At 64.0% G+C, this 445,487-nt stretch carries 448 protein-coding genes, 13 tRNA genes, 4 pseudogenes and 1 other annotated feature (1 of these 466 running past the window's edge); of the genes and pseudogenes, 274 read left to right on the top strand and 191 right to left on the bottom strand.

All coding sequences use genetic code 11. The features are described from left to right. Positions 1-192: the 5' portion of a hypothetical protein gene (locus V8U06_RS06105; protein WP_427139906.1), read on the bottom strand. The gene continues 30 nt to the left of window position 1, outside the view; the window shows 192 of its 222 coding nt (coding positions 1-192); it begins with the start codon at positions 190-192; the stop codon falls past the left edge of the window. A gap of 130 nt (positions 193-322) precedes the next feature. Between V8U06_RS06105 and cysS the strand changes: the two genes are divergently transcribed. The 9 genes from cysS to rarD all read left to right on the top strand — a co-directional run bounded on the left by cysS (position 323) and on the right by rarD (position 7,839). Further along, positions 323-1,756: a cysteine--tRNA ligase gene (gene cysS, locus V8U06_RS06100; protein ID WP_427139905.1), complete on the top strand. Its 1,434-nt coding sequence runs from the start codon at positions 323-325 to the stop codon at positions 1,754-1,756. 63 nt (positions 1,757-1,819) lie between these two features. Beyond that, positions 1,820-2,092, top strand: coding sequence for an antitoxin (locus V8U06_RS06095; protein WP_427139904.1), 273 nt, complete (start codon positions 1,820-1,822; stop codon positions 2,090-2,092). Between the two features lie 14 nt (positions 2,093-2,106). After that, positions 2,107-2,505, top strand: coding sequence for a type II toxin-antitoxin system VapC family toxin (locus V8U06_RS06090; protein ID WP_427139983.1), 399 nt, complete (start codon positions 2,107-2,109; stop codon positions 2,503-2,505). Continuing rightward, positions 2,502-2,984, top strand: coding sequence for a GFA family protein (locus tag V8U06_RS06085; protein WP_427139903.1), 483 nt, complete (start codon positions 2,502-2,504; stop codon positions 2,982-2,984). The genes V8U06_RS06090 and V8U06_RS06085 overlap by 4 nt, the downstream gene beginning before the upstream one ends. Beyond that, positions 2,981-3,478, top strand: coding sequence for a GFA family protein (locus V8U06_RS06080; RefSeq protein ID WP_226919781.1), 498 nt, complete (start codon positions 2,981-2,983; stop codon positions 3,476-3,478). The genes V8U06_RS06085 and V8U06_RS06080 overlap by 4 nt, the downstream gene beginning before the upstream one ends. 127 nt (positions 3,479-3,605) lie before the next feature. Next, positions 3,606-4,085, top strand: a complete 480-nt coding sequence (locus V8U06_RS06075) for a GFA family protein (protein WP_427139902.1) — start codon at positions 3,606-3,608, stop codon at positions 4,083-4,085. Further along, positions 4,082-5,041, top strand: coding sequence for a prolyl aminopeptidase (gene pip, locus V8U06_RS06070; protein WP_427139901.1), 960 nt, complete (start codon positions 4,082-4,084; stop codon positions 5,039-5,041). Before V8U06_RS06075 ends, pip begins: the two co-directional genes overlap by 4 nt. Before the next feature lie 99 nt (positions 5,042-5,140). Continuing rightward, a complete protein-coding gene (gene cimA / locus V8U06_RS06065) occupies positions 5,141-6,757 on the top strand; it encodes a citramalate synthase (RefSeq protein WP_427139900.1) in 1,617 nt (538 codons plus the stop codon). A 137-nt stretch (positions 6,758-6,894) separates the two neighbouring features. Beyond that, positions 6,895-7,839, top strand: coding sequence for an EamA family transporter RarD (gene rarD / locus V8U06_RS06060; protein ID WP_427139899.1), 945 nt, complete (start codon positions 6,895-6,897; stop codon positions 7,837-7,839). 76 nt (positions 7,840-7,915) lie between these two features. Here the strand turns inward: rarD and V8U06_RS06055 are convergent, their stop codons facing one another. Next, a complete protein-coding gene (locus V8U06_RS06055) occupies positions 7,916-8,536 on the bottom strand; it encodes a TIGR00730 family Rossman fold protein (RefSeq protein WP_226919776.1) in 621 nt (206 codons plus the stop codon). A 158-nt stretch (positions 8,537-8,694) separates the two neighbouring features. Here V8U06_RS06055 and V8U06_RS06050 point away from each other — a divergent pair, with 158 nt between their 5' ends. Both V8U06_RS06050 and V8U06_RS06045 read left to right on the top strand, forming a co-directional pair. After that, complete coding sequence (locus tag V8U06_RS06050) at positions 8,695-11,001, top strand: LysM peptidoglycan-binding domain-containing protein (protein WP_427139898.1); 2,307 nt, start codon at positions 8,695-8,697, stop codon at positions 10,999-11,001. Between the two features lie 161 nt (positions 11,002-11,162). Next, positions 11,163-13,058: an ABCB family ABC transporter ATP-binding protein/permease gene (locus tag V8U06_RS06045; protein WP_427139897.1), complete on the top strand. Its 1,896-nt coding sequence runs from the start codon at positions 11,163-11,165 to the stop codon at positions 13,056-13,058. On the opposite strand, the gene V8U06_RS06040 is transcribed toward V8U06_RS06045, so the two are convergent. Beyond that, positions 13,059-13,706: a VOC family protein gene (locus tag V8U06_RS06040; protein WP_427139896.1), complete on the bottom strand. Its 648-nt coding sequence runs from the start codon at positions 13,704-13,706 to the stop codon at positions 13,059-13,061. Positions 13,707-13,993: 287 nt separating this feature from the next. Between V8U06_RS06040 and V8U06_RS06035 the strand changes: the two genes are divergently transcribed. The 5 genes from V8U06_RS06035 (at position 13,994) to V8U06_RS06015 (ending at position 19,039) form a co-directional block, all read left to right on the top strand. After that, on the top strand, positions 13,994-14,692 hold the full coding sequence (locus V8U06_RS06035) for a phosphatidylserine decarboxylase (RefSeq protein ID WP_226919773.1): 699 nt from the start codon (positions 13,994-13,996) through the stop codon (positions 14,690-14,692). A gap of 85 nt (positions 14,693-14,777) precedes the next feature. Continuing rightward, positions 14,778-15,632 carry a CDP-diacylglycerol--serine O-phosphatidyltransferase gene (gene pssA / locus V8U06_RS06030; RefSeq protein WP_226919772.1) on the top strand — a complete coding sequence of 285 codons (855 nt, stop codon included), beginning with the start codon at positions 14,778-14,780 and terminating at the stop codon, positions 15,630-15,632. A 235-nt stretch (positions 15,633-15,867) separates the two neighbouring features. Further along, positions 15,868-16,323, top strand: a complete 456-nt coding sequence (locus tag V8U06_RS06025; protein WP_427139895.1) for a MarR family winged helix-turn-helix transcriptional regulator — start codon at positions 15,868-15,870, stop codon at positions 16,321-16,323. After that, positions 16,320-17,999, top strand: a complete 1,680-nt coding sequence (locus tag V8U06_RS06020) for an MFS transporter (protein ID WP_427139894.1) — start codon at positions 16,320-16,322, stop codon at positions 17,997-17,999. The genes V8U06_RS06025 and V8U06_RS06020 overlap by 4 nt, the downstream gene beginning before the upstream one ends. 5 nt (positions 18,000-18,004) lie before the next feature. After that, positions 18,005-19,039, top strand: a complete 1,035-nt coding sequence (locus V8U06_RS06015; RefSeq protein WP_427139893.1) for an HlyD family secretion protein — start codon at positions 18,005-18,007, stop codon at positions 19,037-19,039. A gap of 445 nt (positions 19,040-19,484) precedes the next feature. Here the strand turns inward: V8U06_RS06015 and V8U06_RS06010 are convergent, their stop codons facing one another. The 5 genes from V8U06_RS06010 to alr all read right to left on the bottom strand — a co-directional run bounded on the left by V8U06_RS06010 (position 19,485) and on the right by alr (position 25,288). Beyond that, on the bottom strand, positions 19,485-20,225 hold the full coding sequence (locus tag V8U06_RS06010; protein ID WP_427139892.1) for an SDR family NAD(P)-dependent oxidoreductase: 741 nt from the start codon (positions 20,223-20,225) through the stop codon (positions 19,485-19,487). Between the two features lie 11 nt (positions 20,226-20,236). Continuing rightward, positions 20,237-21,730, bottom strand: a complete 1,494-nt coding sequence (gene purF, locus V8U06_RS06005) for an amidophosphoribosyltransferase (RefSeq protein WP_427139891.1) — start codon at positions 21,728-21,730, stop codon at positions 20,237-20,239. 185 nt (positions 21,731-21,915) lie between these two features. Next, complete coding sequence (locus tag V8U06_RS06000; protein ID WP_427139890.1) at positions 21,916-22,527, bottom strand: CvpA family protein; 612 nt, start codon at positions 22,525-22,527, stop codon at positions 21,916-21,918. 133 nt (positions 22,528-22,660) lie between these two features. Further along, positions 22,661-24,064, bottom strand: a complete 1,404-nt coding sequence (gene radA, locus V8U06_RS05995) for a DNA repair protein RadA (protein ID WP_427139889.1) — start codon at positions 24,062-24,064, stop codon at positions 22,661-22,663. Positions 24,065-24,121: 57 nt separating this feature from the next. Beyond that, on the bottom strand, positions 24,122-25,288 hold the full coding sequence (alr, locus tag V8U06_RS05990) for an alanine racemase (RefSeq protein WP_427139888.1): 1,167 nt from the start codon (positions 25,286-25,288) through the stop codon (positions 24,122-24,124). A 103-nt stretch (positions 25,289-25,391) separates the two neighbouring features. Here alr and V8U06_RS05985 point away from each other — a divergent pair, with 103 nt between their 5' ends. Then, on the top strand, positions 25,392-25,994 hold the full coding sequence (locus V8U06_RS05985) for a hypothetical protein (RefSeq protein ID WP_427139887.1): 603 nt from the start codon (positions 25,392-25,394) through the stop codon (positions 25,992-25,994). A gap of 364 nt (positions 25,995-26,358) precedes the next feature. Continuing rightward, complete coding sequence (locus tag V8U06_RS05980) at positions 26,359-30,153, top strand: hypothetical protein (RefSeq protein WP_427139886.1); 3,795 nt, start codon at positions 26,359-26,361, stop codon at positions 30,151-30,153. A 175-nt stretch (positions 30,154-30,328) separates the two neighbouring features. Here V8U06_RS05980 and V8U06_RS05975 read toward each other — a convergent pair whose 3' ends face one another. From V8U06_RS05975 to rpsF, 6 genes are all read right to left on the bottom strand, one after another. After that, a complete protein-coding gene (locus tag V8U06_RS05975; protein ID WP_226919758.1) occupies positions 30,329-31,828 on the bottom strand; it encodes a replicative DNA helicase in 1,500 nt (499 codons plus the stop codon). Positions 31,829-32,015: 187 nt separating this feature from the next. Then, positions 32,016-33,302, bottom strand: coding sequence for a class I SAM-dependent methyltransferase (locus V8U06_RS05970; RefSeq protein WP_427139885.1), 1,287 nt, complete (start codon positions 33,300-33,302; stop codon positions 32,016-32,018). Positions 33,303-33,524: 222 nt separating this feature from the next. Continuing rightward, a complete protein-coding gene (rplI, locus tag V8U06_RS05965; RefSeq protein ID WP_427139884.1) occupies positions 33,525-34,103 on the bottom strand; it encodes a 50S ribosomal protein L9 in 579 nt (192 codons plus the stop codon). A gap of 21 nt (positions 34,104-34,124) precedes the next feature. Beyond that, positions 34,125-35,099, bottom strand: coding sequence for a DUF2232 domain-containing protein (locus tag V8U06_RS05960; RefSeq protein ID WP_226919755.1), 975 nt, complete (start codon positions 35,097-35,099; stop codon positions 34,125-34,127). Between the two features lie 231 nt (positions 35,100-35,330). Further along, on the bottom strand, positions 35,331-35,579 hold the full coding sequence (rpsR, locus tag V8U06_RS05955) for a 30S ribosomal protein S18 (protein ID WP_069059269.1): 249 nt from the start codon (positions 35,577-35,579) through the stop codon (positions 35,331-35,333). Positions 35,580-35,603: 24 nt separating this feature from the next. Further along, positions 35,604-36,056 (bottom strand): 30S ribosomal protein S6, encoded by a 453-nt coding sequence (gene rpsF, locus V8U06_RS05950; RefSeq protein ID WP_203318510.1) that lies wholly within the window; start codon positions 36,054-36,056, stop codon positions 35,604-35,606. 392 nt (positions 36,057-36,448) lie between these two features. Here rpsF and V8U06_RS05945 point away from each other — a divergent pair, with 392 nt between their 5' ends. Together V8U06_RS05945 and V8U06_RS05940 are read left to right on the top strand one after the other, a co-directional pair. Then, positions 36,449-36,784, top strand: coding sequence for a hypothetical protein (locus V8U06_RS05945; RefSeq protein WP_427139883.1), 336 nt, complete (start codon positions 36,449-36,451; stop codon positions 36,782-36,784). Between the two features lie 314 nt (positions 36,785-37,098). Beyond that, positions 37,099-38,493, top strand: coding sequence for a nucleobase:cation symporter-2 family protein (locus tag V8U06_RS05940; RefSeq protein ID WP_427139882.1), 1,395 nt, complete (start codon positions 37,099-37,101; stop codon positions 38,491-38,493). A gap of 39 nt (positions 38,494-38,532) precedes the next feature. Here the strand turns inward: V8U06_RS05940 and V8U06_RS05935 are convergent, their stop codons facing one another. After that, entirely contained in the window at positions 38,533-39,576 is a 1,044-nt protein-coding gene (locus V8U06_RS05935; RefSeq protein WP_427139881.1) for an aldo/keto reductase, read from the bottom strand. Between the two features lie 191 nt (positions 39,577-39,767). Here V8U06_RS05935 and fabD point away from each other — a divergent pair, with 191 nt between their 5' ends. The 7 genes from fabD (at position 39,768) to gmk (ending at position 46,414) form a co-directional block, all read left to right on the top strand. Further along, positions 39,768-40,712, top strand: coding sequence for an ACP S-malonyltransferase (gene fabD / locus V8U06_RS05930; protein WP_427139880.1), 945 nt, complete (start codon positions 39,768-39,770; stop codon positions 40,710-40,712). A gap of 23 nt (positions 40,713-40,735) precedes the next feature. After that, positions 40,736-41,473: a 3-oxoacyl-[acyl-carrier-protein] reductase gene (gene fabG, locus V8U06_RS05925; protein WP_427139879.1), complete on the top strand. Its 738-nt coding sequence runs from the start codon at positions 40,736-40,738 to the stop codon at positions 41,471-41,473. Between the two features lie 283 nt (positions 41,474-41,756). After that, on the top strand, positions 41,757-41,993 hold the full coding sequence (locus V8U06_RS05920) for an acyl carrier protein (protein WP_003531676.1): 237 nt from the start codon (positions 41,757-41,759) through the stop codon (positions 41,991-41,993). Between the two features lie 107 nt (positions 41,994-42,100). Then, on the top strand, positions 42,101-43,363 hold the full coding sequence (fabF, locus tag V8U06_RS05915) for a beta-ketoacyl-ACP synthase II (RefSeq protein ID WP_427139878.1): 1,263 nt from the start codon (positions 42,101-42,103) through the stop codon (positions 43,361-43,363). A gap of 98 nt (positions 43,364-43,461) precedes the next feature. After that, positions 43,462-44,643 carry an endolytic transglycosylase MltG gene (gene mltG / locus V8U06_RS05910; protein ID WP_226919748.1) on the top strand — a complete coding sequence of 394 codons (1,182 nt, stop codon included), beginning with the start codon at positions 43,462-43,464 and terminating at the stop codon, positions 44,641-44,643. A 220-nt stretch (positions 44,644-44,863) separates the two neighbouring features. Continuing rightward, the gene (locus V8U06_RS05905) at positions 44,864-45,751 is read left to right on the top strand and encodes a YicC/YloC family endoribonuclease (protein WP_427139877.1); all 888 of its coding nucleotides are present in this window, start codon (positions 44,864-44,866) and stop codon (positions 45,749-45,751) included. A 3-nt stretch (positions 45,752-45,754) separates the two neighbouring features. Beyond that, positions 45,755-46,414 carry a guanylate kinase gene (gene gmk / locus V8U06_RS05900; protein WP_226919746.1) on the top strand — a complete coding sequence of 220 codons (660 nt, stop codon included), beginning with the start codon at positions 45,755-45,757 and terminating at the stop codon, positions 46,412-46,414. Between the two features lie 665 nt (positions 46,415-47,079). Here the strand turns inward: gmk and rsmA are convergent. The 6 genes from rsmA to lptF form a co-directional block, all read right to left on the bottom strand. Further along, positions 47,080-47,907: a 16S rRNA (adenine(1518)-N(6)/adenine(1519)-N(6))-dimethyltransferase RsmA gene (rsmA, locus tag V8U06_RS05895; protein ID WP_427139876.1), complete on the bottom strand. Its 828-nt coding sequence runs from the start codon at positions 47,905-47,907 to the stop codon at positions 47,080-47,082. Then, positions 47,907-48,944 carry a 4-hydroxythreonine-4-phosphate dehydrogenase PdxA gene (gene pdxA, locus V8U06_RS05890; protein WP_427139875.1) on the bottom strand — a complete coding sequence of 346 codons (1,038 nt, stop codon included), beginning with the start codon at positions 48,942-48,944 and terminating at the stop codon, positions 47,907-47,909. The genes rsmA and pdxA overlap by 1 nt, the downstream gene beginning before the upstream one ends. A 129-nt stretch (positions 48,945-49,073) precedes the next feature. Next, positions 49,074-50,012, bottom strand: coding sequence for a peptidylprolyl isomerase (locus tag V8U06_RS05885; RefSeq protein WP_226919743.1), 939 nt, complete (start codon positions 50,010-50,012; stop codon positions 49,074-49,076). Between the two features lie 130 nt (positions 50,013-50,142). Further along, the gene (locus V8U06_RS05880; protein ID WP_427139874.1) at positions 50,143-52,479 is read right to left on the bottom strand and encodes an LPS-assembly protein LptD; all 2,337 of its coding nucleotides are present in this window, start codon (positions 52,477-52,479) and stop codon (positions 50,143-50,145) included. Then, a complete protein-coding gene (gene lptG, locus V8U06_RS05875; protein ID WP_427139873.1) occupies positions 52,479-53,561 on the bottom strand; it encodes an LPS export ABC transporter permease LptG in 1,083 nt (360 codons plus the stop codon). The genes V8U06_RS05880 and lptG overlap by 1 nt, the downstream gene beginning before the upstream one ends. Continuing rightward, the gene (gene lptF / locus V8U06_RS05870) at positions 53,558-54,739 is read right to left on the bottom strand and encodes an LPS export ABC transporter permease LptF (protein ID WP_226919740.1); all 1,182 of its coding nucleotides are present in this window, start codon (positions 54,737-54,739) and stop codon (positions 53,558-53,560) included. The genes lptG and lptF overlap by 4 nt, the downstream gene beginning before the upstream one ends. 270 nt (positions 54,740-55,009) lie before the next feature. Between lptF and V8U06_RS05865 the strand changes: the two genes are divergently transcribed. The 4 genes from V8U06_RS05865 (at position 55,010) to V8U06_RS05850 (ending at position 58,880) form a co-directional block, all read left to right on the top strand. Further along, complete coding sequence (locus tag V8U06_RS05865; protein WP_427139872.1) at positions 55,010-56,500, top strand: leucyl aminopeptidase; 1,491 nt, start codon at positions 55,010-55,012, stop codon at positions 56,498-56,500. Between the two features lie 7 nt (positions 56,501-56,507). Next, positions 56,508-56,957: a DNA polymerase III subunit chi gene (locus V8U06_RS05860; RefSeq protein WP_226919738.1), complete on the top strand. Its 450-nt coding sequence runs from the start codon at positions 56,508-56,510 to the stop codon at positions 56,955-56,957. Between the two features lie 106 nt (positions 56,958-57,063). After that, on the top strand, positions 57,064-57,465 hold the full coding sequence (locus V8U06_RS05855; RefSeq protein WP_427139871.1) for a MarR family winged helix-turn-helix transcriptional regulator: 402 nt from the start codon (positions 57,064-57,066) through the stop codon (positions 57,463-57,465). A gap of 122 nt (positions 57,466-57,587) precedes the next feature. Continuing rightward, complete coding sequence (locus V8U06_RS05850; RefSeq protein ID WP_427139870.1) at positions 57,588-58,880, top strand: MFS transporter; 1,293 nt, start codon at positions 57,588-57,590, stop codon at positions 58,878-58,880. A gap of 56 nt (positions 58,881-58,936) precedes the next feature. Here V8U06_RS05850 and V8U06_RS05845 read toward each other — a convergent pair whose 3' ends face one another. Beyond that, a complete protein-coding gene (locus V8U06_RS05845; RefSeq protein ID WP_427139869.1) occupies positions 58,937-59,863 on the bottom strand; it encodes a Gfo/Idh/MocA family protein in 927 nt (308 codons plus the stop codon). A 248-nt stretch (positions 59,864-60,111) separates the two neighbouring features. Between V8U06_RS05845 and V8U06_RS05840 the strand changes: the two genes are divergently transcribed. The 4 genes from V8U06_RS05840 (at position 60,112) to V8U06_RS05825 (ending at position 63,723) form a co-directional block, all read left to right on the top strand. Further along, positions 60,112-60,684, top strand: coding sequence for a TRAP transporter small permease subunit (locus tag V8U06_RS05840; RefSeq protein ID WP_427139868.1), 573 nt, complete (start codon positions 60,112-60,114; stop codon positions 60,682-60,684). Further along, positions 60,681-62,465 carry a TRAP transporter large permease gene (locus tag V8U06_RS05835; RefSeq protein WP_427139867.1) on the top strand — a complete coding sequence of 595 codons (1,785 nt, stop codon included), beginning with the start codon at positions 60,681-60,683 and terminating at the stop codon, positions 62,463-62,465. The genes V8U06_RS05840 and V8U06_RS05835 overlap by 4 nt, the downstream gene beginning before the upstream one ends. A 195-nt stretch (positions 62,466-62,660) precedes the next feature. Continuing rightward, positions 62,661-63,086 carry a copper resistance protein gene (locus tag V8U06_RS05830; protein WP_427139866.1) on the top strand — a complete coding sequence of 142 codons (426 nt, stop codon included), beginning with the start codon at positions 62,661-62,663 and terminating at the stop codon, positions 63,084-63,086. Positions 63,087-63,267: 181 nt separating this feature from the next. After that, a complete protein-coding gene (locus tag V8U06_RS05825) occupies positions 63,268-63,723 on the top strand; it encodes a GNAT family N-acetyltransferase (protein WP_427139865.1) in 456 nt (151 codons plus the stop codon). Between the two features lie 68 nt (positions 63,724-63,791). On the opposite strand, the gene V8U06_RS05820 is transcribed toward V8U06_RS05825, so the two are convergent. From V8U06_RS05820 to V8U06_RS05800, 5 genes and pseudogenes are all read right to left on the bottom strand, one after another. Then, positions 63,792-64,898 (bottom strand): TRAP transporter substrate-binding protein, encoded by a 1,107-nt coding sequence (locus V8U06_RS05820; RefSeq protein WP_427139864.1) that lies wholly within the window; start codon positions 64,896-64,898, stop codon positions 63,792-63,794. Between the two features lie 192 nt (positions 64,899-65,090). After that, positions 65,091-66,977, bottom strand: a complete 1,887-nt coding sequence (locus V8U06_RS05815; protein ID WP_427139863.1) for an ABC-F family ATP-binding cassette domain-containing protein — start codon at positions 66,975-66,977, stop codon at positions 65,091-65,093. A gap of 84 nt (positions 66,978-67,061) precedes the next feature. After that, positions 67,062-68,135: a GGDEF domain-containing protein gene (locus V8U06_RS05810; RefSeq protein ID WP_427139862.1), complete on the bottom strand. Its 1,074-nt coding sequence runs from the start codon at positions 68,133-68,135 to the stop codon at positions 67,062-67,064. 182 nt (positions 68,136-68,317) lie between these two features. Next, positions 68,318-68,602: a hypothetical protein gene (locus tag V8U06_RS05805; protein WP_226919729.1), complete on the bottom strand. Its 285-nt coding sequence runs from the start codon at positions 68,600-68,602 to the stop codon at positions 68,318-68,320. Positions 68,603-68,870: 268 nt separating this feature from the next. Then, positions 68,871-68,990: pseudogene (locus tag V8U06_RS05800) on the bottom strand (DinB family protein); the annotation flags it as partial. 230 nt (positions 68,991-69,220) lie between these two features. Here V8U06_RS05800 and V8U06_RS05795 point away from each other — a divergent pair. Next, entirely contained in the window at positions 69,221-69,424 is a 204-nt protein-coding gene (locus V8U06_RS05795) for a hypothetical protein (protein ID WP_427139861.1), read from the top strand. Here V8U06_RS05795 and V8U06_RS05790 read toward each other — a convergent pair. Both V8U06_RS05790 and V8U06_RS05785 read right to left on the bottom strand, forming a co-directional pair. Beyond that, positions 69,417-69,701 carry a hypothetical protein gene (locus tag V8U06_RS05790; RefSeq protein WP_427139860.1) on the bottom strand — a complete coding sequence of 95 codons (285 nt, stop codon included), beginning with the start codon at positions 69,699-69,701 and terminating at the stop codon, positions 69,417-69,419. The genes V8U06_RS05795 and V8U06_RS05790 overlap by 8 nt on opposite strands. 199 nt (positions 69,702-69,900) lie before the next feature. Beyond that, the gene (locus V8U06_RS05785; protein WP_427139859.1) at positions 69,901-70,107 is read right to left on the bottom strand and encodes a hypothetical protein; all 207 of its coding nucleotides are present in this window, start codon (positions 70,105-70,107) and stop codon (positions 69,901-69,903) included. Positions 70,108-70,562: 455 nt separating this feature from the next. Between V8U06_RS05785 and V8U06_RS05780 the strand changes: the two genes are divergently transcribed. Continuing rightward, positions 70,563-71,444: a hypothetical protein gene (locus tag V8U06_RS05780; RefSeq protein ID WP_427139858.1), complete on the top strand. Its 882-nt coding sequence runs from the start codon at positions 70,563-70,565 to the stop codon at positions 71,442-71,444. 24 nt (positions 71,445-71,468) lie between these two features. Here V8U06_RS05780 and V8U06_RS05775 read toward each other — a convergent pair whose 3' ends face one another. Then, the gene (locus V8U06_RS05775) at positions 71,469-72,476 is read right to left on the bottom strand and encodes a hypothetical protein (RefSeq protein WP_427139857.1); all 1,008 of its coding nucleotides are present in this window, start codon (positions 72,474-72,476) and stop codon (positions 71,469-71,471) included. A 178-nt stretch (positions 72,477-72,654) separates the two neighbouring features. Between V8U06_RS05775 and V8U06_RS05770 the strand changes: the two genes are divergently transcribed. Next, the gene (locus V8U06_RS05770; RefSeq protein WP_427139856.1) at positions 72,655-73,002 is read left to right on the top strand and encodes a hypothetical protein; all 348 of its coding nucleotides are present in this window, start codon (positions 72,655-72,657) and stop codon (positions 73,000-73,002) included. A 194-nt stretch (positions 73,003-73,196) separates the two neighbouring features. On the opposite strand, the gene V8U06_RS05765 is transcribed toward V8U06_RS05770, so the two are convergent. Next, positions 73,197-73,709 (bottom strand): DinB family protein, encoded by a 513-nt coding sequence (locus V8U06_RS05765; protein WP_427139855.1) that lies wholly within the window; start codon positions 73,707-73,709, stop codon positions 73,197-73,199. A gap of 223 nt (positions 73,710-73,932) precedes the next feature. On the opposite strand from V8U06_RS05765, the gene V8U06_RS05760 reads away from it, so the two are divergent. Together V8U06_RS05760 and ndk are read left to right on the top strand one after the other, a co-directional pair. Continuing rightward, positions 73,933-74,622 carry a glutathione S-transferase family protein gene (locus V8U06_RS05760; protein WP_427139854.1) on the top strand — a complete coding sequence of 230 codons (690 nt, stop codon included), beginning with the start codon at positions 73,933-73,935 and terminating at the stop codon, positions 74,620-74,622. Positions 74,623-74,726: 104 nt separating this feature from the next. Continuing rightward, positions 74,727-75,149, top strand: coding sequence for a nucleoside-diphosphate kinase (gene ndk, locus V8U06_RS05755; protein ID WP_427139853.1), 423 nt, complete (start codon positions 74,727-74,729; stop codon positions 75,147-75,149). A gap of 86 nt (positions 75,150-75,235) precedes the next feature. On the opposite strand, the gene V8U06_RS05750 is transcribed toward ndk, so the two are convergent. Genes V8U06_RS05750 through V8U06_RS05740 form a run of 3 tightly spaced genes read right to left on the bottom strand, consistent with a single transcriptional unit; the run spans position 75,236 to position 77,750 of the window. Further along, positions 75,236-76,636, bottom strand: coding sequence for a hypothetical protein (locus V8U06_RS05750; RefSeq protein ID WP_427139852.1), 1,401 nt, complete (start codon positions 76,634-76,636; stop codon positions 75,236-75,238). Positions 76,637-76,692: 56 nt separating this feature from the next. Beyond that, positions 76,693-77,199, bottom strand: coding sequence for a hypothetical protein (locus V8U06_RS05745; protein ID WP_427139851.1), 507 nt, complete (start codon positions 77,197-77,199; stop codon positions 76,693-76,695). Beyond that, positions 77,196-77,750, bottom strand: a complete 555-nt coding sequence (locus V8U06_RS05740; RefSeq protein WP_427139850.1) for a CGNR zinc finger domain-containing protein — start codon at positions 77,748-77,750, stop codon at positions 77,196-77,198. The genes V8U06_RS05745 and V8U06_RS05740 overlap by 4 nt, the downstream gene beginning before the upstream one ends. Positions 77,751-77,833: 83 nt before the next feature. Here V8U06_RS05740 and V8U06_RS05735 point away from each other — a divergent pair, with 83 nt between their 5' ends. Further along, a complete protein-coding gene (locus V8U06_RS05735; RefSeq protein ID WP_427139849.1) occupies positions 77,834-78,730 on the top strand; it encodes a branched-chain amino acid ABC transporter permease in 897 nt (298 codons plus the stop codon). An 8-nt stretch (positions 78,731-78,738) separates the two neighbouring features. Here the strand turns inward: V8U06_RS05735 and V8U06_RS05730 are convergent, their stop codons facing one another. The 5 genes from V8U06_RS05730 to V8U06_RS05710 all read right to left on the bottom strand — a co-directional run bounded on the left by V8U06_RS05730 (position 78,739) and on the right by V8U06_RS05710 (position 83,067). Continuing rightward, on the bottom strand, positions 78,739-79,212 hold the full coding sequence (locus tag V8U06_RS05730; protein ID WP_427139848.1) for a molybdenum cofactor biosynthesis protein MoaE: 474 nt from the start codon (positions 79,210-79,212) through the stop codon (positions 78,739-78,741). A 4-nt stretch (positions 79,213-79,216) separates the two neighbouring features. Next, positions 79,217-79,471, bottom strand: coding sequence for a molybdopterin converting factor subunit 1 (gene moaD / locus V8U06_RS05725; RefSeq protein WP_226919711.1), 255 nt, complete (start codon positions 79,469-79,471; stop codon positions 79,217-79,219). A gap of 1 nt (position 79,472) precedes the next feature. Next, positions 79,473-80,057, bottom strand: a complete 585-nt coding sequence (gene pgsA, locus V8U06_RS05720; protein ID WP_427139847.1) for a CDP-diacylglycerol--glycerol-3-phosphate 3-phosphatidyltransferase — start codon at positions 80,055-80,057, stop codon at positions 79,473-79,475. Between the two features lie 215 nt (positions 80,058-80,272). Then, positions 80,273-82,306, bottom strand: a complete 2,034-nt coding sequence (gene uvrC / locus V8U06_RS05715) for an excinuclease ABC subunit UvrC (RefSeq protein ID WP_427139846.1) — start codon at positions 82,304-82,306, stop codon at positions 80,273-80,275. Continuing rightward, positions 82,303-83,067, bottom strand: a complete 765-nt coding sequence (locus tag V8U06_RS05710) for an SDR family oxidoreductase (RefSeq protein ID WP_427139845.1) — start codon at positions 83,065-83,067, stop codon at positions 82,303-82,305. Before V8U06_RS05710 ends, uvrC begins: the two co-directional genes overlap by 4 nt. Before the next feature lie 357 nt (positions 83,068-83,424). Here V8U06_RS05710 and V8U06_RS05705 point away from each other — a divergent pair, with 357 nt between their 5' ends. Beyond that, on the top strand, positions 83,425-84,066 hold the full coding sequence (locus V8U06_RS05705) for an outer membrane protein (protein ID WP_226919707.1): 642 nt from the start codon (positions 83,425-83,427) through the stop codon (positions 84,064-84,066). A gap of 58 nt (positions 84,067-84,124) precedes the next feature. Here V8U06_RS05705 and V8U06_RS05700 read toward each other — a convergent pair whose 3' ends face one another. From V8U06_RS05700 to V8U06_RS05690, 3 genes are all read right to left on the bottom strand, one after another. Further along, a complete protein-coding gene (locus V8U06_RS05700) occupies positions 84,125-84,715 on the bottom strand; it encodes a glutathione S-transferase family protein (protein WP_226919706.1) in 591 nt (196 codons plus the stop codon). Between the two features lie 14 nt (positions 84,716-84,729). Then, the gene (locus tag V8U06_RS05695; protein ID WP_427139982.1) at positions 84,730-85,503 is read right to left on the bottom strand and encodes a ribonuclease T2 family protein; all 774 of its coding nucleotides are present in this window, start codon (positions 85,501-85,503) and stop codon (positions 84,730-84,732) included. Positions 85,504-85,577: 74 nt separating this feature from the next. Beyond that, a complete protein-coding gene (locus V8U06_RS05690; RefSeq protein ID WP_226919704.1) occupies positions 85,578-86,438 on the bottom strand; it encodes a 23S rRNA (adenine(2030)-N(6))-methyltransferase RlmJ in 861 nt (286 codons plus the stop codon). 111 nt (positions 86,439-86,549) lie between these two features. Between V8U06_RS05690 and V8U06_RS05685 the strand changes: the two genes are divergently transcribed. From V8U06_RS05685 to creD, 5 genes are all read left to right on the top strand, one after another. Beyond that, positions 86,550-88,664, top strand: a complete 2,115-nt coding sequence (locus tag V8U06_RS05685) for a molybdopterin-containing oxidoreductase family protein (RefSeq protein ID WP_427139844.1) — start codon at positions 86,550-86,552, stop codon at positions 88,662-88,664. Between the two features lie 15 nt (positions 88,665-88,679). Then, on the top strand, positions 88,680-89,276 hold the full coding sequence (locus V8U06_RS05680; protein ID WP_427139843.1) for an NUDIX domain-containing protein: 597 nt from the start codon (positions 88,680-88,682) through the stop codon (positions 89,274-89,276). A gap of 243 nt (positions 89,277-89,519) precedes the next feature. Further along, positions 89,520-91,307 carry an aspartate--tRNA ligase gene (aspS, locus tag V8U06_RS05675; protein ID WP_226919701.1) on the top strand — a complete coding sequence of 596 codons (1,788 nt, stop codon included), beginning with the start codon at positions 89,520-89,522 and terminating at the stop codon, positions 91,305-91,307. 95 nt (positions 91,308-91,402) lie between these two features. Further along, complete coding sequence (locus V8U06_RS05670; protein ID WP_427139842.1) at positions 91,403-91,726, top strand: DUF1236 domain-containing protein; 324 nt, start codon at positions 91,403-91,405, stop codon at positions 91,724-91,726. A gap of 183 nt (positions 91,727-91,909) precedes the next feature. Next, positions 91,910-93,364, top strand: a complete 1,455-nt coding sequence (creD, locus tag V8U06_RS05665) for a cell envelope integrity protein CreD (RefSeq protein ID WP_427139841.1) — start codon at positions 91,910-91,912, stop codon at positions 93,362-93,364. 90 nt (positions 93,365-93,454) lie between these two features. Here the strand turns inward: creD and V8U06_RS05660 are convergent, their stop codons facing one another. Beyond that, positions 93,455-94,645, bottom strand: a complete 1,191-nt coding sequence (locus V8U06_RS05660; RefSeq protein WP_427139840.1) for a hypothetical protein — start codon at positions 94,643-94,645, stop codon at positions 93,455-93,457. Positions 94,646-94,855: 210 nt separating this feature from the next. Between V8U06_RS05660 and parC the strand changes: the two genes are divergently transcribed. Next, positions 94,856-97,108, top strand: a complete 2,253-nt coding sequence (gene parC, locus V8U06_RS05655) for a DNA topoisomerase IV subunit A (RefSeq protein ID WP_427139839.1) — start codon at positions 94,856-94,858, stop codon at positions 97,106-97,108. Here parC and V8U06_RS05650 read toward each other — a convergent pair whose 3' ends face one another. From V8U06_RS05650 to hemB, 6 genes are all read right to left on the bottom strand, one after another. Beyond that, positions 97,109-97,498, bottom strand: coding sequence for a type II toxin-antitoxin system death-on-curing family toxin (locus V8U06_RS05650; RefSeq protein ID WP_427139838.1), 390 nt, complete (start codon positions 97,496-97,498; stop codon positions 97,109-97,111). After that, entirely contained in the window at positions 97,495-97,716 is a 222-nt protein-coding gene (locus V8U06_RS05645; protein WP_226919695.1) for an AbrB/MazE/SpoVT family DNA-binding domain-containing protein, read from the bottom strand. The genes V8U06_RS05650 and V8U06_RS05645 overlap by 4 nt, the downstream gene beginning before the upstream one ends. A gap of 62 nt (positions 97,717-97,778) precedes the next feature. Continuing rightward, on the bottom strand, positions 97,779-98,696 hold the full coding sequence (locus V8U06_RS05640) for a DMT family transporter (protein WP_427139837.1): 918 nt from the start codon (positions 98,694-98,696) through the stop codon (positions 97,779-97,781). A gap of 115 nt (positions 98,697-98,811) precedes the next feature. After that, on the bottom strand, positions 98,812-99,582 hold the full coding sequence (locus tag V8U06_RS05635) for an arginyltransferase (protein WP_427139836.1): 771 nt from the start codon (positions 99,580-99,582) through the stop codon (positions 98,812-98,814). Between the two features lie 139 nt (positions 99,583-99,721). Further along, entirely contained in the window at positions 99,722-100,186 is a 465-nt protein-coding gene (locus V8U06_RS05630) for an RDD family protein (RefSeq protein WP_226919692.1), read from the bottom strand. A gap of 482 nt (positions 100,187-100,668) precedes the next feature. Further along, positions 100,669-101,673 carry a porphobilinogen synthase gene (hemB, locus tag V8U06_RS05625; protein ID WP_427139835.1) on the bottom strand — a complete coding sequence of 335 codons (1,005 nt, stop codon included), beginning with the start codon at positions 101,671-101,673 and terminating at the stop codon, positions 100,669-100,671. A 98-nt stretch (positions 101,674-101,771) separates the two neighbouring features. On the opposite strand from hemB, the gene V8U06_RS05620 reads away from it, so the two are divergent. From V8U06_RS05620 to V8U06_RS05575, 10 genes are all read left to right on the top strand, one after another. Further along, the gene (locus tag V8U06_RS05620; RefSeq protein WP_427139834.1) at positions 101,772-102,263 is read left to right on the top strand and encodes a DUF6163 family protein; all 492 of its coding nucleotides are present in this window, start codon (positions 101,772-101,774) and stop codon (positions 102,261-102,263) included. Positions 102,264-102,393: 130 nt separating this feature from the next. After that, positions 102,394-102,906, top strand: a complete 513-nt coding sequence (ldtR, locus tag V8U06_RS05615) for a transcriptional regulator LdtR (protein WP_226919689.1) — start codon at positions 102,394-102,396, stop codon at positions 102,904-102,906. 932 nt (positions 102,907-103,838) lie between these two features. Then, a complete protein-coding gene (locus tag V8U06_RS05610; RefSeq protein WP_427139833.1) occupies positions 103,839-105,161 on the top strand; it encodes a L,D-transpeptidase family protein in 1,323 nt (440 codons plus the stop codon). A 105-nt stretch (positions 105,162-105,266) separates the two neighbouring features. Next, on the top strand, positions 105,267-105,563 hold the full coding sequence (locus V8U06_RS05605) for a type II toxin-antitoxin system RelE/ParE family toxin (RefSeq protein WP_427139832.1): 297 nt from the start codon (positions 105,267-105,269) through the stop codon (positions 105,561-105,563). 2 nt (positions 105,564-105,565) lie between these two features. After that, a complete protein-coding gene (locus tag V8U06_RS05600) occupies positions 105,566-105,874 on the top strand; it encodes an addiction module antidote protein (RefSeq protein WP_427139831.1) in 309 nt (102 codons plus the stop codon). Positions 105,875-106,013: 139 nt separating this feature from the next. Next, complete coding sequence (gene glyA / locus V8U06_RS05595) at positions 106,014-107,312, top strand: serine hydroxymethyltransferase (RefSeq protein ID WP_427139830.1); 1,299 nt, start codon at positions 106,014-106,016, stop codon at positions 107,310-107,312. A gap of 66 nt (positions 107,313-107,378) precedes the next feature. Next, positions 107,379-107,858, top strand: a complete 480-nt coding sequence (nrdR, locus tag V8U06_RS05590) for a transcriptional regulator NrdR (protein WP_226919685.1) — start codon at positions 107,379-107,381, stop codon at positions 107,856-107,858. Further along, positions 107,859-109,139 carry a bifunctional diaminohydroxyphosphoribosylaminopyrimidine deaminase/5-amino-6-(5-phosphoribosylamino)uracil reductase RibD gene (gene ribD / locus V8U06_RS05585; protein ID WP_427139829.1) on the top strand — a complete coding sequence of 427 codons (1,281 nt, stop codon included), beginning with the start codon at positions 107,859-107,861 and terminating at the stop codon, positions 109,137-109,139. Next, positions 109,139-109,756 (top strand): riboflavin synthase, encoded by a 618-nt coding sequence (locus tag V8U06_RS05580; RefSeq protein ID WP_427139828.1) that lies wholly within the window; start codon positions 109,139-109,141, stop codon positions 109,754-109,756. Before ribD ends, V8U06_RS05580 begins: the two co-directional genes overlap by 1 nt. A gap of 319 nt (positions 109,757-110,075) precedes the next feature. Continuing rightward, positions 110,076-111,212 carry a diguanylate cyclase domain-containing protein gene (locus tag V8U06_RS05575; RefSeq protein WP_427139827.1) on the top strand — a complete coding sequence of 379 codons (1,137 nt, stop codon included), beginning with the start codon at positions 110,076-110,078 and terminating at the stop codon, positions 111,210-111,212. Positions 111,213-111,230: 18 nt separating this feature from the next. Here the strand turns inward: V8U06_RS05575 and V8U06_RS05570 are convergent, their stop codons facing one another. Then, positions 111,231-111,734, bottom strand: coding sequence for a cupin domain-containing protein (locus V8U06_RS05570; protein ID WP_427139826.1), 504 nt, complete (start codon positions 111,732-111,734; stop codon positions 111,231-111,233). Positions 111,735-111,929: 195 nt separating this feature from the next. On the opposite strand from V8U06_RS05570, the gene ribH reads away from it, so the two are divergent. From ribH to V8U06_RS05550, 4 genes are all read left to right on the top strand, one after another. Next, positions 111,930-112,391 carry a 6,7-dimethyl-8-ribityllumazine synthase gene (gene ribH, locus V8U06_RS05565; protein WP_427139825.1) on the top strand — a complete coding sequence of 154 codons (462 nt, stop codon included), beginning with the start codon at positions 111,930-111,932 and terminating at the stop codon, positions 112,389-112,391. Continuing rightward, positions 112,388-112,870 carry a transcription antitermination factor NusB gene (gene nusB, locus V8U06_RS05560; protein ID WP_226919678.1) on the top strand — a complete coding sequence of 161 codons (483 nt, stop codon included), beginning with the start codon at positions 112,388-112,390 and terminating at the stop codon, positions 112,868-112,870. The genes ribH and nusB overlap by 4 nt, the downstream gene beginning before the upstream one ends. A gap of 12 nt (positions 112,871-112,882) precedes the next feature. Then, positions 112,883-114,109 carry an MFS transporter gene (locus tag V8U06_RS05555; RefSeq protein WP_427139824.1) on the top strand — a complete coding sequence of 409 codons (1,227 nt, stop codon included), beginning with the start codon at positions 112,883-112,885 and terminating at the stop codon, positions 114,107-114,109. 192 nt (positions 114,110-114,301) lie between these two features. Beyond that, on the top strand, positions 114,302-116,440 hold the full coding sequence (locus V8U06_RS05550; protein WP_427139823.1) for a sodium-translocating pyrophosphatase: 2,139 nt from the start codon (positions 114,302-114,304) through the stop codon (positions 116,438-116,440). Between the two features lie 162 nt (positions 116,441-116,602). Here the strand turns inward: V8U06_RS05550 and V8U06_RS05545 are convergent, their stop codons facing one another. Further along, positions 116,603-117,070: an outer membrane protein assembly factor BamE gene (locus V8U06_RS05545; protein WP_427139822.1), complete on the bottom strand. Its 468-nt coding sequence runs from the start codon at positions 117,068-117,070 to the stop codon at positions 116,603-116,605. Between the two features lie 152 nt (positions 117,071-117,222). Between V8U06_RS05545 and V8U06_RS05540 the strand changes: the two genes are divergently transcribed. The 6 genes from V8U06_RS05540 (at position 117,223) to V8U06_RS05515 (ending at position 121,879) form a co-directional block, all read left to right on the top strand. Then, positions 117,223-117,777 (top strand): ubiquinol-cytochrome C chaperone family protein, encoded by a 555-nt coding sequence (locus tag V8U06_RS05540; RefSeq protein WP_427139981.1) that lies wholly within the window; start codon positions 117,223-117,225, stop codon positions 117,775-117,777. 107 nt (positions 117,778-117,884) lie between these two features. Then, positions 117,885-118,439 carry a YceD family protein gene (locus V8U06_RS05535; RefSeq protein WP_427139821.1) on the top strand — a complete coding sequence of 185 codons (555 nt, stop codon included), beginning with the start codon at positions 117,885-117,887 and terminating at the stop codon, positions 118,437-118,439. A gap of 118 nt (positions 118,440-118,557) precedes the next feature. After that, positions 118,558-119,613: a phosphate acyltransferase PlsX gene (gene plsX / locus V8U06_RS05530; protein ID WP_427139820.1), complete on the top strand. Its 1,056-nt coding sequence runs from the start codon at positions 118,558-118,560 to the stop codon at positions 119,611-119,613. A 1-nt stretch (position 119,614) separates the two neighbouring features. Further along, positions 119,615-120,586, top strand: coding sequence for a beta-ketoacyl-ACP synthase III (locus V8U06_RS05525; RefSeq protein ID WP_427139819.1), 972 nt, complete (start codon positions 119,615-119,617; stop codon positions 120,584-120,586). Between the two features lie 146 nt (positions 120,587-120,732). After that, the gene (locus V8U06_RS05520) at positions 120,733-121,071 is read left to right on the top strand and encodes an integration host factor subunit alpha (protein ID WP_023513396.1); all 339 of its coding nucleotides are present in this window, start codon (positions 120,733-120,735) and stop codon (positions 121,069-121,071) included. A gap of 277 nt (positions 121,072-121,348) precedes the next feature. Next, positions 121,349-121,879: a MerR family transcriptional regulator gene (locus tag V8U06_RS05515; protein ID WP_226919670.1), complete on the top strand. Its 531-nt coding sequence runs from the start codon at positions 121,349-121,351 to the stop codon at positions 121,877-121,879. A 94-nt stretch (positions 121,880-121,973) separates the two neighbouring features. On the opposite strand, the gene V8U06_RS05510 is transcribed toward V8U06_RS05515, so the two are convergent. Continuing rightward, a complete protein-coding gene (locus tag V8U06_RS05510; RefSeq protein WP_427139818.1) occupies positions 121,974-122,183 on the bottom strand; it encodes a hypothetical protein in 210 nt (69 codons plus the stop codon). Positions 122,184-122,541: 358 nt separating this feature from the next. Then, positions 122,542-123,291 (bottom strand): sulfite exporter TauE/SafE family protein, encoded by a 750-nt coding sequence (locus tag V8U06_RS05505; RefSeq protein ID WP_427139817.1) that lies wholly within the window; start codon positions 123,289-123,291, stop codon positions 122,542-122,544. A gap of 97 nt (positions 123,292-123,388) precedes the next feature. Here V8U06_RS05505 and V8U06_RS05500 point away from each other — a divergent pair, with 97 nt between their 5' ends. The 3 genes from V8U06_RS05500 (at position 123,389) to V8U06_RS05490 (ending at position 125,957) form a co-directional block, all read left to right on the top strand. Continuing rightward, positions 123,389-124,279 carry a LysR family transcriptional regulator gene (locus V8U06_RS05500; RefSeq protein ID WP_427139816.1) on the top strand — a complete coding sequence of 297 codons (891 nt, stop codon included), beginning with the start codon at positions 123,389-123,391 and terminating at the stop codon, positions 124,277-124,279. A gap of 108 nt (positions 124,280-124,387) precedes the next feature. Further along, positions 124,388-124,966 carry a TetR/AcrR family transcriptional regulator gene (locus tag V8U06_RS05495; protein ID WP_427139815.1) on the top strand — a complete coding sequence of 193 codons (579 nt, stop codon included), beginning with the start codon at positions 124,388-124,390 and terminating at the stop codon, positions 124,964-124,966. A 193-nt stretch (positions 124,967-125,159) separates the two neighbouring features. After that, positions 125,160-125,957: a crotonase/enoyl-CoA hydratase family protein gene (locus V8U06_RS05490; RefSeq protein WP_427139814.1), complete on the top strand. Its 798-nt coding sequence runs from the start codon at positions 125,160-125,162 to the stop codon at positions 125,955-125,957. An 18-nt stretch (positions 125,958-125,975) separates the two neighbouring features. On the opposite strand, the gene V8U06_RS05485 is transcribed toward V8U06_RS05490, so the two are convergent. Further along, entirely contained in the window at positions 125,976-127,133 is a 1,158-nt protein-coding gene (locus tag V8U06_RS05485) for an NADP-dependent oxidoreductase (RefSeq protein ID WP_427139813.1), read from the bottom strand. Between V8U06_RS05485 and V8U06_RS05480 the strand changes: the two genes are divergently transcribed. Next, positions 127,084-127,989, top strand: coding sequence for a LysR family transcriptional regulator (locus V8U06_RS05480; RefSeq protein ID WP_427139812.1), 906 nt, complete (start codon positions 127,084-127,086; stop codon positions 127,987-127,989). The genes V8U06_RS05485 and V8U06_RS05480 overlap by 50 nt on opposite strands. Before the next feature lie 163 nt (positions 127,990-128,152). Continuing rightward, the gene (locus tag V8U06_RS05475) at positions 128,153-128,953 is read left to right on the top strand and encodes an FkbM family methyltransferase (protein WP_427139811.1); all 801 of its coding nucleotides are present in this window, start codon (positions 128,153-128,155) and stop codon (positions 128,951-128,953) included. A 158-nt stretch (positions 128,954-129,111) separates the two neighbouring features. Here the strand turns inward: V8U06_RS05475 and V8U06_RS05470 are convergent, their stop codons facing one another. The 4 genes from V8U06_RS05470 to V8U06_RS05455 all read right to left on the bottom strand — a co-directional run bounded on the left by V8U06_RS05470 (position 129,112) and on the right by V8U06_RS05455 (position 131,623). Continuing rightward, positions 129,112-130,164, bottom strand: a complete 1,053-nt coding sequence (locus V8U06_RS05470) for a hypothetical protein (protein WP_427139810.1) — start codon at positions 130,162-130,164, stop codon at positions 129,112-129,114. Beyond that, complete coding sequence (locus V8U06_RS05465; protein WP_427139809.1) at positions 130,161-130,370, bottom strand: hypothetical protein; 210 nt, start codon at positions 130,368-130,370, stop codon at positions 130,161-130,163. The genes V8U06_RS05470 and V8U06_RS05465 overlap by 4 nt, the downstream gene beginning before the upstream one ends. Before the next feature lie 31 nt (positions 130,371-130,401). Further along, positions 130,402-130,710 carry a hypothetical protein gene (locus V8U06_RS05460; RefSeq protein WP_427139808.1) on the bottom strand — a complete coding sequence of 103 codons (309 nt, stop codon included), beginning with the start codon at positions 130,708-130,710 and terminating at the stop codon, positions 130,402-130,404. 472 nt (positions 130,711-131,182) lie between these two features. Further along, complete coding sequence (locus tag V8U06_RS05455; RefSeq protein ID WP_427139807.1) at positions 131,183-131,623, bottom strand: helix-turn-helix domain-containing protein; 441 nt, start codon at positions 131,621-131,623, stop codon at positions 131,183-131,185. 93 nt (positions 131,624-131,716) lie between these two features. Here V8U06_RS05455 and V8U06_RS05450 point away from each other — a divergent pair, with 93 nt between their 5' ends. From V8U06_RS05450 to V8U06_RS05430, 5 genes are all read left to right on the top strand, one after another. Then, positions 131,717-131,938 carry a helix-turn-helix domain-containing protein gene (locus tag V8U06_RS05450; protein WP_226919659.1) on the top strand — a complete coding sequence of 74 codons (222 nt, stop codon included), beginning with the start codon at positions 131,717-131,719 and terminating at the stop codon, positions 131,936-131,938. Positions 131,939-132,647: 709 nt separating this feature from the next. Then, positions 132,648-132,971 carry a hypothetical protein gene (locus tag V8U06_RS05445; protein WP_427139806.1) on the top strand — a complete coding sequence of 108 codons (324 nt, stop codon included), beginning with the start codon at positions 132,648-132,650 and terminating at the stop codon, positions 132,969-132,971. Beyond that, positions 132,968-133,114, top strand: a complete 147-nt coding sequence (locus V8U06_RS05440) for a hypothetical protein (RefSeq protein WP_427139805.1) — start codon at positions 132,968-132,970, stop codon at positions 133,112-133,114. Before V8U06_RS05445 ends, V8U06_RS05440 begins: the two co-directional genes overlap by 4 nt. Beyond that, positions 133,111-133,299 (top strand): hypothetical protein, encoded by a 189-nt coding sequence (locus tag V8U06_RS05435; RefSeq protein ID WP_427139804.1) that lies wholly within the window; start codon positions 133,111-133,113, stop codon positions 133,297-133,299. The genes V8U06_RS05440 and V8U06_RS05435 overlap by 4 nt, the downstream gene beginning before the upstream one ends. A 437-nt stretch (positions 133,300-133,736) precedes the next feature. Then, entirely contained in the window at positions 133,737-133,913 is a 177-nt protein-coding gene (locus V8U06_RS05430; RefSeq protein WP_427139803.1) for a hypothetical protein, read from the top strand. Between the two features lie 5 nt (positions 133,914-133,918). Here V8U06_RS05430 and V8U06_RS05425 read toward each other — a convergent pair whose 3' ends face one another. Beyond that, positions 133,919-134,908 carry a hypothetical protein gene (locus V8U06_RS05425; protein WP_427139802.1) on the bottom strand — a complete coding sequence of 330 codons (990 nt, stop codon included), beginning with the start codon at positions 134,906-134,908 and terminating at the stop codon, positions 133,919-133,921. A gap of 104 nt (positions 134,909-135,012) precedes the next feature. On the opposite strand from V8U06_RS05425, the gene V8U06_RS05420 reads away from it, so the two are divergent. The 29 genes from V8U06_RS05420 to V8U06_RS05280 all read left to right on the top strand — a co-directional run bounded on the left by V8U06_RS05420 (position 135,013) and on the right by V8U06_RS05280 (position 159,277). Then, positions 135,013-135,360, top strand: coding sequence for a RusA family crossover junction endodeoxyribonuclease (locus V8U06_RS05420; protein ID WP_427139801.1), 348 nt, complete (start codon positions 135,013-135,015; stop codon positions 135,358-135,360). Further along, positions 135,357-136,157: a hypothetical protein gene (locus tag V8U06_RS05415; RefSeq protein WP_427139800.1), complete on the top strand. Its 801-nt coding sequence runs from the start codon at positions 135,357-135,359 to the stop codon at positions 136,155-136,157. Before V8U06_RS05420 ends, V8U06_RS05415 begins: the two co-directional genes overlap by 4 nt. Continuing rightward, the gene (locus tag V8U06_RS05410) at positions 136,096-136,542 is read left to right on the top strand and encodes a hypothetical protein (RefSeq protein WP_226919650.1); all 447 of its coding nucleotides are present in this window, start codon (positions 136,096-136,098) and stop codon (positions 136,540-136,542) included. Before V8U06_RS05415 ends, V8U06_RS05410 begins: the two co-directional genes overlap by 62 nt. Further along, the gene (locus V8U06_RS05405; RefSeq protein WP_427139799.1) at positions 136,539-137,102 is read left to right on the top strand and encodes a hypothetical protein; all 564 of its coding nucleotides are present in this window, start codon (positions 136,539-136,541) and stop codon (positions 137,100-137,102) included. The genes V8U06_RS05410 and V8U06_RS05405 overlap by 4 nt, the downstream gene beginning before the upstream one ends. Before the next feature lie 2 nt (positions 137,103-137,104). Next, positions 137,105-137,686 (top strand): hypothetical protein, encoded by a 582-nt coding sequence (locus V8U06_RS05400; RefSeq protein WP_427139798.1) that lies wholly within the window; start codon positions 137,105-137,107, stop codon positions 137,684-137,686. A gap of 497 nt (positions 137,687-138,183) precedes the next feature. Beyond that, positions 138,184-138,486: a hypothetical protein gene (locus tag V8U06_RS05395; protein WP_427139797.1), complete on the top strand. Its 303-nt coding sequence runs from the start codon at positions 138,184-138,186 to the stop codon at positions 138,484-138,486. Further along, positions 138,467-139,771: a PBSX family phage terminase large subunit gene (locus V8U06_RS05390; protein WP_427139796.1), complete on the top strand. Its 1,305-nt coding sequence runs from the start codon at positions 138,467-138,469 to the stop codon at positions 139,769-139,771. Before V8U06_RS05395 ends, V8U06_RS05390 begins: the two co-directional genes overlap by 20 nt. After that, the gene (locus V8U06_RS05385) at positions 139,768-141,990 is read left to right on the top strand and encodes a portal protein (protein ID WP_427139795.1); all 2,223 of its coding nucleotides are present in this window, start codon (positions 139,768-139,770) and stop codon (positions 141,988-141,990) included. Before V8U06_RS05390 ends, V8U06_RS05385 begins: the two co-directional genes overlap by 4 nt. Then, the gene (locus V8U06_RS05380) at positions 141,983-143,497 is read left to right on the top strand and encodes a hypothetical protein (protein ID WP_427139794.1); all 1,515 of its coding nucleotides are present in this window, start codon (positions 141,983-141,985) and stop codon (positions 143,495-143,497) included. Before V8U06_RS05385 ends, V8U06_RS05380 begins: the two co-directional genes overlap by 8 nt. Further along, a complete protein-coding gene (locus tag V8U06_RS05375; RefSeq protein WP_226919643.1) occupies positions 143,494-143,733 on the top strand; it encodes a hypothetical protein in 240 nt (79 codons plus the stop codon). Before V8U06_RS05380 ends, V8U06_RS05375 begins: the two co-directional genes overlap by 4 nt. 30 nt (positions 143,734-143,763) lie before the next feature. Continuing rightward, on the top strand, positions 143,764-144,750 hold the full coding sequence (locus tag V8U06_RS05370; protein ID WP_427139793.1) for a hypothetical protein: 987 nt from the start codon (positions 143,764-143,766) through the stop codon (positions 144,748-144,750). A 128-nt stretch (positions 144,751-144,878) separates the two neighbouring features. After that, complete coding sequence (locus V8U06_RS05365) at positions 144,879-145,871, top strand: DUF5309 domain-containing protein (protein ID WP_427139792.1); 993 nt, start codon at positions 144,879-144,881, stop codon at positions 145,869-145,871. Between the two features lie 67 nt (positions 145,872-145,938). Continuing rightward, a complete protein-coding gene (locus tag V8U06_RS05360) occupies positions 145,939-146,259 on the top strand; it encodes a hypothetical protein (protein ID WP_427139791.1) in 321 nt (106 codons plus the stop codon). Between the two features lie 2 nt (positions 146,260-146,261). Further along, positions 146,262-146,591 (top strand): hypothetical protein, encoded by a 330-nt coding sequence (locus V8U06_RS05355; protein WP_226919639.1) that lies wholly within the window; start codon positions 146,262-146,264, stop codon positions 146,589-146,591. Next, complete coding sequence (locus V8U06_RS05350) at positions 146,591-147,190, top strand: phage adaptor protein (RefSeq protein WP_427139790.1); 600 nt, start codon at positions 146,591-146,593, stop codon at positions 147,188-147,190. The genes V8U06_RS05355 and V8U06_RS05350 overlap by 1 nt, the downstream gene beginning before the upstream one ends. Further along, positions 147,187-147,789, top strand: coding sequence for a hypothetical protein (locus V8U06_RS05345; protein WP_427139789.1), 603 nt, complete (start codon positions 147,187-147,189; stop codon positions 147,787-147,789). The genes V8U06_RS05350 and V8U06_RS05345 overlap by 4 nt, the downstream gene beginning before the upstream one ends. After that, positions 147,786-149,399, top strand: a complete 1,614-nt coding sequence (locus V8U06_RS05340) for a hypothetical protein (RefSeq protein ID WP_427139788.1) — start codon at positions 147,786-147,788, stop codon at positions 149,397-149,399. The genes V8U06_RS05345 and V8U06_RS05340 overlap by 4 nt, the downstream gene beginning before the upstream one ends. Next, positions 149,396-149,851 (top strand): GNAT family N-acetyltransferase, encoded by a 456-nt coding sequence (locus V8U06_RS05335; RefSeq protein ID WP_427139787.1) that lies wholly within the window; start codon positions 149,396-149,398, stop codon positions 149,849-149,851. Before V8U06_RS05340 ends, V8U06_RS05335 begins: the two co-directional genes overlap by 4 nt. After that, entirely contained in the window at positions 149,851-151,530 is a 1,680-nt protein-coding gene (locus V8U06_RS05330; protein ID WP_427139786.1) for a tail fiber domain-containing protein, read from the top strand. Before V8U06_RS05335 ends, V8U06_RS05330 begins: the two co-directional genes overlap by 1 nt. After that, entirely contained in the window at positions 151,527-151,796 is a 270-nt protein-coding gene (locus tag V8U06_RS05325) for a hypothetical protein (protein WP_427139785.1), read from the top strand. The genes V8U06_RS05330 and V8U06_RS05325 overlap by 4 nt, the downstream gene beginning before the upstream one ends. After that, positions 151,796-152,143, top strand: coding sequence for a hypothetical protein (locus V8U06_RS05320; RefSeq protein WP_427139784.1), 348 nt, complete (start codon positions 151,796-151,798; stop codon positions 152,141-152,143). The genes V8U06_RS05325 and V8U06_RS05320 overlap by 1 nt, the downstream gene beginning before the upstream one ends. A gap of 2 nt (positions 152,144-152,145) precedes the next feature. Then, complete coding sequence (locus V8U06_RS05315) at positions 152,146-153,699, top strand: hypothetical protein (RefSeq protein ID WP_427139783.1); 1,554 nt, start codon at positions 152,146-152,148, stop codon at positions 153,697-153,699. Between the two features lie 261 nt (positions 153,700-153,960). Beyond that, positions 153,961-154,593: a hypothetical protein gene (locus tag V8U06_RS05310; protein ID WP_427139782.1), complete on the top strand. Its 633-nt coding sequence runs from the start codon at positions 153,961-153,963 to the stop codon at positions 154,591-154,593. A 607-nt stretch (positions 154,594-155,200) separates the two neighbouring features. Next, a complete protein-coding gene (locus tag V8U06_RS05305) occupies positions 155,201-156,844 on the top strand; it encodes a hypothetical protein (protein ID WP_427139781.1) in 1,644 nt (547 codons plus the stop codon). Between the two features lie 11 nt (positions 156,845-156,855). Beyond that, positions 156,856-157,308 carry a hypothetical protein gene (locus tag V8U06_RS05300; RefSeq protein ID WP_427139780.1) on the top strand — a complete coding sequence of 151 codons (453 nt, stop codon included), beginning with the start codon at positions 156,856-156,858 and terminating at the stop codon, positions 157,306-157,308. Positions 157,309-157,325: 17 nt separating this feature from the next. Further along, on the top strand, positions 157,326-158,084 hold the full coding sequence (locus tag V8U06_RS05295) for an N-acetylmuramidase family protein (protein ID WP_427139779.1): 759 nt from the start codon (positions 157,326-157,328) through the stop codon (positions 158,082-158,084). Beyond that, a complete protein-coding gene (locus V8U06_RS05290) occupies positions 158,081-158,281 on the top strand; it encodes a hypothetical protein (protein ID WP_427139778.1) in 201 nt (66 codons plus the stop codon). The genes V8U06_RS05295 and V8U06_RS05290 overlap by 4 nt, the downstream gene beginning before the upstream one ends. After that, positions 158,278-158,523 (top strand): hypothetical protein, encoded by a 246-nt coding sequence (locus V8U06_RS05285; protein ID WP_427139777.1) that lies wholly within the window; start codon positions 158,278-158,280, stop codon positions 158,521-158,523. The genes V8U06_RS05290 and V8U06_RS05285 overlap by 4 nt, the downstream gene beginning before the upstream one ends. A gap of 106 nt (positions 158,524-158,629) precedes the next feature. Next, positions 158,630-159,277, top strand: a complete 648-nt coding sequence (locus tag V8U06_RS05280; protein ID WP_427139776.1) for a methyltransferase domain-containing protein — start codon at positions 158,630-158,632, stop codon at positions 159,275-159,277. A gap of 373 nt (positions 159,278-159,650) precedes the next feature. On the opposite strand, the gene V8U06_RS05275 is transcribed toward V8U06_RS05280, so the two are convergent. The 6 genes from V8U06_RS05275 to V8U06_RS05250 form a co-directional block, all read right to left on the bottom strand. Then, positions 159,651-159,727: transfer RNA gene (locus tag V8U06_RS05275), tRNA-Pro, on the bottom strand. A 74-nt stretch (positions 159,728-159,801) separates the two neighbouring features. Beyond that, complete coding sequence (locus V8U06_RS05270; RefSeq protein WP_427139775.1) at positions 159,802-160,962, bottom strand: glycosyltransferase; 1,161 nt, start codon at positions 160,960-160,962, stop codon at positions 159,802-159,804. Next, complete coding sequence (locus V8U06_RS05265) at positions 160,959-162,206, bottom strand: O-antigen ligase family protein (RefSeq protein ID WP_427139774.1); 1,248 nt, start codon at positions 162,204-162,206, stop codon at positions 160,959-160,961. The genes V8U06_RS05270 and V8U06_RS05265 overlap by 4 nt, the downstream gene beginning before the upstream one ends. Next, entirely contained in the window at positions 162,203-163,756 is a 1,554-nt protein-coding gene (locus V8U06_RS05260) for an undecaprenyl-phosphate glucose phosphotransferase (protein WP_427139773.1), read from the bottom strand. The genes V8U06_RS05265 and V8U06_RS05260 overlap by 4 nt, the downstream gene beginning before the upstream one ends. A 92-nt stretch (positions 163,757-163,848) precedes the next feature. After that, complete coding sequence (locus tag V8U06_RS05255; protein ID WP_226919622.1) at positions 163,849-165,006, bottom strand: glycosyltransferase family 4 protein; 1,158 nt, start codon at positions 165,004-165,006, stop codon at positions 163,849-163,851. Between the two features lie 3 nt (positions 165,007-165,009). Continuing rightward, complete coding sequence (locus V8U06_RS05250) at positions 165,010-165,585, bottom strand: polysaccharide biosynthesis/export family protein (RefSeq protein WP_427139772.1); 576 nt, start codon at positions 165,583-165,585, stop codon at positions 165,010-165,012. A gap of 200 nt (positions 165,586-165,785) precedes the next feature. Between V8U06_RS05250 and V8U06_RS05245 the strand changes: the two genes are divergently transcribed. Continuing rightward, the gene (locus V8U06_RS05245) at positions 165,786-168,050 is read left to right on the top strand and encodes an exopolysaccharide transport family protein (RefSeq protein WP_427139771.1); all 2,265 of its coding nucleotides are present in this window, start codon (positions 165,786-165,788) and stop codon (positions 168,048-168,050) included. 45 nt (positions 168,051-168,095) lie between these two features. Here V8U06_RS05245 and V8U06_RS05240 read toward each other — a convergent pair whose 3' ends face one another. Both V8U06_RS05240 and V8U06_RS05235 read right to left on the bottom strand, forming a co-directional pair. Next, positions 168,096-169,340 carry a GNAT family N-acetyltransferase gene (locus tag V8U06_RS05240; RefSeq protein WP_427139770.1) on the bottom strand — a complete coding sequence of 415 codons (1,245 nt, stop codon included), beginning with the start codon at positions 169,338-169,340 and terminating at the stop codon, positions 168,096-168,098. A gap of 152 nt (positions 169,341-169,492) precedes the next feature. Beyond that, positions 169,493-169,711, bottom strand: coding sequence for a DUF2842 domain-containing protein (locus V8U06_RS05235; protein ID WP_226919618.1), 219 nt, complete (start codon positions 169,709-169,711; stop codon positions 169,493-169,495). A 187-nt stretch (positions 169,712-169,898) separates the two neighbouring features. Here V8U06_RS05235 and V8U06_RS05230 point away from each other — a divergent pair, with 187 nt between their 5' ends. Then, on the top strand, positions 169,899-170,969 hold the full coding sequence (locus V8U06_RS05230) for a COX15/CtaA family protein (protein WP_427139769.1): 1,071 nt from the start codon (positions 169,899-169,901) through the stop codon (positions 170,967-170,969). A 149-nt stretch (positions 170,970-171,118) separates the two neighbouring features. Here the strand turns inward: V8U06_RS05230 and argC are convergent, their stop codons facing one another. The 5 genes from argC to V8U06_RS05205 form a co-directional block, all read right to left on the bottom strand. Next, the gene (argC, locus tag V8U06_RS05225; protein ID WP_427139768.1) at positions 171,119-172,051 is read right to left on the bottom strand and encodes an N-acetyl-gamma-glutamyl-phosphate reductase; all 933 of its coding nucleotides are present in this window, start codon (positions 172,049-172,051) and stop codon (positions 171,119-171,121) included. 106 nt (positions 172,052-172,157) lie between these two features. Continuing rightward, positions 172,158-173,111, bottom strand: coding sequence for an agmatinase (gene speB, locus V8U06_RS05220; protein ID WP_427139767.1), 954 nt, complete (start codon positions 173,109-173,111; stop codon positions 172,158-172,160). Between the two features lie 130 nt (positions 173,112-173,241). Next, positions 173,242-173,718 (bottom strand): 30S ribosomal protein S9, encoded by a 477-nt coding sequence (rpsI, locus tag V8U06_RS05215; protein ID WP_203318588.1) that lies wholly within the window; start codon positions 173,716-173,718, stop codon positions 173,242-173,244. A 2-nt stretch (positions 173,719-173,720) separates the two neighbouring features. After that, positions 173,721-174,185: a 50S ribosomal protein L13 gene (rplM, locus tag V8U06_RS05210; protein WP_427139766.1), complete on the bottom strand. Its 465-nt coding sequence runs from the start codon at positions 174,183-174,185 to the stop codon at positions 173,721-173,723. A gap of 229 nt (positions 174,186-174,414) precedes the next feature. Beyond that, positions 174,415-174,846: a PaaI family thioesterase gene (locus V8U06_RS05205; protein ID WP_226919612.1), complete on the bottom strand. Its 432-nt coding sequence runs from the start codon at positions 174,844-174,846 to the stop codon at positions 174,415-174,417. A 136-nt stretch (positions 174,847-174,982) separates the two neighbouring features. Between V8U06_RS05205 and V8U06_RS05200 the strand changes: the two genes are divergently transcribed. Then, a complete protein-coding gene (locus V8U06_RS05200; protein WP_427139765.1) occupies positions 174,983-175,798 on the top strand; it encodes an enoyl-CoA hydratase in 816 nt (271 codons plus the stop codon). 4 nt (positions 175,799-175,802) lie between these two features. On the opposite strand, the gene V8U06_RS05195 is transcribed toward V8U06_RS05200, so the two are convergent. The 3 genes from V8U06_RS05195 to V8U06_RS05185 are packed head-to-tail and all read right to left on the bottom strand — an operon-like array spanning position 175,803 to position 177,229. Further along, entirely contained in the window at positions 175,803-176,072 is a 270-nt protein-coding gene (locus V8U06_RS05195) for a Txe/YoeB family addiction module toxin (protein WP_427139764.1), read from the bottom strand. After that, the gene (locus V8U06_RS05190) at positions 176,069-176,335 is read right to left on the bottom strand and encodes a type II toxin-antitoxin system Phd/YefM family antitoxin (RefSeq protein WP_226919609.1); all 267 of its coding nucleotides are present in this window, start codon (positions 176,333-176,335) and stop codon (positions 176,069-176,071) included. Before V8U06_RS05190 ends, V8U06_RS05195 begins: the two co-directional genes overlap by 4 nt. A 57-nt stretch (positions 176,336-176,392) precedes the next feature. Next, complete coding sequence (locus V8U06_RS05185; protein ID WP_427139763.1) at positions 176,393-177,229, bottom strand: EamA family transporter; 837 nt, start codon at positions 177,227-177,229, stop codon at positions 176,393-176,395. Positions 177,230-177,479: 250 nt separating this feature from the next. Here V8U06_RS05185 and V8U06_RS05180 point away from each other — a divergent pair, with 250 nt between their 5' ends. The 9 genes and pseudogenes from V8U06_RS05180 (at position 177,480) to arsH (ending at position 183,178) form a co-directional block, all read left to right on the top strand. Next, positions 177,480-177,917, top strand: coding sequence for a CoA-binding protein (locus tag V8U06_RS05180; protein ID WP_226919607.1), 438 nt, complete (start codon positions 177,480-177,482; stop codon positions 177,915-177,917). 63 nt (positions 177,918-177,980) lie between these two features. Further along, positions 177,981-178,409, top strand: a complete 429-nt coding sequence (locus V8U06_RS05175; RefSeq protein WP_427139762.1) for a CoA-binding protein — start codon at positions 177,981-177,983, stop codon at positions 178,407-178,409. 114 nt (positions 178,410-178,523) lie between these two features. Continuing rightward, positions 178,524-179,807: an O-acetylhomoserine aminocarboxypropyltransferase gene (locus V8U06_RS05170; RefSeq protein WP_427139761.1), complete on the top strand. Its 1,284-nt coding sequence runs from the start codon at positions 178,524-178,526 to the stop codon at positions 179,805-179,807. Between the two features lie 250 nt (positions 179,808-180,057). Continuing rightward, on the top strand, positions 180,058-180,411 hold the full coding sequence (locus V8U06_RS05165; RefSeq protein ID WP_427139760.1) for an ArsR/SmtB family transcription factor: 354 nt from the start codon (positions 180,058-180,060) through the stop codon (positions 180,409-180,411). After that, positions 180,408-180,848, top strand: coding sequence for an arsenic resistance N-acetyltransferase ArsN2 (gene arsN2, locus V8U06_RS05160; protein ID WP_427139759.1), 441 nt, complete (start codon positions 180,408-180,410; stop codon positions 180,846-180,848). The genes V8U06_RS05165 and arsN2 overlap by 4 nt, the downstream gene beginning before the upstream one ends. A 15-nt stretch (positions 180,849-180,863) precedes the next feature. Next, positions 180,864-180,962 (top strand): annotated as a pseudogene (locus V8U06_RS05155) (arsenate reductase ArsC); the annotation flags it as partial. Positions 180,963-180,991: 29 nt separating this feature from the next. After that, positions 180,992-182,050, top strand: coding sequence for an ACR3 family arsenite efflux transporter (gene arsB, locus V8U06_RS05150; protein WP_427139758.1), 1,059 nt, complete (start codon positions 180,992-180,994; stop codon positions 182,048-182,050). Between the two features lie 2 nt (positions 182,051-182,052). Beyond that, entirely contained in the window at positions 182,053-182,475 is a 423-nt protein-coding gene (gene arsC / locus V8U06_RS05145) for an arsenate reductase (glutaredoxin) (protein WP_427139757.1), read from the top strand. Beyond that, entirely contained in the window at positions 182,468-183,178 is a 711-nt protein-coding gene (gene arsH / locus V8U06_RS05140) for an arsenical resistance protein ArsH (RefSeq protein WP_427139756.1), read from the top strand. The genes arsC and arsH overlap by 8 nt, the downstream gene beginning before the upstream one ends. 42 nt (positions 183,179-183,220) lie before the next feature. On the opposite strand, the gene arsK is transcribed toward arsH, so the two are convergent. Together arsK and V8U06_RS05130 are read right to left on the bottom strand one after the other, a co-directional pair. Continuing rightward, the gene (gene arsK / locus V8U06_RS05135; protein WP_427139755.1) at positions 183,221-184,426 is read right to left on the bottom strand and encodes an arsenite efflux MFS transporter ArsK; all 1,206 of its coding nucleotides are present in this window, start codon (positions 184,424-184,426) and stop codon (positions 183,221-183,223) included. Between the two features lie 18 nt (positions 184,427-184,444). Continuing rightward, positions 184,445-184,786 carry an ArsR/SmtB family transcription factor gene (locus V8U06_RS05130; protein ID WP_427139754.1) on the bottom strand — a complete coding sequence of 114 codons (342 nt, stop codon included), beginning with the start codon at positions 184,784-184,786 and terminating at the stop codon, positions 184,445-184,447. Positions 184,787-184,828: 42 nt separating this feature from the next. On the opposite strand from V8U06_RS05130, the gene V8U06_RS05125 reads away from it, so the two are divergent. Together V8U06_RS05125 and V8U06_RS05120 are read left to right on the top strand one after the other, a co-directional pair. Next, positions 184,829-185,350 (top strand): DUF6428 family protein, encoded by a 522-nt coding sequence (locus V8U06_RS05125; RefSeq protein ID WP_427139753.1) that lies wholly within the window; start codon positions 184,829-184,831, stop codon positions 185,348-185,350. A 118-nt stretch (positions 185,351-185,468) separates the two neighbouring features. Beyond that, positions 185,469-185,813, top strand: coding sequence for a cupin domain-containing protein (locus V8U06_RS05120; RefSeq protein WP_427139752.1), 345 nt, complete (start codon positions 185,469-185,471; stop codon positions 185,811-185,813). Positions 185,814-185,967: 154 nt separating this feature from the next. On the opposite strand, the gene V8U06_RS05115 is transcribed toward V8U06_RS05120, so the two are convergent. Both V8U06_RS05115 and ggt read right to left on the bottom strand, forming a co-directional pair. After that, entirely contained in the window at positions 185,968-187,218 is a 1,251-nt protein-coding gene (locus tag V8U06_RS05115) for a cytochrome P450 (RefSeq protein ID WP_427139751.1), read from the bottom strand. 65 nt (positions 187,219-187,283) lie between these two features. Continuing rightward, entirely contained in the window at positions 187,284-189,035 is a 1,752-nt protein-coding gene (gene ggt / locus V8U06_RS05110; protein WP_427139980.1) for a gamma-glutamyltransferase, read from the bottom strand. Positions 189,036-189,355: 320 nt separating this feature from the next. Here ggt and clpP point away from each other — a divergent pair, with 320 nt between their 5' ends. From clpP to V8U06_RS05085, 5 genes are all read left to right on the top strand, one after another. Then, the gene (clpP, locus tag V8U06_RS05105; protein WP_427139750.1) at positions 189,356-189,988 is read left to right on the top strand and encodes an ATP-dependent Clp endopeptidase proteolytic subunit ClpP; all 633 of its coding nucleotides are present in this window, start codon (positions 189,356-189,358) and stop codon (positions 189,986-189,988) included. Positions 189,989-190,271: 283 nt separating this feature from the next. After that, positions 190,272-191,549: an ATP-dependent Clp protease ATP-binding subunit ClpX gene (gene clpX, locus V8U06_RS05100; protein ID WP_427139749.1), complete on the top strand. Its 1,278-nt coding sequence runs from the start codon at positions 190,272-190,274 to the stop codon at positions 191,547-191,549. Positions 191,550-191,998: 449 nt separating this feature from the next. Further along, positions 191,999-194,422, top strand: coding sequence for an endopeptidase La (lon, locus tag V8U06_RS05095; protein WP_427139748.1), 2,424 nt, complete (start codon positions 191,999-192,001; stop codon positions 194,420-194,422). 205 nt (positions 194,423-194,627) lie between these two features. Beyond that, the gene (gene hupB, locus V8U06_RS05090; RefSeq protein WP_023516583.1) at positions 194,628-194,903 is read left to right on the top strand and encodes a DNA-binding protein HupB; all 276 of its coding nucleotides are present in this window, start codon (positions 194,628-194,630) and stop codon (positions 194,901-194,903) included. 277 nt (positions 194,904-195,180) lie between these two features. Beyond that, complete coding sequence (locus V8U06_RS05085; protein ID WP_427139747.1) at positions 195,181-197,373, top strand: esterase-like activity of phytase family protein; 2,193 nt, start codon at positions 195,181-195,183, stop codon at positions 197,371-197,373. A 108-nt stretch (positions 197,374-197,481) separates the two neighbouring features. Here V8U06_RS05085 and V8U06_RS05080 read toward each other — a convergent pair whose 3' ends face one another. After that, complete coding sequence (locus V8U06_RS05080; protein ID WP_226919587.1) at positions 197,482-197,946, bottom strand: MarR family winged helix-turn-helix transcriptional regulator; 465 nt, start codon at positions 197,944-197,946, stop codon at positions 197,482-197,484. A gap of 548 nt (positions 197,947-198,494) precedes the next feature. Between V8U06_RS05080 and V8U06_RS05075 the strand changes: the two genes are divergently transcribed. After that, positions 198,495-199,559: a caspase family protein gene (locus V8U06_RS05075; protein WP_427139746.1), complete on the top strand. Its 1,065-nt coding sequence runs from the start codon at positions 198,495-198,497 to the stop codon at positions 199,557-199,559. Positions 199,560-199,612: 53 nt separating this feature from the next. Here the strand turns inward: V8U06_RS05075 and V8U06_RS05070 are convergent, their stop codons facing one another. Next, positions 199,613-199,870, bottom strand: a complete 258-nt coding sequence (locus V8U06_RS05070) for a hypothetical protein (RefSeq protein ID WP_427139745.1) — start codon at positions 199,868-199,870, stop codon at positions 199,613-199,615. A 34-nt stretch (positions 199,871-199,904) separates the two neighbouring features. Next, on the bottom strand, positions 199,905-200,054 hold the full coding sequence (locus V8U06_RS05065; RefSeq protein ID WP_427139744.1) for a hypothetical protein: 150 nt from the start codon (positions 200,052-200,054) through the stop codon (positions 199,905-199,907). Between the two features lie 430 nt (positions 200,055-200,484). Between V8U06_RS05065 and V8U06_RS05060 the strand changes: the two genes are divergently transcribed. The 5 genes from V8U06_RS05060 (at position 200,485) to V8U06_RS05040 (ending at position 208,906) form a co-directional block, all read left to right on the top strand. Next, positions 200,485-201,744 carry a metallophosphoesterase family protein gene (locus V8U06_RS05060; protein ID WP_427139743.1) on the top strand — a complete coding sequence of 420 codons (1,260 nt, stop codon included), beginning with the start codon at positions 200,485-200,487 and terminating at the stop codon, positions 201,742-201,744. A 4-nt stretch (positions 201,745-201,748) separates the two neighbouring features. After that, positions 201,749-205,213, top strand: a complete 3,465-nt coding sequence (locus V8U06_RS05055; protein ID WP_427139742.1) for an AAA family ATPase — start codon at positions 201,749-201,751, stop codon at positions 205,211-205,213. A gap of 150 nt (positions 205,214-205,363) precedes the next feature. Beyond that, positions 205,364-205,783 carry a hypothetical protein gene (locus tag V8U06_RS05050; RefSeq protein WP_427139741.1) on the top strand — a complete coding sequence of 140 codons (420 nt, stop codon included), beginning with the start codon at positions 205,364-205,366 and terminating at the stop codon, positions 205,781-205,783. Between the two features lie 103 nt (positions 205,784-205,886). Next, on the top strand, positions 205,887-208,415 hold the full coding sequence (gene secD, locus V8U06_RS05045; protein WP_427139740.1) for a protein translocase subunit SecD: 2,529 nt from the start codon (positions 205,887-205,889) through the stop codon (positions 208,413-208,415). A gap of 224 nt (positions 208,416-208,639) precedes the next feature. Continuing rightward, on the top strand, positions 208,640-208,906 hold the full coding sequence (locus V8U06_RS05040; RefSeq protein ID WP_226919577.1) for a hypothetical protein: 267 nt from the start codon (positions 208,640-208,642) through the stop codon (positions 208,904-208,906). Positions 208,907-209,056: 150 nt separating this feature from the next. Here V8U06_RS05040 and V8U06_RS05035 read toward each other — a convergent pair whose 3' ends face one another. Continuing rightward, complete coding sequence (locus tag V8U06_RS05035) at positions 209,057-210,181, bottom strand: NAD(P)/FAD-dependent oxidoreductase (protein ID WP_427139739.1); 1,125 nt, start codon at positions 210,179-210,181, stop codon at positions 209,057-209,059. 131 nt (positions 210,182-210,312) lie between these two features. After that, positions 210,313-211,266 carry a LysR family transcriptional regulator gene (locus V8U06_RS05030; RefSeq protein ID WP_427139738.1) on the bottom strand — a complete coding sequence of 318 codons (954 nt, stop codon included), beginning with the start codon at positions 211,264-211,266 and terminating at the stop codon, positions 210,313-210,315. Between the two features lie 144 nt (positions 211,267-211,410). Between V8U06_RS05030 and V8U06_RS05025 the strand changes: the two genes are divergently transcribed. Further along, positions 211,411-211,629, top strand: coding sequence for a hypothetical protein (locus V8U06_RS05025; protein ID WP_427139737.1), 219 nt, complete (start codon positions 211,411-211,413; stop codon positions 211,627-211,629). Between the two features lie 58 nt (positions 211,630-211,687). Here V8U06_RS05025 and V8U06_RS05020 read toward each other — a convergent pair whose 3' ends face one another. From V8U06_RS05020 to hutI, 7 genes are all read right to left on the bottom strand, one after another. Next, on the bottom strand, positions 211,688-212,464 hold the full coding sequence (locus V8U06_RS05020) for an ABC transporter substrate-binding protein (protein WP_226919573.1): 777 nt from the start codon (positions 212,462-212,464) through the stop codon (positions 211,688-211,690). A gap of 112 nt (positions 212,465-212,576) precedes the next feature. Next, entirely contained in the window at positions 212,577-213,563 is a 987-nt protein-coding gene (locus V8U06_RS05015; protein WP_427139736.1) for an aldo/keto reductase, read from the bottom strand. Positions 213,564-213,636: 73 nt separating this feature from the next. Then, complete coding sequence (locus V8U06_RS05010) at positions 213,637-214,236, bottom strand: HutD/Ves family protein (RefSeq protein ID WP_427139735.1); 600 nt, start codon at positions 214,234-214,236, stop codon at positions 213,637-213,639. Positions 214,237-214,277: 41 nt separating this feature from the next. Further along, positions 214,278-215,954: a urocanate hydratase gene (gene hutU / locus V8U06_RS05005; RefSeq protein WP_427139734.1), complete on the bottom strand. Its 1,677-nt coding sequence runs from the start codon at positions 215,952-215,954 to the stop codon at positions 214,278-214,280. Between the two features lie 16 nt (positions 215,955-215,970). Then, positions 215,971-216,774, bottom strand: coding sequence for an N-formylglutamate deformylase (hutG, locus tag V8U06_RS05000; protein ID WP_226919569.1), 804 nt, complete (start codon positions 216,772-216,774; stop codon positions 215,971-215,973). Position 216,775: 1 nt separating this feature from the next. Beyond that, positions 216,776-218,311 (bottom strand): histidine ammonia-lyase, encoded by a 1,536-nt coding sequence (hutH, locus tag V8U06_RS04995; RefSeq protein ID WP_427139733.1) that lies wholly within the window; start codon positions 218,309-218,311, stop codon positions 216,776-216,778. Positions 218,312-218,352: 41 nt separating this feature from the next. Further along, complete coding sequence (gene hutI, locus V8U06_RS04990; protein ID WP_427139732.1) at positions 218,353-219,576, bottom strand: imidazolonepropionase; 1,224 nt, start codon at positions 219,574-219,576, stop codon at positions 218,353-218,355. Between the two features lie 123 nt (positions 219,577-219,699). On the opposite strand from hutI, the gene V8U06_RS04985 reads away from it, so the two are divergent. The 3 genes from V8U06_RS04985 (at position 219,700) to V8U06_RS04975 (ending at position 222,375) form a co-directional block, all read left to right on the top strand. Next, positions 219,700-221,046, top strand: a complete 1,347-nt coding sequence (locus V8U06_RS04985) for a formimidoylglutamate deiminase (protein ID WP_427139731.1) — start codon at positions 219,700-219,702, stop codon at positions 221,044-221,046. A 97-nt stretch (positions 221,047-221,143) separates the two neighbouring features. Then, a complete protein-coding gene (hutC, locus tag V8U06_RS04980; protein WP_427139979.1) occupies positions 221,144-221,887 on the top strand; it encodes a histidine utilization repressor in 744 nt (247 codons plus the stop codon). A 224-nt stretch (positions 221,888-222,111) separates the two neighbouring features. Then, positions 222,112-222,375 (top strand): hypothetical protein, encoded by a 264-nt coding sequence (locus V8U06_RS04975; protein ID WP_226919564.1) that lies wholly within the window; start codon positions 222,112-222,114, stop codon positions 222,373-222,375. Positions 222,376-222,549: 174 nt separating this feature from the next. Here the strand turns inward: V8U06_RS04975 and V8U06_RS04970 are convergent. Continuing rightward, positions 222,550-222,624, bottom strand: a tRNA-Gly gene (locus V8U06_RS04970). Positions 222,625-222,946: 322 nt separating this feature from the next. Here V8U06_RS04970 and V8U06_RS04965 point away from each other — a divergent pair. Continuing rightward, complete coding sequence (locus V8U06_RS04965; RefSeq protein ID WP_427139730.1) at positions 222,947-223,189, top strand: hypothetical protein; 243 nt, start codon at positions 222,947-222,949, stop codon at positions 223,187-223,189. A gap of 909 nt (positions 223,190-224,098) precedes the next feature. On the opposite strand, the gene V8U06_RS04960 is transcribed toward V8U06_RS04965, so the two are convergent. From V8U06_RS04960 to V8U06_RS04950, 3 genes are all read right to left on the bottom strand, one after another. Next, positions 224,099-224,299 carry a hypothetical protein gene (locus V8U06_RS04960; protein ID WP_226919557.1) on the bottom strand — a complete coding sequence of 67 codons (201 nt, stop codon included), beginning with the start codon at positions 224,297-224,299 and terminating at the stop codon, positions 224,099-224,101. A gap of 513 nt (positions 224,300-224,812) precedes the next feature. Next, positions 224,813-225,181 (bottom strand): hypothetical protein, encoded by a 369-nt coding sequence (locus tag V8U06_RS04955; protein ID WP_427139729.1) that lies wholly within the window; start codon positions 225,179-225,181, stop codon positions 224,813-224,815. A gap of 472 nt (positions 225,182-225,653) precedes the next feature. After that, positions 225,654-225,729: transfer RNA gene (locus V8U06_RS04950), tRNA-Val, on the bottom strand. 245 nt (positions 225,730-225,974) lie between these two features. On the opposite strand from V8U06_RS04950, the gene V8U06_RS04945 reads away from it, so the two are divergent. The 27 genes from V8U06_RS04945 to V8U06_RS04815 all read left to right on the top strand — a co-directional run bounded on the left by V8U06_RS04945 (position 225,975) and on the right by V8U06_RS04815 (position 250,987). Continuing rightward, positions 225,975-226,051, top strand: a tRNA-Asp gene (locus V8U06_RS04945). Between the two features lie 48 nt (positions 226,052-226,099). Further along, positions 226,100-226,176: transfer RNA gene (locus V8U06_RS04940), tRNA-Asp, on the top strand. A 48-nt stretch (positions 226,177-226,224) separates the two neighbouring features. Then, positions 226,225-226,301: transfer RNA gene (locus tag V8U06_RS04935), tRNA-Asp, on the top strand. Between the two features lie 144 nt (positions 226,302-226,445). Next, positions 226,446-227,333 (top strand): prohibitin family protein, encoded by an 888-nt coding sequence (locus V8U06_RS04930; protein WP_427139728.1) that lies wholly within the window; start codon positions 226,446-226,448, stop codon positions 227,331-227,333. Positions 227,334-227,610: 277 nt separating this feature from the next. Continuing rightward, the gene (locus V8U06_RS04925; RefSeq protein WP_427139727.1) at positions 227,611-227,976 is read left to right on the top strand and encodes an NADH-quinone oxidoreductase subunit A; all 366 of its coding nucleotides are present in this window, start codon (positions 227,611-227,613) and stop codon (positions 227,974-227,976) included. Beyond that, positions 227,967-228,548 (top strand): NuoB/complex I 20 kDa subunit family protein, encoded by a 582-nt coding sequence (locus tag V8U06_RS04920; protein WP_133033330.1) that lies wholly within the window; start codon positions 227,967-227,969, stop codon positions 228,546-228,548. The genes V8U06_RS04925 and V8U06_RS04920 overlap by 10 nt, the downstream gene beginning before the upstream one ends. Before the next feature lie 18 nt (positions 228,549-228,566). Further along, positions 228,567-229,172 carry an NADH-quinone oxidoreductase subunit C gene (locus tag V8U06_RS04915; protein WP_427139726.1) on the top strand — a complete coding sequence of 202 codons (606 nt, stop codon included), beginning with the start codon at positions 228,567-228,569 and terminating at the stop codon, positions 229,170-229,172. A gap of 73 nt (positions 229,173-229,245) precedes the next feature. After that, a complete protein-coding gene (locus V8U06_RS04910; RefSeq protein ID WP_427139725.1) occupies positions 229,246-230,436 on the top strand; it encodes an NADH-quinone oxidoreductase subunit D in 1,191 nt (396 codons plus the stop codon). Continuing rightward, positions 230,436-230,606, top strand: a complete 171-nt coding sequence (locus V8U06_RS04905; protein ID WP_427139724.1) for a hypothetical protein — start codon at positions 230,436-230,438, stop codon at positions 230,604-230,606. Before V8U06_RS04910 ends, V8U06_RS04905 begins: the two co-directional genes overlap by 1 nt. Positions 230,607-230,622: 16 nt before the next feature. After that, positions 230,623-231,756, top strand: a complete 1,134-nt coding sequence (locus V8U06_RS04900) for an NADH-quinone oxidoreductase subunit E (RefSeq protein WP_427139723.1) — start codon at positions 230,623-230,625, stop codon at positions 231,754-231,756. Positions 231,757-231,767: 11 nt separating this feature from the next. Further along, the gene (nuoF, locus tag V8U06_RS04895; RefSeq protein WP_427139722.1) at positions 231,768-233,072 is read left to right on the top strand and encodes an NADH-quinone oxidoreductase subunit NuoF; all 1,305 of its coding nucleotides are present in this window, start codon (positions 231,768-231,770) and stop codon (positions 233,070-233,072) included. A 4-nt stretch (positions 233,073-233,076) separates the two neighbouring features. Then, the gene (locus tag V8U06_RS04890; RefSeq protein ID WP_427139721.1) at positions 233,077-233,805 is read left to right on the top strand and encodes a hypothetical protein; all 729 of its coding nucleotides are present in this window, start codon (positions 233,077-233,079) and stop codon (positions 233,803-233,805) included. A 120-nt stretch (positions 233,806-233,925) separates the two neighbouring features. Continuing rightward, entirely contained in the window at positions 233,926-236,004 is a 2,079-nt protein-coding gene (gene nuoG, locus V8U06_RS04885; protein ID WP_427139720.1) for an NADH-quinone oxidoreductase subunit NuoG, read from the top strand. A gap of 20 nt (positions 236,005-236,024) precedes the next feature. Continuing rightward, positions 236,025-237,071, top strand: coding sequence for an NADH-quinone oxidoreductase subunit NuoH (gene nuoH / locus V8U06_RS04880; protein WP_226919527.1), 1,047 nt, complete (start codon positions 236,025-236,027; stop codon positions 237,069-237,071). 34 nt (positions 237,072-237,105) lie between these two features. Continuing rightward, positions 237,106-237,597 (top strand): NADH-quinone oxidoreductase subunit NuoI, encoded by a 492-nt coding sequence (nuoI, locus tag V8U06_RS04875; protein WP_023513863.1) that lies wholly within the window; start codon positions 237,106-237,108, stop codon positions 237,595-237,597. A 101-nt stretch (positions 237,598-237,698) separates the two neighbouring features. Beyond that, entirely contained in the window at positions 237,699-238,313 is a 615-nt protein-coding gene (locus V8U06_RS04870; RefSeq protein ID WP_226919525.1) for an NADH-quinone oxidoreductase subunit J, read from the top strand. Positions 238,314-238,338: 25 nt separating this feature from the next. Next, positions 238,339-238,647, top strand: coding sequence for an NADH-quinone oxidoreductase subunit NuoK (gene nuoK, locus V8U06_RS04865; RefSeq protein WP_226919524.1), 309 nt, complete (start codon positions 238,339-238,341; stop codon positions 238,645-238,647). A gap of 7 nt (positions 238,648-238,654) precedes the next feature. Continuing rightward, positions 238,655-240,652, top strand: a complete 1,998-nt coding sequence (gene nuoL / locus V8U06_RS04860) for an NADH-quinone oxidoreductase subunit L (protein WP_427139719.1) — start codon at positions 238,655-238,657, stop codon at positions 240,650-240,652. Then, a complete protein-coding gene (locus tag V8U06_RS04855) occupies positions 240,652-242,163 on the top strand; it encodes an NADH-quinone oxidoreductase subunit M (RefSeq protein ID WP_427139718.1) in 1,512 nt (503 codons plus the stop codon). Before nuoL ends, V8U06_RS04855 begins: the two co-directional genes overlap by 1 nt. Before the next feature lie 14 nt (positions 242,164-242,177). After that, positions 242,178-243,620 (top strand): NADH-quinone oxidoreductase subunit NuoN, encoded by a 1,443-nt coding sequence (gene nuoN / locus V8U06_RS04850; protein ID WP_427139717.1) that lies wholly within the window; start codon positions 242,178-242,180, stop codon positions 243,618-243,620. Further along, the gene (locus V8U06_RS04845) at positions 243,617-244,384 is read left to right on the top strand and encodes a biotin--[acetyl-CoA-carboxylase] ligase (protein WP_427139716.1); all 768 of its coding nucleotides are present in this window, start codon (positions 243,617-243,619) and stop codon (positions 244,382-244,384) included. The genes nuoN and V8U06_RS04845 overlap by 4 nt, the downstream gene beginning before the upstream one ends. Positions 244,385-244,399: 15 nt before the next feature. After that, positions 244,400-246,067 carry a ribonuclease J gene (locus V8U06_RS04840; protein WP_226919519.1) on the top strand — a complete coding sequence of 556 codons (1,668 nt, stop codon included), beginning with the start codon at positions 244,400-244,402 and terminating at the stop codon, positions 246,065-246,067. Between the two features lie 104 nt (positions 246,068-246,171). Beyond that, positions 246,172-246,576 (top strand): methylmalonyl-CoA epimerase, encoded by a 405-nt coding sequence (mce, locus tag V8U06_RS04835; RefSeq protein WP_427139715.1) that lies wholly within the window; start codon positions 246,172-246,174, stop codon positions 246,574-246,576. Positions 246,577-246,651: 75 nt separating this feature from the next. Further along, the gene (locus V8U06_RS04830; RefSeq protein WP_427139714.1) at positions 246,652-246,921 is read left to right on the top strand and encodes a DUF1467 family protein; all 270 of its coding nucleotides are present in this window, start codon (positions 246,652-246,654) and stop codon (positions 246,919-246,921) included. 706 nt (positions 246,922-247,627) lie between these two features. Next, positions 247,628-248,956, top strand: coding sequence for a proline--tRNA ligase (proS, locus tag V8U06_RS04825; protein ID WP_226919516.1), 1,329 nt, complete (start codon positions 247,628-247,630; stop codon positions 248,954-248,956). A 28-nt stretch (positions 248,957-248,984) separates the two neighbouring features. Next, the gene (locus V8U06_RS04820) at positions 248,985-250,289 is read left to right on the top strand and encodes a lipoprotein-releasing ABC transporter permease subunit (RefSeq protein WP_427139713.1); all 1,305 of its coding nucleotides are present in this window, start codon (positions 248,985-248,987) and stop codon (positions 250,287-250,289) included. An 11-nt stretch (positions 250,290-250,300) separates the two neighbouring features. After that, positions 250,301-250,987 carry an ABC transporter ATP-binding protein gene (locus V8U06_RS04815; protein WP_226919514.1) on the top strand — a complete coding sequence of 229 codons (687 nt, stop codon included), beginning with the start codon at positions 250,301-250,303 and terminating at the stop codon, positions 250,985-250,987. A gap of 124 nt (positions 250,988-251,111) precedes the next feature. Here V8U06_RS04815 and V8U06_RS04810 read toward each other — a convergent pair whose 3' ends face one another. From V8U06_RS04810 to V8U06_RS04800, 3 genes are all read right to left on the bottom strand, one after another. Beyond that, positions 251,112-251,675, bottom strand: coding sequence for a hypothetical protein (locus V8U06_RS04810; RefSeq protein ID WP_427139712.1), 564 nt, complete (start codon positions 251,673-251,675; stop codon positions 251,112-251,114). 309 nt (positions 251,676-251,984) lie between these two features. Next, positions 251,985-252,422 (bottom strand): VOC family protein, encoded by a 438-nt coding sequence (locus V8U06_RS04805; RefSeq protein WP_427139711.1) that lies wholly within the window; start codon positions 252,420-252,422, stop codon positions 251,985-251,987. 47 nt (positions 252,423-252,469) lie between these two features. Then, positions 252,470-253,048, bottom strand: coding sequence for an FG-GAP repeat protein (locus tag V8U06_RS04800; protein WP_427139710.1), 579 nt, complete (start codon positions 253,046-253,048; stop codon positions 252,470-252,472). 91 nt (positions 253,049-253,139) lie between these two features. On the opposite strand from V8U06_RS04800, the gene V8U06_RS04795 reads away from it, so the two are divergent. From V8U06_RS04795 to V8U06_RS04785, 3 genes are all read left to right on the top strand, one after another. Further along, positions 253,140-253,265 (top strand): hypothetical protein, encoded by a 126-nt coding sequence (locus V8U06_RS04795; RefSeq protein ID WP_427139709.1) that lies wholly within the window; start codon positions 253,140-253,142, stop codon positions 253,263-253,265. 142 nt (positions 253,266-253,407) lie between these two features. Further along, positions 253,408-256,905 carry a DNA polymerase III subunit alpha gene (dnaE, locus tag V8U06_RS04790; protein ID WP_427139708.1) on the top strand — a complete coding sequence of 1,166 codons (3,498 nt, stop codon included), beginning with the start codon at positions 253,408-253,410 and terminating at the stop codon, positions 256,903-256,905. Positions 256,906-256,972: 67 nt separating this feature from the next. Beyond that, the gene (locus tag V8U06_RS04785; RefSeq protein ID WP_427139707.1) at positions 256,973-257,731 is read left to right on the top strand and encodes a Type 1 glutamine amidotransferase-like domain-containing protein; all 759 of its coding nucleotides are present in this window, start codon (positions 256,973-256,975) and stop codon (positions 257,729-257,731) included. A 36-nt stretch (positions 257,732-257,767) separates the two neighbouring features. On the opposite strand, the gene V8U06_RS04780 is transcribed toward V8U06_RS04785, so the two are convergent. Then, positions 257,768-258,268 (bottom strand): DinB family protein, encoded by a 501-nt coding sequence (locus tag V8U06_RS04780; RefSeq protein WP_427139706.1) that lies wholly within the window; start codon positions 258,266-258,268, stop codon positions 257,768-257,770. Positions 258,269-258,334: 66 nt separating this feature from the next. Between V8U06_RS04780 and V8U06_RS04775 the strand changes: the two genes are divergently transcribed. Next, positions 258,335-258,976 carry a TetR/AcrR family transcriptional regulator gene (locus V8U06_RS04775; RefSeq protein ID WP_427139705.1) on the top strand — a complete coding sequence of 214 codons (642 nt, stop codon included), beginning with the start codon at positions 258,335-258,337 and terminating at the stop codon, positions 258,974-258,976. Here V8U06_RS04775 and V8U06_RS04770 read toward each other — a convergent pair. The 4 genes from V8U06_RS04770 to V8U06_RS04755 all read right to left on the bottom strand — a co-directional run bounded on the left by V8U06_RS04770 (position 258,937) and on the right by V8U06_RS04755 (position 262,560). Next, complete coding sequence (locus tag V8U06_RS04770) at positions 258,937-259,362, bottom strand: hypothetical protein (RefSeq protein ID WP_427139704.1); 426 nt, start codon at positions 259,360-259,362, stop codon at positions 258,937-258,939. The two genes, V8U06_RS04775 and V8U06_RS04770, sit on opposite strands and share 40 nt — an antisense overlap. Then, positions 259,359-260,666, bottom strand: coding sequence for a L,D-transpeptidase family protein (locus V8U06_RS04765; RefSeq protein ID WP_427139703.1), 1,308 nt, complete (start codon positions 260,664-260,666; stop codon positions 259,359-259,361). Before V8U06_RS04765 ends, V8U06_RS04770 begins: the two co-directional genes overlap by 4 nt. A 131-nt stretch (positions 260,667-260,797) precedes the next feature. Beyond that, positions 260,798-262,144 (bottom strand): DNA polymerase IV, encoded by a 1,347-nt coding sequence (locus tag V8U06_RS04760; RefSeq protein ID WP_427139702.1) that lies wholly within the window; start codon positions 262,142-262,144, stop codon positions 260,798-260,800. A gap of 116 nt (positions 262,145-262,260) precedes the next feature. Beyond that, entirely contained in the window at positions 262,261-262,560 is a 300-nt protein-coding gene (locus tag V8U06_RS04755) for a DUF3572 domain-containing protein (RefSeq protein ID WP_427139701.1), read from the bottom strand. A gap of 141 nt (positions 262,561-262,701) precedes the next feature. Between V8U06_RS04755 and V8U06_RS04750 the strand changes: the two genes are divergently transcribed. Together V8U06_RS04750 and V8U06_RS04745 are read left to right on the top strand one after the other, a co-directional pair. Then, entirely contained in the window at positions 262,702-263,073 is a 372-nt protein-coding gene (locus V8U06_RS04750; protein WP_003547430.1) for a response regulator, read from the top strand. A 16-nt stretch (positions 263,074-263,089) separates the two neighbouring features. After that, positions 263,090-264,457 (top strand): PleD family two-component system response regulator, encoded by a 1,368-nt coding sequence (locus V8U06_RS04745; RefSeq protein WP_427139700.1) that lies wholly within the window; start codon positions 263,090-263,092, stop codon positions 264,455-264,457. 693 nt (positions 264,458-265,150) lie between these two features. Here the strand turns inward: V8U06_RS04745 and rpmG are convergent. The 6 genes from rpmG to topA form a co-directional block, all read right to left on the bottom strand. After that, positions 265,151-265,318 (bottom strand): 50S ribosomal protein L33, encoded by a 168-nt coding sequence (rpmG, locus tag V8U06_RS04740; RefSeq protein WP_034795357.1) that lies wholly within the window; start codon positions 265,316-265,318, stop codon positions 265,151-265,153. Between the two features lie 94 nt (positions 265,319-265,412). Next, complete coding sequence (locus V8U06_RS04735; protein WP_427139699.1) at positions 265,413-266,597, bottom strand: MFS transporter; 1,185 nt, start codon at positions 266,595-266,597, stop codon at positions 265,413-265,415. A 13-nt stretch (positions 266,598-266,610) separates the two neighbouring features. Further along, positions 266,611-267,273, bottom strand: coding sequence for an NUDIX hydrolase (locus V8U06_RS04730; RefSeq protein WP_427139698.1), 663 nt, complete (start codon positions 267,271-267,273; stop codon positions 266,611-266,613). Beyond that, positions 267,270-267,740 (bottom strand): DUF983 domain-containing protein, encoded by a 471-nt coding sequence (locus tag V8U06_RS04725; protein WP_427139697.1) that lies wholly within the window; start codon positions 267,738-267,740, stop codon positions 267,270-267,272. The genes V8U06_RS04730 and V8U06_RS04725 overlap by 4 nt, the downstream gene beginning before the upstream one ends. 62 nt (positions 267,741-267,802) lie before the next feature. Further along, a complete protein-coding gene (gene rnr / locus V8U06_RS04720) occupies positions 267,803-270,154 on the bottom strand; it encodes a ribonuclease R (RefSeq protein ID WP_427139696.1) in 2,352 nt (783 codons plus the stop codon). Positions 270,155-270,157: 3 nt separating this feature from the next. Beyond that, entirely contained in the window at positions 270,158-272,827 is a 2,670-nt protein-coding gene (gene topA, locus V8U06_RS04715) for a type I DNA topoisomerase (protein ID WP_427139695.1), read from the bottom strand. Between the two features lie 321 nt (positions 272,828-273,148). Here topA and V8U06_RS04710 point away from each other — a divergent pair, with 321 nt between their 5' ends. Further along, a complete protein-coding gene (locus V8U06_RS04710) occupies positions 273,149-273,403 on the top strand; it encodes a hypothetical protein (RefSeq protein ID WP_427139694.1) in 255 nt (84 codons plus the stop codon). Here the strand turns inward: V8U06_RS04710 and dprA are convergent. The 4 genes from dprA to V8U06_RS04690 form a co-directional block, all read right to left on the bottom strand. Then, positions 273,335-274,498, bottom strand: a complete 1,164-nt coding sequence (dprA, locus tag V8U06_RS04705; RefSeq protein WP_427139693.1) for a DNA-processing protein DprA — start codon at positions 274,496-274,498, stop codon at positions 273,335-273,337. The two genes, V8U06_RS04710 and dprA, sit on opposite strands and share 69 nt — an antisense overlap. Before the next feature lie 2 nt (positions 274,499-274,500). Then, on the bottom strand, positions 274,501-275,106 hold the full coding sequence (gene plsY / locus V8U06_RS04700) for a glycerol-3-phosphate 1-O-acyltransferase PlsY (RefSeq protein ID WP_427139978.1): 606 nt from the start codon (positions 275,104-275,106) through the stop codon (positions 274,501-274,503). 115 nt (positions 275,107-275,221) lie between these two features. Next, positions 275,222-276,514: a dihydroorotase gene (locus V8U06_RS04695; RefSeq protein ID WP_427139692.1), complete on the bottom strand. Its 1,293-nt coding sequence runs from the start codon at positions 276,512-276,514 to the stop codon at positions 275,222-275,224. Next, a complete protein-coding gene (locus tag V8U06_RS04690; RefSeq protein WP_226919490.1) occupies positions 276,511-277,452 on the bottom strand; it encodes an aspartate carbamoyltransferase catalytic subunit in 942 nt (313 codons plus the stop codon). Before V8U06_RS04690 ends, V8U06_RS04695 begins: the two co-directional genes overlap by 4 nt. A 172-nt stretch (positions 277,453-277,624) precedes the next feature. On the opposite strand from V8U06_RS04690, the gene V8U06_RS04685 reads away from it, so the two are divergent. Next, a complete protein-coding gene (locus V8U06_RS04685) occupies positions 277,625-279,271 on the top strand; it encodes an acyl-CoA dehydrogenase family protein (RefSeq protein ID WP_226919489.1) in 1,647 nt (548 codons plus the stop codon). Here V8U06_RS04685 and V8U06_RS04680 read toward each other — a convergent pair. Then, the gene (locus V8U06_RS04680; RefSeq protein WP_427139691.1) at positions 279,253-280,188 is read right to left on the bottom strand and encodes an AEC family transporter; all 936 of its coding nucleotides are present in this window, start codon (positions 280,186-280,188) and stop codon (positions 279,253-279,255) included. The two genes, V8U06_RS04685 and V8U06_RS04680, sit on opposite strands and share 19 nt — an antisense overlap. Before the next feature lie 206 nt (positions 280,189-280,394). On the opposite strand from V8U06_RS04680, the gene V8U06_RS04675 reads away from it, so the two are divergent. Continuing rightward, a complete protein-coding gene (locus tag V8U06_RS04675; protein WP_256463800.1) occupies positions 280,395-280,526 on the top strand; it encodes a hypothetical protein in 132 nt (43 codons plus the stop codon). After that, positions 280,523-280,849, top strand: coding sequence for a DUF6105 family protein (locus tag V8U06_RS04670; RefSeq protein ID WP_427139690.1), 327 nt, complete (start codon positions 280,523-280,525; stop codon positions 280,847-280,849). Before V8U06_RS04675 ends, V8U06_RS04670 begins: the two co-directional genes overlap by 4 nt. On the opposite strand, the gene ruvX is transcribed toward V8U06_RS04670, so the two are convergent. Both ruvX and V8U06_RS04660 read right to left on the bottom strand, forming a co-directional pair. After that, positions 280,795-281,280 (bottom strand): Holliday junction resolvase RuvX, encoded by a 486-nt coding sequence (gene ruvX, locus V8U06_RS04665; protein WP_427139689.1) that lies wholly within the window; start codon positions 281,278-281,280, stop codon positions 280,795-280,797. The genes V8U06_RS04670 and ruvX overlap by 55 nt on opposite strands. A gap of 12 nt (positions 281,281-281,292) precedes the next feature. Beyond that, on the bottom strand, positions 281,293-281,589 hold the full coding sequence (locus tag V8U06_RS04660) for an alkylphosphonate utilization protein (protein WP_226919485.1): 297 nt from the start codon (positions 281,587-281,589) through the stop codon (positions 281,293-281,295). 112 nt (positions 281,590-281,701) lie between these two features. Between V8U06_RS04660 and V8U06_RS04655 the strand changes: the two genes are divergently transcribed. The 8 genes and pseudogenes from V8U06_RS04655 to V8U06_RS04620 all read left to right on the top strand — a co-directional run bounded on the left by V8U06_RS04655 (position 281,702) and on the right by V8U06_RS04620 (position 289,434). Then, positions 281,702-282,406 carry a metal-dependent hydrolase gene (locus tag V8U06_RS04655; protein WP_427139688.1) on the top strand — a complete coding sequence of 235 codons (705 nt, stop codon included), beginning with the start codon at positions 281,702-281,704 and terminating at the stop codon, positions 282,404-282,406. 104 nt (positions 282,407-282,510) lie between these two features. Next, positions 282,511-282,798: an Asp-tRNA(Asn)/Glu-tRNA(Gln) amidotransferase subunit GatC gene (gatC, locus tag V8U06_RS04650; protein WP_226919483.1), complete on the top strand. Its 288-nt coding sequence runs from the start codon at positions 282,511-282,513 to the stop codon at positions 282,796-282,798. 3 nt (positions 282,799-282,801) lie between these two features. After that, positions 282,802-283,266, top strand: a complete 465-nt coding sequence (locus tag V8U06_RS04645) for a GNAT family N-acetyltransferase (RefSeq protein WP_427139687.1) — start codon at positions 282,802-282,804, stop codon at positions 283,264-283,266. A gap of 17 nt (positions 283,267-283,283) precedes the next feature. Then, positions 283,284-284,765: an Asp-tRNA(Asn)/Glu-tRNA(Gln) amidotransferase subunit GatA gene (gene gatA / locus V8U06_RS04640; protein ID WP_427139686.1), complete on the top strand. Its 1,482-nt coding sequence runs from the start codon at positions 283,284-283,286 to the stop codon at positions 284,763-284,765. A gap of 238 nt (positions 284,766-285,003) precedes the next feature. Further along, positions 285,004-285,077: transfer RNA gene (locus V8U06_RS04635), tRNA-OTHER, on the top strand. A 418-nt stretch (positions 285,078-285,495) separates the two neighbouring features. Beyond that, positions 285,496-286,641 (top strand): slipin family protein, encoded by a 1,146-nt coding sequence (locus V8U06_RS04630; RefSeq protein WP_427139685.1) that lies wholly within the window; start codon positions 285,496-285,498, stop codon positions 286,639-286,641. A 480-nt stretch (positions 286,642-287,121) separates the two neighbouring features. Continuing rightward, positions 287,122-287,177, top strand: a sequence feature (sul1 is cis-regulatory element that is thought to sense ions involved in sulfur or methionine metabolism; They are found in Alphaproteobacteria). Between the two features lie 74 nt (positions 287,178-287,251). Continuing rightward, positions 287,252-288,739: pseudogene (locus tag V8U06_RS04625) on the top strand (SulP family inorganic anion transporter). 182 nt (positions 288,740-288,921) lie between these two features. Further along, complete coding sequence (locus V8U06_RS04620) at positions 288,922-289,434, top strand: GNAT family N-acetyltransferase (protein ID WP_226919479.1); 513 nt, start codon at positions 288,922-288,924, stop codon at positions 289,432-289,434. Between the two features lie 62 nt (positions 289,435-289,496). On the opposite strand, the gene V8U06_RS04615 is transcribed toward V8U06_RS04620, so the two are convergent. From V8U06_RS04615 to V8U06_RS04600, 4 genes are all read right to left on the bottom strand, one after another. Next, positions 289,497-289,754, bottom strand: a complete 258-nt coding sequence (locus V8U06_RS04615) for a YjhX family toxin (protein ID WP_226919478.1) — start codon at positions 289,752-289,754, stop codon at positions 289,497-289,499. Positions 289,755-289,945: 191 nt separating this feature from the next. Next, complete coding sequence (locus V8U06_RS04610; RefSeq protein WP_427139684.1) at positions 289,946-290,848, bottom strand: NAD(P)/FAD-dependent oxidoreductase; 903 nt, start codon at positions 290,846-290,848, stop codon at positions 289,946-289,948. A 185-nt stretch (positions 290,849-291,033) separates the two neighbouring features. Continuing rightward, a complete protein-coding gene (locus V8U06_RS04605; RefSeq protein WP_427139683.1) occupies positions 291,034-291,489 on the bottom strand; it encodes an RrF2 family transcriptional regulator in 456 nt (151 codons plus the stop codon). A 72-nt stretch (positions 291,490-291,561) separates the two neighbouring features. Next, on the bottom strand, positions 291,562-291,867 hold the full coding sequence (locus V8U06_RS04600) for a DUF1294 domain-containing protein (RefSeq protein WP_427139682.1): 306 nt from the start codon (positions 291,865-291,867) through the stop codon (positions 291,562-291,564). 129 nt (positions 291,868-291,996) lie between these two features. Between V8U06_RS04600 and gatB the strand changes: the two genes are divergently transcribed. The 4 genes from gatB to V8U06_RS04580 all read left to right on the top strand — a co-directional run bounded on the left by gatB (position 291,997) and on the right by V8U06_RS04580 (position 295,082). After that, positions 291,997-293,499 (top strand): Asp-tRNA(Asn)/Glu-tRNA(Gln) amidotransferase subunit GatB, encoded by a 1,503-nt coding sequence (gene gatB / locus V8U06_RS04595; protein WP_427139681.1) that lies wholly within the window; start codon positions 291,997-291,999, stop codon positions 293,497-293,499. A 4-nt stretch (positions 293,500-293,503) separates the two neighbouring features. After that, positions 293,504-294,004: an N-acetyltransferase family protein gene (locus V8U06_RS04590; protein ID WP_427139680.1), complete on the top strand. Its 501-nt coding sequence runs from the start codon at positions 293,504-293,506 to the stop codon at positions 294,002-294,004. Positions 294,005-294,156: 152 nt separating this feature from the next. Next, positions 294,157-294,552 carry an NADH:ubiquinone oxidoreductase subunit NDUFA12 gene (locus V8U06_RS04585; RefSeq protein WP_226919472.1) on the top strand — a complete coding sequence of 132 codons (396 nt, stop codon included), beginning with the start codon at positions 294,157-294,159 and terminating at the stop codon, positions 294,550-294,552. A gap of 74 nt (positions 294,553-294,626) precedes the next feature. After that, entirely contained in the window at positions 294,627-295,082 is a 456-nt protein-coding gene (locus V8U06_RS04580; RefSeq protein ID WP_427139679.1) for a DUF2155 domain-containing protein, read from the top strand. Positions 295,083-295,128: 46 nt separating this feature from the next. Here the strand turns inward: V8U06_RS04580 and V8U06_RS04575 are convergent, their stop codons facing one another. The 6 genes from V8U06_RS04575 to V8U06_RS04550 all read right to left on the bottom strand — a co-directional run bounded on the left by V8U06_RS04575 (position 295,129) and on the right by V8U06_RS04550 (position 299,954). After that, complete coding sequence (locus V8U06_RS04575) at positions 295,129-296,052, bottom strand: DUF2167 domain-containing protein (RefSeq protein WP_427139678.1); 924 nt, start codon at positions 296,050-296,052, stop codon at positions 295,129-295,131. A 74-nt stretch (positions 296,053-296,126) separates the two neighbouring features. After that, positions 296,127-296,741 (bottom strand): leucyl/phenylalanyl-tRNA--protein transferase, encoded by a 615-nt coding sequence (gene aat, locus V8U06_RS04570; RefSeq protein WP_226919469.1) that lies wholly within the window; start codon positions 296,739-296,741, stop codon positions 296,127-296,129. A 15-nt stretch (positions 296,742-296,756) separates the two neighbouring features. After that, complete coding sequence (gene accC / locus V8U06_RS04565) at positions 296,757-298,103, bottom strand: acetyl-CoA carboxylase biotin carboxylase subunit (RefSeq protein ID WP_427139677.1); 1,347 nt, start codon at positions 298,101-298,103, stop codon at positions 296,757-296,759. A gap of 10 nt (positions 298,104-298,113) precedes the next feature. After that, the gene (accB, locus tag V8U06_RS04560) at positions 298,114-298,584 is read right to left on the bottom strand and encodes an acetyl-CoA carboxylase biotin carboxyl carrier protein (RefSeq protein ID WP_226919467.1); all 471 of its coding nucleotides are present in this window, start codon (positions 298,582-298,584) and stop codon (positions 298,114-298,116) included. 24 nt (positions 298,585-298,608) lie between these two features. Further along, positions 298,609-299,046: a type II 3-dehydroquinate dehydratase gene (gene aroQ / locus V8U06_RS04555; RefSeq protein WP_226919466.1), complete on the bottom strand. Its 438-nt coding sequence runs from the start codon at positions 299,044-299,046 to the stop codon at positions 298,609-298,611. Between the two features lie 146 nt (positions 299,047-299,192). After that, positions 299,193-299,954: a DsbA family protein gene (locus V8U06_RS04550; protein WP_226919465.1), complete on the bottom strand. Its 762-nt coding sequence runs from the start codon at positions 299,952-299,954 to the stop codon at positions 299,193-299,195. A 207-nt stretch (positions 299,955-300,161) separates the two neighbouring features. Between V8U06_RS04550 and V8U06_RS04545 the strand changes: the two genes are divergently transcribed. Continuing rightward, positions 300,162-301,313 carry a pyridoxal phosphate-dependent aminotransferase gene (locus V8U06_RS04545; protein ID WP_427139676.1) on the top strand — a complete coding sequence of 384 codons (1,152 nt, stop codon included), beginning with the start codon at positions 300,162-300,164 and terminating at the stop codon, positions 301,311-301,313. A gap of 83 nt (positions 301,314-301,396) precedes the next feature. Here the strand turns inward: V8U06_RS04545 and V8U06_RS04540 are convergent, their stop codons facing one another. Together V8U06_RS04540 and V8U06_RS04535 are read right to left on the bottom strand one after the other, a co-directional pair. Next, positions 301,397-302,161 (bottom strand): SDR family oxidoreductase, encoded by a 765-nt coding sequence (locus V8U06_RS04540; protein WP_427139675.1) that lies wholly within the window; start codon positions 302,159-302,161, stop codon positions 301,397-301,399. Between the two features lie 278 nt (positions 302,162-302,439). Next, positions 302,440-305,304: an Rne/Rng family ribonuclease gene (locus V8U06_RS04535; protein ID WP_427139674.1), complete on the bottom strand. Its 2,865-nt coding sequence runs from the start codon at positions 305,302-305,304 to the stop codon at positions 302,440-302,442. Positions 305,305-305,966: 662 nt separating this feature from the next. On the opposite strand from V8U06_RS04535, the gene V8U06_RS04530 reads away from it, so the two are divergent. The 3 genes from V8U06_RS04530 to prfB all read left to right on the top strand — a co-directional run bounded on the left by V8U06_RS04530 (position 305,967) and on the right by prfB (position 311,168). After that, on the top strand, positions 305,967-307,208 hold the full coding sequence (locus V8U06_RS04530; RefSeq protein WP_226921871.1) for an N-acetylmuramoyl-L-alanine amidase: 1,242 nt from the start codon (positions 305,967-305,969) through the stop codon (positions 307,206-307,208). Positions 307,209-307,487: 279 nt separating this feature from the next. After that, positions 307,488-309,935, top strand: coding sequence for a penicillin-binding protein 1A (locus V8U06_RS04525; protein WP_427139673.1), 2,448 nt, complete (start codon positions 307,488-307,490; stop codon positions 309,933-309,935). A 101-nt stretch (positions 309,936-310,036) separates the two neighbouring features. After that, positions 310,037-311,168 (top strand): peptide chain release factor 2 gene (gene prfB, locus V8U06_RS04520; RefSeq protein ID WP_427139672.1). Its coding sequence is split into 2 segments (ribosomal slippage): positions 310,037-310,105 and positions 310,107-311,168, totalling 1,131 coding nucleotides; the frame shifts between segments, so codons are not numbered across the junction. 146 nt (positions 311,169-311,314) lie between these two features. Here the strand turns inward: prfB and V8U06_RS04515 are convergent. The 3 genes from V8U06_RS04515 to V8U06_RS04505 form a co-directional block, all read right to left on the bottom strand. Further along, entirely contained in the window at positions 311,315-311,824 is a 510-nt protein-coding gene (locus V8U06_RS04515) for a hypothetical protein (protein ID WP_427139671.1), read from the bottom strand. 31 nt (positions 311,825-311,855) lie between these two features. Beyond that, positions 311,856-312,629 (bottom strand): NAD kinase, encoded by a 774-nt coding sequence (locus tag V8U06_RS04510; protein ID WP_427139670.1) that lies wholly within the window; start codon positions 312,627-312,629, stop codon positions 311,856-311,858. 163 nt (positions 312,630-312,792) lie between these two features. Further along, positions 312,793-312,999 (bottom strand): hypothetical protein, encoded by a 207-nt coding sequence (locus V8U06_RS04505; RefSeq protein ID WP_226919457.1) that lies wholly within the window; start codon positions 312,997-312,999, stop codon positions 312,793-312,795. 248 nt (positions 313,000-313,247) lie between these two features. On the opposite strand from V8U06_RS04505, the gene V8U06_RS04500 reads away from it, so the two are divergent. After that, complete coding sequence (locus V8U06_RS04500) at positions 313,248-313,637, top strand: DUF4440 domain-containing protein (protein WP_427139669.1); 390 nt, start codon at positions 313,248-313,250, stop codon at positions 313,635-313,637. Between the two features lie 16 nt (positions 313,638-313,653). Here the strand turns inward: V8U06_RS04500 and V8U06_RS04495 are convergent, their stop codons facing one another. Both V8U06_RS04495 and V8U06_RS04490 read right to left on the bottom strand, forming a co-directional pair. Further along, complete coding sequence (locus tag V8U06_RS04495; protein WP_427139668.1) at positions 313,654-313,848, bottom strand: hypothetical protein; 195 nt, start codon at positions 313,846-313,848, stop codon at positions 313,654-313,656. Beyond that, positions 313,845-314,012, bottom strand: coding sequence for a hypothetical protein (locus V8U06_RS04490; RefSeq protein ID WP_226919454.1), 168 nt, complete (start codon positions 314,010-314,012; stop codon positions 313,845-313,847). The genes V8U06_RS04495 and V8U06_RS04490 overlap by 4 nt, the downstream gene beginning before the upstream one ends. Before the next feature lie 179 nt (positions 314,013-314,191). Here V8U06_RS04490 and V8U06_RS04485 point away from each other — a divergent pair, with 179 nt between their 5' ends. Then, positions 314,192-314,476 carry a hypothetical protein gene (locus tag V8U06_RS04485; RefSeq protein ID WP_226919453.1) on the top strand — a complete coding sequence of 95 codons (285 nt, stop codon included), beginning with the start codon at positions 314,192-314,194 and terminating at the stop codon, positions 314,474-314,476. 150 nt (positions 314,477-314,626) lie between these two features. Here the strand turns inward: V8U06_RS04485 and V8U06_RS04480 are convergent, their stop codons facing one another. The 3 genes from V8U06_RS04480 to V8U06_RS04470 all read right to left on the bottom strand — a co-directional run bounded on the left by V8U06_RS04480 (position 314,627) and on the right by V8U06_RS04470 (position 316,090). Beyond that, complete coding sequence (locus V8U06_RS04480; protein WP_427139667.1) at positions 314,627-314,851, bottom strand: hypothetical protein; 225 nt, start codon at positions 314,849-314,851, stop codon at positions 314,627-314,629. Between the two features lie 160 nt (positions 314,852-315,011). Continuing rightward, positions 315,012-315,087 (bottom strand) — tRNA-Thr (locus V8U06_RS04475). 55 nt (positions 315,088-315,142) lie between these two features. After that, positions 315,143-316,090 carry a LysR family transcriptional regulator gene (locus V8U06_RS04470; RefSeq protein ID WP_226919450.1) on the bottom strand — a complete coding sequence of 316 codons (948 nt, stop codon included), beginning with the start codon at positions 316,088-316,090 and terminating at the stop codon, positions 315,143-315,145. 131 nt (positions 316,091-316,221) lie between these two features. Between V8U06_RS04470 and V8U06_RS04465 the strand changes: the two genes are divergently transcribed. Continuing rightward, a complete protein-coding gene (locus tag V8U06_RS04465; protein WP_226919449.1) occupies positions 316,222-316,833 on the top strand; it encodes an FMN-dependent NADH-azoreductase in 612 nt (203 codons plus the stop codon). 125 nt (positions 316,834-316,958) lie between these two features. Here the strand turns inward: V8U06_RS04465 and rlmB are convergent, their stop codons facing one another. Beyond that, a complete protein-coding gene (rlmB, locus tag V8U06_RS04460) occupies positions 316,959-317,834 on the bottom strand; it encodes a 23S rRNA (guanosine(2251)-2'-O)-methyltransferase RlmB (protein WP_226919448.1) in 876 nt (291 codons plus the stop codon). Between the two features lie 295 nt (positions 317,835-318,129). Between rlmB and V8U06_RS04455 the strand changes: the two genes are divergently transcribed. From V8U06_RS04455 to V8U06_RS04410, 10 genes are all read left to right on the top strand, one after another. After that, a tRNA-Tyr gene (locus V8U06_RS04455) sits at positions 318,130-318,214 on the top strand. Between the two features lie 24 nt (positions 318,215-318,238). Further along, positions 318,239-318,312 (top strand) — tRNA-Gly (locus tag V8U06_RS04450). Between the two features lie 133 nt (positions 318,313-318,445). Next, positions 318,446-319,840, top strand: a complete 1,395-nt coding sequence (locus V8U06_RS04445) for a DUF6538 domain-containing protein (protein ID WP_427139666.1) — start codon at positions 318,446-318,448, stop codon at positions 319,838-319,840. Between the two features lie 2,094 nt (positions 319,841-321,934). Next, the gene (locus tag V8U06_RS04440) at positions 321,935-323,914 is read left to right on the top strand and encodes an AAA family ATPase (RefSeq protein ID WP_427139665.1); all 1,980 of its coding nucleotides are present in this window, start codon (positions 321,935-321,937) and stop codon (positions 323,912-323,914) included. After that, positions 323,915-324,328, top strand: coding sequence for a DUF2442 domain-containing protein (locus tag V8U06_RS04435; protein ID WP_427139664.1), 414 nt, complete (start codon positions 323,915-323,917; stop codon positions 324,326-324,328). Continuing rightward, on the top strand, positions 324,325-325,188 hold the full coding sequence (locus tag V8U06_RS04430; RefSeq protein ID WP_427139663.1) for a metallophosphoesterase: 864 nt from the start codon (positions 324,325-324,327) through the stop codon (positions 325,186-325,188). The genes V8U06_RS04435 and V8U06_RS04430 overlap by 4 nt, the downstream gene beginning before the upstream one ends. Positions 325,189-325,223: 35 nt before the next feature. Further along, positions 325,224-326,384, top strand: coding sequence for a DUF2442 domain-containing protein (locus V8U06_RS04425; protein WP_427139662.1), 1,161 nt, complete (start codon positions 325,224-325,226; stop codon positions 326,382-326,384). Positions 326,385-327,124: 740 nt separating this feature from the next. Then, a complete protein-coding gene (locus tag V8U06_RS04420; RefSeq protein WP_427139661.1) occupies positions 327,125-328,036 on the top strand; it encodes a hypothetical protein in 912 nt (303 codons plus the stop codon). Beyond that, positions 328,033-328,500 (top strand): hypothetical protein, encoded by a 468-nt coding sequence (locus V8U06_RS04415; RefSeq protein ID WP_427139660.1) that lies wholly within the window; start codon positions 328,033-328,035, stop codon positions 328,498-328,500. The genes V8U06_RS04420 and V8U06_RS04415 overlap by 4 nt, the downstream gene beginning before the upstream one ends. Position 328,501: 1 nt before the next feature. Further along, positions 328,502-330,514, top strand: coding sequence for a hypothetical protein (locus V8U06_RS04410; protein WP_427139659.1), 2,013 nt, complete (start codon positions 328,502-328,504; stop codon positions 330,512-330,514). Positions 330,515-331,137: 623 nt separating this feature from the next. Here V8U06_RS04410 and V8U06_RS04405 read toward each other — a convergent pair. The 7 genes from V8U06_RS04405 to V8U06_RS04375 are packed head-to-tail and all read right to left on the bottom strand — an operon-like array spanning position 331,138 to position 345,070. After that, positions 331,138-333,234 carry a 3'-5' exonuclease gene (locus tag V8U06_RS04405; RefSeq protein WP_427139658.1) on the bottom strand — a complete coding sequence of 699 codons (2,097 nt, stop codon included), beginning with the start codon at positions 333,232-333,234 and terminating at the stop codon, positions 331,138-331,140. Between the two features lie 7 nt (positions 333,235-333,241). Beyond that, positions 333,242-335,770: an NACHT domain-containing protein gene (locus V8U06_RS04400; RefSeq protein ID WP_427139657.1), complete on the bottom strand. Its 2,529-nt coding sequence runs from the start codon at positions 335,768-335,770 to the stop codon at positions 333,242-333,244. Between the two features lie 9 nt (positions 335,771-335,779). Next, the gene (locus V8U06_RS04395; protein WP_427139656.1) at positions 335,780-338,758 is read right to left on the bottom strand and encodes a site-specific DNA-methyltransferase; all 2,979 of its coding nucleotides are present in this window, start codon (positions 338,756-338,758) and stop codon (positions 335,780-335,782) included. Positions 338,759-338,773: 15 nt separating this feature from the next. Next, on the bottom strand, positions 338,774-339,142 hold the full coding sequence (locus tag V8U06_RS04390; protein WP_427139655.1) for a hypothetical protein: 369 nt from the start codon (positions 339,140-339,142) through the stop codon (positions 338,774-338,776). Positions 339,143-339,158: 16 nt separating this feature from the next. Next, complete coding sequence (locus tag V8U06_RS04385) at positions 339,159-340,127, bottom strand: PGN_0703 family putative restriction endonuclease (protein WP_427139654.1); 969 nt, start codon at positions 340,125-340,127, stop codon at positions 339,159-339,161. 3 nt (positions 340,128-340,130) lie between these two features. After that, positions 340,131-342,038: a GmrSD restriction endonuclease domain-containing protein gene (locus V8U06_RS04380; RefSeq protein WP_427139653.1), complete on the bottom strand. Its 1,908-nt coding sequence runs from the start codon at positions 342,036-342,038 to the stop codon at positions 340,131-340,133. Further along, positions 342,038-345,070 carry a BPTD_3080 family restriction endonuclease gene (locus V8U06_RS04375; protein WP_427139652.1) on the bottom strand — a complete coding sequence of 1,011 codons (3,033 nt, stop codon included), beginning with the start codon at positions 345,068-345,070 and terminating at the stop codon, positions 342,038-342,040. The genes V8U06_RS04380 and V8U06_RS04375 overlap by 1 nt, the downstream gene beginning before the upstream one ends. 358 nt (positions 345,071-345,428) lie before the next feature. Between V8U06_RS04375 and V8U06_RS04370 the strand changes: the two genes are divergently transcribed. From V8U06_RS04370 to V8U06_RS04355, 4 genes are read left to right on the top strand one after another with little or no spacing between them, the layout of a single operon-like run. Beyond that, a complete protein-coding gene (locus V8U06_RS04370; RefSeq protein WP_427139651.1) occupies positions 345,429-347,459 on the top strand; it encodes a hypothetical protein in 2,031 nt (676 codons plus the stop codon). After that, positions 347,459-348,457 carry an OmpA family protein gene (locus tag V8U06_RS04365; protein ID WP_427139650.1) on the top strand — a complete coding sequence of 333 codons (999 nt, stop codon included), beginning with the start codon at positions 347,459-347,461 and terminating at the stop codon, positions 348,455-348,457. The genes V8U06_RS04370 and V8U06_RS04365 overlap by 1 nt, the downstream gene beginning before the upstream one ends. Further along, a complete protein-coding gene (locus V8U06_RS04360) occupies positions 348,454-349,761 on the top strand; it encodes an EH signature domain-containing protein (protein WP_427139649.1) in 1,308 nt (435 codons plus the stop codon). The genes V8U06_RS04365 and V8U06_RS04360 overlap by 4 nt, the downstream gene beginning before the upstream one ends. 8 nt (positions 349,762-349,769) lie before the next feature. Beyond that, positions 349,770-352,868: a DEAD/DEAH box helicase gene (locus tag V8U06_RS04355; RefSeq protein ID WP_427139648.1), complete on the top strand. Its 3,099-nt coding sequence runs from the start codon at positions 349,770-349,772 to the stop codon at positions 352,866-352,868. A 730-nt stretch (positions 352,869-353,598) separates the two neighbouring features. Here the strand turns inward: V8U06_RS04355 and V8U06_RS04350 are convergent. After that, entirely contained in the window at positions 353,599-354,006 is a 408-nt protein-coding gene (locus tag V8U06_RS04350) for a hypothetical protein (RefSeq protein WP_427139647.1), read from the bottom strand. Between the two features lie 48 nt (positions 354,007-354,054). Here V8U06_RS04350 and V8U06_RS04345 point away from each other — a divergent pair, with 48 nt between their 5' ends. Both V8U06_RS04345 and V8U06_RS04340 read left to right on the top strand, forming a co-directional pair. Next, the gene (locus V8U06_RS04345) at positions 354,055-354,228 is read left to right on the top strand and encodes a terminase small subunit (RefSeq protein ID WP_427139646.1); all 174 of its coding nucleotides are present in this window, start codon (positions 354,055-354,057) and stop codon (positions 354,226-354,228) included. Between the two features lie 33 nt (positions 354,229-354,261). Beyond that, positions 354,262-354,390: a hypothetical protein gene (locus tag V8U06_RS04340; RefSeq protein WP_427139645.1), complete on the top strand. Its 129-nt coding sequence runs from the start codon at positions 354,262-354,264 to the stop codon at positions 354,388-354,390. A 2-nt stretch (positions 354,391-354,392) separates the two neighbouring features. On the opposite strand, the gene V8U06_RS04335 is transcribed toward V8U06_RS04340, so the two are convergent. The 3 genes from V8U06_RS04335 to V8U06_RS04325 all read right to left on the bottom strand — a co-directional run bounded on the left by V8U06_RS04335 (position 354,393) and on the right by V8U06_RS04325 (position 355,339). Next, positions 354,393-354,635 (bottom strand): hypothetical protein, encoded by a 243-nt coding sequence (locus V8U06_RS04335; RefSeq protein ID WP_427139644.1) that lies wholly within the window; start codon positions 354,633-354,635, stop codon positions 354,393-354,395. Positions 354,636-354,677: 42 nt separating this feature from the next. Further along, entirely contained in the window at positions 354,678-354,908 is a 231-nt protein-coding gene (locus tag V8U06_RS04330; protein WP_427139643.1) for a hypothetical protein, read from the bottom strand. A gap of 185 nt (positions 354,909-355,093) precedes the next feature. Then, complete coding sequence (locus tag V8U06_RS04325; RefSeq protein WP_226919445.1) at positions 355,094-355,339, bottom strand: hypothetical protein; 246 nt, start codon at positions 355,337-355,339, stop codon at positions 355,094-355,096. A gap of 395 nt (positions 355,340-355,734) precedes the next feature. Between V8U06_RS04325 and tuf (V8U06_RS04320) the strand changes: the two genes are divergently transcribed. The 10 genes from tuf (V8U06_RS04320) to rpoC all read left to right on the top strand — a co-directional run bounded on the left by tuf (V8U06_RS04320) (position 355,735) and on the right by rpoC (position 369,741). Next, positions 355,735-356,910 (top strand): elongation factor Tu, encoded by a 1,176-nt coding sequence (gene tuf, locus V8U06_RS04320; protein WP_226881659.1) that lies wholly within the window; start codon positions 355,735-355,737, stop codon positions 356,908-356,910. Between the two features lie 431 nt (positions 356,911-357,341). Continuing rightward, positions 357,342-357,417, top strand: a tRNA-Trp gene (locus V8U06_RS04315). A gap of 191 nt (positions 357,418-357,608) precedes the next feature. Continuing rightward, positions 357,609-357,809: a preprotein translocase subunit SecE gene (secE, locus tag V8U06_RS04310; protein WP_226919390.1), complete on the top strand. Its 201-nt coding sequence runs from the start codon at positions 357,609-357,611 to the stop codon at positions 357,807-357,809. 16 nt (positions 357,810-357,825) lie between these two features. Continuing rightward, positions 357,826-358,356, top strand: a complete 531-nt coding sequence (gene nusG / locus V8U06_RS04305; RefSeq protein ID WP_119259257.1) for a transcription termination/antitermination protein NusG — start codon at positions 357,826-357,828, stop codon at positions 358,354-358,356. A 200-nt stretch (positions 358,357-358,556) separates the two neighbouring features. After that, positions 358,557-358,988 carry a 50S ribosomal protein L11 gene (gene rplK / locus V8U06_RS04300; protein ID WP_023517311.1) on the top strand — a complete coding sequence of 144 codons (432 nt, stop codon included), beginning with the start codon at positions 358,557-358,559 and terminating at the stop codon, positions 358,986-358,988. Between the two features lie 4 nt (positions 358,989-358,992). Continuing rightward, the gene (rplA, locus tag V8U06_RS04295) at positions 358,993-359,685 is read left to right on the top strand and encodes a 50S ribosomal protein L1 (RefSeq protein ID WP_427139642.1); all 693 of its coding nucleotides are present in this window, start codon (positions 358,993-358,995) and stop codon (positions 359,683-359,685) included. 338 nt (positions 359,686-360,023) lie between these two features. Further along, positions 360,024-360,542, top strand: a complete 519-nt coding sequence (rplJ, locus tag V8U06_RS04290; RefSeq protein WP_024270435.1) for a 50S ribosomal protein L10 — start codon at positions 360,024-360,026, stop codon at positions 360,540-360,542. Between the two features lie 60 nt (positions 360,543-360,602). Beyond that, on the top strand, positions 360,603-360,980 hold the full coding sequence (rplL, locus tag V8U06_RS04285) for a 50S ribosomal protein L7/L12 (RefSeq protein ID WP_226919387.1): 378 nt from the start codon (positions 360,603-360,605) through the stop codon (positions 360,978-360,980). A 252-nt stretch (positions 360,981-361,232) separates the two neighbouring features. Continuing rightward, positions 361,233-365,372, top strand: a complete 4,140-nt coding sequence (gene rpoB / locus V8U06_RS04280; RefSeq protein WP_427139641.1) for a DNA-directed RNA polymerase subunit beta — start codon at positions 361,233-361,235, stop codon at positions 365,370-365,372. Between the two features lie 157 nt (positions 365,373-365,529). Further along, positions 365,530-369,741: a DNA-directed RNA polymerase subunit beta' gene (gene rpoC / locus V8U06_RS04275; protein WP_427139640.1), complete on the top strand. Its 4,212-nt coding sequence runs from the start codon at positions 365,530-365,532 to the stop codon at positions 369,739-369,741. A 171-nt stretch (positions 369,742-369,912) separates the two neighbouring features. Here the strand turns inward: rpoC and V8U06_RS04270 are convergent, their stop codons facing one another. Further along, positions 369,913-370,209, bottom strand: a complete 297-nt coding sequence (locus V8U06_RS04270) for a hypothetical protein (RefSeq protein WP_226919384.1) — start codon at positions 370,207-370,209, stop codon at positions 369,913-369,915. Positions 370,210-370,843: 634 nt separating this feature from the next. Between V8U06_RS04270 and rpsL the strand changes: the two genes are divergently transcribed. The 33 genes from rpsL (at position 370,844) to V8U06_RS04105 (ending at position 392,190) form a co-directional block, all read left to right on the top strand. Next, entirely contained in the window at positions 370,844-371,215 is a 372-nt protein-coding gene (gene rpsL, locus V8U06_RS04265) for a 30S ribosomal protein S12 (RefSeq protein ID WP_003507760.1), read from the top strand. A 55-nt stretch (positions 371,216-371,270) separates the two neighbouring features. Next, the gene (rpsG, locus tag V8U06_RS04260) at positions 371,271-371,741 is read left to right on the top strand and encodes a 30S ribosomal protein S7 (protein ID WP_160784685.1); all 471 of its coding nucleotides are present in this window, start codon (positions 371,271-371,273) and stop codon (positions 371,739-371,741) included. A 30-nt stretch (positions 371,742-371,771) separates the two neighbouring features. Then, entirely contained in the window at positions 371,772-373,871 is a 2,100-nt protein-coding gene (fusA, locus tag V8U06_RS04255; protein ID WP_427139639.1) for an elongation factor G, read from the top strand. 66 nt (positions 373,872-373,937) lie between these two features. Next, on the top strand, positions 373,938-375,113 hold the full coding sequence (gene tuf / locus V8U06_RS04250) for an elongation factor Tu (RefSeq protein ID WP_226881659.1): 1,176 nt from the start codon (positions 373,938-373,940) through the stop codon (positions 375,111-375,113). 190 nt (positions 375,114-375,303) lie between these two features. Further along, positions 375,304-375,612 (top strand): 30S ribosomal protein S10, encoded by a 309-nt coding sequence (gene rpsJ / locus V8U06_RS04245; protein ID WP_003507767.1) that lies wholly within the window; start codon positions 375,304-375,306, stop codon positions 375,610-375,612. A gap of 159 nt (positions 375,613-375,771) precedes the next feature. Next, complete coding sequence (gene rplC, locus V8U06_RS04240; RefSeq protein ID WP_184142199.1) at positions 375,772-376,455, top strand: 50S ribosomal protein L3; 684 nt, start codon at positions 375,772-375,774, stop codon at positions 376,453-376,455. A 12-nt stretch (positions 376,456-376,467) separates the two neighbouring features. Further along, positions 376,468-377,088, top strand: coding sequence for a 50S ribosomal protein L4 (gene rplD / locus V8U06_RS04235; protein WP_226919380.1), 621 nt, complete (start codon positions 376,468-376,470; stop codon positions 377,086-377,088). Beyond that, positions 377,085-377,378, top strand: a complete 294-nt coding sequence (locus V8U06_RS04230) for a 50S ribosomal protein L23 (RefSeq protein ID WP_064329854.1) — start codon at positions 377,085-377,087, stop codon at positions 377,376-377,378. Before rplD ends, V8U06_RS04230 begins: the two co-directional genes overlap by 4 nt. A 30-nt stretch (positions 377,379-377,408) precedes the next feature. Then, on the top strand, positions 377,409-378,245 hold the full coding sequence (gene rplB, locus V8U06_RS04225; protein WP_226919379.1) for a 50S ribosomal protein L2: 837 nt from the start codon (positions 377,409-377,411) through the stop codon (positions 378,243-378,245). A 15-nt stretch (positions 378,246-378,260) separates the two neighbouring features. After that, on the top strand, positions 378,261-378,539 hold the full coding sequence (rpsS, locus tag V8U06_RS04220) for a 30S ribosomal protein S19 (RefSeq protein ID WP_023517272.1): 279 nt from the start codon (positions 378,261-378,263) through the stop codon (positions 378,537-378,539). A gap of 2 nt (positions 378,540-378,541) precedes the next feature. Continuing rightward, positions 378,542-378,931, top strand: coding sequence for a 50S ribosomal protein L22 (rplV, locus tag V8U06_RS04215; protein ID WP_117372288.1), 390 nt, complete (start codon positions 378,542-378,544; stop codon positions 378,929-378,931). After that, positions 378,931-379,662: a 30S ribosomal protein S3 gene (gene rpsC, locus V8U06_RS04210; protein ID WP_064329856.1), complete on the top strand. Its 732-nt coding sequence runs from the start codon at positions 378,931-378,933 to the stop codon at positions 379,660-379,662. Before rplV ends, rpsC begins: the two co-directional genes overlap by 1 nt. Positions 379,663-379,700: 38 nt before the next feature. Continuing rightward, entirely contained in the window at positions 379,701-380,114 is a 414-nt protein-coding gene (rplP, locus tag V8U06_RS04205; RefSeq protein ID WP_003573792.1) for a 50S ribosomal protein L16, read from the top strand. 12 nt (positions 380,115-380,126) lie between these two features. Continuing rightward, a complete protein-coding gene (gene rpmC, locus V8U06_RS04200) occupies positions 380,127-380,327 on the top strand; it encodes a 50S ribosomal protein L29 (RefSeq protein WP_119258427.1) in 201 nt (66 codons plus the stop codon). A 13-nt stretch (positions 380,328-380,340) separates the two neighbouring features. Further along, positions 380,341-380,577, top strand: a complete 237-nt coding sequence (gene rpsQ / locus V8U06_RS04195) for a 30S ribosomal protein S17 (protein WP_226919378.1) — start codon at positions 380,341-380,343, stop codon at positions 380,575-380,577. 234 nt (positions 380,578-380,811) lie between these two features. Then, a complete protein-coding gene (gene rplN, locus V8U06_RS04190; protein WP_018328276.1) occupies positions 380,812-381,180 on the top strand; it encodes a 50S ribosomal protein L14 in 369 nt (122 codons plus the stop codon). Between the two features lie 12 nt (positions 381,181-381,192). Continuing rightward, positions 381,193-381,504 (top strand): 50S ribosomal protein L24, encoded by a 312-nt coding sequence (gene rplX, locus V8U06_RS04185; RefSeq protein ID WP_117372294.1) that lies wholly within the window; start codon positions 381,193-381,195, stop codon positions 381,502-381,504. Continuing rightward, positions 381,497-382,054, top strand: a complete 558-nt coding sequence (gene rplE / locus V8U06_RS04180; protein ID WP_226919377.1) for a 50S ribosomal protein L5 — start codon at positions 381,497-381,499, stop codon at positions 382,052-382,054. Before rplX ends, rplE begins: the two co-directional genes overlap by 8 nt. Before the next feature lie 35 nt (positions 382,055-382,089). Continuing rightward, positions 382,090-382,395 (top strand): 30S ribosomal protein S14, encoded by a 306-nt coding sequence (gene rpsN, locus V8U06_RS04175; RefSeq protein WP_226919376.1) that lies wholly within the window; start codon positions 382,090-382,092, stop codon positions 382,393-382,395. A gap of 12 nt (positions 382,396-382,407) precedes the next feature. Continuing rightward, positions 382,408-382,806, top strand: coding sequence for a 30S ribosomal protein S8 (rpsH, locus tag V8U06_RS04170; protein WP_064329860.1), 399 nt, complete (start codon positions 382,408-382,410; stop codon positions 382,804-382,806). A gap of 42 nt (positions 382,807-382,848) precedes the next feature. After that, positions 382,849-383,382: a 50S ribosomal protein L6 gene (gene rplF, locus V8U06_RS04165; RefSeq protein ID WP_427139638.1), complete on the top strand. Its 534-nt coding sequence runs from the start codon at positions 382,849-382,851 to the stop codon at positions 383,380-383,382. Positions 383,383-383,394: 12 nt separating this feature from the next. Further along, positions 383,395-383,757 carry a 50S ribosomal protein L18 gene (rplR, locus tag V8U06_RS04160; RefSeq protein WP_226919374.1) on the top strand — a complete coding sequence of 121 codons (363 nt, stop codon included), beginning with the start codon at positions 383,395-383,397 and terminating at the stop codon, positions 383,755-383,757. Positions 383,758-383,884: 127 nt separating this feature from the next. Further along, positions 383,885-384,451, top strand: a complete 567-nt coding sequence (gene rpsE, locus V8U06_RS04155) for a 30S ribosomal protein S5 (protein ID WP_119258420.1) — start codon at positions 383,885-383,887, stop codon at positions 384,449-384,451. Between the two features lie 13 nt (positions 384,452-384,464). Next, positions 384,465-384,668, top strand: a complete 204-nt coding sequence (rpmD, locus tag V8U06_RS04150; RefSeq protein WP_226919373.1) for a 50S ribosomal protein L30 — start codon at positions 384,465-384,467, stop codon at positions 384,666-384,668. 11 nt (positions 384,669-384,679) lie between these two features. Further along, a complete protein-coding gene (gene rplO / locus V8U06_RS04145) occupies positions 384,680-385,159 on the top strand; it encodes a 50S ribosomal protein L15 (protein WP_226919372.1) in 480 nt (159 codons plus the stop codon). 318 nt (positions 385,160-385,477) lie between these two features. Then, complete coding sequence (gene secY / locus V8U06_RS04140) at positions 385,478-386,818, top strand: preprotein translocase subunit SecY (protein WP_427139637.1); 1,341 nt, start codon at positions 385,478-385,480, stop codon at positions 386,816-386,818. Beyond that, positions 386,815-387,399 carry an adenylate kinase gene (locus V8U06_RS04135; RefSeq protein ID WP_226919370.1) on the top strand — a complete coding sequence of 195 codons (585 nt, stop codon included), beginning with the start codon at positions 386,815-386,817 and terminating at the stop codon, positions 387,397-387,399. Before secY ends, V8U06_RS04135 begins: the two co-directional genes overlap by 4 nt. Before the next feature lie 228 nt (positions 387,400-387,627). Beyond that, a complete protein-coding gene (rpsM, locus tag V8U06_RS04130) occupies positions 387,628-387,996 on the top strand; it encodes a 30S ribosomal protein S13 (RefSeq protein WP_184142165.1) in 369 nt (122 codons plus the stop codon). Between the two features lie 241 nt (positions 387,997-388,237). Then, positions 388,238-388,627 (top strand): 30S ribosomal protein S11, encoded by a 390-nt coding sequence (rpsK, locus tag V8U06_RS04125; protein WP_023513823.1) that lies wholly within the window; start codon positions 388,238-388,240, stop codon positions 388,625-388,627. A gap of 100 nt (positions 388,628-388,727) precedes the next feature. Continuing rightward, the gene (locus tag V8U06_RS04120) at positions 388,728-389,738 is read left to right on the top strand and encodes a DNA-directed RNA polymerase subunit alpha (protein ID WP_119258414.1); all 1,011 of its coding nucleotides are present in this window, start codon (positions 388,728-388,730) and stop codon (positions 389,736-389,738) included. Positions 389,739-389,877: 139 nt separating this feature from the next. Then, positions 389,878-390,300, top strand: a complete 423-nt coding sequence (gene rplQ, locus V8U06_RS04115) for a 50S ribosomal protein L17 (RefSeq protein ID WP_226919368.1) — start codon at positions 389,878-389,880, stop codon at positions 390,298-390,300. 180 nt (positions 390,301-390,480) lie between these two features. After that, a complete protein-coding gene (locus V8U06_RS04110; protein ID WP_427139636.1) occupies positions 390,481-391,650 on the top strand; it encodes a GGDEF domain-containing protein in 1,170 nt (389 codons plus the stop codon). A 102-nt stretch (positions 391,651-391,752) separates the two neighbouring features. Next, positions 391,753-392,190, top strand: a complete 438-nt coding sequence (locus tag V8U06_RS04105; protein WP_427139635.1) for an acetyltransferase — start codon at positions 391,753-391,755, stop codon at positions 392,188-392,190. A gap of 46 nt (positions 392,191-392,236) precedes the next feature. Here V8U06_RS04105 and msrQ read toward each other — a convergent pair whose 3' ends face one another. Next, positions 392,237-392,911: a protein-methionine-sulfoxide reductase heme-binding subunit MsrQ gene (msrQ, locus tag V8U06_RS04100; RefSeq protein WP_427139634.1), complete on the bottom strand. Its 675-nt coding sequence runs from the start codon at positions 392,909-392,911 to the stop codon at positions 392,237-392,239. Continuing rightward, entirely contained in the window at positions 392,911-393,852 is a 942-nt protein-coding gene (msrP, locus tag V8U06_RS04095; protein ID WP_427139633.1) for a protein-methionine-sulfoxide reductase catalytic subunit MsrP, read from the bottom strand. The genes msrQ and msrP overlap by 1 nt, the downstream gene beginning before the upstream one ends. A gap of 201 nt (positions 393,853-394,053) precedes the next feature. Here msrP and V8U06_RS04090 point away from each other — a divergent pair, with 201 nt between their 5' ends. Together V8U06_RS04090 and V8U06_RS04085 are read left to right on the top strand one after the other, a co-directional pair. Beyond that, positions 394,054-395,454, top strand: coding sequence for a DegQ family serine endoprotease (locus V8U06_RS04090; RefSeq protein ID WP_427139632.1), 1,401 nt, complete (start codon positions 394,054-394,056; stop codon positions 395,452-395,454). After that, the gene (locus V8U06_RS04085) at positions 395,451-396,758 is read left to right on the top strand and encodes a replication-associated recombination protein A (RefSeq protein WP_226919362.1); all 1,308 of its coding nucleotides are present in this window, start codon (positions 395,451-395,453) and stop codon (positions 396,756-396,758) included. Before V8U06_RS04090 ends, V8U06_RS04085 begins: the two co-directional genes overlap by 4 nt. Before the next feature lie 109 nt (positions 396,759-396,867). On the opposite strand, the gene V8U06_RS04080 is transcribed toward V8U06_RS04085, so the two are convergent. The 4 genes from V8U06_RS04080 to V8U06_RS04065 form a co-directional block, all read right to left on the bottom strand. Further along, on the bottom strand, positions 396,868-397,182 hold the full coding sequence (locus tag V8U06_RS04080; RefSeq protein WP_226919361.1) for a DUF1883 domain-containing protein: 315 nt from the start codon (positions 397,180-397,182) through the stop codon (positions 396,868-396,870). A 385-nt stretch (positions 397,183-397,567) separates the two neighbouring features. After that, complete coding sequence (locus tag V8U06_RS04075; RefSeq protein WP_427139631.1) at positions 397,568-398,203, bottom strand: alpha/beta family hydrolase; 636 nt, start codon at positions 398,201-398,203, stop codon at positions 397,568-397,570. A gap of 43 nt (positions 398,204-398,246) precedes the next feature. Next, positions 398,247-398,420 (bottom strand): hypothetical protein, encoded by a 174-nt coding sequence (locus V8U06_RS04070; protein ID WP_427139630.1) that lies wholly within the window; start codon positions 398,418-398,420, stop codon positions 398,247-398,249. Between the two features lie 60 nt (positions 398,421-398,480). After that, the gene (locus V8U06_RS04065; protein ID WP_427139629.1) at positions 398,481-399,476 is read right to left on the bottom strand and encodes an endonuclease/exonuclease/phosphatase family protein; all 996 of its coding nucleotides are present in this window, start codon (positions 399,474-399,476) and stop codon (positions 398,481-398,483) included. Between the two features lie 268 nt (positions 399,477-399,744). On the opposite strand from V8U06_RS04065, the gene V8U06_RS04060 reads away from it, so the two are divergent. After that, entirely contained in the window at positions 399,745-401,229 is a 1,485-nt protein-coding gene (locus V8U06_RS04060; RefSeq protein WP_427139628.1) for a ComEC/Rec2 family competence protein, read from the top strand. A 334-nt stretch (positions 401,230-401,563) separates the two neighbouring features. Here V8U06_RS04060 and V8U06_RS04055 read toward each other — a convergent pair whose 3' ends face one another. The 3 genes from V8U06_RS04055 to gpt form a co-directional block, all read right to left on the bottom strand. Further along, positions 401,564-405,379, bottom strand: a complete 3,816-nt coding sequence (locus V8U06_RS04055; RefSeq protein ID WP_427139627.1) for a vitamin B12-dependent ribonucleotide reductase — start codon at positions 405,377-405,379, stop codon at positions 401,564-401,566. Between the two features lie 622 nt (positions 405,380-406,001). Next, positions 406,002-406,583, bottom strand: a complete 582-nt coding sequence (locus tag V8U06_RS04050) for a hypothetical protein (protein ID WP_427139626.1) — start codon at positions 406,581-406,583, stop codon at positions 406,002-406,004. A gap of 174 nt (positions 406,584-406,757) precedes the next feature. Then, on the bottom strand, positions 406,758-407,255 hold the full coding sequence (gene gpt, locus V8U06_RS04045) for a xanthine phosphoribosyltransferase (RefSeq protein ID WP_226919347.1): 498 nt from the start codon (positions 407,253-407,255) through the stop codon (positions 406,758-406,760). Positions 407,256-407,447: 192 nt separating this feature from the next. Here gpt and V8U06_RS04040 point away from each other — a divergent pair, with 192 nt between their 5' ends. Beyond that, positions 407,448-408,059, top strand: coding sequence for a GNAT family N-acetyltransferase (locus tag V8U06_RS04040; RefSeq protein WP_427139625.1), 612 nt, complete (start codon positions 407,448-407,450; stop codon positions 408,057-408,059). Between the two features lie 13 nt (positions 408,060-408,072). Here the strand turns inward: V8U06_RS04040 and V8U06_RS04035 are convergent, their stop codons facing one another. Both V8U06_RS04035 and V8U06_RS04030 read right to left on the bottom strand, forming a co-directional pair. Next, positions 408,073-408,915, bottom strand: a complete 843-nt coding sequence (locus tag V8U06_RS04035; RefSeq protein ID WP_427139624.1) for a universal stress protein — start codon at positions 408,913-408,915, stop codon at positions 408,073-408,075. A 66-nt stretch (positions 408,916-408,981) separates the two neighbouring features. Further along, complete coding sequence (locus V8U06_RS04030) at positions 408,982-409,737, bottom strand: competence/damage-inducible protein A (RefSeq protein WP_427139623.1); 756 nt, start codon at positions 409,735-409,737, stop codon at positions 408,982-408,984. A 168-nt stretch (positions 409,738-409,905) separates the two neighbouring features. Between V8U06_RS04030 and wrbA the strand changes: the two genes are divergently transcribed. Both wrbA and V8U06_RS04020 read left to right on the top strand, forming a co-directional pair. Further along, positions 409,906-410,505 carry an NAD(P)H:quinone oxidoreductase type IV gene (gene wrbA, locus V8U06_RS04025; protein WP_226919343.1) on the top strand — a complete coding sequence of 200 codons (600 nt, stop codon included), beginning with the start codon at positions 409,906-409,908 and terminating at the stop codon, positions 410,503-410,505. A 144-nt stretch (positions 410,506-410,649) separates the two neighbouring features. Further along, positions 410,650-411,069: an NUDIX domain-containing protein gene (locus V8U06_RS04020; protein WP_427139622.1), complete on the top strand. Its 420-nt coding sequence runs from the start codon at positions 410,650-410,652 to the stop codon at positions 411,067-411,069. 12 nt (positions 411,070-411,081) lie between these two features. Here V8U06_RS04020 and V8U06_RS04015 read toward each other — a convergent pair. Next, positions 411,082-411,166 (bottom strand) — tRNA-Leu (locus V8U06_RS04015). Positions 411,167-411,305: 139 nt separating this feature from the next. Between V8U06_RS04015 and V8U06_RS04010 the strand changes: the two genes are divergently transcribed. After that, on the top strand, positions 411,306-411,950 hold the full coding sequence (locus V8U06_RS04010; protein WP_427139621.1) for a hypothetical protein: 645 nt from the start codon (positions 411,306-411,308) through the stop codon (positions 411,948-411,950). Positions 411,951-411,996: 46 nt separating this feature from the next. Continuing rightward, on the top strand, positions 411,997-412,536 hold the full coding sequence (locus tag V8U06_RS04005) for a hypothetical protein (protein ID WP_427139620.1): 540 nt from the start codon (positions 411,997-411,999) through the stop codon (positions 412,534-412,536). Between the two features lie 41 nt (positions 412,537-412,577). Here V8U06_RS04005 and V8U06_RS04000 read toward each other — a convergent pair whose 3' ends face one another. From V8U06_RS04000 to V8U06_RS03975, 6 genes are all read right to left on the bottom strand, one after another. Continuing rightward, positions 412,578-412,838: a hypothetical protein gene (locus tag V8U06_RS04000; RefSeq protein ID WP_427139619.1), complete on the bottom strand. Its 261-nt coding sequence runs from the start codon at positions 412,836-412,838 to the stop codon at positions 412,578-412,580. A 156-nt stretch (positions 412,839-412,994) separates the two neighbouring features. Continuing rightward, on the bottom strand, positions 412,995-414,002 hold the full coding sequence (locus V8U06_RS03995) for an inorganic phosphate transporter (RefSeq protein WP_427139618.1): 1,008 nt from the start codon (positions 414,000-414,002) through the stop codon (positions 412,995-412,997). Continuing rightward, entirely contained in the window at positions 414,002-414,646 is a 645-nt protein-coding gene (locus V8U06_RS03990) for a DUF47 domain-containing protein (protein WP_427139617.1), read from the bottom strand. Before V8U06_RS03990 ends, V8U06_RS03995 begins: the two co-directional genes overlap by 1 nt. 125 nt (positions 414,647-414,771) lie before the next feature. Then, complete coding sequence (locus tag V8U06_RS03985; RefSeq protein ID WP_427139616.1) at positions 414,772-415,257, bottom strand: N-acetyltransferase family protein; 486 nt, start codon at positions 415,255-415,257, stop codon at positions 414,772-414,774. Beyond that, on the bottom strand, positions 415,254-415,817 hold the full coding sequence (locus tag V8U06_RS03980) for a hypothetical protein (RefSeq protein ID WP_427139977.1): 564 nt from the start codon (positions 415,815-415,817) through the stop codon (positions 415,254-415,256). Before V8U06_RS03980 ends, V8U06_RS03985 begins: the two co-directional genes overlap by 4 nt. A 92-nt stretch (positions 415,818-415,909) precedes the next feature. After that, entirely contained in the window at positions 415,910-417,364 is a 1,455-nt protein-coding gene (locus tag V8U06_RS03975; RefSeq protein WP_226919332.1) for a TrkH family potassium uptake protein, read from the bottom strand. A 192-nt stretch (positions 417,365-417,556) separates the two neighbouring features. Between V8U06_RS03975 and ilvA the strand changes: the two genes are divergently transcribed. From ilvA to V8U06_RS03950, 5 genes are all read left to right on the top strand, one after another. Then, positions 417,557-418,801: a threonine ammonia-lyase gene (ilvA, locus tag V8U06_RS03970; protein ID WP_427139615.1), complete on the top strand. Its 1,245-nt coding sequence runs from the start codon at positions 417,557-417,559 to the stop codon at positions 418,799-418,801. Positions 418,802-418,953: 152 nt separating this feature from the next. Beyond that, positions 418,954-419,268 carry an HlyU family transcriptional regulator gene (locus V8U06_RS03965; protein ID WP_226919330.1) on the top strand — a complete coding sequence of 105 codons (315 nt, stop codon included), beginning with the start codon at positions 418,954-418,956 and terminating at the stop codon, positions 419,266-419,268. A 139-nt stretch (positions 419,269-419,407) separates the two neighbouring features. Continuing rightward, positions 419,408-420,655 carry a diguanylate cyclase gene (locus tag V8U06_RS03960; RefSeq protein WP_427139614.1) on the top strand — a complete coding sequence of 416 codons (1,248 nt, stop codon included), beginning with the start codon at positions 419,408-419,410 and terminating at the stop codon, positions 420,653-420,655. A 140-nt stretch (positions 420,656-420,795) separates the two neighbouring features. After that, a complete protein-coding gene (ppk2, locus tag V8U06_RS03955; RefSeq protein WP_427139613.1) occupies positions 420,796-421,704 on the top strand; it encodes a polyphosphate kinase 2 in 909 nt (302 codons plus the stop codon). A 15-nt stretch (positions 421,705-421,719) separates the two neighbouring features. Then, positions 421,720-422,730: a CorA family divalent cation transporter gene (locus tag V8U06_RS03950; protein WP_427139612.1), complete on the top strand. Its 1,011-nt coding sequence runs from the start codon at positions 421,720-421,722 to the stop codon at positions 422,728-422,730. 94 nt (positions 422,731-422,824) lie between these two features. Here V8U06_RS03950 and V8U06_RS03945 read toward each other — a convergent pair whose 3' ends face one another. After that, positions 422,825-423,286, bottom strand: coding sequence for an Lrp/AsnC family transcriptional regulator (locus V8U06_RS03945; protein ID WP_226919326.1), 462 nt, complete (start codon positions 423,284-423,286; stop codon positions 422,825-422,827). Positions 423,287-423,449: 163 nt separating this feature from the next. On the opposite strand from V8U06_RS03945, the gene ald reads away from it, so the two are divergent. Beyond that, on the top strand, positions 423,450-424,568 hold the full coding sequence (gene ald, locus V8U06_RS03940; protein ID WP_226919325.1) for an alanine dehydrogenase: 1,119 nt from the start codon (positions 423,450-423,452) through the stop codon (positions 424,566-424,568). Between the two features lie 46 nt (positions 424,569-424,614). On the opposite strand, the gene V8U06_RS03935 is transcribed toward ald, so the two are convergent. The 7 genes from V8U06_RS03935 to V8U06_RS03905 all read right to left on the bottom strand — a co-directional run bounded on the left by V8U06_RS03935 (position 424,615) and on the right by V8U06_RS03905 (position 430,484). Next, positions 424,615-425,082 (bottom strand): DUF1203 domain-containing protein, encoded by a 468-nt coding sequence (locus V8U06_RS03935; RefSeq protein WP_427139611.1) that lies wholly within the window; start codon positions 425,080-425,082, stop codon positions 424,615-424,617. 118 nt (positions 425,083-425,200) lie between these two features. Further along, the gene (locus V8U06_RS03930; RefSeq protein WP_226919323.1) at positions 425,201-425,761 is read right to left on the bottom strand and encodes an OmpA family protein; all 561 of its coding nucleotides are present in this window, start codon (positions 425,759-425,761) and stop codon (positions 425,201-425,203) included. Positions 425,762-425,849: 88 nt separating this feature from the next. Next, entirely contained in the window at positions 425,850-426,446 is a 597-nt protein-coding gene (locus V8U06_RS03925) for a GNAT family N-acetyltransferase (RefSeq protein WP_427139610.1), read from the bottom strand. 2 nt (positions 426,447-426,448) lie between these two features. Continuing rightward, positions 426,449-427,309, bottom strand: a complete 861-nt coding sequence (gene sseA, locus V8U06_RS03920; RefSeq protein WP_427139609.1) for a 3-mercaptopyruvate sulfurtransferase — start codon at positions 427,307-427,309, stop codon at positions 426,449-426,451. A gap of 6 nt (positions 427,310-427,315) precedes the next feature. Next, complete coding sequence (locus V8U06_RS03915; protein WP_427139608.1) at positions 427,316-428,059, bottom strand: alanyl-tRNA editing protein; 744 nt, start codon at positions 428,057-428,059, stop codon at positions 427,316-427,318. Positions 428,060-428,064: 5 nt separating this feature from the next. Beyond that, the gene (locus tag V8U06_RS03910) at positions 428,065-429,105 is read right to left on the bottom strand and encodes a cysteine synthase A (protein ID WP_427139607.1); all 1,041 of its coding nucleotides are present in this window, start codon (positions 429,103-429,105) and stop codon (positions 428,065-428,067) included. Positions 429,106-429,218: 113 nt separating this feature from the next. Next, entirely contained in the window at positions 429,219-430,484 is a 1,266-nt protein-coding gene (locus V8U06_RS03905) for a class I SAM-dependent methyltransferase (RefSeq protein WP_427139606.1), read from the bottom strand. Between the two features lie 257 nt (positions 430,485-430,741). On the opposite strand from V8U06_RS03905, the gene V8U06_RS03900 reads away from it, so the two are divergent. Both V8U06_RS03900 and V8U06_RS03895 read left to right on the top strand, forming a co-directional pair. Continuing rightward, complete coding sequence (locus V8U06_RS03900; protein ID WP_427139605.1) at positions 430,742-430,951, top strand: hypothetical protein; 210 nt, start codon at positions 430,742-430,744, stop codon at positions 430,949-430,951. 69 nt (positions 430,952-431,020) lie between these two features. Then, positions 431,021-431,215 (top strand): hypothetical protein, encoded by a 195-nt coding sequence (locus V8U06_RS03895; protein WP_427139604.1) that lies wholly within the window; start codon positions 431,021-431,023, stop codon positions 431,213-431,215. A 209-nt stretch (positions 431,216-431,424) separates the two neighbouring features. On the opposite strand, the gene V8U06_RS03890 is transcribed toward V8U06_RS03895, so the two are convergent. Beyond that, a complete protein-coding gene (locus tag V8U06_RS03890; protein ID WP_427139603.1) occupies positions 431,425-431,874 on the bottom strand; it encodes a DUF3597 domain-containing protein in 450 nt (149 codons plus the stop codon). Between the two features lie 274 nt (positions 431,875-432,148). Between V8U06_RS03890 and V8U06_RS03885 the strand changes: the two genes are divergently transcribed. After that, a complete protein-coding gene (locus V8U06_RS03885) occupies positions 432,149-432,334 on the top strand; it encodes a DUF2934 domain-containing protein (protein ID WP_427139602.1) in 186 nt (61 codons plus the stop codon). Between the two features lie 132 nt (positions 432,335-432,466). Here the strand turns inward: V8U06_RS03885 and V8U06_RS03880 are convergent, their stop codons facing one another. Both V8U06_RS03880 and V8U06_RS03875 read right to left on the bottom strand, forming a co-directional pair. Then, positions 432,467-432,841 (bottom strand): hypothetical protein, encoded by a 375-nt coding sequence (locus V8U06_RS03880; RefSeq protein WP_226919312.1) that lies wholly within the window; start codon positions 432,839-432,841, stop codon positions 432,467-432,469. Between the two features lie 257 nt (positions 432,842-433,098). Continuing rightward, a tRNA-Asn gene (locus tag V8U06_RS03875) sits at positions 433,099-433,173 on the bottom strand. Positions 433,174-433,357: 184 nt separating this feature from the next. Here V8U06_RS03875 and V8U06_RS03870 point away from each other — a divergent pair. Together V8U06_RS03870 and V8U06_RS03865 are read left to right on the top strand one after the other, a co-directional pair. Beyond that, positions 433,358-433,621: a hypothetical protein gene (locus tag V8U06_RS03870; protein WP_226919311.1), complete on the top strand. Its 264-nt coding sequence runs from the start codon at positions 433,358-433,360 to the stop codon at positions 433,619-433,621. A 68-nt stretch (positions 433,622-433,689) separates the two neighbouring features. Next, positions 433,690-434,166, top strand: a complete 477-nt coding sequence (locus V8U06_RS03865; RefSeq protein ID WP_427139601.1) for a DUF2938 domain-containing protein — start codon at positions 433,690-433,692, stop codon at positions 434,164-434,166. A gap of 59 nt (positions 434,167-434,225) precedes the next feature. Here V8U06_RS03865 and V8U06_RS03860 read toward each other — a convergent pair whose 3' ends face one another. Together V8U06_RS03860 and V8U06_RS03855 are read right to left on the bottom strand one after the other, a co-directional pair. After that, positions 434,226-434,549: an RcnB family protein gene (locus tag V8U06_RS03860; RefSeq protein WP_427139600.1), complete on the bottom strand. Its 324-nt coding sequence runs from the start codon at positions 434,547-434,549 to the stop codon at positions 434,226-434,228. Positions 434,550-434,674: 125 nt separating this feature from the next. After that, the gene (locus tag V8U06_RS03855) at positions 434,675-435,109 is read right to left on the bottom strand and encodes a PACE efflux transporter (RefSeq protein WP_427139599.1); all 435 of its coding nucleotides are present in this window, start codon (positions 435,107-435,109) and stop codon (positions 434,675-434,677) included. Positions 435,110-435,208: 99 nt separating this feature from the next. On the opposite strand from V8U06_RS03855, the gene V8U06_RS03850 reads away from it, so the two are divergent. After that, positions 435,209-436,141, top strand: coding sequence for a LysR family transcriptional regulator (locus tag V8U06_RS03850; protein ID WP_427139598.1), 933 nt, complete (start codon positions 435,209-435,211; stop codon positions 436,139-436,141). A 71-nt stretch (positions 436,142-436,212) separates the two neighbouring features. Here the strand turns inward: V8U06_RS03850 and V8U06_RS03845 are convergent, their stop codons facing one another. The 9 genes from V8U06_RS03845 to V8U06_RS03805 all read right to left on the bottom strand — a co-directional run bounded on the left by V8U06_RS03845 (position 436,213) and on the right by V8U06_RS03805 (position 442,821). After that, a complete protein-coding gene (locus tag V8U06_RS03845; protein ID WP_427139597.1) occupies positions 436,213-436,383 on the bottom strand; it encodes a hypothetical protein in 171 nt (56 codons plus the stop codon). After that, positions 436,376-437,020 (bottom strand): acyl-homoserine-lactone synthase, encoded by a 645-nt coding sequence (locus tag V8U06_RS03840; protein ID WP_427139596.1) that lies wholly within the window; start codon positions 437,018-437,020, stop codon positions 436,376-436,378. The genes V8U06_RS03845 and V8U06_RS03840 overlap by 8 nt, the downstream gene beginning before the upstream one ends. A gap of 78 nt (positions 437,021-437,098) precedes the next feature. Beyond that, the gene (locus V8U06_RS03835) at positions 437,099-437,842 is read right to left on the bottom strand and encodes a helix-turn-helix transcriptional regulator (protein WP_427139595.1); all 744 of its coding nucleotides are present in this window, start codon (positions 437,840-437,842) and stop codon (positions 437,099-437,101) included. Between the two features lie 270 nt (positions 437,843-438,112). After that, complete coding sequence (locus V8U06_RS03830; protein WP_427139594.1) at positions 438,113-438,817, bottom strand: hypothetical protein; 705 nt, start codon at positions 438,815-438,817, stop codon at positions 438,113-438,115. A gap of 240 nt (positions 438,818-439,057) precedes the next feature. Beyond that, entirely contained in the window at positions 439,058-439,354 is a 297-nt protein-coding gene (locus tag V8U06_RS03825) for a hypothetical protein (protein WP_226919302.1), read from the bottom strand. 105 nt (positions 439,355-439,459) lie between these two features. Continuing rightward, positions 439,460-439,729 (bottom strand): hypothetical protein, encoded by a 270-nt coding sequence (locus tag V8U06_RS03820; protein ID WP_427139593.1) that lies wholly within the window; start codon positions 439,727-439,729, stop codon positions 439,460-439,462. Between the two features lie 38 nt (positions 439,730-439,767). Next, entirely contained in the window at positions 439,768-441,210 is a 1,443-nt protein-coding gene (locus V8U06_RS03815) for a TRAP transporter large permease (protein ID WP_427139592.1), read from the bottom strand. Further along, positions 441,207-441,701 carry a TRAP transporter small permease gene (locus V8U06_RS03810; RefSeq protein WP_427139591.1) on the bottom strand — a complete coding sequence of 165 codons (495 nt, stop codon included), beginning with the start codon at positions 441,699-441,701 and terminating at the stop codon, positions 441,207-441,209. Before V8U06_RS03810 ends, V8U06_RS03815 begins: the two co-directional genes overlap by 4 nt. A 64-nt stretch (positions 441,702-441,765) precedes the next feature. Beyond that, positions 441,766-442,821 carry a TRAP transporter substrate-binding protein gene (locus V8U06_RS03805; protein ID WP_427139590.1) on the bottom strand — a complete coding sequence of 352 codons (1,056 nt, stop codon included), beginning with the start codon at positions 442,819-442,821 and terminating at the stop codon, positions 441,766-441,768. Positions 442,822-443,585: 764 nt separating this feature from the next. On the opposite strand from V8U06_RS03805, the gene V8U06_RS03800 reads away from it, so the two are divergent. Beyond that, entirely contained in the window at positions 443,586-444,185 is a 600-nt protein-coding gene (locus V8U06_RS03800) for a hypothetical protein (protein ID WP_427139589.1), read from the top strand. Positions 444,186-444,203: 18 nt separating this feature from the next. Here the strand turns inward: V8U06_RS03800 and V8U06_RS03795 are convergent, their stop codons facing one another. Next, positions 444,204-444,971: a hypothetical protein gene (locus V8U06_RS03795; protein ID WP_427139588.1), complete on the bottom strand. Its 768-nt coding sequence runs from the start codon at positions 444,969-444,971 to the stop codon at positions 444,204-444,206. A gap of 120 nt (positions 444,972-445,091) precedes the next feature. Between V8U06_RS03795 and V8U06_RS03790 the strand changes: the two genes are divergently transcribed. Continuing rightward, complete coding sequence (locus V8U06_RS03790) at positions 445,092-445,397, top strand: hypothetical protein (protein ID WP_427139587.1); 306 nt, start codon at positions 445,092-445,094, stop codon at positions 445,395-445,397. On the opposite strand, the pseudogene V8U06_RS03785 reads toward V8U06_RS03790, so the two are convergent. Next, positions 445,394-445,487: pseudogene (locus V8U06_RS03785) on the bottom strand (IS5/IS1182 family transposase); the annotation flags it as partial. The gene V8U06_RS03790 and the pseudogene V8U06_RS03785 overlap by 4 nt on opposite strands.

Here is a 445,487-nt window from a genome sequence, read left to right as displayed (position 1 = left end):
CGAATTGCGGGATTTGACGATCACCAATTGTGACCGGTGCACATCTTGCTTGCCGTCATCCGCCGCTCCTTCTTGCACGGCGTGGATGCGGCGCCTGTTTCCGGGGTAACAGTTCACACCGTCACGATTTTCGCGCGCGCAGGCGCCCGCCCGCTTGACCACGGCCCCGCGCGGCGCGATAAAGCAGGCCATGAAAACGGTACTCTGCATTCGCCGGAGCATTATTCGCTAGCGCACGCGCTGGCCCGGCCGTTTTCGTCCCCCAAAATCCCCGGATGACAACGACCCGGCCAGCCGGGTGCACGCATTTTGGGAGATTCCTATGGCCGAAAAACCGGTCCTGACGCTGTACAACACGCTCACGCGCTCGAAGGAGGCCTTTGCCCCCATCGATCCCGACAATGTGCGCATGTATGTCTGCGGCCCGACGGTCTACGACTTCGCGCATATCGGCAATGCGCGGCCGGTCATCGTCTTCGACGTGCTGTTCCGCCTGCTGCGCGACCTCTACGGCGCGGGCCACGTCACCTATGCCCGCAACATCACCGACGTCGACGACAAGATCAACGCCCGGGCGCTGCGCGACTTCGGCGGCGAGATTGCGGACGGTTCCCTGTCGCTCAACGAGGCGATCCGCCGCGTGACGGAGAAGACGGCGAACCAGTTCCATGCCGACATCGTCGCGCTGGGCGCCATGCCGCCGACCTACGAGCCGCGCGCCACCGAATTCGTGCAGCCGCGCGGCGACGGCAAGGTCGACATGATCACGCTGATCCTGCGCCTCATCGAGCGCGGCCATGCCTATCAGGCCGGCGGCGAGGTGCTGTTCGACACCCAGTCGATGGCCGACTACGGCGATCTGTCCAAGCGCAACCTCGACGAACAGCAGGCCGGCGCCCGCGTCGCCGTCGACGTGCACAAGAAGAACCCCGGCGATTTCGTGCTGTGGAAGCTCTCCTCGCCGGAAGAGCCCGGCTGGGACAGCCCCTGGGGCCGTGGCCGTCCGGGCTGGCATATCGAGTGCTCGGCCATGTCGGCCGCCTATCTCGGCGAGGTCTTCGACATCCATGGCGGCGGGCTCGATCTCATCTTCCCGCATCATGAGAACGAGATCGCCCAGTCGCGGTGCGCCCATGGCACCAAGGTCATGGCGAATGTCTGGATGCACAACGGCTTCCTGCAGGTCGAGGGCCGCAAGATGTCGAAGTCGGAGGGCAACTTCTTCACCATCGCCGAGCTGCTGCACGAGGAAAAGTTCGGCGGCCGCAAATGGCCGGGCGAGGTGCTGCGTCTTGCCATGCTGATGACCCACTACCGCGAGCCGATCGACTTCTCCATCAAGCGGCTGGAGGAGGCCGAGCGCCTGCTCGCCAAGTGGCCGGCCGGCGGCAATCCGGCCGAGGGGCGGGTGGATGCCAGCGTCCTGACGCCGCTTCTCGACGACCTCAACACCGTGGGCGCGGTGCAGGCGCTGCATGCGCTCGCCCAATGCGCCAATGCCGACCCGCTGATGCTGCCGGTCTTTGCCGCCAGCGCCGAGCTTCTCGGCGTGCTGCCGAAGAAGGCCGAGGTGTCCAGGGCGCTGGAGGAGAGCATCGACGCGCTCATCCAGCTTCGTCTGGAAATGCTGAAGGCGAAGAACTTCGCCGAGGCCGACCGTCTGCGCGACGAACTGTCGGGCAAGGGCATCCAGCTCAAGGACGGCAAGGACCCCGCGACGGGCGAGCGCATCACGACCTGGGAGGTGAAGCGGTAACGTTGTCCCCGGTCAAGGGATGGCCTATGCTTCGGCATAGGCCATCGTGGATGGAGGTTTCCCATGAATGCGAGAGCGAAGGAAATGCCCGAGGCGGCGCAGGAGCGGGAGGTGAAACTCTTCCGCAACGGCCGCAACCAGGCCGTCCGCATTCCCGTGGAGTTCGAACTCCCGGGAAACGAAGCCGTCATGCGCAAGGAGGGCGACCGCCTCATCATCGAGCCGAAGCACCGGAAGATGGGGCTCGCCGCCCTGCTGGCGACGTTCGAGCCCTGGGAAGGTGACTTTCCGGATCTGGACGAGCGGCAGCCGCCGCCGGAGGATGTCGACCTGTGACCGCGTTCCGCTACATGCTCGATACCAATGTCATCTCGGACATGGTCCGTAATCCCGATGGTTTGGCCGCCCGCCGGGTCTCCTCGCTCGACGACGATGCGCTGTGCACCAGCGCCATCGTGGCGTCCGAGCTTCGTTATGGCTTGCGCAAGAGCGGAGCCGTCGCGCTCGCGCGCCGCGTGGAGGCGGTGCTGGGGGAGATGGAAATACTCTCCTACGATGCGCCCGTGTCCTTCGCCTATGCGCAGGCGCGCAGCACGCTGGAGAAGAAGGGGCAGCCGATCGGCGCCACCGATCTTTTCATCGCCGCCCATGCCCTTTCGCTCGACCTGACGCTCGTCACCGCCAATATGCGGGAATTCTCCCGTGTCGAGGGCCTGAAGGTCGAGAACTGGCTGGAGGATGCGCCATGACCACGCCCTTCTATACCGGTGGCTGCCAGTGCGGCGCTGTGCGCTTCCATGTCGAGGGCGCGCTCGGCGACGCCTCGGTCTGCCATTGCCGCATGTGCCAGAAGGCGAGCGGCAATTTCTACCTGCCGCTCGTCTCCGTCGGCGCGGCGAAGCTCACCTGGACGCGCGGCGCGCCGAAGCGCTTCCGCTCCTCGAACCACGGCTATCGCGGCTTCTGCGGCGATTGCGGCACGCCGCTGACCTATGAGGCGCCCGATGGCGTGGCGCTGACCATCGCCGCCTTCGACGACCCGGCCGAGATCGCGCCCCGCATCCAGTGGGGCATCGAGGCGAAGCTGCCCTATGTCGATGCGATCCCCGGCCTGCCGGGCGAGGATACCATGGCCGACCAGGAGGCCGCGTCCTTCCTCGCCGATCTCGTCTCCTACCAGCATCCCGACCACGACACGGACACATGGCCCCCGGAGCGCACGCCATGAGCATCTCGCGTATCTATACCGGCGGCTGCCAGTGCGGCGCGGTGCGCTACCGCGTGGAAGGCACGCTCAGCGATCCGCATCTGTGCCATTGCCGCATGTGCCAGAAGGCGGCCGGCAACTATTTCCTGCCGCTCGCCAATGCGCCGCGCGCCCGCTTTTCCATCACCCGCGGCACGCCGGGCTGGTTCCAGTCCTCCGAGATCGTGCGCCGCGGCTTCTGCGCCGCCTGCGGCACGCCGCTGTTCTACGATGCGCTTGCCGCCGACCATATCAATGTGACGCTCGGCTCGCTCGACGACCCCGACGATATCAGGCCCATCGCCCAGACGGGCGTGGAGGCGCGGGTCGTCTGGTTCCCGCAACTGCCGAAGCTGCCCGAGCACGAGAGCAACGAGGGCGAGGGCGGAGAAGCGCGTCATGTGACGATCCGCGACTCGAACCGCCAGCACCCCGATTACGACACCGACCACTGGCCACCGGAGGACGCGCCATGAGCGAACCCCGGCCGGACCTCGGCTTTCCCCGCAAGTGGCTCTATCTCATCGCCGGCAAGCTGGTCCTCATCACCGCCGTGGTGATCGCCGTCGTCGTCTATTCCTCGTATCGCTGAAGGAGCATGTCATGACAGAGCAGGATAAGGTCAGAACCGGCGGCTGCCAGTGCGGCGCCGTGCGTTTCCGCATCAAGGGCGGCCTCGGCCGTCCGTCGATCTGCCATTGCCGCATGTGCCAGAAGCAGTTCGGCGGCTTCTTCGGCCCGCTCGTCACCGCCAAGGGCGAGACGGAATGGACGCGCGACGAGCCGACCTATTTCCAGTCCTCGATCAACATCGCCCGCGGCTTCTGCAAGCAGTGCGGCACGCCGCTGACCTACAAGCATCCGGGCGGGCTGGAGATCGCCATCGGCGCCTTCGACGACCGCAGCGATCTCGCCCCGCAGATCCAGGTCAATTACGACGCGCGCCTGCCCTGGGTCGAGACGATCTTCGCCGCTCCCGTCCATGACGACCCGGACTATTACAGCCAGCAGGAAAAGATCATTTCCTTCCAGCATCCCGACCACGAAACCGAAAACTGGCCTGCCCACGGATTGAAATTATGAGTGAAGCCCTGCGCACCCTCTATCCCGAGATCGAACCCTATGCGTCCGGCCATCTCGATGTCGGCGACGGGCATTCCATCTATTGGGAGCGCGCCGGCACGCCGGACGCAAAGCCGGCGGTGTTCCTGCATGGCGGGCCGGGCGGCACGATTTCGCCGAGCCATCGCCGGTTGTTCGATCCGAAACTCTACGACGTGACGCTGTTCGACCAGCGCGGCTGCGGCAAGTCCACGCCGCATGCCGGGCTGGAGGCCAACACGACCTGGCACCTCGTCGCCGATATCGAGCGGCTGCGCGAGATGGCCGGCGCGGAAAAGTGGCTGGTCTTCGGCGGCTCCTGGGGCTCGACGCTGGCGCTCGCCTATGCGCAGAAACACCCCGAGCGCGTGTCCGAACTGGTGCTGCGCGGCATCTACATGCTCACCAAAGCCGAGCTCGACTGGTACTACCAGTTCGGCGTCTCGGAAATGTTCCCGGACAAGTGGGAGCGTTTCGTCGCGCCCATCCCGCCGGAGGAGCGCCATGAGATGATGCAGGCCTATTACCGGCGCCTGACGGGCGCCGACAAGGCGACGCGCATCGCCGCCGCCAAGGCCTGGAGCCTGTGGGAAGGCGAGACGATCACGCTGCTGCCGGAACCGGCAACGAGCGACCGCTTCGGCCAGGATGACTTCGCCGATGCCTTCGCGCGCCTGGAAACGCACTACTTCGTCAATGCCGGCTGGCTGGACGAAGGGCAGTTGCTGCGCGACGCCTATAAGCTGAAGGGCATACCCGGCGTCATCGCCCATGGCCGCTACGACATGCCATGCCCGGCGAAGAACGCTTGGGCCCTGCACAAGGCCTGGCCCGACGCGGAATTCTTCCTCGTCGAGGGCGCGGGGCATGCCTATTCCGAACCCGGCATTCTCGACCGGCTGATCTATGCGACGGACCGGTTCGCCGGGAAAGTCTGAAGGAGCGCCCCTCATCCTTTCCCCGCAGGCGGGGAGAGGCGGCGACAGCCGGACGAGGGGCGATTGGAAGCATCAGGACCGTTCCCAGGGAGGGAACAGATGACGAAAGACCGTATCTACCTTTTCGACACCACGCTGCGCGACGGCCAGCAGACCCCCGGCATCGACTTTTCCGTCGAGGACAAGATCGCCATTGCCGGCATGCTGGACGACTTCGGCATGGACTATGTCGAGGGCGGCTATCCCGGCGCCAATCCGACGGATACGGCCTTCTTCTCGAAGAAACGCACCGGCCGCGCCAGGTTCACCGCCTTCGGCATGACGAAGCGCGCCGGCGTTTCCGCCTCCAACGATCCCGGCCTTGCCGCGCTGCTCGATTCCAGGAGCGATGCGATCTGTCTCGTCGCCAAGAGCTGGGACTATCACGTACGCGTCGCGCTCGGCTGTTCCAACGAGGAGAACCTCGAAAGCATCGCCGAATCCGTCAAGGCGGTCGTCGCCTCCGGCCGCGAGGCGATGGTCGACTGCGAGCATTTCTTCGACGGCTACAAGGCCAATCCGGATTATGCGCTGGCCTGCGCCACCACGGCCCATGCCGCCGGCGCGCGCTGGGTGGTGCTATGCGACACCAATGGCGGCACGCAGCCCCTGGAAGTGCAGGCGATCGTGCGGGCGGTGATCGCGGCCGGCGTGCCGGGCGACCATCTCGGCATCCATGCCCATAACGACACCGGCCAGGCCGTCGCCAATTCGCTGGCCGCCGTCGAGGCGGGCGTGCGCCAGATCCAGGGCACGCTGAACGGCATCGGCGAACGCTGCGGCAACGCCAATCTCGTCACGCTCATCCCGACGCTGGCGCTGAAGGAAGCCTATAGTGCCCGCTTCGAGATCGGCATCGACGCCGACCGGCTGACCGGCCTCACCAAGCTCGCGCATACGTTCGACGAACTCCTGAACCGTTCGCCCGACCATCAGGCGCCCTATGTCGGCGCCTCCGCCTTCGCCACCAAGGCCGGCATCCACGCCTCGGCCCTCCTCAAGGACCCGCGCACCTACGAGCATGTCACGCCGGAAAGCGTCGGCAACCTGCGCAAGGTCATGGTGTCGGACCAGGGCGGCAAGGCGAATTTCATCAATGCGCTGAAGCTGCGCGGCATCACCGTCGCCAAGGACGATCCGAAGCTCGACCGGCTGATCCAGATCGTCAAGGAGCGCGAGGCGACGGGCTATGCCTATGAGGGCGCGGATGCGAGCTTCGCGCTGCTGGCCTACCGCACGCTCGGCACGGTGCCGGACTTCTTCCATGTCGACAGTTTCCGCGTGATGGTCGAGCGCCGCTACGACGTCAACGGCCAGCTCAAGACGGTGTCGGAAGCCGTGGTGAAGGTGGTGGTCGACGGCGAGACGATGATGTCGGTGGCCGAGGGCCACGGCCCGGTCAACGCGCTCGACCTTGCGCTGCGCAAGGACCTCGGCAAGTACCAGGCCGAGATCGCCGACCTGGAGCTGGCGGACTATAAGGTGCGTATCCTCAATGGCGGCACCGAGGCCATCACCCGCGTGCTCATCGAATCCACCGATGCCTCGGGCGCCCGCTGGTGGACGGTCGGCGTGTCCGACAACATCATCGACGCCTCCTTCCAGGCGCTGATGGATTCGATCGTCTACAAGCTCCTGAAGAACCGTGGCGAGGCCGGGCGGGTGGCGGCGGAATAGGGCGGCAAGGTGCAGGCCGCTATAAGGCGGCAAGGTTCAACCCCGCTCATTCATCCCTTCACCGGAATGAATTGGTGCATTCACGGCCGTTGGAGTATTTCGTCGGAAAATCCGAGACATCGACGGGAAATGACACCATGGCCGACGCAAATTCCTCCAGCGGCCCCCAGTCCGGCGATTCGCCGCGCGGTTTCGCCTTCGCCCTGACGGCCTATGTGCTGTGGGGCTTCCTGCCGTTCTTCATGAAGGCGGTGGCGCATATTCCCGCGCCCGAAGTGGTGGCGCACCGCATCGTCTGGTCGGTGCCGCTCGCCGGCCTCGTGCTGATCTGGCTCGGCCGCACCGCCGAGGTGAAGGTCGCGCTGCGCTCGCCGCGCATGATCGCCATGGCGATCCTGACGGCCACCCTGATCACCATCAACTGGGGCATCTATGTCTGGGCCATCGGCGCCGGCCGGGCCATCGAGACGGCGCTCGGCTACTACATCAACCCGCTCTTCTCGATCTTCCTCGGCGCCGTGCTGCTGAAGGAAAAGCTCGACCGCGCGCAGATGGTGGCGATCGGCCTTGCCGTCATCGCGGTCGGCATTCTCGCCTACGATGCCGGCGGCCTTCCCTGGGTTTCGCTGAGCCTGTGCATGTCCTGGGGCTTCTACGCCTTCTGCCGCAAGGCGCTGCCCATCGGGCCCAACCAGGGCTTCTTCCTGGAAGTGCTGCTGCTCAGCGTGCCGGCGCTCGGCTATATCGTCTGGCTGGAATCCTCGGGGCAGGGCCATTTCGGCGATACGGGCATGGCCGACGTCTTGTGGCTGCTCGCCTGCGGCGTCGTCACCGCCATTCCGCTGATGATCTATGCCAATGGCGCGAAACTCCTCAGGCTCTCCACCATCGGCATCATGCAATATATCGCGCCGACCATGATCTTCCTCATCGCCGTCTTCGCCTTCGGCGAACCCTTCGGCACGACGAAGCTCATCGCCTTCGCCTTCATCTGGGCGGCGCTGGTCATCTATTCCGGCGCGATGCTGCGCACGGCGCGCGCCCGGCGCGTCGCGGCGAGCGAGCTGAAGCCGGCCGAATGACGCGGAAAGCGGCAGCCCACTAACGAAAAAAGCCGGAGGCGGGCCTCCGGCTTTTCTTTTCCCGAACAGGTCCGGCTCACAGCCGGGCGATGATCTCGGCTTCGCCCTCGCGGTCGATCTGGCCGGCCCAGTGCTCCACCAGCGCGGCGACGATCTCCTCCGGATCGTCGATGACCAGCGGCTGGACGAGATGGGCGGTGTGGATGAAGCCCTCGTCGGCCATGTGGCGGATGAGCTTGAGCATCGGGTCCCAGAAGCCGCCGATATTGGCGAAGACCATCGGCTTGCGGTGGCGGCCGAGCTGCGCCCAGGTCATCACCTCGACGATTTCCTCCAGCGTGCCGATGCCGCCCGGCAGCGCCACGAAGGCGTCGGCGCGGTCGAACATCTTGTGTTTGCGCTCGTGCATGTCGGGCGTGATGATCAGCTCGCTGAGCTGGCCCAGCGAATGACGGGTGGCCTCCATATCCACGAGGAATTGCGGTATGATGCCGGTCACGCGGCCGCCATGCGAGAGCACGCCGCTGGCGACGGCGCCCATGATGCCCTTCGTGCCGCCGCCATAGACGAGGCGGAGGTGATTTTCCGCCATGGCCTTGCCGAGACGGCGACCGGCATTGATGTAGGCGGAATCGCGTCCGGGCTGGGAGCCGCAGTAGACGCAGACGGATCGAATCGGCAGGGTTTGTTCGCTCATGGCGGGATTCAGCCACCCGGCCGGGAGCCCGTCAAGGATGATGACGGAAAAAGGCGGGCGGCAGGGGCCTGAACGCCGCCGGATGCTTGTGCAAGGCACCGGGAAAAGATAGCAGTTTCCCAGGGATTTCCCGGGAAACCGGGGCAAAGAGAGATTCGATGATGAAGAACAAGACCGGCCTTGTGGCTCTGATCGTGCTGGCGGTGGCGACGCTGCTCATGGTTTTCTTCGTGTTGCCCGGCATGAACAAGGACAAGCCGGAGCAAACGCCGGCGACGGCGCTGCTCGACAAGCCGGCCGAAGGCGGTGGCGAGACCACGACGGCCGACGGCAAGCAGGCCCGCGCGACGCCCGGCGAAGCGACGCCCGGCGAGGCGACCGCTGAGGGCGAAAAGCCCGCCGCCGAAGGCGAGGCCGCCGCCACGCAGCAGGCGTCCGCCGATGCCGCGCAGCAGACCGCCGGGGAAACGGCGAAGGCCGCGACCGATCCGGCCGCCGGCTGGGTGACGCCCGCCTTCGATCTTCTCCGCGTCGAGCCGGACGGTTCCACGGTCATTGCCGGCCGCGGCCAGCCGAACACCAAGCTTGAGATCAAGAACGGCGAGACGGTCGTCGCGACCGCCGATATCGGCCCGGAAGGCGATTTCGCCGCCGTGTTCGACCAGCCGCTGGCGGCCGGCGACTATCAGCTGACGCTTGCGACGAGGGACGACAAGGGCGCCTCGAAGACCTCCGAAGAGGTCGCGACCGTCTCCGTGCCGAAGGATGGCACCGGCGAACTGCTCGCCATGGTGTCCAAGCCGGGCGAGGCGAGCCGCCTGATCACCGTTCCGGAAACGGCCGCGAAGGCGGCGGGCGCCGCGGTTGAAACCGCGCAGAAATCCGTCGACCAGCCGGCCGGCGAAACGGCCTCCGCGACCACCGAGACGGCCTCCGCCACGACCGAGACGAAGACTGCCGAAACGGCGGACGCCGCCGCCAGGACGACCACCGAGGCGGCTGCCGTTGCGGGCGACGCCGGCACGGCGCAGGTCCGCGTGTCCGCCGTCGAACTCGAAGGCAAGCGCATGTTCATCGCCGGCACGGCCAAGCCCGGCGCGCTGGTGCGCATCTATGCCGACGACACGCTGGTGGGCGAGGCGAAGGCGGACGACCAGGGCCGCTACGTCGCCGACGGCACCATCGACCTCTCCGTCGGCCGCCATACGGTGCGCGCCGACGTCATGAGCCCTGACGGCAGCAAGGTCGATCTGCGCGCTTCGGTGCCCTTCGACCGGCCGGAAGGCGAGCAGGTCGCCGTGGTGGCGCAGGACAATGCCACGGCCGATACCGGCCCGGCGCTCGGCCTCATCGGCGGCGGCACCTTCGACAAGCTGCGCGGCGAGGCCGACAAGGCGATCGCGCTGCTGAAGGGCCTCTATGCGAACGGCCGCCTGCCGAGCGTCGAGGAACTGGCCGCGGCCCGGTCCGCGACGGAAATCGCGCTGAAATCGCTGGCCGAGTTCAAGCCCGGCGAAGAAGAGGGCGAGGCGGCCCGCGCCATGGCGGCCAAGGCTTCGGCCGCTGCCGCCTCGGCGCTTGCCCGCCTGCACGCGCTGCCGGCCGATGCCGGCGCCGTGGGCGAAGCGCTCGGCTCCATCGAGACCGCCGTCGCCGACGCGCTCGCGCCGGCCATCGAGAAGGCGGAAGCCGTTGCCAGCAACGTCACCGCCGCCGCCGACACCTCCATCGAGGGGCTGGCCGCGCAGGCGACCGCGCTCCAGCAGCAGTTCGTCGGCCTGTTCTCCGACGGCCGCAACGCGACGACGGCGGAAATCCAGACCGCGCGCACCGCGCTCGAAGGCGTGCTGAAGGGCATTGCCGGCTTTGCCGCCCCGGCCGATACGGCCGCGGATGTCTCCGCCGCCATCGAGAAGCTGAAGGGCTGGGCGTCCACCGCGCTCGCGCGCCTTGCCGCCGTGCCCGCGGGCGCCGGCAAGGAAGCCTACCAGCAGGCGCTCGTCGCGCTCGAGGGCATGCCCTCGCTGAGCGCGGCGGCCAGTGCCGTGGCGACCGCCGGTTCGGCGACAAGCGAAAACACGGCAAACGAAGGCACGACGACGCAGAACGCCGCGAGCGAAGGCAACGGGCAGGCCGCGACGACGGGCGAGGGCGGCACCGCCGCTTCCGGTTCCGCCGCGACATCAGGCGAGGCCGTGGCCGAGGAGCCGGAAACGGTCGAGCAGGCGCCGCTCCAGGCGAGCAAGACCTCGGTCATCATCCGCCGCGGCGACACGCTGTGGCAGATCTCCCGCCGCATCTACGGCAAGGGCGTGCGCTACACGACGATCTACCTCGCCAACGAGGACCAGATCAACGATCCGGACCGCATCATTCCTGGCCAGGTCTTCGGCGTGCCGGACAAGACCTCGGAGAGCGATGCCGAGGCGGAACAGATGCACCGCAAGCATGTGCGTGGAAATTGACGGCTGTTATTTCCTGCCGGCCGTTGCGAAACGGCCGGCAAAATCCTATCTCCGCGAAGCGGCGCCCCACCGGGCGCCGTATTTTCATTCAGGCGATCCGGTGACGCGCGAGCGCGCATGAACCAGACATGAGGCCGGGCGCTCGCCCGGCGGAGACCATCGTGGCAACGACGACGAAGAAGACGGTTTCGGCCGACAGCGGCAAACTCCTCCATACGCTGGTCAATCTCTGGCCCTATATGTGGCCCTCCGACCGGCCGGACCTGAAGATGCGCGTCGTCTGGGCCTCGCTCTTCCTGCTGGCCTCGAAGATCGTGCTGCTGCTGGTGCCCTATTTCTTCAAATGGGCGACCGATGCGCTGAACGACAAGCCCGATGCCGTCGGCCTGCTGCCGACCTTCCTGCTCGGCGCCGTCATGCTGGTGCTGGCCTATAACGGCGCGCGCATCCTGCAGGCCGGCCTCAACCAGCTGCGCGACGCGCTCTTTGCCAGCGTCGGCCAATATGCCGTGCGCCAGCTCGCCTACCGCACCTTCGTGCACCTGCACCGCCTGTCGCTGCGCTTCCATCTGGAGCGGCGCACCGGCGGCCTGTCGCGCGTCATCGAGCGCGGCACCAAGGGCATCGAGACCATCGTGCGCTTCACGATCCTCAACTCCGTGCCGACCTTCATCGAATTCCTCTTGACCGCCGCCGTCTTCTGGCAGGGCTACGGGCTGCAATATCTGCTCGTCACCGCCGCCACCGTCTGGCTCTACATCTGGTTCACGGTCCGGGCGAGCGACTGGCGCATTTCCATCCGCCGCTCGATGAACGACAGCGACACGGAGGCCAACACCAAGGCCATCGACTCGCTGCTCAACTTCGAGACCGTCAAGTATTTCGGCAACGAGGAGATGGAGGCAAGGCGCTTCGACCAGTCCATGGAGCGTTACGAAAAGGCCGCCACCCAGGTCTGGACCTCGCTCGGCTGGCTGAACTTCGGCCAGGCGCTGATCTTCGGCGTCGGCATGGCGATCATGATGGCGATGTCGGCGCTGGCCGTGCAGCGCGGCGAGCAGACGGTCGGCGACTTCGTCTTCATCAATGCGATGCTGATCCAGCTCGCCATCCCGCTCAACTTCATCGGTTTCGTCTACCGCGAAATCCGCCAGGGCCTGACGGATATCGAGCAGATGTTCGACCTGCTCGAAGTGGAGCAGGAAGTGCAGGACAAGCCCGGCGCCAGGGACCTCGTGGTCGCCGACGGCGCGATCTCCTTCAAGGACGTGCATTTCGCCTATGACCCGGCGCGGCCGATCCTCAAGGGCATTTCCTTCGATGTGCCGGCCGGCAAGACCGTCGCCGTCGTCGGCCCCTCGGGGGCGGGCAAGTCGACGCTCTCGCGCCTGCTCTACCGGTTCTACGACGTGCAGGAGGGCGCGATCACCGTCGACGGGCAGGACGTGCGCGACGTCACGCAGAAGAGCCTGCGCCAGGTGATCGGCATGGTGCCGCAGGACACCGTGCTCTTCAACGACACCATCGCCTACAACATCCGCTACGGCCGGCCCGGCGCGAGCGACGCGGAGGTTTCCGCCGCCGCCGAGGCCGCGCAGATCGGCCCCTTCATCCACCAGTTGCCGGAAGGCTTCAAGGCGATGGTGGGCGAACGCGGCCTGAAGCTGTCGGGCGGCGAGAAGCAGCGCGTCGCCATCGCCCGCACCATCCTGAAGAGCCCGCCGATCCTCATCCTCGACGAGGCGACCTCGGCGCTCGACACCCGCACGGAGCAGGAAATCCAGGCCGCGCTCGACGTGGTCTCGAAGAACCGCACCACGCTCGTCATCGCCCATCGCCTCTCCACCGTCATTTCCGCCGACGAGATCATCGTGCTGAAGGACGGCGGGATCGCCGAACGCGGCACGCATGGCGAACTCATGCAGCGCGACGACGGTCTCTACGCCTCCATGTGGAACCGCCAGCGCGAGGCCGTGCAGGCCGAGGAACGGCTGAAGCAGGTGCGCGAGAGCGACGATCTCGGCATCGTCACGCGCGGCGCGCCGGCGGCGGAGTGATCATTCGGCCGGGGCGGCGAAGAGGATCAGGTTGCCGTCCGGGTCGCGGAGGATGAAGTTCCGCGCGCCCCAGGGCTGGGTCTTCAGCGGCAGGTGGAAGGAAACGCCGGCCGCCTGATAATCGAGGAAGAGCTGCTTGATGGCGGCCGCGCTCTCAAGGGGGATCGCGGCCGAAAGCAGTTCCGCGCGCGCCCTGACATCGCCGACGAAGACGGGCTCGTTCACCAGCCTGAGGCAGAGCCGGGCGCTGTCGCGTGCAACGACGCCATAGTAGGGCGGTTCGCCATAGGTGAAATCCACCGCAAAGCCGAGGCTTTGCGTGAAGAAGGCAAGGGACGCGGCAAAGTCGGTGACGTAGAGCACCGGCTCCGCGCCGCCGAGCACGGGGCCGGTCGTCGTTCTTTCGGGGGAAGGGGTCATGCCTGCTGCTCCTGAGACGAGCGCCTGCCAATCGGAAAAGCCGTTCTGCCGGGCGACGAGCGTCTGCGCATCGCCGAGCGTGAACGGGGCATCGAGGATCGCGCGGTCCGTCTGATCCTTGAAACGGGGCAGGGCCGCGCGCAGGACCGCCGCCACCGGATGGTGCCGTTCGCGGTGCCAGCGCAGATATTGCTTGGCCTGCTTCCTGAGGTTTTCGAGATTCGGCATGGGCGCTATGAGGGTTTCGGTCGTAGGTGGGCATTGCCCCTTCGGCCCGTGCCGATGCGCCCTACAGCAACGGTGAAAGTCTGCGCGCGGCGGTGGGCGGTGTCAAGACGATGCCCTGCCGGCACCCAGCGGCGGAACCCCGCGGAGCCCTGCCTCATTGCTATCCACGACGCCGCCGCCACGATACCGCCCCTCTGCGGTCCTGGGGGCTAATCGCCGCGCCGCATTGCCCCGGCGGGCATTTCACGCTAGGTCCATGGCGTGAAATCATCAGGAGATGTCGGAAGATGAGTTTGGTCGATACGGTACGCAGCACCCTGGTGCCGATCCATCGGGAAGGCTGGAAGTTCGTGGCGATCTTTTTCGTCGTCTCGCTGCTCCTCGGCCTCCTGTGGACGCCGCTGATGTGGATCGGCTTCGTGCTGACCGCCTGGTGCGCCTATTTCTTCCGCGATCCCGAGCGCCTGACGCCGCAGGACGACGATCTCGTCATCAGCCCGGCGGACGGCCGCGTTTCGGCCATCGCCCTGGTGACGCCGCCGGCCGAACTCGAGCTCGGCGACCAGCCGATGCTGCGCATCTCGGTCTTCATGAACGTCTTCAACTGCCATGTGAACCGCGCGCCGATGCGCGGCCGCGTCTCGCGCGTCGCCTATCGCGCCGGCAAGTTCCTCAATGCCGATCTCGACAAGGCGAGCCAGGAGAACGAGCGCAACGGCCTCGTCATCGACAGCGCCCATGGCCGGATCGGCGTCGTGCAGATCGCCGGCCTCGTCGCGCGCCGCATCCTGTGCTGGACCGCCCTGAACGACAGCCTGGAAGCCGGCGAGCGCTTCGGCCTCATCCGCTTCGGCTCGCGCCTCGACGTGTTCCTGCCGGAAGGCGCCCAGCCGCGCGTCAGCCTCGGCCAGACGGCCATTGCCGGCGAAACGGTGCTGGCGGAGTTCGGCTCGGCCAAGGGACCGGTCGTCAGCCGCCGCGGTTGATCGCCCCGGCGATTGACCATTCGCAGCGGCGGCATATCTAACATGGGACCGCCGCCGCAGACGAAAGAGAACGAAGCGAAAAGAGATGGACACGCCGTTTTCAAACGAAGAGCCGAATGGCTCGAACGACGACGAGGCTCGCGGCCCGCGCCTGCGCGAAATACCGCTGCGCATCATGATCCCGAATATCATCACGGTCCTCGCCATCTGCGCGGGCCTGACGGGCATCCGCCTTGCCTTCGAGAACCGCTATGAGCTGGCCGTCGGCATGGTGCTGCTCGCCGCCTTCCTCGACGGCATCGACGGGCGCATCGCCCGCCTGCTCAAGGCGACGTCGAAGTTCGGCGGCCAGATGGATTCCCTGGCCGACATCGTCAATTTCGGCGTCGCGCCGGCGCTTGTGCTCTATGTCTTCATCCTCGACCAGGCGCGCTCCTTCGGCTGGATCGCCGCGCTGATCTACGCCATCGCCGCGGGCCTGCGCCTTGCGCGCTTCAACGTCATGGCCGAGCGCGAGACCAAGGCAAAGTGGCAGTCGGAATATTTCGTCGGCGTGCCGGCGCCGGCCGGCGCCATGCTGGTGCTGCTGCCGGTCTATCTCGGCTTCCTCGGCATCGCGCCGAGCCCGCTCTTCGCGTATCTGGCCGCCGGCTATACGATGGTGATCGGCTTCCTGCTCGTCAGCCGCCTGCCGGTCTGGTCCGGCAAGTCGGAGGGCAGCCGCATCCGCCGCGACCTCGTGCTGCCGTTCATCCTGCTCGTCGTCATCTATGTCGCGACGCTGATGAGCTTCACCTGGGAAACCATGGTGGTGACGGTCGTTGCCTATCTCGCGACCCTGCCGTTCGGCGCGCGCTCCTGGCAGCGCAAATATGGCGGCTGGACCGCGCCGGCGACGCACGGCGCGAGCGAGTTTCCCGAGGAAACCGACGGTCACTAGAGTTTGTCAGGGAAAAGTGGGAACCGGTTTTCCCGAAAAGACAAACGAAAACAAAAGAATTTGGAGCATGTCTGGTTCGATCCGAACCTGACATGCTCCAGGTCGATCGCCATCACATCCGCGTGAGCTTTCCAAAAGCCCCGTTCACGACCGTGGACGGGGCTTGATTTTTTGTTGCAGGTCGACTAACTAGCGAGCAAATAGATAGTAAGCTAATTATACCCGGGCTAGCAACATGACCATGACCGATCCGCGCGAGCGTATTCTCGACGACCTCTCCCGTGTCCAGCGCAAGATGCGCGCCCTGTTCGATGCCCGCGTGAAGGAGAGGGGGCTGACGCTGCCGCGCGCCCGCGCCCTGCTGATCCTCGGCCGCGGGGCGCAGCTCAACCAGCGGGAACTCGCCGACGAACTCGACATCGAGACGCCGACGCTGGTGCGCCTGCTCGACGGCATGGAGAAGCAGGGCTTCATCGAGCGCCAGTCCGTGGAAGGCGACCGCCGCGCCAAGCAGATCGTCATGACCGCCTATGGCGCGAAGGTCGCCGAGGAAGTGCTGGATCTGGCCCGGTCGCTGCGCGCCGATGTGCTGAAGAGCATTTCCGCCGGCGACATGGCGACCACCGTCAAGGTCTTCGGCGCCATGGCCGACAATATCGCCCAGAGCTGTCGGGAAAGCGTCGACGCATGAGCACGGTCCCCGCCACCGGCTCCCGCGCGGCGGAGGACGAGCCGGCAGAGCTGCCGGCGGAACAGCCGGCCGCGCCATCGCCGGCCGCCCCGCCGCCTCCGCCGCCCGTCGCACCTTCCCGCGCCGCCGCCTGTATCGCCGCCTCCACTTTGCTCGCCCTGACGCAGGGCTTCGGCATGAACCTCGTCGCAGCCAATATTCCCCAGCTCCAGGGGCCGTTCGGCGCCACCAGCGCCGAAGCCGTCTGGCTGATGGCCGCCTATATGGCGCCCAATGCCTCGCTGTCGCTGGCGCTGATCAAGATCCGCAACCAGTATGGTCTGCGCCATTTCGCCGAGCTCGGCATCGCCGTCTTCCTCGTCGTCTCCGTGGCGCATATCTTCATCACCGACCTGCATTCGGCCATCGTGCTGCGCTTCTTCGCCGGCATCGCCGCCGCGCCGCTCTCCTCGCTCGGCTTCCTCTACATGCTGGAGGCCTTCTCGCCCGCCCGCAAGCTGACGGTCGGCATCTCGCTGGCGCTGACCAATATCGGCCTTGCCGCGCCGCTGACGCGGCTCATCTCGCCCGCCCTCATCAATCTCGGCGGCGTGCGCGCGCTGCTGCATCTGGAAGTCGCGCTCGCCATGCTGTCCTTCGCGGCGATCTATCTTCTGCCGCTGACGCCCATTCCGCGCGCCAAGGTCATCGAGAAGCTGGATATCGTCAGCTATCTCTTCATCGCCATCGGTTTCGGTTCGGGCGCGGTCATCCTCGTCACCGGGCGGACCTACTGGTGGATGGAGGCGCAGTGGATCGGCGAATTGCTGGTCGTGATGATCGGCGCGCTGACCGTTGCCGCCGTGCTGGAACTGAACCGCGAAAAGCCGCTGATCGACCTGCGCTGGCTCGTCAGCCGCGAGGTCCTGCATTTTGCCGCCGTGCTCGTGCTCTTCCGCCTGATGCTGGCCGAGCAGACCGCCGTCGCCGGCAATTTCTTCCAGGTGACGGGGCTGCAGAACGACCAGCTCACCGGCCTTTACGGCGTGGTGACGCTGGCGACCGCCGTGGGCGGCCTCTTCTGCGCCGCCATCATGAAGCCGGGCCGGGAGCCGGGCATCCACATGGTCGCGCTGATGCTGATCGCCGCCGGCGCCTTTCTCGACAGCCGGGCGACGAACCTCACGCGCCCGCACGACATGTATCTCAGCCAGGCGATGATCGCCGCCGGCGGCAGCCTGTTCATGCCGCCGGCCATCGCCTCGGGCTTCACCATGGCGCTGCGCAAGGGGCCGCAATATATCCTCAGCTTCATCGTCGTCTTCCTGGTGACGCAGAGCCTCGGGGGTCTTGCCGGCTCGGCGCTGTTCGGCTCGTTCATCACGCTGCGGGAAAAGTTCCATTCGAACATTCTCGCCGAGGCGATGACGCTGGCCGATCCGCTGGTTGCCACCCGCATCGCGCAACTGTCCGCCGCCTATGGCCGCACGATCACCGACCCCGCCGTGCTGAAGGCGGAGGGCGTCGCACTGCTCGGCCAGCAGGTGACACGCGAGGCCAATGTGCTCGCCCATAACGACGCGTTTCTCGTCATCGCGCTGCTGGCGGTGGCCGCCGCCGCGGCGCTCGCCATCCACCTGCTTTACGTTCGTATCAGAGAGGCCGGCGCCAAGGCGCAGCCGGCCGTTGAAGGTTGACCGACATGAAGAACTACATCCGCAACACCGCCACCGCGCTTGCCGTCGTGCTCGGCCTCGCCGGCATCGGCGTCGTCGCCTATGCCTGGCAGCTTCCGCCCTTCGCCAGCGACGTGCAGACGACCGACAATGCCTATGTGCGCGGCTACGTGACGCTGATCAGCCCGCAGCTCGCCGGTTATGTCACCGACGTCGCGGTGAAGGACTACGAGACCGTCAAGGCCGGCCAGGTGCTCGCCCGTCTCGACGACCGCATCTTCCGCCAGAAGGTCGAGCAGGCCAAGGCCACGCTCGCCAGCCAGACGGCGGCGCTCGCCAATTCCGAGCAGCAGGAAAACGCCGCCAAGGCGCGCATCGGCGCGAGCGACGCGGCGCTTGCCAGCGCGAAGGCCGCGCAGCGGCGGGCGCAGGAAAGCTGGAACCGCATCGAGGAACTCTCCGACAAGGGCATCGCGACCCAGAGCGACCGCGAGCAGAGCCGCACGACGCTCGACCAGGCCGAAGCCTCCGTCTCGCAGGCCGAAGCCAATCTCGAAGTTTCCCGCCAGGACCTCCAGACCATCATCGTCGGCCGCGATTCCCTGCGCGCCGCCGTCGCCGGGGCGGAGGCGTCGGTGGAGCTCGCCAAGATCGATCTTGCCAACACCGCCATCACGGCCCCGCGTGACGGCATCGTCGGCGAGGTCGGCGTCAAGCTCGGCCAGTATGTCGCAGCCGGCACGCAGCTCATGGCCGTCGTGCCGCACGACACCTGGGTCATCGCCAATTTCAAGGAAACGCAGCTTGCCTATATCAAGCCGGGCCAGCAGGTCGAGGTGACGGTCGACGCCTTCAAACACGCCACGCTGAAGGGCCATGTCGAGCGCTTCTCCCCCGCCGCCGGCTCCGAGTTCAGCGTCATCCGCCCCGACAACGCCACCGGCAACTTCACCAAGATCGCCCAACGCATTCCGGTGCGCATCGCCATCGACGAGGGACAGGACCTCGCCAAGTACCTGGCGCCGGGGCTTTCGGTGGTCGTGACGACGGTGGTGGAATAGGCGCACGCAAGCGGATGGGAGTCCTCTCGCCGCGCGGACGCGCGGTGGCTGGATGCCGGATCAAGTCCGGCATGACGGAGGAGAGGGAGCGGCGAGGGAGGTGTGGGCTGAACCTGCTGCAAGCCTTTCGAGAGCACAGCAGGACGTAGCAGACATCCATCTCTTCTAAGGGCTGAACGCGTCAGACATCCAGCAGCGCAGCCGGCACATCATCCGGCCCTCGCACAAACCTCTCCTCCGTCACCCCGGACTTGATCCGGGGTCCATCGCGCTCGCGTCTGCGAGCGCAGGAGACGCGTTTCAGCGGATGCGAGGCGTCCTCTCACCGCGCGGACGCGCGGTGGCTGGATGCCGGATCAGGTCCGGCATGACGGAGGAGAGGGCCGTGCCCAAAGAAAAAGGCGCGGTCGCCCGCGCCCTTTGAAGCTGGCAAAAGCCGTTGTGCTCACTCCGGCAGGCGGTAGTCCAGCAGGCGGCCCTGACGCATGTCGAAGAGCTTGCCGGTCTCGGCGAAATCGGGCGCCAGCAGCGGCAGGATGGCTTTCGCCACCTCCGAGGGGTGCTGCACGGTCGAGGGGTCTTCGCCGGGCACGGCCTGCGCGCGCATGGCGGTACGGGTGGCGCCGGGATCGAACGAGGTGATGCGCAGCGCCGTGCGCTGGGTCTCGCCCGCCCAGGTGCGGGCGAGCGCTTCCACGGCCGCCTTGGAGGCGGAGTAGGGGCCCCAGAAGGGCTTGCACTTGTGCGCGGCGCTGGACGACAGGATGACGGCGCGGCCGGCATCCGAGCGCAGCAGCAGCGGCTCGACCGAGCGGATGAGACGCCAGGTCGCCGTGACGTTGATGGTCATGACCTTTTCGAAGACCTTCGCCTCGACATGGCCGATCGGCGAGATCGTGCCGAGCACGCCGGCATTGGCGACGAGGATGTCGAGCTTGCCCCAGCGTTCGAAGATCGAGCCGCCGAGCTTGTCGATGGCCGCCATGTCGGTGAGGTCGAAGGGAACCAGCGTCGCGCTGCCGCCGAGGCCCTTGATGGCATCGTCCAGTTCCTCCAGACCCCCGACGGTGCGGGCGCAGGCGACGACATGCGCGCCGGCCTTCGCCAGTTCAAGGGCGGTGAAATAGCCGATACCGCGCGACGCGCCGGTGACCAGCGCGAGGCGGCCTTTCAGGTCGATGCTCATGGTGCCTTCAATTATCCGTTGCTTGCCATTACCGAAATCTTCCGTCCCATCGTCTCGCCTTCCTTGTCAAGGAGGCGCGTCGGATAGTCGCCGGTGAAGTAATGGTCGGTAAATTGCGGGCGGGCATTGTTGCGGTCCTCGCCGCCGACGGCGCGGTAGAGGCCGTCGATGGACAGGAACTCCAGCGAATCCGCGCCGATATATTTCGCCATCGCCTTGACGTCGTTGTACTGGTTGGCCAGCAGCTTGTCGCGGTCGGGCGTGTCGATGCCGTAGAAGTCCGGATAGAAGATCATCGGGCTTGCGACGCGGATATGCACTTCCTTGGCGCCGGCATCGCGGATCATCTGCACGATCTTCAGCGACGTCGTGCCGCGCACGATCGAATCGTCGACGAGGATGACGCGCTTGCCGTCGATCATCGCGCGGTTGGCCGAATGCTTCAGCTTGACGCCGAAGGCGCGGATCTGCTGCGTCGGCTCGATGAAGGTGCGGCCGACATAGTGGTTGCGGATGATGCCGTATTCGAACGGGATGCCGATCTCCTGGGCGTAGCCGAGCGCGGCCGGCGTGCCGCCGTCCGGCACCGGCACGACGACGTCGCCCTCGACCGGATGCTCCTTGGCAAGGTTCATGCCCATGTTCTTGCGCGCCACATAGACGCTGCGGCCGCCGACGACGGAATCGGGACGGGCGAAATAGACATATTCGAAGAGGCAGAGGCGTTCCGGCTGGGCATTGCCCGACTTCTTGGCCTCGATGCTGATCGAGCCGTCCGGCTGTATCTCGCAGACGATGATCTCGCCGTTCTCCACGTCGCGGATATATTTCGCGCCGATGATGTCGAGCGCGCAGGTTTCCGAGCAGAAGATCGGCTTGCCGTCGAGTTCGCCCATGACGAGCGGACGGATGCCGGTGGGATCGCGCGCGGCGATCAGCTTGGTGCGGGTGATGCCGAGCATCGAATAGCCGCCTTCCATCTGGCGGATGGCGTCGATGAAGCGGTCCGTCGTGGAGGTGTAGCGCGAGCGGGCGATGAGGTGCAGGACGACTTCCGTGTCGGAGGTCGACTGACAGATCGCCCCGCCGGCGATGAGCTGGCGGCGCAGCGTCAGGCCGTTGGTGAAGTTGCCGTTATGGGCGACGGCGATGCCGCCGACTTCCAGTTCGGCAAAGAGCGGCTGCACGTTGCGCAGCGCCACTTCCCCGGTCGTGGAATAGCGCGTGTGGCCGACCGCAATGTCGCCCGGCAGCTTGGCCAGCGTCACCGGGTTCGTATAGTGGTCGCCGACGAGGCCCATGTGCTTTTCCGTATGGAACTGCTTGCCGTCGAAGGAGACGATGCCGGCCGCTTCCTGGCCGCGATGCTGGAGCGCGTGCAGGCCCAGCGCCGTCAGCGTTGCGGCATCCGGATGGCCGAGAATGCCGAAGACGCCGCACTCTTCGTGAAGCGTATCGCCATCGAGATCGTCGTCGTGGCGGCCGGGAAACAGGAAATCGCTCATTGCTGCAGGCCTTTGCTCGGGCACGGGGTTCAGGGTCTTCGTCGCCTCCGGCCACGCCCATATGGGTATCGCCGAAAGCATTTGCCACCGAGGCCCGGAAGCGTCAGTGGCTGATATCGTATCCTACCAAAAAATCGGGGAGCCTGCCTTCGTCAATTCTCGCGAGCGGCGGCTCCCCTGATCACTTATCCGTTCGTGGCGGGCGTCTCTTCGGCGGGCGTCTGGTTGGTGCCGCCTGCCGTGCCGTCCGGGTCCTCCGCCGCGCCGCCTTCACCCTCGGTGGGCTTGCCGCGCAGGCGGTCGAGGATCGTCGCATCGGCGTCTTCCGGCAGCAGCGCCACGAGGCGCGAGCCGAGATTGTCGAGCAGCGGCTTGGACTTGGCGGTGGTCACCCAGGTCGGCTGCTGCTGCGGGGCGACGAGCCAGTTGAAGAACAGCATGGCGACGACGACGAGCAGGATGCCGCGGGCGGCGCCGAACAGGAAGCCGAGCGTGCGGTCAAGCGCGCCGATGCGGCTATCGATGATGAAGTCGGCGATGCGCATGGTGATGAAGGAGATCACGATGAGCGCGACGAGGAAGACGGCGCCGGCCGAGCCGACCATGGCGACCGTGTCGCTCGTCGTATAGTCCTTCGCATAGGGAAGGAGCACCGGATAGAGGAAATAGGCGGCTGCCGCGGCACCCACCCAGCTTGCGACGGACAGCACTTCGCGCGAGAAGCCGCGCACCATCGCCAGTACGGCGGAGAACAGTGCGACGCCGATGACGATACCGTCGAGAATTGTGATGGGCATGTTCGTTCTACTCCAAACCCGAAATGTCGCCGGGCCCCACATCCCCGTGCGGAGCGCACATTAGCGAAAGGTCTCTTCGCCGTCTCAATTCGGTACGGGTTTCCCACAGGGCATTACCGCGTGCCGGAGGGCGTCAGACGTCCTCGTCCTCCCGCTTCAGGGCGCGCTTCGATCCGGCAATGCGCGCCACCAGATCCGGCAGGCTGTCGATCTCGCTCCAGCGGCTGCCGGTGCCCTTGGGCAGGTCGGCGGAACCGGCGGGCAGCACGGCCTGCGAAAATCCCAGTTTTTCCGCCTCCTTGAGGCGCTGGGCGGTGTGCGCCACCGGGCGAATGGCGCCCGACAGGCTGACTTCGCCGAAATAGACGCAATCGGCCGGAAGGGCAAGACCGGCAAGCGAGGAAACGAGCGCGGAGGCGACGGCAAGGTCGGCGGCCGGTTCCGAGATACGATAGCCGCCCGCGACATTGAGATAGACGTCGTGCTGGCCGAGCCGGACGCCGCAATGGGCTTCCAGCACCGCCAGGATCATCGACAGGCGCGCCGAATCCCAGCCGATCACCGCCCGGCGCGGCGTGCCGAGCGAGGTGGGGGCGACGAGCGCCTGCACCTCGACCAGCACCGGCCGCGTGCCTTCCATGCCGGCGAAGACGGCGGCGCCCGGCGCCTTGGCATTGCGCTCGCCGAGGAAGAGTTCGGACGGGTTGGAGACTTCGCGCAGGCCCCGGTCGGACATTTCGAAGACGCCGATCTCGTCCGTCGGGCCGAAGCGGTTCTTGACGGTGCGCAGGATGCGGTAATGGTGGCCGCGGTCGCCCTCGAAATAGAGCACGGCGTCGACCATGTGCTCGACGACGCGCGGGCCGGCGATCTGGCCTTCCTTGGTGACGTGGCCGACGAGCACCATGGCCGCGCCGGTCTGCTTGGCGAAGCGGATCATCGCCTGGACGCCGGTGCGCACCTGCGTCACCGTGCCGGGCGCGGCGTCCGCCGTGTCGCTCCACAGCGTCTGGATCGAATCGATGATGACGAGGTCCGGCCGCCGGCCTTCGCCGATGGTGGCGAGAATGTCCTCGACATTGGTCTCGGCGGCCAGCAGCACGTCCGTCTCGTGCGCATGCAGGCGCTGGGCGCGCAGGCGCACCTGCGCCACCGCCTCTTCGCCCGAGACATAGATGATGCGGTGGCCCTGGCGGGCAAGGGCCGCGGCGGACTGCATCAGGAGCGTCGACTTGCCGATGCCGGGATCGCCGCCGATCAGCACCGCCGAACCGCGCACGAAGCCGCCGCCGGTGGCGCGGTCGAGTTCGGCAATGCCGGTGTGGATGCGCGGGGCTTCCTCCGTCTCGCCCGACAGCGTGGTGAGCGCGACGGGGCGGCCCTTCTTCGGCACCTTGCCGGGGCCGGCGCCGATGCCGCCCATCGGGTCTTCTTCCACGATGGTGTTCCACTCGCCGCAGCCGTCGCATTTTCCGACCCAGCGGGAATGCACGGTGCCGCAGTTCTGGCAGACGAATTGGGTGCGGGCTTTCGCCATGATGTCTCGCTTTCCGGAATCATTCGGAAAGCCATTAGCACAAAAGGAGAACGTGTCCTATTTTTTCACCAGCTCGTAGCGCCGTTCGTAGCGGCGGCCGAGACCGGTCAAAAGCTCGTAGTCGATGGTGCCGCCGGCGCGCGCGACATCCTCGATCGGCATGGTGCGGCCGAAGAGCTCGATGAAGTCGCCGGCCCTGACGCTGCCGGGCGAAAGGTCGGTGACATCGAAATGCGTGAGGTCCATGGTGACGCGGCCGACGAGCGGCACGGCGCGGCCGTGCAGCACGCCGCTCGCGCCTTCGATGCCCGCCTTGCGCAGCGGCACGCCGGCGCCCGACAGGCTGCGCATGTAGCCATCCGCATAGCCGATGGCGGCGACGGCGATGCGGCTGTCGCGGGCAAGGGGCGAGGCGCCGTAGCTGACGGTCTCGCCGGCCTTCGCCTCGCGCACCTGCAGGATGCGCGCTTCGGCGGTGACGACCGGCTTCATCGGGTTCGGCACGTCGTTGACCGCCGCCCCGCCATAGAGCGCGATGCCGGGGCGAGTGAGGGTGAAGTGATAGTCCTCGCCGAGGAAGATGCCGGCGGAATTGGCGAGCGTCGCGTCGATATCGTCGAAGGCGGCGACGACGCTGCGGAAACGCTGGAGCTGCTGGCGGTTGAGCGCATGGCCGGGATCGTCGGCGCAGGCGAGATGGCTCAGCAGCATGATCGGCGAAAAGCTCGCCGGGCGGGCGGCGTCGCTGGCGAGCGCCAGCGCATCCTCGACCCGAAGGCCGAGCCGGTTCATGCCGGTATCGACATGCAGCACGCAGGGCAGGTCGCCGCTCTCGGCGATGGCCGCCATGAAGACGACGAGCTGCTCTTCCGACACGATGACCGGCACGAGGTCGAATTCGAAGAACAGCCGTTCCGAGCCGGCCCACATGCCCGAGAGAACATAGATGCGCACGTCGGGCAGCGCGGCCCGGAGCGCCGCGCCTTCCGCCGGGGTGGCGACGAAGAAGTCGCGCGCGCCGGCGTGGTGGAAGGTGCGGGCGGCCGGTTCCAGCCCGATACCGTAGGCGTCGGCTTTCAGTACGGCGGCCGTGCGGGCGGCGCCCGAGCGGCGGGCCATGGCGCGCCAGTTGTCGGCCAGCGCCGACAGATCGATCGTCAGGCGGGCGTGATCCTCGCCGGCGACGGGCAGGGTGGGGCGGTTGTGCAGATGGTGCGGGCTCATGTCCCTGAATACAGCCTGTGGACCATGGCAGCAATATGCCGCCCCCGCGCATTGCCGCCGGCAGGGGCCGCCTCTATGGTGCGCCCCAAAAAAGGGAAGCAGAATGGCGCGCAGAATGGAAACGGCCCTCGGGGCGGTGGCGATAGCCCTTGCGTGTCTTGCGCCGGCGGCGGCCGAACATGCGCCGAGCGATGGCGAGATGCGCGAGGCCCATGCCGTGCTGCTGGGGCTTGCGCAGGACGGCGCGGAGCCGGAGCGCCAGGCCGGGGCCGATGTCTACTATTCCATCGTCGACAATCCCAATGCCCCGCGGCTCGTGACGCGGCTGGAGGTCTCCGGCGCGCCCTGCCGCGCCCGCACCATCTCCGCCCTGCAGTTTCCCGAAAAATGGGCGGTGCTGACGCTCGGCCTCGTCGATCTCAGCCGCATCACCACCGTCGCCGCCTATGCCTCCGTCGACGACATGATCGCCGAGATCAATCCCGTTCCGGTCGATGCGCCGTCGGCGCAGCAGGTCGTGATGACGGGCAAGGGCCTCTTCTGTTCCAGCCGCCTGTCGCTGTCGGGCGAAAGCGCCGCGTCCGACGAGATGTGCTCGGACCGGCTGGACCTGCCGATGATGGATGCCGAACAAAAGGCCCGCGGCCGCCACGCCCTCGCCATCGCCGCGCATTTCTGCAAGGCCCCCGCTTTCGACGGGAAGTGAGGGGCAGCGGGTTCGCTCGGTCGGACTGGCCGGCATTTAGCCTGCCGCTTCTCGCCTGTGGCACATCTTCGCGACCGCCATGCTCGGGATAAGCGTGACCATTCACCAAAACCGGCATTCTCGGTGATGCTGTGTCGGCCTTTGACTTGTCGTCTGGTTTCCACTGCGGTCGATGACTTCTCGGATCACGTCGGCAGCTTCGAGCGCGTCGTCGGGACGGGGCAGCGCCTCGCTTAGCCGCCACGCTATTACATACGATGCTTAGTCGATGTCAGATCTAAAGCAACGAAAGGGGGCGGCAGTTGTTCAGGGGGTGATAGAAACGCATATTTTGTTCCAGGGAAAGTTTGAATAGAGGATTCTCATGCCGGTCGATGAAACAGCCATTCGTCAATGGGCAGATCGTCACGAATGCAGAAGGAATTTGCCGCTCCTTATCCGTCGACTGATACGCGAGACCACCCCCTCTCTGTTGTCGCTGCGTTTCCCAGGCAACGAAGCCATCGATTTACCCGGTCTTGATGGTCAGTGCGAAGCTGGGCATGCGACAGCTTGGGTCCCGCAGGGACGAAGCGTTTGGGAGATGGGTTGCAACCAAGACCCGCGGAGTAAAGCAGATAGTGACTATGAGAAACGAGCTGCCGAAACACCTCTGGATGAGCGAGCGGATAGCAGCTTTGTTTTCGTTACCCCGAGACGCTGGAGCACGAAAGATGAATGGCTAGAGACGCGCCGTCGAGAAGGCTCGTGGTCGGCAGTGTATGCCTACGATGCTATCGATCTTGAAACTTGGCTTGAAGAAGCGCCTGTAGCATCTCGCTGGCTGGGCGAGCTTCTTGGGATAGCCAGCCCTGGTTTTTTAACGCCTCATGAGTGGTGGCGAAAGTGGTCAACGGCCTCCGTACCACCGATATCCGTGCGCCTAGTCGCCACCCGGAGACACAACGAAGTCAACACGCTCCTACAGAAACTCAGAGACGGCGACCATGTCGTACCAATACAAGCCGATGATCGAAGTGAAGCGGTCGCATTTGTTGTCGCAGCTCTAATCGAAGCGGATGCGCTTGATCTGCTCGACCGAACATTGGTCGTGACCTCCGGCGGAATAAAAGTCCCGACAGCCGGTGCTTCTCGTTTGATCGCAATAGCAGATCTACCGGATGGCCAGGAAACCGATTTCGGGGACCGACGCAATGTCACAATTGTTAGGGCATATTCTAGAGGTCGCGTGGACGTTCAGGACTCTGTGCAACTTTCTCATGTGCCATCACAAACCTTTTGCTCCGAGCTTGTGGCTATGGGGTTGGCCGAAGATGAGGCAGAGATTCTTGCCCGGAAGACAGGCCATTCCGTTCCTGTGCTGAGGCGCCAACTCTCGCCTGATCCTGAAGTGCGGCGCCCTGTGTGGGCCCGCGATAGGGTGTCAGCCAAACAGCTTCTCCCTTTCGCTCTGGCAGGTTCTTGGGTTGAACGGGAGCGCTTGCATGACGACACCGTCCTCCAGCTTTTCGGTGAGTTTGCCGATGGCGAAACAGAACATGTTCGAGATAACTTGCTAACGCTCGACGACGCGCCGATAGCGAAATATGGGAACGTCAATATTGTTGTTTCTCAGCTTGATGCACTCTTCGCGATAGGCCCTTATATCGAACGCTCCGATTTGGAGCGCTTCTTTCAGCTCGTGCCCGAATTGCTCGGCGAACGGGATCCAGCCTTGGATCTACCCCAAGACCAATGGTGGATGGCAAATGTTCTGGGTAAAGCAGGTAGCTATTCCGGGGCGCTTCTATCCGGGCTGGGCGACACTCTCTGTATTTTGGCGATTCATGGAGCGGAAATTTGCGGGGATAGGCTACAGATAGACCTAGCGTACCGCGCCAGTCAGGTCGTGCGTGTCCTTATGCAGAATGCCAGTGAGGAGCGCTGGCTTTCAATTCGTGGCCATTTGCGAGCGCTTGCGGAAGCTTCGCCAAATGCGTTTCTCGATTGCTTGGAAGAAGAACTTCGGCGACCTGAACCGGCTATCCACGCAATCATGGGGACGACGAGAGGACCGAGCAATGGGGAGTGCCTTCGCACTAATCTGCTTTGGGCTCTTGAACTGCTAGCTTGGCACCCAATGTATTTTTCGCGCGCTGCTGGAATTATATTTGATCTTCAGCGGTTTGAGATAAAGGATAATTGGTCGAATTCGCCTATATCCACTGCAAACTCACTGTTCCGCGTCTGGCTCCCTGCAACTTCACTAAGCGTTCCGGATCGAATGCGTGTATTGCGGAACTTAGCTAAGCAGTTTCGAAGCGCGACAATTAATGTGTGTATTTCGTTGCTTCCGGGTAGGGGGCAAGGCTTTGCAATAAAGCCCGCAAGACCACAGTGGCGCGCGTTGGAGCAGGAGGTGCCTGCCCCGACGAATATTGACGTACGGGATGCTGCAATTGAAGCCAGTCGTCTGTTGCTAGATTTGACTCCCTTCAACAAGGCCGAGTTGGAAAAACTGCTCAAAATCGCGCCACGCTTGCATTCGAACGACTTGAGTCGCTTAACTGGAGAGATTGAGCGGTGGGCAATAGATGCTGCGGAGGAAGAGAAGGCAGAACTTCGCGACGACCTTCGACGCTGTGAGACAGTGCATGCTTCCCACAAAGGCGAAGATGGAGACGACTTGGCCATTTCCCTTCGTCGGATAGAAACTGCACTGGAGCCGGTAACTGCGACTGCCCGCAATCGCTGGCTTTTCGAAAGCCAATACGTCGAATGGCAGTCCCTTGTCGAAGACGAGGGAGAAGGCCGTCTATCGTGGCAGGAGCGGGACGCTCTCGTGCGCCAGAAGCGCAAAAAGGCCATCACGGAAATTCGAGAGGAGTTGGGAGAGGATCAGGTCTTCGAATTTGGCCTTAGCGTTAAGCAACCCGATCTCGTCGCCCAAGTGTTGGTGCCTCCAGACGCTTCTCCTGAGATTGCAGCCAAATGGATTGCTCGTTCTCTTGAACATCAACCAAGCGAGGCGGCCAATACTTTTCTTCGACAGGTACTTTGGACCGTGGGATGGGAAGACCTCCGGGCCGTCCTTTCTATTCTTAACAAGAGCGGCACTTTGAAGAGTGCCGCCGTTCAGCATCGGCTCGCGAAGCACCTTCCTGGCCGCGCCCCAGGTTGGTTAGCTGCGGAAGAGCTCGGGAGCGATGTCGCTGCCACCTATTGGAGCACGGTGTCGATCAGAATATGGGACGACACGCCATCGGAAGAAATAGAATATGCTATTGGAAAGCTTCTTAGTGTGCGGCGCCCACGTTCAGCGTTTGCTGCCGCCGAGCTGTGGCCCGATAGGCTATCTCCGGAGCAATGGGAGCGGATTCTCCAAGCCATTTCATACGGGCAGGAGCCGGATGGGGTGTTGCCATCTGAGTATCATCTAGACGAAGTTTTTAAGCGTCTAGATGAAGCTGACAACATTTCCGATGAGCGAATTGCAACGCTAGAGCTTCCTTTTGTTCCGCTTCTTTGCCGCTATGGACACCGCCACCATGAAAGAACTCTCGCGGTGCATAGGGAACTGGCCCGGGACCCGTCTCTGTTTGTCCAAATGCTCTCTTGGCGCTACCGTCGTGGAGACGGAAGAGATGATCCCGGGCAGCAGGAGGTGACGCCAGAGCACCAGAAATTCCTAGCCGAACTCACATATCATGCGCTTGAAAGGTGGAATAAACTGCCTGGGTTGAACAAAGATGGAAACATTGTCGAGAAGGATTTCATCGCGTGGGCTGAGGAGTCCATGCGACGAGCAACTGAAATCGATCGCAAAGAAGTGGCCGAAACACATTTCGGCGCGCTGTTAGCGCGCTTTGCGCGTCATCGTCCTTGGGAGGATTGGCTGCCTGTGACGATACTGGATTTCTTGGATCGAGCTGAGAACGGCGGGCTTCGCGAGATGTTTGACTTAGGCGTCCAGAATGCGCGCGGCGCTACGACACGTGGGCCATATGATGGTGGTGAACAGGAGCGTAAATTAGCAGGGCGCTATCGCGAACTTGCTGCGCGATATGGAAACTCTCATCCGCGTGTTTCAGCACTGCTCGTCTCGATTGCCAACGGCTACGAGCGGGACGCTCGCCGCGAGGACGAGCAGGCAGCCGTGGGAGAGCGTTGGCATCCATGATAGGGCTTCAAACTTCCACCTCCATAAATGTCTATTCAGTCAAAACCTGCTTAAGAATGACGGAGAAGAGGGCAGAGGAAGACAGAGGAGGGGCGACTACGGCGGAGGAGAGGCCTGCGCATGCCGACCAGGAGGCAAGGGCGTCGGGCTCGAGGATCGAGCCCGAAGCGTGGCCTCAGTGTTCGTACTGGCTGAACGAGGGGTCGGCGAGGTCGGTGAAGCGGGTGTATTCCGACTGGAAGGCGAGCTTCACGGTGCCGGTGGGTCCGTGACGCTGCTTGGCGATGATGACGTCCGCCGTGCCCTTCACCTTTTCGAACTGCATCTTCCATTCTTCGTATTTCGGGTCGAACTCGTCGCGCGGCTCGAGGTTCTTCACGTAATATTCCTCGCGGAACACGAAGAGCACCACGTCGGCGTCCTGCTCGATGGAGCCCGATTCGCGAAGGTCGGAGAGCTGCGGGCGCTTGTCCTCGCGGCTTTCCACCTGACGGGAGAGCTGGGACAGCGCGATGATCGGCACGTTCAGTTCCTTGCCGAGCGCCTTGAGGCCGGTGGTGATCTGGGTGATTTCCTGCACGCGGTTGTCGCTCGACTTGCCCGAGCCGGTCATGAGCTGGATATAGTCCACCACCAGGCAATCGAGGCCGCGCTGGCGCTTGAGGCGGCGGGCGCGGGCGGAAAGCTGGGCGATGGAGATACCACCCGTCTGGTCGATATAGAGCGGCACCTTCTGCATCATCTGCGAGCAGGCGACGAGCTTTTCGAAGTCGGCCTCGGAAATGTCGCCGCGGCGGATCTTCGAGGAGGAGACTTCCGTCTGCTCGGAGATGATACGCGTTGCGAGCTGTTCGGAGGACATTTCGAGCGAGTAGAAGCCGACGACGCCGCCGTTCCTGGCCTTGAAGGACCCGTCCGCCTGCACTTCCGGCTCGTAGGCGGCGGCGATGTTGTAGGCGATGTTGGTGGCAAGCGAGGTCTTGCCCATGCCGGGGCGTCCGGCGAGCACGATCAAGTCCGAGCGCTGCAGGCCGCCCATGCGCCCGTCGAGCGAATGGATGCCGGTGGAAATGCCCGACAGCGAACCGTCGCGCTCGAAGGCCTGGCCCGCCATGTCGATGGCCTGGGCGACCGCGTCGTTGAACGACTGGAAGCCGCCGTCGTAGCGGCCGGTTTCGGCCAGTTCGAACAGCCGGCGCTCGGCATCCTCGATCTGGTTCTGCGGCGGCATGTCGAGCGGCGCGTCATAGGCGATGTTGACCATGTCCTCGCCGATGGTGATCAGCGAGCGGCGGAGCGCGAGGTCGTAGATGGCGCGGCCGTAGTCTTCCGCGTTGATGATGGTCACCGCGCCGGCGGCGAGCGTCGCCAGATACTGCGAGACCGTCTGCTCGCCGACCTTCACGTCGGTCGGCAGGTGCGTCTTCAGCGTGATCGTGGTGGCGATCTTGCCCATGCGGATCGTATCGCCGGCAAGCTCGTAGATCTTGCGGTGCAGCGGCTCGAAGAAATGGATCGGCTTGAGGAAGTCCGAGACCCGGTAATAGGCGTCGTTGTTGATCAGGATGGCACCCAGCAGCGCCTGCTCCGCCTCGACGTTGTTCGGCGCCTCGCGGTGATGCAGCTCGGTCGCGTCGCGGCCCGGCTGGTTCAGCTTGCGCACGGCATCGTTCATCGTCCCGAATCTCCCGTCCCTGTTTCTTGAAGCCCGGTGGTTTGGGTTCTTTGCGGCTGGGGGTCAAGCAGTTCCGACCCCATCCGACCTTTAGGCCCGATGTTAGACTTTTCCACAGGCGCGGCAAACACGGCAAGCCCGGATTTCGCCGGGCCTGCCGCCGCGCGATTGACTCGCGCCGCGAATCTCAGAGCGAGGCCTCCTTCGGATATTGCCGCGCGCCGCGCCGGTCGCCCTTCGCATCGCCCTCGTGCGCCCGCAGGCAATCCTCGCCGCGGCCGATATAGTCGCGGGTCAGCGGCGCGGCCGCCTGGTCGTGCGCCAGTTGCAGCTGGAAGACCACGAGGTTCTGCCAGCGGAAGGCGCTTTCGGACGCCGCCAGATAGAACTCCCAGATGCGGCAGAACTTCTCGTCATAGAGCGCCTTCGCCTCCGCGCGCCGCGCCATGAAGCGCTCGCGCCAGTGGCGCAGCGTCTCGGCATAGTGCAGGCGCAGGATCTCCACGTCCGTCACCGCCAGCCCGCTCTTTTCCACAGCCTGCATCACCTCCGACAGGGCCGGGATATAGCCACCGGGGAAGATGTATTTCTCGATGAACGGGTTGTTCGCCGAGGGGCGGTCGGTGCGGCCGATCGTGTGCAGCAGCATCACGCCGTCCCGCTTGAGGAGCGATGCGCTCTTCCTGAAGAAGGTGAGGTAGTTCGGCCGTCCCACATGCTCGAACATGCCGACGGAGACGATGCGGTCGAAAGGCCCGTCCGTGTTGCGGTAGTCCTGCAGGAGGAACTGCACCTCTCCCGAAAGCCCGGCATCGCTCGCCCGCTTCACGGCCAGCGCATGCTGCTCGTCGGAGAGCGTGACGCCCGTCACCTTCGCGCCGACCTGGCGGGCGAGGTAGAGCGCCATGCCGCCCCAGCCGCAGCCGATGTCGAGCACGCTCTGGCCCGGCCGGATGATGTTGAGCTTGGCGGCGATATGGCGCTTCTTGGAAAGCTGCGCCTCGTCCAGCGTCTGGTCCGGCCGCTCGAAATAGGCGCAGGAATATTGCCGGTCCTCGTCGAGGAACAGATCGTAGAGGTCGCCCGTCAGGTCGTAGTGATGCTGCACGTTGCGGCGTGCGCGCACCACGCTGTTCTTCTCGCGCACCCAGCGGAAGAGGTAGCGCACGCGGTCGAGCAGGCGGTTCCAGCCCGTGTCGTAATACTTGAAGTCGGGATTGCCGGTGAAGATGGTCTTGAGAAGGCCGTACATGTCGCCTTCGACGATATCGATATCCCCGGTGCCGTAATGGTGGCCGAGATAGTAGGCGGGGTCGATGGCGAGGCCAAAGAGGGCCTTGCGGCTGTTGATGCGCATGTGCACGGCATTGCCGGTGCCATCGCCGAAGGCCTGGCTAGTGCCGTCAGGATAGGCGATCGTCAGATTTCCGGTCTCGACGAGGCGGGAAACGAGAGCCTGTACAATGAATTTCATTCGCTAAACTCCGTCGCGCTTAAAAAATCTGGCGGAACGGGTCTGGGTCTGGTCGGAAACCGGCCTGGCAAGCGGCCCGACCGCCAATCCAGTCTAACGACATATAAATATTGATGCGAAAATCGGGATTTCAACCCGTGCTTTTTGGCCTCCCGTGAAGACGGACGAAAAGCGAACGGCCAAAAGCAAACGGGCCGGCAGAGCCGGCCCGTTCAAGAGGTCTTAGGCGTCTTCGCCGTCTTCGAGGTCGGCTTCCGGATCGAAGAAGTCGGCGGCCGTCAGCGCGTCTTCGTCAACGCCGTAGATGGCGTCGGCGGAGGTCAGGCTTTCGCCCTTGGACTGACGCTCGGCTTCGTCGGCGGAGCGGGCAACGTTGACTTCGATGGCGATCTCGACTTCGGCATGCAGGTGCAGCACGACCTTGTGCAGGCCGATGGCCTTGATCGGCGTGTTGAGTTCGACCTGGTTGCGGCCGACGTTGAAGCCTTCGGAAGCGAGGACTTCGATGATGTCGCGGGCGGCGACCGAACCGTAGAGCTGGCCGGTTTCGCCAGCCGAGCGGACGATGACGAAGGACTTGCCGTCGAGCTTTTCGGCAACCGTCTGGGCTTCCGACTTGCGCTCGAGGTTCCGGGCTTCGAGCGTCGCACGCTCGGATTCGAAGCGCTTCTTGTTGGCTTCGTTGGCGCGCAGCGCCTTGCCGAGCGGCAGCAGGTAGTTACGGGCGAAGCCGTCGCGAACCTTTACGGTTTCGCCCATCTGGCCGAGCTTGGCGATGCGTTCGAGAAGAATGACGTCCATTTTAGAGTTCCTTTCTAGAGTTCAGGTGTTCGGGTTTTTCTGCTCTGCCGGGCCGGAGGGCGTCAGCGCGATGGTGCGCCGCGTGTCCAGGAGACCCAGAATGAGGATGGCGAAGACCGGTATCGTGAAGAGCAATACCGAGAGATAGGCGAACCACAGGGCGAAGAGCCGCCACGGCTTGCCGCGCGTCCTGAAATGCAGGCTCGCGAAGCCGGCGAGCACGAAGCCGGCCCCGAAGGTGCCGCAGACGAGCGCGCCGATGATCGCCGGCACGCCGCCGAGGAAGGCGAGAACGAGACCGGCGAGGAAGAAGAAGATCGCATTGCGGTGCATGCGCAGCGTCGAGGGCATGTCCTCGCGCGGGCGCAGGCCCTTGCCCGAGACACGCACGACGAAGGTCGCGATGTAATAGGCCGTAAACAGCAGGAACACCCAGAGCGCGCCCTGCACCAGCGGCAGCGCCAGCGCGAAGATGGACTTGAGCTGCGCCACGGCATTGGCGTCGGGATTGTAGAGCGGTTCCTGCGCCTTCAGCGTCTCGAGCACGATGTCGACCAGACGGCCGGCCATGTCGCTGTTGTAGCCGACGATGGCGCCGACGGCGATCATGCCGAGCGTCACCATGACGGCGAGATGGGCGAGGATGTTGGACAGCGGATACCAGGCGAGCGCATTGTCCGGGCCGCCGAGTTCGGAGGCGGGGCGCGCGAGGTTGGCGAGATTGCTCAGCCAGCCGGCCGGGATCAGCGTGATGAGAACGATCAGCGCGGCGAAATGCGAGGAGACCAGCGCGGAAGCCGTGATGCCGCCGGCGACGACGGCGATGAAGGCGCTGGCATTGCCCCAGCCGAGGCCGGCGATCAGGATGGGAAGGGCGGACGCGGCGTAAAGCACGATCGCAAGCGACGACTGCGCATTCGCGCTCAGCGACAGCAGAGCGGCGGTCACACCGGCAACGAGGCCGGTCGCAATCGAGGTTGGCGTCAGGGTCTTCACGGGTTCGCTGTCCTGTCCGGTCAGACAGTTAGAGGAGGTTCCTGACAGATAGATTCAGGAGACATCCCCAACATGGGTTTTGGCTCCAAAGGAGCCGGTGGATTTGGCTCCGAAGAGCCATGGTTCCGATCCGCGCCCAACGCGGAAGGGAGAAGGGGAAGGCGGAAGACCGTCTTCCCCCGGAGTCATGTGCCTCGGCCCGACGTCGAGTCAGGCCGTAGAGTCACGTCCTTACGCTACGACGTAGGGCAGCAGGCCGAGGAAGCGGGCGCGCTTGATCGCCTTGGCGAGTTCGCGCTGCTTCTTCTGGGAAACGGCCGTGATGCGGGACGGAACGATCTTGCCGCGCTCGGAGATGTAACGCGACAGAAGACGGACGTCCTTGTAGTCGATCTTCGGAGCGTTTGCGCCCGAGAAGGGGCAGGTCTTGCGGCGGCGGTGGAACGGACGGCGTGCCGGAGCGGAGGAAGTATCAGCCATTGTCTTAGTCTCCTTCTGCTTCGATTACGCGCGGTCTTCGCGGGCCGGACGGTCGCCACGCGGCGGGCGGTCGCCGAAGTCGCGGCGCGGACGGTCGCCGAAGTCGCGGCGCGGGCCGCGGTCGTCGCCATCACGGCGCGGACGGTCGTCGCGGTCGCGCTTCTGCATCATGGCAGACGGGCCTTCTTCGTGGGCTTCGACGGCGATGGTCATGTAACGAAGAACGTCTTCGTTGATGCGCATCTGGCGTTCCATCTCGTGGATGGCGGCGGCCGGAGCGTCGATGTCCATCAGCGCGTAATGCGCCTTGCGGTTCTTCTTGATGCGGTAGGTCAGGGACTTGAGGCCCCAGTTTTCGACCCGGCCGACCTTGCCGCCGTGTGCTTCGATCACACCCTTGTACTGTTCGACGAGAGCGTCGACCTGCTGGGCGGACACGTCCTGGCGGGCCAGGAATACATGTTCGTAAAGAGCCATGTGGCTTTGCCTTTCTTGCGTTAAACTACACCCGAAACCGGCGCCAAGCCTCAACGACAGTTCTCAGGGGCAGATGCCCGAAGCAAGAAAAGCGTATCATCCAGACGGTCGAGAGCGGAGACACGGGAGGCCGGAGCCCTTGGCCCCAAACGGCAGATCTTGCGATATGCCGGCCCTCCGTTCAGCCACCAGCCGGTGACCCGGGTGTTTTGAACAGCGCGCTTATACGGATTTTTCGCGGGAAAGCAAGGCCCGTGCCGACAAACGAGGTGCCCCGTTTCGAAACGGGGCGGGAACCAAATCGCAGATGCCGCGTTTCCCCGTCGATCCAACCAGATGGAGTGACCGACATGCAAGACCCCAACCTTGTCAATCGTCCCCCGGAAGATCGCATGACGCGTCCGGTGGATGACCGTGGCCCGACCGTCGTCAACCAGAGCAGCGGCGGCAGCGGCACCGGCGGCTGGGCCGTGGCCGTGATTCTCGCCGTGCTGGTCGCGGTAGGCATCTTCTATTTCGTCGGCAGCGGAACGCCGGGTGATGGCGTCGACCCGAATGCCAACACGTCCGCCATCGGCACGCAGGACAGCGCGCCGGCAGGCGGCACGGCCACCGACGGCCAGTCGGGCGGCGCAACGGGCGGTGCGACCGGCGGCGCGACGGGCGGCACCCAGCCGCTCGAAAGCCAGCCGGCCGAAGGTGGCGGTGCGACCACCACCACGCCGTAACATCACCCGCATGGGGCATGAGGAAACCCGCCGGAAACGGCGGGTTTCTTTTTGTTCGCAGAGGTGGGCGGGCACGGGCGCGACCCTTTCGATGCGTGAAACTCTTTCACGATTTGGGGGGAATGTGTTGCCGGCAAACTCGGCTAGCTTCTCCTGCCCGAAGTGGAGGCTTCGGACCCCCTTGGGCAAAACCCCATCACGCCGGGAGGAGAAGCCATGGCGACCCACAACGAACGTGCCTCGGCACGGTGCGGCTCACACGCATGCAATTCAATCGAAAACCGAGCCATCATGTGCCGGATGGAGGGCCGCGCATGAACGCCCATACCCATCCGGAGGTGTCGCCGGGAGCGGCGGCCGCCGATGAACTGGTCTTCGCGCTCGAGGACCGGCCGAAGCCGCTGATCGCGCTGCTCGCCGCCATCCAGCATCTGCTCGCCATCATCGTGCCGATCGTCACGCCGGGCCTGCTGATCTGTCAGGCGCTCGGCGTTTCGGCCCGCGACACCAACATGATCGTCTCGATGTCGCTGGTCATTTCCGGCATCGCCACCTTCGTGCAGTGCCGCCGCTTCGGTCCGCTCGGGGCGGGCCTGCTCATCGTGCAGGGCACGAGCTTCAACTTCGTCGGCCCGCTGATCGCCGGCGGCGTGCTGATGGTCAAGCAGGGCACGCCCGTGGAGGCCGTCATGGCCTGCATCTTCGGCGTCGTCATCGCGGGGTCCTTCATCGAGATGGGGCTTTCCCGCATCCTGCCCTTCGTGAAGAAATTCATCACCCCGCTCGTCACCGGCATCGTCGTGCTGATGATCGGCCTCACGCTCATCAAGGTCGGCCTCATCAGCATGGGCGGCGGCTTCGGCGCCATGCAGTCGGGCACCTTCGCCAATGGCGAGAACCTGCTGCTCTCGGGCACGGTGCTGGGCCTCATCATCGTGCTCAACCGCATCCCGGTCGTCTGGGTGCGCAGCGCCGCCATCATCATCGCGCTCGGCGCCGGCTATGCGCTCGCCGCCTCGCTCGGCCGTCTCGATTTCACCGGCGTGCACCAGGCCGCCTGGTTCGAGGTGCCGATGCCGCTGCATTTCGGGCTGGATTTCTCCTGGACGCTGTTCGCGCCCATGGTCGTGATCTATCTGGTGACTTCGCTCGAAGCCATCGGCGACATCACCGCCACCAGCAAGATCTCCCGCGAGCCCGTCGAAGGCCCGGTCTGGATGGAGCGGGTCAAGGGCGGCGTGCTGGTCAACGGCGCGAATTCGCTGCTGGCAGGCCTCTTCAACACCTTCCCAAGCTCGGTCTTCGCGCAGAATAACGGCATCATCCAGCTCACCGGCGTCGCCAGCCGCCATGTCGGCGTCTATATCGCCGGCGTGCTCGTGCTGCTCGGCCTCTTCCCGACGATCGCCGGCATCATCCAGGCCGTGCCGGAGCCGGTGCTGGGCGGCGCCGTCATCGTCATGTTCGGCGCGGTCGCCGCCTCCGGCATCAACATCCTCGCCGGCCTCCAGCTCGACCGCCGCGCGCTGCTGATCATCGCGATCTCGCTGGCGCTCGGTCTCGGCGTCTCGCAGGTGCCGGAATTCGTCTCGCACATGCCGCGCTTCCTGAAGGACGTGCTGGAATCGGGCGTTGCGACCGGCGGCCTCTGCGCCGTGCTGCTCAACTGGCTGCTGCCGGAAACAAACGAACCCAAGCCTGTCCACTGACGGCGGACCGGGCGGCTCTACAGCCGCCCGGTTTTCTTTTTACATCGGCGCCGGATAGAGCCGGTGGATGCGGCGGATGCCGTTCACGACATCGGCCGAAAGCGTCAGGTCCTTGGCGGCGACATCCGTCTTCAACTGCTCCATCGAGGTCGCGCCGATGATGACCGAGGCCATGAAGGGCCGGGTCAGGCAGAAGGCGAGGGCCATCTGGGCCGGGTCGATGCCGTTTTCCCGCGCAAGCTCCACATAGGCCCGGACGGCCGGCTCCTGATGCGGCTGGTAGCGGCCGCCGAGATCGCCGTTCTTGGTGACGCGCGAGCCCTCGGGCCGGGCGCCGTCGAGATACTTGCCGGTGAGAAGGCCGGCGGCGAGCGGCGAATAGGCGAGCAGCCCCACTTCCTCGTGATGCGACAGTTCCGCAAGGTCGAGATCGTAGGCCCGGTAGAGCAGGTTATACTCGTTCTGGATCGAGGCGACGCGCGGCAGGCCCTTTTCTTCGGCATGGCGCAGCATCTGCATCGTGCCCCAGGCCGTCTCGTTGGAAAGACCGAGCGCGCGCACCTTCCCGGCCTTGACGAGGTCGCCGACGGTTTCGAGCGCTTCCAGGAGTTCGGCCGCCACCTTCTCGCGGTCCTGCTTCGACGGGTCGTAGCTCCAGGCATTGCGGAAGTGGTAGTGGCCGCGGTTCGGCCAGTGCAGCTGGTAAAGATCGACGTAATCGGTCTGAAGGCGCTGGAGGCTGGCGTCGATGGCTTCCAGGATGCTGGCGCGGCTGAGCGGCGCGCCGCCGCGGATATAGGGGCGGCCGGGACCGGCAACCTTGGTGGCAAGAACCACCTTGCCGCGGTTGCCGCGCGCCTTTATCCATGTGCCGATGAAGCGTTCGGTATCGCCATAGGTCTCGGGCGAGAGCGGCGTGGTGGGGTAGAGTTCGGCCGTGTCGACGAAGTTGACGCCCTGCGAAAAGGCGTAGTCGAGCTGGTCGTGCGCGTCCTGCTCGCTGTTCTGCGAACCCCAGGTCATCGTGCCGAGGCAGATTTCCGACACGCTGATGCCGGTCCTGCCGAGCGGATTGTATTTCATGGGAGGGAATATCCTGTTGTGGGAACGGCGCGAATGTAGGCGCGTCGCCGCGAAGTGCAAGCCGGCGGGGGCGATTCCCTGTGCAAGGCCTTGGAAAGCGCGGCCCTCAAAGGGGCGGGAAGGCCGCAATGCCTTGACTTGCGCGGCCGGAATGTGAATGGAAAGGAAAACAAGAGACGGGAGAAACCCCTATGAGCGTAGCATTCACCTTCCCCGGTCAGGGCAGCCAGGCCGTCGGCATGGGCAAGGAACTCGCAGACGCCTTCCCCGAAGCGCGCGCCGTTTTCGCGGAAGTCGACGACGCCCTCGGCCAGAAGCTTTCCGCCATCATGTTCGACGGTCCCGAAGAAACGCTGACGCTGACGGCCAATGCCCAGCCGGCGCTGATGGCCGTGTCCATCGCCGTCATGCGGGTGCTGGAAGCGCGCGGTCTGTCGCTGAAGGATCGGGTTTCCTACGTCGCCGGCCACTCGCTGGGCGAATATTCGGCGCTCTGCGCCGCCGGCACCTTCTCGCTGGCCGACACCGCGCGCCTGCTGCGCATCCGCGGCAACGCCATGCAGTCGGCCGTTCCGGTGGGCGAGGGCGCCATGGCCGCCATCATCGGCCTCGAACAGGCCGATGTCGAAGCCATCTGCGCGGAAGCGTCCGCCGGCGGCGCCTGCCAGATCGCCAACGACAATGGCGGCGGCCAGCTCGTCATCTCCGGCGCCAAGCCGGCCGTCGAGGTCGCCGCCCGGCTCGCGACCGACAAGGGCGCCAAGCGCGCGCTGATGCTGTCGGTCTCCGCCCCCTTCCATTCCGCCCTGATGGCGCCCGCCGCCGACGCGATGCGCGAAGCGCTTGCCGCCGTCGAGGCCAAGGCCCCCGTCGTGCCGGTCATCGCCAATGTGCGCGCCGCGCCGGTCAGCGACCCGCAGGAGATCGTGCGCCTGCTCGTCGAGCAGGTCACGGGCCAGGTCCGCTGGCGCGAGACGGTGGAATGGTTCGGCAAGAACGATGTCACGACGCTCTACGAGGTTGGCTCCGGCAAGGTCCTGACCGGCCTTGCGCGCCGCATCGACAAGTCCGTCACCGGCATCGCCGTCAACACGCCCGCCGACATCGACAGCGCGCTTGCAGCGCTCATCGGCTGATCCCTCTATAAAGGAACGGAACCATGTTTGATCTTTCCGGCCGCAAGGCTCTCGTTACCGGCGCATCCGGCGGCATCGGCGAAGAGATCGCCCGCATGCTTCACGCCCAGGGCGCCGTTGTCGGCCTGCACGGCACCCGCGTCGAAAAGCTGGAAACGCTTGCCGGCGAACTCGGCGAACGCGTGCACATCTTCCCGGCCAACCTTTCCGACCGCGCCGAAGTGAAGGCGCTGGGCGAAAAGGCCGAGGCCGAGCTTGGCGGCGTCGACATCCTCGTCAACAATGCCGGCATCACCAAGGACGGCCTCTTCGTGCGCATGAGCGACGAGGACTGGGACGCGGTTCTGGAAGTGAACCTGACGGCGGTCTTCCGCCTGACGCGCGAACTGACCCATCCGATGATGCGCCGCCGCTATGGCCGCATCATCAACATCACCTCCGTGGTCGGCGTCACCGGCAATCCGGGCCAGGCGAACTACTGCGCCTCCAAGGCCGGCATGATCGGCTTCACCAAGTCGCTGGCCCAGGAAATCGCGACCCGCAACGTCACGGTCAACTGCGTCGCCCCGGGCTTCATCGAAAGCGCGATGACCGGCAAGCTGAACGACAAGCAGAAGGAAGCGATCATGGGAGCGATCCCGATGAAGCGCATGGGCACCGGCGCGGAAGTCGCCTCGGCCGTCGCTTACCTCGCTTCCTCGGAAGCCGCCTACATGACGGGCCAGACGCTGCACGTCAACGGCGGCATGGCGATGATCTGAACCTGGCCCCAAGCGCCCGGCGAAGCAGCATAAATTGCATGTTGACCGCTGGCGCACCGGCCATTTTCAGGCTTTGCGGCAGGCATAAACCGTGTTAATCGGGCCATGACTGCCAGCAGTCGACCGGCAAAAGCCTGAGCGATCGGGCGATACGCAACAGGATCGTCGATCCCGCATTGCCGGTTGAAGGGATTGCCGGATGTGTTCTTGAGGCACATCGGGCGTGTTGAGTGTCCGGTGCCGTGACAGGCACCGATCAAAAACAAAGGTCGAGGAATCCGACATGAGCGATATCGCAGAACGCGTAAAGAAAATTGTCATTGATCATCTGGGCGTTGACGCCGAAAAGGTCAGCGAAGGCGCAAGCTTCATCGATGATCTTGGCGCGGACTCGCTCGACACCGTCGAACTGGTCATGGCGTTTGAAGAAGAGTTCGGCGTCGAGATCCCGGACGACGCTGCCGACTCGATCCTGACGGTCGGCGACGCCGTCAAGTTCATCGAGAAGGCCCAGGCCTGATTTGATTGCCGACGGGCCGCCTTCGGCGGCCCGTCCCGGTCTCCTGCGGGAGGCCCACCTCGTCACGAGGCAACGGATACGAGAATACAAAGGGTGGATCACGGACGATGAGGCGTGTCGTTATCACGGGTACCGGCATGGTATCACCGCTTGGCTGTGGCACCGAAGTGACCTGGAGCCGGCTTCTGGAAGGCCGCAGCGGCGCCGCCAAAGTCACGACCTTCGAGGTCGAGGATCTCCCCGCAAAGATCGCCTGCTCCATTCCGCTCGGCGACGGCACCGACGGCACCTACAATGCCGACCAGTGGATGGAGCCCAAGGAACAGCGTAAGGTCGACCCGTTCATCATCTATGCGGTGGCGGCGGCCGACATGGCGCTTGCCGATGCCGGCTGGCATCCCAAGACCAACGAGGACCAGATCGCGACCGGCGTGCTGATCGGCTCGGGCATCGGCGGCCTCGAAGGCATCGTCGAGGCCGGCTATACGCTGCGCGACAAGGGCCCCCGCCGCATCTCGCCCTTCTTCATTCCCGGCCGCCTGATCAACCTCGCCTCGGGCCAGGTGTCGATCAAGCACAAGCTGCGCGGCCCCAACCATTCCGTCGTCACGGCCTGCTCGACCGGCGCGCATGCGATCGGCGACGCGAGCCGCCTGATCGCGCTCGGCGACGCCGACGTCATGGTGGCGGGCGGCGCCGAATCGCCGATCTGCCGCATCTCGCTGGCCGGCTTTGCCGCCTGCAAGGCGCTGTCGACCGCCCGCAACGACGACCCGACCGCCGCATCCCGTCCCTATGACCGCGACCGCGACGGCTTCGTCATGGGCGAGGGCGCCGGCATCGTCGTTCTGGAAGAGCTGGAACACGCGAAAGCCCGCGGCGCCAAGATCTATGCCGAAGTGATCGGCTATGGCCTGTCCGGCGACGCCTTCCACATCACCGCGCCCTCCGAGGATGGCGACGGCGCGTTCCGCTGCATGACCATGGCGCTGAAGCGCGCCGGCATTCCGGCGAGCGAACTCGACTACATCAACGCGCATGGCACCTCCACCATGGCCGACACGATCGAGCTTGGCGCCGTCGAGCGCCTTGTCGGCGATGCGGCGTCCCGCATCTCCATGTCGTCCACCAAGTCGGCCATCGGCCATCTTCTGGGGGCGGCCGGTGCCGTCGAGGCAATCTTCACCGCGCTGGCGATCCGTGACAATATCGCCCCGCCGACGCTGAACCTCGACAATCCAGACGTCGAGACGGCGATCGACCTGGTGCCCCACAAGGCCCGCAAGCGCGAGATCAACGTGGCGCTGTCCAACTCGTTCGGCTTCGGCGGAACGAACGCATCGCTGGTTCTCAAGCGCTACGACGCCTGACCTGGACCGGGCCTTGCCCCGGCGCGCCGCACACCCTGCTTTTGCCGTATTGCTCTGTTGAACACAGCGGGCAATACCCGAACCCATGAGGACAGTCCGTGAGCGACACGAACGAATCCGGCGAGACGCAGTTTGGCCGTGGCGAGGCTTCCGGCCAGCCGCGCATCATCCCCAAATCCGCCAAAGAAGCCCTCAGGCCCGAACAGGTGCCGGAGCCGCCGAGCCGTCGCCGCTCGCGCAAGGCCCGCAGCCAGGTCGTCATCTTCCTGAATTTCGTCATGACCGTGGTCGTCTTCGCCACGATCATCGGCGTCGGCATCTTCTACTACGGCGTCAAGAGCTATGACGAGCAGGGGCCGCTGACGGCCAACACGAACTTCATCGTGCGCGGCGGGGCCGGCACGAACGAGATCGCCGCCAATCTCGAGCGCAACAACATCATCAGCGACAGCCGCGTCTTCCGCGTGCTCTCGCGCGTCTATCTCGACGGCGAGACGCTGAAGGCCGGCGAATACGAGATCAAGGCCGGCGCCTCGATGCGCGAGATCGTCGAATTGCTGAAGTCCGGCAAGTCGATCCTCTACAGCGTCTCCGTGCCGGAGGGCCTGACGGTCAAGCAGGTGTTCAAGCGCCTGACCGAGGACCCGGTGCTGGAAGGCGAACTGCCGCAGGACCTGCCGGTCGAGGGCTCGCTGATGCCCGACACCTACAAGTTCTCACGTGGCACCAAGCGCGCCGATATCCTGCACCAGATGCTCGACGCGCAGAAGGCGCTGATCGACCAGATCTGGGAGCGGCGCGACGACGACCTGCCGATCGCCACGCGCGAGGAATTCGTCACGCTCGCCTCCATCGTCGAGAAGGAAACGGGCCGCGCCGACGAGCGCTCGCGCGTCGCCTCGGTGTTCCTCAACCGTCTCGAAAAGGGCATGCGCCTGCAGTCCGACCCGACGATCATCTACGGCATCTTCGGCGGCGAGGGCAAACCGGCCGACCGGCCGATCTTCCAGTCGGACCTCGAAAAGCAGACGCCGTTCAACACCTATATCATCAAGGGTCTGCCGCCGACGCCGATCGCCAATCCGGGCCGCGCCGCGCTGGAGGCCGTCGCCAACCCGTCGCGCACCTCCGACCTCTACTTCGTCGCCGACGGCACGGGCGGCCACGTCTTCGCCGAGACGCTGGACGAGCACAACCAGAATGTCCGCCGCTGGCGCAAGCTGGAAGCGGAAAAGGCGGCGGAAGCCGCCAAGGAAACCGAGGCCACAACGTCCCAGTAAACGGGACGGACGGCACGAGACCATGGCCCCGGCGTCCGCGTCCGGGGCCGTTTTGTTTTCCGGCCTCACCTTTGATGTGGATCGCGGGCGGTTCGGCGGTCCCGCAGGTTTCCAACGCCGTGAAACTGCTTCACTTTGGCAGCCACGATGGCGCGCCTGCCGCGCGCATCCGGCTGCCCGTTCCCGGCCCCGCCGCGGCAAGGCGCCATTGGAGGCTGACATGACATTACAATCGATGACCGGCTTTGCGCGGGTCGAGGGAACCAGCGGACGCACGCGCTGGGCCTGGGAGCTGCGCTCGGTCAACGGCAAGGGCCTCGACCTGCGCCTGCGCCTGCCGCCCGGCTTCGAGGCGCTGGAGGCCGATGTGCGGCGGCTGGCGGGCGAGGCCTTCTCGCGCGGCAATATCCAGATCGGTCTTGCCGCGGGCGTCAGCGAGGCGCAGATCGAGGCTGTCGTCAACCAGCGGGCGCTCGCCGCCGTGCTGGCGCTGCGCGACCAGCTCGCCGGCATCGTCGATCCCGCCCCGGTCAAGCTCGACACGCTGCTGACCATGCGCGGCGTCGTGGATTTCCGCGAGGCGGAGGAGAGCGAGGCGGAGCGCACGGCGCGCGACGGCGACATCCGGGCGGGCTTTGCCGAGGCGGTTACCCGCCTTGCCGAGATGCGGCGCAAGGAAGGCGCGGCGCTTGCCGGCGTGCTGCTCGGCCAGGTCGCCCGCATCGAGGCACTGACGGCGACGGTGGAGGCCGATCCTTCGCGCGGCGTTGCGGCCATTGCCGAGCGGCTGGCCGGGCAGGTCGCGCTTTTGATGCAGGGGGCGAGCGCGCTCGACCGCGACCGGCTGCACCAGGAGGCGGCGCTGCTCGCCACCAAGGCGGACCTGCGCGAGGAGATCGACCGGCTGAAGGCGCATGTCGCGGCCGCGCGCGAACTCATCGCCGAGGGCGGGCCGATCGGCCGCAAGCTCGATTTTCTCGCACAGGAATTTAACCGGGAATCGAATACGATCTGTTCCAAGTCGAACGCCGCTGCTGTAACGGCTGCAGGCATCGAACTGAAGGTCGTCATCGACCAGTTCCGCGAACAGGTCCAGAATTTGGAGTAGGCCATGGCCGAACCGTCGAAGCAGATCCATATCGAGCGCCGCGGGCTGATGCTCGTCATCTCCTCGCCGTCGGGCGCCGGCAAGTCGACCATCGCCCGCAACCTGCTGGAGGCCGATCCGGGCCTCAGCCTGTCGGTGAGCGTGACGACGCGCCAGCGCCGGGCCAGCGAGATCGCCGGCCGGCACTACCACTTCATCAACCACAAGGAATTCGAGCGGCTGCGCGACAGCGACGCGCTGCTGGAATGGGCCGAGGTGCACGGCAATTTCTACGGCACGCCGCGCGAGCCGGTGGAAGAGGCGATGGGCAAGGGCCGCGACATGCTGTTCGACATCGACTGGCAGGGCGCCCAGCAGCTGCAGGAAAAGATGCCGGCCGACGTCGTCTCCATCTTCATCCTGCCGCCCTCGATGACCGAGCTGCAATCGCGCCTGCACCGCCGCGCCGAGGACACGGAAGAGGTCATCCAGACCCGTCTCGCCAATTCCCGCGCGGAAATCGAGCACTGGCGGGAATACGACTACGTCATCCTCAACGACGACCTGTCGGTCGCCTTCGACGCCGTGCAGAGCATCGTCAAGGCCGAACGCCTGCGCCGCGACCGCCGCCACGGCCTGTTCGACTTCGTGACCCAACTGGTGACGGAAAAGCCGGTGCTCTGAAGGGGGGGGCGGCCAAGCGGCCGCCGCCTGCGCCCGCCCACGCGGCCGCCTCTGCGCGGCCACGCCGCCGCCTTTGCCTTGCTCGCCGATGCGGCCGCTGCCTTTGCGTGCCATACCCGCACGGATGCGGCGAAACAGCCGCATCGTCATTCCCTGCGCATCAACCTTTCCTCCGTCATCCCGGCCTTGCACCGGGATCCAGCCGCCACGTGTCCGCGCGGCGAGAGGACGCCTCGCATCTGGTGACGGGAGTCTTTCGCGCTCGCAGACGCGAGCGCGCTGGACCCCGGATCAAGTCCGGGGTGACGGAGGAGAGGGAAGCGGATCGCTCCGGAGGCTTCGGGGCGGCGCGGCCCCTGGCGCGTTAGCCAGCCGTGCAGCGGGGCTGAGGCGAGTCGGTCGAGTAACCGCGGCCTTGGCCGCCGTGCTTCGCGCTTGCGGTTCATTCTCCGCACAGGGCTTCATACCCTGCGCACGAACCTCTCCTCCGTCATCCCGGCCTTGAGCCGGGATCCAGCCGCCGCGCGTCCGCGCGGCGAGAGGACGCCTCGCATCTGGTGACGGGAGTCTTTCGCGCTCGCGGACGCGAGCGTGCTGGACCCCGGCTCAAGGCCGGGGTGACGGAGGAGAGGGGTGAGGGAATTCAGGAAGGGAGGCGGCGCCTCTTAGAGCGCGTTGGCCAGCCGGACGAATTCTTCGACGCTCAGCGTCTCGGCGCGGCGCTGCGGGTCGATGTCGGCTTTGGCCAGCAGGGTCTCGCCACCGAGGGATTTGACGCTCTGGCGCAGCATCTTGCGGCGCTGGCCGAAGGCGGCGTGGGTGACGCGTTCGAGGGCGGAGACATCGCAGGCGAGCGGATTGGGCACAGGTTCCAGATGCACGACCGAGGACGTGACCTTCGGCGGCGGCGTGAAGGCCTGCGGCGGCACGTCGAAGGCCATGCGCGCATCCGTGCGCCAGCCGCAGAGCACGCCGAGGCGGCCATAGTGGTCGTCGTTCTCTTCGGCGACGATGCGCAGGCCCACCTCGCGCTGGAACATCAGCGTCAGCGAGTCCCAGAAGGGTGGCCAAGTCTTGGGCAGCAGCCAGTTGACGAGAAGCTGCGTGCCGACATTGTAGGGCAGGTTGGCGATGATGCGCACCGGCTCGCCGGGCGCCAGCGCCTCGAAATCGGTCTTCAGGGCATCGCCCTCGATGACCGTCAGGCGGCCCGGATAGTGGTCGGAAATCTCCGCCAGCGCCGGCAGGCAGCGGGCGTCCCGCTCGATGGCGATGACGCGCTTTGCGCCGAGCGCGAGGATGGCGCGCGTCAGGCCGCCCGGGCCGGGGCCGACCTCGATCACCGTATGGTTCTCTATGGGGCCGGCCGTGCGGGCGATCTTCTGCGTGAGGTTGAGATCGAGCAGGAAGTTCTGGCCGAGCGCCTTCTTGGCATCCAGCCCATGGCGCTGGATGACGTCGCGCAGCGGCGGAAGTCCGTCGAGGGCAGCCATTACGCCGTCTCCTTCGTGTTGCGTTCATGCGCGGCAAGCACGGCCGCAAGGCTGAGCGCCGCCAGCAGGCTGTCGGGCCTGGCGACGCCCTTGCCGGCGAGCGCGAAGGCCGTGCCGTGGTCCGGCGAGGTGCGGATGAAGGGCAGGCCGAGCGTCGCATTGACGGAATCGTCGAAGCCGAGCGCCTTGGCCGGGATCAGCGCCTGGTCGTGATACATGCAGAGCGCCACGTCATAGCTCGCGCGGGCGGCGTCGTGGAACATCGTGTCGGCCGGAAGCGGGCCGACGGCCGAAATGCCGGCGGCCTTCAGGCGTTCGACCGCCGGGCGCACGATAGCATCGTCCTCCAGCCCCAGCGCGCCGCCTTCGCCGGCATGCGGGTTGAGGCCGGCAATCGCAAGGCGCGGCCGGGTTATGCCGAAGCGCTGGCGAAGGTCCCGTTCGGTGATGACGGCGGTCTCGACGATGAGGTCTTCCGTCAGCGCCTCCGGCACGTCCTTCAGCGGGATGTGGATGGTGACGGGCACGGCGCGCAGCTTCGGTCCGGCCAGCAGCATGACGGGCAGGAGGGCTTCTTCGCCCGTCGCCTTTGCCGCGAGATCGGCGAGGAATTCCGTATGGCCGGGAAAGCCGAAGCCGGCGTCGTAGAGCACGGCCTTGGCGATGGGATTGGTGACGACCGCGGCCGTGCGGCCCGCCATGGTGAGGGCGACGGCCGTCTCGATGGCGCCGGTAATGGCGGCGGCATTGCGGGAATCGGGTTCGCCGGCGACGACGGGCGCGGCGCAATCGGCGGCGAGGACCGGAAGGGCATCGGAAAAGACGCTCGCCGCCGTCTCGGGCGTCGCCGCAGCGAGCGCGACGTCGAGGCCGAGCAGGGCGGCCCGTTCGGCAAGGGCCGCGGCGTCGCCGATGAAGAGGAAGGGGGGAAGCGAAAGCGTCTTGCGGTCCGACCAGAGGGCAAGGGTGATATCCAGCCCGATCCCCGCCGGGTCGCCCATGGTGAGCGCCAGCGGCGGTGTGTGCGTCGTCGTCATGAGGCCCTGCCGGAAGGGCAGTCCCGGGGGCGGCATGCGCCGCGATCCGGACCTGCTTGGAAACGGAAGCCGGGGCTTTCGAGACCGCCGGCGGGGTGGGTCAGCGCCCCGCGGCCGGGGCGCCTGTCGTCAGCGTTCGGTGATCGTCGCCTTCTTGCGCAGTTCGGCGAGGTACTTCTTGCTGTTCTCGTCGTTCTCGTTGCCCTTGCTGTTGGCAAGGTCCTCGGCGCGGAAGACCATTTCGGCGGCGACGTCGTCGTTCACTTCGCGCTGCTTGCAGATCGCGAGATATTCGACGCCGCGCTCGGTGACGCGCGTGCCGGTCGTCTGGCCCTTGGCCTTTTCGATCAGCGGCTTCCAGTCCGCCGGCATTTCGGGCGCGAGCACGCGGCCGAGGTCGCGGATCGACACGTCATGCATGGTCGCGGCAAAGGCCTTGGCGCCCTCGCAGCCCGGGAACTTCGAGCGGGAGGCTTCCGCCTCCGCCTTGCGCTTGCCGAGAATGGCGTTGCGGCGCTTTTCCGGCACGACGAAGATCACCTGCTTGAGGAAGTATTCCGTCGTCACCGGCTTCTTGCCGCCGTTTTCCTGCATGCGCTCGACGAGCGACTTGCCGTTGGTCGTCCGGCCGTATTTGGCATTGACGATGCGCGGCCAGCTCATCTGCAGGGCGATGAACTGCTTGAAGTGTTCGGCGCCGACGCCGGCCTGGCTGAGGATCTTGCCGAGCTGGTCGGGCGTCATCTTGTTGGAGGAGGCAAAGCGCGCGAAGGCCGCGTCGACCTCGGTCGTGGTGACGGAGGCGCGGGCACGGGTGATTTCCTCGCGCTTCAGCGCATCCTCGATCAGCTGTTCCCGGGCGAGGCTGCGCAGGTTCCCCTTGGCGCGCTGCAGCTTCAGGAAGTTGACGCGGCGTTCGACATCCCCGCTGGTGATCGCCGTGTTGTTGACGACCGCGACAACCGAGCTTGCAGCCTGAGCGGTGCCCACGGGGGCGGAGAACGTCACCGCTGCGGTGAGCGCGAGGCCCATCATCACGGAACGCACCAGAGATTGTCTGCCCATCATGCCAGTCCCTTTTTCAAACCCATTTCGCACGCTCCCGCCCGCTCAAGCGCGGGGACCGGGAGGAAAACTCTCCCGGATGTGCATAATACATGCGGCCAAACGATGACAAGAGCAGCCCGCGGCAGGCTCGTCAGAAGCCGGTGAGCGTCGTGTCGCCGACCTGGATGTCGCCGATGGTGCGGAACATCAGGCGGGCGCCGATCGACCAGTCGTTCGCCACGCTGCTCGATTTGTCGCGCGTCTGCTCGTAGACGATCGAGAAGACGGTGTCGCGGTCGTCATAGGACAGGCCGACGCCATTGCGCGAGACGACGTGGTTGCCGATGTCGTAGGTGATGGAACCGAAGACGGACCAGTAGTCGTGGAACTTGAACGCGGCCGCGCCCTGAACCTCGCTGGCGGAATCGATCAGGCCGTAGAGCGGCTGCGAGGCGATGCGCGTATAGGTCAGCTCCGTCTCGAAGCGCGCGCCGTCGAAGCGCAGCGACGTGTCGGAGCGGCGCAGCGACAGGTTGTCCTTGTCGAGGCGTGCGCGGGTGGAGAACGAAATGCCGTTCGGCAGGTCGACGCCCGCCATGCCGACATAGTCGGAAACGTCCGTCTCGAGGCCCGAATTGGCGCCGGCATTGACGAGATCGTCCGTCGCGAAGGAGTTCACGCCGCCCAGATGGAAGGACTGGCCGATGATGCTGCGCAGCTGCACGCCATTGTCGAAGGTGCCGGTATAGCGGATGCCGAGATTGGCGCGCGTGCCGCCCTCGATGCGGTCGAAGCCCGAGAACTTGTCGCGTTCGAAGAGGTTGGTGGCGTCGAAGACGAAGCTCTGCGCGTCCTCGTTCGGCAGGCCGCCGGCAAGGTCCTCGCTCGGACGCGCATAGATCTGCGCGATCGGCTCGAAGAGATGCGTGCTGGTGTCGGTGGTCGCCAGGATCGGGTAGCGCGCCTCGAGACCGGCCGTCAGCATGGCGCGGGTCGCCGAATCGTCCATCTCGTAGGTGCCGGCATAACCGGCGCCCGGCGGACGCATGTCGAGGCGGTGGATGTCGCCGCGGGCGGCGAGAAGGGGGGTGAGCACGAGGCCGCCCGGCACGACGAACTGGCGTTTCCATTCCAGTTCGCTGGTCAGGCGCGTGGTGCCGCCTTCAAGGCCGCGGAAGCGGTCCTTGCCGCCCACCGTGTAGGTGTCGGCGAGATCGCGCTCGATATTGGTCAGGTTCGTCGTGACGCTAAGCTCGCCGCCGAACACCGGCTGCGGCACGATATATTCGTGGTCGAGCGTCTGGACGATGGCCTGCTTGCTTTCGGCCTTGTCCAGCGGATCGGCGTCCTGCACGTCGAAATAGAAGGCGCGCAGGTCGAAGCTGTTGCGGCGGCCGAGGCCCGACAGATAGCCTTCGTTGACGAAGGTATCGTCCTTGAAGCCGTCGATATCGTAGGTGCGCGAGAAGTTGTTGTCGGTCTGCGTCATGACGTTCCAGCCGAACGTCCAGCGCGGATTGATCTGGAACTTGCCGGTCGAGCCGACCATGCCGCGGAAGCCGTCTTCTTCCCAGTCGCTGGTGTTCTTGGTGAACGAATCGGCGCTGAGCTGGCGGATGCCGGCGGCGTGCAGCGTGATCTGACCGTTATGGAAGCGCTTGCGGAATTCGGCTTCCATGAGGAAGCCCTGCTTGGTGAAGACCGTGGGCGACAGCGTCGCGTCCATGTCGGGCGCGATGGCGATGTAATAGGGCGCCGTTATGCCGAGGCCGAGCTTTTGCGCGTAGCGGAAACGCGGGAACAGGAAGCCGGTCTTGCGCTTGACGGTGTGGTCGGGCAGCTCAAGCACCGGAATATAGGCGATCGGCTTGCCGAACATCTCGAAGCGCGCGCGCTCGAGGCGGATGGTGCGGGTGCGGCCGTTCTGCACGACGCGCTCGGCCTTGACTTCCCACAGGCCGCGATGGGTCGGGTTGGTGGCGCAGGGCGTGCAGGCGGTATAGACGGCGTGGTTGAGGATCATCTCCTCGCCGTTGACGCGCTCGCCGCTGGTCGCCGCCAGCTTGGTGAGGTCGGTGGTCTCGATGCGCAGCGCGTTGACGAAGCCGTTGGCGAAATCGTCCGACAGGTCCATCTCTTCGCCGTAGACCCGGTTGCCGGTCGGTTCGACGAGTTCGATATTGCCGCGCGCCCTCAGCCGGCCCGTCTTCTGGTCGTATTCGACCTCGCGGGCGACGAGCTTGTAGCCGCCGTAATTGATCTGCACGGCGCCGCGCGCGACGACCGTCTGATTGTCATTGTTATAGACGAGCTCGTTGGATGCGAGCAGCAGCTTGCTACCTTCCGGGATGTTCGGTTCCATCGTGGAGATGTCCGTCATCTGCGCGGAAGCGGGCAGGGAGAATGCGGGCATGAGGGCGCACATGGCCGCACCTGCAAGCAGGGCGGCTTTCAACCACCGATTCGTTTTGCGGGCGCCTACCGCCACTAGCCGTCCTCCTGATGGAGAAGAATCGTCGCGCCCAAGGACATTGCGACGACCACTGGGAGCCAGGCCGCAACGAACGGAGGAACAACACCGCTGCTTCCGAATGCCTTCACAAGCACGGTGACGACATAAAGCATGAAGCCTGACAGGATTCCACCCAGAATCACCGCACGCGATTGATTAAACCGACTAAATTTTAACGATACACAGGCTGCGATCAGCGTCATCGCAACCAGGAGCAGCGGCAGCGAGAGCATGGAATGGAACTGCGTTTCCATCGCATTCGTCGGGAAGCCGAAGGACTTTGCCGCCGCGATCTTCCGGCCGAGTTCGAAAAAGGCAATGCTTTCAGGCTTTTCCAGACTCTCCTGAACGAACTCCCGTTTCAGGTTGGTACGAAGCTGTACCTCTGCGAGACGAACCGGCAGTTCACCGCTGCGCGTTTCGTTCACATTCTTAAGAAGCCAGTAACCATCTTCCAAAGTGGCCGAGTCGGCGTCCTGCCTGAGCACGATGCGGCTGTCGGAATCAAAGTGGATAACCGAGACGTTGAGAAGGCGCGTGCCGTTGTCGAGAACGGCCTTGGCGCCGATGATCGCCTCGTCCTTGTCATAGATCTGGCGCAGCCACGGAATGGAGGTTTCCGAGCGCGCCGCATTGGTCGCGCCCCAGGATGCTTCGAACTCCAGAGCCTTCCGGCTTCCCCAGGCGGCGAGCGGATTGAGCGTCAGGACCGCGAGCAGGCCGAAGAGGAAGGCGCCGACGACGAAGGGGCGCAGGAACTGCCAGACGGAAATGCCGGCCGCGCGCGTCACCACCAGTTCGTAGCGCCGGTTGAGCGAGATCAGCGCGGCCATGCCGGAAAAGAGCGCGACGAAGGGCACGGTCTGCATCAGGATCGTCGGGATGCGCAGCGCCGTGACGAGAAGGCCGGTGCTCAGCGTATAGCCCGGCAATGCGCCGACGCGGTTCGACATTTCGGAAAAGTCGATGATGAAGACCAGCGAGAAGATGCCGAGCAGGAACCAGAGCGTGGTGACGATGTAGCGGCGGAAGAAATAGAAGCCGAGCGTGCCGATCATGGCGTGCCGCTCCCGCCGGTGGGGGCGGCGCCCGGCCGCAGGCGCGCCAGAATCCGGTCGCGCAGTTCCGTGAGGCGCTCGCCGAGCGTGGCGGGGATTTCAAGGCTCTTGTTGCGCGCGAGATAGCGGATGGCAAGGCCGGCCGTGACGATCGGGATCAGATACATGACGGGGATGAAATAGACCGATTCTTCCGCATTGTTCGAGGCGTAGAAGCTGGCCCAGCGCACGAAGAGCGCGGTGAGCAGCGCCGTGATCATCGGATGCATGCGCGCCTCGCGGTGCGAGCGGGCGTCGGCGCTGACGACGAGGGCGATCAGGCCGAAGACCGCCGGGAACAGCCATTCGCTGAAGCGGCGGTGCAGCTCGGCGGTGAAGGCGCCCGGGTTTTTCTTGTATTGCGGATCTTCGGGGTCGGGATGGATGAGATAGGGCAGGTCCCGGTCCTTGGCGCGCACGTTCGAGGTGCCGGTGCTCTGCGTGAGGTCGGCCAGGTCGAAGGCGTAGGATTCGAACTTGATGATGGAGACGTTGCCGTCCGGCAGCTTGCGGTGCACCTCGCCGTCCTTCATCACGAGGGCGGAGGAGTTTTCGTCCACCGCGCCTTCGCGGGCATAATAGACCATCTCGAAGCGCGGATCGCGCGTGTCGGCGACGAAGAGCCCGTGCAGCACGCCGCCGTTGCGGCGCTCGGCCACCTGCACATAGAGCCCGTCGGTGACCTTGCGGAAGGTGTTTTCCTGCACGACGGAGGAGAGCATGTCGGCATGGGCGGTCGCGATCATCTTGCGCACGGCCATGCGGGAATAGGGCTCGACGAAATTGTCGACCGCGAAGGAGACGAGGCTCATCGCCACGGCGAGGATCATGATCGGCCGGATGATGGTGGTGCGCGAGCTGCCGGCCGAATTGAGGACGGTCAGCTCCGAATCGGCGTTCATGACGGTCAGCGTCTGCGACACGCCGATGACCAGCGCGAAGGGCAGGATGATCGGGATGACCGAGGGCAGGATGAGGGTGGCGAGCTTCACGAAGGCGAAGATCGACTGGCCGCTGTCGGTGACGAGGTTGATGCTGCTGAGGGCCTGCGTCACCCACACGATGCCGAGCAGGGGCAGGAGCGTGGCGACGAACATGAGCGACGCCCGCCGCAGGATATAGCGCTCGATCAGTTTCATCTTTCAGTCCGCACGTCCGACAAGCGGTTCTCGTCCCGCGTCCACGACGCCCATCAACGGAACTGCAATGGGCATATAAGCTTTCTTGAGGCTGACGCCATAGCGCAGAGTCTGCGCGCGGATGGAAAATTTATGGCGAACAAGCATGCCTAACGATCTCTAAACAAGCGGGCGCATCTTGCCAAGCGTCGCAAAAGCGACAAGGAATTGGTGGCAATAGCGGCCTTTGCGGCCGAACGAAAGGCCGTACGGCCCCCTGCGGAGTGAATCATGCCTTCCAAATTCGACATCGGTTTTGCCAAGAGCGCGCGCGCATCCGGCGGCCTCGCCGTCCTTCTCCAGATCTCCGGCGGGCAGGCGGCGGGCATCGGCGAGGTGGATCCGCAGGGCGTCGTCGCCCGCGCGGCCGATGTGGCGAAATTCACCGGCAAGGCCTTGAAGAGCCTCGATGTTCTCGCCCCGCACGGCGCATCCGCCGACCGCATTCTCGTGCTCGGCCTCGGCGAGGCGGACAAGCTGACGGCCCATGACTGGCTGAAGGCGGGCGGCGCTGCCGCGGCACGGATCGGCCGCGCCGAGAAGGCGACGGTCTATCTCGACGCGCCCGGCGTTTCCGTTACCGACAGGAACGCGGCGGACTTCGCGCTCGGCATGCAGCTCGGCGTCTACAGCTTCGATATCTACAAGACGAAAAAGGGCGAGGACGACGAGGCGAAGAACGCCAAGAGCGTCAAGGTGACGCTCGTCACCGCCGTCGCGAGCGCCGCCAAGAAGGCCAACGAGGTGTCCGACGCGGTGGCCGAGGGCGTGATTCTCGCGCGCAACCTCGTCAACGAGCCGGCCAACGTGCTCGGCCCGGTCGAGTTCGCCGACAAGGCCAAGGCGCTCGAAAAGCTCGGCGTCGAGGTGGATATCCTCACCGAGCGCGAGATGAAGAAGCTCGGCATGGCCGCGTTGCTCGGCGTCGCGCAGGGCTCCGTGCGTCCGCCGCGTCTTGCGATCATGCAGTGGAAGGGCGGCAAGGAGAAGGACCGTCCCATCGCCTTCATCGGCAAGGGCGTGGTCTTCGACACGGGCGGCATCTCGATCAAGCCGGCCGCCGGCATGGAAGACATGAAGGGCGACATGGGCGGCGCGGCCGCCGTCATCGGCCTCATGCACACGCTGGCCGCCCGCAAGGCGAAGGCCAATGTCGTCGGCATTCTCGGCCTTGTGGAAAACATGCCCGACGGCAATGCCCAGCGCCCCGGCGACATCGTCAAGTCGATGTCCGGCCAGACCATCGAGGTCATCAACACCGATGCGGAAGGCCGCCTCGTCCTGTGCGACGCGCTCTGGTACTGCAACGAGACCTTCAAGCCGCAGTTCATGATCAACCTCGCGACGCTGACCGGCGCGATCATGGTGGCGCTCGGCAGCCACCATGCGGGCCTGTTCTCCAACGACGACACGCTGTCCGCGCGCCTGACGGCCGCCGGCCTTGCCACCAACGAGCGCCTGTGGCGCATGCCGCTCGGCCGCGAATACGACCGGATGATCGACAGCAAGTTCGCCGACATGAAGAACACCGGCGGACGTTATGCCGGCTCGATCACCGCCGCGCAGTTCCTGCACCGCTTCGTCAAGGACACGCCCTGGGCGCATCTCGATATCGCCGGCACCGCCATGGGCTCGCCGACCGACGAGATCAACCAGTCCTGGGGCTCCGGCTTCGGCGTGCGCCTGCTCGACGAACTGGTGCGCGCGAATTACGAGGGGTGAGGGAGAGGTGAGCGAGGTCCTCTTCTATCACCTGACGGAATCCAAGCTCGAAGACGCGCTGCCGCCTCTGCTCGACAAGAGCCTGGAGCGCGGCTGGCGCGTCGTCGTGCAGGCGGGCGATGCCGAGCGCCGCGACGCGCTCGACACGCATCTGTGGACCTTCCGCGAGGACAGTTTCCTGCCGCACGGCACGGACGAGCAGGCCTTTCCGGCCGACCAGCCCGTGCTGCTGACGGCTTCGCCCGACAATCCGAACGCCGCCACCGTGCGCTTCCTCGTCGCCGGCGCCGAGCCGCCGCCGCTCGATGCCTATGAGCGCGTCATCTTCATGTTCGACGGCTACGACCAGGACGAGGTGGAGACGGCGCGCGCGCACTGGAAGCGCCTGAAGGGCGAGGGCCACACGCTCACCTACTGGCAGCAGAACAGCGACGGGCGCTGGGCGAAGAAGGCCTGATCCATCGCATTCTCCGACACGATCGGGCGTGGACCGCCGCCGGGAGAGGGCGGCGGTCGCGCGCACCCTCTTGCGCGCGGGGCATTCATGGGTATATACCCGCGACATGACCAAGGACCTCTGCCACTGCATCGTCTTGCGCAAGGCCTCGCGCCGCGTCTCGTCCTACTATGACGAGGCGCTGCAGCCGCTTGGCGTGAACATTGCGCAATTCAGCCTGCTGCGGAACATCAACCGCATGGCGCCGGTGTCGCTGACCGATCTTGGCCAGCGCGTCGAACTCGACCGCTCGACGGTGGGGCGCAATGCCAAGGTGCTGGAGCGCATGGGGCTGGTGGATATTCGCCCCGGCAAGGACCAGCGCGAGGCCACGCTGACGGTGAGCGAGGCGGGGCAGGCGGTGCTGACGGAAGGCGCACCGCTGTGGGATGGCGTCCAGGCGGGCATCGAATCGCGCCTCGGGCCCGACGGCGCCGAACAGTTGCGGCGGCTTCTCGCCGCGCTCTGAGTTTTTTTGACAGGAAAGGGGTATCTGCCCGTATCTGCGGGCAGATACCCGGAAAACCCGCCGAACCGGCGGCATCACGAAAAGCCAGCCGCATCGGCGGCACTATGAAAGGAACGTCGACCATGGTCTCCGCAAGCCTCGCCCGATGGATGGCGCGCCGAAATCTCCACTATGGCTGGGTGGTCGCCGCGACCACCTTCCTCACCATGCTGGCGACGGCCGGCGCCATGGGCTCGGCGGGCGTCATGATTCAGCCGCTGCACGAGGAATTCGGCTGGGACATCGCCGACATTTCCTCCGCCATGGCGGTGCGGCTGGTTTTGTTCGGCCTGCTCGGCCCCTTCGCCGCCGCCTTCATGAACCATTTCGGCATCCGCCAGGTGGTGGCCAGCGCGCTCGCCCTCATCATGGGCGGCATCGTCGCCTCCTTCTTCATGGCCGAGGTCTGGCAGCTCCTGCTGCTGTGGGGCGTGGTGATCGGCGTCGGCACCGGCATGACGGCGCTGGTGCTGGGCGCTACGGTCGCGACGCGCTGGTTTTCCAAGCGCCGCGGTCTCGTCGTCGGCCTGATGACGGCCAGCAACGCCACCGGCCAGCTCGTCTTCCTGCCGCTGCTCGCCGCGCTGACGGAGGCCTATGGCTGGCGCGCGGCGCTGACGCTCTCCGTCGCCGTCATCGCCGCCGCCATGCTGCTCGTGCTTCTCCTGATGCGCGATCACCCGGCCGATGTCGGCCTGCCGGCCTATGGCGAGACGGCCGTCGCCGTGCCGCCCCGGCAGGACCATTCCCTCGGCGCCACGCTGCTCGCCCCGCTCGTCACCCTGCGCAGCGTCTCCGGCAACCCGGTCTTCTGGGTGCTGTTCGGCACGTTCTTCGTCTGCGGCCTGTCGACCAACGGCCTCATCCAGACCCACTGGATCTCGATCTGCGGCGATTTCGGCATGGCGGCGGTCACGGCGGCGGGCACGCTCGCGGTCATCGGCATCTTCGATTTCATCGGCACCGTCTTCGCCGGCTGGCTGTCCGACCGCTACGACAACCGCTTCCTGCTCTTCTGGTTCTACGGTCTTCGGGGCCTGTCGCTGCTCTACCTGTCGGTCTCCGGTTTCAGCATGCTGGAACTCTCGGTCTTCGCCGTCTTCTACGGCCTCGACTGGGTCGCGACGGTGCCGCCGACCGTCAAGCTGGCGGCGGAGAATTTCGGCCGCGAGAAGGCCGGGCTGGTCTTCGGTTGGGTCTTCGCCGGCCACCAGCTGGGCGCCGCCACCGCCGCCTTCGGCGCCGGCACTCTCAAGAGCGACTACGACACCTATATGCCCGCCCTGCAGATCGCCGGCCTGATGTGCGTGCTGGCCGCGCTCTCGGTGCTGCTGCTCCGGCGGCCGGGGTCGCGCCCGGTCGCCGCCGCGGCCTGATCGATGCAAAGGGATCGGGACAAATGAAAAGGCCCTCCGTGCGGAGGGCCTTTTTCTTAATCGTGGAAGGCGTCGACGAACTTGCGCCGCCCGAGCATGAAGGCGTCGGCGACGTGGCGGAGGGGGGCGAGGTCGACATCCGACGTCCCGGCCTTCACGATCTCGGCAAAGCGCCTGTAGAGCATCGGATATTCCTGCTCCGGTTCGTCATGCACCAGCTTTCCGTCGACGGAGAGTTTCGCGCCGCCCTCGGAGAGCACCATGCGGCCGGCATCGGTTTCCGCCACGATGTCCCAGCTCTGCTTGCCCGTCTGGCGCCAGTCGAACTCGGCCGCAAGGTCGAGGCCTTTCGCGTCGGAGAAGGTCATGGACGCGGCGATGGGCGCGTCGCGGTTTTCCGGGAATTCCAGCGTCGCGGCGGTGATGAAGACCGGGCGCGGCAGGATATGGGTGACGATGGACAGCGCATTGATGCCGGGGTCGAACACGCCGAGACCGCCGGCCTGCCAGATCCAGTCCTGGTTGGGATGCCAGTGGCGCACGTCTTCCTTCCAGATTACCCGCATGGAGCGGATCGTCGTGCCGGCGAGGAGGGCCTTCGCCGCCTCGACGGCCGGCGCATAACGCGAATGCCAGCTTGCAAAGAGCGACACGCCCCTGGCGGCGGCAAGCGCCTCGAGGTCGGCGACCTCGGAGAGCGTCGCGCCCGGCGGCTTTTCCAGGAAGACATGTTTTCCCGCCGAAAGCGCCTTTTCGGCCGCCTCGTAGCGATATTGCGGCGGCATGCACAGTGAGACGGCGTCGATGGCAGGGACCGCCGCCAGCATGGCGTCGATCGACTTGAAATTGTCGATGCCGTCGACCGTGCCGTGCCGGCTCGCCGCGGCGATCAGCCGGTAGTCGCCATTGCCGGCAACGGCCGGAAGATGCTGGTCGCGCACGATCTTGCCGACGCCGACGATTGCGAGATTGATCGGTGACATGTCTCCGCCCTCATTTGTATGACAAATCGGCCGTTGTTTTAGCAGAACCTTCGGCGGGGGCAAGAGCGCCCTTGCGCCGTCTTCTGCCTACCGTTTGTGCATCTGCCCAAATGCCGTCTTCGCCTTTCGTCTAATGCCGCCGCTAAGACCGGGAAAACAGGGCCGTGGACTTGAAACGAGGCCTGAAATCGGCACTCTGACGGTGCCTGGCACCAAAGCAATAACACGCCGGGCGGGGAGGAGTTCTCATGAAAACGCTGCTGGTTTTCAGCCGGCTCATCGACGCTATCACGGAAAATATCGGAAAGGCCGTTGGCTGGCTGATCCTCGTCGCCGTGCTTGTCAGCGCCGGAAACGCCATCGTCCGAAAGGTTTTCAACATATCGTCCAATGCCTGGCTCGAGGCGCAATGGTACCTGTTCGGCGGGGCCTTCATGCTGGCCGCCGCCTATACGCTGGCGCAGAACGAGCATATCCGCATCGACGTCGTCTACGGCAAGTTTTCCCGCCGGGTGCAGCACTGGATCGACCTGCTCGGCCATCTCCTGTTCCTGATGCCCTTCGTGCTGCTGATGGTCTATTTCCTCGTGCCCTATGTGCTGATGTCCTATCGCTCGGGCGAGGGCTCCTCCAGCGCCGGCGGCCTCATCGTCTGGCCGGCCAAGGCCATCCTGCTCGCCGGCTTCGTGCTGCTCGCCTTCCAGGGCGTGTCGGAAATCATCAAGAAGCTCGCCATCATGCGCGGCGACCTGGAGGACCCGACCCCCTACGTGCCCACCCACGCACCGCTTGACGTTGCAGCCGAGGAGAAGGGCGCATGATCGAGTTCATTGCGGAAAATCTCGCGCCGATCATGTTCGTGTCGCTGATCGTGTTCCTGCTGCTGGGCTATCCGGTGGCGTTCTCGCTCGCGGCGAACGGTCTGCTCTTCTTCGTCATCGGCGTGGAACTCGCGCCGCTGTCCGATTCGATCAATCTCTCCTGGCCGCTGCTCAACGCGATGCCGGAACGGCTATGGGGGGTGATGTCGAACGACACGTTGCTGGCCATCCCCTTCTTCACCTTCATGGGCATCGTGCTCGAACGCTCCGGGATGGCCGAGGACCTGCTCGACACGATCGGCCAGCTCTTCGGCCCCATCCGCGGCGGTCTTGCCTATGCGGTCATCTTCGTCGGCGCGCTGCTGGCGGCCACCACCGGCGTCGTCGCCGCCTCGGTCATCGCCATGGGCCTGATCTCGCTGCCGATCATGCTGCGCTACGGTTATGACCGGTCGATCGCCTCGGGCGTCATCGCCGCTTCCGGCACGCTCGCCCAGATCATCCCGCCCTCGCTCGTGCTGATCGTGCTTGCCGACCAGCTTGGCCGCTCGGTCGGCGACATGTATGCCGGCGCGCTCATTCCGGGCCTCGTCCTGACCGGCCTCTACATGGGCTACGTGCTGATCATGTCGATCATCCGGCCGAACTCCATGCCGGCCTTGCCGCTGGAGGCGCGTTCGCTCGGCTCGGGCGTCACGTCGCTGTTCATCGCGCTCGCCGTCGCCGCCGGCATCGCCTATGCCGCCCATGTCTATCTCTCGCCGACCCATGGCGAGAATGCCGACATTCTCGGCGCGACCGTCGGCGTCATCTTCATCTATGTCGTGGCGCTGGCGGACAAGACGATGAACATCAACATGATGTCGCGGCTTGCCCAGCAGGTCATCATCGTGCTGATCCCGCCGCTGGCGCTGATTTTCCTCGTGCTCGGCACGATCTTCCTCGGCATCGCGACGCCGACGGAAGGCGGCGCCATGGGCGCGGTCGGCGCGCTGTTCATGGCCGCGGCCAAGGGCCGGCTCACCCTGGACGTGGTGCGCTCGGCACTGACGGCCACCACGCGCCTGTCGGCCTTCGTGCTCTTCATCCTCATCGGCGCCCGCGTCTTCTCGCTCACCTTCTACGGCGTGAACGGGCATCTGTGGGTCGAGCACCTGCTGGTCTCGCTGCCGGGCGGCGAGACGGGCTTCCTGATCGCGGTGAACCTGCTGGTCTTCTTCCTGGCGTTCTTCCTCGATTTCTTCGAACTCGCCTTCATCATCGTGCCGCTGCTCGCGCCGGCCGCCGACAAGCTCGGCATCGACCTTATCTGGTTCGGCGTGCTGCTCGGCATCAACATGCAGACGAGCTTCATGCATCCGCCCTTCGGTTTCGCGCTCTTCTACCTGCGCTCGGTCGCCGCCAAGGTGCCCTATCTCGACAAGGTGACGGGCAAGGTGACCCAGCCGGTGACGACCGGGCAGATCTACTGGGGGGCCGTGCCCTTCGTCTGCATCCAGATCGTCATGGTCGGCCTCACGATCCTCTTCCCGAGCATGGTCATGCACTACAAGGGCGAGGGCAGCGGCGTCGATCCGGCGACCATCAAGATCGAGGTTCCCGGCTTCGGCACCGGCATGACCCTGCCCGATGGCGGCGGCGGCCTCGGCCTGCCGGGCGGCCTGCAGCTTCCCGCCGGCAACCCGCTCGATAGCGGCGGCGAAAAGCCGGCCGAGGGCGGCCAGCAGGGCACGGAGCAGAAGCCCGCCACCGACCTTTCGAGCCCGCCGTCCTTCAACTGACGGCAGGCGCGACTGCCAGTCCCGACGAACCGCCCGCAACCCCGTTGCGGGCGGTTTTTTGCTGGGCCGATCATGGGGGGCGATCATGGGGGGGGCGACCATGGGAGACGGCACGGTCGGGGCGGCCCGCGCACTGTTCAGCACGCTGTCAGCTTGCCTTCGTAGGTCACGCCGGTGATCAACCGAGGAATCGAAATGACATTCATCCGCAGCATGCTTGCAGCCATGGTCGTGGTTACGGCGGCGACGCCCGTCTTTGCGGCAACCACGGTCAGCGTCATCGAGGGCGGCGAAGGCGGCGGGCCGATGACGCTGACGCTCAGCCAGTCGACGGTCAAGGCCGGTGAGACGATCTTCAAGGTGCACAACGATGCTATTTCGGAAGTGCATGAAATGGTGCTGGTCAGGCTGAAATCGCCGGTGCAGAAGGTCGATGTGCTCCCCGGAAAACACCGCGTCGACGAAAAGCAGTTGAAGTCCTTGGGCGAGGTCGCCGACCTCAAGCCCGGCGGGGATGGACAGCTCAAGGCGAAGCTTCAGCCCGGATCCTATCTTCTCCTGTGCAACATCAAGGGTCACTTCGAGGCCGGCATGCACGCGACGCTGACGGTCACCAAATAGGCGATCCCGCCCTGCGGCAGGGCCGGTGGAGCGCGGCGCACGGACGCGCTCCAGTAACGTTACCCTGTCTCGGCCATAACGGTGGCAATGCCGCCTGCACGGCCATCGCCGGCATGTCGGGCCTATGATACATCCCGTCTGACCGCAGGCATGACGGAGCGGGACGAGGGGAGAGACAGCAATGATCAGGCTTGCCCGGCCGGACGACGAGGCTGAAATCCGCGACTGCGCCGAAAAGGCCTATGCGCGCTACGTCGCCGCCATCGGCCGCAAGCCCGCGCCGATGCTTGCCGATTTCGCCGCGGAGATTGCGGCCGGCACGGTGCATGTCGCGGTGGAGGGCGGTACCTTCCTGGGCTTCATCATCTTCCTGCCCGACGGCGACCACATGCTGCTGGAAAGCGTCGCCGTGCTGCCGGAGGCGGCCGGGCGCGGCGTCGGCAAGGCGCTGATCGCCTTCTGCGAGGCGGAGACGCTGCGGCGCGGCCTTTCCGCCGTCCATCTCTACACGAACGAGAAGATGGCGGAAAATCTCGCGATCTATCCAAGGCTCGGCTATGTCGAGGTGGCGCGCCGCGCGGAGGACGGCTTCAAGCGCGTGTTCTTCGAGAAGAGGCTTTCCGGCCCTTCCGCCTGACCGCGACCGGCGCAAAGAAAAACCCCGGGGAAGCCCCGGGGTTCGTTTCCACTTCGATGCCGATCCGCTTACAGCTTGTTGCTGCGCTGCTGGATCATCATGAAGGTGTCGTAGTTGTATTCGGCGATCTGGGCATTGAGGTAGTACTCGCCGCGGAAGGCCTTGATCGAGTCCCAGATCTTCTTGAAGGTCGGGTTCGAGGCTTCCATCTCGGCATAGACCTCGTTGGACGCGTCGAAGCAGGCCGACAGGATTTCCTGGCTGAACGGGCTCAGCTTCGCGCCGGCGGCGACGAGGCGCTTGATGGCCGCGGGGTTCAGGTAGTCGTATTTCTGCAGCATGTTGGCGTCGGTCGCCTGGCACGCCGTGCGCAGCAGCGACTGATAGGCCTTCGGCAGGCCGTCGAAGGCCGCCTTGTTGAACATGGCATGCACCGTCGGGCCGCCTTCCCACCAGCCGGGATAGTAGTAGTAGGGCGCGACCTTGTAGAAGCCGAGCTTCTCGTCGTCATAGGGGCCGACCCATTCGGCGGCGTCGATGGTGCCTTTTTCGAGCGAGGGATAGATGTCGCCGCCGGCGATCTGCTGCGGCACGACGCCGAGCTTTTCGACGACCTTGCCGGCGAAGCCGCCGATGCGCATCTTCAGGCCCTGCATGTCGGCGACGGTCTTGATTTCCTTGCGGAACCAGCCGCCCATCTGCACGCCGGTATTGCCGCCGGGGAAGCCGACGAGGCCCTGCGTGGCGAGGAATTCGTTGAAGAGATCGATGCCGCCGCCATGGTACTGCCAGGCGTTCATGCCGCGCGCATTGAGCGCGAAGGGCACGGCCGCGCCGAGCGCCCAGACGGGGTCCTTGCCCCAGTAGTAGTAGGAAACGGTATGGGCCGCTTCCACGGTGCCGGCGGCGGCGGCGTCAGCGGCCTGCAGGCCGGGCACGATTTCGCCGGCGGCGAAAACCTGGATCTGGAAATTGCCGTCCGTCGCCTCGGACACGTATTTCGACAGCACTTCCGCGCCGCCATAGATCGTGTCGAGCGACTTGGGGAAGGACGAGGCGAGACGCCAGTTGATCTTCGGGTTGCTCTGCGCGAGCGCGGGGGCGGCAAGCACCGTGGCGGCCGCACCGCCGACGCCAGCCAAACCGGCTTTCTTGATGAATGAACGACGATCCATAGTTTCCTCCCAATGGCGAACGGGTGTTTTCACCCGCCCTCGTGTCATCACGCGGGAGCTAACCATGTCGGGAGGGGTGTTTCAAGCCGCGGAACGAAGAAGCCGGAAAGCCTCGTCTACGACTTTCGTCGTAGGGGTGTGCAGCCGGCTATCTGCCTGTTTTTCAGGCATTTCTTGTAGGCGAGGCCGGGATCAGCCGGCCATCGCCTCCTCGTATTCGGAGGAAAGCTCCAGCCATTGCTCCTCGGCGTCGTTGAGCTTGTCGACGGCCATGGAGCGGAGCTTGGCCTTCTCGGCGGCCTTGGCCGGATTTTTCTCGTAGAGCGCGGGGTCCGCAAGTTCCGCATCAAGAAGCTGAATCTGCTTCTGCAGTTTTCCCGTCAGGGATTCGATTTCGTTGATCTTTTTCTTCAGCGGGGCGAGCTGGGCGCGGCGGTCGGCATTGGCCTTGCGCAGCTCCGCCTTGTTGGCTTCGCCCCCGGCGGCGGCGGGCTTGTCCTTCTCGTCCCGCTTGCCGGACTGGACGATGAGGCCGCGATATTCCTCCATGTCGCCGTCGAAGGATTTGACGGTGCCGTTGTTGACCAGCCAGAGCCGGTCGACGGTCGCCTCGATCAGGTGCCGGTCGTGCGAGATGAGGATGACGGCGCCGTCATAGTCGTTCAGCGCCTCGATCAGCGCGCGGCGGCTGTCGATGTCGAGATGGTTGGTCGGCTCGTCGAGGATGAGAAGGTTCGGCGCATCGAAGGCGGCAAGGCCCATCAGCAGGCGGGCCTTCTCGCCGCCCGACAGATCCTTGGCGGCGGTCGACATCTTCTCGGTGGCAAGGCCCATCTGCGCGACGCGGGCGCGCACCTTGGCCTCGGGCGCCTCCGGCATCAGCCGGCGCACATGTTCCACCGGCGACTGTTCGGGCATGAGGTCGTCGAGCTGGTGCTGGGCGAAGAAGCCGATCTTGAGGCCCGGCGCGCGCTTGACCGCGCCCGATTCGGCTTCCAGCCGCCCGGAGATGAACTTGGCGAAGGTCGACTTGCCGTTGCCGTTCGAGCCGAGCAGGGCGATGCGGTCGTCATTGTCGATGCGAAGGTTGATCTGCTTGAGGATCGGCTTGCCCGGCACATAGCCGACCGCGCCGCCCTCGATGGCGACGATGGGCGAGGCGGGCTGCTTTTCCGGCTCGGGGAAGGTGATCGGCTGGACGTGGGTTTCCACGACCGCCGCGACCGTGCCCATGCGCTCCAGCGCCTTCACGCGGCTCTGCGCCTGCTTGGCCTTGGTGGCCTTGGCCTTGAAGCGGTCGATGAAGCTCTGCAGGTGCTTGCGCGCGGCCTCGTTCTTGGCCTTCGCCTTCATCTGCAATTCGTCGGCTTCCGCCTTCTGGCGCTCGAACTGGTCGTAGGAGCCGCGATAGAAGGTCAGCTTCTGCTGGTCGAGATGCACAATGGCGTTGACGGCGGTATTGAGGAGGTCCCGGTCGTGGCTGATGATGATGACGGTGTGCGGATAGCGCCGCACATAGTCTTCCAGCCAGAGCGTGCCTTCGAGGTCGAGATAGTTGGTCGGTTCGTCCAGCAGCAGGAGGTCGGGCTCGGAGAACAGCACCGAGGCGAGCGCGACGCGCATGCGCCAGCCGCCGGAAAAGCTCTTGGCCGGGCGCTGCTGCGCCTCATGGTCGAAGCCGAGGCCGGCAAGAATGCTCGCCGCGCGCGCTTCGGCCGAATGGGCGCCGATATCGGCAAGCCGCGTCTGGATCTCCGCGATGCGGTGCGGGTCGCTCGCCGTCTCGGCCTCCTTGAGAAGGCTGGCGCGCTCCGTATCGGCGGCCAGCACGATCTCGATGAGGGAGTCGTCCGTGCCCGGCGCTTCCTGCGCCACCTGGCCGATGCGCGCGTTCTTCGGCAGCGAAATGCTGCCGGCTTCGGCGGCAAGCTGGCCGGTGATGACGCGGAACAGCGTGGACTTGCCGGTGCCGTTGCGGCCGACGAGACCCACTTTCACGCCGCTCGGCAGCGAAAGGGTGGCGTTATCGATGAGGAGACGCCCGGCAACGCGGGCGGTGAGGCCGGAAATCGTGATCATGCCGGGTCTATAGAGCAATTTCCGCAAAAGTGCGAAGCGGTTTTGCGTTCACATTTCGCCGAAAGACGCGGCCATCGGGCCGCGCTATTGGCCCTTGTAGGTACGGCCCGTGCGTTCGGCGACTTCCGCCGAATAGATGCGCAGCGCGATGCCGATTTCGGCCGCATAGGCGAGCGCCTGGTCGGCCTGATCGTAGAAGGCGGCGGGGGTCTGCGCCGAATCGCTCATCGCCACGCCCGCCGTCAGCGTCAGGAAGCCGGCCGGCAGTTCGCGGTCCATGAAGGGGAAGGGCTTTTCCGCGACCCGCGCGGCGACGCGGCGCGCGATGGTGACGGCGATCTCCCGGTCGACATTGCGCAGCAGCAGGCAGAAGGCGTCGGGCGCGGTGCGGGCGACGAAGTCCTCCTTCTTCACCGAGCGGCGGAAGATAGCGGCGAGCCGCTTCAGCGTCTTTTCCGCCGCGCCCGCCGGATGGCTTTCGGCGAAGTCCTTGAGCTGTTCGACCCGGAAGAGCAGCAGCGCGGCCGTGCCTTCCGCCGCCTCGTCCTTGAAGAAGCCCCGGAGGCGGCCGAGCAGCGCGGCATGATTGGCAAGGCCGGTCACCGGATCATGCGTCAGCGCCTCGCGGCTGACGGCAAGGCCGGAGCGCAGGCCGTCGAGATGGGCCTGGAGGTCGCCCATGCGCAGGGCGGCGAGCCGGTCGGTGCCGAGAATGTCGCGCACCAGCGAGAGCAGGCGCACCGTGTCGCTGGCGAAATCGGAAATGCCGAGCACCGGGTCGCGGTTCATGCGCGCGGCGATCTCTTCCAGCTCCTGCACGGCGGCGGCGCGCTGGCGGTGGCTTTCGTCTGCGGTGCGGGCGATCTCCGACAGCAGTTGCACGGCTTCGCCGGCGGCCTGCCCGGCGGCAAGGACATTGTGGGTGGGCAGCGAATGGCGCAGCGCGACGGCATCGAGTGCGCCCTGTTCGGGCGCCTTGCCGAGCGCGGCGATCTCGCGCGCCACGCCGGCATTGCCGTTCAGCGCCTCGAACAGCAGTTCGTAATTGCGCGGCAGGGCGGCGATGCCGAGATTGGCCATGACATGGGCGATGCGCGCCATGATCGGCGGAACGGCCGGCTGGGTGTCCCTGGAGACTGGGGTGGCTTTGCTACTCATGAAACGCCGTCGGATGGGGCGCGGCAAAAGCCGGCGCCGGGGGAAAGTCAGTCGGCGTAACTATCGGATTGCGCGGTTAATTTTGCGTGTGCTGAACTAACAAAGCGACCGGACTTGACGATGCGCAACTTCGCGCAACCGGCAGCGCCGCAAAGACGCGGCGCCGCGGGAGAGGGGATCGCTCAGGCGAAGCGGCGGCCGAGCGGGAAGACCCGCATGACCTGGCCGATCACCGTCAGGCGCGGCGCGCCGGCGCTGCGGGCCGGGCGGTTCTGCTGCATGTCGCGCATGGCGGCGGCATAGCCCTCCGCGCGCGCTTCCTTCATCGCCACCTCGAAGGTCTTTTCGATGACGGGGTAGCAATCTTCGGGCAGGTAGGCGTCGGGGGCGTCCGTGCCATAGACGCGCGCCATCTTGCAAAGCGTACTGCCGAGCAGGCCGGCCCACTCTTCGGTCGTTCTTGCCATTGTTTTTCCTCTCTCCGGGCGAGGCGCGCGCCATTCGGCGTCGGCCCCAATGGCTGCGACTATTTCATCCCCGAACGCCCCTGCCTGTCACCTGGGTGACAGCGCGGAGCCGCCCCCGCAAATCGGGAATGAGCGCTTCCATACGCTGCTACTGTATCACTACTGTTGCAGGAACTGGAAGATGCCACTCGCCTTTAAATCCAGACCTGTTGACAAGGCGGGGCGGCCGAATCCCGTCCGTCTCGACACAAGGGGATGGCGATGGGGTCTAGAGGAATTCCACCCCCTCCGTCCGCGCGAAATAGATGAGGTCCAGCGAAAGGCTCGGGCCTTCGACCATGGTCAGCATGGCGTGGCACTGGCCGCGATGGTGGGCCTGGTGGTTGAGGTAACGCAAAATACCCAACTAGCGGCCGTTTTGTGTGTATTAGGATCGTGAAAAATACGTAAAGAGGCGGGAGAATGGGCAATGTGCCGCAGTTTGCGTGCTAGTTGCGTACGAGCTTTCCCTCCATTCCTCGGGGTTGAGGAATTGCCCCCTATTGATGTTTTGGGGGGCCTCATACTAGCTTTGTTGTGGCTCAATCGGGAACACTAAGCCATCAAATGGAGCGATAGATGTCCAAGTCACCCGTGAAGCGCGGCAAGTACCTCATTGACGTCGGTTTGGACGACCAAGCCACGGTAAGGTTCATTGAGGAGTTGGTCTCGCCCGTCGAAAAACGGTTGGTGTCTGGTGATGGTAAGATTCTACTAGAAGACAAAAACGCAGCCCTTCTGGCGGAGTTAGCGCGAGACCCTAAAAAAGTTTATCCTAATTAGAAAACATGCTGCATTCATATGCCATAATAGCGGTGCAGCGTAGGTCAGCATTCACGGCTGCCAAAGTTGCATTCATGCGTGCCAGTTCTCCCGCGCATCCGAGCACGGGGTCGGCCGCCCCATGCTCAACGGTGAAGAGGGCGAAGAAGTCGAGAGACTTGCCCAACTCGACGCGGAGGGCGGTGGCGCCAGAGACAGTACCGGAGTTGTCGAGCAGCTTCGTCCAACGCGCTTTGCCAGCGCGGACGGCATTAGTGGTGTCGTCGGTGTAATGCACGGCGCTCCCAGCAGGGGCGTTTTCGAGGGGGGTAGGCGACAGTGCCTTCAACGGCCACGTGGCGCTGGTATCCGGCGAAGGTGTAGTAGTGCAGGGTCTTCATGCGCCCGCTCAGGCGGATGGGGGGGCAAGGGCCACGGGCGCAAAATAACTCCCTTGCGGGGGCTAATCGTTTTCAGTGGTGGGAATACATAGACGGTCAAGTGGTAGCCGCTGACCATGTCCCTGATGGCCTCGCGCTGATTGGCGTTGGGTATTCCACATCCGGCTCCAAAACCATCTGGAGCAGGCTGGTGGGGTCGTTTGGCGGCGGCGGAAACATCGTGAAGATGGTGCCCTCAACGTCCGCATAGAAGTCATATAGCGCCGGAATCTCGGTGCCGTTCACGTAGATCTCCAAGTCCATGGGAAGCTCCATAAAAAAGCCTCCGGCACATTCGCGTGCCAGAGGCGGTAGGCCGTTCAAGGCGGGGAGGTGGGCGCCGAGCAGCCATCTAGTCGGCTACCTTTTATGAGCGGCCGGACTCTCGGCAGGTTTAGGCGCCTTTCCTGCTGCCTAGATCGGATCACCTCCTTTCGTCGAATGCTCGCCAGTTGATGCAGGGGCACGAGGCCATCTGACACTCCTCGCACGGGCGCCGGCGTCCTTGGCGCGATTGGCCGTCATGGGAGGGGCAGCTCGGGCTGCTCAAAGGTCAAAGGGTATCGCTGCGGGCGCGGACGCGCCCACGTTTCTGGGGAAAGTTTCATGGTGGATGTCTCCTGTGATGTTGCTCGCAGGACTGATGATGCGGCCTAGAATGGTATACCGCAGCGTGTATAACGTGGTGTTAGAGGCTTGCTTGAGCGCGGGAGGAAGATTTGGCTAAAGCTGGCAAGAAGACATGTTTCGTAGTGAGTCCAATCGGGGCTGATGACAGCGACGCTCGCGTCAACGCTGATTGGTTGCTCGACGGCATTATTAAGCCGGTTATGACTGAGCACTATGCCGATTTCGACGTGGTGCGGGCTGACACTATAGCTAGCCCCGGCTTGATCGACTCCCAGATTATCCGGCCTCTTTTGGAGGCCGAGCTGGTCATTGCGGACCTCACTGGCCTCAACCCGAACGTCTTCTACGAAATAGGTATTAGACACGTTGTGCGATTGCCAATCGTCCACATGCATCGGGAAGGCGAACCGATCCCTTTTGACATCACCACCTTCCGGTCCGTTCACTACGCCAGAAACACATTCCAGCAGGTCGAGCAGTCGAAAGTGAGGCTGAGGAAGACGCTGGAAGCGGTATTCGAGGGCAGTCACGAGGTGGAAAACCCCGTGACCCGTACACAGGACAAGATAGTGTTTCGTTTACATGCTAGCCCATCCGACAAGGTTATTCTCGATGAATTAGAGGAAATCCGCTCACGCCTTAGATTCTTGGAGAAGGAGAATTCCGATGCAGAGGTTATAAATTGGCTTAACAGCCGGAAAATGAGAAAATCATCCCTTATTGGCTCGGCACGTACACCTGAAATCAATTTAGAAATTGGGATATTTGATGACGAAGATATCGGAGTTCTCACGGAATTTCTTGAAAGATCTGGCGATTCCCTAGAAGATGCCAGATTAGTTGAATCCAATGGAAAAAACTTCGTTTATTCAATTCGAGATTCTGACAAAAACAGGAGAATTCTCGATATACTAACCAAATTGTCCAGAGATGAAGGTAGCCGCGTATATGTCAAGGCATGGATACAGTGACGCAATGTAGCTGAAGACTTCGACCTATTCGAAGAATGTGGAGTAGTCGTACAGGAGATCCAAAAAGCCCTTCTGGCAGGTATGAACGACCACTTCCGCGCCGGGATGCAACTCATTTCGCAGGCGGTTTGCAATGTTGGCTTGGTTGGGCTCACTGATGCCGTATACACCTGCGATGACGTTCTTTCTCGGACCAGGAGTGGCGTTCTGGAGAAATTCCCAGTTTGAGCTGCCATAGGAAAAACCGGAGAAAACAACCAGCTCGGCGTCTGCGAGCTCTGTCTCGATACGCTGCTGGGTGTCGTCTTGGTCGAGCCGTTCGGTAAAGGTCCTGATTTGTTGGCTCACCGTCAGGAGTTGTTCGTTCGCAAGGCGCATCCCGTATGCCACCTCCGGAGCTGGGCCTTTCTGCCAGGGAAGCTTCCCCACCTTGCCGTAGACATGGATGATATTGATGGCATCCACGATTTCGCGAGCTTCCTCTACGCGCATGCCGAGATAGTCCTTAATGTGGTCCACGAGGTACATTTCGATGCAGCGGTCGTAATTGAAGGTTACGATGGTGACGTTGTCGAACGCATGCCGCGCCTCGCTGCGCAAGATGCCAGTGAGGGCCATCGTACAAAACCGCGTGAGCCAGCTGTCGGAAACCGTACGGAGATAGCTGAAGGGGTCGTTGTTGCGTTTGTCGTACGGCATGAAAGAGCTGCCGCGCTCGGCCTCCAGAATGCACAACGCAATTGCCGTCTTGCCGATAGTGACGAGGTTATGGTTCTCCGAGTGCGTGTGTAGGAAGTTGTCGATGGATTCGGCGCGGCCCATGTTCGAAGCAATGAACTTTTTCAGCTCGTGATATTTCATCGCCTCGTTTTGATTGGCGAGGGCGAGCGGCGCGGCCAGTGAATGCCACAGAGGATCTTCATTTGCCGTAAGCTTACTCTCAATACTGGACTTGAGCTCCTTGCCCATCGGCATGTGATACTCGACACCCGCGCCTGCACCCACGACGAAAACGGTCTTCTTGCCGAACATGCTCGCTCCTTATGAAAGGTGACTTCCATTCTATCAGACCGCTACCTTGCGGGAATATCCGGGAGGGTTGGGAATAACTTTTAGTTGCGGCAATCCAGCCATATTTCGCTCGTCGAAGCGGGGTGTGATTTCCTCGGCGCCATTCATCCAGATGCTCCTCGCCATTGAAGCGCCTATCATGAGACGTCCTCTGAGCCGTGAAGAGGCGAGGGCGCTCTATCAGGGAGCGACGCAGGACCATGTGCGTGTGTTCATCCTCACTGGCCTCGCCACCGGAGCGCGGCCGGAAGCCATCACCGACCGGACGTGGGACCGAATCAGTTTCACCGGCGGCATCATCCGGCTTAACCCCGACGGGCGGGTGCAGACAAAAAAGTACCGGCCACAGGTGATTGCGGAATTGCAGAAGGCTTATGCGAAGCGTCAGGGCGAACACGTGATCATGTTTCGTGGCAAGCACGTCCACCGCCTCGACATGGGCCGGGAAAAGGCACGCAAGGGCCTGCCAGGCGCGTCACGGGGTTAATCTCTATACCTCCGGCCACTGTAGCCCGTTACCTGCGCCTACACGGGGTGTACACGTTGGAAACCGTCAACCTGCTCGGCCACCGCAAGCGCGGCTTCGATACGACCATGCGGTACGCCCCGCATGACCCGAACTACCTCAAGAAGCCGGTGGATGTACTGGACGAGTTGGTTTCTTTTTGTGCGTCCGTCTGGCTACTTGAGAAACTGCTGTCCCTCCGTCCGCGCGAAATAGATCAAGTCCAGCGAAAGGCTCGGCCCTCCGACCATGGTCAGCATGGCGTGGCACTGGCCGCGGTGGTGGGTCTGGTGGTTGAAGGCGTGGGTGAGGGCCGGGGCGAGCGGGTGGGTGATGATCGTGGGACTGGTGATGGGGCTGTAGGTGAAATCGGCGGCGATCTTCTCCTCGCTCAGCGAATCGACGAAGGCGATGAGGCGGGCGTCCTCGGCCTGCCGCGCGGCCCACAGACCCGCGAAATCCTCGAAGAGGATCGCATCGAGGCTTGTCGGGGCCTCGCCCGTGCCGGTGAAGCGCTTCAGCCAGATGCGGTCTGCGGTCAGGAGGTGGTTCAGCGTGCGGTGCAGGGAGCCGAAGAAGGCGCCGAGGTCGCGGCGGTAGGCTTCGTCGTCCAGCTTGCCGACGGCATCATAGAGCGTGCGGTTGGCCCAGGCATTGTAGGCGGCGAACAGGCGGTAGTGGTCGCGCATCGCGGTCTTTGTCTCCCTAGATCGTTTCCGGCCGAAGCGGCGCGGCTTCGGTCGTCGAGGCTGGAGCCGTTGCGGGGAATCGCATGTCACCGCCATGGCTCCGGTTTGCCGGACTATAGACGAGGCGCGGATCGCCGGCATGAATGGCACCCATGAAATTATCTGATTTGCGCTCGCTGCCGTCCTGCGCTCCTATGCGCGAAACCCTGATCACGAGGCTTTCATGACCCGACTGCTCTATGCGCTTGCCGGCGCCGACAAGGCCCGCCAGTTTTCGCCCCATGTCTGGAAGACGGTGATGTCGCTCGCCCACAAGGGCCTCGACTACGAGACGGTGCCGGTGGGCTTCACCGAGATCCGCGCCATCGAGGACGGCGCGACGGCGACGGTGCCGCTGCTGCGCGACGGCGACCGGCTGGTGCGCGACAGTTTCGAGATCGCGCTCTATCTCGACGAGGCCTATCCCGACCGCCCGTCGCTGTTCGGCGGGGAGGGCGGCAAGGCGATGGCCCGCTTCATCGAGAGCTGGTCGCAATCGATCCTGCACATGGCCATCACCCGCATCGCCGTTCTCGACATCCACAACCTCCTCGGCCCGGCCGACCGGGACTATTTCCGCCAGAGCCGCGAGCAGCGGCTGGGCGCCTCGCTGGAGGATGTCGCGGCGGCCGGCAAGGCGGAGATCGAGGCCTTCGCCGCGAAGCTCCAGCCGCTGCGGGCCATGCTGAAGGTGCAGCCCTTCATCGGCGGCGAGGGACCGCTCTTCCCTGACTATATCGTCTTCGGCGCGCTGCAATGGCTGCGCACGACGGCGGGCACCCAGGTGCTGGAGGCGGACGACCCGGTCGCGCTCTGGTTCGCCCGCTGCCTCGACCTGCACGGCGGCGCCGGCCATCGTGTGACGGCGGCATGAAACTTTGCCGCTGAGATCGCCAAACGCGGCGCCCCTCTTGTTTTGCCGGGCGTTGGCGGCTATGGAACCGCCACTTTCACCGGAAAACCAAGGGAAACGAGAAAATGGCGATTGAACGCACCTTTTCGATGATCAAGCCGGACGCGACGAAGCGCAACCTCACCGGCGCCATCACCAAGATGCTCGAAGACGCAGGCCTGCGCGTCGTTGCTTCCAAGCGCGTCTGGATGAGCCGCCGCGAAGCCGAAGGCTTCTACGCCGTTCACAAGGAACGCCCCTTCTTCGGCGAACTCGTTGACGGCATGACCTCCGGCCCGACGATCGTTCAGGTTCTGGAAGGCGAGAACGCCATCCTGAAAAACCGCGAAGTCATGGGCGCCACCAACCCGGCCAACGCCGACGAAGGCACGATCCGCAAGACCCACGCTCTCTCCATCGGCGAGAACTCGGTTCACGGTTCGGACGCTCCGGAAACCGCTGCCCAGGAAATCAAGTACTGGTTCTCCGACACCGAAATCGTCGGCTGAATCGGTTTGTCCGGCCAAGGCCGGAAGCCTTTGAAATGATAATTGAACCGGGGCCGAAAGGCCCCGGTTTTTTATTGCGGTCCAACTTATTGTACGGGGTCGAAGCGGTAGATCGGCTGGCCGGACAGCATCATCGCCTCGCCCGGGTGATACATCGCGCTGCCGCAGCCCCGGTCGAGCCGCATGGCGAAATCCGTCGCCATGGCGAGCTGCGCTTCCGGGGGCTCGACCGCCAGCACGAAATCGGCAAGCCGCGCCGTATCGCCGGCGGCAAACAGAAGCTCGGCGACGATGGACGCCTTCTCGCCGTCCTTGGCGAGCGGCGTCAGCGGCGCGGTTTTCAGCGCCCCCGCCATCTCGCTCCAGACGGGCCAGGCCGGCTGGAAGGCGGCGCTCAGGTCCGCCGGCATCGCCGGCAGGGCGGTTTGCTTTCCCGTGAGATAGGGCGTCAGCGCCTCGATGGCGACGAGGCGGTCGATGACGTCGCGCACCGTGCGCTCGCCGTTCGCCGTCAGGTAATGCCGGCCATAGAAGGGAATGGTGGCGAGCGTGCCGTCCATGGCGGCCGGGTCGGCCGAGGCCGCCCGCAGGGCGCGATAGGCCGTCAGCCAGGCCGGGTCGAGCAGGCCGTCCTGGCGAATCTCGCCGGTATCCACGGCCGCCAGCAGCACCTGGGCCGCCTTTTCCGTGGCCGGGATATCGCCCGTCTGGTTCAGGTAGGTCATCAGGAAATCCCGCTCGGGCTCGCGCGCGGCGGTGATCGTGATGGTATGGATGGCGCGGCGCGCGGCCTCCATGTCGGCCGCCTTCAGTGGATAACGCGGCAGAACGGGATGGCCGACGAGGGCCGGCGCCCAGCTCCAAGCCTGCACGAAATCCATGAGTTTCGTCGGGTCGCGGAAACTGGCGGCGAAATCGGCCCAGCCATCGGGGTCGCGCAGCGTGGCGGCAAGGCCGGCTTCCAGGTAGGCAAGGTCATGTTTGCGGGCGATGGCCGAAAGCGCGATCTTCTTCTCGTCCGGCCAGTCCACCACCGCCGGCACGATGCGCTGGAGCGTGGAGATGCGCTTTTCCGGCGGCAGCGCGGCGAGGGCGGCCAGCAGGGCTTCCGCATCGCCATGCTGGAGGATCGCCCGCAGGGTGGAGATCTGGCCGCCGAGTTCGGCAGGGGTCACGGTCACGGCGGCAAAGCCGCCGCGCCAGGCATCGACCGCGCCGGCAAGGTCGAGCGCCTCGCGCACGCCGGCATCGCGAAGGCCGTGGGCGAGCGTGGCGGCTTCGTCGGGCGAAAGCCCGCCATAGCGGATCTTGAGATAGCCGGCTTCGGCCCCGATGCCGCGCGCCTTCAGCTTCGGCAGCTTTTCCCGGCCGGCGAGCACCGCATCGGCAAGGGTGAGAATGGCGGTGGCGCAGGCCTTCGGCGTTTCGGCCCGGGCGGACGTGACCAGCAAGGCAAGGCTGGCGGCAAGAACTGGCAGGAACCTCATGCGTCTCCTCCCGCGGCGAACCGTTTCAGGCGGTACGGATCAGCGGTTCGGAATATTCACTCGGACGGGCACGTCGCCATTTCGAAATGCGCGGGCGCCTTGCCGTCCTTGAAGACCTCCGGGTTCGGGTCGTAGCCGGGGCCGACGACGAGCGCTTTCGCCGGCAGCACGCTCTGGTCGACATTCGACGTTACCTCGGTTTCCAGCGCCTGCAATTGCGCGCCGTCGGGACCGACGACCGAGACCGTGACCTTGTAGGGCTGGTTCTTCTTCACGCAGGTAATGTCCGGGCTTTCCAGCACCACGCGCGGCAGGTTGGGGAAGATCTTGCGCTCCAGCGTCAGCGGCGTGCCGCCGGCGGGGTTCTCGAACGCGGCCTTGACGACCGAGCCTTCCGGCAGCGGCTGGGTCTGTTCCAGCGTGACGATATAGGTGGCATAGGCGAGGCGGTAGTTGAAGACGAACATCTTGCCGGTCAGCTTCAGCGGATCGGGTCCCGTCTCGCGCTGGCAGGCGGCGAGCGGCAGGGTGAGCGCCAGCAGGATCGGCAGCAATCTCTTCATGGCCGGGGCTCCTCGCGGTTGCGGCGATAGTGGCGGCTGGCCTTCGCCCGGTTGCCGCAGACGGCCATGTCGCACCAGGCGCGCGAGCGGTTGCGGCTGCGGTCGAGAAAGAGCCAGTGGCAGTTGGGGCAGATCTTCAGCCGGTCCGGCTCCGGCCGGGTCAGCAGCAGCAGGGCGGAGCGGGCGGTGGCGGTGTCGAGCGCCTGCGGCCGGTCGCCGGAGCGGCGCAGCACCGTTGCTATGGCCTCCAGCAGATCGGCGAGCAGCGCCGGCGTTCCGGCTCCCTGCACCTCGGCGCGGAAATGCCGGTCGACGGCCTCGCGCAGCGCGACCAGCCCGGCGCGCGCCGATGCGTCCACCGGCTCGAGCGGCCCGAAAAGGGTACGTTCGGCGCCATGCCGGTTCGCGCCGGCGGGAAAGGCATCCATCGTCGCCGGCTCGGCGAACCGGTCGATGCGCCGCGCCGGATCGCTGCGCAGCACGACGGAGTTCGCGACGTCGAGCGCAAGCGCGCCACCGGAGAAACGATGCGGGGTCCAGGAAAAGGTCATGCGATATTCTAACTGGTAAAAGCAATTTTGCCAGTTATAATTTGCGGAGCAAACGCAAGCGTCCCCAACACCGAAACTGCCCCATGGCCTATTTCCTGCAGCAGATCGCCAATGCCGTGCCCGTGGCCGCGCTCTACGCCGCGCTCGCCTTCGGCTATTCCATCGCCTTCGCGGTGACGCGAAGGGCCGATATCGGCTATGGCGCGCTCTTCGCCTTCGCCGCGCAGATGTTCGTGCTGTTTGCCGGTTTCGGCTGGGGCCGGCTCTGGCTGGTGCTGCCGGCCGCGCTCGCCTTCGGCGCGGTGGCGGGGCTCCTCTATGGCGTCGGCGCGGGGCTCGTCATCGGGCGGCATGTCATGCGCCCGCTCGCCTTCTCCTCCGACAATACGGTGGTGGTCGCCGCGCTCGGCGTGGTGCTGGTGCTGATGGAGACGGCGCGGCTTGCCTCCGACACGCGCAGCCTCTGGCTGCCGCCGCTGCTCGGCACGCCGGTGGTCTTCTGGAACGATCCGGCCTTTCCGGTCGCACTGACGGTGCTGCAACTGATCAACACCGCCGCCATGGCGGCCATCGTCGCCTTCGGCTATCTCTTCCTCGCCCGTTCCGCCTGGGGCCGGCGCTGGCGCGCGGTGTCGGAGGACCGGCAGGCGGCGGAACTGTGCGGCGTCGATGCGGCGGGCGTCTATCTCTCCGCCTATGCCGGCGCAGCGCTGATCGCCAGCCTCACGGGCATCCTCGCCGTCTCCTACTATGGCAACATGGATTTCGGTTCAGGCCTCGTCTTCGGCGTGAAGGTGCTGTTCATCGCCGCCATCGGTGGGGCGGGGGCGCCGCTGCGCTCGGCGCTCGGCGGTGCGGCCATGGGGCTCGCCGAAACGCTGTGGAGCGCCTATGGCGATTTTCTCTGGCGGGATCTGGTGATCTTTTCCGCGCTGGTGCTGCTCCTCGTGATCTTTCGCCGCGAGCAGCCGGTTCCGTAAGACGCGCCCTAGGACCACTTGTCCCGCGCGCGGTCGTCGCTCTCCTTGGCATCCACCCAGCCGCCGGTGCGGCCATCAGCGAAGTGCTCCTTCTTCCAGAAGGGGGCGGAGGTCTTCAGGTAATCCATGACGAAGGACGCGCCGTCGAAGGCGGCGTGGCGATGGGGCGCGGCGGCGATGACCAGCACGATGTTTTCGCCCGGCGCGATCTTGCCGACGCGGTGGATGGCGGTGAGGCCGAGCAGGGAGAAGCGGTCCATCGCTTCCCGGCAGATGCGGGAGATCTCCGCTTCCGCCATGCCGGGATAGTGTTCCAGTTCCAGCGCGGAGAGCCTGCCGCCCTCGTCGCGGCAAAGGCCGGTGAAGGCGACGATGGCGCCGGCGGCGGCAGGGCCTGCCGTCAGGCGCGCGGTTTCGGCCGCGACGTCGAAATCCGCGTGCTGGACGCGGACGACGACCGGTGCCGCGGCGCCGCCGGCCATGGCCTCAGCCCCCCGTCATCGGCGGGAAGAGGGCGATCTCGCGGGCGCCGGCGATGGGCTCGTCATGCTCGACATGTTCCTGGTTGATCGCGATGCGGATGACCTTCTCGTGCTCCAGCGCATGGGCGTAGTCGTCGCCCAGCGTCTTGAGGTGGCGCAGAAGGTCGCCGCCGGTCTTGACGGAGGCGGGGAGGTCCAGGTCCTCCTCGCCCTTGCCGATCCGCTCGCGCACCCAGGCGAAGTAGACGAGCTTCGTCATGCTATTCGTCCACGATGTGCTTCAGGCCGGCGCGGAAATAGTCGTAGCCCGTATACATGGTGATGAGCGCGGCGGCCCAGAGCAGCGCGATGCCGATCTCGGTCGTGTAGGGCAGCACCGCCTCGCCGGCTGGGCCGGCCAGAAGGAAGCCGATGGCCAGCATCTGGATCGTCGTCTTCCACTTGGCGATGCGCGTCACCGGCACCGAGACCTTGAGGACGGCGAGATATTCGCGCAGGCCCGAGACGAGGATCTCGCGGCACAGGATGATGATGGCGGCCCAGATGGTCCAGCCGGCGATGGTGCCGTCGGCGGCGACCAGCAGCAGCACCGAGGCGACCAGCAGCTTGTCGGCGATCGGGTCCAGCATGCGGCCGATATTCGACGTCTGGTTCCAGATGCGCGCGAGATAGCCGTCGAGGTAATCGGTGATCGAGGCGGCGGCGAAGAGGCCGACGGCCGTCCAGCGCGCGAAGTCCGACGATTGCAGCCGCCCTTCGACGAAGAAGCAGAGCACGATCAGCGGAACGGCCACGATGCGGGCGTAGGTGAGGAGGTTCGGAATACTATATGCGCGGGAGGCCATGGAATCTTCAGTCTCGACTGTCTTGCGGCTAGATGAGGTGTTTGTGACTGTGCCGTCAACCTTTGTTTCCGGCAATTCTTGGCGAATTTACGGAGGGGCCGCACAATAAGTCTGCCGCGGGCTGTTTCCGGTCAAGAAAGCCGGTTTTGACAGGGACTTTCACAGGGAAAACACGCCCGCCGCGACGCCGTATCCGCCATCCCTATCCGCCATCGCTATCCGGCCGCGTCGTCGTGGAAATGATTGTAGACGAGGCGGGCGACGCTTTCGGAAATGCCGTCGGCGGCCATCAGGTCGGCAATGGCGGCGCGCGAGACGGCCTTCGCCGTGCCGAAGTGCTGCAGCAGCGCGCGCTTGCGCGTCGGTCCGATGCCGGCGATCTCGTCCAGCGGGTTCTTGACCAGCTCCTTCTTGCGCCGCGCCCGGTGCGAGCCGATGGCGAAGCGGTGCGCCTCGTCGCGCAGGCGCTGCACGAAATAGAGCACGGGATCGCGCGGCGGCAGCGAGAAGTCGGCGATGCCCTTCATGAAGAAGCGCTCGCGCCCGGCCTCGCGGTCCGCGCCCTTGGCGACGCCGATGGCGACGACCTGGTCGGTGATGCCGAGATCTTCCAGGATGGCGCGCACCGCCGTCATCTGGCCCTGGCCGCCGTCGATGAGGATGACGTCGGGCCAGGCGGGGAAGGGCAGGTCTGCCGCCTCGGCGCTCTGGTCGGCGCTGCGGTCCGGCAGGCCCTCTTCCTTGATGAGGCGGGAGAAGCGCCGGGTCATCACTTCCTTCATCATGCCGAAGTCGTCGCCGGGCGTGATGTCGGTCGATTTGATGTTGAACTTGCGGTACTGGCTCTTCACGAAGCCTTCCGGCCCCGCCACCACCATGCCGCCGACGGCATTGGTGCCCATGATGTGCGAGTTGTCGTAGATCTCGATGCGGCGCGGCGTGGCGGGCAGCTTGAAGGTCGCGGCGAAGCCCTCGAGCAGGCGCGACTGCGAGGCCGTCTCGGCCAGCTTGCGGCCATGCGCCTCGCGGGCATTGGCCACCACATGGTCGACGAGGTCCTTCTTCTCGCCGCGCTGCGGCACCGAGATCGTCACCTTGTAGTTGGACCGCTCGGAAAGCGCCTGCGACAGCAGGTCGATCTCCTCGACCGGCTCGGAAAGCAGGATCTGCCGCGGACAGGGCTTGTCGTCGTAGAACTGGGCGAGGAAGGCGTTGAGCACCTCCGCGCCGGTCAGCTGCGGGTCGGCCTTGGGGAAATAGGCGCGGTTGCCCCAGTTCTGCCCCGTACGGAAGAAGAAGACCTGGATGCAGGAGACGCCGCCCTCGTGGTGGATGGCGAAGACGTCGGCCTCTTCCACCCCGGCCGGGTTGATGCCCTGATGGCTCTGGACATGGGAGAGCGCGGCCAGCCGGTCGCGATAGACGGCGGCGCGCTCGAAATCGAGGTCCTCGGCGGCGGCGTTCATGGCCTCGGCCATATGCGCCTTCACCTTCTGGCTCTTGCCCGAAAGGAAGTCCTTCGCCTCCTGCACCAGCTCGGCATAATCCGCGTCGCGGATCTCGTGGGTGCAGGGACCGGAGCAGCGCTTGATCTGGTAGAGCAGGCACGGCCGGGTGCGCGTCTCGAAGACGCTGTCGGTGCAGGTGCGCAGCAGGAAGGCGCGCTGCAGCGAATTGATGGTGCGCCCGACCGCGCCGGCCGAGGCGAAGGGGCCGAAATAGTCGCCCTTGCGGCTGCGCGCGCCGCGATGCTTGAAGATCGCCGGGGCGCGGGTGTCGCCGGTGACGAGAATATAGGGAAAGGACTTGTCGTCGCGCAGCAGCACGTTGAAGCGCGGGCGCAGGCGCTTGATGAGGTTGGCTTCCAGCAGCAGCGCCTCGGTCTCCGTGCGCGTCGTCACGAATTCCATGTTCGCCGTCTGGCGAATCATCTGGGTGATGCGGTTGGAATGGCCGCGCCCCTGGGCATAGTTCGTCACGCGCTTCTTGAGGCTGCGCGCCTTGCCGACATAGAGCACGTCGCCGTCGGCGTTGAACATGCGGTAGACGCCGGGACTGTTGGGCAGGCGCTTGACGAAGACCTGGATCAGCTCCGCGCCGATCAGGCCCTCGGGAACGTCGCCGCCCTCGTTCCAGTCCATGTCGGCCGTAATGGGGCTTGCGGCCGGGCTTTCGACAAGCTCGTCCTCTTCGTCCGCCTCGTTCTCGTCATAGAGGATGCCGCCATCCTCCACCTTCCGGCCGTTCATTCCGCGATCTCCGCGACATCGGGGGTTTCCCAGGCGAGATGCTGCCCGCCGTCGAGCGCTATCATTTGCCCCGTTATGGACGGCGTGTCGAACAAAAAGCGAACTGTGCGGCCGAATTCGGCAAGATCGGGGCCACGGCGCAGGATCAGCCCCGCCACCTGCGCCGCGAAGGCGGCATCGTCCTGCCGCTCGTTGGGCAGGGACGGGCCGGGGCCGATGGCGTTGACGCGCACGCGCGGCGCAAAGCTCTGCGCCATGGTGCGCGTCGCCATCCACAGCGCCGATTTGGAGAGCGTGTAGGAATAGTAGCGCGGCGTCGGGTTCCAGACGCGCTGGTCGATGATGTTGACGATGGAGCCGGCGACGCCCTCCGGCAATTGCCGCACGAAATCGCGCGCGAGAATGGAGGGCGCCTTCACATGCACCGCGAAATGGCGGTCCCACAGGTCATCGTCGAAGGCCTCGACCGTATCGGGCTTGAAGAGCGAGGCATTGTTGACGAGCAGGTCGAGCGGGCCGATGGCGGCCGTGGCCCTGGCGATCAGCCGCCCCGTCGCCGCCCCGTCGGAGAGGTCGCAGGCGACGGCCGCCGCTTTCAGGCCCCGTTCGGCAAGGGCGCGGGCGAGGGCTTCAGCCTCCTCGAGGGACTCGTTCGCATGGATGGCGACGGCGAAACCGCCCGCCGCAAGGTCTTCCACGATGGCCCTGCCGATGCGCTTCGCGCCGCCCGTCACGAGGGCCGTTTTCAAAGGCTGCTTCAAGAAAGTCCGTCCTGCCGATTCTTTTGATTAACCGGCCAAAGATATAGACATCTCTGCGCAGGCTTAAACTCCCCCTGAAAATTGGTTGCGGAAAAATTAACCGCAGGAGCATCTTCAAAGTAATTTGAAGTATATTTTACCAGTTTTGATGGTTTCTAAAATCATGGTTAATGAAATGCCTGTTGTTCAAAAGTCACATCCCATTTGTGCCGCTGGTCTGCCGCAAAGATTTCACATTTTGGCTCTTTCAATTCCTCAATCTTTATTCAATTTCCGCTCAACCGGGCGGGACTGAATTGGAATGACGATGCCCGACAATCCTCCCAGAGAGGGCGTCGTTTAGTAAAGGAGAATATCATGCGTACACTCATCGCCACCCTCATCGCTTCGACCGTTTCCATGGTCGCCTTCCAGGCCGCTCACGCAGCCGATGCCATCGACGAAGTTCCGCAGGCTCCGGCCGCTGAATATTCCGAGCCGGTTGCCAGCGGCAACTGGGCCGGCGCTTATGTCGGCGGTACCGCCAGCTACCAGCGTTCCGACATGGGCGGCGCCAAGGGCAACGGCTTCGGCGGCGGCCTCTACGGCGGTTACAACATGCAGAACGGCCAGATGGTCTACGGTGCTGAAACCGACCTGAACTACTCGGGCGTCGACACGCACAACTCGGCAGCCGGCGTCAGCACCAAGCAGGGCGTCAACGGCTCCATCCGTGGCCGCGTCGGTATCGACCTGAACCCCGTTCTTCTCTACGGCACGGCCGGTCTTGCTGCCGCCAATGTCGAAATGAAGGACACGGCCGGCAACAAGGACGACAAGAACGCTCTCGGCTGGACCGCTGGCGTCGGTGCAGAAGCCTTCGTGACGAACAACATCACGGCGCGCGTCGAATACCGCTACAGCGACTACCAGAAGAAGAACTACGACCTCGGCGGCACCACGGTTCGTGGCGCTTCGGCAGACCACAGCGTCCGCGTCGGTATGGGCGTGAAGTTCTAAGCCTCACGGCTTCGGGAATGCGGAAAGGCCGGGCGAAAGCCCGGCCTTTTTCGTTTCTTCAGTTCTTGAACTGGGCGTAGTCGGGGAAGACGGCCTCGAAGCGGGCGAGGTAGCGCTTCAGCTTCGGCCGGCCGCGCTGCCACTTGCCGGCAAAACGCAGCTCGATGTAGCGCAGCATGGCGGCCAGCGCGAAGTGGCCGGCATTCGGCTTCTTGCCGAGGCGCGGCATGTTGGCTTCCAGATGATCGAGCGCCCGCTCCACCTTCTGCCACTGACGGTCGATCCAGGGCTGGTGGATCTTTTCCTCCGGCCGCAGGCGGCGCTCGTAGACGATGGCGAGCAGGCTGTCGCAGATGCCGTCGGCGGTGGCTTCGAGAATGTCCGTTTCCGTGCGCTTGGCGGCGTTGCGCGGATAGAGCGCGCCGCGCGTCTGGCGGTCGATATAGGTCATGATCGCGCGGCTGTCGAAGACGGCAAGGCCATCGTCCGTCACGAGCGTCGGGATCTTGCCGAGCGGGTTGGCGGCGAGGAGTTCCGCCGGATCGGCATTGGTGTCGACCGCGACCGCCTCGGCGGCAAGGCCGGCATAATGCGCGGCCATGCGCACCTTGGTGGAATAGGGCGAGGCGTCGGAATAGAAGATCTTCATGGCAATGGTCCTGTTCAGCGGATGGGCAATTGTTCGATGGACTTGATGCGGCAGGCGGCGCGGTCGACCGCCGGGCAGGCGCGGAAGCTGAGGTCGGCGGTCAGGCAGACGCGCACCTCCTCCAGCCGCCCGTCCTCGCAGGTGACGGCCATGCCGTCACGGCGAAGGCCGGGATTGGCGGCGATGAAGGCCTGTTCCACCGCATCGGGCGTGAGGCGCGCGGCGCCGCGCTGCGCCTCGAGCGCCGCGGGGATCGCGATGCGCTCGAAGGCGGCGCGCACCACGGTGAAATAGTCCTTCTGGCCAAGGCCCGAGCAACTGCCGTGTTTGCGCCACTGGTGGCCGATCAGGCCCATGGAGGGGATGATGTCGAGGATCGTGCGGCCGAGGCCGTCAGGCACGCGGTCCGGCTCGCGTGTCGCGCAATATTCCGGATAGCCGCGCTCGTTCTGCGGCCACAGGCCATGCACGATGAAGCCGTTGTTCTCGCCGCGCCGGCATTGCTGCGTCTTGCCGCCGGTATCGTTCGCGGCGCACCAGGTCGGCGACCAGGAGAGCGACAGAACATAGAAATCGAAGCCCTTGCCGCGTGGAACGGTGCCGCGCGGAACGGCGACGCGCGTTTCCGGCGCGGTTCGGCCCTTCTCGGTCTTCTGCCCGCTCTTCTGCTCGGTTTTCGTCTGCGGCTTTTCGGCGGGTTTGTCCTCGCCGCAGCCGGCAAGCGTCACGAGGCCTGCCAGAAGCAGCCAGCCGGCGCGGGCGAGGGGTGGGGCGGGCCGGCGGATCATCGTCCGGCCGCAGGAAAAGACGTCATGAAGGGCTCCCGGTTCGGCGCGCGATTGTTGCCGCCAAACCGCAAAGGTCAAGAGGTCTTCGTTTCTCCGGCAAGCCAGAAGGCGCGCGCCGAGGCGAAGCGGTCCTGCGCCAGCTTCGTCTTGAGGAAGGGCAGCAGCACGTCGAGCTCGCCCTTCAGCGTATAGGGCGGGTTGACGACGATGAGGCCGGTGCCGGTCAGTCCCGTCGTCTCGCGGTCGCTCTTCACCGTGAGTTCCGCGCAGAGCATCTTGGGAATGCCCGTCTCCTTCAGCGCCTTGTGGAAGGCGGGGATGGGGGCGTTCTTCTTCAGCGGATACCACAGGCAATAGACCCCGCCGGCAAAGCGGCGCACGGCCTTTTCCAGCCCGTCGACCAGCCGTTCGTATTCGCCCTCGATCTCGAAGGGCGGATCGACCAGCACGATGCCGCGCTTCTCCTTCGGCGGCAGATGCGCGCCGAGCGACAGCCAGCCGTCGAGCCTGGTGATGCGGCTCTGGAAGTCGCCGTCGAAGAGACGGTGCAGCGTCTCGTAGTCGTCCGGATGCAGCTCCATGGCCGAGAGCCGGTCCTGCGGGCGGAAGAGCATGCGGGCGAGTTTCGGCGAGCCGGGATAATGGGTTACGCCGCCTTGCGGATTCAATTCGCGAAGAACCGAAAGATAGGGCGCGAGGATCTCGGCGATGTCGGCCGGCAGGTCGCCGTCGAGCAGGCGGCCGATGCCGTCGCGCCATTCGCCGGTCTTCTGTGCCTCCTCGCTGGAGAGGTCGTAGAGGCCGATGCCGGCATGGGTGTCGAGCACGCGGAAGGCCTTGTCCTTGGCCTGCATGTAGAGCACGAGGCGCGCGAGCACGGCATGTTTCAGCACATCGGCGAAATTGCCGGCATGATAGATGTGGCGATAGTTCATGTGAGCCCCGCGGCGGCGTCTCAAATCATCCGCAATGATGCGACGATGAATTGTTGCAATGGTAGAATGATTTGCCTTTTGGCCGTTTCCGCTCTGTCCTATAGAAAAGCCATGAACGTTGCGACCCCCCATCTCGGAAAACCGCGGATCGGCCACTCGGCCTGCCCGCACGACTGTCCCTCCACCTGCGCGCTCGATGTCGAGATCAGCGTCGAGGGCCGCATCGGCCGCGTCAAGGGCAGCCCCGACAACAGCTATACGGCCGGCGTCATCTGCGCCAAGGTCGCGCGCTACGCCGAGCGGCTCTACCATCCCGGCCGGCTGATGAAGCCGATGGTGCGCAAAGGCGCCAAGGGGGACGGCGACTGGGGCGACATTTCCTGGGAGGCGGCGCTCGACGCCATCGCGGAGAACTTCGTCAAGGCCGAGCAGGCCCATGGCAGCGAGGCCGTCTGGCCCTATTACTACGCCGGCACGATGGGCCTCGTGCAGCGCGATTCCATCGATCGCCTGCGCCATGCCCGGCGCTATTCCGGCTTCTTCGGCTCGATCTGCACCAATCCGGCCTGGACCGGCTTCACCATGGGCGCCGGCACGCTGCGCGGCCCCGATCCGCGCGAGATGGCCAAATCCGATTGCGTGGTGATCTGGGGCACCAATGCCGTCTCCACGCAGGTCAACGTGATGACCCATGCCGTGAAGGCGCGCAAGGAACGGGGCGCGACGATCGTCGTCATCGACGTCTACGACAATCCGACGATGAAGCAGGCCGATATCGCGCTGAAGCTGCGGCCCGGCACCGACGCCGCGCTTGCCTGCGCCGTCATGCATGTCGCCTTCCGCGACGGCCATGCCGACCGCGCCTATATGGAAAAATATGCCGACGATCCGGCCGGGCTGGAGGCGCATCTTGCGACCCGCACGCCGCAATGGGCGGCCGACATCACCGGCCTGACGGTCGAGGAGATCGAGGCTTTCGCCGCGCTGGTCGGCCGCACGAAGAAGAGCTATTTCCGCCTCGGCTACGGTTTCACCCGCAGCCGCAACGGCGCGGTCTCGATGCATGCGGCGCTCTCCATCGCCACCGTGCTCGGCTCCTGGCAATATGAGGGCGGCGGGGCCTTCCACAGCAATTCCGACATCTTCCACCTGCGCAAGGCCGAGCTGACGCTCGCGAAGATGGTCGATCCCGATATCCGCATGCTCGACCAGTCGCAGATCGGCCGCGTGCTGACGGGCGACGCCGAGGCGCTGCGCGATCGCGGCCCCGTCACCGCCATGCTGATCCAGAACACCAATCCGGTGAATGTCGCGCCCGAGCAGCGCCTGGTGAAGGAGGGGTTCCTGCGCGACAATCTCTTCGTCGCGGTGCACGAGCATTTCATGACCGATACGGCGAAGCTTGCCGATATCGTGCTGCCCGCCACCATGTTCGTCGAGCATGACGACATCTATCGCGGCGGCGGCCACCAGCACATCCTGCTCGGCCCCAAGCTCGTCGAGCCGCCGGAAACCGTGCGCACCAATCTCTTCGTCATCGAGGAGCTGGCGAGGCGCCTCGGCGTTTCCCACCTGCCGGGCTTCGGCCTTTCCGAGCAGGAGCACATCACCCGTATGCTGCCCTATTACGAGATGGACTTCGACGGGCTGCGCGAGGAAAAGTGGATTGACTGCCAGCCGGATTTCGACGTCGCCCATTTCACCAAGGGTTTCAGCTTCCCGGACGGAAGGTTCCGCTTCCGCCCCAACTGGACGAACACGCCGGCCCCCAACAAGCCGCCGAAGTCGCTCGGCGCCTTCGGCCCGCACGAGGCGCTGCCGGTCTTCCCGGATTACCTCGCGGTCATTGAGACGGCGGATGCCGAGCATCCCTTCCGCCTTGCGACATCGCCGGCGCGCAGCTTCCTCAATTCCAGCTTCACCGAGACGAAGAGCTCGCATGAGCGCGAGGGGCGGCCGGAGGTGATGATCCATCCCGAGGATGCAGCAGCGAACGGCATTGCCGATGGCGAGATCGTGCGCCTCGGCAACGGGCGCGGCGACCTGCGCCTGCATGCCAGGGTGACGGACGGCGCCAAGCCCGGCGTGCTGATCGCCGAGGGCATCTGGCCGAACAGCGCCCATCTCGACGGCGAGGGTATCAATGTGTTGACGGGCGCCGATCCCGTCGCGCCCTATGGCGGCGCGGCCTTCCACGACAACCGCGTCTGGCTGCGCAAGGCCTGAGCCGAAGGGTTTTTCATGCAGGTAGACAAGACGTCGCCGATCCGCATCGTCGAGCAGACCACGGTCTGGAAGCGGTTCATCCATCTGCGCACCATCGTGCTGGAGCAGACCCGCTCCGACGGGCGGGTGGAATTCCTCAATCGCGAGGTGCACGACCATGGCGCGGCGGCGGCGATCCTGCTCGTCGATCCCGGCCGCCAGTCGGTGGTGCTCGTCCGGCAGTTCCGGCCGGGCGCCTTCTTCGGCGGCCATAGGGACGGTTTCCTGCTCGAGATCCCGGCCGGGCTTCTCGACGGCGACAGCCCGGAAGCGGCCGTCAGCCGCGAGGTGATGGAGGAGACGGGCTATGCGATCAGCGATGCGCGCTATCTCTTCGACAGCTATTCGAGCCCCGGCACGCTGACGGAGCGCGTTTCGTGTTTCGCCGCCCGCGTCGACACGGCCAAGCGGGTCGGCCGTGGCGGCGGCGTCGACGGCGAGGGCGAGGATATCGAGATCGTCGAAATGCCGATCGACGATGCCTATGGCCTGATCGCCACCGGCGGCATCGTCGACGCCAAGACGATCATGCTGCTGCTATGGCTGATGCTGAACCGCGCCGCCTTCGCCTGACGTGATTCTTTCGCCGGCCGGGCGCGGCGGGCCGGAAAAGCACGCGGCCCGTTCCCCCGCCCCGACGGGCGGGAAGACGGTGGCCGGCAGGCCGGGCGAGGGGCGCATTCGCCGCGTCCCGGCCGGGCAAAGACCCGCCAAGCCTTGACAAACGGGCGCGGCCATGCGCTTTTCCGCGCGATTTTCTTGGGTAGCTGCGCCGGGACCCTCCCGCGCGGCCCGTCAGCATTTCAGGATACCACGATGCACCGTTACCGCAGCCACACCTGCGCCGCTCTCCGCAAGTCCGATGTCGGCGGCACCGTCCGTCTTTCCGGCTGGGTCCACCGCGTCCGCGACCATGGCGGCGTGCTCTTCATCGACCTGCGCGACCATTACGGCATCACCCAGGTCGTCGCCGACCCCGACTCGCCGGCCTTCAAGACCGCCGAGACCGTGCGCGGCGAATGGGTCGTGCGCATCGACGGCCTCGTCAAGGCGCGCACCGACGACACCGTGAACAAGGGCATGCCGACCGGCGAGATCGAGCTTTACGCGCAGGAGATCGAAGTGCTCTCCGCCGCCCGCGAACTGCCGCTGCCGGTCTTCGGCGAGCCCGACTATCCGGAAGACGTGCGCCTCAAGTACCGCTTCCTCGACCTGCGCCGCGACACGCTGCACCGCAACATCGTCAAGCGCACGCAGATCATCTCCTCCATGCGCCGCGGCATGGGCGAGGCCGGCTTTGCCGAATACACGACGCCGATCCTGACCGCCTCCTCGCCGGAAGGCGCGCGCGACTTCCTCGTGCCGAGCCGCATCCATGAGGGCAAGTTCTTCGCCCTGCCGCAGGCCCCGCAGCAGTACAAGCAGCTGCTGATGGTCGCCGGCTTCGACCGCTATTTCCAGATCGCGCCGTGCTTCCGCGACGAAGACCCGCGCGCCGACCGCCTGCCGGGCGAGTTCTACCAGCTCGACGTCGAGATGAGCTTCGTCACCCAGGAAGACGTCTGGGAAACGATGGAGCCGATGATGACGGCCGTCTTCGAGGAATTCGCCGAAGGCAAGCCGGTCACCAAGGAGTGGCCGCGCATTCCCTATGACGAGGCGATCCGCAAATACGGCTCCGACAAGCCGGACCTGCGCAACCCCATCGTCATGCAGGCCGTGACCGAGCATTTCGCCGGCTCCGGCTTCAAGGTCTTCGCGAACATGATCGCGTCAAACCCGAAGGTCCAGGTCTGGGCGATCCCGGCCAAGACCGGCGGCAGCCGCGCCTTCTGCGACCGCATGAACGCGTGGGCGCAGTCGACCGGCCAGCCGGGCCTCGGCTACATCTTCTGGCGCAAGGAAGCCGACAAGCTGGAAGGCGCGGGCCCGCTCGCCAAGAACATCGGCGAGGAGCGCACGGAGGCCATCCGCACGCAGCTCGGCCTCGATGACGGCGACGCCTGCTTCTTCGTCGCCGGCGACCCGGCCAAGTTCTACAAGTTCGCCGGTGAAGCGCGCACCCGCGCGGGCGAGGAACTGAATCTCGTCGACCGCGACCGCTACGAAATGTGCTGGATCGTCGACTTCCCGTTCTACGAATACAACGAAGACGAAAAGAAGATCGACTTCGCGCACAACCCCTTCTCCATGCCGCAGGGCGGCCTCGAAGCCTTCGACAGCAAGGATCCGCTGGAGCTGAAGGCCTACCAGTACGACGCGGTCTGCAACGGCTTCGAAATCGCCTCGGGCTCGATCCGTAACCAGTCGCCGGAACTGATGGTCAAGGCCTTCGAGAAGGTCGGCCTCAGCCAGCAGGACGTGGAAGAGCGCTTCGGCGGCCTCTACCGCGCCTTCCAGTACGGCGCCCCGCCGCACGGCGGCTGCGCCTTCGGCATCGACCGCGTGGTCATGCTGCTCGTCGGCGCCAAGAACCTGCGCGAAATCTCGCTGTTCCCCATGAACCAGCAGGCGCAGGACCTTCTGATGAATGCGCCGTCGCCGGCAACGCCGACGCAGCTTCGGGAACTGGCGCTGCGCGTCGTTCCGTCCAAGAAGGACTGACACACCGCAGGCGGGAAGGGCGATTGCCGTTCCCGCCGCCCGGAACCGCCGGGCCGCTTTTCCGTTCTCCTCCCGTGCAACACAGGAGAACGAACATGCGCAACAAGCTTATCCTTGCCACCGCGGCAGCGCTTCTGACGCTGTCCGCCTCGGCCCATGCCCAGAGCACCGTCATCGTGCAGGACCCGGTCACCACCCAGTCGACCGTCGTCATTCCGGGCGAAGTCCGCACCTATGTGATGGAACAGCAGGTCCCCTCGGTGGTCTTCGAGGGCGACGTGGTCGTCGGAAGCGTGCTTCCCGAAGCTGTCGAGATCCAGACCATCGACGGCCATGCCGACTATGCCTACACAGTCCTCAACGAACACCGCGTCATCGTGAACCCTCAGACCCGCACCGTCGTGCAGGTCATCGAATAACATGCGGCTCTCATGACCCATCATTGGGACCCGGCGCGCGCGCCGGGTCTGCTGCAATGCGAAGACGCCACAATGCCGCGAATTCGCCGCCGCTCGATCCCAATTCCGCGCACAATCGGTCGAAATGCACTCCTAGCGTGAACTCGCCTTAAACGGGCGATTCAAAGACTGGAGGGACTTTTCATGACCAGGACCGAAGGGGACGAGCCCGTCCCGTCATCCCATCAATTCCCGCATGCCGGACCCTATGGACCGGAAGGGCGCGGCCCGGAAACACGCGGTAACGTCGCGACGCTGCTGCGCTCGCCCGGCGTCAAGTTCATCATGATCGGCATCATCTCCGTCGCGCTGCTGGTGCCGCTCCTGCTCGTCTGGGGCCTCACCGAGGAGCGGGCGCAGCGGGCGACGGACGTCTCCCGCCGCATCGCCAACGGCTGGGGCGGCATGCAGTCGATCAACGGCCCCTATCTCGCCGTGCCCTTCGACGTGCAGCGCAGCCGCGAGGTCGATGGCCGCACCGTGGTCGAGCAGGCGACCGAATGGGTGCTCGTCATGCCCGAAACGCTCGACGTGACGGCGGACCTCAAGACCGAGGAGCGCCGCCTCTCGATCTATACGCTGCCCGTCTATAGCGGCGCGCTGGCGCTGAAGGGCCGGTTCGGCAGCAATATCCTGCAGGACCTTGCCCAATATGCCGGCACGCCGCAGCTCGACCGGGCGCTGCTGGTGCTCAACATCAACGACATCACCGGCATCCGCTCCGACGCGGGCGTCAAGATCGACAATGGCGCGGTGCGTCCGTTCGATCCGGGCATGCGGCAGATTTCCGCCATGGCCGAGACCGGGCCGGACGGCTATGCCACGCCGCAATCGAGCGCCGGCGTGCACCGGGCCATCGAGCGCCCGCTGATCGAGACGGGCTTTGCCTTCGAGATCGCGCTGACGCTCAACGGTTCGCGCAGCTTCGCCGTCGCGCCCGCCGGCCAGACGACGACCTTCGCCGCCAGGGCCAACTGGCCGCATCCGGGCTTCGAGGGCCTGTTCCTGCCGGAGGAAAAGACCGTGACCGCCACGGACTTCTCGGCCAAATGGACGATCCCCTATCTTGCCCGCGGCATCGACCGCGTCGCGGTGGGCACGACGCTGCCGCTGTCGGGCAGCATGATGAGCATCAACCTCGTGGAGCCCGTGCAGTTCTACCAGGTGGTCTCGCGCACGCTGAAATACTCGATCGGCTTCATCTCGCTCGTCTTCCTCGCCGTCTTCGTCGTGGAGCTGAAGGGCGGGCGCATGGTGCACTGGATCCAGTATGTGCTGACGGGGCTGGCGCTCATCGTCTTCTACGTGCTGCTGCTGGCGCTGGCCGAGCATACCGGCTTTACCGTGGCCTATGGGGTGGCGGCGCTTGCGACGACCGTGCTGATCGCCGCCTATCTCGGCAGCGCCACCGGCAGCCGCCGCAGCGGCGTGGCGCTCGGCACCGTGCTGCTGTCGGCCTATGGCGTGATGTATCTGGTGCTCAGGGAAGACGAATATGCGCTGCTCGCCGGCGCGCTGATCTCCTTCGTCGCCATCGCCGCCACCATGTATGCGACGCGGCGCGTCGAGTGGTCGGCGCCGGTGCCGACCCAACGCTAGGAACGGCGTTATGCAAAAGAAAAAGCCCGGAGCATCGCTCCGGGCTTTCCTGTTTCAGAAGAGGGGCGTTCAGAACGGACGCGCCGCCTGTTATTGGTTGGCCGTGACGGTGACGCCGAGGACCTGCGGAATGGTCTGCGGTGCGCCCATGGCGGCGCCCATGATCATCGGGAACGGCACCGGCTCCTTCGGCTCGGCGCTGATCTTGATGCTCTTGGGGTCGTCAAGATAGGTGTTCACGGCGGCCGAGATCTGGTTCTGCAGATCGGGCATGTTGAGCTGCGCGATCATGATCGGAACGAGGCCCTTCAGCGACTGCGCCATCTGGTCGCCCGTCACGCCCTGTTCGCCGCCGGCGTAGTCGAGCAGCTTCTTGGTGATCGAGGCGTCCTCGAACGAGATCGAGGCATTGTTGAAGGTCAGCTGCTGGACGAGGCCCATCATGGACATGCCCATGGCGGCGTTGGCCTCTTCCTTGTTCGGGTTGGCTTCGGCGGCCTTCAGGGCTTCCTGCATGCTCTTGAGGAAGTCGAGCGTGTAGCCGGAGAAGGCGAGGGTCAGGTTCAGGCGGCCGATATCCTTGAAGTCGAAGGCATATTCATCGACCGTCATCTTGCCGCTTGCCAGTTCCCAGCTGCCGGACATGCTGACTTCGCCGTCCAGCGAATGGATGCCGAGCTTGTCGAGCGTTTCCTTGGCCTTGGGGTCTTCGACGGTGGTCAGGTCCGCCTTCAGGTCGGAGAGCGTCGCGTCGAATTCGAGGCCCGCATCGGCGTCCATGCGCGTGATGTTGGCTTCCATGCCGGACATGGAGAAGACTTCCTTGCCCTTGGTGGTGACGCTGATCGGGCCGGCGGTGGCCGATTCGTACATCAGCAGCGATTCGAGCGTGCCGGGAACGACCTTGCCGGGAACGGAGACGCCGGTCAGCGCCAGGTCCTTGGCCGTAACGGTGGCTTCCGCTTCGGTGATGTTGACGTCTTCGAAGGACACGGTTTCGATCGTGTAGCCGCCGTCGCCGTCTTCTTCGACGCCTTCCATGGTGACGTTGCCGAGCTTGATCGGCGTTTCGCTACCGGTGGCCTTCAGTTCAGCGCTTTCCAGCGTGACGGTGGAGCCGTCGACGGCAACGTTCGAGGATGCGATGGACACGCCGCTCGTGGCATAGGTCGCGTTCAGCTTTGCCAGCAGGTCCGCGCCGTCGAGTGCGAAGGCGGGGCTTGCCAGGGCGGCGAGCGCGGCGCCAGCGAGGAGGGTGCGGAAATGGGAGGTGCGCATCATGGATAGGCTCTCTTTCTGAATTATTTGGACGGCTGCCTTGCCGTTACCGCTCCTAGACGGGCGGCGCGGCAAATATATTCATGCGGCGGGGAGTTTCCATGGATTTCTGACCTCAGGGGGCAGATTTCAAAGAAGCTTTACAAACTGCTATCCACAGCCGGATTCCCGGGATTCCTTGCCGCGAATCGGGCAAGCGGCTAGTCAAGTCCCATGGGACAAAGCACTTTGCCGCCCGATGGCGGAGACGAGAATATTCAACCGGTCGACCTCAAGGCGGCGCTGGAAGAGCGCTACCTTGCCTATGCGCTGTCGACCATCACCCAGCGCGCGCTGCCGGATGTGCGTGACGGCCTGAAACCCGTCCACCGCCGCATCATCCACGCCATGAGCGAAATGGGCCTCCGGTCCAATTCCTCCTTCAAGAAATGCGCGCGTATCGTCGGCGACGTCATCGGTAAGTTCCACCCGCACGGCGACCAGTCGGTCTATGACGCGCTGGTGCGCCTGGCGCAGGACTTCTCGCAGCGCTATCCCATCGTCGACGGCCAGGGCAATTTCGGCAATATCGACGGCGACAACGCCGCCGCCTACCGATACACCGAAGCGCGCATGACCGAGGTCGCGACGCTGCTGCTCGACGGCATCGACCAGGACGCCGTGGATTTCCGCCTGACCTACAACGAGGAGGACGAGGAACCCATCGTCCTGCCGGGCGCCTTCCCGAACCTTCTGGCGAACGGCTCCTCCGGCATCGCCGTCGGCATGGCGACCTCCATTCCCTCGCACAACGTGCATGAACTGTGCGACGCCGCGCTGCACCTCATCCGCAACCGCGACGCGGAGGTGGAGAAGCTGGTGGAATTCGTGCAGGGCCCGGACCTGCCGACCGGCGGCATCATCATCGACAGCCGCGAGAGCATCCTGGAGGCCTACAGGACCGGGCGCGGCGGTTTCCGCGTGCGCTCGAAATGGGAGACGGAAGATCTCGGCCGCGGCGGCTACCAGATCGTCGTCACCGAAATTCCCTACCAGGTGCAGAAGTCGCGGCTGATCGAGAAGATCGCCGAGCTGCTGATCGCCCGCAAGCTGCCGCTGCTGGAGGACATCAGGGACGAATCGGCCGAGGACGTGCGCATCGTGCTGGTGCCGAAGAGCCGCACCGTCGATCCGACGATCCTGATGGAATCGCTCTTCAAGCTCTCCGAGCTCGAAAGCCGCATCCCGCTCAACATGAACGTGCTGTCGATGGGGCGCGTGCCGAAGGTCATGGGCCTGAAGGACGTGCTGGTCGAATGGCTCGATCATCGCCGCGAAGTGCTGCAGCGCCGCTCGCGCCATCGCCTCGCCGCCATCGACCGCCGCCTCGAGATCCTCGGCGGCTATCTCGTCGCCTATCTCAACCTCGACGAGGTGATCCGCATCATCCGCGAGGAGGATGAGCCCAAGGTCTCGCTGATGGAGACCTTCTCGCTGACGGACGTGCAGGCCGAGGCGATCCTCAACATGCGCCTGCGCTCGCTGCGCAAGCTCGAGGAATTCGAGATCCGCACCGAATTCGACACGCTGTCGAAGGAGAAGGCGGAGATCGAGGCGCTGCTCGCCTCCGACGACAAGCAGTGGCAGACCGTCGCCTGGGAAATCGGCGAGGTCCGCAAGAAATTCGCCAAGGCGACCGAACTCGGCCGCCGCCGCACCCAGTTCGCCAGCGCCCCCGAGGCCGATGTCGAGGCCATCCAGCAGGCCATGATCGAGAAGGAGCCGGTCACGGTCGTCATCTCGGAAAAGGGCTGGATCCGCGCGCTGAAGGGCCACATCGCCGATACGTCCGGCCTCCAGTTCAAGGAGGGCGACGCGCTCAAGGTCGCTTTCCCGGCACAGACGACGGACAAGGTGCTGATCGTCACGACGGGCGGCAAGGTCTTCACGCTCGGCGCGGACAAGCTGCCGGGCGGGCGCGGCCATGGCGAGCCGCTGCGCATCATGGTCGACATGGAAAACGATCAGGACGTCCTGACCGCCTTCGTGCATGACGCGTCCCGCAAGGTCATCATCGCCTCGCAGGCCGGCAACGGCTTCGTCGTTTCGGAAACCGAGATGGTCGCCAATACCCGCAAGGGCAAGCAGGTGATGAATGTCGGCATGCCCGACGAGGCCAAGCTGGTCGTGCCGGTGCGCGGCGACCATGTCGCCGTCGTCGGCGAGAACCGCAAGATGCTGGTCTTCCCGCTGGCGCAGCTTCCCGAAATGACGCGCGGCAAGGGCGTGCGCCTGCAGCGCTACAAGGATGGCGGCGTCTCCGACATCCGCTGCTTCGCCATCGCCGACGGCCTGTCCTGGGACGACAGCGCCGGCCGCAACTTCGTGCGCTCGAAGGAAGAGCTCGCGGAATGGCTCGCCGACCGCGCCAGCACCGGCCGCACCGTGCCGAAGGGGTTCCCGCGCAGCGGCAAGTTCAGCGGCTGATCAACCGGAGAAGGGGACGCTGACGTCGCTGAGGAAGCGCGTCGCGCCCTCTTCGTCGATCTCGCCGGCCGCAACGGCGAGGACGAAGGTATAGAGCGTGGCGTCGTCGGTATCGATCTCGAAGCCGTTGTCCAGCAGGAACACGGCCGCCGCGACGATTGCGATCCGCTTGTTTTCGTCGACAAAAGCGGGTTTTTTTGCAAGCCCGTAGAGATAGGCGGCTGCAAGTTCGAACAGGTCCTCGCAGCCGTAGAAGGCCTTGTTGACGGGACGGGCCAGCGCCGACTCGAGCGCGTTCTCGTCGCGCAGGCCGGAGGCTCCGCCAAAGCGCTGAATCTGAAACGTATGAAGCCGTTCGACCAGCGGCCGGTCGAGAAAGAGGATGTTCATTCCGCGAGCTTCTTGAGCGCGACCTTGTAGCGATCCATGAATTTTTCGGCATGGCCGAGCTGCCGGTCGAAATCGCCGTCCGCGGCGGCAAGGATCAGCTTGCTGCCTTCCTGCGTCACCGTAATTTCGTCGCCCGCCTTGACGCCCATGCGGTCAAGCACGTCCTTCGGAATGATGATGCCTTCGGAATTGCCGATCTTGCGGATGGTGATGTTCATGGCAGCGATCCTTGGTTATAACCAGGTTATAACATTCGGCGCGGGCCGCCGCTAGACGCCGCTCAGCCCGTGAAGGGAAACTCCGCCGCCGCGTCGCCCTGTCTTGCCGCCCGGGCCTTCGAGCGCATCTGCCAGAGCGAGTGGGCGAGCAACGCGAGGATGAGGATCGAGCCGCCGACGAGGGTTTGCGTGGTCGGCGTTTCGGAAAAGACGATCCAGACCCAGATCGGCGCCAGCACCGTTTCCAGGAGGTAGAACATGCCGACTTCGGGGGCGGAGAGATAGCGCGGGCCGGTCGCCAGGCAGAAGAAGGCAAGCGGGAGCATGACGAGCCCGTTGAAGAGGATGAAGCCGGGATCGGCGATCTGGAAGCCCGTTTGCGGCAGCAGGATCAGCGCGGCAATGCCGGGGAAGATGGCCGCGACGAGCGGCACGAAGCCCATGTCCATGCGGCTGTGGCGGCTGAACGTGATGGCCATGGCCAGCAGGAGAGCCGTGCAGGCGGCCATGGCGTCGCCGAAGACATTGCCGCTTTCCAGCCCGTCATGCACGATCAGCGCGACGCCGCCGACCATGGCCGCCATGGTGACAAGCGTGGCGTTCGACGGGCGCTCGCCGAGGAAGATCCAGGACATGAGCGCCGCGAACATCGAGGTGAAGGCGATGATGAACACGACATTCGCCGTCGAGGTGTTGAACACCGCCAGCACGAAGGTCAGCGAATTGATGCCGTAGAGAAGGCCGATCAGGACGCCGAGCGGCCCGGGGACGAGCGCGATCCGCTTGCCGAGCACGAAGCGCAGCACCGACCAGGCGACGATCGCCGTGACGAAGGTGGCGAGGCTGCGCGTCGCCAGCACCGACCAGACTTCGCCTTGTGCCAGGCGGATCAGCGGAATGTCGAAGGACAGGGAAAGCCCGCCGATGGCGGTGATGAGGAGGCCCTTGCGGTGAAGGGCGGAGGTATCAGTCTGGGGCACGGAGGGAACCGATTCTGGGCAATTGCGGCCGAGGCGGCATCGTTTCGGCGTCGGACAAGGAGACAAAACAGGGGGCTGGAGCAGGGGCCGGTGAACCTGTCTTCACCGGATTGCCCTAGGGCTGGACTGCGGTCTGGTCTCCATCATAGCGCTCCCAGCCGCGCGCCATCAGGTGCTCCTGCGGCAGGAACTTCGTTTTGTAATCCATCTTGCGCGACCCCTTGACCCAATAGCCGAGATAGACGTGCGGCAGGCCGAGCGCCCTGGCGCGGCGGATATGGTCGAGGATCATGAAGGTGCCGAGCGAGCGGTGGTCGAGCTCGGGATTGTAGAAGGAATAGACCATCGACAGGCCGTCGCCCATCTTGTCGGTCAGCGCCACGGCGAGCAGTTCGCCCTGCGGGCGCTCCTTCAGGCCCGCGCCTTCCTCGCGCAGGCGGTATTCGATGATCTTGGTGTGGACATGGGTGTCCTCCACCATCATCGCATAGTCGAGCACCGACATGTCGGACATGCCGCCCTTCTGGTGGCGGGCGTCGAGATAGTGGCGGAAGAGCGAATATTGCTCGCTGGAGGGCTCGGCCGGATAGTCGCGCGAGACGATGTCGGCGTTCTGGGCCAGCACGCGGCGCATGGTGCGGCGCGGCTCGAATTCGTTGACGAGGATGCGGACGGAAATGCAGGCGCGGCAGGTTTCGCAGGCCGGGCGATAGGCGATGTTCTGCGAGCGGCGGAAGCCGCCCTGGGTCAGGAGATCGTTCAGCTCCGGTGCGCGCTCACCCACCAGATGGGTAAACACTTTCCTCTCCATCTCCTGCGGCAGGTAGGGGCAAGCCGCCGGCGCGGTGAGATAGAACTGGGGAGAGGAGGTTGCCTGCGTATTCATCTGCCGTGGGGCGACTCCGTCGCTATGTGACATTTCTATGCCAATAGATTGGCCGAGTTCCGCAAAAGGTCAACTGGAGGATTTCGCCCGCACGTTTTGACCCCTGAAGGTTTCGCCGCGCCGCGCGTTCCGACCGTGGTCAGTAGCGGTCGCGGCGCACCATTACCGTGCCGAGCAGCAGGTCGTGCAGCAGGCGGCCGCGATCGGTGAAGAGGCCGACCAGCACGATGAACGGGGTCAGCAGCGCATTGCCGATCCAGAACAGCACGAGATGCACGACGGCCGTCAGGAAATCGATCGGGCGTCCGTCGACGCGGGCGAGCTGCAGGCCCATGACGTTCATGCCGGCGCTCGCCTGGCTGGGTCCGCCCATCGTCAGGCCGAAATAGAGCATGGCGACGATGGCGAAGAGCGCGGGATAGAGGAAGAAGCCAAGGCCGAGCGTCAGGATGCCGAGGAAGAACACCACGACGGCGGCGGGAATCCAGAGCAGCGCGACGATCGCATAGTCGATCAGGAACGCGAAAATCCGGCGCGACAGCACGCCGCGATAGGCCTGCCAGTCCGTCGTCGGAACCCGCGTGTCGTTGAAATCAGCGCTCATCTGCCTGTCTCCTTGATGGCTCCCTGGTGGAGCCTCGCTCTCATATGGGGATTGTCGAAGGGAAAACAACGGGGGATGGGCAATGGGGCAGGGACGCGCGGTGCCGGGCACCTGCCTTTAGCGTTTTTCGCCGCACCCTTTTTCCGGATGCCGGATGGGATCCGGCGCTCAACCGCACCGCGTCAGCGAAGCGTGCAACGACGAGTCCTCTCGCCGCGCGGACGCGCGGCGGCTGGATTCCGGCTCAGGGCCGGAATGACGGAGGAGAGGTTGATGCGCGGAATGAAGCGGTATGCCGAGATTGGAAGACGTGCGCGAGGCATTGAGTTGAAGGCCATAGGAGGGCCATGCCTCCCCAAGGCGCCCGGCTCGACCGCCTCCCTCTCCGCCCTCACCCCGGACGTGCTCCGGGGTCCAGCGCGCTCGCGTCCGCGAGCGCGAAAGACTCAAGCCGTCTCACCCGGCAAGGCAAGCCGTCCGGCTTACCCCTTCTTCGCCAGATGCCGCGCCACGTCCATGGCGAAGTAGCTGAGGATGCCGTCGCAGCCGGCGCGCTTGAAGGCGAGCAGGGTTTCCAGCATCACGCGCTCGCCATCGATCCAGCCGTTCATCGCGGCGGCCTTGATCTGGCTGTATTCGCCGGAGACCTGATAGGCGAAGACCGGCAGGCCGAAGGCCTCCTTCATGCGCCAACAGATGTCGAGATAGGGCAGGCCCGGCTTGACCATCAGCATGTCGGCGCCTTCCTCGACGTCGAGCGCCGCGTCGCGCATAGCCTCGGTGCCGTTGGCGGGGTCGATGTAATAGGTCTTCTTGTCGCCCTTCAGCAGCCCGCCGGTGCCGATGGCGTCGCGATAGGGACCGTAGAAGGCGGAGGCGAACTTGGTGGCATAGGACATGATGCCGACATCCTGGTGCCCGGCCGCGTCGAGCGCCTGGCGGATGGCGCCGATGCGCCCGTCCATCATTTCCGAGGGCGCGATGATGTCGGAGCCGGCATCGGCCTGGATGACGGCGGCTTTCGCCACCAGGTCCACCGTCTCGTCGTTGACGATGACGTCGCCGCGCAGCACGCCGTCATGGCCATGGCTGGTGAAGGGATCGAGCGCCACGTCGGTGATGACGCCGATGCCGGGCACGGCCTTCTTGATGGCGCGCGTCGCCTCGTTGATGAGATTGTTGGCGGCAAGGCTGTTGGAGCCCGTCTCGTCGCGCAGGTGCATCTCGATATTGGGGAAGGTGGCGAGGGCGGGAATGCCGAGATCGGCCGCTTCCTTCGCCGCCTCGACCAGCCGGTCGACGCTCATGCGGTTGACGCCGGGCATGGCGGCGACGGGATCGACGACATTGCTGCCCGGAACGACGAAGACCGGCCAGATGAGATCGTCGACGGTCAGGCGGTTTTCCTGCACCAGCCGGCGTGTCCAGTCGGCCTTCCGGTTGCGCCGCATGCGGCGGTGGCCGGTGATCTCGTCGACGATGTTCATGATGCCTTGTCCTTCTGTATGCCCTTGCCGCCTCTTACCACGGCCGCCCCGCCAATCAAATCGGCCGCGGGGAGGGGGGCTGCGGCATATGGCCGTGCATGATGCGCTTTGTGGGCTTTATGCCCGCCGGCCTTGCCCTTACTGTCCGCGCCATGGTTGCTGATTCTGCCAAGGGCCCAAGACCGAGCCTCATCGAAACGCTGTTCATGCTGTTCCTGCGGCTGGTGGCGGTGGCCTCGCTGTGGTTCGCGCTGCAATACTGGGCGATGCTGACGGGCTTTTCGCTGGGCGGGCAGGGGCGGTTCGATCTTCTGCCGCCGGCCTGGAAGGCGGCCTCCACGGCGCTCGCCGTTCTCTTCCCCGTCGCCGCCGTCGGGCTCTGGCTTCTCGTCTCCTGGGGGCCGGTGATCTGGCTCATCGCGGCGGCCACGGAAATCGCCATGCACGAGGTCTATCCCTCGATCTTCGGCATCGACCGGATGCTGGTCATCATGCATCTCACGGTCGCCGTCGTCTTCGTTCTTTTCCGCGCCGCGCTGTTCCTCGAGCGCCGCCGCCAGGCCCGCACGGTAAGAACTGATTCACCCTGAGACAGCATCGCTTTTCGGTAAGGCGCTGTTAAGGCTGCGGTTTAAGTAGAATTTTAGATGCATTCGTTAGGTTCTCACTCAAGGCGGGAAAACAAACCACACCGCCAAACAAAACAGTGAGGCAGTAACAATGAACACCAAGATCAAGCCGCAGCAGGCCCCCGCCGTCGACCCGCAGGAAGACGCGATCCGCAACCTCTATCTCGAATCCCTCCACCTCGTCGAACGTCTGCACCGTCGTCTGCTCGACGTCATCAAGGACGAATTCGATCGCGCCGGCCGCTCCGACGTCAACGCCGTCCAGGCGCTGCTCCTCTTCAACATCGGCAACTCGGAACTGACCGCCGGCGAACTGCGCTCGCGCGGTTACTATCTCGGCTCCAACGTTTCCTACAACGTCAAGAAGCTGGTCGACCTCGGCTTCATCAACCACCAGCGCTCGCGCATCGACCGTCGCTCGGTCCGCATCTCGCTGACGGAAAGCGGCCAGGAAATCGCCGAGACCGTCGCCAAGCTCTATGAGCGCCACATCGGCTCCATCCAGAAGGTGGGCGGCATCGGCGAAGGCGAGTTCAACCAGATGAACAAGCTGCTCCAGCGCCTCGACCGCTTCTGGAACGACTCGATCCTGTATCGCCTGTAAGCCCAGGCGCGTTTCCGACCTCCTCCATAAAAGCCGGCCGCGTCCCCTGCGCGTCCGGCTTTTGCCGTGTTTTCTTTTCGGCTGCCTTCGGGGTGACGGAGGAGAGGGGGGCCCAAGCGCGAATGGAGTGCTGGCGGGACGGCTGCATGTTCGCGTCTTCGTTTGCACCCAAAAAACTTGCAGCAAGTTTGGCCGATTCCTCTCTCGCCTCTGTCTCTCGCCCGTCATGCCGGACTTGATCCGGCATCCAGCCGCCGCGCGTCCGCGCGGCGAGAGGGCGCCTGCCATCTGCTGAAACGCGTCTCCGGCGCTCGCGGACGCGAGCGCGATGGACCCCGGATCAAGTCCGGGGTGACGGAGGAGAGGTTTTCGGAATTGTCGAACGGCATGCCGGCGGCACGGCTGCATGTTCGCGTCTTCTTCTGCACCCGAAAACGTGCAGCAAGCGCCGCTGTCTCCTCTCTCGCCGCTCCCTCTCCTCCGTCATGCCGGACGTGATCCGGCATCCAGCCGCCGCGCGTCCGCGCGGCAAGAGGGCGCCTGCCATCCGCTGAAATGCGTCTCCTGCGCTCGCAGACGCGAGCGGGCCGGAGCCCGGATCAGGTCCGAGGTGACGGAGGAGACGGCGGTTTCCGATAGAGAGGGCGGCGGCCCTGCCTTGGTGACGAAGGTGATGGCCTTATGCGACGCCTTTAAATGACGAATCGCTCACGCCGTCGTGTCCTCTCCGCGCCGGCCAATGCTCCTCCGAGACACGAATTGGCCATATTGCTGTGACACCCGGACGCTGGGCTTAAGGTATGCGCGGGCGGCAGGGCCGGTTTGCGTTTGTTAACCCTGTTCGTGATAGCTGCATCGGGTATGGAACCCCTTGCGCGCCGTGCCGCGTGCACCTCGCCGCAGGAGCGGCGTCTCAGGAGATGGTAGGATAGATGTCTCGCAAAACCGGATTTGATGTGTTCTCGCGCCGCGCATTCCTGCGCTCTGCCGCAACCTTCGGCGCCGCCGCCGTGGCCGGCCCGACGCTCGCCCAGACGGCGCTCGACGACATTCTCAATGCTCCGCGCCGCGGCAACTGGGACGACCAGTTCGACGCCGAGGCTTCGCGTACCGCCGTCGCCGTCGTTTCCAACAACCCGATCTTCGGTTCGGGCAGCTCCGGCTACCTGCAGCAGGCCATCGTCGATTACCAGAACATCGTGTCGAGCGGCGGCTGGCCGACGGTCAACACGCAGCAGAAGCTGGAAATGGGCGTCGCCGATCCGGCCGTCCAGCAGCTTCGCCAGCGCCTGATCATCTCGGGCGACCTGCCGCGCTCGGCCGGCACCAACGGCGCGTTCGATTCCTACGTCGACGGCGCCGTCAAGCGCTTCCAGGCCCGCCATGGCCTTCCGGCCGACGGCGCGGTCGGCGAATACACGCTGAAGGCCCTGAACGTTCCGGCCGAAACCCGCCTCGGCCAGCTCCAGACGAACCTCGTTCGCCTGCAGTCCATGTCCGGCGACCTCGGCCGCCGCTATGTCATGGTCAACATTCCGGCCGCCTATATCGAGGCTGTCGAGAACGGCCGCGTCGCCTCGCGCCATACCGCCATCGTCGGCAAGATCGATCGCCAGTCGCCGGTGCTGAACTCCAAGATCTACGAAGTGATCCTCAATCCCTACTGGACCGCGCCGCGCTCGATCATCCAGAAGGACATCATGCCGCTGATGCGCAAGGATCCGACCTATCTGTCGCGCAACTCGATCCGCCTCTTCGACGGTTCGGGCGCCGAGGTCTCGCCCGAGACGGTCGACTGGAACGCCGAGAAGGCCCCGAACCTGATGTTCCGCCAGGACCCGGGCAAGATCAACGCCATGTCCTCGACGAAGATCAACTTCCACAACGAGCATCAGGTCTACATGCACGACACGCCCCAGCAGGGCCTGTTCAACAAGCTGATGCGCTTCGAATCGTCCGGCTGCGTGCGCGTGCAGAACGTGCGCGACCTCTCGGTCTGGCTGCTCAAGGAAACCCCCGGCTGGTCGCGCCAGCAGATGGAAGCGACCATCAAGGGCGGTGTCAACACGCCGATCACCCTGGCCGAGGAAGTCCCTGTTTTCTTCACCTACATCACCGCCTGGTCGGCCAAGGACCGCGTCGTGCAGTTCCGCGACGACATCTACCAGAAGGACGGCGCGACGGAACTCGCCCTCCAGACCGGCTACAACCAGGAAGGCGGCCAGGCCGTCGACAGCGACCTGCTGCCGCAATAAGGCAACGCCACCGCCTATTCGATGGGCCGCGTCTCTCCCCGGAGGGCGCGGCCTTTCGATTCCGGGGTACTTGAAGGTGTGTCCTCCATAGAATACATTTTTTCGATGTTCACGCTGATCGCGAGCAGCCGGTTCGAGAAATGGTTCGGGAGTCTCAAGGACTATCGCGCAAGCGCACGCATTCGCCAAAGGCTCGCCCGGCTGGAGCAGGGACATTTCGGCGACGCCAAGCCTGTCGGCGATGGCGTCAGCGAGATGCGCATCGACTACGGCCCCGGCTACCGCGTCTATTTCATGCGCAGCGGCGCGGTGGTCGTCGTTCTCCTCTGCGGCGGGCACAAGGGGAGCCAAAGCAGGGACATCGAAGAGGCCAAACGGATCGCCAAGGCGTGGAAGGAGTGACGATGCAGGAGAAGACAACGTTCAAGCCGTTCGACCTCGCGCAAAATCTGGGCAGCGAGGAGGAGATCGTCGAGTTCCTCGCCGCGGCCTTCGAGGACGGGGATCCCGCCCATATCGCCCATTGCCTCGGCATCGTCGCGCGGGCGCGCAACATGGCCCAGCTTGCCCGCGATGTCGGCATGAGCCGCCCGGCGCTCTACAAGGCCCTCAGCGGGGAGGGCAATCCCGAATTCGCGACCGTCGTGAAGATCATGCATGCGCTCGGCATCGGGCTTGCGCCGGTGTCGCGGAAAGACGACGCGGCTGCCTGAGCGCGCCCGGGGAATGAAAGCGCCCTGTCGTTTTTGTTTCATAAGGCGCATGGAAATGGCGCAAACCGTGGAGCGGATATTGCCCTTGCCATGCGAGGACGATAAACACCGTGCCACCCACCCTTAAGGAGCCTCGAGGATGAGCCAGTCTTCCGCCACCGACGTTTTCTTCACGCGTTCCCTTGCCGACACCGACCCGGAAATTTTTGGCTCCATCCAGAAGGAACTCGGTCGCCAGCGCCATGAGATCGAGCTGATCGCTTCGGAAAACATCGTTTCCCGCGCCGTGCTCGAAGCGCAGGGCTCGATCATGACGAACAAGTATGCCGAAGGCTATCCGGGCAAGCGCTACTATGGCGGCTGCCAGTTCGTCGACATCGCGGAAGAACTTGCCATCGAGCGCGCCAAGAAGCTGTTCGGCGTCAACTTCGCCAACGTGCAGCCGAATTCCGGCTCGCAGATGAACCAGGCCGTCTTCCTCGCGCTGCTGCAGCCGGGCGACACCTTCATGGGCCTCGACCTCAATTCGGGCGGCCACCTGACGCACGGTTCGCCGGTCAACATGTCCGGCAAGTGGTTCAACGTCGTGTCCTACGGCGTGCGTGAAGGCGACCACCTGCTCGACATGGACGATGTCGCCGAGAAGGCCCGCAAGAACAAGCCGAAGCTCATCATCGCCGGCGGCACCGCCTATTCCCGCATCTGGGACTGGAAGCGCTTCCGCGAGATCGCCGATGAAGTCGGCGCCTATCTCATGGTCGACATGGCCCACATCGCCGGCCTCGTCGCCGGTGGCCAGCACCCGTCGCCGTTCCCGCATTGCCACGTCGCCACCACCACCACGCACAAGTCGCTGCGCGGTCCGCGCGGCGGCGTCGTGCTGACGAACGACGAGGACATCGCCAAGAAGATCAACTCGGCCGTCTTCCCGGGCCTGCAGGGCGGCCCGCTGATGCACATCATCGCCGCCAAGGCCGTCGCCTTCGGCGAGGCGCTGCAGCCGGAATTCAAGGAATATGCCGCGCAGATCGTCAAGAACGCCAAGGCGCTCGCCGAGACGCTGAAGGCCGGCGGCCTCGACATCGTTTCGGGCGGCACCGACAACCACCTGATGCTGGTTGACCTGCGCAAGAAGAACGCGACCGGCAAGCGCGCCGAAGCCGCGCTCGGCCGCGCCTATGTCACCTGCAACAAGAACGGCATTCCGTTCGACCCTGAAAAGCCCTTCGTCACCTCGGGCGTCCGTCTCGGCACGCCGGCCGGCACGACGCGCGGCTTCAAGGAAGCCGAGTTCCAGGAAATCGGCAACCTCATCGTCGAGGTTCTCGACGGCCTGAAGGTCGCCAATTCCGACGAGGGCAATGCAGGCGTCGAAGCCGCCGTTCGGGAAAAGGTCGTCGCGCTGACGGACCGCTTCCCGATGTATCCCTACATGTAAGACGCTGTTGCGGGGAAAGGGTCGCGCGGGCTTCCGCGCGGCACCGCCCGCAAGCAAGGAGAGGTCATGCGCTGCCCCTATTGCGGTTCGGAAGATTCGCAGGTGAAGGACTCCCGTCCCGCAGAGGACGGGGCCGCCATTCGCCGCCGGCGCATCTGCCCGGATTGCGGTGGCCGCTTCACGACCTTCGAGCGCGTGCAGCTGCGCGAATTGATGGTCGTCAAGAAGACAGGCCGCAAGGCCCCCTTCGACCGCGACAAGCTGCTAAAATCCTTCGAGATCGCGCTTCGCAAGCGTCCCGTCGACCGGGACCGCATCGAGCGCGCGGTCTCGGGCATCGTCCGCCGGCTGGAAAGCTCCGGCGAGACGGAAATCGCCTCCGAGGAAATCGGCCTCCAGGTGCTTGAAGCGCTGAAGGCGCTCGATGACGTGGGCTTCGTGCGCTACGCCTCGGTCTATCGCGACTTCTCCCATGTCGACGATTTCGAGAAGATCCTCTCCGAAGTCGCCGCCAAGATCGCCCGGGACCCGGGCGTCGACGGCTAGATGTCCGGCGAGCGGGACGATGCGCGCTTCATGGCGGCGGCGATCCGCCTCTGCCGCCGCAATCTTGGCCTGACGTCCACCAATCCTTCCGTTGCCTGCCTGATCGTCCGCGATGGCACCATCGTCGGTTCGGCCGTGACCGCGCCGGGCGGACGGCCGCATGCGGAGACGCAGGCGCTGGCCGCCGCGGGCGCTGCGGCGCGCGGCGCCACGGCCTATGTCACGCTCGAACCCTGCTCGCATCACGGCAAGACGCCGCCCTGCGCCGATGCGCTGATCGCCGCCGGCATCGCCCGTGTCGTTGTCTGCGTGACCGACCCGGACGAGCGCGTGGCGGGCAGGGGATTCTCCATGCTGCGGGCCGCCGGCATCACGGTGGAGGCGGGCCTGCTGGAGACCGACGGCCGTGCGGCGCTCGCCGCCTATCTGACGCGCCAGACGAAAAAGCGGCCGCATGTGACTCTGAAACTTGCCGTTTCCGCCGATGGCATGCTCGGCCGGCTGGGCGCGGGGCAGGTGGCGATCACCGGTCCCGTCTCGCGCGGGCAGGTGCACGTGCTGCGCGCCGAGACGGACGCGATCCTCGTCGGCATCGGCACGGCGCTGGCCGACGATCCCGAACTCACCTGCCGCTTGCCGGGTCTCGAAAGCCGTTCGCCGGTGCGCATCGTGCTCGACCCCCGGCTGGAACTGTCGCCGGCCTCCAGGCTGGCGCAGACGGCGCGGCAGGTGCCGGTCATCGTGGTGGCGTCGCGGGACGAGGCGGGAGCACCCCCCTCTGGCCTGCCGGCCATCTCCCCCTCAAGGGGGGAGATCGACAAGAGGCACGATCCCAGTTCCACCGGCGAGGGCCTGTCAGCGGTGTCGGCACGAAGGGCGGAGGAAACCCCTGCCTCCCCGATCTCCCCCCCTGAGGGGGAGATGGCCGGCAGGCCAGAGGGGGGTGACGCCGTTCCCTCCGTCGCGGCGCGCGCCGCCGCGCTCGAAGCCGCCGGTGTGGAGATCCTGACCTGCGACCCGCGCCGGCTCGACGATCTGCTGATGGCGCTGGCGACGCGCGGCATTTCCTCGCTGCTGGTGGAAGGGGGCGCGCGTACGGCGCAATCCTTCCTCGATGCCGGGCTCGTCGACCGCATTCTCCTGTTCGGCGGGGCCGTGGCCCTTGGCAAGGACGGGGTGGCATCCCCATGTGTGCCCGGGCGGGCGCCGGACGGGTTTTCGCTTCGCCGCACGGCGCAGTACGGCGCCGATCATCTATACGATTACGAAAGAGGCGAGTGATGTTTACCGGCATTGTCACGGATATTGGAACGGTGGAGAAGGTCGAGCCCATGAACGAGGGCGTTCGCCTGCGCGTGCGCACGAACTACGACCCCGCCACCATCGACATGGGCGCCTCCATCGCCCATTCCGGCACCTGCCTCACCGTCACCGCACTGCCGGAAGAGGGCGCGAACGCCCGCTGGTTCGAGGTGGAAGCCTGGGAAGAGGCGCTGCGCCTGACGACGATCGGCAACTGGAAGGCCGGCACGCGCATCAATCTCGAACGCTCGCTGAAGATCGGCGACGAACTCGGCGGCCATATCGTTTCGGGCCATGTCGACGGCAAGGCGGAGATCCTCTCCGTCGAGGCCGAGGGCGACGCCACGCGCTTCCGCATCCGCGCGCCCGAGGGGCTGGAACGCTTCGTGGCGCCCAAGGGCTCCGTCGCGCTCGACGGCACCTCGCTCACCGTCAACGCGGTGGACGGCGCGGTCTTCGACGTGCTCCTCATCCGCCACACGCTGGAAGTGACCACCTGGGGCGAGCGCAAGGCCGGCGACTTCATCAATTTCGAGGTCGACACCATGGCGCGCTACGCCGCGCGCCTCGCCGAGTTCCCCGCGCCCAAGGCGTAAAGAGCCTGCGACGAAACCCTTCCCGCCGCCGGTGGGAAGGCCGGACCCGTCTTTTCGCTGGCACCCTTTGACAGGGCGACGGCCGCCTTTTCATCCGGATCGGAACAGGTGCGATTCCGGGCCTTCCCCACAATGCCATTCTCTCCAAAAGGGCACGGCGAAGGCCGTGCGGCCCGCACCGGCGTGACGCAGGCGTGACATCATGGGGCCGCGTTGCGGAACGGCACATGTATGATGTGGAAGACTGCCCCAAGGGTAACGATATCGATACTTCTCGCCTTCTAGGGTGCGTGCCTGGGACCTCGGAGACCGTTCACGCATGACGCCTGACTACAACACGCTCCTCCTGGCAATTGCCCTGTCCGGCTTCTGCCTGTCGGCGACGCTGTTTGCCTCCTGGCTGTCGGCGCGGGTCGAACGGTTCCTGCTGTCATGGTCGCTCGGCATCGGCTGCATCGTGCCGGCCGTCGCCGCCTACAGCGCCTATTTCGAGAACCCGGATTACCGCATCGGCTGCCTCGCCTTCATGCTGCAGTTCGTCGGCTTCGCCTTCATCTATGGCGCGGCCTATCGCTTCCGCACGCACCGCAGCGGCCGCCGGCGCATGATCCTGCACTTCGCAACCTGCTCGCTCGTCGCCCTGCCGTGGCTGATCGTCGGCCTCGACGGTATCGGCTTCATCGCGCTCAACCTTCTGATCGCCGCGTCGATGATCGCCACCGCCGCCGAATACTGGCGCGGCCGCGACGAGGCGCCGCTGCCGCTGACGGGCATCGTCATCCTCTATCTGCTGACCGCCGTCTCCTTCCTGCTCTGCGCGGCCGTGCTCATCCATGACGGCCAGTGGGTGCTCGGCCATGCCCCGAACAACTGGGCGGAAAACCTCAATCTCGTCATGGCGATCATCGGCATCACCGGCATCGGCGCCATGTCGCTGGCGCTCAACCAGTGGCGCGTCGCCGGAAGCCACCAGCGGGCGGCCAATACCGACGCGCTGACCGGTCTTCTCAACCGCCGCGCCCTGTTCGACCGCTTTGGCGACGAGCCTGTCGGTGCGCACCGGGCGGCGATCGCCTTCGACCTCGACAGCTTCAAGTCGGTCAACGACCGCTACGGCCATGCCGCGGGCGATGCCGTGCTGAAGGTCTTTGCCGACGTTCTGGGCGAAGTCTGCGGCGCGGCCGCCTGCATCGCCCGCCTCGGCGGCGAGGAGTTCATCGTCGTGCTGGACCGCACCCTGCCGGACCGCGCGCAAAACGTCGCCGAGCGCGTGCGCGCCGATTTCGCGGCAAAACTCATTCCCATCGGCCGGCGCACGATCTCCTGCACGGTCAGCGCCGGCATCGCCTTCGGCAATGCCGGCTGCGCGAGCTTCGATTCCCTGCTCAGCAATGCCGACAAGGCGCTCTACAGTTCCAAGCGCAACGGCCGCAACCGCGTCTCGCTCGCGGCCTGATCCCCCTGGCTTGGCGCCTTACGCGCCGGGCTCACCCTCCCAGTAATCCACCTCTTCGCCACCCCGGTTGATGGTGCGAAAATCGGTGCGCCCGCCCGTCGCGGTCCGCGTCTTGGCGAGGAACTTGCCGGAATCCGGATATTCGCAGATCTCCGTCGCCGCCATGGAAGAGATCGAGAGATATTTGAGCGGCACCGTGCCGGTGTTGATGATCTGGTGCGCCGTTTCCGGCCCGCCGGCCGGCGCGCCGAGCACGTCGCCCGGCCCGATGAGCTGGCGTTCGCCGCCATACCGATAGGTGCCGTGCCCTTCGAGAATGACGAACAGTTCGTCCTCGACATGGTGGCTGTGGAACGGACAGCTCGACTTGCCGGGCGGCACCTCGCTGTAGCCGATGCCGAGAGCCTTCAGGCCCAGAAGGGCGCCGAAGGACGTGTCGCGCGATTCATAAAGGGTGCCCTGCGTCCAGTAGTCGAGCGTCAGCTTCGCCAGATTGACGACGGGCGGGTTCTGCTTCTCCATGCGGATCTCCTCTGGGGTTGACATACCGTTCACTCTTCGTTCATGTCTGTCAATCCCGTTTGCCGTAACGAGGCCCATGCCGGGGGCCGAAATCGCCGGGCGGGGCGGAAATCGCTTGCCAAGCATCGTTGGGCGTGGTTTGACCGCCGCCTCTGCCCGCCTGCGCGCGGCCTGCCTCCAATTTTCAGGTGAATCATGGCTGACACCGATAATCCCCATCTCCTCATCGTCGAGGCCCGCTTCTACGACGACATGGCCGATGCGATGCTCGACGGCGCCAAGCATGCGCTCGACGCCGCCGGCGCCACCTACGACATCGTGACCGTCATGGGCGCGCTCGAAGTGCCCGCGGCCATCGCCATGGCGCTCGACGGCATGGAAAATGCCGGCACCTGGTATGACGGCTTCGTCGCCCTCGGCATGGTCATCCGCGGCGAGACCTATCATTTCGACATCGTGGCCAACGAATCCAGCCGCGCCCTGATGGACCTTGCCGTCAGCGAGAGCCTCGCCATCGGCAACGGCATCCTGACCGTCGAGAACGACGCCCAGGGCTGGGCGCGCGCCCGCCGTTCGGAAGGCGACAAGGGCGGCTTTGCCGCCCGTGCGGCCCTCACCATGATCGAGCTGAAGAAGAAACTGGGCGGCGAACAGTGACGACGGACAGGGACCAGCAGCCGGTGAAGCCGGCCAACCAGCGCGGCGCGGCGCGTCTTGCCGCCGTGCAGGCGCTTTACCAGATGGATATCGGCGGCGCCGGCGTGCTCGAGATCGTCGCCGAATACGAGGCGCACCGCCTCGGTCAGGAAGTCGACGGCGACACGTACCTCAAGGCGGACGCCTCCTGGTTCCGCTCGATCGTTTCGGGCGTCGTGCGCGACCAGCGCCAGCTCGACCCGATGATCGGCGCGGCGCTGCAGGACGACTGGGCGCTGTCGCGGCTCGATTCCACGGTGCGCGCCATCCTGCGTGCCGGCACCTTCGAGCTGAAGGAGCGCAAGGACGTGCCCGTCGCCGTGATCGTCACGGAATATGTCGAGATCGCCAAGGCGTTCTTCGAAGACGAGGAACCCAAGCTGGTGAATGCGGTGCTCGACCGGATCGCCAAGCAGGTCCGGACCGAAAATCGCAAATAAACGGTAGGCATAATGAGCACTGGCACGGTCGAAGGTCTTGAACGGGAACTGTCGGCCGCCCGCCGCAACGTGTTCCTGCTGATGTTTGCCCAGGCGCTGCTCGCCTCGGCCGGTCCCATCGCCTTTTCCATCGGCGGCCTTGCCGGCTACAATCTGCTCGGCACAGACAAGTCGCTCGCCACCGCGCCGCTGACGGCCTTCAATGTCGGCGTCGCGCTCGGCGCCATGCTGGTCGCGCTCGCCGCGCGCATGCTCGGCCGCGCCCAGGGCTTCGTCGTCGGCGCGCTGGTCGGGGCAGGGGGCGGCGTCATCGCCGCCATCGCGCTCTTCCGCGGCGATTTCTGGCTCTTCGCCTTCGGCTTCGTGCTGATCGGCATTTCCGGCGGCTTCGCGCAGAAGATCCGCTTTGCGGCGGCCGATGCCTCGCCGTCCTTCTACAAGCCCCGCGCGATCTCCTGGATCCTGGCCGGCGGCGTCATTTCCGCCATTCTCGGCCCGCAGGTGGTGATCTTCACCAAGGACCTCTTCGAGCCGGTGCTGTTTGCCGGCGCCTTCTTCGCGCTGCTGCCGCTCTGCCTTGCCGCGATCCCGCTGCTTCTGGCGCTGCGCCTGCCCGACCACAAGGCGGCAAGCGCCGCCTCGGGCGAACCCGTGCGGCCGCTGCGCGAGATCGTGCTGACGCAGCGCTTCATGACGGGCATGATCTGCGGCATCTCCTCCTATGCCCTGATGACCTTCATGATGACCGGCGCGCCGCTCGCCATGGTCATCGGCTGCGGCTTCTCGCCGGAAATGGCGACGCTCGGCATCCAGTGGCACGTGCTGGCCATGTTCGGGCCGAGCTTCTTCACCGGCATGCTGATCCAGCGCTTCGGCACGGAGAAGGTGGTGGCCGCGGGCCTCGTCATCCTCATGGCCTGCGCGCTCGTCGCCCATGCCGGCATCGAGCTATGGAATTTCTGGGGCGCGCTCATCCTGCTCGGCGTCGGCTGGAACTTCGGTTTCATCGGCGCGACCGCCATCGTCGCCTCCAGCTATCGCCCGCACGAGGCCGACAAGGTGCAGGGCTTCCACGACATCATCCTGTTCGGCGCGGTGGCGCTCGCCTCCTTCTCGTCGGGCAAGGTGTTCAACGCCTACGGCTGGCAGACGATCAACCTGATGTTCTGGCCGATCACCGGTCTCAGCCTCGTTCTCGTGCTGCTGCTGGTCCTGCGCACGCGCCGCGCCGCCGTCTAATCGGTTCGCATCGGCCCACGCCGAAAAATCCGTTTTCCATAAGTGCTTGCCGCAGTGCGGCGACTTGACGCAACCGATTCGCAAACGCACTCTGGCCGCGCACCACCCCTGGCTTGTGAGGAGGCAAGAAGGGGCGGGCGCATCTCGGCGGCGGGGAGAGGACCCCGCTGTCTCCAAGGAGGACAGAGCGAAATGACCATATTGTTTGGCGTTATCGCATGCGGGTTGCTTTCGGTGGTTTATGCCATCTGGGCGACGCAGTCGGTGCTTGCCGCCGACCAGGGCAATGCCCGCATGCAGGAAATTGCAGGTTATATCCGGGAAGGGGCGCAGGCCTATCTCACCCGGCAATACAAAACCATTGCTATCGTCGGGGTCGTTGTTTTCGTCGGCACCTGGCTGCTTCTTTCCGCAACGGCCGCCATCGGGTTTCTGATCGGCGCCGTCCTGTCGGGCGTTGCCGGTTTCATCGGCATGCATGTGTCCGTCCGCGCCAATGTGCGCACGGCCCAGGCCGCGTCTGTCAGCCTGTCCTCCGGCCTCGACATCGCCTTCAAGTCGGGTGCGATCACCGGCATGCTGGTGGCCGGTCTCGCGCTTCTCGGCGTGTCCATCTACTACTCGATCCTGACCGGCGTTCTCGGCCAGGAACCGGCCTCGCGCGAGGTCATCGACGCGCTTGTCGCGCTCGGCTTCGGCGCGTCGCTGATCTCGATCTTCGCCCGTCTCGGCGGCGGCATCTTCACCAAGGGCGCGGACGTCGGCGGCGACCTCGTCGGCAAGGTGGAAGCCGGCATTCCCGAGGACGACCCGCGCAACCCGGCCACCATCGCCGACAATGTCGGCGACAATGTCGGCGACTGCGCCGGCATGGCCGCCGACCTCTTCGAGACCTATGCGGTGACGGTCGTCGCCACCATGGTGCTGGCGGCGATCTTCTTTGCCGGCACGCCGGTTCTCGCCAGCGCGATGATCTATCCGCTCGCCATCTGCGGCGCCTGCATCATCACCTCGATCGTCGGCTCCTTCTTCGTCAAGCTCGGCTCCAACGGCTCGATCATGGGCGCGCTCTACAAGGGCCTCATCGTGACGGGCGTGCTGTCGATCCTCGGTCTCGGCGCGGCGACGTCGCTCACCATCGGCTGGGGCGCGATCGGCACGGTCGCCGGCAAGGAGATCACCGGCACGAACCTCTTCATCTGCGGCCTGCTCGGCCTCGTGGTGACGGCGCTCATCGTGGTGATCACCGAATATTATACCGGCACCAACAAGCGCCCGGTGAACTCCATCGCCCAGGCCTCGGTGACCGGCCACGGCACCAACGTCATCCAGGGCCTTGCCGTCTCGCTGGAATCGACGGCGCTGCCGGCGATCGTCATCGTCGGCGGCATCATCGCCACCTACCAGCTCGCCGGCCTCTTCGGCACCGGTATCGCCGTGACGGGCATGCTCGGCATTGCCGGCATGATCGTGGCGCTCGACGCCTTCGGCCCGGTCACGGACAATGCCGGCGGCATCGCCGAAATGTCCCACCTGCCGCCGGAAGTGCGCAAGTCCACCGACGCGCTCGACGCCGTCGGCAACACCACCAAGGCCGTCACCAAGGGCTATGCGATCGGTTCGGCGGGCCTCGGCGCGCTCGTGCTCTTCGCCGCCTATTCCAATGACCTCGCCTATTTCGCGGCGAACGGCGACAAATATCCGTACTTCGCGGATATCGGCACGATCTCCTTCGATCTCTCCAACCCCTATGTCGTCGCCGGTCTCATCTTCGGCGGCCTCATCCCGTATCTCTTCGGCGGCATCGCGATGACCGCCGTCGGCCGGGCGGGCGGCGCGGTGGTGGAGGAAGTGCGCCGGCAATTCCGCGAAAAGCCCGGCATCATGGAAGGCCGCGACAAGCCGGACTATGGCCGCGCGGTCGACATGCTGACCAAGGCCGCCATCCGCGAGATGATCATCCCCTCGCTGCTGCCGGTGCTGGCCCCGCTCGTCGTCTATTTCGGCGTGCTGGCGATTTCCGGCTCCAAGGCCTCGGCCTTCGCCGCGCTCGGCGCCTCGCTGCTCGGCGTCATCGTCAACGGCCTGTTCGTCGCCATTTCCATGACCTCGGGCGGCGGCGCATGGGACAATGCCAAGAAGAGCTTCGAGGACGGTTTCGTCGACAAGGACGGCACCCGCCACATGAAGGGTTCGGAAGCCCACAAGGCCTCCGTCACCGGCGACACCGTGGGCGACCCCTACAAGGACACGGCCGGCCCCGCCGTCAACCCGGCGATCAAGATCACCAATATCGTGGCCTTGCTGCTGCTCGCCGTTCTGGCTGGGTAAGCCAAGCATTTCCAGCCGAAGCGGCAACGCTTCGGCGTCGGAGAATGCGGCAACGAGAAATCGCCAGGGCAGTTTCGGTGAACCGCAATTGCCCTGGATGCCCAAACAAAAACCGCGGGGAGCGATCCCCGCGGTTTCTTTTTGAAATCCTGTGGTCTTCGATCAGTTGTTGCCGAAGATGTTCTTCATCACCGTGCCGGGGTTCGCACCGCCGCGCAGGAGCTGGCCGAGGAAGGTCGTCTCGGCGCCGCCCGTCGGGGTGACGCGGGCGATCATGTCGAAGACCTTGCCGTCCTGCAGCTGGTAATGGGCGAGGCGCTCGACATTGCCGTCCTTGTCGAAATAGACGGCGAGCACGCTCTGCTCGACGACCTTCGGCTTGAGGAAGGCGGCGGCGCGCTTCCGCTTCTGCGAGATGTAGTAGAAGACCTCGTTGTCGAAGGTCGCGGTCGAGGACGGCGTGCCGAGCGAGAGCAGCACCTGCTCGCGCGAGGAGCCGACCGGGGCCAGCGCCAGCGTTTCCTGATCCACGACATAGCCCTGGTAAAGGACTTCGCTCGGGCCCTGGCAGGCCGTCAGGACGGAGGCGGAGAGGGCGACGGCAATGGCGGCGTTACGCAACAGCTTCATATTCTGAGAATCTCTCTTCACAACATCCCCGGGACGATGATGGCCGCGCAGCCATTGCAATTCATGCCTGCTTCGGTAAACCAGCTTCGACCGTCATGCAACATGACTTGCGACGGCTCCATGGTTTGAATCGGGCAAAACTAGGCTTTATGATGATTTTCGGCCTGTTCGGCAAAAAAAACGGCAACCGGCGCATCGTCGAAAAGCAATACGCGACCCTGACAAAGGCCGCACGCCATCCCTATCTCTATGAAGCGCTTGATGTTCCCGACACGGTGATGGGCCGCTTCGAGATGCTCTCGGCGATGCTGATCCTTTACTTCCGGCGCACGCGCAAGAGCGCGACGTCCGGCCAGGAGATCGCCCAGGAGATCGTCGATGCCTTCTTCGAGGATGTCGATCATTCGATTCGCGAGCTCGGCGTCGGCGATGTCGGCGTGCCCAAGCGCATGAAGAAATTCGCCGGCATGTTCTACGGCCGGCTGGAATCCTATGCGACGGCGCTCGACGCCGGCGACCGCGCGGGCCTGGCGAGCGCGCTCCGGCGCAACATCCATCCCGAGGCGGGCGAAGGCGCGCCGGCGATGGGCGGGCTTGCCGCCTATCTCTTTACCGCGGAGGCGGCGATGGCGGATGTCGGCGAGGACGCGATCGCGCTCGGCGCGCTCGATGTGGCCGCACCCGGCCCGCAGGAACACACCGCCTGACGGCGGGGCCTTGAAGAAGACGCCGCCATGGGCGGCTGGCCCGAAAACACGCCGCCACAGGCGGGGGCTTGAAGAATACGCCGCCATGGGCGGCTGGAAGGCAGACGATGAAGAAAGACGACGAAACGCCCTTTTCCTATCCCGTCAAGGTCGGCCACATCTCGGCCAACCCGGTCGAGGTGACGATCAGCGCCGATGCCGAGGAGCGGGCGGGGCTTGCCGCGCTCTGGTCGATCCTCGAGGTGAAGGCGCTGACGGCGACCTTCGAGGTGCGCCGCTGGAAGCGTGACGGCGTGCGGCTGAAGGGCCGCGTCACGGCCGATATCGTGCAGGCCTGCGTGGTGACGCTCGATCCGGTCGAAAGCCATATCGACGAGCCGGTCGATGCGATCTTCGTGCCCGAGGGGTCCAAGCTGGCGCGCCTGCCGGTGGCCAGCGAGACGGGCGAAATGCTGCTCGATCCCGACGGTCCCGACGCGCCGGAGATCTTTACCGGCGACACGATCGATGCCGGGGAAGTGGCCGCCGAACATGTGGCGCTGGCGATCGATCCCTATCCGCGCCGGGCCGACGTCGCCTTCGGCGGGCATATCGAAAGCACCGACAAGGACGACCGCAAACCCTCGCCCTTCGCCGTCCTGAAGGACTGGAAAAAAGACTGAAACGGCCGTAAGGCCGCCGATAATTCAGTTGTGCCCCCGGCGAAAAGCGGTATTTTGGCCGAATTCCGCCGCGGTGGCCTTCTGCCGCTGGAAACAAGAGAACTAAGGCAAGACTCGCGTGGTCAGAATTTCCGTCGATGTCATGGGTGGCGATTTCGGTCCGAAGGTCGCCATCCCGGGCGCAGCCAAGGCCCTCGAGCGCCATCCCGAAATCCGCTTCGTGCTCTATGGCAATGCCGCCGAATGCGAGCCGCTTCTGGCGCAGCATCCCAAGCTGAAGGCTGCCAGCACCTTCCATCATTGCGACGTCGCCGTCGCCATGGACGAGAAGCCGAGCCAGGCGCTGCGCCGCGGCCGGGGCAAGTCCTCCATGTGGCAGTCGATCGCCGCGGTGGCCAAGGGCGAGGCCGATGTCGCCGTCTCCGCCGGCAATACCGGCGCGCTGATGGCCATGTCCAAATTCTGTCTGCGCATGATGGCCAATATCGAGCGCCCCGCCATTGCCGGCATCTGGCCGACGCTCAAGGGCGAGAGCATCGTGCTCGACATCGGCGCGACGATCGGCGCGGACGCCAACCAGCTGTTCGATTTCGCGCTGATGGGCGGCGCCATGGCGCGCGCGCTGTTCGAGATCGACAAGCCGACGCTCGGCCTGCTCAATGTCGGCGTCGAGGAGATCAAGGGCCAGGAAGAGGTGAAGGCCGCCGGCCAGCTCATCCGCGAGGCCAATTTCGACACGATCGAGTATTACGGTTTCGTCGAAGGTGACGATATCGGCCGCGGCACGGTGGATGTCGTGGTGACGGAAGGCTTTGCCGGCAACATCGCGCTGAAGGCGGCGGAAGGCACGGCGCGGCAGATCGCGGAATATCTGCGGGCCGCCATGTCGCGCACCTGGCTCGCCAAGCTCGGTTACATCCTGGCCAAGGGCGCCTTCGACCGGGTGCGCGAGAAGATGGATCCGCGCAAGGTCAATGGCGGCGTGTTCCTCGGCCTCAACGGCATCGTCATCAAGAGCCATGGCGGCACCGACGCCGAAGGCTTTGCCGCCGCGGTCGATGTCGGCTACGACATGGTCCGCAACGGCCTGAAAGACAAGATCGAAAAAGATTTGCAGAAGTATCACGCGGGCCGGCCTGTCGAAGGCGTCCAGGGCGTGGGCGACGAGGTATAGAATGATTCGTTCAGTGGTCCGCGGTTTCGGAGCAGCGCTTCCGAAGCGGGTGCTCACCAATGCCGAGCTCGAAAGCATGGTCGATACGACCGACGAGTGGATCGTGCAGCGCACCGGCATCCGCCAGCGCTACATCGCCGGTGACGGCGAAACGACCGCCTCGCTCGGCGAAGCGGCCGCGCGCGACGCGCTGGACAAGGCGGGCCTGACCGCCGCCGACATCGACCTCATCGTCGTCGCCACCTCGACGCCGGACAACACCTTCCCGGCGACCGCCGTCAACATCCAGAACCGTCTCGGCATGCATCACGGCTTTGCCTTCGACGTGCAGGCGGTCTGTTCCGGCTTCGTCTATGCCGTGACGACGGCCGACGCCTATATTCGCGGCGGGCTTGCCCGGCGCGTGCTGGTCATCGGCGCGGAAACCTTCTCGCGCATCCTCGACTGGACCGACCGCACGACCTGCGTGCTCTTCGGCGACGGCGCCGGCGCGATCATCCTGGAAGCCCAGGACGGGGCAGGGACCAATGCGGACCGCGGCGTGCTGGCGACGCAGCTTCGCTCCGACGGCGCGCATCGCGAAAAGCTCTATGTCGACGGCGGCCCCTCGACGACCGGCACGGTCGGCCACCTGCGCATGGAGGGCCGCGAGGTCTTCAAGCATGCGGTGGGCATGATCACCGACGTCATCGTCTCGGCCTTCGACGCCACCGGCTTCACCGCCGACGACATCGACTGGCTGGTGCCGCACCAGGCCAACAAGCGCATCATCGACGGTTCGGCCAAGAAGCTCGGCATTCCCCTGGAAAAGGTCGTCGTCACCGTCGACCTGCACGGCAACACCTCGGCCGCCTCCATTCCGCTGGCGCTGGCGACGGCCGCGAGCGACGGGCGCGTCAAGCAAGGCGATCTCGTGCTGCTGGAAGCCATGGGCGGCGGCTTCACCTGGGGCGCGGTGCTGCTGCGCTGGTAACGCCTTGTGGCGGGCGTATCGGTCTGCGGGCGCCGTTCTGCAGACCAATACGAGTCCTCTTGCCGGGGCCGCTTGACCCGAGGGGGCAAGGACAATACTCTTCCCTCCCTAACCATACGCTTTCAATGGGAAATCGGTGAGGAACGATGAGCGGCAAGACGGTGACACGCGCAGATTTGGCCGAATCGGTTTTCCGTAAGGTCGGCCTCTCCCGAACCGAATCGGCGGAGCTTGTCGAGACCGTGATCGACGAGATCTGCAATGCCATCGTGCGGGGCGAGAGCGTCAAGCTTTCCTCCTTCGCCACCTTCCAGGTGCGCGACAAGAACGAGCGCATCGGCCGCAACCCGAAGACCGGCGAGGAAGTGCCGATCTCGCCGCGCCGCGTGATGACCTTCAAGGCTTCCAACGTGCTGAAGCAGCGGGTGCTGAAATCGCATCTTTCGCGCAAGGCCAAGCAGAAGCCGGCATCCCCCGCATCCTGACACGGTTTCCGGACGACGCCTTCCGACGCGGTTCTGCCGGCCGGCATTGCGCGCGCCCGTAACGGGTCGGGCGGGGCGGCCCTGTTGCCGGCAGGGCAACCCCTTCGCGAAAGCCGGGTCCTCCGCTACCGCTTTTGGACGGGATTTGGCGCTTTTTCCGCCGAATGCGCGTACATGCACAATTTGAAACTTGAATATCGCCCGGCAAGCCGCTGAAATGAATACGATTCGGCGGCGCGCTTTTCTGCCGCCGGCGCGAGCTTTCATCGAGGACAGAATGGACAAGAGTCCGGACGCTTTCCGCACCATCAGCGAGGTCGCCGACGACCTCGACCTGCCGCAGCACGTGCTGCGCTTCTGGGAAACGCGCTTCACGCAGATCAAGCCGATGAAGCGCGGCGGGGGCCGGCGGTACTACCGCCCGGAGGATGTCGATCTCCTCAAGGGTATCCGCCACCTGCTCTACGACCATGGCTACACGATCAAGGGCGTGCAGAAGCTGCTCAAGGTCAACGGCAACAAGTTCGTCGCCGCCATTGCGAGCGGGGACCTTGCGACCGTGGAGGCGCTGGCCGCGGCGAGCCACGAGGAGCCGCCGCCGCCGAAGGCCGGCAGCGACGAGGACCAGATCGTCGGACGCCCCAAAGCGCCCGCCAGCCGCCGTTTCTTCTCCTTCGTGGGCGGCAGCGACGAAGCGCCGGAGATCTCGCTCGGCAAGACGAGCGTCGGCAAGGAAGACCGCGCGCTGCTGCAGGAAGCGCTCTACGACCTCCTGGAATGCAAGCGCCTGCTGGACCAGGTGCGCTGAGCCTTCGGCCATAGACCGGCGCGCTTCCCGTCAAGAAGCGCGCCCAACGCCATGCTTCAGCCCCCCGAAACAGGCCGGGCCTCTGGTGGCTCGATCATTCCCGCAAGGGGGCTGGCTCCCATCCCCGCGTAAAACCGCGCCCCATGGCCGCGCGCGTCAGTTCGAGCTGGCGCCGCAGATGGGCGCAATCGGCCAGCAGCGTCGCAATCGCCGCCTGCGCATCGCCATCATGCCAGGCGAGGGCGGCGCGCACGGCCTCGCCCACGTCGTCGATTTCGGCTTCGTACTCTTGAAGCGGGCACACGTCTGCACTCTCCTGTGAAGGCCACAGCAAGCTGGGGGAAGGTGGTGGAACGAAGGTCATTGCCTTTGTTCCTATTATGTTCCTGTTTTTGGCAGAGTCAAGAAAAAGCCCCGCACGAGGGCGGGGCAAAACAAGCGTCACGCTTGGCTTGGTGACGCGGGGGAGTGCCCGCAAAATGACAAGCGGGCGAAGGCACCCTACGACTTTCGTCTAATGCGCGGGAAGGTCTGATTCGGCGATTCCGGTACGCTCCGGCAAAAATGCCTCGTGCGTGCAGCCGATCGCGCAGGCAGGGACGCGGGACAACCGCGGCAAAGGGAGGCGGGTCGCGGCTTTTGCGGCAACAGCGTCGAGCTGACTACAGGAAGGGCCTGATGGCCATCTCCACACCGAGCAGGAACAGAAAGAGAAGAAATCCCCGTCGGAAGGTCGATGGGCTTATTCTGTCCCGGACGACCTGTCCTGCCCACATTCCCGCCAGAGCCGGGATGACGGCGATGACGGAAATTGCGAGCCGTTCGATCTGGAAAGCGCCCTGTGCGCCGATGCCGGCAGCCAGGGCGACCGTCGAGACCGTAAACGACAAGCCAAGCGCCTGGACAAGGTCATCCTTGGAGAGCCCGAGCGCCTGCAGATAGGGGACGGCGGGTATCACGAAAACACCGGTGCAGCCCGTGATGAGACCGGTCACCACGCCGACAAGGGGCGACATCCATCGTTCGGCAGCTCCGGGAACGCTGATTTGGCGCGCGAACAAGGTGTAGAGCGCGTAAGACGCAAGCGCTGCGCCAAGGGTGGCGGTTGTGAGGACGGTGTCGCCACCTGCGATAAAGGATGCTCCGAGCATCGTCCCGACGACGATGGCAAGCATCATGGGCCATAGTCGCCCGAGGATCGCGCGGAAATCGGCGCCCGCGAAAAGCTGCCACGCATTCGTGACAAAGGACGGGACGATCAGCAGGGTTGCCGCAGCGAGCGGCGACAGGAGGGCGCCGAGCACGCCCATCGCCACCGTCGGAAGCCCCATGCCGGTTATGCCCTTTACGAGCCCGGCGACAAAAAAGGTTGCCGTGATGGCGGTGATCACTGGGATGGAGAAGTCTGACATGACGCATCACTACCAGCTTCATCCCATCGTAAAATGCGGAACTTCCGCGGTCTGGCTTCGGCTGGACCGAAGGCTGATTTCCGGTTAGCGTCAGGCCATGCGCTTCGACCTCACGGACCTTCGCCTTTTTCTCGCTGTCGTGGATGCGGGAAACATCACCCACGGCGCAGCTCAGGTCGGGCTGTCTCTCCCGGCAGCGAGCGAACGGCTCCGCAACATGGAGATCGAGGGGGACGTCAAGCTACTTCAGCGCGGCAGACGCGGCGTGGTGCCAACGGAAGCCGGTGAGGCCCTGGCGCATCACGCCCGGACCATCGCGCACAGCCTGTCGCAAATGCGCGAGGAAATCGGACACTATGCGAAGGGGCTGCGCGCCAATGTGCGCGTTTTTGCCAATACGGCCGCGATTGCAGAAATCTTGCCCGCTCGACTGGCCCCCTGGCTGGCCGCGCATCCGCAGGTCGACGTCGACCTGCAGGAGCGCCAGAGTGTCGAGGTCGCCAGGAGCGTTGCCTCCGGCTTCGCGGAGATCGGTATCCTGTCGAGCGCCGTCGAGACGGGTGACCTTGTCTTGAAGCCATTCGCCATCGATCGCCTGGTCGTGGTTGCGGCGCGCCATCATCCTCTTCTGCGGACACCACGTGTCCGCTTTGCCGACATACTCGGCCATCACTTCGTCTGTTTGGCCGCAGGGGCCTTGCAGGCGCATATCGATGGCCAGGCCGCCAGGATCGGAACCAGGCTCAAGAAACGCGTGGCCTTGCGCAGCTTCGACGACATCTGCCGCATGGCTGCTGAAGGCGTCGGTATCGGGATCGTGCCGGAGACGGCGGCGCGGCGATTCCGGCGGGCAGGGCAAATCGACGTCCTTGCCCTTCAGGACGATTGGGCGACACGACGGCTCTCGGTCTGCGCTCGCGGCGAGGACGCGTTGACACCGCTGGCGCTCGACCTCTTCCGGCATCTGGCCGCGGAAACGTCGACGTGATCCGCCTCGCGACGGCGCATCGGCGGCTGGGAGGGATGCGGACGCCAGGCGTGTAGACGGGGGACAGGCAAACTTGTCCGCATACACCGGGTAGTATACGCTGGAGGAATGAGCGACAGGACGATTTCGACACGCGAACGGATAATCGAGGCTGCGGGAAAGCTCTTTCACGCGGAGGGCATACGGGCCGTGAGTGTCGATGCCGTTGCGGAAAAGGCCGGTCTCACCAAGCGCACCCTCTATTATCATTTCCGCAGCAAGGACGATTTGATCGCGGCCCACCTGGAGGCCCGCGATCAGCCCAATCTCGATGTGTTCAAGCGGTGGTTCCACGCCACCGAGGGCGATGTCGCCGACAAGATACAAGGGGTGTTCAACAGCCTCGCCGCGTCTGCCATGCACCCGAAGTGGAAAGGGTGCGGCTTCCTGCGAACATCGGTCGAGCTCATTCACATGCCCGGGCACCCGGCGATTATCGTCGGGCGAGCGCACAAGAAGCGGGTCGAAGACTGGCTGTGCAATGTCCTGGAGGGGGCGCGCACGCCGGAAGATGCGCGCCAGCTGGCGCGACAGATCGTTCTCCTGCTGGACGGAGCGTTTTCAGTCGTTCTTCTCCACCGCGATGCCAGCTACATGCGGAGCGCCGGGGAAGCCGCCGCGCTGTTGATCCGCAAGACGCAGCCGTAGCGCCGGGAACGCCGCGCTCTCTTTCAGCCGATAGCTCGCCCGGGCGCCGGGCCTCGCCCAGCCATCAAGCGTTTGCGCCGCCAAGGCAGCACGGCCCGGCATCGGCGTCGCGCCATGTATACCGACAAGTGAATATACATTGCTCCCTCCATCGGCATTATCTCCTCCAGAAACCTCTCGGGAAGGAAGCCCCATGTCGGACCTGGTTTTGTATGATGCCTGCGATCAGATCGCCACGTTGACCCTCAATCGACCCGAAAAGCTCAACGCGTTGAGTTACGAGCTGATCGATCGGCTGCTCGCTTTGCTCGACACGATCGAGACGGATGACGCCATCCGGGCCGTCATCCTGACGGGAGCGGGGGATCGTGCCTTTTCAGCCGGAGGCGATATTCATCAATTTTCGAAAAGCGTTGCGGCTGGCGTCGACACCGCCATGCGCGATTTCGTGTCGCGCGGTCAGCGCCTGACGGCAAGACTGGAAGCGTTTCGCAAGCCGATCATCGCCGCTGTAAACGGCCTCGCGTTCGGCGGAGGCTGCGAGATCACCGAGGCGGTGCCGCTCGCCATCGCCAGCGAACGGGCGCTCTTCGCCAAGCCGGAAATCAATCTCGGGATGCCGCCGACCTTTGGAGGGACCCAGCGACTGCCGCGCCTGGCGGGACGAAAACGCGCCCTCGAGCTCCTCCTCACCGGCGACAGTTTCACGCCCCAACGGGCATGGGAACTCGGTCTCGTCAACAAGGTCGTTCCCCACGAAGACTTGATCCCGGCGTCGCGCGACCTTGCCCGCCGTATCCTGCGCCATTCGCCGCTGGCCGCAGCGAGCATCCTCACGGCCGTCACGCGCGGGGTAAACCAGAGCATCGCCGAAGGCCTGCTTGTCGAGGGCGAACAATTTGCCCGCATCGTGCCGACCGATGACCTGCGCGAAGGACTGAACGCCTGGATCGAACGCCGGAGCCCGAATTATTCAGGACGCTGGCCGTGAGGCTGAGGGTCCTGCCCGTTACAGTTTGACCAGCTGCTTTCCGAAGTTTTCACCCTTCAGCATGCGGATGAATGCGCGCGGCACGGTCTCGATGCCTTCCTCGACATCTTCTCGCGTCTGGAGCAGGCCCTGCCTGTACCAGGACAGAAGTTCGGCGCGTGCCGTCTCATAGCCGTCCGCGTGATCGTCGAGCAGGAAGCCTTCGATCCGGGCGCGGGTGATCAGCGTTCGACGCAGATGACGCAAGCCGATATCGGGCTGTTCGAGCCGGTCGGCCAGCGCAATCGTCCCGACGATCACGACGCGGCCGAAGGTATTGAGGTTGAGCATGGCCGCATCGTGTATCGGCCCTGCGGTGTTGTCGATAAAGACATCCACGCCCTTCGGGCACGCGGCGGCAATATCGGCAAGAAGGTCCGCCGAGGTCCTGTGGTTTACACCTGTTCGGTATCCCAGCGTCTTGCACCATTCCAGCTTCTCGTCAGAGCCTGCGACGGCCACCGGGTCGAAGCCCTTGATGCGTGCGATCTGTCCTGCAATCTGCCCCACGGCGCCGGACGCCGCTGATATCAACACCGTCTCTCCCGCCTTCGGATGTGCAGTCTTCAACAGGGCGAAATAGGCGGTAAGGCCCGGCATGCCCAGATAACTGAGGGCCGATTGCACGGGCGCGTCCGTGCTCGAGACCGGTTTGGCCGACTGCGCGGGAACCACGCTGAAGGGTTGCCAGCCGAAACAATCGCTCGTCACGATGTCGCCGGGTCTGAAATCCGCGGAGCCGGAGCGGATCACCTCGCCGACGCCGCCGCCCCGCATGAGATCGCCAGGCTTGAAGCCCGCGGCATAGTTCCTGGCGGGGCTGATCCGGCCGCGCATATAGGGGTCGACGGAGAGCCAGAGCGTTTTCACGAGAAGCTCGCCCTCCGCTTGCTGCGGGAGAGGGCGCTCGTCCAGCACCCAGTTTTCCTCGGTCGGCATGCCGGAGGGGTGGCTTCGAAGGATCCAGCTGGGATTGGTGGCCATGGCGTTCTCCTGTTCGGTGGCGCGCCGATGGTGCATGAATTTGCGAGGGATGATAATCAGGCCATTCTGAAAAAGATTGCTTTGAATTCCGGAAGAATGACCGATGGACATGGTTGAGGCGATGAGGGTTGCCGTGGCGATCGCCCGGCACAAGAGTTTTTCGTCTGCAGGCCGCGACCTTGGACTGTCCGGCCCCTCGGTCAGCCGTATCGTCGCCGACCTGGAGGCCGATCTTGGCGCGCGGCTTTTCAACCGGACGACCAGACAGCTCAGTTTGACCGACGCGGGGTCGGAGTTCGTGCAGAAGAGCGCGGGCATCCTGGAAGAGCTTGACCAGATGAGGAGTTCTGTCCGCGACCGTCACGAGAGCCCGCGCGGTCGCTTGCGCATTTCCTGCGTGACGGCCTTTGGCAACGAATGCCTGGCACCGGCCATCCCGCAGTTCAGCCGGCGCTATCCGCAGCTTGCGGTTTCGGTCGACCTTGGCAACCGGTTGGTCGACCTGATCGGGGAGCATTTCGATCTTGCCATCCGTGTCGGGCCCTTGAAGGATTCGTCCCTGATCGCACAAAGGATATTCACGCAACGGATCGTCTTCGTTGCGGCGCCCGCGCTGTGCAAGGCCTACGGAATGCCCGACGCGCTGGAGGACATCCGCGCCTGGCCGTCCGTCACCCAGGTCAGCGGGGAATGGGGGCGCACGCAGCGGTTTTCCAGGGAGGGCAGGATCGTCGAATTTGACGTGCCGCAGCACGTGACGCTGAACTCGGCCCGGGCGGTGAGGAACATCTGCATCGCCGGTGGAGGCTATTCCCTGTTGCCCGACTTCATGGTCGCCAGGGATATCGCGGAGGGCCGTCTCGTGCGCCTGTTGCCGAACTACCGGCCTGCCGGGCAGCCGATCTTTGCGTATTATGCGCAGCGACGGCATACGCCTCAAAAGATCCGGGTCTTCACCGACTACCTGATGGACGTCTTCGGCTCGAAGGACGCGCCGGAGACGGAATGACGGTTTCTCCCGCCGCTTTTGCGGCCAAGGAGGCTGTCCGACGCGGCCTTTCGGACAACATCCGGGATAGAATTCACGAAACCATCATTCACCTTGAACGTGCGCTGGAAATATGCCCAACTTGGCTGGGTTCTCGGAAAACGTGTCGCGGAAACAAGCTGCCATGCAAGACAAGATCGTGGTGAACGGCCTCTCCTTTCAGGTCCTCACCGGCAAGAACAAGGCGTTCTGGGACGGCGTGAAGGCCGGGCAGTGGGAAAACGAGACCTTCGATTTCTTCCGGGACAACATCCGCCCCACGACCGTGGTTCTGGATGTCGGAGCCTGGATCGGCGCGACGGCGCTCTATGCGGCGCAGCTCGGTGCGAAATGCGTGGCCTTCGAGCCAGATCCGGTCGCCTTCGAGGAACTCAAGGCCAACACGCAGGAAAACAGCGGGGCCGCCTGGGCCGACCGGCTGTCGATCATCAATGCGGCGATCACCGTCGACGGTGCGCCGCTGGTGCTGGGCAGCAGCTCGAGCGGCGGCGACTCCATGTCGAGCGCCCTGCTGGCCGATGCGGATACGAGCTGGACGGTGGCCTCCCGCCGCCTCGAGGACGTGCTGCGGGAATTTTCGTCGCCCGGCGATCCGCTTTTCATCAAGATCGATATCGAGGGCGGGGAATATTCGCTGCTTCCGGCCGTGGCCAGCATTCTGGCGCGGGCAGGCGCGACCTTCCATATCTCGCTGCATCCGCGCTTCCTGCGCAAATCGCTGCGCCGGAAATTTGGCTCGCTGCCCTGGCCCCTGCGGTTTCTGAAGGTTCGCCGCGAATTCGTGCGGCAGCACCGGGCGGTGCTGGCCGCCTTGCCGGCGGGAAAGACCATCTCCATCGAAAGCGCCATTCCCGTCTGGGGCCTTCTGCCCATGGCCGCCCTGACCGGAAAATTCCCGAGCGAAATCCGCATCGTTCCCCGCTGAGGCGAGTATGGCCAATCCTCCAGATTGCGCCTCGTAGCTGCACGATGCCAGCGGTCTCGTGGTTCGATTCCTCACGATGCAGGCCAGGCGCAAGGAATTTCTGATCAGGCGGAGTTTTCAGCGCTCACTTGGTATCTCGCCGTCCCTGTCTGCTTACATCATTCTGCGGCTTGTTCATTGGACAGCTCGGCGCCTGCGTTGGCAGCGATAAGCGCTACCGTGTTCTCCCCGCTTACTCTTCGCATATCTCTAATCATTTCCACCACGGTTATGGTCGAAAGGCGAAAAAGCTGATCAGCGCTCGCCAAATCAAGCTCATCTCTCGGGTGCATCAACGGATTTCTATCAAGCGATTTCATTCGATCGAGCATAGCGGTCACCTTCTTTGAAGGCTTTGGCCCCGGCTTGTCGCTTGCCACCAATGCATCTGCGGCTTTGATGTATTCGTTCCAACTTACGAGATTTCTTTTAACACCAAAGGCCTTCAGATAATCATCCATAACAAGCTCAGTCCCGCGCAGAGCGTGAAAACCGCAGGCTGTTGGAAGATCGAATGCAAGGCAGCGGCCAGAGTCATCAAATTCCTTTAAAGCTTCCTTCGACATGCCATCCCGAAACTCATCTGGGATGGCATGCGAGGCGCTCGCAACAAGATCTCTCGTCTTATATATGGCTACCTGACCAACAGAATAGAAATCTACGTCGTGACACTCTGCTTCAAATACGCTGCGAAAGGTGTCAATTTTGGAAGAAAGGTAACGATACTCCCAGCTCTCGAATTCTTTATCAAATTTTTCTTTGGGAAAAGCAGAGCCATCTTGCCAAAGTTTCTCAGAAATCCAATTTTCTATGGAATTTTTTAGTTCGAGGGCGCAATGCTTGCATGTCGCATACCCGTTCTGCTCGCTAACGAATGAATCAAGTTTTGCAGGGAGCAAACTCAAGCCAAAGTATAGTATACCCCCGTTTGCGCGATCACTGGATAGCGTTCTTTTGGCGGACGCCAGGTGTTCGGCAAGCTCAAAGTATTCGAAGAGATTAACGCGTTTCACGTTGCTAACTCCATCAAGTTTCTCCCGATGGTAGCAGATTTCAAAGGTGTCAAAAACCGGCGTGTCGTGCTCAAGAGACATGCGATTTTCAGCATTGGTACGCCCAGTGCATAGTTGGCCTTGGAAGCGGTACAGAGCTTCTAGAAAAGGCGCGGTCATGCCGTGCTTCCTTCCTGCGCGGCCGCGCTTTCGGCGTGCCTGCGTTCCGCCTGTTCGCGGTAATCCTGCCCATCGCGGCGGCGCTGCGCGGCCTTCTCGCGGTAGAATTCGGCGCGGCGCATGGCGTCTTCGGCCATGCTGTCCCACAGCGCCGCGTCGGCATCGGCGACCCGGGCGTTTCGGACATAATCGTTGCAGGTCCACATCGGGTGCTCTCCTTCGATAGGGGCGAGACGCTCAGGCCGCGGCGGCGCTATCGGCGCGGTGGGCGGAGATGGCTTCGGCGAAGGTCTCCTGCGCGTCCCGGCTGGTTTCGATCTGCCGGGCGATGGCCTCGAAAAGCGCCTTGTTGACGGTGCTCGGAAAGCCCATGGCGCCGGTTCCGGCACGGTCGAGCCGCTTGCCGTCGATGAGGATGCGGTCGACATAGAAGTCGTCGTCATTGTCCTCGATCAGCACGGCCGTTCCCCAGGCCATCAGGCCGTCGCCGATGAGCCTGACTTCCTCGAAGGTGTAATCGATCTCGAAACGATCGGCCTCGGCCATGTCCCTGCTCCTCGTCCTGCCACCATGATGGGTGGGTGTGCAACAAAGATTGCCAAATTGGTAATTATGCGTCAATCCAATAATTGCCTGAATGGTAATGAAATTGGCTAAATCGCCGGTGCGCGCAGAATCACCCCGCGCAAACGGCCGGGGATGAGCCGGCCGCGCGGTGTCGGGCCGGGCGTCGGGGCGACGCCGCGACGGCGCGGATGCGCGGGCGGCAGGACGCCTGTTGAGCGAGCATGCGGCAACGCGCCACGTCCTGCGTGTGTGAAAATAATCCTATTTCGTTCTTGTTTAGTTCGCCTTTTCGGGGCATCCTAGGTGCGGGTTCGGCAGAAAGGGAGAGCGAACATGGCGATTAGGTACGCGACGCGGCCTGCGGTCCGTAACGCTGACACGGTCGCAAGGCTTCGCGATATGGCGGAAGGGGAGAAGCTGGAACCGGCGGTCGCCATCGACCGGGCCGCGGTCAGGATCGTGGACGAGATGATGCGGATCCACGGCGGGGCGTGGACGTATCGGGTCGATCATCAGCGGAAGATGATGATGGTCTGGGCGATTGACTGACCGAAAGATGGTTGGAAATCACCGTGAAGGCCAGCTCGACCCCGCGCTCGTCGAGCCCGCCGATGCGGCGCAGCAGCGCCAGGATCTCGTCATCGTCTGCAACCCGGCTCAGATCCCGTTCCGGCGGCAGGAAAAGCTCCGAGACATGCACGTTCAGCGCCGCGGCGAAGGCACGCAGCCAGTCGAGGTCGAGCCCGCGCTTGCCCGTCAGGAGGCGGGAGACGTTGACGTCGCTCGTCTCCATCTTCTCGGCGATCAGCTTGTTGTTCAGCCGCGCCTTCTCCATGCGCTCGATGATGAAGACGCCGTCTGGCTGCTTGTCGGTGGGGCGGGTTTTTACCATAGCGGAAACCTAATTCCGCATGCGGCACAGACGAATAGCCAAATTGGTAATATTTTGCATTGACGATAATTGCCAATATGGTAATTTCGTCGCATGGAGAAGATCAGGACATGGCGCCGGGGGCGCAAGATCAGCATTGAGGCGGCCGGCGGTCTCGTCGGCGTCAGCGGCGTGCAGTGGTCGCGTTACGAGACGGGCCGGCGGCGCATTCCCGCGGAAAGCCTGCACACCGTTTCGCGGGTGACGGGCATTCCGCCGGAGGAGCTTCGTCCGGACCTTGCAAGCCTTGTCGGCCTTGCCGGGAGCGCGGCATGACCTGCGCGACCCGCACCATCATCCCCAACGGCAATGTCCGCGCGGCCTTCCGCCTTGCGGCAACGCCGGAGGCTGCACCTTCGGCCGATGCCGGGCGTTGGGCGCGGAACGGCGCCTGTCTTGCGGGCCCGGCAGCGCTTCTTTGGTGCGCGGCCTGTGCCCGCAGGCGACGAGACATTGAAGATATCCCCGCTTCGGACGCCCGTTCTCCCGCCGTGGCTTCCGCGCTGGCGACGCGCGCGGCCGAAGACTGCGTCGCACCCCTTTCGCCGGAAACGGCGCTGCGCCGGCCGGATGGCTTCGCCGCCCCTTCAGATGGCCTCGGCCTCACCGCCTGCCGGCCGACGGCCGGCCCGGCGGCGGCGCGGAGCGACACCGCAATCCGGTCCCTGCGCTCCGGCGCGGGAGGCGCGCCTGCCGGGCGAGATCTGCCCGTCAACGCCTCCGCGCGTCGGCGCGTGGCGGACGTCAGGCGCCGGACGGTCCGGCAGACAGGAGGGGTGGATGGTGTAACGGCCGGCGGCATGCCCGGCGCAGGTCCCTGGGACCCGGCCTCGCAAAACGGGGAGGGCGCCGCCAAACCCGCTCTCCCCATCCGCCCGAAGGCGCGGCACCGGCCGGGCCGCCTTCATTTTCAACCCTCAGCCCGTGGAACGGCCGCGTCTTGCCGGCCGCGCCGCCGCGCGATGAAACACGAGGAGGACGCGGCATGACGCAGAAACTGTCCTGGTGGGCCTGCGCCTCGACGCAGCAGAAACTTGCCCAGATCGACGGCGGCATCGAGCTTGGTCTCAGCGGACGGCACATCGCCGCCAATGTCGGCGCGACGCGCGCCGCGGTGCTGGATTTCGGCCATCGCCATGGGCGGACCTTCGTTGCAAGGGGGCCTGCGCAGCACCGGCGGGCGGACCTTGCCACCGCTCTCGAGCGCGCACGCCGCCTCGGCAAGCTGGATTGCGATATCGCCGCGGCCTTTTCGATTTTCGGCGATGCCGGGCGCGAGACGCCCCTGCTCGACGAGGTGTCCGCATGAACCGGGCCCGCTCCATCATCACCACCGAGGACGGCACGACGATCATCGTCGATCCCGAGATCGGCGCGGTCTCCGGCCGCAATCGTGAGGCCGCCGAACGCGAGATTGCCCGGCGCAAGGCGCTGGAAAGGGGCGGGGCATGACCATGCTGACCCTTGTCCTGCTCGCCCTGTTTGCCGTGCTCGTCACCGGCGCCGTCGTCGTTCTGCTCACCCGGGCCTTGCTGAAGCAGCATGCCGAGGACGACGAGGCCCGCGACGACGAGGCCGGCGCGCCGGAAGGCCATTTTCCCTTCGGTCCATCGCAGCGATCCCCCTTCGCGCGATGACCGACGAGAGGCGCGGCTGCCTCCTCCCTCGGCCGCGCCTCTCCCAGCTTCAGGCACCTTTCGCCGGTGCCGCATCGCGCAGGCGCCGTCGCGCCCGCGCTCCTGTGTCGCGCCGGGCCGCGTTTCCGGTGCGCTTGCCCATGCGGACGCCGAACGAAACGGCGGCATCGCCGGTCCCGGCGTGCCCGCCGGAGAGGCGGCGCGTCCCAAGCCCATGCCGTTCCGGCTCCTGACATTTCGAGGCAGGCGCCGGCGGCCCATCGCAACCTTCAACGGGAAATCGCAACGATGCGCCCAGCAGATATCTTCAGGATCAGATCGACGGCCGCCGTCGGCTCGCCCCGCGCAGGGTGCGTCAAGCAGGCCGCCAGCACCCGCGCGCCGGCTGCGGCCGAGGACAGGCGAGACCGGCCCTGGCCGGCGCGGAGGCCCGGCCGATGACCGAGCCGCATCTGCTCGTCGTCTTTCTAGACGACGAAATCTGCAGCCTGCGCGCCCGCATCGGCGGGGCGGGAAACGCCACGCAGCGCGACCGGCTGGCGAAGCTGCAGGACCTGCGCGCCTATGTGGCGACGCGCGAGCGCCGCCCGGAAAACGGGAGGGCGGGCGCATGATGCCTCTATGGCGACGGCGCGAGAAGCGTCTCATAGGCTGCGGGATAGGCCGCGCGCGCCGCGGCAAGCGTCATGTCCTCGCAGCGCCAGCCGAGGAGCGGATGGTAGCGGTCGACGAGTGGGGCGCGGCTTTCATAGGCGCTGATGCTGCCATCGTCGGTCCATTCGGGATCGCACAGCACGATGGCGTCCAGCACCTCCTCCTGTTTCTGGAGGCGCGTTTCCTGCGCCGCGGCGGGGGGCATGTCCGCCCAGGCGGCCAGGTGTTGCAGCCTGTCCTTGTCGAGGTCGGAAATCCAGGGCGCGAGGGCGCCGCTGACATCCACGCCGTAAAGGGCGGGAGGCGTCCCGTCGAGATGCACCGAGGAGAGCGCGAAGGCGCTTCGCCGGATCTCCGCGCCGGCAAGATCGAGCTGCAGCCGCGAGCGGATGAACCTCGCATCGCGAATGACGGCGGCGGTGAACGTTCCCGTCAGCGTGAAATTGCGGATCGACGCGCCCTGAATCACGGCATGGGAAAAATCGACCCCGGTCGCGAGATTCGGCGCGTGCCGCTCGAAGGTCATCGGCGCGCGCAGGTCCGCGTGCATCTCCAGTCCGGCGAAGACCACGGGCTGGACGCAGGCACCCTCCGCCCAGCGGCCGATGGCGGCGCAGGAGAGATCCACGCCGTCGCGCGGCGCGCCTTCGCGCACCAGAAGCGATATGGCCTGGCCCTTGCCGGTATTGCCCACCGCCGGGCGCAGCAGGCGGTTCCAGGCCCGCTCGATGGCGTCCTCGCGGCGCTCGGCCCGTTCGTCGCGGCGGTCGTCGATATCGATCCAGATCTGGATCGCGGTGGCGAGCACCACGATGAAACCGACCGTGCCGCCGAGAATCTTCAGGGCATGGAAGACGGGATTGGCGTCGACGAAACGGATCAGCGCCGCCGCCCGGTCGTTCGAGACCCGTCCGGCTGCCGCCGCCATGCCGCCCATGCGCGCCCATCGCCCCATGAAGGTCACTCTGGCAAAAGCGGGAAGGGCTGCAACGGCTGGAACAGACGCCGCCGCCTCCGCACGGCTAGCGCGTGCCATCCCCCCGAAAGGCAGGTGCGCGCATGATCCGCGTTACCCTTCCATATCCGCCCGCGCGCCGGCCGCCTCCTGCCGGCGGCGACACGGATCTTCGCCTGTCGCCCGCCTATCGACGGTGGTGCGAACGGGCGGGAAGCCGCATCCAGCCGTCGGCAACGCCGATAGCCGGGCCCTTCCGCCTGTCGATCGCGCTGCGCCGCCGGAGCGTGCGGGACGATCTCGACCAGCGGGCGAAGGCCGTGCTCGCCTGCCTGGAGCACCATGGCGTGATCCGCGATGCGAACCTCTGCGCGCAGCTTTGCCTGCACTGGAATGCCGGCCTGCCGGCCGCCTGCATCGTTCTCCTCGAAGCCGGGGAGGGCGCGCCATGACGCGGTGGGTTCGTATCCAGGCATCCCTGCTCGATCATCCACTGTTCGCCGATGCCGAACGTTCGCCGAGCGATGCCTGGCTGTGGCTGATCGCCCATGCAGCCTGGGCGCCGACGCAGCATCGCATCGGATCGCAGGTCGTGACCGTTCCGGTCGGCGCGCTGTTCGTGACGCTGCGCGGCCTTGCCGCGGCGTGGAACTGGAAGTCGGACAAGCGCGTGCGGACCTTCCTGAAGCTGCTGGAGGACCACGGCATGGTGGTAACGCGCACGGACGCGGGAAAGACGCAGATAACCATCTGCAATTACACGAAATATCAGGAAAGCGGCCATCTGCGGGACGCAGCGGGGACGCAAGCCCGACGCACTAAAGGCACCAGCACACCAGAGACATCCTCACTGCGTTCGGATGACCCGCGCACGCCGCGCGAGGCGCTGTCCGCCGTGCTCGATGCCGACCGGGTCGAGGCGGTGCTGGACCATCGGCGGAGCCTGCGCAAGCCGCTCACCGCCCATGCCGCCCGGCTCCTTGCCCGCAAGTTCGCGGCCTGCCTGGATCCGGCCGCCGCCGCCGACGCGATGATCGCCAATGGCTGGCAGGGCTTCGAGCCGGAATGGCTGGACCGCCGGCAACGGCCGCAGAACCGGCCGCAGGCGCCGCCGCGCAAATCCGCTTTCCAGCAGCACCAGGACGACTGCCAACGCGAAATCGACAAAGTATTGGGACGCACCACCGATGACGACTTTACCGGAAACACGCTCGACCTTGCAGCGCGAGATCACCGCGCTGACAGATGATCTTTCCCCTGTAACAACCGAGGCCGTCGCCGCCTGCATCGATGCGATGAAGCGGGCCGGCATGGCAGTGCCCACGGGCATTCCGGCCGGCGAGCTCGTCGCGGCCTATGCGCTGGCGCTGCGCACGGTGCCGAAGGCGGGGCTGAGGGACGCCATGCGCCGCATTCGCCAAGGCGAATATGCCGACATGGACTATGCCTTCATGCCGCGCCCGGCCGAGCTTGCCCGCCGCGCGCGGGCGGAGGCGGGCAAGTACCGCGAGGATCTCGTTCGCAAGCGCGAGGCCCATGCGGCGCTCGCCGCTGCGCCGGCGGCGAAGGACCCGGCGACGGTGGCGCGGGTGCGCCGGCTCGTCGCGGGTTTCAGGCACGGGAGCGCAGCATGAGCACCGTGGCAAAGACCGGCGCCCCGACGGGGGAGAGGGGCCGTATCCGCAAGGCGGACCGGGCGATCGTCTGGACGCAGGAAACCATGGCGCAGGCCGCGCGCCTGTGGGCCGGGGGCGAGACCTCCACCCATATCGCAAGGCAGTTCGGCATTTCGCGCGGCAGCTTTTCCGGCATGGCCGCCCGCAACCGGCACCTCTTTCCGCCGAAGACGGCAAGCGCAATCCCGCTGCCGAAGGCGGGGCCGTGGACGGCCGAGGCCATCGCGACCTGCATTCGCCTGCGCCGCGGCGGCATGACGATGAAGGCCATTGCCGAGGTCATCGGCGTGAAGAAGGCGACCGTCGAGAACCTCGCCCGCAAGCGCCGCGATCTCTTCGAGGCGCCGGCCGTGCCGGTTGTCGCCGAGGCCGCCGCACCGGCACCCGCCCGCAAACGATCCTTCGTCGGCGACCGCTGGGTGGAGCGGGTGCCCTACGTGACGATTTCGGGCGCGGTCGTCAGCCTGCCCCGCATTTCCCTTCTCGAAAAACCCATTTCAAACGGCAAGGAGACCTGACCATGGCCAGCAAGGCAGAAAAGCGCAGTCGCAAGCGGGCGGGCCGCAAGCCGAGGACCGGAGTGGCGCGCACGGACAGCGGCGCGATCTCCCGCGCGAAAACGCCGGGCGAAGCGCCCGATGCGGTGGCGCGGGCCGCCAGAATGAAGATTTTCGGGCTTTGCGCGCGCGATGCCAGCACGGCCGAGGCCGCCAGCGTCATGGGACGGCTTTCCCTTCTCGGCCGGGAAGGCGGCGGCATCGCCTCCGACCAGTACGAGGCGCTGACGCGCTTTGCCGCCTGCCGCGAGCAATACATGCTGTCGATCAACGCGCCCGACAGCCTGCTGCGCCGGGGCGAGGGCGGAGCCTCGGGCACCGACGACGCGGAGGACAAGGCGCGCATCCGCCAGCGCTACCTTGCCGCCCGCGCCGCCATCCAGCGGGCGCAGGACGAGCACCCGGGCGCCAACCTCTGGGCCGTCGTGCAGCATATCGTCATCGAGGACCGGGACCTGCCCTATATGATCGGCGACCTGCGCATCGTCGGCAACGCCCTTGCACGCCACTACCGGGGCCTCGACCGCCGCCGCGCCGCGGCCTGATTGTCTGCGCAGTTCGCAACGTCCTGCCCTTGTCTTTGTGAAGAGAGCGTTTGACGCAGAGAAGGCGGCCCCGGGCCGCCTTTCTTGCCTGATCCGGGCGGCACCAGGGGCGGGCCGCGCCCCGGCGAACCGTTGACCGCCGCCGCGACGCGGCTTAATTTCCTGCGCAGATCGTAAAGTCCAACACGTGGCTTTATGGAGACGAGGCGGCCCCGCGGCCGCCTTTCCTGTTTGATGCGGAATGAGAAACAGGATCGCCCGCACAGAAGCGAACCCTTTGACCGCTGCCGCGAACCGGCTTAATTTCCTGCACAGATCGTAACGTCGAATACGTGGATCTACGAACATGCAGCGGCCTCGGGCCGCTTTTTTTGTTTTTGCCCTGCTTCGACGAGCGGAACGGCCGCAGGCCGGCGCGCCAATCCTTGCCAGACAATCGAATCCGTCGCGCTTTCGCGCCCTGATCTGGCGGCTGAAAGACCTTCGAAGGAAAGCTGATGGCCGTGCGTGACGGGAAGAAGCCTGCTGCCGGGCGCCGGCCGGCGGCGCTGAACAAGGCGACGGCGGTGTTGAAGGAAGCCATTCTGGAGGCGGCCGCCGAGATGGGCAGCGATGGTGAAGGCGAGGGCGGGCTTGTGGGATATTGCGTCTTTCTGGCCAAGGCCGAGCCGAAGGTGTTTGCCGGCCTCATCGCCAAGGTCCTGCCGATGCAGGTGACGGGCGAGGATGGCGGGCCCATCGAGGCGGTGACGCGTGTCGAGCTTGTGGCGCTGACCGACGATGACGGCAGCGCAGGTTAGCCTTCCGCCGAAGCTTCTTCCCGTCTTCAGCGGAGAAGCCGACATCAGGGGCGCCTATGGCGGACGCGGCTCCGGCAAGACGCGCTCCTTTGCCAAGATGACCGCCGTGCGCGCCTATATCTGGGCCGCCGCCGGCCGGCGCGGCCAGATCCTGTGCTGCCGCCAGCTCATGAAGACGCTGGCCGATTCTTCGCTGGAGGAGGTTCGCCAGGCCATCAAGGAAGAGCCCTGGCTGGCCGCGCATTTCGATATCGGCGAGACCTATATCCGCACCACCGGCTTGCCCGGCGCGGTCCACTACACCTTTCTCGGTCTCGACCGGAACGTCGACAGCGTGAAATCGCAGGCGCGCATTCTTCTCGCTTGGGTCGACGAGGCCGAGCCCGTGGCGGACGAAGCCTGGACGAAGCTGATCCCGACGCTGCGCGAGGAGGACAGCGAGCTGTGGGTGACCTGGAACCCGGAGCGCAAGACGAGCGCCACGAACCGGCGGTTCCGCGCCGGATCCGACGCCCGGTACAAGATCGTCGAACTGAACTTTCGCGACAATCCGCGCTTTCCGGCGATCCTGGAGCGCCAGCGCCAGCGCGACATGAAAGAGCGCCCCGAACAATATGCCCATATCTGGGAGGGCGCTTTCGTCTCGACGGTGGAGGGCGCCTATTTTGCCGCCGCGCTCACCCGGGCGAAGGAGGAAGGGCGCATCGGCCGGGTGCCGGCCGATCCCCTGATGACGCTGCGCGCCTTCGTCGATATCGGCGGCACGGGCGCGCGGGCCGACAGTTTCGTCATCTGGATCGCCCAGTTCATCGGCAAGGAAATTCGCGTTCTCGACCACTACGAGGCGCAGGGACAGCCCGCCGCCGCCCATCTCAACTGGCTGCGGGAAAAGGACTATTCGCCGGACCGCTGCCAGATCTGGCTGCCGCATGACGGCGAGACGCACGACCGGGTGCATGACGCCAGCTACGAGGGGTTCTTCCGGCAGGCCGGCTACACGGTCACCGTCGTTGCGAACCAGGGCAGGGGCGCGGCCAAGATGCGCGTCGAGGCCGCCCGCCGGCTGTTTCCGGCCGTCTGGTTCCATGCCGACACCACGGACGGCGGGCGCGATGCGCTCGGCTGGTACCACGAAAAGAAAGACGACGAGCGTGGCATAGGCCTCGGGCCGGACCACGACTGGTCGAGCCATTCGGCCGACGCCTTCGGCCTGATGTGCGTTGCCTATGAAGCGCCGAAGGCCAAGGGCCGCGAGCCGGCATTCGTGCCGCGAAAGGTAGTATGATGCCAGACCTGAACGAAACGGAACTTTGCGGCATCGTGGAATCCCTCGTGAAGGATGCCGAGCGCTATCGCGACAGCCGGTCGGCCGAGCGCATCAAGGCGATGACCTTCTTCGACGGCGATGCCAAGGAGATGCAGGCCTATATTCCCGCCGACGAGGGCCGCTCCAAGGTCGTCTCCCGCGATGTGCGGGCGGCCGTCAAGAAGGTGCTTCCCTCGATCTGCCGCACGATCCTCGGCAATGACGAGATCGTGGAATACCAGCCGGTGGGCGAGGGGGACGAGGACAAGGCCAACCAGGCCAGCGACTATATCAACCACGTGGTCCTGCCCGAATGCAAGGGACGGCAGGCCATCGAGGACGCCATCAACGATGCGCTGCGCCTGCGCAACGGCATCCTGAAATGGTGGCAGTGCGAAACGGTGGACGTGAAGGTGAGCCTGCATACCGGGCTCGACGAGATGTCCTTCGCCCAGCTCGTCGCCGCCGAGGATGTCGACGTGCTCGCCCATACGCAGCGGACCGAAACCATCGACACGCCGCAGGGGCCTGAGAGCGTCGGCGCGCATGACGTGAAGATCCGCCGCCGCATCACGACCGGGCGGCCGAGGCTTGCGGCCATCGCGCCGGAAAACTGGCTGATCCATCCCGACGCCATCAGCCTGGAGGACAGCCCGGTGCTCGGCGAGAACTGCCGGCTGCGCCGCAGCGAGCTTGTCAAGATGGGCTATGACCGCGACAGGATCTGGGCCATCGCGGCCGCGTCCTCGGGCCCCGGCGAACAGGAGGCCGAGGCCGATACGCGCCGCCGCGACAGCGAGCGCGACCGGGCGGCGCCGCAGCGCGCCCTCGAGGAGATCGATTATTACGACCTGCTGGTGCGCATCGACCAGGATGGCGACGGCATCGCCGAGCTTCGGCGCATGGTCTTTGCCGGCGGCATCAAGCCGGAATGCCTGCTCGAAAACACCGAATGGGACGAGATCAACTATGCCGACATCGTCTCGGAGCGGCGCCCGCACCAGTGGGAGGGCAATTCCGTTCCCGACGACGTGATGGAAATCCAGACCGTCAAGACGGTGCTGCTGCGCCAGACGCTGGACAATCTCTACTGGCAGAACAACCTGCAGCCGATCGGCCAGCGCGGCGCCATCGAAAACCCCGAAGCGGTGATGAACCCGTCCTTCGGCCTGCCGATCTGGACGAACCAGGGCGTCGACGTGCGCGCGGCGGTCGGCTACAGCGCGGTGCCGATGGTTGCCGACAAGTCCTTCGCGATGCTGGCCTATCTCGACGCGGAACTGACCGACCGCACCGGCATTTCCGATGCCGCGGGCGGCCTTGCGCCGGACGCGTTGCAGAACATGACGGCGCGGGCGACGGCGCTCGTCGAGCAGGCCGGCATCGGCCAGACGGAAATGATGGTCCGCACCATCGCCAACAGCCTGGCGCCGGTGTTCGGCGGCCTGCTGAAACTGATCATCCAGCACCAGGACAGGCCGCGCACGGTGCGCCTGCGCGACCGGTGGGTGACCTTCGACCCGCGCACGTGGAATGCGGACATGGATGTCGTCGTCAATGTCGGCCTTGGCGCCGGCACGCGCGAGCGCGACATGATGGCGATGCAGCAGGTCATCGGGCTGCAGGAGCGCATCCTCGCCTCGATGGGCCCGGCCGTCGGCATGAACTACGTGACGCCGCAAAACCTCTACAACGCCATGGCGCGGCTCATCGAGGCCTCCGGCCTTCGCAGCGTCAATCTCTATCTGTCGCAGCCCGATCCGCAGGCGATCCAGCAGGCCCTGCAGGGGCAACCCGAGCCACCCTCGCCGGACCAGGCGAAGATGCAGGCGGCGATGGCGCTGGAGGACAAGCGCGGCCAGATCAAGCTCCAGATCGAGCAGGCAAGGGCCGCGGCCAAGGCCATGGAATACGACAAGAAGATGCAGGCCGACGCGCTGCGCGAGCGCGAACAGCGGGACGCGGACCTTGAGACGAACCTTGCCGAAATGGAGCGCGAGGCCCTGACCGACCGGCAGAAAATCGACGCGGACCTCGCCGCCACGCGCCTGCGGCAGGAGACCGAACGCGAATGGATGGCGATCGAGGCGCGCCTTCTCGACAGAAAACTCGCCGCCGATAGCCGCCGCCAGGCCATGCACCTGGCCAGCCATGCCCTTCAGGGCGAGGATCAGGATCGGAGTGGACACAATGGCTGATCGAAACACACCGCAGACGGATATCGCCGCCTGGACGACAGACAAAAGCCCGGTGCGCCGGTCGGCCGGCTCACTCACCGCCTACCATCCGACTGTACGCGACCGGATCGCCCGCTGGTTGCTTGGCGACGACCCCTCGGATTTCCAGCGCGGGCTTGCCGTCGGCACCGTCGGCTCGGCCGGGCTTGGTAGCGAGCAATTCTCTCTTGCCGACATAACGCCCGTTAGCACGGCATTCGGCTCTGACAAGGCCGCGCACGCCCTCGAAGACGGCAACTATCGCAACGCTGGGACTGCGGCGCTGCCGGACACCCTGCAGGAGGCGGAAAGCCTTGCCATGCGCGCGGAGCATCCGTCGGCGAGGTCCCAGCGCCCGTTCGAGATGGACTATCCCAACGAAGTCGCGGCCGATCGGTTTCCCGACACGGCCGCCGACGATGCCGATTGGACCATTCCGGCAACTGCGGAGCTGAGAGATTACCTTGTGGATCGCGGTGAACTGGCGCTTGACGTGAAGGATCCCAACGGCGGCAGGCAGCGCCCGCTTTCCACGCGCGAACGCGTGGACTACATCCTGAACGACAGCTGGCCGGCACAGGCGGTCAAGAGCGCGTGGTCAGGGTTCACCATGCCAGGCGATGTGTGGGCCGGGCGCGCCGATCCCTATGATATCGGTAGGGTCATGGATACGGCCGGGTTGTTGTCTGGCGGCGTTTTCTCCACCGCCAAATCGCCGCAAGTCATTCAAAAACTTGCCAAAACCAGCGAGCGCATATACGACCCTCCCGTCAAGCCGACCCGCGCCTTCGCGGAAGATTATGGCACGGGCGGTGTTGCCGACGCGGCCGGAAACCTCCGCTTCGACATCGAGGGCCGGCCGCTCACCGCAAAACATGTCGTGGGAAGAGTGCAAGCCGGCGGAAGCGACGTGGCGCTACCCGTTGAAGCCATAGACGAAATTGCAAGGGCGGGAACGGGCAGTGGAATCCACGTGATGCCGAATGGTCTCAAGAGCGGGGATTCGGGCGCGATTTACAGGAACAAGTACACCGGCGTTCCCGAAAGGATCGAGGTGGACGGGCGGCTGACACCGGATAAGTTCGGAAGGGTTTCCCGCCACGAGATAGCACATATCGTGGACGACATGGCGAAGACTATCCCAGGTAAGGGCCTGGATGATGAACTTCGCCTTATCTACAACGATCTGAACAACCCTCAATCCCATGGCAAGAGGTTCGGCCCCGAGCAACACCCTTACAAGAAGGGGGAGGTGCCAGGCGAACTGATGGCCGAGGCGATCCGGGCCTATATGACGGACCCGAACTACATCAAGTCGGTGGCGCCGAAGACCGCGGCCCGCATCCGACACCACGTCAACAGCAACCCGAATCTGAACAAGATGATCCAGTTCAATGCCGGCGGCCTGCCCGTCGGTCTGATGGGGCATGACGCCCCCATGAGCGACGACGAGTTCATGGAAGCCTGGCGGCGGGGGGAAGGCGCGTGACCGACGAGGAGCGCAGACACGCCGCTCAGGCGGTGCTTGCCATTCCGTTTTTCTCCCGTCTCTGGGACGAACTTGAAGAGGCCGCGGTAAACGCGACCATCCATGCCAGATACGACGATCACGAGGGCCGGCAGGCGCATGCCGCCGAGGCCCGCGCGATCCGACGAATTCGCCAGCGTCTCGAATCCATCGCCAGCGATGGGCAAATCGGCGCTGCGCGGCGAGCGCCGGCATAAGGCCCGGCGACAACCTCCAGCGGAGTGAACATGAGCGAGAGCGATACCCTGCCCACCGGCGGGACCGATACCGCGCGACCCCTGTCCCTCGACGACGCGATGGCGTTCGACCTCCACGACCCTGAAGAGGAAACCGTGGATGCCGGCCGTCGAGCGCAGGCGGCAGACAGGACGGGTGAGACCGGCGACGGTCGAGAACCCGAAGAGATCGATGCCGGCGCCGGCGACGACGCGGCGGGACTTGAGGACAGCCAGGGAGAACCGGACGAGACGACGTCCGAACCCGGCCGCGAGCCTGCCGACGACGTTTCCATCACCGTAAACGGCCAGAAGGTGGCGCTTGGCGCGCTGAAGGCCGGATACATGCGCCAGGCCGATTATAGCCGCAAGACCCTTGCCGTCGCCCAGGCGCGCAAGGGGCTCGAAACCATGTCGGCCCGCGTCACCCGTTCGGTGCACGCCGTTGCCGATTTCCTGGCGGCCCAGATCCCGGCGGAGCCGGACACCTCCCTCGCCATGAGCGACCCCGGCGCATTCGTCCGGCAGAAGGCGATGCACGAGGCTGCCCTGCAGCAGCTCGGCGCCATCCTGTCCGAGGCCGGCGACGTCAGGGGCGTTGCGGGCCAGCTTTCGGCCGAGCAGCAGCGAGAACTCCTCGTGCAGGAGAACGCCATGCTGACCCGCCGTTTTCCCGCCACGGCGACGCATGAGGGGCGCAAGGCCTTCTTCGATACCGCCGCCGCCGCCGCCCGCGCGATCGGCTATTCCGATGCCGAGATCGACGAGGCCGCCGACCACCGCGTCTTCGCGCTCGCCCACTATGCCGCGCTCGGAATGCAGGCCGAACGGGCCCGCGAAACGGCACGGCAGAAGGTGCGCAACGCGCCGCCCGTCGCGCCGCAGAGGGCGCGCGGCCATGGCGCGCAGCACGGCGGGGCTCGCCGCAACCAGGAAGCGATGCAGAGGCTGGCTCGATCCGGATCGATCGACGACGCGATGGCGATCGACTTCGACTAGGCGATTCCGGTGAACGCAGGTTCCCCGGGATGCCCGTAAAATATTGTTTTTGCCGCATGATCCGGCGCTGAAGCGGGGACGCTCCGGCCGGTAGTGCTTCCAGCAACCGATCATCACAGGAGGGCCGGATGGCCGCTCTCGCCAATACCCAGCTTACCACGACCTCCGTCGGCAACCGCGAGGAGCTTTCGGACGTCATCAACATGATCACGCCCGAGGATACGCCGATCTATTCGGACATCGCCAAGGGCAAGTGCGTCTCGGTTCACCCGGAATGGGAGATCGACGAGCTTCTGCCGCCGGGCGAGAACATCCGCACGGAGGGCGACGAATATGCCTTCGAGGCCGGCGACACGCCGGACCGTGTGGGCAACTATACCCAGATCATGCGCAAGACCGGCATCATCTCCGAAACCCAGGAGACGGTCGAACAGGCCGGCAATGCCAACAAGGTCAAGCGCCAGAAGATGAAACGCGGCGTGGAGCTGCGCAAGGACGTCGAGCTTGCCATCGTCACCAACAATGCCTCCGTGGCCGGTGCGACGCGCGAATTCGGCGGCCTGCCGACCTGGATCGAGACCAATGTGTCGCGCGGGGCCACCGGCACCAATGGCGGCTTCGACACCGGCACCGGCCTGACGGTCGCCGCCGGCAACGGCACGCAGCGCGCCTTCACCAAGGACCAGATGGACGACGTGATGCAGCAGGGCTACAAGTCCGGCGCCAACTTCCGCAACGTCTATGTCTCGCCCTATGTGAAGTCGGTCTTCGTCTCCTTCATGTCGAACGCCAATGTCGCGCCCTTCCGCTATGCGGTGAAGGACGGCGACAGCAATGCGATCATCGCCAATGCCGACATCTACGAAGGCCCGTTCGGCAAGGTTTACATCAAGCCGAACCGCGTACAGGCGTCCTCGGCGGGCGTCGCGCGCAACGCCTTCTTCCTCGACACCTCGATGCTGTCCTTCCTGTGGCTGCGCAAGATCGCCGAGGACAAGGGCATCGCACGCACGGGCGACGCCAAGAAGTTCGTGCTTATCGGCGAAGGCACACTGAAGGTCCACAACGAGGCGGGCATCGGCGTCGTCGCCGACGTCTTCGGCCTGACCGCCGCAAGCTGATCGGCGCCCGCCCTTTTCCCAGCCGGCCCCGCCCATGTGCGGGGCCTTTTTTCAAGGAGAAAGCATCATGCCCGAAGACCTGAAGAAGCCGGCCGGCGAACGCGCCAGCAAGGCCGACGGCCGCCGTGGCGGCGAACGGTCCGGCGCGACGAACGACGTGGCGCCCGTCACTCTCGACACGCCCGCCGATGCGCCGGCCGGTGCGCCCATTGATACGTCCGCCGGCCTCGCCCCGCCGCCGCCGAGCCCGACCGTCGCCGTGACGATCAGGCGGGATCTCTGGGACGCCCTGGGCAATCGCCACCACAAGGGCACCGTCGTCGACATGCCAATCGAGGCGGCGATGGACGCCCTCGAGACCGGCAGCGTCAGCCGCCTGAAGGCCTGACCATGACGATCCGCGACGGCGACTGGACGCTGATCGACTGGGACGCCACGACCGGGCGAACGGTCTGGAGCCTTTTCGACGGGGAAAAGACGGTCATCCGCACCGACACGCCCGTTGCCCGATCGATCGAGGACAATCTTCTTGCGCGCAATGGCGCGGCGGCCGGCTGGAAAGGCGATTACCACCGCATCGCCAGCGTGCCGATGCAGCTGCTCTATGACGACAATCTCGGACTGAACAAGGCGATCCAGCAGGGCGACGACGCCTATCTCTCGCGCTGGCTGAACGACGGCGACAACCGCGCCTGGCGCACGAAGGAAGGACGGGTGTAATGGCGATCGACGACTATGCCTGCCTTCTGCTGGAAGCCGGCGACTATTCCGGCCGCGCCGACATCGCCCAGCATTTCGACCGTTTCCTGCGTCTTGCCGAGGCCAAGCTGAACCGCGCGCTGCGCGTCGGCGAGATGGAGGTCGAGGCCGACCTTTCGGTGATCGACGGCGCCGCGGCCCTGCCGGCGGATTTCCTGGAGGCGCGGGCGGTGCTCCATCCGTCGGGCCGGCCCTTGCGGGCGGTGTCGCTGCCGGTGCTGTCGGCGCGCCAGGACACGGCGGGCGGGATCCCCGACGCCTATGCCATCATCGGCAGCACGCTTTCGGTGCGGCCCCGGTGGAGCGGCGACCTCGCGCTCACCTATTACGGCGCCATCCCGCCGCTGACCCGGCAGAACCCGACCAACTGGCTGCTCGCCACGGCGCCGGACGTCTATCTCTATGCCCTTTGCGAGGAGATCGGCATTCGCGAGCGCGATCCGGCGAAGGTTGCCGGCGCGCAGGGGCTGCGCGTGCAGGCGATGGCCGGTCTTTCGCTTCTCGACGAGCGCCGGCGCTGGGGCAATGCGCGTCTTTCCACCGGAGGGCTGACCCCATGACCCTGCTGACCGCCATCAACGCGGTGTGCGACGTCGTTTCGCTCGACCGTTTCGACAGCGTCTATGGCGCCGACGACCCGAACGCGCTGACCATGCTGGCCATGGCGAAAGAGGCGGGCGAAGAGATTGCCCGCCGGGCCGACTGGCAGGCGCTGCTGAAGAGCGTTTCGCTGGTGGGCGCGCCGGCAAACCTGCCGGCCGATTACGAGCGGCTGGTGCCGGGCGGGGCGGTGCGCACCGCCGCGGGCGATTTCGTCCGCGCCGTCACGAATAGCGGTCAATGGGCGGTGATATCCGCCGCAAGCCCCGCGACGCCCTGTTTCTTCGTGCGCGCCGGCAGGATCGAGGTCGCGCCGCCCGCCGCGGCCGTGGGCGCTGCCGTCGACTATGTCTCGAAAAACTGGATCGTCACGGATCCCTATGCCGAGGTTGCCGACTGGACGGCCGACGACGACACCCCGCTGTTTGCCGAACGGCTGCTGGAAAAGGGCATTCTCTGGCGCTGGCGCCGGCAGAAGGGCCTGCCCTACGAGGACAACCTTGCCGAATTCGAAGCCGACCTCCAGCACGCGATCGACGCCGACAGGGGGGTATCATGATCCCCCTGCGCCCGGCCCGGATCGCAGGGCGCGGCGGGCGTGCCGGCGCCGGCGGTGCGGCAGCGTCCTCGCAGCCCGTGACCTTTCCCGCGCCAACGGGCGGCCTTGTCACCGCGACGGACATGGCCTCCTCGACGCCGGGGGCCGCGTCCATCCTGCGCAATTTCTTCCAGACGCTGACGGGCGCGCGCCTTCGCGGCGGCTCGCTCAAGAAGGGACTGGCCGCCGGCGGCGCGGATATCCGCAGCGCTTTCAAATACAAATACGGCACGATCGAAAAGCTGTTCATGGCGACGGCGACGGGCATTTTCGACATGACCTCGCCCGCCGCGCCGCCGGCAACCACGCCGGCCGCCGTCAGCGGCCTTGGCGGCGGCGACTGGTGCACCTTCCAGCACACCAATGCGGGCAATGCCTATCTCGTCTGCGTCAACGGGGCGAACGACCGGCGGCTGTTCAACGGCGCGACCTGGACGACCACGCCGGCCATCACCTTCACCGACGGAACGACCATGCCGCAGCTCAATTGCGGCTGGCTCTTCAAGAACCGCGAATTCTTCACGAAGAACGCGACCCTCGATGCCTATTACCTCGCCGTCAACGCCATCGGCGGCGCGGCGAGCGTCTTTCCGCTCGGCGGCGTGATGAAGAAGGGCGGCTCGCTGCTGACGGGCTTCTCCTGGTCGCTGGAAAGCGGCGACGGCCTTTCCGACATGTGCGTCTTCATCTCGACCGAAGGCGAGGTCGCGGTCTATGCCGGCGACGATCCCTCGAGCGCGTCGGGCTTTGCCTTGAAGGGCGTCTACCAGATCGGCAAGCCGCTCGGCAAGAATTGCTGGATCCGGGCGGGCGGCGACGTGCTCATCGCCACCGTTGACGGCCTGACGCCGATCTCGCAGGTCTTCACCCGCGACCGGCAGGCGCTGTCGCTGGTGTCGGTGTCCCGGCCCATCGAGGATCTCTGGCGCATGGCCGCCAATGCGGCCGGTTCGGGCTGGACGCTGAAGCAATGGCCGGAACAGAACCTCGTCTTCGTGTCCTTTCCGTCGAACCCGGTTCTGGCCGACACGACCTTCGTGCTCAACGTGCTGACGGGCAAATGGTCGACGGTCAGCAACTGGCGGGCGACCTGCTACGAGACGCTGCAGGGCAGCCTCTTCTTCGGCGCGGTCGCGGGCTTCTGCTGGCAGGGCGACGTGACGGGAACCGACGACGGGCTGCCATTCTCGGCGGTCTATCTCTCGCAGTTCCAGCCGGTGGCCGGCTTTGGACAGCGCCTTGTCGCCAGCCTTGCCAACATGTTCTTCCGCGGCACGGCGCGGCCCAAGGTGCGCCTTTTCGCGCGGGCGGACATGGATCTCACCGAGCCGACCTTTTCGGGCGTCTCGGTCGGCGATGCCGGATCGAGCGAATGGGATGCGGGCCTCTGGGACAAGGCCGTGTGGAACGGCCTTTCCAGCCGGCGTCGCTACAATTTCCGCCAGAACGTGCGGGCCGGCGGCGACACGCTGGCGCTCGGCTGCGTCATCGTTTCCGGCGGGGCCGTGCGCCTCGACCTGGAGGTCGATCTCGGCACGCTGCAGGTCAGCCAGGGGGAGGCGAGCGCATGAGCCTCGTGTGGGGCGGACCGCGCGCGCCCGAGATCAACACGGCGCTGGCGGGCTTCGTCGCGCAGCGCCTCGGCAAGGGTTTCGAGCGCGGGTTCGGGCCGTGCGCCACGCTCGGCGATGTCGAGCAGGACACGATCCGCGCCGCCGTGGTGTTTCACAACTGGCAACCCGAAGAAGGCGTCATCGAGATGTCGGCGGCATCCGACAGCAAGCGCTGGCTCACGCGCCCGATGCTCAAGGCCATGTTCGGCTTCTGCTTTGCCGAATGCGGCTGCCAGCTCGCCATTCTCCGCGTGTCGGAGCGCAATGAAACCATGTGCCGCATCGCCCGCCGTTTCGGTTTTGCGGAAACCCGCATTCCGCGCCTGCGCGGGCGGGACGAAGCCGAAATCATCTTCACGCTCAGCGATGACCAGTGGAACGCGCACCGCGCGAATGAAAGGAATGCCTGATGGGCAAGAAAGCTCCCAAGCCGCCGGATCCGAAGGAAACGGCCGCCGCGCAGACCGCGACCAATATCGGCACGGCCATTGCCAACTCCTATATGGGCAATATCAACCAGGTGACGCCCGATGGCAGCCTCACCTACAGCCAGAGCGGGACGCAGAAATGGACCGACCCGCTGGACGGCAAGGTCTACGATATCCCGACCTGGACGGCGACGCAGGCGCTTTCCCAGGCGCAGCAGGCGATCAAGAACCAGAACGACGCCGCCGAACTCAATCTCGCCAAGCTCGCCAACACCCAGTCCGGTCGGCTGAACAGCCTGCTGGCAAGCCCGGTGGACACCGCGAACCTGCCCGCCTGGGGCGATCCCTCGAAGATAAACCAGCCGGCCTACAAGACGTTTTCCAACGGGCCGGAGCTTCAGACGTCGTTCCAGAACGCCGGCAACATCCAGTCGTCCGTCGGCAATGTCGGCAACGTGCAGACCAACCTTGCGGGATCCGGCGACGTGACGGACCGCGTCGCCAATGCCGGCGCCATTCAGAAACAGGTGGGCGCGGTGGGCGATGTCACGCGCAGCTATGGCAGCGATTTTTCGGCGGACCGGCAGCGGGTCGAGGATGCGCTTTTCGCCCGCATGAACCCGCAGCTTGCGCAGGACCGCGCCGCGCTGGAACAGCGCCTTGCCAATCAGGGCCTCCAGCCTGGCTCGGAGGCCTATAACCGCGCTATCGACGAGGCCAACCGGTCGGCCTCCGACGCCCGCTACGGCGCCATCCTCAATGCCGGGCAGGAACAGTCCCGGCTTGCCGGGCTGGCGCGCGATGCGGCCACGTTCCAGAACACGGCCCAGCAGCAGGCCTATGACCAGGCGCTTGCCGCGGGCCAGTTCGCCAATGCCGCGCAGGCCCAGCACCATGCGCAGAACACCGGCGACGCGCAGTTTGCCAACCAGGCGCAGCAGCAGCGCTTCAACCAGACCCTTTCCGGTGCGCAATTCGCCAATTCGGCGCAGCAGCAGCAATTCGCGCAAGGGGTGACCGGCGCGGAACTGGCAAACGCCGCCCAGCAGCAGCGTTTCGCCCAGAACCTTTCGGGCGCCGAGTTCGCCAACAATGCCCGGCAGCAGATGCATGGCAACCAGACGAGCGCGACGGCGGCCAACAATGCGCTTCAGGACCAGGCCTACAATGCCGGAATGACGAAGGTGAACGCGCAGAACCAGCAGCGCCAGGCGCAGCTGCAGGAAGCCTTCGCCCAGCGCAACCAGCCGATCAACGAGATTTCGGCTCTCCTGTCCGGCTCGCAGGTGAGCAATCCGAACTTCATGAACCTGCAGGGCCAGACCATGCCGACCGTCGACTATGCCGGCCTGGTCAATGCCAATTATGCCCAGAGAATGCAGGCCTACCAGTCCAACCAGGCCAATATCGGCGGTCTGCTCGGCGGCCTTGCGACGCTGCTGACGAAGTCGGACGACCGGGCGAAGAAGGACAAGACCCGCCACGGCGACGTGAAGGGGAAGATGGGCCTCTGGTCCTACCGCTACAGGGAGGAGCCTTCCAGCGCGCCGAAGCGCTTCGGCCTCATGGCGAGCGAGGTCCAGCGGGAGGTGCCGGAGGCCGTCCACCGCCGCAACGGGCTGCGCTATGTCGACTACAACCGCGCCTTGAGGGATCTATGATGCAGCGCTTCCTTATTCCGAACCAGAAAATGCCGAACGGGCAATCGAGCGACGACGACATCAGCGGGGACCTCGCCCGCATGATCATCGGCCAGGGGCCGGCGCAAAATGTCGGGCAGGGCATCGGTCAGCTCATGGCGGGCCTGTCGCTGGGGATCGACCGGCGGAACGCCGCCTTTCCCCCGGCGCCCGGCGGGGCGCAACCTTCGTTCATGACGGGTCTGCGGAACTTCGTGACGGGTGGCCACAACGGGGGCCTTTTCTGATGGCGGATTTCCCTTTCGGCGAAACGCCGGAGACCTTGCACCGCCGACGCGCGCGCGAGGCGATAATCTTCGGACAGCGCATGCCGCAGAACAGGGGCGAGGCCGGATTGCCGTCATCCTTCCTGACCCTGACGGACAGGCGGGCCAGCGGCGACGACAGGCTCTCTGGCCACGCCGAGCGGGATGGTGCCGTGGCGCCGACGGACGCTGTGGCCGCCATTGCGGCAACGAACCCCGGTACTCCCTTCAATGCCGACACCGCCGCGCGCCGTGATTGCCCGTGGTGCGAACCGCGCGGCCGTCATTCAGTGGCCGCGCCAAACAACATCAACCCGGAGGGCCTGTAACCATGGCTGACATGTTCGACAATCTATCCCACGGCTACCCGCGGGGCAATGCGCAGTGGCAGGGGGGCGGGGCGTTCGACGGCCTTCTCCCGGAGCAGGGAGGCTGGCAGCCGACATATGAGGAAAGGCTTGCCATTATGGCAGAAGAAGAGCGCCAGAGACGTCTGCAGCAGGAGAGCGGCTATGGCCGGCAAATATTCTCCGGTTTGGTGGAAGGAGCGACGACCGCGCTCGGGGCTCCCGTCGATCTCATGAACAATTTCGTCGTCGCTCCAGCCCTAATGGGGATCAATGCCGTTTTCGGAACCGACCTCAAGCCGTCGGCCGAGCCGCTTGGCGGTTCGGCCGGTCTCAGGCGCGGATTGGCTATTTCGCCAGAAACCGATGAAGCCGGCCCGCGTATCGCTCGCCGCATAGCGCAATCGATTGGTGGAGCCGCCGTGCCGCTCTCTGCATCCGTACGCACGGTTGGGGAGCTGGCTGCGGGGCTCGGTACGGCAGCAGTAGGGGGGGCAGGTGGTGCGACAGCGCAGTATTATTATCCCGACAATATCGGGGTTGAACTGGCGGCCGAACTTGCCGCCAGCGGCTTGAGCGCCGCAGCCGTCAACAGTGTTTTGAAACAGAGTGCGCGACGGGCTGCGGCCGATGCAACCCCGACTGTCGCAGAGCTGCGCAAGATGGCGAGCGACAAGTATACAGCCGCACAAAACGCCGGTGCGTTCGCAAGTGCCGCTGATACGACCGGGCTTGCCGACCGGGTGGGTACCTTGGGGCTAGAGAAAGGGTGGATAACCCCGACGGGTCGTGTCGTCGCGACAAATCCGAGGGTGGCCGAAAGCGTCGGCCTCTTGAACGATTACGCGGGTCAATCCATGAAGCCGCTGCAAATGCGGAGCGTTCGCGAGACACTGGACAATGTGCGAAGTGCGACGGAAGGTTCGGACCGCGAGATTGCATCCGGGGTACTCGATAAGTTCGACGCTTTCACGGATCCACTCGGTCCGGAGCTTGTGGGTGCACGGGAGTTGGCGGAGCGTGTCTCGAAGGCAAACCAACTCGAAACGATGCGTAAAACCGCGGTGAGTAGTGTCGGGGGCAAAAGGTCCGGCCCTGACTTTGACGGAGCGCTCAAGGCGGAATATCAAAAGAAATTGGATGATATTGGACACGGTCAAGCACCCGAATGGGCACCTGAGCAGCTGGAAGCGATCCGACGAGCGGCGTACGGTACCAACATGTCAAGAGCGCTGGCGCATGTTGGTGAGCTCGGTCCAACAGGCCCCCTCAGCTTTGTGGCTTCGGTCGGTACGCCACTCGGCGTTGGGGCCTTGCTCGGGAGACAGGACCTCGGCGCCGCCGCTGGCTTCGGAGCGTCAATGCTTGGATACGGTTCAAGGGCCTTGGCCGCCAAAATGGGCCGCGACTACGCCAATCAAGCCGAACTGCTTGTGCGCAGAGGGGGCGTAACGCCGGCGCGTCCGGCGAGCCACGATGCCGTGAGGCAGCGTCTTATCGAAGCAATCGTCGGCGGGACTATCGGTGGCTTGAACTGACGAGGCGCCATGGCGAAAATCGTCGAACTTTTGGAGCGACGATCTCGATGACATGGGTATGTGCACCGGCCTAGCCGATCTCAGGCCGATGAGCACGTTTTGGACCTTGGGTCGGCCGTGCGGGCGCGCTGCGGCCTTTGGGCAAGTCGAAGGATATGGGAAGCACGGCCGCCCCGTTCTTTTTGGACGCGGCCGCTCGTTCGTCCCGTGGCGCTGAGCCACACGGTCGTGCTAAGACCCTTTCAGCAAGAGGGGGCGTGCATGGGAGGCAGGCAGGTTACGAACATTCTGCTCGCGGTGATCGCCGCGGTGCTGCTGTTTGGCAGCGCCGCGACACTCGGCGCTTTGAAATGGGTGTTTGCGATCCTGTTAGCGCTTGGCGCGATTTGGGCCATTTTTATCGCCTTCCTGTGGATCCTCGAAAGAGTTGCAGAAGCATTTCGCGAGGCGAAGCAGAAAGGCTACGCTGAGGTTGCGTTCGTCGCCGGTGCCCTCGTCTCGCTATGCTCTATCTTGGTGAGGGCGATCGCCGCTGGTGTTAGCGGGGGAGACGGCGTCGAAAGCCCGCTGGCCGCGACGATCGAAACGTGGTCTGGAAACATCGCGCTCGCGACAACGGCCTTGATATGCGTTTGCGTGCCGCTGGTGATCGTGTACCGGCGAAGGGCTGAGGTTCCGTCATTTCTGAGGCGCGTTGCGAGATCTTTATTGCTGGTCCCGTTTTCCATGTTTTTCTACACGCGTGACGGCTGGCGGACGTCCGCCCAGGCGGGCGAGGGGACCCTTTTAAGATTTGTTTCAGCCGCCACCGGATTTCTCATGGGCTTGGTCGCGACGACCCTGTTCTGCCTCGGAATTCTTGTCGGCTTTCTGGAGTTGCAGCGCGCTCTTTAGGAGAACGTGTTTGAGGAGCGGGCTTCCTCTCTTGCAAGCGTTTCTCATCCGCTTTGTCGCGCGTCTGGTGGGGCGAGGCCATCCAGACGGGTGGAAACAGCGACGACAGGCGGCTTGCCGGCTCGGCATGGACTGCCGCGTGATCGCCAAGCCGTTCCATGTCCGACCCGCCGCTCGATCCGGGCGATGCTCGACAAGGGCATGTGGCAAGGCCGATAGGCCGGGATTTGTCCTCGAAAGACGTCCAGTGCGGCGGCCATGCTGTCCAGCGACATGTTGAGGACCTCATAGTCCTGAAGCCGATGCCGCTAAACTCGACATCAAAGCGCACGTGACGCTTTCACCCATCGAGGGCCACAACTTCGTTGAGGCGGCGCAATGCCTTCATCATGGATGGAGACGGTTCCCTTCGTCATTGGCGCGATCCCTTTTGTCGGCGGCCCATTCAAGGGCTATCTGCAGCGTCCAGGAAAAAACCTCCTTGTCTCCCGGCATGGACTGGCGGGCGGTGCGGTACGCGATGGTCTGTTTGGCGACATAGCGCAGGCGCTTAGCGCATGAACGGCTCCCTTCACCGGGGGCCTTTTTCTTTGGGAAAGGATATTCAATGCCCCGCACCGGCGGAATCTACACGCCTCCCGCAGGCACGAAAGGCATTCCGTTGACGACGATCCTGTCGTCGACGTTCAATGCCTATGTCGACGACATCACGGCAGATGCCAATGCCGCCCGCCCGATCACGGCCGGCGGTACGGGTGCGACGAGCGCAAGCGGCGCCAGGACGGCGCTGGGGCTGGAAATCGGCAGCGACGTCCAGGCCCAGGACCCGGGCCTCGCCTCCATCGCCGGCCTGACGACGACCGCCAACCAGATGCTCTATACGACCGCGGCCGATGCCTACGCGACCACGGCACTAACGCCATTCGCGCGGACGATCCTCGACGATATCGACGCCGCCGCCGCCAGAACGACGCTCGGGCTTGTGCCCGGAACGAACGTCCAGGCCTATGATGCGGGGCTGCAATCGATCGCCGGCCTGACGACGGCAGCAAACCAGATGCTCTACGCGACTGCGCCAGATGTCTACGCAACGACGGCGCTGACGCCCTTTGCGCGGACCGTTCTCGACGATGCCGACGCCGCAACCGCGCGCGCAACGCTTGGTGCGAACGATGCCGGGAACGTCACCCTCGGCACCCTTGCCGACGCCCGCCTTCCGGGCGTCATGTCTGGTAAGACGTTCAACGGTCAGGTGTGGATCAATTACGCTCCGAATACCGTCGGCGGTGACAACCTTATTCTTCGTCCTACCGACTACGGCGTTGGTAAACCGGGGCTGTTTTTCTCACAAGTCGCTGGAACAGCCTTTTGGAATATCGGTCTTTGGGACACAGCAACGAGCGGCGGCGGCGTTCGGATCAACTCCACGACGCTCACCCACAACGGAGCGACTATTTGGACGAGCGCCAACGGCGGCCCAGGTTCCAACCTCAATGCCGATCTACTGGATGGCCAGCATGGGGCTTTTTATCAGAACGTTGGCAACGCAACCGGCACGCTGCCAACGGCGTCTCTACCGTTGGCCATGGGCTCCGGAAAGACTTTCGACACGCACATCTATCTCAACGGATCCGGTGCCGAAAAAGTCCTTTGGTATCAGCACAACGGAACGACCAGAGGGGCTGCGTTTTGGCGCACATCCGACGCGTCGCTTAATTGGAACCTTTACAACCCCTCTGGGGCTGGCGTGCGTAATATGTCGTGGAGAGAAGCTGACGGTCGCTTCTATTTGGAAGGATTTATCCAAACCACGGAAAGAATTGCAGTCGGAACTACTGGCTCTGTTATTTACACTGACGGCAACACCGCGTTTAGTGGCGGTATGGCAACGGTACACGGTGCTAGTTTGTACGATGCTCTTAACGCTCGCATCAAGAACGACGGCGGCACCTACGGCATCAATATCACCGGGAACGCCGCCACTGTCGGCGGCCTCGCCGCCTCAGCCTTCAAACGCGCCTCTTCCACGTCCAACAACGTGAACGAAACCAATTTTCCTATCGGCCACATCGTAATCGCCGAGGGCCTGATCAATCGCAATCAGGCGGCAAACGTCTACCTGCATGGCTCTCTTGCCTACGGCTATCAGGTTAGCCCGGTAGGTGCTGGCACGATCTGCGCGGGCACATGGCTTGCCCGGGGCGGCTCGTCTGTCGGCGCCGGATTTACCGAGCTTGAGCGCATCACATAGGAGCGAACACCATGACCATTTTGAACTCTGTGGCCTGCGTCACAGCTACGACTGAAGCCGAGGTTTACGTGATCGCTTGCAACGTCACGCTGCCAACGGATCGGGGTGACATCACTTATGACACGCTACACTGCCTGCGGCCGGACGACCAGTTTGGCCTCAGTCCCATCCTTCGTGACTGGATGGCCGAGCATGTCGGTGAATATGAGATTCTGCCATATGTCCCGCCTGCTGAGCCACAGCCGGTTGTCATCGTCTATCCAGTGGACCTTTGGTCACGGATGACGGACGCAGAGGCCGATGCGGTCGAAGCCGCCATGGCCGCGCAGACGATTCGCGTCCAAAACATCTTCAAGTCCGCATCCTCCTATCGCGGCGACCACGAGCTGTGGCCGTTGCTGACCAGCATGGCGGCCGAGCTTTTCGGCGCTCCCCGCGCGGCTGAAATCCTCGCCGCCTCCTAACCTCAAGGAATTCTCACATGCTTGGAAAAGGCAAAGCGGCGGCCGCGACGGACGCCGATCTCGCACGCCTTGCAGACAGCCTGCAGGTTCACCCCGCCGACCTTGAGGCAATCGCCCAGGTCGAGAGTGCCGGTTTCGGCTGGTTCCCAGATGGCCGCATCAAAATTCTCTTCGAGAAGCACTGGTTCTACAAGTTCCTTCCCGAAGCGATCCGCACCAACGCTATGAAAAGCGGCCTCGCTCGCAAGGGTTGGATCAGCCCGAAGAACGGCGGCTATAAGGACCAGGCCAAGGCCAGCGAGCGCTATAAGCTGCTGGAGCGCGCCATCAAGATCGACCGTGAGGCGGCGTTCAAGTCGGTCAGCGTCGGCACCTTCCAGATCATGGGTTTCAATCACGGCATCTGCGGGCACCAGTCGGCCGAGGGCATGTTCAGCGCCTTTTGTGAGGGCGAGCTGTACCAGCTTTCCGCGCTCGCCGGCTTCCTGACTGCAAACGGGCTGTTGCCGGCGATCCGTGCCCGCGACTTTATCAAGGTCGAGACCGTTTACAACGGCGGTGGTTTGGACGGCGCCTACGCCAAGAAGATGCGAGAAGCTTCCGATAAGCTCCGCGTCGGCAAGTGGAAGGACTACCGCCCGAGCGGTGCCGAAGCTGCTCCAGTGCCGGCAGAACCCGTCGCCAAGATCGAGCAAGGTCCGGTGCCGGGTGGTAACTGGCTCGAAAAGCTCTTGGCCGCATTGGCGCGCCTCATCGTGAAAGGATGGCGCCCATGACCGTCTGGATTCGCATCGCGCTCTATCTTCTGGCCGGATGGCTCTACGGCGCCGGCTATATCGGCGATGAGGTCAAGCACCTCCTCACCGACGATCCGGCCGTGGCGTCGTCCGTCGAGGCCGGTGTCTTCGCACTTCTGTCGTCCGTACCGGTCGCCTGGTGGCAATGGGCGCGGCGCAAGGGGCGCGCAACATGAAGGAGCAAGCCGACGCCGTGAGCGCAATGTCTGAACTCCCGAAGGAGACACGGGAGTTCCTTGCCCGCCTTCGCCCCGACGATCTCCAAACCCTTGAAGACGGCGTCAGGCTCGTCAACGCGGTGAGGACTGTTGGCACCTTCTTCAAATGGGTGATTGTCGGACTGCTCGGATTCGTCGTCGGGACTGTGATGTTCTACGAGAGCGTCATGAAGATTGTCGCTTGGTCCAGAGGGGCATGACGAACCCGGTGGCGCGAACACCGCTATCCAGCGCTAGAAATCCAATCTGGGTAATGATAAGGCTCTGACAATCCTTAGGTGCGGCCAAAAAAACGCTGAGTTGTCGATGTCCTTCAATCCATTTTCCCGCCGCCGCGCCTCGGACACCGGAGCAGTTCGCCCGATGCTCGTGCCGGATGTCTATGCCCCTGAGGTCGACATTTACGAGGTCTTCAGGAAAAATGTCCGAGAGAAGCAGCCATCGCATGTGCTGGAGGTCGGGACACGGAGAACTGTCCCAGAGCGCAGTACCCACAGCCGAGACTCGTTCCCATGGGTTGCTCATGAGGACTACGTCCGGCTGGATATCAGAGATGGTATCGACGTGGACATGCTTGGAGACATCCACGCCCTGCCAGCGGAATGGACGGACCGCTTCGGATGCTTCATCGCAGACGCCGTTTTTGAACATTTGGAGCGGCCATGGGTGGCTGCGAAAGAGGTCGCCAGGGTGCTGGAACCTGGAGCGCCATTCCTTGTCGCGACACACCAGTGCTACCCTCTCCACGGCCATCCGAACGATTTCTTCAGGTTCAGTAAAGAGGCCCTGCGCCTGATTTTTGAGGACGCGGGTTTGATCGTGGACGCCGCCGAGTATGCAGAGCGATGCATGATCGTCCCGCCGGAGCATATCCTACCCTACGGGTATCTTGAGCAATGGAATAGAGACCATCCCTCCTACGCGATGGTGCGGGTAACCGGCCGGCATCCCTAAAGGCGAGCGCGTCAGGCCGACAAGGACCCGACACTGCGGGCGGACGCGGGATTCTTGAACGGGTAGTGCTCCCAGCACCACCAGCGCACAGGCTCCCTCTTGGGTCGCAATCCCATAGCATACCCAGGGCGACCATCCCGCCTCACATGGCCGTTGATGAGTATGGCATTCCCTCAGACACGAGGCTCTCCTCTCGAAGGGCCGCATTTCTTCGTTCTCTATGTGTTCACGTTGCCTCGGTGGAGAAATGATCCGGGGAGGGGAAGAGTCAAGACGGAATCATTCCGGGACTTCGGTTTCGTTATGTTCTGCTTTGGAGAAATTTGCGAAGCGGGGAATTCGCGGCAACCGCCTGATTTACAGCGGTTCTAAATGGTCGGAATGGCGGGATTCGAACCCACGACCCCTTGACCCCCAGTCAAGTGCGCTACCGGGCTGCGCTACATTCCGGACCGCGCAAACCCCTATAGTCTCGGGCACCTGGATGCAAGGGAAAATTTCGGCAAATCACGAAATCGAGCGTGTCAGGCGGTGAGGCTGCGATAGATCGCTTCCGTTTCGCCGATCATGCGCTCCAGGCTGTAATCGCGGCTGCGAGCCTTGGCGGCGGCGGCGTGGCGGGCGAGGGTGGCGGGGTTGCTGAGGCGCAGCATGGCCTCGGCAAGGCGCGCCGGATCGTCGGTGTTTTCGACGAGAAGGCCGTTCTCGCCGTCCTTCAGCACCGTCGAGGCGCCGCCGACATCCGAGAGGATCAGCGGCTTGCCCGCGGCGGCGGCCTCCAGCATGGCATAGGACATCGCCTCGTAGCGGCTCGGCACGACCAGCGCGTCGATGGCGGCCATGGCCTGCGGGCCGGAAAAGTCGTTGGTGAGGCGGATGCGGGCGCCGTGGGTTGCGGCCGCGACCTGGCGGCGCACCGTCTCCTGCAATTCGCCGCTGCCGATCATCAGGAGATGCGCGCGCGGCACCTGTGCGGCCAGCCGGTCGAAGGCGGCGACGAGCCGTTCCGGCGCCTTCTGGTGGCTGAGGCGGCCGACGAAACCGAAGAGCAAAGCGTCCGGTGCAATGCCGAGCGCGGCGCGCACGGCGGCGCGCGAATCGGCCGGCGGCGTGTCGACGCCGTTGACGACGATGGTCAGCCGGTCGCGCGGCATGCCGAGCGCGCGGGCATGGGCATATTCATCCGCCGAAACGCAGATCAGCCGGTCGGTGAAGGACCGGGCGAGCAGCTTCTCGATCGAGCCGTAGACCCTGCGGCCGACGCTGCCGAGCCCGGGATCCATGGTGCGGAAGGCATGCGGCGTATAGACCCGCGGCACGTGCTTGCCGGGCAGGCGGATGCGGGCAAGCGCCCCCGCCTTGGAACTGTGGCCGTGGATGATGTCGAACGGGCCGGCCCGCCGGATCACCGAGACCAGCGACCACCAGGACGCCAGATCGGACGGGCCGGGCGCCCGCGCCATTTCGACGGCATGCATGCCGGCAAGGCCGAGTGAACGCAGTTCCTCCACGAAGCGCGCTTCCGCCCGCACCGGCGAATAGACGGCGTGCACCACATGACCGCGCGCCTGCATGCCCCGGCACAGATCGAGGAAATGCCGGCCCGAACCGCCGCCGCTCGGCTCCAGTACCTCCAAGAGCCGCATCGGACGCAGGTCGATATCGATGGTGGTGTGTATGGTCATGGCGTGCGCGTGCCCCCGGCCTGCTGGCGGTTGTGGCGCCGCTCCAGCGCGAGACACCCCCAGACGACCCCCAGCAGCAGGTAGAAATGCCGCCAGTGGTCCGTGTCGATGACGAAGCCGATGGCGCTGTGGCCGAGAAGGGTGATGAAGGCGATCATCAGGAAGGGTTGCCATGGCCGGTCGCGCAGCAGCCGCTTGAAGGCGGCCGAGAGCGTCCAGGCGATGAGGATGAGATAGCAGAGGAAGCCGAGCCAGCCATAGGTGGTGAGCGACTTCAGGTAGATGTTGTGCTCGTCCTCGGGAAACATCTTGCTGAACACCATGGGGCCGATGCCGAGCGGCCGTTCCATGGCCATCAGGAAACCGATGCGGTGGCGCTCGAAGCGGCCGAGATGCCCGCCGTCATAGTCCTGCACCAGCTGGGTGCGGCTGGAAAAGAGGTTGGCGACCTTGTCGAACTGCAGCGCGACGACGAGGGCGAGGATCAGCACGGCGGCGGCGGAAAGGCTGAGAATGAGGATCTTCAGCCGGAACGCGCCGGTGCGCTCCTTCAGCAGCATGACGAAGACCAGCGCCACGACGCAGAAGAGATAGAGCCCCCAGGCCGCGCGCGAGAAGGACAGGAACAGGCCGAGCGCCAGGATGAGAAGGCCGATGACCTTCAGCGGCGCGGCGACAAGGCGCCCGACGAGCAGGCCGTGCACCAGATAGAGCGAGGGCGCGACGAGGAAGGGGCCGAAGACGTTCGGGTCTTGGAAGGCGCCCTTGGCGCGGTCGTAGAGCGTGAAGGCCTCGGCGCCGGGAAAAGCGTGGAAATAGCCGAGAATGCCAAGCAGCGAGGTGATGAGTGCGCTTGCCACCCAGGCGCGGAAGATCAGCTCCAGCCGGGAATGCTTCGCCTCGATGATGGCGGCGAAGAAGACGCTGGAAAGCGCCAGGAACAGCGAGACGGCGACATACATCGGCCCGCCGGAGAGATCGTCCATCACCGTCAGCGACAGCGCGCCGCCGACATTGAACAGCACGACCAGCACGAGCAGCGGTGTGACGCCGCGCGAGATGCGCAGGCCCACGATCGCCCAAAGGCCGATGAGGCCCGCCATGAAGAGTTCGTAGGGCGCCGGTTCGCTGATGACGAAGCCCGACAGGAACACGCCCACGCTGACCAGCAGCGAGCCCGCAACGCCGATGGCCGCAAGCTGCGGCCGGAAGGGCGGGGCGTAGGGGAGGGCCGCGTCGCTCAATAGGCGTTTTCCGTGTTGAGCAGACGGATCGGCGTCAGGAACAGGATCTTCAGGTCCAGCCAGAGCGACCAGTTCTCGATATAGTAGAGGTCGAATTCCGTGCGGAAGCGGATCTTGTCGTCATGGTCGATCTCGCCGCGCCAGCCGTTGATCTGCGCCCAGCCGGTGACGCCCGGCTTGACGCGGTGGCGGGCGAAGTAGCCGTCGACCACATCGACATATTTGCGGTCATGCGACTGCGCCTCGATGGCGTGCGGGCGCGGGCCGACGAGGGAAAGCTCGCCCTTCAGCACGTTGAAGAGCTGCGGCAGTTCGTCGATGGAGGACTTGCGCAGGAAACGGCCGACCCGGGTGACGCGCGGGTCGCCCTTGGTGACGGCGGCGCGGGCCGTGGGGTCCGACAGATGCGTGTACATCGAGCGGAACTTGTAGACCTGGATGATCTCGTTGTTGAAGCCGTGGCGCCGCTGCTTGAAGAGGATCGGGCCGGGCGAGGAGAGCTTGACGGCGATGGCCGCGCCGATCAGCACCGGCCAGAGCAGGACAAGCGCGACGACGCTGAAGAAGATGTCGAAGATGCGCTTGGCGACATTGTCCCAGTCGGCGATCGGCTTGTCGAAGATGTCGAGCATCGGCAGGCTGCCGACCTGCGAATAGCTGCGCGGACGGAAGCGCAGGCCCTTGGCATGGGCGGCGAGGCGGATGTCGACGGGCAGGATCCACAGCTTCTTGAGCAGCGTCAGGATGCGCGTTTCGGCCGAAAGCGGCAGCGAGATGATCAGCATGTCGATGCGCGCGAGGCGCGCGAACTCGACCAGTTCGGCGACATTGCCGAGCTTGGGGTAGCCCGCGATGATGGAGGGCGAGCGGCGCTCGTCGCGGTCGTCGAAGATGCCGCAGATGCGGATGTCGTTTTCCGGCTGGTGCTCCAGCGTGCGGATGAGCTCCTTGGCGGGCTCGCCCCCGCCGACGATGACGGCGCGGCGCTCCATCGTGCCGTTGCGCGCCCAGCGGCGGATCGCATAGGCGATCACCTGGCGCTCGACGACGAGGTAGAAGGCGCCGGCGGCAAACCACGAGGCGAACCAGACGCGGGAATAGTGGTCGCCCGACTTGAAGAAGAACAGCACCAGCGCCATGGCCGCAAAGGCGATGGCCCACGCGGCGAGGATGCGCGGCGTCATGCGCAGCGGCGAGCGCAGCGCGGGGATCTGATAGGCGTCGGCAAGCTGCAGCAGCAGCACGCCGAGCACGGCCCCGCCGGTGAGCACGGCGGCATAGAGCGCCGTCATGCCGACGCCGACATAGAGCGCGTGGATCGCATAGCCGATGGCCACCAGCGCGGCGAATTCGCCGAGGCGCAGAAGCCCGATGATCATGGAGGGCGAATAGGTGTCGTCGCGGAACTGCAGCGCGATCTTCTGGGCGAGCGGATTGAGCTCCACCACCGGTTCGTCCGCGCCCTCGGCGGACGCGCTTGCCCGGCTCTCGGAGACTTTGCGCCTCAGGGCCTCGGGATCGAAGGACTCGGACTTGTCGACATGGTTCATGGCGCGCACCTGCGGGAGCTTTCCCTCGGGCATAGCATGAAGCCCCTAAGAAACGTTTACGGACGGGCGGTTTGCGAGGGTTCCCGGCGGCGTCAGAGCCGCTTTCCGGTCTGTTTTGCGAGGATGTCGCGGTAAAGGTCGAGCAGGGAGGCCGACATGACGGAGGCGGAGAAGGCGCCCTGGAAGGCGGCCGGCTCTGGCATGACCTTGCGCAGCCAGGCCGGATCGCTGACGGCCTGCGCCATCACGGCGGCGAGCGATTGCGGATTGCCGGGCTCGGTGAGCGCGATGCTGTCGGGGCCGAGCACTTCGGGAATGCCGCCGACGCGGCTGGCGATGACCGGCTTACGCGCGGCCAGCGCTTCCAGCACGATATAGGGCATCGCCTCGGCGCGGGAGGGCACGACGACGTTGCGGGCCAGCGCGAAGGCCTCGCGTGCCTTCATCGAGGGCAGGAGGCCGATGCGCCGGCCGAGGCCGAGCTGCAGCATCATCTGTTCGTATTTTTCCCGGTCCGGCCCGTCGCCCACCATCACCGCCGAAAGCGGCCGGCCGACGAGGCGCTCGGTGCGCGCGAAGGCGTCGATGAAGACATCCGGCCCCTTCAGGTCGCGCAGCATGCCGATATAGAGGAAGTCGACGGCGTCCTCGCGCGGATAGACCGTCTCGAAGTCGCGGTCGTGGATGCCGTTGTAGATGCGCTCGGCCCGCACGCGCGGCCGGCCGACGCGGGCGAAATAGGCGTCCCGCTCGTAGTCGCACACGAAGGTGAGGGCATCGCCCATCGGCTCGAGCAGCCGCTCGGCCGTCAGGATCGCCAGTCCCCCGGCGGTGCGCTTGGTGTAGTGCAGGCTGCCGCCATGCGGCGAATAGAGGCGGGCTACGCGATACCTGTTGACCCGCAGGGCTGAGCCGATGAGCCGGGCAATGGCGCCACCCTTGGCGCCGTGCCCGTGCAACACATCCGGCCGCAAACCTTTTATTTCACGATAACTGTCCCGGAAGGCGTTGACGTCGCGCGGGCTGATCGACCGGCTGATCGGCAGGCGCACGAGACCGAGGGGAAGATAGGGGCGGATTTCGTCGAAGAGCGAATCCTCGAACGAGCCGCCCGTGAGGCTGTCGCAGATGATGCCGACGTCATGGCCTGCCTTGACGTGGAATTCGGCGAGATCGCGCACATGGCGGAAGATGCCGCCGATGGGCGAACGGAAACAATGAATGATGCGCAGAGGCCCATCGTCCGCCATAGGCTAGAAGAGCCGTTCGCGGACATAGATGGTGTCGCCCGCCAGGATCGGGTCGGAGATCGACACGCGGCCGGTGACGACCTTGCCGTTGATCTTGCGGGTCACGTCGACGTCGCGCTGGTTGGCGCGCGGCGAGAAGCCGCCGGCGACGGCGATGGCGTTCTGGATGGTCATGCCGGCGACGTAGCTGTACTGCCCGCCCTGGCCGACTTCGCCCATGACATAGATGGAGCGGTAGCGGTCGACCTCGATGGAGACGTCGGGATCGCGCAGATACCCCTGGCGCAGCTTCGCCGCGATGATGCTTTCCAGTTCCTGCAGCGTCTGGCCGCGCGCCGGCACGCCGCCGATGAGCGGGAAGGCGACATAGCCGGCCTGGTCGATCGTATAGGTGTTGCTGAGGCCGGCCTGTTCGAAGACCGTGATGCGCAGGCGGTCGCCACTGTCGAGCCGGTAGGGCTGGATGGTCGCCTCGTGGAAGGCCTTGGGGGCCGGGCGATAGCCGCTGCAGCCCGAAACGGCCGGGGCGATGAACGCCAGCGCGAGCAACATGCCCTTATTGATCGATGCGAACGTCATTCGCGTTTCCAATCCCCAAATCAGAAGTCTGGCCGTCGTTATCGATCCGTTAGGGTTAACGGCTGGTAAAAAAGCGGAGCGCTTCCGACAAAATTCTCTCCATGAGGGTGATTGAAATATTTGCACACCCAATGGTGGTTAACTCTTGGGTTACCATGTTTGTTTACCTTGCGGGGAAATCGTCGGTTTGGAGTGGGAATATGTCGGGCGTTCACGAGAGCCAGCAGGATGTCGATATCGACCTTGGCGGTCTGTTCGGCGCGATCTGGCGCAACCGCATGCGCGTGCTGATGGCGACCGTCGCCTGCGCGGGGATCGCCTTTGTCGGCGCGAACCTCGTTTCGCCCCGCTACAAGAGCGAGACGCGCCTTCTGATCGAAACGCGCGAACCCGCCTTCACGACAGGGCAGGATAGGGCCCAGGGCGGCGAACGACCGGCCTTCGACGAGCTCGGCATCGCCAGCCAGGTCCAGCTCCTGAAATCGGCCGACCTCATCAAGCAGGTCGCGCGCAACATGAAGCTCTATGAGCTGGAGGAATTCGACACGACAGCGAAGCCTTCGGCGATTTCCGACGTGCTCGTGCTGCTGGGCCTGAAGAACAATCCGCTCGACCTGCCGCCGGAAGAGCGCGTGCTGAAGGAATTCAACGACAAGCTGGTCGTCTATCAGGTGGAGCGTTCGCGCGTCATCGGCATCGAGTTCACCTCGAAGGATCCGCGTCTTGCCGCCGAGATCCCCAACGAGATGGCCAAGGTCTATCTGGCGCTGCAGAGCGGCGCCAAGCTCGACACCAATTCGGAGGCGACGCGCTGGCTGGAGCCGGAGATCGCCAACCTGCGCGAGAAGGTGCGCGAGGCCGAGCAGAAGGTCGCCGAATACCGCTCGCAGTCCGATCTCCTGCCGACCGGCGATAACTCGACCTTCGCCATGCGCCAGCTCAACGATATCTCCACGGAAGTCGCCCGCGTGCGCGGCGAACGGGCGAGCGCCGAGGCGCGCGCCGAGAGCGTGCGCGCCGTGCTGAAGACCGGCGGCGCGCCGGACACGCTGTCCGAGGTTGTCGGCTCGCAGATGATCCAGCGCCTCAAGGAAAGCGAGGCGCAGATCCAGGGGCAGATTTCCGATCTCTCCACCTCGATGCTCGACGGCCATCCCCGGCTGAAGGGGCTGCGCTCGCAGCTCGCCGGCATCCGCACGCAGATCAAGGCGGAAACGCAGAAGATTCTCTCCAGCCTCGAAAACGAGGCGAAGACCGCGCGCCTGCGCGAAACGCAGCTCGTGCAGCAGCTCAACACGCTGAAGGCGGACACCGCCCGCGCCGGCGAGGACGAAGTCGGCCTCAAGGCGCTGGAGCGCGAGGCCGCCGCCCAGCGCCAGCTGCTCGAAACCTATCTGGCGCGGTACCGCGAGGCGACCTCGCGCACCGACAGCGGCTCGTCGCCGGCCGATGCCCGCGTTATCTCCGCCGCCGTCGAGCCGACGGAGGTCTCCTTCCCGAAGGTGATTCCGATCACCGTAGTCGGCGGCGTCGCCGGCTTCGCGCTCAGCGCCATCGCCATCCTGCTCGCCGAACTCTTCAGCGGCCGCGCCCTCAAGCCGGTCGGCGGCACCGTCGCGACGCGTCGCCGCCGCGAGGAGATCGAAGAGATCGAGGCGGACGACGAGGACCTGCTGGCGCCCGAACCCGAAACCGCCGCCGTGCTGCGTGAACCGGTCCAGCGCCGGGAGCCCGTGGCACGCCCGGACTATGGCGCGATCCGCGACATCAACGCCCCGGCGCGCTCGCTCTTGGCCGATATCGGCCCCGGCGAGGACGAGGCGGACGAAGAGGAGGCCGCGCCCGTCGAGGCCGCAGCCGAGGCGGACGACGATTATTCGGTGACGGCCGTCGCAAGGCACCTGATCGAGAACAATATTTCGGTCGCAATCTCGGTGTCGCCCTCCGGCGACCGCGGCTCCACCGCCACCGTCATGCTGGCGCGCCATATCGCCGAGCAGCATCGCAAGACCCTGATCATCGACCTGACGGGCTCGGCCTGCCCGACGCGGCTCATGGCCCAGTCCGTGCACCTGCCCGGCATCACCGATCTTCTCGTCGGCGATGCGGCCTTCGGCGAGATCATCCACGGCGACCGCCTGTCGGACGCCCATATCATTCCGCGCGGCAATGCCAACATCAAGCGCGCCATGCGCGGCATCGATCGGCTGGCCATGGTGATCGATTCGCTTTCCGACGCCTATGACGCGGTGATCGTGGAATGCGGCGCCGCCGAAGTGGAGGGGGTTCGCCGCCTGACGCGCGGCGAGGAGACGGATATCATCCTCTCCATTCCGGGCGCCGACGAGGACGAGATCGTCGACCTGATCGGCGCGTTCGGCGAAGCGGGCTACAACGAGATCGTGCTGATGACCGGCGAGGGGAGCGAGCCGCCCCACCATCGCCCGGGCCGCCGCGCCGCCTGAAACCGGGCCGAGCCGAAGCGGTATCGCTTCGGTCATGCGATGCGCTCAGTCGCTCTCGCCGGTGGCGGGGGCGTCCTTGCGGCCGAAGCGCAGGCGCTGCACCAGCGAATAGATCTGCGGGTTCTGCTTGATGAGCCGCTTGGCGGCGGTCTTGGCCCGGTGTGTCGCCGCCGCGGCGCGGCCGGCCATGGTCACGGGCAGCAGGATATCGTGGTGCGGCGTTTCGATCCGGCACCAGGAACGCTTGTAGGGCTGGTCGCCGATACCGAAATCGAAGAGCCGCGCCCCCTCGCTGCACACCCGCTGGATGGCGAGGTGAAACAGGAATTCGCCGGGGCTGGCATCGGCCGCCAGGTTGTCGTCGATCGAGCCGAACTGGCAGATGACGTGATCGCCCTTGCGCGACAGGCCGGTAATGGCGGCGATATGGCCGTCATGCGCGCCGCCGAGCCGGAGCGCCTGAAGCTGGAGGCAATAGCCGTCCTCGGTCGCCGGCATTGCGGCGAGCGTGCGGAAGAAGTTGCGCGTCTCCTCGTCGCGGAAGACGTCCGGCAGGCCCATCGCCTCGAAACGCGTGCTCTTCTGGCGGAAGAAGATTTCGAGCAGCGCCAGCGCCTCTTCGCCCGGCGCGGCCACGACATGTTCGAAGCCGCCCATCGCCATCAGCCGGCGTTCCGAATTGCGGTATTTCTTGCGGCGGCGCTTGGCGTTGAGCTGCGCCAGCGTCTCCTCGAAATCCGCGAAGAGCTCGAGCTGGAAGGCGCTGTTCTGGTTGCGGGTGGCGGGCAGGCCGGCAAAGGGGCTTGCCGTTTCGCGCCAGGCAAAGGGCATCTTTTCGAGCAGCAGCAGATCGAAGGCGCGGGCCAGCGTGCCGCGCGCCGCCTGCAGCGCGAGATCCAGCCGCGCGGCGGCCGCGGGAGAGCGAAAATCCTCGCTGAAGAGGCCGGTATTGATATTGCTGAAATCCGTGCCGAGCAGGCGCGCGATGCGCACCGGGCCGTGACGCTGGATTTCGAGCGGCAGGAGAAGCTGGGTGCGCCCGTCGCACAGGCCTTCGAGGACCAGAACCTCGAGATTGTGCGTTTCCGCCCAGGCGCGGCACCAGTCGTAGCCCTGGTGCAGCGAGAGGGACTGCGCGGCGCTGAGCGTCCGCCAGACGGTTTCCAGCGGGGCCATGCTGGCGTGGAGGCGAAGGGTGAGCGGCGCGTCGCCCGGCGCCGGCCCGCCATCGGGGCTGCCGCCAAGCGGTGTCGCAAGCTCAAGCCCGGACGCCTTGATCTGCACGTGCATCGCTCCCGACCCTTGCCCCTGCCGGCGGCTGTACCGCCATGGCGCGACCCTAGGCGGCAGACCTCAGGAAATGGTTTAATCCGGCACACAACCCGCCGTTTGCCTTCGGGAAATCGGCAGGTGCGGTTAGCAATTCCATAACGGCGGGCGGTCTATTCGCCGCGCGGCTTTTCCGGCTTTTCCATCCACTTGATGATGACCATGGCCGGCACGATCCACAAGAGACCCGTCACGGTGAAATAGAGCAGGTGGATATACCACGGCGACTGGCCGAGCATGGCGGAGGCAACGGCCGTGGCGACCACCGCATAGGCGAGCACGAGGATGATGATCAGGATCGTGCCGATCAGTTTGCGGAGGCGAGGGGGCATTGTCGGTCTTTCGATTGCGTGGCGGCGGCAGGGCGCGACGGCATGCCGCAAAGGTTCGGGCCTTGTTTTGCACGGGCGGGTCGGGCAAATCAACGCTGGAGCAGTTTTCCCCTTGAAATTGCCTAAGTGCATTGCCTTGCAAAAGCCGGAACGGCGGCCCGCCGCCGTGCTGACAGGAGCCGACAGAATGAGCCTCGCGACCGCCTATAGCAGCTTCAACGAAACGGACAGGACCGACCGCAACCGTCGGCAGGTGCGCCGGTGGCTGGGCCTCGTGCTGTTCACGCTGTTCGTGCTCGTCCTTGTCGGCGGCGCGACGCGGCTCACCGAATCGGGCCTGTCGATCACCGAATGGAAGCCGGTCCACGGCGTCATCCCGCCCATCACGGCGGCCGAATGGCAGGAGGAGTTCGACCTCTACAAGCGCATTCCGCAATATGAGCAGATCAACAAGGGCATGACCGTCGAGGAGTTCAAGACGATCTTCTGGTGGGAATGGGCCCACCGGCTGATCGCCCGCTCCATCGGTTTCGTCTTCGCCGTGCCGCTCGCCTTCTTCTGGCTGACGGGCCGTATCGAGAAGAAGCTGCGCTGGCCGCTCGTCGGCCTTCTGGCGCTCGGCGGCTTCCAGGGCTTCATCGGCTGGTGGATGGTGTCCTCCGGCCTTGCCGAGCGCGTCTCGGTCAGCCAGTACCGTCTGGCGACCCACCTCACCATCGCCTGTCTCATCTTCGCCTGGACGACGTGGCTGATGCGGGCGCTGTCGCCGCACAGCGACGACGCCATTCCGAGCGACGGCACCCGCCGCATGGCCGGCATCATCGCCTTCATGGCGATCTTCCAGATCTATCTCGGCGCGCTCGTCGCCGGCCTCGACGCGGGGCTCACCTACAACACCTGGCCGCTGATGGACGGCGCGGTCGTTCCGGGCGGCCTCTTCGTCCAGCAGCCCTGGTGGATCAACCTCTTCGAGAACCCGAAGACCGTGCAGTTCGTGCATCGCCTCGGCGCCTATGCGCTCTTCACGCTGGTCGTCATCCACATGGTCTGTTCGCTGCGCGCCGCGCCTCAGACCACCCATGCCCGCCGCGCCCTCGTGCTCTTCGCCCTCGTCTGCGTGCAGGCGACGATCGGCATCCTGACGCTCGTCTGGCAGGTTCCCCTCGGCTGGGCGCTGGCGCACCAGGGCGGCGCGCTCGTCGTGCTCGGCTTCGCGGTCGCGCACTGGCGCGGCTTCTATGGGGAAATGGAGCGCTAAGCATTTCCAGCCGAAGCGGAGCTTCGGCGTCGGATAATGCGGCAAGAACAAAGAGCATTTCCAGCCGAAGCGCCGCGCTCCGGCTCTCTCGTCCCTCACCCCGCCCTGCGGGGGGAAGGCGCTGGCGGGGCGAGGGGCCGAAGGCCGCCTCAGCCCTTCAGCATCAGGTCCATGTTCTGGACGGCCGCGCCCGAGGCGCCCTTGCCGAGATTGTCGAGCAGGGCGACGAGGTTGACATGCGGCGTGCCGGCGGTGCCGAAGACGTAGAGCTTCATGCGGTCCGTATCGGCAAGCTCCACCGCGTTGACGCGGGAAAGATTGGCGCTTTCCTTCAGATCCACCACCTCGACGATGTCCTGGCCGGCATAATGCGCGACGAGCGCCTCATGGATCGCGCCGAGCGAGGCTTGGTCGTTGAGGTCGGCGAGGTAGAGCGGCACCTGCACGATCATGCCCTGCGGGAACTTTCCGACCGAGGGCGAGAACAGCGGCGCGCGCGACAGCATGCCGTGCATCTGCATTTCCGGCACGTGCTTGTGCTTGAGCGTGAGGCCGTAGAGGAAGTGCGGCGCGTCGATGTGCTCGGGATGCGCCGCATCTTCCATCTGCGCGATCATCTGCTTGCCGCCGCCCGTATAGCCGGAGACGGCGTTGACTGTCACCGGATAGTCCTCGGGCAGGATGCCGGCAAGGCGCAGTGGACGCAGGAGCCCGATGGCGCCGGTCGGATAGCAGCCGGGATTGGCGACGTAGCGCGCGCTGGCGATCTTCTTCGGCTGTGCGCGGTCCATTTCGGCAAAGCCGTAGGCCCAGTCGGGATGGACGCGGTGCGCCGTCGAGGTGTCGATGATGCGCACGGAATTGTTGCCGGCGACCATGGCGACGGCGTCCTTCGCCGCGTCGTCGGGCAGGCAGAGGATGGCGACATCGGCGCTGTTCAGCAGGTCCTCGCGCAGCTGCGCGTTGCGGCGCTCCGCCTCGGGGATCGACAGGAGTTCGACATCGTCGCGGCCGGCCATGCGCGTGCGGATCTGGAGGCCCGTCGTGCCGTGTTCGCCATCGATGAAGATCTTCGGTTTCATCTGCAATCCATCCTGTTTGTGCGGTTCAGCGCCGATATAGCCCCTCGGCCCCCCATGTTCAACGGCGCATGCAAGCGCGCTTCGAGGGGGGCGTTGAAGGGCGCGTTCAGCGCCGCTCGGCCAGCCATTCGGCGCGAAGGCCGAGCATGTACATGGCGATGGTCGAGCCGGCGATGGCGGTGATGTCGGCATGGTCGTAGGCGGGCGAGACTTCCACGACGTCGGAGCCCACCACATGCAGCGCGCCGAGCTTGCGCAGCACCGAGAGGATCTTCGCGCTGGTCGGGCCGCCGGAGACCGGCGTGCCGGTGCCGGGCGCGAAGGCCGGGTCGAGGCAGTCGATGTCGAAGGTCAGATAGGTCGAGCGCGCGCCGACATGGCGCACGATCGTGTCGGCGAGCTCGCCCGCGCTCATCTCCTCCACCTCGTAGCCATAGACGATGCGGATGCCGCAATCCTCCGGCGCATGGGTGCGGATGCCGATCTGGATCGAGCTTTCCGCGTCGATCAGGCCTTCGCGCACGGCGGTGCCGACGAAGGAGCCGTGGTCGATGCGGCCCTTCTCGTCCGGCCAGGTGTCCTGGTGGGCGTCGAACTGCACGAGGGAGAGGGGGCCGTATTTCTCCACATGGGCGCGCAGCAGCGGCAGCGTGATGAAGTGGTCGCCGCCGAGCGTCAGCATATAGGCGTCGGACTTGAGGATCTTCTTCGCCTCGCGCTCGATGGTGGCGGGCGTCTTCTGGTGGTTGCCGTAGTCGAGCAGGCAGTCGCCATAGTCGACGACGGCCATGTTCTCGAAGAGGTCGCGCTCGAAGGGATATTGCGGATCGTTGTCCATGATCGCCGAGGCGCGGCGGATGGCCTGCGGCCCGAAGCGCGTGCCGGGGCGGTTGGAGGTGGCCGCGTCGAAGGGAATGCCCCAGACGACCGCGTCGACGTCCTTCAGCACCTTGGTATAGCGCCGGCGCATGAAGGAGAGGATGCCCGCATGGGTCGGGTCGGAGGCCGCGCTCTTCAGCGTCTTGCCCGTGATGGCGTGGTCGATCGTCTTGTTGCCCATGAAAGTCCCTCCGGAATCTGGCCGGACGTTCGCCAATCGCGGGGCGTAAGGCAAGGGCTTTGTTGCCCCTGAAAACGAAAAGGCCGGGGCGAACCCCGGCCTTTCCTGAAGACCCAAGTCTTCCGAGCGATTAACGCTTGGAGAACTGGAACGAACGACGGGCCTTGGCCTTGCCGTACTTCTTGCGTTCGACGACGCGCGAGTCGCGGGTCAGGAAGCCGCCCTTCTTCAGAACCGTGCGCAGGCCCGGCTCGAAGTAGGTCAGTGCCTTGGAGATGCCGTGACGAACGGCACCGGCCTGGCCGGAAAGGCCGCCGCCGGCAACGGTCGCGTCGATGTCGAACTGGCCGTCACGGGCAGCTGCGACGATCGGCTGCTGCAGGATCATCTGCAGGACCGGACGGGCGAAGTAGGCTTCGAACGACTTGCCGTTGATGGTGATCTTGCCGGAGCCCGGCTTGACCCATACACGGGCAACGGCGTCCTTGCGCTTGCCGGTTGCGTAGGAACGGCCCTGGGCGTCAACCTTCTTGACGTGAACCGGGGCGGAAGCGGCCGGAGCTGCAGCGGCGACGCCGAGGTCCTTGAGCGAGGAGAGGTCGGCCATGATCAGGCGCTCCTTGTGTTCTTGCTGTTCAGCGCGGCGACGTCGAGGACGGTCGGCTGCTGGGCTTCATGCGGGTGGTTGGAGCCGGCGTAGACGCGCAGGTTCTTCATCTGGCGACGGCCGAGCGGGCCGCGCGGAACCATGCGTTCGACAGCCTTCTCGAGGACGCGCTCCGGGAAGCGGCCTTCGATGATCTGGCGAGCCGTACGCTCCTTGATGCCGCCCGGGTAACCGGTGTGCCAGTAGTACTTCTTGTCGGAGTACTTCTTGCCGGTGAAGACGACCTTGTCGGCGTTGATAACGATGACGTTGTCACCGTCGTCGACGTGGGGCGTGAAGGTGGCCTTGTGCTTGCCGCGCAGGCGGTTTGCAATGAGGGTAGCGAGGCGACCGACAACGAGGCCTTCGGCGTCGATGAGGATCCACTTCTTCTCTACCTCGGCGGGCTTCTGTACGAAGGTTGCCATGGGAGTAGCTCTTTCTTTAGGGTCCCGAAGCCTTGGGAGCTGCGGGCGTTTCTTGTTGCTTGGTTTGGCCCCTTGCGGATGCCAAAAATCGAAAGCGGCCCCAGAGGACCGCGATCTGGGCGGCTTATAAGCGAGTGCCGATGGGGCGTCAAGGGACGCGTTCCGGAGGGTGCTAAAGATAGATAAGCAAAAACAATGGCTTATTGTTGTGGTAATTCAATACCACAAATTATCGCGGCGGAATCGAATAGGTCGCGGTCGCATGCGCCACCAGATCCTCGCCATTCTCGTCGAAAATCGAGGCGTCGACCACGGCGAGCCGCTTGCCGAGCTTGAGGATCCGGCAGGTGCAGGAGAGGGGGCCGGGCGCGGGCTTGCGCAGGAAATTGATGTTGAGATTGGTGGTGACCGCGAGCGCCACCGGGCCGATATGGGCAAGCACCGCGCACCAGGCGCCGACATCGGCGAGCGCGAAGAGGGTGGGACCGGAAATCGTGCCGCCGGGGCGAAGGTGCCGCTCGTTGGGCATCAGGCGCATGACGATGGCGCCCGGGCCGACCTCCACCACCTCGAAGACCTTGCCGTCCGTGTGAAGCTGCGGAAAATCGGCTTCGAGGAAGCGGTTCAGCCCCTCCGGGTCCATGATCGGCGTCAGTTGCATGGCATTCGTCTCCTGTCGCCTGCTTTACAGACCGATTTTCCCGCCGCGGCAAGCCCTGAGAAAGTCTATGCCGGCGCGCTTGAAACCGGCTGCCGCGCGGCGTAGGACCGCAGGCGGACAACAGAGGGAGACGGTCATGGCAGATGTGGTGTCGTTCAGGAAAGAGGAACCGGCCGGCCTCGTGCGTGTCGAGCGCTCCGGGCCGGTGCTGCGGATCACGCTCAACAACCCGCCCGCCAACGCCCTTTCCATCGCCGTCATGACGGCGCTCGGCGAGGCGCTCGACGCGGCCGCCGTCGACGATGCGCTGCGCGTCGTCGTGCTCGCCTCCACCGGCAAGGTCTTTTCCGCCGGCCACGACCTCAAGGAAATGACGGCGCATCGCGAGGATGCCGATGGCGGGCGCGCCTTCTTCGAGAAGACCATGCGCATGGCCGCCGATCTCATGCTGAAGATCGCCGCCCTGCCGCAGCCGGTCGTCGCCGAGATCGACGGTCTCGCCACTGCCGCCGGCTGCCAGCTCGTCGCAAGCTGCGATCTCGCCATCTGCACCGACACCGCCACCTTCTGCACGCCGGGCGTCAATATCGGCCTCTTCTGCTCGACGCCGATGGTCGCTGTCACCCGCGCGGCCCATCCCAAGCAGGCGATGGAAATGCTGCTCACCGGCGAGACCATCGACGCATCCACCGCCAAGGATTTCGGCCTTGTCAACCGCATCGTGCCGCAGCAGTACCTGCGCCAGGTCGTCGACAAATATGCCGCCGTCATCGCGTCGAAATCGCCGCAGGCCCTGCGCATCGGCAAGGCCGCCTTCCGCGCCCAGGCCGGCCTGCCGCTGCCCGAAGCCTATGACGTGGCCGTGACGACGATGGTCGACAACATGTTCGCGGACGACGCGAAGGAGGGCATCGGCGCCTTCCTCGGCAAGCGCATGCCGGAGTGGCCGTGACGCGTCAGCCGTAGTGATAGCGGCAGGCGGCGATTTCCAGCATCTGGGCCGCGCCGCTGCCGGTCACGCGATAGACGAGGCGATGTTCCTGGGTAATGCGCCGCGACCAGAAGCCTTTCAGCTCGCCGCGCAGCGGTTCTGGCTTGCCGGTTCCCGAGAAGGGATCGCGGCGGCATTCCTTGATCAGCGCCACGACCTTCTCCACCGTCTTGCGGTCCGTTTCCGTCCAGTAGGTGAAATCGGCCCAGGCCTCGGGAGAAAAGCAGATCTTCATTCGCCGGGGGGCAAGTCGTCGAGCGTCTTGCCGATCCCCTTGCCCGCATCCAGCGACCGAATGGAGCGCTGGAGATGGTCGCGGTTCGCCGGGCTGGCCGTGAGGTAGATCGTCTCTTTCCAGCTTTCAAAATCGGCCAGCGACATGACGACCATGGGTTCGCGGTTCTGCCGCGTGACGATCAGCTCGTCCCGGTCGGCCTCGACGCTGTCGAAGTGCTTTGCGATATTGGCCCGCAGTTCGGATAGGCTGACGACCTTCATGACGCATTCCTTTGTACGTATGTTCGTACATACACCGGAGCGGCCGGAATTTCAATGTCACGCCAGCTTCAGCACCAGCACGCCGCAGGCGATCACCGCGCCGGCGATGTAGCGCCAGATGCTGGCCTTCTCCTTGAGGATGAAGACCGAGATGAGCAGGGCGAAGAGGATGGCGGTCTCGCGCAGCGCCGCGACGGTGGCGACGGGGGCCTTGGTCATGGCCCAGAGCGCAAGGCCATAGGAGGCGATGGAGCCGGCGCCGCCGAAGAGGCCGCGCGCCCAGTTGCGCCGCACATGGTTCCAGACGGTCCGCGTGCCTCGCCGCGAGATCGCCCAGCCGAACAGCAGGACGGGCGGCAGCAGCGCCATCCAGAGCGTATAGGACACGGCATTGCCGGAGATGCGCGCGCCCGCGCCGTCGACGAAGGTATAGGTGGCGATCACGATGGCATTGGCGAGCGCCAGCAGGATGGCGTGCCGGCCGCCATGGCGCGACTCGAAGGCGAGCGTCAGCACGCCGGCCGAGATGACCAGCACGCCGGCAAGGGCGGTCGCCGTCAGGTGCTCGCCGAGCACCACGCCGCTTGTCATGGCCACCAGCAGCGGCGCGGTGCCGCGCATCAAGGGATAGACGAGGCCGATGTCGCCGGCGCGGTAGGCGCCCGCCACGAGCTGGAAATAGGCGAATTGCAGCACGGCCGAAACGAGGATGAACGGCCAGGCCTCGGGCTTCGGCAGCGGCACGAAGGGCAGGAAGGCGAGGCCAACGGCGCCCGCGCCGAGCGCCACCATCGCCGCGTCGAGGGACTTGTCCGAGCCGGCCTTGACGATGGCGTTCCAGGTCGCATGCAGGGCTGCGCCGAACAGCACGAGAAAGAGAACGTCTAGCGGCAATCTGGGACCTCGAAGGGGGAGGGCATGCGGGAGGGGAACGCCCCCTTCATCCGCCCAAAACCGGCGATTTGCAATCGCGATTTTCAGCCCCGGCATGCCGATTGCGCCGGAAACCCCAAAATCTGACCCGCTATGGCACAGATCCCGGCCGAACGGGCGCTTGAAGCCTGTCGTCTTCTTTAGGATTCCGCGCTATTATGACGGGTGGAAGACGAGTGAGAGACGGTCGCGAACGCCGAAGGAGGCAGCGATGAACCACGATCACTATCCCGACAGCTACATCCGCCATATCCTGAGGTCGGTGCACACCATCGCCGTGCTCGGCGCGTCGCCCAACGATGCGCGCCCGAGCCATGGCGTGATGGGGTTCCTGCTCGGCAAGGGCTACCGCGTCATCCCGGTCAATCCCGGCCATGCCGGCAAGGAGATCCTGGGGCAGACGGTCTATGCCCATCTTGCCGACATTCCCGAACCCGTCGACATGGTCGATGTCTTCCGCGCGGCGAACCAGTTCCAGGCGGTCGTCGACGAGGTGCTGGCGCTGCGTCCGATGCCCTCCGTGCTCTGGGGCCAGTTCTCGGTGCGCGACGATGCGGCCGCGGCGCGGGCGGAGGCGGCGGGCATCCGCGTCGTCATGGATCGCTGCCCGGTGACGGAATATCCCGTCCTGATGCTCAAGGCTTCCTGACGGCCCCGAACTTGACTTCACGTAGCGTTACCCCAATTCTCCGCGCAGAAACGGGACAACGCCATGAATCACGATTCCTATCCGGACTACTACATCGCCGACATTCTCCGCACGACGAAGGTGATCGCGCTCGTCGGCGCCTCGCCGAACCCGGAGCGCCCGAGCTATCGCGTCATGGCCTTTCTCCTGCGCAAGGGCTACCGCGTCATTCCCGTCAATCCCGGCCAGGCCGGCAAGGAGATCCTCGGCCAGACCGTCGTCGCGCGCCTTGCCGACATTGCCGAACCCATCGACATGATCGACGTCTTCCGGGCGGCCGATGCGCTGCCCTCCGTCGTGGAAGAGGCCCTGGCGCTGTCGCCGCTGCCGAAGGTCATCTGGGGTCAGCTTTCCGTGCGCCATGACGCGGCGGCGGCGGCCGCGGAGGCCGCCGGCGTCAAGGTGGTGATGGACCGCTGCCCGGCCATCGAATATCCGCGCCTCGTCGCCTGAGTTTCTTCACGCAAAGCGCGTTGCGTTGAGGCGCGCCTTTGCGGAAAAACTTTCTTTGACCGGCATCTATCTCTCTGAAATAGTCGCGAAAACGTCTGCCAGGGAGGCCATTTCATGACGAAGAACAAGCCCGGATTTTCCACGCTCGCCGTTCACGCCGGCGCACAGCCCGACCCGACCACGGGCGCACGGGCGACGCCGATCTACCAGACCACCAGCTTCGTCTTCAACGACACGGACCACGCCGCCTCGCTCTTCGGCCTGCAGGCCTTCGGCAACATCTATACCCGCATCATGAACCCGACGCAGGCCGTGCTGGAAGAGCGCGTCGCCGCGCTCGAGGGCGGCACCGCGGCGCTCGCCGTCGCCTCCGGCCATGCCGCCCAGCTCCTCGTCTTCCACACGATCATGCGCCCGGGCGACAATTTCGTCGCCGCGCGCCGGCTCTATGGCGGCTCGATCAACCAGTTCGGCAACGCCTTCAAGAGCTTCGACTGGCACGTGCGCTGGGCCGATACGGACGATCTTTCGACCTTCGAGAGCCAGATCGACGACAAGACCAAGGCGATCTTCATCGAGAGCCTGGCCAATCCCGGCGGCACCTTCGTCGATATCGCCGGCATTGCCGAGGTCGCCCATCGCCACGGCCTGCCGCTCATCGTCGACAACACCATGGCGACGCCCTACCTCATCCGCCCGCTGGAGCACGGCGCCGACATCGTCGTGCATTCGCTGACCAAGTTCATGGGCGGCCACGGCAATTCCATGGGCGGCGTCGTCGTCGACGGCGGCACCTTCGACTGGTCGGCCTCCGGCAAGTATCCGGCCCTGTCCGAGCCGCGCCCGGAATATGCCGGCGTGGTGCTGCACGCCACCTTCGGCAATTTCGCCTTCGCCATCGCCTGCCGCGTGCTGGGCCTGCGCGATTTCGGCCCGGCGATCTCGCCCTTCAACGCCTTCCAGCTTCTCAACGGCATCGAGACGCTGCCGCTGCGCATGCAGCGCCATTGCGACAACGCGCTCGCCGTCGCCACCTGGCTGAAGGGTCACGACAAGGTGTCCTGGGTCAACTATGCCGGCCTTGCCGATCATGCGAACCATGCGACCCAGCAGCGCTATTCGCCGAAGGGCGCGGGCGCCGTCTTCACCTTCGGCCTGAAGGGCGGCTACGAATCGGGCAAGCGCTTCGTCGAGGGGCTGGAAATGCTCTCGCACCTCGCCAATATCGGCGACACGCGCTCGCTGGTCATCCATCCGGCCTCCACCACCCATCGCCAGCTTTCCCCGGAACAGCAGACGGCCGCCGGCGCGGGCCCGGATGTGGTGCGCCTGTCCATCGGTATCGAGGATGTCGCCGACATCATCGCCGATATCGAGCAGGCGCTCGGCAAGGCCTGATACCCTTCGCCAGCGATCCCGGCGCGCCCTGTGGCGCCGCCGGACATTCGGCCTTCCGCCCCGGCAAGCCTCGTCTTGCCGGGGCGATTTCTTGACGGGACCGTCCGCCCGGCGGCGCGACGCGCGTCGGGACACGGAGCCGCCGGCCGAGAGCGCGGCGGCAACCGGGTGTGACGCAGCGATCCAAGCTTCCTTGAAACGGGCCGGTTTCGAGCGTTGACAGAGATATAATATCCGTTATTCTGGATATATGGATAGCAACACAGCCATCGCCGCGCTTGCCGCGCTCGCCCAGTCCACCCGGCTCGAGACGTTTCGGCTTCTCGTCCGCCACGAGCCCGATGGCGTGCCCGCCGGGGAGCTCGCCCGGCTTGTCGACGTGCCGCAGAACACCATGTCCGCGCATCTCGCGACCCTCTCCCGGGCGGGCCTCGTGACGAGCGAGCGGCAGAGCCGTTCGATCCTCTACCGGGCCGATCTCCAGGGGCTTCGCGACCTGACGCTCTTTCTGGTGAAAGACTGCTGCGGCGGATCGGTCGAACTCTGCGCGCCGCTGATTGCCGAACTTGCACCCTGCTGCGGACCCGCGGTGAAGTCGTCATGAGCGACATCCGGCTGGAGCCCGTTCCGGGAAGCGATCCCGATTTGCAACGCGCCCTGTCCGCGTCCGGCCTTCCGGTCGAAGATCTCGAAGATCCGGGGCGGTCGTTTTTCAGGGCGCTTTGCCCGGATGGTGGCCCGTTCGGCTATGCCGGCATCGAAGCCTGCGGCGACGCCGTGCTCTTGAGGTCGATGGTCGTCTTGCCCGAGCGGAGGGGCAGGGCGCTTGGAAAAGCGCTGGCGAAGGCGGTGTTGAACGCCATCGGCGACGGCAAGGCGGTCTTCCTGGCGACGACCTCTGCCGCGCCCTTCTTCGCAGGTCTCGGCTTCATCGTGGTCCAGCGGGCCGAGGTGCCGCCCGCCGTTCTCTCGACCCGTCAGCTTTCGGGCATCTGCCCGGCATCGGCAACGATCATGAAATTCACCAAACCTCCGACCTGACCACGGAAAACGACCATGACCGACAAGACCTGCAACGTGCTCTTCCTGTGCACGGGCAATTCCGCTCGTTTCCTTCTCGCCGAATCCATTCTCGGCAAGGAGGGCGGCGGCCGCTCGACGGGAATTCCGGGAAAGATCGCCTGATGTCCACGTTCGAACGCTATCTCACCCTTTGGGTCTTTCTCTGCATCGTCGTCGGCGTCGCCCTCGGCCATCTGATGCCCGGCGTTTTCCAGGTCATCGGAGCGGCCGAGATCGCGAAAGTGAACCTGCCCGTCGCCGTGCTGATCTGGCTGATGATCGTCCCGATGCTCATTCGGATCGATTTCCGCTCGCTGGCGCAGGTCGGCACCTACTGGCGCGGCATCGGCGTGACCCTGTTCATCAACTGGGCCGTCAAACCCTTTTCCATGGCGCTGCTGGCATGGCTGTTCGTGGGCTGGCTGTTTCGTCCCTATCTGCCGGCCGCGCAGGTCGATTCCTACATCGCCGGGCTGATCATCCTTGCGGCTGCGCCCTGTACGGCGATGGTGTTCGTCTGGAGCAACCTGACCCGCGGCGCGCCGCTGTTCACGCTGTCCCAGGTCGCCTTGAACGATGCCATCATGGTCGTCGCCTTCGCGCCGATCGTCGGGCTGCTGCTTGGCCTGTCGGCCATCACCGTGCCCTGGGACACGCTGGTTCTGTCGGTCGCGCTCTATATCGTCGTGCCCGTCGTCATCGCGCAGGTCCTGCGAGGGCGCCTGACCGCCGACGGCACGACCAGGGCGCTCGACGCCATGCTTGCGACATTGCAGCCGCTGTCGCTCGTCGCGCTGCTGGCGACACTCGTGCTCCTCTTCGGCTTCCAGGGCGAGCAGATCATCGCGCAGCCGGCGATCATCGCGCTGCTGGCGGTTCCCATCCTCATCCAGGTCTATTTCAACGCGGCACTGGCCTATCTCCTGAACCGGCTGTCGGGCGAGCGTCATTGCGTTGCCGGACCTTCGGCCCTGATCGGGGCCAGCAACTTCTTCGAACTCGCGGTCGCAGCCGCCATCAGCCTGTTCGGCTTCCAGTCCGGCGCGGCGCTGGCGACGGTCGTCGGCGTGCTGATCGAAGTTCCCGTGATGCTCACGGTCGTCTGGGCCGTGAACCGCAGCAGAGACTGGTACGAGGCCTCTCCCGCCGTCTCCCGCAACACCGTTCCTGAAAGGACATGACCATGGACGTCACCATCTATCACAACCCCGCCTGCGGCACGTCCCGCAACACGCTGGAGATGATCCGCGCCGCCGGCATCGAACCGACCGTGATCGACTATCTGACATCGCCGCCGTCGCGCGACGGGCTGGCAAGCATGATCGCCGACGCCGGATTGACCGTCCGCCAGGCGATCCGCGACAAGGGCACGCCCTATGCGCAATTGGGTCTCGACGATCCGGCGCTGACGGACGACCAGCTGCTCGACGCCATGCTGAAGGATCCGATCCTCATCAACCGTCCCTTTGTCGTCACGCCCCTCGGCACGCGGCTCGCCCGCCCCTCCGAGACCGTGCTCGACATCCTGCCGGATACGTTCAAGGGCGCCTTCTTCAAGGAAGACGGCGAGCAGGTCCTCGACGGGGAAGGAAAGCGCGTTGTCTGAGACCTTTCCCGCCTTGCAGGCGCAGCATCTTCGCCAGCCTGACCTCGACGCATTGCGGCCAGCCTTTTCGACGCACAAGCCGCGCATCCTGATCCTCTACGGTTCCTTGCGGGAGGTGTCCTACAGCCGGCTGCTGGCGCACGAGGCTCGGCGTCTCCTCGAACAGCTGGGATGCGAGGTGCGCCTGTTCGACCCGAGAGGATTGCCGCTTCCGGACGAGGCTCCGACCGGCCATCCGAAAGTGCGGGAATTGCGCGACCTGTCGCAATGGTCGGAAGGCCAGGTCTGGGTCAGTCCCGAGCGCCACGGCGCGATGACGGGCATCATGAAGGCCCAGATCGACTGGATCCCCCTGTCGCTGGGATCGATCCGGCCGACACAGGGAAAGACGCTGGCGATCATGGAAGTCTCGGGTGGGAGCCAGTCCTTCAACGCCTTGAACCAGATGCGCGTGCTCGGCCGCTGGATGCGGATGATCACGATCCCCAACCAGTCGTCCGTCGCCAAGGCCTATCAGGAGTTCGACGCCGACGGCAGGATGAAGCCGTCGTCCTACTACGACCGCGTTGTCGACGTCTGCGAGGAACTGGTGAAGTTCACGCTGCTGACACGGGATGCTTCGGCCCACCTGACGGATCGCTACAGCGAGCGGAAGGAGCAGGCGGCCGAACTGGAAAAGCGAGTCCACCTCAAGTCGATCTAGGGCGAAAAGGCGTCGGCCGTGTCGCGAGACGTTCGCTCGCCATCAGGCAACGCCGTCACGCCGCACCGAAGCGGCGACGGCGACGGCGACGAAGGCGAGGATGCCGAGGGTGCTCAGCGCGGCGATGGCGAACAGCGAGAGGGTGGTTCCGACATGGTTCATGGCGGCCGCGAAGGCAAAGGGGGCGGCGGCGCCCGTCGCCAGCCGCGCCGCCGCCATCTTGCCGGTGATCGCACCATAGCCTTCTGACCCGAAGAGATAGAGCGGCAGGCTGCCCTGCGCGATGCTGTTGATGCCCGAGCCAAGGCCAAGGCAGACGGCGAAGGCCACGGCGCCGGGCAGCCAGTCGCCCGACACGCCGAGAATCACCGCACCGGCGACCATCAGCGCCGCGGAGACGATCGCAAGGCCCGGCGGCGACAGGCTCTTCCCGAAGACCATGTTGATCAGCCGGCTGAGAACCTGCGCCGGACCGAACAGGGAGCCGATCGCGACCGCCGCGCCGCCGAGGCCGATGGTGCGAAGCATCGGCACCATATGGGCAAGGGTCGCGGCCAGCGTGAAGCCCGACAGCGAGAAGGCGAGGGAGACCAGCACCATGCCGCGGCGGCGCGCCTGCGGCGCGAGAGCGCCGACGACGGTCTCGCGCAGCCGGGTCTCGCCCCGCCCGGCGCCACGCCGTCCGTCACGCCGGATCCAGAAATGCAGGGGCATGCAGACGAGAAGGTTCAGGGCGGCGAACACCAGGTAGATTTCCCGCCAGGTGAGATATCCGGTCAATGTCGCGGCGATGGGCCAGAAGATGGTGGACGCAAAACCGCCGATGAGCGTCAGATAGGTGATGCTGCGGGCGGCCGTCCGGGGTTCGCTTTCGACCAGCGTCGCGAAGGCGGCCTGGTACTGCACCATCCCGGAGGAGACCTCCATGAGGACGATGGCGAGGGCGAAGAGCGGGACGGACGGCGACCAGGCGCTGAGCACCAGGGTGAGGGCGGCAAGCGCGGATCCGAGCGTCATCACGGTCGCCGCGCCGATCCGGTCCATGCGCCTGCCGATGAACGGCGCGGACAGGCCGCCGACGAACAGCGAGAGCGAGAAGACCGCGAAGACCCCTTCCAGGCTGATGCCGAGATCCCGGGCCATTCCGGGGGCGAGGATGCTGAAGGAATAGTAGAGCGTGCCGTAGCCGATGATCTGCGTGACACCCAGGGCGGAGACGATGCCCGCCGGAACCTTGGTCGTATGCACTGCGGTCTTCCTTGGCGTCTATGCTTCGCGCGGGCTGCAGCAGGTGGATCGCTCGACCGAGCCGCGAATGTCGGGATGTCCCGCGCAACAGTCTTCCATCAGGAATGTCACCAGCGCGGCCAGCGTATCGTAGCTTGCGCTGTAGACGATCGAGCGGGACTCCCGGCGCTGGGAGATGAGCCCGGAGCGCTCGAGTTCCTTGAGATGGAACGACACGTTGGACGGGGAGACCTCCATGCGTTCGGCAATCGCGCCGGCGGGCAGGCCCTCGGGGCCGGCCACGACCAGGGTGCGCACGATGGAGAGCCGGGTCTCCTGGGCAAGGGCGGCGAAGGAAGAGAGGGCTTGACGGTCGTCCATATTTCAATAATCCTTGAATTATTGAATAGAGGATAGCCGCAAATGAACGCGATCGACAATAGCCCATCCGACAAAACCGATATCTCTCTTGGGGAGTTGCTCGGCGAGGCCGCGAAGACCCCGGACCTGCCGCTGGTGTTCCTGTACGACGGAAAGCCCGTGAAGCCCGGCTATCACGTGACAGAGGTCAAGGCCGGTCAGTTCTCCGCGCTCGACTGCGGGGCAAATCCGGAGGCGTGGTCGGAAATCTTCGTGCAGCTATGGGATATCGAGGAGGGTGAGCGGACCCATATGACGGCCGGAAAATTCTCCGCCATCGTCCGCAAGGTTTCCGAACATGTCCGTCTCGACGGTGCCGCCAGGCTGACCTTCGAAGTCAGCGATGGAGCCCGGCCGATGCAGTTGTTCTGTGCGAAAGATCCCGTCGCTAAGGACGGCGCGCTCCACGTCGTGCTGACGCCACGGCCCGCGAGCTGCAAACCCCGGGACCGTTGGCTGGCCGAAGAGAAGATAAAAGCCGCATCCTCGTGTGCCCCGTCCGCCGGGTCCCGGTGTTGCAGCTAGTGACCGGCTCGTTCGTCCCGAAGGCTCAGATAATTCGGCTTGAACTCAATACCGCCCTAGACAGACGGATCAGGCGAATTACACCTGACAGTCCCCTGAGGCATGAGAAGAACCCATCATGAGCTATGCACGCAATTTCGACATTTCCGGCATCGAACCGGAGGCCGGCCGTCCGGCCGCCGACAGGCTGATTTCGGGCGACCCGGTCTTCACCACCTGGAACATCGAGGAAGCCGACGGCGGCATCTATGCCGGCATCTGGCAGTCGACGCCGGGCAAGTGGCGCATCCAGTATGACGAATGGGAATATTTCCACATCCTCGAAGGCCGCTCCATCGTGACCTCGGACGAAGGCGAGACGTTCGATCTGAAAGCCGGCGACCGGCTGGTCTTCAGGCCGGGCTTCAAGGGAACCTGGGAAGTCGTTGAAACGACTCGCAAGGACTACGTCATCCGGCTCTAGGAAAATCCCGGCGAACGCTGGTTCGCCGGATTTGCCCCCAGCGTCTTGTTTTCCGCATTCCTGACGCCGAAGCGATGCCGCTTCGGCTGGAAATGCTTCTTTCCTGTCGCATTGTCCGACGCTGAAGCGATATCGCTTCAGCTGGAAATGCTTGTCACCATTCAAGCTCCAGCGCCTCGAGCCCGTGGAAGTGATAGACATCCTTCACCACGGGCTTTCTGGCGATCCTGAGGCCCGGCAGGCGCTGGAAGAGGATCGGCAGGGCGATGTTCAGTTCCAGCCGCGCGAGCGGCGCGCCGATGCAGAAATGGATGCCGGCGCCGAAGGAGAGGTTTGCGCCCTCGTCGCGATCCGGCCTGAAGGCGAGCGGATCGGAGAATTTCTTCGGATCGAGATTGGCGGCGGCGAGGATCATCGCCACCTTGTCGCCGCGGCGGAACTGGATGCCGTCGAGTTCGACATCCTCCAGCGCGTAGCGGTCGAAGATATGCACCGGCGCGGAAATGCGCAGGCATTCCTCCACCGTGCGTTCCGTCGCCTTCGCGTCGGAAAAGAGCACGGCCGGGTCCGCGCCGTTTTCCAGGATGGTGCGCACGGCATTGCCGATCTGGTGCACCGTCGCCTCGTGGCCGGCATTCAGCAGCACGATGGTGGTGGAGATCAGCTCGTCCTCGGTGAGCAGCTGTCCCTTGTGCTCGGTATGCACCATGTGGGAGAGCAGGTCGTCGCGCGGCTCAGTGCGGCGCGCGGCGATGACGGTGCGCACATAGTCGGAAAATTCCGCCGCCGCCCTGTCGGCGGCAAGCTCGTCCTCGCGCGTGCGGCCGAACATGTACATGCGCACATAGGCATGCGACCATTTCAGGAGCTGCGGCCCCATCTCGTCGGGAATGCCGATCATGCGGGCGATCATCGTCACCGGCAGGATATCGGCGAAGGCGGCCAGCAGCTCGACGCGCCCGTCCGTCTCGAAGCGGTCGATTGCCTCGTGGCAGAGCGCGGTGATTTCGGGCGTCAGGCGCTCGATCATGCGCGAGACGAAGGCGCGGTTGACCAGCGTGCGCAGCCGCGTGTGCTCCGGCGGCTCCAGCTCCAGCAGCGACCAGGCCTCCGCCGCATCGAAATGCGTCAGGTGGTCCTGCGGCTGCGGCAGGCCGAGTTCCTCGCGCGTCGCCACATGCAGGATCTGCCGGCCGAAGCGGCGGTCGCGCAGGAGCCCGTTCACATGGTCGTAGCCCGTGAAATACCACATCTTCTGCTCTTCCCACCAGAAGGTGGGACAGTGCGCATGCAGCGCCGAATAGACCGGGTTCGGGTCGCGGTAGAAATCGGGATTGCGGCCGTCGAGCGATACGCGGCGGCTGGCGGGATCGATGGAGAGGAAGGGAAGGTGCGTCGTCGTCATGATGCCCATGACCTAGCGGATTTCGCCGCGCCGTGAAAGCGCGGCGTTGTCCGGTCAACAGGGGATCATTTGCCGATGGCGACGCCCTCGCGCCGCGGATCGGCCGCGCCCTTGAGGCCGTCGGCGGCAAGTTCGATGGCGTGCAGGCCCGAATTCATCTCGCCGGCCTTCACCTCGTAGCCGAGCGCCTTCAGCGGTTCGGCGAGTTTTTCCGCCGCCGTGCCCGCTTCGATGTCGTAAGGGCCGAAGCGGTTGATGAGGTGGGGCATGGCGACGATCTCGCCGACATCCATGCCCCAGTCGATATGGGCGATCAGCGCCTGCGCGACATAGCCGATGATCTGGCTGCCGCCGGGCGAACCGATGGCCAGCACCGGCCGGCCGTCCTTCAGCACGATGGTCGGCGACATGGACGAGCGCGGGCGCTTGCCGGGTTCGACGCGGTTGGCGACGGGCAGGCCATCGTCATGGGTCTTGAAGGAGAAGTCGGTCAGCTCGTTGTTGAGGAGGAAGCCGCCCGTCATCAGCCGCGCGCCGAAGCCGTTCTCGATGGTCGTCGTCATGGAGACGACATTGCCGTCCTTGTCGACGATGACGAAATGGCTGGTCGAGGGCAGTTCGAGGGCGGCGTCGCGGCCGACGTTGAAGGCATGGTCCCATTCCGGCTTGCCGGCGGTCACGGCCTCCTTGCCGAGCGCCTTCCCGCCGTCGAGCAGCCGCGCCCGCTCGCCGAGATAGGCCTTGTCCAAGAGGCCCTTGACGGGTGCGGGCACGAAATCGGTGTCGGCGACATAGCGCTCGCGGTCGGCGAAGGCGAGGCGCTGGGCATCGCCGATCAGCCGCCAGCTCTCGGGATTGTCTTTGCCGAGCGCCTTGAGGTCGAAATTCTCTAGCATGCCCAGCATCTGGCCGATGGCGATCGCGCCGGAGGAGGGCGGCCCCATGCCGCAGATGTCGAGCGCGCGATAGGGGACGCAGACCGGCTGGCGCAGCTTGACCCGGTAGTTGGCGAGATCGGCAAGGGAGAGTACGCCGGCATTCCGGCCGGCCATGCGCACGGTATCGACGATAGCCTCGGCAACCGGTCCCTCGTAGAAGGCCGCCGCGCCGCCCCCGGCGATGGCGGCGAGCGTATCGGCATAGGCGGGGTTCTTCAGGATGGCGCCTTCCTTCAGCGGCGCACCCTCGGCATCGAAGAAATAGGACGCGGTCGTCTCGAAGGTCTTGAGGCGGTCGCCTTCCGCCGCGATGAGCCCGGCAAGGCGCGGCGAGACGGCAAAACCGTCGCGGGCGAGCCTTTCCGCCGGGGCGAAGAGATCCTTCCAGGGCGTGCGGCCCCAGCGGTTGTGCGCCTCCTGCAGCAGCATGACGGTGCCGGGCGTGCCGACGGAGCGCCCGCCGACCACCGCGTCGAAGAATTGCAGCGGCGCGCCGTTCTCGTCGAGGAAGAGCTTTGGCGTCGCCTCCATCGGCGCGGTCTCGCGCCCGTCGAGCGTGACGATGCGTTTTGCCGCGGCATCGTAATAGACGAGGAAAGCCCCGCCGCCGAGCCCGGAGGATTGCGGTTCGACGAGGCCGAGCACGGTCTGGACCGCGACCATCGCGTCGATGGCGCTGCCGCCGTCGGTAAGGACCTTTTCGCCGGCCGCTGCCGCCAGCGGATGGGCCGCCGCGACCATGTGGTCCTTCGCGGTCACGACCGTCGCGGCCGCAAGGCCCGTCGCCCGCTCGGGTGCGATGGTGTCGGAGGCCTGCTGGGCGGGCGCGCCGGTGGATGTGAGGACGAGAAGCCCGAGGGCGACGAGGGATCGTTTCATCATGACTGCCTCCGCTGGGAGGCATATAGTGCGGGCATTTGACAAAGGTAGGCAAGGCGGGTGCAGGATGGGGCGACGGGCCGGGACGGCAGGGATCGGGATTCACCCTTTCTTCACCTTGCCGGCGCTTGGCCGGCACTTGGGTTGTGGAAATCCCCGCCCCACGTTGCGTGAGTTAACCGCAATCTCGCATAGAGCGCCGCAAAAGACGGGGCCGTCTTGAAGTCCGATACCCTGACACTCTATGTAGGGAAGACGAAACTTGCTGATTCCCAACGCTTGGCGACGGGTTTCAGGGCCACTTGAGATGAAGGATTGACATGAGAAATCCCGTAGATACCGCCATGGCTCTGGTGCCGATGGTCGTCGAGCAGACCAACCGCGGCGAGCGTTCCTACGACATCTATTCCCGCCTCCTGAAGGAGCGCATCATCTTCCTGACGGGTCCCGTCGAGGATCATATCGCCACGCTCGTCTGCGCGCAGCTTCTCTTCCTCGAGGCCGAAAACCCGAAGAAGGAAATCGCCCTCTACATCAACTCGCCGGGCGGCGTGGTGACGTCGGGCATGGCGATCTACGACACGATGCAGTTCATCAAGCCGGCCGTCTCGACGCTGTGCATCGGCCAGGCCGCTTCCATGGGCTCGCTGCTCCTGGCCGCCGGCCACAAGGACATGCGCTTTGCGACGCCCAACGCCCGCATCATGGTGCACCAGCCCTCCGGCGGCTTCCAGGGCCAGGCCTCCGACATCGAGCGCCATGCCAGGGACATCCTCAAGATGAAGCGCAAGCTGAACGAGGTCTATGTCAAGCATTGCGGCCGCACCTACGAGGAAGTGGAACAGACGCTCGACCGCGACCATTTCATGAGTGCGGACGAAGCCAAGGACTGGGGTCTCGTCGACCGCGTCATCACGAGCCGCGAGGCGATCGAGGGTCCGGACGCGGCGTGATGCCATGCTTTTGCCGCGGATGAAGCTATTGTGACACATTTGTAATGGTCACGGGGCTTTATCCGCCCGGCAAAGCCGTTAATATTGGCCGTTAATGCTATGTTGATGTGTGACGGCCTAGCATTCGGTATTTCGGTGGGGGATTCGTTGCCACCGGTTTGGGCTTAAGCCGCCGGTCAGTACCCCTGGAGCCTTTGAAGAGCGCGCGCGTGATCTGAAAAAGGCGGTTTGAGTGGTCCGGCCATCCTGCAAGGGATGAACGGCGTGCTGGAAGGAAAGTGATATGAGCAAGGTCAGCGGCAGCAACGGCGGCGACTCCAAGAATACCCTCTACTGCTCCTTCTGCGGCAAGAGCCAGCACGAGGTCCGCAAGCTTATTGCCGGACCGACGGTGTTCATCTGCGATGAATGCGTCGAACTGTGCATGGACATCATCCGCGAGGAGAACAAGACCTCGATGGTGAAATCCCGTGACGGCGTTCCCACGCCCCAGGATATCATCAAGGTCCTCGACGAATATGTCATCGGCCAGCAGCAGGCCAAGCGCATCCTGTCGGTCGCGGTGCACAACCACTACAAGCGCCTGGCGCATGCCGCCAAGGGCACGGACGTGGAACTGGCCAAGTCCAACATCATGCTCGTCGGCCCCACGGGCTGCGGCAAGACCTATCTTGCCCAGACGCTGGCCCGCATCATCGACGTGCCCTTCACCATGGCCGACGCCACGACGCTGACCGAAGCCGGTTACGTCGGCGAGGACGTGGAGAACATCATCCTCAAGCTCCTGCAGGCGGCCGACTACAATGTCGAGCGCGCGCAGCGCGGCATCGTCTATATCGACGAAGTCGACAAGATCTCGCGCAAGTCCGACAACCCCTCCATCACCCGTGACGTGTCGGGCGAGGGCGTGCAGCAGGCGCTTCTGAAGATCATGGAAGGTACGGTTGCCTCCGTGCCGCCGCAGGGCGGCCGCAAGCATCCGCAGCAGGAATTCCTGCAGGTCGACACGACGAACATCCTGTTCATCTGCGGCGGCGCCTTCGCCGGTCTCGACAAGATCATCTCCGCCCGCGGCGAGAAGACCTCCATCGGCTTCGGCGCGACGGTGCGTGCACCGGAAGATCGCCGCGTCGGCGAAGTCCTGCGCGAGCTGGAGCCGGAAGACCTGGTCAAGTTCGGCCTCATCCCGGAATTCATCGGCCGTCTGCCGGTTCTGGCGACGCTCGAGGACCTCGACGAGGACGCGCTGATCCAGATCCTGTCGGAGCCGAAGAACGCGCTCGTCAAGCAGTACCAGCGCCTGTTCGAGATGGAAGACGTGGAACTGACCTTCCACGAGGACGCCCTGCGCGAGATCGCCCGCAAGGCGATCGTCCGCAAGACCGGCGCCCGCGGCCTGCGTTCGATCATGGAGAAGATCCTGCTCGACACGATGTTCGAGCTGCCGACGCTGGAAGGCGTTCGCGAGGTGGTCATCTCCGACGAGGTGGTCAAGGGCTCGGCCCGCCCGCTCTACATCTACTCCGAGCGCACCGACGAAAAGGCCAACGTTTCGGCCTGACGGCTCGCAAAACGGTTCAGGAAGGACCCGCCCTCGGCGGGTCTTTTCGTTTCAGGTCGCTATTGAGGTCTTCTAGTGACATTTCGTGACTGGTCGGCTGCGGCCGGAAGGGTCATGATGGCCCACTGTCTGCTTCGCACGGACGTTGCGTCGCGCCGCGGGGCGGGCGAAGATGGAAGACTTCGATTCTGTTTTGCGTAGGCTCCGGCAGGTTGCCGGGGGAAGGCCGCAAGTTCCGCGACAGCGCGGAAGACTAGACTTCCCACGATGGTTCGTCTGGTTCGATGCGGGGGTGGGGCACTCCGGCACCGGACTGTCAGCGGACCGGCATCGGGCTTGAAAAAGCGTTAACCGAACGCCACTTGTGGATGGAAAAGATCGCCGGCCCGGTGCTTCCCAGGCACCGATTGGACCGGTTCCCGGAGACGGGACGTTTGAAAGGAAATGACATGACGAAAAAGACGTCTGCGCCGCACGACTCCACGGCCTTCCCGGTCCTGCCCCTGCGCGACATCGTGGTGTTCCCGCACATGATCGTGCCGCTGTTCGTCGGTCGCGAGAAGTCGATCCGCGCGCTGGAAGAGGTCATGGGCACTGACAAGCAGATCATGCTTGCCACCCAGATCAACGCTTCCGACGACGATCCGGAGACCGACGCCATCTACCGCATCGGCACCGTCGCCAATGTCCTCCAGTTGCTGAAGCTGCCCGACGGCACCGTCAAGGTTCTGGTCGAGGGCCGCGCCCGTGCGGAGATCGACGGCTACACCGATCGCGAGGAGTTCTACGAGGCGATGGCCCATGTGCTGGCCGAGCCGGAAGAGGACCCGGTCGAGATCGAGGCGCTGTCGCGCTCGGTCGTCTCCGAGTTCGAGAACTACGTGAAGCTCAACAAGAAGATTTCGCCCGAAGTCGTCGGTGCCGCGAGCCAGATCGAGGACTACTCGAAGCTCGCCGACACGGTCGCCTCGCACCTGTCCATCAAGATCGTCGAGAAGCAGGAAATGCTCGAGACGACCAGCGTCAAGCTGCGCCTGGAAAAGGCGCTCGGCTTCATGGAAGGTGAGATCTCGGTTCTCCAGGTGGAGAAGCGCATCCGCTCGCGCGTCAAGCGCCAGATGGAGAAGACCCAGCGCGAATACTACCTCAACGAACAGATGAAGGCGATCCAGAAGGAGCTCGGCGACGGCGAGGACGGCCGCGACGAGATGGCCGAACTGGAAGAGAAGATCGCCAAGGCCAAGCTTTCCAAGGAAGCCCGCGAGAAGGCGGATGCCGAGCTGAAGAAGCTGCGCCAGATGAGCCCGATGTCGGCGGAAGCCACCGTCGTGCGCAACTATCTCGACTGGCTGACGGGTATTCCGTGGGGCAAGAAGTCGAAGATCAAGACCGACCTCAACGCCGCGGAGAAGATCCTCGACGAGGATCATTTCGGCCTCGACAAGGTCAAGGAGCGCATCGTCGAATATCTCGCCGTGCAGGCCCGCTCGACCAAGATCAAGGGTCCGATCCTGTGCCTCGTCGGCCCTCCGGGCGTCGGCAAGACCTCGCTCGCCCGCTCGATCGCCAAGGCGACCGGCCGCGAATATATCCGCATGGCGCTGGGCGGCGTGCGTGACGAGGCCGAGATCCGCGGTCACCGCCGCACCTATATCGGCTCGATGCCCGGCAAGGTCATCCAGTCGATGAAGAAGGCGAAGAAGTCCAACCCGCTCTTCCTGCTCGACGAGATCGACAAGATGGGCATGGACTTCCGCGGCGACCCGTCTTCGGCCCTGCTCGAGGTGCTGGATCCGGAACAGAACTCGACCTTCATGGACCACTACCTGGAAGTCGAATACGACCTGTCCAACGTCATGTTCGTGACGACGGCGAACACGCTGAACATTCCCGCGCCCCTGATGGACCGCATGGAAGTGATCCGCATCGCCGGCTACACGGAAGAAGAGAAGCTGGAAATCGCCAAACGGCACCTGCTGCCCAAGGCGATCCGCGACCACGCGCTGCAGCCGAAGGAATTCTCGGTCACCGACGGCGCGCTGATGGCGGTCATCCAGCAGTACACCCGCGAAGCGGGCGTTCGTAACTTCGAGCGTGAACTGATGAAGCTCGCCCGCAAGGCGGTCACCGAGATCATCAAGGGCAAGTCGAAGAAGGTCGAGGTCACGGCGGACAACATCCATGACTTCCTCGGCGTTCCGCGCTTCCGCCACGGCGAAGCCGAGCGCGAGGATCAGGTCGGCGTCGTCACGGGTCTGGCCTGGACGGAAGTCGGCGGCGAACTGCTCACCATCGAAGGCGTCAGCCTGCCGGGTGGCAAGGGCCGCATGACGGTCACGGGCAACCTGCGCGACGTGATGAAGGAATCGATCTCGGCGGCGGCCTCCTATGTCCGCTCGCGCGCTGTCGATTTCGGCATCGAGCCGCCGCGCTTCGACAAGACCGACATCCACGTGCACGTGCCGGAAGGCGCGACGCCGAAGGACGGTCCGTCCGCCGGTATCGCCATGGCGACCGCCATCGTCTCCATCATGACCGGCATCCCGGTCTCGAAGGATATCGCGATGACGGGCGAAGTGACGCTGCGCGGCCGGGTGCTGCCGATCGGCGGGCTGAAGGAAAAGCTGCTCGCGGCGCTTCGCGGCGGCATCAAGAAGGTGCTGATCCCGGAAGAGAACGCCAAGGACCTGGCGGACATTCCGGACAATGTGAAGAACAGCATGGAGATCGTTCCGGTGTCCCGCATGGGCGAGGTGATCGAGCATGCGCTGCTGCGCAAGCCCGAGCCGATCGAATGGGACGGAACGGCCGAGGCGGCCAAGGTTCCGCCGGTCGAATCGACCGACGACGCCACCGGCGCCATCGCGCATTGAGCCGCAAGGCCGGGCCACGCGCCGGGCATTTTGACGGAAAACGGGAAAAGACCGGCCTCTGGGCCGGTCTTTTTCGTTGAAAAGGGTGTGTAAACGCCGGATTCTCAGGGGATTGCCGCGAAATATTCTTGCGGGGAGAGGGGCGATGCGTATTCTGCCCCCGACTTGTATGAGTCGTTTCAAACCGTAAGAAAGGGGTGGAAACATGAACAAGAATGAACTCGTATCCGCGGTCGCTGAGAAGTCCGGCCTCTCCAAGACGGACGCAGCCTCTGCTGTCGACGCCGTTTTCGAGACGATCCAGGGCGAACTCAAGAACGGTGGCGACGTTCGTCTCGTCGGTTTCGGCAATTTCTCCGTATCGCGCCGTGAAGCCTCGAAGGGCCGCAACCTTTCGACCGGCGCCGAGATCGAGATCCCGGCTCGCAACGTGCCGAAGTTCTCGGCCGGCAAGGGCCTGAAGGACGCCGTCAACGGCTGATCCGATACGCCGCAAGACCCCGGGCCGGAAACGGCGCGCGGGTCCTGCAGCATCTGACGCTTCCCAGCGCCTTCGCGTCCTTCACCGGCGTGCGACGCTGTCGGGGCAGGCGGTGACCACTCCGCCGCCGATCCTGAATTTCAGGGTAGGGGTCCGGCTTGTCCGGACCCTTTTTATTTGCGGGATGGAGTTGGCGCCGGGCGGAGACTGTCATCCGCCTGTAACACGAAGACACGAGAACCGCCGGGTTCCTTTTGACCGGATTCCGGAGGATTTCATGAAGACCCGTTCGCTCACCGCTGCCCTGGCAGCGGTTCTCGCCGCATCGGTGGCCCCTGCCGCCAGCGCCGAGCCCGTATTCAATCGCATTGCGTCCTTCGCCGTCGCCGGCAACCTGCCCGAGGGCACCGACAAGGCGACGCCGACCTCGGCCGAGATCATCGCCGCCTCCGAGGACGGCAACACGCTCATCTATTCCGACAGCCCGAACAAGGCCATCGGCTTCATCGACATCACCGACGCCAAGGCCCCGAAGGCCGGCGGTTCGCTCGCCTTCGACGGCGAGCCGACCTCGGTCACCATGGCGGCCGGCAAGGCGCTCGTCGCCATCAACACCCGCGAGAGCTTCGTGAAGCCCTCGGGCCTGCTCGCCCAGGTCGATGTCGCGTCCCGCAAGGTCGATGCCACCTGCGACCTCGGCGGCCAGCCGGATTCCATCGCCCTCAACAAGGACAGGACGCTTGCGGCGATCGCCATCGAGAACGAGCGCGACGAGGAGGTCAATGACGGCGACCTTCCGCAGCTGCCGGCCGGCGATCTCGTGCTCCTGTCGCTGAAGGACGGCGTCGTCGATTGCGGCTTGATCAAACATGTCACGCTGACGGGCCTTGCCGATGTCGCCGGCGACGATCCGGAACCGGAATTCGTTTCCTTCAACGGCCTCGACGAAGTCGCGCTGACGCTGCAGGAAAACAACCATATCGTCATCGTCGACGGCAGGACGGGCACGGTGAAGACCCACTTCTCCGCCGGCACGGTCAGCCTCGAGGGCGTCGACACCAAGAAGGACGGCGCGCTGAAGTTCACCGGCAAGGTCGAAGACGTCGCCCGCGAACCCGATGCCGTGAAGTGGCTGGACGACAACCGCCTCGTCGTCGCCAATGAAGGCGACTGGAAGGGCGGCGCGCGCGGCTTCACCATCTTCGACAAGACGGGCAAGGTTCTCTATGAGAACGGCGCCGGCTTCGAGCGCGAGATCGCCAAGATCGGCCACTACCCGGACAAGCGCAACAAGAAGGGCGTCGAGCCGGAAGGCCTGGAAGCGGCGACCTTCGGCGACGACAAGCTGTTCTTCGTGCTCGCCGAGCGCGCCTCGGTCGTCGGCGTCTACAGGGACACCGGCGCCGAGCCCGAACTTCTCCAGCTTCTGCCCTCGGGCATCGGCCCGGAAGGCGCCGTCGCCATTCCGAGCCGCAATCTGCTGGTGACCGCCAATGAGACCGACCTCGTCGAGGACGGCGGCGCACGGTCGCATGTCATGCTCTATGAGCGCGCGGAAGGCGAGGCGGCCTATCCGCAGATCGTCTCCACCGAGAAGGACGGCGAGCTGATCGGCTTCGGCGCGCTGTCGGGCCTTGCACCCGTCAAGGACAAGCCGGGCATGCTCTATGCCGTCAACGATTCCTTCTACGCCTCGCAGCCGACAATCTTCACGATCGACGCCACCGCGGAGCCGGCGAAGATCGTCGATGCGCTGCGCATCACCCGCAATGGCGCGCCCGCCCAGAAGCTCGATAGCGAAGGCCTGACGCCGGACGGCGAGGGCGGCTTCTGGCTGGCCAATGAAGGCGATGCCGACAAGCTCTATGCGCATGCCATCATCCACGTGAACGAAAAGGGCGAGATCGACAAGGAAGTCGCCATTCCCGCCGAGCTGCGCGCCGGCGAGAAGCGCTTCGGTTTCGAGGGCATCACCAGCGTCGGCGAAGGCGACGACACGGTGCTGTGGATGGCCGTGCAGCGCGAATGGGGCGATGACGAGAAGGGCTTCGTGAAGCTGGTCTCCTACAAGCCTTCCGACAAGGAATGGGGCGCCGTGCGCTATCCGCTCGACAAGACCGAGAGCGGCTGGGTGGGTCTCTCCGAAATCACCGCCAACGGCGACCACGCCTATATCATCGAGCGCGACAACCTGATCGGCGATGCGGCCAGGCTGAAGAAGCTCTACCGCGTGGCGCTGGCCGAGCTGAAGCCGGCCAAGCTCGGCGGCGATCTGCCTGTCGTCAAGAAGGAAGAGGTCCGCGACTTCATTCCCGACCTCAAGGCCAATAACGGCTATGTCGTCGACAAGGTGGAAGGCTTCACCATCGACGCCGCCGGCAACGGCTATGTCGTCACCGACAACGACGGCGTGGACGATTCCTCCGGCGAGACGCTGTTCTTCGGCATCGGCCCGATCAACGCGATGTAACGGGCAAGGCCGGCGTCTTCCCCGCGCGGGGAGGCGCCGGGCGATGGCCCAAACGAAAAGGCCGGGATCTTGCGATCCCGGCCTTTTCCGTTTTCGGTGCCGGCAGGCTTAGCCGACGGCCTGAAGTGAGCGGGCAGGCGGAGCTTCGGCCGCGTCTGCATCCTTGTCGCGTTCCCGTTGCAGCGCATCGGTCTTCTCGCTGAGACAGCGGATGATTTCCTTCATGTGCTGCTTCTGGTCCTCGGTGAGGACGTTGAAGATCGCCTCGATCGTCTTGTGTTGCGGCTGCTGGGCGGCCGAAATGACGGTCCGGCCCATATCCGTGATGGAGACGATCTTGGCGCGACGGTCCTTCGGGTCGGGCTCGCGCTTGACCAGTTTGTCGCGCTCGAGCCCGTCGATGGCTTCCGTCACCGTACGGGGTGCGAAACCAAGGGCGCAGGCGATGTCCGTCGACCGCTGCGGGCCCTGACATTCCAGAAGAAGCAGGAACTTGCTGCGGGCGAGCGAGACGCCTTCGTCCATCATGCACTCGTTCACCAGGCGACTCACCTGATGGTAGAGTTTGAACATGCCTTGGGAGATTTCTATCGTGCTAGTCATGAGGTGGAATATAGGTATTATGAGGGACCATGTCAAATGATCCAGAAGGATTTTTGCTCAATTTGATCAGAAATATTGATGATTTGAACGGGCGAAAAAGGCGACGCGCCCGGAAACCCTGAGGGTTACGCGAGCGGCTGAATCGTTCATCTATAGCGACCAATCTAGCACGCTGATGAATCGTGCCAAGAGCCTCTGGAGTTCCTTATACTCGTCCTGAGGAAATTATACATATTCCCTGCCACATTGCATCCACAAAAAAAGGACCACTTTGGGTCCTTCGTTCGCTCTTTGTGACCAATCGACCGGGGCAGGGGGATGGTCGCCAACTCGGCCGCCAACCCGGCCGCCAACCCGGCCGCCAATCCGGCCGCCAATCCGGCTAAAAGACAGACCGTGCCGGGAGCGACATCCGCGGGCAGGCCGGCAGCCGACTATCCCGACTATAAAGGCCTGTATTTTCGTATTGTCTTGGATAAGATGGCCGGAAACGGGCGATGGAGCGGGCAATGCGGGCAATGGTTGCTGTCTTTGTGTTTCTGGCGCTCGCCTTCTTCTCGCCGGCCCGGGCCGAAAAACGTGTTGCGCTGGTTGTCGGAAACTCGGCCTACACATCGATTTCCTTCCTGAGCAACCCGGCGAACGACGCCGCCGATATCAGCCAAAAGCTTCTGGGCCTGGGATTCGATGTGACCCTGGGCGTGGACCTCGATTATCGCGGGATGCGGGAGGTCGTTCGAACGTTCCTGGACAAGACGCCAGATGCGGATATTGCCCTCATGTTCTATGCCGGGCATGGCATTCAGGTGTCCGGGCGGAATTATCTTCTTCCCGTCGATTCCGCGCTGCAAAGCCAGGAAGATCTGGATTTCGATACGATCCCGATGGATACGATCATCTCCGCGATGGAGCGGAATGCGAAGGCCAGCATCATCTTCATCGATGCCTGCCGGAACAATCCCTTCCAGGGGCTTCTCTCGAAGGCCGGGAAGACGAGAAACGTCGAAATCACCCGGGGGCTTGCCAAGATCGAGACGGGTCTCGGCACGTTGATCTCCTATTCCACCCAGCCCGGAAACGTTGCCTATGACGGTGCGGGCGAACGCAACAGCCCCTTTGCATCCGCCCTGATCCGGCGGCTTGGCGAGCCGGGCCTGGACATCATGACGACGATGACCCATGTCCGCCGGGATGTCATCGAGGCGACATCGCGGCGGCAGATCCCCTGGGACAGTTCGTCCCTGATCGACGCCATCGTTCTGACGCCGGCCCTCGCAAAGGCGAACGGCGTTGAATCCGCGTCGATAGAAGCAGAGCCGGCAGGCGCCGCCGTCGATGAGGCGCTCAAGTCGATGGTGCGTCGGGAGATCGGCGTTCCCTATTACGGCGAATATTATGCCGGAACGATGCTCGACGGCTTCAAGGAGAAGTATAAGGAGATATCCGGCTCCGCCCTTTTCAAGCTGGAGCCGGCGGGAAAGAACACATTCTCGGTGGTCGTCTATTTCAAGGACGAGAAATCCGCTTCGCAGTTCTGCGACAAGCACAGCGGCAAAGACGTCAATCTCTATTATGCGTGTTAGCGATCCCGGCCGGGATCGGCGCGATTGCCCCCTGAAATCTTAATACTGAAACCCTATCGCGGAAGCTTCGCGACGACGAACACGCTGTCGCCTCTCCTGTCGCAGGCCGTGCATTTCAGCTTCGGCTCCAGCCCGGCAAGAGGCCGATCCCTGCCGAACCGGCGCGCCAGCGCGTGCCGGTCGATCGGCACGATGTGCCGGCACGTCTTGCACTTGCCGCCGAGCTGAAGATAGGACGCAAGCGTATCGAAGGTCGCGCAGGCGCCGCCCAAAAGGCTTTCCAGTTCGAGCCATTCCGTCTTCTGCTGCATGATGTTCGCTTTATGTTCCTGTCGGGGAACGGAGTCAAGACAGGTCGCCCAGCGCCTCTGCGGCGGCGTTCATGAGAACGAGGCCGCGCACGTCGTCGTTGCTCTGGAAGGCGGCGATGGCGCTCGTCACCTGTTCGATGGCGGCGGTATAGGCGGCGACAGCGGCGGTGCGATCCTGCAGCATGGCCAACTGCAATTGGCGTTTCAGGTCATGGAGCTGTCCGACGGACAAGGATAGGGCGGTCGTGTTCATGGCGTGGCATGAATGCAGACGACCCGTTGCGGTTTTATTGTCCCGCGATGAACAAATCGGGGGCGATGCGGTTTTCATTCGTATGACTAATCGTGGCGCGCTATAGTTCGGGCTCCGGGATGGCCCCGGGCTTAGGGCGCGGTTTGCTGGAGCGGGTCGCGCCTCTTTTTTGCCTGCACCGATGCCGAAGGAATGCCCGCGCTGCGTGAGAGGCGGTGTCCGGCTCGCCTCCTGCCGCAGCCGTGGTTCGGCACGGCGGGCAACGGCGGCTTTCCCGGCGGGGGTGGATTTCTTCCTGCATAACTTGCCGGCCGGTGCCGCAAGCATTGACCCGGGGGAAGGCGGAGGCGATTGTCCGGCCATGCCTTTCCGCTTCCTCCATACGGCCGACCTGCATCTCGATTCGCCGCTCGCCTCGCTTGCTCTGCGCAATGCCGACCTCGGCGATCTCGTGCGCGGGGCGACGCGCAAGGCGCTGGAGCGCATCGTCGACCTTGCCATCGCCGAACGGGTGGATGCGGTCATCGTCGCGGGCGACCTCTATGACGGATCGCAGACCTCCATGGCGACGGCGCTGTTCCTGATGGGGCAGATGCGCCGGCTGGAGGCCGCCGACATCCGCGTCTTCCTCATTCGCGGCAACCACGATGCGCAGTCGCAGATTACCCGGGAACTGACCTTTCCGCCCAACGTGCATGTTTTCGACGGGCGCGGCAAACCGGTGAAGGCGGGCGCGCTGGCAAATGGCCGCGAGGTCCATGTACACGGCGTCAGCTTCGCCAATCCCCATGCCCCGGCCTCGCTGCTGCCGACCTATCGCGCGCCGGTGCCCGATGCCGTCAATATCGGCCTGATGCACACCAGCCTTGCCGGCGCCAGCCGGCACGATCCCTATGCGCCCGTCGGCCTTTCCGATCTTGCGGCGCATGGCTTCGACTATTGGGCGCTCGGCCATATCCATCAGCGGCGGGTGCATCTGGAAAAACCCTGGATCGTCATGCCCGGCAACCCGCAGGGCCGCGACATCAACGAAGGCGGGCCGAAGGGCATCACGCTCGCGACGGTCGCCGAGGACGGCATCATCACCTGCGCGGTGCATCCGGTCGCCGTGGCCATCTTCGAGCGCCTTGCCGTCGATCTCTCCGGTATCGAGGACTGGCCCGGCATGCTCGCCGCGGCCGAAGACGTGCTGGCCGAGGCGAGGGGCGCGGCGGGCGGCGCCCATCTCGTCGCGCGGCTGACGCTTTCCGGCGCGACGCCGCTGGCCTGGCGCCTGCGCCGCGACGAGGACCTGCTTCTCGGCGAATTGCAGAACCTTGCCGCCTCGCTCGGCGAATGCTGGATCGAGGCCGTGGACCTCGCCGTCACGCCGCCGGCCGCCGCCGACGGGGCCGATGCCGGCCCGCTCGCCGAGCTCGACCGCCTGATGCGCGCGGACGTGCTGGAGAACCATGCCTATCGCGCTGATCTGCGCGAGACGCTGGCCGATCTCCTGCGCCAGTTGCCGAAGGAGGCGCGCAGCTTGCTCGCCGCCGACGAGGCGGCGGAGGAGGCCCTGCTTGCCGACCTTTCCGAAGCGGGGGCCGCCGCGGTGCTCGCCCGTCTCGGCGAGAGGACGTAAGCGCATGCGCCTCGATCGCCTCGATCTCGTCCGTTACGGCAAGTTCACCGACCGCAGCCTCGATTTCGGCGCGGCGCGGCCGGGCCGGCCGGATTTCCACCTCGTCTACGGGCCGAACGAGGCCGGCAAGTCGACGCTGTTTTCCGCCTATCTCGATCTTCTCTTCGGCATCGAGAAATCGAGCGCCTACGGCTTCCTGCACCCTTACGCGCTGATGCGGGTCGGCGGCGCGCTGACCATCGGCGCCGAGCGGCACGAGGCCTACCGGCTGAAGCGCAACCAGGCCTCGCTCGTCGCCGCCGACGACCGGCCGCTGCCCGAGGCGCTCTTCGGTTCCGTGCTCGGCGGCATGGATCGCAATGCCTATCGCACCATGTTCTCGCTCGACGACGAGAGCATCGAGAAGGGCGGCGAGGATATTCTCAAGAGCGAGGGCGAGCTTGGCGCCATGCTCTTTTCCGCCAGTTCCGGCCTGTCCGACATGGCCTCCGGCCTTGCGGCGCTGAAGGCCGAAGCCGACGATTTCTACCGCCCCACCGGCCGCAAGCATGGCCTGTCCACGCTGAAGGGGGAGATCGAGACGCTTGCCGCCGAGCGCAAGGCGCTCGATGTCGCCGCCCGCGACTACGGCGCGCTGGTGCGCGAGCGCGACGCGGCGGCCGGGCATCATCAGGAGGCGATCGCGGCCCGCAGCGCCGCGCGCGCCACCTTGGCGCAGATCGAGCGCAGCCTTTCCGCGCTGCCCTATCTCCATCGCCTGCGCACCTTCCGGGCGGAGCTTGCCGCCTTCGACCTCGGCCCGTCGCCGCCGACCGCCTGGCGCGTCCTTCTCGGCGACCTCGCCCGCGAGGAGGCGGAGATTGCCGCCAGGGCCGCACGCGTCGCCACGGAACGCGCGCGCCATGCGGACGAGCGGGACGGCCTTTTCGAGGACGAGGCCGTGCTGGCGGCGCAAGCCGATATCGCGGCGCTCGCCGGTTCGGCGCTCGAAGCGCGCTTCCGCACGGCGGCGATGGACCTGTCGCACCGCGAGGCCGATCACGCGCGGCTTGCCGCGACCGTCGCCGCCAGCCTCGCGACGCTTGGCCTTCCGCCGGAGACCGATCCGGCCGGCCTGCTGCTGCCGCCGGGCCTTGCCGACACGCTCACCGGGCTCCTGTCGCAGCGCGCGGCCCTGACCGAGCGGTCGCAGACGGCGCTGCGCGAACAGGCCGAGGCGGAACGGATCCTGGCGGCCGCCGGCAGCAAGGGCGGCACGGCCGCCGATGACGATATCCGCAGCGAAGAGGAAGCGCAGGCGACGCTTGGCGCGGTCCTCAAGGCCATCAGGTCCAGCGATCTTCCGGCGCGCCTGCGCGAAGCCCGCCGCCGCGTGGCGCTGGCCCGGCAGGAGAGCGAGCGCGCCTTCACGCGCCTTGCGCCCTGGACGGGCACGCCGGCGGCGCTTCAGGCGCTGGCGGTGCCGGCGGCAGCGGATCTGGAAAACCTTCGCAGCCGGCACGCGGCCGCCGATGACGCGCTCCGCCGCCACCGGGAACAGGTGGACACGCTGGAGCGGGATATCGCCATCGCCGCCGCGAGCCTTGCCGCCCTGCAAAGGGCGACGGGGGCTGCGGGCGAGGAAGAGGCGGGGCACCTGCGCACCGCCCGGTCCGAAGCCTGGCAGACCCATCTTGCCCGCCTCGACCGCGCGACGGCCGCCGCCTTCGAGGCCGCCATGCAGGCCGACGACCGCGCCATGGATGCGCGCCTGCGCAATGCCGACCGCCTGTCGGAAATGCGGTTGCTGGAGCGCACGCTGGCCGAGGGCCGGGCGCGGCGTGAGGGTCTCGACAGGGACGGCGTACGGCTGGAAGCCGCGCGGGCGGCCGCCGATACCGAGGTCTCCACGCTTGCAAGCCGCTTTGCCTTGCCGGAGGAGACGTCGCTATCCGACATTTCCCTCTGGCTCGATCGGCGGACCGAGGCGCTGGCGGCGGCCGATGATCTCGCCCGGCAGGCGGCCGAAAACGATCTGGTCGAAAAGGACGCGGACGGCCTTGCCTCGCGTCTTTCTCTTTTCATTCCGGACGTCGAGGGCAGGGCCTTCGAGGAAACCCTGTTCCTGGCGGAAGACCGGCTGGAGGCCCTGAAGACGGCGCGCGCCGCGCGACTTGCCGCCGCCGAGGGCCTTGCCCGGGCGGAGCGCGATGCCGAAACGCGCCGGAAGACGGCGGAAGAGACGGCGGCGGCGCTGACGGCATGGCAGGAAACCTGGCACCGGGCCATTGCCGGCACGTGGCTGGCGACGGATGCGGCGCCGGGCGAACCGGAGCGGCTTGCCGCGGTGCTTCCCGTCCTGCAGGCGCTCGCCCAGACCGTCGAGCGGCGCGGCGAACTGGAGCACCGCATCGCCGCCATGCGCCGCGACCAGCAGGACTATGCGGGCCATGCAAGCCGCCTTGCCGACCGGCTCGGCGAAGCCTTCGACGCGGATGCGCCGCTATCGACGGTCGAAAGCCTCGGTCGCCGCCTCGATGCGGCAAAGGCGATCCGCGAGCGGGGCGAGGCCATCGCAAAGGCGCTGGCCCGGCTTGACGAGGAGGAAGGGGCGCTGGAAGAGCGGCGCACCGTGCTTGCCGCGCGCCAGCAGGAGATCTTCGCCTTCCTCGGCTGCGATACGCTCGGTGAGGCGGAACTGCTGCTGGAAGCCTACCGCAAGCGGGACGACTGCCTCGGCCGGGTCGAGGACGTCGCGCGCGACCTCGTGCAGCAGATGCGGGTGGAGACGCCCGACGAGGCCGAGGCGCTGCTTGCCGCCGTCGACGAGGACCAGCTTGCCGCCGAAAGGCGGGACCTTGCGGCGCGTCTCGACGGGCTGGATCGCACGGTGGAGGAACATCATCTTTCCCGCGCGCGGGCCGAGGAGGCGCTGGCCAAGATTGCCGGCAGCGACGCGGCGGCGGTGCTGGAGGAGCGGCGGCGCACGGCGCTGGTCGAGCTTGCGGAACGCTCGCGGCGCTATCTCGCCACGCGTGCCGGCATTCTGGCCGCCGAGCAGGCGCTGCGGCTCTACCGCGAACGCCACCGCAGCGCGATGATGGAGCGCGCCTCGAAGACCTTCCACGACATTACCGGCGGTGAATATGCCGGGCTCTCGACGGTGCTGGAAAAGGACAGCGAATTCCTCGTCGTCAATGCGGCATCCGGCGGCTCGAAGCTGGCGCGCGATCTCTCCAAGGGCACGCGCTTCCAGCTCTATCTCGCGCTGCGCGTCGCCGGCTATCACGAGATCGCCGCAAGCCGCGAGATCGTGCCCTTCATCGCCGACGATATCATGGAGACCTTCGACGACCGGCGCGCGCTGAATGCGCTCCGGGTGATGGGCGACATGGCGCGGGGCGGGCAGGTGATCTATCTCACCCATCACCAGCACCTCCGCGATCTCGCGAAGGAAGCCTGCCCCGACGTGACGCTGCATGAATTGTGAGGGCTGAAACGTCGAAGCGTAAGGGAAGCGTTAACGCCGCGACCTTGACTTGCCGGGCGGTAAGTGGTTCTTGCGCAGCATCCGCACCGCTGCAAAGCGCTGCTTCGCGCGGAATTACCGCCGAAACGGACAGATGCGAAACGGACAGAGATGACGACAAGGACCGGCAGAGAAGCGACGATGTGGGCGCGGGGTTTTGCACCCGTCGGCTTCCTCGTGCTGCTTTTCACGCTGTTCCTCGCGCAGCTCTCCCTTCCCGAAGAAACCGGCAATACGGACCATCCGCGCACGGCCGCCGAAGGCGGCGTCGCGCCGTCGCCGCTCTCCAACGCCGCCGATGACCTCCGCTTCCCGGCAAGCGGTCATGCCGAGCGGCGGGTCGCCAAGGCGAAGACGGGCATGCCGGAGGGCGATGCCGGCGGCAAGGCGCTGGTCGCCGGTGCCGGCGCGCTGCTCTACCCCTTTGAAACCGCCTCCCTGGAGGCGTTTGTCGTTGTCGAGGATGCCGCGCCGGTTCGCGCCGGCCCGGCCTTCTTCCGCAGCCGCGCGCCTCCGGCTTTCGCCGCCTAAGGCCCTGCGGCGCCCGCGCGCCGCACCAGCACTTGAAATTTCGAGCCCACGGATGGTGCGGGCGTATTCGTCGCGCCGATCCGGCAATTAAGTGGAACACCCCATGAAAACCAACAAATGGGCATTGTTCGCCACCGCCATCATCATCCTCTTCGGGGTGTTGGCGGCCGTGCCGAACGTGCTGACGCCTGAGCAGCAGGCGACGTTCGGGCGTTACCTGCCCGCAAAACCCGTCACCCTCGGCCTCGACCTTCGGGGCGGTTCGCACCTTGTTCTCGAAGTGGATGCCGCCGCGCTCCGCAAGGCGCGCATGGATGTGGTGCTGAACGATACGCGCGCCATCCTGCGCACCGCCGGCGAGCGCGCCTCGGCCGCCCGCCTCAGCGGCACGACGCTGACCGTGACGCTGCCGGACCAGGCGGCGATGGACAAGGTCCTGCCGGAAATGCGCAAGCTCGCGGCACCGACCACGACGCTCGGCTTCGGTGGCGGCACGTCCGATATCGATGTCGCGACCAACGGCCTCGTCGTCACCGTCACGCTGACGGAAGCCGGTATCAACGAGCGCATGTCGGCCGCCGTCGATCAGAGCCTCGAGATCATCCGCAAGCGCGTCGACCAGGTCGGCGTTGCCGAACCGCTCATCCAGCGCGTCGGCGGCGACCGCATCCTCGTGCAGCTTCCGGGCCTGCAGGACCCGACGCGCCTGCGCCAGCTGCTCGGCTCGACCGCGCAGATGAGCTTCCACATGGTCGACCAGTCCGTGGACGTGAACGGCGTCGCCCCGCGCGGCGTGCTGATCCTGCCGGGCGCCAATGACGGCAACAAATATGCCGTCGAAGAGCGCGTCGCCATTGCCGGCGAACGTCTGGCGGATGCCAAGCCCCGCTTCGACCAGCGCACGAACGAACCGATCGTCTCGTTCACCTTCGATCCCACCGGCGCGCGCCAGTTCGCACAAGTCACGCAGACCAATGTCGGCAAGCCTTTCGCCATCGTGCTCGACGGCAAGGTGCTGACCGCGCCCGTCATCCGCGAGCCGATCATCGGCGGCGAGGGCCAGATCTCCGGCAACTTCACCGCGCAGGAGACCACCGTTCTCTCGGCGCTGCTGCGTTCCGGCGCACTGCCGGCGCCGCTCACCATCATCGAGGAGCGCACCGTCGGCCCGAATCTCGGTTCGGACTCCATCCGCATGGGCCTCTATACGGGTCTTGCCGGCCTTGCCGCCGTCGTCGTGCTGATGCAGGTGCTCTACGGCTCCTGGGGTCTCATCGCCAATCTCGGCCTCGTGCTGCACACGATTCTGACGATCGGCCTGCTCGGCCTCGTCGGCTCGACCCTGACGCTACCCGGCATCGCCGGCATCATCCTCGGCATCGGCATGGCGGTGGACGCCAACATCCTCATCAATGCCCGTATCCGTGAAGAGACGGCGGCGGGCGCGGGGGCGATGAAGGCGCTGGATGTCGGCTTCAACAAGGCCTTCGCCACCATCGTCGACGGCAACATGACGACCATGGTCGGCATGCTTCTGCTCTTCTTGTTCGGCTCGGGTCCGGTGCGCGGCTTCGCCATCACCATGATCTTCGGCCTTGCCATCTCCATGTTCACCTCGATCACCTTCGTGCGTTTCCTGATGCGCGAGACGGTGATCCTGAAGAAACTGAAGAAGATCGACATCCACTCGCTCTTCGGCCAGGTCTGGGAAATCCCGCACTTCTCCTTCATGCGCGGCCGCTATATCGCCATCGCCATGTCGGCCTTCATCTCGACCAGCTCGGTTGTCCTGTTCTTCACGCCGGGCCTCAACTACGGCATCGACTTCGTCGGCGGCATCCAGGTGGAGGCGACGTCCAAGTCGCCGATCGACCTCGCTCCGCTGCGCGAGAAGATGGAAGGCCTGAACCTCGGCGAAGTGGCGCTGCAGGAATTCGGCCAGGGCACCTCCGTGCTCGTGCGCGTCCAGCGCCAGCCGGGCGGTGAAGAGGTGCAGACCGCTGCCCTCCAGAAGATTCGCGACGGCGTTGCCCAGGTGATCCCGGATGCGAGCTTCGAGCGGACGGAAGTGGTCGGCCCGACCGTCTCCGGCGAACTTGCCAGCTCCGGTTTCAAGGCCGTCGCCCTCGGCATGCTCGCCATTCTGATCTACATCTGGTGGCGCTTCGAATGGCACTTCGCCGTGGGCGCCATCGTGACGCTGATCCTGGATATCACCAAGATGATCGGCTTCTTCGCGCTGATGCAGATCGACTTCAACCTGACGGCCATCGCCGCCGTGCTGACGCTGATCGGCTACTCGGTCAACGACAAGGTGGTGGTGTACGACCGCATGCGCGAGAACCTGCGCAAGTACAAGTCGATGCCCTTCTCCGATCTCATCGACCTGTCGATCAACCAGGTGGTCATGCGATGCATCTTCACCTCGCTCGCCGTCGCGGTCTCGCTGCTGCCGATGGCGATCTGGGGTGGCGACACGGTCAAGCCCTTCGCCTGGCCGATGCTGTTCGGCGTGATCGTAGCGACGACCTCGTCGATCTATATCGGCGGCCCGATCCTGCTGTTCCTCAGCCGCTGGTGGAAGGATCGCGACGCAGCCCGCGCCACCACGACGCCGGCCGCGGAAACCTGAAACGGAAACGGGCGCCCTTGTGGCGCCCGTTTTCTATTCCAGACCATGCCCGGCCGAAGCGGCATCGGGCAATGGAACGGGAACACGAACAATTCCGGTGAACAGGCGTTGATCCAGCGGTGGATTTCGTGCGGTTCGCCTCTATCGCCGGTCGACGCCGGCGACGGAATCGTGCCAGTTCGAGCCTCCCCCATGCGTCAAAGGTCGTTGCGTCAGAGGTCGTCATGCTCAACATTCTTGCCATCGCGCTTGCCATAGCCGCCGCGCAGCCGACCGCTGACGAACTTCAGCTCGATTTCGAAACGGCCTCGCCCTGCGCCGGCCTCGTTGACGGGCGGTCGGTCTGGGAAGGCCGCAAGGCCTTCTTCATTTCGTCCTACTCGAAGGAAGCGACGGAACTCGACCCGAGCCTGGTCGGCGCCGACGCCGTGCTGCGGGACGACAACGATCAGGCGACGATCGGCGAATTCGAGGCGGCCTGCTCGTCCTAGAGTTTGTCAGGGAAAAGTGGCAACCGGTTTTCCCGAAAAGACAAACGAAAACAAAAGAACTTGGAGCATGCCAGGTTCGGATTGAACCAGACATGCCCGTTCCCATTTTTCCCTGACAAACTCTAACGGCGCAGGCCCTTCCTGGAAACCTCAGGCGAAGCGGGCGGGGCTGAAGGTTTCCGCGCCGATGCCCTCGCGCGCCAGCGTGTCCGGCACGGCCGCGCCGGTCAGCAGGGCGGCGGCGAGGCTGCCGAGGGCGGGCGAGGTGAGGATGCCGTAGCCGCCCTGGCCGGCGAGCCAGAAGAAGCTCGGCTCGTCCGGGGCGGGGCCGACGACCGGCAGGCGGTCGGCCGAGAAGCTGCGCATGCCGGCCCAGCTCTTGAAGACGCGGCGCACGGCGAGCGTCGTCGCTTCCTCGATATAATGGGCGGCATAGGCGATATCGAGTTCCTCCGGCTGCACGTCGGCCGGCGCGCAGGGCGTCGCATCGGCGGGCGAGGCGAGCAGGCGGCCGCCCTCCGGCTTGAAGTAGAAGATTTCCTCGATCTCGTTGATCTCGGGCAGTCGGGCGGCATCGACGCCCTCGGGCAGGTCGACGGTGATGGCGGTGCGCCGGTGCGGCACGATATTCATCGGCCGGACGCCGGCAAATTCCGCCACCGTGTCGGCCCAGCCACCGGCCGCGTTCACGAGCACACCTGCGGCAATGGTCTCCTCGTTGGTCTCGATCAGCCATCTGTCCGCGACGCGGCGGGCGCTGGTGAGTTCGCGGTTTTCGAGGATTTGCGCGCCGTTTCGCCGCGCATGCCGGGCATAGGCCTGCAGCAGGGCGTCGACCTCGATGTCCCAGTAGTCGGGGTCGAAATAGGCGGCCGCCGCATAGGTGGGGTCGAGGATCGGCGCGCGGGCGAGGAGGGCGGCTTCATCGAGCCACTCCACGTCGACGCCGAGCGCCTTGGCCGCCTCGTAGCGTTCGCGCACCAGGGCTTCCTTGCCTTCCGCGCCGAAGAGGATGCTGCCGCGGGCGATGAGCAGCGGCACGTCGGCGAAGCCTTCGGGCGGGGTGCTGAGGAAGGCATGGCTGGCGCGGGCGAGTGCATTCACTTGGGGCGCGTTGTCGCGCAGGGTGAATTCCGCCGCCGAGCGGCCGGTGCTGTGATAGCCGAGCGCGCCTTCGCGCTCCAGCACCACGACGGAACGGTGGGCGCTGAGGAAATAGGCCAGCGAGATGCCGGCAATGCCGCCGCCGATGATTGCGATGTCGAACGTCTGCATGGGCCCTCCATCCAGGACGGTTCCGCCGAAGACGGCTTCAGCGGAAGGGTCCTATCCCATTGTTTGGTCGGCCACAGGCCTACGCAAGCTGGCGGCATTCTTCAAATTTATAGAGATGAAGGTCGCTATCATCAGGATTGATGTGGCTCGCCCCAGCGCCAGGGCGGCACGTCGGCGATATGGGAAAGGAAGGCGCGTTCGGCCGGATTGAGCGCCGAACCGGGATTGGTGATGCGGAAGGTTTCGGTCACCGGCAGGTCGTCATGCGGCGGCAATTGCCAGAGTTCGCCGGCCAGCAGCGCCGGGCCGGTCAGGTGGACCGGCAGCATGCCGATGCCGGCATTGGCGACGACGAGCCGCAGCACCTCCTCCACGTTGAAGGCGAGCGCCCGCACCTGCTGGCCGAAGGAGCCGACGGCGCGCACCGCCGTCACCGGCCCCATATGCGGCCCGCCCAGCACGTCGGCGAGGAAGCTGACATAGGGTTCGCCGCGCAGATCCTCCAGCCGCGCATCGGCAACGCCGAAGAGCCGGTGCCCGCGCCCGCAATAGAGCGCGTAGCGTTCGAAGCAGAAGGGCACCTTCTCCAGCCCCTCGGGAATGATGCCGTCGGAAAGGCCGAGCGTCGCGACACCCCGCTCCACCGAGCGGATGACATCCGTCGTCGTTTCCACCGTCACGCCCACGGTGACGCGCGGATGCAGGCGGAAGAAATCGGCGATCGCCCGGTCCCAGGCGGGGTTCATGGCATGGCTGACGGCGTGGAGGGTGATATGGCCCGACACGTCCTCGCCCGAGGGTTCCATCGCCTCGGGCAGGCGCACGATGGCGGTGAAGATGTCATGGCAGAGCGCATGCAGCCGCTCGCCGGCCTCCGTCAGTTCGAAGCGGCCGGGGCTGCGGTCGATCAGCCGGTGGCCGACCGACTGCTCCAGCCGTTTCAGCGCCATGCTGACGGCCGGCTGCTGCAGGAGCAGACGGTTCGCCGCCCGCGTGATCGAGCCTTCCTCCACCACCACGACGAAGGTGCGCAGGAGGTTCCAGTCGAGATTGTGGGCGAAGCGTTCGAGACGGTTGATCGGCATGCGTGTAGCTAGGACGGTGGCACCGGGAAAGGCAAGGGCAGGGCGCGCGGCGGCGGGCAAGAATGTGAACGGGACCCCGCATTTTTCGCGGAACCAAATTCGCATACTGCGCATTGCACACCCCGAATGAAGGGGAAATGCCTTATGTGGGAACGGTTTAGCACCAGCGGGCTCGCGGGAGCCTATGTCGACGAGCTGCTGGCGGAAGGCCGCAATGCACAGATGGACTTCCGGCCACGCCGGGCCTTCGATCCCTATCCGTTTGTCGTCAGCGTCATCGCGCAAGAGGTGGAGGAAGAAACGCTTCCCCCCGATGTGCTGTCTCTCAGGGACTACAGGAAGGATGCCCGGCCCGGGTCCTGACGGCGGAACGGAAAGAGGCGGCCGAAGCCGCCTCCCGATGTCCCGGATTCTCCGCGTCTTACTTCATCGTGTAGACGTCGATGGAGAAGTACTTGTCGTTGATCTTCTTGTAGGTGCCGTCCTCGCGGATGGCCTTCAGGGCGGCGTTCAGCTTCTCGCGCAGGTCGTTGTCGTCCTGGCGCACGGCGATGCCGACGCCTTCGCCGACGAACTTCTTGTCGGTGATCGGCTCGCCGATCAGCTCGCAGCACGCCTTGCCGTCGTCGTTCTTCGTCACCCAGTCGAGCAGCGGAATCATGTCGCCGACCTGCAGGTCGAGGCGGCCGTTCGCCATGTCGAGATTCACTTCGTCCTGCGTCGGATAGAGCTTGATGTCGGCATCCGGGTAGACGGCGGCGGCGTAGTCGGCCTGCGTCGTGCCGGACTGCGCGCCGATCGTCTTGCCCTTCATGCCCTCATTGGTGAAATCCGTGATGCCGGAATTCTTCGGCGCGGCATGGGTCATGGCGGCGAGATAGTAGGGGTCGGTGAAGGAGACCTGCTTCTTGCGCTCGTCGGTGATGAACATCGAGGCGATGATCATGTCGTATTTCTTGGCGACGAGGCCGGGAATGATGCCGTCCCAGTCCTGCGCGACAACTTCGCACTCCACCTTCATCTTCTCGCAGAGCGCAAGGCCGATCTCGACGTCGAAGCCACCGAGCTTGCCGGAAGCGTCCTGGAAGTTGAAGGGCGGGTAGGCGCCCTCCGTGCCGATCTTCAGCGTCTCGGCCGAAGCCTGCGCGGAAAGAAGGGTGGAGGCCGCAAGAGCCAGTGCCAGCAGCGTTTTCGTCATGGTCGTTCCCCTGTTCTGATTGTGACCGATGGGGAACGGTAGCGCGCGGCTCCGCATAAACGAAATAGATAGCCATGATGTCGGCTATCATTTCCGTTTATGCGGCCAAAGCCTACCAGCGCTGGTGCACATGCGGCGCGACGAGGCGGTAATAGACCTCGCGCGTCGCTTCCATCACGTCCTCGGGGATGGCCGGCAGGCTGGCCGCGGCGGCATTGGCTTTCGCCTGTTCGGCATTGCGCGCGCCGGGAATGACGACGCTGACGGCATCGGCCATCAGGATCCAGCGCAGCGCGAAGGCCGCCATGGGCACGCCCGCCGGCACCAGCGCGCGGATTTCCTCCACGGCCTGAAGCCCGGTCTCGAAGGGCACGCCGGCAAAGGTCTCGCCGACGTCGAAGGCATCGCCGTGACGGTTGAAGTTGCGGTGGTCGTCGGCGGCGAAGGCCGTATCGCGCGTGATCTTGCCGGAGAGCAGGCCGCTTGCCAGCGGAACGCGGGCAATGACCGCGACATGGCGGCGAGCGGCTTCCTTGAAGAAGAGCTGCGCCGGGCGCTGGCGGAACATGTTGTAGATGATCTGCACGCTGGTGACGCCGGGATATTCGATGGCCTTCAGCGCCTCCTCGACCTTCTCGACGCTGACGCCGTAATTGGCGATCTTGCCGGCGGCCTTGATCTCTTCCAGGCCCTGGAAGACCTCGGGACGGTAGTAGACGTCGGTCGGCGGGCAGTGCAGCTGCACGAGATCGAGGCGCTCGACGCCGAGGTTCTTCAGGCTGCGGTCGATGAACCCTTCGAGATTGTCCTTCGTATAGCCTTCCGCGACATGCGGCGAGAGCCGGCGGCCGGCCTTGGTGGCCACCATCGGGCGCTGGCCGCCGCGTTCCCGGAGCACATCGGCGATGATCTTTTCCGAGCGGCCGTCGCCATAGACGTCGGCGGTGTCGATGAAGCTCATGCCGGCATCGAGCGCGGCGTGCAGGGCGGCGCGGCCGTCCGCCTCGCTGACATCGCCCCAGGCGCCGCCGATCTGCCATGCGCCGAAGCCGATATCCGTGGTGGTGAAACCCGTGCGGCCGAATTTGCGATGTCTCATGAAAAATCTCCCGGCAAAAAATGGATTTGCCGGGAGGTAGCACCCTCGGGGAGGGTGGACAAGGAAGCGCCGCTCAGGCGGGTGCGATTTCGACGAGATAGAAGGCGGCGCTGTCGCCCGCCGGAACCACCTCGGCCGTTTCCGCGCCGTCGAACACGAGGGCGTCGAGCGGCTGGAGACCCATGAGCCCGTCCGGCGTCGTAACGCCAAGCGGGTCGAGTGCGAGCAGCAGGCGCTGGCCCGACGATGCCGCAAGCGCCGTCGCGCCCCTGGCCACATGATGCGCGAGGCTGTGCCGGAAGACCCCGCGCCGCGTCATCACGTTGAGGTCGGTGATCGGCCCGCCCGTCAGGCGCGCCGTGGTGGGCGCGTCGGCGGGAAAGGGCAGCGGCGCGGTGACCGGCGTCAGCAGCTTGTCGCCAAGCCCTTCGCCAAGCCCCTCGATGGTGAGGGCCATGCCGTCGCCGGTCAGCACCGCCAGCGTGCGGTCGATGCCGGGAAAGACCGAGAACGGTCCGTCGCTCGCCACCGTCGCCATGCTGACGCGCCAGCCGAAATCCGAAAGGCTTGCGCCTTCCGGATGGACGATCACCTCGACCGTCTCGCCGCCGCCGTTCTTCCACGGCATGCGGCGATGGTCGGCGTTGCGCAACAGCTTGGGTTCATTGTGCATATCGTTCCCCTGAAACCGCTTCGCACTTTAGGCGGCATGCATCAGTTGCCGAGGATGCCCGGCAGGCGCAGACCCTTTTCGCGGGCGCAGTTCAGCGCGATCTCGTAGCCCGCATCGGCATGGCGCATGACGCCGGTCGCCGGGTCGTTCCACAGAACGCGGCCGACACGCTCGGCGGCATCATCCGAGCCGTCGCAGCAGATGACGACGCCCGAATGCTGCGAGAAGCCCATGCCGACGCCGCCGCCATGGTGGAGCGACACCCAGGTCGCGCCGGAAGCGGTGTTGAGCAGGGCGTTGAGCAGCGGCCAGTCGGACACGGCGTCCGAACCGTCCTTCATGGCTTCCGTCTCGCGGTTCGGCGAGGCGACAGAGCCCGAGTCGAGGTGGTCGCGGCCGATGACGATCGGCGCCTTCAGTTCGCCGTTGCGCACCATCTCGTTGAAGGCGAGGCCCAGGCGATGACGGTCGCCGAGACCGACCCAGCAAATGCGCGCCGGCAGGCCCTGGAAGGAGATGCGTTCCTTCGCCATGTCCAGCCAGTTGTGCAGGTGCTTGTTGTCGGGCAGCAGTTCCTTCACCTTGGCGTCGGTCTTGTAGATGTCTTCCGGATCGCCCGACAGAGCGGCCCAGCGGAACGGACCGATGCCCTGGCAGAACAGCGGGCGGATATAGGCCGGCACGAAGCCCGGGAAGGCGAAGGCGTTTTCAAGGCCTTCTTCCTTGGCGACCTGGCGGATGTTGTTGCCGTAGTCGAAGGTCGGGATGCCCATGTCCTGGAAGGCGATCATGGCTTCGACATGCTCGCGCATGGAGGCGCGGGCGGCCTTTTCCACGGCCTTCGGATCGCTTTCGCGCTTGGCCTTCCATTCGGCCATCGTCCAGCCCTTCGGCAGGTAGCCGTTGATCGGGTCGTGCGCAGAGGTCTGGTCGGTGACCATGTCGGGGCGGATGCCGCGGCGGACCATTTCCGGCAGGATTTCGGCGCAGTTGCCGAGCAGCGCGACGGACTTGGCCTCACCGGCCTTCGTCCAGCGGTCGATCATTTCCATGGCTTCGTCGAGGGTTTCGGCCTTGGCGTCGACATAGCGGGTGCGCAGGCGGAAATCGATCGAATCCGGGTTGCACTCGACGGCAAGGCAGGAGAGACCCGCCATGACGGCGGCGAGGGGCTGGGCGCCGCCCATGCCGCCGAGGCCGCCGGTGAGAGCCCACTTGCCCTTGAGGTCGCCGTTATAGTGCTGGCGGCCGGCTTCCACGAAGGTCTCGTAGGTGCCCTGGACGATGCCCTGCGAGCCGATATAGATCCACGAGCCGGCCGTCATCTGGCCGTACATGGCAAGGCCCTTCTTATCCAGCTCGTTGAAATGGTCCCAGGTGGCCCAGTGCGGCACGAGGTTGGAGTTGGCGATCAGCACGCGCGGGGCGTCCTTGTGCGTGCGGAAGATGCCGACCGGCTTGCCGGACTGCACGATCAGCGTCTCGTTCTCTTCGAGATCGCGCAGCGAGGCGACGATCTTGTCGAAATCGGCCCAGGTGCGGGCGGCGCGGCCGATGCCGCCATAGACCACCAGTTCGTGCGGGTTTTCCGCAACGTCGGGGTGGAGGTTGTTCATCAGCATGCGCAGCGGGGCTTCGGTCATCCAGCTCTTGGCGGTGATCTCGGTGCCGGTGGCGGGACGGATTTCGCGGATGTTGTGGCGAGGATTGTCGGTCATGTGCTGTTCTCCCAATTCAGCGTTGTTTCAGGGTGGAGGCGATGGCCTCGATGCGGGTCAGAATGTCTTTCAGATGGACGCGAAGCCGGGCGGCCTTGCCCTCGTCGAGGTCGAAGGGCGGGACTTCGGTCGACAGATGGCTCACCTGCGCGAGTTCCATCTGGATGGCGTGCACGCCGGTTTCCGGCTTGCCGTAGTGGCGGGTCGTCCAGCCGCCCTTGAAGCGGCCGTTGAGGATGCTGGTATAGCCTTCCGCCGCGGCGCAGGCCTCGAACGTCGCCGTTTCGATGGCCTTGTCGCAGGTGCGGCCCATGTCGGTGCCGACGTTGAAATCCGGCAGCCGTCCTTCGAACAGGAAGGGGATCAGCGAGCGGATGGAGTGGCAATCGTAGAGGATCGCCACGCCGTGGATCGCCTTGACGCGCTCGATTTCGGCCGCCAGCGCCGCGTGGTACGGGGCGTGGAAATTGGCGAGCCGATAGGCGATGTCCGCGTCGGTCGGCGCCTCGCCGTCCTTCCAGATCCCCTTGCCGTCGAAATCCGTTTCCGGAACGAGGCTCGTGGTGTTCTGGCCGGGATAGAGGCTGACGCCGGCCGGGTCGCGGTTGGCGTCGATGACGTAGCGGTGGAACGTGGCGCGCACGGTCGTCACGTCGGGCAGCAGGCCGTCATAGAGCCGTTCGATGTGCCAGTCCGTATCCGCGAGGATGCGGCCGTTGTCGTTCAGGCGATCCCGGATATCGGCAGGAACGTCCGTGCCGGTATGCGGGAAGGCGAGAATGACGGGCGATGTGCCCTGGTGGACGTCGAAGACCGCCACGTTATGCCCCCAGAACCGGCAGGATGCCCTTGGAGACCGATGCGGCGAGCGCGCCCGAGGAGACGAATGTGCCGGCGGCGGCAAGATCCGGCGCCATGTAGCGGTCTTCCTCCAGCGTGGCGACGACGGTGCGCAGCGCCGCGATGACCTTCTGCAGTTCCGGGCTCGTGGTGAGCGGGGCGCGGAACTCGATGCCCTGGGCGGCGGCCAGCGCCTCGATGCCGACGATGGCGGAGAGGTTTTCCGTCATGCGCAGCAGGCGGCGGGCGCCGTGGCAGGCCATGGAGACATGGTCTTCCTGGTTGGCGGAGGTCGGGGTGGAGTCGACCGAGGCGGGATGCGCCATCTGCTTGTTCTCGCTCATCAGCGCGGCCGAGGTGACTTCCGCGATCATCAGGCCGGAATTGAGGCCCGGCTTCTTGGCGAGGAAGGCCGGCAGGCCGAAGGAGAGCGCGGGATCGACCAGGAGCGCGATGCGGCGCTGGGCGATGGCGCCGACCTCGCAGACCGCGATGGCGATCTGGTCGGCGGCGAAGGCGACGGGCTCGGCATGGAAGTTGCCGCCCGACACGACGCTGTTGTCCGACAGGACGAGCGGGTTGTCGGTGACCGCATTGGCTTCGATTTCCAGCGTGCGGGCGGCCGAACCGAGAAGGTCGAAGCACGCGCCGTCGACCTGCGGCTGGCAGCGGATGCAGTAGGGGTCCTGAACGCGTTCGTCGCCGGTGATGTGGCTGTCGCGGATGACGGAGCCGGACAAGAGCGCGCGCAGCGAGGCGGCGACGTCGATCTGGCCCTTGTGGCCGCGCAGCGTGTGGATATCGGGATGGAACGGCGCGGACGAGCCCATGGCGGCGTCGGTCGACAGCGCGCCGGTGACGACGGCGGCCTGGGCGGCGCGGTAGGCGCGGAAGAGGCCGGCAAGCGCAAGGCCGGTGGAAACCTGCGTGCCGTTGATGAGCGCAAGGCCCTCCTTGGCGGCGAGAACGACGGGCTTGAGGCCGGCCTTGGCAAGGGCTGCACCACCCGGCAGGCGTTCGCCGGCATAGGTCGCTTCGCCTTCGCCGAGCATGACGGCCGTCATGTGGGCGAGGGGGGCAAGGTCGCCCGAGGCGCCGACGGAGCCCTGTTCCGGAATGACCGGGATGACGCCCTTTTCCTGCATGGCTTCCAGAAGGCGGACGATCTCGATGCGCACGCCCGAGGCGCCGCGGCCGAGCGAGATCAGCTTCAGCGCCATGATGAGGCGCACGATGTTCTCGGCGAGCGGCTTGCCGACGCCGCAGCAGTGCGACAGGATCAGGTTGCGCTGGAGCGTGGCGACGTCGGCCGGCGCGATCTTGATGGAGGCGAGTTTGCCGAAGCCGGTGTTGATGCCGTAGACCGGCGCGTCGCCGGCGGCGATTTCCGCGATGCGCGCGGCGGCCTTTTCGATGCCGGCATTGAAGGACGCATCGAGCTTGGCGGCTTCGCCGGTCCAGTAGATGGTTTCAAGGGTTTTCAGGGCAACGGAGCCCGGGTGAAGCGTGATCGTCATGGTTTTTCCCCCATGCAGCCTGCGGCTGCGACGTGACTGAATTAATGTCCGCTGCGGATACGGGCATGCATGGGATTGAAGCCCATGCGGTAGACCAGTTCCGCCGGTCGGCCGATGTCCCACAGGACGAAGTCGGCCCACTTTCCGGCCTCGAGCGTCCCCACCTCATCGACCAGGCCGAGCGCGCGCGCGGCTTCCCGCGTCGTGCCGGCGATGCATTCCTCGACGGTCATGCCGAAGAGGGTTGCGGCCATGTTCATGGTGAGCAGCAGAGAGGTGAGCGGCGAGGTGCCGGGATTGGAATCGGTGGCGACGGCCATCTTGACGCCGTGCTTGCGGAAGAGATCGACCGGTGGCTTCTTCGTTTCGCGGATGAAGTAGAAGGCGCCGGGCAGGATGACGGCGACGGTGCCGGCCCTGGCCATTTCGGCGGCGCCCGCGTCGTCGGTATATTCGAGATGATCGGCCGAAAGCGCGCCGTAGCGGGCGGCGAGTTCCGCGCCATGCAGGTTGGAAAGCTGGTCGGCATGGAGCTTGACCGGCAGGCCATGGGCCTTGGCTGCGTCGAAGACGCGGGTCATTTCCTCGACCGAGAAGGCGATGCCCTCGCAGAAGCCGTCGACGGCGTCGGCAAGGCCCTCGGCCGCGACGGCCGGCAGCATCTCGTTCACGACCTTGTCGACATAGGACGCCTTGTCGCCCTTCATTTCCGGCGGCAGGGCATGGGCGCCGAGGAAGGTGGTGCGCACGGTGACGTCGCATTCTTCGGCGACGCGGCGCGCGGCGCGCAGCGACTTCAGTTCGTTCTCGGTGTCGAGGCCGTAGCCGGATTTCAGCTCCACCGTCGTCACGCCCTCGGCCATCAGCGCCTGGAGGCGGGGCAGGGTCTGGCGCACCAGGTCGTCCTCGCTGGCCGCGCGCAGCGCCTTGACGGAGGAAACGATGCCGCCGCCGGCCCGGGCGATCTCCTCATAGGAGGCGCCGGCAAGGCGCAGCTCGAATTCATGGGCGCGGTCGCCGGCATGCACGAGATGGGTGTGGCAATCGATGAGGCCGGGCGTGATCCAGCGGCCTTCGCAGTCTACCTGTTCGGCGCTGGCGAATTCGGCGGGAAGGTCGGCCTCAGGACCCACAAAGGCAATGCGGCCGTCGCGCACGGCGATGGCGCCATCTTCCACGATGCCGAGCCCCGGCAGGCTTTCGTTGAGCGTCGCCAGCCGCGCATTGCGCCAGACGCGGACCGTGTCCTTTTCCTGTGCCGTCATCGTGATTGCCTCTTCCCTGTGATGCAAATAATGTATATACATAATCGCAGAAGACGCAAGAGGCAATTTGATGCCGGCGTCAATGTTGCAAGGTCGATGTTACAAGGGAGAGGGAGACAGGCCATGGCTGTTATTCATGCAAGGCAGGCGCTGCTTAAGGGCGGCTGGGCGAAGGACGTTCGCATCGACGTCAGGGACGGGCGCATCGCATCGCTGGAGGAGGGGGCCGCTGCGGCGCCCGGCGACGAGCGCCACGACACCGTGGTCGCCGGCATGCCGAACCTGCACAGCCACGCCTTCCAGCGCGGCATGGCGGGCCTTGCGGAAACGCGCGGGCCGGGCAGCGATTCCTTCTGGAGCTGGCGCAATGTCATGTACCGCTTCGCGCTGTCCATGACGCCCGACGATGTCGAGGCCGTCGCCGGCCAGCTCTATGTGGAAATGCTGGAGGCGGGCTTCACCCGCGTCGGCGAATTCCATTATCTGCATCACGACAAGGACGGCGGGCACTATGGCGATATCGGCGAAATGGCCGCCCGCATCGCCGCCGCCGCCTCCCAGACCGGCATCGCGCTGACGCTGCTGCCCGTCTTCTACGCCCATGCCGGCTTCGGCGGCACCGCGCCGGGCGAGGGGCAGCGCCGCTTCATCAACGACCGCGAATCCTATGGCCGCCTTCTGGAACGCTGCCGCGCGCTGACGAACGCCCTGCCGGAGGGCGTCACCGGCGTCGCCCCGCACAGCCTGCGCGCCGTCACGCCGGACGAACTTTCCACCGTCGTCGCCATGGCCGGTGACACGCCGATCCACATCCACATTTCCGAACAGGTCAAGGAAGTGGAAGACAGCATCGCCTGGTGCGGCCGCCGCCCGGTGGAATGGCTGCTCGACAACCAGGCGGTCGACGGCCGCTGGTGCTTCATCCACGCCACGCACATGACGGAGGCTGAAACGCGCGGCATGGCCGAAGCCGGCGCCATTGCCGGCCTCTGCCCGATCACGGAAGCCAATCTCGGCGACGGCACCTTCCCGGCGCCGGAATTCTTCGCCGCCGGCGGCCGCTACGGTATCGGCTCCGATTCCAACGTGCTGATCGGCCTGCCGGACGAGCTGCGCCAGCTCGAATATTCCGAGCGTCTCTACCATCGCGCCCGCAACGTGCTGGCCGCGCCCGGCGGCTCGACGGGCCGCGCGCTCTTCGACGGCGCCATCGTCGGCGGTGCCGCCGCCCTTGGCGCGGCCGCCGGCATTGCGGCCGGTCAGGCGGCGGATTTCGTCAGCGTCAAGGCCCGCCATGGCCTCGACCTTGCCGGGGATGCGCTGCTCGACGGCTGGATCTTCGCCAATGGCGCCGAGGTCGATTGCGTCTGGGTGAACGGGTGCAAGCAGGTCGAGGGCGGCCGCCATGTCGCCCGCGAAGCCGTAGGCCGCCGCTTCACCACGGTGATGCGCGCGCTTGCCGAGGCCTGAAACCCGTTGTGAAGCCCTGTTGAAAGGCGCTTCCGCCTTTCCTACAACTCTTGGACCGGGCGAATCTGCGCCCGGCAGATCGGAGGCGACCATTTCCATCGACGCGCACACGACGCCGGTCGAAGCCAAGGAGCCGTCGCTGCACCGCCGCATCCTGGAGGATGTGGAGGGCAAGATCCTGTCTGGCGAATGGCCGCCCGGTCACCGCATTCCCTTCGAGCACGAACTGACCGAGCAATACCAGTGCTCGCGCATGACGGTGAACAAGGCGATCACCGATCTCGTCAAGCGCGGTCTCATCGAGCGCCGCCGCAAATCCGGCAGCTACGTCACCCATCCGCATGCCCAATCGGCCGTGCTGGAAATCCATGACATCCGCCTGGAAGTCGAATCGCTCGGGCTGCCCTATCGCTACCAGCGCCGCACGCGCCTCGACCGCGCCGCCAAGGCGGCAGACCGCCGCCTGCTGGAGCTCAACGAAGCGGTGCGCCTGACGGAAATCTCGGCGCTGCATTTTGCCGGAAAACATCCCTTCTGCCTGGAAGACCGCCTGATCAACCTCGAGGCGGTGCCGGAAGCGGCGGAGGAGAGCTTCACCGACGTCGCGCCCAGCCCCTGGCTGATCAGCCGCGTGCCGTGGAGCGCCGCCGAACACCGCATCCGCGCCGTCGGCGCCGACGCCCGCGCCGCCGAACTCCTGGCGATCGCCCCCGGCACGCCCTGCCTCGTCGTCGAGCGCCGCACCTGGAGCGGCGGCGTCTACATCACCCATGTGCGCCTGACCTATCCCGGCGAGATGCATGAACTCGTCGCCGAATTCGCCCCGACGCATCCGAAATAGGCGGCGGGCGCGGGCAGGCGGGTTCTGGATGCAGGAAGGGGTGGACGAAGCCGCTCGGCTCTGTCACAAGGCCTTGAGAACGCGACTGCCGATAGTTTTAGATCGGGGTCGGGCGACCGATTGACGTCACGTCGCTGCCGCGAGATCACACTGGCCGTTCTCATTCCCTTCGATCCATGATCCTGCCGGATCGTTCATCCGGCGCTGCCCCGAGGATGCCCCGCATGGCCAAGAAGCCGAAACTGGAACATTCCGAGCTTTCCGGGGAATACACGGAAGACGACATCACCGTCCTCGTCGATATCTACCGCCCCGCCGGCACCCAGAACGACTGGAAGCTGGAAGTCGTCACCCAGAACGAAGACCTCTTCGAATGGGAAGAACCCTTCGCCACCGACCGCGAAGCCTTCGACGAATTCCTCGCCACCGTCGCCCGCGATGGCATCCAGTCCTTCCTGGAAGAAGACGACGCGCCGACGACGCATTGAGGCGACGGGTCGCGCCACTGCCGCACCACCCTTGTCGACAGCCTCACATTGCCGGATGGATCGCGTCCAAATTGGCAGAGTTTTTGCTCGCCTCTGCCACGTTCATGGAAGTTGGCGGAGGAACGTAAGCGAAGACTCCGGAAAAGGCGAAGGGCGCCACAAGGGCGCCCTTCCAATCTTGCGGTGAGACTCGAACTCACAACCTCCGGCTTGGCATGCCAGTGCTCTGTCCAGTTGAGCTACGTAAGCGAACGGATTCTATGTAGGGTTGCTGCGACGGTATTTCAAGGCCGAGGTGAGTTTCGCTTTTTTTCCCTCCTGAGGGGCATGGGAAGGGCGCACATGAGATTGTGCATTGGCAGCCTCGGCAATGCGATGGATGAACTGCGGACTGCACGATCTCCGCGGCAACTTCTCCTCTCTTTATGACTGCGCCATAGAACGGAGCTTGGGAGCCCGCCAAAGCTCAACGGCGGCTCCCCTTAAATCTTATTGGTTTCTTTCGCGCACATCCGGAACTTCGCGCCGACATTCCTGTTTTCAAGAATATTCGAAAACATGGGAGGATGAGATGTTTCAGGCATCTCTCGGCGGCGGCTTCGGCGCGCAGGAATATGGGCTGCGCGCTTCTATCAAGTCGGCCGTGGCGTATGACGAAATCTGCTGCCGTTTCCGGCTGGAGATATCGTTCCAGCCTCAGGCTATCGTGCTCGAAGGCCGGGTGCCGCCTCATGTCGCGCGCCGTGCGCGAGACATTATTATCGACGTGGCTGGGGCCGTCGCGATTTGGGACCGCACCTTTTGGCTGGATTGACCACGCTGGCCGTTCTCACGCCCTTCGATCCATGATTCTGCCGGACCGTTCATCCGCCCCGAGGATGCCCCGCATGTCCAGGAAGCCGACCGGGCTTCCGAGCTTCTCGGGGATATACTGAAGACGATATCACGGTCCTCATCGACATCTGCCGCCGCGCCGGCACCAACCGCCGAAAGCAGAAACCGCTTTTTGTCTCGGAATGCTCGTTCGTACACGTCCTGTTCCCGGGGCGTTCAGGCGAGGATTAGAGGTTATACCTTCGTCTAAGTCTCATGCATTGGCGATCCAGGCCGAGCCATGGAGTGGCAGAGGCGGGGTGCGCGCCACCTCAGACCGCCTTGGGCCGTATGCTGGCGAGGCGAAGCTGGTGTTGAGGAACGGCGCCACCGCAATTGCGGTGGACGTTTCGGGCCGCGTAACCTCATCGGGAGGTTTCCAGGGAACGATCAGCAATTTGAGCGCCGAGGATCTCTCCAGAATCCAGGACGCCATTCCGAATGTTCGATTGGTGATCGGGAAGAGAACGCTCTGGCTGGTAAAGGCTACCCGTTAGCCGCTTCGTCCGAGACGACAGGAGGCGTAACGGCGCGGCCTAATTCGCGTTCGCAGACAAGACAGAGCGGGGAATTGAGGTTGGCGCCTGCCGCATCGACGGGATTGCCACAGTGCACACACTCTACATTTTGTGGCAACTCCATCCAGGCGCGCCGCCGCTTGTCCTGGCGCTTTCGCTTCGGCGCCTTGATCTCGCTTTGGTTCGAACCGCTCATACGCAACTCCGAGATTGTGCCGAAGAGGATGATTGCAATTTATGGAGGTGGTTATCGACAAGGTGCGACCGCACGTTTCCTCCGTTCGTGAACTAGGGGGCCGTAGGGCAGGAACACGCCACGGCCGACAGACCCGCTATGATGTCGCCGGAGCGAGTGAGAGGTGAACGCGGACGTCGTAGCATTGAAAACTCGAGAGAAGCTCGTCGCAGTGGGCGCAGAGTGCTTCCAGCTTGTCGCGGTCCGTCATGCCAAAGCCGTAAAGCTCGACCTCGACTTCGTTGACGGCTCCGCATTTGCACGTGAACGTGCTGGTCTGCGTTGTTTTCTTCGCCATACCACCACCTCAGCCGACCACTCGGGCCATCCGGTTCGCCATCCGACAGTGCCCTCCTTGGCGCATGCTGATGGAATCGTACAGCAAACACGCGCAGATAGAATCGGCCTTTAGTCCGACCCGCCCTGCCATTGGTCCGACCCACCCTTCTTTCTTGGCGATTGATCGGGCAACTCGCTCGTATCTCGGCTGCAAGACCTTGCGGCCCGACCTTTCAGCCGCCGGCCCGCTCTCGTTCGTCCGCTTCTTGGATCAGCAGAGCGATCTGGACTGGAAGATCGAAAAGGTCTGTCGACTCGTCTGGGGGTATCCGCCTTGATCAGATCGCGGCCTGATTCTTCGTCTGCGACGTCGACCGAAGCCGAGGAACAGGCTTGATCCGTTCCGGATGAACCGGGCGGCCGAGGCGCAGAAACGCCTCAAGCGACGGGCCTAAGTTTGGCGACCTGACCCGTCCGACAGCGCAAAAGCACAACCGTCGCACCCATGCCCTGCAGGGCAGTGATGCATGTATCACTGCGCTTTAGGCTTACATTCCATCTGCCCCATTAGGCAGGCATTGCCTATGGCAAACGCCGTATGTTTCACCAGTACATGGTACGTCTGGTTCTGCGGTGACTTGAGGTCACCCTTGACAATCATTCTCTTGACCCTTGGGTCCAAGAACGGCCACCAAGGCTCTAGCCGCGCTTTCCAAAGGGTTTCTTGCATGAAGCACTTTGCGCGCTCAGCCGTCTGTTCGTTTTTGTCGAGCATCTTGGCGACCAGAGCGTCGCAATAGATTTCGATCTGAAGCTGAGGGAATGGATAGTCTTCTTCACTCATTGCGGGCGAAGCTGTACAGGCGAGTGCCATGCTGAGTGCCATAACGCCACTGCGCATCAATTTCCTCCAAAATCTCTGGTTGAAGTCCGAAGGTAAATTGGCGACGGAGTTACCGCAAGGCGCAACCAATCGCTTCTGCCTGGATCGCTCGCGTCAGTGGCCTGACGCCTGGAATTCCACCAACAGGAATACCCATCGTCGGGACGATCGATCCGACAGACCTCTTCGTCGACCCGGCGTACCAGCGTTCCATTGGCAAGCGCGGGCTGATGCAAGTTCGGAGAATCATCGAGGACTTTGACCGGGCGAAGTTCAAGCCGTCTCTTTGCGCGTACTCGGAACATGAGGGTGTAAGGTCCTTGATGGACAGCAGACGGTATGCGTTTCAGGCAGACAAATTAGCCCCGAAAAGGCGAGGGAACCGCGCCGGGTTTCGCAATGAAATCAACGCGGGCAAAAGAGGGCGGGTAAGGACTTTCAAAGGTCTGAAAAGCAAAAAGCCCTGCGAAAACAGGGCTTTTGAAAAGAATGGTGGGCGATGAGAGACTCGAACTCCCGACATCCTCGGTGTAAACGAGGCGCTCTACCAACTGAGCTAATCGCCCGCCGCGTTGGTGGCTGTGATCTATGCGGAACCGGATCGAACCGCAAGAGGCAATCGCAAAGTTTTTTGCATTTTTTTGAATGGCGCCATGAAGATGCGCAAGGGTGTGGAAACATTTCGCGGCGCGTCATTCTTTTGTCTTGAAACCTGCTTGACACCCAAACACGAACCCCGTAGTTAGCCGCTCATCGAACGGCTGAGGCCGCTCGGGACGGATGCTTCGTCATCCGGACGCTTTCGAGGAATGCGGGTGTAGCTCAGTCGGTTAGAGTGCCGGCCTGTCACGCCGGAGGTCGCGGGTTCGAGCCCCGTCACTCGCGCCACTCGAAAGGCCGGACGAACATTCGGGGACCGCAAGGTCAAGAAGATGCGCGGGTGTAGCTCAGTCGGTTAGAGTGCCGGCCTGTCACGCCGGAGGTCGCGGGTTCGAGCCCCGTCACTCGCGCCACTCGAAAGGCCGGACGAACATTCGGGGACCGCAAGGTCAAGAAGATGCGCGGGTGTAGCTCAGTCGGTTAGAGTGCCGGCCTGTCACGCCGGAGGTCGCGGGTTCGAGCCCCGTCACTCGCGCCATTTCTTTTCTTCCAAGACTTTACAAGCATTTCCTCATTTGACGCGCAAAGCGCGTTCCGGTGGAAATTCTTTGTGTTCGCGCCGAATGTTTCTGGCCGCCTCTCCGTCTTCGTATAGCTTGCCGGCTGGAAGAGGGGGATTCGCATGCGTTACGTCACCATGGCTGTCAGCGGCTTTGCCGCGCTCATCGCGCTCAGCATCCTGTTCGGCTCGTGGTTCACCATCGACCAGGGCGAGCGCGGAGTGATTCTGCGTTACGGCGCCGTTTCGGGCACGGCCGAGCCCGGCCTCGGCTTCAAGCTGCCGCTGATCGATTCGGTCGTGCGCATCTCCGTGCAGTCCAAGGCCATCGTCTATGAGAAGATGGAGGCCTATAGCCGCGACCAGCAGCCGGCCGATATCCGCCTTTCCGTGAACTACCGCATTCCGGCCGACCGCGTGCAGGATGTCTACGGCACCTATGGCGGGGAGGACGGGCTGCTGTCGCGCCTCATCGAGCGCAAGGTCTTCGAGGAAACCAAGACGGTGTTCGGCCGCTTCAACGCGGTGACGGCCATCCAGGAGCGCGGCCGCCTCAATGCCGAGGTCGCGGCGGCCATCCAGGAAGGCGTGTCCGGCCCCGTCATCATCGACAGCGTGCAGATCGAGAACATCGACTTCTCCGAGGCCTACGAGGCGAGCATCGAGCAGCGCATGCTGGCCGAGGTCGAGGTGCAGCGTCTGCGGCAGAATGCCGAGCGCGAAAAGGTGCAGGCGGAAATCACGGTGACGCAGGCGCGCGCCCAGGCCGATGCCCGCCGCGCCGAGGCGCAGGCCCAGGCCGATGCGGTGCGTCTTGCCGCCCAGGCCGAGTCGGAGGCGATCAAGCTGCGCGGCGAGGCCGAAGCCGAGGCGATCAAGGCGCGCGGCGACGCGCTGAAGGACAATCCCGGCCTCGTTTCGCTGACGCAGGCGGAAAAATGGGACGGCCAGCTGCCGCGCACCATGCTGCCGGGCGGCGTCGTGCCGATGCTCAATTTGAATCCGAACTAGCGGGCGGGGCGGTGCTGGCGGGGCTTTTTCTTCGCAGTCGCGGGGAAACGCCCCGCGTGCCGGCCTTCATGATTTCGTAACGATTTAAATGGGCCTGCCGCCAGCCTTTCGAGGCAGCCGGGAAAAGAACACAATGATTGCGGCGAAAGCCGGACAAAGCCTTGCGCGGGGGCGCGCACTGCGCTAACGACGTGGCGTTGCAACATACTTTCTCGGCTTGCAGGTCTTTGACCAACAGGCGTCTCTCCGGCGCCACGAGCAGGCAGGATGGACGCCAATGACTGAACTTCTCGGTTCCTATATCCCGATCGCCATCTTCATCGGTATCGCGCTCGTGATCGGCCTTGCGCTGCTGGTCGCGCCCTTTGCCGTGGCATACAAGGCCCCCGATTCGGAAAAGCTTTCCGCTTACGAGTGCGGCTTCAACGCCTTCGACGACGCGCGCATGAAATTCGACATCCGCTTCTATCTGGTGTCGATCCTCTTCATCATCTTCGACCTGGAAGTCGCCTTCCTGTTCCCGTGGGCCGTGTCCTTCGGTGAGCTCGGCTGGTTCGGCTTCTGGTCCATGATGGTCTTCCTCGGCGTCCTGACCATCGGCTTTATCTACGAATGGAAGAAGGGAGCGCTCGAATGGGAGTAGCTCATACCAACACGACGCTCGTCGCGCCGCAGGCCAAGGGGATCATCGATCCCAACACGGGCAAGCCGGTCGGCAGCAACGATGCCTTCTTCGGCGAGATCAACAACGAGCTCGCCGACAAGGGCTTTCTGGTCACCTCCACGGACGAACTCATCACCTGGGCCCGTACCGGCTCGCTGATGTGGATGACCTTCGGTCTTGCCTGCTGCGCCGTCGAGATGATGCAGCTTTCCATGCCGCGTTACGACGTCGAGCGCTTCGGCTTTGCGCCGCGCGCCTCGCCGCGCCAGTCCGACGTCATGATCGTCGCCGGCACGCTGACCAACAAGATGGCGCCCGCGCTCCGCAAGGTCTACGACCAGATGCCGGAACCGCGTTACGTCATCTCGATGGGCTCCTGCGCCAATGGCGGCGGCTACTATCACTATTCCTATTCGGTGGTGCGCGGCTGTGACCGCGTGGTGCCGGTCGACATCTATGTACCCGGCTGTCCTCCCACGGCAGAAGCGCTCCTCTACGGCGTGCTGCTGCTGCAGAAGAAGATCCGCCGGACCGGTACGATCGAGCGTTAAGGGCAGGGGACTGAAACGATGAGCGAAGCCCTCCAGGAGCTTTCCTCCTATATCGGCGAAGCGGCCGGCGGTCTCGTCGCCTCCGCCGATATCGCCTTTGGCGAACTCACCCTGAAGACGGACGGCGCGCGCGTCGTCGAGCTTCTGACGTTCCTGCGCGACGACGTGCAGTGCGGCTTCGTCAACCTCGTCGACATCTGCGGCGTGGACTGGCCGGCCCGCGCCGAGCGCTTCGACGTGGTCTACCACCTGCTGTCGCCGCGCCAGAACCTGCGCATCCGCGTCAAGGTGGCGACCGGCGAGGACATTCCGGTGCCGTCGGCCTGCGCCGTCTATCCGGGCGCCGACTGGTTCGAGCGTGAAGCCTACGACATGTACGGCATCCTCTTCACCGGTCACCCGGACCTGCGCCGCATCCTCACCGACTACGGTTTCGAGGGTCATCCGCTGCGCAAGGACTTCCCGACGACCGGCTTCGTGGAAGTGCGTTATGACGACGAGGTCAAGCGCGTCGTATACGAGCCTGTCGAACTGAAGCAGGAATTCCGCAACTTCGACTTCCTGTCTCCCTGGGAAGGCACCGACTACGTGCTGCCGGGCGACGAGAAGGCGAAGACGAACTGATTAATGTAACTGCGAATAGCCGGTAGCGAGTAGGTTCGCTATTGACTACTCTCTTCCAGCGCGGAGCGCGCCCATGAACGAGCACAACGTTCGCAACTTCAACATCAACTTCGGCCCGCAGCACCCGGCGGCGCACGGGGTTCTGCGTCTCGTTCTCGAACTCGACGGTGAAATCGTCGAGCGCGTCGATCCGCATATCGGCCTGCTGCATCGCGGCACCGAGAAGCTGATCGAGACGAAGACCTATCTTCAGGCCGTTCCCTATTTCGACCGCCTCGACTACGTGGCGCCGATGAACCAGGAACATGCCTTCGCGCTCGCCGTCGAGAAGCTGACGGGCACGGAAGTTCCGATCCGCGGCCAGCTGATCCGCGTGCTCTATTCCGAAATCGGCCGCATCCTCTCGCACCTCCTCAACGTGACGACCCAGGCCATGGACGTTGGCGCGCTGACGCCGCCGCTCTGGGGCTTCGAGGAACGCGAGAAGCTGATGGTGTTCTACGAGCGCGCCTGCGGCGCGCGCATGCACTCGGCCTATATCCGTCCGGGCGGCGTGCACCAGGACCTGCCGCACGAGCTGGTCGAAGACATCGGCAAGTGGATCGATCCGTTCCTGAAGACCGTCGACGACATCGACGAGCTGCTGACCGGCAACCGCATCTTCAAGCAGCGCAACGTCGATATCGGCGTCGTCAAGCTGGAAGACTGCTGGGCCTGGGGCTTCTCGGGCGTCATGGTGCGCGGTTCGGGTGCGGCCTGGGACCTGCGTCGCTCGCAGCCCTACGAGTGCTATTCCGACCTCGAATTCGACATTCCGATCGGCAAGAACGGCGACTGCTACGACCGTTACCTCATCCGCATGATCGAAATGCGCGAGGCGGCCAAGATCATGCGCCAGTGCGTCAACCGCCTGCTCGGCGACGCCAAGGTCGGTCCGGTCTCCTCGATCGACGGCAAGATGGTTCCGCCCAAGCGCGGCCAGATGAAGCGGTCGATGGAAGCGCTCATCCACCACTTCAAGCTCTACACGGAAGGCTATCACGTGCCGGCCGGCGAAGTGTATGCGGCCGTCGAGGCGCCGAAGGGCGAGTTCGGCGTCTATGTCGTCGCCGACGGCACCAACAAGCCCTACCGCTGCAAGATCCGCGCCCCGGGCTATGCCCACCTCCAGGCCATGGACTTCCTCTGTCGCGGACACCAGCTCGCCGACGTCTCGGCGATCCTGGGCTCCCTCGATATCGTGTTCGGCGAGGTTGACCGGTGATGCCGACCGCAGCCCCCGTTTCGACCGCCGCCCGTGCGACCGCCGCCTTGAAAGCCGGCGTCCGCGGCGGCGCCTCCGTGGGCTGCGCCATCGTATTCATGCAGAATGACACGTCGGCGCATGCCTGCGGGTTCGTCTCCGCGACGACGCAGTGCCGGCAGATTAACTGAGACAAGGCGTTACAGAATGTCCGTTCGTCGACTAGCCGATGACAATGTCCAGCCCGCCAGCTTCGCCTTCTCCAAGGAGAACGCGACCTGGGCCAAGGCCACGATCAACAAGTATCCGAAGGGCCGCCAGCAATCGGCGGTCATTCCGCTGCTGATGCGCGCGCAGGAGCAGGACGGCTGGGTCACCAAGGCGGCGATCGAATATGTCGCCGACATGCTCGACATGGCCTATATCCGCGTGCTCGAGGTCGCGACCTTCTACACCCAGTTCCAGCTGCTGCCGGTCGGCACGCGCGCCCATGTCCAGGTCTGCGGCACCACGCCCTGCATGCTGCGCGGCGCGGAAGACCTGATCAACGTCTGCAAGAAGCGCATCCATCCCGAGCCCTTCCATCTCAACGAGAGCGGCACGCTGTCGTGGGAAGAGGTCGAGTGTCAGGGCGCCTGCGTCAACGCGCCGATGATCATGATCTTCAAGGACAGCTTCGAGGACCTGACGCCGACGCAGCTTGAGCACATCATCGACCGCTTCGACGCCGGCAAGGGCGCGGACGTCACGCCGGGCACGCAGATCGATCGCATCTATTCGGCCCCGGCCGGTGGCCTCACCAGCCTCAACGAGCCGGAACCGGCGGCGAAGAAGACCACGACGCGCGCCAAGAAGAGCGAAGAGGACAGCGTCAGCGTTCCCCCGTCGAACGCCGCCCGCGCCAGGACGGACGCCGAGGAGACCAATCCGAAGCTGAAGACGCCCGCCACCGCCAAGGCGGACGCGGCCGCCAATGCCAAGGCCAAGGGCGACACGCGCGCTGAAGGTGGCGACGCCGCCGTCAAGCAGCCGCTGGCTTCCGCCGGCAAGCCGTCGCTCGAGGACAAGAACCGCCCGGCCGGCATCGCCCGCCCGGCGAGCGTCGACGACCTCAAGCTGATCTCTGGCGTCGGTCCGAAGATCGAGGGCACGCTCCACGAACTCGGCATCTTCACCTTCGCGCAGGTCGCTGCCTGGAAGAAGGCGGAGCGCGAATGGGTCGACGGATATCTGAATTTCAAGGGCCGCATCGAGCGCGACGACTGGGTCAAGCAGGCCAAGGCGCTCGCCAAGGGCGGCGAAGCGGAATACATCCGCGTCTTCGGCAAGAAGCCGCGGTAAAGAGGTGAATCATGCTTAAAGACCAGGATCGCATCTTCACCAATATCTACGGCACCAAGGACCGGTCGCTGAAGGGCGCCATGGCCCGCGGCCATTGGGACGGCACCAAGCAGCTTCTGGAAAAGGGCCGCGACTGGATCATCAACGAGGTCAAGGCCTCGGGCCTGCGCGGCCGCGGCGGCGCCGGCTTCCCGACCGGCCTCAAGTGGTCCTTCATGCCGAAGGAATCCGACGGCCGTCCGCATTACCTCGTCGTCAATGCCGACGAATCCGAGCCCGGCACCTGCAAGGACCGCGATATCCTGCGCCACGATCCGCACACGCTGATCGAGGGCTGCGTCGTCGCCTCCTTCGCCATGGGCGCCCATGCGGCCTATATCTACGTGCGCGGCGAGTTCATCCGCGAGCGTGAGGCCCTGCAGGCCGCCATCGACGAGTGCTACGAGGCCGGCCTTCTCGGCAAGAACAACAAGCTCGGCTACGACATCGACGTCTATGTCCACCACGGCGCCGGCGCCTATATCTGCGGCGAGGAAACCGCGCTGCTCGAAAGCCTGGAAGGCAAGAAGGGCCAGCCGCGCCTGAAGCCGCCGTTCCCGGCCAATATGGGTCTCTACGGCTGCCCGACGACCGTCAACAACGTCGAGTCCATCGCCGTCACGCCGACGATCCTGCGTCGTGGCGCGGCCTGGTTCTCCAGCTTTGGCCGTCCGAACAACGTCGGCACCAAGCTGTTCATGATGTCGGGCCACGTCAACAAGCCCTGCACGGTCGAGGAAGCCATGGGCATCTCCTTCCGTGAAATGGTGGAAAAGCACGGCGGCGGCATTCGCGGCGGCTGGGACAACCTGCTCGCCGTCATTCCCGGCGGTGCGTCGTGCCCGGTGGTCAAGGGCGAGGACATGATGAATGTCACGCTCGACTTCGACGGCCTGCGCGACGTGAAGTCCTCCTTCGGCACCGGCGGCATGATCATCATGGATCGCTCGACCGACATCATCAAGGCGATCTGGCGCATCTCGGCCTTCTTCAAGCACGAGAGCTGCGGCCAGTGCACGCCGTGCCGCGAAGGCACCGGCTGGATGATGCGCGTCATGGAGCGCATGGTGCGCGGCAACGCGCAGAAGCGCGAGATCGACATGCTGTTCGACGTCACCAAGCAGATCGAAGGTCACACGATCTGCGCGCTGGGCGACGCGGCGGCCTGGCCGATCCAGGGCCTCATCCGCAACTTCCGCCCCGAGATCGAGGCGCGCATCGACCAGTACACCGCCAATGCCATGGCGCATGGCGCGGTGCTGGAAGCGGCGGAGTAAGACGATGACGAAGCCGGCAGGACAGGATGCGAATGCGACCAACGTCCCGCCGGCTGAAGCCGCCGGCGACGACCCCTTCGGTCTCGCCCCGTGGCTGAAGGACATGCCCGATGTGCCGCTGCATCCGCTGATGGCCCATCCGGTCGCTGCGATGGCCGCGACGACGGCGATCGGTTTCGGTATTGCGGGCCAGATGGCCGGGGCGATGCTGGGCCTGATGCAGACGGCGGCCGAGCGGGCGAAGGTGGCGATGGACGAGGCGGCCGAACGCGCCCGGGCCGAGATGGCACGGGACAAGGCTGTGCAGGACAGGGCCGGGCAGGACAGGGCCGGGCAGGAGAGGGCGGCGCCGGTACGGGCGAAGCCGGACCTGCGGGTGGTGCCGAACGCGGCGCCGGCCGAGACGCCGAAGGCGAAGGTGGTGCGCGAAACGAACGCGACGCCGGTGGCAGAGGTGAAGCCGGCGCAAGAGACGCCGGCGACCGGGAAGAAGCCGGCGCGCAAGGCGCCGGCGGCAAGGGCCGCGAAGGCCGATGACCTGAAGAGGATTTCAGGCATCGGGCCGAAGCTGGAGCAGGTGCTGAACGGCATGGGGCTCAGGCGGTACGCCGACATCGCGTCCCTGACGGACGCCGATGCGGCACGGATCGAAGCCGAACTCGGGTTCAGCGGGCGCATCGCCCGCGACGGCTGGGTGGAGCAGGCAAGGGCGCTGGCGAAGGGCAGGGGATAACCCCGCCGGACCCGGCAGAGAAACAAAGGCCGACGGAAAGGGCAGGGCCCGGACCGGACGCCGGAGAGAATGGCGCTGGCAGGACGCGGGACTTTCCCGCGTCAAAAGCGGGATTGAGATATGGCAAAGCTGAAAGTCGACGGAAAAGAAATCGAAGTCCCGGATCACTTCACGCTGCTTCAGGCGTGTGAGGAGGCCGGCGCCGAGGTTCCGCGCTTCTGTTTCCACGAGCGGCTGTCGGTTGCCGGCAACTGCCGCATGTGCCTCGTCGAGGTGAAGGGCGGCCCGCCGAAGCCGGCGGCCTCCTGCGCCATGAGCGTCAGGGACCTGCGTCCCGGCCCGAACGGCGAAGCGCCGGAAGTCTTCACGACCACGCCGATGGTCAAGAAGGCGCGCGAAGGCGTCATGGAATTCCTGCTGATCAACCACCCGCTGGATTGCCCGATCTGCGACCAGGGCGGTGAATGCGACCTGCAGGACCAGGCGATGGCCTTCGGCATCGACAGTTCGCGCTATGCCGAAAACAAGCGCGCGGTCGAGGACAAGTATATCGGTCCGCTCGTCAAGACGATCATGAACCGCTGCATCCACTGCACGCGCTGCGTTCGCTTCACGACGGAAGTGGCCGGCATCACCGAGCTCGGCCTGATCGGTCGCGGCGAGGATGCCGAGATCACCACCTATCTCGAACAGGCGATGACCTCCGAGCTGCAGGGCAACGTGGTCGACCTGTGCCCGGTCGGCGCGCTCACCTCCAAGCCCTTCGCCTTCACGGCCCGTCCGTGGGAACTGAACAAGACCGAATCCGTCGACGTCATGGACGCCGTCGGCTCGGCGATCCGCGTCGACACGCGCGGCCGCGAAGTCATGCGCATCCTGCCGCGCGTCAATGAAGAGATCAACGAAGAGTGGATCTCCGACAAGACCCGCTTCATCTGGGATGGCCTGAAGACCCAGCGTCTCGACCGCCCCTATGTCCGCAAGGACGGCCGTCTCCAGCCGGCAAGCTGGGCCGAAGCCTTCGGCGCCATCAAGGCCGCCGTTGCCGGCAAGGCGGGCGATCGCATCGGCGCCATCGCCGGTGACCTCGCCTCCGTCGAGGAAATCTACGCGCTGCGCGAACTGATGGGCGCGCTCGGCTCGAAGAACATCGACTGCCGCCAGGACGGTTCGGTTCTCGATCCCGCGCTCGGCCGCGCCAGCTACCTCTTCAACCCGACCATCCAGGGCATCGAGCAGGCCGACGCGCTGCTCATCGTCGGCGCCAATCCGCGCCTCGAGGCGGCCGTGCTCAACGCCCGCATCCGCAAGCGCTGGCGCATGGACAACTTCCCGATCGGCGTGATCGGCGAAGAGGGCGAGCTGCGCTACGGCTACGACTATCTCGGCGCCGGCACGGACACGCTGTCCGGCCTCATCGACGGTTCGGTCAAGTTCGCCGCCAAGCTCAAGAAGGCCGAGCGTCCGATGATCATCGTCGGCCAGGGCGCGCTGTCGCGTCCCGACGGCCTTGCCGTTCTCTCGGCCGTCTCGGCGCTTGCCGCGAAGGTCGGCGCGGTGAAGGCGGACTGGAACGGCCTTGCCGTTCTCCACACCGCGGCCTCGCGCGTCGGCGGCCTCGACCTCGGCTTCGTGCCGGGCGAGGGCGGCAAGACGGCGGCCGACATGCTGACCGGCACGGACGTGCTGTTCCTGCTCGGCGCCGACGAAATGGACTTCTCCCGAAAGAGCGCCTTCACGGTCTATATCGGTTCGCACGGCGACAACGCGGCGCATGTCGCCGACGTCATCCTGCCGGGCGCGACCTATACCGAGAAGTCGGGCACCTGGGTCAACACCGAAGGCCGCGTCCAGATGGGCAACCGCGCCGGCTTCGCGCCGGGCGACGCCCGCGAGGACTGGGCGATCCTGCGTGCGCTTTCCGACGTGCTCGGCAAGAAGCTGCCCTTCGATTCGCTGGTGCAGCTGCGTGCAAAACTCTATGCGGCGCACCCGCATTTCGCAGCGATCGACGAGATCGCAGCCGGCGATATCGCCGATCTTTCCGCACTTGCGAAAAAAGGCGGGACGATGGCGAATTCCGGGTTTGCGTCTCCGGTCAAAGACTTCTATTTGACGAACCCGATAGCGCGCGCCTCCGCGGTCATGGCCGAATGTTCGGCTCTGGCCCGCAACAATTTCAAAGTCGCGGCGGAATGAGCGCGAAGGGATAAAGCATTATGGACGCTTTCGTTTCGACCTATGTCTGGCCCGCGGTGATCATGATCGCCCAGTCGCTTCTGCTGCTGGTCGCGCTTCTGGTCTTCATCGCCTATGTCCTTCTTGCCGACCGCAAGATCTGGGCGGCCGTTCAGCTGCGCCGCGGCCCGAACGTCGTCGGTCCCTGGGGCCTGTTCCAGTCCTTCGCCGACCTTCTGAAGTTCGTCTTCAAGGAGCCGGTCATTCCGGCGACGGCGAACAAGGTGATCTTCCTGCTCGCCCCGCTCGTCTCCGTGACGCTGGCGCTCGCCACCTGGGCGGTCGTGCCGCTCAACAATGGCTGGGTGATCGCCAACATCAATGTCGGCATCCTCTACATCTTCGCGATTTCCTCGCTCGAAGTGTACGGCATCATCATGGGCGGCTGGGCGTCCAACTCCAAGTATCCGTTCCTCGGCGCGCTTCGCTCCGCCGCGCAGATGGTGTCCTACGAAGTCTCCATCGGCTTCGTCATCGTCACCGTGCTGCTCTGCGTCGGCTCGCTGAACCTGACCGATATCGTCATGTCGCAGAACGACGGCCTCGGCACGCGCCTCGGCCTGCCGGCCTCCTTCCTCGACTGGCACTGGCTGGCGCTGTTCCCGATGTTCGTGGTGTTCTTCATCTCGGCGCTCGCCGAGACGAACCGCCCGCCCTTCGACCTTCCGGAAGCCGAATCCGAACTCGTCGCCGGCTTCATGGTCGAATACGGCTCGACCCCGTACATGATGTTCATGCTCGGCGAATATGCCGCCATCTGCCTGATGTGCGCGCTGACCACGATCCTCTTCCTCGGCGGCTGGCTGCCCCCGGTCGACGTCTGGTTCCTCAACTGGGTCCCGGGCATCATCTGGTTCGTCCTGAAGGCGTCCTTCGTCTTCTTCATGTTCGCGATGGTGAAGGCCTTCGTGCCGCGCTACCGCTACGACCAGCTCATGCGCCTCGGCTGGAAGGTCTTCCTGCCGATCTCGCTGGCCATGGTCGTCATCGTTGCATTCGTGCTGAAGCTCACGGGCTGGTCCGCATGACCGCCCGGACCCTCAGCAGCATTGGAGCTTAAGCATGGCTAGTCTTTCGCAAGCCGTAAATTCGCTGTTCCTGAAGGAATTCGTCGGCGCGTTCTTCCTGTCGATGCGCTACTTCTTCCGCCCCAAGGCGACGGTGAACTATCCCTTCGAAAAGGGCCCGGTCTCTCCGCGCTTCCGCGGCGAGCATGCGCTGCGCCGCTACCCGAACGGCGAAGAGCGCTGCATCGCCTGCAAGCTGTGCGAAGCCATCTGTCCGGCCCAGGCCATCACCATCGAGGCCGGCCCGCGCCGCAACGACGGCACGCGCCGCACGGTGCGTTACGACATCGACATGGTGAAGTGCATCTATTGCGGCTTCTGCCAGGAAGCCTGCCCGGTCGACGCCATCGTCGAAGGTCCGAACTTCGAGTTCTCGACCGAGACGCGCGAAGAGCTCTACTACGACAAGCAGAAGCTCCTCGAGAACGGCGATCGCTGGGAGCGGGAAATCGCCCGCAACATCGCTATGGATTCGCCTTACCGCTGATCGGCAGCGGAAGGGCAAAATGAAAGCAAGTGCCTGACGAAAGGTCGTCAGGCTTCGACGGGGAGGGGGACCTTCTCCGGGGAAGACGAAAAGGCACCAAAATGGGTCTGCAGGCTCTATTCTTCTATCTGTTCGCCTTCGTGGCGGTGGCGTCCGCCTTCATGGTGATCGCGTCCAGGAACCCGGTCTATTCCGTGCTGTTCCTGATCCTCACCTTCTTCAATTCGGCGGGCCTCTTCCTCCTGACGGGCGCCGAGTTCCTGGCGATGATCCTGCTGGTCGTCTATGTCGGCGCCGTCGCGGTTCTCTTCCTCTTCGTCGTCATGATGCTCGACATCGATTTCGCGGCGCTGCGCGCGGGTGTTCTCGACTATGCCCCGGTCGGCGCGCTGATCGGCGTGATCCTCGCCATCGAACTGATCGTCGTCATCGGCGGCTCGACGCTCTCGCCCGAGATCGCCGCCAATGCCTCGATGCCGATCCCGCCAATCAGCGAGCGCACCAACACCGCCGCGCTCGGCGACGTGCTCTACACGACCTACGTCTACTACTTCCAGATCGCCGGCCTCGTCCTGCTCGTCGCCATGATCGGCGCGATCGTGCTGACGCTGCGCCATCGCGAAAACATCAAGCGCCAGGACATCCCGACACAGGTCGCCCGCTCGCCGGCAACCGCTGTCGAGGTCGTCAAGGTGAAGCCCGGACAGGGCATCTGAGGCCGCGCGGACAAGGAAAAGCAAAATGGAAATCGGTATTTCCCACTATCTCACCGTCAGCGCCATCCTCTTCGTCCTCGGCGTCTTCGGCATCTTCCTGAACCGGAAGAACGTCATCGTCATCCTGATGTCGATCGAACTGATCCTGCTGTCGGTCAACATCAACATGGTCGCGTTCTCGGCCTTCCTGAACGATATGGTCGGCCAGGTCTTCGCGCTGTTCATTCTGACCGTCGCGGCTGCGGAAGCGGCCATCGGTCTTGCAATTCTCGTCGTCTTCTACCGTAACCGCGGTTCGATCGCCGTCGAAGACGTCAATATGATGAAGGGCTGATCGGGTCATGGATACCATCATCAAGGCAATCGTCTTTCTTCCGCTGATCGGCTTCCTGATCGCCGGTCTCGGCGGCAATGCCATCGGCGCCAAGGCGTCCGAATACGTCACCTCCGGCTTCATGATCATCGCGGCCGTCCTGTCCTGGATCGTCTTCTTCGACGTCGCCCTGGGCGAGACCGAAATGATCAAGGTCGGCGTGCTGCGCTGGATCCAGTCCGGCGGCTTCGACGTCGAATGGGCGTTCCGCGTCGACACGCTGACGGCCGTCATGCTCGTCGTCGTGAACTCGGTCTCGACCCTCGTTCACGTCTACTCCATCGGCTACATGCACCACGACCCGCATCGGCCGCGCTTCTTCGCCTATCTCTCGCTCTTCACCTTCGCCATGCTCATGCTGGTGACGTCGGACAATCTCCTGCAGATGTTCTTCGGCTGGGAAGGCGTGGGCCTGGCCTCGTACCTGCTGATCGGCTTCTGGTACAAGAAGCCGTCCGCCAGCGCCGCCGCCATGAAGGCGTTCATCGTCAACCGCGTCGGCGACTTCGGCTTCGCGCTCGGCATCTTCTCGGTCTTCGTGCTGTTCGGCTCGATCAATTTCGAGACGATCTTCGCCACCGCCGCCACCTACCTGCCGGCCGAAGGCGCTGCGGATGCAGCCGAACCCGTCATCAACCTCTTCGGCATGAGCCTCGACAAGTCGCAGGCCCTGACCGCCACCTGCCTGCTGCTCTTCATGGGCGCGATGGGCAAGTCGGCGCAGTTCCTGCTGCACACCTGGCTGCCGGACGCCATGGAAGGCCCGACCCCGGTTTCGGCCCTCATCCATGCCGCAACCATGGTCACCGCCGGCGTCTTCCTCGTCGCCCGCATGTCGCCGCTCTTCGAACTGTCGCACAATGCGCTGCTCGTCGTGACGCTGGTCGGCGCGATCACCGCCTTCTTCGCGGCGACGGTCGGCCTCGTGCAGAACGACATCAAGCGCGTCATCGCCTATTCGACCTGCTCGCAGCTCGGCTACATGTTCGTGGCGCTCGGCATCGGCGCCTATGGCGCGGCGATCTTCCACCTCTTCACGCACGCCTTCTTCAAGGCGCTCCTGTTCCTTGGCGCCGGCTCGGTCATCCACGCCGTCGATGGCGAACAGGACATGCGTTACATGGGCGGCCTTCGCAAGCACATCCCGGTCACCTTCTGGATGATGACGATCGGCACGCTGGCGCTGACGGGCGTCGGCATCCCGGGCACCGTCATCGGCTTTGCCGGCTTCTTCTCGAAGGATGCGATCATCGAGAGCGCCTTCGCCTCGCACAGCCCGGTCGCAGGCTTTGCCTTCGTGCTCTTGGTCATCGCTGCGCTCTTCACCAGCTTCTACTCCTGGCGTCTCGCCTTCCTGACCTTCTTCGGCAAGCCGCGCGCCTCCGCCGACGTCATGCACCACGTGCATGAATCCCCGGCGGTCATGCTGATCCCGCTCTACCTGCTCGCCGCGGGCGCGGTCGCCGCCGGCGTGATCTTCGTGGAATATTTCTACGGCCATCACTACGAGGAGTTCTGGCAGGGCGCGATCTTCACGGGTCCGGAAAACCACCTCGTGCACGAGTTCCACAATGTGCCGAAGTGGGTGAAGTGGAGCCCGTTCGCCGCCATGGCCATCGGCTTCGTCACGGCCTGGTACATGTACATCCGCTCGCCGGAAACCCCGAAGGCCCTCGCAGAGCAGCACCGCGGTCTCTACCAGTTCCTGCTCAACAAGTGGTACTTCGACGAACTCTACGACGCCATCTTCGTCCGTCCGGCGAAGGCGCTCGGCAAGTTCCTCTGGAAGAAGGGTGACGGCGCCGTCATCGACGGTCTCGGCCCGAACGGCATCGCCGCCCGTGTCGTCGACGTCACCAACCGCGTCGTCCGTCTCCAGACCGGTTACCTCTATCACTACGCATTCGCGATGCTGCTGGGTATTGCGGCACTCGTTACCTGGATGATGCTCGGGAGCTCCCTCTGATGACCGATTGGCCCATTCTTTCAGCGGTCACCTTCCTCCCGCTCGTCGGCGTGGCGCTTCTGCTGCTGACCCGCGAGGACAGCCCGTACGGCCGCCGCAACATCCTGAACGTCGCGATGCTGACGACGGTCTTCACCTTCGTGCTCTCGCTCTTCATCTGGGCCGGCTTCGACTATTCGAACCCCGGCTTCCAGATGACCGAGAAGCATGACTGGCTCGGCACCGGCATTTCCTACCATCTCGGCGTCGACGGCATCTCCATGCTGTTCGTCATCCTCTCGACCTTCCTGATGCCGTTCTGCGTGCTCGCAAGCTGGCACTCGGTCGAGAAGCGCCTGAAGGAATACATGATCGCCTTCCTGCTTCTGGAAGTGTTCATGGTCGGCGTCTTCGTCTCGCTCGACATCGTTCTCTTCTACGTCTTCTTCGAGGCGGGCCTCATTCCGATGTTCATCATCATCGGCGTGTGGGGCGGCAAGGATCGCGTCTACGCGTCCTACAAGTTCTTCCTCTACACGCTGCTCGGCTCGGTTCTGATGCTGCTCGCCATCATGGCGATGTACTGGCAGGCCGGCACGACGGACATTCCGGAACTGCTCGCCTACAACTTCCCGGCCCATATGCAGACCTGGCTGTGGCTCGCCTTCTTCGCCTCCTTCGCGGTGAAGATGCCGATGTGGCCGGTCCATACCTGGCTTCCCGATGCGCACGTTCAGGCGCCGACGGCCGGCTCGGTCATCCTGGCCGGCGTCCTCCTGAAGCTCGGCGGCTACGGCTTCATCCGCTTCTCGCTGGCCATGTTCCCGCTCGCCTCCGACTATTTCGCGCCCTTCGTCTTCGCGCTGTCGGTCATCGCCATCATCTACACCTCGCTGGTCGCGATGATGCAGGACGACATCAAGAAGCTGATCGCCTATTCGTCGGTCGCCCATATGGGTTATGTCACCATGGGCATCTTCGCGGCCAACGCGCAGGGTCTCCAGGGCGCCATCTTCCAGATGCTCTCGCACGGCATCGTCTCCGGCGCGCTCTTCCTTTGCGTCGGCGTTGTCTACGACCGCCTGCACACCCGCGAGATCGCGGCCTATGGCGGCCTCGTCAACAACATGCCGAAATACGCCGTCGCCTTCATGATCTTCACCATGGCCAATGTCGGCCTGCCGGGCACCTCGGGCTTCGTCGGCGAAATCATGACCCTGCTCGGCGCCTTCCGCGCCAACACCTGGGTCGCGTTCTTCGCCACCACCGGCGTCATCCTGTCGGCCTCCTACGCGCTGTGGCTCTACCGCCGCGTGATCTTCGGTGCGCTGGAGAAGGAAAGCCTGAAGTCGCTGCTCGACCTGTCGGGCCGTGAAAAGGCGCTGCTCTACCCGCTGGTGATCCTGACGATCTTCTTCGGTGTCTATCCGGCGCCGGTCTTCGATGTGACGGCGGCTTCGGTCGACGCGCTTCTCAATCAATACTCCGCGGCTCTGCAAGCGGCGCAATCCGTTGCGCTCTCGGCGAACTGAGGACGGGACCGAACATGACTGCTGATACTATCCTCGCCAGCCTTCAGCTCTCGACGCCCGAGATCATTCTCGCCGTCGGCGGTCTGGTCCTGCTGATGATCGGTGTGTTCTCGGGCGAACGCTCGGGCACCACCGTCACCGGCCTTGCCGTCGCGCTCCTCATCATCGCCGGTCTCTGGCTCGTGCTCGCCACGGGCGAGGGCCAGGCCTATGGCGGCGCCTTCGTCTCCGACGCCTTCGCCAAGTTCATGAAGGTCCTGTCGCTGATCGGCTCCATCACCGCCATGGTCATGACCGTCGGCCACGCCCGCTCCGACCAGCTCGACCGTTTCGAGTTCCCGGTGCTCGTCGTGCTCTCGACGCTCGGCATGCTGCTGATGATCTCTGCCAACAGCCTGCTGTCGCTCTACCTCGCGCTGGAACTCCAGTCGCTCGCCCTCTACGTGGTCGCCGCGATCAACCGCGACAGCCTGCGCTCGACGGAAGCGGGCCTGAAGTATTTCGTGCTCGGCGCGCTCTCCTCGGGCATGCTGCTCTACGGCATGTCGCTGGTCTATGGCTTCACCGGCCATATCGGCTTCCAGGACATCGCCGCCGCGCTCTCGGCCGAGGGTCGTTCGCTCGGCCTCGTCTTCGGCCTGGTGTTCATCCTTGCCGGCCTTGCCTTCAAGATCTCGGCCGTGCCGTTCCACATGTGGACGCCGGACGTCTATGAAGGCGCGCCGACCCCGGTGACGGCCTTCTTCGCCGCCGCCCCCAAGGTCGCCGCTATGGCCATGCTGGTGCGCATCGTCATCGACGCCTTCCAGCCGGTCGTCGCCGACTGGCAGCAGGTCATCGTCTTCATCTCGATCGCTTCGATGCTGCTCGGCTCCTTCGCGGCCATCGGCCAGCGCAACATCAAGCGCCTCATGGCCTATTCCTCCATCGGCCACATGGGCTACGCGCTGGTCGGCCTTGCCGCCGGCTCCATGGCCGGCGTGCGCGGCGTCGCGCTCTACATGCTCATCTACATGGTCATGACGCTCGGCACCTTCGCCATCATCCTCGCCATGCGCCGCAAGGAAGGTGGCAATGTCGAGAATATCGACGATCTCGCGGGCCTGTCCTCGACCAATCCGTTCATGGCCACCGTCATGACGATCCTGATGTTCTCGCTCGCCGGCATCCCGCCGATGGCAGGCTTCTTCGCCAAGTACTTCGTGTTCATGGCGGCCATCGAAGCCCAGCTCTACGCGCTCGCCATCATCGGCGTGCTCGCCTCGGTCGTCGGCGCCTACTATTACCTGCGCGTCATCAAGGTCATGTGGTTCGACGAGCCGACCGGTGAATTCGCCCGCACCTCGGGCGAGCTGAAGCTGGTCTTCGGCCTCTCCGGTCTCTTCGTGCTCGGCTACTTCCTGATCGGCGGGCCGATCGGCAATGCGGCGGAAGCCGCGGCGCGGACCTTCTTTTGAGCGGGTCTGAAAATCCTCGCCAGCTGTCGCTCGACGACTTCCGGCACGAGGCGCTCACCGATGTGGGCTCGACCAATACGGAATGCCTGGAGCGCGCCCGAAAGGGCGCGCTTTCCGGTCTCTGGATCACCGCCGACCGGCAGACGAGCGGGCGCGGCCGGCGCGGGCGCGCCTGGTTCTCCGAGCCCGGCAATCTCTATGCCTCGCTGCTCCTGATCGACGCCGCGCCGATGGAGCGGCTCGGCTCCCTGCCGCTCGCCGTCGCCGTCGCGGTGCAGGACGCCGTCAGCCGCGTCATGCCGCTGGATGGCGCCGAGGTGCTGATCAAGTGGCCGAACGACATCCTCATCGAGCGCCGCAAGGTCTGCGGCATCCTGATCGAGGGCGAGACGCTGCCCGACGGGCGGCATGCGCTGGTCATCGGCATCGGCATCAATGTCGCCGTCGCGCCGGATGCGGGGCTCTATCCCGTGGCGACGCTGCGCGATTTCGCGGTCTCCGCATCGCCCGACGAACTCTTCGCCCATCTCTTCCAGTCGATGGCCGAAACGCTGTCGCTGTGGCACCGCGGACGCGGCATCGCGGCCATCATGGAGCGCTGGAAAGCGGTCGCCGGCGGGGTGGGGGAAAACATCACGGTCAATCTGCCCGACCGTTCTATTTCCGGGCGCTTTGCCGGAATTGATGATACAGGTCTCCTGAAATTGGAAACCGATGACGGCGGCACGCGGCTGATCGCGGCCGGCGATGTGTTTTTTGGATAGGAAATTTTGAACCCGATGGCAAAAGAAGACGAACTGGTGTTCCTGCCGCTTGGCGGCGTCGGCGAAATCGGCATGAACCTGGCGCTCTACGGCTACGGCCCGAAGACGAACCGCCAGTGGATCATGGTCGATTGCGGCGTCACCTTCCCGGGACCGGACCTGCCGGGCGTCGATCTCGTGCTGCCCGATATCCGCTTCCTGGCGGAAGAGCGCAAGAACCTCAAGGGCATCATCATCACCCATGCGCACGAGGACCATTACGGCGCGCTGAACGACCTGTGGCCCGGCCTCAACGTGCCGGTCTATGCCTCGCCGTTCACGGCCGGCATGCTGGAGGCCAAGCGCGACTACGAGCGCAGCCGCGTCGAAATCCCGGTGACGATCTTCAAGCAGGGCGACCGCATCAATGTCGGCCCCTTCGAGATCGAGGCCGTCGGCGTCAACCACTCCATTCCCGAGCCGATGTCGCTGGTCATCAAGACGCCGCTTGGCACGGTCGTGCATACCGGCGACTGGAAGATCGACCTCGAACCGTCGCTCGGTCCGCTGACCGACGAGAGCCGCTTCCGCAAGCTCGGCGACGAGGGCGTGCTGGCGCTGATCTGCGACAGCACCAATGCGGTGCGCGACGGCATCTCGCCCTCCGAGCGCGAAGTGTCGGAAAGCCTGACCAAGATCATCGAGGCCTCCGAGGGCCGGGTGGGCATCACCACCTTCTCCTCGAATGTCGGCCGCATCCGCTCCATCGCCAAGGCCGCGGAAGCCGCCGGGCGCGAGGTGCTGCTGCTCGGCAGTTCCATGAAGCGCGTGACGGACGTGGCGCGCGACATCGGCCTGATGGAAGGCATCAAGCCGTTCATTGCCGAGGACGAGTTCGGCTATATCCCGCGCGACAAGGTCGTCGTCATCCTCACGGGCAGCCAGGGTGAGCCGCGCGCCGCGCTCGCCAAGATCGCCCGCGACGAGATGCGCAACGTCGCCTTTACCGATGGCGACACGATCATCTTCTCCTCGCGCGCCATTCCGGGCAACGAGAAGGCGATCAACGACATCAAGAACGGCCTGATCGAGCAGGGCATCAACGTCATCACCGACGCCGAGGCGCTGGTGCATGTCTCCGGCCATCCGCGCCGCCACGAGCTGCAGCAGATGTATGGCTGGGTGCGCCCGAAGATGGTCGTGCCCGTGCATGGCGAGGCGGCCCATCTGACGGCCCATGCCGAGCTTGCCGAGCAGTCCGGCATCGCCGAGGTGCCGCGCGTGCGCAACGGCGACATGCTGCGGCTGGCGCCCGGCGCGCCCGAGGTCGTCGACCACGCGCCGCATGGCCGCATCTTCAAGGACGGCAACCTCATCGGCGACTACGAGGAAATGGGCATCGGCGACCGGCGCAAGCTCGCCTTCGTCGGCCATGTCGCCGTCAGCATCCTGCTCGACAGCCGCTACGACTTCCAGGGCGACCCGGAAGTGGAGCCCTTCGGCCTGCCGCAGTTCGACGACGAGGGTGAGGACATGGGTGACACGCTCTATGACGCCGTGCTCGGCGCCGTCGAAAGCATTCCGCGCGCCCGCCGCAAGGACCTCGAAATGGTGCGCGAGGCCGTGCGCCGCGCCGTGCGCTCCACCGCCAACGAGATCTGGGGCAAGAAGCCCGTCGTCACGGTGTTCCTGACGAAGATCTGATCGCGGGACTGTTCCGCTCGCGCCGCCGCGAACCGCGCCCCCGGGGGTGCGGGCGGCGGCGGGACGGGGACCTGCCTCCACCAATCCGCCGACGGGAGACAAGCATGCTCGGAAAGGTCAACCACATCGCCATCGCCGTGCCGGACCTTGCCGCCGCCACCGCGACCTATCGCGACACGCTGGGCGCAAGGGTCTCGGCCGCCGAGGCCCTGCCGGAGCATGGCGTGACGGTGGTCTTCGTCGAACTGCCGAACACCAAGGTGGAACTGCTGGAACCGCTCGGCGAGGCCTCGCCGATCGCCGCCTTCCTCGAAAAGGCGCCGGCCGGCGGCATGCACCACATCTGCTACGAGGTCGACGATATCCTCGCCGCCCGCGACCGGCTGATCGCCGGCGGCGCGCGCGTGCTGGGCGACGGCAACCCCAAGACCGGCGCCCATGGCAAGCCGGTGCTGTTCCTGCATCCCAAGGATTTCCTCGGCACGCTGGTCGAACTCGAACAGGTGTGACAGCACGCCGCCCCGCGGCCATTTGAACTTCCGCGCTGTCAGGCGTAAAAGGCCGCTGTCGCACGAGGATCGTTGATGCAGCTCTTTTCCTATTTCGCCGTCTATTTCATCGTCTGGTGGATGACGCTCTTTGCCGTTCTGCCCTTCGGGCTGAAGACGCAGGCGGAAGCCGAGGAGGTCGTGCCCGGCACGGTGGAGAGCGCGCCCGCGCGATTCCGCGGCGGCCGCATCGTGGCGTTGACGACCGTCGTCTCGGCCATCGTCTATGGCGCCTGGTATATCCTGTCGGTCCGCCTCGGCTATGGCATCGACGCCATTCCGCAGTTCATGCCCGATTTCAAGTAGGGCGGCCACAGAGGTTAACGCGGCCGATCTGCCCCGAGGCAAGACATTCCACGCCCACCGGCGCCGGCCGGAAAACTCTTCCCTTTGCACCCTGTCGCATTTTCGCACGGAAAGCCCCGTTCGCGCGCGCCTTCCAGGCCTTTCGGCCATGTGTGGCTGACGTAACGTGAGGCGGAGTGTCGCAGAGGGGAGGTCCTGTGCGGCTTTGACGCATGGACCGCCGGCGCGAAGGCGTTAAAAGGAGAGGGCGGTTTGCAAAAGGCAAAAAAAAACAAGGCATAAAGCCTTGTTTTACAGGTATCGCGTGATCTCTATCCGTTGTGCGGTGGCAGCGTCTACGCGCGCCAAAGATCTGATCCTCCCAAGACTTGACCGCGAAATGGCAAGAATTTGCACTTCTTGCCTGTTTTGTGGCCTGAAACTAGCCCAAACGTTAGGCGTTGTCATCCGCTTTTTTTGCATTTTTGCTACAGTGGAATAAAATTTTCCCGTTGACAGGCGGCGCGCAATTTCCGTTATTGGCGGCCCCCATTTTTTGCCACAATTGCGCGCAGCGCGGTATGATCGGTGGACAGTGCTTCGCCGGAGCGCTCGCGCACGGCTGCCGGGTTCCCTTCCTTTGGCGAAGCGTTTATGAACGCGTGAAAATCAACGTCATTTTGCCCGATTCCCGAAATAGGGCGGATCAGTCACTCCGGAACCCGATATGCGCCTTTCCCGCTTCTTCCTGCCCATCCTGAAGGAAAACCCCAAGGAAGCCGAGATCGTCTCGCACCGGCTCATGCTGCGTGCGGGCATGGTCAAGCAGCAGTCCCAGGGCATCTATACCTGGCTGCCGCTGGGCAAGCGCGTGCTGGACAAGGTCAACGGCATCATCCGCGAGGAGCAGAACCGCTCCGGCGCCGTCGAGCTTCTGATGCCGACGCTGCAGTCCGCCGAGCTCTGGCAGGAAAGCGGGCGCTACGACGCCTATGGCAAGGAGATGCTGCGCATCAAGGACCGCCAGGAGCGCCCCATGCTCTACGGTCCGACCAACGAGGAGATGATCACGGACGTCTTCCGTTCGTTCGTGAAGTCCTACAAGGACCTGCCGCTCAACCTCTACCATATCCAGCTGAAGTTCCGCGATGAGATCCGTCCGCGCTTCGGCACCATGCGCTCGCGCGAGTTCCTGATGAAGGACGCCTATTCCTTCGACCTGAACCGGGAAGGGGCCGAGCACGCCTATAACCGCATGTTCGCGGCTTACCTGCGCACCTTCTCGCGCATGGGCCTGCGCGCCATTCCGATGCGCGCCGACACCGGCCCGATCGGCGGCAATCTCAGCCACGAATTCATCATCCTCGCCGACACCGGCGAGTCGGAAGTCTTCTGCCACAAGGACTTCCTGAACTTCGACATTCCCGGCATCGACACGAACTTCGAGGACGTGGCGGGCCTGCGCGCCATCTTCGACAAGTGGACCTCGCGCTACGCCGCGACGTCGGAAATGCACGACGCGCCCGCCTTCGAGGCGATCGCCGAAGGCGAACGCCTGTCGGCCCGCGGCATCGAGGTCGGCCACATCTTCTATTTCGGCACGAAATATTCCGAAGCCATGGGCGCCAAGGTCCAGGGTCCCGACGGCAAGGAGCACACCGTGCACATGGGCTCCTACGGCATCGGCCCGACGCGCCTCGTGCCGGCGATCATCGAAGCCTCGCACGACGAGAACGGCATCATCTGGCCGAAGGCCGTCGCGCCCTTCGAGGCGATCGTCATCAACATGAAGTCAGGCGACGAAGCCTGCGACGCGGCCTGCGAAAAGATCTACGGCGCGCTGCTGAACGCCGGCGTCGACGTGCTCTATGACGACAAGGACGAGCGCGCGGGCGCCAAGTTCGCCACCGCCGACCTCATCGGCGCGCCGGTGCAGGTCATTGCCGGCCCGCGCGGCGTGGCAGGCGGCGAGGTCGAGATCAAGGATCGCAAGACCGGCGCACGCGAGACGCTGACCATCGAGGCGGCCATCAACCGCCTGACGTCGGGCAACTGAAACACGGCCGGCGGTAACGGGAGACAACATGGCTGACGCAGCGAGCGGTGCATCTGCAACTAAGGCCCAGGCCTTCGGGAAAAGCCGCCCGTTCTCCGCCTTCGAGCGGATGGTCGCCTGGCGCTACCTGCGCTCGCGGCGCAAGGAAGCCTTCATCTCCGTCATCGCCGGCTTCTCCTTCATCGGCATCATGCTGGGCGTGGCGACGCTGATCATCGTCATGGCCGTCATGAACGGCTTTCGCACCGAGCTGATCTCGCGCATCCTCGGCATCAACGGTCACATGATCGTCCAGCCGATCGACAGCCCGCTCAACGACTATGCCAAGCTTTCCGAGAAGTTTTCGGCGGTGCCCGGCGTCACCATGGCGATCCCGCTCGTCGAGGGCCAGACGCTGGCCCAGGGCACGGCGGGCGGCGGCACGGGCGCGCTGGTGCGCGGCGTGCGCGCCGACGATCTCGCCAAGATGAAGGCCGTCTCCGATCACATCAAGGAAGGCGATCTCGTCGGCTTTGCCACCGGGGGCGTGGCCATTGGCTCGCGCATGGCCGAATCCCTCGGCCTCAGCGCCGGCGGCCAGATCACGCTTGTCGCGCCGGAAGGCGACGTCACGCCGCTCGGCGTGAACCCGCGCGTGAAGACCTACACGGTCTCGGCGATCTTCGAGATCGGCATGTCGGAATACGATTCCTCGATCATCTACATGCCGCTGGAAGAAGCGCAGCTCTATTTCAATTCCGAAGGCATCGTGCAGTCGATCGAGCTGTTCGTGTCCCATCCCGACGCGGTGGACGATCTGCGCCAGCCCATCGAGGCGGCGGCCGAACGGCAGATCTTCATCACCGACTGGCGCCAGCGCAACCAGACCTTCTTCTCGGCCCTGCAGGTCGAGCGCAATGTCATGTTCATGATCCTGACGCTGATCGTGCTCGTCGCCGCGCTCAACATCATTTCCGGCCTCATCATGCTGGTGAAGGACAAGGGCAGCGACATCGCGATCCTGCGCACCATGGGCGCGACCTCCGGCGCCATCATGCGCATCTTCTTCATGACGGGCGCGGCCATCGGCACGGTCGGCACCTTCGCCGGCGTTCTGCTCGGCGTCATCGTCTGCCTCAATGTCGAATCGATCCGCCAGTTCTTCTCCTGGATCTCGGGCACGACCCTGTTCAACCCGGAGCTCTACTTCCTGAGCCAGCTTCCCGCCGACATGAATGCGGGCGAGACGGTCTCCGTGGTCGTCATGGCGCTCGCGCTTTCCTTCCTCGCGACGATCTTCCCCGCCTGGCGCGCCTCCAAGCTCGATCCGGTCCAGGCCCTGCGGTACGAATAGGAAAGAACGCCATGAACGCGCGCGTCGCTTTAGAGCTCAAGGGCATCGAACGGCATTACGGCCAGGGCGAAACCGTGCTGTCGATCCTCAAGGGGGCCGATTTCACGCTGCGCAGCGGCGAGACCGTCGCGCTCGTCGCCCCCTCGGGCACCGGCAAGTCGACGCTGCTGCATGTGGCGGGCCTGCTGGAAAAGCCCGATGGCGGCGAGGTCTTCGTCAACGGCCATTCCTGCGCCGAACTCTCCGACGACCATCGCACGGCGATCCGCCGCAGCGAGATCGGCTTCGTCTACCAGTTCCATCACCTGCTGCCGGAATTCACGGCGCTGGAAAACATCATGATGCCGCAGCTCATCGGCGGCCTCTCCAAGGCCGAGGCGCGCGAGCGCGCCGCCCAGCTGCTGGATTACATGCGCATCGGCCACCGCGCCGACCATCGCCCCTCCGAGCTTTCGGGTGGCGAGCAGCAGCGCGTCGCCATCGCCCGCGCCGTCGCCAATGCGCCGCTGGTGCTGCTGGCCGACGAGCCGACCGGCAATCTCGACCCGGAGACCGCCGGCTACGTCTTCGAGGCGCTGGAAGCGCTCGCCCGCCAGTCCGGCCTTGCCGCGCTCATCGCCACGCACAACCACGAGCTTGCCGGCCTGATGGATCGCCGCGTGACGATCGAGGACGGCCTCGTGCGCGAGCTTGCCTGAGGCAGGCTTTCCGTCCCGCTTGTCTCCGTGGTCAATGGCTCAAGCAGAGCGGGATCGACGCGCTGACGCCGCGTTCGGACAAACTGCTGATCTCCGCTGGCGGGCCTCATTGGCCATTCACCCGTCAATCAACCGGACGCACGCTTTCTGCAAAAACGCCGAAACTGGTGCCGCGGCCGATCACCACGACATGCCCGCCAGGCGTGAGGCGCTGCCGGACGTCCTCTGGGACGCGACAAATTCTGTCAAAGAAAAACGGTAGCCCCTGAAGTTCGAGCGGTCTGCTGCATCGCATGGAACCGTCACTGTCGGCCGCTTCCACGGTGAAAGTGAGTTCGACCGGATGGCCCGCTATCAGCGTAAACATCATCGGGCCGAAAATGACGGCAGCAGACCTGCCCGCGAAGTAGCCCATGAGCGCCATGATGAGTAGGCCGGGAGCTTGTTTCGCCTCGCGGCCCGGAATTAAGGGCGAACGTTTCAGAACCATGAAAAGCACAAACACCGCCGAGATCAGGCCAACGGCAACACCAGCAGTGCTTGAGCTGGACGCCCATTCAGCCGACGGCAGGAAGGGATAGCCGAACGCCAGTGGAAGAACGGGCAGCAAACCAACCAGGAACAAGGCAAGCAGCAGGCCGGCAACCAGTTTCGGAACCTCTACCGGTTGTTCTTCTGAACCATCCATCCAGAACCCACCCCACGTTCATCAGAGATCTTTTTCGGCGCTCTATGGCACTCCTCTGGTTGCGGATTCAAGGGGTTTCGCCCGCAAGGGTGGATTTTTGCCCGCCGCAATTTCTCGACCCAAGCGGGAAGTGAGCGTGTTCTGCGTTGGAATTGTCATGGGGTAGCGCAATGACAGCCGTTGGCGCATTCCTGCTTTCACTGTCCTGGAGGCACTTTGGGAATAGCCTATCGCCCCTGGTCAATGGGCGAGGAAAACGCCGCTGACCATTGTCCAGCGTCAGAACGGCATTGCCTTGGCCGGAAAGGATCAGGCCGCCAGGGACGCCCGTTCCGCCTTGCGCTCCACGAGCGCCCAGATATGGCCGAACGGATCGAACAGCGACGCGACGTTGCGGCCGATTTCATCCACCTGAATTTCGTCGCGGATCGTCGCGCCGGCCGCGATAGCCTGCTGCATGGCGACGGCGATGTCGCCGACATGCAGCGTGAAGATGGCGCTGACCGCGCCTGCCGTCTTGGGGAAGAACGGCCCGCCATAGGCGGGATTGCGCTCGCGCCGTGGATTGGACCCGGCGACGGCGACGGGCAGGGCGCCGAAGCGCATGGCGAAGCCCATCAGCACGCCGTCGCTCCGGTAGGCGTCGAGAATCTCCGCGCCGAAGGCGGCGGCATAGAAATCCGCCGCCTCCTGCTCGCGCCCGTGTTCGACGAAAAGCGAGATTTCCAGGCCGGGTTCGTCATGCATGCCAGTCTCCTGTCGCCAGATGATTCCCCGCGACAGGATAGCAGAGATCAGTTGTCGAGGCCGCAGGCCGCGCGGCCGATATCGTCCCGCCAGTCCTGGAGCAGCAAGAACTGCGCCTTGCCGCTGAACGGCTGGCCCCTTGCCTTGCCTTTGCCGGTCAGCACGTTGAGGTCGCACTCGCTCGAGGCATTGGGGTCGAGCGTGTCGTAGGACGAATAGGTGAAGCCCGCGACGATGAAATCGAAATTGCGGTAGGCGATGGTCAGCGACTGGCGCCAGCGGTCGCGGCCGACCGAATCGTTCTTCGTCGTCAGCGTGAAGGAGCCGTTGGCGAGCGCGGCCAGTTCCGGCTCCTGGCCATACATGGTGAGATTGCCCCAGACGGAATTCGGCGCGGCCAGCGCCAGCGTCAGCCGGTTTTCCTCGGGCTTGGCGAGATAGACGTAGATGCCGTTGTCCTCGCCATTGTCCTCGCCGGGGGTCGCGACCACCACGAGATCCTGCGTCCCGTCCTTGTTCCAGTCGCCGCTCGCCATGGCGATGACGCGCTCGGCCGGAAATTCGGCGGCGGCCGATGCGCCGGGCAGGGCGGCTGAGACGAGAAGGGCGGCAATCCAGGGCTTCATTTCGGTTCCTCCGTTTGATCGAGGCGACCATATTGCGCCGGAACGCGCGGGTCCAGAGGGCCTGTGGAAAGCTGTTGACACGAGAACAGAAATGGAACAAAGTAAAAACATAAAAGGAAAGGGAGACCAAATGACCGATTTTCTTCGTGATCTTGCCGCATTCGCCTCCATGGCCATGTTCGTCGCCAGCTTCTCCGTCATCCTCTTCGGCATCTGACGGTTCGACGATCCTTCCCCGCATTCTTCATGCCCGCCGCGGACCCGTCGTCCGTGGAAATCGGGTGCAACACCGAAAGTCTTCTGGACGAGCCGGGTCCGAATCCGCTTAAGCTTCCCGTCTTGACCGGAAGGAAGTTCACATGGCGGATGCAGCACAGAAGACCGAAGGTGAGATCATCGCCGAGACGCCGGAATTCGTGCATCTGCGCGTGCACTCGGCCTTTTCGCTGCTGGAAGGCGCCTTGCCGATCAAGAAGATCATCGGCAAGGCGACGTCGGACAACCAGCCCGCCATCGCCATCACCGACACCAACAATCTCTTCGCGGCGCTCGAATTCTCGCAGAAGGCGGTCGGCGACGGCATCCAGCCGCTGATCGGCTGCCAATTGTCCATCGACATGGAGGACGAGGGCGAGGGCGAGCGGCGCGGGCAGCAGGCCCAGCTCGCCAGGCTGCCGTCCATCGTCGTTCTCGCCGCCACCGACGCGGGCTATGCGCGCCTCGTCGATCTCGTCAGCCGGGCCTATCTCGGCGGCGAGAGCGGGCAATCGGTCCGCATCGCCTATAGCTGGCTCGTGGAAGAGGGCACGGAGGGGCTGATCGCCCTGTCGGGCGCGCTCGGCGGTCCCGTCGACATGGCCTTCCTCGCCGGCCAGCCGGCCGTCGCCCGGGCGCGGCTCGCCGCGTTGAAGCGCGTCTTCGGCGACCGGTTCTATATCGAATTGCAGCGTCACGGCCGCTTCGACCGCCAGCACGAGCGGCGCATGGTCGAGCTTGCCTATGCCGAAGACGTGCCGCTGGTCGCGACCAACGAACCCTTCTTCCCGTCGCCGGACGATTACGACGCCCATGACGCGCTGATGGCCGTGGCGCACAACGCCATGGTCTCCGACGACAGCCGCTTCCGCCTGTCGCCCGACCACTATCTCAAGAGCCGCAAGGACATGGCGAAGCTCTTCGCCGACCTGCCCGAGGCGCTGGAGAACACAGTCGAGATCGCCCGCCGCTGCTCCTTCGTGCTGAAGACGCGCGGCCCCATCCTGCCGCGCTTCACCGGTGCGACCGACGATGCGGAGGAGGCCGAGCGCGCCGAGGCGGCGGAACTGCGCCGCCAGTCCGTCGAGGGCCTCGAAAACCGCATGAAGCTGCACGGCCTGACGCCGGGCTATAGCGAACAGGATTACCGCGAGCGGCTGGATTTCGAGCTCAGCGTCATCGAGCGCATGAAGTTCCCCGGCTACTTCCTCATCGTTGCCGACTTCATCAAATGGGCCAAGCAGCAGAACATTCCCGTCGGGCCGGGCCGCGGCTCGGGCGCGGGCTCGCTGGTTGCCTATGCGCTCACCATCACCGACGTCGATCCCCTGCGCTTCTCGCTGCTCTTCGAACGCTTCCTCAATCCCGAGCGCGTCTCGATGCCCGACTTCGACATCGACTTCTGCCAGGACCGCCGCGAAGAGGTGATCCGCTACGTGCAGCGCAAATATGGCCGCGAGCAGGTGGCGCAGATCATCACCTTCGGTTCGCTGCAGGCCCGCGCCGCGCTGCGCGACGTCGGCCGCGTGCTGGAAATGCCCTATGGCCAGGTCGACAAGATCTGCAAGCTCGTGCCGAACAATCCGGCCAACCCGACGCCGCTCTACAAGGCGATCGAGGAGGAGCCGAAGCTGCAGGAGGAGGCCGAGAAGGAGCCGGTCGTCGCGCGCCTGCTCGACATCGCCCAGAAGATCGAAGGCCTCTACCGCCACGCCTCCACCCACGCCGCCGGCATCGTGATCGGCGACCGGCCGCTCTCCAAGCTCGTGCCGATGTACCGCGATCCGCGCTCGGACATGCCGGTCACCCAGTTCAACATGAAATGGGTCGAGCAGGCGGGTCTGGTGAAGTTCGACTTCCTCGGCCTGAAGACGCTGACCGTGCTCAAGACAGCGGTGGATTTCCTGCGCAAGCGCAAGATCGAGGTGCAGCTGGAAAACCTGCCGCTCGACGACCAGCTCACCTACGAGATGCTCTCGCGCGGCGAGACGGTCGGCGTGTTCCAGGTGGAAAGCGCGGGCATGCGCAAGGCGCTGATCGGCATGCGGCCGGACTGCATCGAGGACATCATCGCGCTGGTGGCGCTCTACCGCCCCGGCCCGATGGAGAACATCCCGGTCTACAACGCCCGCAAGCACGGCGAGGAGGAGATCGAGTCGATCCATCCGATGATCGACCACCTGCTCAAGGAAACGCAGGGCGTTATCGTCTACCAGGAGCAGGTGATGCAGATCGCCCAGGTCCTGTCCGGCTACTCGCTCGGCGAGGCCGACCTTCTGCGCCGCGCCATGGGCAAGAAGATCAAGGAGGAGATGGACAAGCAGCGCGCCCGCTTCGTCGAGGGCTCTGTCAGGAACGGCGTGTCCAAGCCGCAGTCCGACCTGATCTTCGACCTGCTGGCCAAGTTCGCCAACTACGGCTTCAACAAGTCGCACGCCGCCGCCTATGCCATCGTCTCCTACCAGACGGCCTATCTGAAGGCGCATTACCCGGTCGAGTTCCTCGCCGCGTCGATGACCTACGACATGTCCAACACGGACAAGCTGAACGACTTCCGGCAGGATGCCGGCCGTCTCGGCATCGAGGTCATCCCGCCCTCGGTGCAGACATCCTTCCCGCATTTCGAGACCGGCGAGAACCGCATCTATTACGCGCTCGCCGCCATCAAGGGCGTCGGCGAGGCGGCGGTGCAGCACATCGTCGAGGTGCGCGGCGACCAGCCCTTCAAGAGCCTCGAGGATTTCTGCACGCGCATCGATCCGAAATTCGTCAACCGCCGCGTCTTCGAAAGCCTGATCGTCGCCGGCGCCTTCGACTGCTTCGGCCATGACCGCGCGGCGATGATCGCCGGCCTCGACCGGCTGCTGGGCGCGGCCCAGCGCGCGCAGGAGAACAAGACGAGCGGGCAGGGCGACATCTTCGGCATGGGCGCGGCGACGGGGCCGGAGGTCATCACGCTGCCCTCCTACACGCCCTGGCTCGCCTCGGAGAAGCTGCACCGGGAATTCCAGGTGCTCGGCTTCTACCTCTCGGCCCATCCGCTCGACACCTATGGCCCGATCCTCGCCAAGATGCGCGTGCAGACCTTCGGCGATTTTGCCGCCGCGGTGAAGCGCGGGGCAACCGCCGGCCGGCTGGCCGGCACGGTGACCTCCAAGCAGGAGCGCAAGACGCGCACCGGCAACAAGATGGGCATCGTCGCCTTCTCCGACTCCTCCGGCCAGTTCGAGGCGGTGCTGTTCTCCGAAATGCTGAACCAGTATCGCGACCTGCTGGAGGCCGGCAAATCGCTGGTCATGACCGTGCAGGCGGAGGAACGGCCGGAAGGCATCGGCCTGCGCATCCAGACGCTGCGCTCGCTGGAAGAGGAATCGCTGCAGAGCCAGAAGGCGATGCGCGTCTATGTCCGCGACAGCGGCCCGCTGCGCTCCATCGCCGCCCATCTCAACACCAAGGGCGACGGCCTCGTCTCCTTCATCGTCATCAAGGACAGCGGCCAGCGCGAGATCGAGGTGGAACTGAACGACCGCTTCCGCATCTCCCCGGAAATCGCCGCCGCCATGCGCTCGACGCCGGGCGTGCTGGAGGTCGAGCTGGTCTAGGGTTCGTCAGGGAGAAGTGGGAACCGGTTTTCCCGAAAAGACAAACGAAAACAAAAGAATTCAGACCATGTCCGGCCGAGGCGGCACCGCCTCGGCGCCGGAGGATGCGGCGAAAACAGGAGCGGGGATCCCGATGCTCAATCTCGTGCTCTACAGCGACCAGACGGCGGGCGAGGGGCTGGAGATCGACGCCCGGCTGCTGCGGCTCCTCAAGGAGAAGCGCGGCGGCAACCGCATCGGCTACATTCCCTCGGGGCCTGACCCGGAGCGCTACTTCCTCGATCCGCTGATCGCCTACTATGCCCGCACCGGCCTTGCCGTGCCGGTCTGCTACGATCTCAACGTGGCGCACGATCCCGCCGAAACGGCGGCGCTGTTCGCCTGCGACGCCATCCATCTGTCCGGCGGGCACACGGGGGAATTTCTCGCCCGGCTCCGGCACAGCGGCATGCTCGGCCCGCTCTCCGACTGGGCGCGGAAGGGCGGCATCCTGATCGGCGTCAGCGCCGGCTCCATCCTGATGACGCCGGATATCGCGACGGACGCGCTGTTCCTCGACGCGCGGCCGGAAGACGTGACGGATGGTGCCGCGCTCGACCTTCTGCCCTTCGAATATTTTCCCCATCTCGACGGGGCCGCCTCCTATCACGCCGATCTCGTGCGCTACAGCCGGCACACGCCGCGCCCCATCCTCGCCTGCACCGACAGCGACGGCCTCGTCGTCTCGGACGGCAGGGCGGAATGTTTCGGTGAGCCGCTCTGGATCACGGGCGGCGTCAGCGGCAAGGCCGACGCGGCCGTCATCACCGCCCTGCTGACCGCCTGACCCTGATGGCCGGTCCGCCTGCCGCCGCGCGACGCGTTAGCCGGCGACGGCCCCGGATCGACGCGCCGGCTCGCTTTGGTGCAGGTAGACGGCGAAGGTGTCCCAGGGCGGGGTGATGCCGATCTGCCAGAGCAGGCGGCCGACCTCGCCGCGATGATAGCCGGCGTGGAGGACCACATGGGCGAGCATTTCCGCCCGGGTCATCCGGCCGCTGTCGCCGTCGGTGAACTGAAACGGGATCGCCTCCGACAGCGCGGCGGGCGAGACGGTCCGGAGATAGTCGCAATACCATTGGTCGGATGCGGCAAGGGCTGCCTGCAGCGCCTCCAATTCAGGCGGTTCCTCCGTGTTGTCGGCGCTGTAGCCGTGCGGGACGCCCGCAAGATGGGCAGCGAAGATGCGCGAGACGATGTGCAGATGATTGATCAGCCGCAGCGCGGTCCGACGCTCGGCCGCGTGGCGCTGCGGGTCGAGCGTCCGCAATGTCTCGAAGAGCGCGGCATTCGCCCAGGCATTGTAGCGGTAGAGGTCTTGCATCGCGTCGGTCCTTCCGGTTCTATGGAATGTGAGCAATATGCTCACATTCTGGCAGGACGGGACCCGATGTCTACTCGCATTGCAAAGACGCGCCCGACGATGCGCAAGGCGCCGCGACAGGCCCGTTCCCGCCTGACGGTCGACGCCATCGTCGACGCCGGTGCTCGCATCCTGAGCGAGGCGGGATGGGCCGGCTTCACCACGAACCGGGTGGCCGAGATCGCCGGGGTCAGCATCGGCTCGCTCTACCAGTATTTCCCCGACAAGCTTTCGCTGATCGACGCGATCCGCGGCCGTCATCTGGCCGACAGTCTCGCCGTCCTGCAGAAGGCCGGTGCCGAAGGCCTGTTGCCGGCCGCCTTCGCCGCGACGGTCGCGCGCGGCATGATCGAGGCCCATAGCCGCTATCCGGGCCTGCACCGCGTCCTGCTCGACGAGGCGCCGGCCTCGGAGGCCTATCGCGACCCGAAGAGCGATTTCGAGATCGAGTTTCTCGGTCTCTATGCCAAGGCCATCGCGGTTTGCCGCGGGGGCGTGGCGCGCCCGGAGGACGGGCAGAAGGCCGTGCTCCTGTCGGATGCCATCGACGGCATCGTCCACAATGCCGCGCGCCGGGGCACGCTCGCCGATCCCGCGGTCGAAACCGGCCTTGTCCGGCTCATCGGCCTCTATCTTGCCGACGCGGCGGGCGGCGACACCGCGATCTGATCCTGCCCGGCCGACCGCATGGCCGCGAGCATGCCGTGCGCCACGGGGGCGAGCGCCGGATAGCGCGTGAACAGGAAGACTGTATGGGCCGGCAGGCCGAGCGCGTCGGCGCCGTTCTCCGTCAGGAAAAGCTCGATCCTCTCGGGATGGGCGGTGAGGCGGATGACCTCGCCTCCGTCGCATGCAAGGTCCTGATCGGTGCGCTCGAGATAAAGAAGGTCCTCGACGGGCGGCGGTTCGCTGCCGCTGCGGTTCCGGCCGCAGGCGATGTGCAGCACGTCGAGCGGATCGTCAGGCGAGGCAAAGCCGAGGGAGAGGACGAGGAGGCCGTCCTCTTCGGTGAAGACCTCCTCGACCTCGAAGACCGCGCCTTCCGTCCCCGTCAATTGATGACCGAGACCGATGACTTCTTTTTCTTCTTCTTCTTGCCGGTGACGATCCCGGCATCCGCCTTCTGCACCTTGCGGGTGACGGTGATGAAATCGGTGCCGTCGCCGGTTTCCGGGCCAAGGCCCGTATCGGAGATCGAGAGCGACGCGCCTTCGCCCATCAGGCCGGAAATGCGGGTGCGCATGTCCTCGGGGATATCGAGGCGGTCGAGCGTCTTCGTCAGCGCGTCAGGCGCGCTCGCGTCGGCCTCGGTGGTGATGCCGAGGCGCTTCAGCGTTGCGGAGGGAAGCTGGTTGTCCATGCTCACGCCGTACCATTCCGCCTTGCCCTTGTCGGCGTCGACCTCGCGGGCGAGCAGGAAATGCGTGCCGAGGGCGATTTCCGGGTTACGGATGGTGATCGGCTCCTCGATCAGCGGCTTGAACTTCTGGCGCACGAGGATCTGCCCGTTCGGCGGCGCGCCCTTGCCGGCCTTCGCATAGACGGCGGTCACGAGTTCCGGCGTCACCATGCCGTCTTCCTTCAGGCCCTCGGCAAGCTGGAACGCGCGGATGGCGGCGACGGTCTGCTTGCCGTGGCGGCCGTCCGGCAGGCCGGCGTCATAGCCGAGCGAGGTCAGCAGCGTCTGCAGGTCGATCATCATGTCGCGATCGCCGCGACGGGTGATGAGGATGCGGATCGGGTCCTGCTCGGTCCTTTGCACGACGGGCGTCAGCACCTCGGGCTTGGGATCGGTCATCGCCACCTCGACGCTCTTGTCGCCGGCCTCGATGAGACCGGGGCGAAGGCCCGCGTCGGACAGAAGCGGCGTATCCGGCACCACGACGGAGGGCTTGAACAGCACGGCGTGCACGATGCGCTGCGGCTCCGTCTCCCGGTCGGTGATCAGCACGTGGCCGCCGCGCCGGGTGATGGAGAACAGCGTCTTGGCGAAATCGTTCGGCAGGCGCACGCAGCCATGCGAGGCGGGATAGGACGGCACGCTGTTGGAGGCGTGCAGCGCGATTCCCGACCAGGTCAGCCGCTGCATGAAGGGCATCGGCGCGCTGTCGTAGATATTGGAGAAATGCGAGCGCTTCTTTTCGAGGATCGAGAAGATGCCCGTCGGCGTCGAATGGCCGGCCTTGCCGGTGGAGACGCGCGAGGTGGCGACCACCACGCCGCCGTCATAGATCTTCAACTCCTGCAGGTCCTTCGACACCATGATCTGGAGCGGACCTTCGAGCGTTCCGCCGAGCGCGGTGGCGCAGCTCAGCATCAGGCCCAATATGCTCATGCCAGTGGCGAGGCGAAACTTCATGTGACCCATCCGTACGCAATACAAACCGGCCGGAAGCGTAGTGCATCTCGCTTAAGGAAGGCTTGATGCACCCGCACGATCCCCCGATCTGTGCCATCCCGATGCAGTGAAGAACGCTGGTTTGCCGGGATTTATTCGCCGGGGTCGCCGATTTTTCCGCCCGTCTTGACGGTCAACTTTCCGTGAAAGCGCTCGGGGCCGGATTTGCCGAACGTATAGCCGGTCTCCACGCTCGCCTTGCCGAACTTGTCGCGCAGCGTGTTCATCGCCGCCTCCGCGGCGGCGCGGCGCGCGGCGGCCGGATCGACGAGGTCGGGCGGGTCGGCCCTGCCGGGGTCGGTGAGGTCGGAAACGCCGATGCCGATCAGCCGGAACTTCGTACCATCCGTCTCCTTGCGCAGAAGCTCCATGCCGGTGCGGAAGATCCGGTCGGCCAGCATGGTCGGGTCTTCGAGCTTGCGGTTGCGCGTGCGGCTCTTGAAGTCGGCGGTCTTCAGCTTGAGCACGACGGTATGGCCGGCAATGCCGGATTTGCGCAGGCGCGTGGCGACCTTTTCGCTGAGCCGCCGCAGATGCGCGACGAGCTCGTCATGGCTGGAGAGGTCGTCGAAGAAGGTGGTTTCCGCCGACACGCTCTTGGCCGCGTCGTTGATATGCACCTCGCGGTCGTCCTGGCCGCGCGACAGATGGAACAGCCGCTTGCCCATCACGCCGTAGCGGCGCATCAGGTCGTTTTCCTCCATGGTCTGGAGCTGGCCGACGGTGCGGATGCCGTCGCGCTCCAGCGTCTCGGCAAAGGCCTTGCCGACGCCCCAGATGAGGCGCACCGGCTTGTCGCGCAGGAAGTCCAGCGCCTCCGCCACACCGATGACGGAAAAGCCGCGCGGCTTGTTGAGGTCGGAGGCGACCTTGGCGAGGAACTTGCAGTAGGACAGGCCGATGGAGATGGTGATGCCCACCTCCTTCTCCACGCGCTGGGCGAAGCGGGCGAGCACGCGGGCAGGGGGATCGTGGTGCAGCCGCTCGGTGCCGCGCAGTTCCAGGAAGGCCTCGTCGATGGACAGGGGCTGCACCAGCGGCGTCAGGTCCTGCATCATGGCGCGCACCTCGCGCCCGACCTTCACGTATTTCTCCATGTTCGGGCTGATGACCACGGCGTTCGGGCAGGCCTCCAGCGCCTTGAACATCGGCATGGCCGAGCGCACGCCGTGGATGCGCGCGACGTAGCAGGCGGTGGAGACGACGCCGCGCTTGCCGCCGCCGATGATCACCGGCTTGTCGGCAAGCTCCGGATTGTCGCGTTTTTCGATCGAGGCATAGAAGGCGTCGCAGTCGATATGGGCGAGCGTCAGGTCGAAGAGCTCGTCATGATAGACGAGGCGCGGGCTGCCGCAGGCCCGGCAACGGCGCAGGGCGGCGGGCTGCCCGGAAAGGCAGTCGCGACAGAAGCCCGAAAAACGCGTTGCGGCGGTGCTCATGATGGGAACAAATATTGAACATTGCGACACTAGCGCCTAAATTCCGAAGTCTCAATAGTCGCCGGGACGGAAGAGATGGCGGTACACAGGCATGCTGGGGGCGGCGCGTCGGCCGTTCAGAAATCGTCGTTGCCATACGGGCCGGTCAGCACCGCATGGGCATGCACCACCGCTTCCGGCGCGATGCCCGTCGCCGCGCTGAAGGCGAGCAGGGTCGGCTCGTGGCTCATCAGGAAATCGACGAGGCCGGCGAGGAAGCCCGGGTCGTTCACCGCATGGCGCACCGCCTCGGGCGCGACGCCGGTCAGCGACAGGAAACGCGACAACAATTCCGGCTCGCCGGCGAGCCAGCCGAGAATGGCGACGGCGGTCTCTTCGGCAGCCTTCGTCACGGTTGTATCTTTTTGGCTTTTCATTCGTTTCTCTCGGGAAATTTACCTTTTAATCAACCAAGTGACGCTAACGTGTCTTCGGTCCGGCTGGGTGATTTCGGCTTTGCCGCAACGTATCGATCTCCCAAAAGGTTGCAAGGCCGGCGAGAGGAACAGGGACGCACGATGCCCAAGCAAGTGATGATAGTCGAGGACAACGAGCTCAACATGAAGCTCTTCCGGGACCTCATCGAGGCGTCCGGCTATACGACGATCCAGACCCGCAACGGCATGGAAGCGCTTGATCTCGCGCGCAAACACCGCCCGGACCTGATCCTGATGGACATCCAGCTGCCGGAAGTTTCGGGCCTGGAAGTCACCAAGTGGCTGAAGGAAGACGACGAACTCCACGTCATCCCCGTGATCGCCGTCACCGCCTTCGCGATGAAGGGCGACGAGGAGCGAATCAGGCAGGGCGGTTGCGAGGCCTATGTCTCCAAGCCCATTTCGGTCCCGAAGTTCATCGAGACCATCAAGACCTATCTCGGCGACGCATGAGGCGGGAGACAACGGTATGACGGCACGTATTCTCGTCGTCGACGACATTCCGGCCAATGTGAAGCTGCTCGAAGCCCGGCTGCTGGCAGAGTATTTCGACGTGCTGACGGCCGAGAACGGCTATGACGCGCTCTCCATCTGCGAACGCACCCAGGTCGACCTCATCCTCCTCGACATCATGATGCCCGGCATCGACGGTTTCGAGGTCTGCGAGCGGCTGAAGGCCAATCCGCGCACCTCCCATATTCCCGTCGTCATGGTGACGGCGCTCGACCAGCCGTCGGACCGCGTGCGCGGCCTCAAGGCCGGCGCCGACGACTTCCTCACCAAGCCGGTCAACGACCTGCAGCTCATGTCGCGCGTCAAGAGCCTCGTGCGGCTGAAGACGCTGACGGACGAGCTGCGCATGCGCGCCGCGACCGCCCGCGCCATCTCGCTGGAAGACGGCCTCGACAGCAATCTCGGCGACGAGCCGGGCGACGTGCTGCTGGTCGACGGGCGCGCCTCCTCGCAGGAGCGCATCGCCCGCGCGCTGAAGCCGGTCGCCGACGTCACCTGCATGTCCGATCCGCAGGCGGCGCTCTTCCAGGCGGCCGAAAGCAATTACGAACTCGTCATCGTCAACGCGAATTTCGAGGACTACGATCCGCTGCGCCTCTGCTCGCAGCTTAGGTCCCTGGAGCGCACGCGCTTCCTGCCGATCCTGCTGATCGCCGAGCAGGGCGACGACGACCTGATCGTGCGCGCGCTCGATCTCGGCGTGACGGACTATCTGATGCGGCCGATCGATCCCAATGAGCTGATCGCCCGCAGCCTCACCCAGATCCGCCGCAAGCGCTGCAACGACCGTCTGCGCGCCAGCGTGCGCCAGACCATCGAGCTTGCCGTCACCGACGGCCTGACGGGACTGCACAACCGTCGCTACCTCGACAACCACATGAAGCTGCTGATCGACCGCGCGACGGCCCGCAGCCGCCCGCTGTCGGTCTGCATCACCGATATCGATCGCTTCAAGCTGGTCAACGACACCTATGGCCACGATGCCGGCGACGCCGTGCTGCGGGAATTCGCCAACCGGGTCCGCTCGGCCGTGCGCGGCGCCGATCTTGCCTGCCGCTATGGCGGGGAGGAGTTCGTGCTGGTCATGCCCGATACGCCGGCCGAAATGGCGGCGAGCGTCGCCGAACGACTGCGCATGATCGTCGAGCGCGAGCCGTTCCGCATTCCCGGCACCGATGTCTTCTTGCCCGTTACTGCCTCGCTCGGCATCTCGTCCATCCTGCCGGGGGGCGATAGTCCGGAAGCCTTGCTGAAGCGTGCGGATACCGCGCTCTACGAAGCCAAGCGTTCGGGCCGCAACCGGGTTGTGGCGGCCGCGGCCTGAGTCGCGAATCGCCGCTCCGCAACGTTTGTCCACAGGCACGTTAGAATTGCGGGCATTTGCCTTAATTTCGAGCGACTTACCCAAGGGAGCCGATTTCCCGGCGCCCGGGGCGGGGGGATTGCCAGCGATGGGAGCCTGTCGCGAAATTTGGCTATAAATCGTACGATTTATTTTTGACAAAACTTATCAATGGGTTGTGCTTTCGCAATCAGGCCGTGTGCGCAAAAGCCCGTTTATACAGGTTGCAGGCCGCACCCTTCAAGGTTGTGCCTCGCCGTATACTGTATTGTTGTCTTCTATAACGTAAATGCCGCTCAACGGCACAGTTACAACCACCCCGGTTAACTATGAGACAAGGACCTCGCGGCGGAGCGTTAAGAATTCGTTGATTTTTTTTCTTTTTCGCGCGATGCTCAACTCATGGGCGGCAAACAAGCCCGCACAACCGGTTACCCCATGATGCTAGGTCCGCCGCATCTCCTGGGTCGTGGGGTCGGTCGGTCAGCTACGACAAAAACGGAATCCTCGTGCCGTCGTCGTGTCTGACCGACCCCCATTCAACGCCGCTCCCGGCAAGGGAGCGGCGTTTTGATTCGTGCGGCTGTATCCGGTTGTGGGCGGGGCAGGGGCCAAAAGAAAAGGCGCCGGACGTTTCCGTCCAGCGCCTTTGCGAACCTCGAAAGGCTCCCAAGATTACTTGATCTTGGTTTCCTTGAATTCGACGTGCTTCTTGACGACCGGATCGTACTTCGTCTTGGTCATCTTTTCCGTCATCGTACGGCTGTTCTTCGTGGTCACGTAGAAGAAACCGGTGTCGGCCGTCGACAGCAGCTTGATCTTGATGGTGGTAGCCTTGGCCATGGTCGTCCTGCCTTTATGAAAAACGAAGCCGCGGACAGCCATTCTGTTCCACGGCTTTAAATCTGGCCGGAAACTACAAATCGCGCCCGAAAAGTCAAGCCCGTTTCGGTCGGAAAACCATTCGGGCCATAGAAAGTACCAGGTAAAAGCCGAAGAAGGCGACGATTGCCCAGGCAAAACCGTCATTGCCGGAAACGTCCATCGCCGCGCCGATCGCCTGCGGGCCGATCACGGTGCCGACCGCATAGCAGAAGATGAAGGCGGCGTTGGCGGCCGCAAGGTCCGCCCCGACGAGCCGCGAGCCGAGATGGCTGAGGCCCACCGTATAAAGGCCCGCCACGCAGCCGCCCCACACCAGGAGCACGCCGGCCATCAGCAGCCAGTTGTGCGAGATGATGGGCAGCGACAGCGAGCCGAGGAGGCCGATGGCGGCCATGATGGTCAGCAGGCTGCGGCGGTCGCGCATGCGGTCGGAGAGCATGCCGAGCGGGATCTGGAAGGCCATGTTGCCGATGCCCATGACGGTGAGCAGGAGGGCGGCCTGCGCCTCCGTGAAGCCGGCGCGGGTGGCATAGATCGGCAGCAGCGAGAGCCCGCCCACCTGGACGGCGCCGAAGATGAAGACCGCCGCCGTCGCCGTCGGCACGAGAAGGACGTAGCGCATGAAATGGAGCTCCGGCTTCTCGTCGATGGTGGGGCTTTCGCCGCGGGCGATGAAGATCGGCACGGCGGCGAGAAGGATGATGACGGCGCCGAGCGCGAAGGGCAGCACGCCCTCGCTGCCGATCACCGAGAAGATGAGGGGGCCGGTGGCAAAGCCCAGCGACAGCACGGTGGCGTAGATGCCGAGCACGAGGCCCCGCCGGCGCGGCGGGGCGGCGGCGTTGATCCAGAACTCCGATAGGATGAAGAGCATGGTCGTCACGCCGTGGAAGACGATGCGCAGCGGGAACCAGAGCCAGAAATTCTCGATATAGTAGAAGCCGAGGCCGCTGACGGCGGCGAGCAGGATGGCCCCGATCATGGTCGAGGAGGTGCCCCAGGCATGGGCGAGGCGCGCCGTGCACGGGGCGGCGGCCATGGCGGCGACGCCGGCCATGGCGGAATTGATGCCGATCAGCGTCGAGGAGATGCCGCGCTTTTCCATGATGATGGACAAGAGCGGCAGGCCGAGGCCCATGGCGATGCCGACTGCGGAAATGGCGGCGATGGCTGCAATGAGAGACCGCCAGTGAATGTGCTCCACCGGGCCGGCGGTACCGGTTTGCGGCTGCGTCATATGCAATGGATCCTCAAAGAAGGTCCCGAAGGAAACGCCCCCGCTGGGTGTAGTACAGCGGTGCGGCCCTTCCGAAGGGGAGAGACTTGTTTTCCTGAATGCTTTTTTGAAGCTCTTCAAGGATCAATACGGTTATGTCGGGCATCTCGATGCCCTTGTGGTCAAAAATATCGACCCAGCGCACGTCTTCCAGCTCATGGCTGGCGGTGGCGGCGGCCGGATCCACCCCGGCCTCGTCGGTGAAGAGTGTGAAGAAGCGGGTGTCGAAGCGGCGCACCATGCCTGCCGGCGTGATGGCGCGGGCAAGGAAGCGCAGCGGGGACAGATCCGGCCGGAAGGAGAGGCTGCCTTCGGCGGGGGCGGACAGCGGCGTTCCCACCGCGATGCCGGCTTCCTCGTGCAGCTCGCGCAGGGCCGTAACGCCGAGCGCCCTCAGGCGCGAATCGGAACAGCGCCGGCCGGCCCGCAGGGCAAGCCGCTCCAGGGCGAGCGGATGAAGGGGGCTGGCGACGGGAACGAGACGGTCGCTCGCATCGCGCCGGCCGCCGGGAAAGACATAGACGTCCGGCATGAAGACATGCTTGCTGCTGCGCTTGCCGACGAGCACCCGGATATGCCCGCCCGACCGGTCGAGCAGCAGGATGGAGGCGGCATCGACGGGGCGGACGGCGGTCATGCGGTTCGGTCGCTATAGGCCGACGCGTCGTCGGCGTCCTCTTCGGGCTTCTGGCCGAAGCCGTGCATCCTCAGCGCCCATTGCAGGCCGATGGCGCCGCCCTTGACGGGCTGGAGCATCAGGAGGGACAGGATGATGGTGACGGGCGTCCAGATGGCGAGGTGCTGCCAGGTGGTGAGCGGCCAGACGAGGTCCGTCGCCATGTAGCCGCCGAGCACGATATGGCCGACGATGGTGATGACGAGATAGGGCGGCAGGTCGTCGGCGCGCTGGTGCGTGTAGTCCTCGCCGCAGGCCGCGCAATGGTCGACGGGCTTCACATAGGCGCGGAAGAGCCTGCCGGTGCCGCAGGCCGGGCAGCGGTTCAGCATGCCGCGCTTGATGGCGCGGCCGAGCGGCCGTTCCGCGGGAGCGGCGCTTGCCGTATCGCCGAAATGCACCGTCTTGCTCGTCTCGTTCGCCTGCATGGTCCTGTCCTTCCTGCCGGTGTCCGACGCCGGAGCGCTGCGGCTTCGGCGAGGGGCATGCTCTAGCGTTTGCCGCGCGGCGGGCGGGTGCCCGGCTGGCGGTGCGGCGCGCCGCCCTTGCGCCGGCCCGACTTGTGGAAGGAGCGCACCGCCGTCGGCATCTTGCGCCCTTCGCTGATCATGTCGAACCGCAGCGAGCCGGCGAGCGGAACCGCTTCTGCGAGCTTGACGCGCACCTCGTCGCCGAGGCGGTAGCCGAGCCCGGTCTTTTCGCCCGAAAGCGCCTGATGGGCCTCGTCATAGATGAAGTAGTCGCGCCCGAGCATGGATATAGGCACGAAGCCGTCCGCGCCATATTCCGGCAGGGTGACAAAAAGTCCCGCCTTGGTGACGCCGGAAACGCGCCCGTCGAATTCCTCGCCGATGCGCTCGGCAAGGTGATGCGCGATGAGGCGGTCCACCGTGTCGCGCTCGGCCGCCATGGCGCGCCGCTCGAAGGTGGAGATCTCCGCCGCGATATCGTCGAGCACCGCCTCCTCGTCGGGCGTGATGCCGCCTTCGCCGAGGCCGAGCGAGCCCACCAGCGCCCGGTGCACGATCAGGTCCGCATAGCGGCGGATCGGCGAGGTGAAATGGGCGTATTTCATGAGGTTGAGGCCGAAATGGCCGATATTCTCGGGGCTGTAGATCGCCTGGCTCTGCGAGCGCAGCACCATTTCGCTCACCATCTGCTCGAACGGCTTGTCCTTGGCCTTCGCAAGGATGCCGTTGAAATGGTTGGAGCGCATGTTGCCGCCCTTGACGAGCGAGATGTCGAGCGTCTGCAGGAACTCGCGCAGCACCTCCTGCTTGGCGAGCGAGGGCGCGTCGTGCACGCGGTAGATCAGGACCTGCTTCTTCTTCTCCAGCGTCTCGGCGGCCGCGACGTTGGCCTGGATCATCATCTCCTCGATGAGCTTGTGCGCGTCGAGCCGCGGCGGCACGACGACCCGGTCGACGGTGCCGTCCGGCTTGAGGAGGATCTTGCGCTCGGGCATGTCCAGTTCGAGCGGCTGGCGGCGGTTCCGGCCCGTCGTCATGATCCGGTAGGCCTGCCAGAGCGGCTTCAGGATCGTCTCGAGGATCGGCCCGGTCTTGTCGTCGGGCGCGCCGTCGATGGCGGCCTGGGCCTGCTGGTAGGACAGCTTCGCCGCGCTCTTCATCATGATGCGGTGGAAGGTGTGGCTCGCCTTGCGGCCCTCGTGCGAGAAGACCATGCGCACGGCAAGCGCCGGGCGGTCGACGCCTTCCTTCAGCGAGCAGAGGTCATTGGAGATGCGCTCCGGCAGCATGGGCACCACGCGGTCCGGGAAATAGACCGAGTTGCCGCGCTTCAGCGCCTCGCGGTCGAGCGCCGATTTCGGGCGCACGTAATAGCTGACATCGGCGATGGCGACGGTGACGATCACGCCGCCCGGATTGTCGGGCGAGGGATCGGGCTCGGCATAAACAGCGTCGTCATGGTCCTTGGCGTCGGCCGGGTCGATGGTGATGAGCGGCAGGCTGCGCCAGTCCTCGCGGTGCGACATGGTGGCCGGGCCGGCCGCCTCCGCCTCGCGGATGACCGCATCGGGGAAGATATGGGGAATGCCATGGGCATGGATGGCGATCATCGAGATCGCCTTTTCCGAGGCGACCGAGCCGACCACGCTCTTGATCTGCGCGCGCGCCAGGCCGTAGCGGCCCATGCGCACGACATCGATCTCCACGAGGTCGCCATCCTTGGCGCCCGCCGTGAATTCGGCCTCGACATCCATCTCCTCGCCGCGCCGGTCGATGGGCATGATGCGCCCGCCGCCGCCCGCCATGGAGCGGAAGACGCCCATGCCGGAGTTCTTCTTCTTGTCGAGGACCTTGATGACGCGGCCGGTATAGGCCGGCCCGCCGCGTTCCTTGGCCGGGAAGATCTTGGCCAGCACCCGGTCGCCGAGGCCGGCGACGGGCGCCTTGTCCTTGCGCACGCCGCCCGACTGGCGGATGAGCACGGCGGGCGCGACGCCCGCGTCGTCGAGCCATTCGGCCGGACGGCCGATCAGTTCGCCGTCGACGTCGCGCGTCGTGATGTCGAGAACCGTGACGGGGGGCAGGGCGCCGGGCCGCACCAGCGACTTGCGGCGCTTTTCCAGGAGGCCGTCGACCTCGAAGGATTTCAGCAGCGCCTTCAGCTCCACGCGCGCCTCGCCCTTGAGGCCGAAGGCCTTGGCGATCTCGCGCTTGGAAGCCTGTTCGGGATGCTCGGCGATGAAGCGCAGCAGCACGTCGCGCGGCGGAATGGCGCCGTGGATGATGGGGCTATTGTCCGCCGGCGGCAGGTCACGGTCCGCGCGGCCGGGCCGCCTTGCTTGTCCTGCCCGGTTGCGCGGTTCCTTCGTCATGCCTTACGCCTTCTTTGCCTTGGCTGCGGCCTTGGGCTTGGCCGCGGCCTTCGCCTTCGGCTTTGCCGCCTTGGTCTCGCCCGTCTTGGTGTCGGCGCTCTTGGCCGTCTTGGTGGTCTTCGCCTTGGCGGCGGCCTTGCCCTTGGCGGGCGTCTTGCCGGCCTTTTCGGCGATCAGCACCAGCGCCTCTTCCATCGTCACGCTGTCGGCCGCCTTGCCCTTCGGCAGGGTGGCGTTGACCTTGCCCCAGTTGACATAGGGGCCGTAGCGGCCGTCGCGCACCGTGATGGCGCCGCCGTCCGGATGGTCGCCCAGCGTCTTCAGCGCGGCCGGTGTCGACCCGCCGCGGCCCGGACCCTTCGACGCCTTGTCGGCGATCACGGTCACGGCGCGGTTGAGGCCGATGGAGAACACGTCTTCGACCGTCTCCAGATTGGCATAGCCGCCGTCATGCAGCAGGAACGGGCCGTAGCGGCCGATGCCGGCCGAGATCATCTTGCCGCTCTCGGGGTGCTGGCCGATGTCGCGCGGCAGCGAGAGCAGGGCGAGCGCCTTCTCATGGTCGATGCTCGCCGGCGTCCAGCCCTTCGGCAGGCTGGCGCGCTTGGCCTCCTTGCCGTCGCCGCGCTGCACGTAAGGCCCGAAGCGGCCGGAGCGCAGCGTGATGTCTTCGCCGGTATGCGGGTCCTTGCCGAGGCTCTGCGGCTCGTTGGCCGCCGCCGCCTCCGCGTCCGAACCGCCATCGGCGGAAAGCTGGCGCGTATAGTTGCATTCGGGATAGTTCGAGCAGCCGACGAAGGCGCCGAACTTGCCGAGCTTCAGCGAGAGCTTGCCCGTGCCGCAGACCTGGCAGATGCGCGGATCGCTGCCGTCCTCGCGCTTGGGGAAGACGAGGGGGGCGAGTTCTTCGTTCAGCGCGTCGAGAACGTTGGTGACGCGCAGTTCCTTGGTGTCCTCGATCTGGGCGAAGAAGTCCTTCCAGAAGTCGCGCAGAACCTGCTTCCAGTCGAGCTCGCCGGCCGAGATCTTGTCGAGCTTCTCTTCGAGATCGGCGGTGAAGTCATATTCGACATAACGCGTGAAGAAGCTTTCGAGGAAGGCCGTCACGAGGCGGCCCTTGGCTTCCGGGATCAGCTTGCGCTTGTCGATGACGATATATTCGCGGTCGCGCAGCGTCGCCAGCGTCGCCGCATAGGTCGACGGACGGCCGATGCCGAGTTCTTCCATCTTCTTGATGAGCGAGGCTTCGGAATAGCGCGGCGGCGGCTCGGTGAAGTGCTGCGAGGCGTTCACCTTCTGCTTGGCGACCTTTTCGCCGGAATTGATCTCCGGCAGGCGGCCGTCCTCGTCACCGTCGTCCGACTGCTCGCCGTCTTCCTTCTGGTCCGTATAGGCCGCGATGAAGCCGTCGAAGCGGATGACCGAGCCGGTGGCGCGCAGGCCCGCCTTGCGGCCGCCATTGTCCGCCTCGATCTCGACGGTCGTACGCTCGATCTCGGCCGAGGCCATCTGGCTGGCGATGCCGCGCTTCCAGACGAGGTCGTAGAGCTTGAGCTGGTCGGGATCGAGGTAGCGCTTCACCTGGTCCGGCGTGCGGTCGAAGGAGGTGGGGCGGATCGCCTCGTGGGCTTCCTGGGCGTTCTTGGCCTTGGTGGAATAGATGCGGGCCTTTTCCGGCACGTAGCGTGCGCCGAACTGCTCGGCGACGGCCTTGCGGGCGGCGTCGATCGCCTCGGGCGCCATCTGCACGCCGTCGGTACGCATATAGGTGATGAGACCGACCGTCTCGCCGCCGATGTCGATGCCCTCATAGAGCTTCTGCGCCACCTGCATGGTGCGCGAGGCGGAGAAGCCGAGCTTGGAGGAGGCGGCCTGCTGCAGCGTGGAGGTGGTGAAGGGCGGCGAGGGGTTGCGCTTCGTCGGCTTGGCCTCGACGCTCTCGACCCGGTAGGCCGCGCCGTCGAGCAGGGTCTTGAGGCGGTTCGCCTCCTCGCCATTGCCGATGGCCCTTGCCTGCAGGCGCTTGCCTTCGGCCGAGACGAGGCGGGCCTCGAACTCGTCGCCGCGTGGCGTCTTCAGCAGGGCCGAGAGGTTCCAGTATTCTTCCGAGACGAAACGCTCGATTTCGGATTCGCGGTCGCAGACGAGGCGCAGCGCCACCGACTGAACGCGGCCGGCCGAGCGCGCGCCCGGCAGCTTGCGCCAAAGGACGGGCGACAGGTTGAAGCCGACGAGATAGTCGAGCGCGCGGCGGGCGAGATAGGCGTCGACCAGCGGCGTGTCGATATCGCGCGGATTGCGCATGGCGTCGAGCACGGCCGCCTTGGTGATGGCGTTGAAGACGACGCGCTTGACCGGCTTGTCGCCGAGCACGCGCTTCTTCTTCAGGACGTCGAGCACGTGCCAGGAAATGGCTTCACCCTCGCGATCCGGGTCGGTCGCGAGAATGAGGCCGTCGGAATCCTTCACCGCGTCGGCAATGTCCTTCATGCGCTTGGCGGAGGCGCTGTCGACCTCCCAGGACATTTCGAAGTCCTCGTCCGGGCGCACCGAACCGTCCTTGGCCGGCAGGTCGCGCACATGGCCGAAGGAGGCAAGCACCTTGTAGCCGGGGCCGAGATACTTGTTGATCGTCTTGGCCTTGGCGGGCGATTCCACAACTACAACATTCATCGTCATTTCTCTGATACCGGGCGCTCAGCGATTGCGTCGCCGCGAAAGGGCGTTCTCCGCCGGGGGAAAGTCGTGTTTCGACATGAACAGGGAAAGCGTTCGGGTCAAGAGGTAGGGCTGAAATTAGTGGAATGCAACACGGCGCAACCAGGAGGGGAGGCTTTGCGTTCCGCACCAATAAATGCAATTTGAGTGGCCATGAATGCAACCAATACGAGATAATTCGGTTGTTGCAATTGTGGATAATGGCTGTATCGTCCCTTGGGCATGGAAATCACAACTTGGCGGTGGTTTCGCATTTTCGACTGCAGTGGGGGAGCCATGAACCCAAAGACATCAAGACCCGCCCTGCCGGCCCATTCGGCAGAACAGAACATCGCCTATATCCGCCAGATGCTGGGCGAGCTGCGCACCGTCGCGGACAATGAGGGCGCCGACATGCTGCGCTACTTCATCGAGATGGCCTATCTGGAGGCGGGGGATATCCAGTCCGGCGCCAGGCCCTTGTCAATCGGCGGCGAGCGAGACGCCGCCACCGGCATGCCGGTGAAGCCGGCCGGCAAGATCGAGCTCTAGCAGAACGAGATAGACGGTCGCGGCGTCAACCCCGGTATGGCGGATGACCTCGTCGATCTCGGTCGGCACCTGGCTCAGCGCCTCGGCGATGCGGTCGCGCTCGCGGTCGTTCGGCGGCAGCCGCATGGCGGAGGGCACGCCCTGCACCCGCTCGGCGGCCTGGCCTTCGGCGCTGCCGCGGGGCGAAAAGAGATCGGGCTCGGCCAGCGGCCTGAGGGCGTCCAGCACATCCTCCGGCGTCGTGGTGACGGTGGCCCCGTCCTTCAGGAGACTGTTGCTGCCTTCGCAGCGCGCCTCCAGCGGCGAGCCCGGCACCGCGAAGACCGGCCGGCCGAAATCCGCCGCGTTGCGCGCGGTGATCAGCGAGCCGGAGCGCACGGCCGCCTCTACCACCACGAGACCGAGCGCCATGCCGGCGATCAGCCGGTTGCGGCGGGGAAAGTCCCGGGCGCGCGGCTCCCAGCCGAAGGGCATTTCGCTGATGGCAAGGCCGCGGCCGCCGGTAATCTCGTCCAGGAGGCCGATATTTTCCGGCGGATAGGGTCTGTCGAGCCCGCCGGCCATGGCGGCGACGGTGCCGGTCTCGAGGCTTGCGCGGTGCGCGGCCGTGTCGATGCCGCGCGCAAGGCCGGAGACGACGCCATAGCCGGCGCGGCCGATCGCGCGGGCCATGAGGCCGGTGAATTTCATGCCGGAGGCCGAGGCGTTGCGCGCGCCGACGATGCCGACGGCGGGCATGGTGGCGGCCGTGCGGTCGCCCTTGACGGCAAGAAGCGGCGGGGCGCCGTCGATCTGGCGCAGAAGGGGCGGATAGTCCGGTTCGCCGATGCCGACGAAGGCGGCGCCGTGCCGCGCGGCGCTCTCCAGTTCCCGTTCCGCCTCCGCCATGCCGGCGACCCGGATGCTGCGGGACGCGCCGCCGCGCCGGGAAAGCTCCGGCAGCATGTCCAGCGCCGTCTCGGCGCTGCCATAGTGGTTGATCAGGGCGCGAAAGGTGACCGGCCCGACATTGTCGCTGCGGATGAGCCGGAGCCAGGCGATCCTTTGTCTTTCCGTCAGCGCAATTCCCCGTGTCCTTGCGCTGCGGTCGTCCATGGCTATCCCTTGCTGCCGATCTTGCTTTCGGTGCCGCTCATGAGGCGGGCGATGTTGGCGCGGTGCTTCCACCAGGTGATCACGGTGAGGACGGCGAAGAGCAGCGCCACCTTCTCGTGACCGGTGAACCACAATACAACCGGAGATACGGCCGTTGCAATGAGGGCCGAGAGGGACGAGTAGCGGGTGAGATAGGCAAGGCCGATCCAGACCGCGGCGAAGACCGCGACCAGGACGGGCACGAGGCCGAGCAGCACGCCGACATAGGTGGCGACGCCCTTGCCGCCCTTGAAGCCGAGCCAGACCGGGAAGAGGTGGCCGAGGAAGGCGGCGAAGCCGGCGGCGATGCCGGCATCGAGGCCCCAGCGCGCGGCGATGGCGGCCGCGGCCGTGCCTTTCAGCGCGTCGAGCAGCAGCGTCGCGGCGGCGAGCTTCTTGTTGCCGGTGCGCAGCACATTCGTCGCGCCGATATTGCCCGAGCCGATGGCGCGCACGTCGCCGAGCCCCGCCATGCGGGTGAGGATCAGGCCGAAGGGAATGGAGCCGAGGAGATAGCCGAAGGCGAGGGCGGCCAGCGTCGGCAGGCCGCCGAGCTGCCAGGTGAAGATATCGGACACGTCAGTTCCCCCGTTCCTGTATTCGTCTTCGCGGCCTTGCGTCCCCGGGCAGGCCCGGGGACCGGTGAATTCCGCGGGGCCGCGTCCCTTCGGCCCGGCATGGAATTCAACCCAGCGAATGCACCTTTTCGCCGGCAACATAGGTGCTAACGGCGCGGCCCGTAAAGCGGGCATCTTCAAAGGGCGTGTTCTTCGAGCGCGAGACGAAGCAGTCCTTGGTGGCGAGCCAGGGCTCGTCGGCATCGATCAGCACGATGTCGGCGCGTGCGCCGGGCGCGAGCGTTCCGGCGTCGAGGCCGAAGATCTTCGCCGGGCGCGTGGAGAGCGCATCGATGAGGCGCATCAGGGAAACCTCGCCGCTGTGATGCAGCCTGAGCGCTGCCGCCAGCATGGTTTCGAGACCGATGGCGCCGTCCGCCGCATCCGCGAAGGGCAGGCGCTTGGTGTCGACGTCCTGTGGATCGTGCGAGGAGACGATGATGTCGATCTCGCCCTTGGCGAGCGCATCGACCATGGCCTTGCGGTCGTCCTCGCCGCGCAGCGGCGGCGAGAGCTTGAAGAAGGTGCGGTATTCGCCGATGTCGTTCTCGTTCAGCGTCAGATGGTTGATCGAGGCGGCGCAGGTGACGTTCGCGCCGCGCTCGCGGGCGATCCGCACGGCTTCGGCCGATTCCGGCACCGAGATCTGCGCGGCATGGTATTTCGCCCGGGTCAGCCCCGCGATGCGCAGGTCCCGTTCGAGCGGGATGAGTTCGGCTTCGCGCGGCGTGCCGGAAAGGCCGAGCCAGCTTGCCAGCAGCCCCTCGTTCATGACGCCGCCGGCGCCCAGATGCTTGTCGCGGGTTTCGAGCGCGATGACGCTGCCGAATTCGCGGGCATAGGTCATGGCGCGGCGCAGCACCTGCGCATTGTGCATGGGGTTGCGGCCATTGGTGAAGGCGACCGCGCCGGCCTCCTGCAGCAGGCCGAACTCGGTCATCTCCTCGCCCGCCAGGTGCTTGGTCAGCGCCGCGGCGGGGTGCACGTTGACGATGGCCTTGTCGCGCGCCGTCTTCAGCACGAATTCGACCAGCGCGATATCGTCGATGACGGGATCGGTGTCCGGCATCATGATGAAGGTGGTGACGCCGCCGGCGGCGGCCGCGCGGGCGGCCGATGCGATGGTCTCGCGGTGCTCGCCGCCCGGCTCGCCCGTGAAGACGCGGGCATCGACGAGGCCGGGGGCGGCGATCATGCCGCGCCCGTCGACGATCTCTGCGCCTTCGGGCGCGCCCTGGTTCTGCGCGCCGCGGCCGATGGCGGCGATCCTGCCGTTCTCGATGACGATGGAGCCGTTTTCGTCGAGATTGCGCGAGGGGTCGAGAATGCGGAGGTTTTTCAGGACGGTGGTGCGGGTCATGCGCGGGCACCCTGGTTCTGCGAGAGGAGAAGCGTTTCCATCACGGCCATGCGGACGGCGACGCCCATCTCGACCTGCTGCTCGATGACGCTCTGCGGGCCGTCGGCGATCTCCGAGGCGATCTCCACGCCGCGGTTCATCGGGCCGGGATGCATGACGAGCGCGTCTTCCTTGGCCGCCTTCAGCTTCTGCGCGTCGAGGCCGTAATAGTGGAAGTATTCGCGCACCGACGGCACGAAGGCGCCGGACATGCGCTCGCGCTGCAGGCGCAGCATCATCACGACATCGGCGTCCTTCAGGCCTTCTTCCATGGAATGGTAGACCTCCGCGCCCATGTCGGCGATGCCCGACGGCAGCAGCGTCGCCGGGGCGACGACGCGCACCCGCGCGCCCATGGCGTTGAGCAGCAGGATGTTGGAGCGGGCGACGCGCGAATGCAGCACGTCGCCGCAGATGGCGACGATGATGCGCGAGAGCTTGCCCTTGGCGCGGCGGATGGTCAGCGCGTCGAGCAGGGCCTGCGTCGGATGTTCGTGCTGGCCGTCGCCGGCATTGACCACCGAGCAGGAGACCTTCTGCGCCAGAAGCGCGGCGGCCCCGGCGGAGGAATGGCGCACCACCAGCACGTCCGGGTGCATGGCGTTCAGCGTCATCGCCGTGTCGATCAGCGTTTCGCCCTTCTTCACCGAGGAATTGCCGACCGACATGTTCATCACGTCGGCGCCGAGGCGTTTTCCGGCAAGTTCGAAGGAGGACTGCGTGCGGGTGGAGGCTTCGAAGAAGAGATTGATCTGCGTCAGGCCCCGAAGGGTCGACGTCTTCTTCTCGCGCTGGCGGGAAATTTTCACCGCCTCGTCGGCACGGTCGAGCAGGTGGGTGATTTCCTGCTCGGTCAAACCCTTGATACCGAGAAGGTGGCGATGCGGAAAGAAGTCCATGTGGGCTCCGCCTCAACTGTCGTGGATACGCGGGGTCTATAGAATGTCGATCCCGCCCCGGCAAGGCGAAGAGCGCCGGCTTTCGCGCCTTCCCACGCTTTTGTGTCGTCAACCGTGCGAGAGGCGCCGCCGCCCCGTTTCGTCGCGTCGCGACTTGAGCTAGAACCCGCTCATGACTCGCGACACCGAACAGAAACTTGCCGATCTCAACCAGCCGCCGCTCTGGTCGGGCATCAACGCCTATCGTTCCGATCCGCTCTTGGTCGACGCCACCGATGCGATGCCCAAGGCGCTGCGCGACGAGTTCGACGCGATCGGCCGCTATGTGACCTCGCCGGAGGCGCAGGAGCTTGCCCGCATGGCCAACGAGGGCGGGCCGAAGCTGCGCACCCACGGGCCGCGCGGCGAGCGCATCGATGTCGTCGATTTCCATCCGGCCTGGCACGCGCTGATGCGCCGCTCCATGGCGAGTGGCCTGCATTCCTCGCTGTGGGAAAACGTCGCCGACGAACAGGGCCGGGCGCACAAGGCGCGCGCCGTGCGCTTCTATCTGACGGCCCAGCTCGAATGCGGCCATCTGTGCCCGCTGACCATGACCAGCGCCTCGGTCGCCGCGCTCTCCGCCTCGCCGCAGGTGCAGCGCGAATGGGGCCGCAAGATCCTGTCGCGCAAATACGATTCCGCCAACAAGCCCGCCATGCAGAAGAGCGCCATCACGCTCGGCATGGGCATGACGGAAAAGCAGGGCGGCACGGATGTGCGCGCCAACACCTCCACCGCCGAGCGGGTGGGCGAGGGCATCTATCGCCTCTCCGGCCACAAGTGGTTCATGTCCGCGCCGATGAGCGACGGCTTCGTCATGCTGGCGCAGACCCGTGAGGGCATGGGCTGCTTCCTCGTGCCGCGCCTGCTGGAGGACGGCTCCGGCAACGGCCTGCGCTTCCAGCGCCTCAAGGACAAGATCGGCAACCGCTCCAACGCCTCCTCGGAAGTCGAGTTCTCCGACACCTTCGGCTTCCTGCTCGGCGCGCCCGATGCCGGCGTGCGCACCATTCTCGACATGGTGACGCTGACGCGGCTCGACTGCGCGCTGGCGTCGGCCGGCATCATGCGCGCCTCGCTCGCCGAGGCCGTGCACCATGCGCGCGGCCGCAGCGTTTTCGGCAAGCCGCTCGTCGCCCAGCCGATCATGACGCGCGTTCTCGCCGATATGGCGCTCGATGTCGCCGGCGCCACCGCGCTTGCGCTCCGCCTCGCCGAAGCCTTCGACAAGGCGCGCGACAGCGCGGAAGACGCCGTCTATGCCCGCATCATGACGCCCGTCACCAAATACTGGTGCTGCAAGATCGCGCCCGCCCTCATCTATGAGGCGATGGAGTGCATCGGCGGCAGCGGCTATGTCGAGGAGCGGCCCATCGCGCGGCATTACCGCGAAGCGCCGGTCAACGCGATCTGGGAAGGCTCCGGCAATGTCATGGCGCTCGACCTGATGCGCGTCGTCGGCGGGGGCAGGGACCGGTTCGAAACGCTCTTCGCCGGGCTTGCCCGCGATCTCGGCCCGTCCGGCAAGAAGACGGTGGACGTGCTGCGCGCCTGCCTGTCGCTGTGCGAGCGCGACGAGGGCGCGGCCCGCATGCTGGTCGAGCAGCTGGCGCTTGCCGCCGCCGCCGCCGAGCTTTACCGCGCCGGCGCCGGCCGCGTCGCCGATGCCTTCCTCGAAACGCGCCTCGCCTCGGGCTGGCGCTCGACCTATGGCATGCTCGATTCGCGCTTCGATTCGGCCTATATCGTCGACCTGCTCTATCCGCCGGCGAGATAGGCGGTCGCCGCCAGCACCATCGGAATGGTGAAGAAGGAGGCGATGGTCTGCAGCGTCGCGACGGCGGCGTAGAGCGGCGCATCGCCGCCCATCTGCTTGGCCAGCACATAGCCGTTCATCGCCGTCGGCACGCTCGCGCCCATGGCGATGGTGAGAAGCTGCTCGCCGCGAAGGCCGAGCGCATAGGCCGCGCCCGTCATGACCAGCGGCATGAAGAGAAGTTTCAGCACCACGGGAAGCAGCGCCAGCGGGCGCGGCTTCAGCGCATCGGCAAGCTTCAGCCCCGCACCGACCATGATGAGGCCGAGGCTGAGCGAGGTGTCCGCGACGAGGTCGACCGCCTGCATCAGCGGATCGTAGATCGGGATTTTCAGGAGATTGACGGTAACGCCGAGCACCGAGCCGATGATCATCGGATTGGTGAGGATCTTCTGCGCGAAGGTCTTGAGGCTGCGCGTGCCGCCGCCGAACCAGACGAGAACGCCGATATTGTAGAGATTGATCGGGATGATGATCAGCGTCGCCACCAGCGCGACGAGGGCGAGGCTCTGCGGACCGTAGAGCTTTTCGGCGATGGCGAGCGCGATGAAGGCGTTCCAGCGCGTCGAGGTCTGGAAGACCGAGGTGAAGGACGGCGCCGAGACGCCGGCGGCGCGAAAGAGCGGCCAGGCGAGCCCCAGCATCAGGGCGATGAGGCTCACCGAGCCGATGGAGCCGAGGGCGATGTCGCCGGCCGCCATGCCGGCAAATTCCGCTTTCGCCAGCGTCGAGAAGAGCAGCGAGGGAAACAGCACGAAGAAACCGAGCTGTTCGAGCCCGTTCCACATGTCGCGGTCGATCAGCCGCCAGCGCTTGAGCAGCGTCCCCAGCACGACGAGCAGGAAGACGGGAAGAATGCTTTCGAAGATGGCGAGCATGGAACACCGGCAGGGAGCGATGTCCGCTCATTCCACGCCGCGGCGCCTGTGGCAAGGGGCAGGGTGCCCGCCGCGGCCATGTGGAAATTAACCTTAACGGAGGGTTTGCGTTGCGCGGCGAGGGTTAACGGGCAAAGGTGGCGTTTACCTGGTGTTAACCATGGGAGCGAGTGCGTGTTATGGCCAGGACGGCCCGGATATCGGTCATGACGACCCTGTTTTCCTTCGCGGCGGTGGATATCGTCGTGCCGCTTCTCGTGCTGGTCGCGGGGGTGGCGGTGAGCGAAATGATCTTCGCCGCCGGCGATCTCCTCGTTCCGAAGAGGAGGGCGGCATGAAGTGGTTCCTGATCCTGTGGGCCGGCCCCATCGCGCTGCTCGGCAGCTGGTACGGGCTTTCCTACTACGACATGAATTTCGGCGTCTTCATGCTGACGCGCGATGCGCATGACCTGGTCTTCCAGATCTACGGCAACATCCTCGGCATCGCGCCGGAAAGCATTCCGCCGCTCGTCGCGCGCGCCATCGTCGTCGACAGCCTCATCGTCTTCGCGCTGATCGCCTTCCGTCGCCGCAGGAAGATCATCGACTGGTGGCAGGCGCGCCGTCAGTCGTCCCCGGCGGTCCTTGCCAGCGACGAGAGCCTGTCCAGCACGCCCTGAAGGATAAAGGAGGCGGCGGCCGAATCGATCCGCTCGGCCCGCTTCTTGCGCGAAACGTCCATCTCGATCAGCGTGCGTTCCGCCGCCACCGTCGAAAGCCGTTCGTCCCAGAAGACGAAGGGAATGGCGGTCTTGTCGGCCATGGAGCGCACGAAGGCGCGCGTCGCCTGGACGCGCGGCCCGGCGCTGCCGTCCATGTTCATCGGCAGGCCGATGACGAAGGCGACGACCTTTTCCTTTTCCGCAAAGGCCAGCAGCGTTTCGGCGTCCTGCGTGAACTTCACGCGCTTGAGCACCGGCCGCGGCGTGGCGAGCCGCCGGCCGAGGTCGGAGACGGAGAGACCGATGGTCTTGGTGCCGAGGTCGAGCCCGGCAATGGGCTGGCCGGGGGCGAGGATCTCGGCCAGCTCTTCGAGGGTCAGCGTCGCCATCGCATTAACCTCTCAGCGCTTGCGGACGAATTCGGTGCGCAGCACCAGGCCCTTGATGGCGTCGTGCCGGCAGTCGATTTCCTCGGGATTGTCGGTGAGGCGGATCGTCCGGATGACCGTGCCCTGCTTCAGCGTCTGCCCGGCGCCCTTCACCTTCAGGTCCTTGATCAGCACGACCGAATCGCCGTCGGCCAGAACATTGCCGGCGGCATCGCGCACGACGTTCGCCGCCGCCTTTTCCGCCGCGATTTCCGAGGCCGGGCGCCATTCGCCGGTGGCTTCGTCATAGATGTAGTCGTCGTCGCTCATGGCGGGGTTCCTTCAATATGGTGTAAGCCACGCTTATAACGTTCGCGCCGCGGATGGAAACGGCCTTCGCCGCTTCTATATTGCGGGCAGACAATCAAACGGGAGACCACGCATGAAAATCACCTGGCTCGGCCACTCCGCCTTCCGGATCGAAACGGCGAAGGCCAGAATCCTCATCGACCCGTTCTTCACCGGCAATCCCGCCTTCGACGAATCGACCCGCCGCGAGGCCGTTGCCGGTCTGACCCACGTGCTCCTGACCCACGGCCACGGCGACCATGTCGGCGATACGGTCGCCATCGCCCGCGAAACCGGCGCGACGGTTCTCGCCAATGCCGATCTTGCCGCCTGGCTCGGCGCCAAGGGCGTGGAAAAGGTCGACATGGGCAATACCGGCGGCACCGTGCATTTCGACGGCTTCTCCACCACCTTCGTCAATGCGCTGCATTCCTCCGCGCAGATCACCGAGGACGGCGTTTCCCATTCGCTCGGCAATGCCAACGGCCTTGTCCTGCATTTCGAGGACGAGCCGACGCTCTATCACATGGGCGATACCGACATCTTCTCCGACATGGCGCTGATCAACGAACTGCACCAGCCGGAAATCGGCCTGGTGCCGATCGGCGACCGCTTCACCATGGGCGGTGCCGTGGCGGCGCTCGCCTGCCAGCGCTTCTTCAAGTTCGAGACCGTCATTCCCTGCCACTACGGCTCCTTCGGCATCATCGACCAGACGGCCGATCTCTTCGTGCAGGCCATGGACGGCGCGTCCGCGAAGATCGAGGTGCCGAAGGTGGGCGGTTCGGTCTCGCGCTGAGCGAGCTTAAAAGCGGCGAGGGGGCGTGGAAGCGACCATTCCCCCGTTGCGCCCCTTGGGCTTGGTCAGTATAGCGGTAGGAAATTTCCCAGCGGAGACCATCCATGTCCGTAGATCTAGCCACCGTGAAGCGCGTCGCGCGCCTTGCCCGCATCGCTGTCAGCGAGGAAGAGGCAAACCGCATGACCGGCGAGCTGAACGGCATCCTCGGCTTCGTCGAGCAGCTTTCCGAGGTCGATGTCGAAGGCGTCGAGCCGATGACGTCGGTCACGCCGATGGAGATGCGCAAGCGCGACGACGTCGTCAACGACGGCAACAAGGCCGACGCCATCGTCGCCAATGCGCCGGCCTCCGACCGCAACTTCTTCCAGGTTCCGAAGGTGGTGGAGTAATCCTTGCCCGTCACCCTCGCCATCGAGAGCCCCTTGCAGGATGATGTTCGCACGCTGATCGCGGAGCTGAACACGGTCCTGCTCGAACTCTCGCCGCCGGAGGCCTGCTATCATCTGACCGTCGAGCAGATGGCCGAGCCGGCTGTCACGGTCTGGATCGCGCGCGACGGCAACGCCGTCATCGGCTGTGGCGCGCTGAAGCGCCATTCCGCCGAGGTGGGCGAGGTGAAGCGTATGTTCACCCGGCCGGACTGGCAGGGCCAGGGCATCGGCCGCCGCATCCTCGGCGAGATCGAGGCCGTCGCCGAACGCGAAGGGCTCGAAACGCTCGTGCTCGAAACCGGCGACCAGCATCCCGCCGCCTGGGCGCTCTATGAGAAGGCGGGCTTTGCCCGCTGCGGCCCCGTGCTCGACTATCCGGATTCGCCTTATTCCGTCTTTTATCAAAAGCAGCTTCGCGCTGCCTGACCCGAAGTGACCGCACCATGACCGATTTGACCCGCCTCACCATTGCCGAAGCCCGCGAGAAGCTCTCCGCCAAGGAGATCAAGGCCGTCGAGCTGACGGACGCGTATCTGGCTGCGATCGAAGCGGCTAATCCGGCGATCAATGCCTATGTGGCCGTCACGCCGGAAAAGGCGCGCGCCATGGCGAAGGCCTCCGACGGCCGCATTGCCGAAGGCAAGGCCGGCGCGCTGGAAGGCATTCCGCTCGGCATCAAGGACCTTTTCGCCACCCAGGGCGTGCACACGCAGGCCTGCAGCCACATCCTAGACGGCTTCAAGCCGGAATATGAATCGACCGTCACCCAGAACCTCTGGAACGACGGCGCGGTCATGCTCGGCAAGCTGAACATGGACGAATTCGCCATGGGCTCGTCGAACGAGTCCTCCTATTACGGCGTCGTCAAGAACCCCTGGCGCGCGACGAACTCCAATGCCGACCTCGTGCCGGGCGGTTCCTCGGGCGGTTCGGCCGCCGCCGTCGCCGCCTTCCTGTGCGCCGGCGCGACCGCGACCGACACCGGCGGCTCGATCCGCCAGCCCGCCGCCTTCACCGGCACCGTCGGCATCAAGCCGACCTATGGCCGCTGCTCGCGCTGGGGCATCGTCGCCTTCGCCTCCTCGCTCGACCAGGCCGGCCCCATCGCCCGCGACGTGCGCGATGCGGCGATCCTTTTGAAGTCCATGGCCAGCGTCGACGCCAAGGACACGACCTCCGTCGACCGTCCGGTGCCGGATTACGAAGCCGCGCTCGGCCAGTCGCTGAAGGGCATGCGCATCGGCATTCCGCGCGAATACCGCGTCGACGGCATGCCGGAAGAGATCGAGGCGCTCTGGCAGCAGGGTATCGCCTGGCTGAAGGACGCCGGCGCCGAGATCGTCGACATCTCCCTGCCGCACACGAAATATGCCCTCGCGGCCTATTACATCGTCGCCCCGGCAGAGGCCTCCTCGAACCTTGCCCGCTACGACGGCGTGCGCTACGGCCTGCGCGTCGACGGCAAGGACATCGTCGACATGTACGAAAAGACGCGCGCCGCCGGCTTCGGCAAGGAAGTCAAGCGCCGCATCATGATCGGCACCTACGTGCTCTCGGCCGGCTATTACGACGCCTATTACCTGCAGGCCCAGAAGGTGCGCACGCTCATCAAGCGCGACTTCGAGCTGGCCTTCAACGCAGGCGTCGACGCCATCCTGACGCCCGCCACGCCGTCCTCCGCCTTCGGCATCGCCGACGAGGACCTGGCGTCCGATCCGGTCAAGATGTACCTGCAGGACATCTTCACGGTGACGGTGAACATGGCCGGCCTGCCGGGCCTGTCGGTTCCCGCCGGCCTCGACCACAAGGGCCTGCCGCTCGGCCTCCAGCTCATCGGCAAGCCCTTCGAGGAGGAAAGCCTCTTCAAGACGGCCCATGTCATCGAGCAGGCCGCCGGCCGCTTCACGCCGTCCAAGTGGTGGTAAGAGGCGCTTTCGCCTCTTCTTCCGCGCCCCGCCGGATCGTGTCGTAACGGCAACACCTGCCGTTACGGAATGCTGCGCGCGCCTTTTTCCGCTTGATCCCGCTCTCCGACGAGAATAAACGCGCCCTCCCGGTCGTTCAGCCGGTGCGGATGTCAACGGATGGAGTTTTTCCGCTCCTCCCGCGCGAGGTGGCCCTGCCGTCGTCGTGTACGGATGCCGCACCAAGAAGACTGGTATTGCGGACCTAGCTCAGCGGTAGAGCACCGGACATTCCTCCGGAGGTCGCGGGTTCGATTCCCGTTGTCTGCTCCATTGGATAGCTCAGTGGTAGAGCATCAGACCTGTAATCTGACTGTGGAAGGTTCGAATCCTTCTCCAAACAGCCTTCACGCTGTCTCTTATCCGGTCCGGGGACCGGACTGCGGACGGTAGACCGGAGCGGACCGCAAGGTCGGTTTCGGAAAGCCCGACGCCGGACATTGTCGGTCCGGTTGCCGGTGACGATCAAGCCGCCTTCAGGCCAGCGACGGAGCCGCGCTCCCGAGCCCGCCCGACGGCCGCGCGATCCGCTCCCGCAAACCCGCCGCCGATGGCCGTCAGCCGGTTCCCGGATCTCGTTTCGACCAAGACCCCGCCTGAACGTTCCCCGGGCGAGACGGGTTTCCAAGGGAACTGACGACGAAAGGACAATCGGTTCATGACGTAGCGTATGACCGAAGGAGCAAGAACAATGACGATGTTTCTCGATATGATTTTGGGGCGCAAGCGCGTCCTCGTGAAGGCCAACGAACGGCTGCTTGCTCTCTACAAGGGAGAGGTTATCGGCATTTTCGGCGCGGGGGAACATGCCCTGCCGAACCGCCGCGGCATGCTGGAACTGGAACGCCACGACATGAACCGGCCGGTCTTCGCCTCGGCCTACGAGAAGCCGCTGTTCGACACGCTCCCGCAGGTCGCGCGCCGTGAACTGACGGTCCTGCGCACGAATGCCCGCGAAATCGCGGTCGTCGAGCGGGACGGCGAGATCTACACGGTTCTGTCGCCGGACCAGAAGCTGGTGGTCTGGACCGCCGCCGGTCCGTGGACCGAGACGCGCGTCGATCTTTCCGAACGGCTCGACGTCGATCCGGAGCTGATGCGCCGGCTGACGCGCGCCCGTCGCGGGGAACTGGTCACGACCTTCGTCGTCCATGACGGCCAGGTCGGCCTGCTCTTCGTCGACGGCACGCACCAGCGCATGCTTGAGCCGGGCACGCACGCCTTCTGGAACCTCGGCAAGACGGTCCAGGTGCGCGTGGTCGACCTGAAGCGTCAGTCGCTCGACGTGACCGGCCAGGAACTGCTCACCCGTGACAAGGTCACGATCCGGGTGAACATTTCGGCCGAGTACCGCGTGGTCGATCCGCTGAAGGCCGTCTCGGAGGTCAAGGACTTCGCCGACGCCCTCTACCGGGCGCTGCAGTTCGCCTTCCGCCAGACGCTCGGCACGCTGACGCTCGACCAGATCCTTGAACGCAAGGTGACGGTCAATGCCGAGGCCGCCGAGAAGGTGCGCACGGACATGGCCGCCATCGGGGTCGAGGTTTCGGCCATCGAGCTCAAGGACGTGATCCTGCCGGGCGAGATGCGCGATATCCTCAACCAGGTCGTGGCCGCCGAAAAGCAGGCCGAGGCCAACGTCATCCGCCGCCGCGAAGAGACGAACGCAACCCGTTCGCTGCTCAACACGGCCAAGGTGATGGCCGAAAACCCGGTCATGCTGCGGCTGAAGGAGCTGGAAGCTCTCGAGGCCATTGCCGGCAAGGTCGAGCGCCTGACGATCCACAACGGGACGGCAGGCCTGATGAACGACCTCGTGCAGCTGCGCGACAAGTAAGGGATCGCCCGGTCGAAAGACCGGGCGGTTTCGTTTTGGGGCGGGCGCCGCCTTTCTGCCGCCCACCCATCGCCAACCTCACCTCCGTTACACGCGCGCGCAGGATGCGAGGCGTTCTTTCACCGCGCGGACGCGCGGTGGCTGGATGCCGGATCAGGTCCGGCATGACGGAGGGTAGGGAGCGGCGAGAGTGGTGTAGGCGGGGCTTTCTGCAAGCCTTTCACAAGCAAAATGGATCAGACACCCGGCGTGCAGCCGGCGCACCATTCGACCATCCTGCCAACCTCTCCTCCGTCATGCCGGACTTGATCCGGCATCCAGTGCCCTCGCATCTGCGAGGGCGGGAGACGCACGCGCAGATGCGCGGGGCATCGTCTCATCGCGGACGCCCGGTGGCGGGGTGCCGGATCGGGACGGGCAGGGCGGAGGAGAGGGCTGGAATTGCCAAAGCGCCCTTTGTGGGCTAGGGAACGTCATCCACAAGGACCCGGTGAAACTCCGGGTGGCTCTTCTGGCCGCCGATCCGCCAGACAACACAGCAACGCAACCTGTTCCGTTTCTTGAGGACCGAGCTCGCTCGGCCCGTTGCATCAACTGTGAAAAATCATCCATGCGAACGCTTTCAAACTACCGTCAGGAGTGGTTCTCCAACATCCGTGCCGACGTGCTCTCGGGCATTGTCGTCGCCCTCGCGCTCATCCCGGAAGCAATCGGCTTCTCCGTGATCGCAGGCGTCGATCCGAAGGTCGGTCTCTATGCCTCCTTCGCGATAGCCTGCGTGGCCGCCTTCGTCGGTGGCCGGCCGGGCATGATCTCCGCCGCCACGGCCGCGACCGCCGTCGTCATGGTCTCGCTGGTCAAGGAGCACGGCCTTCCCTATCTGTTCGCCGCGACGATCCTGATGGGCATGCTCCAGATCGTCGCGGGGTGGCTGAGGCTCGGCCGCGTGATGCGCTTCGTCTCCCGCTCGGTCATCACGGGCTTCGTCAACGCCCTTGCGATCCTGATCTTCATGGCCCAGTTGCCCGAGCTTGTCGCCGTGCCGACGCTCACCTACGGCATGATCGCCGCCGGCCTCGCGATCATCTATCTCTTTCCCTACCTCACGAGGGCCATCCCGTCGCCGCTCGTCGCCATCGCGGTCCTCACGGCCGCGGCATGGTGGTTCGGCATGGACCTGCGCACCGTCGGCGACCTCGGCGAACTCCCGTCCTCGATCCCGTTCCTGACGCTTCCGCAGGTGCCTTTGACCTTCGAGACGCTGCGGATCATCTTCCCCTATTCGGTGACGCTCGCGGCCGTCGGCCTGCTCGAATCGCTGCTGACCGCGCAGATCGTCGACGACATGACGGACACGCCGAGCAACAAGAGCCAGGAATGCGTCGGCCAGGGCGCGGGAAACATCGCCTCGGCGCTGATCGGCGGCATGGGCGGCTGCGCCATGATCGGCCAGTCGGTCATCAACGTGACGTCGGGTGGCCGGGGGCGACTGTCGACCTTCGTCGCCGGGGCGTTCCTGCTCTTCCTGATCGTCGTCCTCAACGACCTCGTCCGGATCATTCCGATGGCGGCGCTTGTCGCGGTGATGATCATGGTCTCCATCGGCACCTTCTCCTGGCGGTCGATCCTCGATCTCCGGCGCCATCCGCTTCCGTCTTCCGTGGTCATGCTGGCGACGGTCGTCACCGTCGTCGCAACGCACGATCTGGCAAAGGGCGTGATCGTCGGCGTCCTGCTGTCCGGCATTTTCTTCGCCGGCAAGGTCGCGCGGCTGTTCAGGGTCACGCGCTTGGAGGATACCGGCGCGGACAAAGTCACCTATGCGGTCGAGGGGCAGGTCTTCTTCGCGTCGGCGTAGGCCTTCATTCATGCGTTCGATTTCACGGATGCGGGCAGGCGCATCGTCATCGATCTCACCAGGGCCCATCTCTGGGACATCACCGCCATCGGCGCGCTGGACAAGATCGTCCTGAAGTTCCGTCAGGCGGGCGGCGCGGTCGAGGTTCTCGGCTTCAACGAGGCGAGTGCCGACATGGTCGACCGCTTCGCGCTGCACGACAAGGACGAGCGGCTGGCGGCAAGCGCTTCGCTGCATTGAACAAACGGTGGCTGGGTACGTTGGTGCGCAGCCGCGTACCCTGTTGCGGGCGTCTTTCGGCGCCCGCGCGACCCGTATTCTTTCGCGTCGGGGCCGATGCCCTCCATCATCGCCGTGGATAGCCTTTCGTCTCCCTCGCCAAGCGCCCCGCGTGGTGCTTTCATGGGGATGGAGAGAATCCCATGATCACGGTTCGCAATGCCCGGGAAGCGGATGTTCCTGTCCTCGTCGAGATCGGCGTCAGGGCCTGGGAGCAGGCTGTCGTGGGCGTTGCCGACCTGCAGGTGCGGCGCGACCATGCCCGCAATGCCTTCCAGCAATTCCTGACCAGCCGCTGGCTGCGCGTGACCGTCGCCGAGTTCGACGCCCAGCTTGCCGGCTGGGCGGCGCGCGAGGGACTGGACGACGAGATCAGCGATCTCTGGGTCGAGCCGTCGCAGCAGAAGAAGGGCCTCGGCTCCGCCCTGCTGGCGGCCATGGAGGCGGAGGTCGTGGCGGCCGGCTTCGAGGCGGCGCGGCTCCAGACCCATGCGCGCAACGTCGCGGCCGTCGGCTTCTTCCAGAAGCAGGGTTATGCGGTGAACTGGCTGTCCGTCGACTATTCGCAGCGCCTCGACCGCAACATCGAATCGGTCGGTCTGCGCCGGCAGCTCGTCGAGGACGAGCCGGTCGCCTACGGGCCGGGCGGCTTTTGACGGGGGGATGGGGAGGCGGGCCTGCGCCGCGCCTCCCGTTTTTCACCGGTCCCCGGTCGCTTTCACTGGTTGTCCAGCTGCGCCCGCACCAGTTCGAGCCCCCGCTGCGTGATGCGATAGGGCCTGCCGCCGGAGGAGGCGATGCACCGCCGGCGCTTCAGCTTGCGGAAGAGGTCGATGTCGAGGCCGCTTGCCCGCCAGCCGTCCCGCGTGACGCAGGCGACCGTCGTGATCTTGCGGTTGTCGTCTTTTTCGATGTCGATCCTGCCGCCCTGGGCGAGCAGGTGAAGAATGCGCTGTTCGGCGCGCGAAATGTCCATTGTCTTGAGAATCCGTCCGGCGTTCGGATGAACGCGAAAAAACGTTCCGCCACCCGAGGGGTGGCAGGGCTCGGCGTTTTTTCAGACCCTGCGCGCAGTATTGGCGGGCAGGGTCTTCAGCAGGACTCAGACGAGTTGAACATCAAAACTCCAATACGGATGCCCCGGAATAACCGCGGCATCCGCAAAGGTCAATGCGCGGGCCAGATCAGCGAATGGTGCAGGAAGACGCCGGTCTTCACGCCATTGGCCGAGGCGAGCGCGATATTGGCCGCGCCCAGCGCGATGTCACCGGCCGCATAGAGGCCGGGCAGGGAGGTCTGCCCGCTGTCGTCGGTGTGAAGGATCCGGCCGATGGGCGTCTCCTTGGTCTTCAGGCCGCGGTCGGCCGGAATAGCGCTGCGCACCTTCGCTTCCGGCATGACGAAGAGCGCCTTGACCAGCGTCGGAATGCCGGGGCCGGTCTCGACGGCGAGCATGCCGCCCGGCCCGTCCGAGATGGCGGTGACGCGGCCCGGCCGCAGCTTCACGTCGCGGGCGGCAAGGACGGCAAGCGCCTCGTCGTCGGGCTCCGGCACCGCATTGGTAAAGAGCGTGACATGGCCCCAGTCGGCGACGACGGCGGCAAAGCGCGCGGCCTCCGCCGTGCGGGCGAGGACGCCGACCGACCCGCCGCCCACCTCGTAGCCATGGCAATAGGGGCAATGCAGCACCGTCTTACCCCAGCGCTCCGCAAGGCCGGGAATGGCGGGAAGCTGGTCCTCGAAGCCGGTGGCGAGCAGCACGCGCCGCCCCGCGATCCGCCCGCCGTCGCCCGTGACGACGGTGAAGGCGTCCCGTTCGCCGTCCAGCCGTTCGGCGGGCGCATCGCGGAAGGTGACGGTCTCGTAGGCGGCAAGCTGGCGGCGGGCATCGGCGAGGATGTCGCGCCCCGGCCGGCCGTCCTGCGCGAGGAAGCCGTGCGCATGGGCGGCGAAGCGGTTGCGTGGTTCGCCGGTGTCGATAACGGTGACGCGGCGGCGGGCGCGGGCAAGCTGCAGGGCGGCGGAAAGGCCGGCAAAGCCCCCGCCGACGATGATGGCATCTTCGGTCATGGTTCATCCTTTCTGTGGAGCGAGCGGCATCGTGCGGTCGGCCGGAGCCGTCCGTTCGGTGCGGGGTATCGGGTGTCGGTGCGGCCTGGAGTTTGTCAGGGAAAAGTGGGAACCGGTTTTCCCGAAAAGACAAACGAAAACAAAAAAATTAGAGCATGTCTGGTTCAATCTGAACCTGACATGCTCTAGCCGCTATCGGTGCCGGTGGTGGCTTGGCAGTGCCTGGCCGCCGCGCGGAAATCGGCCGCAAGGTCCGCGAGTGTAGTGCCGGAAAAGCGCGCCATCAGGATCGCTTCGGCGTCCTTCAGGGCGTCGCCGATCACCCGGTTGACGGATTGTTCGACCACGCAACCCGGCATTTCCGTCGCCGGGCCGATCTGGAAGACGATCGGCTCGCCGAGGGCGTTGTAGATGTCGAGCAGCGAGATCTCGGCAAGGGGCCGGGCAAAATGCCAGCCGCCGCCATGGCCGCGGCCGGATTGCACGATGCCGGCCTCGCGCAGCCCCGCCATGGTGCGTCGCACGACGACGGCATTGGTGTCGAGGCAGAGCGCGAGATCGTCCGAGGTCATCGGTTCCTCGCGTTCGGCCATATGCATGAGCGCGTGAAGCACGGCGGAAAGGCGGCTGTTTCTTTTCATGTAACAATAATAGTTACGAATTGGGGCCGCTGTCAACCCGCGCGGCGGGAAGGGCCGTCGGGAAGAGGGCGATCAACCTGTGTGCAGCATCCGCAGAAGGTCCGGGCCGAAGGTCAGCGCAACCGGGACCAGCAGCGCATGCAGGACGAGGATCGCCATCAGTTGCGTGCGGAACGGTTCCTTGCGCGTCTTGTGGCGCAGCAGGCGTTGCGCGGCGAAGGCGCCGAGGCTTCCGCCGAGAAAGGCGAACTGGAGCAGCCGCGCTTCGGAGACGCGCCAGTGGCCGTCGCGCGCGGCCTCCTTGTCCCACCAGTAGAGGCAGAACGTCACGACGTTGAAGATGAGGAAAATGATGAAAAGCGTCGTTGCGGTGTCCATGGCGCGCTTTTACCCGATCAACCTTGCCGGCCGCCTAACGGCGGCGATCCGTGCCCGCTGAAAACCTTGCGCCGCCTGCCCATATGTTCTACCGAGACAGCACCGAAGACACCACAACAAGAGCCTACAATGACCCTCGTCGACGTCCGCACCCCCGATCCGAAACGCTTGATCCCCGGCGCCACCGGCGATTGGGAAGTCATCATCGGCATGGAGGTGCACGCGCAGGTCCTGTCCAATTCCAAGCTCTTCTCCGGCGCCTCGACGGAATTCGGCAAGGCGCCGAACGCCAATGTCTCGCTGGTCGATGCCGCCATGCCGGGCATGCTGCCGGTCATCAATGTCGAATGCGTCAGGCAGGCGGTGCGCACGGGCCTCGGCCTGAAGGCGCAGATCAACCATCGCTCGATCTTCGACCGCAAGAACTACTTCTATCCGGACCTGCCGCAGGGCTACCAGATCTCGCAGTTCAAGGACCCGATCGTCGGCGAGGGCAAGATCACCATCTCGCTCGGTCCGGACCGCCAGGGCAACTTCGAGGATATCGAGATCGGCATCGAGCGCCTGCACCTCGAGCAGGACGCCGGCAAGTCGATGCACGACCAGCATCCGACCATGTCCTATGTCGACCTCAACCGGTCGGGCGTCGCGCTGATGGAGATCGTCTCCAAGCCGGACATGCGCTCGTCGGACGAGGCCAAGGCCTATATGACGAAGCTGCGCTCCATCGTGCGTTATCTCGGCACCTGCGACGGCAACATGGACGAGGGCTCCATGCGCGCCGACGTCAACGTCTCCGTGCGCCGCCCGGGCGAGGCCTTCGGCACGCGCTGCGAGATCAAGAACGTCAACTCCATCCGCTTCATCGGCCAGGCGATCGAATACGAAGCCCGCCGCCAGATCGGCATTCTGGAGGATGGCGGCAGCATCGACCAGGAAACCCGTCTCTTCGATCCCGGCAAGGGCGAGACGCGCTCCATGCGCTCCAAGGAAGACGCGCACGACTACCGCTATTTCCCCGACCCGGACCTGCTGCCGCTGGAATTCGACAACGAATTCGTCGGCGCGCTGCTCGCCGACCTGCCGGAACTGCCCGACGACAAGAAGATCCGCTTCGTCAAGGATCTCGGTCTGTCGGTCTACGATGCCTCGGTGCTCGTTTCGGAAAAGGCGATCGCCGACTATTACGAGGCCGTGGCCGCCGGCCGCGACGGCAAGATCGCCGCGAACTGGGTCATCAACGACCTGCTCGGCGCCTTGAACAAGGACGGCAAAGTCATTGAAGAGACTCCGGTTTCGCCCGCCCAGCTCGGCGGCGTCATCGATCTCATCAAGGATGGCACCATCTCCGGCAAGATCGCCAAGGATCTCTTCGAGATCGTCTGGAACGAGGGCGGCAACCCGGCCGAGATCGTCGAGGCGCGCGGCATGAAGCAGGTGACGGACACCGGCGCCATCGAGAAGGCCGTCGACGAGATCATCGCCGCCAACCCCGACCAGGTGGCCAAGGTCCTGGCCAAGCCGACGCTTGCCGGCTGGTTCGTCGGCCAGGTCATGAAGGCGACGGGCGGCAAGGCCAACCCGCAGGCCGTCCAGGCGCTGGTCAAGGCCAAGCTCGGCATCGAGGAGTAAGCCGGTGTTCTTCGTCCGCACGGCTTCGGAGCGCGATCTGGCCAAGGTCAGCGCGCTGCTGGCCGAGACGTGGCACGCGACCTATGACGCGCTCTACGGCGCGGACAAGGTCAGCGAAATCACCGCGCGCTGGCATTCCCTGCCGGCGCTGAAGGCCCGGCTGGAGCGCAAGGACAGCGAGTTCGTCGTCGCCGACAACGGCCGCGACCTTGCCGGCATGGGCTATGTCGCCATGGCGAAGGACCGCCCGAAGGCCGCCTTCCTGCACCAGCTCTACGTGCTGCCGCGCTTCCAGCGGCAGGGCATCGGCCGCGGCATGTTCGCCGAGCTCGAAACCTGCTTCCCGGATGCCAGGACGATGCTGCTGGAGGTCGACCCGCGCAACGCGGCGGCGGTCGCCTTCTATGCCGCGCACGGCTTTGCCAAGGTGGGCGAGGCGCAGCATTCGGCCGATAACGTCTCCGGCGTGCCGCTGGATGTCTACGAGAAGCCGCTCGGCGGCTGAGCCCCGCGAAAAGCCGTGGGCGAAGGCGTGGGAATCGCTGGACATTCCGGCGTCTTAGCGCCATAAGCGGAAGAAATGTCACCCGCCACGCGCGGTCAAACCATCAGTCTCGGGCCGCGCTTCCGGCACGGCCCTGCCAAGGACGCCAGCCCATGAACCTTCTCAAGCAGATTTTCACCTGGTGGAACGGTCAGACGATCGGCACCCGTTTCCATACCTGGCGCTTCGGCACCCGGGTCGGCCAGGATGAGCTCGGCAACGTCTACTATCAGGGCGGCAAGGATTCCGAAGGCCGCACCCGTCGCTGGGTGATCTACAACGGTTATGCCGAAGCCTCCGCCATCCCGCCGGGCTGGCACGGCTGGATGCATCACCGCACGGACGTTTCCCCGGCGGACGAGGACTACAAGGCGCGCGAATGGCAGCAGCCGCACCGGCCGAACCCGACCGGCACGGCCCAGGCCTACCGCCCGCCGGGCTCGCTTGCCGCCACCGGCGAGCGTCCGCGCGTGACGGGCGACTACGACGCCTGGACCCCGGGCAACTGATACCGATTTGGCCACATTTCGCCGGTAGCTGGATGCCACCGGCGAATGCCGGAACGGATCAGGAGACGGCTTTCATGACATCAGGGTTTTCACGGGCAAACGCCGCACGGCGCTTCGTTTCGGCTGCTTTCGCAGCGGCCGTCGCAGGCCTTGTCCTGGCGCCTGTGGGCGCTGAGGCCGCGCGCATCGAAAACCCCGTCGCCACCTTCTCCGGCATCGACAAGATCACCGGCCGCATCACCAATTTCGATGTCTATATCGGCGAGACCGTGCAGTTCGGCGCGCTTCAGGTGACGCCCAAGGTCTGCTACAGCCGCGACGACACCGAGGCGCAGAAGGTGACCTCCTTCGTCGAGGTCGACGAAATCACGCTCGACCGCAAGATTCGCCGCATCTTCACCGGCTGGATGTTCGCCGACAGCCCCGGCCTCAACGCCGTGGAGCACCCCGTCTATGACGTGTGGCTGACCGAGTGCAAGGCGAAGTCGGACGTGCCGCCGCCGGAAGATTCCGAAGCGAAGGCGCAGTAAAAAACGGGCGCCTTAGGCGGAAGACCCGGTGTAAAAAATGGGCGCCTCAGGCGCCCGTTGATTTTCGGCTGAAGAGACCCTTGAGGAAGCGTCCGGCGCCCGCGAACAGCAGCGCGATCAGGAAGCCGCCTTTCTTGAGAAAGGCGAGGGCGATGGCGATGAGGCCCGCCTTTGCGGCGACCTTGGCGCCCGCGCCCGCCGCGATGATGCCGGCCATGCCATAGGCGGCGAGCTTGTCGCCCTGCTGATAGTCGTCATAGGACTTGCCCTTGTCGAACTGGACGATCCCGATGACGTCGGGAATCGAGGCCTTGATCTCTTCGAGCTGCGGCAGGCTGGCGATGAAATTGTACTGCATGACGCCTTCCCGGCCGAGCACGCGCACCGAATAGTTCAGCGTATGCGCCCCCTGCGCGTCGCTGAAGATCAGGTCGCGGGCCCAGTGCAGGGCATGCGCGGACTGATCGTAGCGGGGCGCGGACGCCCAGCCGACCAGCGTGACGCGCGGAAAACCCTGCTTCTCGCGCTCGACATTGTTCTCGGCGACGGCCTGCTTCAAGGTTTTCAGCAATTCGTCATAGTCGGTGCCGGCCGCATCGACATCGGAGACATAGCCGTCGGCATTGTATTCGACGACCGATCCCCAGCTGTCGCCGTCGAGCGGCGTGTATTTCACCGGGAAGATCATGCCGAGCGTGCCCTCGCCGGATCCGGCCGGATTGCCCCACATGTCGACGAGAACGGTCCTGGTGTCCTCGGGGTCGAGATAATAGAAATTGCCGGGAACGTTCAGGGTCGCATTGGCGCCGGGAAGCGGGATCGCGCCCTGCTTGAAATCCAGCTTCTCCAGATGGCGCTTGGCTTCGTCCGTGAAGTTACGGGCGGGAAACATGCTCTGGTAGGGCTCGGCAAGCGCGCTTCCTGTCAGCGCGAGGACAAAAAGCGCGGCGGCGGCGGTGGTGCGTTTCAAATCCGTATCCCCATAGTCCGGCAAGACTATAGGAAGGACACGCAAAAGCAATCCTGGGATGCGTTCGGGAAACGCTAGAACTGCAGATTGGGCGAGGCCAGCGCGTTGGCCAGCATGTCCTCGTAGTCGATCTTGGGTACGTCGATGGCGCCGAAGGTCTTGAGGTGCTCGGTGGTGAACTGCGTGTCGAGCAGGCGAAAGCCGTTCGTCTTCAGGCGTTCCACCAGATGCACGAGGCAGATCTTCGAGGCGTCGGTGCGCCGCGAGAACATGCTTTCGCCGAAGAAGGCCGCGCCGAGCGAGACGCCGTAGAGGCCGCCGACAAGCTGGCCGTCCGCCCAGGCCTCGACGGAATGGGCATGGCCCATGCGGTGCAGGGTGCTGTAGAGCGACTTGATCTTGGCGTTGATCCAGGTCGACGGCCGGTCCGGCGCGGCCTCGGCGCAGGCGGCGACCACGGCGTCGAAGGCGGTATCGAAACGGATGTCGAAGGGCTTCTGGCGGATCGTCTTGGCGAGGCTGCGCGAGACGTGGAAGGCGTCGAGCGGGAGGACGCCCCGGATATCGGGCTCGACCCAGAACAGCTCCGGGTCATCGGCCGAATCGGCCATCGGAAAAAGCCCGATGGAATAGGCGCGCAGCAAGAGTTCCGGGGTGATTTCCGGGTGCCGGCTGCGCCGCCCTGCCATCGAACCGACGCCCCCTCAGGCGTCGGTCTTGTTGGCCAGATAATTCTCCAGCCAATGGATGTCGTAGTCGCCGTTGGCGATGTCCTGGTTGCCGATGAGGTCCTGGAACAGCGGCAGCGTCGTCTTGATGCCGTCGATGACGAACTCGTCGAGAACGCGGCGCAGGCGCATCATGCATTCGACGCGGGTGCGGCCGTGCACGATGAGCTTGCCGATCAGGCTGTCGTAGTAGGGCGGGATCTTGTAGCCCTGATAGGCGCCCGAATCGACGCGGACGCCAAGGCCGCCCGGCGCATGGAAATGCGTGATCGTGCCCGGGGAGGGAACGAAGGTGCGCGGATCCTCGGCGTTGATGCGGCACTCGATGGCATGGCCGGAGAAGACGATGTCTTCCTGGCGGACCGACAGGCCGGCGCCGGAGGCGACGCGGATCTGTTCGTGCACGAGGTCGATGCCGGTGATGGCTTCGGTGATCGGATGCTCCACCTGAAGGCGCGTGTTCATTTCGATGAAATAGAACTCGCCGTTCTCGTAGAGGAATTCGATCGTGCCGGCGCCGCGGTATTTCAGCTTCTTCATGGCGTCGGCGCAGACCTGGCCGATCTTCATGCGCTGTTCGACATTGAGGGCCGGGGAGTTGGCTTCTTCCCAGACCTTCTGGTGGCGGCGCTGCAGCGAGCAGTCGCGTTCACCCAGATGCACCGCATTGCCCATGCCGTCGCCGACGACCTGGATTTCGATATGGCGCGGCTTGCCGAGGTACTTTTCCATGTAGACGGCGTCGTTGCCGAAGGCGGCGAGCGCCTCGGAACGGGCCGTCGCGACGGCTTCCTCGAGATCGGCCTCGGTCTTGGCGACCTTCATGCCGCGGCCGCCGCCGCCGGCGGTGGCCTTGATGAGCACGGGGAAGCCGATCTGGCGCGCGATTTCCAGCGCGTTCTCCGGCTTCACTTCACCGTCGGAGCCCGGAACGACCGGGATGCCGAGATCCTGCGCCGTCTGCTTGGCGGTGATCTTGTCGCCCATGATGCGGATATGTTCCGCCGTCGGGCCGATGAAGGTGATGCCGTGCGCGTCGAGGATTTCCGCGAACTTGGCGTTTTCCGACAGGAAGCCGTAGCCCGGATGCACGGCGTCGGCGCCGGTGATCTCGCAGGCTGCGACGATCTGGTGGATGTTCAGGTAGCTTTCGCGCGACGGCGGCGGGCCGATGCACACGCTCTCGTCGGCGAGGCGCACATGCATGGCGTCGGCGTCCGCCGTCGAATGCACGGCGACCGTGGCGATGCCGAGCTCCTTGCACGCCCGGAGGACGCGAAGGGCGATTTCGCCGCGGTTGGCAATGAGGACTTTGGAGATCATGGGACCCGCCTTATTCGATGACGATCAGCGGTTCGCCATATTCGACCGGGCTTGCATCCGAGACGAGGATTTCCGTCACCTTGCCCGAGCGCGGGGCGGGGATCTGGTTCATCGTCTTCATGGCTTCGATGATGAGGATGGTCTGGCCTTCCTTGACCGTCGCGCCGACCTCGATGAAGGCGCGCGCGCCGGGGGCGGGCGACAGATACGCCGTGCCGACCATCGGGGCGGTGACGGCGTTCTTGTTGTTGCGTGCGTCGGCGACGGGCGCGGCGCCCGCGGTGGCGGCGACGGCCGGGGCGGCGAAGGCCTGGACCGGGGCGGCGATGGGCGCCTGGACATATTGCGGCGTGCCGGCGCGCGAGACGCGGATGCGCAGGTCGTCCTGCTCCACTTCGATCTCGGTCAGGTCCGTCTCGTTGAGGATGTTGGCGAGATCGCGGATCAGAGCCTGATCGATGCCGTGTTTCTTGTCAGCCATGGAAGTGAGCCTCTGGTTCTTTTCTTATGTCGTGATGGACGAGAGCGCATGGAGCGCAAGGACATAGCTATGCGCGCCAAAGCCGCAGATGACGCCCTTTACGGCGGGCGCGATCATCGACTTGTGGCGGAATTCCTCGCGGGCATGCACGTTGGAAAGGTGCAGTTCGACCACCGGGATCTTCACGGCGCGGATGGCGTCGTGCAGCGCGATCGAAGTGTGGGTATAGGCACCGGCGTTGATGGCGATGCCGGCAGCGGTGTCGCCGGCCTCATGGATCCAGTCGACCAGGTCGCCTTCGTGGTTGGATTGGCGGAAATCGACGGCAAAACCCAGCTTCTCGCCTTCGGCTTTGCACAGCGCTTCGATATCGGCGAGCGTCTGGCCGCCATAGATACCGGGCTCGCGTTTGCCGAGTGCGTTCAGGTTGGGGCCGTTGAGCACGAAAAGGGTTGAAGCCATTCGCAATTCCGCATGCTGGATAGAGGACTACCTATAGACCGGCGGTTTCCGCAGGGAAAGCCCCAAGGACATGGGGTTTTCCGGTCGAAAGGGTCGTGTCCACAAGCCAAAGGCTCAACACGGCCAGCATGGCGAGAAGATGGCGCTTACGAGCAGCTTGCCTTGCCGCAGGCGCGCACATTGGCGATTTTCTCGCGAAGCTCGTCCACGCCCACCGCGCCATAGACCATGTCCTGGCCGAGCACGTAGGACGGCGTGCCGGTGATGCCGAGGTCGTTGGCCAGCGAATAGGCCTGGCGCACGGCGTCGTCATGCGGCTTTTCTTCCATGGCCTTGCGGATGTCGGCCTCGGCGACGCCCATGCTGGCGGCAAGCGCCACGGCGCTCTCGTCCGTCGCGCGGCCTTCGCCGCCGAGCAGCGCCCGGTGGAACTCACCGTATTTTTCCGGCGCGAGATCGCGGAAGGCGGCGCTCACCTTGTGGGCGGCGAGCGAATCGGGGCCGAGGATCGGCAGTTCCTTGAGGACGAAGCGGACGTTCTTGTCCTCCTTCAGGATCGCATCCATGTCGGAGAGGGCGCGCTTGCAGTAGCCGCAATTGTAATCGAAGAACTCGACGATGGTGACGTCGCCCTTCGGATTGCCGAGCGCGATATCGTAGGGCGAGGAGAAGATCGCCTTCTCGTTGTCGGTGATGGCGGACTGGGCCTTGGCCTGCTGCTGGGCTTCCTGCTTCTTTTGCAGGGCCTCCTGCACGTCGAGAAGGATTTCCGGGTTCTCGATGAGGTATTCCTTGATGAACTCCCCCATCTCCTTCTTCTGCGCATCGTCGAGGGCAAGGGCGGGAAGGGGCGCTGCGACCGCGATGGTGAGAGCGACGGTGGCCGCGAGCTTCGTCTTGAATGTCATGTCTGTCCTGTCCTCGTCCGTGATGCGCTGCTGAAGTGCCATCGCCAGCGCCCGCGCGTCAATGCGCCGTTGAGCGCTTTCAACGACCTTATGGTCGCTCGCGTGCAAACGATAGGGCAAAAGCGGCGGATTTTCGGCCCTCGCGGGATTGTGAATGCCGGCGTTCTGCGGCAGGAAGACGGCACGTCTGAAACCGGAAGGCCTCCCATGAAACTCTCCCGCCGCGGCGCCGTCGAACCCTTTCATGCCATGGATGTGCTCGCCGAAGCGACGAAGCGCCGGGCCGCCGGCCGGCCGGTGATTTCCATGGCCGTCGGCCAGCCCGTGCACCCCGCGCCGGAGGCCGCCCGCGCCGCCGCCCGCCGGGCGCTGGAGATCGGCCGCATCGGCTATACGGACGCGCTCGGCCTTCCTTCGCTCCGCCAGGCGATTTCCGATTTCTACCGCACCCGGCATGGCGTCTCGATCGATCCCGGCCGCATCGCCATCACCACCGGCTCCTCCGCTGGCTTCAACCTCGCCTTTCTCGCCCTGTTCGATGCCGGCGACCGCGTCGCCATCGCGCGCCCCGGCTATCCGGCCTATCGCAACATCCTCGCCGCCCTCGGCATCGAGACGGTGGAAATCGAGGTGAACGCGGAAAACGGCTTCACGCTGACGCCCGAGGCGCTGGCGGCGGCGGCCGCCGCCCATGGCCGCATCGACGGCGTGCTGCTCGCCAGCCCCGCCAATCCGACCGGCACCGTGACGGGCCGGGCCAATCTCGCGGCGCTGTCGGCCTATTGCCGCGACAATGCCATCGCCTTCATCTCGGACGAGATCTATCACGGCCTGACCTTTGTCGGCGAAGAGGCGACGGCGCTGGAATTCGGCGAAGAGGCCGTCATCATCAACTCCTTCTCGAAATATTATTGCATGACCGGCTGGCGCATCGGCTGGATGGTGCTGCCGGAGGCGCTGGTGCGCCCGGTCGAGCGCATCGCCCAGAGCCTCTACATCTCCGCGCCGGAACTCTCGCAGATCGCCGCCGAGGCGGCGCTCGGCGCGGAGGCGGAACTGAACGTCTATCGCGATGCCTACCGCGCCAACCGCGATTTCCTCGTCCGGCGCCTGCCGGAACTCGGCCTGCCCATCGCCTCGCCGATGGACGGCGCCTTCTACGCCTATGTCGATGTCAGCCAGGTCACCAATGACAGCATGGCCTTTGCACGCCGCATGCTGGCCGAGACCGACGTGGCGGCGACGCCCGGCATCGACTTCGACCCGAAGGACGGCCACCACACCATGCGCTTTTCCTATGCCGGCTCCTTCGAGGAGATGAGCGAGGCGGTGGACCGCCTCGCGGCCTGGCTCGCCTGAGGAAAAGGGATTCCGTTTCAGGCCCTTGCGGGCGGAAACGGAATCGATGTTTCAGGCGCTTGAATCACTTTCTCGGACCCGGCTCAGACCCGGTTGATCGACACGCCCCCATCGACCAGCATGGCCGTGCCGGTGGTGAAGCTGGCGGCGTCCGAGCAGAGGAAGAGCGCGGCTTCGGCGATTTCCTCCGGCGCGGCGATGCGCTTGAAGGCATTCAGGCCGGCGACGAACTGCAGCGCCTCGGGCGTGTTGGCGACGTGCCGTCCCATCGGCGTATCCGTCGCGCCGGGCAGCAGCGCATTCACGCGAATGCCCTTCGGACCGTATTCCGAGGCCAGCACCTGCACGAGGCCGACAAGCCCGGATTTCGAGGCCGCATAGGCGGCGAGCCCGGGAAAGCCGGCGGTATAGCCGACGAAGGTCGAGGTGAAGACGAGGCTGCCGCCGCCGCGCGCCTCCAGCGCCGGAAGCTGGTATTTGGCGGCAAGGAAGCCGCTCGTCAGATTGATGCCCAGCACCGCCTGCCATTCGGCGGCCGAAAGTTCCGGCAGCGGGCCGACCGGCCCCGTCGTGCCGGCATTGTTGAAGGCGACGTCGAGGCCGCCGAACCGCGTCTGCGCGGTCTCGACCAGCGCCCGGTGATGGGCTTCGTCGCTGACGTCGCCGGCAATCGCGATGGCCGCGCCACCCTCCTGCCGGATCTCCTGCGCGACGGCTTCGAGCCGTTCGGCCCCGCGCGCCGAAAGCACGAGTTTTGCGCCCTGACAGGCGAAGAGCAGCGCGGCGGCGCGGCCGATGCCGGAGCTTGCGCCGGTGATGATGGCAACCTTGTCGGTGAGGCGGGTCATGGGATTTTCTCCTTGCGGGTTTCTGACGAGCGGTGTGTCGCAGAAGGGCAAGGGGCCAGCCACCCGATTTAAGCAGAAGCATTTCCAGCCGAAGCGATATCGCTTTGGCGTCAGACAATGCGGCAGGAAGAAAGAGCATTTCCAGCCGAAGCGATATCGCTTCGGCGTTGGACAATGCGCAAGAAAAGAAGAGCAATGCCGGTTCACGGTCATTACCTGGAATAGAAAAAGGCCCGGATCGCTCCGGGCCTTTTCGATTTCAGAAAAGAAGCAACGGCTTAGAAGAAGCCGCGGCGCTGCCACCAGCCGCCCTTCTTGGGCTTGTCCGACTCATCCTCGGGCGCGGCTTCCTTGGCCGTGGAGGACTTCACCACCGGCTCGGACGCGATCTTGGAGATGTCGCGATTGCCGCGCACCGGCTTGGCCGGCTCTTCGAGATCGGCGGAGGCTTCCGCCACATCCGGCTCGGCCGGGGCGGCTTCCTCGGCGGCAGCAACCGGTGCGGGCTGCGCCTCGATCTCGCTGCGGGCGGCTTCGTCGGTCGCGGTTTCCGTGGCGGCCTTGGCGCGGCTGCGGCGGGCACGCTTCGGCTTGGCCGGCGCTTCCTCGGCGAAAGCCTCCTCGGCAACGGCTTCGACGGGAGCTTCCTCGGCGGCGACGGCCACTTCGGTAACCGCAACCTCGACAGCGTCTACGCTTTCGGCGTCGTCGTCATCGCCTTCGGCATCGTCGGCGCCCTCGGCGCCGGCTTCGACCGAGCCGTCCTCGGGACGGTTGCGGCGACCGCCGCGCTTGCCGCGGCGGCGGCGCTTGCGGCGCTGGTCGGCGCTCTCGCCGGCATCCGCCTGCACGCCATCCGCACCCTCTTCGCCATCGCCTTCGGCGTCATCGTCGTCGAGCGCGTCTTCGTCGCCGGCCTGTTCGCCGCCGAAGGACGCCGTGTCAGTGCCGTCACCGTTCTCGCGGCCGCGGCCACGACGGCGGCGGCGACGCTTGCGCTTGTTGCGGCCGTTCTCGTCGGAAGCGGCCTGGGCGCCCTGCGCGGCTGCGGCCGGGCGGGCTGCCTCTTCCTCTTCTTCGTCGATCTCGTCCTCGATCACGATGTCGTCGTCTTCGGGCTCCGGCTCGAAGTGCAGGATCTGCTCGATCTTGACCGGGTTCTCGACGGGCTCGCCACGGTCGATCGCGAAGTGCTGCGCGCCGACATGGGCATCGGCCTCGATGATGATGGCGACGCCGAAGCGGGCCTCATAGTCGATGATCGTGCCGCGCTTGTGGTTGAGCAGGTAGAGCGCGATGTCGGGCGTCGTGCGGACGGTGATGTTGTGCGTGGTGTTCTTGAGGAGATGTTCCTCGATACCGCGCAGGACGTGCAGCGCGACCGACGACTGCGAGCGGATATGGCCCGTGCCGTTGCAGTGCGGGCATGTCTGCATGGTCGATTCGAGAACCGAGGCGCGGATGCGCTGGCGCGACATTTCCAGCAGGCCGAAATGCGAGATGCGGCCGACCTGGATGCGCGCGCGGTCGTTCTTGAGATGGTCCTTCAGACGCTTCTCGACGGACCGGTTGTTGCGCTTCTCCTCCATGTCGATGAAGTCGATGACGACGAGGCCGGCAAGGTCGCGCAGGCGAAGCTGGCGCGCCACTTCCTCGGCGGCTTCCAGGTTCGTCTGGAGCGCGGTCTCCTCGATGGAGTGCTCGCGCGTCGAGCGGCCGGAGTTGACGTCGATGGAGACGAGCGCTTCGGTCTGGTTGATGATGATGTAGCCGCCGGACTTCAGCGTCACCTGCGGCTGCAGCATGCGGTCGAGCTGGGCTTCGATGCCCGAGCGCGAGAAGATCGGATGCACGTCGCGGTAGGGCTGGACGACCTTCGCGTGGCTCGGCATCAGCATCTTCATGAAGGCTTTCGCCTCCTTGTAGCCTTCCTCGCCGGCAACGACGATCTCGCTGATGTCCTTGTTGTAGAGGTCGCGGATCGAGCGCTTGATGAGCGAGCCTTCCTCATAGACGAGGCAGGGCGCGGTCGAGGCGAGCGTCAGCGTGCGGACGTTCTCCCAAAGGCGCATCAGATATTCGAAGTCGCGCTTGACCTCGACGCGGGTGCGGTTGGCGCCGGCGGTGCGCAGGATCACGCCCATGCCCTGCGGAACCTCGAGGTCGCGGGCGATTTCCTTCAGGCGCTTGCGGTCCTGCAGGTTGGTGATCTTGCGGGAAATGCCGCCGCCGCGCGCCGTGTTCGGCATCAGGACGGAGTAGCGGCCGGCGAGCGACAGATAGGTGGTGAGCGCCGCGCCCTTGTTGCCGCGCTCTTCCTTGGCGACCTGCACGAGCAGGATCTGGCGGCGCTTGATGACTTCCTGGATGCGGTACTGCTTGCGCGGCTTGCGCTGCACGCGGTCCGGCACCTCTTCCATGGCGTCTTCGGCGCCGACGGATTCGATGACTTCCTTCTCTTCGCCGTTGTGATCGTCGTCATCGTCGTCGTCATCGCGGCGGCGACGGCCGCGCGAGCGTTCGGCGGGCTCGGAGACTTCGTCCGTGTCGACGGCCATGGCCATCGCGCCGCCGGGCGTTTCGTCGTCGCTGCCTTCGGACGGTGCGGCGGCCTCTTCGGCGGCCGGAGCGTCCTCGGTCTTCGCCTTGGCCTTGCGGGTGCGGCGCGGCTTCTTCGGCTTTTCGGCCGGCGCCTCTTCGGCGGCAAGATCGGCGGAGGCTTCGACGACCTCGGCTTCGGCCACGGTCTCGACCGTGGTCTCCTCGACGGCGACGACTGCGTCAGCTGGGGCGTCGCTCTCGTCGGACGCGCTCGTGCCCGTCTCGATGGGCTCGATATCGTCGTCGCGGCGATGCTCCTCGGCTTCGGCCTTCAGGAGAGCCTGACGGTCGGCGAGGGGAATCTGGTAATAATCCGGGTGGATTTCGGCGAAGGCCAGGAAGCCGTGGCGGTTGCCGCCGTAGTCGACGAAGGCCGCCTGGAGCGACGGTTCGACGCGCGTGACCTTGGCAAGGTAGATATTGCCGCGGATCTGCTTCTTGTATTGGGATTCGAAGTCGAATTCTTCTATGCGGTTCCCGCGTACGACAACAACCCGCGTCTCTTCAGCGTGAGACGCATCGATAAGCATTTTCTCTGCCATGTAGATTGAGCTCCTCGGCGCAGCCGCAATCCTGGCGGCGAGCTTTTCCCTGAAAGGGATGAGCCGGGGGAGGAGAGGGATGCGCCGGATAAGTAAGTTCCCGTCAGGCCCCGGTGAGGGGTGAGCGACCGGAGGGAGGCGGGTACGCGAACGTCCCGGTGCCTGTTACCCTCTGAAAAATGCCGCTGTGACAACATCAACGTCCAACGAGAATGCCAGTGCCATAGACCCGGTAAGGTCCGATGAAAGTGGACCCATAGGGTCCGATGAAATTGCCCTTGGGTAAGGGCGACTGGTGGAAATCCACCTTGACTGTTCCGGCCACCGCCGGTTTACGCGATCTAATCGGCCGGGAAAAAGCGGTGCGACGGCGGATGAAGGCCCGGTTCGGCGCCAAAGGTCCCGTAAGGGGTGGCTGCCTGCTCTAAGCGATTCTATCCCGTCTATTCTTTTTCCCTGATTTTGCTTTTATGGCGGATATGTCACAATGGCAAGGGAAAAGCCAAAAGCGTCATAATCTTGATGGATTTGCCATGATCTTTGCGCGAACCCGCCGGCGGGGCCCCGTGGCAAGCTTTGGTTAACCATATGGGGGCATCTATGGACCTCGTCCAGCGCCGCATCGCGCGGTTTTCACGCGTTTGAACGGACTGCCAGTGGTGATGTTACGCCTCCTGACCAAGACCCTTTCCCGCCTTGCCGCAGGCGCGCTCGCCGCGACCCTCTGCCTTGCCGTCGTGACGCCGGCCGCCGCCGTCTCGGCCTCGGCCGCGCCGCTGCTGGCCTTCGGCGCCCGCATCGCCGGTGACGACGCCCGCACGCGCCTCGTCATCGATTTCGACCGCAAGCCGGAGTTCAAGGTCCATTACGTCGCCAATCCCTACCGTGTGCTCATCGACCTGCCGGAGACCGCTTTCGGCATCAAGGCGGAGGAGCTGGAGGCGCGCGGCATCTTTTCCGACATTCGTTACGGCAGCATGGCCGCCGGCCGCTCGCGCATCGTGCTGACCGCCTCGCGCCCCGTCGGCGTCGTGCTCGCCGAGGTGCAGGAAGAAGAGGGGGCGGCAAGCTATCGCCTCGTCATCGACACCGCCATCGTCACCGACCAGGTCTTCCAGGGGCAGATGGAAAAGCAGAGCTGGCAGGAGGCGAGCGCCCCTGCCGCCGGCGGCGACACGCCCGTCATGCTGCCCGGCAGCCGGGCGGACGGCCCGTTCGTCATCGCCGTCGACGCCGGCCATGGCGGCATCGACAACGGCGCGCGCGGCGGCGTCACCAAGACCGAAGAGAAGAACGTCACGCTCGCCTTCGCCACGGCGCTCGCCGAGGAGCTGAACAAGCTGCCCGACACGCGCGCCATCCTCACCCGCGACAAGGACGAGTTCCTCTCGCTCTCCCAGCGCGTGCAGCTTGCCCGCGGCGAGGGCGCGAACCTCCTGATCTCCATCCATGCCGACACGCTGAAGCAGAAGGACATTCGCGGCGCGACGGTCTACACGATCTCCGACAAGGCCTCCGACAGTCTCGCCGCCAGCCTTGCCGAACGCGAAAACCTCTCCGACCAGATCGCCGGCATCTCCTTCGTCGACGAGCCGGCGGAAGTCGCCGACATCCTGCTCGACCTGACGCGCCGCGAGACGCAGGCTTTTTCCATCAACCTCGCCCAGAGCGTCGTCAGCACCTTCAAGAACGAGGTGCTGCTGATCAACAATCCGCATCGCCATGCCGGCTTCCGCGTGCTGACCGCGCCGGACGTGCCGTCCATCCTGCTCGAACTCGGCTTCATGTCGAACAAGGACGACGAGCAGCTGCTGATCGATCCCGCCTGGCAGAAGAAGGTCGCGGGCCTCGTCGCCAAGGCGGTGGGCGAGTATCGCACGACCGTCGTCGCCAACGGCGGTTAAGCCTGTCTCGCGATGGCGCGGGCGCGCCGCGCGCAAACGTGGTAGTGTCGCCTGTGCCGGAAAAGTGACAGCCGCCGCCATTGTGCGGTGGCGAAGCCGCACGGCATGCAGTAAGCCCTATTTTCCTCACATTCCGATCGCTAGACGGGATCGAGAAAATGGGGACGACTCGTCTTCGACAGGGAAGGCGCAACGGCGGGATTGAGCCGGGGCGGCAGAGGCCGGGCAGCAGGTCTGCCCGATGAATTTTTATAAGCATAAGGCATCGGTAACTGGCTCATGATCAGACTGATTGGATATTTCTTCGGGATTGGCGCCGTTTTCTTCCTCGCCGTGGCGGGGGCGGTCGCGCTCTATCTCGGAAGTGTCACCAAGGATCTTCCCGATTATGAAGTGCTGAACAGCTACGCGCCGCCGGTGACGACGCGCGTGCATGCCGGCGACGGCGCGCTGATGGCCGAATATGCCCGCGAGCGCCGCCTCTACCTGCCGATCCAGGCGATCCCCGACCGCGTGAAGGCCGCGTTCCTCTCGGCGGAAGACAAGAATTTCTACCAGCATCCCGGCGTCGACGTGACGGGCCTCTTCCGCGCCATCGCGGTCAACCTGCAGAACTTCGGTTCCGGCCGCCGCCCGGTCGGCGCGTCCACCATCACGCAGCAGGTCGCCAAGAACTTCCTGCTCTCCTCCGACCAGACCATCGACCGCAAGGTCAAGGAAGCGATCCTGTCCTTCCGCATCGAGCAGGCCTATTCCAAGGACCGCATTCTCGAACTCTATCTCAACGAGATCTTCTTCGGCCTCAATTCCTATGGCATCGCCGGCGCGGCGCTGACCTATTTCGACAAGTCCGTCACGGAACTGACGATCGCCGAGACCGCCTATCTCGCCGCCCTGCCGAAGGGCCCGTCGAACTACCATCCTTTCCGCCGCACGGAAGCCGCGCTCGAGCGCCGCAACTGGGTGATCGACCGCATGGTCGAGAACGGCTACGTCACCCAGAGCGACGGCGCGGAAGCCAAGACCCAGCCGCTCGGCGTGACGCCGCGCCATCGCGGCACCTATCTCTTCGCCTCGGACTATTTCTCCGAGGAGGTCCGCCGCCAGATCATCGAGCGCTACGGCGACAACGCGCTTTACGAGGGCGGCCTTTCGGTGCGCACCTCGCTCGACCCGCGCGTCCAGGTCGCTGCCCGCAAGGCCCTGCAGCACGGTCTCCTGAGCTATGACGAGCGCCGCGGCTTCCACGGCCCGGTCAAGACCATCGAGATCGGCGGCGACTGGGGCGTGGAACTGGCCAAGATCGACGCCTTCTCCGACGTGCCGGAATGGAAGCTCGCCGTCGTGCTCGCCGTCGACGACGGCGGCGCCGATATCGGCCTGCAGCCGAGCAAGGAAGCCTCCGGCAAGGTCGTCGAGGAACGCGTGACCGGCCGCATCGAGGCCAAGGCCATGAGCTGGGCCTATCGCTCGGCCAAGGGCGACCGCAAGACGGCGAAGTCGCCGGCCGGCGTCTTCAATGTCGGCGACGTCGTCTATGTCGAACCGATCGAGGGCGGCACCTATCGCCTGCGCCAGCCGCCGAAGGTGCAGGGCGGCCTCGTCGCCATGGACCCGCATACCGGCCGCGTGCTCGCCATGGTCGGCGGCTTCTCCTACGGCCAGTCGGAATTCAACCGCGCCACCCAGGCGATGCGCCAGCCGGGCTCGTCCTTCAAGCCCTTCGTCTATGCCGCCGCGCTCGACAACGGCTATACGCCGGCCTCCGTCATCATGGACGCGCCGATCGAGATCGTCGCCGGCGGCCAGGTCTGGCGTCCGCAGAACTACGGCGGCGGCGCGGCCGGCCCGTCGACGCTGCGCCTCGGCATCGAGCGCTCGCGCAACCTGATGACCGTTCGCCTCGCCAACGACATGGGCATGAACCTCGTCGCCGAATATGCCGAGCGCTTCGGCATCTACGACAAGATGCTGCCGGTGCTCGCAATGTCGCTCGGCTCGGGCGAAACCACTGTGCTGCGCATGGTCTCGGCCTACGCCGTGCTCGCCAATGGCGGCAAGCAGATCAAGCCCTCGCTGATCGACCGCATTCAGGACCGTTACGGCAAGACGATCTTCCGTCACGAAGAGCGCACCTGCGAGAACTGCAACGCCAACGACTGGGAAAACCAGGAAGAGCCGGAGCTGGTCGACAACCGCGAGCAGGTGCTCGACCCGATGACGGCCTACCAGATCACCTCGATGATGGAAGGCGTCGTCACGCGCGGCACCGCCGCCGGCAAGATCAAGCTGGACCGCCCGACGGCCGGCAAGACCGGCACGACCAACGACGAGAAGGACGCCTGGTTCGTCGGCTATACGCCCGATCTCGTCGCCGGCCTCTATATCGGCTTCGACAATCCCGCGCCGCTCGGCCGCGGCGCGACCGGCGGCTCGCTCTCGGCGCCGATCTTCAACGAGTTCATGCAGGCGGCCCTCGACGGCACGCGCCCGACGAAGTTCCTCGTGCCCGAGGGCATGCAGTTCATCGCCGTCAACCGCAAGACCGGCATGCAGGCCAACGAGGGCGATCCGGATACGATCATGGAAGCCTTCAAGCCCGGCACCGGCCCGGCCGACGTCTTCTCGGTCATCGGCGGCGATGAATTCGCAACGCCGGAAGAGATTCTGAAGAGCTCGCCGCAGGCCAACCAGGCGGTCTCGGGCGGCAGCGGCGGCCTATTCTGATTTGAGGGACATTCCTTCCGGGGGCGGGCGCGGGGCTTTACATCCGCGCCCGCCCTCTCTATTTCACGGCCACCGAAACCTGAAGCATCGAAGAAACGGACATGCGCGCGGAAATCGAGAATATTGTCGACGAAATCAAGCAGGCCATAAGCCTGCTGAGGAGGCATCTTTGACTGGGATCAGGCGGTAAGACGACTGGACTGGTTGAACAACAAGGCAGAGGATCCCAACCTCTGGAACGATGCCCAGGAAGCCCAGAAGCTGATGCGCGAGCGCCAGCAGCTGGATGAAGGCATCAATGGCGTGAAGGTCATCGAGCAGCAGCTCAAGGACAATATCGAACTCATCGAACTGGGTGAGGAAGAAGGCGACGACGCCATCGTCAAGGAAGCCGAGGATGCGCTGAAGGCCGTCCGGGTCGAGGCCGCGCGCAAGCAGGTCGAGGCGATGCTTTCGGGCGAAGCCGACGGCAACGACACCTATCTCGAAGTGCATTCCGGCGCCGGCGGCACGGAAAGCCAGGACTGGGCGAACATGCTCTTGCGCATGTACACCCGCTGGGCCGAGCGCTCGGGCTACAAGGTGGAGCTGCTGGAAGTCCATGACGGCGAAGAGGCCGGCATCAAGTCCGCGACACTGCTCGTCAAGGGCCACAATGCCTATGGCTGGCTGAAGACCGAATCGGGCGTGCACCGCCTGGTCCGCATCTCGCCCTATGACAGCAATGCGCGCCGCCACACCTCGTTCTCCTCGATCTGGGTCTACCCGGTGGTCGATGAATCGATCAACATCGAGGTCAACGAAAGCGACTGCCGCATCGACACCTATCGCTCGTCGGGCGCCGGCGGCCAGCACGTCAACACGACGGACTCGGCCGTGCGCATCACGCATATCCCGACCGGCATCGTGGTGGCCTGCCAGCAGGAACGCTCGCAGCACAAGAACCGCGCCAAGGCGTGGGACATGCTGCGCGCCCGTCTCTACGAGGCCGAGCTGAAGAAGCGCGAGGAAGCCGCCAACGCCGAAGCCGCCTCCAAGACGGATATCGGCTGGGGCCACCAGATCCGCTCCTACGTGCTGCAGCCCTACCAGCTGGTCAAGGACCTGCGCACGGGCGTCGAAAGCACGGCGCCGTCGGACGTGCTCGATGGCGAACTCAACGAGTTCATGGAAGCCGCGCTGGCGCACCGCGTCAATGGCGGGGCGGATGCGGTCGTCGACGACCTCAACTGAGGTTTAAGAGTTTGTCAGGGAAAGTGGGAACCGGTTTTCCCGAAAAGGCAAACGAAAACAAAAGAATTTAGAGCATGTCTGGTTCAATCCGAACCTGACATGCTCTAGAAAACGTGAAATCGGAACGGGCGCTTCGGCGCCCGTTTTCAGTTGGTGGCCCGCTCGACCTTGATCTCGCCGAGATCGTCGATCAGCACCGTCCAGCTCTCGGGCTCCTGCGCCTTCGGATCGGTCTTCAGGTAGACCGTCGCGAACAGGCCGGGCTGGCTGGTAATGCCGGAGGAATTCTCCGGCCGGATATCCGTCACATAGGGCTTCATCGCCGAGAACTCCTCCAGCACGGTGGAGGAGGCGATCTTCGGCCCGTTCGCCGTGGCCTCGATCTGCTGGAGATGGATTTGCGCCGTGCCGTCCGGCTGGCGCACGGCGATCAGCTTGTAGTAGCCGCGACGAAGGGCGGCCGGTGTCGCGGCCTCGGCCGTTTCGGTTTTGGTTGCCGCGGCATCCGTCGTATCGTCCTCGACGGGTTCTTCCCAGAAGCCGGTGCTCACCACGAAGGTGATTGCTTCGGGAACGGGCGGGGCGTCCTCGGCAAGGGCCGGCGCGCTGGCGAGAAGCAGCAGGGCGAGGGCGCTGGCAAGCATGGACCGTGTCATGGCGAACTCCTGTCCTGACGGCGTTTCGTCATCAATAGTCGAACTGTTCGGCGAGAATCCGGTCGGACCAGGAATGATCGGGATCGGACAGGATGCGCGCGGAAAGGCCGCTCGATTCGGCGATGCGCACCGAGGTCACCGATTTGACCTCGGTATTGTCGGCGACCGCGTTGACGGGGCGTTTTTCCGCTTCCAGCACCTCGATCTCCACCGTCGCCTTGTTGGGCAACAGCGCGCCGCGCCAGCGGCGGGGCCGGAAGGCGCTGACCGGCGTCAGCGCCAGAAGCGGCGCCTCGAGCGGCAGGATGGGGCCGTGGGCCGAAAGGTTGTAGGCCGTGGAGCCCGCGGGCGTCGCCAGCAGCAGGCCGTCGCAGATCAACTGCTCCAGCCGCACGCGCCCGTCGATGCTGACGCGCAGCTTGGCCGCCTGGTAGGACTGGCGGAACACATAGACCTCGTTGATGGCGAGCGCCCGGCGCTCCTGGCCGCTGGTGTCGTTCGTCACCATTTCCAGCGGGCGGAAGGCATTCTCCACCGCGCCGTCGATGCGCGCCGGCAGGTCGACGATGTTGTAGCGGTTCATCAGGAAGCCGACGGAGCCCCGGTTCATGCCATAGACCGGCTTGCCGGAATTCATCGTCGTGTGCAGCGTCTGCAGCATGAAGCCGTCGCCGCCGAGCGCGACGATCACATCGGCCTCTTCCGGATCGGCATTGCCGTAGCGGGCGATCAGCTCGTCACGCGCTTCCTGCGCTTCGGGCGCCTGCGAGGCGACGAAGGAGAGGGAGGTGAAAGTCCGCGTCATGCCCTGATCCAGATCCTTGTTGCAGCCTTGCCCCGAGCGGGCCGGCCTTTGTCGCATGCCTTTAGGGCAGGTGCATCTGAAAAATATGACAGTGCTGGAAAGGGATGGGGCCTTTGCCGCGAGGGAAGGTCACTCGGGCAGGCTATAGGAGCAAGCCTCGGGATCAGGCCTTGCGGCCGTTCGCCTGTGCTTCGAGCGCCTTGACCGTGGCCTGTCCGGCGGCGGCCGCCAGCATCGGATTGGCGAAGGGGCCCTTCACTGGATAGGTCACGCCGCGAAAGGTCAGCGCGAAGAAATACTGGCCGTTGCGGCCCTTCTCGACCGTGACCTTGGTCACCGCTTCGCTTCCCGCCTGCTTGTCAGCCGTCACGTCCGTTCCTCCGCAAGGTCGCCCCGCATCGCGCCGGTCTTGCCGGCCTGCGCGCTGGGGCGGAAATGATGATGCCGCACGGCACCGGTTTACTCAGGATGCCTATAGGACAGCCGGCCGCCGACGGCAATGCACCGCCGTGCGGCGTCAGGCCTCGCTGGGCACCGAGCCTTGCGGGACATCGAGCCTTGCCGGGCAGGGGCAAGGCTTCTACACGGAAAGGGTTCAGCGCAACGCCGCGAGATGCCATGACGGACGCCGCCACCCTCATCGCCGAAATCCGTAGCCTGGAAGAGGCGCTTCACCGCCCCGAGGTCCGCCGCTCCCGCGCGGCCGTGGAGGCCTTGCTCGCGGAAGGTTTCACCGAGTTCGGCAGTTCCGGCACCGTCTATCGCCGCGCGGAAACCATCGAACTTCTGGCCGAGGAAGAGGACGAGGCGGAAGACACCTCCTTCTGGGCCGGCGACTATGCGCTGGTGCCGGTCTCCACCGATGCCGTTCTCCTGACCTATCGCACGCGGCGCACCGCCGAAGACGGCTCCGAACGCCACGTCCTGCGCAGTTCCCTCTGGAAACACGACGGGCACCGCTGGCAGATGCTGTTCCACCAGGGAACGGTCACGCCGCCGCCGGCCTGACGGCCGCCGAAGGGCGCTAGGACCGCCGGCGGTAGGGCACGCTCGCGCGATCCTGCGCGATGACCATCGTCGCGATGGCCAGCCGCTCCTCCACCGCGTCGCGTTCGGCGATCATGGTGCGCAGGGCTTCCAGCGCATTGCCGCCGTGAAGGGCGAGGATCTGGACGGCTTCCTCGCTGTCGGCGAACCTTTGTGCCTGTACCGGGATCATTGCAGCCGAAGCTCCAGTTGCTTCTTGCTCTTCAGCACATAGAGCGGCTTGGCCACAGCCGCCGCCTTGCGCTGCAGTTCGAGACGGTTCTGCAACTGCCGCTCGCGCAGGGAGCGGCAGGCTTCGAGGATGGCATTTCCGCGTTCCAAAGCATCGTTCTGCATGGCGTGTTCTCCGATTTGTTCTTGTTATGTTCTATTTTTGCCGGAGCGTCAAGAACAGGCGATGCGGCGACCTCTCCCGCGTTGCGATCACGATCCCGTGAAAACAGTGCACTGCAGTGAAACTACATCGTCGGCAGTGACGTTAGCTTTGCGATCACAACGAAGGAAAGGAACGAACTATGCGTACCCTGAGCAAAGCAACCCTTGCAGCGACCCTTCTTGCAGCCGGCGTTCTCGGCGGTGCTCCGGCCTTCGCCGGCAGCGATGGCGACTACTATTCGGGTCCGACGCGCGATTCGATCATGGACGACGACACCTTCGTCCTTCCGCCTGCCCAGCGCGAAAGCCTCGACCTGTTCTCCACGCAGAGCATCAACAAGTCCGATGATGGCGCCATGCCGGTGACCGGCGAAGAACGCCCGGCAGACGGCGACTACTACCAGGGTGCCGAAGACCCCAAGTAAGGGTCCGGCACGGATCAACGGCAAAGCGGGCGCCCTTGCGGCGCCCGTTTTCTTTGGCGAGCGGTTCACGCAGGCCGATGGGCCCATTCCGTCCAATGCGATGGAAGCGAAATGACGGTCCGGCACGGCAGGCCTCGGCCCAGGTGATGGTCACGGGTTGCGAATATCGTCCCAGATAATGGCGACACCGATGACCGAGACGACGACGGGCGCAATCCAGAACAGGCCCTTCACCGGCTCGACCACATGGAAAAACATCCAGAGAAAAGCGAAGGCGCCGCCAAGGGCCATCAGGCCGCCGAGGAGAAGGGAAATGAGGCGCCGTGTCGGAGAGCGTCTGCTCGTCGCCGGTTCAGGATTCCCGTTTGCCTGCATTCTCGTCCCTCCCTTTTTTCGGGAACAAAAGAGCACGCAATCAATCTCAAGTCGAGTGGGGCAGGACGTGCCTTGCCGAATGTCACCGGGGTTTTTCGGACGTGTGAAAGGTCGGAGGATTATCGGGCGATTTTGGATCGTGCCGGAAAAAAGAGAGAAGTGGTGCCCCCAGCAAGACTCGAACTCGCGACCCCCTGATTACAAATCAGGTGCTCTACCAACTGAGCTATAAGGGCACTCTCTGCGAGGGAGTTAGCATATTCTCCGCCGCTGTAAAGCGAAAAGGCCGTTTCAGATCGACCAGTTGCTGTCGGTAGCGGCGCGGGGCACGATTTCCTGGCAGCGCTGCATGGAGCGCGGCAGGTTTTCGGCGAGGTGGTCGATCAGGGCGCGCACGGCCGGCAGCATGCCGTGGCGGGAGGTGAAGACGGCGTGCACGGCCGATTCCGCGCTCGACCATTCCGGCAGCACCGGCGTCAGCACGCCGCTGCGGAAGCCGCGCTCGACGATCATGTCGGGCAGCAGCGCAAGGCCGACGCCCTCGATGGTCGCCCGCTCCAGCACGCCGAAATCCGAGCAGGTGAGGACCGGCGAATGGGCGACGTCGTGCATCGCGCCGTCGGCATTGAAGAGCGTCCAGATGGCGCGCGGATTGTTCTCGTTCATGGAGAGCGTCGGCACGCGGGCGAGGCCGTCGAGTTCGATGGGGCCGTAGCGTTCCAGGAAGCGCGGACTTGCCGCCAGATAGCGCCGCGTGCCGCCGAAGCGGCGCACGATCAGCGACTGGTCCGTGTCGTAGCTGTCGCGCACGCGCAGCGCAACGTCGATTCGCTCCTCGATGAGATCGACGGGGCGGCCGGTGGTGACGATCGAAAGGCGCACCAGCGGATAGCGCTTCAGGAAGCCGGGCAGGATATCGGCGACCATGGGCGCAAAGCCCGGCGGCATTGCAAGGCGCACGGTGCCGGCCGGTTCCGCCTTGGCGACGGCGACCACGGCCTCCGCCGCCTCGACGCCCGAAAGCACCGCCTCGCAGCGTTCGTAGAAGGACTGGCCGATATCGGTGATGGACAGCTTGCGGGTGGACCGCTCGATGAGCCGTACGCCCAGCTGCTCCTCCAGCGCGGCGATGCGCTTGCTGATCTTCGACTTCGGCACGGAGAGCGCATTGGCGGCGGCGGTGAACCCCTTGTGGCGCACGACGGCGGCATAGAGGGCGAGATCGTTCAGGTCCTGCATGGTCTCATCTCCCGTGGTCGCCTGATTTATTGTTTCTCATTTGAAACGGTCAATTGGATTTTTGCCGTCTAATCGCGCGATTGTTTTCGGATCATATCTCTTGCACCCAATTCAAACAAAGGTGCTGACCCATGAACATCCTCCACATCGACTCCGGTATCCTTGGCGACCATTCCGTTTCCCGCCGCCTGACGGCCGCGGTTGCCGCCCAGCTCAAGGCGGAGCAGGCCAAGGCCACGGTGACCTATCGCGACCTCGTCGCAAACCCGCTGCCGCATCTTTCGGGCGCCCACCTGATGGCTGCAAATGCCAAGCCGGAAGACGTCGACAGCGAGATCGCGGCCGACGTCGCTGAAAACCAGGTCGTGCTCGACGAGTTCCTCGCCGCCGACACGGTCATCCTCGGCGTGCCCATGTACAATTTCTCCCTGCCGAGCCAGCTCAAGGCCTGGATCGACCGCATCGCCGTTGCCGGCAAGACGTTCCGCTACACGGCCGAAGGCCCGGAAGGCCTCGCCAAGGGCAAGAAGGTCATCATCGTCTCCACCCGCGGCGGCCACTATAGCGCCGGCCCGGCAGCGGCGATGGACCACCAGGAAAGCTACCTGCGCGCCGTGCTCGGCTTCCTCGGCGTCACGGATGTGGAAGTGGTGCGCGCCGAAGGCCTGAACCTCAGCGCCGATTCGAAGATCCAGGCGATTTCCGAAGCCGAACGCACGATTTCCGATCGCGCGGCGGCCTGAAGCGCGCAAGCTGAGTCTATCCGCCTCCAATGCAAAAGGCCCGCCGGTGAAAACCGGTGGGCCTTTGTCTTTGTGCCTTGCCTCAGCCGAGGGGCATGGCCTTCAGCTGAAAGGTGCCCCGGCCTTCAGCCGAAAAGATGTCGATGCGTGGCGTAGAGAGCGATGGCGGCGGCGTTCGAGACGTTCAGCGACTTGATCGCGCCGGGCATGTCGAGACGGGCGAGGGCCTTGCAGGTGGCGCGCGTCTTCTGGCGCAGGCCCTTGCCTTCCGAGCCCATGACGAGGGCGATGCGCTCGCCGGAGAGCGTGCCTTCCAGCGGTGCCGGCCCTTCCGAATCGAGGCCGACGGTCAGGAAGCCGAGCTTGTGCAGCTCGTCCAGCGCATCGGCGAGGTTGGTGATCTGGATATAGGGAATGAGTTCCAGCGCGCCGGAGGCCGTCTTGGCCAGCACGCCCGATTCGGTCGGCGAGTGGCGCTGCGTGGTGATGACGGCGCCCGCATTGAAGGCGACGGCCGAGCGCATGATGGCGCCCACATTGTGTGGATCCGTCACCTGGTCGAGAACCAGCAGCAGCGGGCTGTCCTTCAGCGCTTCCAGCCGGCGCGCCGGCAGCGGGCGCGTCTCCAGCATCACGCCCTGGTGGATCGCCTCGGGGCCGAGCACCTTGTCGAGATCGGAAGGAAGCACGGTCTCGACCGGGTAGGGCAGGCTCGCAAGATCGGGCAGCTCCAGCCGCTGGGCGGCGTTCTGGCTGACGGAAAGCTTGATGATCTTGCGCTCGGGATTGTCGAGCGCGGCGCGCACGGTGTGCAGGCCATAGAGATAGACCTGGTCGGGCGCCACCGCCGGCGCCTTCCAGCCCTCCGCCTGCTTGCGGCGGCGGTCGTCCTTCGGGGTGGGAATCTCGCCGCGTTCGCGCCGCTGGTCGCGATGCGCGCGGCGAAGTTTGGCGTAATGGGTGTCTTTTGCGGACTTGCCGCCGGTATCGTCTTTGCTCATGCGGCCTATAAAGCACGTCGCGCGAAACTGTGCAGCGGTTTTGCTGCATCGGCCGGTGAAAATCTGGGTGAAAGACCGGAACGAAAAATCCGGGCGAAAAATCCGGCCGGGGGCGCGGGGCGGCAAAGTCGGCCATCCACAGGCCGGCAGGGGCGATGACATTTTTCGCAATTTTTTCCGTGACGTCGTGTTGACAGGACGAATTGGTCCCGTCATATACCGCGCCAGATCGAAGGCGCCGCCGACAAGGCACTGCCCGCCGGTCGACACTGGTCGCTTGATCCCGACAGAATATGGAGGGATGCCCGAGTGGTTAAAGGGGACGGACTGTAAATCCGTTGGCTCAGCCTACGTTGGTTCAAATCCAACTCCCTCCACCATTCTGTCACACGGATCATGACCCCGCGGGTATAGCTCAATGGTAGAGCAGCAGCCTTCCAAGCTGAATACGCGGGTTCGATTCCCGCTACCCGCTCCAACTTGCCGCCGCTAACCGGTCGGTATCCTGTTGAAAACGCGGAAGTATCAGGCGGACTTGTTTTGTTCACCTTGTCTGTTCGACGTGTTCTGTGCCACATTATGTGCCACCAAACGCGACACGGCGGCTAAAAATGGCGCAGCGAGCAGAACTTTCCGATCCGGATAGGCATCTCAGCCAGCGGAACGGCTTTTACACTTATAAGCGACGGGTGCCCGCGAAGGTGGCGGCAATGGACCCGCGGTCCCCGGTGATCCGCATCGCGCTCGGAACCCGCGATTTGGGGGAAGCGCGAATCAAGAGGGACGCGCACGAACGCGCGGATGACGAGCTCTGGGCCTCGTTTCGCGAGGGCGGCGATAAGCAGCTGGCCGTGGCGCGCTACAAATCCGTTGTCGCGCGCGCCGACGCTCTCGGTTTTACCTACCGCCACCTGTCGTCGATTCTCTCCGAGGAAAACGGAACTGCCATTCTTTCACGCCTGAGGGCCCTCCAGGACGTGAAACCGGCCTCGCCGGAAGCGACGGCCATCCTGGGCGGGATCGCCAGCCCACGGGTATCGCTGCGGGACGCGCTCGACAAATTCGTCGACGAAATCATCGCCGACGAACTCACCCGCAAAAGCCCGGCCCAGTACAAGCTTTGGCTGCGCCAGAGGACGCGGGCGGTCGAGAACTTCGAGGCCGTCTGCGGGGCAAGGGACATCGATCAGATTACGCGGGAGGACGCCCTCCTGTTCTACAACTGGTGGCGGGAAAGGATCGCGCCCAGCCGAAAGGACGGGGCCGTGCCTAAGGCAACCCATACGCCGTCGTCCGGCAACCGTGACCTCGGGATTATGCGTGTATTGTACAGAAGGTACTTTATGCATAAGGGCGTTGATGAGCAGAAACTGACAAACCCGTTCGACAACCTGTCCTTCTCCGAGAAGAAGCGCTCAAAAAAACAGAAGGACAGGCCGCCGTTTCCAACAGAATGGATCGCCGAGCGCATACTCGCCCCCGGCGCGCTCTCAAGTCTGAACGACGAGGCCAGGGCAATCGCGTTCACACTGTGCGACACGGGATGCCGGCTGTCAGAGGTCGCCAACCTTCGACCGGAACAGATCAAGCTTTCCGATCCGGTCCCTCACATCAGCGTCGCGCCCTGCTTCGACCCCGATGAACCACGCGAAGTCAAAACCGACTCGTCGGTACGCGATATTCCTCTGGTGGGCGTGGCACTGGAAGCTATGAAGAAGTTTCCCAACGGTTTCCCGCGGTACAGAGACAACGAAAACAGCCTCTCGGCCACGCTGAACAAGTATTTTCGCGAGAATAAGCTGTTCCCGACGGCAGACCACGTGATCTACAGTTTCCGTCACTCCTTCGAAGACCGCATGAAGGATGCCAATGTCGATGCAGAACTGCGGAAAATACTGATGGGACATGCACTCGATAGGCCGGACTACGGGAAGAAGGGCAGCCTGGCGTGGCGGCGGGACTCTCTGGCTAGGATCGTCCTGGCTTTCGACCCCGCAATCGTCTGACCCTCTCCGAAATCGCAGCCATCGTCATCAGGTGGTGACGTTTCCTCTCGAGCTGGTTCTCCAACCAGGCATACAGTGGCAGATATACCTGGCCATAAGGACTGTCCGCGATTTCTAAAGCGATGCGGTCCAGATGGATTTCGATTTCTTCGATGGTCACGCCGACAGGTAGATTCGGCCCCTGCTCGGGCTGCGCTGGTAAGCCTGCCGGGACCAGCAAACTCCCCCGGCCTGCCGCAACGTCGCATTGCGGTCGGCTTCCGGCCGTGCCGGTGCCATGGAGAGGGGTCAGCTTGAAGTGCACCAGGAAGCCCCATCGATCAAGAAAATCCGCGCTTCTTTGAAGCAATGCAATGGAAGCACATGGTTCCGTGGTATTCAATAATACATTGAAAAGATTGATTTAATTCAAGACCCCGACTTGATGCAATCCACTTCCACACATTGTTCGGCACCAGTTAAAGGCAAGACTTCAATCACTCAAAAACAACAAAGGGTTGTGTTATTCCACTTGAACGCGCGGTGGGGAAGGCGTGGAGGCGGAGTGTTCACAATTCCGTGATTGAGGCATGCTGAAGGATAAATACTGCATTCATAATGCATTCGCTGAGTGCGGCCATCGGCGTGTCGGGTTCTTGGGTTCGGGCACCGGGAGGTACCTTGCAATTATGCGGTTGGCGCGGCGGGCGTTTTGGGGCGGCAGGAGCCGGCGATACCAAGCCCGGAAGGGTTGCTATCCCCTTGGCCTGAATTCCATTCCTACTATTGCGCCCTCGTTGTCGTACAGCATGATGACTCCCGCGTATTCGAACACTGCGAGGACCTTCTGCAGCGACTCTCGTTTGACTTTTCCGTCTTTCTCGAGTTTGAACACCGTGCGCGACGACACGCCTGCGCACTTCCCTAGCTCCACATGACTTAGCCCGATGTAGGCTCTGGCCGCTCGAGCGATAGAGGGTCTCAGAACAACCGCACTGGGCATGGGGTCGGCCCCCTTCTTTGCATGTCCGGGAAAGGGAAAGCTCCGGTAAGGATATGTCTAAGGATGTCCAGCGGATCGCATGCTTCCGCAGCGACGAGTTTCTGGGCGTAGGCTGTCCGCATCACCGATGAGGCTGTGCGCGCTACCTTCGGCCGGGAGTAAGGGACGGTCGCGGTCAGCTCCTCCATCGTACACCGACGCCATAAAACCTACGGGTGGCTATGTCGCCCCAACCCGTGAATTCCACTCCTTGCCCTTCGTACCACTCGCGGAGAACTGTGTACGGTCTGCGGGCTTCGGTGCCGCGTTCAAGGTCCTTGACTACGTCGAGACTCAATTTCGCAAGTTCTGCGACTTCCACCTGTGCCTTGTCGAGGAGGGCTCTCGCTGCTCGGAATGAAACGTCCGCGGTTTCGGCATGGAAAACCCCATCGATCTTTTGAACGTTTGTTGGGCCCTCTGGACCCGACCACTTTGCCCCGCCTCGTCTGACCAGTTCGCCAATGGCGCAGTCTCCCAGAAACTCGATGCCCTCACGCCTGTAGAATTCCACGAGTGCGAGATTCGTTTCCCAAAGAACGCTTTTCGAGTTCTCGGCGGCTGATACCGACTTTTGCATAACTTGCGCGCGCTCGGCAGCGACACGCTGCGAGATGTTCAAGAGCGCGCGAGCAACACGCAACGCGTCGGCGGGAGCGGGAACCCTCATGAAGTCGAGGAGCCGATCTGGGAAAAAAATGTCAATAAATCTCTTTTGACGTCTTAAAATACTTTACAAGTGCACATAATGGCACTTATGAAGTCATATAAGGTATTAAATCTGAAGGCCTTGATGAGATGTGGTGATTCGCTTGTCGGCGGCTGGGGTAAGAACCCGTACTGCAGCGCGGTAAAAACTCGCGGTGGCTTGTGGGACGAACCAATAATATCGCGAATGATCGGGAAGCACCCTGCCTAGCATCGCCGTCGATGTTCGAGTGGGGCGGGAGGTGTTCGATTCCGACCGCACCATCGCTCGAACGATGGTTCGCTCTTGGGGACTTCAACCGCTGGGTCACCGGGTGCCGTGGCGAACTGGGTCAAGAAGATTTCTGCACGTTGGAGGAACCGCGTTGAGCGATATCTTGGAGTTGTTTGATAATGAAACCTCGATTCAACGCAGCAGCAAACAGAAGCGCGTCCCCTGGAAGATTAGTCTACCTGAAGACGGTACGTTCATTACCCTTCCTGTTTTCATGGCGTTCTGCGGAATCGCTGCGGCACTTCGATCTTGGAACAGACCGGCCGCGAAGTTCAAGGTAATCCTTAGCCTTTCGGAGGATGCCTGTCTTTCCGTCTATTCGTCTGCCGCGCGGGTCTTCTTGCGTGCGATCGAAGACTGCAAAGATGGTACGAGGCCGTTGGTGTGCACGTGGGGCGGACGCCATTCGGACCGTGATCAATATGAAGCCCTAAGAGTGGACCGAGCGATTTTCATCAGGGAGCCCAACAAGGACTTGGATGATGGCGCAAGGCTCTTTGCGGACAGGGTGGTGGATGTCCCCATGCGGAGCAGGAGGCATGTCCAGGCCGCGCTCAGACGTTTCGGTATGCCGGTCGTCGAGAAGGACGTCGAACTACTGCTGTCGGAACCGTGGGCCCGGTTGGACAATGCCTTCCAGGAAGGCCGCTCGCCAACGCTCTCGCTGCAGAGACTGAGGAGGTATCCGCTATCTTGGACGCAGAAAGATGTACCTGCGGTCAAGGCGGTCGGACCGACGCTCGCGGACATGCACGGATACGGTCCGATAGTGGCCTGGGGCAATGATCTCGCGCGTGACCTCGGTGATTACAAATCTGGTCGCATCCAATGGGAGGATGTTGACGATGGGGTCTTGATTTCTGGTCCGACAGGAACAGGAAAGACCACCTTTGTACGTGCTCTGGCGAACACTTGTGGCGTTCCACTCACCATTGGTTCTTTCTCCACCTGGCAGAGCGCCGGCGCGCTCGATGAGTTTTTGAAAGCCATGCGGAAATCCTTCGAGGAAGCCAAATCGAAAGCCCCGTCCATTTTGTTCATCGACGAGGTCGACACTTTTGGCAACCGAATTGGCCGCGATCACAATAAGGCCTACATGACCGCCGCGATTGCCGGACTACTGGAGCTCCTCGATGGTTTCTATCACCGCGAAGGCGTGGTGGTCGTAGCCGCCTGTAATCATCCCGACAACCTCGATCCGGCAATACGACGTGCCGGACGGTTGGGCCGACATTATACAATTGCGCTTCCCGACGCGCAAACCCGACTCTCAATATTGGGATTTCACAGCGGAATCGATCTGGATCGGTCCCAATCCGAAAAGTTCGGCATGGCGACCGAGGGTCTGTCGGGTGCCGATATCGAACAAATGGTCCGGGAGGCCAAAAGGGCAGCGCGGCGACGCTTCGAAGCTCTTTCGGGAAACCACGTTGTCGATCAGCTTCGGCCGCTAGTGGAGCTTCCCGAGGACTATCTTCGCACACTTGCCGTCCACGAAGCGGGGCATGCGCTGGTCGCGATCGAGGCCGGCCACGGACGGGTCATTGGAATCAAGATTTCGCGCTATCGGATCGAAGGCAAGCGCAACGAGTTGGGCTACGTGGAATACGGCCAAGCCGGAGTCAGGCCAAAGACGCGTACCGACTATCTCAACGCGATCGCCGTGTGCCTGGGCGGCATAGCGGCCGAACTGGAGGTCTTCGGATCGTTTGCCGATGGTTCTGCGGGCTCGGAAACCGCGGACCTCAATAGGGCGACGGAGCTTGCGACCATGTTGGAGGGCGCGCTTGGGATGGGACACACGCTGCTCGTCGAAGGGCCCCTGGAGCAACTCGAGCGACTGCGAGCCTACAATCCTGATTTTCGGAGGCGAGTTCACGACGTCTTGCAGAGCGAGTTCGGCCGCGCGAGGTCGATAATTAGCGCCAGCAGGGCCGGTCTCGATGAAATTGTCGAACATCTGATGGAAACGAAAGCCATGACGGGCGACGAGGCCATCGAGATCGTACAACGGCACAAGATGCCGAGGGTTAGTCTGGCAAAGCTGCCACGTCGCGGGATGGAGGCATAGATGATGAAGCGCCGGAACAGGCGGAGCTATAGCCGCGATAACACAGGCCATAGCCGTGTAAAGTCGCTTGGGTCTGGTCTCGACGAGATTGGATTTCAACCGCTCGGACGCCGCATCTCGATTGAAAAAGAGCATGAGGCGGAAGGATCATTGAAACACTCCACTCCGAGCGGGGCCTACTACGACCACTCGTCGGGCCGGATTGTAATCGAGTTTACAAATGGGGCCGCGTTTATGGTTCCCGCCCGGTCGCTGCAGGGACTGGTGGATGCACTTGAGTCCGACATCTCCGAGGTTGAGCTAATTGGAGGGAAAGGTCTTTATTGGGAACGTCTTGAGGTCGAACACGAGATCGAGCTCGTGATGAACGGATCGTTCGGCACTCCGGACTTCATGAGGCGACAGCGCTCATGAGACTCTGGATAATCAGCGACCTCCATCTCGAGTTCGGGCAGCCATTTTTGCAGACCCCGCCGAGTGATGCTGACGTCCTGGTTTGCGCTGGCGACGTTCTCACCAAAGGACTCCTTCCGAGCCTTCGTTGGCTGGCCGACACAATGGCTCGACATATTCCCGTCATCGTGGTCGCAGGCAATCATGACTTCTATGGAGCCTCTCTCAGGGAAAGCGTCCGGGACGCCCGCGAATTCGCCGGTAAATTTCCGAACGTCTATTTTCTGGAAGACGACGCGGTCGAGATCGGCGGAGTCAGGTTTATCGGCGGGACCCTTTGGACCGATTTCCGGCTGTTCGGAGGAAATCCCACCGTCAACATTTCGTACGCCCAATCCGGAATGAACGACTTCAAGAAAATCAAGTTCTCGAAGGCACCGTACCGCAAATTCAAACCGATCGACGCTTATCGCAAACATATCGAAACCCGCGATTTCATTGCGGCCGAACTTCGCGAGCATACACAGCTGACGACAGTTGTCGTCACCCATCACGCTCCGTCTCCATGTTCGATCGAGCCGAGCTTTCGACACGATCCGCTCTCCGCTTGCTATGCTTCGGAATTGGACGACCTGCTGTGCGAGGTCGGGCCAGCGCTGTGGGTCCATGGTCACTTGCATTCTCGCAATGACTACATGGTCGGCGATACGAGGATCGTGTCGAACCCTAGAGGATACCCGAACGAAAACACCGGCTTCGATCCAGCTTTCACCGTCGAAGTGTCTCCGAATCCCGGATCGAAAAGCCAAACCGTAGACCCGGCGTTGGCCATTCTCGACCGCGCGCTCAAGGCTGATCGCGACCCCGGTGACGAATTGTGATCAAATTAAAAGCCGCCCATGGCGCAGGAGCTCACATGTCTCATCCTCCAGTGCGCAACGCTCGATACGACAGACGGTCCTGCATGATTGTCGTTGAATTCAACAATGGTTCGGCCTTCGTGGTTCCTGCCCGATCGTTACGGGGACTGGAAGAAGCTTCCGAAAGTGAGATTGCGGAAGTTGAGTTATCGGGTCAGTCAGGCCTGCATTGGGAACGTCTCAACCTCGATCATGACATTGACCTCCTGATCAGCGGGAGGTTCGCCACTTCTGCTTTTGAATCGGGGGAGGCGCAGACTGCGAACGAAAGAGTTGGCAGGACGGGGGAGCCTCCACCGATCGAGTGGGTGGGCCCGGCAATAACGTTCCTGTCCAACAATCTTCCCGGCAATCGTGAATTCGGCTGGGAGCATCACTTCATAACTGGGTATCAAATCGCTTGCGAGGCGCTCGTCGCATTGGGCCAAGCCGATGAGAATAACTACGGAGCAGTGCCGCGCGACAATCCCGCACTACCTGGCATCCTGCCCCGATGGGACGACGTCGCGACCGCGGTTGTCTTTCTCGCGGCTCAGAACGGGTCTATCACGTTTCTTGCGTCCGATGACGCCGGCCAATCGCAACTGCTCGGGGCAGGAGACGAAGGCTCTCATCAGTCTGGCAATGGAATGTGGGCGGCTCGCGCCGACCCCGAGGTTACGTCGGTTTTCCGCGCGATAGGACTGCTTGATGGGTTTGATTGGACCGCGGCGTCCGAAACCATACTTTGGCGGGATAGTCCCATCGAGTGGCGCATCGATTTCACAAAAGATTCCCGTTTCATTGATGCAGTAAACGACGCATGCGAGCGCATGCCCGACAACATCCGAAAGCAGATAGATCGGCTCGCTCAGACCACCGACGAAGACATCGCTGCGCACAGCTCGAAAGTTAGCGACCGGAATGATGGAGGATTTAAGCAATCAGTGGTCGGGATTCCGCCGAAAACACCCGAACAGGTGAGGGCTACTCTGCACAGGATAAGACGGTATGACTTCGATGAACTGTTTTACCAATTCTGGCGGATCGGCGACGGCTGGCTGTCTGGGCACGAAGCAAAGCGGGCCCTGGAGATTTTCAACGATCCTCTGGCCATTGCGATGAGGAAGGCCGTTGCCGCTCGGCTCTACCCGCATTTGCCGCATTTGGCTGAGTGAGGATTACGGAGCCGTCACTTCGGAACTGCCATCGAACATACATGGACCCATCTGAAACCCGGGCCGATTTTACGGACTCGCCGACCGCACATTTCTCAAAGCTCCCGGTTCCGTCTGCGAGCGCTATGCGTCGACCGAAGCCGAGCGCGACAACTATATGTCTCGCCGCTCCGGGCTAACCTGGATCACCTCAAGGACCTGCCACCGCCTGGTGATCGCGGACCAGAACGACGTGCCACGTGATGGCGAAGAGTACGGTCGTCGTGGTTCCGACGGAATCCACGCGATACGAAGGCACGATCCACGCCTTCGGTTTGCTCAACGCACTTGCTGACCTCCGAACAAGGAGATGATGATCAACGAGGTGGCGGACGGCACTCGTGAACACATTGGCCAGTAAACGGAGATGCGCGGCGAAAATTCGAGCGACTTGGCCTGTGGTTGGACCTGGTCTTCTTCGAGCGCTCCTTACTGTAGTTCCAATTTTCCGAGGCGGGAATCATATAGCTTTCGGCTTGCTGTGCAGGCCACGGTCGACCCCGACAAGGATGCTCTGATGGCTATCGTAGAATTCGGGTTGCTGCCATCGCCGCCGGGCGGCGATTCTGAAAGCTTTGGGCCTAAGGAAGATTAGTCGCTTTCGCTTCGCGTTCTCACCACAATTCTACATTGCCGCAACGTTGCCGATTAACGACCGCCATGGCAATAACGTACGCAAAGTGGCGGTTCGAGGGCGTTACGTGGGGCTTTGGTATCTGGACTTTAACGGCAAGGCTTGGGAAGGGCTTTGTGATGTGTTGCTTGCTCGAAAACACGACGCAGATTACCAGCCCATGGGCGATAAAGGCGGAGACCTGGGACTAGATGGGCTCTACGCACGCGGTGGTACGATCTATCAGGCCTATGGTCAGGAGCCTGAAAACAAAGACCCCGTGGGCGGGGTGAGGAGCAAGATCGCCACCGATCTTTTTAAGCTCAAGAAGTACAAGGACGAGATAGAAGAGATTCTCGGTGACACTAAGATCAGAAGGTGGGTGCTCCTGCTCAACAAGGACATTCCGCACAACCATCTGCATCGCTATGCCAAGAAGAAGGAAATCGAAGTGAAATCATGGGGGCTGCCTTTTATCGCCCCCGATTTCCAGGTCACCCTACAGCCACCCTCCTTCCTTGAAACTGAGTGGTTTGAGTATAAAAAGCGTCGCGACGATAAAGTGGACGTGGTGCCGCTTTCGAAGCCTCAAGCTCCCGATATCGAACTTCTGAAGGGCAGTGACAATTTCAAGAAGGTCTACGCGAAGTTCCTGAACATCTACGACACACCGGAAACGGCGGAACGGATGGCCTACGTGGAACTGAAAAATTTCATCGAGAACTCCATTCAGCTAGATGAAATTCGGAAGCGAGAGCCCGAATTCTACAGCGAGATCGAGGAAATCCGCTCCGACATCGAGATGGATGCAGAGAGTGGAAGCCTCGCCGTTGGCTCCTACGAAACCTATGCCGGGATCAAAACGACGCTCGAGAACCGGCTGAACGCGGTCGTAGGCGGCCGTCTCGGCGAGCGGACCTTGAGCGGCGTTCGGAAATTCACGATTGCGGACTGGCTAGTGCGCTGCCCGCTGAACTTCAAGAAGAAGCCGCTGCAATGAAAGCCCCGGAGAAAATCAAACTTGAGTTCAATCAGCGTCCAGTCGACGTTCCTCCCGACCTCAGGCTATATCGTCGCCTAGCGATGGTGTGCATCTCGGTTTCCGAATGCTCCTATGGGAAATCCGCTTCATTCAGACAGCTTCATTTCATCAACTCGCTAATCATCAACAACAGCTTTCGCTCCCTGTATCTGACTTTCAAATCAAGGCGGACATCCCCGCAAATCCTTGCGCCATCGGTAGACCCTTATTTGAATCGATGCGTGAACTACGCGATCGGTGCGGGACTCTTGGACCAGAAGAATGTGAGGAGCGGTTTCAAGGTATCACTTACGCCGATTGGCATCGATTTTGTGGCCAAACTCCAGAAGGAGAAACTGGCCTCCGACATATTTGCGCTCGCTCGGGAAATCGGCAGGATATCCGAGACCGAAATAGATGCGGCCATGAAAGAAGGACTTTAAAATGCTCCTGAGGTACAGTCGGCTACTTCTTGAGGCGAAGCTTCTGGACGGTAAAGCCGCCTATTCAGAGGTCGAATTCAAGCCCGGTGGAAACGTGATCGTTACCGACGATAACACGCAAGGCAAGAGTACGATCGTTAACGCGCTCTCGGTCGGACTGGGTTTTGACGACTTGGTCAAAGGGAACGTTGCAGCTCTTGTGAAAGACACCGTCAAAATAGAAGGCAGGGACCGACGGATCAGGGAGGCGCTGATTTATCTCGAGATCGCGAACGAAAAGAACGAATACGCCACAATTTGCCGAGCCGTAAACCCGGAGCTTGCGACAGGAATAACCGTGCGGAGCGGCCGACTTTCCGACTGGTCCGAAGAAGGTCGCGAGGAATACTATCTCGGTTCTGGTTCCTATAAGGACACTAAGGGTTTCCACCGTTTTCTATGTGAATTTATCGATTTTCCGGTGGTAAATGTCGTCTCCCAGGATGACAAGGAAACGCGACTGTACCTGGAATACATCTTTTCCGCGATCTTTATCGAGCAAAAGCGCGGATGGGCGGACATCATGGCGAACATGCCATTCTACGGAGTACGCGATCCAAGAAAGTCGACCGTTTCCGAGTTAATCGGCCTCGACTACATCAAGAGCAATTTGAGACGGAACGAGCTCAGGTTTGAAGAGCAGCGCCTTCGCGCGCAGTACGAGGCTGGCACAGACGTCTTGAAGCGATATATTAACTCGAAGCATTTTTCGGTGAAAGGCCTTCCTTCAGAGATCGCGTCTGGCTCCTGGAATCCTGCAATTTTTAGGGCATTCCAAGATGTGGACCAACGGTCACTTGACGCTCTCATCGCATCCGCAGAAGAGAAGCTAGTGGAGTTCGAGGATTTTCCTGAAGTTGCCCCGGCGGGCGAGGATGTTCGGCGGAGACTGGACGAGCATTCCGGTCGAATTACATCGCTTGTTTCCAGGAAGGGCCAAATCGATAACTCTGTGGCCATCGTCGATGCGAACATTCGGCGGTACCGGCAACGCCTGGAAGCGCTCAAGGTCGATCTTCAAAAGAACAAGGAGGAGCTGAGGGTCCGCAACCTTTTCAATCGAGACCACTGGTCGGTAAGGAGCGCTTGTCCGGTCTGCGACCAGCCGGTGGACGGTACACTCCTGTCTCAGTTGCGGTCCTTCCCGACGATGTCGATCGAGGAGAACGTTAAGTACATTACGGATCAGCGTGACCTTCTCGAGGGGATGATAGCGGTCGAGACAGTTGGACTCGACCAATCCAAGGCGGAAGCGAATCAGCTTTCCGATGACATCGCATCTGCCCTGGCGTCACAGGCCGCCCTGCAAAGAAGCCTGTCGGGTGTCCTCCCTTCGGAGTTGATGGCACGAGCTAGGGACATCGCCAAGCTCGAAAACGAGATCGAAGCCTACAGGCAACTCAAGGAGTACTCGGCTGGTGAGTTTGCAAAACTCAAAGAGATACTGGACCGCTATCAGACGGTGTCCGGCGACTTGGCGGGAATGAAAAACGACCTCAGCGCCGGAGACCGCGACCTACTACGAAAATTCCAAACTGCGTTCCAGGAATTCCTACGTCGGATGGGTTTCAACTCCGTTGAGGTCGAGTCGATGGTGATTGACCAAACCTCCTTTCTCCCGAGGATTATTGTAAATGACGTGACCCGGCGGCGGGTGAGGGCGGATTTCGGAACTTCAGCGAGCGACTGGATCAGGATAATCACGGCGTTCGTGCTCGCGCTGCATGTTTGTCGTGGTAACTCGGCAAGAAGCATCCATCCAAATGTTACAGTGTTTGACGAGCCTGCGCAGCAAAACATGAACAAAGACGACACGCTGCAATTTTACGATATTGTCGCGGAAGTCGCCAAGCGAGGTCAGATCATCGTCGCGGCTACGGACAAGGATCACTCTGTCAGGAGCAGGGCGAGGAGCTTGGGTATGCACGTCGTCGACTTCGGTCGGGACTATGTGTTGAGGCTACGATCGAACTGATCGAAGCGGTGTTTCGCTTACACTTGGTCCCTGACCTTTGATCCAGCGGCGATTAGAGCCTCAGCGGCAATACACCTTCTGCTCGTCGCGCCTATTCAAGGCAAATTGAGCTGTCATTCCGGGTGAAAAATGGCCGTGACTCTCGCGCAAACACCGGAGAATGGGTTGAAGACAGCTTGGTGCTACCCCGTGCAATTGTATGCGGCTATCCCAAGGCTCCACTCACTGACGGTGCACCCAAAGTCCCTGTTTTTGCGGAAATAAACGCCGATGTTCAGCCCTACGACCTCCCAAACGTCCACTTCATCGTATCATCAACTGCGCGAGGCGGCTTTAGCGGCGCGCCGTTTATCAGCGAGTTTGACATGCTTTTGGGTATCGTAACCGAGGCGCTTTCAGACGACCGGCAGGACAGACAGCCCCTTTCCGGCGGTGGCCGCGATAGAGGCAATCTACGATATCTTCGGACAGAATGGACGCTCAGGGGACGCTTGGAGCATTACCTCGCAAGTTTGGAGGTGACCGATGTTTAGCCACGAAGTTGCCCGGTCTGGCGTGATTTGTGACCGGCTATCCATGGAAGATCAGTTCCGCTCCGCGCCGGCACGACGCTTCGGGCAAAATCACGTGTGAACTAGGTCCTCTAGGAACTCCGAGCCAGGGCGCACCGCCGAGACGAAAAGGTGATCCCTCGCGCGGGTCGTTGCGACGTAGAGCAGTTGCCGTTCTGTCGCCACGGCCTCGTCCAGTTCGAACTCGTCGGCAACGTCCTCGATGCGTGCTGCCAACGGTAGGACGCCTTCATCGCAGGCCACGATCAGCACCGCACGGAATTCCAGTCCTTTCGCGAGGTGCATCGTGCCGATGAACACGGCGTCTTCAGAGCTCTTTCGTGTAAGCGATGAAATGGTCGCAACGCCTGTGAGTTCAGCAATCTTCGATGCACGAGCGATCTGGTCGTTCGAGCGACAAAAAATGCCAATCTCATTGGCACTGATTCCCTGTTCGAGAAGGTCTCGAAGGAAGGTGGCAGCAGCCTCAGCCTCTTCATCAGTTGTTGGCGCGATGACGATAACCGGCTCGACACCATCAAAGACCGACACGGTGCCCTTGCGCTGGTCTTCTTCACCATCAACGTCTCGAACATTGTCGGGCAGGAGCCCATCAGCCATTCTCCGTATCTGATGCGACGTTCGATAGTTGACCTTGAGCGTGAACGACCGCCCTCGGACGTCGACGCCGAGCCCTTTCCAAGAGAAGGGCTGCTGGAAGATGCGCTGGCCAATATCGCCGGCGAAGAAGAGTACATCCGGTCGATCGGGCACGATAGCGCTCAGGAATCGCAACTCTGCGATGCCAAGGTCCTGGGCCTCGTCGACAATGACATGCGTGTAAGGTTTTTCGCCGTGATCGCGGAAATGCTCGGTGACAACGGTGAAAAGATCGGCAGAGGTCAACAGCGCTTTCGCCCGCAATTGTCTGCGGACCTCCGCAAAGATCATCCAGAGCTCGTCCCGCTGCTTCGCGCCAAGCCGGTTCTTTCTCCCCATCCGCGGTACAGCCGCATAGGCTTCGGCACTATCGATCTGCCAGGCGTCGATCACATGCTCCCATTCGGAGTTCAGAAACTGCGGTGTATATCTCGTGACACCGGCTGCATTTGCCGCCTCGCTGATAATTGCCCTGAGCTTGTCTCGACCGACGAGATAAGCCCTCCTTCCGGTGATAAGGGCGTACAAATCAGCCGCACCCTGCTCGAAGGACGATATCGTTACCCGGTCGGCGAGGGAAGGGGAGTCGGCGAGCAGCACATTGAGCTTGCGCTTCAGCGCTGCGGCGAGCGGCTCCGAGAAGGTCGTCAGGAGTAATTTTGCTTCCGGCTCTTTGCGCAGAATGCGAGCGACACGGTGCAGGGCGACAACGGTCTTGCCGGTACCGGCTGAGCCGACTACCCGCACTGGTCCGGAGAAGTCCCGCTCCACCAGCGCCCGCTGTGAGGGATGGAGGAACACCGCCCATTTTTCGAACGGCTGATCGAGCGCAGCTGCAAGTTCCTCATGCCCCTCTAGGATACGAAACCGCCGTTGTGCATCGGGATGGCTGTAGGGATCGACGGTGACCGGCGCCGGCCTCTTCAGAACACCCGTCGCAGCATAATCCAGCAGCGCCTCGGCGGCCTCCTGTGGCAGATGACCAGCTAGCGCGAAGAACTTGTCCTCGCTGGCGTCAAGCACATCCTTGATCCAGTCGTCGGGGACCCCGATCGACAGTGCTTCGTCGAAGGACAGCTTCGAAAATAAAGGAACAGTGGAAACCGACGGCTTGATCGGAACGAGGAATGGCAAGTCGGGCTGTATTGCCGGCGCCGGCTGGACGGCGATCTCTTCGACCCGCTCGCGTACCTCAACGATCTGCACAGCACCGGTCCGCGGATGGGTCTCGATTCGGCGTCGCTCTGCCCATTTGTAGGCGTCGTCGTGGTGGGCGACATAGGCGAGCATTACGCTGTCGCCCGTCTTGTGGATGATGATCCGGAGGTCGCGGTTGACCCGCACCGACCAGAAGTTCGGGTCCTTGGAAGCTTCAATTCTGTGGAATTGCAGACCGGGCCGTGTCGGATCGGTCTGTAGGTCGAACGCCGTCAGCTTCACCTGCTTCTGTTCGTCATTGGTGAGTTTAGCTAGCGATGCGGTGAAACTGTCGGCGAGGATGGTTGCCATTTGCAGCTCACACCGATTTCCTGAACGTGCTCAAGGCTTCGAGTACGAAACCAAATCCCGGCTTTTCGTCTGCGTTCTTGATCTCGCGTGTGATGGTCGCGATGGTGCGGCTAGTAAACCCCCTAAGCTGAGCTCGCAACATCTCGTCCGCTATGACCGGAGAGCGCGTCAAGTATGAGATGATGAGCTTGGCAGCATCAAGGAAAACATCGTGTTTCTGCCGAGACAAGTCTTCAAGCAGGACAAAGAACTGTTCGATCTCGCGTCCTGCGCGAAGGACCAGTTCATGAAGTGGCCGCTCTATCCACCCCAAGCCCAGACTGGCATCGAAGTCGGCAGCGCGCTGCCCGACCCACATCCCTTCACAATAGAAGACAATGGAATTTCGAAGATGAAGCAAAGCCTTGTCGTAACTAGCACTGGAAACGGCCCTCGCCTTTGAAAACTCGCATGCCCCCAGCTTGCTCCAGAACTCACTTCTTGCCCTTTGGGTGATCTTAGAATCCTCGATCATCGCTCGACAGATTCTCTCAGCTTCCATTTGTCCGTAACCGGAAAAGTGTTCCATGTTGAACCATCGGCGCATCATGAATATGTCTCTGTATCCCAATCCCTCGGCGTGCTTGAAGCACGATCGGGCTTTCTCTCGCATTTCCGGTCCGAGCTCGGAGTAGGCCTGTCCGAGCAAAGATTGTACCTTTGGATTCACGATCACCGGGTCATGCGGCGCATATCGCTCCGCGATACGAATAACATCGCCATACGATTTGGTTTTGATCGAACTCTCCATGCTCGCGATCACAGCTGCCTCTTCACGCCCTACCTTCAAACCTTCGGACCGGTAATGGTCGACCCGGGTTCTTAGTCCGCCGATGTGCGGTAGCTGCTCCGACACTACGCTAATGAATGGCCGCGAGGGAGGTGTAAGCTGGTAGAGGGTCTCACCGCTTGTGTCTTCTGATCGTGATATGAAAATACTTCCCGCTTCGCTTAGTGACTCTTTCAGATGCTCAGGAGACATCTGGGTAAGTCCGCAGAATGCGGTGAAAGTGATCGGTTCTTCAAGGAGATACAACCCGGCGAGGACGAACCGTGATTTTCCTTGACTAGAAAGTCGGTCATACTCCCTCTGGTAAAGATATCGCCGCGCTTCTTCTCCTCCGCGATCTTTGAACAGTTCGATCGCTTCGTTGTAGTTGCTGCAGTGCTTTCGGATGCCGACCAACGTTTCGATCAGCAGAGGTAAACGGTTGGTGACCTCCATAATGTGGGGAGTCTTCTCAGGCGGAGGTTCAGGGACGTCAAAGTGTTCACAGCACACACGTTGAAAGTCGAAATACTCAGTCTCTGGTGATAGCCCAGGAACTACAATAGAGCTGTTCATTGCGTGTGATGGAGGATGTCGAAGCGTATATAAAATCTTGGTGCGTGCCCGTCCTTTCATTATTTTGAAGAAAAGAAGCTCCTCCCCAGTGTCGAGGCCTCGCCTGCTCAGCGCGTCGATGTCGTCTATAACTATTAAGCCAGAAAAATTGTCGAATAATTCCTGTAATAGCCTTTCTCTATCTGCAGAGATGATGGTTTCATCATTCTGGCTATGCATGCCAGAATGATGCAAAATTTGAGATACTTGTTCATCAACATCAGAAAATTGCCTGAGGAGAAACTGCTGCTGTTGGCCATTGTGAGGGTTCAGCTCGGACTCTTTGGAGGATAGATATAAAACGTAGTCTAAACGTTCGCCGTCCTTTGAGGTTATCTGGCTTCCATTCTCTGTTAATTGTCTCGCAAACTCATGAGCGAGTGTGCTTTTACCCGATCCACCGGGGCCGTGCAGGTACGCTCGCGGCTGGTCCGAATAGACGAACCATTTCCACAGCTGGTCCAGAAGTACACCTCTGTTGATGAATTTTTCGATCGTGGCTGGAGACGGAGGAAGAGATCGATGAACTAAAGTCCTGGCCTCGGCGTCCCGATCCAATGGCAAAAGCGATCTGTCTGAGTAGAGCTGTGCCAAATGACGTGGAGCTGCTTCAAGGACCTCATGTCGATCACGTACCCACAGGATGTTTGGCGGGTACTTGTCCAGCTTACGCTGTAGACGGATCGGTGGCGTTGCTCCCCTCCGTGGAACCAAAAGAACAGAGATATTTAGCTGTCCAGCGCTCGTGGGGACCGTGTACTGCTTGCACAAACATTCGATGCTGGTGCAAGTATAGTCACTCAATGCTCGATTGAAGGCTTCGATATCCACGTTACCAGGAACCCCCACGACCGATAGTTCGCGGTCGCGTACCCCGAATACGATGATGCCGCCGAAGGAGTTGTAGTAGGCGATGGAGAGGCGGAGTATACCCGCGCCGTAACCGCGAGCCAACTCGTCCGGAAGTGTCTCCTTGTAATCGACGACGTAGGTCTCTTGAACATGAAAGCGTTCATTTGAGGCATCCCAAGCAGGCCCCAAGAGTTCCGCAAATTCTGCTGGAAGTTCCTTTTTCTGAATTGCGCCTAAGATACTCGCGAGTTCTTCTCTCATTGGCTGCCCTCACACCCCAAACACCTTCAACACCTCGTCCCCGAAGTGGTTGATCACCTTCACCGCGATCCGTCCTGTGCTCGGCCGCGGGAACGGCCGTGACGTATCGGCATAGAGCGTCTCCCACGCATCCGGATCGATCTCCGCCTTGAGAGCTGTTTTCAGCGATTTGTAGGGATCGTTCGCGCCGAGGAAGTAGGCATGGCGGACGAAGAAGCTTTCCTCGTCGTAGTCAGTGTCGATGAACCAGGCAGCGATGCCCTTGACGTCGTCGGAGCGGATTTCGCCGGTCGAGGGGTCGAAGACGTCGACGCCGTGGACCTTGACCTTGATCTCGCCGCCTGGCGCATCGAGGATTTCGACATCCGGCTCGCCAAAGACGACGAAGAGGTTGCCCTTGCCGGTGTTCTTCAGGTCCTCGGCCATATGCAGGTCGGGGTTCATGCGCGCCTTTAGGATGGCGAGCGGGCCGAGGCGGTTGAGATCGGTCGCCTGGGCGTCGAAGTTGAAGGCGCAGGCGATCAGCACGTCGAAGCGGGCATCGGAGGCCTCGCGGGCGGCGGCGGTGATCTGGCTGCGGGTCAGCGTGCCGAATTCCGGGCCGATCAGGATCGCCGCGCGCTTCTCCACCGCGCCGCCATCCGCATAGCGGCCCTCAGCGGCGATGTAGTTCCCCGGCCACGGCTCGATGGAATTGAAGTGGATCGTATCGCGCTTCTCCTGCTGGTGGACACCGGCGCTGCGAAGATGGGCAAGTACCATCTCGCCAAAATCAGCCTCAGGCATGTTGGCGGGAGTAGAGGCACGGGAGGTGATCGCGCCAGCGGCGGAAAGGTCCTCCGCCAGCGTGTCCTCGCGGGCGGCGATAACGCGATGCGGCGACAGGCTCTCGACGGTGAAGGGCCCGGCGACGCGCACCTTGCTCTTGTCCTCGTAGGGGCGGTCGTAGAGCAGTTCGACATCGGCGGCACGGGCGATCGAGGCGTCGATCTCTTTCTGGCGGGCGATGCGGCCGTCCCACCAGCCGGTATGCAGCTTGCGGACTGCATCGGTCACCAGATGCACCTTGGCCTGCCCCTCCTTGCCATCCAGCCAGTCGTCGAGATCGCGGGGGATTTCCCATTCCTCGAAGGCGGTGGACAGAGTCTCGTTGAGCTGCCGGCGCAGCGGCTCTAGCACGCCCTGCCACTTTTCCCAGATCACGTCGATCTCGGTGTTGTTGGCGATGCTTTTCAGCGTGATGTGCGGCGCGCGCTCGTAGACAAAGCCTTGTCGGATATCGCCTCCAACAGGGGCATCGGCGAGAACTCTGCCGGAAACGTCCTGCTCCTTGGCGCGACCCTCACGGCTGTCTGCTAGAAGATAATAGGGGTAGCGTGCGCTCATCAGTCGCGTACGGGCGAGCGCCAGTGCGACGCGTGAGGTGTCGATCGTAATCCAGCGGCGACCCCACTGCTCGGAAACGGTAGCCGTCGTTCCGGAGCCGCATGTGGGATCGATTACCAGATCGCCGGGATCGGTAGTCATCAAGACGCATCGCTCAACCGCTGCGGTTCCAGTCTGAACGATATAAACCTTAGGGTCCGATCTGCTTTGGACCGCTCCGCCAATGTCCATCCAAATGTTGGTCAAGCCCTGGCCTGGTGAGTCATCAACGCGTCTGAGGAACCGCAGGGACCCCGAACCCGTCGCCATTAGCCGATGAGCTTTCCTTGCACGGATAAGCCCTTCCTTTTGAGTACCCCACCACCGATTTCCGGAGCGATATATTTTCCCGTTAAAATCAACGTCATACTTCGCCCCGGGACCAGGTTTTGTTAGGTCAGTATCCGTTACCAGCACTGACCATTCTGTGTCTGCTATTCTGGCAGCCGAATTGCCGTCACCTGCCGGAAGGAGGGCACCGTCAATTTGCTGGATAGTTCTGAATCTTTCGGTTGACGCCGCCGACCGCTCGACGCGAAGCGACCGGTACTTCATGACGGGTTTAGCTTTTGCGAACCAAAGCAGATAATCTACAGCATTCGAAATCCTACCGGATGCATCAAGGCCGGTGGTTTTGCTCAACCCGATTTCGCTAACGAAGTTCTCCTCGCCAAACACCTCATCCATCACCGCCCTGACGCGATGGACATTCTCATCGCCGATCTGCACGAAGATCGAGCCGCTTTCGGTCAACAGTTCGCGCGCCACCATCAGCCGGTCGCGCAAGTATGTGAGGTACGAATGGATGCCGTCCTTCCAGGTGTCGCGGAACGCCTTTACCTGTTCCGGCTCGCGGGAAACATCCTCTTTCTTCCCGTCCTTGACATCCCGGCTCATCGTAGAGACCTGCCAGTTCGAATTGAACTTGATACCGTAAGGCGGGTCGAAATAGATGCACTGCACCTTGCCGCGCATCTCCTCGCGTTCGGCGAGACTCGCCATTACCTGCAGAGAGTCGCCGAGGATCACGCGGTTCTGCCAGTGTTTTGTGTGCTGGTAGAATTCCGCCCGCGCCTCCGGATCGGCAATGCCGTTGAAATCGGCGAAGAGATCGGGCGCGTCCGACTTCTCCTCACGCGCCTTGTTGGTGCGGCTCTTCAGATCGTCGATGATCGCCTTGGGATGCACCTTTTCCTGGATGTAGAGCGGTGGCGCATTGACCACGAGGTCGGACCAGTCCTGACGATCCTTGCCGCGCCAGACGAGCTGGGCGTCGCCGATCTCGATCTCGCCCGTCTCGGCAAGCTGCCGCATCTGCCCCGGCGTGATCCTGATCTTCGCGCCGTTCCAAATGATCTGCGGATCGCGGTCCATGTCCCTATCTCGCTGCTCGCCACCCTCGAGCGGACGGTCGCGCGCAATGCGCATTTCGCGCGGGACTTCGCCCAGCAATTCCACCTGCTGCTCGTAGAGCGACGCCATCTCGGCCGTGGGATTGTTCAGCCGCACCGCCTGGTCGTGGGTGAGGGTCGAGACGTCTTTTTCGCGCGGAGTCTTTGCCATGTGGACGATATTCTTTCAGAGAAATTTCTTGATCAGGAAATGGTAGACGGCGACGATCTCGGCGTCGTACTCGCGTTCAATACCCTTGATGGTAATGTCAGAGACTTTTCCCCTGATCATACCGGCACCGGGCGTCGATCCATTTCTTACAACACCATCTTTGACGTTGCCCAACGGGCTTCCTGCGCCAGGTGTCGAACCATTGCGAATGACGTCATCCTTGACATTGCCAAGCGCGGTCCCTGCGCCGCGCGTGGAGCCATTCCGGATCACACCGTTTTTCAGATTGCCTAGTGCAGCGCCAGAGCCGACGGTGCTTCCGTCGCGAATCACGCCATCTATGAAATTTGCCATTTTCAGTTCCCGGTCATTGCGATCGATCATGGCAGATCGAGCTGTTTCATGTCGGCATCTCGCTTTCCGTCGATGCGGAGAAAAGCCTCGAGTAGCGCGATGTCACGTATGCGGCCCATTCCGTCCCATCAGCACTCTGCAGGATCGGCTCAAAGGCTGAGGAAATATCGAGGCTGTTGAACCGGTCGGGGAACTGCAGCAATTTCCGCCAGACCGCTGCAAAATCCGATCCGTGCTCGCGAAGTCTGGGAGCGGTTACCGCTTTCAAGGCTGAATTGCCGGAGGGCGAGAGGTGCAACACGCGCACGATTTCCGCGCCATTTTCCTGGGCCTTTTCCATCTGGAATGCCAGCATCTGCTGACGGAGAAGCTGGTAGAATGGCTCCCAGAAAAAATCCTCCAATGCCAGGCCAAGGTCACCACGGATTGGACCGTCCGGGTGAAAGGCGAGCTTTTCATAGCGCTTCAGACGGGTGGCATTTCCGTTCGCGCTGATCGGAGTGCCATAGGATTCGGTGTACTTCCACTCGATTAAGAGCGTTTCCCGTTTGCCGCCGCGCTCGAACATCAACACGGCGTCAGCGGAAGTCGCGTTCGCGCCACGCGAGCGAATACCATTTTTCCCGGACTCGTTGAGATAGTCTCCGCCGATCCACTCAAATCCGACAAACCACTCACCATCCGGACCTTCTTCGACCGGCCGCATGGTCGGCTTTTCACCCCCAAGTGCCGCCTGGACTAGACGCGCAAGCATTTCTGGCTCTCGAGCCAGAGGTGCCAGGAAGTTCAGACAGCAAACCTGCGATGACAGACCATGATTGCTGTGCGTGTGCCACTGGATGCCTTTGTGTGTGAAATATGCGGGGACAACGCTCCTGATCGACGGAGCGAGATTCCGCTCAAAGCTCCGAGGATCGAGGCGATAGGCTGAACCACGGTATCCTCCGTGCCCGGGCTCGGAGTCGGCGAAGAACTTGGATTGACTTTCCCGCTGGGCCCTTACGAACGTATTCATTTGCTACTCCGCAGCGATTGTCAGTTGTGCTTCGGCCTCATCGCCCTCGCTCTCCGCATCGACCCCTTCGTCCGGCTGATCGCCGCGATAAGCCTGCTTGCCTGTCGCCTTCTCGATCAGCGCGAGAAGCTGTTTCTGCCGCTCGGTCATGAATTCGGTGAACCTGTCGGCCCGTAACAACAAGGGATCGACAAGATGTGAGGACAGATACGCGTCGAGCTCCTCAGCCTCGATCGGAGGGGAGGTACTGGTGCCCTTCTCCAGGGTGGCTAGATATTCCGAAGGGGCGACGCCGCCAATAATGCGATTGGTGCGATAGGTCAGCGGGGTCTTGTTGATGATGGAGTCGTAAACTTCCGGTTTGATCTTGTTGTCCTCACACCACTTCTTCGGAAAGATATGGTGGATGTCGACGCTCTCGCCGAAAAAGACGATGTGGTCAAACTTCAGACCGGATCGGAAATCGAGCGCGCCTTCCTTCATCAGCAGGGCATTCATGCCTTTGTAGGCCGCAGAGAGGCGCATACGCATGGTTTTCAGGCGATCGGACCGGAACGTCGTGTCGCTGACCGTTGAAGGCATTGCGCCGCCCTGCAGCCACACAGGTACCTCCATGAAGTCCTTCGCTATCCGGGTATCGACGGCAGAGCCATAGAGTTCGCCGAAGACGCCGTTCCAATACCACTGCTGAAGCTGCTGTTTCAGCGTGGCGTGGTGAAGGGCTCCCTCGTTTTCTGCGAGGATCGCGGCCAGAGGCACGATCTGCGACTGATAGGGCAGGTCTTCGACCTTATAGATGTTCAGTTCGAACAGAAACTTGGCAGCCCGCTCGAAACCCTGTTCGGCCTTGTCGCAATAGGTGGTGTACGCACTTAGCGGCAGATTGAGCAGGGCTTGTCGATTGCCCGTCACCTGGGGCAGGTCCTTGCCTTGCTTTCCCTCAGATTCGGCGGCACGTCGTTTGTCGCGCGTATGGAAGAGCGAAATCACCTGGAGAAGATCGGTGTTTGCCACGTTGGCGAGGATGCCCGTGTCCCGTCCAGCCGGCCGGAGAGTCTCCGCAAGCCTTTGATGGCGGCCCTTTTGCCCGTCGGCCCCATACCAGTCCTTGCGTAACTCAAAACCATCCGCTGCATACATGGCAGTTACGAGTTCGAATGCATCAAGCGGCTTGCCGCCGGTATTGACCTTCTCGAAGACGGTGCAAACAGCTTCTTTGGTCGTGGCCTTATCCAGGGTGATAACCGGCACCTGGTACGATTTGAAATTATCGAGGATGTCCTTCTTGAAGGCTTTCCACTTCTCCTTTGCGGATTTGCCCTCGTCACCCTGCCAATGGTCGTTGAACCCGTCCTGCCAGTCGTCCCAGTCAAATACTTCGGTCAGCGGGAACATCATCGACGCATATTCGTGTTCCCGCGAAGAGAGGTCGAGCTTGATCTCCCGGCCGAAATCAGTGCGCGCAATCCTATCTTCGGGCACGCCTACGATGGCTTCCTCTCGATTGGCCTCTGCATCGAGCGCCATTTCGATATCGATGTAGAACCACCGCTTCACTCGCTTGTTCTTCGGTGTGACGGTCTCGACCACTTTGTTACGAAGGGTGACCTGGTACAGCGACGTCATCCGCTGCTGGCCATCGAGAAGGAGAGAAGAAGGCGAAACAGGCTTTGCTGAATCCGGCGCGCCCTCAACGGGGCGAGGTTTGAAGTTGACGTCGCCGCCGGTTTCCAACGTCATTAGTGCGCCCACCGGGAACGCGCGCGAGACGGAAGCAATCAGGCTCTTAATGCGATCTTCGTCCCATACCCAGCTGCGTTGAAAGTCAGGAAGTTGGAGAAAGCCTTTTTGGCAGTTGCTGAGCAATTCGTGCAGCGAAAATGGATTCGTCTTAAACGTTGCGCCAGCCATCATGCCTCCTCGGGGATTCTCGCGCTAAAGTTAGCTACCAACTTGCTGTAGTCTTCTTCCATCGCAAAAGCATTGCGGAATTCGGCAAAGGCCCAGCGGCCGTAGACCCTTAGGTTGTTGACGCCGGGGACCCAGAGGTTCGCCATGGTCTCGGCCTTGATCTGCTCGTCGAGACCGCGGAAGCCCTTGACCTCGACAATCAGGTTCAGTGGATCATCCGGCCCGCGGCCATCGTCGATCTGGATGATGAAATCGGGCAGGTAGCGGCGCGGTAGGCTGCCCGAGCGATAGGGCACTTCGAAGCTGAGTGCCTGGTTTTTCACGTACGAAATCGTGGCAGGGTGTGCTTCCACGACACGGGCAAATTCCGCCTCCCAATCGCTGTCGCAGACGACGTAGTTCACGTGACTGAGGCGGGTTTCCCAAAGTGTCTGTTTGGTCGTGATGAAGGACACGTGGTCGGTGTAGCCGTGCGGATTGTACGGATCGAGCATGGCCTTCACGACACTCTCCCCATCTTCGCCGGCGCTGCGGACGATGGCCTGATAGATGAGCTCAGATGCTTTCTCTGCCAACTCCGCATAGGTTAGCATCCCGGCCTTGGTGCCACCTGTGAGCTTCAGGCAACTGGAAATCCATCGCCGGGTAATGGGCTGGAGCTGGTTGTAGAGATAGTAGGGAACGTCCTGATCCGGCTCACGGAAATACATCTCGATCAGCTTCTTGGTGAGATGCGTCGCCACGGTGTTCGGCCGCATGTCATCGAGTGCATCTGGAGATATGTCATGGCCTTCGCCGACCAGGCCTTCGAGCCGCACCTTACAAGGCCCCACCAGTTCCGGCGTCAGGTCGAGGGCTGAGTCATTTGAAAAATTTGCCGAAAAGCTCTCTGAGGGCAGTTCGGCGCGATAGCCGGCAACGCGTGGGAAACGGAGGGAAAGATTGTTGCGCTCTTTCAGGGCATAGACACGTGTCGTCGGTTTCGGTGGCGTGCGCGTCACTTCCTGAGGCTCGGTAGCAAAGTCGAAGGGTATGCCGAGGATGTCGGCATACTCCGTGTTGAACAGGCCGTTGCCGTTCAATTCATAGGACTGGCGGCGCAGACCGCGGCCGATCACCTGCTCGCAGAGGAGTTGTGTGCCGAAAGCACGGACGCCAAGGATATGGGTGACCGTATTGGCATCCCAGCCTTCCGTCAGCATCGAAACGGAGACGACGCAACGCACCTGCTCGCCGAGCCGTCCCTTCTGGCCGACGGTGTTCATTACTTCGCGCAACAGCTCGGAGTCCGCGAGCTTGTCGGCCGCCGCTGCACCTTCGCGCTCCTTGATCTCCCTGCGGAATTGCTCGATTTCGGCTTCGGCCATATCGCGGAACTTGGAATCAAGCGCCTCGCCGGACTCTAGCTGTTGGGAGTCAATCAGCAGCGTATTCATGCGCGGCACACGATTGCCGTTGCGATCGTAGTTGCGGAATAGCTCGAGGTGGCCCTGGTGCTTTGTCTGGCGCTCGCCTTCGACTTCGCGCTCCCAACCGGAAATCCATTCGAAGATCAGCTTTGAGCTTGCCGTGTTGTTGCAGACGACAATGAACACCGGCGGGACGCCGATGCCGGCCTTTTGCCAAGCCTCGAATTCCTTCTCGTAGTGGGAGTAGAGCGAATAGAGCGCGGTCTGCAGTTCGGCAGGTATGCTCAACGGATCGAGATCGCCGGATTTGCCCGCCCCCTTCTTCGGCATCTTTTTGCCGATGTGGTCCCACAGATTGCGGTAAACCGGCGTGGCGGCATTGACGGCATTGTCCGACACCGGAACACGGGGCAGTTTGACGATGCCGCACTCGATCGCATCGACGAGGGAGAAGTCGGAAACCACCCAAGGGAAGAGCGTGCCTTCCTCATAGCCTGATCCACGAAGGAAGAACGGTGTTGCCGAGAGATCGTAGACCGCGCGGACACCGACTTTCCGCTTCAAGGCTTCTATACCGGAAATCCACAGCCGCGCGGCCTCGTTGTTTTCCTTGGCCTCGTCCTTTTCCTCGCCCTTCAGTTCGTCCTCGTCGTGGCTTCCCGGACGCTCGCGATAGCAATGATGCGCCTCGTCGTTGATGACCACGACATTCTTCATCTGCAGGAGATCGCCACAGGCGCGTTGCAGCATCTGTCCCTCGGTCTCGAGCTCCTCGATTGCATCACCCTTCCAGCCCTTCATCAGGCGGAGGCCGACCGCATTTAGTTCATGAGCTTTCCGCCGCTGAAAAACGTGGTAGTTGACGATCTCGATTTTCGCCTTGTTTAGGTCAGGCATCATGTCCTGCGGAACAAGCTCACGGGAACGATAGTAGCTGTTGCCGTCCGAAGGCTTCAGCACGCGCAGACGGTCTTTGATGGTGATACCGGGCGCGACGATGAGAAAGCCCCGCGAGAAAAGGCTGGAATTCGGTTGCCGGGCGGCATTAATCGCCTGCCAGGCAATCAGCATCGCCATGACGGTCGTCTTGCCTGCACCGGTGGCGAGCTTCAGCGCTAGCCGAAAAATTTCAGGATTGGCGTCTTGGTTGGCCTCTTCCAGATGCCGAAAGATGTGGGCGTACTGTCTATTCTTCCGGGCTACCTCGGCAAGCCAGATCGCGGTTTCCACTGCCTCAACCTGGCAATAGAAGGGGCGGGGGCCGGAGTAGGTGTCGCTCCGCCAGTGCTGGAGCAACCGCTGTGTAACGGGCGTGACACCCCAATCGTTCGGATTGGGAATTGAACGCCATGTCGAGATGTGACCGCGGATTTCATTGATGATCGGCGTCGGATTGTAGCGGCTGCCGCCATCCAGGGCTTGGTCAAGATCAAGCGAGGCTTGCTTTTTGCCATCAGCCTTGACCTTGCGGCTTTTCGGAACCGGAGCAACGTATTTCGACCGACGCCGGCCCTCAATGGGTGGGCTGTTAAGCGGCTCACCGCTCTCCGAGAGCGCATGATGACGCGTGGGGACTTCGTATGGTGAATTGAGAATTGGCTCGGCGTAAAACGGCTTGGTCATGCACTCGGTCCCAGAATCGACCTCTACATTCAATCGATCGCGCGACTGTCATGCAACTCCTACGGTACGCGTTGCCGGCCATTCTGACGCTTGCACACGGAAATTGTTTCCTCATCGCAACGGTAGGGGCCCTGAATATCGACTTGTTGGGCGAGAGCGGAAGAGGAACGTTCCGTCGCGCCATCTTCCTAAGTCTAAGATCAGTTACACTGTTAGAAGTTGTGGAAAATAGATCACATAGTCGTTCAATTTTGACGAGTTATGGGCGAACCCCCTTGAAGCGCTTGATCGCACTGCTGCGGCTCTAATAGTTTCTCACCTGTTGCCACTCACGGGCAGTGGCTGGGGATGGGTTTAAGTGTTTCAGGAAATTGGAAGTGCCGTCGTTGCCTCGATCCTTGGCGCGGCGAATTATCTTGTAAAGGATGCGGCTGCGCCCGGCATCGTTGCTCTAGGGATTGTCGCTCTTCTGGTGATCTTCACCGCAGCTTTCTCGCTTGAAGTCTCTCAGCGCAGGAAAGCGGTTCGGTGGCTCAAACGACAAATTGAGAACAGTTCCTCGGGTGCGGACTTCAGTCGTGATATTGATGCATTGTCCGCTTCGATCAATGAAGGCAGTACCAACAAGTACCGTCGGCAGTTGGCGGCAGCTTGGGCGAAGTACAAGGAAACCCTCGTCCCGCACGAGGAGGACGGCAAGGTCATTCTGCGGAATGCTGTCAGGCCGTCAATGTTCCTTAACCCGGAGGACTTGGGCTTTGGCGTAGGCTTCTGGCGCATCGTGCCCGGGCTTTTTGTTTCCGGTGGCCTTTTCCTCACATTCCTGGGTCTGATCGCTGCACTCTCGACCATGGCGCAGGGTGCGGAGATCGATAGCGGTGTGATGCGCCAGTTGCTGTCTGTGGCCTCCGCAAAGTTCATCATGTCACTGACGGGGCTCTTCTGTTCGATCGTCTTCACGATTTTTCTGCGAAGCATCTACGGTCGATTGGAACGGTCCATCCATGAGCTGTGCTCGGCGGTCGAGCAGCGCCTCACCTACATCAGTCTGGAGGCGCTCGCCACGGAGCAGCTAAAGGCGACGAAGGAGCAGCGCGAACATTTCCGACTAATTGGGATGGAGTTGGTCGCAGAGATTGGTCGGCCTTTGAGGGAAGAGCTACCCAAGGCAATTCAGAGTTCCATTGCCGGTGCGATGGCTCCAATTGTGGAGAGAGTGGGCAAGCTCGGCGCGGAGGGCGTCGGAGACATGGTGTCTGGAATTTCGGACAAGCTCACGGATTCTATTGGCCTTGCGCTCACCGAGGCTAGCCAGAAGATTTCTGATGCGGGCGAGAGACTCGGTCTTCTTGCTGAGCGGCTGGATCAAAGCTCGGGGCGGATAGGATCGGAGATGGAAGGCGTAACAGAACGCGTTGCTCAGGCAGTAGAGGACCTTCGTTCGGCAATCATGAGCACCGCCGAAGTCACCGGGGGCACGTTCAACGAGGGGGCAGAGAAGCTCCTGGCGGTTATGAACCGGACGCTCGAAGGCATTCGTGACAATACGGGCGAAGGTGCACGCGCCATGTCGGCCGCTGCCGAGGACATGCGGCAGGCGGCCGCAGCCTTCAAGCAGGAGATCGAGTCTGCGGCGCGGACCGGAACAGAAGCCGCGCAGGAGCGCATGAAGCTCGCCAGCCAGCAGGTGAGCTCGGCCATCGGGGATGCGGGCAAGGATGTAGCTGACGTCTTCAGCCGAACGAGTGCGGAGATTGCCCGGGTCGCGGAAGAGGTTTCAGAGAAAGCCGGAGCGGGCCTGCTCGCGCCTCTCGCCGAGATCGGCAGCAGATTGGAGGGGCTGGTAAAGCAGCTGAATGAGGGAATCACCGATATGCGACGCATGGCCGATGGGGTGAAGGCTGGTGCGGAGGCCTCTGAAAAGGCAGCGAGCACCTTCAACGGCGCGGCAGGCACGCTTGTGGCCGCCGCCACTCCGGTGAAAGCCGTCGTGGATCGTATGGAAGGCTCGATCCGGCAACTTACCGACAGCACGCAACACGCAGCGAGTACCGTGTCACGTTCTGCGGAGGCGACCGCTGAGTCGGCCGCGTCTGCTCTCGCCGCCGCACAGGAAATCCTCCAGGCGGAAGCAAAGTCCATCGAAAGCGCTCTCGGTGGCGTCGCCATCATGCTGGAACGTCTACGAGGCCAGGGTGACCGCCTCGATGAAATGGATGGGAAGCTAGGCCAAGCTTTCGATCTCTACACGGAAAATGTGGAGAAGGCCGTCCAGGGTATGTTCGGCCACGTGCGCGATCTCCAGGAAAGGCTAAATCCTGCGCTCGATACCATGCGTGAAATTGTTGAACAGGCCGAGCAATTCGCTCCGCAGTCGCGGAGAGGCTGATGCGCGGCGGTTTGCGGACGCGTTACAAAGAGGAAGAGGAGGAGAGCGCATTTGTGTCGATGACGGACATGACTGTCAGCTTCCTCTTCATCATCATCCTTTTGCTGGCTTACTTCGCCCAGCAATATAGCGAAAAGGATACCGTACCCAGGCCTATACATGAGGAGGTCATTAAAGAAAGGAATGTCGCGCAACAGGAGATAATCCGACTGCAGGCAATCATCGCTGTTCATGAGAAGACGATCGCTAACCTAGAGGAGGAGATCGACAGGAGGCAGGTGGAGATCGAGCGGTTACAGGCTGAGATCGCGAAGCTGCAGGCTGAGATCAAAGAGCTAAGAGAGGAGCTTGAAAAGCTTCGGAAAGTTGACCCACTGGAAGCCTACCTAGCCACGTCGGCGGTCGAGAGACGACGAATTCTTGAAACGCTACGCGATCAGCTGAAGATTGATTTTCCTGATCTCGAGGTGGTTATCAGCGAAGAAACCGACGCTTTACGCTTTCAGGGCGACGGTCTGTTTGCAACCGGATCGTCCACGTTGCGCCCCGACCGGAGGGCAATCGTGGAAACTGTCGCAACGAGGCTCTCCCAGATTTTGCCCTGCTATACGATTGGTCCCCGTTCGAAGTGGGCGGCCGAATGCAATCCAGGCAATGCGATTATTGAAGCTTTGCAGATTGAAGGACATACCGACTCAACCGGGGATTTTACGGCCAACCTGGCCCTGTCCACTAATCGCGCAAACAGCACTTTTTCTACAATTCTCGGCAAATCCGGCGAGTTAGTCGATTTTTTGAACTTCCGAAATCAACCGGTTTTGTCCGTCGCCGGTTACGGCCAAATGCGCCCGGTCAAGGACAACTCGACGAAGGATGGAAGAGATACGAACCGCCGCGTCGACCTGCGAATCATCATGTATACACCAAGCCAGTCGGCGGAAATCGACCGCATCCGTCATGCGTTGAGCCAAAACAGCTCGGGGGGTATTGCGAATTGACGCTCAGCAAGAGCCTCTCCCAGACCCGTGAGTTCGTCAGGCCCGCCTTGCCGGCTTTGAACTCAATTGCATCCAGGACAGAGCGAATTCTATCCCGTTGGCCGGACGTCGTCGCCAATCCACCCGAGAAAGACCGTGAAAAACTCGTGGCTATTGTTCGGGACAAACTGGAGAATAATAGTTGGGAGGATACGAAGCTCTCGCTGATTACAAGCGCTGGCAGGGCGTTGTTCGATGAGGATCGTCGCACTAGACCTGATTTGGCGGAGATGCGAGATTTTTATTACAGCGAGACCCGCGCCTCGACACGGGCGGGGTTTCTCGGCGGAATGTTCTCCATCTACATGGACAGCTTTGATCCCAAGGCGGAACATACGTGGCAATTGGCCGGTGCATTGTCGGCAGCGGCAGGGCGTCTCGGAGCTCGCTGGCGTATGATGCTCGATGCCATCCCCGAGATGCTCTCGCCCAATGCAGTGGCCGATGCCGTCGCGCGACAGATGGTGCTGATGGACGATCTCTGGATCGGCCTACAGAAGCTCGGTATTCGCAGCCCCCATGCACCTGGTCTGATGAATGTCGTCCACCTAGCCTACGTGAAGCTGATCGAGCCGCATCTCGATCAGCGTGTGGAGATGGCGCGGCTGATCGAGTGGCTGAAGCCGGAGGGCAGGGAGGGGAAGACGACCGGTGCCGGCGAAGCGATCTCGGCTCTGCTTGGACACTGGGTCAAGAATTCTCCGAAGCCCGATGACCTACGCTACCTGACAGAGAACGTCATCGGCCTCTACGGTGATCCTCGTGTCCAGCGTGGCGGCGTCTGGTCAGCAGTACCGGAAGACAGGATGGCGGTTATCCTGCGCTGGCTGACGGGCGAGAACATCCGGTTCTTCCTTGATGTCGTCTCTGAGGTGGAAGACAGCCACATGTGGGAGCCTCGCAGGAGATTTTGGCTCGGCCTGCATGATCGTGGTCGTATCGATGCAGCCTGGGTTGCTTTCAGCGATTCCGCCGCGAAAGAGGCAAGGCGACGCGGGGCGGGAGGTAAGGGGACGTTGAGATTTGGCGTTCAAACGGCAGGCTACGGTCGCGCCAATACATCACTGCTCATACTGAAGATCGGCAGAAAGATCGTCGTTGAGGGCTCTCATAGCTACAAGGTCCATATTTTCGACGAGTCCAACCATCGTGCGCCTGCGCTCTACCAGTGGCGATATGACTGTGAAGCCATCAGGTTCATTCCCGGCTCCGATGCGAAATCACACAACGGCGATTGGCAGAGTTGGGTCTTGGAACACATCTAGGTGAAAAAATGAACTTGGAAGCTTCTTTCTCTCCAGATGCAATCACTCTGTCCGCAAAGAACGAGCGCGCGGGTCTACTGCACCGGTTGGTGCGCCGCAGTGTCAAATCTGATCTTCAGAACCTTAGTCCTGACGAACGTTCACTGGCCTATGCTATTGCCGATCTACGGGCGGCAGCGGATACGCTCGGGGAACACCTTTCGATTGATTCTGATCGCATCGTCATGTCCCATCGCATCGCTGCGTCGGTCACCGGTGAAGCGGGCGCAGTACTCGGTCTGCCACCTTTGGTAGAGATGACGCTGAAGACCGATGCGGAGGGAATAGTCGGTTCGTCAGGTTTCCGTCTTAGGTACGAATGGTCGCGCAATGGCCAACGGCAAATGCCACGTCGAACTGGAGCCATTCTGGAGACCGCCAACGGTTTGCGACGAATTCCTATGTGGATGATGGACGCCATCGCCATCGCCGACGCCTACCGGCCGGATGGAAACGACGCCGCCGATTGGGAGGCGCTAGGACGTTTCCGCAAGGCACTTGATCCTGGTGCCGTCAGCGGAGCCTCGGACGAGGCGTCGCGTATCTCGATGACAGATTTTCTGAGCGGTCTGGAGGTGCGTCTCGTCGACCGCTTCTCACTCTCGCCAAAAGGGGAGGCGGACTTCGACGTGGTGCCGTTCTCTGGTGATACCTTGGAGCTGCATGGTAGCGCTTCTGAAGCCGCTGAGGTTTCCGAGTCCATGAGCGAGGTACAGGGACTAGACCTGCAGCGATTTCAGACATTGGTGAGGGGAAGGGGGGCCCTGCCCGCTTATCGATTATCTCCTGGTCGTTACGTGGTGGTAGAACAGTCAGCGTCACCGGCCCTTGCCGTGATGGCTGAAATGCAGAAGGCAGCACCCGAGGAGCGGCGCGCCTTCATCCGCAATCCCTTGCCACGAGTAACGGAAGCAATGGAGGCGCAGCTCCGTTCTTCCGGGCAATTGGATGGTTTGTCGCCCCAGGCCGAGCAGGAAGCCATAGAGGCAGCGGTTGGTCCCGTACTTGTTGAAACCCGGGAATTTTCCGAACGGGTTACCGGCGTTGTCAAGTATGAAAAGCCGGTTCTCGGCGAGTTCGAGGATAGCGGGACAAGCTGGCTGCCGGAGGACTTCAGCGCGCGCCTGACCGAAATCCTCGACAGGCAGGGTACTGCCGAGCTGCACACCCTGCGCGAGCGCGTCCAGGAAGCAATTGAAGCTGGAAGGCCGACCGTCGATTTCGAAGATTTGGTAGTCCCCGCTCGACCGGAAATGCTGCAGCTCATCGACGAGCGGATGGTGTCGGGAGACGCTGACGACGGTGGCGAGGATGAGGCAAAACCAGAAAAGGTAGGCCCATTCGTTCTCGATACCGAAGTGAACTACGACGATCTCAAATGGCTCGCTAAGCTCAGGCCGCGCATGTCCGAGTTGCCGAACACTCTACCCGAGGGCATTCGAACACCGTTGAAAGGGCATCAGAAGGAGAGTTTTTGCTGGCAGGTTGGCGCGTGGCGGGCCGGATTGCCAGGCGTCCTCAATGCCGACGAGCAGGGCCTCGGCAAAACTCTCCAAACCATCTCTTTCCTGGCCTGGCTCAAGGAAGTGATTGCTCGTCCTCAAGCCCAGAGCCGGGGGCCTGTTCTCGTTGTTGCGCCAACATCCCTTCTCGAAAATTGGGAGCAGGAAGTCGCCCGACACATGCACGAGCCTGGGCTGGGTCATCTGATCCGCCTCTATGGGTCGAGTATCGGTGGACGCAAGCTGACGGGAGCGAAGGGAAAGGACACGGACGATGGGGAGGCCAAGCTTGACTTGGGCGCGCTGCATGAAGCCGTGGCAGAGGGGCGGGCGCATCGCTACTGGCTTCTCACCACCTATACGACGCTGACGAACTATCAGCATTCGCTGGCTCGCATACCCTTCTCCGCCGTTGTCTTTGACGAAATCCAGGCCTTGAAAAACCCTGTCAGCCTCCGCGCAGTTGCTGCCCGTTCGATCAATGCTGATTTTCGAATTGGCCTCACCGGTACTCCTATCGAGAATGCCACTGTTGACCTCTGGGCAATCATGGACCAACTGGCACCGGGATCGCTCGACAGCCTCAAAGATTTCCGTCAACGCTATGCGAAGCCAGAGGAAGACAACATGGCCGAGCTGCACGGCAGGGTTTTTCTGCCCCGTGGCGGCACGCCGCCTCTTGCTGTCCGCCGCCTGAAGGAAACGGTCACAACCGATCTGCCCGCCAAATCCCGTCGTATTCATCCCCGCCTGATGCCGGATGTTCAGGCCTTGGCGTATGACGATGCCCGACTGAAGCTTGCGCGAGGCGGCATGGGTGCGCAGCTCAAGATGCTTCATCACATTCGCAGCGTTTCCGTCCATCCGGCGCTGGAAATCAAAGCAAGTAACGATGAGTTCGTCGTAGCGTCTGCGCGGCTACAGGCTGCCATGGATATCCTGAAGCGCATTAAAGCGAATAATGAGCGCGCCCTTGTCTTCATCGAGCACCGGCAGATGCAGTATCGCTTTATCGAATTGGTTCGCAGTGAGTTGGGTTTGCCGCGAGTTGACCTCATCAACGGCGACACGCCCATTCCTCAACGTCAGGCAATTGTGAACCGTTTCCAGCGCCATCTGGATGACGACCAGGGATTCGACCTTCTAGTCCTCGGTCCGAAGGCAGCGGGCACCGGGCTGACGCTAACGGCGGCGACCCACGTCATCCACTTGTCTCGATGGTGGAATCCGGCAGTTGAGGAACAGTGCAACGATCGCGTACACCGGATTGGTCAGTCGCGGCCTGTTACAGTGCATTTGCCCATGGCCATTCACGAAGGCTATCGGGAGCAGTCTTTTGACTGCCTCCTCCAGAGCTTGATGATGCGCAAGCGTCGGCTCGCCAGTTCGGCGCTTTGGCCGATGGGGGACGTCGATGACGACGTTGCTGGCCTTCAGAAGGGCATGGCGTCCGAGCGGTTAGGCATGGAGGCTGACCCTCTTGGCAAGACCATGGCGGCCATGTTTGCTCGCGACGAGCTGGAGTTGCCGCCGCGAGAAGCCGATGGCTCCTACGCCTTTAATTGATGAAAGTGGAAGACTTTCGTGAAGCATATGCATGTGCGCAAAGGGGCTAGTCACAGACGTTCCTCGGTTGATTGAGCGGTCAGAAAGATCGAGAGATGCGATCGACCGGAACCGAGCACCGGGGATGGTTTGGTCTAATCTGGGTAGGTAAGGGGAGTCTCTATGGGGTGCGCGGCTAAGCGGGGCCGGCGGAGATGAGGTCGACGACAGGGTCATTGCCAACGGCAAGAAGCGTAGTGGATAGATGTATATGGCCAGCCTTCACCTTCGAAGGAAAGGAGACGTCGTCTGAACTTATGGCGGGCTGATCGCTTGAAAGAGACTGGTGCAGAGTGCATTCTAAATGCATCTTAGAGCAGAGCAGCACGGGCTAATCTTAGGAAGGAAGGGTGTGCCACAGCATGTGCCACAATCTGCGCTACTTGGAGTTGGGGGCTTCTAATTTTCTCTAACGAAAACAATCATATTCTATAAGTTTGGAGCCCATCATCGCCTCCAACGAAGCACGCTACCCGCTCCACAAGTCGCTCCCCTATAGATTGCCGTCTTACATCCCGTCACGCGTGCTTTCCCGCATGGGCCTCCGCGATTCCTGCTTGCCTCGAGGCCGTCGCGTCGGGACGTCTTTGGTGTGATGTGAGTCGTCAGATCCCGCGCGGCTCCAGCGATCCGATTGCGCGGCATGAGAGCGTGGTCCAAGCACTGGCGAAAGCAAAGGCGAAGAGAGAGGTCACGGTATTCGACCGACGATATCGACCCTTTGACATGTCCCGGTCGCAGGAACGACGTCCAGCCTGTCGCCGACCTCGAACTTGTCGGAAGGCGAGCCGAGCTCCACCCACCAGGTGCAGTCGTAGCTCTTCCCCTTGTGGGTTCGCGTGAATTGAATCTCTCCCATGGTGATCGTCTCGTACCTTGGTTCGAAAACCAGATCGGTGACCCAGTCGTGCTTGTCGATACGCACTTTCACATCCCTAACCTCGGTCACCGTTGCGACTGAATGGGCAAAATTGTTCACCCGCCAGGCTTTCAAACCCATCACCATGCCCCCGAAGATGACAACGCATCCGACGATGACCGCTGGCTGCCAGAAGTCGAGGATTTTTTCGTCTGGTGACTTGTATGAGGGCATGATCATCCGTTGTCGGCGTCCGCCGTTTTTCAAAGCGGGCTACCAGGTTATAAAATGCCCGCATTGGGTGAAAAGCGGAATCGGTTCGTCTCTGGGTATCGGATCGGCCTCAATGCAACGCAAGCGGCAATCAGCGCCGGATACAGTGCTGGGTCGCAACAAGGCGGCCGCTGTTGTTGGATGCCTTGGCGCAGGAAGAGCTGGTCGGCCGGCAATCAAAGTCGCTGAACGGTTTGAAACCACCAGGGATCGCATCCGTCGATGAGCTGGTTCGGCTTCTCGAACATGCGCGACTACATGCGCGCCGGTCCGATCAAAGACCTTCAGGTGCTCGCACCCGTGCTTCCCGATGGTTCCGGAATCATCGCCCCCGATCATCCGAAGCCCTGACGCTATATGATTCTTCCGGGGCGAGGATCGGCGGGATAAAGCGCGATCAGCTCTTCATGCGTCCGCCCCTTGCGGTACATATCGAGGACGGCACGGTGTTGATCCTGACTCAGTCTGCGCAGGATGATCGGCAGCAGGGCTGCGCCCGTTTCGTTGCCATTGTGCTCGCTGAGCATGGCCCAGTAGGCGGCTTCCAGCAGGTTCGGCTTGACGCCGGCCCCGACCTCGAAGGCAAAGGCCACCATGGCTTGCGCCCGGCCGTGTTCGTGCGTCGCCGCGTTCAGCCATCAGTTGAAGGCCCGGATCGAATGGCGTTCGATGCCGACGCCTTCGTAAAAAGCCATTCCCAGGCGGTATTGCGCGTCGGCGTCACCGGCTTTCGCGGCGGTCAAAAGGTCGGGCGTGAACCGGTGCGGATCCTCGGGCTGATCGGCTGGCGGCGCCGAGGCCGCAGGGGCGGGGTGTGCTTGCTGCGGCGCCGATCGGGATTTGCGTGGTTTGAACAGATTCCAGATCACTGCGGCGCTGCCCTGTTACAATTTTGACGGCGCAATTCCGGGGGCCTCCTGCCAGTCCTCGAAAGCGCACGGCACGAGAGCATGGCCCGCGCGCCGGCAAAAGGAAAGACGGCAGGCGCGGTCCTGCATCCGCCATGGTCCCGCTGCCTCGGGAGGTCGCCGGGCAGGGCCGCGTTCCGGCGTCTCTATGCCGGGAACAGCGTGTAGTTCGCCCAGACGCTGCGACCGATCTCCGCGTCTGTCGCCCAGTCGGCGTCGGATGGATTGAGGAGCGTCAGGAATCCGCCGTTCGCTTCGATTTCCTGCGGGCTTCGAAAGCCTTGCTCGCATTCTTCACAATGTCCGTAGACATCGCCGGTATCGGCCTCGCGGAAGAGAAACAGCCGTCCGTTCCGGCAGCAGGGGCAAGTGCCAACGTGATAGTGCGCCATGGGGCCATGGTGGATGGGGCGGCCTGTAAAGTCCAGGCGTGACCTCCGGCCTGACCGCCGGGCCTCTGGTCTTCCGAGGTGCATGCGGCGAAGGGCCGGGATTTCAGGGGCGGAACGCCGGGAAAACCGGCCGGGTCCGGCGGATCCTGCCGCGCTTCAGGCCGCCGCTCCGCAGCCCGTCATCGTCTCGTCGAAAGAATCAGCGCCCGGTGCTAAAGCGTTGCCTTGAAAATACGATTCCGCGTGCCGATCTATGGTCAATCTGGCTTGCCTCAGCTCGTTTCCGGCGGATTTCGTTGTGCATTTAAGGCTTGCGCATTCGTTGCGAAAGCCTTAAACGCCTGCCAAACCGGAAGGGCCGGTTAGCCCAACTTTCGTTCAGTAGGAAAGATAACATGGCAAAAGGTAAGTTTGAGCGCAACAAGCCTCACGTAAACATCGGCACGATCGGCCACGTTGACCATGGCAAGACGTCGCTGACGGCAGCGATCACGAAGTACTTCGGCGAGTTCAAGGCGTACGACCAGATCGACGCCGCTCCGGAAGAAAAGGCCCGCGGCATCACCATCTCGACGGCGCACGTCGAATACGAGACGGCGAACCGTCACTACGCCCACGTTGACTGCCCCGGCCACGCCGACTACGTCAAGAACATGATCACCGGTGCTGCCCAGATGGACGGCGCGATCCTGGTTTGCTCGGCTGCCGACGGCCCGATGCCGCAGACCCGCGAGCACATCCTGCTCGCCCGTCAGGTTGGCGTTCCGGCCATCGTCGTGTTCCTCAACAAGGTCGACCAGGTTGACGACGCCGAACTTCTCGAGCTCGTTGAGCTTGAAGTTCGCGAACTTCTGTCGTCCTACGACTTCCCGGGCGACGACATTCCGATCGTCAAGGGTTCGGCTCTTGCCGCTCTCGAAGACTCGAACAAGGAAATCGGCGAGAACGCCATCCGCAAGCTGATGGAAGAAGTCGACGCGTACATCCCGACGCCGGAGCGTCCGATCGACCAGCCGTTCCTGATGCCGATCGAAGACGTGTTCTCGATCTCGGGCCGCGGTACGGTTGTTACGGGTCGCGTTGAGCGCGGTATCGTGAAGGTCGGTGAAGAAATCGAAATCGTCGGCATCCGTCCGACGACGAAGACGACCTGCACGGGCGTTGAAATGTTCCGCAAGCTGCTCGACCAGGGCCAGGCCGGCGACAACATCGGTGCGCTGCTGCGCGGTGTGAACCGTGACGGCGTCGAGCGTGGCCAGATCCTGTGCAAGCCGGGTTCGGTCAAGCCGCACAAGAAGTTCAAGGCAGAAGCCTACATCCTGACGAAGGAAGAAGGCGGCCGTCATACGCCGTTCTTCACGAACTACCGTCCGCAGTTCTACTTCCGCACGACGGACGTTACGGGCATCGTAACGCTTCCGGAAGGCACGGAAATGGTTATGCCGGGCGACAACGTCACGGTTGACGTCGAGCTGATCGTTCCGATCGCGATGGAAGAAAAGCTGCGCTTCGCTATCCGCGAAGGCGGCCGTACCGTCGGCGCAGGCATCGTTGCCTCCATCGTCGAATAATTTCGGGTCAACGACCTGAAGACAAGGCCCCGCGGGAAACCGCGGGGCTTTTGCGTTTCCGGGGCGGGAATCACCCGGACCTCGCGATCCCGGGAGAGGGACGTGGGTGTCAGGGCGCCCGCGACAGGCAAAAGGGTGCGCCGCGCCCGCATGGCGATCGCAAGCGGCAGGCCGGGCGAGGGGCGAAACGGGAGGTTTCCAGCCGGAGCGGTCACGCTTTCGGGCCGGATCGCAAGGCCGGTGCGCGCGCCTTTGACGGAAGGGCGTCGAAGGCACGGGACCCGTGAGGCAGGGCAGGGCGGCTTCCCGCGATCCGGCGCTGATTTGTTGTAAGAAATGCACTTTTCACCCTTGCCAAGTCCGCCCGCGCGCCGTAAAGACGCCATGCCTTGCCGGTGACGGACGCTTTGGTTCGGATGCGGCAGGCGATTAGGGGTATAGCTCAGTTGGTAGAGCGGCGGTCTCCAAAACCGCAGGTCGGGGGTTCGAGCCCCTCTGCCCCTGCCATCTTCGCCGGCCAGCGCGGACCACTTGCAGCGACGGTATGGGATGGCGGGACGGCGCAAGCCGTCATAATTCGTTAAAAGTCCGGTTGCCTCTTGTGAAAAAGGGAATCGGGCTTTATGTAGGGCAAAACAGACACGCGGTGCGTGGGGCTGATAATTCAGCTTTACGCGCCGTAATGGCGTGGACATTCAATGGCATCGAAAACGAATCCGATTGCGTTTCTGCAGCAGGTACGCTCCGAAACGGCAAAAGTGACTTGGCCTTCGCGGCGCGAGACGATGATCTCGACCGTCATGGTGTTCGTCATGGTCTTCCTGGCTGCGGTGTTCTTCTTCGCTGCGGACCAGCTGATGGGTTGGCTGGTTGGCCTCGTCCTCGGCGCTGCCGCCTGACCGCTTGGAGATGAACATGGCTTCCCGTTGGTACATCGTCCACGCCTATTCGAATTTCGAGAAGAAGGTCGCCGAGGACATCGAGAACAAGGCCCGTCAGAAGGGTCTCGACCATCTCTTTGAAAAGATTCTCGTGCCGACCGAAAAGGTCGTCGAGGTGCGTCGCGGCCGCAAGGTCGATTCGGAGCGCAAGTTCTTCCCCGGCTACGTGCTGGTGCGGGCGAACCTGACGGACGAGGCGTATCACCTCATCAAGAACACGCCCAAGGTCACGGGCTTCCTCGGTTCCGACAACAAGCCGGTTCCGATCCCGGACTCCGAGGCTGAGCGCATCCTGTCGCAGGTTCAGGACGGCGTCGATCGTCCGAAGCCCTCGGTCTCCTTCGAGATCGGCGAGCAGGTTCGCGTTTCCGACGGTCCGTTCGCCTCGTTCAACGGCATCGTTCAGGACGTCGACGAGGAGCGTTCGCGCCTCAAGGTGGAAGTGTCGATCTTCGGTCGCGCCACCCCGGTCGAGCTGGAATACGCCCAGGTCGAGAAAATCTGATTTCGGCAGCCGCCCCCGGGCGCTGTCCATCTGAAATCCAATCCTCCTCGAGGGTTGGTGGCGGAAGTTTCCGCCGCTCGCGTGGAAGGGAAGGCGGCCTCTAGCCGGGCGCCGAAACCGCACCACGCAACCGCAGCCGCCGGTCGAAGGATCGGCATCATGGGCCGGGCAACCGGCCGCATTCTGAAAGGCAGAGAGAAATGGCTAAGAAAGTTGCAGGCCAGCTCAAGCTTCAGGTCAAGGCAGGATCGGCAAACCCGTCCCCGCCGATCGGCCCGGCGCTTGGTCAGCGTGGCATTAACATCATGGAATTCTGCAAGTCGTTCAACGCGGCTACGCAGGAAATGGAAAAGGGTATGCCGATTCCGGTCGTCATCACCTACTACCAGGACAAGTCCTTCACCTTCGTGATGAAGCAGCCGCCGGTGACCTACTTCCTCAAGAAGGAAGCCAAGATCACGTCCGGCTCGAAGACCCCGGGCAAGGGCGCGACGGTCGGCAAGCTCACCAAGGCTCAGATCAAGTCGATCGCCGAAGCCAAGATGAAGGATCTCAACGCCGCCGATATCGAAGGCGCAATGGCAATGGTCGAGGGCTCCGCCCGCGCCATGGGCCTGGAAGTGGTAGGTTAATTCCATGGCCAAGATCGCAAAGCGCATCCAGAAGATCCGTGAAGGCATCGACCCGACCAAGCTCGTCGCCCTGACGGACGCAATCGCTCTCGTCAAGGAGCGTGCCGTCGCCAAGTTCGACGAAACCGTCGAGATCGCCATGAACCTCGGCGTTGACCCGCGTCACGCAGACCAGATGGTCCGCGGCGTCGTCAACCTGCCGAACGGCACCGGCCGCGACGTTCGCGTCGCCGTCTTCGCCCGTGGCGCCAAGGCTGACGAAGCCAAGGCTGCCGGCGCAGACATCGTTGGCGCCGAAGAGCTCGTCGAAATCGTCCAGGGCGGCAAGATCGACTTCGATCGCTGCATCGCCACCCCGGACATGATGCCGCTCGTCGGCCGTCTCGGTAAGGTTCTCGGCCCGCGCGGCATGATGCCGAACCCGAAGGTCGGCACCGTCACCATGGACGTTGCAGGCGCCGTCAAGGCATCCAAGGGCGGTGCTGTCGAGTTCCGCGTCGAGAAGGCTGGTATCATCCACGCCGGCATCGGCAAGGCTTCCTTCGACGCCAAGGCTCTGGAAGAGAACATCAAGGCATTCGCCGACGCCGTCATCAAGGCGAAGCCGACGGGCGCCAAGGGCAACTACGTCAAGCGCGTTGCCATCTCGTCCACGATGGGCCCGGGCGTGAAGATCGACCCGGCGACCGTCGCCTAAAAATTTCGGTCCGGCTTCGGCCGCACCGCAAAAGAATTCCCGGCCGGTCTGGCCGGGAATTTCCGGAGAAGTCCGGAACTCCTGTCCGAGATTGCAGGTGGTTAGACCTTAATCACTTTGCCTGCATGAGACGGGTGAGACCTGAATTTCACTCAGCGTCGGATGACGCGGAATTCGGTTCGAACCTACCTTGCCTGTGTCGCGGCCTCTGGCCGAGCGCGGGGGGACAGGATCCTCGAGCGTCGCTCGGGATCAGCTTTTTGAGATGATCTCTAGCGGCAAAGGCAAACCCGGCAGGGTCCGTGACAAGTCATGGCCCTGTCTACTGGAGATAGGCAGTGGAAAGAGCGGAAAAACGCGAATTCGTCACTGAACTGAACGAAGTCTTCAAGGCTTCCGGTTCGGTAGTCGTGGCACGCTATGCCGGCATCACCGTTGCACAGATGAACGATCTTCGTACGAAGATGCGTGCAGCTGGCGGTACCGTCAAAGTCGCGAAGAACCGCCTGGCCAAAATTGCCCTTCAGGGTACGGAGTCGGAAGGGATGTCTGATCTCTTCCAGGGTCAGACGCTCATTGCATACGCAAATGATCCGATGATCGCTCCTAAGGTAGCCATGGATTTCGCCAAGACCAACGACAAGCTCGTTGTTCTCGGTGGCGCCATGGGTGCGACCACGCTCGACGCAGAAGCAGTCAAGTCGCTTGCGACCCTGCCTTCGCTCGACGAGCTGCGTGCAAAGCTCCTGGGCCTCATTGCAGCCCCGGCAACGCGCGTCGCCACGGTCGTTGCAGCACCGGCAAGCCAGCTTGCCCGCGTGTTCGCAGCCTACGCCAAGAAGGACGAAGCCGCGTAAGGCGGTTTTTCGCTGTAAATCAAACACACCAGTTCGAACCGAACAAAAGGAAATACGAAAATGGCTGATCTCGCAAAGATCGTTGAAGACCTCTCGGCCCTGACCGTCCTGGAAGCTGCTGAGCTTTCCAAGCTTCTCGAAGAGAAGTGGGGCGTTTCGGCTGCAGCTCCCGTAGCTGTTGCTGCTGCTGGCGGCGGCGCTGCTCCGGCTGCTGTCGAAGAAGAAAAGACTGAATTCGACGTGATCCTCGCCGACGCCGGCGCCAACAAGATCAACGTCATCAAGGAAGTCCGCGCCATCACCGGCCTCGGCCTCAAGGAAGCCAAGGACCTCGTCGAAGGCGCTCCGAAGGCTGTCAAGGAAGGCGTTTCCAAGGCTGAAGCCGCTGACCTCAAGAAGAAGCTTGAAGAAGCCGGCGCTAAGGTCGACGTCAAGTAATATCGGAATACGGTGGGAGAGGGTTTCGACCCTCTCCCATCGCTCCTTTCCGCTGAACTGATTACCCAAAAGCCGCAAAAACGGCTTTTGGGTAATGGGTTCTTCAAGAGGATGGTCTTCACCGCAAGATTGGGCAATCCGGCCCGTCGACCGGCAGCAAGACGAGTTTGAACCAACCCATTGGTCGACGGGATCGACTGGCCAGCGAACCCCGTCTGTTGCAGGCCCGGATGCAAATTTGAAGGAGCGACGATGGCTCAGACCCTTTCGTTTAACGGTCGTAGGCGCGTACGCAAGTTTTTTGGTAAAATTCCCGAAGTCGCAGAAATGCCGAACCTCATCGAGGTTCAGAAGGCTTCTTACGATCAATTCCTGATGGTTGAAGAGCCCGCCGGCGGTCGTCCGGACGAGGGCCTTCAGGCCGTTTTCAAGTCGGTTTTCCCGATCACGGACTTCTCCGGCGCTTCCATGCTCGAATTCGTTTCCTACGAATTCGAACAGCCGAAGTTCGACGTCGAGGAATGCCGCCAGCGCGACCTCACCTACGCAGCGCCGCTCAAGGTGACGCTGCGCCTCATCGTGTTCGATATTGACGAGGATACGGGCGCCAAGTCGATCAAGGACATCAAGGAACAGAACGTCTACATGGGCGACATGCCGCTCATGACGGACAACGGTACCTTCATCGTCAACGGCACCGAGCGCGTCATCGTTTCCCAGATGCACCGTTCGCCGGGCGTGTTCTTCGACCACGACAAGGGCAAGAGCCATTCTTCCGGCAAGCTGCTCTTCGCGGCCCGCGTGATCCCGTATCGCGGTTCCTGGCTCGACATCGAGTTCGACGCCAAGGACATCGTGCATGCGCGCATCGACCGCCGCCGCAAGATCCCGGCGACCTCGCTGCTCATGGCCCTCGGCATGGACGGCGAAGAGATCCTCTCGACCTTCTACACGAAGTCGCTCTATCAGCGCGACGGCGCCGGCTGGCGCGTACCCTTCAATCCCGACGCGCTGAAAGGCCAGAAGGCCGTCGCGGATATGATCGACGCCGACACGGGTGAAGTCGTCGTGGAGATCGGCAAGAAGCTGACCCCGCGTCTGCTCCGCCAGCTCTCCGAAAAGGGCCTCAAGGCCCTCAAGGCGACCGACGAGGACCTCTACGGCAACTACCTCGCCGAAGACGTCGTCAACTACGGCACGGGCGAGATCTATCTGGAAGCCGGCGACGAAATCGACGAGAAGACCCTTCCGGTCATCCTGTCGGCCGGTTTCGACGAAATCCCGGTTCTCGACATCGACCACATCAATGTCGGCGCCTACATCCGCAACACGCTGTCGGCAGACAAGAACGAGAACCGCCAGGACGCTCTGTTCGACATCTACCGCGTCATGCGTCCGGGTGAACCGCCGACGATGGAATCGGCCGAAGCCATGTTCAACACGCTGTTCTTCGATGCGGAGCGTTACGACCTCTCCGCCGTCGGCCGCGTGAAGATGAACATGCGCCTCGACCTCGACGTTGCCGACACGGTCCGCACGCTGCGCAAGGACGATATCCTTGCCGTCGTGAAGATGCTGGTCGAGCTGCGCGACGGCAAGGGCGAGATCGACGACATCGACAACCTCGGCAACCGTCGTGTCCGTTCGGTCGGCGAGCTGATGGAGAACCAGTACCGTCTCGGCCTGCTGCGCATGGAGCGCGCGATCAAGGAACGCATGTCCTCGATCGAGATCGACACGGTCATGCCGCAGGACCTGATCAACGCGAAGCCGGCGGCTGCCGCCGTTCGCGAATTCTTCGGTTCCTCGCAGCTCTCGCAGTTCATGGACCAGGTGAACCCGCTGTCGGAAATCACCCACAAGCGCCGTCTGTCGGCTCTTGGCCCGGGTGGTCTGACCCGCGAGCGCGCCGGCTTCGAAGTGCGCGACGTTCACCCGACCCACTACGGCCGTATCTGCCCGATCGAAACGCCGGAAGGCCCGAACATCGGTCTGATCAACTCGCTCGCCACCTTCGCCCGCGTCAACAAGTACGGCTTCATCGAAAGCCCGTACCGCAAGATCGTCGACGGCAAGGTCACGAACGAAGTGGTCTACCTCTCCGCCATGGAAGAGGCCAAGTACCACGTCGCCCAGGCCAACTCGGTGCTCGAAGCCGACAACTCGTTCTCGGAAGAGTTTGTCGTCTGCCGTCACGCCGGCGAAGTCATGCTCGCCCCGCGCGACCAGATCAACCTCATGGACGTTTCGCCGAAGCAGCTCGTTTCGGTCGCGGCCGCGCTCATCCCGTTCCTCGAGAACGACGACGCGAACCGCGCGCTCATGGGCTCGAACATGCAGCGTCAGGCCGTGCCGCTCCTGCGGGCGGAAGCCCCGTTCGTCGGCACCGGCATGGAGCCGGTCGTCGCCCGTGACTCGGGCGCCGCCATCGCGGCCCGCCGCGGCGGTGTCGTCGACCAGGTCGACGCGACCCGTATCGTTATCCGCGCCACCGAAGACCTCGATCCGTCGAAGTCGGGCGTCGATATCTACCGTCTGCAGAAGTTCCAGCGTTCCAACCAGAACACCTGCGTCAACCAGCGCCCGCTGGTCACCGTCGGCGACGTTCTGAACAAGGGCGACATCATCGCGGACGGTCCGTCGACCGACCTCGGCGACCTCGCGCTCGGCCGCAACGCGCTCGTCGCGTTCATGCCGTGGAACGGCTACAACTACGAAGACTCGATCCTGATGTCCGAACGCATCGTCTCCGACGACGTGTTCACCTCGATCCACATCGAGGAATTCGAAGTCATGGCCCGCGACACCAAGCTGGGCCCGGAAGAAATCACGCGCGACATTCCGAACGTTTCGGAAGAAGCGCTGAAGAACCTCGACGAAGCCGGTATCGTCTATATCGGTGCAGAGGTTCAGCCGGGCGACATCCTGGTCGGCAAGATCACCCCGAAGGGCGAAAGCCCGATGACGCCGGAAGAAAAGCTCCTGCGCGCCATCTTCGGTGAGAAGGCTTCCGACGTTCGCGACACTTCCATGCGCATGCCGCCCGGCACCTTCGGCACGGTCGTCGAAGTTCGCGTCTTCAACCGCCACGGCGTGGAGAAGGACGAACGCGCGATGGCGATCGAGCGTGAAGAGATCGAGCGTCTGGCCAAGGACCGTGACGACGAGCAGGCGATCCTCGACCGTAACGTCTACGGCCGTCTGATCGACATGCTGCGTGGCCACGTCGCCGTCGCCGGCCCGAAGTCCTTCAAGAAGGGCACCGAGCTTTCCAACGCCGTCGTCTCCGAATATCCCCGCTCGCAGTGGTGGATGTTCGCCGTCGAGGACGAGAAGGTTCAGGGCGAGATCGAAGCCCTCCGCGGCCAGTACGACGAATCCAAGTCGCGCCTTGAACAGCGCTTCATGGACAAGGTCGAGAAGGTCCAGCGCGGCGACGAAATGCCCCCGGGCGTCATGAAGATGGTCAAGGTCTTCGTCGCTGTGAAGCGCAAGATCCAGCCGGGCGACAAGATGGCCGGCCGTCACGGCAACAAGGGCGTCGTCTCGCGCATCCTGCCGATCGAGGACATGCCGTTCCTCGAAGACGGCACGCATGTCGACATCTGCTTGAACCCGCTGGGCGTGCCCTCGCGCATGAACGTCGGCCAGATCCTCGAAACGCACCTCGCATGGGCTTGCGCCGGCATGGGCAAGAAGATCGGCGAGCTGCTCGACGAGTATCGCAAGACCATGGACATCGCGGACCTGAAGCGCGAGCTGACGGAAGTCTACGAAAGCGAAGCCAAGGACGAAGTCGCTCACTTCGACGACGACGCCCTGGTCAAGCTTGCCGAGCAGTCCCGCAAGGGCGTCTCCATCGCAACCCCGGTCTTCGACGGCGCTCATGAGCCCGACGTCGCCGGCATGCTGGAGCGCGCAGGTCTCGACTCTTCCGGTCAGTCGGTTCTCTACGACGGCCGTACGGGCGAGCCCTTCGACCGCAAGGTCACCGTCGGCTACATGTACATGATCAAGCTGAACCACCTCGTGGACGACAAGATCCACGCCCGTTCGATCGGCCCGTACTCGCTCGTTACCCAGCAGCCGCTGGGCGGCAAGGCGCAGTTCGGCGGCCAGCGCTTCGGGGAAATGGAGGTCTGGGCGCTCGAAGCCTACGGCGCCGCCTACACGCTGCAGGAAATGCTGACCGTGAAGTCGGACGACGTCGCGGGCCGCACCAAGGTGTACGAGGCGATCGTGCGTGGCGACGACACGTTCGAAGCGGGCATTCCGGAGAGCTTCAACGTTCTCGTCAAGGAAATGCGCTCGCTCGGTCTGTCGGTCGAGCTCGAGAACTCCAAGGTCGACCCCGCTGCGGAAGCCGGCCAGCTTCCCGACGCGGCGGAATAAGCGCCTGATCAGGTGCGCGCCGGAACGGCGCGCACCGTTTCCGCCTCGGCCCGGTCGGGCAGGGGCGGCTCATCCGTTTCAGGCAGTCTTGCGGCACCCGGGTATCGCCGCAATTGACTGCTAAGCAGAGGGCCACTGGCCCACGAAGGAGATAGGCATGAACCAAGAGGTCATGAACCTTTTCAACCCGCAGGTGCCTGCGCAGACGTTCGACTCCATCCGCATCTCGATCGCGTCTCCGGAAAAGATCCTTTCCTGGTCGTATGGCGAGATCAAGAAGCCGGAAACCATCAACTACCGTACGTTCAAGCCGGAACGCGACGGTCTCTTCTGCGCGCGCATCTTCGGGCCGATCAAGGACTACGAGTGCCTGTGCGGCAAGTACAAGCGCATGAAGTACAAGGGCATCATCTGCGAAAAGTGCGGCGTCGAAGTCACGCTGTCGCGCGTTCGCCGCGAGCGCATGGGCCATATCGAGCTCGCCGCGCCCGTTGCCCATATCTGGTTCCTGAAGTCGCTGCCCTCGCGCATCGCCACGCTTCTCGACATGACCTTGAAGGATGTCGAGCGCGTTCTCTATTTCGAGAACTACATCGTGACCGAGCCGGGCTTGACCGCGCTCAAGGAAAACCAGCTTCTTTCCGAAGAAGAATACATGATCGCCGTCGATGAATATGGTGAAGACCAGTTCACGGCGATGATCGGCGCCGAGGCCATCTACGAGATGCTCGCCTCGATGAACCTCGAGCGGATCGCCGGCGATCTGCGTTCGGATCTGGCCGACACCACGTCGGATCTGAAGCAGAAGAAGCTGATGAAGCGCCTGAAGATCGTCGAGAACTTCATGGAATCCGGCAACCGTCCGGAATGGATGATCATGAAGGTCGTTCCGGTGATCCCGCCGGACCTGCGTCCGCTCGTTCCGCTCGACGGCGGCCGTTTCGCGACGTCCGACCTCAACGATCTCTATCGCCGCGTCATCAACCGCAACAACCGTCTGAAGCGCCTCATCGAGCTGCGCGCACCGGGCATCATCATCCGTAACGAGAAGCGCATGCTTCAGGAATCGGTTGACGCCCTGTTCGACAACGGCCGCCGCGGCCGCGTCATCACCGGCGCCAACAAGCGTCCGCTGAAGTCGCTGTCCGACATGCTCAAGGGCAAGCAGGGCCGCTTCCGCCAGAACCTGCTCGGCAAGCGCGTCGACTATTCCGGCCGTTCGGTCATCGTGACGGGTCCGGAACTCAAGCTGCACCAGTGCGGCCTGCCGAAGAAGATGGCGCTCGAACTGTTCAAGCCGTTCATCTACGCCCGCCTCGACGCCAAGGGTTTCTCCTCGACCGTCAAGCAGGCCAAGAAGCTGGTCGAAAAGGAAAAGCCGGAAGTCTGGGATATCCTCGACGAGGTCATCCGCGAGCATCCGGTTCTCCTGAACCGCGCGCCGACGCTGCACCGCCTGGGCATCCAGGCCTTCGAACCGATCCTGGTCGAAGGCAAGGCCATCCAGCTGCACCCGCTCGTCTGCACGGCCTTCAACGCCGACTTCGACGGCGACCAGATGGCTGTTCACGTCCCGCTCTCGCTGGAAGCCCAGCTTGAAGCGCGCGTGCTCATGATGTCGACGAACAACATTCTGCACCCGGCGAACGGCGCACCGATCATCGTTCCCTCGCAGGACATGGTTCTCGGCCTCTACTACTTGTCGATCCTGAACCAGAACGAGCCGGGCGAAGGCATGGCCTTCTCCGACATGGGCGAACTGCACCATGCGCTCGAAAACAAGGTCGTCACGCTGCACGCGAAGATCCGTGGCCGCTACAAGTCGGTCGACGGTGAAGGCAAGCCCTACACCAAGATCTTCGAAACGACGCCCGGCCGCATGATCATCGGCGAGCTGCTGCCGAAGAACGGCAACATCCCGTTCGACATCTGCAACCAGGAAATGACCAAGAAGAACATCTCCAAGATGATCGACACGGTCTACCGTCACTGCGGCCAGAAGGACACGGTCATCTTCTGCGACCGCATCATGCAGCTCGGCTTCAGCCACGCCTGCCGCGCCGGCATTTCGTTCGGCAAGGACGACATGGTCATTCCGGACACCAAGGCGAAGATCGTCGGTGACACCGAAAACCTCGTCAAGGAATACGAGCAGCAGTACAACGACGGCCTGATCACCCAGGGCGAGAAGTACAACAAGGTCGTCGACGCCTGGGGCAAGGCCACCGAAAAGGTCGCGGAAGAGATGATGGCGCGCATCAAGGCCGTCGAATTCGACCCCGAGACCGGCCGCCAGAAGCCGATGAACTCGATCTACATGATGTCGCACTCCGGCGCCCGCGGTTCTCCGAACCAGATGCGTCAGCTGGGCGGCATGCGCGGCCTCATGGCCAAGCCGTCGGGCGAGATCATCGAAACGCCGATCATCTCGAACTTCAAGGAAGGCCTGACCGTGAACGAGTACTTCAACTCGACGCACGGCGCCCGTAAGGGTCTGGCAGACACCGCCTTGAAGACCGCGAACTCCGGTTACCTGACCCGCCGTCTCGTCGACGTCGCGCAGGATTGCATCGTCACGCATGTCGACTGCGGCACCGACAAGGGCCTCACGATGACGGCGATCGTCGACGCCGGCCAGGTCGTGGCTTCGATCGGCACCCGGGTTCTCGGCCGTACGGCTCTGGACGATATCGATCATCCGATCACCGGCGAGCGCATCGTCGATGCCGGCAGGATGATCCTCGAGGCCGACGTCGTCGCGATCGAGAAGGCTGGCATCCAGTCGATCCGCATCCGCTCGGCGCTGACCTGCGAAATCCAGACCGGCGTCTGCGGCGTCTGCTACGGTCGCGACCTTGCACGCGGCACGCCCGTCAACATGGGCGAAGCCGTCGGCGTCATCGCGGCACAGTCGATCGGCGAGCCGGGCACCCAGCTCACCATGCGTACCTTCCACCTTGGCGGCACGGCGACCGTGGTCGACCAGTCGTTCCTGGAAGCCTCGTATGAAGGCACGGTGCAGATCAAGAACCGCAACATGCTGCGCAATTCCGATGGCGCACTCGTCGCGATGGGCCGCAACATGGCGATCACCATCCTCGACGAGCGCGGCGTGGAACGTTCCTCGCAGCGCGTTGCCTACGGTTCGAAGATCTTCGTTGATGACGGCGACAAGGTGAAGCGCGGCCAGCGTTTCGCCGAGTGGGACCCCTACACCCGTCCGATGATGACGGAAGTGGAAGGTACGGTTCACTTCGAGGACGTGGTCGACGGTATCTCGGTTCTCGAAATCACCGACGAATCCACCGGCATCACCAAGCGTTCGGTCATCGACTGGCGCTCGACGCCGCGTGGTACGGACCTGAAGCCGGCCATCGTCATCAAGGACAAGAATGGCGCCGTCGCCAAGCTGTCCCGCGGTGGTGAAGCCCGCTTCATGCTCTCGGTCGACGCGATCCTTTCGGTCGAACCCGGTCAGAAGGTCTCCCAGGGTGACGTTCTTGCCCGCTCGCCGCTGGAAAGCGCCAAGACCAAGGACATCACCGGTGGTCTGCCGCGCGTTGCCGAACTGTTCGAAGCCCGTCGTCCGAAGGACCACGCCATCATCGCTGAGATCGATGGTACCGTCCGCTTCGGCCGCGACTACAAGAACAAGCGTCGCGTGATGATCGAGCCGGCGGAAGACGGTGTCGAGCCGGTCGAGTACCTGATCCCGAAGGGCAAGCCCTTCCACCTTCAGGACGGCGACTACATCGAAAAGGGTGACTACATCCTCGACGGCAACCCCGCGCCGCACGACATCCTGGCGATCAAGGGCGTGGAAGCACTCGCTTCCTACCTCGTGAACGAAATCCAGGAAGTCTACCGACTGCAGGGCGTTGTGATCAACGACAAGCACATCGAGGTGATCGTTCGCCAGATGCTGCAGAAGGTCGAGATCACGGATGCCGGCGACTCGACCTACATCGTCGGCGACAACGTCGACCGTATCGAGCTGGAAGACGTCAACGACGCCCTGATCGAGGAAGGCAAGAAGCCGGCTTACGGCGATCCGGTCCTCCTCGGCATCACCAAGGCGTCGCTGCAGACCCCGTCGTTCATCTCGGCCGCTTCGTTCCAGGAGACCACCAAGGTCCTCACGGAAGCTGCGATCGCCGGCAAGACCGACGGCCTGCAGGGCCTGAAGGAAAACGTCATCGTCGGCCGCCTCATCCCGGCCGGTACCGGTGGCACCATGACCCAGATCCGCCGCATCGCGACGGCCCGCGACGAGATGATCCTCGACGAGCGCCGCAAGTCGACGGGCGCTGGCGTCGCCACCCCGATGCTGGCGGACCTCGCCGGCGGCGAGGGCGCCGCAGCCGAATAAGGCTGGGTTACGAGAATGGAGAGCGCCGGGCCAAAAGCCCGGCGTTTTCGTTTGCGCCGATGACGGGGAGGGCGGTTCGCCGCCCCCTGTACCCGCGCAAGAAAAAAGCCGCCCGGCGATCCGGGCGGCTTTCTTGTTTCGGGCTCTGTCGTTTCGGGCGGGCGAGGGCGCTCAGGCGAAACGGATGATCGCGACTTCCCCGTCGAGCGCGCCCTTGTAGGCGGAGGCGTGCGGCTCGTCCTCGGGCTCGCCCGTCAGCGTGCCGATCTGGTCGAGGTCGGCTTCCAGGAAGCCTTCCTCGGAAAGCGCGTTCAGCGCCTCGCGCACGGCGCTGTCGTCGTCCGGCGCCCGCAGCATGACGTGGATGTCGATGCCCTCGTCGCCCTCGCGCTCATAGGCCTTGCCGATGATGATGAAGACCATCGGCTCGTCGAGCGTATTGTTGTCGTTGTCGGCGCTGGACGCCATGGCGGGGGCTCCTTTCGGGTCAGTGTTCTGAGTTCTATAAAGGGTAGGGCGGCCGGACCCAAATGCAAAATCGGGGGCGGGGCGCAAAAGGTGAGTCTGGGGAATCGGTGGATGCATTCGCCCGGAATCGACTCTTCCGGTTGATTCCGTCTTCAGGCTTTCTTAATATTGTCGGGCGAAGGATGTGCGGTCGCAAATGCCCCCGAAGAGGGGCGGCAAGGCCGCCGAAAGCCCTGCTTTTCAGGCAGGACAGCCATTCGGCCCCGGGATTCTTTCGCCTCGCCCCTTGACCTTTTGCCCTTAAGTCAGTATTCCGCACGCCATCAGAGCCTATGTGAGGCTGGCTGGTTCGGAATGACTCGTTCTGAAGTTCGCCTCAAACAGGGCTCGACGCACGTTGAGAACATGAATGCTGCACGCATGACGCGGTTATAGCGCGTCCTCTGCCTAACGAGGTCATCCGCCAAGGCGGATTGGCCTTTTATTGCGCATGAACACGCGTGTGGCCACGAGCATTTTGCAGGGCAAGCGGAACGCTTGGCGTCGCATAAATGCGGCAACCGAGTATCCGGGGGCGGTTTACCGCTCCAAAGCCGCCCGCAAGGGTAACGAGACACGAATAAGGGATGGTTCTATGCCTACCGTAAACCAGCTTATCCGCAAGCCGCGCCAGGCGCAGGTGAAGCGCAACAAGGTTCCTGCCCTGCAGGAAAACCCCCAGAAGCGCGGCGTTTGCACCCGCGTCTACACGACGACCCCGAAGAAGCCGAACTCGGCTCTGCGTAAGGTCGCCAAGATCCGCCTGACCAATGGCTTCGAAGTCATCGGCTACATCCCGGGCGAAGGCCACAACCTGCAGGAACACTCTGTCGTCATGATCCGTGGCGGCCGCGTAAAGGACCTTCCGGGCGTGCGCTACCACATCATCCGCGGCGTTCTCGACACCCAGGGCGTCAAGAACCGCAAGCAGCGCCGCTCCAAGTACGGCGCGAAGCGTCCGAAGTAATACAGTAACCGGCGCCATTTCGCTGGTCAGAACCTTTTGAAGAAAGACGAAAAGTATGTCCCGTCGCCATAGAGCAGAAAAGCGCGAGATCAATCCGGACCCGAAGTTCGGCGATCTCGTGGTCACCAAGTTCATGAACGCCATCATGCTGGACGGCAAGAAGTCCGTCGCCGAAACGATCGTTTACGGTGCCTTCGATGTCGTGCAGGGCAAGGCCAAGCAGGATCCGCTCGGCGTGTTCCATTCGGCTCTCGACAACGTTGCGCCGCACGTCGAAGTGCGCTCGCGCCGCGTTGGTGGTGCGACGTACCAGGTTCCGGTCGATGTTCGTCCGGAGCGTCGTCAGGCTCTGGCCATCCGCTGGCTGATTGCCGCTGCCCGCAAGCGTAACGAAACGACCATGGTCGAGCGCCTCTCCGGCGAACTCATGGACGCAGCCAACAATCGCGGCAGCGCAGTCAAGAAGCGCGAAGACACGCACAAGATGGCTGACGCCAACCGTGCATTCTCGCACTACCGCTGGTAACCGAAACTAACGTCTCGAAAGGAGTCCTCCATGGCTCGCGAATACAAAATCGAAGACTACCGTAATTTCGGTATCATGGCGCATATCGACGCTGGCAAGACCACGACGACCGAGCGCATCCTCTACTACACCGGCAAGTCCCACAAGATCGGCGAAGTCCATGACGGCGCCGCGACCATGGACTGGATGGAGCAGGAGCAGGAACGCGGCATCACGATCACGTCGGCTGCCACCACGACCTTCTGGAAGGGCCGTGACGGCAAGACCCGCCGCTTCAACATCATCGACACCCCCGGCCACGTCGACTTCACCATCGAAGTCGAGCGTTCGCTGCGCGTTCTCGACGGTGCGATTGCCCTTCTCGATGCCAACGCCGGCGTTGAGCCGCAGACGGAAACCGTCTGGCGTCAGGCTGAGAAGTACAACGTTCCGCGCATGATCTTCTGCAACAAGATGGACAAGACCGGCGCGGACTTCTACCGCTCGGTTTCCATGATCAAGTCGCGTCTCGGTGCGACCGCCGTCGTCATGCAGCTGCCGATCGGCGCTGAAAGCGACTTCAAGGGCGTCATCGACCTGATCGAGATGAACGCTCTCGTCTGGCGCGACGAATCGCTCGGCGCCCAGTGGGACGTCGTCGAGATTCCGGAAGACATGAAGGAAAAGGCCGAAGAGTACCGCGAGAAGCTCATCGAGACCGTCGTCGAAATCGACGAAGCCGCGATGGAAGCCTATCTCGAAGGCAACTACCCGGACAACGACAAGATCCGCGAACTCGTTCGCCGCGGCACCATCGACGTGAAGTTCCACCCGATGTTCTGCGGTACCGCGTTCAAGAACAAGGGCGTTCAGCCGCTCCTCGACGCCGTCGTCGACTACCTGCCGTCCCCGGCAGACATCCCGGCGATCAAGGGCATCGACGTGAAGACGGAAGGCGAAATCGAGCGTCACGCTGACGACAACGAGCCGCTCTCCATGCTCGCGTTCAAGATCATGAACGACCCCTTCGTCGGTTCGCTCACCTTCGCCCGCATCTATTCCGGCAAGCTCGAAAAGGGCACGTCGGTCATGAACACGGTCAAGGAAAAGCGCGAGCGCGTCGGCCGCATGCTGCAGATGCACTCCAACTCGCGTGAAGACATCGAAGAAGCCTTCGCAGGCGACATCGTTGCTCTCGCCGGCCTCAAGGACACGACGACGGGCGACACGCTCTGCGACCCGCTGAAGCCGGTCATCCTCGAGCGCATGGAATTCCCGGAACCGGTTATCCAGATCGCGATCGAGCCGAAGACGAAGAACGACCAGGAAAAGATGGGCCTCGCCCTGAACCGCCTGGCCGCCGAAGACCCGTCCTTCCGCGTCAAGACCGACGAAGAGTCCGGCCAGACGATCATCGCAGGCATGGGTGAACTTCACCTCGACATCATCGTCGACCGCATGCGTCGCGAGTTCAAGGTCGAAGCCAACGTCGGCGCTCCGCAGGTTGCCTACCGCGAAACGATCACGCGCAAGACCGAGAAGGACTACACGCACAAGAAGCAGACCGGTGGTACCGGCCAGTTCGCGCGCGTCAAGCTCGTCTTCGAACCGAACGATGAAGGCGAAGACTTCAAGTTCGAATCCAAGATCGTCGGTGGTGCTGTTCCGAAGGAATACATCCCGGGCGTTCAGAAGGGTATCGAAAGCGTTCTGTCCTCGGGTCCGCTCGCAGGCTTCCCGATGCTCGGCGTCAAGGCGACGCTCATCGACGGCGCCTTCCACGACGTCGACTCCTCGGTCCTCGCCTTCGAAATCGCATCGCGTGCCTGCTTCCGTGAAGCATCGCGTGAAGCTGGCGCCCAGCTGCTCGAGCCGATGATGAAGGTCGAAGTCGTAACGCCGGAAGACTATGTCGGCGACGTCATCGGCGACCTGAACTCCCGTCGTGGCCAGATCCAGGGCCAGGAATCGCGCGGCGTCGCCGTCGTGATCTCCGCCAACGTGCCGCTGGCGAACATGTTCAAGTACGTCGACAACCTGCGCTCCATGTCGCAGGGCCGCGCCCAGTACTCGATGGTCTTCGACCATTACGCGCCGGTTCCGTCGAACGTCGCACAGGAAATCCAGGCAAAGTACTCCGGTCAGAAGTGACCGGGGTAACCCCTTTCAAAATTTGAATGAATTTCCCTTCGAGGGATCAGGAACGGAGAGCCGGAAATGGCAAAAGGTAAGTTTGAGCGCAACAAGCCTCACGTAAACATCGGCACGATCGGCCACGTTGACCATGGCAAGACGTCGCTGACGGCAGCGATCACGAAGTACTTCGGCGAGTTCAAGGCGTACGACCAGATCGACGCCGCTCCGGAAGAAAAGGCCCGCGGCATCACCATCTCGACGGCGCACGTCGAATACGAGACGGCGAACCGTCACTACGCCCACGTTGACTGCCCCGGCCACGCCGACTACGTCAAGAACATGATCACCGGTGCTGCCCAGATGGACGGCGCGATCCTGGTTTGCTCGGCTGCCGACGGCCCGATGCCGCAGACCCGCGAGCACATCCTGCTCGCCCGTCAGGTTGGCGTTCCGGCCATCGTCGTGTTCCTCAACAAGGTCGACCAGGTTGACGACGCCGAACTTCTCGAGCTCGTTGAGCTTGAAGTTCGCGAACTTCTGTCGTCCTACGACTTCCCGGGCGACGACATTCCGATCGTCAAGGGTTCGGCTCTTGCCGCTCTCGAAGACTCGAACAAGGAAATCGGCGAGAACGCCATCCGCAAGCTGATGGAAGAAGTCGACGCGTACATCCCGACGCCGGAGCGTCCGATCGACCAGCCGTTCCTGATGCCGATCGAAGACGTGTTCTCGATCTCGGGCCGCGGTACGGTTGTTACGGGTCGCGTTGAGCGCGGTATCGTGAAGGTCGGTGAAGAAATCGAAATCGTCGGCATCCGTCCGACGACGAAGACGACCTGCACGGGCGTTGAAATGTTCCGCAAGCTGCTCGACCAGGGCCAGGCCGGCGACAACATCGGTGCGCTGCTGCGCGGTGTGAACCGTGACGGCGTCGAGCGTGGCCAGATCCTGTGCAAGCCGGGTTCGGTCAAGCCGCACAAGAAGTTCAAGGCAGAAGCCTACATCCTGACGAAGGAAGAAGGCGGCCGTCATACGCCGTTCTTCACGAACTACCGTCCGCAGTTCTACTTCCGCACGACGGACGTTACGGGCATCGTAACGCTTCCGGAAGGCACGGAAATGGTTATGCCGGGCGACAACGTCACGGTTGACGTCGAGCTGATCGTTCCGATCGCGATGGAAGAAAAGCTGCGCTTCGCTATCCGCGAAGGCGGCCGTACCGTCGGCGCAGGCATCGTTGCCTCCATCGTCGAGTAAGACTTAAGGCTTCAAGCCGCTGAAATAGGAAGGGCAGGGCACAACCCTGCCCCTCCGGTCTTTGAAAATTTAGCGGACTGGCCTTTCGGCAATTGTGTTTTCGTGTGCGTTCCTTTATGGGAACCGCCAGAATCAAAAAACGCGCTTTCCCAAGAGAATCGCGCGGATAACGAACTAAGGAAAAAGTCGTATGAACGGCCAGAACATCCGCATCCGCCTCAAGGCGTTTGACCACCGGATCCTTGATGCCTCCACGCGTGAAATCGTGTCGACGGCAAAGCGTACCGGCGCAAGCGTCCGCGGCCCCGTTCCTCTCCCGACCCGTATTGAAAAGTTCACGGTCAACCGTTCGCCCCACGTTGACAAGAAGAGCCGTGAACAGTTCGAGATGCGCACCCACAAGCGCCTTCTCGACATCGTAGATCCGACGCCGCAGACGGTCGACGCTCTTATGAAGCTCGACCTTGCGGCCGGTGTAGACGTAGAGATCAAGCTCTAAGTCCGGCGTAAGCCGAAATAACAAGGAAGGTACGTGGCATTAAGCCGACGTCTTCTAAAAACGGGAAACCCGACGGCCTTCGAGCCCGAGTGGAATCCTTAAACCAAGAGGCATGACGGGACGTCACGATCCCGCCAGGACTTCTAAGAGGATTGAACCATGCGTTCAGGTGTGATTGCACAGAAAGTAGGGATGACTCGCGTCTATAATGACGCAGGTGAGCACATCCCTGTAACAGTACTGCGACTGGACAACGTCCAGGTCGTTGCCCAGCGTACGCAGGAGAAGAACGGCTACACGGCTGTTCAGCTCGGCGCCGGCTCTTCCAAGGTGAAGAACACGGCAAAGGCGCTGCGCGGCCAGTTCGCCGCTGCAAGCGTCGAGCCGAAGGCCAAGCTCGTTGAATTCCGCGTTTCGGAAGACAACCTCATCGAAATCGGCGCGGAACTGACCGCCAGCCATTTCGTCGCAGGCCAGCTCGTCGACGTTACCGGCACCACGATCGGTAAGGGCTTCGCCGGTGCCATGAAGCGCCACAACTTCGGCGGTCTTCGTGCAACGCACGGCGTTTCCGTTTCGCACCGTTCGCACGGTTCGACGGGTAACAACCAGGACCCGGGCAAGGTCTGGAAGGGCAAGCGCATGGCTGGTCACATGGGCCAGACGCGCGTCACCACCCAGAACCTCGAAGTCGTCTCCACCGACGAAGAACGCGGTCTCATCCTCGTCAAGGGCGCAGTCCCCGGCTCCAAGGGCGCCTGGATCGTCGTCCGTGACGCCGTCAAGTCCGGCACCCCGTCCGACGCTCCGCGTCCGGCCGCCGTGCGCGCCGCAGCCAAGTAAGGGAGCCTGATCATGGATCTCAAAGTCACGACCCTCGACGGGAAGGACGCCGGCAAGGTCTCCCTCTCCGACGCGATCTTCGGCCTCGAGCCGCGCGAAGACATCATTGCCCGCGTCATCCGCTGGCAGCTCGCCAAGAAGCAGCAGGGCACCCACCAGTCCCTGACGCGCGGCGAAGTCTCCCGCACGGGCTCCAAGATGTACAAGCAGAAGGGTACGGGCCGCGCTCGTCACCATTCGGCTCGCGCTCCGCAGTTCCGCGGCGGTGCCAAGGCTCACGGCCCGGTTTCCCGCAGCCACGCTCACGACCTGCCCAAGCAGGTTCGCGCTCTCGGCCTGCGTCACGCCCTCTCGGCCAAGATCAAGGCTGACGACGTCATCATCATCGACGACCTCGTTGCCAAGGAAGCAAAGACGAAGGCTCTGGCCGGCGTATTCGCTTCGCTCGGTCTCACCAATGCCCTCTTCATCGGCGGCGCAGAACTTGACGGCAACTTCAAGCTCGCAGCCCGCAACATCCCGAACGTGGATGTACTGCCGATCCAGGGTATCAATGTTTACGACATCCTGCGCCGCGGCAAGCTCGTGCTCTCCAAGGCTGCTGTAGAAGCCCTCGAGGAGCGGTTCAAATGACGGATCTTCGCCACTACGATGTGATCGTATCTCCTTCGATCACCGAAAAGTCGACGCTGGTATCCGAAAACAACCAGATCGTCTTCAACGTTGCCAAGCGCGCCTCCAAGCCTGAAATCAAGGCTGCTGTGGAAGCTCTCTTCGGCGTCAAGGTCACGGCTGTGAACACGCTCGTCCGCAAGGGCAAGATCAAGCGTTTCCGCGGCTTCTCCGGCCGGCAGGGAGATGTCAAGAAGGCTATCGTCACGCTCGCTGACGGTCAGTCCATCGACGTCTCCACCGGGCTCTAATCGGGCAGTCGGATAAAAGGAAACAGAAAAATGGCATTGAAAAGCTACAACCCGACCACTCCGAGCCAGCGTCAGCTGGTCATCGTCGACCGGTCGGGCCTTTACAAGGGCAAGCCCGTAAAGGCTCTGACCGAAGGCCTCTCCAAGAGCGGCGGTCGTAACAACCTCGGTCGCATCACCGCCCGCTTCATCGGCGGCGGTCACAAGCGTACCTACCGTCTCGTCGACTTCAAGCGTCGCAAGTTCGACGTCGAGGGCACGGTCGAGCGTCTGGAATACGACCCGAACCGCACGGCGTTCATCGCTCTGGTGAACTATGCCGACGGCGAGCAGGCCTACATCCTGGCCCCGCAGCGCCTGGCAGCCGGCGACAAGGTCATCGCCTCCACCAAGGCGGTTGACGTCAAGCCCGGCAACACCATGCCGCTGCAGTACATTCCGGTTGGTTCGATCGTTCACAACGTCGAAATGAAGCCGGGCAAGGGTGGCCAGATCGCCCGTTCCGCAGGCACCTTCGTTCAGCTCGTCGGCCGCGACCAGGGCATGGCGATCCTTCGCCTGAACTCTGGCGAACAGCGCCTCGTTCATGCGACCTGCCTTGCAACGGTCGGCGCCGTGTCCAACCCGGACCACGGCAACATCAACGACGGTAAGGCCGGTCGTACCCGCTGGCGCGGCAAGACCCCGCACAACCGCGGCGTCGTCATGAACCCCGTCGATCACCCGCACGGTGGTGGTGAAGGCCGCACCTCTGGTGGTCGCCATCCGGTTTCCCCGTGGGGCAAGCCCACCAAGGGCAAGCGTACCCGCTCGAACAAGTCGACCGACAAGTTCATCATGCGCTCGCGCCACCTGAAGAAGAAGTAAGAGAGGTAGTCAGAAATGGCTCGTTCAGTATGGAAAGGCCCGTTTGTTGACGGCTATCTTCTCAAGAAGGCTGAGAAGGTTCGTGAGGGCGGTCGCAGCGAAGTGATCAAGATCTGGAGCCGTCGCTCCACGATCCTGCCGCAGTTCGTCGGTCTGACCTTCGGTGTCTACAACGGCTCGAAGCACATCCCGGTGGCCGTCAACGAAGACATGGTCGGTCACAAGTTTGGTGAATTCGCTCCCACCCGGACCTACTACGGTCACGGTGCGGACAAGAAGGCGAAGAGGAAGTAACGATGGGTAAGGCTAAAGCCGAACGCCGGCTGAAGGATAACGAGGCGCAGGCCATCGCGCGCACGATCCGCGTCAGCCCCCAGAAGCTCAACCTGCTTGCTGCGCTCATCCGCGGCAAGAAGGTCGACCGGGCTCTCGCCGAACTTGAATTCTCGCGCAAGCGTAGCGCCGAGACCGTCAAGAAGACGCTTGAATCTGCAATCGCCAACGCAGAAAACAACCACGACCTCGACGTCGATTCGCTGATCGTCGCTGAGGCCTATGTCGGCAAGTCGATCGTCATGAAGCGTTTCCACGCTCGTGGCCGCGGCCGTGCATCGCGGATCGAGAAGCCTTTCTCGCATCTGACGATCGTCGTCCGTGAAGTCGAAGCCAAAGGGGAGGCCGCATAATGGGCCAGAAGATTAATCCAATCGGTTTCCGCCTCGGCATCAACCGTACCTGGGACAGCCGTTGGTTCGCCGACAACGCCGAATACGGCCAGCTGCTCCACGAAGACCTGAAGATCCGCAAGTTCGTACAGGACGAGCTGAAGCAGGCCGGTATCGCCAAGGTCGTCATCGAGCGTCCGCACAAGAAGTGCCGCGTCACGATCCACTCGGCTCGCCCGGGTCTGATCATCGGCAAGAAGGGTGCAGACATCGAGAAGCTCCGCAAGAAGCTTTCCGAGATGACGAACTCCGAAACGCACCTCAACATCGTTGAAGTGCGCAAGCCGGAAGTCGACGCAACGCTGGTCGCTCAGTCGATCGCCCAGCAGCTCGAGCGCCGCGTGGCTTTCCGCCGTGCGATGAAGCGCGCCGTTCAGTCGGCCATGCGTCTTGGCGCCGAAGGCATCAAGATCACCTGCGCCGGCCGTCTCGGCGGTGCGGAAATCGCCCGTACGGAATGGTACCGCGAAGGTCGCGTTCCGCTTCACACGCTGCGTGCAGACATCGACTACGGTACGGCTGAAGCCGAAACCGCATTCGGCATCTGCGGCATCAAGGTCTGGATCTTCAAGGGCGAAATCCTTGAGCACGATCCGATGGCCTCTGAGCGTCGCGCCAGCGAAAGTGACAGCCAGGGTCCCGCAAGCCGTGAACGCGGCGATCGCGGCGACCGTCGTCGTGAAAACGCGTAACAGTCGCGTTTGGCAGCCAATATCGGAGAAGTAAAAAAATGTTGCAGCCAAAGCGTACCAAGTACCGCAAGCAGTTCAAGGGCCGCATCAAGGGTGTCGCCAAGGGCGGCTCCGACCTCGCTTTCGGCGAGTTCGGCTTGAAGGCTCAGGAACCGAACCGCGTGAACGCACGTGAGATCGAAGCGGCCCGCCGCGCGATCACCCGTTACATGAAGCGTGCCGGTCGCGTGTGGATCCGCGTGTTCCCCGACGTTCCGGTCACCGCGAAGCCCACGGAAGTCCGCATGGGTAAGGGTAAGGGTTCGGTCGAATACTGGGCATGCAAGGTCAAGCCCGGCCGTATGATGTTCGAGATCGACGGTGTTTCCGAGGAAATCGCGCGTGAAGCGCTCCGCCTCGGCTCGGCCAAGCTCTCGGTCAAGACGCGCTTCGTACAGCGCATTGCAGAGTAAGGAGCGAGAGCGATGAAAGCCGCAGACGTCCGGGCGCTCAGCGCCGACCAGCTCAATGACGAGCTTGCCAAGCTGAAGAAGGAGCAGTTCAACCTGCGCTTCCAGAAGGCGACTGGCCAGCTCGAGAAGACCTCGCGCATCAACGAAGTCCGCAAGGACATCGCGCGCGTCAAGACCATTGCCCGCCAGAAGGCGGCAGAAGCCAAGGCCTAAGGACCAGAAAAATATGCCGAAACGCATTCTGCAGGGCACCGTAGTCAGCGACAAGAACGACAAGACCGTTGTCGTTCGCGTCGAGCGCCGCTTTGCTCACCCGCTGCTTCAGAAGACCGTTCGCCGGTCCAAGAAGTACAAGGCGCATGACGAGAACAACCAGTTCAAGGTTGGCGACGTCGTTTCCATCCAGGAATGTGCGCCGATCTCGAAGGACAAGCGCTGGACCGTCGTCTCGGTCCACGCCTAAAAACATCGATTTCGCGCCGGGCTCTTGCTTCTGGCGCGAAATTCTGTATGAAGCAGCGCAAGGACGCTCGGAATCACGAGCGTTCTTTTGCTTTGAGCGCACGGAAGGTCCGTCGGTTCGCCGAAGGGAAACCACCCTGGCAACACACCATCCCGCGCGAAAACATGAATTTCCATAAGCTGGAACAGGGGGCTAACACCCAACCGGTCCGGTAAAACAAGAAGGCGACCTGACATGATTCAGATGCAGACTAACCTCGACGTCGCGGATAATTCCGGCGCACGTCGTGTCATGTGCATCAAGGTGCTGGGCGGCTCCAAGCGCAAGTACGCTTCGGTCGGCGACATTATCGTCGTCTCGATCAAGGAAGCGATTCCGCGCGGCCGCGTGAAGAAGGGTGACGTGATGAAGGCGGTCGTCGTTCGTACCGCCAAGGACATCCGCCGCCCCGATGGCAGCGTCATTCGTTTTGACAACAACGCAGCCGTCCTGATCGACAACAAGAAAGAGCCCATCGGCACCCGTATCTTCGGACCGGTTCCGCGCGAGCTGCGCGCGAAGAACCACATGAAGATCATCTCGCTGGCTCCGGAAGTACTCTAAGGAGCGATGGCTATGCAGAAGATTCGTAAGGGCGACAAGGTCGTCGTACTCACCGGCAAGGACAAGGGCCGTACCGGCGAGGTTGTTCAGGTGCTGCCGAAGGAAGACCGTGCGGTCGTCAAGGGTATCAACCTGGTGAAGCGTCACCAGCGTCAGACCCAGACCCAGGAAGCCGGCATCATCACCAAGGAAGCTTCGATCCACCTGTCGAACATCGCGATCGCCGACCCCAAGGACGGCAAGCCGACCCGCGTCGGTTTCAAGGTCGAAGGCGACAAGAAGGTTCGTGTAGCAAAGCGTTCGGGAGTGTCGATCGATGGCTGACACCAAGTATGAGCCGCGGCTCAAGAAGGACTACGTCGAGCGCATCCGCGCGGCGCTGAGGGAGCAGTTCTCCTACGCCAACGAGATGCAGATCCCGAAGATCGAAAAGATCGTCATCAACATGGGCGTGGGCGAAGCCACGGGCGACTCCAAGAAGCCGACCGTTGCCGCAGCCGACCTCGCATCGATCGCCGGCCAGAAGCCGGTCATCACGCGCGCTCGCAACTCGATCGCGGGCTTCAAGGTCCGTGAAGGCATGCCGATCGGCGCGAAGGTCACCCTGCGCGGCGCCCGCATGTACGAATTTCTGGATCGCCTCGTGAACATCGCGCTGCCCCGCGTACGCGACTTCCGTGGTCTGAACCCGAAGTCCTTCGATGGCCGTGGCAACTTCGCCATGGGTATCAAGGAGCACATTGTGTTCCCTGAGATCAACTACGACAAGGTTGATCAGATGTGGGGCATGGACATCATCGTTTGCACGACGGCACCGACGGACGACGAAGCACGCGCACTCCTCAAGGAGTTCAGCTTCCCGTTCCGCGCCTGACCGTAACGACAAGCGTATAGAAGGATAACACTGTTATGGCTAAAACCAGCGCAGTCGAGAAGAACAACCGCCGTCGCAAACTGGTCGCAAGCCAGGCTGCCAAGCGCGCCGCCCTCAAGGCGATCATCCAGAACCAGGCTCTTCCGATCGAAGACCGCTTCAAGGCTACCCTGAAGCTTGCCGCTATGCCGCGCAATGGCTCGAAGACCCGCATCCGTAACCGTTGCGAAGTCACCGGCCGTCCGCGTGCATTCTATCGTAAGCTCAAGATGTCGCGTATCGCGCTTCGCGAGCTGGGCAATCTCGGCAAGGTGCCGGGCATCGTCAAGTCGAGCTGGTAAGGAGACGGGCACATGGCAATGACTGATCCCTTGGGCGATATGCTCACCCGTATCCGCAACGGCGCCGCACGCCGCAAGTCGAGCGTTTCCACGCCGGCTTCCAAGCTGCGCGCCCGCGTCCTGGACGTCCTTCAGGCTGAAGGCTACATCCGCGGATATTCGGAAGTCGAATTCGGCAACGGCAAGGCCGAGCTGAACATCGAACTCAAGTACTACGAAGGCGCGTCCGTGATCCGCAAGATCGACCGCGTCTCCAAGCCGGGCCGCCGGGTCTATGTCTCGGTTAAGTCCATTCCGCAGGTCGCGAACGGCCTCGGCATCACCATCCTTTCGACCCCGAAGGGCGTGATGGCCGATCACCAGGCACGCGAACAGAACGTTGGTGGCGAGATTCTTTGCTCTGTCTTCTAAGACAGGGCAGGGATCTCCATAACGAACAGACAGGATAAAACAATGTCTCGTATCGGTAAGAAGCCCGTTCCGGTTCCCGCTGGTGTCACCGCGACCGTCGACGGTCAGAAGGTCACCGCAAAGGGCCCGAAGGGCGAACTGTTCTTCGTCGCCAATGACGAAGTTTCGGTAAAGCTCGAAGACAACGCTGTTGTCGTTCAGCCGGCCAACGACTCGAAGGACGCTCGTTCCAAGTGGGGCATGTCCCGCACGATGGTCGAGAACATCTTCAAGGGCGTGAAGGACGGTTACGAGCGCAAGCTCGAAATCAACGGCGTCGGTTACCGCGCGTCGCTCCAGGGCAAGAACCTGCAGCTGGCACTCGGCTTCAGCCATGACGTCGTCTACCAGACGCCGGAAGGCATCACGATCGCTGTTCCGAAGCCGACCGAAATCATCGTCAGCGGCATCAACAAGCAGCAGGTCGGCCAGGTCGCCGCCGAAATCCGCGAATACCGTGGCCCCGAACCCTACAAGGGCAAGGGCGTCAAGTACGCGGAAGAGCGGATCGTCCGCAAAGAAGGCAAGAAGAAGTAAGGATCACGCGAAATGGCTAGCAGGAAAGAAGCTCTCGTGCGCCGCGCCAACCGCGTGCGCCGTTCCATCAAGGCGGTCGCCAACGGCCGTCCGCGCCTGTCGGTTCATCGCTCGTCGAAGAACATCTATGTACAGGTCATCGATGACGTGGCCGGCAAGACGCTTGCGTCCGCCTCCACGCTCGACACCGATCTGCGCTCGTCGCTGAAGACGGGCGCCGACACGGCAGCAGCCGCTGCCGTCGGCAAGCTCATTGCTGAGCGCGCCGTCAAGGCAGGCGTCAAGGAAGTCGTTTTCGACCGTGGCGCCTTCATCTATCACGGCCGCATCAAGGCTCTCGCCGAAGCTGCCCGTGAAGGTGGTCTGAACTTCTGATCAATCGGTCGGGCGCTCTTCGCGCCCGCCGACCAGCTCAGTAGGGTACTGGTCGCTTCCATTTCCTGATGGAGGCGACTTTCGTCAATCTGCCGATTGCACCCGGAAAAGAAAAAGGAAAAGGACAATGGCACAGGAAAAGCGCGGTCGCGATGACCGCCAGAACCGCGAAGAGCGCGACAGCGAGTTTGTCGACAAGCTCGTCGCGATCAACCGCGTCGCGAAGGTCGTCAAGGGCGGCCGTCGTTTCGGTTTCGCAGCTCTCGTCGTCGTCGGCGACCAGAAGGGCCGCGTCGGCTTCGGCCACGGCAAGGCTCGTGAAGTTCCGGAAGCGATCCGGAAGGCCACCGAAGCCGCCAAGCGCGACCTCATCTTCGTACCGCTGCGCTCCGGCCGCACGCTGCACCACGACGTGCACGGCCGCCACGGCGCCGGCAAGGTCCTGCTGCGTTCGGCCAAGGCCGGTACCGGTATCATCGCCGGTGGCCCGATGCGCGCCGTCTTCGAAACGCTCGGCGTTCATGACGTCGTCGCCAAGTCGACCGGTTCCTCGAACCCGTACAACATGATCCGTGCGACGTTCGACGCTCTCAAGAGCCAGATGCACCCGAAGGACATCGCAGCTCAGCGCGGCATGAAGTACGCCACGCTGCAGGCTCGTCGTCAGTCGGCCGGCGTTGCTGCTGAAGAATAAGGAGCACTGATCCATGGCTAAGAAAGAAACCGCCAAGAAGACGGTGACTGTCGAGCAGATCGGCAGCCCCATCCGCCGTCCGGCCAGCCAGCGCGCGACGCTGGTCGGCCTGGGCCTCAACAAGATGCACCGGGTTCGCACGCTGGAAGACACCCCGTCTGTCCGCGGCATGATCCGTGCCGTCCAGCACCTCGTTCGCGTCGTCGAAGAGAAGTGAGGGGATAGATCATGAAGCTCAATGAAATCAAGGACAACGAAGGCTCCTCGAAGAACCGCAAGCGCGTAGGTCGCGGTATCGGTTCGGGCAAGGGCAAGACCGGTGGTCGCGGCGTCAAGGGTCAGAAGGCTCGTTCGGGCGTTGCCATCAACGGCTTCGAAGGCGGCCAGATGCCCATCTACCGTCGCCTGCCGAAGCGCGGCTTCAACAACATCTTCGCGTCCGACTTCGTCATCGTTTCCCTGGACCGCGTCCAGAAGGCAATCGATGCCGGCAAGCTCGACGCCAAGGCGACCGTTGACGCAGCCGCTCTCAAGGCCGCTGGCGTGATCCGCCGCGAAAAGGACGGCGTGCGCATCCTCGCTGACGGCGAACTCAAGGCCAAGGTTGCCTTCGAAGTCGCCGGCGCCTCCAAGCCGGCGATCGAAAAGATCGAAAAGGCTGGCGGCTCGGTGAAGCTGCTGGTCGCAGCAGCGGAAGCCGCTGAATAATTCGACGAAATAATCGCCCGGTGTGCTTCACACCGGGCGATTTTGCTCCCATATGTGAGCCTCACAACGGCAGCCGGGACCCTTGTCCCCGTCGTTATCCGGATAAAAAACCAGGGTGAGGCCGGGATTGCTTGACAATCCGCGTTTCAACCGGTTTAGGCTCCATCCGCCCGATTTGCCGCAACGGCAGAAGGGCACGACCAATTTCAGCATCGGCGTCGCCGGTCCGGGGAGGGCCAGCCGCTTGTGCCAAGAAGGATCAGCCATTCCGGACCTGGCCGGGCTTCACCGCCGCCGGATCGGCTAGCGGAGAAATGCATGGCTTCGGCAGCGGAACAACTTGCCTCTAATCTCAACTTCTCGACTTTCGCCAAGGCGGAAGATCTGAAGAAGCGTCTCTGGTTCACGCTGGGCGCGCTGCTCGTCTATCGTCTCGGCACCTATATCCCGTTGCCGGGCCTCAACCCCGATGCCTTCGCCCAGGCCTTCCGTGGCCAGTCGGGCGGCATTCTCGGCCTCTTCAACATGTTCTCCGGCGGCGCCGTCGAGCGCATGGCGATTTTCGCGCTCGGCATCATGCCGTACATCTCCGCGTCGATCATCGTGCAGCTGATGACCTCCGTCGTTCCTTCGCTGGAACAGCTGAAGAAGGAAGGCGAGCAGGGCCGCAAGATCATCAACCAGTACACCCGCTACGGCACGGTGCTGCTCGGCATGCTGCAGGCCTACGGCATTGCGGTGGGCCTGGAGAGCGGGGCAGGGCTGGTCAACGATCCGGGCTGGTTCTTCCGCATTTCCACCGTCATCTCGCTGCTCGGCGGCACCATGTTCCTGATGTGGCTGGGTGAGCAGATCACCTCGCGCGGCATCGGCAACGGCATCTCGCTGATCATCTTCGCCGGCATCGTCGCCGCCCTTCCGGGCGCGCTCGCCGGCACGCTCGAACTCGGCCGCACCGGCGCCCTGTCGATCGGCGTCATCATCGCCGTCGTCGTCATGGCCGTCGGCGTCATCGCGCTGATCGTCTTCGTTGAACGCGCCCAGCGCCGCCTGCTGATCCAGTATCCGAAGCGCCAGGTCGGCAACCGCATGTTCCAGGGCGACACCTCGCACCTGCCGCTGAAGCTCAACACCGCGGGCGTCATCCCGGCGATCTTCGCGTCCTCGCTGCTGCTGCTGCCCGCGACGCTGGCCGGCTTCTCCAACACGTCGGAGCTGCCCGCCTGGGCAACGACGGTCCTGGCCACGCTCGGCCACGGCAAGCCGCTCTACATGGTGCTCTATGCGGCCATGATCGCCTTCTTCGCCTTCTTCTACACGGCCATCGTCTTCAATCCGAAGGACACGGCCGACAATCTGAAGAAGCACGGCGGCTTCATCCCCGGCATCCGTCCGGGCGAGCGCACCGCTGAATATATCGACTACGTGCTGACCCGTATCACGGTCATCGGCGCGGCCTACCTGATGTTCGTCTGCATTCTTCCCGAGATCCTCATCGCCCAGACCGGGGTGCCGTTCTACCTTGGTGGTACGTCGCTTTTGATTGTTGTCAGCGTGACCTTGGATACTGTAGCACAGATACAGGGCCACCTGATTGCTCAGCAGTATGAGGGGCTGATCAAGAAGTCGAAGCTGCGTGGAGGAAAGAGGGGACGATGAGACTGATTTTTCTGGGACCGCCGGGCGCTGGCAAGGGGACTCAAGCCAAGCTCCTGACGGACAAGCACGGTATTCCGCAGCTTTCCACGGGTGACATGCTGCGGGCGGCCGTTGCCGCTGGCACGGATGTCGGCAAGCGCGCCAAGGCCGTCATGGACGCCGGCCAGCTCGTTTCCGATGCGATCGTCAACGAAATCGTTTCCGACCGAATCGATTCGCCCGATTGCGCCAAGGGCTTCATCCTCGACGGTTACCCGCGCACGGTTCCGCAGGCCGAAGCCCTCGACCAGATCCTCGCCGGCAAGGGCATCGCGCTCGACGCCGTCATCGAGCTGAAGGTCGACGAGGTCGCGCTGGTCAAGCGCATGGAGAATCGCGTTGCCGAAACGATCGCCGCCGGCGGTACGGTTCGCTCCGACGACAATCCGGAGGCCTTCAAGCGCCGTCTGACGGAATACCGCGAAAAGACCGCGCCGCTGTCGAACTACTATGCGTCGACGGGCAAGCTCCAGACGGTCGACGGCATGGCCAATGTCGACACGGTGACCGCGCAGATCGCGGGAATCCTCGAGAACGCCTGATATCAGGTTAAAAAGCCCGGCCGGGGAGTTGACTTTTTCGGCCGATTCCCCTTAAGACAGCGCCAACTCGCGACATACCATTGCGATCGGCGCGGATTTCCAAGAACGAAGTCCGGGTTCGGTCGGTTTCGACATGTCCCGAACATCAGATTGAGCAGCGGCTTTAGTGGCCGTATCGAATGAAGAAGACCACTTGCCGGATGGCAACTGGAAGCAAGGAGAACAGGCGTGGCACGTATCGCTGGCGTCAACATCCCGACCGCAAAGCGCGTTGTCATCGCGCTCCGCTACATCCACGGGATCGGCCCGAAGTTTGCACAGGAAATCATCGAGAAGGTCGGTATCCCGGCTGATCGTCGCGTGCATCAGCTCACGGACGCAGAAATCCTGCAGATCCGTGAAACCATCGACCGCGACTACCAGGTCGAAGGCGACCTGCGTCGCGAGACCTCGATGAACATCAAGCGTCTCATGGACCTTGGTTGCTACCGTGGTCTGCGTCACCGTCGTGGCCTTCCGGTCCGCGGTCAGCGCACGCACACCAACGCCCGCACCCGCAAGGGCCCGGCGAAGGCCATCGCAGGCAAGAAGAAGTAATTTCCCGGCAACGGGGAACGGGAGGCTGGCGCTTCGCGCCGGCCTCTTTTGAGTTTCGAGCGGGGTTCGGTTCTTCGATATCCCGGTCGGTGGAGCTGCTGGCATTACGGCAGTGACGATATCACCGCAGACCCCGGCCCCAGGGCCCGTCTGCAAATACTTGTTCAGGGCAGGGATCTCATCCAGGCCCGGTGGAGCCGCTGGTATTACGGCGGTGTCGAGATCAACGAAAGGACTATCCATGGCCAAGGAAGCCGCACGCGTCCGCCGTCGCGAACGCAAGAACATCACCTCGGGTGTTGCTCACGTCAATTCTTCGTTCAACAACACGATGATCACCATCACCGACGCACAGGGCAACGCCATTGCCTGGTCGTCGGCTGGCGCCAAGGGCTTCAAGGGTTCGCGCAAGTCGACCCCGTTCGCTGCCCAGATCGCTGCTGAAGACTGCGCCAAGAAGGCCCAGGAACACGGCATGAAGTCGCTGGAAGTCGAAGTCTGCGGTCCGGGTTCCGGCCGTGAATCGGCTCTGCGCGCCCTTCAGGCTGCCGGCTTCATGATCACGTCCATCCGCGACGTGACCCCGATCCCGCACAACGGTTGCCGTCCGCGCAAGAAGCGCCGCGTCTGATCATCGCATCTAAACAACCGTGGAGGCCGTCCGGCGTCCACGGTACTTCAGGGCTCGGCCGCCACGATTGGATGGTGGCGGCGAACGGAAGGCAAAACACATGATCCAGAAAAACTGGCAGGAACTGATCAAGCCGAACAAGGTGGAATTCACCTCCTCTGGCCGCACCAAGGCAAGCCTTGTTGCCGAGCCGCTGGAGCGTGGCTTCGGCCTGACGCTCGGCAACGCGCTGCGTCGCGTGCTCCTGTCGTCGCTGCGCGGTGCGGCTGTTACCGCCGTGCAGATCGACGGCGTCCTGCACGAGTTCTCCTCCATCCCGGGCGTCCGGGAAGATGTGACGGACATCGTGCTCAACATCAAGGAAATCGCCATCAAGATGGACGGCGATGATTCCAAGCGCATGGTCGTGCGCAAGCAGGGCCCGGGCGTCGTGACGGCTGGTGACATCCAGACGGTCGGCGACATCGAGATCCTGAACCCCGACCACGTGATCTGCACCCTCGACGAGGGCGCGGAAATCCGCATGGAGTTCACGGTCAACAACGGCAAGGGCTATGTCCCGGCCGATCGCAACCGCTCCGAAGACGCACCGATCGGCCTCATCCCGGTCGACAGCCTCTACTCGCCGGTCAAGAAAGTGTCCTACAAGGTGGAAAACACCCGTGAAGGCCAGGTTCTCGACTACGACAAGCTGACGATGACCATCGAAACCGACGGTTCCGTCACGGGCGAAGACGCGATCGCGTTCGCGGCCCGCATTCTCCAGGACCAGCTCTCGGTCTTCGTCAACTTCGACGAGCCGCAGAAGGAAGCCGAGGAAGAATCGGTCACCGAACTGGCGTTCAACCCGGCGCTCCTCAAGAAGGTCGACGAACTGGAACTTTCCGTCCGTTCGGCGAACTGCCTGAAGAACGACAACATCGTCTATATCGGCGATCTCATTCAGAAGACCGAAGCCGAAATGCTTCGCACTCCGAATTTTGGTCGCAAGTCGCTCAACGAGATCAAGGAAGTTCTCGCTTCCATGGGCCTGCACCTCGGCATGGAAGTGCCCGCATGGCCGCCGGAGAACATCGAAGATCTCGCCAAGCGCTACGAAGACCAATACTAAGGCCGCGCGCGCCCTTCGGGGCGCGTACAGCTGGCCTTAGCATCTATGAACTGCGCATGTGCTTTGTCCCGTAAGGCGGGACGCACAAGCGCTACCATCAAACGGCAGGCCACCTGCCTGCATGTGAAGGAGAACCGAGATGCGCCACCAGAATTCGGGTCGCAAACTCAACCGTACCGCCAGCCACCGCAAGGCGATGTTCGCCAACATGGCTGCTTCGCTCATCCTGCATGAGCAGATCGTCACCACCCTGCCGAAGGCGAAGGAAATCCGTCCGATCGTCGAGAAGCTCGTCACCCTCGGCAAGCGCGGCGACCTGCACGCTCGCCGTCAGGCGATCTCGCAGATCCGTGACGTTGCCGTCGTTTCGAAGCTGTTCGACGCGATCGCGACGCGCTACGCCAGCCGCAACGGTGGCTACCTGCGCATCATGAAGGCCGGCTTCCGTCACGGCGACAACGCCCCGCTCGCCGTCATCGAATTCGTTGACCGCGACGTCGACGCCAAGGGCGCCGCCGACAAGGCCCGCGTTGCCGCTGAAGCCGCAGCCGAAGCAGCCTGATACGACAAGCGTTCGTCCTGAACGCCATGAAGCCGGGCGCGCAAGCGTCCGGCTTTTTGCTGTGTGAAAGTCTGGGCATTCCGGAAATGCGTCGCGGCAAGATTTTGGAAACCACGTCCCTAGGCATTCTCTTTAGCCCCGGTGTTTAAGGTTTCAGCGGGTTTTAATCGAGTTTGAGTGATGAGCGAGAATTTCGCATTCCTGCTGCCGGTGGTTCTCACCCTGTTCGGGGTGGCCTTTCTCGTCGTGGGGCGCTTCGGCAACCGTGCGGCGCTCTTCTGGGGCGCGGGTTACATCTGCGCCGCGCTCGGCTTCCTCGCGCCCTTCATGGAAGCGGCCGTGCCTGTCACGGTGGTGGCGATGGTGGCGGATGCCGCCTTCCTCTCCGCCTTCTTCCTCTACAGCCACGCGCTCCTCACGCATTTCGATGCGCCGCGTCGCATGGCGCTGCGGGCAGGCGTCGTCGCCGTCGCCTATGCCTGCACCAGCGTTGCGGTGCTTGTCGCCGGCAGCCTGCGTTTCGAGCTCTTCATCAACGATATCGCCTGCAGCACCCTGCTGCTGATCGCGGTTCTCTCGTCCTGGCGCCGCTCGAGCGCCTGGATCGACCGGGCGCTGTTCGGCGCCGTGATCTTCGTCATGCTGGAAACGACCATCCGCACGGTGGTCTTCTTCATCATGGCCGGCACGCTGGCGATGGATGAATTCATCGGCTCGGCCTATGCCTATATCATGCAGATCACCTCGACGATCGGCGCGCTGGTCATGGCCCTGACGGCGCTCGCTTCCGTCGCGCTGCGCATCGTCGAGCGGCACAGAAAGGCCTCGGAGGAGGACCCACTCACCGGCCTTCTCAATCGTCGCGGTTTCGAGCAGTTCGTCGCCGCCAATGCCCAGCCGGCCCGGGGCGAGGCGGCCATCATCGTCGCCGATATCGACTGGTTCAAGCAGGTCAACGACCGCTTCGGTCATGCCGCCGGAGACGAGGCGATCCGCGAGGTTGCGGCCTTGCTCGGTACGCTCGCCTGGCCGGGGCTTGCCGTCGCCCGGTTCGGCGGCGAGGAGTTCATCGCCTATCTGCCGAACTGCCGCCTGCAGGACGCCCATACGCTGGCGAACACGGTGCGCATCGCGCTTTCCGAACGGGACTTCAGCCACATCGGCATCGACCGCGCCATCACCGCCAGCTTCGGCGTCGCCGTCACGGCGGCCGGCGATCATACGATCCACGACGCGATCAGCCGCGCCGACCGACTGCTCTATCTTGCCAAGAGCAGCGGCCGCAACCGCGTGGTCAGCAGCGCCGCCGACGCGCCGGCGCAGTCCGGTCCGAAATTCTTCGTGGTGTAAGGGCGCACCTCGCACCGGACCGTACCCCCCGAAATGCCATCCGGGACGCAATCACGCGCCACGCGCTTTACGCACGGGATCGAAGCGCTGTATCCGGAGACCATGATGACCATCCGATCTTCCCGCCCAGACGAGGGCACCCGCATCATCGAAATTTGGCGCGGTGCGGTCGACGCTACGCATCACTTTCTGACGCCTGAGGATCGCCTCGCCATCGATGACCTGGTGTGCGGTTTCCTTCCGCAGGCTCCGCTCTGGCTGGCCGTCGATGAAAATGACCACCCGCTGGCCTTCATGCTGATCGATGACGGGCACATGGAGGCGCTCTTCGTCGATCCCGCCTGCCGCGGAACGGGACTTGGTGCTGCCCTTGTGCAGCATGGCCTCGCGCTTCATCCCAAAATGACGACCGATGTCAACGAGCAGAATGAACAGGCCGTTCGCTTCTATGAGCGAATGGGATTCAGGCGGACAGGCCGTTCGCCGATCGACGGACAGGGCAGGCCCTATCCCCTCATTCACCTGGAATATGCGAGCTGATCGGTCGCCCCGGCCGGCAAGCCCGGCAGCGTCATTGCGCTGAAATTCAGGGGCTCCCAGCCTGAGCGGAGCGCACCTGGCCACCGCGCAGGCCCGCGCCCTCGGGCTTCCTGCGTTTGCCGCCGCGAAGCGTCGGGCGAATGAGGCGATAGCCGAGAAGCAGGGCGACGAGGACGATATAGGTCCACGGCTCCAGCCCGACGACCTTGACCGACATGGCGAAATGCAAGGCCCCGGCGGCGGCGATGACATAGACCAGCCGATGCAGTTTCACCCAGCGCGGCCCGAGCCGGCGGATCGACCAGTTGTTGGAGGTCAGCGCCAGCGGGATCAGCATCAGAAAGGCGGCCATGCCGATGGTGATGAAGGGGCGCTTGGCGATGTCGGCGAGAATGGCCGGGAAATTCAGGTACTGGTCGAGCACCATATAGGTCGTGAAGTGCATCAGCACGTACCAGAAGGCCAGCAGCCCGAGCGCACGGCGATAGCGGATCCAGTTGATGCCGAGGAGATCGCGCAGCGGTGTGATCGAAAGCGTCGCGATGAGGAAACGCAGCGCCCAGAGACCGAGGAGATGTTCGAACTCCTTGACCGGATTGCCGGGCAGCCGGCCCGTCGCGCCGAGCCAGAAGCCATAGGCGGCCGGCAGCAGGCCGGCGGCATAGAGCAGCCAGATCGACGCCGCATGGTATTTGCGGGGCAGGGCGGGCAAGGCGGCCATCAGTAGTTCGCCCGAAGATCCAGGCCGGCATAGAGGCCGGCAACCTCTTCGCCATAGCCGTTGAAGGGCAGGGTCGGCCGGCGGTTGGCGCCGAAGAAGCCGCCTTCGCCGATGCGGTTCTCGCTCGCCTGGCTCCAGCGTGGATGGTCGACCTCCGGGTTCACATTGGCATAGAAGCCATATTCGCTCGGGGCGGAGAGGTTCCAGGTCGAGGGCGGCTGCTTGTCGGTGAGCGTGATCTTCACGATCGACTTGATGCCCTTGAAGCCGTATTTCCAGGGAACGACGAGCCGGATGGGCGCGCCGTTCTGGTTCGGCAGCGTCTTGCCGTAGACGCCGACCGACAGGATCGTCAGCGGATGGCGCGCCTCGTCGAGCCTGAGGCCTTCGACATAGGGCCAGGGCAGCGACTGGAAATAGCCGCCTTGGCCCGGCATTTCCTCCGGCCGCACCACCGTCTCGAAGGCGACGTATTTGGCATCGCCCAGGGGCTCGACCTTGTCGAGCAGCGCGGCGAGCGGAAAGCCGACCCAGGGAATGACCATCGACCAGGCCTCGACGCAGCGCATGCGGTAGACCCGATCCTCGAGCGGCATGGCCAGCAGCTCTTCCAGCCCGAATTCCTTCGGTTTGCCGACGAGGCCGTCGACTTTCACCGTCCAGGGCGTCGGCTTGAACTTTTCCGAATTGGCGAGCGGATCGCCCTTGCCCATGCCGAACTCATAGAAATTGTTGTAGCTGGTCACGTCCTTTTCCGGCGTCAGCGCCTCGTCGACCGTATAGGCGCTTTTCGATGCCTTGAGCGCTTCGGCGAGGGCGGGCGTTCCGGCCGCGACGAGCGCGCCGCCGGCGGCGGCCGCAAGGAACGAACGGCGATTGAGGAAACAGGGCTCCGGCGTGATCTCGGAGGCGGGAATGCGGGGCGGACGGTAGAGGGACATGGCGGGGCTCGATCTGTTCGTTGCGTGCCTGATACCTACGTAACGAAGGCCTGTGTTGTTTCAACGGCCGCAAAAGAAATGCGGCAACCACTTTTTCGTGCGCGCGGCGTGAGCTTTCGCGAAGCGAAGGTTCGGCGCGGTTTGCCTTTTTTCCTGCGAAATCCTATCTGAACGTGAGGCGGAAACGAAGGAGACTCGTCCATGCTGAATGCCCGCATCCTGCTTGCCGCCCCGGTTCTCGTGGCGCTGGCGCTTTCACCCGCCAAGGCCGAGGAGCGCACCGTGCCGCAATCGCGCACGGAAATGCAGCTCTCTTTTGCGCCGCTCGTCAAGCAGGTCGAGAACGCCGTCGTCAATGTCTATGCCGAGCGCGTCGTCGAGCGCCGCTCGATCTTCAACGGCGATCCCTTCTTCGAGGAATTCTTCGGCCAGCGCATGCCGAACCGCAGCGAGAAACAGTCTTCGCTCGGCTCGGGCGTGATCGTCGGCACCAAGGGCATCGTGGTGACGAACAACCACGTCATCGATGGCGCGAGCGACATCAAGGTGGCGCTGGCGGATGGCCGCGAATATGAAAGCACCGTGGTGCTGAAGGACGAGCGCGTCGACCTTGCCGTACTGAAGATCAAGTCGGATGCCGATTTCACGGCGCTGCCGCTCGGCGACAGCGACGCCGTGCAGGTGGGCGATCTCGTGCTGGCCATCGGCAACCCATTCGGCGTCGGCCAGACGGTGACGAGCGGCATCGTCTCGGCGCTGGCGCGCAACCAGGTGCGCTCCGGCGACTTCGGCTTCTTCATCCAGACGGACGCCTCGATCAATCCCGGCAATTCCGGCGGCGGCCTCATCAACATGAACGGCGAGCTGATCGGCATCAACACCGCCATCTTCTCGCGCGGCGGCGGCTCCAACGGCGTCGGCTTCGCCATTCCCGCCAATCTGGTGAAGACCTTCGTCGCCAGCGCCGAGAACGGCAGCGCCAGCTTCGACCGTCCCTTCGTCGGCGCCACCTTCGACGCCGTGACCTCGGAAGTCGCCGAGGCGCTCGGCCTCGACCGCGCCCGCGGCGCGCTGATCTCGCGCGTCCAGCCCGGCAGCCCGGCGGAAAAGGCCGGCATGAAGCCGGGGCAGGTCGTCACCGCCGTCAACGGCATTCCGGTCGAGCATCCCGATGCGCTCGGCTATCGCCTCACCACCGTCGGCATCGGCGGCACAGCACGCATCAGCGTGATCGCCGAGGGCAAGGCGCAGGACCTGACGCTCTCCCTCGACCGTGCGCCCGAGACGACGCCGCGCGACGAACGGCTGATCGAGGGTCGCAATCCCTTCTCCGGCGCGGTCGTCGCCAATCTTTCGCCGCGCGTCGCCGAGGAGCTGCGCATGCCGACGAACCAGACGACGACGGGCGTCGTGGTGACCGAGGTCAATCGCGGTTCGCCCGCCGCGCGCATCGGACTCCAGCCGCGCGACATCGTCATCGAACTCAACGGCACGGCGGTCACCACCACCGAAACGCTTGCCACGCTCGTCGGCGAGGACCCGTCCATCTGGCGCGTCGAGATCGAGCGTGACGGCCAGCGCATCCGCCAGTTCTTCCGATGAGCGATCTCTTCGCCCCGCGTGAACCGGAGGAGATGGCGGCGAAGCGGCCCCTGGCCGACCGCCTGCGCCCCCGCACGCTGGGCGAAGTTTCCGGCCAGGAGCACCTGACCGGACCGGACGGCGTGCTTTCGCGCATGATCGAGGCGGGCTCGCTCGGCTCGATGATCTTCTGGGGGCCGCCCGGCACCGGCAAGACCACGGTGGCGCGCCTGCTATCCGGCGAGACGGGGCTGGCCTTCGAGCAGATCTCCGCGATCTTCTCCGGCGTCGCCGATCTCAAGAAGGTCTTCGAGAGCGCCCGCCAGCGCCGCATGGGCGGCCGGCAGACCTTGCTCTTCGTCGACGAGATCCACCGCTTTAACCGCGCCCAGCAGGACAGTTTCCTGCCCGTCATGGAAGACGGCACCATCGTGCTCGTCGGCGCGACGACGGAAAACCCGTCCTTCGAACTCAACGCCGCTCTTCTCTCCCGCGCCCGCGTGCTGACCTTCAAGCCGCATGACGAGGAGAGCCTGGAAGAGCTTTTGCAACGCGCCGAGGCGGCGGAGGAAAAACCGCTGCCGCTCGATGCCGATGCCCGCGCCACGCTGCTGCGCATGGCCGACGGCGACGGGCGGGCGGTGCTGACGCTGGCGGAGGAGGTGTGGCGCGCCGCGCGCGCCGGCGAGACCTTCGGGCCCGACGATCTCGTGCGCATCGTCCAGCGCCGCGCGCCGATCTACGACAAGTCGCAGGACGGTCACTACAATCTCATCTCCGCCCTGCACAAGGCGGTGCGCGGCTCCGATCCCGATGCCGCGCTCTACTATCTCACCCGCATGCTGGATGCCGGCGAGGACCCGCTGTTCCTGTGCCGGCGCATGGTGCGCATGGCGGTGGAGGATATCGGCCTTGCCGATCCGCAGGCGCTCACCGTCTGCAATGCGGCCAAGGACGCCTATGATTTTCTCGGCTCGCCGGAGGGGGAACTGGCGCTGGCGCAGGCCTGCGTCTATCTCGCGACCGCGCCGAAATCCAACGCCGTCTACACCGCCTACAAGGCGGCGATGCGCGCGGCCAAGGAGCACGGCTCGCTGCCGCCGCCCAAGCACATCCTCAATGCGCCGACCAAGCTGATGAAGGGCGAAGGCTACGGCGAGGGCTACCGCTACGACCACGACGAACCGGACGCCTTTTCCGGCCAGGACTATTTCCCGGAAAAGATGGGTCGCCGCACCTTCTACGACCCGCCGGAACGCGGCTTCGAACGCGAGCTGCGCAAGCGGCTGGAGTGGTGGTCGAAGCTGCGGCGGGAGCGGGGCTGAGCATTTCCAGCCGAAGCGCAGCTTCGGCGTCGGACAATGCGACAAGACAAGAGCCTGGAGAGTATTTCCAGCCGGAGCGGCAGCTTTGGCGGCAGTTCGCCGAACCAGCCTAAGCCGCGCTGAAGCGCTGCGTCGGCTTCTGCGGCGCCACCGGCACGACCTTGATCGAGGACTGCGCCTTGCCGGGGTGGCCTTCCATGTCGACCACCACATGCCAATGGCCGTTGTCCGGCACCTTCAGCCGGATCGGCGACTGCTTGGCCACGCCGCCGAGGAACTTGTGCTGGCGGGCATTCTTGAAGAGATCGAAATTGGCATGGCTCATCAGCCGCACATTGGCGACGGCCGAAAGCGTGATCTCGACCACCGTTCCGGCGCGCTGCATGTCGAGGTCGTAATGCGTATAGGAGAAGCTGTGTGCCATTGTCTGCCCGGGATGTATCTGGTTTTGCGCTAATATTCGCACGCGCCGGTTAACGTTCCCTTCCGCCGGCGGGACAATCGCGTTGCCGCAATAGCAAAAGCATTTCAACGCATTGGGCGGGAATCCGGAATCAAACCGGCAGGCACTTGAATCGTTTTTTCAAAAGCATGAAGCCCGGATGCATGGGGCGCATCCGGGCTTCATCGCGTCCGTGAGGCCGCCTGCCGCAGGCACCGCGCCGGATCGACCCAAGACCCGGGGCACCATGATGCGGCAGACGCGGACGCGTCCTGTTCACCGGCTGGCCGGTGGTTCGTATCCAGTGATCGAACTGTCGCATGGAGCGGGGCGGCGCGCTGTTCCCTGCGGAACAGGCGGGAATGGCTCAGAGCGTTTCCGTCCAGGCCTGCACCGTCTTTGCCATGGTGGCGAGGTGATCGGCGGCGGAGAAGCCGGAAACACTCTTGCGCGGCTTCAGATCGTGGTCGCCGTCCTCCAGCCAGAGAAGGCGGATGCGCTCCGGCAGGCCGTAGCCCGGCACCTCGTCCTTCGTGCCGAAGGGATCGCGCGTGCCCTGGCAGATCAGCGTCGGCACCGTCAGCGTCATCAGATGGGCGGTGCGCAGTTGCTTGGGCTTTTCCGGCGGGTGGAATGGATAACCGAGGCAGAGCAGGCCGGCGATACGGCCCTCGGCGTGAAGATCCTCCGCCACCATGCTGGCGACGCGTCCGCCCATCGACTTGCCGCCGATGACGAGCCTGCCTTTCGCGCCGAGCGCTGCGACGGCGGCGCGGAATTCCGGGTTCAGCGTCTCGGCCTTCGGCGGCGGCCGGCGACTGCCCTGCGTGCGGCGCGCGGCCATGTAGGAAAATTCGAAACGCGCTACGCGCAGGCCCTCGGCCGCGAGCGCGGCGACGGCGGCGTTCATCGCGGCCGAATCCATCGGCGCGCCGCTGCCATGGGCAAGAAGCAAGGTGACGGGCGCATCGTCCGGCCCGGTGAAAAGAAAGGGCGTGCTCATCGTGCCGTCATAGCGCGTCCCGCCGCTGGCCGCCAGACGGCGCCTATTTGGCGTGGTCCTTCTTCACTTCGCCGGGCGCGATGGGGTCGCTGGCCGGAAAAGTCTCTTCCAGCGCTTCCTCCAGATAATCGTCCTGCTCGGCCTTGCGGCTCTTTTCCGTCTGCGCCGCCTGTTCCTTCTTCAGCGAGGCCTTCGGGCTGTTCATGTCTTTCGCCATGGTCGTCTCCCTTGCAATGGTCCCCTTTAGATAGGGTGCGTTTCTGCCGGGACGAGGGCGTCAGCTCTCCGGCAAGGCGAGATCCGCGATAACGGGCAGGTGGTTCGAGCCGAAGGCCGGGCCGACCTGCCGCGCCTTGAGGAAAATGTCCGGCGACACGGCGATATGATCGATCGAGGCGCCGATATAGGCAAGGGCGTCGAGCTTCATCGAGAAGCGCGTGACCGGCTGGAGCCAGCCGCCGGCGGTGGAGGCAAGGCCGGCCTGCCGCAGGAAGCTGCGGAAGAACGGCGACCAGGTGGGCGTGTTCCAGTCGCCCGCGACGATGACGGGCGCCTTTTCCAGATCGCCCTTCACGGCATCGGCCACGGCGGAAAGATAGGCGTTGCGATCGCGCCATTGCCACAGGCGGCGCGGTGTTTCCGGGTGGAAGGCGTAGAGGAAGAGCGGCTTGCCGCCAAGATCGAGCTCGAGCCGCAGCGGCTGCTTGTAGGCATGCTCTTCGGTGAAGGCGCGCTTCAGCTCCGTCTCGGCGCGGATCGGCAGGGTGGAGAAGACCTTGAGGTCGTCCCGCTCGCGGCTTTCCGCGCTGCTCTCATAGGGGTAGAGCCCGGCCGACGAAATCGCCCGGTCCCAGGCCTCCGTCGTTTCCTCCAGCACCACGATATCGGGCTTTTCCCGGCGCAGCAGGTCGATGAAGACGGAAGGGCTTTCCGTATTGTTGACGTAGAGATTGGCGGTCAGCACCTTCAGCCCGGCGCCCGTGGCCGGGGCAGGGCGCGCCGTCGGCACGTCGGCGGCCGGAATGATCGCCACGGCAAGACCGAGTCCGGCAATGACGATCGCCTTCAGCCGCCGCGTCACGACGGCCGCCACCGTCAGGAACAGGCCGGTCGCGACCACATAGGGCCAGGCGAAGGTGAGAAGATCGACCAGCCAGAACCGGTCTGCGGCAAGCACCACGACGCTGACGGCGAAGAGATAGGCAATGACGCCCGGCAGGACGAGGACGCGGTAGGCAAGGGCGATCGGCCCCCGGCGCGGCGCTATCGGCATGACTGCTCCTTTGGATCGCGGGCGTGGGTCAGGTCGATTCCCCGAAGGGAGATTTGCATGTAGCCCGCGCCCGCCGATGCTGCAATGACGTCGCCGCGGTGGCGGGGGTATCGTTCGCCGATCTTGCCCCTTTTAGGCGAAGAGTCCTCTCACCGCGCGTGCTCTGATCCCCGAAAACTGGAGGGACGATGGGTCTCAGGTCAAAAACACTCGCAAATCATTGCAACTTATGAGAGTTTATTGCTGGGCACGGATTGGGGGCAATCAAATGGCGCTGTTCGTTGGCAAGGGAGAGGTCTATCTGCGTGATCCGGCAACCAAGAAGCCGGTCAAGCAGGTGTTATGGGGAGACTGGCTGAATGTCGTCGAAAGCGACGACAAGTGGCACAAGGTCAAATGGGGCGCGAAAGTGTACGCGGTCCGTAAGGAAGACTGCCTGGAAGAAGGCCCACTTGAAGTCGTATTCCTCGATGTCGGGCAGGGGGATGGATCCATCATCACGACCCCCGGAAAGTCGGGGCAGCGACGAACTATCGTGGTCGATGCGGGAAAAGACGACAACGTCTATCGTTTCATCAAGTGGCGCTACGGCAAGTATGCGAAAGAAGTCCATTTCCACGCGGCTGTAGCCACACACAGTGACGAAGACCACTACCGGGGCTTCCAGAAACTTATCGATGAGCCCATGCAGCACTTCGACAAGTTCTACCACAACGGCATTGCGGAGCGTGTGGGCGAAGACGCGCTGGGGCCGACCGATGAAACGGGGCGCTACCTATCGTCCGTAATGGTCACGGACGCCGACATTCGCACGCTCTACGCCGACGACGCTGTTCGAGGGAGCAAAAGGTATCCCAAGCTCATCCATGGCGCGCTGACAAGCGGCAGGGTTGGCGAAGTTGCGATGCTCGGGTCTGAACTCACAGATGGAATGCATGCCCGGCATTGGATGCCGGGATTTTCTCCTGATGACGCCACTGATTTTTCGATCGAAGTTCTCGGGCCATTGCTGGAACGGGACGGAGACGGCGGGGCACGTCTACGTTGGTTTGGCGACAAGATTGGGTCCACCAGCCGGGACGTTGGCAAAACCAAGAATGGGCATTCAGTCATTCTGCGGATCAGCCACCGAGATTTCACACTCGTCCTTGGCGGCGACCTTAACAGGCCGGCAGAAGACTTTCTCTTGCGCGCCTACGGTGGCATCTCCGAAGACCAGCCGCTCTCCGACGCATTGAATCAGGCGAAGACCCGTTTGCGATCAGACGTCCTGAAATGTTGCCACCATGGTGCGACGGACGTGACTGATGAATTCCTCAATGCCGTCAACCCTTCCGCATTCGTGGTGTCGTCAGGAGACGACGAGAGCTATGTGCATCCACGTCCGGATCTGCTCGGCAGGCTTGGCCGGGCAGGGCGAGGGGCCGCTCCCCTGATCTTGTGCACAGAAATCCTGCGCTCAACTCGCGAGTCCGAAGCCGCAAGTCTCCTGAGGACGGTCAATACTCAGAGCGCCATCATTGAAAAGCCGGGCACCCCAACGGACAAAATAAAGGAAGCAAGGACAAAACGAGACGCTGCCCTGAAGACGTTGGCGAAGAGAAATGTCGAGGTCTACGGCGCGATCAACGTGCGCACCGACGGCCGGGACATGGCGATCGCCTTCCTGAAGGAGCGCGCCGTCACCGAGCGCTGGCAGGTCTACTGGTACAAACACAACGAGACCCATGGCTTCGTGCCGGAGGATCGTTGAATATTTCTTCCGCATTTTCCTGCGAAATTCATAGGGTTGACGGAGGGCCGGACACAGGCTGCTCTTGAGGCTATCCGCAAGATTGGCAACCTCTCGAACCGCCGAGCCTACGACTTCGACGATGATGACGCGAAAAAGATCGTAAAGGCGAAATGCGGCGCTCGACGCTTTCTGTCGAAGGCTGGCGCAAGGGTTTGAGGTTGCTTGCCGCCCCTCAAGGCAGAGGTCGTGGAGAGGTTCGCCGGGCCGTCTCCCGCGCGAATGCACTGGCCCAAACGCAAAGAAGCCCGGGATTGCTCCCGGGCTTCGTCATGGTTTCCCTAGACGGAAAGCCTCAGCTGCAGCCGCTCGTGGCGCCGCAGGTGTCGCACTTCTCGCAGGTGCCGTTGCGCACCATGGTGAAGTTCTGGCACTCCGAGCACATGTTGCCGGTATAGCCCTGGGCGATGGAGCGCATGCGGCGTTCGTTCTCCAGCTTCTTGGCGTCGGCCTTGGCGCTGGCGGCTTCGGCGGCGGCCTTGTCGGAGAAGAGGGCGGTGACGCTTTCGGTCACTTCCTCGGCGGCATCGTCTTCCATCTCCTCGGCCAGTTCCGCGGCGCGCTCCTCGTAGTCGCGCTTGAAGGCGACGATTTCGGAGGTGGCGGCGGCGGTGGCCGGCTCCAGCTTGCGGGCGGCGTTGCCGGCAAATGCCGTCACGTTGCCGCCGGACGAGGCCTTGGCGGGCGCGGCCGTGGCGGCGCCCTTCGGTTCGCCGAGCGCGCGGTCGGACTGGCCGCCCTGGACGAGCGTCGGCTTGTGGCCGCGCGTCCAGCCGGTCGAGATCAGGTTCGTCTTGCCTTCCTGGATGCCCTTGCCGAGCGCCGTGTTGCCGAAGTCGGAGGTGTCGACATGGGCAAGGTCATGGCGGCCGAGATAGGAAACGGCCAGTTCGCGGAAGACGTAGTCGAGGATCGACGTCGCGTTCTTGATGGCATCGTTGCCGATAACCATGCCGGCCGGCTCGAACTTGGTGAAGGTGAAGGCCTCCACATATTCTTCGAGCGGCACGCCGTACTGCAGGCCCAGCGAGATGGCGATGGCGAAGTTGTTCATCATCGCACGGAAGGCGGCGCCTTCCTTGTGCATGTCGATGAAGATTTCGCCGAGACGGCCGTCGCCGAATTCGCCGGTGCGCAGATACACCTTGTGCCCACCGATGACGGCCTTCTGGGTGTAGCCCTGGCGGCGGTTCGGCAGCTTCTCGCGGTCACGCACCAGACGCTCGACGATCTTCTCGACGATCTTTTCCGTGACCTGCACGGCCTGGGCGGCGGCGGGGGCCGCGACCAGCGCCTCGATGGCATCGTCCTCGTCGTCCGCATCCTCGATCAGCGCGGAATTGAGCGGCTGCGAGAGCTTGGAGCCGTCGCGGTAGAGGGCGTTGGCCTTCAGCGCGAGCTTCCAGGAGAGCATGTAGGCGTTCTTGCAGTCCTCGACGGTCGCCTCGTTCGGCATGTTGATCGTCTTGGAGATGGCGCCCGAGATGAACGGCTGGGCGGCCGCCATCATGCGGATGTGGCTTTCGACCGAGAGATAGCGCTTGCCGATCTTGCCGCACGGATTGGCGCAATCGAAGACAGGCAGGTGCTCCTTCTTGAGGAAGGGCGCGCCTTCGAGCGTCATGGCGCCGCAGACGTGGATGTTGGCGGCCTCGATGTCCTTCTTCGAGAAGCCGATATGCTCCAGGAGGTTGAAGGACATGTCGGAGAGCTGCTCGTCGGAGACCTTCAGCGTTTCCTTCAGGAAGTCGGCGCCGAGCGTCCACTGGTTGAAGGCGAACTTGATGTCGAAGGCGGACTTCAGGCCCGAATTGACGGCTTCGATCTTCTCGTCGGAGAAGCCCTTGGCCTTCAGCGAACCGGGATTGATGCCCGGCGCCTGGTTCATGTTGCCATGGCCGACGGCATAGGCCTCGATCTCGGCGATCTGGGCTTCCGAATAGCCGAGCGTGCGCAGCGCGTCCGGCACGGCGCGGTTGATGATCTTGAAGTAGCCGCCGCCGGCGAGCTTCTTGAACTTCACCAGGGCGAAGTCGGGCTCGATGCCGGTCGTGTCGCAGTCCATGACGAGGCCGATCGTGCCGGTGGGCGCGATGACGGTGGTCTGGGCGTTGCGGTAGCCGTGCTTCTCGCCGAGTTCGACCGCCTTGTCCCAGGCCGCGACGGCATGGGCGACAAGCGCCTCGTCCGAGCAATCGGCATGGATGAGCGCGACCGGGTTGACCGAGAGGCCTTCATAGCCGCCGGCTTCGCCATAGGCGGCGCGGCGATGGTTGCGCATGACGCGCAGCATGTTCTCGCGGTTGGGGGCGAAGTTCGGGAAGGGGCCGAGTTCGCCGGCCATTTCGGCCGAGGTGGCGTAGGCGACGCCCGTCATGATGGCGGTCAGCGCGCCGGCGATGGCGCGGCCTTCGGCCGAGTCGTACGGAATGCCCGAGGACATCAGCAGGCCGCCGATATTGGCATAGCCGAGGCCGAGCGTGCGGTATTCGTAGGAGAGTTCGGCGATCTGGCGCGAGGGGAACTGCGCCATCATCACGGAGACTTCGAGCACGATGGTCCACAGACGCACGGCGTGTTCGTAGTCGGCGATGTTGATCTTCTTCGTCGCCGCATCCTTGAACTGCAGCAGGTTCAGCGAGGCGAGGTTGCAGGCCGTGTCGTCGAGGAACATGTATTCCGAGCACGGGTTGGACGCGCGGATCGGGCCGGCGGCCGGGCAGGTGTGCCAGTCGTTCATCGTCGTGTTGAAGTGCAGGCCCGGATCGGCCGAGGCCCAGGCGGCGTAGGAGATCGATTCCCACAGGTCCCGCGCCTTCAGCGTCTTCATGACCCGGCCGTCCTTGCGGGCGGTCAGGTTCCAGTCGCCATCAGCCTCGACGGCGCGCAGGAAGTCGTCCTTCAGCGAGACGGAGTTGTTGGAGTTCTGGCCGGAGACGGTGAGATAGGCTTCCGAATCCCAGTCCGTGTCATAGGTCTTGAACTGGATGTCCTTGTAGCCCTGCTTGGCGAACTGGATGACGCGCTTGATGTAGCTTTCCGGAACCTGGTCCTTCTTGGCGGCGCGGATCTCGCGCTTGAGGGCCGGGTTTTCGGCCGGATCGAAGCAGGCGTCGTTGTCGGCCGAGCAGTTCACGCAGGCCTTCATGATGGCCTTGAGGTGACGGGCGACGATCTTCGAGCCGGTGACGAGGGCCGCCACCTTCTGCTCTTCCTTGACCTTCCAGTTGATGTATTCCTCGATATCCGGATGGTCGATGTCGACCACCACCATCTTGGCGGCGCGGCGCGTCGTGCCGCCCGACTTGATGGCGCCGGCGGCGCGGTCGCCGATCTTCAGGAAGCTCATGAGGCCGGAGGACCGGCCGCCGCCCGAAAGCTTTTCGCCTTCGCCGCGCAGATGCGAGAAGTTGGAGCCGGTGCCGGAGCCGTACTTGAAGAGGCGCGCTTCACGCACCCACAGGTCCATGATGCCGTTCTCGTTGACGAGATCGTCTTCCACGGACTGGATGAAGCAGGCGTGCGGCTGGGGATGTTCGTAGGCCGACTTGGACTTGGTCAGCTTGCCGGTGAAGGGGTCGACATAGAAATGGCCCTGGCCGGGGCCGTCGATGCCATAGGCCCAGTGCAGGCCGGTGTTGAACCACTGCGGCGAGTTCGGGGCGACGCGCTGGGTGGCGAGCATATAGGCAAGTTCGTCCTTGAAGGCGGCAGCGTCTTCTTCGGAGGCGAAATACTTGCCCTTCCAGCCCCAGTAGGTCCAGGTGCCGGCGAGACGGTCGAAGACCTGGCGCGCATCGGTTTCCGAGCCGAAGTGCTCACCCTCGGGGAGCGCCTTCAGGGCTTCGGTGTCCGGCACGGAGCGCCACAGGAAGGAGGGAACGTCGTTCTCCTCGACCTTCTTCAGGCGCGCGGGAACGCCGGCCTTGCGGAAATACTTCTGGGCGAGAATGTCGGCGGCGACCTGCGAGAACTGTGCAGGCACGTCGATATCGGCGAGACGGAAGACGATGGAGCCGTCCGGATTCTTGATCTCGCTCGTGGCCTTGCGGAATTCGATTTCCGCATAGGCCGACTGGCCGGGTTTGGTGAAACGACGTTCTATGCGCATTTCCGTTGTCCTCTGCTGCCGCATCCTGCCTTTAAAACAGGGCGCAATTATCCCCGTCCGGCCGCAAGCCTGCAGCCAGCCCAAATCGTCCAGTCCGTGCGGGAAGCCCGATCGATCTCGGGCTCCTGTATCTTGTGCTGAGTATGGCTGCAAACACTAAATATAGTATCAACAGGTTCTTTTTTCCAGACCCAGTGGCTGCATGGGCGCATCTGGAAATCGGGCGCAAGAGCACCCGTGCGGCGAGCGGATCATCCACCCGGCCACATGCGTATGGGAACGCGATTTCGTGATGAGAACCGACCTCGTAACAATACGGTCCAGTCGCCGCCGCAACTTGGTTTTCATTAACCTCATCTGCCCGATTCCCGTCAAGGGCTGGTTTGTGAAGGAAGTTTGAAGTCTATATGTTGTGCCTGCCTGCTGTGGAAAATGGGGACAGTCCCCAAGTGCTGAAAAATCAGCAGCTTCGCCCCGAAAGGTGAGACGGCGCGCAATGCGACTGTGGAAAAGCGGAAAAAATCATCGATAAAAAGACGGGAATTTTTGACCTCGCGACATCAGGGAATAGTCACGGGCGGTGAACTGTGATCCGTGGATAAAGTGATTCCCTGTCGCAGCGTCAGAGCGCGTCGAGATTGACCCCAACGGTGATGGCGCCGATCACCGCGCCGGTCCTGGGGTCGTGGATCGGCAGGCTGGCCTGCGACTGCATGAGCAGGGTGGACTCGTCCCGTCCCGCCTCGTCGATGTGAATCCGGTCGGTTTGCACGCTCTTTTGCCATTTCGCCTCGTCGCCCTGCCAGTAGTCGGAGGTGACGTCGCTCTGGCCGACATTGAGGCCGCGATTGTCCATGACGAAGATTTCGGTGATCAGCCCGCCGGCGGCGCGTTGCCGGTCCTTGAGGTGGAGCGAGAGGGGATTGGACAGAAGCGTATCGACCAGCGGCCGCTCGGCCTTGCCGAGCTCGTCGCGCCAGCGCCGGTCGAGCGCGTTGATCTCCTTCTGGTCGAGACCGGCATGGACGGCATTCTGCGCCAGGATGGCGTTGACGATGGCCGGATCCTCGATCCACGGCCGGACATTGGCCTCGACATAGTCGGAAACCGCAGTGGTGCGGATGTCCCATTGCGCGGCTGCGGGGCCGGAGAGAAGCGCAAGGCCAAGTGCAATGGCCGCGAATGCCCGCCCTTCCTGTCGCATCGACTGTTCTTTCCTCCCGCCGGATGGCTAAAATAAGCACTATCTTTTGCAGGAATTGCGGAAAGATTAAGCCGGCGGGCACGCTTGACGCATCCGCCGGCTTTTCAGGAAAAATCGTCAAATCAATGGGTTGCGGCGCAACCCTGGCATGATCTGGAAGGGGCGTCCGACAGCTTAGCCGCGCGTGCCCTTGGCGATCGGCTCCTGATAGGTGAAGCCCATGTCCCAGGGGAAATAGATCCAGGTGTCCTGGCTGACCTCGGTGACGAAAGTGTCGACCAGCGGGCGGCCCTTCGGCTTGGCGTAGACGGCGGCGAAATGCGCCTTCGGCAGCATGGCGCGAACCTGTGCGGCCGTCTTGCCGGTGTCGGTGAGATCGTCGACGATGAGGATGCCTTCGCCTTCATGCTGGGTCAGCTCGGGCGAGATGCCCTTGAGGACATGCATGTCGCCCTGCGAGACATAGTCGTGATAGGAGGCGACGCAGACCGTCTCGATGAGGCGGATGTTGAGCTCGCGCGAGATGACGGCCGCCGGCACGAGGCCGCCGCGCGTGATGCAGACGATGGCCTTCCATTCGCGGTCGCCATCCGCCAGCCGCCAGGCGAGCGCGCGGGCATCGCGATGGAACTGGTCCCAGGATACGGGGAAGGCTTTGTCGGGCAGCGACATGACGGGCTCCTGATAGGCGGAAAAAGAGGATTCGTTCTCTCTAATCCAGATCGCCGGTCAAGGAAATCCTCGAATATCGGGCGATCCACAGGCAAGTCGGGAGCGGGCGGGGCGCGGGCGCTCCGGAAATCCCGCATTGTTTTCGCTCTCCGCCATCCCTACCTGCCCGGAAACGATTGACGGGAGACGGCCATGAGCGAGACCGGCGCCAGCACGCGCGCCTTCACCATCGAAGCGGGATTGCGCGCCGCCCATCGCCGGATTGCCGCGGCCGGCTATTGGGAGGCCTTTTCCCGCAAGCTGCGCTATCCGCTGGGGCCGGAGGCGAAGGCGCTCGCCCTGCTGGAGCGGGTCCTGAGGCCCGAACAGGCCGTGAGCGCCATTGCGCCGGACGGCCGTTTCCTCGGCGTCGCCGGCTTCAAGACGCCGGAAGGGGCTTTTCTGGATGGTGGCCTGCGGGAGATGGCGGAGACCTATGGCTGGTTCAGCGGCCTTGTGCGCGGGCTCCTGCTGCAGGTGCTGGACCGCCCGTGCGACGCGGGCACGCTCCTGATGGACGGCATCTTCGTGCGGCCGGAGGCGCGCAGCCTCGGCGTCGGCTCGGCTCTTCTCGATGCGGTGGAAGATGTTGCGGTCACGCGCGGGCTGCAAAGGATCCGCCTCGACGTGATCGATGAAAATCCCCGTGCCCGCGCGCTCTATGCCCGGCGTGGCTTCGAGGCCATGGCCACCGTCTCGTCGGGATTGTTGAAGCCGGTCTTTGGCTTCCGCTCGGCGACGACGATGATCAAGGCCGTCGCCTGAGCGAAGGGCAGGGTCAGCGCGACATCAGCGTCGGCACGCGCGCGCCGCGCATCATGGCGCTGGTGACGCCGCCGAAGAGGCGCTGGCGCAGCCGCGAGTGGCTGTAGGCGCCCATGACGATGAGCCCGGCATCGATCTCGCTTGCGCGGTGGTTGAGCGCATCGGCCACCGAATGGCCCTGCGAGGCGCCGGAGGCGACGGTCGTCTTGACGCCATGGCGGGCGAGCGTGGCAGCAAGCTCGGCGCCGCAGAAATCGCGCGACTGCATGGCGGTTTCCGGCGGATCGATGGTGAAGATCTCGACCTCCTTGGCGCCCATCAGGAAGGGCAGGGCGTCGAAGGCAGCGCGCGCCGCCTCCCGCGAGCCGTTCCAGGCGAGCAGCACCCGCTCGATCGGCTCGGGGCCGGCGGGCGCGTTGGAAACGAGATAGACCGGCCGGCCGCTCTCATAGAGCAGGTCTTCGATATCCTCGCGCGCCGGGCCGTCGAGATCGGGATCGAACTGGCCGGCAAGCACGATGTCGGCGCCGCGGGCGCTGTCGATGACACCCGCCGAGGCATAACCGGCGGTGCCGGTGAAAAGCCGCCATTCATAGGAAATGTCGTCGCGCTCACAGCGCGAACGGAAGGCCTGCTCGACTGCGCGCGACTGGCGCTGGGCGCGCTCCTGGAGGTCCAGCACGGCATTGGGATCGGGATATTCCATCGGCGCGATCAGCGTGACCACGACCGGGGCCTCCGCATGGATGCCGATGACATGGCCGCCCGTCTCGCGTGCGAGCGCAAGCGCATGGTCCGTCACCTTGCCGGCGTCCTCGGCGGCGCTCAGCACCGCCACGATGGTCTTGTAGGTCATTTCGGCCTCCTGTCCTGGGTCAACATGAAACCTGCGCCCGCCGCGGGGCCGAGACCTTGATCCGGATCAAGAAGCGGCCTTGGCCGCGGCGATTTCGGCGATCATCGCCAGTATATCACGTTCGGCCGCTTCCGCCGGGGCTTCCGTTCGGCTGCGGATGACGATTTCCGTCGAGAAGCGGTTTTCGGAAAAGCGCGGATAGGAGCCGATGCTGGTGTCCGGGTGATTCTTCTGGATCTCGGCGAGCGCGCTGCCGATATCGCCTTCGCCAAAGGGCGAGGCGACCGAGCGCGACAGCATGGGCTTGCCGCCCGCAAGCTTCGGCACCACGGTGCTCAGCATGGCGGTGAAGACCTGCGGCACGCCGGCCATGACATAGACATTGCCGATGTTGAAGCCCGGCGCCGTCGAGACGGCATTTTCGATATGCACCGCGCCCTCGGGCATGCGGGCCATGCGCTGGCGCGCCTCGTTGAATTCGACGCCGCGCTTCTCGTACATCGCGCCGAGCAGCTGCATGGCGAGCGGATCGTGCAGGCAGGGCACGCCGAAGGCCCTGGAGATCGCATCCGCCGTGATGTCGTCATGGGTCGGGCCGATGCCGCCGGAGGTGAAGACATAGGTGTAGCGCGCCCGAAGCGCATTCAGCGCCTCCACGATGGCCTCCTCCTCGTCGCCGACGATGCGCACCTCCTTGAGGTCGATGCCGGCGAGAAAGAGCACATCCGCGAGCTGGCCGATATTCTTGTCCTTGGTGCGCCCGGAAAGAAGCTCGTCGCCAATGGCGAGCATGGCGGCGGTGGCAACGGCAGTGGAACTCATGGGCGCTCTCTGAGGTCGGGATCGAAATGCGGACCGGGGCGGGCGGCATTGTCAATGGCGGGTGAACAGTCTGTCGACCGCGCAGCTTCGTGCCGCGGCCATATCGAAGTGCTACATCCAACGCGACGCCGCAATCAAGCGGAAAGCCCTTCGCAACAGGAGACGACGATGGCGAAAGTTCTGGTTCTTTACTACTCGGCCTACGGCCACATCGAGGCGATGGCCTATGCCGCGGCAGAAGGCGCCAAGTCGGCCGGTGCCGACGTCACCGTCAAGCGCGTGCCCGAACTCGTGCCGGAAGAGGTCGCCAAGGCGTCCTACTACAAGATGGACCAGAAGGCCGAAGTCGCCACGGTCGAGGAACTCGCCGACTACGACGCCATCATCGTCGGCGCCGGCACGCGCTTCGGCACGGTCGCCTCGCAGATGCGCAATTTCTGGGACCAGACGGGCGGCCTGTGGGCGCAGGGCAAGCTGGTCGGCAAGGTCGGCTCGGTCTTCACCTCCTCCGCCACCCAGCACGGCGGCCAGGAATCGACCATTCTCGGCTTCATCCCCACGCTCCTGCATCACGGCCTCGTCGTCGTCGGTCTTCCCTATGCCTTCCAGGGCCAGATGGGTGTGGACGAGATCAAGGGCGGCTCGCCCTACGGCGCCTCCACCATCACCGATGGCGACGGCTCGCGTCAGCCGTCCGCGGTCGAACTGGACGCCGCCCGCTTCCAGGGCGCTCATGTCGCCAAGATCGCGGCAAAGCTTTCGGCCTGACGTTCTCCTGAAACGTCGCTGAAGAAGAGGGTGCGGCCAGCGTCAGGGGCCGCACCCTTTTTGTTTGCGCACCCTCTTGAGGCATCTGCCGCGAGGCTGTGCGAATCGCCTATGGTCGGGCTTTCCGGGCAAGGAGCGGCCGCCATGGATCCATCCGACTTCAGGGGTGCCAAGATCGCGCTTATCTGCGAGGGCCGGCTGATCGCCTATCAGCGCGACGAAAAGCCTGAAATCCCCTTTCCCGGCATGTGGGACCTTCCGGGCGGCGGCCGGGAAGAGGACGAAACGCCCGCCGAATGCGCCATCCGCGAGACCCGCGAGGAATTCGGCATTTCCATCGATCCGTCGTCCATCGTCTGGGAGCGCTACTACCCGGCCAAGATCCCCGGCGCGCCCGGCACCTATTTCCATGTCGCGCATCTGGCGGAGGGTTTTGGAGACATCGTCTTCGGCGAGGAAGGCCAGCGCTTCGAGATCATGTCGCTTCAGCAGTTCCTCGCGCACCCGCTGGTGGTCGACAACCTGAAGGACCGGCTGCGGCACTATCTTGCGGAAACGGAATGAGCTGGGAGCGGCTGGTGCGGGCGGCGGGGATCGAACCCGCACAGCCAAGGCCGAGAGATTTTAAGTCTCTTGCGTCTACCAGTTTCGCCACGCCCGCATGGTTTTTGTTTCAATCACTTGGCCGGAAACGTCAAGGGGACGCGGGGCATTCCATTGGTTTTGCAAGGCATCCTGTTAGGACGGGTCCTCCTGCAACGCCTGGGGCGCTGCGGTAGAATAGGGGGCGGAGGACTGCGATGTTCGAGGAATTGAAGGTTCTGCCGCAACTCCTGCTCAGCAGGGGATATCTTGCGGGCGTGCTTCTGGATATCGCCGCCTATCACGCGACGAAATGGATCGGCGCACGCATCTTCGCCCTGCTGAGCCCCTATGGCTTCGACGTCTATGACCGCTCGGTCTACGCGGCGCTCGCGCTTTTCGTCTTTTCGCTGAATTTCGGATCGCAGGCCGAGCGCGTCGAAGCGGTGATGGTGCCGGGGCCGGAGGGGGCGACGCGCAACAAGGCCCACGACGGGGCGAGGCTTGCGCTCTGGCTGCAGACCACCCATCTCGCCGCGCTCCTCATGATCGCGTCGCTGTTTCCAGGCCCGGTGCATTTCATCATGTTCATGGCTTGTACGACATCCATGCTCGCCCTCGGCGGTTTTCAGAGCCTTGCGGAGCGATGGCTGGAAGAGGGCGAGCGCCGCCCGCTCTTCAAGGCGGACTGGCAGACCATGTTCCTGCCCTCGGCGATGCTCGCCTTCCTTTATTACGGGGATTACCTGATCGATCCCAAGGATTTGCTGTGGTTCGACCCGCTCACCGCGCTATCCTTTGTCTTCGCGCCCGTGATGTTCACCCATGCCTTCCACAGAATGCGGGGGACCATGGCGGCCTGATTGATCTCGCCGTTTTCCGCACGGCAGCCGCATGAAACGGAGTTCCATGTCTTTCGTCTCTCGTACCGCGCTCCTGGCGCTCGTCCTTGCCGCGCCCGCCGGCGCCCTTGCTGAGGACGTCAAAACCTTTGAAGCCGCCGATGGCGCCTACAGTTTCCAGTATCCTGACAATTTCGCGCTGAGCCACATGTTCGCGGATGTAACCGGCGACGTCACCGGCGTCACCGCCTCCAGCATGGACAATGGCGACGTGCTCATCACCTTCCTCGGCCCGCGCGATCCCGGCGCCATCGCCGACGTGAGCGAGCAGAACCGTGAGGCCATCGTCGCGGAATTCGTCGGCGCCATCGCCGTCCTGCCGTCCATCAAGCTCAAGTCGTCGGCGATGACCACCATGCTCGGCCAGCCGGCCGTCGATATGGTCTTCACCAACAAGCGGTTCAAAACCGTCGCGATCAACCGCTACGTTTTCACCGTGCACGACGGCAAGGCCTATAATTTCGAATGTATCTATCGTGAGGACAAGGCGGCGCAATTCGGGTCCGCCTGCGATCTCGCCGTCTCAAGCGTGCATCTGCGGGATTGAGGCGCGGCCGGCGCTGAATATCGGCAAGGGACGGGACGCTGTCAGTTCACCCGCGTCATCGGCGGTATGGCCCGGTCCGTCACCGGGCACCCGTCCTCGATCTTCGTCCAGGAGGAGACGTTGAGCTTCATCTCGCAGCGCGCGAGATAGCTACCGCCGTCGACACGGAGGCAGGATGTCTGTCCCAGCTCGAAGAGGACGCCGCGGTTGCGGCATTTGCAGTTGTGGGCATCCGCCAGGGTGGGGACCAGGGCGACGATCAGACCTGTGATCAGGTTGGCAACACGCATTCCAGGACGCATGGCTAGGCTCCCGAAAGAAGCCGTCAGAATACGCCTCTCCGGCGGTCTCGTCAAAAATGTGGGGGAACGTTCGGCGGACGGCGCCCGACCGGACACGTCAGGGCCGGAAAGAATGGCGGCGCATCCTCCCGGATGCGCCGCCTCCGTGTTTGCCGATCAGCCCGAGATCGCGTTGAACACGTAGTAGAACAGCGCCGAAATCGCGGCTGCCGAGGGCAGGGTGACGATCCAGGCGATGACGATGTTGCCGGCAATGCCCCAGCGCACGGCCGAGACGCGGCGCGCGGCGCCGACGCCGATGATGGCGCCGGTAATCGTGTGCGTGGTCGAGACCGGGATGCCGAGCCAGGTGGCGCCGAACAGGGTGAGGGCGCCGCCGGTTTCCGCGCAGAAACCCTGCATCGGGTTGAGGCGGGTGATCTTGGAGCCCATCGTGTGCACGATGCGCCAGCCGCCCATCAGCGTGCCGAGCGCCATGGCGGCCTGGCAGGTGATGACGACCCAGAAGGGCACGTAGAACTCGCCGCCGAGATAGCCCTGCGAATAGAGCAGCACGGCGATGATGCCCATCGTCTTCTGCGCGTCGTTGCCGCCATGGCCGAGCGAATAGAGCGAGGCCGAGATGAACTGCATGACGCGGAAGGTGCGGTCGACGGCAAAGGGCGTCTGGCGCACGAAGATCCAGGATACGATCAGGACGAGGATCAGCGCCAGGAAGAAGCCGATGGCCGGCGACAGGAAGATGGCGCTCGCCGTCTTGATGAGGCCGCTCCAGACGACCGCGTCGAAGCCGGTCTTGGCAAGGCCCGCGCCGACGAGACCGCCGATGAGGGCGTGCGAGGAGCTCGACGGAATGCCGAAGATCCAGGTGACGACGTTCCAGATGATCGCGCCCATCAGCGCCGCGAAGATGACGAGCGGGCTGACGATGGCGGGATCGATGATGCCCTTGCCGAGCGTTTCGGCGACATGCAGGCCGAAGAACAGGAAGGCGATGAAGTTGAAGAACGCCGCCCACATCACCGCATATTGCGGACGCAGGACGCGCGTGGAGACGATCGTGGCGATGGAATTCGCGGCATCGTGCAGGCCGTTCAGGAAGTCGAACAGCAGCGCGATGCCGACGAGGCCGATCAGCAGCGGAAAGGCGAGGGTGGCGTCCATCAGACGTTCTCGATCACGATACCGCTGATTTCATTGGCGACGTCCTCGAAGCGGTCGACGACCTTCTCGAGTTCCCCGTAGATCTCGCTGCCGATGATATAGGCCATCGGATCGGTGGTGCGGAACTGGCGGAAGAGGTCCTTCAGGCCCCGGTCGTGCAGCTCGTCCGAGCGGCCCTCGACGCGGGTGACTTCCTCGGCGATGGCGCTGAGGCGGCCGGCATGCACGCCGACCTTGTCGAGCAGCGGAATGGCTTCGGCGATGAGATGGGCGGCCTTGACGACGGCTTCGCCCATTTCCTGCATGCCGGGCTGGAAGCTCGTCTGCTCGTAGAGGCGGATGGTCTTGACCGTCTTGTGCATCATGTCGATGGCATCGTCCATCGACTGGATCAGGTCCTTGATGTCGCCGCGGTCGAACGGGGTGATGAAGCTGCGGCGGACGGCGAGCAGAACCTCGCGCGTGATGTCGTCGGCCTGGTCTTCCAGTTCGACGATGCGGTCGCAGTGCTTTTCGAGATCCGGACCGCCGGCAAGCGCCGCACGGAGGGATTCTGCAGCGCCGACGACGGTGCGGGAATGCTGCTGGAAGAGATCGAAGAACCGGTCTTCACGCGGCATGAGTTTGCGAAACAGCGAAAGCATGGATGCCCCTTACGTGGCTGGGGTTGTCATGCGGCTGTCATAATTGAGCGGGAAGGCGCTGGAAAGCACTGATTCGCCGCTTGTCACAATTCTCTTTGCCCGCGGTAAACGGCCCGACCAGGGCTTCAAGGGCGGGCAAGGTCCTTGGCGAGCTCCACCTTTTCGAGCGGCGTGTCGAGGATCGGGTCATGCCGTATGCCGCGCCAGATCTCGCGGTAGCCGCGGTGCCGGTAGAGCCGGAACGCCCGCGCGTTGGCCGCCGCGACCTGGAGGCGCGCCTGCCCATGGCCGCGCTCCGCGATCTCGCGTTCCAGCGCCGCAAGAAGCGCCGAGCCGACGCCGCGCCCCTCGAAGGCGGGTGAAACCCAGATGTCGCTGATCGTGTCGTCGGCGTGTTCGCAGGCGCCGAAACCGGCAGGTTCCTCCCCGTCGGTTGCGACGAGGATGCGCGGTCCCATCGCTTTCAGGAAGGGCAGAAAGGGATTTTCGGCGGTGACCCGCGCCACCACGCTTTCGGGCACCAGCGGCTGGATGCCCCTTCGCCAGGCGGCAAGGCCGATCGCGGCCAGCGCCTTGAGATCGGCAGGCGTTGCCGCGCGGATGCCGATCACGGCACGATCTTGAACGGCTGCTGGCTGATGGCGACGGCGCCGCTCGCCGTATCGCGGAAGCGGTAGCGCAGCACATAGTCGCCGGCGGGCGGGCTGGTGAGGTTCAGCGTCAGCTTGGCGAAGACCTCCTGGTTGCGCACGCTGCCCTTGAAGTCGAAGGAGCCGAAGGCCTTCTGCTCGGCAAGCTTCGTGCCCTTGGGGTCCGTGAGTTCGAGATCGACGGTGAAATGGGATTCCAGGCTGCCGCCATCGGCGGGGCGCCAGGTAAGGCCGACGGGCTCGACATAGGAGATCAGCGCTTCGCCCGCCTTGAAGTTGGTGTCCTTGCGCGCGGCATACATGCCGTAGCCTTCCGGCGGGGCGGAAACGAAGACGGCCTTGCCGATGGAGAAGGGCAGCGTCGCGGCGAAGGCGCCATAGGCGTCGCGGATCGTGTTGTGCGCGCCGACCGTATCGCCGGCGGCGGCCTGTTCCTCCGCCTTCTTGGCGGCTTCGACCAGCGGGCCGGCAAAGCCGGATGCCGGGACGAGCGCCGACGCGAGCGCGGCCACAAAGGTCATACGCAACAGGGACTTCGGCACCAACATGCAGTCTTCCTCCAGCCAGGAGGCGGCAGGATGCGGACAAGCGTGACAACAGTCAAGAACGCCGCTCAGTTCTTCCAGAACAGCGGCGTCAGGATCACCAGCACGGTGAGGATTTCCAGACGCCCGAGCAGCATGAGGAAGGAGAGGATATAGAGCGCGGCGTCATGGAAGCCGGCGAAGGTGCCGGCCGGGCCGATCGCCTCCGTGACGCCGGGGCCGACATTGGACAGCGAGGTCGCGGCGGCCGAGATCGCCGTCAGCACGTCGTAGCCCATCAGGCCGAGCAGGATCGCCCCCATGGCGGAAATCGCCACATAGGTGATGAAGAACAGGAAGACGCTGCGCTGGAGATCGGCATCGACCGTCATCGGCCCGTAGCGCACGGCGTGGATGCCGTCGGGATAGATGAGGCGGTAGAGGCCGGTGCGGATGAAGTTGAAGAGGATGATCAGGCGATAGGCCTTGAGGCCACCGGCCGTCGAGCCCGAACAGCCGCCCATGAAGGTGGCGACGAAGGCGAGCGCCACGATGAAGTGGCCCCATTGCGTATAGTCGTCACTGGCAAAGCCGGTCGTGGAAAGGATGGAGGAGACGGTGAAGAAGGAATGGGCGAGCGCGGTGTGGAAGTCGACGCCGTTCTGCAGTCGCTGGAAGATGCTGGCCGCGACGGAAAACAGCACGAGATAGCCGAGGAAGACGCGGATCTGCGGATCGCGCCAGGCATCGACGCGGCCGCGCACGACGATGAGGATGAGCACGGAGAAGGGCAGGCTGCTCAGCGTCATGAAGAAGGTGCCGGCCCACAGCAGCGGCAGGCTCTTGTAGTAGCCGAAGGAGGCGTCGTGCGTCGAAAGCCCGCCGGTGGCGACCGTCGACATGGCATGGTTCAGCGCGTCGAAACGGTTCATGCCGAGCGCGGCATAGGTGACGGCGCAGATGAGGGTGATCGATACATAGATGGCGAGGAAGGCGCGGGTGTAGCTCGCGATGCGGGCGAAGGGCTTGTCGGCGGTGTCGGACGATTCGAGCTTGAAGAAGGACATGCCGCCGACCCGCAGATACGGCATGATGAAGAGGCCGAGCGCGAGAATCCCGACGCCGCCGAGCCAGTGCAGCAGCGAGCGCCACATCAGGATGCCGGGCGGGGCGTGGTCGAGGCCGACGATGACGGTGGAACCCGTCGTGCTGATCGCCGAAACCGATTCGAAGAAGGCCTGCGCGAAGGTGAGCTTCATCGAGGACAGCCACAGCGGGATCGCGCCGATGATGGTCGCGCTCAGCCACAGCATGTTGACGACGAGAAAGCCCATGCGCTTGTTGAACGGCGGCGGGCCGGAGCGCGTGGCGGCGGCGGTGGCGAGCGAAAGGCCGCCGGTGAAGAAGGCCGAGAGGAAGAAGACTTCCGAGTCCGGGTGCCCGTAATAGACGTCGATGAACGCCGGGATGAGCATGGCCAACGACAGATAGATGCCGCTGATGGCGGCGATGTTGATGGCGGACCGGAAAATCGTGGCGTTCAAGGAAAGTCGTCCTGCATGCCGGCTGGGCTCAAGGGGTGGTCTCGAAGGGCCGCGGCCAGGACGGGCGGTGTCCGTCGCTGCGATGTGCAGCAGTTTGTTTTTCGCATCGTTTTTGCCGAAAACCGCTGCTCACGTTCCGGTACGATGCTATAGCCGTTGCATTGTCCAAACTCAAGGATGGCATCGAACGGCATGAAACCGGACGTCGACGCAGCCTGCGACGCATTGCGCGGGCTCTTTCCCGAAACACCGCTCCAGCTCAACGAACACCTTTCCGCCCGCTACGGCGCGGAAATCTACCTGAAGCGGGAAGACCTCTCGCCGGTGCGCTCCTACAAGATTCGCGGCGCCTTCAACTTCTTCCGCAAGGTTCTTGCAAGACCCGATGGCGCGCGCAGCTTCGTCTGCGCCTCGGCCGGCAACCACGCGCAGGGTTTTGCCTTCGTCTGCCGCCATTTCGGCGTGCCGGGCGTGGTCTTCATGCCGGTGACGACGCCGCAGCAGAAGATCGACAAGACGCGCATCTTCGGCGGCGAGTTCGTCACCATCAAGCTGGTCGGCGACTTCTTCGACCAGTGCTACAAGGCCGCCCGCGACCATGCGGAGGCGACCGGCGCGCTGATGGTGCCGCCCTTCGACCATGAGGACATCATCGAGGGGCAGGCGACCGTGGCGGCGGAAATCGTCGCCCAGCTCGACGGCAAGCTGCCCGATCTCGTGGCCCTGCCGGTCGGCGGCGGCGGCCTTGCCACCGGCGTGACGGGCTATCTCGAAGGCCTGATCGGCCCGTCGAGCTTCCTGTTCTGCGAACCTGCCGGCGCGCCGAGCCTGAAGCGCAGCCTCGAAAGCGGCGCGGTGGTGACGCTCGACCAGGTCGACAATTTCGTAGACGGCGCGGCGGTCGGGCAGATCGGCGCGCTGAACTTCGCCGCGCTCAGCCGCTTTTCGGCGGACCAGGTGATGCTGCTTTCGGAAAACGCGATCTGCGTGACGATGATCGACATGCTGAATGTCGAGGGCGTGGTGCTGGAGCCGGCGGGCGCGCTGTCGCTGACGGCGCTGGATGCGCTCGGCCGCGAGGCGCTGGAAGGCAAGACGGTCGTCGCCGTCGTCTCCGGCGGCAATTTCGATTTCGAGCGCCTGCCCGACGTCAAGGAGCGCGCCATGCGCCATGCGGGCCTGAAGAAATACTTCATCCTGCGCCTTGCCCAGCGCCCCGGCGCGCTGCGCGATTTCCTCAACATGCTCGGCCCGGACGACGACATCGCCCGCTTCGAATATCTGAAGAAGTCCGCCCGCAACTTCGGCTCCATCCTCATCGGCATCGAAACCAGGGCGCCGGAGAATTTCACCGCGCTGAAGAAGGCCTTCGATGCGGCGGGCATGCGTTACCAGGACATCACCGAGAACGAGATTCTCTCCAATCTCATCATCTGATCCAACCGGAGGCCCGCTCCTCATCCAGCTGCCGGCCGCGTCTTGCCTCTCTCGGCAGGCGCGGTGCGGGAAGGCGGAAGAGGGGCGGTCCGCCTCTTCTATCCACAGCCGATCCCCTTGGACGGCATGCAAGCCTGTGCTAGCAATCGGCCATGGCATCGTTCTTTTCAAAACTCTTCGGTCGCGGCGGCGGCTCGGCAACTCCGGCGAAGATCGCCGAGGAAACCGAGGCCTATAACGACCTTCTCCTCGTCGCCGCGCCCATTCCCGAGGGCGGCCAGCACCGGCTTGCCGGGCGCATCGAGAAGCGGGACGGCGACCGCGTGATGGTGCGCACCTTCATCCGCGCCGATCTCTTCGCCTCGCGGGACGACACGGTCGCCTCGACCTTCCGCAAGGCAAGGCAGATCGCCGACCAGCACGGCGCGTCGCTCTTCGCCGATGGCGTCGACAGCCGTCAGGTCTGAGCGGAACCGCATCCCCCGAAAATAATCATACGAAGGCGCTGGAGAACCGGCGCATTTGCCTGTATCCGCAGGAAACGACTTGTTGCGACTCTTTCGATGCGTTTAGCTTCGGGGGTGTCGAGGAAACTGCGGACCGCTCATGGGTACTGAAAATCTGATCCTGCTTCTCATCGAGGCCGGGTTCTATTTCGTCTTCATGGTGGGCATCCTGCATCTGCGCCACCAGATCGGCATCGGCGTTTTCGTCGCCGCGCTCGGCGTCATGCACTTCCTCGAGACCTATCTCGCGGCGGTCTTCTATATCGAATTGCCCTTCGGCGTCATCTCGCCCGGCTCCTCGGTGCTCTTTTCCGGCAAGCTGATGATGATCCTGCTTCTCTATGTGAAGGAGGACGCCGCCGTCGTGCGCGCGCCGATCTACGGCCTGCTCGCCGGCAATTTCCTGACGGTGGGTCTCAGCCTCCTGCTGCGCCACCACCAGACCATCGGCGCGGTGCCGGGCCGCATCGCCGACCTTGCCTTCATCGACGAGATGGGCTGGCTGATGCTGTGGGGCACCATGCTGCTCTATGTCGATTCGCTCGCCATCATCCTGCTCTACGAGCGGCTTGGCCGCGTGTTCCGGAAGAACACGGCGATGCGCTTCTTCGTTTCCGGCGTCGCGGTGCTGACCTTCGACCAGATCGGCTTTTATTCGGCGCTGCATTTCCTCAACGATGCGCCGGTGGAAGTCTTCTGGGGCGGCTGGGTCGCCAAGATGATGGCGGCCTGCGCCTATGCGGTGCTGATCACCGTCTATCTCTATTATTCGCGCATTTCGGCGATCCCCGTTTCGCCTCGGCCAATCGCCGATATCTTCGCCGATCTTACCTTCCGCGAGCGCTACGAGGACCTGCTCGATCGCTCGGGCCGCGATGCGCTGACCGGCGTCTACGACCGCAGCCGCCTGGAATTCGAGGCGCCGCGCATGCTCTCGGCCATGCTCGTCGCGGGCAAGCCCCTCGGCCTGATGATCATCGACGCCGACCACTTCAAGGACGTCAACGACCGCTTCGGGCACCTGGCGGGCGATGGCGTGCTGAAGGAGGCCGCGACCTGCCTGCAACGGGCGCTGCGGGGCGGCGACCGGCTCTTCCGTTTCGGCGGCGAGGAGTTCGTGGTGCTCTGCGAGGATGTCGCCCCGGCGGCCGGCGCCGAGCGCGCCGAAATGCTGCGCCAGCGGGTCGAAGCGGAAATCCGCCGGCCGGACGGCATGCCCGTCACGGTCAGCATCGGCGTCGCCAACAGCTATCATGACGGCACGACGCTGAACGCGCTGCTTTCGGCTGCCGACGCCCGGCTCTACGCCGCCAAGAATGCCGGCCGCAACCAGGTGGTTTCGGCGTAACACCCCTCGGCATTCCGCCCGCCGCGACCTGTCACAAAAGGGTCATGTGCGCTTCTTATACGATGGGCCGGAAGTTCCGCGACGCGCCGCTTCTGCACGTCCGCCGCGGGGCACAACCCTCACTTTGACGGATCCCGGCCATGCTCGACGACAATCACCTCAGCCGCATCAAGGCGGAAATCGCCGACAGTTTCGACGAAGAGCTGGAAATGCAGATCGAGGAGGAGCGGCTGGACGAGCTCGTCGCCGAGGGCATGTCCGGCCCGGCGCCGCAGACGCTGGAGCGCCGCGTCTATTTCCGCGAGCTGTTCCGCCTGCAGCATGAGCTGGTGAAGCTGCAGGACTGGGTGCAGCACAAGAAGCTGAAGGTCGTCGTCCTGTTCGAGGGGCGCGATTCGGCCGGCAAGGGCGGCGCCATCAAGCGCGTGACCCAGCGTCTCAATCCGCGCATCTGCCGCGTCGTTGCGCTGCCCGCGCCGACCGAGCGCGAGCGCAATCAATGGTACTTCCAGCGCTATGTGCCGCACCTGCCGTCCGCCGGCGAAATGGTGCTGTTCGACCGCTCCTGGTACAACCGTGCCGGCGTCGAGCGCGTCATGGGCTTCTGTTCATCGGACGAGCTGGAGGAATTCTTCCGCTCGGTGCCGGAATTCGAGCGCATGCTGGTTCGCTCCGGCATCATCCTCATCAAATACTGGTTCTCGATCACCGACGAGGAGCAGGAATTCCGTTTCCGCATGCGCATCCATGATCCGCTGAAGCAGTGGAAGCTTTCGCCCATGGATCTCGAAAGCCGCGTCCACTGGGAAGACTACACCAAGGCGAAGGAAGAGATGCTGGCGCGCACGCATATTCCCGAAGCGCCCTGGTGGATCGTCGAGGCCGTAGACAAGAAGAAGGCGCGCCTCAACTGCATCGCCCATCTTCTTTCGCAGGTGCCCTACGAGGACGTGCCGAAGACGCAGATCGACCTGCCGGAGCGCGTGCGCCACGACGACTATGTTCGCCACGAGCCGCCGGATGAAATGTACGTCCCGGAAGCCTACTGAGACCGGCGCAGGCCCTTGAACCTCCTCGACCAGACGCAACGGGCGGTAACGCCGGGGCTCGTCGGCGCCTATCGCTGCACGCCCGGCGGGCCGGTCCTGCCGCTCGCCCCGCAGGAGATCGAGACGGCGCTTGCGGCCGGCGAGGGCTGGGTGTGGCTGCATGTCGATCTCGTCGACCAGCGCATACAGGGCTGGCTGCCGGGACGGTGCGCCCTGCCGGCGGCAGCACGCGCGATCCTGGAGGGCCATGACGAAAGCCTGGTGCTTGGCCATGAGGCCGGCACGACGCATGGCGTCATCGCCGACCTGCAGCAGCAGGAGACGGACCGGGCCTCCACCAGCGTGGGGCGCCTGCATTTCGCCCTGACGGACCGGCTTCTCGTCACCGGCCGGCGCCATCCCGTGGAGGCGGTGAACCGCGTGCGGCGATCCTTCGCCGACGGTTTCTGCCCGGCGACCGCCTATGAACTTTTCGAGGCCATCGTCGCCGCCTTCTGCAAGAACACGGCGCTCAAGCTGAAGGAGGCCGCAAGCCTGCTCGATGCGGTGGAGGACCGCCTGGTCACCGAGCGTCTGAGCGACGAACGGCGCAGCCTCAAGGAGGTGCGCCGGCTCGCGGTCTCGCTGCACCGGCCGGTCGCCGGCATGGTGGCGCTGTTCGACGAGGAGGACCGCGAGGACTGGGCCCTGAGCGACCATGCCCATGCAATGTTCCGGCGGCTCTCGCTGCGGCTGGAGCGGCTCGACCGCGAAATCGTCACGGTCAACGACCGCGCCCGCCTGCTCCAGGAAGAAATGGCGGCGGAGCTGGCGGACGAATCGAACCGCAGCCTCAAGGCCATGGCCGTGATGAGCGCGCTGCTTCTGCCCGGCACGCTGGTCGTCGGTGTCTTCGGCATGAACACGGCGGGCCTGCCCTTCAGCGTGGGGGAATCGGGCTTCGTCTGGGCCATGCTGCTCGGCGTGGCCGCCACCGCGCTCTTCTACTGGCTGCTGCGCCGCGCCGGCATCGACCTGCGGTTCTAGCGAAGTCCAGTCGGAGCCGGCTTCTACGCTCTAAATTCTTTTGTTTTCGTTTGTCTGTTCGGGAAAACCGGTTCCCACTTTTCCCTGACAAACTCTAGACCCCGACATTCGGCCGGTCGATGATTTCGCGCAGCGCGAAGCTCGAATTGATCTTCACCACATGGGGCAGCGCCGACAGCCAGTCGCGGTGGATGCGCTCGTAGTCCTCCAGATCCTTGGCGGCGACGCGCAGGATATAGTCGTATTCGCCGGACATGAGGTAGCAGACCAGCACGTTCGGGCAGAGCTTCACCGCCGCCTCGAATTCGGCGAGCGTCTTGGCGAACTGGCCGGACAGCGAGATGTGCACGATGGCGATCATCTTGTAGTCGAGCGCCTTCGGCGAGATGCGGGCGTGATAGCCCTTGATGACGCCCGATTTCTCCAGGATGTCGAGCCGGCGCGAGCAGGCCGAGGGCGACAGGCCGACCCGTTCGGCAAGCTCGGCATTGGAGATGCGGCCGTTCTGCTGAATCACCTTGAGGATCGAAGCATCCATTGCATCCAGCGTGGCCATTGCAATTTTCCCCGAAAAATCTGCTGATATTGAAAGAATATTCGACTGAGGGCGATTTCGCAAACCGGCTTTGCAAGGACATTGCACGCGGCCTCTGCTTCCATGGTGCTCCCGCCGAAGAGCGGCAAGACAAAGGGAACATCACACCGGGAAAGGAACGCGCATGCGTGTCGGTTGTCCGAAGGAAATCAAGAATCATGAATACCGGGTCGGGCTGACGCCCGGAGCCGTGCGGGAATATGTGGCGCATGGCCACGAGGTCCTCATCGAGACCAAAGCCGGCGCCGGCATCGGCGCAGACGACGACGCCTACCGCGCCGCTGGCGCGAGGATTGCCGCCACCGCCGCCGATATCTTCCAGAAGTGCGACATGGTGGTGAAGGTCAAGGAACCGCAGCCCGCCGAATGGGCGCAGCTCCGCGACGGACAGATTCTCTACACCTACCTGCATCTTGCGCCCGATCCGGAACAGACCAAGGGGCTTCTTGCCTCCGGCGTCACCGCCATCGCCTATGAGACGGTGACGGACGAGCGCGGCGGCCTGCCGCTTCTGGCCCCGATGTCCGAGGTTGCCGGACGCCTTTCCATCCAGGCCGGCGCGACGGCGCTGCAAAAGGCCCATGGCGGTCGCGGCATCCTGCTCGGGGGCGTGCCCGGCGTGCTGCCGGCCAAGGTCGCGATCATCGGCGGCGGCGTCGTCGGCCTGCATGCGGCGAAGATGGCCGCCGGCCTCGGCGCCGACGTGTCCATCCTCGACCGCTCCATCCCGCGCCTGCGCCAGCTCGACGATCTCTTCGCCGGCCGCGTGCACACGCGTTATTCGACCATCGATGCGCTGGAGGAGGAGGTGTTCTCCGCCGACCTCGTCATCGGCGCCGTGCTCATCCCCGGTGCGGCCGCGCCGAAGCTGGTCACGCGCGAAATGCTCTCGGGCATGAAGAAGGGCGCTGTCATCGTCGACGTCGCCATCGACCAGGGCGGCTGCTTCGAGACCTCGCATGCCACCACCCATTCCGACCCGACCTACGAGGTCGACGGCGTGGTGCATTACTGCGTCGCCAACATGCCAGGCGCGGTGCCCGTCACCTCCGCCCATGCGCTCAACAATGCGACGCTGCACTATGGGTTGCAGCTTGCCGACAAGGGCCTGAAGGCGATTGCCGAAGACCGGCACCTGCGCGCCGGCCTCAATGTCCATAAGGGCCGCGTCACCAATCGTCCGGTAGCCGAGGCGCTGGGCTACGAGTCCCATGCGCCGGAAGCGGTGCTGAACGTCGCCTGATCAGAAAAGCGAGAACGGAAGGGGCCCGGAGCGATCCGGGCCTTTTTCATGCGCGCTCGACGCGGCACTGGTAACAATTGTTGCGGGCCGAGCGGATGTGCAGATAGGCGACGTCGTCGCGTTCCAGCAGCCTTGCCGCATGGCCGGGAATATCCGCGTTCTCGACCACGGCGCCGGTGCCGTAGAGGATGCGGTTTTCCGCGCTATAGCCGCGCAGGATGTAGACATTGCTGGTCAGCATCGGCGGCATGTCCTCAGACGGTTCGTGCGCCGCGCAGGGTTCGGCATGCAGGAAGATCGGCCCGGTCTCCGCATAGGGCTGGAGGGCCGGGAAGGGGCGATGGGCGAGGATGAGATAGGGCTCACCCGCGCCGACCAGCCGCAGGCAATGGCGGCAGGGCACGCCGGTGCCGTCTGAAACATGCCGTTCCGGCGCCATGCCATAGGCATCCGTGGCGCCATTCCAGTAGGCGGTTGCGGTTTCGGTCGGCAGCGGCAGGAAGCGGATGGACATGGAAGGGCTCCGGTTGGTGATGCCGATGGTCCCGCATCTGCCCCTGTGACGACACCCGTTTCTTGCCGGAATCAAAACCGCCGGCGCGAGGCCGGCGGCGGTAAGGCGATGACCGCGATCAGCGGACGAATTCGTCGATGCGGCGCAGCGTGACGCGGCGGTTGCGCCATTCCTCGTTCTGCGTCGGCACCAGCAGGAATTCCTCGCCGTAGCCGACGGTTTCGAGGGCCCGGAAGGGCAGGCCGAATTCCTCCACGAGAACCCGCTTCAGCGAAATGGCGCGGCGTTCCGAGAGCAGCTGGTTGGAGGCAGCCGAGCCCACGGCATCCGTATGGCCTTCGATCAGGAAGACGGCGCGGCGGCGACGGCTGAGGATGCGGTCCATGGCGCGGGCGATCTGGCGCACCTTGCGGTATTCCGAACGCGGGATTTCGGCCGAGGCGAAGGCGAAGTTGATCGACTGGATGTTGATCGAGGGCGCGGCGCCGCGCAGATCCGGGCGGCGCTTGAACTCGCGCACCGTCACCCGTTCCTCCTCGCGCATGCGGCGGGCGGGCGCGGCGTCGAGGCGGCGCAGGATCATCTCTTCCGACGGGGTTTCCTGGGCGAGGGCGCCACGCGAAAGGGCCGGGACGGCGAGGGCGGCGGCGAACGCGGTCAGAAAGGCGCGGCGTTGCATGGTGTGTTCCTTTTCATTCGGTCGTCTGTTGGCGGGCAAACTGCCATGGGCGACCTGAAGGGAACATGAACCGTGTGTTGGGCCGCGTTCAGGGTTTCCGGCGCTCGGCCGGCGGCAGACAGTCGCGCTTGGCGAGCGCCAGCACTTCGGCATCCGACAGGGGAACCAACGTCGCGTCCTCCGTGCCGACGGGCGAGAAGCCGAACATCTGGTAGAGCTGGAGCGCCCGGGGGTGATCGAGATTGTTGGTCGTCACCCGCACGCGCTTCGGCCCGGAGGCCCAGGCGGCATAGAGCGTCTGGAGCAGGAACCACTTGCCGATGCCAAGGCCGAGCGCCCGCTCCATCAGGCCGAAATGGGAAAGCTCGACCACGTCCTCGTCGATCTGCAGCAGTTCGAAGAAGCCGGCCGGCGCGCCGTTGACATAGAGCACCGTCACGCTGTTGCGCTTGTCGTGCAGCGTCGCCGCCAGCGTCTCGTCGTCCATGCGCAGCCGGTCGACCCAGTGCCAGCGGCTGCCGACCTGCCGGTAGATGAAGCGGTAGAAGGCCAGCGGAATGTCCGGCGCGCTGAGAATGGCGGTGTGCACGTTGACCGGCACCGGCAGGCTCTGCTTCGGCGGCGCGGTCATTTCGAGCGCGGTGATGTGCACGGCGATGGGCGCCGGCTGGACCTTCTTCGCCATGCTCAGTCCTTTCCCGTCACCACGGGCGTATCCTCGCGCCCGCCCCACTCGGACCAGGAGCCGTCATAGAGCGTGTTGTCCGTGTGGCCGAGGGACTGGAGGGCGAGCGTGATGACCGCCGCCGTGACGCCCGAGCCGCAGCTCGTGACGACCGGCTTTGCAAGGTCGATACCCGCATCCTCGAAGAGCTTGCGCAGGCTGGCGAGGTCCTTGAACTTGCCGCCGTCCGAGAAGGTGCCCATCGGCAGGCTTTTGGCTCCCGGCATGTGGCCGGAGCGCATGCCGGCGCGGGGCTCGGCCTCCTCGCCGGTAAAGCGGCCGGCGCCGCGCGCATCGGCGATCTGGCGCGAGCCCGTCGTCACGACGCCGCGCATTTCCTCGAAGGAGGTGACGGCATAGGGGTTGAAATTGGTGTGGAAGACGGCGGGGGCGGGTTCCGGCAGGTCGGTCGTCAGCGGCCGTCCCTCCTTCTTCCAGCCGTCGAGGCCGCCATCCATGACGAAGACGTTCTTCGCGCCCATGACGCGGAACAGCCACCAGACGCGCGGCGCAGTAAAGATGCCGGGACCATCATGCACGACGATGGTGTCCGTATCGGCGATGCCGAGCTTGCCGACTTCGGCGGCGAAGAAGTCCGGTGCGGGTATGGTGTGCGGCAGGCCGCTGGTATGATCGGCGATCACGTCCTGGTCGAAGAGGACGGCGCCGGGAATGTGACCGGCGGCATATTCGGCAACGCCGCTGCGGTTCTGCGCCGGCAGGTACCAGGAAGCGTCGACGACGCGGAACGCGGGCGCGCCGAGCTGCTTTTCCACCCAGTCCGCCGAAACGACGAACCTGCTCTTGTCATTGGACATGGTCATCCTCCTTCAGGCTTCGGAACCCGGCGCACCGAAACGGATGCGGAACCGGCGGTTCTCCTTGCCCTTCTTTTCGATCTTGGCGATGTGGATGGCGCCGACTTCCTGGGTTTCCGACACATGCGTGCCGCCGCAGGGCTGGCTGTCGATGGCGGAATTCTCGCCGATGCACACGAGGCTGACGCGGCCGAGGCCCATGGGCGGGCGGACGTTCTTGGATTTCACGATGCCGGGATTGGCGGCAAGCTCCGCATCGGTGATCCACTGCACGAAGATCGGGTGATTCTCGTTGACGAGCGTCATCAGTCTGGCCGTCACCTCGTCCCGGTCGATCGTGTCGGTCATGTCGAAATCGACGCGGCTGTCGTCTTCGCCGACGGCGGCGCCCGTGATGGGGTAGGGGCAGACGACGGAGAGCAGGTGGCAGGCGGTGTGCATGCGCATCAGCTTGTAGCGGCGCGCCCAGTCGATATGGGCGACGACCGTTTCGCCGACCAGCGGCAGCGCTTCGCCCTCCAGCGGGCGGTGCAGGATGATGTCCTTGCTGGCGCCCGTTACGGCCGGGCCGAGCGCGATGCGGCTGCCGTCGGCGCGCTCGAGAAAGCCGGTATCGCCGGGCTGGCCGCCGGAAGTGGCGTAGAAACAGGTCTGGTCCAGCTCGATGCCGCCGTCCGCATGCACCGCCGTCACCACCGCCTCATTTGTCGAAAGATAGAAATCGTCGCGAAAGAGGGCGGTGGTGGGAAGGGACATGAGACCTATTCGACCGGCTGATAGGGGACCTTGATCCCCGATTTCGCCGTCAGCCATCCCGGAACGGGCAGGCCCTTGGAATCGAGGAAGTCCGCATTGAAGAGCTTCGACTGATAGCGGTTAGCATAGTCGCAGAGGATCGTCACGATCGTATGGCCGGGGCCGAGGTCGCGCGCAAGGCGGATGGCGCCGGCAATGTTGATGCCGGAGGAGCCGCCAACGGCGATGCCTTCCTTCTCGATGAGGTCGAAGACCAGCGGAACGGCTTCGGAATCGGGGATGTTGTAGGAGTAGTCGGGCGTGAAGCCTTCCAGATTGGCCGTGATACGACCCTGGCCGATGCCCTCGGTGATCGAGCTGCCGGAGGACTTCAGTTCGCCGTGCGCATAATAGTTGAAGAGCGCCGCGCCATCCGGATCGGCAAGGGCGATCTTGATGTTGGGATTCCTGGCGCGCAGGCCCGCGGCGACGCCGGCAAGCGTGCCGCCGGAGCCGACGGCCGAAACGAAGCCGTCGACCTTGCCGTCGGTATCGCGCCAGATTTCCGGCGCGGTGGTCTCGATATGGGCGTCGCGGTTGGCGACGTTGTCGAACTGGTTGGCCCAGATGGCGCCGTTGGGCTCGGTCTTGGCGAGCTGTTCGGCAAGGCGGCCGGAGAGCTTCACGTAGTTGTTGGGGTTCTTGTAGGGAACGGCGGGAACCTCGACCAGCTCGGCGCCGAGCAGGCGCAGCGCGTCCTTCTTCTCCTGGCTCTGGGTTTCCGGGATGACGATGACGGTGCGATAGCCGAGCGCCTGGGCAACCAGCGCAAGGCCGATGCCGGTATTGCCGGCCGTGCCCTCGACGATGACGCCGCCGGGGCGCAGTGCGCCGGAGCGTTCCGCCGCGCGGATGATGGAGAGCGCGGCGCGGTCCTTCACCGACTGGCCGGGATTGAGGAATTCCGCCTTGCCGAGAATTTCGCAGCCCGTCGCTTCCGACGCGCCCTTGAGGCGGATGAGCGGCGTATTGCCGATTGCATCAAGAACGGACGGAAGAATGGACATGGCAGACGAGCCTCGCGCGTTATGTACCTAGACTGGAAGCGACTTTTCGGCCGGGACAGGCCGCATTGCAAGGAATGGCGTTCTTTGTGAAAGGGCTTCCAGAGGGATTTTTTCTACCCCTGATGTCCATTGCCGGGCCGCGTATAGACCACCTGCCGCACATCGATGTTCTTCGCCCTGAAACCCGCCTCGCAATAATAGAAGTAGAACTCCCAAAGCTTGCGGAAACGCTCGTCGAAGCCGAGCGGCACGATGCGCTCCCACGCCGCCCAGAAGCGGTGCCGCCATTCGGCGAGCGTGCGGGCATAGTCGTGGCCGAAGCCGATATCCGAGGCGGTGGACAGCCCGAATTGCCGGCCGAGCGCGGAAAGGTGCTCGCGTGTCGGCAGCATGCCGCCGGGAAAGACGTATTTCTGGATGAAGTCCGGGTTCGCCCGGTAGTCCGCATAGGCCTCCTGCAGGATGGTGATGATCTGCAGGCCGGCGCGCCCGCCCGGTTTCAGACATTCGTGCAGCTTGGAGAAATAGGCCGGCCAGTATTTTTCGCCCACCGCCTCGAACATCTCGATGGAGACGATGCGGTCATAGGTGCCGGTCTCGTCGCGGTAGTCCTGGAACTTCAGCTCCACCCGGTCGGCAAGGCCGGCTTTGGCCATGCGCTCGCGCGCGAAGGCGAGCTGTTCGCGGCTGATCGTCAGGCCCGTCACCTTGCAGCCGATCTCGCCGGCGGCGAATTCCGCAAAGCCGCCCCAGCCGCAGCCGATTTCCAGGACGTGATCGTTTGGGCCGATGCCCGTCGCCTCCGCCAGCGCACGGTATTTCGCCAGCTGCGCGGAGGTGAGGTCGTTGGCCCCGCGCGCATAGAGCGCCGAGGAATAGGTCATCGTCGGATCGAGCCACTCGGAATAGAAGGCATTGCCGAGATCGTAATGGGCGGAAATGTTGCGCTTCGAGCCGCGGCGGGTATTGGCGTTCAGCCAGTGGCGGAACTTTTCGACGATGAGGAAGAGGCCGCGCGGCCCGTTGGTGTAGTTGCGCACCACGTCGCCATTGACGAGGACGAGTTCGAGGAAGGCGCCGGCATCCGGGCTTTCCCAGTCGCCGTCCATGTAGCTTTCCGCAACGCCGATCGTGCCGGCGCTGACGGCGCGGTGCACGAGGTTCCAGTTGTGCAGCCGCACGGTGGCCTCGGGGCCGGGCGAGGCGCCGGCGATCACGAAGGTTTGTCCGCCGGGGATCGTCATCGACAAGGTGCCGGCCTGAAGCGCGAGCAAGCCGCGCAGCACCATCTGCGCGCGGAAGGGCAGGCCCTTCGTCCGCTCCGAAAAATTTTCCGACGTCAGTCTGTCGCCGGCTGAAAAGGTCTTTTCTGAAATCATTTGAGGCGTCATCGATTGTCCCTCTGCAACCCGACGTAAGGGAAGGCTAGCGTCAATGCGCCAAAACGCCAAGACGTGAATCGTTGCAGTCGGGATTACGCACGAGGCCGATTGCCGGATCGCCCGAAAAGAAAGGCCGGTCAAAAAAACGCGGGGTTTTAACGGCCTGTTAGCAAACATGGTTAATTTTGCGTCTATCCGGCGCGCGATGGGAACGGAATGCCCCGTCGTTCGTTCGGACGGAAAATGGAGATACCGTGATGCTTTTCGGACTGTTTGACGCCACCCCCACCGACGACGATGATATCGCCACCGGCACCTTTGCGGACGGGGTGATCGGAACGCCGCTGAGCGACCCTTCCGCCCGCCCGCGCGAGCGCAGCAAGGCCTTCCGCCGCAGCGCCCACGAGCGCGATTACGGCACCACGCGCGCCGCCGGCCAGACGGGCGCCGGAATGGTGCCCTGAGCCCTCCCACGCCGGGAACAAAGCCTGCCCCGGCGTGTTTCTCTTCTTGCGAACAGAGGAGAGCGCGCCATGACCCACCACATCGACAATCGGCAGTTCGATCCCCGGCAGACGGCCCGCCAGGTCCTCGATGTCATCGAGCATTGCCGAAAGCATGGGGTGGACAAGGCGGAAGAGCGCAAGCTGCTTCTCCTCTTCGGCCGCTTCGCCAGCCGCCACGAACTCCAGATGAACATCAAGCGCGCACCGCAAAACCTGCGCTGACGCATCGCCTTGCGGCGATCCGGAATTTTCATGGTGCTGAATGCCCAAGGGCCACGCTCTCCAGCGCGGCCCTCTTTGATTCTGGTGTTCTTTTCGGGACCACACGATTGACTTCGACGGGCTCGCGCCGGTGGCGCTGCTTCGCTGCCCCGTCCCTTTGGCCCGAAGGCCAGTGAGCACAACACCAGCCACTTACAACACGCGACGCCTCAATTCCTCAACCGGGAAGGCACGGTGCCGTCATTTTCCGCCAGCGCCTGTATGAGCGCCTTGTGAAGCCATGCGTCCATGGTGGCTTCATCCTGCTGGTCTCCCGCATAGCCGAGTTCGGCGGCAAGTTCCTGGCGTTCGTCCAGGCTCGCATCGAGGCCGAGGATCTTCAGGAGATCGACGATCGAGTCGCGCCATTCGAGTCCGGCGCCGTTCTTGCCCGCGGCATCGTCGAGGAGGCCGACCACGTCGACCGGGCCGTTCGGGCCGACCCTTGCGGGTTCGGCATTCGCGCCGCCCAGCGTCGCGGCCACTTCGCTTTCGAGGTTCGGCGTCACGGGCACCGAGGCGGCCGTCGGGTCTGCGGCGGGCCCGGAGCCTGCGCCCGGAACGCTCTGGTCTTGCGGGGTGCCGAAGAGCTTTTCCTTGATTGTATTAAACAGTCCCATCGCCAATCCTTCCCAGGTATCCGCATCAACGTCGTCGTCGAATGCGAACTATGGCGCCGCTCCCCATTGGCAAGTGCCAATGCGCCTGTCGGCGTCGATCACTAGGCGCGGGGGCAATGGCCCTGCCGGTTCAGGGAACAACGGGTCGGCCGCGACGTTCGGCTCCAAAGGCAAGTCAGGAGGCTGTCATGAATCGCATCATCTACATCGTTGGCCTGGTCGTGGTCGTCCTTGTGATCCTTTCCTTCCTGGGTCTTCGGTAAGGCCTGAGAGAATGGACGCGCAACGCGAACGACGAATAAGAGAGCGCGCTTTCGAACTGTGGCAGCGCGAGGGCTCGCTCGATGGCAGGACCCTGGGCCACTGGCTGCAGGCGGAACGGGAGATCGACGAGGACGATGCGGAAGAGGCGCGCAAGCGCGACGCTATCGCGCTTGCGGCGGCGGCAAATCCGCATTGAGGTTCGACGTCCCCTTGGCAGCGGAGCCTGCGGGCATCCCCCGCCGTCACATGGCCGAGCGCGGCCGCCTTTGCTGATCATGCGACGTCAGCAAAAGTCGCGCCATCCCCGTGATGGGATCGATGGTCCCGGTTATGCCGTCCGCGTCCGGTAGATAATGGCTGCAAACATCAACACGCCGGCGAACACCGTGATCGAGGCAACGGCAACGACAGGCTCTGCTGCCGGCGTGCCTGTCAGAAGAAGGTAAAGGGCGGGCGCCATCACCGCCACGCCGAGCACATAGACATAGGCCTGGATCCTTGCGAGCCGGGAAGAGGCCCCAGCAGGGTTGAGGGCGTGATAGGTGCCGAAGATCGACATCGTCACCCAGCCGAGCAGGTTGACATGCGCATGCGCGCCGACGGCGGCATAATCCTGCGCGATGGCCATTTTCAAACCGATCAGGATGCCGGCAATCAGGAAACAGATCGCCGTCAGAAAGTAGAAACGAGATATTGCTGGCATGGCCCCCTCCATGAGATTTGTCGAATGGAACCACGTTTTTTGACACTTGTCAGTATGGCGCCGACAGCGGGCCTGGCACCCGGGCGGGCTCGATGCGCTCGCTTCCATCGCGAGGCCACAACGCGTGTTGGAACAGGCGCTGAACCGTCGGCGTTACACCGCGATCAAGCAGGACGAATTTCCGAAGGGAGAGGATGTGCGGGAAAGAAAAAGCCCGTTATCGGATCTCTCGACGATAACGGGCTCTTCTTTGAATTTGGCTCCCCGGGCCGGATTCGAACCGGCGACCTGTCGATTAACAGTCGAATGCTCTACCGCTGAGCTACCAGGGATCATCCGCTCGCTGCGGAGTGAGCGCGTAATACAAATGCCTGATCGATTTGCCAAGCGCTTTTTGACAAAAAAATGCACGGGACTTGATTGATTGTGGAGAAGTCTCCAACTGGGAGAGGAAAGAGCCTTGGAAAACCGGGCTTTGCAGCGGATGAACGGTGAATGACGGAACGAAAAACAAATATGCATTTCGGGATCGATCCCCGCACGCGGGAGATCGTCATCGGCTCGTTTCGCATGAAATTGCCGGAATCGCGCTGGCTGCGCACCACGATCGGCGTGCTTCTGGTCATCGGCGGCATCCTCGGCTTCCTGCCGATACTCGGATTCTGGATGGTGCCGCTCGGCCTGCTCGTGCTTTCGCACGATTCCCATTTCGTCCGCCGCCAGCGTCGCCGCTTCTCCGTCTGGTGGGCCTCGCGCAAGGCCCGGCGCAACACGCGCTGACGCCCCGTTGCCTCCCACTACGGGACCTGCTCTAACCCCTGACGTCAATTCGAGGCGAGGGGACGGGCATGGATGTGTTGGCAAAGGGTGTGGTGATCGGCATCGGCGCGACGGTGCTGATGGATCTCTGGGCGATTCTTCTCTGGAAGGCCTTTGGCCAGTCCCGGCCGAACTGGGCGCCGGTGGGGCGCTGGTTCTATCATCTCAAGAACGGCATCGTCTTTCATGACGATATCGGCAAGGCCGAGCCCTATGGCCAGGAACGCGCGCTCGGCTGGATCGGCCACTACGCCGTCGGCATTGTCTATGGCGTTATCCTGGCGTTGATCGTCGGCCCGGCCTGGTTCGCCGCGCCCACCTTCCTGCCGGCCTGGATTCTCGGCATCGTCACGGTCGGCGCCGGCTGGTTCCTGCTGCAGCCCGGTCTCGGCATCGGTATTGCCGCCTCCAAAACACCTGCTCCCGGCAAGGTGCGGGTGCTGAACCTCGTCTCGCACACCGTCTTCGCCCTCGGCCTCTACGGGACCGCATTGCTGCTTCTCTAGAAGGAAACGCCACCGCGCAAGGGAGGCGCGATGGCGTTCTTCAGTCTTGGCGGTCTGTCTTACCGGGCGGCGGCGATGCCGAGGATCAGGCCGGTGGCGACGCTCATCAGGAGATAGCTGTTGTCCACCTTGACCCATTGCTGGCCGCGGCCCGGCTTGCGCAGGCCATAGCGGTGGTAGTCGCGGATCGGCGGCCGGCGCTTCCAGTCGGAATAACGCTCGCCCTTGCGCCAGTGATGGCGCTTCTTGGCGTCATGCTTGTTCCAGGAGGAGGAATAGCCGGGCTTGCGGTCATGGCCGTAGTTCTGCTGCGCCTGCGCCATCGGGGCGGCGGCGAAGGAAAGGGCAACGGCCGTAAGAAGAGTGCGTGTGAAGAGCTTCATGGGAGGGTCCTCGTTGTTGATGGGAGGACCCTAGTCTTCCGCCGATGAACGAAAACTGAATGCAACATTAAACTTCTGTAATGAAAACATTGGCTTAATATATGCGGCGATTGTGCGGCACGGCCTCACGCGGTTGCGTGAGGCATGGCGGCGTCGATCGGGAAGGCCCGGTCATAGACGATGTTGAAGACGAAAGCGTAGACCAGATAGAAGGCCACGACCGCGATATCCAGCACCAGCGCCGTCATCAAGCCGATGCCCAGATACCAGGCGATGAACGGGATGAGGGCGACGATCAGGCCCGCCTCGAAGAGCGCCGTATGGACAAGCCGGATGGCCATCGTCTTTTCCACGCTGCCGCGCAGGCGCAGCATCGCCTTGTCGAAGCCGAGATTGAAAACGAAGTTCCACAGCGTCGCCACTGTGGCGGAGACGATGCCGATCACGCCCATATGCGCGACGGGCTTGTCGAACAGCAGGGCAGCGCCCGGCGTGAAGATCGCAAGGCCGATCAGCTCGAAAAGGATGGCGTGGCGAACGCGGTCACCAAAAGTACGCATGTCATGTCCTCGTTTCTTGTTGAGTTCGTTTCTTGTTGGCGAGGGTTCTATCTGATATTTTCGTGGAGAAAAGTTAGATACTATCTGGATTTTAGATAGATGACGGTATCGCTGGACCAACTGGATGCCTTCGCGGCGGCGGCCGAACATGGCTCGTTCTCCGCGGCCGCGCGGCACCTGCGCAAGGCGCAATCGGCCGTGAGCCTGCTCGTCTCCTCGCTGGAGGATGATCTCGGCGTCAAGCTGTTCAGCCGGGCGACGCGCAATCCGACGCTGACGGAAGCGGGCAAGCGGCTGCTGGCCGAGGCGCGGCTGATCCTCGACCGCCGCGAACACCTGATCGGCGTCGCCCGCACCTTCGAGGCCCATGTCGAGACGCGGCTTGTCGTGGCGATCGACGAACTGTACCCGGAGCCCGCCATCGGCGCGCTGTTCGCGGCCTTCGCCGACCGCTTTCCCCATGTCGAGCTGGAGCTGCTTTTCCCACGCACCAGCGATGTTCCGGCGCTCGTCGCCGAGGGCAAGGCCGACCTCGGCGTGATGTGGCGCCAGGAGGACCTGCCGCCGACGCTCGGCTTCCACACCATTGGCTGGGTGCCGCTCATTCTCGTCTGCGGCCGCAATCATCCGCTGGCCGGCGCGCCCGTCACCTGGGAGGAGCTGAAGCGCCACCGCCAGATCATGGTGGCCAAGCGAAGCGAGGGCATGGAGACGCACCGGTTGCGTATCGCGGCCGAAGTGTGGTGGGTGGAAAGCCACTGGGTCATCCTGCAGATTCTTCAGCGCGGCATCGGCTGGGCACTGATTCCCGCCCATATCCTGGCGAATTCTCCGCTCGTCGGCGAGGTTGCAACGCCCGCGCTGCAGTTCGACGCGGGGGCGCATCCCGTGGCGCTCGAGCTGATCTGGAACAAGCAGCGCCCGGCCGGCCCTGCGGCGGAGTGGCTGCGTGCGCAATTCGTCGCCACCGGCATCCGCGAGGGCGAAGGCGAAGGGTCGCAGCGCGTCGCTGAGGTCGTGACCGTTCTGTGAGCCTGGCGCGAAAAAGCCCGGCCGTTTCCGGCCGGGCTTCCGTCTGGTCCGCAAGCGGCGGCCGCCCGGGCTTAGACCTCGGTCGGTTCCCCGCGCTCGATATTGCGCAGCTCCGCCATGGCGAGACCGATGAGATAGACGAGGAACCAGTGGCGGGACCGGCGCGCCGTTTCAAGAACCATCGTGAGATTGGACCTGGCCATCTGGGCGTCGATCTGCGGTTGGGAATCAAGCTTATACATGAAGTGCCTCCAAAGGCCGGGCTACAACGGCGGCCATGCCCCGAGAGGCTGGCGTCAGGACCGTATGGGTATCTCCCCGCATGGCCTGAAGCATTTCAAGCGTGCGGTGGTCGAATTTTGCGACGACGGCGACGACATCTTCGCCATCGATCTGGCGCGGAATGCCGAGCGGCGTCACCATGAAGTTCAACTGGACGAGGCGAAGCAGCCAGATCGGCTCCATCTCGATGATAATGCTGTCGACGCCATTTGCCATGCCCCATTCCACGATGCCCGAAAGCAACTCGTTGGCGACGGGGCTGAGTTTGCGGCCGCGCTCGCGGTGGGTTTTGGAGACGCAATACCGCGTCCATTCCCAGACATTCGCGCCCCGCGGCTGGTCCACCTCGCACAGCGTGGACAAGACGGTCGACAGCAGATGCGGCCGGGTTGTCGGCAGCATGCGCTGGTAACCCACGACCTTGCCGTCCCGCCTGCAGATCATGTGGACGGCGCTGTCGTTGTCGAACTGGTCGATTTCGCGTTTGTCGGGCCGGGCCAGGTCGTTCCAACCCTTCTCCTCGACAAACACGTCATGGCGGAGCCTGTAGGCCTCCTCCAGTTCCTTTCCATTTTCCATTGTCAGGATTTCAATCATGGCACACCCCCTGCTTGCCGTGCAGCAAGAATTGGAATCCGGACCGAAACTTTTGCAGTAGGGGAAATCCCACCTTGACTAGGTGATGAGGCCTTTGCGAATCGCTTCCGCAACGGCGTGCGCGCGATTCATCGCGCCCAGTTTCAATCTAACATTGTAGATGTGTTTGGCTATGGCTTTTTCGGAAATGCCGAGAATGACGCTGATCTCCCAGTCGGTCTTGCCGGCGGAGATCCAGCCGACGACCTCCCGCTCGCGATGGGTGAGGCGCGTGGAGGCCTGCGTGGCTGCCGTCCGCAGTTCCAGCGCCCGGCCGAAGGCGAAGCTGGCGATGAGGGTCATGGCGCCCTTGGCCTCCGGCGCGTCGTCGACCTCCGCACCCGCGAAGGAGAAGCCGACGTTCCGGCCGTCGAGGGAAACGAGGGAAACGGTGCAGCCATTGCCGAGCGAAAAATCCTTCGCCCGGTCCATCACCAGCTTCTCGTTCCGCCCGATATCCTGCCCCTTGGAGAAATCGGACCAGGAAAAGGTGGGCGAGGCGCTCAGCACACGGCGAATGGTCGGGTCCTGGAAGAGGAAGCCGTTCTGGAAGTAGATTTCCGCCCATTCCTGGGGCCAGTCGGCGAGGAGCACATGCCGCATCTGGTCGCTCGGCAGCATGCCGGAGCGCGGGATGAAGCCGGCAAGGATCTTCTTGACGCCATAGGCCGCGGTCGCGCGCATCGCCGCGCTGGTCAGATCGGCCGGCGTCGTTATCTGCTTGACCTCGGAGAGGAACGCCAGGGTCCGATCCAGATCGGCAGATATCGCTTTCTTGGCCATGGCGCATGCCCCTTCGTGTCCCAATTTCGATCAACGCACATCCGATTGCTGTCAAGCAGGGGAAGAACGAATCGAAATGCCTTCGGGTTCTTTTTGCGCGATGAAGGCCGCCCGGCGCTCAGAGCAATTAACGCGTGAAATATCAAGAGGTCAATTGCAACGCGGAGGTGCTGAATGCCGGGCCATGGGGAGACGCGGGCAACGCGCCGCGTCCACCCCGCCGGAGGACGTTGCGGGGCAGGGGCCGGGTCGTCATCGCCGGCTTTCACGTCACTCCTTGACGATACGGCCCTCCTGCGGCGGGCGAGGGCAGTGCAGCGTCGTTTCCTCCGTGCCGAAGCTGGCCCAGAAGGCGGCGTCCGCCTGCATGTTCGTGTAGCAGAGTTCGATTTTGACCTGCCGGGAAAGCGCGGAGAGCTTGTCCTTTTGCGCCTTTGTCATGGGCGTATCGATGGAAAGCAGCGGCAGAGACGCCTTGTCGGCCACGGTGCCCGTCACGCCCGAGGTCGTCGTTTTCGGGGAGAACGTCGTGTCGTCGTAGAGATTGCTGAGCACCACCGGGAAAAAGCTCTGGAGATCGCCCGGCGCTGACGCACCTGCGGACTGTTCGATCGTCCAGTCCCGGTGCGTGAGCTTCGCATAGTAGACGACAGCCGGTCCGTTTCCGTCGTTTCGAAGGCTGAGGGTCTGCTTTTCCGCGTCCACGACGAATTCAAGGTGGGGCACGGTGGATCGCTGCGCCGTTTCAAGCGCGCGATTTGCCGTCTGGTTTGCCTGGATGGTGCCCCAGAGGGCGATCACCAGGGCGACACCGCCCAGCACCCAGGCGCCGAGCACGTCGCGGCTCATCGCGGGACCGTGCTCACGGGTTCGGGCGGCGGCGCCCGGGGAAAACGCGGGAGCGGACATCTGCCTCGCCTTGGCGGCTTCGAGGCCTGCGGCGAGCTCGTTCAGTCTGCGTGCATTGTCGTCCATCTGTGTCCTCCGACCCCGTCATCGGGTTTGAACCTGGCCCAAGTCACAGACGGCTGGCCGGTCGCATTCATTCAGAGATTTCAAAACCGGCGGCGCGCGGCAAGGCGCAGATGGCCGTCGCAGGGGATACGTTCATGCCGACGAGAGCCGGAGCCGCCGCCGACGCGCGAGGCTGAAAGAGAAAGCCGGGCTCGATAGGCCCGGCTTCCCGTTGACGCGAAGGACAGCGAGGCCGGACGGCTAGTCTTTCGAGGGACGCACGAGCGAGATGACGCGGGGTTTCGAGGGCGCATCCAGCCATTCGATCCACTTGTCCCGCTCCTCGATCGTGTCGAAGAAGCGCCAGAGCTTGTAGCCATCGTCGGTTGTTTCGAGCATTTCCCCGAGAGAGGCGAGCTCCAGCGGCAGATCGACCTCGTTGCCGTCGAAGCGAACGAAATAGATGCCGTCGGCGGCAAGGCGCACCACCTGGCCGGTGCCGTAGCTGCCATCGAGATCGTCGACGGTGAAGTACATGCCTGTGAGGGTATCGAGCATTTTATTGGTCACGTATCTATGCCAGTTCTGAAAGGATGCGAGTACCGCAAGTCTTGCCCACCGACTGGCGAAAGGCAAGGCGGCCGAAGCGCCGCAGCGGGCTTCTCAGATCCCTTCTTGCCGCGCGACCATCCGCAGCAGCTGAGAGAGCGTTGCCTCTGCCCTGGCGATGTCGTCCTGCGTATCGCCATCCCAGTCCGGAACCATGTCTTTCTCGGCGGCGAGGTCGTCGAGCGTCGCGCGGATATCGGCGATATCGCCGTCGCCCAGCCGTGCCGCGACCACCGCCAACTGGCTGGCGGACGGCGATCCGCCGAGCGGGGCGTCCGGTCCGAGGACCTCGGCGATGATGAGCTGAAAACGCTTCCGTTGCATTCCGGTTCCTATCTCACCTTTGCATGACTCGCCATGCGCTAGTTCAGAAGATGCACCAGCCAGAGCGAGAGCGCGGGGAAGGCGAGGAGAATGGCGAGGCGGATGAAATCCGCGGCGACGAAGGGCAGCACGCCGCGATAGGTGCTGAGGATCGGCACGTCGCGGGCGATCTTGTTGATGATGAAGACGTTGAGGCCGATGGGCGGCGCGGTGAGGCCGATGCCGACCACGACCAGCACCAGGATGCCGAACCAGATCGCGACGTCTTCGGTCGGCATGCCGAAATTGAGCGACAGCACGACGGGGATGAAGACCGGCAGGGTCAGGAGGATCATGGCTAGCTCATCCATCACCGCGCCGAGCACGATATAGGCCAGCATCATGCCGCAGATGACGGCGTAGGGCGGCAGGGCGGATTCGCCGATCATCGCGGCAAGCGTCATCGGCATCTGGGTGAGGGCGAGGAACGCACCGAACACTTCCGCGCCGAGCAGGATGAGGAAGATCATGCCGGTCGTCTCGGCCGTCTGGAGGAAGCTCTGCTTGATATCGTCAAGATTGAGAGTTCCTTGCATCGACCCGACGGCCAGCATGATGGCCGCGCCGACGGCCGCGCCCTCGGTCGGCGTGAAGATCTGGCCGTAGATGCCGCCGACGACGACAACCGCGATACCCGCCGCCGGAATGACGGCGAAGTCGGCAAACAGCAGGAGCAGGCCGAGGATCGCCAGCAGGACGCCGCCGATCGCGCCGAGAGTGCCGGCAAGCCAGGCGCCGGCGGCAAGGAGGAAAAGCACGGCGCCGGCCGGGCGCGCCCAGACCGGGCGCCGGGTGGCGGCCGGTGGGGTGAAGTCGACCGGCGGCGCAAGGTCCGGACTGCGGCGCACGGCGACGGCGATCGCAAGGATGTAGAAGGCAGCCGCAAGCAGGCCGGGGATCAGCGCGGCCTGGAAGAGCTTGGCGATGTTCTGTTCGGCGGTGATGGCGTAGATCACCAGGATCACGGACGGCGGAATGAGGATGCCGAGCGTGCCGCCGGCCGCGATCGTGCCGGTGCCGAAACCCGGATCCACCTTCGCCCGGCGCAGTTCCGGCAGCGCCGCCCGCCCGAAGGTCGCCGTGGTGGCGACCGACGAGCCGCAGATCGCGCCGAAACCGGCGCAGGCGACGATGACCGCCATCGGCATGCCGCCTCGAAGGCGTGAAAGGCTGTGTTCCGCCGCGCGAAGAAGCGTCGCGGCGATGCCGGAGCGCTCTGCCAGCGCCCCCATCAGCACGAACAGCGGGATGACCGACAGCGTATAGCTGGCGAACTGGCTATAGGCGTTGGTCTGCAGATAGTAGATCAGCGCATGGGGGCTGGAGAGCCAGGCATAACCGGCCGCGCCCACCGCCAGCATGGCAAGCGCGATGGGCATGCGCGCGGCGATCAGCAGCAGCATGGCGCCGAAGCCGAGAAGGGCAATCGAAAAACCACTCATGGACGGCCTCCGATCTTGCGAAGGGCGACCGCGAGGGTGACGAGGCAGGCAAGCGCCGCGAGAAGCGAACAGGCGATATAGACGGGCCAGATCGGCCAGGCGAGCTGGATCAGCGTCTCGCCATAGGCGCGTGCGTTGAGGCCGCCGGCAAAAAGCCCCCAGGAGAAGAAGCCCAGGAAGGCCGCCAGCACAAGATCCCAGAACCCGTCGATGACGGCATTCACCCGCGGGCGCAGCTTGAGCGTGAAGGTATCGACGGCGATATGGCCGCTCTTGGCCGCCGTGTAGGCCAGTAAAGCGAAGACCGCGACGCCGACGCTGATCTCGACCATTTCATAGTCGCCGGGGATGGGTTTGTTGAACAGCCGGCGTCCGGCGACGCTGATCGTCACCAGCACGGCCGCAAAGCAGATGAGGATGCCGCCGGCGATGGCCATGAGGCCGGCCAGCCGCTCGACCCGGCCGACCCGGGCGTGTTCGACCTTTTCCATGAAAGGCTCCGTCGCGATCGTGGAGGATGCGCCGGGACGGCGGAGCGCCGTCCCGGCTGCCCGGTCAGGCCTTGGTGTATTTCTGGATCGCGTCCTGCGCCGCCTTGATGAGCGCCTCGCCGTCGAGGCCCTTGGCCTTCATGTCGGTAACCCATGTATCGCGAACCGGCGCGGTGGCTTCCACCCAGCGCGCCTTTTCCTCTTCGCTGATCGCGGTGACCTTGTTCTTGCCGCTGGCCTCGACCTTGGCGCGCACCTCGGCACCGATCCTGTCCCACATGTCGCCGGCGGCCTTTGCGAAGGCGAGGCCGCTATTGCGGTCGAGGATCTCGCGCAGCTCGGGGGCAAGCCCTTCGTATCGCGCGGTGTTCATCGCCAGGAAGAAGGTCGCGGTATAGAGCGTCGGCGTGCCCGGAATTTCGAGATGATAGGAGGTCAGCTCGTCGATCTTCAGCGACGGCACCACCTCCCAGGGCACTACGCAGCCGTCGATGGCGCGTTGCGCCAGGGCCTCAGGAATCTGCGGGGTCGGCATGCCGACCGAGGTCGCGCCGAGCGCCGCCAGCGCTTCGCCGGCAAGACGGGTCGGGTTGCGCAGCTTCAGCCCCGCAAGGTCTTCCTTCGTCTTGATCTCGGTGTTGGTGTGGATCAGGCCGCTGTCATGCGCCCAGAAGCAGAGGAGCTTGGTGTCGGTCACGCCGGGCGCGACATGGGCCTGGGAATACTCCTCGCAGGCCGGCGCGTTCACGGCGCCCTTCTGCGCGGCGATGAACGGCAGTTCGAAGACTTCCGTTGCGGGAAAACGGCCGGGCGTGCTGCCGGGCAGGGTCCAGACGATATCGACGACGCCGTTGACCGCCTGATCGTAGAGCTGCGGCGGCTTGCCGCCGAGCTGCATGGCGGGGAATATCTCGACCTTCAGCTTGCCGCCGCTCTGCTCGTCCAGCGCCTTGGCCCAGGGCATCAGCAGGTGCTGGTGGACATTGGCCGCCGGTGGCAGGAAATGATGCAGCCGCAGCGTCACGGCGTCCTGAGCGCGCACGCTCGTGGATTTCAGGATGGCCGGGGCGGCCAGTGCAGTCCCCATGCCGGCAATGAATGTACGCCTGGTGAATTCCATTCTCTTCCTCCTCGAATGGTCTGGCGGCGCCTGTTCCTCCTCGAACAGGCAAGCGTCCGGTCTTGTGACCTCGACGCTCCGACAGGAGCATGATTAACATGATAAATGAATTGTGCACGTCCTAATCGGCGGTAAAAAAAAATGTGATTGGGCAATTTCCGAGCGGGAGATGTCGGGCCGCTCGACTGGTCTGAGGAAGTTATCGCGGGTAGGGGCGAAAACAAGGGCGCTACTTTGGAACAGGTGTAAAGCGTTTACCGTCTCGTTGGCATCTGGGCGTCGTCATCTCGGAGCACCAGGCGGACGGCATGCAGTGAAACTGAAAAACAGTGGCGCAATGGCGATGAGTATTGTCGGTGCGACCTATCGCTTCGAGGATGGACTTGGTCGATCAATCTCCACTTTCATCGTCAATCCAAATCTTCGAACCAAACCAGGCGGTACAGTAGAGGCAGCCACAGGTACACGGGCACGGAAATGGAACTGTCCCGTCGATGGATCGAGAGGGCGTTAAGGTGATCGTTTGCACGAAGGCCGCTGTTTACGAAGACGGCACCAAGGAGGCGCTTTTTAGAAGTGCCTTTACCCGGCTTCCGACTCATTTCTGAGTTGTTTCGCGCTCTTGTCCACTGAAGAGGACAGGGGGAGTTGGGCATGAATGAACAGAAGCGTTGAAACTGCACAGTGAAGACTATGAACAACTTTGACCGACTCGACTCTCGCAGAAATTGATTCCATGATGCGCCTAGGGGTTGGGGGACTTCATGAAGCTTGAAGCAGTTGAATTTCGATCAACGATCAACCGTGTGCTCGCTAACGATAAGGCAAAACTAATCATCACGGCGCTGTCCGTAGTGATTGCGTTTACCGCAACTGCTGCAGCACCGTTCCTATATGCCAAAGTGGCAAATGTTCGCGACTGGTGCTACGTTCCCTATATCGGCACCACCCGCGAAACCGCGAGAGAAACCGCGATCGTATCGTCGCTGTTCTTGATGTCAGCGCTGTTTCTTTACACGACTGTTTCGTCTCTAAGACGTAGCCGAAATATCATGATCAACATACTGTTGTTTTCCTGCTCATACTTGCTGATCGTAGTCGTATTTAGCATGTATTTTTACACTTTTGGGATCACGGTAACAGAAGTTGGATCGAAGCGATTGTCTCTAGAGACCGGGGCCATCGTTCGAAACATGGGCGATTACATCTATTTTTCCCTATCCAACTCAATATTTTTGACTCCTCAAGAATTCGACGCATGCCCTTCGCTCAGGCTCGCTGTGGTTTTGCAGCGTGTCGCGTCTCTTTTCGTCGCTTTTGCAGCTGGTCTGGTGGGCGGCCGAATTACAAAGTTGATTGATTGACTTCGGCTACCGCTACCGCTACCGCCAGAGGGCTGAGAACTCTCTGTCAAACTCGAACAGGTCGAATTCGTTCAAGAACCACACATCCTCCATGTAAATGGACAGGTCGGTCGACGTGTAAGCGTAACCGACCATCTTCTCCCCCCCGTACTCACCTTCCATTACATCGTGTGCTGTGGGCAGAGAGGTGATATCGAAGTCGGAGAGTCGTTTCATTTCCGCCGTCTCAAACAGGCCGTCGCCGTTATCAATCCAGAGCGCAAGATCTGCAAGTTCGTCACCTGAGATTGTGCCGTCCTTGTCCTTGTCAAATTCTGCCAATCTCTGGAAGCCGTTTTCATATCCCGGAGTATTTGCGAACAGCCATTGCCCGTTGATTTCCTTTGGGGGCGCCCCTTTACTCAGGTCCAACAAGAACCCGTCCGTGTTTGGAAGAACCCAGTCAATCTTTTGTTTATTCCCATCACCACTTAGGTCAAATTCGATGAATTTCGGAATCGAGAAAATGGTATAGACCTGCCTCTGAGCCGTTGTGATCGCGCCTACGTCGATTAGACCATTTCCATTCAAATCCAATACAATAGGGCAGTCAGACGACACAGCTTGCTTCACGGACAGAAAGTAGAGCACGCCTCCATAAAGCGGACCGCTACCGGCCAGTAGAGCACACAGCGAAACAATCCCAATGCTCTTCTTGGGTGAAGCTCCAGCAACTCTCGCAGGGTTGATATTCCCGGTTCTTCTAACCGGCCTTGCTTTTCTTGTGCGCTTTACCGTGCGAAGCATGTCGCCCCCTCCGACCCAGTTGCTTCTCGTATAAAAGCACACTTCCGAAGAATTGCGAGTCCTGCTCGACTCTCGGTTGCTGCCGTGCTCCTCTTATGCGCTAGGCAACAGGAGAGGAAAATGACCGCAACGATCACAGAAAACCGTCCGTTAGCCGTCAACATGGCCGCCTACATCGGACTATTTGCCGGCGTGGAATCGTTCCTGCAGGGCATTTTTGAGAAAGCACTTAACGGCGACGGCACGTGGGCCGATTCCATTCTGCACCACGTTCAAAGCATCAACACGCGCATTGATATCGTGGAAGATTTCCTTCGTAGCTGCAAGGCGGATACCAAGCTCGCCAAGGAGATACTGCCTCTCATCCCTCGACTTCGTGAGGCGAACACATATCGAAACAAGCTAGGCTCAGGACTCATTGATTAGGTCCAGAAGATGATGGTGGCTGCGATACAGATTGCCGAGAAGAAGGTATGCGCGCAACGGTCGTAGCGGGTTGCGATGCGCCGCCAGTCC

Source organism: Shinella sp. G-2 (assembly GCF_050172695.1).
Taxonomy (GTDB): Bacteria; Pseudomonadota; Alphaproteobacteria; order Rhizobiales; family Rhizobiaceae; genus Shinella.
Note: the sequence above shows the minus strand (reverse complement) of the source record. Positions and strands in the feature narration are given on the sequence as shown.

Coding starts and splice junctions, on each gene's coding strand:
- V8U06_RS05130 (WP_427139754.1), bottom strand. CDS start 184,786: ATGGACGACCGTCAAGCCCTCTCTTCCTTCGCCGCCCTTGCCCAGGAG.
- V8U06_RS03930 (WP_226919323.1), bottom strand. CDS start 425,761: ATGCAACGCCGCGCCTTTCTGACCGCGTTCGCCGCCGCCCTCGCCGTC.
- V8U06_RS05830 (WP_427139866.1), top strand. CDS start 62,661: ATGACATTCATCCGCAGCATGCTTGCAGCCATGGTCGTGGTTACGGCG.
- V8U06_RS04325 (WP_226919445.1), bottom strand. CDS start 355,339: ATGGCGCACTATCACGTTGGCACTTGCCCCTGCTGCCGGAACGGACGG.
- V8U06_RS04620 (WP_226919479.1), top strand. CDS start 288,922: ATGATCACGGTTCGCAATGCCCGGGAAGCGGATGTTCCTGTCCTCGTC.
- nuoI (WP_023513863.1), top strand. CDS start 237,106: ATGGCTAGTCTTTCGCAAGCCGTAAATTCGCTGTTCCTGAAGGAATTC.
- rplA (WP_427139642.1), top strand. CDS start 358,993: ATGGCCAAGATCGCAAAGCGCATCCAGAAGATCCGTGAAGGCATCGAC.
- rplB (WP_226919379.1), top strand. CDS start 377,409: ATGGCATTGAAAAGCTACAACCCGACCACTCCGAGCCAGCGTCAGCTG.
- rpsJ (WP_003507767.1), top strand. CDS start 375,304: ATGAACGGCCAGAACATCCGCATCCGCCTCAAGGCGTTTGACCACCGG.
- V8U06_RS06080 (WP_226919781.1), top strand. CDS start 2,981: ATGAGCATCTCGCGTATCTATACCGGCGGCTGCCAGTGCGGCGCGGTG.
- V8U06_RS05390 (WP_427139796.1), top strand. CDS start 138,467: ATGACGGCAGCGCAGGTTAGCCTTCCGCCGAAGCTTCTTCCCGTCTTC.
- V8U06_RS04055 (WP_427139627.1), bottom strand. CDS start 405,379: ATGCGCATAGAACGTCGTTTCACCAAACCCGGCCAGTCGGCCTATGCG.
- V8U06_RS03980 (WP_427139977.1), bottom strand. CDS start 415,817: ATGACCTTTGTGGCCGCGCTCGCGTCGGCGCTCGTCCCGGCATCCGGC.
- V8U06_RS04810 (WP_427139712.1), bottom strand. CDS start 251,675: ATGGATGGTTCAGAAGAACAACCGGTAGAGGTTCCGAAACTGGTTGCC.
- glyA (WP_427139830.1), top strand. CDS start 106,014: ATGAGCCAGTCTTCCGCCACCGACGTTTTCTTCACGCGTTCCCTTGCC.
- V8U06_RS04080 (WP_226919361.1), bottom strand. CDS start 397,182: ATGGCACACAGCTTCTCCTATACGCATTACGACCTCGACATGCAGCGC.
- V8U06_RS05065 (WP_427139744.1), bottom strand. CDS start 200,054: ATGCTGCAGGATCGCACCGCCGCTGTCGCCGCCTATACCGCCGCCATC.
- V8U06_RS05705 (WP_226919707.1), top strand. CDS start 83,425: ATGCGTACACTCATCGCCACCCTCATCGCTTCGACCGTTTCCATGGTC.
- ilvA (WP_427139615.1), top strand. CDS start 417,557: ATGAAACCGGACGTCGACGCAGCCTGCGACGCATTGCGCGGGCTCTTT.
- V8U06_RS05525 (WP_427139819.1), top strand. CDS start 119,615: ATGATTCGTTCAGTGGTCCGCGGTTTCGGAGCAGCGCTTCCGAAGCGG.
- V8U06_RS04030 (WP_427139623.1), bottom strand. CDS start 409,737: ATGAGTTCCACTGCCGTTGCCACCGCCGCCATGCTCGCCATTGGCGAC.
- V8U06_RS05025 (WP_427139737.1), top strand. CDS start 211,411: ATGTGGGAACGGTTTAGCACCAGCGGGCTCGCGGGAGCCTATGTCGAC.
- V8U06_RS05695 (WP_427139982.1), bottom strand. CDS start 85,503: ATGATCCGCCGGCCCGCCCCACCCCTCGCCCGCGCCGGCTGGCTGCTT.
- V8U06_RS05520 (WP_023513396.1), top strand. CDS start 120,733: ATGAGCGGCAAGACGGTGACACGCGCAGATTTGGCCGAATCGGTTTTC.
- V8U06_RS04550 (WP_226919465.1), bottom strand. CDS start 299,954: ATGACATTCAAGACGAAGCTCGCGGCCACCGTCGCTCTCACCATCGCG.
- V8U06_RS04065 (WP_427139629.1), bottom strand. CDS start 399,476: ATGCCGATAGCGCCGCGCCGGGGGCCGATCGCCCTTGCCTACCGCGTC.
- V8U06_RS04905 (WP_427139724.1), top strand. CDS start 230,436: ATGCCGACCGCAGCCCCCGTTTCGACCGCCGCCCGTGCGACCGCCGCC.
- rplM (WP_427139766.1), bottom strand. CDS start 174,185: ATGGCAACCTTCGTACAGAAGCCCGCCGAGGTAGAGAAGAAGTGGATC.
- V8U06_RS05395 (WP_427139797.1), top strand. CDS start 138,184: ATGGCCGTGCGTGACGGGAAGAAGCCTGCTGCCGGGCGCCGGCCGGCG.
- V8U06_RS05115 (WP_427139751.1), bottom strand. CDS start 187,218: ATGACGACGACGCACCTTCCCTTCCTCTCCATCGATCCCGCCAGCCGC.
- mce (WP_427139715.1), top strand. CDS start 246,172: ATGCTCGGAAAGGTCAACCACATCGCCATCGCCGTGCCGGACCTTGCC.
- gmk (WP_226919746.1), top strand. CDS start 45,755: ATGGCCGAACCGTCGAAGCAGATCCATATCGAGCGCCGCGGGCTGATG.
- V8U06_RS05465 (WP_427139809.1), bottom strand. CDS start 130,370: ATGTGGACCTGCAACGATTATGTCCGAAACGCCCGGGTCGCCGATGCC.
- V8U06_RS03825 (WP_226919302.1), bottom strand. CDS start 439,354: ATGCTCGATACCCTCACAGGCATGTACTTCACCGTCGACGATCTCGAT.
- aspS (WP_226919701.1), top strand. CDS start 89,520: ATGCACCGTTACCGCAGCCACACCTGCGCCGCTCTCCGCAAGTCCGAT.
- V8U06_RS05865 (WP_427139872.1), top strand. CDS start 55,010: ATGCCTTCCAAATTCGACATCGGTTTTGCCAAGAGCGCGCGCGCATCC.
- V8U06_RS04615 (WP_226919478.1), bottom strand. CDS start 289,754: ATGGACATTTCGCGCGCCGAACAGCGCATTCTTCACCTGCTCGCCCAG.
- V8U06_RS05030 (WP_427139738.1), bottom strand. CDS start 211,266: ATGCCGATCAACCGTCTCGAACGCTTCGCCCACAATCTCGACTGGAAC.
- V8U06_RS04375 (WP_427139652.1), bottom strand. CDS start 345,070: ATGACCAAGCCGTTTTACGCCGAGCCAATTCTCAATTCACCATACGAA.
- V8U06_RS05060 (WP_427139743.1), top strand. CDS start 200,485: ATGCCTTTCCGCTTCCTCCATACGGCCGACCTGCATCTCGATTCGCCG.
- V8U06_RS04090 (WP_427139632.1), top strand. CDS start 394,054: ATGCTGAATGCCCGCATCCTGCTTGCCGCCCCGGTTCTCGTGGCGCTG.
- V8U06_RS04585 (WP_226919472.1), top strand. CDS start 294,157: ATGAACCTTCTCAAGCAGATTTTCACCTGGTGGAACGGTCAGACGATC.
- speB (WP_427139767.1), bottom strand. CDS start 173,111: ATGGGCAACAAGACGATCGACCACGCCATCACGGGCAAGACGCTGAAG.
- V8U06_RS05040 (WP_226919577.1), top strand. CDS start 208,640: ATGCTCAACATTCTTGCCATCGCGCTTGCCATAGCCGCCGCGCAGCCG.
- V8U06_RS05300 (WP_427139780.1), top strand. CDS start 156,856: ATGACCATTTTGAACTCTGTGGCCTGCGTCACAGCTACGACTGAAGCC.
- V8U06_RS06075 (WP_427139902.1), top strand. CDS start 3,606: ATGACAGAGCAGGATAAGGTCAGAACCGGCGGCTGCCAGTGCGGCGCC.
- V8U06_RS03800 (WP_427139589.1), top strand. CDS start 443,586: ATGAAGCTTGAAGCAGTTGAATTTCGATCAACGATCAACCGTGTGCTC.
- lptF (WP_226919740.1), bottom strand. CDS start 54,739: ATGAAACTGATCGAGCGCTATATCCTGCGGCGGGCGTCGCTCATGTTC.
- V8U06_RS05630 (WP_226919692.1), bottom strand. CDS start 100,186: ATGAGCGCTGATTTCAACGACACGCGGGTTCCGACGACGGACTGGCAG.
- fabD (WP_427139880.1), top strand. CDS start 39,768: ATGAGCGTAGCATTCACCTTCCCCGGTCAGGGCAGCCAGGCCGTCGGC.
- V8U06_RS04135 (WP_226919370.1), top strand. CDS start 386,815: ATGAGACTGATTTTTCTGGGACCGCCGGGCGCTGGCAAGGGGACTCAA.
- V8U06_RS05550 (WP_427139823.1), top strand. CDS start 114,302: ATGACCATATTGTTTGGCGTTATCGCATGCGGGTTGCTTTCGGTGGTT.
- V8U06_RS05480 (WP_427139812.1), top strand. CDS start 127,084: ATGGACATGGTTGAGGCGATGAGGGTTGCCGTGGCGATCGCCCGGCAC.
- V8U06_RS05080 (WP_226919587.1), bottom strand. CDS start 197,946: ATGTTCAAACTCTACCATCAGGTGAGTCGCCTGGTGAACGAGTGCATG.
- V8U06_RS05920 (WP_003531676.1), top strand. CDS start 41,757: ATGAGCGATATCGCAGAACGCGTAAAGAAAATTGTCATTGATCATCTG.
- V8U06_RS04820 (WP_427139713.1), top strand. CDS start 248,985: ATGGCTGACGCAGCGAGCGGTGCATCTGCAACTAAGGCCCAGGCCTTC.
- V8U06_RS03945 (WP_226919326.1), bottom strand. CDS start 423,286: ATGGCCACGCTGGATGCAATGGATGCTTCGATCCTCAAGGTGATTCAG.
- V8U06_RS05360 (WP_427139791.1), top strand. CDS start 145,939: ATGCCCGAAGACCTGAAGAAGCCGGCCGGCGAACGCGCCAGCAAGGCC.
- accC (WP_427139677.1), bottom strand. CDS start 298,103: ATGATCTCCAAAGTCCTCATTGCCAACCGCGGCGAAATCGCCCTTCGC.
- rplQ (WP_226919368.1), top strand. CDS start 389,878: ATGCGCCACCAGAATTCGGGTCGCAAACTCAACCGTACCGCCAGCCAC.
- V8U06_RS05180 (WP_226919607.1), top strand. CDS start 177,480: ATGAACCACGATCACTATCCCGACAGCTACATCCGCCATATCCTGAGG.
- V8U06_RS05935 (WP_427139881.1), bottom strand. CDS start 39,576: ATGAAATACAATCCGCTCGGCAGGACCGGCATCAGCGTGTCGGAAATC.
- rpsL (WP_003507760.1), top strand. CDS start 370,844: ATGCCTACCGTAAACCAGCTTATCCGCAAGCCGCGCCAGGCGCAGGTG.
- rsmA (WP_427139876.1), bottom strand. CDS start 47,907: ATGGCTGCCCTCGACGGACTTCCGCCGCTGCGCGACGTCATCCAGCGC.
- V8U06_RS03890 (WP_427139603.1), bottom strand. CDS start 431,874: ATGGGACTGTTTAATACAATCAAGGAAAAGCTCTTCGGCACCCCGCAA.
- V8U06_RS05475 (WP_427139811.1), top strand. CDS start 128,153: ATGCAAGACAAGATCGTGGTGAACGGCCTCTCCTTTCAGGTCCTCACC.
- V8U06_RS04680 (WP_427139691.1), bottom strand. CDS start 280,188: ATGCTCGCCATCTTCGAAAGCATTCTTCCCGTCTTCCTGCTCGTCGTG.
- V8U06_RS05420 (WP_427139801.1), top strand. CDS start 135,013: ATGATCCGCGTTACCCTTCCATATCCGCCCGCGCGCCGGCCGCCTCCT.
- V8U06_RS05175 (WP_427139762.1), top strand. CDS start 177,981: ATGAATCACGATTCCTATCCGGACTACTACATCGCCGACATTCTCCGC.
- V8U06_RS05205 (WP_226919612.1), bottom strand. CDS start 174,846: ATGCAACTGACGCCGATCATGGACCCGGAGGGGCTGAACCGCTTCCTC.
- nuoG (WP_427139720.1), top strand. CDS start 233,926: ATGGCAAAGCTGAAAGTCGACGGAAAAGAAATCGAAGTCCCGGATCAC.
- V8U06_RS04445 (WP_427139666.1), top strand. CDS start 318,446: ATGGCGCAGCGAGCAGAACTTTCCGATCCGGATAGGCATCTCAGCCAG.
- rarD (WP_427139899.1), top strand. CDS start 6,895: ATGGCCGACGCAAATTCCTCCAGCGGCCCCCAGTCCGGCGATTCGCCG.
- V8U06_RS05435 (WP_427139804.1), top strand. CDS start 133,111: ATGACCATGCTGACCCTTGTCCTGCTCGCCCTGTTTGCCGTGCTCGTC.
- V8U06_RS04725 (WP_427139697.1), bottom strand. CDS start 267,740: ATGCAGGCGAACGAGACGAGCAAGACGGTGCATTTCGGCGATACGGCA.
- V8U06_RS03960 (WP_427139614.1), top strand. CDS start 419,408: ATGGGTACTGAAAATCTGATCCTGCTTCTCATCGAGGCCGGGTTCTAT.
- V8U06_RS05355 (WP_226919639.1), top strand. CDS start 146,262: ATGACGATCCGCGACGGCGACTGGACGCTGATCGACTGGGACGCCACG.
- V8U06_RS05555 (WP_427139824.1), top strand. CDS start 112,883: ATGAGCACTGGCACGGTCGAAGGTCTTGAACGGGAACTGTCGGCCGCC.
- V8U06_RS04465 (WP_226919449.1), top strand. CDS start 316,222: ATGAACATCCTCCACATCGACTCCGGTATCCTTGGCGACCATTCCGTT.
- V8U06_RS04390 (WP_427139655.1), bottom strand. CDS start 339,142: ATGATCGATCGCAATGACCGGGAACTGAAAATGGCAAATTTCATAGAT.
- rplR (WP_226919374.1), top strand. CDS start 383,395: ATGGCTAGCAGGAAAGAAGCTCTCGTGCGCCGCGCCAACCGCGTGCGC.
- V8U06_RS05010 (WP_427139735.1), bottom strand. CDS start 214,236: ATGCACAATGAACCCAAGCTGTTGCGCAACGCCGACCATCGCCGCATG.
- V8U06_RS05680 (WP_427139843.1), top strand. CDS start 88,680: ATGCAGGTAGACAAGACGTCGCCGATCCGCATCGTCGAGCAGACCACG.
- V8U06_RS03965 (WP_226919330.1), top strand. CDS start 418,954: ATGGCATCGTTCTTTTCAAAACTCTTCGGTCGCGGCGGCGGCTCGGCA.
- V8U06_RS04730 (WP_427139698.1), bottom strand. CDS start 267,273: ATGACCGCCGTCCGCCCCGTCGATGCCGCCTCCATCCTGCTGCTCGAC.
- V8U06_RS04975 (WP_226919564.1), top strand. CDS start 222,112: ATGGCCAAGAAGCCGAAACTGGAACATTCCGAGCTTTCCGGGGAATAC.
- V8U06_RS04780 (WP_427139706.1), bottom strand. CDS start 258,268: ATGCAAGACCTCTACCGCTACAATGCCTGGGCGAATGCCGCGCTCTTC.
- V8U06_RS04410 (WP_427139659.1), top strand. CDS start 328,502: ATGCTCCTGAGGTACAGTCGGCTACTTCTTGAGGCGAAGCTTCTGGAC.
- rpsS (WP_023517272.1), top strand. CDS start 378,261: ATGGCTCGTTCAGTATGGAAAGGCCCGTTTGTTGACGGCTATCTTCTC.
- V8U06_RS06020 (WP_427139894.1), top strand. CDS start 16,320: ATGAGCACGGTCCCCGCCACCGGCTCCCGCGCGGCGGAGGACGAGCCG.
- V8U06_RS05075 (WP_427139746.1), top strand. CDS start 198,495: ATGGTTGCTGTCTTTGTGTTTCTGGCGCTCGCCTTCTTCTCGCCGGCC.
- V8U06_RS05085 (WP_427139747.1), top strand. CDS start 195,181: ATGAAGACCCGTTCGCTCACCGCTGCCCTGGCAGCGGTTCTCGCCGCA.
- fabG (WP_427139879.1), top strand. CDS start 40,736: ATGTTTGATCTTTCCGGCCGCAAGGCTCTCGTTACCGGCGCATCCGGC.
- V8U06_RS05190 (WP_226919609.1), bottom strand. CDS start 176,335: ATGAAGGTCGTCAGCCTATCCGAACTGCGGGCCAATATCGCAAAGCAC.
- aat (WP_226919469.1), bottom strand. CDS start 296,741: ATGGCAGGGCGGCGCAGCCGGCACCCGGAAATCACCCCGGAACTCTTG.
- proS (WP_226919516.1), top strand. CDS start 247,628: ATGCGCCTTTCCCGCTTCTTCCTGCCCATCCTGAAGGAAAACCCCAAG.
- V8U06_RS04020 (WP_427139622.1), top strand. CDS start 410,650: ATGGATCCATCCGACTTCAGGGGTGCCAAGATCGCGCTTATCTGCGAG.
- rplP (WP_003573792.1), top strand. CDS start 379,701: ATGTTGCAGCCAAAGCGTACCAAGTACCGCAAGCAGTTCAAGGGCCGC.
- V8U06_RS06040 (WP_427139896.1), bottom strand. CDS start 13,706: ATGCCGAATCTCGAAAACCTCAGGAAGCAGGCCAAGCAATATCTGCGC.
- ribD (WP_427139829.1), top strand. CDS start 107,859: ATGTCCGGCGAGCGGGACGATGCGCGCTTCATGGCGGCGGCGATCCGC.
- V8U06_RS05835 (WP_427139867.1), top strand. CDS start 60,681: ATGATCGAGTTCATTGCGGAAAATCTCGCGCCGATCATGTTCGTGTCG.
- V8U06_RS05785 (WP_427139859.1), bottom strand. CDS start 70,107: ATGGACTTGGAGATCTACGTGAACGGCACCGAGATTCCGGCGCTATAT.
- gatA (WP_427139686.1), top strand. CDS start 283,284: ATGACCGATTTGACCCGCCTCACCATTGCCGAAGCCCGCGAGAAGCTC.
- V8U06_RS05855 (WP_427139871.1), top strand. CDS start 57,064: ATGACCAAGGACCTCTGCCACTGCATCGTCTTGCGCAAGGCCTCGCGC.
- rpmG (WP_034795357.1), bottom strand. CDS start 265,318: ATGGCCAAGGCTACCACCATCAAGATCAAGCTGCTGTCGACGGCCGAC.
- V8U06_RS05410 (WP_226919650.1), top strand. CDS start 136,096: ATGACGACTTTACCGGAAACACGCTCGACCTTGCAGCGCGAGATCACC.
- V8U06_RS05735 (WP_427139849.1), top strand. CDS start 77,834: ATGGCCTATTTCCTGCAGCAGATCGCCAATGCCGTGCCCGTGGCCGCG.
- V8U06_RS04545 (WP_427139676.1), top strand. CDS start 300,162: ATGAAACTCTCCCGCCGCGGCGCCGTCGAACCCTTTCATGCCATGGAT.
- V8U06_RS05690 (WP_226919704.1), bottom strand. CDS start 86,438: ATGAACTATCGCCACATCTATCATGCCGGCAATTTCGCCGATGTGCTG.
- V8U06_RS04710 (WP_427139694.1), top strand. CDS start 273,149: ATGAACCCAAAGACATCAAGACCCGCCCTGCCGGCCCATTCGGCAGAA.
- V8U06_RS05700 (WP_226919706.1), bottom strand. CDS start 84,715: ATGAAGATCTTCTATTCCGACGCCTCGCCCTATTCCACCAAGGTGCGC.
- V8U06_RS05235 (WP_226919618.1), bottom strand. CDS start 169,711: ATGCCCCCTCGCCTCCGCAAACTGATCGGCACGATCCTGATCATCATC.
- V8U06_RS04930 (WP_427139728.1), top strand. CDS start 226,446: ATGCGTTACGTCACCATGGCTGTCAGCGGCTTTGCCGCGCTCATCGCG.
- secE (WP_226919390.1), top strand. CDS start 357,609: ATGGCATCGAAAACGAATCCGATTGCGTTTCTGCAGCAGGTACGCTCC.
- V8U06_RS05470 (WP_427139810.1), bottom strand. CDS start 130,164: ATGACCGCGCCTTTTCTAGAAGCTCTGTACCGCTTCCAAGGCCAACTA.
- wrbA (WP_226919343.1), top strand. CDS start 409,906: ATGGCGAAAGTTCTGGTTCTTTACTACTCGGCCTACGGCCACATCGAG.
- V8U06_RS04485 (WP_226919453.1), top strand. CDS start 314,192: ATGCGTACCCTGAGCAAAGCAACCCTTGCAGCGACCCTTCTTGCAGCC.
- fusA (WP_427139639.1), top strand. CDS start 371,772: ATGGCTCGCGAATACAAAATCGAAGACTACCGTAATTTCGGTATCATG.
- V8U06_RS04955 (WP_427139729.1), bottom strand. CDS start 225,181: ATGCGCAGTGGCGTTATGGCACTCAGCATGGCACTCGCCTGTACAGCT.
- pip (WP_427139901.1), top strand. CDS start 4,082: ATGAGTGAAGCCCTGCGCACCCTCTATCCCGAGATCGAACCCTATGCG.
- hutI (WP_427139732.1), bottom strand. CDS start 219,576: ATGACGGCACAGGAAAAGGACACGGTCCGCGTCTGGCGCAATGCGCGG.
- V8U06_RS04685 (WP_226919489.1), top strand. CDS start 277,625: ATGACTCGCGACACCGAACAGAAACTTGCCGATCTCAACCAGCCGCCG.
- V8U06_RS05670 (WP_427139842.1), top strand. CDS start 91,403: ATGCGCAACAAGCTTATCCTTGCCACCGCGGCAGCGCTTCTGACGCTG.
- V8U06_RS06090 (WP_427139983.1), top strand. CDS start 2,107: ATGCTCGATACCAATGTCATCTCGGACATGGTCCGTAATCCCGATGGT.
- V8U06_RS04910 (WP_427139725.1), top strand. CDS start 229,246: ATGAACGAGCACAACGTTCGCAACTTCAACATCAACTTCGGCCCGCAG.
- rpoC (WP_427139640.1), top strand. CDS start 365,530: ATGAACCAAGAGGTCATGAACCTTTTCAACCCGCAGGTGCCTGCGCAG.
- V8U06_RS05685 (WP_427139844.1), top strand. CDS start 86,550: ATGAACGTTGCGACCCCCCATCTCGGAAAACCGCGGATCGGCCACTCG.
- V8U06_RS04480 (WP_427139667.1), bottom strand. CDS start 314,851: ATGCAGGCAAACGGGAATCCTGAACCGGCGACGAGCAGACGCTCTCCG.
- dprA (WP_427139693.1), bottom strand. CDS start 274,498: ATGGACGACCGCAGCGCAAGGACACGGGGAATTGCGCTGACGGAAAGA.
- V8U06_RS04230 (WP_064329854.1), top strand. CDS start 377,085: ATGACGGATCTTCGCCACTACGATGTGATCGTATCTCCTTCGATCACC.
- V8U06_RS04540 (WP_427139675.1), bottom strand. CDS start 302,161: ATGACCCGCCTCACCGACAAGGTTGCCATCATCACCGGCGCAAGCTCC.
- V8U06_RS05945 (WP_427139883.1), top strand. CDS start 36,449: ATGACGCGTCCGGTGGATGACCGTGGCCCGACCGTCGTCAACCAGAGC.
- uvrC (WP_427139846.1), bottom strand. CDS start 82,306: ATGAACGGCCGGAAGGTGGAGGATGGCGGCATCCTCTATGACGAGAAC.
- V8U06_RS03835 (WP_427139595.1), bottom strand. CDS start 437,842: ATGGCCAAGAAAGCGATATCTGCCGATCTGGATCGGACCCTGGCGTTC.
- V8U06_RS05380 (WP_427139794.1), top strand. CDS start 141,983: ATGGCTGATCGAAACACACCGCAGACGGATATCGCCGCCTGGACGACA.
- V8U06_RS04005 (WP_427139620.1), top strand. CDS start 411,997: ATGTCTTTCGTCTCTCGTACCGCGCTCCTGGCGCTCGTCCTTGCCGCG.
- sseA (WP_427139609.1), bottom strand. CDS start 427,309: ATGACCATGTCCAATGACAAGAGCAGGTTCGTCGTTTCGGCGGACTGG.
- V8U06_RS06050 (WP_427139898.1), top strand. CDS start 8,695: ATGATGAAGAACAAGACCGGCCTTGTGGCTCTGATCGTGCTGGCGGTG.
- rplE (WP_226919377.1), top strand. CDS start 381,497: ATGGCTGACACCAAGTATGAGCCGCGGCTCAAGAAGGACTACGTCGAG.
- V8U06_RS04500 (WP_427139669.1), top strand. CDS start 313,248: ATGACGGACGCCGCCACCCTCATCGCCGAAATCCGTAGCCTGGAAGAG.
- V8U06_RS04535 (WP_427139674.1), bottom strand. CDS start 305,304: ATGGCAGAGAAAATGCTTATCGATGCGTCTCACGCTGAAGAGACGCGG.
- V8U06_RS04395 (WP_427139656.1), bottom strand. CDS start 338,758: ATGGCAAAGACTCCGCGCGAAAAAGACGTCTCGACCCTCACCCACGAC.
- V8U06_RS05035 (WP_427139739.1), bottom strand. CDS start 210,181: ATGCAGACGTTCGACATCGCAATCATCGGCGGCGGCATTGCCGGCATC.
- V8U06_RS04340 (WP_427139645.1), top strand. CDS start 354,262: ATGAGCTGGTTCGGCTTCTCGAACATGCGCGACTACATGCGCGCCGGT.
- V8U06_RS05125 (WP_427139753.1), top strand. CDS start 184,829: ATGAACGCGATCGACAATAGCCCATCCGACAAAACCGATATCTCTCTT.
- V8U06_RS04965 (WP_427139730.1), top strand. CDS start 222,947: ATGTTTCAGGCATCTCTCGGCGGCGGCTTCGGCGCGCAGGAATATGGG.
- V8U06_RS05750 (WP_427139852.1), bottom strand. CDS start 76,636: ATGAGGTTCCTGCCAGTTCTTGCCGCCAGCCTTGCCTTGCTGGTCACG.
- nuoF (WP_427139722.1), top strand. CDS start 231,768: ATGCTTAAAGACCAGGATCGCATCTTCACCAATATCTACGGCACCAAG.
- hutU (WP_427139734.1), bottom strand. CDS start 215,954: ATGACCGACAATCCTCGCCACAACATCCGCGAAATCCGTCCCGCCACC.
- V8U06_RS03885 (WP_427139602.1), top strand. CDS start 432,149: ATGGACGCGCAACGCGAACGACGAATAAGAGAGCGCGCTTTCGAACTG.
- V8U06_RS04610 (WP_427139684.1), bottom strand. CDS start 290,848: ATGACCGAAGATGCCATCATCGTCGGCGGGGGCTTTGCCGGCCTTTCC.
- gpt (WP_226919347.1), bottom strand. CDS start 407,255: ATGTCGCTGCCCGACAAAGCCTTCCCCGTATCCTGGGACCAGTTCCAT.
- nuoK (WP_226919524.1), top strand. CDS start 238,339: ATGGAAATCGGTATTTCCCACTATCTCACCGTCAGCGCCATCCTCTTC.
- V8U06_RS05285 (WP_427139777.1), top strand. CDS start 158,278: ATGAAGGAGCAAGCCGACGCCGTGAGCGCAATGTCTGAACTCCCGAAG.
- hupB (WP_023516583.1), top strand. CDS start 194,628: ATGAACAAGAATGAACTCGTATCCGCGGTCGCTGAGAAGTCCGGCCTC.
- V8U06_RS05325 (WP_427139785.1), top strand. CDS start 151,527: ATGATGCAGCGCTTCCTTATTCCGAACCAGAAAATGCCGAACGGGCAA.
- clpP (WP_427139750.1), top strand. CDS start 189,356: ATGAGAAATCCCGTAGATACCGCCATGGCTCTGGTGCCGATGGTCGTC.
- V8U06_RS05195 (WP_427139764.1), bottom strand. CDS start 176,072: ATGAAGATCTGCTTTTCTCCCGAGGCCTGGGCCGATTTCACCTACTGG.
- V8U06_RS05980 (WP_427139886.1), top strand. CDS start 26,359: ATGCCGGTCGATGAAACAGCCATTCGTCAATGGGCAGATCGTCACGAA.
- V8U06_RS04105 (WP_427139635.1), top strand. CDS start 391,753: ATGATGACCATCCGATCTTCCCGCCCAGACGAGGGCACCCGCATCATC.
- V8U06_RS03840 (WP_427139596.1), bottom strand. CDS start 437,020: ATGATTGAAATCCTGACAATGGAAAATGGAAAGGAACTGGAGGAGGCC.
- nuoH (WP_226919527.1), top strand. CDS start 236,025: ATGGACGCTTTCGTTTCGACCTATGTCTGGCCCGCGGTGATCATGATC.
- V8U06_RS05515 (WP_226919670.1), top strand. CDS start 121,349: ATGGACAAGAGTCCGGACGCTTTCCGCACCATCAGCGAGGTCGCCGAC.
- V8U06_RS05825 (WP_427139865.1), top strand. CDS start 63,268: ATGATCAGGCTTGCCCGGCCGGACGACGAGGCTGAAATCCGCGACTGC.
- V8U06_RS03850 (WP_427139598.1), top strand. CDS start 435,209: ATGACGGTATCGCTGGACCAACTGGATGCCTTCGCGGCGGCGGCCGAA.
- V8U06_RS05350 (WP_427139790.1), top strand. CDS start 146,591: ATGGCGATCGACGACTATGCCTGCCTTCTGCTGGAAGCCGGCGACTAT.
- V8U06_RS04515 (WP_427139671.1), bottom strand. CDS start 311,824: ATGACACGGTCCATGCTTGCCAGCGCCCTCGCCCTGCTGCTTCTCGCC.
- V8U06_RS04350 (WP_427139647.1), bottom strand. CDS start 354,006: ATGATCATGCCCTCATACAAGTCACCAGACGAAAAAATCCTCGACTTC.
- V8U06_RS06010 (WP_427139892.1), bottom strand. CDS start 20,225: ATGAGCATCGACCTGAAAGGCCGCCTCGCGCTGGTCACCGGCGCGTCG.
- dnaE (WP_427139708.1), top strand. CDS start 253,408: ATGGCGGATGCAGCACAGAAGACCGAAGGTGAGATCATCGCCGAGACG.
- V8U06_RS05430 (WP_427139803.1), top strand. CDS start 133,737: ATGACCGAGCCGCATCTGCTCGTCGTCTTTCTAGACGACGAAATCTGC.
- msrP (WP_427139633.1), bottom strand. CDS start 393,852: ATGTCCCTCTACCGTCCGCCCCGCATTCCCGCCTCCGAGATCACGCCG.
- V8U06_RS05545 (WP_427139822.1), bottom strand. CDS start 117,070: ATGAAGCTGTTGCGTAACGCCGCCATTGCCGTCGCCCTCTCCGCCTCC.
- nuoL (WP_427139719.1), top strand. CDS start 238,655: ATGGATACCATCATCAAGGCAATCGTCTTTCTTCCGCTGATCGGCTTC.
- rpsE (WP_119258420.1), top strand. CDS start 383,885: ATGGCACAGGAAAAGCGCGGTCGCGATGACCGCCAGAACCGCGAAGAG.
- V8U06_RS04605 (WP_427139683.1), bottom strand. CDS start 291,489: ATGAAAAGAAACAGCCGCCTTTCCGCCGTGCTTCACGCGCTCATGCAT.
- V8U06_RS05245 (WP_427139771.1), top strand. CDS start 165,786: ATGTCGGGCGTTCACGAGAGCCAGCAGGATGTCGATATCGACCTTGGC.
- rnr (WP_427139696.1), bottom strand. CDS start 270,154: ATGACGAAGGAACCGCGCAACCGGGCAGGACAAGCAAGGCGGCCCGGC.
- alr (WP_427139888.1), bottom strand. CDS start 25,288: ATGAGCCCGCACCATCTGCACAACCGCCCCACCCTGCCCGTCGCCGGC.
- V8U06_RS05650 (WP_427139838.1), bottom strand. CDS start 97,498: ATGAACATCCTCTTTCTCGACCGGCCGCTGGTCGAACGGCTTCATACG.
- V8U06_RS04735 (WP_427139699.1), bottom strand. CDS start 266,597: ATGACGCAGCCGCAAACCGGTACCGCCGGCCCGGTGGAGCACATTCAC.
- V8U06_RS04670 (WP_427139690.1), top strand. CDS start 280,523: ATGAAGTGGTTCCTGATCCTGTGGGCCGGCCCCATCGCGCTGCTCGGC.
- aroQ (WP_226919466.1), bottom strand. CDS start 299,046: ATGGCTTCAACCCTTTTCGTGCTCAACGGCCCCAACCTGAACGCACTC.
- rpoB (WP_427139641.1), top strand. CDS start 361,233: ATGGCTCAGACCCTTTCGTTTAACGGTCGTAGGCGCGTACGCAAGTTT.
- V8U06_RS06000 (WP_427139890.1), bottom strand. CDS start 22,527: ATGCCCATCACAATTCTCGACGGTATCGTCATCGGCGTCGCACTGTTC.
- rplC (WP_184142199.1), top strand. CDS start 375,772: ATGCGTTCAGGTGTGATTGCACAGAAAGTAGGGATGACTCGCGTCTAT.
- V8U06_RS04775 (WP_427139705.1), top strand. CDS start 258,335: ATGTCTACTCGCATTGCAAAGACGCGCCCGACGATGCGCAAGGCGCCG.
- tuf (WP_226881659.1), top strand. CDS start 355,735: ATGGCAAAAGGTAAGTTTGAGCGCAACAAGCCTCACGTAAACATCGGC.
- pgsA (WP_427139847.1), bottom strand. CDS start 80,057: ATGGCCTCCCGCGCATATAGTATTCCGAACCTCCTCACCTACGCCCGC.
- V8U06_RS05415 (WP_427139800.1), top strand. CDS start 135,357: ATGACGCGGTGGGTTCGTATCCAGGCATCCCTGCTCGATCATCCACTG.
- V8U06_RS03995 (WP_427139618.1), bottom strand. CDS start 414,002: ATGGACGCCACCCTCGCCTTTCCGCTGCTGATCGGCCTCGTCGGCATC.
- ggt (WP_427139980.1), bottom strand. CDS start 189,035: ATGAAACGATCCCTCGTCGCCCTCGGGCTTCTCGTCCTCACATCCACC.
- V8U06_RS05335 (WP_427139787.1), top strand. CDS start 149,396: ATGAGCCTCGTGTGGGGCGGACCGCGCGCGCCCGAGATCAACACGGCG.
- V8U06_RS05940 (WP_427139882.1), top strand. CDS start 37,099: ATGAACGCCCATACCCATCCGGAGGTGTCGCCGGGAGCGGCGGCCGCC.
- V8U06_RS04800 (WP_427139710.1), bottom strand. CDS start 253,048: ATGAAGCCCTGGATTGCCGCCCTTCTCGTCTCAGCCGCCCTGCCCGGC.
- V8U06_RS04985 (WP_427139731.1), top strand. CDS start 219,700: ATGGCTGTTATTCATGCAAGGCAGGCGCTGCTTAAGGGCGGCTGGGCG.
- rpsI (WP_203318588.1), bottom strand. CDS start 173,718: ATGGCCGACCTCTCCTCGCTCAAGGACCTCGGCGTCGCCGCTGCAGCT.
- V8U06_RS04755 (WP_427139701.1), bottom strand. CDS start 262,560: ATGAAAAGCCAAAAAGATACAACCGTGACGAAGGCTGCCGAAGAGACC.
- hemB (WP_427139835.1), bottom strand. CDS start 101,673: ATGAACATCGTCGACGAGATCACCGGCCACCGCCGCATGCGGCGCAAC.
- V8U06_RS05760 (WP_427139854.1), top strand. CDS start 73,933: ATGACCCGACTGCTCTATGCGCTTGCCGGCGCCGACAAGGCCCGCCAG.
- V8U06_RS05200 (WP_427139765.1), top strand. CDS start 174,983: ATGGCAGATGTGGTGTCGTTCAGGAAAGAGGAACCGGCCGGCCTCGTG.
- V8U06_RS05575 (WP_427139827.1), top strand. CDS start 110,076: ATGACGCCTGACTACAACACGCTCCTCCTGGCAATTGCCCTGTCCGGC.
- V8U06_RS03925 (WP_427139610.1), bottom strand. CDS start 426,446: ATGGCGAAGAAGGTCCAGCCGGCGCCCATCGCCGTGCACATCACCGCG.
- V8U06_RS06015 (WP_427139893.1), top strand. CDS start 18,005: ATGAAGAACTACATCCGCAACACCGCCACCGCGCTTGCCGTCGTGCTC.
- V8U06_RS06085 (WP_427139903.1), top strand. CDS start 2,502: ATGACCACGCCCTTCTATACCGGTGGCTGCCAGTGCGGCGCTGTGCGC.
- V8U06_RS05385 (WP_427139795.1), top strand. CDS start 139,768: ATGATGCCAGACCTGAACGAAACGGAACTTTGCGGCATCGTGGAATCC.
- V8U06_RS05120 (WP_427139752.1), top strand. CDS start 185,469: ATGAGCTATGCACGCAATTTCGACATTTCCGGCATCGAACCGGAGGCC.
- V8U06_RS05455 (WP_427139807.1), bottom strand. CDS start 131,623: ATGGTAAAAACCCGCCCCACCGACAAGCAGCCAGACGGCGTCTTCATC.
- V8U06_RS04580 (WP_427139679.1), top strand. CDS start 294,627: ATGACATCAGGGTTTTCACGGGCAAACGCCGCACGGCGCTTCGTTTCG.
- V8U06_RS05170 (WP_427139761.1), top strand. CDS start 178,524: ATGACGAAGAACAAGCCCGGATTTTCCACGCTCGCCGTTCACGCCGGC.
- V8U06_RS04765 (WP_427139703.1), bottom strand. CDS start 260,666: ATGAAGTTTCGCCTCGCCACTGGCATGAGCATATTGGGCCTGATGCTG.
- V8U06_RS05500 (WP_427139816.1), top strand. CDS start 123,389: ATGCGCTTCGACCTCACGGACCTTCGCCTTTTTCTCGCTGTCGTGGAT.
- V8U06_RS04830 (WP_427139714.1), top strand. CDS start 246,652: ATGCAGCTCTTTTCCTATTTCGCCGTCTATTTCATCGTCTGGTGGATG.
- gatB (WP_427139681.1), top strand. CDS start 291,997: ATGACCCTCGTCGACGTCCGCACCCCCGATCCGAAACGCTTGATCCCC.
- rpsR (WP_069059269.1), bottom strand. CDS start 35,579: ATGGCTGATACTTCCTCCGCTCCGGCACGCCGTCCGTTCCACCGCCGC.
- V8U06_RS03845 (WP_427139597.1), bottom strand. CDS start 436,383: ATGTATAAGCTTGATTCCCAACCGCAGATCGACGCCCAGATGGCCAGG.
- V8U06_RS04510 (WP_427139670.1), bottom strand. CDS start 312,629: ATGACGCGGACTTTCACCTCCCTCTCCTTCGTCGCCTCGCAGGCGCCC.
- arsC (WP_427139757.1), top strand. CDS start 182,053: ATGGACGTCACCATCTATCACAACCCCGCCTGCGGCACGTCCCGCAAC.
- V8U06_RS05740 (WP_427139850.1), bottom strand. CDS start 77,750: ATGACCTTTTCCTGGACCCCGCATCGTTTCTCCGGTGGCGCGCTTGCG.
- ndk (WP_427139853.1), top strand. CDS start 74,727: ATGGCGATTGAACGCACCTTTTCGATGATCAAGCCGGACGCGACGAAG.
- V8U06_RS04335 (WP_427139644.1), bottom strand. CDS start 354,635: ATGGTGGCCTTTGCCTTCGAGGTCGGGGCCGGCGTCAAGCCGAACCTG.
- V8U06_RS05745 (WP_427139851.1), bottom strand. CDS start 77,199: ATGAAGAGATTGCTGCCGATCCTGCTGGCGCTCACCCTGCCGCTCGCC.
- V8U06_RS05240 (WP_427139770.1), bottom strand. CDS start 169,340: ATGCACGTGCAGATCAAGGCGTCCGGGCTTGAGCTTGCGACACCGCTT.
- V8U06_RS05820 (WP_427139864.1), bottom strand. CDS start 64,898: ATGGATCGTCGTTCATTCATCAAGAAAGCCGGTTTGGCTGGCGTCGGC.
- V8U06_RS04400 (WP_427139657.1), bottom strand. CDS start 335,770: ATGAGAGAAGAACTCGCGAGTATCTTAGGCGCAATTCAGAAAAAGGAA.
- V8U06_RS04745 (WP_427139700.1), top strand. CDS start 263,090: ATGACGGCACGTATTCTCGTCGTCGACGACATTCCGGCCAATGTGAAG.
- V8U06_RS04960 (WP_226919557.1), bottom strand. CDS start 224,299: ATGGCGAAGAAAACAACGCAGACCAGCACGTTCACGTGCAAATGCGGA.
- lptG (WP_427139873.1), bottom strand. CDS start 53,561: ATGATCGGCACGCTCGGCTTCTATTTCTTCCGCCGCTACATCGTCACC.
- rpsN (WP_226919376.1), top strand. CDS start 382,090: ATGGCTAAAACCAGCGCAGTCGAGAAGAACAACCGCCGTCGCAAACTG.
- V8U06_RS05765 (WP_427139855.1), bottom strand. CDS start 73,709: ATGCGCGACCACTACCGCCTGTTCGCCGCCTACAATGCCTGGGCCAAC.
- rplN (WP_018328276.1), top strand. CDS start 380,812: ATGATTCAGATGCAGACTAACCTCGACGTCGCGGATAATTCCGGCGCA.
- arsN2 (WP_427139759.1), top strand. CDS start 180,408: ATGAGCGACATCCGGCTGGAGCCCGTTCCGGGAAGCGATCCCGATTTG.
- hutH (WP_427139733.1), bottom strand. CDS start 218,311: ATGACGATCACGCTTCACCCGGGCTCCGTTGCCCTGAAAACCCTTGAA.
- V8U06_RS05795 (WP_427139861.1), top strand. CDS start 69,221: ATGTCCAAGTCACCCGTGAAGCGCGGCAAGTACCTCATTGACGTCGGT.
- rplK (WP_023517311.1), top strand. CDS start 358,557: ATGGCTAAGAAAGTTGCAGGCCAGCTCAAGCTTCAGGTCAAGGCAGGA.
- V8U06_RS04435 (WP_427139664.1), top strand. CDS start 323,915: ATGATGAAGCGCCGGAACAGGCGGAGCTATAGCCGCGATAACACAGGC.
- V8U06_RS04495 (WP_427139668.1), bottom strand. CDS start 313,848: ATGATCCCGGTACAGGCACAAAGGTTCGCCGACAGCGAGGAAGCCGTC.
- V8U06_RS04630 (WP_427139685.1), top strand. CDS start 285,496: ATGACGATGTTTCTCGATATGATTTTGGGGCGCAAGCGCGTCCTCGTG.
- radA (WP_427139889.1), bottom strand. CDS start 24,064: ATGGCGAAAGCCCGCACCCAATTCGTCTGCCAGAACTGCGGCACCGTG.
- pssA (WP_226919772.1), top strand. CDS start 14,778: ATGGACACGCCGTTTTCAAACGAAGAGCCGAATGGCTCGAACGACGAC.
- V8U06_RS04355 (WP_427139648.1), top strand. CDS start 349,770: ATGAACTTGGAAGCTTCTTTCTCTCCAGATGCAATCACTCTGTCCGCA.
- V8U06_RS04600 (WP_427139682.1), bottom strand. CDS start 291,867: ATGGACACCGCAACGACGCTTTTCATCATTTTCCTCATCTTCAACGTC.
- V8U06_RS05345 (WP_427139789.1), top strand. CDS start 147,187: ATGACCCTGCTGACCGCCATCAACGCGGTGTGCGACGTCGTTTCGCTC.
- V8U06_RS03790 (WP_427139587.1), top strand. CDS start 445,092: ATGACCGCAACGATCACAGAAAACCGTCCGTTAGCCGTCAACATGGCC.
- V8U06_RS04050 (WP_427139626.1), bottom strand. CDS start 406,583: ATGCGACAGGAAGGGCGGGCATTCGCGGCCATTGCACTTGGCCTTGCG.
- V8U06_RS05330 (WP_427139786.1), top strand. CDS start 149,851: ATGGGCAAGAAAGCTCCCAAGCCGCCGGATCCGAAGGAAACGGCCGCC.
- V8U06_RS05850 (WP_427139870.1), top strand. CDS start 57,588: ATGGTCTCCGCAAGCCTCGCCCGATGGATGGCGCGCCGAAATCTCCAC.
- V8U06_RS04805 (WP_427139711.1), bottom strand. CDS start 252,422: ATGCATGACGAACCCGGCCTGGAAATCTCGCTTTTCGTCGAACACGGG.
- V8U06_RS04900 (WP_427139723.1), top strand. CDS start 230,623: ATGTCCGTTCGTCGACTAGCCGATGACAATGTCCAGCCCGCCAGCTTC.
- V8U06_RS05805 (WP_226919729.1), bottom strand. CDS start 68,602: ATGGCAAGAACGACCGAAGAGTGGGCCGGCCTGCTCGGCAGTACGCTT.
- V8U06_RS04380 (WP_427139653.1), bottom strand. CDS start 342,038: ATGGCTGGCGCAACGTTTAAGACGAATCCATTTTCGCTGCACGAATTG.
- V8U06_RS05255 (WP_226919622.1), bottom strand. CDS start 165,006: ATGGCGGACGATGGGCCTCTGCGCATCATTCATTGTTTCCGTTCGCCC.
- V8U06_RS05460 (WP_427139808.1), bottom strand. CDS start 130,710: ATGGCCGAGGCCGATCGTTTCGAGATCGATTACACCTTCGAGGAAGTC.
- V8U06_RS04365 (WP_427139650.1), top strand. CDS start 347,459: ATGCGCGGCGGTTTGCGGACGCGTTACAAAGAGGAAGAGGAGGAGAGC.
- V8U06_RS05295 (WP_427139779.1), top strand. CDS start 157,326: ATGCTTGGAAAAGGCAAAGCGGCGGCCGCGACGGACGCCGATCTCGCA.
- topA (WP_427139695.1), bottom strand. CDS start 272,827: ATGAATGTTGTAGTTGTGGAATCGCCCGCCAAGGCCAAGACGATCAAC.
- rpmC (WP_119258427.1), top strand. CDS start 380,127: ATGAAAGCCGCAGACGTCCGGGCGCTCAGCGCCGACCAGCTCAATGAC.
- V8U06_RS05305 (WP_427139781.1), top strand. CDS start 155,201: ATGCCCCGCACCGGCGGAATCTACACGCCTCCCGCAGGCACGAAAGGC.
- V8U06_RS03990 (WP_427139617.1), bottom strand. CDS start 414,646: ATGCTTTCGCTGTTTCGCAAACTCATGCCGCGTGAAGACCGGTTCTTC.
- V8U06_RS04530 (WP_226921871.1), top strand. CDS start 305,967: ATGTTACGCCTCCTGACCAAGACCCTTTCCCGCCTTGCCGCAGGCGCG.
- V8U06_RS05845 (WP_427139869.1), bottom strand. CDS start 59,863: ATGTCACCGATCAATCTCGCAATCGTCGGCGTCGGCAAGATCGTGCGC.
- cysS (WP_427139905.1), top strand. CDS start 323: ATGGCCGAAAAACCGGTCCTGACGCTGTACAACACGCTCACGCGCTCG.
- V8U06_RS05635 (WP_427139836.1), bottom strand. CDS start 99,582: ATGAATACGCAGGCAACCTCCTCTCCCCAGTTCTATCTCACCGCGCCG.
- V8U06_RS05405 (WP_427139799.1), top strand. CDS start 136,539: ATGAGCACCGTGGCAAAGACCGGCGCCCCGACGGGGGAGAGGGGCCGT.
- V8U06_RS05610 (WP_427139833.1), top strand. CDS start 103,839: ATGTCTCGCAAAACCGGATTTGATGTGTTCTCGCGCCGCGCATTCCTG.
- V8U06_RS04000 (WP_427139619.1), bottom strand. CDS start 412,838: ATGCGTCCTGGAATGCGTGTTGCCAACCTGATCACAGGTCTGATCGTC.
- argC (WP_427139768.1), bottom strand. CDS start 172,051: ATGAAACCGAAGATCTTCATCGATGGCGAACACGGCACGACGGGCCTC.
- cimA (WP_427139900.1), top strand. CDS start 5,141: ATGACGAAAGACCGTATCTACCTTTTCGACACCACGCTGCGCGACGGC.
- V8U06_RS06055 (WP_226919776.1), bottom strand. CDS start 8,536: ATGAGCGAACAAACCCTGCCGATTCGATCCGTCTGCGTCTACTGCGGC.
- V8U06_RS04490 (WP_226919454.1), bottom strand. CDS start 314,012: ATGCAGAACGATGCTTTGGAACGCGGAAATGCCATCCTCGAAGCCTGC.
- V8U06_RS03795 (WP_427139588.1), bottom strand. CDS start 444,971: ATGCTTCGCACGGTAAAGCGCACAAGAAAAGCAAGGCCGGTTAGAAGA.
- rplX (WP_117372294.1), top strand. CDS start 381,193: ATGCAGAAGATTCGTAAGGGCGACAAGGTCGTCGTACTCACCGGCAAG.
- V8U06_RS04760 (WP_427139702.1), bottom strand. CDS start 262,144: ATGAGCACCGCCGCAACGCGTTTTTCGGGCTTCTGTCGCGACTGCCTT.
- V8U06_RS05055 (WP_427139742.1), top strand. CDS start 201,749: ATGCGCCTCGATCGCCTCGATCTCGTCCGTTACGGCAAGTTCACCGAC.
- V8U06_RS05340 (WP_427139788.1), top strand. CDS start 147,786: ATGATCCCCCTGCGCCCGGCCCGGATCGCAGGGCGCGGCGGGCGTGCC.
- rplF (WP_427139638.1), top strand. CDS start 382,849: ATGTCTCGTATCGGTAAGAAGCCCGTTCCGGTTCCCGCTGGTGTCACC.
- V8U06_RS04785 (WP_427139707.1), top strand. CDS start 256,973: ATGTCCGGCCGAGGCGGCACCGCCTCGGCGCCGGAGGATGCGGCGAAA.
- V8U06_RS04430 (WP_427139663.1), top strand. CDS start 324,325: ATGAGACTCTGGATAATCAGCGACCTCCATCTCGAGTTCGGGCAGCCA.
- V8U06_RS03905 (WP_427139606.1), bottom strand. CDS start 430,484: ATGATTTCAGAAAAGACCTTTTCAGCCGGCGACAGACTGACGTCGGAA.
- V8U06_RS03880 (WP_226919312.1), bottom strand. CDS start 432,841: ATGCCAGCAATATCTCGTTTCTACTTTCTGACGGCGATCTGTTTCCTG.
- V8U06_RS05260 (WP_427139773.1), bottom strand. CDS start 163,756: ATGAACCATGTCGACAAGTCCGAGTCCTTCGATCCCGAGGCCCTGAGG.
- V8U06_RS04470 (WP_226919450.1), bottom strand. CDS start 316,090: ATGCAGGACCTGAACGATCTCGCCCTCTATGCCGCCGTCGTGCGCCAC.
- V8U06_RS05540 (WP_427139981.1), top strand. CDS start 117,223: ATGATTTTCGGCCTGTTCGGCAAAAAAAACGGCAACCGGCGCATCGTC.
- V8U06_RS05070 (WP_427139745.1), bottom strand. CDS start 199,870: ATGCAGCAGAAGACGGAATGGCTCGAACTGGAAAGCCTTTTGGGCGGC.
- nuoN (WP_427139717.1), top strand. CDS start 242,178: ATGACTGCTGATACTATCCTCGCCAGCCTTCAGCTCTCGACGCCCGAG.
- V8U06_RS04345 (WP_427139646.1), top strand. CDS start 354,055: ATGCCCGCATTGGGTGAAAAGCGGAATCGGTTCGTCTCTGGGTATCGG.
- V8U06_RS04660 (WP_226919485.1), bottom strand. CDS start 281,589: ATGAGCGACGACGACTACATCTATGACGAAGCCACCGGCGAATGGCGC.
- V8U06_RS04525 (WP_427139673.1), top strand. CDS start 307,488: ATGATCAGACTGATTGGATATTTCTTCGGGATTGGCGCCGTTTTCTTC.
- V8U06_RS04870 (WP_226919525.1), top strand. CDS start 237,699: ATGGGTCTGCAGGCTCTATTCTTCTATCTGTTCGCCTTCGTGGCGGTG.
- V8U06_RS06025 (WP_427139895.1), top strand. CDS start 15,868: ATGACCATGACCGATCCGCGCGAGCGTATTCTCGACGACCTCTCCCGT.
- V8U06_RS04920 (WP_133033330.1), top strand. CDS start 227,967: ATGGGAGTAGCTCATACCAACACGACGCTCGTCGCGCCGCAGGCCAAG.
- V8U06_RS04120 (WP_119258414.1), top strand. CDS start 388,728: ATGATCCAGAAAAACTGGCAGGAACTGATCAAGCCGAACAAGGTGGAA.
- V8U06_RS05165 (WP_427139760.1), top strand. CDS start 180,058: ATGGATAGCAACACAGCCATCGCCGCGCTTGCCGCGCTCGCCCAGTCC.
- purF (WP_427139891.1), bottom strand. CDS start 21,730: ATGAGCGATTTCCTGTTTCCCGGCCGCCACGACGACGATCTCGATGGC.
- tuf (WP_226881659.1), top strand. CDS start 373,938: ATGGCAAAAGGTAAGTTTGAGCGCAACAAGCCTCACGTAAACATCGGC.
- V8U06_RS05905 (WP_427139877.1), top strand. CDS start 44,864: ATGACATTACAATCGATGACCGGCTTTGCGCGGGTCGAGGGAACCAGC.
- V8U06_RS04655 (WP_427139688.1), top strand. CDS start 281,702: ATGAAAATCACCTGGCTCGGCCACTCCGCCTTCCGGATCGAAACGGCG.
- nrdR (WP_226919685.1), top strand. CDS start 107,379: ATGCGCTGCCCCTATTGCGGTTCGGAAGATTCGCAGGTGAAGGACTCC.
- V8U06_RS04675 (WP_256463800.1), top strand. CDS start 280,395: ATGACGACCCTGTTTTCCTTCGCGGCGGTGGATATCGTCGTGCCGCTT.
- V8U06_RS05885 (WP_226919743.1), bottom strand. CDS start 50,012: ATGATGGGCAGACAATCTCTGGTGCGTTCCGTGATGATGGGCCTCGCG.
- V8U06_RS05815 (WP_427139863.1), bottom strand. CDS start 66,977: ATGATCACGATTTCCGGCCTCACCGCCCGCGTTGCCGGGCGTCTCCTC.
- V8U06_RS03805 (WP_427139590.1), bottom strand. CDS start 442,821: ATGGAATTCACCAGGCGTACATTCATTGCCGGCATGGGGACTGCACTG.
- V8U06_RS04795 (WP_427139709.1), top strand. CDS start 253,140: ATGGAACAAAGTAAAAACATAAAAGGAAAGGGAGACCAAATGACCGAT.
- V8U06_RS04915 (WP_427139726.1), top strand. CDS start 228,567: ATGAGCGAAGCCCTCCAGGAGCTTTCCTCCTATATCGGCGAAGCGGCC.
- rpsQ (WP_226919378.1), top strand. CDS start 380,341: ATGCCGAAACGCATTCTGCAGGGCACCGTAGTCAGCGACAAGAACGAC.
- V8U06_RS05730 (WP_427139848.1), bottom strand. CDS start 79,212: ATGGCCGGCGGCGCCGCGGCACCGGTCGTCGTCCGCGTCCAGCACGCG.
- fabF (WP_427139878.1), top strand. CDS start 42,101: ATGAGGCGTGTCGTTATCACGGGTACCGGCATGGTATCACCGCTTGGC.
- ppk2 (WP_427139613.1), top strand. CDS start 420,796: ATGCTCGACGACAATCACCTCAGCCGCATCAAGGCGGAAATCGCCGAC.
- V8U06_RS05495 (WP_427139815.1), top strand. CDS start 124,388: ATGAGCGACAGGACGATTTCGACACGCGAACGGATAATCGAGGCTGCG.
- V8U06_RS05315 (WP_427139783.1), top strand. CDS start 152,146: ATGGCTGACATGTTCGACAATCTATCCCACGGCTACCCGCGGGGCAAT.
- accB (WP_226919467.1), bottom strand. CDS start 298,584: ATGGCTGACAAGAAACACGGCATCGATCAGGCTCTGATCCGCGATCTC.
- V8U06_RS05270 (WP_427139775.1), bottom strand. CDS start 160,962: ATGACCATACACACCACCATCGATATCGACCTGCGTCCGATGCGGCTC.
- V8U06_RS05310 (WP_427139782.1), top strand. CDS start 153,961: ATGGGAGGCAGGCAGGTTACGAACATTCTGCTCGCGGTGATCGCCGCG.
- rpmD (WP_226919373.1), top strand. CDS start 384,465: ATGGCTAAGAAAGAAACCGCCAAGAAGACGGTGACTGTCGAGCAGATC.
- V8U06_RS03810 (WP_427139591.1), bottom strand. CDS start 441,701: ATGGAAAAGGTCGAACACGCCCGGGTCGGCCGGGTCGAGCGGCTGGCC.
- V8U06_RS03915 (WP_427139608.1), bottom strand. CDS start 428,059: ATGTCCCTTCCCACCACCGCCCTCTTTCGCGACGATTTCTATCTTTCG.
- parC (WP_427139839.1), top strand. CDS start 94,856: ATGGGACAAAGCACTTTGCCGCCCGATGGCGGAGACGAGAATATTCAA.
- moaD (WP_226919711.1), bottom strand. CDS start 79,471: ATGACGAAGCTCGTCTACTTCGCCTGGGTGCGCGAGCGGATCGGCAAG.
- ruvX (WP_427139689.1), bottom strand. CDS start 281,280: ATGGCGACGCTGACCCTCGAAGAGCTGGCCGAGATCCTCGCCCCCGGC.
- V8U06_RS04695 (WP_427139692.1), bottom strand. CDS start 276,514: ATGACCCGCACCACCGTCCTGAAAAACCTCCGCATTCTCGACCCCTCG.
- V8U06_RS06095 (WP_427139904.1), top strand. CDS start 1,820: ATGAATGCGAGAGCGAAGGAAATGCCCGAGGCGGCGCAGGAGCGGGAG.
- V8U06_RS03855 (WP_427139599.1), bottom strand. CDS start 435,109: ATGCGTACTTTTGGTGACCGCGTTCGCCACGCCATCCTTTTCGAGCTG.
- V8U06_RS05970 (WP_427139885.1), bottom strand. CDS start 33,302: ATGAAATTCATTGTACAGGCTCTCGTTTCCCGCCTCGTCGAGACCGGA.
- pdxA (WP_427139875.1), bottom strand. CDS start 48,944: ATGACGACGACGCACACACCGCCGCTGGCGCTCACCATGGGCGACCCG.
- V8U06_RS04690 (WP_226919490.1), bottom strand. CDS start 277,452: ATGGACTTCTTTCCGCATCGCCACCTTCTCGGTATCAAGGGTTTGACC.
- V8U06_RS04385 (WP_427139654.1), bottom strand. CDS start 340,127: ATGAATACGTTCGTAAGGGCCCAGCGGGAAAGTCAATCCAAGTTCTTC.
- V8U06_RS04035 (WP_427139624.1), bottom strand. CDS start 408,915: ATGACCTACAAGACCATCGTGGCGGTGCTGAGCGCCGCCGAGGACGCC.
- V8U06_RS05985 (WP_427139887.1), top strand. CDS start 25,392: ATGGCGCGCAGAATGGAAACGGCCCTCGGGGCGGTGGCGATAGCCCTT.
- V8U06_RS04040 (WP_427139625.1), top strand. CDS start 407,448: ATGAGCGAGACCGGCGCCAGCACGCGCGCCTTCACCATCGAAGCGGGA.
- rplV (WP_117372288.1), top strand. CDS start 378,542: ATGGGTAAGGCTAAAGCCGAACGCCGGCTGAAGGATAACGAGGCGCAG.
- arsB (WP_427139758.1), top strand. CDS start 180,992: ATGTCCACGTTCGAACGCTATCTCACCCTTTGGGTCTTTCTCTGCATC.
- V8U06_RS03815 (WP_427139592.1), bottom strand. CDS start 441,210: ATGAGTGGTTTTTCGATTGCCCTTCTCGGCTTCGGCGCCATGCTGCTG.
- V8U06_RS05775 (WP_427139857.1), bottom strand. CDS start 72,476: ATGTTCGGCAAGAAGACCGTTTTCGTCGTGGGTGCAGGCGCGGGTGTC.
- V8U06_RS05425 (WP_427139802.1), bottom strand. CDS start 134,908: ATGGGGCGATGGGCGCGCATGGGCGGCATGGCGGCGGCAGCCGGACGG.
- gatC (WP_226919483.1), top strand. CDS start 282,511: ATGTCCGTAGATCTAGCCACCGTGAAGCGCGTCGCGCGCCTTGCCCGC.
- rpsF (WP_203318510.1), bottom strand. CDS start 36,056: ATGGCTCTTTACGAACATGTATTCCTGGCCCGCCAGGACGTGTCCGCC.
- V8U06_RS04270 (WP_226919384.1), bottom strand. CDS start 370,209: ATGGCGTCCAGCGCCGACAACGACAACAATACGCTCGACGAGCCGATG.
- V8U06_RS05660 (WP_427139840.1), bottom strand. CDS start 94,645: ATGATGCGCACCTCCCATTTCCGCACCCTCCTCGCTGGCGCCGCGCTC.
- V8U06_RS05605 (WP_427139832.1), top strand. CDS start 105,267: ATGTTCACGCTGATCGCGAGCAGCCGGTTCGAGAAATGGTTCGGGAGT.
- V8U06_RS05620 (WP_427139834.1), top strand. CDS start 101,772: ATGATGCGCTTTGTGGGCTTTATGCCCGCCGGCCTTGCCCTTACTGTC.
- V8U06_RS04060 (WP_427139628.1), top strand. CDS start 399,745: ATGGCGCTGTTCGTTGGCAAGGGAGAGGTCTATCTGCGTGATCCGGCA.
- secY (WP_427139637.1), top strand. CDS start 385,478: ATGGCTTCGGCAGCGGAACAACTTGCCTCTAATCTCAACTTCTCGACT.
- lon (WP_427139748.1), top strand. CDS start 191,999: ATGACGAAAAAGACGTCTGCGCCGCACGACTCCACGGCCTTCCCGGTC.
- V8U06_RS05250 (WP_427139772.1), bottom strand. CDS start 165,585: ATGACGTTCGCATCGATCAATAAGGGCATGTTGCTCGCGCTGGCGTTC.
- V8U06_RS05440 (WP_427139805.1), top strand. CDS start 132,968: ATGAACCGGGCCCGCTCCATCATCACCACCGAGGACGGCACGACGATC.
- V8U06_RS04925 (WP_427139727.1), top strand. CDS start 227,611: ATGACTGAACTTCTCGGTTCCTATATCCCGATCGCCATCTTCATCGGT.
- V8U06_RS03870 (WP_226919311.1), top strand. CDS start 433,358: ATGCATTTCGGGATCGATCCCCGCACGCGGGAGATCGTCATCGGCTCG.
- V8U06_RS05535 (WP_427139821.1), top strand. CDS start 117,885: ATGAAGAAAGACGACGAAACGCCCTTTTCCTATCCCGTCAAGGTCGGC.
- rlmB (WP_226919448.1), bottom strand. CDS start 317,834: ATGAGCAAAGACGATACCGGCGGCAAGTCCGCAAAAGACACCCATTAC.
- V8U06_RS03860 (WP_427139600.1), bottom strand. CDS start 434,549: ATGAAGCTCTTCACACGCACTCTTCTTACGGCCGTTGCCCTTTCCTTC.
- V8U06_RS05450 (WP_226919659.1), top strand. CDS start 131,717: ATGGAGAAGATCAGGACATGGCGCCGGGGGCGCAAGATCAGCATTGAG.
- nusG (WP_119259257.1), top strand. CDS start 357,826: ATGGCTTCCCGTTGGTACATCGTCCACGCCTATTCGAATTTCGAGAAG.
- V8U06_RS04405 (WP_427139658.1), bottom strand. CDS start 333,234: ATGGCAACCATCCTCGCCGACAGTTTCACCGCATCGCTAGCTAAACTC.
- V8U06_RS03820 (WP_427139593.1), bottom strand. CDS start 439,729: ATGCAACGGAAGCGTTTTCAGCTCATCATCGCCGAGGTCCTCGGACCG.
- V8U06_RS03830 (WP_427139594.1), bottom strand. CDS start 438,817: ATGGACGACAATGCACGCAGACTGAACGAGCTCGCCGCAGGCCTCGAA.
- V8U06_RS05645 (WP_226919695.1), bottom strand. CDS start 97,716: ATGAACATCACCATCCGCAAGATCGGCAATTCCGAAGGCATCATCATT.
- clpX (WP_427139749.1), top strand. CDS start 190,272: ATGAGCAAGGTCAGCGGCAGCAACGGCGGCGACTCCAAGAATACCCTC.
- V8U06_RS05975 (WP_226919758.1), bottom strand. CDS start 31,828: ATGAACGATGCCGTGCGCAAGCTGAACCAGCCGGGCCGCGACGCGACC.
- V8U06_RS03865 (WP_427139601.1), top strand. CDS start 433,690: ATGGATGTGTTGGCAAAGGGTGTGGTGATCGGCATCGGCGCGACGGTG.
- rpsC (WP_064329856.1), top strand. CDS start 378,931: ATGGGCCAGAAGATTAATCCAATCGGTTTCCGCCTCGGCATCAACCGT.
- V8U06_RS05770 (WP_427139856.1), top strand. CDS start 72,655: ATGAGACGTCCTCTGAGCCGTGAAGAGGCGAGGGCGCTCTATCAGGGA.
- V8U06_RS04890 (WP_427139721.1), top strand. CDS start 233,077: ATGACGAAGCCGGCAGGACAGGATGCGAATGCGACCAACGTCCCGCCG.
- secD (WP_427139740.1), top strand. CDS start 205,887: ATGAAAACCAACAAATGGGCATTGTTCGCCACCGCCATCATCATCCTC.
- V8U06_RS04010 (WP_427139621.1), top strand. CDS start 411,306: ATGTTCGAGGAATTGAAGGTTCTGCCGCAACTCCTGCTCAGCAGGGGA.
- V8U06_RS04750 (WP_003547430.1), top strand. CDS start 262,702: ATGCCCAAGCAAGTGATGATAGTCGAGGACAACGAGCTCAACATGAAG.
- rplI (WP_427139884.1), bottom strand. CDS start 34,103: ATGGACGTCATTCTTCTCGAACGCATCGCCAAGCTCGGCCAGATGGGC.
- V8U06_RS05505 (WP_427139817.1), bottom strand. CDS start 123,291: ATGTCAGACTTCTCCATCCCAGTGATCACCGCCATCACGGCAACCTTT.
- V8U06_RS05290 (WP_427139778.1), top strand. CDS start 158,081: ATGACCGTCTGGATTCGCATCGCGCTCTATCTTCTGGCCGGATGGCTC.
- rplD (WP_226919380.1), top strand. CDS start 376,468: ATGGATCTCAAAGTCACGACCCTCGACGGGAAGGACGCCGGCAAGGTC.
- V8U06_RS05370 (WP_427139793.1), top strand. CDS start 143,764: ATGAGCGAGAGCGATACCCTGCCCACCGGCGGGACCGATACCGCGCGA.
- V8U06_RS04840 (WP_226919519.1), top strand. CDS start 244,400: ATGGCAAAAGAAGACGAACTGGTGTTCCTGCCGCTTGGCGGCGTCGGC.
- V8U06_RS04075 (WP_427139631.1), bottom strand. CDS start 398,203: ATGAGCACGCCCTTTCTTTTCACCGGGCCGGACGATGCGCCCGTCACC.
- V8U06_RS05445 (WP_427139806.1), top strand. CDS start 132,648: ATGACGCAGAAACTGTCCTGGTGGGCCTGCGCCTCGACGCAGCAGAAA.
- V8U06_RS04855 (WP_427139718.1), top strand. CDS start 240,652: ATGACCGATTGGCCCATTCTTTCAGCGGTCACCTTCCTCCCGCTCGTC.
- rplO (WP_226919372.1), top strand. CDS start 384,680: ATGAAGCTCAATGAAATCAAGGACAACGAAGGCTCCTCGAAGAACCGC.
- V8U06_RS05320 (WP_427139784.1), top strand. CDS start 151,796: ATGGCGGATTTCCCTTTCGGCGAAACGCCGGAGACCTTGCACCGCCGA.
- V8U06_RS04110 (WP_427139636.1), top strand. CDS start 390,481: ATGAGCGAGAATTTCGCATTCCTGCTGCCGGTGGTTCTCACCCTGTTC.
- ald (WP_226919325.1), top strand. CDS start 423,450: ATGCGTGTCGGTTGTCCGAAGGAAATCAAGAATCATGAATACCGGGTC.
- V8U06_RS05810 (WP_427139862.1), bottom strand. CDS start 68,135: ATGAGTAGCAAAGCCACCCCAGTCTCCAGGGACACCCAGCCGGCCGTT.
- V8U06_RS04415 (WP_427139660.1), top strand. CDS start 328,033: ATGAAAGCCCCGGAGAAAATCAAACTTGAGTTCAATCAGCGTCCAGTC.
- V8U06_RS05230 (WP_427139769.1), top strand. CDS start 169,899: ATGAGCCTCGCGACCGCCTATAGCAGCTTCAACGAAACGGACAGGACC.
- V8U06_RS05280 (WP_427139776.1), top strand. CDS start 158,630: ATGTCCTTCAATCCATTTTCCCGCCGCCGCGCCTCGGACACCGGAGCA.
- V8U06_RS04085 (WP_226919362.1), top strand. CDS start 395,451: ATGAGCGATCTCTTCGCCCCGCGTGAACCGGAGGAGATGGCGGCGAAG.
- V8U06_RS04070 (WP_427139630.1), bottom strand. CDS start 398,420: ATGGCGAAAGACATGAACAGCCCGAAGGCCTCGCTGAAGAAGGAACAG.
- V8U06_RS03935 (WP_427139611.1), bottom strand. CDS start 425,082: ATGTCCATCCGCTTCCTGCCGCTGCCGACCGAAACCGCAACCGCCTAC.
- V8U06_RS04425 (WP_427139662.1), top strand. CDS start 325,224: ATGTCTCATCCTCCAGTGCGCAACGCTCGATACGACAGACGGTCCTGC.
- V8U06_RS05570 (WP_427139826.1), bottom strand. CDS start 111,734: ATGGAGAAGCAGAACCCGCCCGTCGTCAATCTGGCGAAGCTGACGCTC.
- V8U06_RS03895 (WP_427139604.1), top strand. CDS start 431,021: ATGACCCACCACATCGACAATCGGCAGTTCGATCCCCGGCAGACGGCC.
- rplL (WP_226919387.1), top strand. CDS start 360,603: ATGGCTGATCTCGCAAAGATCGTTGAAGACCTCTCGGCCCTGACCGTC.
- V8U06_RS05600 (WP_427139831.1), top strand. CDS start 105,566: ATGCAGGAGAAGACAACGTTCAAGCCGTTCGACCTCGCGCAAAATCTG.
- V8U06_RS06035 (WP_226919773.1), top strand. CDS start 13,994: ATGAGTTTGGTCGATACGGTACGCAGCACCCTGGTGCCGATCCATCGG.
- V8U06_RS05015 (WP_427139736.1), bottom strand. CDS start 213,563: ATGAGACATCGCAAATTCGGCCGCACGGGTTTCACCACCACGGATATC.
- V8U06_RS05400 (WP_427139798.1), top strand. CDS start 137,105: ATGGCCAGCAAGGCAGAAAAGCGCAGTCGCAAGCGGGCGGGCCGCAAG.
- ldtR (WP_226919689.1), top strand. CDS start 102,394: ATGAACACCAAGATCAAGCCGCAGCAGGCCCCCGCCGTCGACCCGCAG.
- V8U06_RS05365 (WP_427139792.1), top strand. CDS start 144,879: ATGGCCGCTCTCGCCAATACCCAGCTTACCACGACCTCCGTCGGCAAC.
- V8U06_RS04815 (WP_226919514.1), top strand. CDS start 250,301: ATGAACGCGCGCGTCGCTTTAGAGCTCAAGGGCATCGAACGGCATTAC.
- rpsK (WP_023513823.1), top strand. CDS start 388,238: ATGGCCAAGGAAGCCGCACGCGTCCGCCGTCGCGAACGCAAGAACATC.
- V8U06_RS05840 (WP_427139868.1), top strand. CDS start 60,112: ATGAAAACGCTGCTGGTTTTCAGCCGGCTCATCGACGCTATCACGGAA.
- creD (WP_427139841.1), top strand. CDS start 91,910: ATGACCAGGACCGAAGGGGACGAGCCCGTCCCGTCATCCCATCAATTC.
- rpsG (WP_160784685.1), top strand. CDS start 371,271: ATGTCCCGTCGCCATAGAGCAGAAAAGCGCGAGATCAATCCGGACCCG.
- msrQ (WP_427139634.1), bottom strand. CDS start 392,911: ATGGCCGCCTTGCCCGCCCTGCCCCGCAAATACCATGCGGCGTCGATC.
- V8U06_RS05580 (WP_427139828.1), top strand. CDS start 109,139: ATGTTTACCGGCATTGTCACGGATATTGGAACGGTGGAGAAGGTCGAG.
- ribH (WP_427139825.1), top strand. CDS start 111,930: ATGGCTGACACCGATAATCCCCATCTCCTCATCGTCGAGGCCCGCTTC.
- V8U06_RS03910 (WP_427139607.1), bottom strand. CDS start 429,105: ATGTCCATTCTTCCGTCCGTTCTTGATGCAATCGGCAATACGCCGCTC.
- V8U06_RS05050 (WP_427139741.1), top strand. CDS start 205,364: ATGACGACAAGGACCGGCAGAGAAGCGACGATGTGGGCGCGGGGTTTT.
- V8U06_RS05490 (WP_427139814.1), top strand. CDS start 125,160: ATGTCGGACCTGGTTTTGTATGATGCCTGCGATCAGATCGCCACGTTG.
- rpsH (WP_064329860.1), top strand. CDS start 382,408: ATGGCAATGACTGATCCCTTGGGCGATATGCTCACCCGTATCCGCAAC.
- V8U06_RS05020 (WP_226919573.1), bottom strand. CDS start 212,464: ATGACGAAAACGCTGCTGGCACTGGCTCTTGCGGCCTCCACCCTTCTT.